This window comes from Actinosynnema sp. NPDC049800, assembly GCF_040656635.1.
GTDB lineage: Bacteria > Actinomycetota > Actinomycetes > Mycobacteriales > Pseudonocardiaceae > Actinosynnema.
In genome coordinates this window covers 131,952-513,988 of sequence record NZ_JBFAMT010000002.1, presented here as the reverse complement: position 1 = coordinate 513,988, position 382,037 = coordinate 131,952, and the positions used below count along the sequence as shown (strand labels likewise).

Genomic DNA, 382,037 nt, shown 5'->3' with positions numbered 1-382,037 from the left:
CCACCCTCTTCCCCCCCCCCCCCCACTCCCCACCTCCTATCCGCGCCCCCGGTGGTGTGTTCGGTTAAAATCCCGGTCAAGCAACCGGGGGGGTCCGGCCGTCCGGCCGAACCCCTCCTGGTCTGCGGATATGCAGGTCAACCCGTTGGTCGAACACCGCCGCCGATCGGATCGGGTCCGTTCTCCGGCGTCGTCGTGGAGGTGGTGGGCGGGCAGGCCAGGCCCACGCACGGACGGGTCGAGGTCGTCGGCTTGGTGGTCGTCGGCTTGGTCGAGGTCGGGTCGGTCGTCGTCGACCGGTTGTCCTCGTCCCGCTTCTGCGTGGTCGTCGTGGTGGTCGTCGTGGTGGTCGGCTTCGGGTCGTCGAACTGGTTCAACTTCCTCGGCTTCGGGAACGGCTCCGCCGGCGTCCCCTCCAAGGCCCGGTCCATGAACCTCTTCCAGATCTGACCGGGCAGGCCACTACCGAAGATCGGCCGGTTCTGCGCGTCCTTCAACGCCACGCTGCCCGCGGGGTTGCCGATCCACACCGACGCCGACAGCGTCGGCGTGTAGCCGACCATCCACGCCTTCGAGTTCTGCGTGGCGTCGTTGGGGAGCTCGTGCGTGCCGGTCTTGCCGGCGCACTCACGGCCCGCGCACGCGAGACCGGTCGACGGCTTCACGACGGGCTTGAGCGCCTCGGTGACGTTGTCGGCGATGTCCTGGTTCTTCTGCGGGTCCGGGTCGAACGCCAGCCGGGACTCGTCGACGTGCTGGTAGACGGCCTTGCCCTCGGTGTTGGCGATCTTCGAGATGAAGAACGGCTCGTGGTACGTGCCGCGCGCGGCGAACGTGGCGTACGCCGACGCCATGTCGAACGGCCGGACCTGCGCCTCGCCGCCACCGAGCGCGATACCCGCGTTCGGCGCGCCGCCGGTCTCCTTGTTGACCAGCAGCTTCTCCTCGCCGTTGCCGACGTCCACGACCCTGGGAATGCCTGCGGCGTACGCCGCGTCGGCGACCGGCTGGGTGCCGATCTCCAGCACCATCTCGTAGAACACCGTGTTGAGCGACAGCTCCATCGCCTTGCGGATGGGACACTTCTCGCCGCAGCTGTTGTTCCGGTCCGACGCGTTGCGGATCACGATGGGGTCGCCGCCGAGGTTGAAGGTCTTCGGCGAGCGGCCGTCATAGGTCGAGCCGAGGCCCTTGCCCGCCTTCAGCGCCGCCACCAGGTCGAACGGCTTGAACGAGGAGCCCGCCTCCTGGATCGTGCCGCGTGCGAAGTCCTGGCCGACGCCGTCCTCGCCCGCGTAGTACGCCCTCACCGCGCCCGTCTGCGGGTCGATCGCGGTGAGGGAGGACCTCAGCTCCTTCGGCTGCGGGCCCATGATGTCGCGCACCGCCTCCTCGGCCGCCAACTGCTTCGGCGGGTCGATGGTGGTGTGCACGGTGACGCCGACCGACTGGGACTTCTTGACGTCCCACCCGACCTTGTCCATCTCCTCGATGACCTGGTTGCGGATGTGCAGGCGCGGGCCCGCCAGGCCGGAGTCGTCGGTCTGCGGCACCGGCTCCGGGAACGGCTCGGACTGGCGGTAGGACGGCTCGATCCACTTGTACTCGAGCAGCTGGTCCATCACGTAGTTCCAGCGCTCCAGCGCGTACGCGGGCTGCTCGGACCGGCTCGGGTTCTGGACCATGCCGGCCAGCAGGGCGGCCTGCGAGTAGGTGAGGTTCTTCAGGTCGTCGTGACCGAAGTACGCCTTCGCCGCCGTCTTGATGCCGTAGGCGCCCTTGCCGAAGTAGATCGTGTTCAAGTACGCGGTCAGGATGTCTTTCTTGTCCTGCTGCTGCGACATCTTGTACGCGGTGACCGCCTCGGTGAACTTGCGGCTCAGCGTCATGTCGCTCTGGTCGGTGGCTTCTTTGACGTACTGCTGCGTGAGGCCGGAGCCACCGCTCTGCTCGCCCTTGAGCTGGTAGTAGGCCGCGCGGGCGATGGCCTTCAGGTCGAAGCCGACGTTCGTCTCGAACGTCGGGTCCTCCGCCGCGAACAGGGCGTGCTTGATCGAATCCGGCAGGTCCTCGTACTTGACCATGGTGCGGTTCGCCTCGCCGGGGGCGTACTTCGTCATCACGGAGCCGTCGGCGTAGAGGATCGTGATCGCCTTGCCCTGTTCGGCCGCGAGGGCCTCCGGGTTCGGGACCTCGACCACCTGGTAGGCGATGGCGAACGCCACGACGGGCGCCAGCAGCATGAGCCCGAAGGCCACGTAGGCGGTGCGGCGCACGCGGCGCCAGACCTTCTTGCGACGCACGGCGCGGGCCTCCTCCTCGGTCAGCTCCTCGTCGTACTCGTCGTCGTAGAACGGCTCGAGCTCGACCTCGTCCTCGCGGTGCGTGAGGAGCTCAGGTTCGCGCGGCGTGGTCTGGTACACCGGCGGCAGCAGGTCCGTCGGCTCCTCGCCGGGACGCCGCGGCGGACCGCCCGGACCGGCGGGACCGCCGGGTCTGCGCGGACCGCCCGGACCGCCGACCGGTGGCCGGCCGCCGGGCGGCACGGGTCCGCGCAGGCCGCCGGGAGGCGTGTTCGGGCGCTGGCCGGGGCCGCCGGGGCCGCTGCCCGCCACGCCGGGACCGGTCGGGGGGCCGCCGGGCCTGCCGCCGGGGCCGGGTGCGCCGGGACCGGCCGGTCGCCGTGGCGGCGGGCCGCCGCGGGGAATCCCGCCGGGCGGCGTCCCTCCCGCCGGCGGGACGCCCGCGCCGGGCGGCGGGCCGGGGCGGGAGAACCCGCCCGGCGGGGTGCCGTGCCGAGGGCCGGGGCCGTCCATCGGAGCGCGCGCGAAACCACCTGGCGGGGTGTTCGGACGCTCCGGCTGATCCCCGGCGCCGTGGCGCGGTGCGTGCCCGCCGCCGTCCGGGTCCTCCCCGGTCGGCCACTGCGGCTCCGCGCCACGATGCCTGTCGTCATGCTGGTCGTTCACGAAATGGCCTCCCAGACCGGCGTGCCGTTGCACGCGGTTCGGTGGTCGTACGCCGCTGCTCCTCGCCGGAGCGGCGCCCGCGGTCGGAGCAGGTTCACTCCGCCGCGGTCCTCCTGCGCGGCTTGCCTGAGTTCAAGCCACGCGTTCCCAGGACGTATGACTGCACCAGGTGGTTCCAACTACATGTGCGGCAAACTTCGACCACGTACACGGTGAACTCCTCGAAGAGGGTCGCCATGCGGGCCAGCTCGTCGGTGGTGCGCGCGGATCCGGCCGCGTGCTTGAGCTCGTCGCCGTAGACCCAGGACACGTGGGTGAGCGGTTCCTTGCGGCACACCGGGCAGGTCACATCGCTCGGTCGGCCGTGGAACTTCGCAGCTCGCAGCAGGTACGGGCTGGCGTCGCAGACCTCCATCGTGCCCACTCGGCCCGCGTAGACCTCCGCCAGCAGCGCGCGGCGCTGCAAGGCGTAGTCCACGACCTGGCGTTGGGTCGACACGACGACCAGAGTACGTGCCGCCCCAACCGCGTCGATGGGCCGTTCAGGGCAGTGGGCCGAAGGTAGGGGTCGCTGTGTGCCACGTGACACCGCGTCGGCGTGCGCGGATGTATCGCACCGATATACTGAGCACACCCATCGGCGCTCACCCGAGCGAGGAGGTGCGCGTGCTGGAGTTCGCGGTGCTCGGCCTGCTGCACGAGGCGCCCATGCACGGCTACGAGCTGCGCAAACGGCTCCACGAGCTGCTGGGTGCGTTCCGCGCGTTCTCCTACGGGACGCTGTACCCCACGTTGCGAAAGCTGCAACGTGGCGGCCTCATCGTCGAGGAAGTGCCCGAGGAGGACTCGGCCCGCTGGGGCCGTCGGGCGCGCAAGGTCTACAAGCTCACCGCGGAGGGCAAGGAGAGGTTCGCCGAACTGCTGGTCAACGCCGGACCCCAGACGTGGGACGACGACTCGTTCGGCGTGCACCTGGCCTTCTTCTCCCGGACCCCGGCCGAGATCAGGATGCGCATCCTCGAAGGCCGCCGGCGTCGCGTCGAGGAACGCCGCGAGGGGCTGCGCACCTCGTTATCGGCTACCAGCGAGCGCATCGACCGGTACACCCGGGAGCTGCACCGGCTCGGGCTGGAGAGCACCGAGCGCGAAGTGCGGTGGTTGAACGAGCTGATCGCCCATGAACAGGCCGAACAGCGCGAGCGGGACCAATAACCCCCCGAATACGAGCACGGAAGAACTAAGGAGGACTCGGCATGGGCGACAACCGCCGCACCGTTCGAGTGGCCATTGTCGGGGTCGGCAACTGCGCGGCGTCGCTGGTGCAGGGCGTCCACTACTACCGCGATGCCGACCCGAGCACCCGCGTGCCCGGTCTGATGCACGTCCGGTTCGGCGACTACCACGTGCGCGACATCGAGTTCGTCGCCGCGTTCGACGTGGACGCCAAGAAGGTCGGCTCGGACCTGTCCGAGGCCATCGGGGCGAGCGAGAACAACACGATCAAGATCGCCGACGTGCCGCCGCTGGGCGTCACCGTGCAGCGCGGTCACACCCTCGACGGGCTCGGCCGGTTCTACCGGGAGACCATCGAGGAGTCCGACGAGCAGCCGGTCGACGTGGCGCAGGCGCTGCGCGACGCATCGGTGGACGTGCTCGTGTCCTACCTGCCGGTGGGCTCGGAGGAGGCGGACCGCTTCTACGCGCAGGCCGCCATCGACGCCGGCGTGGCGTTCGTCAACGCGCTGCCGGTGTTCATCGCCTCCGACCCGGAGTGGGCGGAGAAGTTCCGCGCGGCCGGCGTGCCGATCGTCGGCGACGACATCAAGTCGCAGGTCGGCGCCACCATCACGCACCGCGTGCTGGCCAAGCTGTTCGAGGACCGCGGCGTCCAGCTCGACCGGACGATGCAGCTCAACGTGGGCGGGAACATGGACTTCCTGAACATGAAGGAGCTGGAGCGGCTGGAGTCAAAGAAGGTCTCCAAGACGCAGGCGGTGACCTCGCAGGTCGACCGCGACCTGGGCAAGCGCAACGTCCACATCGGCCCGTCGGACTACGTGGCGTGGCTGGACGACCGCAAGTGGGCCTACGTGCGGCTGGAGGGCCGGGCGTTCGGCGACGTGCCGCTGAACCTGGAGTACAAGCTCGAGGTGTGGGACTCGCCGAACTCGGCGGGCATCATCATCGACGCGGTGCGCGCCGCCAAGATCGCGTTGGACCGGGGGATCGGCGGCCCGATCCTGTCGGCGTCGTCCTACTTCATGAAGTCCCCGCCCGTGCAGTACTCGGACTCCGAGGCGCACGAGGCGGTCGAGGCGTTCATCCGCGGCGACGTCGAGCGCTGAGTCCTCTCGCGACGGACCCCCTGCACCGGGTGCAGGGGGTCTTCTCACACGTCAGCGCTTGGACAACCGCAACGACTGCCACGACCCGTCGGCCGTCCAACCGCCGTCCACGGGCAGCGCGACGCCGTTGATGAAACCGCTCCGGCCCGGGTCGGCCAGGAAGGCGACGGCCTGCGCGATGTCGTCGGGCGCCGCGAACCGGCCCATCGGCACGTGGTCGGTGATGTCGGCGTCGTCGTAGTGCCCGCCGGCCTGCGACTCGACGTCCATCTCGGTCTTCACCCAGCCCGGGCACACCGCGTTGACCCGGACACCGCGCCCGCCCCACTCCACGGCGAGCGTGCGCGTCATGCCGATCAGCCCGTGCTTGGTGGTGTTGTAGGCGGCCCGGTCGGCGACGCCGCGCAACCCGGCCACGGACGCGATGTTCACCACCGCGCCCCGCCCGCGCGCCAGCATCACCCGGCCCAACGCCTGCGTCAGCAGGAACGGCCCGGTCAGGTTGACCGCCACCATCCGCTCCCACAGCTCCAGGGACGTGTCCTCGAACGGCACGATCCCCGCGATCCCGGCGTTGTTGACCAGCACGTCGACCCGGTCGCCGACCCGCTCGACCACCCTGGCCACGTCGGCCGGCGACGACACGTCGCCCACCACGCCGCCGTCGGTCTCGGTGAGGTCGAACCCGACCACCTCGTACCCGTCCTCGCGCAGCACCTCGGCCACCCGCAGCCCGATCCCCTGCGCCGCCCCGGTGACCACCGCAACTCGTCGCTCCATGGTGGGCACGCTAGGGCGTCGACAGGGCGCCGGGCAGGTCCGACAGCCGCCGCAGCACGGTGACCTGCGCCAACACCGCCGGATCGGGCGGGAAGTGCTCGTTCGGGACGGCGTAGACGGTCATGCCGGCGGACAGGGCCGCGCGCAGGCCGTTGGTCGAGTCCTCCACCGCCGCGCTGCGGGTCGGGTCGACGCCCAGCTTCGACGTGGCCAGGAGGTAGACGTCCGGCGCCGGCTTGCCCGCGCCCGCCTGCTCGCTGGAGAGGGCCACCGGGACGACGTCGGTCAGGTCGGTCGCGGCGAGGAACGACTTGATCAGCACCGGCGGCGACGAGCTGGCGATGGCGACCGGGTAGCGCGACGCCACCTCGCGCACGACGTCCACCGCGCCCGGCAGCACGGGCGGGCCCTCGGCGTAGCGCTCGGCCATCTCGCCGATCACGCCCGCCGCCGCCTCCGCCGGTGTCAGCCGCACGCCGACCTCGGTCACCAGGTAGGTCGCCCACTCGGGCGTGCTCATGCCCTGCATCGCCCTGGTCGCCGCCGGTTGCCACGTGCCACCGTGCCGGGCGGCGAAGGCCTGGCGCACCTCGTCCCACATCCGCTCGGAGTCCACCAGCACGCCGTCGAGGTCGAACACCACCGCATCCACACCCATGACCGTAGTGTGAGCGCACTTACTTATCTAGCCTAACCATAATTGGTTAGGCTAGCTAAGTGAAATTCCTCGACCAACCCCGTCAGGTGTGGGTCACGGCGTTCGCCGCGGTGATCGCGTTCATGGGCATCGGGCTCGTCGACCCGATCCTGCTGTCGATCGCCGAGGGCCTGCGCGCCACACCGTCGCAGGTCACCCTGCTCTTCTCCTCCTACCTGGGCGTCCAGGTCGTCGCCATGCTCTTCACCGGCGTCGCGTCGGCCCGCTTCGGCGCGAAGCGCACGCTCGTCGGCGGCCTCGCCCTGATCGTGGCGGCCACGACGCTGTGCGCACTCGCGGGCGACATCGGCCAGCTCGTCGGCCTGCGCGCCGTCTGGGGCCTGGGCAACGCGTTCTTCATCGCCACCGCGCTGTCGGTGATCGTCGGCGCGGCCACCGGCGGCCGGAAGGGCGCGATCCTGCTCTACGAAGCCGCGCTCGGCCTCGGCCTGTCCGTCGGGCCGCTGCTCGGCGCCCTGCTCGGCAGCTTCTCGTGGCGCGGCCCGTTAATCGGCACCGCCGTGCTGATGGCCGTCGCCCTCGTGCTGTGCGCGGTCTTCCTCGCCGACGACGAGTCGCGGCAACCGATCCGGCTCCTCGACCCGCTGCGCGCCCTGCGCCACCCCGACCTGCTGCGCACGGCGCTCGGCTCCGCCCTCTACACGGCCGCGTTCTTCGCCGTGCTGGCCTGGTCGCCGTTCGTCCTCGGCTGGGGCGCGGTGCGGATCGGGCTGGTCTTCTTCGGCTGGGGCGCGTGCGTCGCGGTGGCGGGGGTCTGGCTCGCGCCACGCCTGGCCGACCGCTTCGGCGACCGCCGCACGACCGTCGCCGCGGTGCTCGCGTTCGCGGTGCTGATGCTGGTCATGGCCGTGCCGAGCAAGCCGCTCCTGGTGGTCGCGGTGATCGTCAGCGGCGTGGTCTCGGGCGTGCTCAACACCCTGTTCACGAGCACGGCGATGAGCGTCAGCCCGGCGCCGCGCCAGGTGGCGAGCGCGGGCTACAACTTCCTGCGCTGGTTCGGCGGCGCGCTGGCCGCGACGTTCGTCGGCCACCTCGCCCACCCGTTCGTGGTCGCCGCCGCGTGCTGCGCCCTCGCGGCCGGCCTGCTCGCCCTCGGTCGCACGTCCGAGCGCGCCGTGCCGACCGAAGCGATTCTCGTCGGCGAGGACTTGGTGGGTTAACAACAGGTGAACGCCGGCCTACTGTCAGTTGGTCCCGTACTGACCGTAGGAGGCGCGTCGTGGTGCGACACCTTCCCCTGCTGGCCAACCACTCCGCCGGCCGCGCGGCCGTCACCTGCGAGTACCGCTGCGGCGACGCGTGCTTCCACGACGTGCCGAACACCTCGGGCAACCCGTCCTTCGACGACCTGGTCGACCGCCGCACGGCCATCAAAGCGGCGCTGGTCGTCGCCGCGGTCGGCGGTGGCGCGGCGGCCGGGACGGGCACAGCGGCGGCCGGCACGGACAGCGCGGCGGCCGGATCGCGTCCGCTCGGCCTGGACTTCGAACCCGTCGCGCCGAACGCGCTGGACGCCGTCGTCGTCCCCGAGGGCTACCGCCAGGAAGTCGTGATCCGCTGGGGCGACCCGCTCTTCCCCGACGCGCCGGAGTTCGACTTCGACCGCCAGACCGCCGCCGCGCAGGCCCGCCAGTTCGGGTTCAACTGCGACTTCGCCGCGCTGCTGCCGCTGGACCCGACGGGACGGGCGAACCTGCTCGTCACCAACCACGAGTACACCGGCGAGCCGTTCATGTTCCGCGGCTACGACGCCGAGAACCCCACCCGCGAGCAGGTCGAGATCGCGTGGGCGGCGCACGGCCTGTCCGTCGTGCAGGTCCACCAGTCCCGCGACGGCCGGCTGAGCACGCGGTTCTCCCGCTACAACCGCCGCATCACGGCCACGACGCCGTTCCGGCTCACCGGTCCGGCGGCGGGCTCGGAGTACCTCAAGACCTCCGCCGACCCGACCGGCACGCTGGTGCTCGGCACGCTGAACAACTGCGCCGGCGGCGTCACGCCGTGGGGCACGATCCTGTCCGGTGAGGAGAACTTCAACCAGTACTTCGGCAACGCCGACGCGCTGGCCGACCCGCGCCTGACCCGCTACGGCATCACCGGCACGGCCACCACCCGCAAGTGGGAGCGGTTCGACCGGCGCTTCGACCTGGCGCGGGAGCCCAACGAGGCCAACCGGTTCGGCTACGTCGTCGAGATCGACCCGCTCGACCCCGACTCCACGCCGGTCAAGCACACCGCGCTCGGCCGCTTCAAGCACGAGTGCGCGAACGTCCGCATCGCGGGCGACGGCCGGGTGGTCGCCTACTCCGGCGACGACGAGCGGTTCGAGTACGTCTACAAGTTCGTCTCCACCGGCAAGGTGCGCCGCGGCGACGGCAAAGCCGCCCGCCGGCACAACATGACCCTCCTCGACGACGGCACGCTCTACGTCGCCCGCTTCACCGGCGACAGCCCGCCCGCCGAGATCGACGGCTCCGGCAGGCTGCCCTCCGACGGCCGGTTCGACGGCCGCGGCGAGTGGATCCCGCTGGTCAGCGGCACGCGGTCGTTCGTGCCGGGCATGACCGCCGAAGAGGTCTACGTCTTCACCCGGCTCGCCGCGGACAAGGTCGGCGCGACCAGGATGGACCGTCCCGAGGACATCCAGACCCACCCGCGCACCGGTGTCGTCTACCTCGCCCTGAGCAACAACGTCGACCGCGGCAAGGAGGGCAAGGAGGGCGCGACCGAGCCGAACCCGCGCGTGGCCAACAAGCACGGCCAGGTGCTGGAACTCGCCGAGCGCGGCGGCGACGCCCTCGCGCTCACCTTCACGTGGAACCTGATGCTGGTCTGCGGCGACCCGGCCTCGCCCGACACCTACTTCGCGGGCTACGACAAGACCCGGGTCTCCCCGGTCTCCAGCCCCGACAACGTGGCGTTCGACCGGCACGGCAACCTGTGGATCTCCAGCGACTCGGGCGGCGCGCTCAACGGCTACAACGACGGCCTGTACGCCGTGCCGGTGTCCGGGCCGCACCGCGGGCGGCTCCAGGCGTTCCTCACCGTGCCGCGCGGCGCGGAGACGTGCGGGCCGGTGATCGGCGAACGCGTGGTCACGGTGTGCGTGCAGCACCCCGGCGAGGTGGACGGCGCCAGTGCGGACAACCCGGTCTCGCACTGGCCGGACGGCGGCGACTCGCAACCGCGCTCCGCGGTCGTCGCGGTCTGGCGGGACCACCACCGCATCGGTGAGTGACCGCCCGGCGACACCCCGTGTGAGCTGGCGGTTCCGGCTCGTCGACGCCCGAGGTGTTCGCCTCGCGTTCACTTCGAAGTCCGCTGCAGGTGGACTTGCCCTCTTACGGTCGCCCGGTTCCCACTGAGCGATCTCGGAGGTCCGCGTGTCCTCATCCACCGATCGGGGGCGGCGTCTGCTGCCCCTGCTGCCCAACCACCCCCTCGGGCGTTCGGCGATCACCTGCAAGTACCGCTGCGGCGACGCGTGCGCGCACGAGGCGCCCAACACGTCCGACAACGCCTACTTCGGTGACGTCGTCGGCGAGGTCGTGCGTCGGCGCGGCCTGCTCAAGGCGGGCGCGGTGCTCGCCGTCGCGGGCGCGGGTGTCGGGCTGGTCGGTGCCGGCAGCGCCGCCGCGAAGCCCGAGGTCGCCCCCGACGCCGACCTCGGCGGCGGTCGTCGACGTGACGGCCTGAACTTCACCGCCGTCGCGCCCAACACCGAGGACCGCGTCGTCGCGCCCGAGGGCTACGAGCAGGGCGTCGTGCTGCGCTGGGGCGACCCGGTGGTGCCCGGCGCGCCCGCGTTCGACTTCGACCGCCAGACCCCGGCCGCGCAGGCGAAGCAGTTCGGCTACAACTGCGACTTCCTCGGCCTGGTGCCGGTCGGCGGGCACGACCGGTGGGTGCTCGTGGCCAACCACGAGTACACCTCCGAGGAGTTCCTGTTCAAGGACTGGGACGCGGCCAACCCGACCCGTGAGCAGACCGAGATCGCCTGGGCCGCGCACGGCGCGTCGGTGGTGCTGGTCGAGCGCGACCGGCGCAGCGGGAAGCTCGTGCCCAAGCTGGACCGGCGCTACAACCGGCGGCTGACCGCGACCTCGGAGTTCGCGGTCACCGGGCCGGCGGCGGGCTCGAAGTACCTCAAGACCTCCGCCGACCCGACCGGCACGAAGGTGTTGGGCACGCTCAACAACTGCGCCGGCGGCGTGACGCCGTGGGGCACGATCCTGTCCGGCGAGGAGAACTTCAACCAGTACTTCGCCAACGCGGGCTCGGTCACCGACCCGGTCGCCAAGGCGCGGCTGGCCCGCTACGGCCTGTCCGGCGCGGCGTCCACCCGCAAGTGGGAGCGGTTCGACAAGCGCTTCGACGTGGCGCAGGAGCCCAACGAGGTCAACCGGTTCGGCTGGGTCGTCGAGATCGACCCGCTCGACCCGGACTCGACCCCGGTCAAGCACACCGCGCTGGGCCGCTTCAAGCACGAGGGCGCGAACGTGATCGTCGCCCGCGACGGCCGCGTGGTCGCGTACATGGGCGACGACGAGCGCTTCGACTACATGTACAAGTTCGTGTCCGACGAGAAGGTCAAGCCGGGCAACAGCAAGCACGCGCGCGAGCACAACAAGAAGCTGCTGGACAAGGGCACGCTGTACGTCGCCAAGCTCACCGGCGACAGCCCGGTCGCCGAGATCGACGGTTCCGGCAAGCTGCCCGCCGACGGTGAGTTCGACGGCTCCGGCGAGTGGATCCCGCTGGCCGCGGGCGACCGCTCGTTCGTGCCCGGCTTCACCGCCGAGGAGGTCTACGTCTTCACGCGGCTCGCGGCGGACGCCGTCGGCCCGACCAAGATGGACCGCCCCGAGGACGTCGAGCCCAACCCGCGCAACCGCCGGGTGTACGCGGCGCTGACCAACAACAGCGACCGCGGCAAGGCGGGCAAGGAAGGCGCGACCGAGCCGAACCCGCGCCCGAACAACCGCCACGGTCACGTGCTGGAGCTGGAGGAGCGCCACGGCGACAACACCGCCACGTCGTTCTCGTGGAAGCTGCTGCTGGTGTGCGGCGACCCGACGTCGGCCGACACGTACTTCGGCGGCTACGACAAGACCCAGGTCTCGCCGATCTCGTGCCCGGACAACCTGGCGTTCGACGCGCGGGGCAACCTGTGGATCTCCACCGACGGCAACGCCCTGAAGTCCAACGACGGCCTGTTCGCGGTGCCGGTCGAGGGCCCGTACCGCGGCCGGGTGAAGCAGTTCCTGACCGTGCCGAGGGGCGCCGAGACGTGCGGCCCGGTGGTCGAGGACGACTTCGTGCTCGTCGCCGTGCAGCACCCCGGTGAGATCGACGGCGCCTCGGCCGCCAACCCGCTGTCGCACTGGCCGGACGGCGGCAACTCCCAGCCGCGCCCGTCCGTGGTCGCGGTGTGGAAGAAGGACAAGGGCCGCATCTGCGGCTGACCCGGGGTGGAGGGCTCGCGCCACCACGCCCGAGCCCTCCACCGACTTGTCCACAGGCGAGCGAGTTGTCCACAGGTGACGCCCGACGCCGCCGATTCGTCGGTCCTGCGTGGCAGGGTGAAAGCAGGGGTCCCCTTGCCGGGGACGCCTGCGAAGCGTCGCCGTCGCCGGGGGTGTCCCTATGTGGTTGTCAGGCAGCGATCGGGGTGGGGACGACTTCGGGGTGTCGGTAGTGGGTCTTGGTGCGGAGCATGGCGAACAGGACGTCGCAGCGGCGGCGGGCCAGGCAGATCAGTGCGGCGTTGTGTTTTTGCCTTGGTGGCGTTTTCGCTGGTAGTAGGCCCTGCTGGCGGGGTCGGACAGGGCGGCGAACGCGGCGAGGAAGAACGCTCGTTTGAGTTTGCGGTTGCCGGTTCGGGCCGGGTGCTCGCCCTTGATGCTGCTGCCGGAGCTGCGGGTGACCGGGGCGATGCCGGCGTAGGCGGCCAGGTGCCCGGAGGACTTGAACGCGGTGGCGTCGCCGATCTCCAGCAGGATGCGGGCTGCGGTCCTGACCCCGATGCCGGGCATGGAGGTCAGGACCCCGGCGAGAGGGTGTGCACCGAGTATCCCCTCGACCTCGACGGCGACCTGTTTGCGTTGCAGGAGAACGGTTTTCAGGCTGTCGGCCAGGCGGGGCAGCACCGTGTCGGCGGCCGTGGTACCCGGGACGGTGACGGTCTGCTCGTCCAGCGCCGTCATGATCGCCTCGACGAGCTTGTCACCCATCCGCGGGGCGTGGGCGGACGCGATCGCGGTGAGTTTGCGTCGGCCCGCCTTGGCGATGCCGGTCGGGCCTCCGCAGCGGGAAAGGATCTCCAGCACGCCGGGTGGCTGATCCTGGGGCCGATGGCGCGTTCCAGGGCGGGGTGGACGCCGGCGAGCAGGCCGCGGATGCGGTTGCCGATCCGGGTGGCCTCGCCGGCCAGGTCGTCGTCGAACCCGACCAGCACGTCCAGCTCGGCCAGGGCCTCGTCGCCGACGTCGACCGGACGCAGCGTGTGCGGCAGACTGCGGGCCTCGTCGGCGAGGACGAAGGCGTCCCGGGCGTCGGTCTTCGCGCGGCCGGGGTAGAGGTCGGCGACGCGGCGCATGGCCAGGCCGGGCAGGTAGGCGACCTTCAGGCCGGCGGCGCGGGCGACGGCGACCGGCAGCGCGCCGATCGTCACAGGCTGGTCGACCACCACCAGCAGCGGACCGTGGGCCGCGAGTCTGTCGAACAACGCCCGCAGCCTGGGCTCGCTGTTGGGCAGCGGTCCGTCGTGCAGCCGCTTCCTTCGGGGTCCAAGCCGACGGCGTGGTGCTCGCCCTTGCCCACATCCAGACCGAGGAACACCTGGTAATCGCTGGTCATCGGTCGTGCCGTTCGTTCGTCGCGGGTGGTCGCGGGACGGGCATCGTCGGCCGGCACCCACGTTACGACGAGACCTGTCCATCGGTCGGTCGTGCCCCTATCAGCGGTCCGGCCGGCGGCGTGCTGGTGCGCCCGGATGACCGTGGGATCCACCGACACGTCCCACACGATCGACCCGGCGACACCGATCCGCACCCGCCACCGAAAGCCGTCGATCAACTGCCTCTTGCTCCACTTCGGCGGACGGCCCGACTTGGCACCGACGGGCGGCAAAGAGTGGCAAGACCGCTCACCGCGCGTCGGTCAGGTCGGCCTGCCCCGCTGCCGCCACGCCGGCCACGAGGTCTCCGGTACTGCGGTTTCGCTTGGTCGCTGAACCACTCACCGGAGACCTCGCCGCGTTCCGGCCACCGACACGTCGCCGGCAGCCCACCTTTGACACGCGCTCGCCGGGGACGCCTGCGAAGCGTCGCCGGTGGGCACGCCGCGGGCGGTGGTTGGTTAGGGTCCTGGCATGAGTCGACCCGTTGCGCTGGTGACCGGTGCGTCGCGTGGGATCGGTGCGGCGGTGGCGCGCGCCCTCGCCCCCACGCACGACCTGCTGCTCGGCGGACGCGACGAGAACGCGTTGGCGGACCTGGCCGCGACGCTGGAGTCCGCCCGCCCCTGGCCGGTCGAGCTCACCGACACCGACGCCCTGGCCGCGGCCACCGCCCGCCTCACGCGCCTGGACGTCCTGGTGCACAGCGCGGGCGTCGCCGAACTCGGCCCCCTCGCCGACGCGACCGCCGACGTCTGGCGCCGCACCCTCGACGTCAACGTGGTCGCGGTCGCCGAGCTCACCCGGCTGGCGCTGCCGCTCCTGCGCGCCGCCCGCGGCCACGTCGTGCTGATCAACTCCGGCGCGGGGCTGCGCGCCAACCCCGACTGGGGCGTCTACGCCGCCAGCAAGTTCGCCCTGCGCGCCTTCGGCGACGCACTGCGCGCCGAAGAAGAAGACCTCCGCGTCACGTCCGTCCACCCCGGACGCGTCGACACCGACATGCAGCGCGGTGTCCGCGAGCAGGAGAACGGCGACTACCAGCCGCACCTCTACCTGCACGCGGACTCCGTGGCCCGGGCCGTCGCCACCGCCGTGAACGCGGGCGAGGACGCCCACTTCACCGAGATCGTCCTCCGCCCCCGCCCCCGCCCCCGCTGAACTACCGCAGCCGGGCCGCCACCTCGCGCACGCCCGCCTGCGCCTCACGCCGGTCCACGTTCGTGGTCTCGCCGTCGGCCACGACCTGCTTGCCCGCCACCCACACGTCCTTGACCCGCCGCGTGCCCGAAGCCCACACCAGGTTCGCCAGCACCTGCTCGTCCGGCGCGTCCAACCCCGTGGCGAACGCCGGGTCGTCCACGTCCACGTGCACCACGTCGCCCCACCGACCGGGCTCGAGCGCGCCCAGGTCGTCACGCCCCAACGCCGCCGCACCACCGCGCGTGGCGAGCAGCAACGCGTCCGCCGCCCGCATCGCGGTCGCGTCCCCCGACGTCACGCGCGCCAGCAGCGCCGCCAACCTGGCCTCCTCGAACAGGTCCAGGTCGTCGTTGGACGCCGGCCCGTCGGTGCCCAACCCGACCGCGACGCCCGCGTCCAGGTACGACCGCAACGGCGCGATGCCCGACGCCAGCTTGGTGTTCGAGCCGGGGCAGTGCGCGATGCCGACCCCGTGCCGGGCGTAGATCGCCACGTCCTCCGGCGACAGGTGCACGGAGTGCGCCGACAGCACCCGCCCGCCCAGCACGCCCGCCTGCTCCAACAACCGCGGCACGGACCCGTGCGACGCCCGCTGCTCCAGGTCCTCCTCCGGCGACTCGGCCACGTGCACCTGCACCAGCGCGCCGCGGTCACGCGCCTCGCCCGCGATCTCGCCGAGCGCCTCCGGCGACAGGATGTACGCCGAGTGCGGCCCGTAGCTCAGCTCGACCCGCTCGTCCGGCCCGAACCGCAGCCCGTCGGCGTCGATCCACCGGGTGATCTCGTCGGTCATCGGCCGCCACGGCATCCCCGGCAGGTCCATGATCGCCGCACCGAACAGCACGCGCGACCCGGCCGCGAGCACCGCGTCCGCGAGCTGCTCGCCGTGGAAGTACATCTCGGCGCTCGTGGTCACGCCGTTGCGCAGCATCTCCACCGCGCCGAGCAGCATGCCGACCCGGATGTCCGACGGCTTCATCTTCGCCTCGGCCGGCCACATCGCCTCGCGCAGCCAGCGCAGCAGCGGCAGGTCGCCGCCCATGCCGCGCAGCAGCACCATCGGGCTGTGCGCGTGCGCGTTCACCAGGCCGGGCAACAGGATCCCGCTCAGCCGGCGGACCTCGCCCGCGAACTCCGGGGCGTCGGCCGCCGGGCCGACGTGCGTGACCCGGCCGTCGACGACGTCGACGACGGCGTCGCGCAGGACGGTGCAGGCGGGATCGCAGGGCAGGACCACGGGGGCGTGCAGGCGCAGCGACATACCCCGATCCTGCCGCACTCGAACGAGCGACACACAACGTGGCGGCCCACGCCTCACCCCGTAACCCGAACAGTGGGTTTGACCTTCTCGGGCGGTGTTCACCCGCCGGATGGACGTAATCTCCGAAACGTTGGGAGAGGTGGTGGTCCCGCTGATCCGGCGAAGGAGTGACAGTGGCTCGTAACGGTGGAAGTGCTCAACCCGGCGAGCGTCGCGGCAGGGGGGAACCCGCGGCGGCGGTCCTGCGATCGGAGGCCGATTTCTCCGAACCGGACCTGTCCCGGGAACGTCGATGGCTCGCGCTGTTCCTGTTGGTGCACCTCGTGGACGACAACGGTCGGATGAGCACCGCGTACCGGCGGGTGCTCCGGCGGGCGGCGCGAACACCCGGGCACTGGGCCCACGGCCGGTCGCTCGGCGCGGTCCGGGCCGAGGTGACGCGCTGGATCGGCGCGCAGGCGCGGCCCGACTGCGTGCCGCCGTGGGACCGGGTCGCGAGCCTGGTCCACGCCGCCGTGCACCCGACGCTCGCGCCGGAGGTGCTGGCCACGGCCCGCTACCTGCACGGCCTCGTCACCGGCCGGGAGACCGACGACCCGCGTCCGAGCTGGCTGGACCCTGAGGTCGACGACATCACCACGACGATGATCGGCGGCCTGGAATGGGCGCGCAACCACGGCCTCGCCGCACCTGACGACACCCCGTCCGACGACGCGGCGTCCGACGACACCCAGGCCGACGGGGAGACCTCCCCGAAGCCGGAGTCGAGCGCGTACGAGATGTTGTGGACGGTGGTCCGGGTGCACCGCGACGCGGAGGCGCGGATCGCCGAGCTGGAGCACCAGGTGCGAGAGCTGCACGAGGAGAACGCCCGGCTCTCCGGCGACGTCACCACGTGGCTGGGCGACTACCGGCCGACGATCCCCGACCAGGACCGCGGAGCCCGCCGCCGTCCCGTCGTCGACCGGCACCTCGCGCCGGAGGAACCGGCGCGGTCCTTCACCTACCCGCTGCCCGCCGAACTGCCCGCGTCGCACCCGACCGCCGGCTGACCGGTCACGGTCGTGCGCCCAGGACGCGCGGGCCGCGCGGGACTGCCGGTGGTGCGGTCGGGGAACCGGTCACCGCACCACGGGCAGGGCGGCGCGCACCTCCCAGCCGCCGCCGGCCCGCGTGCCCGCGCTGAACCGCCCGCCGAGCAGCTCGACGCGCTCCCGCATGCCCACCAACCCGTAGCCGCCCGACCCGCCGACCGGCGGCGTCTTCCGCGCCCGCCCGTCGTCGGCCACCAGCACGTGCACCACACCGTCCGAAACGGACACCGAGACGTCCACAGAGGACGCTTCCTCGGCGTGCTTGCGCGCGTTGGTCAAGGACTCCTGCACCAGCCGCAGCACCGAGCGCCCCAACGACGGCGGCACGGGCACCGGCAGGTCGACGTGCAGCCGCACGTGCTGACCGGACCGCTCCACCACACCGCGCACGTCGTCGGCCAGGTCGCTGGACGCGGTCGGCGCGTCGGCCTCGGTGTCGCGCAACGTGCCGACCAGGCGGCGCATCTCGGCCAACGCCTCGTTGCCGCTGCGCACGATGATCGGCAACGCCTCCTGCGCCGCCGCCGGCACGGCCTGCGCCGCCTGCGCGTGCACCACCATCCCGGTCACGTAGTGCGCGATCACGTCGTGCAGCTCGCGGGCCAGCGCCATCCGCTCGGTGTGCTGCGCCGCCGCGACCTCGGCCCGCACGGCGGTCGCGCGTTCCCGGTCGCGGGCGCGGAAGTACAGCCCGGTGCCCACCGACAGGGCCAGCAGCACCCCGCCGAACACCGCCTGGGCCCAGAACCCGGGACCGCTGTAGTCGTCGGACCAATACGGCGACCGGTACTCCGGTCGCACGACGGCGGCCGACGCCGACACCGCGACGAGCAGCACCACCCCGGCCACCGCGCGCGCCGGCGGCACGTGCCGCACCGCCACCGCGAGGATCGCCATCAGCGCCGCGACCTCGGCCACCACCAGGCCGCCGATCATCGGCGTCACGGGCGCGACGCCCGCCACGCGCAGCAGGACCGAACTCGCCACCACCGCCGTCGCGGCGCTCAGCGCGGCGTCGAACGGGCGCCGTGGCGCGAGCACGGCCAGCGCGCAGACCACGACCGCACCGGGCAGGTGCCACCAGCCGACCTCGCCGAGGAACTCGCCGCCGACGAGGAAGAGCAGGGCGCACGCCAGCGGCCACTGGCGGCGGAGCAGGGCCCGCCACCCGAGCTGAGTGCTCTCCACGGGACCTCACGGTAGGTGGTCGCGGCGCGTGACGCGTCCGACCCCGGTCGGGTGGGCCGTCAACCGCGAGGCTGACCCGAACGCCCGGTTAAACACACCAGTGGCCGATGTCGGATGACGAATCCCGGGGTGACTCTTGAGCGGTGAGTCGGGGAACGGGAGGTACACCATGTTCGGAGTGGTCGCAACTTGGGCGGGCGCGGTGCTCGGCCTGCTGGTGCTGGTCCTGATGGCGCTGGCCGGCGTGTTGATCGATTCCCAGCGCTGAGCCGGGGGTGGCCGGCCGCTCAGTCGCCGAAACCCTCGACGCGCCGGCGGAGCAGTTCGGCGAGGCGTCCGGGTGAGTGCGGCTGGGTCGTTTCCGCGGGGGCGGGGGAGAAGCGGGCGGGTCCGCCGGCACGGGCCCGGCCGGCCGCCGCGGGATCGAGTCGGAACGCGGGCCGGTTGCCGGAGTGGCGTTGTCGCGAGCGCAGCCACGACAGCCGGTGCCGCGACTCGGCGTGGTGGTCGGTGATGGTCACGGCGGCGCGGTCGAAGGAGTGCAGCACGGCCCGGTTCAGCTCGACCACGGCGCGGTCGCGCCACAGCGAGCGCTCGGTGGACGTGTCCAGGCCGAGCGCCTCGGCGACGGACCGCGCGGCGCCGCAGGCGTTCTCGTCGGCCAGGCTCCTGGCACCGATCTCGGAGCCGACGAACCACGAGTTGAACGGCGCGGCGGGGTAGGTGACGCCGCCGATGGCCAGCCGCATGTTGCTGATCACGGGCACCGCGTGCCAGCGCAGGCCGAGCTGCCCGAACCAGGGCAGGTCGGGGTGTTCGAGGGCCACCTCGTGCACCACGTCCGGCGGCACGGTGAACAGCCGCGCCCCCTCGTGCGCGGTCTCGACCACCAGCGGCAGCAGGTCGAAGCGGCCGGGCGGCGCGGGCGGCTGCCAGCCCATCGCGCGCACGGCGTCGGTGAACCCGCGGTAGCGGAGGTCTCCCGAGCCGTCGCCGTGGCCCGCGTACCGGACCAGCTGCTCGTTCCAGATGCACGGCCCCGGCGCGGTCGGCGTGTCCGGCGCGAACACCGTGACCAGCGGTCGGATCTCGCCGCCGTTGGTCGCCTGGCGCAGGTGCTCGACGCACTCGGCCGCCACGGCGGCGGCGTTGCGGAGACCGCGCAGGTCGCGGACCTTGAGCCGGCGCCACGGCACGCCGCTGGTGCACCAGCCCGAGTCGCGCAGGGCGATCCGCGCGCCGTAGGCGAGCTCGTGGGCGGTGTGCCGGTACGTGCCGGTCTCGGCGATCTCGTCGCGGACCCGGGCCAGGCGCGGTCCGACGGGCCCGGCCTCGGGGTGGGCGATGTGGAACATGCGGAGGAAGCCCTCCGCCGCGTCCACGTCGAACGTTATCGGTTCGTTGTCTACTACGGTCACGGGCGGCAACCGTAGTTGCGGACCGGTGTCACACGTCACTGCCAGACGGGGCACATCGGGTGATCGATAAAACCCACCCGATCCGGTGACGAATCCACGCGCAGTCGCCGCATCGGTCGCCGGCGACCGCGACTTCATGCCACGGTCAGGTGAGTTCGATCCGCTCGAACATCAGGTCGTGGCTGATCCGGTCCTCCTCGACCGCGCGCTGCTCGAACTTCGTCACGGGCCGCCACTGCGGCCTGGGCGCCCACCCGTCGAACCGGTTGCGCAGCAGCGGCTCGGCGGAGCACACCCGCAGCATCTGCTCGGCGTACTCCTCCCAGTCCGTCGCCAGGTGCAGCGTGCCGCCGGGCCGCAGGCGCGAGGCCACGAGCCCCACGAACTCCGGCTGCACGAGCCTGCGCTTGTGGTGCTTCTTCTTCGGCCACGGGTCGGGGAAGTAGATCCGCACCTCGGCCAGGGTCCCGGGCTCCACGTGCTCGGTGAGCAGGTCGACCGCGTCACCGCGCAGGACCCGCAGGTTGGTCACGTCGAGCGCCTCGGCGCGCAGCAGCAGCTGCGCCAGGCCGGGCTTGTAGACCTCGACGGCCACGTAGTTCACCTCGGGCGCGGCGGCGACCAGCTGCGACGTGGTCTCGCCCATCCCGGAACCGATCTCCAGCACGACGGGCGCCTCGCGCCCGAACCACTCGTCGAAGTGCACGGGACCGGCCGGGAGCGCCTTGACCTCGTGGCCCAAGCGCTCCCAGTGGCGGTCCCATGCGCGCTGCTGCCCCACGGTCATCCGTTCGCCGCGTTGGACGTAGCTGACGACGGATCGGTGGTGCGGCGGTCGCTGGCGGCTGGACGTCACGGGCGTACAGCCTAGGTGGTGCGCTAAGCGATGTTCTCCAGGTCCTCGATCTGCTCGCGCAGCTCGGCGGGGGTGAACTCGATGGGTTGGCGCTGACCGGGGCCCCGGTGCGCGGGGAGCAGGTCCACGAAACCGGGGTGCCGGTCGGTGAACTGCACGGTGGTCGGCTCCGCGGGGCCGTAGACGCCGCTCTCGGACGGCACGAACTCCCAGTAGCCGACCTCGCCCTCGGTCGCCCACGGGACGAACACCCAACCCGGTCGGCTGCCCAGCAACCGGGTCACCTCGTCCTCCAGGGCGAACGCCGCCGCGCGCGAGGCGATGCGGCCCCGGTCCAGGGCCCTGAGCCACCAAGGTGCGGGTGCGTCGGGGCCCACTGCGCGGAACATGGCGAGCACTTGCTGTTCGTCGGCCTTGTGGATCCAGGCTCGACGCGTCTGTGCGGGTGAGTCGGCGACGCCGACCCCTCCCGCGGCTTCGATCGCGTGCGACCATTCCAACGCCAACATCGGTTCGACGCGAAGGGCGTGGTCGCGTTGACGGGGCAGCACCTTCCTGGGCGGCTCCTTGGACCCGGTCGCCGAGTTCTCGGCGTTCAGGTTCGGATCGAGCACCGTCACGGGTTCACCTCCGGGGGGTTCCTTGACGGGGGGTATCCGAATTCGTGTGCGGGCAGGCGCCTGCCTCACGATTCGCGCTTTCCATCTGACCGGGTTCAGATGCGCTTGTCATGGGGCTGTGCCGGAGTTCACGACGTCTTAACGAACGGCTTACTCCGCTTGCCCGAATCGAGAACTGTGAAACATGATTGACTTGGAATATCTGTGATCCAGAACACAGGGGGAATTGGTGACGGGGAGAGCGGTGGCGGCCGCGGTCCTGATCGCGATGGTGGTCCCGGGCGTGGCCCGGGCGCAGACGATCGAGGAGCAGCAGTGGCACCTGACCGCCTTGGGGGTGTCCGCCGCGCACGCCACCACGCGGGGTGACGGCGTGGTCGTCGCGGTGGTCGACTCGGGCGTGGACGACACCCGCCCGGACCTCGCGGGCGCGCTGCTGCCCGGCACCGGGTTCGGCTCGGCCGCCGGCACGGACGGCACCGAGGACAACGACGGCCACGGCACCGCGATGGCGACGTTGATCGCCGGCCGGGCGGTGGACGGCGGCGCGCTCGGCGTCGCGCCCGGCGCGATGATCATGCCGATCTCGGTCGGCGCGGACGGCGACAAGTTCACCACCGCGTCCGTCGCCGAGGGCGTGACCTGGGCCGTCGACCAGGGCGCCGACGTCATCAACCTGTCCCTGACCTCGCTCGCCACGCTCACCCCGGACCTGCTGCGCGCGGTCAACTACGCGTTCGACAACGACGCCGTGGTGGTCGCCGGCACCGGGAACGACGGCGACGAGCACGTGGGCGCGCCCGCCAACATCAAGGGCGTCATCGCGGTCTCCGGCACGATCGAGGGCAACGGGCCGTGGCCGGAGTCCAACACCGGCCCGGAGACCGTGCTGGCCGCGCCCGCGCAGCGCATCGTGACCGCCGTGCCGGTGTCGGTGGTGGACACCGGCTACGCCGAGGTGGACGGCACGAGCGCGGCCACGGCGCTGGTCTCGGGCGCGGCGGCGCTGGTGCGGGCCCGCTACCCGGACCTGGACGCGGGCAACGTGGTGAACCGGCTCATCGCCACCGCCACCGACCTGCTCGCGCCCGGCCGGGACAACGTGACCGGGTTCGGCCAGGTCAACCCGGTCGCCGCGCTGACCGCCGACGTGCCGCGGGTGGAGCGCAACCCCTTGGCGCCGCCGCCGCGCACGACCTCCGCCGACGCTCCGCCCACGTCGGACGGGAACGTGGCCGCGCCGTCGTCCGAGGTGGACGGGAGCGGGCGGCTGCTGGTGGCGTTCGGCGGGCTGACCGCGGTCGGGATCGTGGTGGCGGCGGTGAGCCTGCTGCTGGCCCGGCGCAGTCGGATCCGGCGCGCGCCGGCGCCGGTCGTCACCGAAATCCCGCCGCCGTCCGACGACTTCTGGCGCAACGACCGGTTCTGACCCGCGGGCGCGGTCGGCGAATCGCTTTCCGGCACCCGGTGGAGCGCCGGTCACTCGTTCGCGTGGTATTCCACGGATTCCTTCGTGAGTTGCATGAAGGCCTCTTCGAGCGAACCGAGTTGCGGGCTCAGCTCGTGCAGCGTGATGCCGTTCGAGGCGGCCAGCTCGCCGATGAACGCGGGCTCCACCCCGTGCACGACGAGCGCGCCGTCGGAGGCCGCGGCCTCGGCGACGCGGGCCCGACCGTCGAGCAGCTCGCGCAGCCGGTCGAGCTGCGGCGAGCGGACGCGGACGGTGTCCTCGGTGGCGTCTTTGATGAACTGCTCGGTGCTGGTCTGCGAGATCAGCTTGCCGCGCCCGATCACGATCAGGTCCTGCGCGGTCTGGGCCATCTCCGACAGCAGGTGGCTCGACACGAACACGGTGCGGCCGTCGTCGGCGAGCCGGTGCATGAACTGGCGGATCCAGAGGATGCCCTCCGGGTCCAGGCCGTTGACCGGCTCGTCGAACATCAGCACCTCGGGGTCGCCGAGCAGCGCGCCCGCGATGCCCAGCCGCTGGGACATGCCCAGCGAGAAGCCGCCCGCCCGGCGCTTGGCGACCTGGGTGAGGCCGACGATGTCCAGCACCTCGTCCACACGCCGGTCCGGGATCCGGTTCGACCGGGCCAGCCACTGCAGGTGGGCCCGCGCCGAGCGGTTGGGGTGCACCCACTTCGCGTCCAGCAGCGCGCCGACCACGCGCAGCGGCTCGTGCAGCGAGCGGTAGTCGCGGCCCTTCACGGTGACCTTGCCGCGGGTGGGGCTGTCGAGGCCCAGGATCATCCGCATGGTGGTGGACTTGCCCGCGCCGTTCGGGCCGAGGAAACCGGTGACCCGGCCCGGCTGCACGGTGAACGACAAGTCGTCCACGGCCACGGTCCTGCCGTAGTGCTTGGTGAGGCCGGTCGCTTCGATCATGACATCTCCCGTCCGATCAACCGCTGGTGGCGGAACCTGAAGCAGAAGAGCCCGGGCCACCCCCCGAAGGTGACCCGAGCTCCCCCTTTCCCCCGGCTGCCCGCGCGCCGGCCCCCGAATGCCGGCGGCGCGGGCCTGCCCGTTACGCGTCCCGCCGCTTCACCACGACGAGCGAGATGACGTAGATCGCCAGCGCGATGGCGGCGAAGTACCCGAACGAACCCCACGGGCTCAGGTCGCCGACCACGGGCGGACCCTCGCCGGCCGGGATGCCGCCCGTGGTCGGGTCGCCCAGGATGAACTTCTGGGCCATCAGGAACGGCAGCCACTTCTGGATGTCGTCACCGATGTTCGGGATGAGCCCGACGAGGCTCTCCACCACCAGCGCGTACACCAGGATGATCGACACCGCGCCCGCGGTGTGCCGGACCATCGCGCCCACGCCCAGCGCGAGCAGCGCGCCCATCGCGAACACCAGGCCCACGCCCACGAGGTGCCGCCAGTCGGCGGCGGAGTCCAGCGCCAGGCCGGAGGAGTCGTCGGCGATGACCCGGCTCAGGCCCCACGAGCCGAACGCGGCGACCAGGCCGACCACGCCCGAGAGCAGCATCACGACGACCGCCTTGGCGATCATCGGCGAGATGCGGTCGGGCACCGCCTGGAACGTGGCCTTGATCGTGCCGAAGCGGTACTCGGTGGTCACCGCCAGCGCGGCCATCACCATGACCACGTACAGCCCGAAGTTGTAGACGACCACCGTGCCCATCACGGGCATCGGACCGCCCCAGTTGAGCGCGAAGATCGCGCCGAGGCCGACGGTCAGGCCGACTGCCAGCAGCATGCACCACCAGGGCGAGCGGGTGGAGAAGAGCTTGATCCGTTCAACGGCGAGCAGAGTCATCGGTGGTCACTTCCCCGTCTCGGCGAGTTCGGCGTGGTACTCGACAGAATCGCCCGTGAGCTGCATGAACGCTTGTTCGAGCGAACCTCGTTGCGGGCTCAGCTCGTGCAGCACCACGCCGCTGCCCGCCGCGATGTCACCGATCTCGTCGCTGAGGGCGCCCGACACGGTGAGCGAGCCGTCGGAGTCCTCACGCACGGTGAAGCCCTTGTCGACGAGCATCGCACCCAGCTTGTCCGCGTGCGGGCTGCGCACCCGGACGGTGTTCTCGGTCGACCGCTCGACGAACTCGGTGGTGCTGGACTGCGAGATGAGCTTGCCGCGCCCGATGACCACGAGGTCCTGGGCGGTCAGCGCCATCTCCGACAGCAGGTGGCTCGACACCAGCACGGTGCGGCCCTCGGCGGCCAGGCCCTGCATGAACTGGCGGATCCAGAGGATGCCCTCCGGGTCCAGGCCGTTGACCGGCTCGTCGAACAGCAGCACCTTCGGGTCGCCGAGCAGGGCGCCCGCGATGCCGAGGCGCTGGGACATGCCGAGGGAGAACCCGCCCGCGCGGCGCTTGGCGACCTTGGTCAGGCCGACCATGTCCAGCACCTCGTCGACGCGGCGGTCGGGCAGGCCGTTGGACTTCGCCAGCCACTGCAGGTGGGCCCGCGCGGAGCGGTTGGGGTGCACCCACTTGGCGTCCAGCAGCGCGCCGACGGTCCGCAGCGGGCGGTCGAGCCGCGCGTACGGCTTGCCGTCGATCAGCACCTGACCGGCGGTCGGCCGGTCGAGGCCGAGGATCATGCGCATGGTGGTGGACTTGCCCGCGCCGTTCGGGCCGAGGAACCCGGTGACCCGGCCGGGCGCGACGGTGAACGACAGGTTGTCCACCGCCACCGTCTTCCCGTAGCGCTTGGTGAGGCCGACAGCCTCGATCATGATTTCTCCCCTGGACGACACATCCCCCGGACTAGGCTGAACCTTGCCCGGTCCACCGGGTCGCGCACATCGGTCTGTAGTTGACTCGTCCGTGCGACTTCAGTCTTATCGTGGTAGCTACCTCGGTCGTAGTAATCCGTGTTCACCCTGAGTTGTCCCCTAGGCGTTCACCGGGTCGTTCTCAGGGATGGGATGCCTCTACGGTGTGCGGTCATGGCTCACACCGACGCACCCGAGGGCTGGTGGCGCGAGTTCGTGTCGGCCGCGCCCGCCCGGACCGGCAAGCTCGCGATCGTCCGCGCGGACGGGTCGCCGCACGTCACACCCGTCTGGGTGGACCTCGACGCCGGCACGCTCGTGTTCACCACGAACCTGGGGTCGATCAAGGGCAGGGCGATCCGGCGCGACGGCCGGGTGTCGGTCTGCCTGGACGACGAACGGCCGCCGTTCGCCTTCGTCACCGTGTCCGGCCGAGCCGAGGTCGAGGACGACCCCGAGCAGGTGCGCTACTGGGCGGGCCGCATCGGCGCCCGGTACATGGGCGCGGACCGGGCGAACGAGTTCGCCGAGCTCAACGGCGGGCCGGGCGAGGTGGTCGTCCGCGTCCGCGACGCCGACGTCATCGCCAAATCGGGCATAACCGACTGATCGCGCGTGTCCCACGTCCAGGACGGCTGCGCCGGGGCCGTGCCGGTACGTCGGCGCGACCAACCGGGCCCGGTCGCGGCGTCGGACACCACTAGGCGGCGAAGTACCGGTCCAGCACGGCCGCCGCGCCGTCGTCGAGGATCGTGCCGGTGACCGCGTCCGCGACCTCCCGGACGGCGACCGGCGCCTGTCCCATCGCGACGCCGTGCGCGGCCCACCGCAGCATCTCCACGTCGTTGGAGCCGTCGCCGATGGCCAGCGTGTCCTCCTCGGACACGCCGAGCTTGGCCCGCAGGTCCTCCAGCGCCGCGCCCTTGGTCACGCCGGGAGGCGACAGCGTCAGCCACGGCTCGTTGTGGTCGCACGACGCCGTCACGCCGGGCAGCTCGACGTCGAGCATCCGCAGCGCCAGCTCCTCCGGCGTGCGGCCGACCCAGCGCATGACCAGCCGGGACGTCGCCGTGGCCGCCAGCTCCCCGTAGGACACCTCGCGCACCTCGCCCCACAGGTCGCCGTCCGGGAACCGGCCGAACGCGAGGTTCCCCACCCCGGTCAGCTCGACCGCGAACACCGAGTCGGGCAGCAGGGCCCGCAGGCGCTCGACCGACGGCCCGGGGTCGAACTCGACCTTCCGGATCACCTCGCGGGTGCTCGTGTCCCACCAGACGGCGCCGTTGGAGCAGATCGCGGTGGTGTCGCGCAGGCCTAGGTCGTCGATGATCGGCCGGGTGCCGACGAGGCTGCGGCCGGTGGAGAGGACGACGTGCGCGCCGTGGTCCACGGCCCGGCCGATGGCCGCGCGCACGGCCGGTGCGACGTCCTCGCGGCCCACGGGGGTGATCGTGCCGTCGATGTCCAGGGCGATGAGGCGTGGTCTCCAGGTCACTGGTGTCACCCTACTGGGCGACCATTAATGAACCGTGGTTCAATAATACCGTGGCACGACCGAAGACGATCACGGACGAACGGCTGCTGGCCGCCGCGGCGGAGGTGATCGGCCGCAAGGGGCCGGGGTTCACCATCGCCGACGTGGCCGAGCGGGCGGGCGTCTCGGTGGGCACGGTGGCCGGCCGGTTCGGCTCGAAGAGCGGCCTGCTCCAGGCCCTGACCAGGCAGACCATGGACGAGAACGTGCGGCGGATGCACGCGGCGGCGGCCGCGGCGCAGGACCCGGCGGACGGGCTGCGGGCGGCGCTGCTGACCTGGTTCGAGGACGTGGTGGACCCGGCCGAGGCGCAGCACCACCTGGCCCAGCTCGGTGTCGACCTGATCGACCCGCAGCTGCGGGCGCTGCTCGCCGAGCTGTACGCGGCGACCGAGCGGACCGTGGTGGAACTCACCCGACCGGTGGATCTTCCGCACGGCCCGTCGCCGGAACGCGCGGCGCGGGTGCTCACCGGGTTGCTCTACGGCGTGTCGATGGACTGGTCCGTCCGACCGCGCGGCGAGCTGGCCGACCGGCTGGCGCAGGACGTGGACGCGGTGCTGGACGCGTGGAAGGGGAGATGATGTCGGCGTTGGAGGGCAAGGTCGCGGCGGTCACCGGGGCGACGCGGGGCGCCGGACGTGCCATCGCGGTGGAGCTGGGTGCGGCCGGTGCGACGGTGTTCGTCGGCGGGCGGTCGACGCGCGGGCACAAGTCGCCGATCGGCCGGGACGAGACGATCGAGGAGACGGCGGAGCTCGTCACGGCGGCGGGCGGGCGCGGCGTCCCGGTGCGGTGCGACTTCACCGCGCCCGCGGACGTGGACGCGTTCCGGGCCCGCATCGAGTCCGAAGTGGACGGGCAGCTGGACGTCCTGGTCGACGACGTGTGGGGCGGCGAGGCGGACACCGAGTTCAAGGTGTTCTGGGAGCAGGACCTCGACCGCCAGCTGCGGATGTGGCGCAACAGCATGGAGGCGCACTTCGTCACGCTGCACCGCCTGCTGCCGCTGCTGGTCCGCCGGCCGGGCGGGTTGCTGGTCGAGGTGACCGACGGCGACAGCGACGACTTCTACAGCGGGTCGCTCGCGTACGACTCGGTGAAGGTCGCGATCCGGCGGATCGGCACGGTGATGGCGAAGGAGCTGGCGGCGTTCGGCGGCACGTCGGTCGCCGTCACGCCCGGTTTCCTGCGGTCGGAGCAGATGCTGGAGCACTTCGGCGTGACCGAGGCGAACTGGCGTGACGCGATCGCGAAGGAGCCGCACTACGCGATGTCGGAGACGCCGCACTACGTGGGCCGAGGCGTGGCGGCGCTGGCCGCCGACCCGGACCGCCACCGCTTCACCGGCAAGGCGCTCGCCTCGTGGACGCTCATGCGGGAGTACGGCTTCACCGACCTGGACGGCTCGCAGCCGGACTGGGGCCGCTGGTACGAGGAGGTCTTCAAGGCGGGCGTCGACCCGACGACGGCGGACGCGTCGAAGTACCGGTGAGCCTCGCGGGACGCGTCCGGCCCGGTCAGACGTCGCCGGGTCGGACGAGTCCCGTCTCGTAGGCCAGCACCACGGCCTGCACGCGGTCGCGCAGTTCGAGCTTCGCCAGGATGCGCCCCACGTGCGTCTTCACCGTGGCCTCGGACAGGAACAGCTTCCGCGCGATCTCGGTGTTCGACAGCCCCTTGGCGATCAGCACGAGCACCTCGCGCTCCCGCTCGGTCAGCGCCTCCAGCACCGCCGCGTCGCGCAGCTCGCCGCCGCCCTCGCCGAGGAACCGGCTCAGCAGCCGCTTGGTCACCGAGGGCGACACCACCGCGTCGCCGCTGGCCACCGCGCGCAGCGCCGACACCAGGTCACCCGGCGGCGTGTCCTTGAGCAGGAACCCGGACGCGCCGTTGCGCAGCGCCGACAACGCGTACTCGTCCAGGTCGAACGTGGTCATCACGAGCACCTTCGCGGTGCCCGCCTCGGCGATCCGCTTGGTCGCCTCGACCCCGTCGAGCACGGGCATGCGCACGTCCATCAGCACCACGTCCGGCCGCAGCCGTTCGGCCAGCTGCACGGCGTCGAGCCCGTTGGCCGCCTCGCCGACCACGTCGACGTCCTCTTGCGCGCCGAGCACCATCCGGAAGCCCATGCGCATGAGCTCCTGGTCGTCCACGAGCAGTACCCGGATCACGAAGTCACCTTTCCCAGCCGGCACGGCACCCTACGACGGGACCAGCGGCAGCACGGCGCGGACCCGCCACCCGCCGCCCGGGTTGGGACCCGCCTCCAGCGTGCCGCCGAGCACGCCGGCGCGCTCGCGCATCCCGATCAGCCCGTTGCCCCCGGACACCGCGACCAGGTCGTGCGGCGTGCCGAACCCGTCGTCGGCCACCTCCACCTCCACCCGATCTCCCGCCTGGGTGACGCGGACGACCGCCGAGGCGCCCGCGCCCGCGTGCTTCAACGTGTTCGTCAACGCCTCCTGCACGATCCGGTAGACGCCGAGCCCCAGGCCCGCGGGCAGCGCGGAGAGGTCGCCGAGCGTCTCCAGCCGGACGGGCAGCCCGGCGGCCCGGCAGTTCTCGGCCAGCTCGTGCAGGTCGCCCGCGTCGGGCTGCGGCACCCACTGCGTGCCGGACTGGTCCTCCGACCGCAGCACGCCCAGCAGCCGCCGCAGCTCGGTCAACGCCTGCCGCCCGGTGTCGGCGATGGTCCGCACGGCGGCCTCGGCCAGGTCCGGGTTCGACCTGATCGCGTAGCTCGCGCCGTCGGCCTGCACCACCATCACGCTCACCGCGTGCGCGACCACGTCGTGCAGCTCGCGCGCGATCCGGGACCGCTCCTCGCCGACCGCGATCCGCGCCTGCTGGTCGCGCTCGGTCTCCAGCAGCTTGAGCCGCTGCTCCAGCTCCCGGTTGTAGGCCCGGCGGGCGCCGACGAACTCCCCCATCGCCCAGCTGAAGCCGAACACCACCGCGATCACGAACACCATGAACGCGGCCTCGACGCCCGCACCCATGGGCCACAACGCCCACACGAACGTGCCGACGGCCAGCCAGATCGCGTACAGCAGGCCCTGCCGCCTGCCGACGTACGCGACGATCGTGTACAGCGCGATCGCCAGCGAGAAGTCGGCGAACCGGACCGGCAGCCCCGTGTCGAGGTCGCCGTGGGTGAGCAGCTGGATCGCCCCGCCGAACAGGATCACGTAGGACGAGCCGAGCGGGTACTGCCGGCGGAACACGACCGGCACGATCATCATCGCGCCGACGAACAGCAGCGTGGAGCCCGCCACGGCCGCTTGGTTCGCGGCCAGCACGCCGAGCTCGAACACGAGCAGCAACCCGGCCATCAGGGAGTCCCCGAAGACCGGGTGCGCTCGCATCCACAGGCTCAGCCGCCGCACGTGACCAGGTTAGGTAGGGGTCGCGACGCCGCGCGTCGCGCCACGGGTTGACCGCGCCTAGTCCTCCAGGCGGATGAAACCCCGGGGTCCTACCTGGTGGTCTTGATCTGCGTGGGGTCGATCTGCGTGGGATCGAGCCGGGCCTCGACCCGCGGCGCGGGCGCGCCGTGCACGGGCTCGACGCGCGTCTGCGGCGGCACGGACCGCTGCTGCTCGTACTGGCGGTGCTCCTCGGACATCTCGTCGGCCAGCTGCTGCTGGAGCTGCCGGTCGCGGATGCGGCCGAGGATCATCATCGTCACCGCGTGCACCAGCGCCAGGACCAGGAGCATGACGCCGAGCTTCACCACGACGTCCTTGACCGGGTCGCCGGTGTCGACCGAGATGATCGACACGATGGCGAGCAGCCCGAGCACCACGAGGTGGAACAGCACGGTCGCCAGCCGGGTCATCGACCTGGCCGCTTCCGGGTCGCCGTACGCCCGGCTCATGTAGCCCTTGCCGCTGCGGTAGATGAGTTGGCCGTCGATCATCACCAGCACCACCCCGAGCAGCAGGAACACCGCATATCCCTGTTCCATGGGTGACCTCCCTCGTCGGTCGCGGAAATACCCCGGTCGCCCCGTTCGCAAACCGCGCGCCACCCGCACGTGGCACGATCTCCGGCGTGACGACGCAGGCCAAGCAGCTCGCCGGTCCGCTCTCGGCGGCGGTCGCGAACCTCTGCGTCGGCCTGCGCCCCCAGGTCTCGCCCGCGACCGCGGCGGGGTTGGGCGAGGTGCTGCGGCGGTTGTCCGCGCCGTTGCAGGTGGCCGTCGCGGGCCGGATCAAGTCCGGCAAGTCGACCTTGGTCAACGCGCTGATCGGGCGCCGGGTCGCGCCGACGGACGTCGGCGAGTGCACCCGGCTGGTGACCCGCTTCCAGTACGGCACGGTGGACCGGATCGAGGTGGTCTTCGCCGACGGCCGCAAGCAGGTGCTGCCGTTCGAGGCGAACGGCTCGATCCCGCCCGACCTGGGCGTCGACGTCGAGCGGGTGTCGCACATCGAGGCCTACCTCACCAACGCGGTGCTGCGGGACCTGACCGTGATCGACACACCCGGCCTCGGCTCGCTCGACGCGGCGTCCGTGGCGCGCACCGAGGCGTTGCTCGGCGGCGAGCTCGACCCGGTGTCGCGCAACGCGGTGGCCGGCGCGGAGGCGGTGTTGTACGTGGTCACGCAGGGCGTGCGGGCGGACGACCAGCAGGCGCTCGCCGCGTTCACCGCCGCGACCGCGAGCCGCGAGGCGGGACCGGTCAACGCGATCGCGGTGCTGAACAAGGCCGACACGATCGCCGCCGAGACCGTGGAGGGCGCGAACGGCGACACGTGGCAGGCGGCCGTGCTGCTCGCCGAGCGGCAGGCGCTCACCCTCAAGCCGCGCGTCGCCGACGTGCTGCCGGTGATCGGCCTGGTCGCCGAGTCCACCGAGACCGGCGGCTTCACCTCGGCCGACGCGGACGCGCTGCGCCGGCTGGCCGAGCTGGACGACGCGACCCGCGAGACCATGCTGATCTCGGCCGACCTGTTCGTGAGCTGGGAGTGCGACGTGCCGGTCGGCACCCGCACCCGGCTGCTGGAGAAGCTCGACCTCTACGGCGTCGGCAAGGCGCTCGAGGCCATCGACGCGGAGCCGGGCATCACCGCGGGCGCGCTGCGCCGCAAGCTCCTCGACGCCTCCGGGCTGGACGGCGTGCGGGCCAAGCTCAACGCGGTGTTCCGGTCCCGCGCCGACGGCATCAAGGCCGCCGCCGCGCTGGCGTCGGTGACCTCGCTGGCCGCCGCCTCCGGCGACCCGAACGAGCGGCAGCGCGTGCACGACGCGATCGAGGTGCTGCTGGCCAAGCCCGAGGCGCACCAGCTGCGGCTGCTGGAGGCGTTGACGCTGGTCGCGTCCGGCGCCGTGGCGATGCCGAACGACCTGGTGGAAGAGGTGCTGCGGTTCGGCAGCTCGCCGGACCTCGCCGAGCAGCTCGGCCTGCGCGGCCGACCGCCGCAGGAGCTCATCGCCTACGCCCTGGAACGGGCGGGCTGGTGGCGCTCCTTCGCGTCGTTCGGGGCCACGCCGGCGCAGAGCCGGGTGGCGCACGTGGTGCACCGGGCGTATTTCCTGATCTGGCAACAACTGCGGGGACGGCGATGAGCGGAACGGAACAGGGCGGCACGGCGTCCGACCACGCTGTGGAGACGCACCCGGGAGCGGCGACGCTGGAGACGACCATCGCCGACGAGCTGCTGGACCAGGCGTTGGCCGAACGGCGCGCCCTCGTGCAGCTGTGCCTGTACGCGCTGGACCGCGCCCGCAGCGCCGGGGTGGTGGAACGGCTCGAAGAGGGCCTGGCGGCGATCGGCGTGACCCCGTTGCGGCCCGACGGCGAGCGGTTCGACCCGTCGCGGCACGAGGCGGGCGGCACCGTGCCGACGAACGACGCCTCGCTGGACGGCGTGGTGGCCGAGACCGAGGTGGTCGGCTTCGCCGATCGGGGCCGGACGCTGCGCGCGCCCGTCGTCACCGTCTACACCGCGCGATGAGCAGCCTGCCGCAGGCGGTCCGGCAGACCAGGGAGAAGCTGACCAACCTGGTCCGCGCGCTCGACCCGTCGGCCGCGTCGTTCGTGGAGGCGCGGCGGGCGGGCCCGGCGTCGGTCGTGGTCGTCGGCGAGACGAACCGGGGCAAGAGCTCGCTGGTGAACGCCCTGCTGGCGACGCCGAACCTGTCACCGGTGGACGCCGAGGTGGCCACCGCGACCTACCTGGTGTTCCGGCACGGCGAGGAGTGGTCGGCCCGCGCCTGCTACGCCGGGTCGATGTCGCCGGTGCCGTTCGAGCGGTCGGAGATCGTGAACTGGGTGTCGGCGGCGCACGAGCTGCCGGAGGGCATGCTGCCGCCGCGGTACGTCGAGGTCGAGGCGCCCATCCCGCTGCTGGAACGCCTCTCCGTGGTGGACACGCCGGGTGTCGGCGGGCTCGACTCCGTGCACGGCGAGCTGGCCGCCGAAGCCGCCGCGACCGCGACCGCGCTGCTGTTCGTGGTCGACGCCTCGGCCCCGTTCACGCGCGGTGAGCTGGACTTCCTGCGCACGGTCGGCGAACGCGTCGAGACCGTGGTGTTCGCGTTGACCAAGGTCGACCAGTACCGGGGCTGGCGGCAGGTGCTGGAGGCCGACCAGGCGCTGCTGGCCGAGCACGCGCCGAGGTTCCGCGGCGCGGTGTTCCACCCGGTGTCGTCGCGGATGTTCGAGCTGGCGGCCAAGGCCCCGAACCCGGACGCGGGTGCGATGCTGCGCGAGCGGTCCGGGATCGGCGCGTTGCAGGAGGCGTTGCAGGAGCTGGTGGTCGGCCGGGCGGCGATGCTCGGCGAGGCCAACGGGCTGCGCGCGCTGGCCACCGTGCTGGACGAGCTGATCGCGCGCAACGAGGCGGACAAGCGCGCGCTGTCGTCCGGCGAGGAGGAAGCGGAGACGCTGCGCGGGCGGCGCGACGAGCTGAACTCGCAACGCCGTTCGTCGACGCGCAGCTGGCAGGTGCGGCTGCGCGGCGAGGTGCAGCGGGCGCGGGTCGAGGGTGCGCACGAGGTCAGCCGCCAGATGCGGGACGTGCAGACGTGGTTCCGCACGGCCATCGACTCGGCCGACCGCGAGCGGCTGGCGGCGTTGCCGCAGGAGGTCGACACGGCGTTGCAGGTGGTGTCGGGTCGGATCAGCGCCGGGTTGGGCGTGCGGCTGTCCCGGGTCGCCGACGCGGCGTTGGCCGACCTGTTCTCGGCCGAGGAGCTGGCCGTGATCCGGGGTCAGTTCGCGCGCGGCGCGACGCCGCCGGTCGTGCTGCGGCCACCGGAGAAGCGCGCGCCGACCGCCGAGGACAAGCTGCTGGTGTTCATGGGCGTGTCCGGCGGGTTGGGCGCGGGCCGGCTGGCCGCGTTGCCGCTGGCCGGGCTCGGGGTGGCGGCGCTGAACCCGATCGTGCTGCCGGTGACCATCGCGCTGGGGCTCGGCGCGGGCTGGTGGATGGCCCGGACCAGGAAGCACTCGGCCGACAAGCAGCACCTCAAGCAGTGGCTGTCGGACGCCATCGCGGACGCCCGGTCCACTGTGGACCAGCTGGTGGCCGAGCAGCTGATCGAGGCCGAGCAGCAGCTGTCGCTGGCGTTGGACGACGCGCTGGGCAAGCGGGTCGACGCGATCGAGGCGGAGCTGCGCGAGGTCGACAAGGCGCTGCGCATGGAGGCCGGCGAGCGCGCCAAGGCCTTGCAGACCGTGACGCGCCGGCTGGCCGAGCTGACCGCCGGCCGGACCAAGGTCGACGAGCTGCTGGCCCGCATCCGAGCCGTCCGCGACCGGGTGTGACCTCTGTCGGACCTTCCCCAGCGGAACCGAACAGGCATAGCGTGAGTCCAACCCGTACAGGAACGCAGGAGGGTGGGACACGGTGTACATCGACGAGACAGGCGCGGCTGACGGCGAGCTGAAGGTCACCGTCGGTGACGAGGAGTACACCGCCGAGGCGACCTACGACCTCGACCAGGACGGTGTCGAGGAGAGCGCGGTCGTGGAGACCGACGACGGTGGGCACCTCGCGTTCAGCGACACCGACGGCGACGGCGACGCCGACCTGATGAGCTCCTTCGACGCGGACGGCGAGCTCACCGCCCAGGCCGAGTTCGACGAGGACTCCGGCGAGTGGGTCGCCGTCGACCCGTCGGACGACCGGACCGAGCAGACCAACACGAACGCCGGCAAGGCCATCGTGGTCGACATGGAGGGCGGCGCCGACCAGAACGTCGGGCCGGCCACCGAGGACACCGACGGCGACGGCCGCGCCGACACCGCGGTGGTGAAGGACGAGGACGGCGACACCTGGCTCTTCACCGACGCCGACGGCGACGGCAGCGCCGACCTGGCCACCGAGATCACCCAGGACGGCGAGGTCACCGTGTCCCGGCACACCGGCGACGAGGAGTGGACCGAGGTCGAGCACGGCCGCATCGGCGAGGACGGCAAGTACACGCCGGACAGCGACGAGGCCTGGTCGGACGGCTCGGAGGACAAGGTCACCGTGTCGGGCGTGGTCCGCATCGACTCCGTCACCGGCCAGTGGATCAGCCCGAACTGACCGCTCCCGGATCGGGGCGGGCCCGACCGGCGAATTCGAGTGCGGGGGTCGTGGGCCTGTCGCGATGATGGCCGCATGGTCATCCGCCCGCTGACGACCGACGACATCGGCGCCGTCGTGGAGTTCTCGCTGCGCTCGTGGGCCCCGGTGTTCGCGTCGTTCCGCGCCGCGCTGGGCGGTCCGATCTACGCCGCGCTGTTCCCGGACTGGGAGTCGACGCAGGCCCGGGCCGTCGAGGACGTCTGCCGGGACGACGCGACGACCGTGTGGGTGGCCGACCGGCAGGACCGCGCCGTCGGGTTCGTCGCGATCCGGGTGGCGGACGGCGAGATCCACATGCTGGCCGTCGACCCGGACCACCAGCGGCAGGGCATCGGGTCCGCCTTGACCGACTTCGCCGTCGAACGCCTCCGCGAAGCGGGCGTCACGCCGGCCGTCGTCGGCACGGGCGGCGACCCCGGCCACGCCCCGGCGCGCCGCACCTACGAACGCGCGGGCTTCACCGCGTTCCCCCAGGTCCAGTACTACAAGCGGCTCGACGGATGACCGAGCACCTCCGGGCTCCGGACGGCACCCCGCTCGCCTACCGCGACTTCGGCGCCAGCCGTCCGCTGGTCCTGTTCGCCGGCGGCTCGGACGACACCGCCGACCTGTGGCTGCCGCACGTCGACCCCCTCGTCGCCCGAGGCCACCGGGTGGTCCTGGTCGACGTGCCGGACGGGGCGCCGACCGCCGCCGGGCTCGCCCTGCTCGACCACCTGGCCACCGACGACCCCGCCGGCTACGACCTCGGCGGTCACGGCGTCGGCGCGCTGCTGGTGGTGCGGATGGTCCTCGCCGGCGCGACGCCGGACCGCGTGATCGTGGCCGGCCTGGGCGCCGACGCCGCGTCCCGGGAAGAGCTCGGCCGGGTCCGCGCGTCGACGCTCGTCCTCACGACGCCCGGCCCGGACGGCCCGGTGGCGGGCGGCCTGAACCTCACCGTGCCGGACTTCGCCTCACCCCAGGTCGTCGCCGCGATCAGCGGTTTCCTCGACGCCACCCCGGTCCGCCCACGCCCGCCGCGGCGCACGACCCGACCCGCCGACGACGCGTGGCCGCGCCGACCGTGGAGCACGCCGATCGGCGCGGTGGTCGAGCAGGACGGTCCGGTCACCCGCGTCCACTACGGCACGCACGGCACGGTCGAGCACCCCGACCTGCCCGGGGTCGATCTCGCCGCCCTCGTCGATCGGCAACTGCGCCACTTCGCCGAGCGCGGCGAGCCGGTCGAGTGGAAGACCTACGCGCACGAGGCGCCCGACCTCCCCTCGCACCTGCTCGCGGCCGGCTTCACGCCGGGCTGGGAGCGTGCCGTCCTGGTCGCGCACGAGATCACCGCCTCGCCGAGCCGTGACGTGCGCGAACCGCGGGCCGAAGACCTGCCGCAGGTGCGACGGCTGGCCCGGGGCCGCCACCGCACGCCGTTCGCCGACCTCGAGGTCGACGGCCCGGCCCGGCACTTCGACGCGAACGTCCAGGTCGTGCTCGAACGCGGCCGGGTCGTGGGCGCGGGGTGGGCGGAGCCCGCGGGCGGTGGCGCCGTGGTGATCGGTGGGCTCACCCGCCCGTGGCCGCAGGTGGTGGCCGAGTGGTCGCGGTGGGCCGGGCCGGGGTCGACGTTCTTCGCCGAAGCGGACGGCGAGCTGCGCGCCGTGCTGCTGGAGGCGGGCTTCCGCGAGGTCGCCACCGCCCGCTCCTACCACTGGACCCCGCCGCGCCCGCCCGCCGCGACACGTCCGGTCGCCGTGCTGTTCGACCAGGCGGAGCACGACGAGGTCTGGCGCCTGGTCGACCGCCTGCTCGACTTCCGGCCGAGCACGAGGGCCTTTCCCGGCATCACGGAACCACCCGGTTCGGTGACGTGGCACCTGAACGTCGACGAGGACGGCCTGGACGAACTGCAGAGCGTGATCGTCGCCGGGCTGCGGGAGGCCGGGGACGAGGAGCTGTACTGGCTCGACTGGCAGCACGTCGGCTACCGGTTCGAGCCGGACCGCGTCGGCCGACCGGGGCAACCGCCGTGGCCCGGCCACGCGTACCCGGACGGCGACTACTTCCTGTACGTCACCCGCGATCTCCGCCTCGGCACGTTCGGGCACCCCTGGGAACACACGCTGTGCGTGTTCGGTGAATCCCTTGTGGCGCAAGTGGAAGAGCCGTTGATCGCGTTGCTCGGGCCGCCCGTCCGCCGTTCCTGAAACGGTCGAGAAATCCGGGCATTTCGGAGCAGCAATTTTTGCGCCCAACTGTGAGAGCGCTCTCATAGCGTTACTGTTCAGACACCTGAACGTGTGGCGATCGACGCACCGGGCCGGTCTTGCATTCCGCCGACTAAAGCCCAGGTCACAGCCGGATTTGTGGTGATCGGGTGCTGAATCGATTCCAGAATCGGTTTTGTGAGCCAGCCGACAGGTCAGATGTGCGTTACCCGCGATTAACCCGGCTAACCTCCGTCTATCCCCTTAAACGGCACGCCCTCCACCGGGCGGGCGGAGCCATTCGCGAGGACGTCCCACCCGGACAACGGCGTCCACCGTGGGCTGGCGCTCAGCTAGGAGACGAGACGAGATGACGGCAGTGACCATTCCCGGTCTCGACCACGCACCGACCAACCACGCGCGCCTGGTGTCCTGGGTGCGCGAGGTCGCAGAGCTGACCTGCCCCGATGAAGTGGTGTGGGCCGACGGCTCCCAGGACGAGTGGAACCGGCTCACCGCCAAGCTCGTGGCCGCGGGCACCTTCGTTCCGCTGAAGAAGAAACCCAACTCGTTCTGGGCGGCGTCGGATCCCACCGATGTGGCGCGGGTCGAGGAGCGCACCTTCATCTGTTCGGTGGACCCGCAGGACGCGGGCCCCACGAACAACTGGATGGACCCCGCCGAGATGAAGGCGACGATGACCGAGCTGTACCGCGGCAGCATGCGCGGTCGGACGATGTACGTGATCCCGTTCTGCATGGGCCCGCTCGACGCCGAGAAGCCGATGCTGGGCGTGGAGATCACCGACTCGGAGTACGTCGTCGTCTCGATGCACATCATGACCCGCATGGGTGCGAAGGCGCTCGCGCGATTCGGCGAGGACGCCGACTTCGTCCAGGCGCTGCACTCGATCGGCGCTCCGTTGGAGCCGGGCCAGGCCGACGTCCCGTGGCCGTGCAACGACACGAAGTACATCACGCAGTTCCCCGAAGAGCGGATGATCTGGTCGTTCGGCTCGGGTTACGGCGGCAACGCGCTGCTGGGCAAGAAGTGCTACTCGCTGCGCATCGCCTCGGTGATGGCGCGCGACGAGGGCTGGCTGGCCGAGCACATGCTGATCCTCAAGCTCACGTCGCCGGAGCGGAAGTCCTACTACATCGCGGCGGCCTTCCCCAGCGCCTGCGGCAAGACCAACCTCGCCATGCTGGAGCCGACCATCCCGGGCTGGAAGGTCGAGACCCTCGGCGACGACATCGCGTGGATGCGCTTCGGCGAGGACGGCCGGCTGTACGCGGTGAACCCGGAGAACGGCTTCTTCGGCGTCGCGCCCGGCACCGACTACCACACCAACCCCAACGCGATGCGCACCATCGAGAAGGGGAACTCGCTGTTCACCAACGTCGCGCTGACCGACGACGGCGACGTGTGGTGGGAGGGCATGGGCGAGCCGCCCGCGCACCTGACCTCGTGGAAGAAGCAGGACTGGACGCCCGGCGGCGAGGAGCTGTCGTCGCACCCGAACTCCCGCTACTGCACGCCGATCGCCCAGTGCGACATCAAGGCGCCCGAGTGGGAGGACCCGAAGGGCGTGCCGATCTCGGCGATCTTCTTCGGCGGTCGCCGCGCCACCACGGTCCCGCTGATCACCGAGTCGCGCGACTGGCAGCACGGCGTGTTCATGGGCGCCACCCTGTCCAGCGAGACGACCGCGGCGGCCGTCGGCAAGACCGGCGTCGTGCGGCGCGACCCGATGGCGATGCTGCCGTTCATCGGCTACCACGCGGGTGACTACTTCCAGCACTGGATCGACACCGGCAAGTCGGCCGACGCGGACAAGCTGCCGAAGATCTTCTACGTGAACTGGTTCCGCCGCGGCGAGGACAAGCGGTTCCTGTGGCCCGGGTTCGGCGAGAACTCGCGGGTGCTGAAGTGGGCCGTCGAGCGCATCGAGGGCAGGGCCGCCGCGGTCGAGACGCCGATCGGGCACGTGCCGACCGCCGACGCGCTGGACCTGGACGGGCTGGGCGCGCCGCGCGAGGACGTCGAGGCCGCGCTGGACTTCGACGCCGACGAGTGGCGCGCCGAGATCCCGATGATCGAGGAGTGGTTCGCCAAGATCGGCGAGAAGGTGCCGACCTCGCTGCGCGACGAGCTGGAGGCGCTGAAGCTCCGGCTCGGCTGAGCCTCTCCCACCCGAGACCCCTCGGCGTGAGACCCGGTGGCCAACGGCGTCCACCGGGTCTCTTTTTGGTTGCTCCGGGTGATTTTCGGCTCGTCCGGAGGTACCAAGGAGGAGTGACCCAGCAGGACGATTTCCTGGGCGGACTGCACTACGACCGCCTGCCGGAGGCGGAGGTCGGGCCGGCTCCGGGCGTCGTGCGGTATCACCCGGCCGGGGTGGCCGCGAAGCGCGAGCGCACGCGGGTGTCGGCGTGGTGGCACGTGGCCGGCTTCGTGCTCGGCGCCCTCGCCGCCGCGGTCGGCGCCTTCGCGTGGGGCTACGCGCTGGACCAGTTCGACGAGGTGCGGCTGCGCGGGCTGGTGGCGTTGGGACTCGCGGGACTGCTGGTGGGTCTGGTGTCGTTGGGGAAGCTGTCCCCAGCCGCGCCGCTGGCCGCCGGGCTGGCCGCGTTGACCGCCTCGGTGCTGTTCGAACTGGGCGCGTACCCCTTCTTGCCCGTGCTCAGGCCGGTGTTCGAGAGCGGCGCGCCGGTTCTGGTGGGCGTGCTGCTGGTGGTGCTGTCCTGGCGCCGGCGCTAGTTGTCCACAGGTTGTGGATGGAACTGTGCACAGCCTGTGGGTCAGTGGGGACAGGTGGGGACGACCGGGGTCAGCCGGGGAGGGCGTTCTTCCCCAGGCCCCACAGCCGGCCGGTGAACGGGCGCGTCGCCTCGGCGTAGCAGACCGCCGACGTGTAGCCCTCGGACCACGCCTGGCTGCCGAACGACCGCCAGGACGCGAAGACGTCCTCCCGCGGCGCGCCGACGTAGTTCGTCACGGCCCTCGCGCAGTGCTCGGCCGCCTTGGCGTTCACCTGGTCGAGGGACGGCGTCGGGTCCTGGGGATTACCCAGCGCGAGCACGCCCGGCACGGCTTCCGCCTTGTGCGGCTGGTCGCAGGCGGTGATCCCGGCGTCCTTCGCCTCGCCCGGTGACGCGGTCGCGCACAGCTGCACCGTGCCGAACCCGGCCGCCTTGAGGAGGTCCTTGGCGCTGGTCTTGCGCCGCACGCGCGTGCCGTCGGGCTTGAGCTCGACCACCGTGCACACGCGCCAGCGGTCGCCCTTCGCCCAGCCGTCGCGGCTCGGCCACAGGGCATGGGCCTGCAGGCGGGTGGCATCGTGGTCGGGGCTGCCGAGGTACGCGGTGAGCGCGGCGCGGCACGCGGGCAGGGCGGCCCGGCGCAGGTCGCGGTCGTTCGGGTACTCGGACCCGAGGCCGTCCAGGAGGCCGACCTCGGTCACCTCGGCCTCGTGCTCGGCCTTGCAGTCGAGCACTTCGAGGCCGGTGTCCGTGCACTGACCGGCTTTCGGCAGCTGGTCGGCGGTCGGCGTGAGGGAGGGGCGGACGACCTCGCCGTCCGGTAGGCCCTCCACCGGCGCCGTGCAGGCGGCGAGCGACAGCGCGGCCAGTGCCGCGACCGCCGCCCGCCAGCCCTTCACACGGGTCAGATTACTGACACCAGCGCCACCACCTGGTCGGCGATCGCCCGGCGGTCGCGCTCGAACGCCGCGTCCGTCAGCGCGGCCGGGTCGGCGGGCTGGCCGAGCACGGGAGTGTGCAGGTGGCCGCCCGCGACCGCGGTGGCGTTCAAGCCGAGCCGCAGTCGGTTGGCCCGGTACATCGACTCGTTGGACAGGTAGTCGCCGCCGCTGCCCTCGGCCGCCGCCGCGCCGGGCGTCGGCTCGTCGGAGCGGCAGTCCGCCGTGCCCGTGCCGGGTGCGGGGACCGTCCCCAGCGGCCACTCGCAGAAGGACCGGTTGTAGTACACGGGGAACGGCGTGGTCCCGGCGTCGATCATGCGCTGGTGCGGCAGCGTGGTCTCGATGAACTCGTGCGCCGGCTGCGGCCACCCCGCCGCGTCCGGCACCACACCGGGTGCCGACACGTTGTCGTTGTCCGGGTAGATGCCCCGGAACCGCCCGGCCCACCGCTCGACGTCGAACTGCCCGTCGCGGCCCTGGCTGATCGTGACCAGGGCGTCGGCCCGGGAACCGAGCGCGGCGCCGTAGAACCGCTCCACGACCCCCTGGTCGAACGCGCCCCACAGCACCGGCAGCACGGCGGCCTCGACCACCACCGGCCCGGACGGCGTGCTGATCACCTTCCCGTCCAGCTGCAACGCCGACGCGCCCGACGGGTTGCTGCGGCGCACGGACGTCCCGAAGAGCTGGAACGGGTCGAACCCGGTCACCGCGATCCGCCGGACGCCGGCGCCGAACCGCACGTGCTCCACGCCCCGGGAGGTGCGGTCGAACGCCTCGACCAGCCTCGCCCGCCCGGCCGCGTCGAGCCGCCAGTCCCGCGGCTGCCACTGCCGCAGCGCCTTGGTCGCGAGCAGCCGCGCCCAGTACAGCGGCCGGTCGTCGTAGGAGTCCCAGGCCTGGGCCGACTGCGCCCGCCCCACCGCGGCCTGCCACAGCTGCGTCCCGCCGGCGAGCGCGTGGTACATGACCTGCGAGTAGGAGATCGGCTCGCACAGCCGGGCGGTGAAGCGGCTGACGTCGTCCTCGAAGCCGGCGAGACGCACCAGCTCGGGGCCGACCTCGGGCCCCGTCGGCGTGAGGCGGTCGTCCAACCGCTGCTCTTCGACGGTGATGGGCGCGTTCGGGTCGAAGCACGGCGCGGGCTGGGCGTGCGCGACGCCGGGGACGGAGAGGAGGGACAGACCGAGTGTGAGTGTCATCACTGCCTGGAGTCGTCTGATCACCCGCGCGATGCTGCCCAACCACGACCGGGTCAAGGAACCCGCCGAACGGCCCGCTGGGTTGAACGGAGAGTCTTTTCACCCGTTCGGGCACAAAGCGGGTCATCCGCTTGCCACTATGAGTCCCGCTCACCGGCGCCGTGCGTGCCGCCGCAGTCGAAAGCTCCCCGGAGGTCCTGTCGTGTCGGCCGAGTTCGACCAGCTCGTCGCCCAGTTCGAACAGTTCCAGTCCAAGCTGCACCGGGTCGACCAGCAGGTCGCCGGCATCGACCAGATGCAGCAGGAACTCGCCGCGATGGAGGTGGTGGCCACCTCGCCCGACCGCGCGGTGACCGTCGTGGCCGGCCCGTCCGGCGCGATCAAGGACATCCGGCTGTCGGACACCGCCATGCGCCGACCGCCGCACGCGCTGGCCGGCGCGATCATGGCGACGCTGCGCCAAGCCGTCGCCGAGGCCGCACGTCGCCAGGCGGGCATCGTGGAGAACGCGCTCGGCGACGACCTGCACCTCACCGACCAGGTGCTGGAGACGCAGGCCCAGCTGTTCGGCGTCACGCCGCAGGAGCTGCGCACCATGACCGAACAGGCCCCGCCGCCGCAGGCGCCGCTGCCCGCCGCACCGCCCTACGCCGCACCGCCGCCGCCCATGGCGGGCCCGGGACCGAACCGGATGCCGCCGCCGCCCGGGCCGGCCGCCCGCCCGGCCCCGCCGCGCCGGCCGACGCCACCCGAGGAACCGGACGACTTCTCGCAGCGTCGGTTCCTGCGCGACGACGACCAGCCGCCGCCCCCGCCCCGCTCGGGGCCCGCGCAGAACCAGGACGGCCGTTTCTTGAACCTCTTCGACGACGAGGACCGGTGAGCACGCGATGAGTGGCTTCGACGTCAACCCCCAGGAGCTGCGGGCGTTCGCCGGCAAGCTCGACGGCCACCGCGGCACGGCCTCCGAGATCGCGGGCCTCGTCGCCAAGGCGGACGTGGGCGACAAGTCGTGGGGCGTGGTCGGCCTGTTCGTCAAGGACGACTACACCCGGATGCTCGGCGACCTCAACGACCTGTTCCAGGCCCTGCAGGACGGCTTGCAGTCCGGCGCGGACAAGTTCAACGGCGCGGCTCAGGACTACGACGCGCAGGAAGAAGCCGTCAAGCAGCTGCTGAACGGCCTGCAAGTCGAGCTCGACAACCAGTAGGGGCGGGGGAATCCGGGATGGCTGAAGTAAAGACCGAGGCCGGCGGCGTCGAGATCACCGTCGGCGAGAAGGACACCAGCCAGAAGATGGCGGAGGCCGCCCCCTTCTACGGCAACTACCTCAAGATCAAGGAAGCGGCGGGCAAGGCGGAGGAGAAGGGCGGCGCCGAGGTCACCGGCCTCATGTCCGAGGGCTCCGCGCTGATCGGCTCGCTCGGCACCTCCGCCCTGGGCATCGCGACCGACCCGATCGGCTGGTTGGTCGGGCAGGGGCTGAACTTCCTGATCAGCGTGGTGCAGCCGCTGGAGGACGCGATCCACTTCGTCAGCGGCGACGGTCCCGCGCTGGCGCAGGCGGCGGAGAACTTCAGCGCCATCGGCGAGGGCGTGGCCAAGCTGCGCGAGCAGTTCGACCAGGACCTGCAGAGCTCGGTGACGAGCTGGGGCGGCCCCGCGTCGGAGGTGGCCAGCACCAAGCTGGGCGAGTTCGCCAACGGCATCGACGGCGTCGCGGGCCAGGCCGGTGAGCTGGCGCAGATGCTCCAGACCTCCAGCATGATCATGACGATTGTCGAGGACTTCATCAAGGCGATCCTCACCGAGCTGATCACCTGGCTGGTCATGATCTGGATCCCCGCGCTGGCGGCGGCGGTGCCGAGCTTCGGCGCGTCGACCGCGGCGGCGGGCGCCGCGACGGGCGTGCGGGTGGCGACGACCGGCAGCAAGGTGGCCCGGATCGTGGCCAAGCTGAAGCAGTTCCTGACCAAGATCCTCGACTTCCTGCGCAACCTGGCCAAGCGGGTCGGCAACGTGAAGACCGCCTTCCAGCGCTCCATGGCCAACAAGCACGCCGGCAGCCTGGCCGCGGACGCCCTCAAGGCGGGCGGCGACAAGTCGGCGCTGGTCAAGCTGTGGAGCAAGGACGGCATGCTCGGCGAGCGGTTGCAGGAGGGCTTCGGCAAGTCGATGGTGGGCGCGGTGACCGACGCGGCGGCTTCCCAGCTGGGCATCGGCACGGGCGCGAACGCCGGCATCGACAAGCCCCTGCGCAACCAGTCCGCCCAGGAGAAGGCGGACCAGTACGCGGGCATCGGCGAGGACCAGTCCAAGCAGCAGACCACGGGATACCTGGACATCTGATCATGGAACTGCTCTACGTCGTCGCCGCCCTGGTGGTGCTCTTCGCCCTGCTGCGCTGGTTCCAGTCGCGCGGCGCCCGGAAGGAGGACCAGGCCCAGGCCGACGCCCTGGCCGTGCTCGCGAACGGCCTCGGCGGTCGGGTCGCCGACCCCGCGGACGTCCGCGCGTGGTCGGCCGACCTCCTGCCACCGATGAAGAGCTCCACCGACGGCGTCGCCGGCCGGCTGGGCACGGTCCGCGCACCCCGCTTCGAGACCGCGCTGGACTTCCGGCGCGGCAACTGGGCCGTGCGCGTCGGCGAGGCGTCGATGGAGAAGGCCAACTCGACCAGCTCCGCCACGGCTCACGAGCACCGGATCGAGGTGGCCACCGCGATCGTGCCGCCGATGAAGATCGGCCGCCGGGTCCTCGTGGACTTCCTGGGCCGGCCGCTGGCCCCGGACCGCGCCCAGGCCGCCGGACCGGCCGCCGAGGCGCCGGTGACCGTGGTGCGGGAGCAGCGCCAGTGGCTGCCCGCCGGCCTGCCGGAACCGCTGGGCCGGGAGTTCACCGTGTTCACCTCGGACCCGTCCGCCGCCACCCGCGCGTTCACCCCGCAGGTCGTCGAGTGGATGCTCGGCCAGGCGGGCGCCAACCCGTTCGTGAGCGCGATGCCCCTCCTGCTGACCTTCGAAGCGGGTCTCGTCTTCACCACCTCGCCCCAGCGGATCGACCCGGACCAGGTCCTGGCCAAGGTCGACGCGATCCTGGGCCTGCTCGACCGGATGGGCATCGCCCCGGCCCACCCGCCCGTCACGGCCTGAGGATCACGCGCTCAACCGGTCCAACCCGCCGGAGAACGGGCCCAGCACCACACCCGCGTCGGTCAACGCCGACCGCACCGCCCGCGCGACCGCCACCGCGCCGGGGCTGTCGCCGTGCACGCAGATCGAGTCCACCGGCATCCGCAGCACCTGCCCGTCCACCGCACGCACCCGCCCCTCGGTCGCCAGCACGACGCACCGCGCCGCGATCGCGCCCACGTCGTGCAGCACGGCGCCGGGCCGCCGCCGGTCCACCAGTGTGCCGAGCGCCGTGTAGGCCCGGTCCGCGAACGCCTCGTAGCGGACCGGCAGCCCGGCCACCTCCGCCCGCTTCAACCACACCGCGCCCGGCAGCCCGAGCACCGGCAGCGCCGGGTCGAACGCGCGCACCGCGTCCACCACCGCGTCGGCCTGCGCCTCGTGCGCGACCAGCGCGTTGTAGAGCGCGCCGTGCGGCTTGACGTACCCCACCCGCGTCCCCGCCGAACGGGCACACGCGTCCAGCCCGCCCAACTGGTAGAGCACCTCGGCGGTCAGGGTCTCCGGCGCCACGTCGACGAACCGCCTGCCGAAGCCGTTCAGGTCCCGGTACCCGACGTGCGCGCCCACCGCCACGCCCCGCGCCGCCGCCAGCTCGCACGTCCGCCGCATCGTCTCCGGATCACCGGCGTGGAAGCCGCAGGCGACGTTCGCGCTGGTCACGACGTCGAGCAGCGCCCGGTCGTCACCCAGGGCCCAGCGGCCGAAGCCCTCGCCCAGGTCCGCGTTGAGGTCCATGAACCCTCCCCTCACCTGTCGTTCAATGTAGGGATTGTTCAACGATCCTTCAATACTCCATTTGACTTGTGGGGCACTAGACTCGGTCACCATGACCACAGCTCAGGCGGACGGGTGGCTGACCGCCCTCGCGAAGGACCGCGGCGACCTCGACCGCTCCAGCACCGCCGAGCGCGTGGCGGACAAGCTGCGCACCAGGGTGCTCGACGGCGACATCAAGCCCGGGCAGCAGCTCAACGAGAAGGCCCTCGGCGAAGCCCTCCGCGTCTCCCGCAACACGCTGCGCGAGGCGTTCCGCCTGCTCACCCACGAACGCCTGCTCGTGCACGAGTACAGCAAGGGCGTGTTCGTCCGCCGCCCCGACGTGCCCGACATCGTGGACCTCTACGCCGCGCGCCGGGTCATCGAGTGCGGCGCGGTCCGCCGCTGGCCGCACGTGGCGGAGGACGCGAGGCGGGCCGTCCGCGACGCCGTCGCCCTCGGCTCGACCTTCCGCGACCAGGACGACTGGACCGGCGTCGGCACCGCGAACGTCAAGTTCCACCAGGCCATCACCGCGCTGGCCGGCAGCGCCCGGCTGGACGAGGAGATGGAGCGGCTGCTGGCCGAGGTGCGGCTCGCGTTCCACGTGATGGGCGACCCCGAGGAGTTCCACCGCGACTACCTGCCGTTGAACCAGTCCATCGTGGACCGCCTCGACGCGGGCGAGGTTCGGCAGGCCGAAGAAGCGCTGCTCACCTACTTCGACCGCGCCGAGAAGCACTTGGTCACCGGGCTGCGCGCGGAGCGGTAGTTGGTCACGATCCAGCTACTTCATGAGTCGGTAATGCACCCGACATGGTGACTACTGTCCCTCCTCCGACCTACCATGCGCGACACCGCGTCACCGGGCCGCCGTACGGAGGGGCACATGCCGTCTGCTCGAAAATCCAGCCTCCGCTGGAGCAACTGGAACCTGTTGTTGGTGGTCCCGCTGCTCATGCTCGTCACGCCCTGGTTCAACTTCGATGAGCCGAGGGTGCTCGGGCTGCCGTTCTTCTACTGGTACCAGTTCGCCTGGGTCCCGGTCGGCGTGCTCTGCGTGGGCCTGGTCTACGTCAAGACCAAGGACGAACCCGTCGTCAAGGGCAAGCCGGACCGGCTGGGCGTGGACGACCTGGACGAGGGGGCCAAGTAATGCAGTGGACCGAGTTGGTGGTGTTCAGCGCGCTGTTCCTGCTGGTCACCGTCCTGGGCTTCGTCGCGGCCAGGTGGAAGGCGGGCGACACCCTCGATCACCTGGACGAGTGGGGCCTGGGCGGTCGCAAGTTCGGCTCGTGGATCACCTGGTTCCTGGTCGGCGGTGACCTGTACACGGCTTACACGTTCGTGGCCGTGCCCGCGCTGGTCTTCGGCGCCGGCGCCATGGGCTTCTTCGCGCTGCCGTACACGGTGATCCTGTACCCGATCGTGTTCCTGCCGCTGGTCCGCATGTGGTCGGTGTCCCGCGTGCACGGCTACGTGACGCCGGCCGACTTCGTCCGCGGCCGGTACGGCTCGCACTGGCTCGCGCTGCTGGTCGCCATCACCGGCATCGTGGCCACCATGCCGTACATCGCGCTGCAGCTCGTCGGCCTGGAGGCCGTGCTGCGCACGATGGGCCTCAACGGCTCCGGCATCCTCGGCCACCTGCCGCTGTTCATCGCGTTCGTGATCCTCGCGCTCTACACCTACCAGTCGGGCCTGCGCGCGCCCGCGCTGATCGCGTTCGTCAAGGACACGCTGATCTACATCGTGATCCTGGTCGCGGTGATCTACCTGCCGTCCAAGTTCGGCGGTTGGGGCGCGATCTTCGACACCGCGCAGGCGAAGTACGCCGCGACCGAGAGCAAGGCCGACGGGATCGTCCTGACCGGCACCAACCAGCTCCAGTACGCCACGCTGGCGCTGGGGTCGGCGCTGGCGCTGTTCCTGTACCCGCACTCGCTGACCGGCATCCTGGCCTCGCGCGGCCGCAACGTGATCAAGCGCAACATGGTCGCGCTGCCCGCGTACTCGCTGCTGCTGGGCCTGCTGGCGATGCTCGGCTTCGTCGCCATCTCCGCGGGCGCCAAGCCGATCACCAACCAGGCCACCGGCCGCCCGGACACCAACACGATCATCCCGGTGCTGTTCGGCCAGGAGTTCCCGAGCTGGTTCGCGGGCGTGGCGTTCGCGGCCATCGCGATCGGCGCACTGGTGCCTGCGGCGATCATGTCCATCGCGGCGGCGAACCTGTGGACGCGCAACATCTACAAGGAGTACCTGAAGAAGGACGCCTCGCCGGCGCAGGAGGCCAAGCAGGCCAAGCTGGCGTCGCTGGTGGTGAAGTTCGGCGCGGTCGCGTTCATCGTGTTCATCGACCCGCAGTTCTCCATCGACCTGCAGCTCATCGGCGGTGTGATGATCCTGCAGACGCTGCCGGCCGTGGCGATCGCGCTCTACACGCGGTGGTTCCACGTGTGGGGCCTCATCGCGGGCTGGGTCGTCGGCATGGGCTGGGGCATGTGGCTGCTGTACAACATCGGCAACCCGGCCGTCGGCAAGTCGCACTTCGCCGGTTCCGCGCTGCCGCTGGGCCAGCTGTCGCTGTTCGGCTGGCACCCGTTCGCCGGGTCGGTCGTGCAGATCTACGTCGGCGCGCTCGCCGTCGTGGCGAACCTGCTGGTCGCCGTCATCGTCACGCTGATCGCCAAGAAGGCCCGGTGGTTCAACGGGACCGACGAGACGCAGGGCGACGACTACCACGTGGACGAGGACAGCGACCGGGTCAAGCCCATCGCCGTCCACTAGCCGGCTCGGTGACCGGCGAAGGACGCCGGTCACCGCACTAGCCGAGCACCAACCTCGCCGCGCCGACGAGTCCCGCCTGGCCACCGAGCCGGGCGGGCTCGACGCGCAGGGAGTCCAGGTAGGACAGTCCACAGTGGTCGGCGACGGCCCGGCGGATCGGGTCGAACAGCAGGTCACCGGCCTGCGCCACGCCGCCGCCGACCACGGCGAGGTCCAGGTCGACCACCGCGGCCGTGGCCGCGATCGCCAGCCCGACCGCCCGCCCGGCCCGCTCGAACGCGGCCTTCGGGATCTCCTCGCCCGCGCCGGCGGCCGCCGCCAGGTGCGCCGCGTCCGCCTCGTCCGGCGCCGCCCAGCCCTGCCGGCGCGCCCAGGCCACCATCCGCGGCCCACCGGCCACCGTCTCCGCGCACCCGCGCCCACCGCACGTGCACGGCTCGCCGTCCGGCTCGACCACCACGTGCCCGATGTGCCCGGCGTTCCCCGTGCGCCCGCCGAACGCCCGGCCACCGAGCACCAGCCCACCGCCGACACCCGTGCTCACCACGAGCCCGAGCATGAACCGGCTGTCCCGGCCCGCGCCGAGCCAGTGCTCGCCGAGCGCCATGCACGGCCCGTCGCCCGCCAGCTCCACCGGCACACCGGGCAGCAACGCGGACACGCGGTCGCGCAACGGGAAACCACGCCACCCGCGCACGTTGATGGGGCTGACCGTCCCCGCGTCGGCGTCCACGGGCCCGGCCGACGCGATGCCGACCCCCGCCACGCCCTCGCCCCGCAGGACCTCCTCGACCACGGACGCCACCGCGCCCCAGGTCTCCTCCGCCGCGCCGAGGGGCGTCGCCACCCGGACCGCCCGCCGCACCGCGCCATCCCGGTCCACCAGCGCACCGGCGATCTTCGTGCCGCCGACGTCCAGTGCCAGCACCAGATCCGTCACGGCCGCCACCCTAGGTCACGCCGTCGACCGGCCAGGCCACGTACGCGAATGAGCGGGGTCAGCGCTTCAGCAGCCGGGTCACGCCCGCCGCCACCGTCGTGGCCAGCACCCACCCCGTCACGATCAGCCCGGACGCGATCCACTGCGACAGGCCCGGCGGGTTCCACCGGTTCTTGTTGCCGAAGTCGACGATCGGCACCACCAGGTCGATGGTGTACAGCCACGCGTTCCACGACAGCTCGTCGTCCGCGTTGATCTCCTCCAGCTCCGGCCCGGTGGCGAACCAGATGCTGCCCAGCAGCCACGCCACCACCAGCCAGGCCAGCGCGCGGGCCGGCCGGTAGCCGTAGCCGACCATCGCGCGTTGCAGCCAGCTCCACAGCAGCACGAGCGGTCGGAGCCGGCGGCGGCCCTCGGCGACCGCCCGGTACCGCAGGCGCTGCTTCTCCACCAGCACGGTGGCCGCGTGCTCGTCGTTGCCGCCCGCGCGCAGCATCTCGGCGAACTGGTCGTACGGACCCGGCCGGTACGTGCGCCGCATCGCCTGCCGCAGCCAGCGCAGCCGCCGGTCGACCTCGTCGTCGTCACGCAGGTCGATCGGGTGCCGCAGCGAGTCGTAGCGGAACTCCTCCAGGTCGATCCGCCCGGTCGCGCCCCAGAAGACCTCGTTGTCGTCCAACACCGTGCAGCGCACCTGCCGCAGCGTCACGTCGCCGCGCGGCGGGCTGATCGGCGTCAGCTCCAGCTCCTGCACCGCCATCCCGAGCAGGTTCAACGCGTGCGCGTCGAGCTTGTCGCCCAGCACGGCGCCCGCGAACGTGGCCATCCGGCCCACCTGCGCCCGCCTGGCCCGCACGCCGCCGTGCGCGACGAACTCCTTCGCACCACGCGCGCAGATGAGGTCGCGCCCGATGATCGCGCCGCCGACGTCGAGCGACGGCTTGCCCGCCGGCTGGTGCCGGTACCGGCCCGGCTGGGTGATCCGGCTGCCGCGCAGGTCGAGGTTCGCGCCGACGTGCACCGCGCGCAGCTCCAACCCGCCGGCCACCTCGACCTCGCGCGCGGCGAAGTTGCTGCCGATGCGCGACCGGTTGCCCAGCACGGCGTCCGCCCTCGGGTTGTCCAAGGTGGACCCGTCGAGGATGAGGCTGCCCTTGGCCTGGAGGTCGACCATGCGCAGCTGGCCGCGCACGGTCGCCTGGCGGCCGATGATGTCACCGCCGACCGTCGTGCCGTCCAGGTGCAGCGCGCGCCCGAACCCCGTGGGCTCCGCGGTGTCCGTGGCCAACGCGCGGCCGTAGCCGGTCGGCTCGCTGTCCGCCTCGCCCATCGCGTCGAACTCGCCGCCGGACAGCGACAGCGTGCCGCCGAGCGAGGCGTTGACCATGCGCACGGTGCCGGCGCTGCGGAAGCCCCGGTCCAGCTGCACGTCGCCGTCCACCGCGATGCGGTCGAACACGAGCGTGGCGTTCGGGTCGGAGTGCGGGTCCAGCGCGTCGTCGTCGGCCCGGCCCTCGGCGGCGGTCGAGCCGCGCAGCGTCAGCGCCGAGTCGACCCGCGCGCCCGCGAGCAGCACGGTGCCGCGCAACGTGCAGCCGTTCATCAGCAGGTTGCCGCCCACGTGCAGCCCGGTGCCGTTGACCGAGTGGCCGAGCGGGTTGGTCAGCCGCCCGCCGCTGAAGTTGCAGTACCCGCCGACGTGCGCGCCCGCCATCCGCAGCTCGCCGGTCACCCGCACCCGCTGCGCCAGCAGGCCTCCGGCGACCTTCAACCGGTCGGCGTGCAGGGCGATCCCGTCGGGCAGGACCAGGGCGCTGTCCCGCAACGACAGCGAACCGGCCACGTCCGCGTCGACCAGGTCGACCAGGCCCTCGACCGTGCTGCCGGCCAGCGAGACCTCGTTGGCGCTGCTCAGGTTCCGCGCCGAGAGGCCGGGCAGCCAGCAGTCGGCGAACTCGATGCCGGCCAGCTTGCCCTGCCGCAGGTCCGGCGGTTCCTCGAACCGGCACCGCACGAACTCCAGCAGGTACGGGAACTCCACCGCGCGCAGGTCCAGCACGCCGGTCAGGAACTTGTCCGCCACCCGCACCACCGGCGGCATCCCGGCCCGCCGCCGGGGTAACCGCCACGTGCCGTCCGGCTCGCCGACGCCGCGCAGCACCTCGGCGGCGGCCAGCCGGGCGGAGCAGGGCGGGCTGGGGTCGAACACGTCCAGCCCGCGCGCCCCCGACTCAGCCATGGGAAAGCACAATAGGGGCACCGACCGACACCCGTGGCGGGATCGGCGCACCCAGGGGTCAGGCGCCGGTCGGCCCCTGGTGCGTCGGGTCGAGCACGCGGGCCAGGAACGACTGCGTGCGCTCGTGCTGCGGCGCGCCGATGACCTGCTCGGCCGGGCCTTCCTCGACGACGTACCCGCCGTCCATGAACAGCACCCGGTCGGCCACCTCGCGGGCGAACTGCATCTCGTGCGTCACCACGAGCATCGTCATGCCCTCGTCGGCGAGCTGCCGCATCACCCCGAGCACGTCGCCGACGAGCTCCGGGTCCAGCGCCGAGGTCGGCTCGTCGAACAGCATCACGTCGGGGTCCATCGACAGCGCCCGCGCGATCGCCACGCGCTGCTGCTGGCCGCCGGAGAGCTGGTTGGGCATGGCGTTGACCTTGTCCGACAGCCCGACCCGCTCCAGGTTGCGCAACGCGACTTCCTGCGCCTGCTTCGCGTCCCGCTTGAGCACCTTGCGCTGCGCCACCATGAGGTTGTTCAGCACGCTCAGGTGCGAGAACAGGTTGAACGACTGGAACACCATGCCGATGCGGGTGCGCGCCGCGTCGATGTCCACGTCCGGGTCGGTCAGCTCGGTGCCGTTGACCACGATCTTGCCGCCGGTCGGCTCCTCCAGCAGGTTCACGCAGCGCAGCAGCGTGGACTTGCCCGAGCCGGACGGCCCGATGATGCACACGACGTCACCGCGCTCGACCCGGACGTCGATGCCCTTGAGCACGTCCAGCGAGCCGAACGACTTCTTCAGCCCGGTGATCTCGACCGCCACCTCGCTCACGCGGACACCCCCAACCCCGTCGATTCCGGCGTGCTGATCTTCTTGCCGCCCGTGCGCCGCTCCAGGTACCGCGACAGGTGGCCCAGCGGCAGCGTGATCAGCAGGTAGCACAGGCCGACCACCAGGATCGGGGTCAGCGACGGCGACCGGCTCAGCGTCTCGCGGCCGAACTTGGTCAGCTCGTACTGGTCGCGGGCCAGGCCGATGATGTAGATCAGCGACGAGTCCTTGGTGAGCAGGATCAGCTCGTTGGTCAGCGGCGGCAGGATGATCCGGAACGCCTGCGGGATCACCACGGTCAGCAGCGTGCGGCCCTGCGACATGCCGAGCGAGCGGGCGGCCTCGATCTGGCCCTTCGGCACCGCCTGGATGCCCGCGCGGATCGTCTCGGCCATGTACGCGGCGCCGACGATGCCCAGCGCCAGCATCACGGTCGAGTAGATGTCGAACTGGAGCCCGAACGCCAGCGGCACGCCGAAGCTCAGCGCGATGAACACCAGCAGCGCCGGCACACCGCGGAAGAACTCGATGTAGATCGTGGCCAGCCACCGGTACGGCGCGACCGGCGAGAGCTTCATCAGCGCCAGCACCAGGCCGAGCGCCAGGCCGAACGCGAAGCCGAGGGCCGTGTAGACGAGCGTGTTCTTCAACGCCACGGTGATGGCGTTCGGGAACATCTCCGCGGCGATCTCGAGGTTGAAGAAGCTGCGCTGGATCTCGCCCCAGTCGGCGACGACCGCCAGGACGGCGGCCACCACGACCAGCAACGCGTACTGGCCGGCGCGGAACGCCTTCGCGCGTTGGCGCTTGGAGAGTGCCATGTGGGTTTACCTCGTGGGCTGGGGTGGACAAGGCGCGGGGCCGGTGCGGTCGCACCGGCCCCGTCGTCAGCCGGTTACTTCGACTCCGGCTTCTTGCCGAACCACTTCTCGTAGATCTCGTCGTACTTGCCGCTGTCCTTGGCCTTCTTCAGGACCTCGTCGAACTTCGCCTTCAGGGCGGTGTTGCCCTTCTTGAAGCCGACGCCGTACTTCTCCTGCGTGTCGAACTCCGCGACCACGGCGGTGTCCGGGAACTCCTTGACGTAGTCCAGCAGCACGCCGTTGTCGTTGATGGCCGCGTCCACCGCGCCGGTGCGCACGGCGGTCTCCATCAGCGGCAGGTCCTCGAACTGCACGACCGTGTAGCCGTGCTTCGCCGCGTTCTCGTTGGCGTAGATCTCGCCGGTGGTCTCCAGCTGGACGCCGATCTTCTTGCCCTTGAGGTCGTCGAGGGTCTTGACCGGCGAGTCCTTCTTGACCAGCAGCGCCTGCGAGGCGTCGAAGTACGGCTCGGAGAAGTCGATGACCTCGGCGCGGTCCGGCTTGATGGTCATGCCGGCCGCGGCCAGGTCGCACTTGCCGGTGTTGAAGACCTCGCCGGAGGTGATGGTCTCGAACGGGGTGTCGAAGATTTCCTGGGTGACGCCCAGTTCCTTGGCCACCAGATCGACCAGGTCGACGTCGAAGCCGACGGTCTTGTCGCCCTCGGAGAACTGGAAGGGCTTGTAGGAAAGGTGGGTGCAGGTGACCAGCTTGCCGCTCTGGACCAGGGAGATGCCCGACCCGCTGTCCTGCGAGCCGGTGTTGACCTTGGTCGCGCACGCCGTCATCGTGGCCGCCAAGGCGAGCACGGGGAACAGGGCGAGCGCAGCGTGCCTGGTACGACGGGCCACGGCGTCACTCCTCGTAACTGTGTCGGTCGAGTGTTCGGCATACTGCCACTTGGGTGACTGGGTGCACAGCACGTGCGTGTTACAGAACTTCGGTGTGCATGAATCTTGCGTCACAGGGCGCAGATGGCCGCAAATCATTCAGCCGGTTGGCATTAATCACACAATTGATTCACCCAGAGCGCCGGTTTGGCGACGATCCGTCAACAGGCTCGCGACCAGTGCGGTCCACCCCGTCTGGTGGGTGGCGCCCAGCCCTTCGCCCGTGTCGCCGTCGAAGTACTCGCTGAAGGTGACGTGCTCCCGCCACAAGGGTGAGTCGGTCGACTCGATCCGCTTGCCGTCCGCGGGCCGCCGGCCGTCGTGGTCGGGCAGGAACAGCGACACCAGGCGTCTGACCAGCTCGTCCGCCGCCTGCCCGGCCGTCACGTGCCGCGTGCTGCGAGTGGGAAGTTCCACGTGGAACCTTCCGCCGTGGAACTCCTCGATCGTGCGCAGGGCCTCCACGAGCAGGGCGTTGGTCGGGAACCAGACCGGGCCGCGCCAGTTGGAGTTGCCGCCGAACATCGGCGTGCGCGACTCGCCGGGCTCGTAGCCCATCCGGTGCTCCTGGTCGGCGACCTGCACCTCCAGGCCCTCGCGGTGCGCCGCGGACAGGCTGCGGATGCCGTGCGGCGAGAGGAACTCGCCCTCGTCCAGCATCCGGCTCAGCACGCGCCGCAGCTTGCGCTCGTCCAGCAGGCTGAGCAGCGCGCCGCCGCCGCTGCGGCTGAGGAACTGCTGCAGCTCGGGCCGCTTCGCCAGCAGGTGCTCCAGCCGCCGCGCGAAGTCGGGCAGCTCCTCGAACACCCACGGCTCCAGCACCGCGCACGCCAGCACGGGGATCAGGCCGACCATCGACCGCACCCGCACCGGCTGCGACTCGACGTGCCCGTCCGGCAGCCGCCGCGACACCACGTCGTAGCAGAAGCCGTCGGTCTCGTCCCAGATGCCGCGCCCGCCGGAACCGAACTGCGTGGACGCCTCGGCGATGCTCAGGAAGTGCTCCACGAACTTCGTGGCCACGTCCTCGTACGACTCGTCGTGCCGCGCCAGCTCCAGCGCGATCTGCATCAGGTGCAGGCTGTAGGCCGCCATCCACGACGTGGCGTCCGACTGCTCCAGCCGCCACTGGCCCAGCATCGGCTCCGACCGGTTCACCGGTCCGATGTTGTCCATGCCGAGGAAGCCGCCCTCGAACAGGTAGCTGCCGTCGGCGTCCTTGCGGTTGACCCACCAGGAGAAGTTCAGCAGCAGCTTGTGGAAGACCTTGGCCAGGAACTTGCGGTCCTTGACCTCCTCGGACCGGTAGACCTGCAACGCCGCCCACGCGTGCACGGGCGGGTTGACGTCGCCGAACTCCCACTCGTAGGCGGGCAGCTGGCCGTTGGGGTGCATCAGCCACTCGCGGCACAGCAGGAGCAGCTGCTCCTTGGCGAACGCCGGGTCGACCTTCGCGAACGGCACGGTGTGGAACGCGAGGTCCCACGCGGCGAACCAGGGGTACTCCCACTCGTCCGGCATGGAGATCACGTCGGCCACGTCGAAGTGCCGCCAGTGCGCGTTGCGGGCGTGCATGTTCTTGCGCGAGGTCGGCGCGGCGGGCTGCGCCGGGTCGCCGTCGAGCCACTCGCGGGTGCGGAAGCGGTAGTGCTGCTTGGTCCACATCAGGCCCGCCAGCGCCCGCCTGACCACGGCGGCGCGCTTGGGGTCCAGGTCGAGGTCGGTGTGGTGGAACTCGTCGGCCTCGGCCCGGCGCTGGTCCAGCGTGTCCTGGAAGCTCGGCCCGAACGCGTCGAGGTGCCCGTCGCCGTCCACCAGGCGCAGCCGCACGGTGACCGACTCGCCCGGCTCGACCGGGTCGAACGAGTACCAGGCGGCGACCTTCGTGCCGGGGTCGCCGGTGTCGTCCGGCCCGACGACCTGGCACGCCCCGGCGTCCCGGCCGACGACGTACCGGTCGATGCCGTCCTTGGTGCGGCCGGTCGCGTTGTGCCCGGTGCCGAACAGCTCGACCTCGTTGGTCTCGTTGTCGGTGACCAGCAGCGTCGGCGTGCCCTCGACGTGCAGCGTGTACCGGCCGAGCGCGGCGTGCTCGGCGGTGATCCGGCGCCAGCCGTCCCGCGTGCAGGCGCGCAGGCTCGGCTTGCGGTCGTCGCGGCCCCACGCCCACGTGTTGCGGAACCAGAGTTGCGGCAGCAGGTGCACCGGCGCCGGGTCCGGGCCGTGGTTGGTGGCGGTCAGCTCGACGCAGATGTCCTTCGGGCCCGCCTTGGCGTAGGTCACCCGGACGTCGAAGAACCGGTTCTCGTCCAGCACGCCGGTGTCGGACAGCTCCGGCTCGCGCTCGTTGCGGCCGGCGCGCTTGGCCATCTCGCGCAGCTCGGCGTAGGGGAACTCACGCTGCGGGTACCGGTAGACGACCTGCATCCAGGAGTGCGTCGGCGTGCCGTCGGTCACCCACCAGTGCTCCTTGACGTCCTCGCCGTGGTTGCCCTCGTTGTTGGTGAGCCCGAAGTAGCGCTCCTTGAGGATCGGGTCGCGGCCGTTCCAGAGCGCGACGGCCAGGTTGAGGAAGCCGTGCACGTCGCAGATGCCGGCGATGCCGTCCTCGCCCCAGCGGTAGGCGCGTGAGCGGGCGTGGTCGAACGGGAAGGACGTCCACGCGTCGCCGCTCGCCGAGTAGTCCTCGCGGACCGTCCCCCACTGCCGTCCGGCCAGGTAGGGGCCCCAGAGACGCCAGGGTGCGGTCGGGGAGTCGGACTCCGCCAACCGCGTCCGCTCGGCTTGCCGGCTGTGCTCGTTCACTCGGCCAGTGTGCGGCATCGGTTCAGTAAACCGGTTACCGACGGGTTAGGTCACAGTCCTGAGCGGTGTTTGCCAACCCCGTCAGGCGGTGTCATCGTCACGCTCCGTGGACTACGACTTACCTCCCTGGCACAGCGGCGCGGACGTGCCGGAGCGGGTGCTGGAACGCGCGGTGGCCGCGGCGCTGGATCGGCCGGAGGTGAGGCGGGCGGTCGACGCGGGGCACGTGACGCGGGCAGACCTGCTCACCGCGTTGGACGGCACGGGAACCGCCGTCCTGGCGGCGGCCGGCCAGGCCGAGCAGCGGTACCGGACCGAGCGCCCGGGCTGGTGGGCGTGGTTCGAGGTGAACGCCCCGATCGGGCGGTGGGTGCTGCTCGTCACGCCGGTGCTCGGCTTCGCGGCCCTCGGCGCGTTCGTCACCTCCCTGCTCCACCTGCACTGGCTCTGGGTGCTCACGGCCGCCGCGGGCGGTGCGGCGTTCGCGGTCCTGGCCGACCTGGTCATGATGCTGAAGTGGTCCGTCGCGGACGACGGCTTCAGTCGCCGGTTCGTGATCGCCTGGCTGTGGTGCGGGGCGTTGCTGCCCGTGCTCGGTTGGGAGCCGCTGTTCGGATCGCTGCCCGGTGGTTGGCGGTTGGCGGGGCTGCTCGGCCTGTTCGCGGTCCTGCTGTCGGCTGTCTGGACCGTCCGCACGCTGTTCGACGGCTTCACGCACGCGGGCCGGAGCGAGGTGGCGCGTGCCGCGCTCAAGGCCTGGGAGGACAGCGTCGTGGTCGACGGCGTGCTGCCGGTGCTCTACAGCCGGCTGAACGAGGCGTCGCCGCCCGTGCACTCCACCACCCTCACGGCGCGCGAGGCGTTCGCGGTCGTCCGGGCCGACCCGCTGCGGATGCACGTCCCGACACCGGCGGGCGCGGTGCTGGCCGGGCTGGTCGACCGGCTCGACGGCGGCAGCTTCGCCGTCGCCGGACCGCGCGGCGCGGGCAAGACGAACCTGCTCCGGGCGTTCTGCGGCGGCCGGTACGCGGCGGCGGGCCGTGCGCCCGACCTGGCCGTCCTGGTGTCCGCGCCGGTGGACTACGTGCCGCAGGAGTTCGTCGTGCACCTGTTCGCCGAGGTCTGCGAGGCGGTGCTCGCCCGGTTCGGGCCGCGCGACCCGCTGGCGTCGGCCGCGCGGGAGCACCTGACCTCGCTGAACTACGTGCGGATGAACGCCGACGAGATCAGCGGCAAGGGCGGGTTCAAGGGCTTCGAGCTGGCCGGCAAGCGCACGGTGACGCTGACCGGCCGCGCGCCGACGTACCCCGAGGTGGTCAAGCGCTTCCGGGTGTTCCTCGGCCGGATCGCCGCCGAGCAGGCCACCGAGCGTGAGCGCGAACCCGGCCGGGTGATCATCGGCGTCGACGAGCTCGACCGCATCGGCACGGGGGAGCCCGCGCGGCGGCTGCTCAACGAGATCAAGGCGATCTTCGACGTCCAGGGCTGCTACTACCTGGTGTCGGTCTCCACCGAGGCGCAGCACGACTTCGAGCTGTCCGGCATCGGGCTGCGCAGCGTCTTCGACAGCTCGTTCGACGAGGTGGTGCGGGTCGACTACCTGGACTTCGCGTACGCGCGCAAGCTGCTCCGCCGCTACGTGCTCGACCTGTCGGAGCAGTTCCACGCCCTGGCGTACGTGTTCTCCGGCGGCCTGGCCCGCCACCTCGTGCGCACCGCGCGGTCGATCGTGGACCTCGGCCGCGAGCGGCCGGGACGCGACATCGTCGACGTCGTGCGCGCCCTCGTCGAGGCCGAGCTCACCCGTGCCTGCCAGGCCACCGCCGACGCCCTGACCGCCGTGGACGACCGCGAGGGCGTCACCGGGCTGCTGCGCCTGCTCGACGAACGCCCGCCCACCGACCTCAAGACCTACGGCGACGCCGTCCGCGCCGCCTACACGGGCCGGTCCGAACGGGTCCGCCAACTCAAGGACGCGGTGGCCGCCCGCGTCCAGTTCCTCGCCACGGTCACCCGGACCTTCACCGCGGACCTCACCGAGGCCCGCATGGCCGCCCTGGGTTTCGACGAACTGGCCCGCGCCCGCCGGTACGCGGGCACCAACCCCGACGCGGGCCTCGCGCTGCTCCGCGACCTCAACCGCAAGTGGGCCGCCTGACCGGGCTCACGAGCCGGCCCGCGCCGGGGCTGGACGGCGGACCGGGCAGCGAGCCACCCGGTCCACCCGCGCGTCAGCGCTTCGCGTGCGCGTCCAGCACCACGGCCACGGCCTCGGTGATCCGGGCCGCGTGCCCGAGGTGCAGCCACTCGTCCGGCACGTGGCAGTTGGAGTCCGGCCCGACCGCGCCCGTGACCAGGAACTGCGCTTGCGGGTACGCCTCGTGCAGCAGCCCCATGAACGGGATCGAGCCGCCGAGCGCCACCGTCCGCCAGGGCGCGTCGAACACCTCCTTGCCGATGCGGTCCAACGTCTCCCGCAGCCACGGCGCGAGCTCGGGCGCGTTCCACCCGTCCGCGGACTCCACCCGGGTCAGCTCCACCACCGCCCCGTACGGCACGTCGGTCGTCAACGCCCGCCGCACCGCCTCGACCGACGCACCGGCGTCGGCCGTCGGCGGCAGCCGGAAGCTCAGCACCAAGGTGGTGAACGGCCGCAGCACGTTGCCCGCGTCGTCCGGCTCGGGCAGCCCGGACGCGCCGGTGACCGACAGCGTCGGCCGCCACCCGGAGTTGAGCGCCAGCTCGACCTCGTCGGCGCCCATCGGCTGCGTCCCCGCCGCCCACGGCACGCTCCCGACCAGCACGCCCGGCGTGCTGGCCACCGCGTCGCGCACCTCGTCCACCCGGTTCTCCGGGATGTCGACGTGCATCTCGCGCACCAGCACCTCGCCGGTCGCGGAGTCCTCCAGCCGGTCGAGGAGCTGCCGGGCGATCCGGAACGACGACGGCACGATCCCGCTCGCCATGCCCGAGTGCAGCCCGCTCTCCAGCACCCGCACCGTCATCGTGACCTGCGCCAACCCGCGCAACGACGTGGTCAGCCACATCCGGTCGTAGTCGTTGCCGCCCGAGTCGAGGCACACCACCAGCGACACGTCGCCGAGCCGCGGCTTGAGGTGCTCGAGGTACGCGGGCAGGTCCGGGCTGCCGGACTCCTCGCCGGTCTCCAGCAGCACGACGCACCGCGAGTGCGTGCCGCCGGAGCGCCGGACGCCCTCGATCGCGGCGATCGCGGCGTAACCGGAGTAGCCGTCGTCCGCCGCGCCGCGGCCGTAGAGCCGCCCGTCGCGCACGACCGGCGTCCACGGGCCGAGGCCCTCGCCCCAGCCGCCGACCGGTGGCTGCTTGTCGAGGTGGCCGTACAGCAGCACGGTGTCGGACGTCGGCGCGGTGCCGGGCACGTCCACCAGCAGCACGGGCGTGCGGTCGGGCAGCTCGACGACCTCGACGGTCGCGCCGGGCAGGTCGCGGTCGGCGAGCCAGGCGCGCACGTGCTCCACCGCGGCGGCCAGGTGGCCGTGCGAGGCCCACTCGGGGTCGAAGGCTGGGGAGATCGCGGGTACCGCGACCAAGGCGGACAGGCTCGGGAGGATGTCGTCGTCCCAGAGCCCGCGAACGGTACGGGTCAGCGCTGAACGGTCCACGCCCCGATCCTGTCACGGCCCGGTCGGCCGGCGACCCCCGGAAACGGGACCCGAGCGGGTTTCGCGTGGTGGAAATGGTCTGTCCGGCCGATGGTCGGTAGTCCATCCAACGCGACCGTGCCGACGTGGGCCGTTGCCGTCGACCCGGCGTGTCCGAAACCCTACGGAAGGTGGTTAACGATCGGTAACCGGGACGCGGCTGTTCGGTAGTCGGACGCTCTACTCGGACTGCCGAAGATTGGCCGTCCAACCGTTACCGCACGTCAGACCGCTGCGCCGGAGGTCACGAACTGGGACGGGGCTCACCATGTCGTGTGACGCCATGTCAGGATGTGGATGAGAACACCGTCAGCGCCGACGGTTGCCCGACCCCCACACCCCGGGGACGACGGCGACTGGCGGTGCAGCCGCGCAGGCTCGCCACAAGCGACCGGGCGGCCTCGTAGACGAGGAGACAAGGCGCATGTCGTCCCCCGAGAAATGGACGCACCCAGGGCCGGATGCCGCGCCGGCCACTGCTGCCAAACCGACAGCGGAACAGGTGATCGCAGGCTTGCGAGCGACAGACGAGGGCGGCGCCGACCTGGTGCAGCTGCTCACCCCCGAGGGCGAGCGCGTCCAGCACCCGGATTTCGACATCGACATCACGGCCGAGGAGCTGCGCGGGCTCTACCGCGACATGGTCCTGGTCCGCCGGGTCGACCGCGAGGCCAACGCGCTGCAGCGCAAGGGCGAGCTGGGCATCTGGGTGCCGCTGCTCGGCCAGGAGGCCGCGCAGATCGGCGCCGGCCGGGCCATGCGCCCGGAGGACATGGCGTTCCCCAGCTACCGCGAGCACGGCATCGCGTGGACGCGCGGCGTCAAGCCGACCGACCTGCTCGGCATCTTCCGGGGCACCGACAACGGCACGTGGGACCCGGTGGCGACCCGGTTCCACCCGTACACGATCGTCATCGGCAACCAGGTGCTCAACGCCACCGGCTACGCCATGGGCCAGAAGTTCGACGGCAAGGTGGGCGACGCCGACGGCGAGGCCACCATCTGCTTCTTCGGCGACGGCGCGACCAGCCAGGGCGACGTGCACGAGGGCTTCGTGTGGGCCGCGGTCTACGACGCGCCGCTGGTGTTCTTCTGCCAGAACAACCAGTGGGCCATCTCCGAGCCGACCGAGCGCCAGTCCCGCCTCCCGCTCTACCAGCGGGCGCGCGGCTACGGCTTCCCCGGCATCCGGGTCGACGGCAACGACGTGCTGGCCACCCTCGCGGTCACCCGCTGGGCGCTGGAGGAGTGCCGCCAGGGCAACGGCCCGATCCTGATCGAGGCGTTCACCTACCGGATGGACGCGCACACCACCTCCGACGACCCCTCGCGCTACCGGCTGTCCGACGAGCTGGAGCTGTGGAAGCTGAAGGACCCGATCGAGCGCGTCAAGGTGCACCTGGTCAAGCAGCAGTGGGCCGACCAGGCGTACTTCGAGTCGGTCGAGGCCGAGGCCGAGCGGATCGCGATCGAGCTGCGCGACTACTGCGTCAACCTGCCCGACCCGCCCGCCGGGCGGATCTTCAGCGAGGTCTACGCCGAGGGCAACCACGTCCTGGAGGCGCAACGCGACGAGTTCCTGGCCTACCACGCCGGGTTCGCGGGAGGTGAGCACTGATGGCCGCTCCGACCATGGACCGCCCCACCGCTGACGCCACGGGCGCGCCCGCGGTGCAGACGCTGACCATCGCGAAGGCGTTGAACAACGGCCTGCGCGCGTCGATGGAGGCCGACCCCAAGGTCATCGTGATGGGCGAGGACGTCGGCAAGCTCGGCGGCGTCTTCCGGATCACCGACGGCCTGCAGAAGGACTTCGGCGAGCAGCGCGTGCTGGACACCCCGCTGGCCGAGTCGGGCATCATCGGCACCGCCGTCGGCCTCGCGATCCGCGGCTACCGGCCGGTGTGCGAGATCCAGTTCGACGGCTTCATCTTCCCCGGCTTCGACCAGATCGTGTCGCAGGTCGCCAAGCTGCACTTCCGCACCCAGGGCCGGCTCAAGGTGCCCATGGTGATCCGGGTGCCGTTCGGCGGCGGCATCGGCGCGGTCGAGCACCACTCCGAGTCGCCCGAGTCGTACTTCGCGCACACCGCCGGCCTCAAGGTCGTCGCGTGCTCGAACCCGGCCGACGCCTACTGGATGATCCAGCAGGCGATCGACTGCGACGACCCGGTGCTGTTCTTCGAGCCCAAGCGGCGCTACTACGAGAAGGGCGAGGTCGACACGACCGCCGCGCCCGGACCGCTGTTCGCCTCGCGCACGCTGCGCACCGGGTCGGACGTCACGCTGGTGACGTACGGGCCGATGGTGCGCACGTCGCTGGAAGCCGCCGCGGCGGCCGAGGAGGAGGGGCGCTCGCTGGAGGTCGTCGACCTGCGCTCGCTCTCGCCGCTGGACCTCGCGCCCGTGTACGAGTCGGTGCGGCGCACCGGCCGGCTGGTCGTGGTGACCGAGGCGCCCAGCGAGTCCTCCATCTCCAGCGAGATCGCGGCCAAGGTGCAGCAGGAGTGCTTCTACTCCCTGCAGGCCCCCGTGCTGCGGGTGACCGGGTTCGACACCCCGTACCCGCCGTCGAAGTTGGAGGAGGAGTTCCTCCCCGACCTCGACCGGGTGCTGCACGCCGTCGACCGCTCGCTGGCCTGGTAGGGGGATAGCTGTGCCGCAGTTCAAGCAGTTCCCCCTGCCCGACACGGCGGAGGGGCTGACCGAGGCCGAGATCCTCACCTGGCACGTCAAGCCGGGTGACGCGGTGAAGGTCAACCAGGTCATCGTCGAGATCGAGACCGCCAAGGCGGCCGTCGAGCTGCCGTGCCCGTGGGACGGCGTGGTGACCGAGTTGCTGGTCGAGGTCGGCCAGACGGTCGAGGTCGGCGTCCCGATCATCACGATCGACGTGGACCCGTCCGGCTCGGCGCCGACCGCCGCGCCGACGCCCGCGTCGGCGTCCACGCCCGCGTCGAACGGCAAGATCGGCGAGGAGATGCCGGGAGGCCGGATCGCCACGCTGGTCGGCTACGGCCCGCGGGCCGGTGCGGCGAAGCGTCGTCCGCGCAAGGACGCGCCGGCTCCCGTCGCCGCGGCTCCCGCAGCTGCTCCTGCTCCCGCGCCTGCTCCGGCTCCGGTTTCCGCTCCCGCGCCCGCCCCGGTGGTCGCGGAACCGGCGACCCCGGGCGGTTACGTGCCGCTGGCCAAGCCGCCGGTGCGCAAGCTGGCCAAGGACCTGGGCGTCGACCTGCGCGCGCTGGCGGGCTCCGGCCCGGGTGGCGTGATCACGCGGGAAGACGTCGAGCAGGCCGTCGCGGGCTCGACCCCGGCCGCCGCCGCGGCGCCGGTCGAGACCGGGTCGCGCGAGCGGCGCGTGCCGATCAAGGGCGTCCGCAAGGCGACCGCGCAGGCGATGGTGGACAGCGCGTTCACCGCGCCGCACGTCACCGAGTTCCTGACCGTCGACGTGACGCCGATGATGGAGCTGCGGGCGCGGCTGAAGAACGCCCCGCAGTTCCGCGACGTCAAGCTCACGCCGCTGGCGTTCGCCGCCAAGGCGGTCGTGCTGGCCGTCCGCCGCACGCCCGACGTCAACGCGACGTGGGACGAGGCGGCGCAGGAGATCGTCTACAAGGACTACGTGCACCTGGGCATCGCCGCCGCGACGCCGCGCGGTCTCGTGGTGCCGAAGGTCCGCGACGCCGACCGCATGTCGCTGCGCGAGCTGGCCGTGTCCCTGGACGCCCTGGCCACGACCGCCCGTGACGGCAAGACGACGCCCGCGGACATGATGGGCGGCACGATCACCATCACCAACGTCGGCGTCTTCGGCGTCGACACGGGCACCCCGATCATCAACCCGGGCGAGTCGGCGATCCTCGCCTTCGGCGCGATCCGGGACATGCCGTGGGTGGTGGACGGCCAGGTCGTCCCGCGCAAGGTGTGCCAGCTGGCGCTCAGCTTCGACCACCGCGTGGTCGACGGCCAGCAGGGCTCGCAGTTCCTGGCCGACGTGGGCGCGCTGCTCGCCGACCCCGGCGTGGCGATGACCTACTGAAGTACCGACCTACCGATCGGCTGAACCGGAAGGGCCGGCGTCCACCGCGGGCGTCGGCCCTTCCGCGTCACCGATCCCTCTCAGCACCTCCGCCACGTGCTCCGGTTCGGTGCCCTCCGCGGTGACCGCGCAGCGGGTGAACCCGGCGTCGAGCAGCTTGACCCGGGTCTGCCGGAAGTGGCTGCCGTCGAACCGGAACGCGCACTCCCGCGCCTCCACTCCACGCAGCCCGATCACCGAGTCGGCCCTGCCCGAGAGCAGGTTCACCATCGACAGGTCCACGGTCGAGCGGCTGAGCTCCGCGCCGTCGAGGGCGATGGTCGCGCTCGTGCCGACGAGCCCGGCGAACGTGAGGGTCGTGCCGCGCAGGGCCGCGCCGGTCAGGTCGACGGTGCCGGCGGTGAGGTCCGTCGCGGAGAAGTCGGCGACCTCGCCGGTGAACTCGGCCTCGCCGAAGTCGAGGGTGGCGGACCGGGCGGAGAGGTCCTCGAACGACGTGACCGCGGCGGTGAACCGCGCCCGGCGGAAGCTGAGCGTGCCCGTGACCCGGCAACGGGCGAAGTCGGTGCGCGCGCCGCGGAAGACGGCGTTGTCGAACTTGAAGGTGCCGACGAACCGGCGTTCCGACAGGTCCAGGTCCTCGAACTCGACGCCGTGGAAGTCCATTTCGACGCCGCCGACGGTCCACGAGTCCTTCCAGGTGTGGTCGAGCAGGGTGTTGATGATCTCCTGGCGCACCTCGCGCTCCGTGCGGTCCTCCTCGGGGTAGGGCGTGCGCAGGTAGCCGCACAGCACGTCCACGCAGGTCTGGCGCTGCTCCGGCCAGTCGTCGGCCAGGCCGACCATCGCGTACACGCCCGCGAGGCGCACCGCGAAGCTCTCGTGGCCGAGCTGCTCGGCGGCCTTGCCGTAGCGCTCGTTGAAGAACTTCGTGCGCTCCCGCTGCTCCTGCCGGGTGGCGATGACGTGCGCGGCTTCCGACACCTGCTGCTTGCGGTACCCGACGGCCAGCGCGACGACCGCGCCCAGCCCGCCGACCACGGCGAGGCCGATCTTGAGCAGGTCGAGCAGCTCGGCGGTGGTGAAGCTGGTGGACGACGGCAGCGCCGGTCGGCCGAGCAGCCGGTAGAGCCCGTACCCGGTGGCCGCGGCCAGCAGCAGGGCCAGCACCAGCCACTTGACCAGCGACCGACCCATCGACCCCTTGACGTCGGCGACCACCTGTTTCTCGCGGAGCACCACCGGTGGCGTCGACGTCGGCGTCGTCCCGCGCGAGGGCCGGGCGAGCCGCAGCACCAGCCACAGGACGATGAGCACGGCGAACGCGACACCGGCGGGCAAGTAGGGGGCGAAGTGGTCGAGCACGAGGTGCAATCGTGCCGGACGAGCGCGTTAATCGGTTGAAGTTCCAGTGACTGGAGAATTCAAGGTGGTCCCCGTGACGCACTACTCGATCGGCGAACTGGCGCGGTTGACCGGGTTGTCCACGCGGACGATCCGGTTCTACTCCGACTCCGGTGTGATCCCCGTCGCGGGGCGCACGGTGGGCGGGTTCCGCACCTACGACGTCGACGGGCTGGCGCGGCTGAAGCTCGTGCGGACCCTGCGTGAACTGGGCGTCGACCTGCCCACCGCGCAACGGGTCCTGGCACGGGAGGTGTCCGTGGCCGAGGTGGCCCGGACGCACGCGGAAGCCATCGACGCGCAGATGCGCACGCTCCGGCTGCGCCGGGCCGTGCTGCGGGTCGTGGCTCGGAACGGGGAGGTGGAGATGGTGCACGAGTTCGCGCGGCTGTCGGCGGAGGAGCGGCAGGCGATCCTGGACGACTTCTTCGACGAGGTGTTCGGCGGGTTCGACATGGACCAGGCGTTCCTGGAGCGCATGCGGTCGGTCCGGGTCGACCTGCCGGACGACCCGTCGCCGGAGCAGTTGGAGGCGTGGATCGAGCTGGTGAACCTGGTGCGCGACCCGGACTTCCGGGCGTCGATCCGGCGGATGTCGCAGCGGCACCAGGAGATGCGGGCGGAGGGCGCCGACCTGGCGCCGTACTCGCCGGCGCAGATGGAGGCGTTCCAGCACGCGTTCGCCCGGGCGCGCGAGGCGGTGGACGCGGGCATCGACCCGCGTTCGCCGGAGGCGGCGGCGATCGTCGCCGAGATCAACGAGAGGTGGGCGTCCGCCCTGGACCTCCCGGTCGGCCCGGAACTGTCCCGCCGGTTGGAGGAGTTCGGCGACCCCAGGGCCGAGCGCTACTGGCAGCTGATCGCCACGGTCAACGGCTGGGAGACCCAGGTCCCCGACACCACGGCCGAACGGGCGTGGCTGGCGGAAGCCGGTCGCTGACGTTCATCTGCGAAGGACCTCGGCCTTGGCCACGCCGAGGTCCTTCACCCCGCGTCCACCGGCGGCCGAAGACGCCCTGGTAGAACTCGGCCGGCACCTCGGCCTCAGGACGATCGAGCCCGACGCACCCGACGAGGCGCCCAAGCCGACCCGGCCGTCGAGGATCACGGAGTGGACCGATGAACGAGCGCCCGTGGGCCGACGCCGCGTGCCAGTGGGTGCAGGAGCACCAGGACCGGTGGCTGAGGCAGGCGATCGTGCCCGCCCTGCACTCCGCCACGACCGGGACGGCGCTGGTCGTCGAGCTGACGGGCCCCGCTTGGCGTGCCAGGACCGAGCTGCGCCCCGACCTCGCCGCGGAGGAAGTGCGCGGGCACCTGGACGACTGGCTGCGGGAATCCGTGCCACCGGTGTCCGACCTGTCGCGCCGGTGGGACCGGCAGTGGGATCGGTGCGGCCCGGAGGCGCACCGGCTCAAGCACGCGTACCCCGAGCGCTGGGTGCGTTTCCACAGCCTGCCGGAGTCGAAGCGGTACCCCGGGACCGAGGACGAGTACGCCATCGCCCCGCACCGCTACAACGCGGTGCTGGACGAGCTGTTCGCCGGCGGAGAGGTCTACGTGATCACCATGCGGTGGCGCGAGGATCCGGAGCCGGGGACCGGTCACTGGACGACGATCTGCGTGGACCCGGACCTGGACTACCCGTCGTACTGGCACTTGTACGCCAAGCGGATCCCGTGGACGAACGGCGCCATCGACACCCTGCTGCGCGAGGTGGCGGACGACGCCGAGGCCAACGTGATGATCACCGACCTGGACCTGCGCCGCATCCACCACCCCTACGACGGCGGCGCGGACGTGCTGCTGCCGACCACCGACGAACGTGACGCGCTGAGGGCCCGTCACCCCGACTGGCTTGGCAGCCAGGAAGGCGGGTACTCGTCGGGCTTCGGCGGTCGGACGTGCTTGAGGTCCGTCGGGTCGGCGGCGCCGACCCGGCCGTAGTTCTCGCGGGCCCGGGTCAGGCTGAGACCTCGGTTCGGGCCTCCTCGTACCTGGTCGGCATCGTGCTCGTCCTGGCCGTCGTCCTCCCAGAAGCAGACGTCGCAGATCTCGTAGCCGCCCCGTTCGCCGAGGGTGAGGAAGCCGCAGCAAGGGCAGGCGTGCGGGCCGGACTCGCCGTCACGGACGACGTTGAAGAACGGCTCTGGGGACATGCCGCACATGGTCACATCTCCGACTGGGTGAAGGCGGCCGAATGAGTGCCACGACTCGCGCGGAGCACGAGCGCGCCCGGAAAGCAGTGGACGGGGTCTTCCGCGTCCCGAAGACCCCGCCTGGACCCAGGCGAACCTGGGACGTCACGTCACTTGATGTACATCCCGGAAATGGCCCTGGCCACCACCAACCGCTGGATCTCCGACGTCCCCTCGAAGATGGTGAAGATTTTGCGCCGGGGTAGCCCTGACCTGCCCACATCACCTGGAATGGTCGCCTGACCTGCGCATACCTGGTCAACGTTCATCGTCGTTGACCAACCCTTCTCGACCTCTCACGGCCTGGAGACGGCCTGCTAGTCAATCACTCACAATGGGCACCACCCCGGCACATCGTCGCCAACTGCGACGCTTCACGTGCCGAGGTGGTGCCCTCCGCTATGCCCGGACACTCCCGTTGGCCGCTGGCGCGGAGCGTCGGCGGGCGTCGATCGCCGTGCCCAGCTCGACCAAGCCGCGTGACCGCGCGATCGTCCCGACCTGTGCCGCTGGAAGCTCGTCGTCCTGGCGTCCGTCGTGGCGCGCCGCCACCCGACCACGTGCACCGACTCCGCGCACGGCCGACGGGCGGAGCGAAGCGGGAGCCCGGCGTGCCGTGATGCGGGGAGTCGGTGCCAACGTGCGTCGCCCCGCACCGTGCGCCGCCGCAGGCGGCGCACGCCTTGATCCCCTAGAGCCAAGTTCGGCAGGACTACTAATGGGTGGTATCGATACGAAGCACCTGCTACGGCCTTGTGACTAAGAGCATGTCGAGGTACCTTCGTACAGATGTTCGAGTCTTGTCGATCAAGCTTGGTACGGGACGGAGGATGGATCGAGGCTGATCTTTATGTAGCTATGTGTAACGATCTTGGGTACGGGCCGATTCTATGTGCAGCAGCCGCCGCATCCGCTCGATAGGACCCGCCATGAGTGTGATGACTATGCAGGAAGTGATAGCGAACCTCGCAGTCCTCGGCCGGTTGGAACGGATGGACGCGCGCGATCATCGACACCTGCATGCCGTTCTAGTTGAACTGGGTAAGGCTGTACCTGCGCACAGCGGCCTACCAGACCTGAAAGGTTGCCCAGATCCCGATGTAGGATTGAGAGTGAATGGCGTTACGCGCGCATTGTGGACGCTATGTGATGATGGTTTTTTCGAAGTAGAAGACCACCTGGATCGAGCGTGTTTTGTGGTCTCGTACCCCACGAACCATGACGGCGACTACCCATCAATAGGTAGGCCTGTCCGTGGCATTTTTCAACGCCTGGCCGCACGGTGGGCAGCAGCCGAGTCGACTTCCTTGAAGAAATTCTTCCATGCAGAAGAATCTGTTGCCTCAATGAGGCGTCGCAACCCTGAGATAACTCGCCAGGTCCCAGATTCACCTGTTCGCCAGCGGGCGACTAGTTCCACCTTGCCGGTGTGAGCGCCCGATACTATTGAGCGGGCAGTCACTTTGTATTGCCGGGTCGCGGTGCCGTATCTATTGCTGCGGGATCCGGTCCAAGTCAAATCTGTAGCTGATGGATCGAATCTCCAGTCCGTGTGTTGAATCCTCTCTAGTTCGCGCTGCACTTCCTGAGCGGAGTTAGGCCGTCGAGTCTCATTCGGGTCAAGCAACCGATCGGCCAACCTGCGGAGTGGCCCGGGCACATGCGGACCGAGTTCTAGAAGTTCTTGCTTAAGCGGTCGCTTTCCCGACTTCAAGCGATCTTCAACGTCGTCTACGTCAATACTGGCGTATGGGAAGCTTCCTTTAAGCATTTCGATCAGTATCAGGCCGACACTGTATAGGTCGCTTTTGATGGTATAGCGTCCGTTGTAGTACTCCGGAGCGCGGTAGAGAAGCGTTCCGCCACGAGCTCCTGCGGTGCCGGATTCGTCCATATACACAGCGCAACCCATATCGGCGAGGTACGCAGACTTCGTATCGTTCGACAAAAGAACGTTTCCAGGCTTTATGTCCCGATGTAGGATCCGTCGATCAACATGCAAATAGTGCAGTGCATCAAGCACTTGACAAGCTATATCGATCGCTTGTCCCAGGCTGAATGGACCGTCCTGTTGTAGCTTCGAATTGAGACTGCCACCCTCGTAGTACGGCATCACAAAAGTGATTGCCTTAAGGTTCTTGCTCTCAGGATCCCATTGTGCGTCGTGAATTCGTGTAATGTGCTTGTGGTGCATTGTATTCAAAAGGCTCGGTTCGTTGGCTGCGGCATCCTCTACTCCGAGCAAACTGACCGTCTTCTGGACTACCTCGCACTCAAACACTTCATGCCAGCATTTGTAGCATACTGATTGGCTGGCCTCTTCTGGCATTGTCTGAATTAGCCTGTAAGTCGGCTTGTCGAGGCGGTCGCCCTTAAGAATCACGATGCCTCCCGACTTCCTGCGAGTGCTGCCAGTGCAGCAAGATCACGCTTATTTGCCCAATGAGGCCCTACCTTAGGATTAATTGCTTCACCGGCTTTTGTTAGTGGACCCCTTTTCTCTAGTTCGAGGATCGACCGGACGCGGCTTCTTGTCAGTCTTTGGAAGTCGACGCCTTTTTCTGTGCAGGCGAGCAAGAACAGGGTCTCCATCGACACCCTGTCGACGAACGATATATATGAAGCCGAGTATGATGGTTCGGCTTGTAGCAAGCGAACCTGGGTAATCTTATGGGTTTCGACGAACTTTTCGGCGTAACCTTTGAATGCGGGAAGTTGACGACCGGGGTCGAGTCCTGCGGGCAGTTGTAGAACGTAAGGCTCAACGTCGATGACCGTGCCATGATCCGCAACCGCCAAGTAGAGGCCGTCTTTGGTTCCGTTGATACCCAGTACGCGCATTGTCTCATCTCGCCCGAGTTGCATCACTGTTACCGCATTCTTCGGTTCACTCGGTGGAAACGTTACACCCTCCCGCGAAGTCTTGACCCTGCGCTACTTAGCTAGCGTGGCTAGCTGAGCCATGTCGTAGATGACCGCGTGAGCGCCAGCTGCGGCAAGCTGTTCGGCTTTGTGACTCTTGTTCGCATAACCGATCGACCTGACCCCTGCGGCCCGGGCTGCTTTGATGTCGGCAACTGAGTCACCTACAAGCACGGCCTGACTGGAGGGTGCATTGAGGGCGGTCAACGCCGTTTCTACGAGATAAGGACTCGGCTTAAGGTTGTCGAAGTTGGCTCCTGTGCGAGCGAAGATACCTTGCACAAAAGTCATCAAAGAATGTGTTTCCATGTAGGCCGAAACGGCTGCCGTTGAATTGTTGCTCACAATAGCGACACAAAGGCCGGTGTCATGCCACTCTTTGATCAATTGCTCGGTTCCTGGGGTAGGTCTCGCGGTAGCAACCGCTTCTAGCTCGAGTGAGCACAACTTCTCTTCGACGATGGCGGAGTGCTTAATGCCAAATGAGCGTGCATGATTAAGGACTTCGAAGGGGTCATCGGTTTCAAGGTGGGCTAGTTCAAAAGGTGACTGGTGATCGGCTATGAGAAACGCTCGCAGCTGATGCGCGACATCTCTAGCGGAAATCCCGTCGAACACGGAGCAAACCGGTCCGTCGAAATCCAGCAATACAATTCCAGAGTGAGCCAAAATCTCGCGCGCAGCAGTCGGGTCGTCAGTTGGCCGATTGCCGGTCATCGCTTGAAGTCCGTGGCGACGGTGGTCCAGAGGCTGTCGAACCAGGTGCGCGCCTGGTCGACGTATTGGCTGCCGGTGCTGGTGTCGTCGTCCGTAACGGAGTGGTGGAAGAGGACGGCGTCCTTGCCCATCAGGTCGTAGATGGCCTGAGGTTGTCCGCCCAGCGACAGGACGTGCTCGCGGACGGGGTAGAAGCCGAAGAAGGCTTCGTTGTTGTTGATCAGGTAGAGCTTGAAGAGTGGTGCGGCTGGGTGGACGCGGACTTCTGCGGTGGCGTCCTTGACCAGGCCCAGTTCGCCCAGCTCGGTCACGTTGTCCACAATGGCGAGGGTATGGCGGCGCATAATCTCGGCGGCGCGTTCGCGGAAGGCCGGGCTGTCGGAGCGGTCCTCGACGGTGCACGGCACCGACCACGGGACGGTGGGGTCCGGGACCAGGATGCGGACGTGGATTGTCTCTGGGGTGAGGCGGCCGATGCGGATCTTGTCCAGTGGCTCCTGGAGGATGCCGTGAAGGGTCTCGCCGGAGAACCCGGCGAAGTCGATCGTCACGCGGTCGGATGTGAACGCCTGCTCTACGTGCGGGCGCAGGCCGACCGGGCGCTCGGTGCGCTCGCGGACGAACACGCCGCTGCCCTGTCGGGAGACGATCAAGCCCTCGTCGCGCAGCTCGCGTAGCGCGCTCTGCACGGTCATCGGTGCGACGTCGTACTTCTTCGCCAGCTCCGCGCGCGACGGCAGCTTGTCGCCCGCCTTGAAGACCTTGGTCAGGATGGCGGCGCGCAGAGCGTTCGCGACCTGCACGTATGGCGGTCGCGGGTCATCCGGGTCGAGTGCCATGACTCCTCGTCTGGTGTCGTCCAGTGCAAAGCGGCGCAAAGCGTCAGTTCGCACATGTTCGCAGCGTCGGTTCACACTTGGCTAGACCGCCTAGAGAGCTAGCTCGATCGGCTGATGTTCACCACTTGCTTGACTTGGCTAGCCAAGCTGTCTTACTCTCGTGACATGGCTAGCCCGCATAGGCAGGCTGGCAAGGTGACGGAGGTGGCTGGTGGCGGTTCCGTATGGCACTCGGTTCGAGGCGACATTCGACCAGGTCTTCCCCCAAGGGGCACTGATGGTCGGTGAGGTCGCGCCGGACATGGAGTACATGAGCACGGAGGACAAGGGGCGCGGTCGGCAGGCCAAGCAGCGCGTGGACGAGCGCACGGGCAAGCGGCAGTGGAAGGTCGTGGTGACCGATCCGTCCGCCGAGAAGGAGCGGGACGCGTCGGTGACGGTGACGATCCTGGCGGACGCACAGCCGGTGCCGCCGCAGGCTGTGCAGGTCATGCCCGGTGTCGAGGTGCGGCCGGTGGCGTTCGAGGGGCTGACGGTTGAGCCGCGGGTGATGGGGGATCGGTACAAGTACCAGGGGTTCACGATCCGGGCCACGGGCATCGTGTCGCCGCAGGTGGGCGCTGCTCCGAAGCGTGCGGAGAAGCCCCAGGGCGAGCAGAAGGCGGCTTGAGGTGGCGCGGCCGTCTCGTGAGGCGGTCGCCCGGTGGAACCTCGCGTACGCGGAGCAGACCGAAGCCCTGTTCGCGGCGTCCGGTTCGGACGGTCGGTTACCGGTGCTTCGGCTGGCTGACAGCTACGCGGCGGTGGCGTGGGCGTGGCGGATCCTGGCCGCTGATCTGGGCGTGCCGTTGTGGGCTCGTCATGCCTGTGCCGTCGCTGCCGAGGAGTTCGATCGTCGGGCGCGGATCGAGCGTGCCCGTGTCAACCCGGACGAGGACGGGACATGAGCAAGGACCAGCGCGTTTCGGAAGACGAGCTGTGGCGCAGGGCGCGAGCTGTCACGACGTTGCAGGGTGCGCATGAGGCACTGGTGAAGGTGATGCCCGCGCCGGCGGCGGATCGGGAGCGGTGGCGTGACTTCTACCTGGGCTCGGCCGATGTGTACGGGCGGGTCGCGGAGATCGACCGTGGGCATCACCACGAGGCGTTGTACTGGGCAAAGCGGGAGCGGGAGAAGGGTGAGGAGATCGCGAAGGCGCTGGCTCCTGGTGCCCTTGGTCATGACGGGAGCGGCGAATGACGGCGGGTCCCAAGCCCAAGGTGATGGGTGCTCCTGGGCCGTCCGGTCGGGGCAGTCAGTACACGGTGCGGCTGCGGGTGGCGGAGTTCCAGCGGGCGGCGCGGCGGTCGGCGTTGACCTCTGACTACGCGTTGGCACCTGCGATGGGTGTCAATCGCTCGACCATCTCGCGGGTGCTGACGGGTGAGCTGCGGCCTGGTGCCGCGTTCATCGCCGGTGCGCTGGCGGCGTTCGCGCCGATCGAGGTGCGGTTCGAGGACTTGTTCGAGGTCGAGTCGAACTGGCCGACGTCATGAGTGGGGAGCGGCCTGACCGGGTGGTGATGGGAGCGCACCTCCGGGAGGGCGTCGCGCGTACGGCCGGGAACGTTGGCTACTCGGCGGGTGCTCTGGCCGAGGTGATGGCCGCATGGGTCGGGCAGCGGCTACGGATCTGGTCGGTCAGGGATCTGTCGGTCGCGTCGGGGCTGAACGTGCGCACTGTCCGCATGGTTGTGCGGGATGTGGTCGCGGCCGGCCACGCGGCTCGGATGTCGGGCGCTGTCTCATCGTCCCCTGGGCCGTACCTGTACCGGCTGACACCGGTGGGCGCGCAGGCATGGAGCGACTTCCGCTCGGACGCTCGTCTGAGGCGGCGACCGGATAGGGCCGAGTCGCTCACGCCTCGTCGGTAGGACGCTGTAGCGCTGCTCGGGAACGCGTGACCGATGCGGTCGCGTGGTGATGGCGCACGCCTTGATGACAACTGAACAGTCTGCGGCTGGTGGGTGCGGTCGCGGGGAGACGGTCCAGGTCTTGGCGGGCTCGGCTGTCTCCCTGCGACTCACCTGACTGGCTTTGCCATGCGTTTTTGTTGACACACAAGGGATTCCAGTCATGTCGAGGGTATCGGTACGCGGGGGACGTACGTCAAGTCGACGCCCCGCCGGTCTATGGAAGTTGCCCAACGGTCGGCGCTGCCAGTCGTGCAAGCGGTTCGGCGTCTACGCCCCGAACCAGCTCGACTGCTGCGCCTGCCTGGGGTGGCTGCCGCTGATCTTCAGCGTCGCTGTGGGCGGTGTGCTGTGAACGGCGGCAAGTGGGTGGACCCGGCTCCGTTCGAGGGTGTGCGGCCTCGGGTGCCGTGGTGGATGTTGGTGCCGGGCAAGGCCAAGTGGATCGCGGCCTTGGTGGCGCTGGTGTGGCTGGTGTTGGTCGGCATCGTGCGCCTGGTGCTCGTTGTCGTGCGCTATCCCGTTGTCACGCTGGTGCCCGCGTCTGGGGCTTGGTGCTGGTGGAGGTTCGGACTCTCACCGCTGGTGCTGGCGCTGTTGTCGCTGGTCGCGGCTCTGGTGCTGTGGGCCGGTCTGGATCGTGGGTCGTTCCTGCGGCACGGCTGGTACCGGCTGGTGACCGAGTGGCGGCGGGCGACGGTCTACGTCCCGAAGTGGCGGTCGGTGATGCGGCTGTCGGACCTGGCCAAGCGTGACCGTGGGCGCGAGTACCGGCCCAAGCTGCGGCGCGTCCGGTCCGAGGGATGGCGGGACCGCGTTCGGGTGCGGATGATCCCGGCCCAGTCACCTGAGGCGTGGGAGCTGCGGCGGGACAACCTGGCGCACTCGTTCGGCGCTCGCTCGTGCCGGGTCCGGGTGCTGCGGCCTCGGCTGCTCGAACTGGACTTCGTTCACGCTGACCCGCTCGTGCGGTCGGTGCCGGTGCCTGCGTTGGAAGGCTCGGCCGATGTCGACTTCAAGCGGGTAGTCGTCGGGCGGACGGAGACGGGCAAGCCGTGGCGGTTGCGACTGCTCGGGTCTCAGCTCCTCGTGGTCGGCGTGCCCGGTGCCGGTAAGGGCTCGGTGTTGTGGTCGATCGTGTGGCAGCTCGCGCCGGCGGTTCGGGCGGGCCTCGTGCGCCTGGTCGGGATCGACCCGAAGGGCGGCATGGAGCTGGGCCAGGTGCCCGATGCCTTCGACCGCTTGGTGTTCGGCAACGGCGTCGAAGCGGTCGAGCTGCTGGAGGAGATCGCCGCTGAGGTGAAGGAGCGGGCGGCGCGGTACCGGGGCATTCGGCGGCTGTGGGCTCGGGACACCGGTGAGCCGTTGACCGTGCTCATCGTGGACGAGCTGGCGGACGTGATCGCCTATCAGACGGACAAGCAGCTCCGGGAGCGTGCGGCGCGAGCTGTGCAGACCATCGCCTCCCAGGGGCGTGCTCCGGGGTACGTGATCGTCGGCCTGGTCCAGGACCCGCGCAAGGAGGTCGTCTCCTTCCGGCACCTGTTCAGCACCCGCGTTGCCCTGCGGCTCGATGAGCCACAGCAGGTGGACATGGTCCTTGGTGATGGTGTCCGCCAGCGAGGGGCGGCGGCTCACGAGATCAGCGAGAACACGCCCGGTGTCGCCTGGGTCAAGCAGGACGGGCAGCGGGAGCCGGACCGGGCTCGGGCCTTCCACGTCACTGACGCTGACCTGGCGACGCTGCGCGACTACTTCCGGCCTGCCGAGGTACGGCCGTTCCCGACCAAGCCGGAGGGTGCCGAGGGGGTGGCGGCGTGACGACTGGTACGCGGGCTGAACGGATGCGCCAGCCGATGGCGCTGGACGTGGCCAAGGCTGCAGCGGAGCAGCACGGCGTGTGCGTGCGGCCGTTCACGATGGAAGTCGAGGACCGGGCAACGTACGAAGTGCGCTACGTCGCGGTGCCGTGCGGCTCCACTGTGGAGAGCGTCTGTGCGCCGTGTGCGAAGAAGGCCAAGGCGTTGCGGATGGCCCAGTGCCGTGAGGGCTGGCACATGGGCGAGGAACCCGACTTCACCCCGACCGCGCCGACTGAGGACCAGAAGGCGCTGTTGACGTTCCGGGCCGACTTGGTCAAGGCGTACCGGGAGGCGGTTGAGGTTGGGGCGGCCGGTGACGCTGACGAGCTGCGGGAAGAGATCCACAGCGTCGACACGGAACTTCGGCAACTCGGCGTGCGGGGTCGCTTCCCCTCCCCTGACGCACCTGGCAAGCGGCCGGTGAAGCGGTCGACCAAGCGGCGGCAGGACGCTCCGAACCTGCCTCGGCGGCGGGTGGAGAAGCGCACGGTGGGTAGGGAGTACGCGGGAGGGTTCCGGCCGTCGATGTTCGTCACGCTCACCCTGGACACCTACGGGCGGGTGCGTGACGACGGCACACCGGTCGACCCGGACACCTACAACTACCGGCGGGCGGCTCGGGACGCGGTGCACTTCGCCTCGCTGGTGGACCGGTGGTGGCAGAACCTGCGGCGGGTCGTCGGGTGGGATGTGCAGTACTTCGCCACGGTCGAGCCGCAGAAGCGAGCGGCGCCGCACCTGCATGCGGCAGTCCGCGGCTCCATCCCGCACGAGACCGTCCGACTCGTCACGGCGGCCACCTACCACCAGGTGTGGTGGCCCAACCATGACGAGCGGATCTATGGCGGTGACCACCTGCCGGTCTGGGACGCGCGGGAGGAAGCGTTCGTCGACCCGGACACACGCAAGCCGCTGACGGCCTGGGCGGACGCGGTCGAGGCCGTGGACGAACCGGCGCACGTGGTGACCTTCGGGCGTCAGGTGCACTCCAAGGGCATCCTCGGCGGCTCGGAAGAGGCCGGACGGCACATCGGCTACCTGACCAAGTACCTCACCAAGTCCATCGGTGAAGTGGTCCAGCAGTCCACCGACCGGCAGCGTCGGCACGCTGACCGACTAGCGGACGAGCTCGCTGTGACGCCCTGCTCCGATCGCTGCCCGGTCTGGCTCCTCTACGGCGTCCAACCGCGCGGCGTCGGCTCCCGGACCACTCCGGGCCACTGCAAGGGGCGGGCACATCGGCGGACCACGCTCGGCCTGCCTGGTCGACGGGTGCTCGTCTCGCGCAAGTGGTCGGGAAAGACGCTGGCTGATCACCGGGCGGACCGGAAGCGGTTCGTCATCGAAGCGCTGAAGGCCGTGGGCATCGAGAAGCCGGAACCCGACACGTCCCAGCTCGTCTGGCACAAGGTCCGGCCCGGCGACCCCAACGTGCCACCTCGGGCGCACCTGCTCATGCACGCCATAGCCCAACGGGTCACGTGGAAGGCCGAGTACGACCGGGCCTTGCTGGCGGCCAGCGGTGCACCGCCCGATCGTTCGGCAGTTCCACAAGCGGCCTGAGACGTGGGGAGGGGGACGGCAATGAGCGGGAACGAGTTCGACCGGCTGTGGGGCGTTGACGATCTCTCAGCCTTCCTCGGCGTGCCGGTGCACACCATTCGTGGCTGGCGCAGCAAGAACTACGGGCCTCCGGCTCGGAAGGTCGGCAAACACCTGCGGTGGGACCCGGCCAAGGTCCGCGAGTGGTTCGAGGGCCTGGACCTCGACGCGGCCTAGAAGTTTCGGCAATTCGACACACGGGAGAGGTGTGCCATGGGGCATGTCCAAGATCGCTGGTGGAAGGAGGTCAAGGACCCGGTGACTGAGCAGGTCACCAGGGTCAAGACCTCGCTGTACGGCGTCGGCCTGCGGTACAAGGTCCGGTACGTCGACCCGGACGGCGTCGAGCGGTCCAAGAGCTTTCCGGACCGCCAGAAGAAGAAGGCCGAAGATTTCCTGATCGAAATGGAGTCGGACAAGCGCGAGGGGAAGTACATCGACCCCAACGCGGGGAAGGTGCTGTTCAAGGCGCAAGCGGAGAGCTGGCTGAAGGGTTACTCGGCGGACGCGGCCACCAGGCAGACGATCGAGAGTCGGCTCCGCAGCCAGGTGTACCCGTTCTTCGGGCACCGCCAGGTCGGCGCGATCACTCCTCAGCTCGTCCGGGACTGGTTGGGCGACATGCAGGAGAAGGGCCTGGGGCCGACCTATCAGGCCGTGCTGTTCGAGACGCTGTCTTCAATCCTGAACTCTGCGGTGGACGACAGGCGCATCCACCGCAACCCGTGCAAGGTCAACAGCATCAAGCGGCCTCAGCGGTCGTCACGCAAGGTCGTGCCGTGGGCGGGATCGCGGGTCCACAAGCTTCAGATGGTCCTGGACCCGCGCTTCAAGATCACGGCGCCGCTCGGCGCTGGCTGTGGTCTGCGGCAGGGCGAGATCCTGGCGTTCTCGCCGGACGACATCGACCGGGACGCCATGGTGATCAACGTCCAACGGCAGGTCAGGATGATCAACCGCACGTTGGTGTTCTCGCTGCCCAAGCGGAACAAGACGCGCCAGGTACCTTTGTCGAGAGGCGTCCTGGCGGCCGTTGACGCCTACCTGGAGATGTTTCCGCCAACGTCGGTGACGCTGCCCTGGGACCGGCCGAACGGCGACCCGGTCACGGTCGATCTACTCATGGTCCGTGAGGACGGCAAGCCGTGGAACGGCGACCTGTTCAACAAGGTCGTGTGGGTGCCCGCGTTCAAGCAGGCCGGGTTGACCTACGCCAAGCGGCAGGACGGGATGCACGCCATGCGGCACCTGTACGCGTCCGTCCTCTTGGCGCAAGGCGTCTCCATCAAGGAGTTGGCCGAGTACCTGGGTCACGCTGATCCCGGCTTCACGCTCCGCACCTACACGCACCTGATGCCGTCCAGCCACGAACGCGCCCGGAAAGCAGTGGACGGGGTCTTCCGCGTCCCGAAGACCCCGTCCACCTCCCAGACGGCCTGATGACGGCCTGGGGAGATCAACTCACTTGATGTACATGCCGGAAATGGCCCTGGCCACGACCAACCGCTGGATCTCCGACGTCCCCTCGAAGATGGTGAAGATCTTGGCGTCACGGTGCATCCGCTCGACCGGGTGCTCGCGCGTGTAACCGGCCCCGCCCAGGATGTGGATCGCACGTTCCGTCGCCCACACGGACACCTCGCCCGCCTTGAGCTTCGACATCGACCCCTCGCCCGCCGTGAACGGGACGTTGTTGCGACCCATCCAGGCCGCCCGCCACACCAGCAGCCGCGCGGCGTCGATCTCCATCTTCATGTTCGCGAGGTCGAACGCGATGGACTGGTTCTCGATGATCTTCCGGCCGAACGCCGACCGGTCCTTCGCGTACTCCAGCGAGTACTCGTAAGCCGCACGCGCGACGCCCACGGCCATCGCGCCCACGGTCGGCCGGGTCGTCTCGAACGTCGCCATCGCCGCCTGACCACCGGCCTTCTGCCCCTCACGGGCACGCGCCAGCCGAGCGTCCAGCTTCTCCTTGCCGCCCAGCAGGCACCGGCCGGGCACGCGGACGTCGTCCAGGAACACGTCCGCCGTGTGCGACGCCCGCATCCCGTGCTTGCGGATCTTCCCCGGCGACGACAGCCCGCGCGTGCCCGGCGGCACGACGAAGCCCGCCTGGCCACGCGCTCCCAGCGCCGGGTCCACGACCGCAGTCACGACGTGCACGTTGGCGATCCCGCCGTTGGTCGCCCACGCCTTCTGCCCGTTGAGCACCCACTCGTCGGTGGCCTCGTCGTACACGGCGCGCGTCCGGTACCCGGCCACGTCGGAGCCCGCCTGCGGCTCGGACGCGCAGAACGCCGCCAGCTTCGGGTCGTCCTCCGTGCCGAAGCACTCGGGCACCCACTCGGCCAGCTGCTCGGGCTCGCCGGACGCGAAGATCCCCGCCGCCGCCAACCCGGTGCCCATCAACGCCAACGCGATGCCGGCGTCACCCCAGAACAGCTCCTCGGTCGCGATCGGCAGCGACAGGCCGATGGGGTCGGCGAACCAGGTGGCCAGCGACTCGAACCCGTACAGGCCGATCTTCGCCGCCTCCTGGATCACCGGCCACGGCGTCTCCTCGCGCTCGTCCCACTCCGACGCCGCGGGCCGGATCACGTCCTTCGCGAAGCCGTGGACCCACTCGCGCAGGTCAACCTGGTCTTCGTTGAGCTCCAGCGAAAAACCGCCCATGGTCCCCTCACGCCTTCGGAATGTTGAACAAGCTCATGAACCCGGCCGCGAAGCCCAGGTCGCCCTTGACCTTCAGCTTGCCGGTCATGAACAGCACCGGGGCCGACGCGTTGCCGGTCGCGAGCTTCAGGAACTCCACCGGTCCCAACGTGACAACGGCCCTGGGGTCACGGGTCTGCTCCTTGTTGATCGTGCACTCGGCGTTCTCGATGATCGCCTCGTACACGTCGTCGCCGTCGGACCCGCCGGTCAGCCGGAAGTGCACGACGGCGCGCGTGGCGCCCGCGCGTTCGCTGCGGAAGTGCGCCTCCATGCGGCGGAACACCTCGTCCAGCACGCGTTCGCGCAGGCCCGGCCGCGACGTCACGGCCTCGATCTGGTCCTTGGACGCGCGCGAGATGATCCGCGCGAAGTTCTGCGGGTCCATCTTGGCCAGGTCGAGGTCGGCCCCGCCGTCGGCCAGCGCGCCCAGCGCGTCGAGCAGGTCCGCGAACTCGTCCCGGCCGAGCTTCTTCGGGTCGATGCCGCGCGCGATGACGTCGATGTCGACGTCCTTGAGCGCCGGGTCGCCCGGGTCGACCTGCTTGAGCGTTGAGATCAGCTCCTGCGGGCTGAGCTTCGCGATCGCCTCGGTGGTGAGGTCGATGGTCATGTGTGACACCTCCGCTACCTACTGGCAGGTAAGCCTACTGGCGAGTAGGTAAGGCGGCAAGGGGCGCGGAGTAATCTTGTCCCAGCCATCCAGGGGGTGCGATGCACGCAGAGCAACCGGTTCGCCCGGGCCGGGCCAAGAGACTGCCACGCGCGGTGCGCGAGCGGCAGATCATGGACGCGGCGGTGGACGTCTTCTCGCGCTTGGGGTTCCACGCCGCGTCCATGGACGAGATCTCCGAGGTCGCGGGCATCTCCAAACCGATGCTGTACGCCTACTTGGGGTCCAAGGAGGAGCTGTTCGCCACGTGCATCCGCCGTGAGGCGACCCGGATGATGGAGGCGATCGCGAACGGCGTCGAGGCCGAGGAGCCGCCGGACGTCCAGCTGTGGAGCGGGTTGCGGGCGTTCTTCGGGTTCGTCGGCGAGAACCGCGCGAGCTGGCAGGTCCTGCACCGGCAGGCGTCCTCGCAGGGCGGTCCGTTCGCCGAGGAGCTGGCCGACATGCGCGGCCGGGCGATCAGCCTGGTGGCGGCGCTGCTGGTGCACTCGTCGGACTTCACCAACGTGCCGCGGGCGGGCGACAAGGAGGCCGAGTCGCTGGCCGCGGCACTGGTCGGCGCGGGCGAGTCGCTGGCCGACTGGTGGCTCGACAACCCCGAGGAGCCGGCCGGCGTCGTCGCCGCCCGGCTCATGAACCTGGTGTGGATGGGTTTCGGGGACCTGGTGGCGGGCGACGTGTGGCACCCGCCGTCACGGCGGTCCGGCCCGGGACCGGAGGGCGACGCCTAGGCCAGCGCGCCCTTGAGCACGGCCACCGCCTGGCTGATCGCGGCCTCGGCGGCGTGGGTCTCGCGCAGCGCGTTGAGCATCACGAAGTCGTGGATCACGCCCTGGTAGCGCACCGCGGTCACCGGCACGCCCGCTTCGCGCAGCTTGTTCGCGTACGCCTCGCCCTCGTCGCGCAGCACGTCGGCCTCGGCGGTGATCACCAGCGCCGGCGGCAGGCCGGTGAGCTGCTCGACCGTGGCCCGCAGCGGTGACGCGGTGATCTCCGCGCGCTGCGCCTCGGACGTCGTGTACTGGTCCCAGAACCACTGCATCGCGTCCCGGCGCAGGAAGTAGCCCTCGGCGAACTCGCGGTACGACGGCGTGTCGAACGACGCGTCCGTCACCGGGTAGAACAGCACCTGCTGCTTGAACGCCACGTCACCGCGCTCCTTGGCCAGCAGCGTCAGCGCCGCCGACATGTTCCCGCCGACCGAGTCGCCGGCCACGGCCAGGCGCGACGCGTCGAGCCCGCGCGCGGCGCCCTCGGCCACGATCCACCGCGCGACCGCGTAGCTCTCCTCCAGCGCCACGGGGTAGTGCGCCTCGGGCGAGAGGCTGTAGTCGGGGAACACCACGGCCGCGCCCGCGCCGACGGCCAGCTCGCGCACCAGCCGGTCGTGCGTCTTCGCGTTGCCGAACACCCAGCCGGCGCCGTGGACGTAGAGGACGACGGGCAGCGTGCCGGTGGCGCCCGCCGGCCGGACGATCCGGACGGGCACCTCGCCGACGGTCACCCACTCCTCGTCCACCTCGGGCTTGAACACCTCGCCGGCCTGCACGCCGTCCACGGCCTGCCGGCCCTCCACCGGGCCGAGGTCGAACAGGTACGGCGGGTTGGCGGTCGCGGCGGCGAACTCGGCGGCGGCCGGCTCCAGGACGGTCATCTCGGGCTCCTCGATGTCGTGCGGTCGAACCTGACAACCCGAAACATAGCTCGCGATTACATCGTGCACAATCTAAATGGGTGCAGGTGTATCGTGGTCTCGATCACAAGTGGAGGGACGACGGACATGCGGGACTTCAGCCTGGAGCTGGACGACCAGCTCTGCTTCGCGCTCTACGCGGCTTCGCGGGCCGTCACCGCGCGGTACCGGCCGCTGCTGGACGACCTCGGCCTGACCTACCCGCAGTACCTGGTGCTGCTGGTGCTGTGGGAACGCGGTCCGGTGCCGGTCAAGGACGTCGCCGCCGCGCTCCAGCTCGACTACGGCACGCTGTCCCCGCTGCTCAAGCGCCTGGAGGCGGCGGGCCTGATCCGCCGCGAACGCCGCCCGGACGACGAGCGCTCGGTCCGGCTCGTGCTCACCGAGGAGGGCGACGAGCTGCGTGAACGCGCCAAGGACGTGCCGCCCGCGATGGGCGAGGCGATGAACCTGGGCGAGGAGGACACCGCCCGGCTGCGCGTCCTCCTGCGCACGCTGGCCGACAACGTCAGCCGCTGATCCCGCCTTCCAGGTGCGGCCGACTCGACCACAGCGCGAACCGCCACCCGTCACCGGTGGGCGCGGAGGAGAAGTCGACCTCGCCCGGCAGCAGGACCGGCGCCTTGAACCGCACGTCGACCTCGTACGCGTCGGGCAGCCGTCCTTCGAACGCGGCCACGCACCGCGCCTTCGACCACATCCCGTGCGCGATGGCCCGGGGGAAGCCGAACGCCTTGGCGGTCACCGGGTGCAGGTGGATCGGGTTGCGGTCGCCGGACGCGTCCGCGTACCGCCGGCCGAGGTCGCCCGGCAGCCGCCACCGGGCCGTCGGCGCGGGCGGTTCGGCGCGCGACGCCTGCTCCTTCGCCGCGCCGCCCTCCCGCCGCAGGTAGGTCGACACGTCGACCCACACCTCTTCGCCGTCCACCGACACCGTGGTCACCACGTCGAACTGCCGCCCGCGCTCGTGCGGCCGCAGGTCCGCCAACGCCACGTGCAGCGACAGCGGCTCGGACACCCGCAACGGCCGGTGCTGCCGGATCCGGTTGGCCACGTGCACCAGGCCGGGCAGCGGGAACGGGAAGCCGGGCCCGGTCATCAGCCTGATCTGAGACTCGAAGCCGAGCACGTGCGGGTAGGTGATCGGCAGCTCGTCGCGCACGCCGAACCCGCACACCTTGGCGTACCGGGCCAGGTGCTCGGGGTCGACGGTCACCTCGACGTCCAGGGACGACCGCGGCAGCTCGTCGCCCCGCCGGGTGAACCCGGTCAGCGCGGCCTTGGCGTAGAGCAGGGTCAGGTTCGCCATCACGCCCCCAGCAGGCTCTGCCCGCACACGCGCACGACGTTGCCGTTCACCCCGGCCGACGCCGGGTGCGCGAACCACGCGATGGCCTCGGCGACGTCCACCGGCAGGCCGCCCTGCGACAGGCTGTTCATCCGCCGGCCCGCCTCGCGGATGACCAGCGGCACCGCGGCCGTCATCCTGGTCTCGATGAAGCCGGGCGCGACCGCGTTCACCGTGGCCCGGCCCGCGACCTGCCGCGACAGGGAGTCGACCATGCCGATCACCCCCGCCTTGGTGGTGGCGTAGTTGGTCTGGCCGACGTTGCCGGCGATGCCCGCGATGGACGACACGCCGACGATCCGCCCGTTGGGTCGCACCGCGTCGGCGGCGAGCAGCGCCTCGTTGACCCGCACCTGCGACGCCAGGTTCACCGCGACCACCGAGTCCCACCGGCCCGCGTCCATCCGCCCGAGCGTGCGGTCACGCGTGATGCCCGCGTTGTGCACGACGACGTCCACGCCGCCGTGCCGCCGCACGAGGTGCTCGACGATCCGCGCGGGCGCGTCCGGCGCGGTGATGTCGAGCTGGAGCGTGGTGCCGCCGACCCGGTTGGCCACCGCGGACAGCTCGTCGCCCTGCGCGGGCACGTCCAGGCACACCACGGTCGCGCCGTCCCGGCCCAGCACCTCGGCGATCGCCGCGCCGATACCGCGTGCCGCGCCCGTGACCAGCGCGACCTTCCCGGCCAGCGGCCGGTCCCAGTCGGCGGGGACCTCGACGTCGGCCGGCCCGATCCGCACCACCTGCCCGGACACGTACGCCGACCGGCCCGACAGCAGGAACCGCACGGTCGACTCGATCGCGCCCTCGCCGCCGGGCTCGACGTACACCAGCTGGGCCGTGCCGCCGCGCTTGAGCTCCTTGCCGACGCTGCGCGTGAAGCCTTCCAGCGCGCGCTGCGCGATCGGGGACTCGGCCCGCTCCGGCGGCGTGCCGAAGACGACCACCCGGCCGCACGGGCCGAGGGACCGGATCACCGGGTGGAAGAACTCGTGCAGCTCGCGCAGCCGCTCGACCGAGTCGATGCCGGACGCGTCGAACACCAGCGCGCCGTACCGCCCGCCGTGCCCCGGGTCGTCGAGGTCGAGGCCCGCGGACTTCACCGCCGCGCGCACGGCGTCGGCCAGCCGACCGCCACCGCCGATCAGCACGGGCCCGGCCAGCGGTGGCTCGTCGGGCGAGTGGCGGCGCAGCGGGTGGGGATCGGGCAGGCCGAGCTTGCCCACGACGAACCGCCCGAGGCCGGACCTGGCGAACGACTGGTAACGATCCATGGGGACATCACACTCCCTACTCGCTAGTAAGTCTACTGATGAGTAGGTAACATTGCCCACGAAGTGCCCACGCCCACCACTCTGGAGGACGCCATGGCCCGCGTAGCCATCCTCGGCGGCAACCGCATCCCGTTCGCCCGGTCCAACGGCCCCTACGCCACGGCGTCGAACCAGGACATGCTCACCGCCACCCTGGACGGCCTGGTCAGCAGGTTCGGGCTGCAGGGCGAACGGCTCGGCGAGGTGGTCGCGGGCGCGGTGCTCAAGCACAGCCGCGACTTCAACCTGGTCCGCGAGGCCGTGCTGGGCAGCAGGCTGTCCGCCGAGACGCCCGCCTACGACGTGCAGCAGGCGTGCGGCACCGGGTTGCAGGCCGTGATCGCGGTGGCGAACAAGATCGCGCTCGGGCAGATCGAGGTCGGCGTGGCCGGCGGCGTGGACACCACCAGCGACGCGCCGATCGGCGTGAACGAGGACCTGCGTGGCGTGCTGCTGGAGTTCAACCGGGCGCGGAGCGCCGGCGCGAAGCTCAAGGCGGCGCTGAAGCTGCGGCCCAGGCACGTGGTGCCGGACGTGCCGCGCAACGGCGAGCCGCGCACCGGTCTGTCCATGGGCGAGCACGCGGCGATCACCGCCCGCGAGTGGGGCATCGCGCGCGAGGAGCAGGACGAACTGGCCGCCGCCAGCCACCGCAACCTCGCCGCCGCCTACGACCGCGGGTTCTTCGACGACCTGGTCACGCCGCACCTCGGCCTGACCAGGGACCAGAACCTGCGGCCGGACTCGTCGGTGGAGAAGCTGGCGAAGCTCAAGCCGGTGTTCGGCCGCGGCGAGGGCGCGACCATGACGGCGGGCAACTCCACGCCGCTCAGCGACGGCGCGTCGGCCGTGCTGCTGGCGTCGGAGGAGTGGGCGGCGGCGCGGAACCTGCCGGTGCTCGCCTACCTGACGTTCACCGAGACGGCGGCGGTCGACTACGTGCACGGCGGGGAGGGCCTGCTGATGGCGCCCGCGTACGCGGTGCCGCGGATGCTGGCGCGGGCCGGGCTGTCGTTGCAGGACTTCGACTTCTACGAGATCCACGAGGCGTTCGCGTCGCAGGTGCTGGCGACGTTGAAGGCGTGGGAGGACGCGGACTTCGCCAAGGGCAGGCTCGGGCTGGACGCGCCGCTCGGCCCGATCGACCGGTCGAAGCTGAACGTCAACGGCTCGTCGCTGGCCGCCGGGCACCCGTTCGCCGCCACCGGCGCGCGGATCGTGGCCACGCTGGCGAAGCTCTTGGCGGAGCGAGGCTCGGGTCGCGGGCTGATCTCGATCTGCGCGGCGGGTGGTCAGGGCGTTACGGCGATCGTGGAGCGGTAGGCCCGATATTAGGCCGAACGGGTGTTATTGGTAACACAACGCGTTCTCGTTCCGTTTCCAATGCATGAACCACTCACGGCTCTTCGCCGCAGTCGTGCTGGTGGCGGCGTCTTGTGCTGCCTGCGGGGAGAGCTCCCGCGAAGCCACCACCTTGCGCATCGGGGTGACCGCGTCGGCCAACGAGCCCCGCGTCCAGCTCACCAGGACGGTCGTCGACCGGCTGTCGGAGGCCGTCGACCAGGGCGCGACCAGGGTCGTCGTGTACCGGCAGGGCGACAGTTCGGGCAGCGCGTACTCGGACGAGGACTTCACCATCCGAGACGGCAACGACATCGAGAGCGACGCGTCGCTGCGCGAGCTCGGCTTCGAGCAGAACATGACCCGGCTGGCCGGTCAGCTCAGCGGCCTCGGCGGCACCAGCACCGACCTCGACCCGCTGTCCGTGCTGGCGGACATGGCGTCGGCGGACGGGCCGGCGGTGCTCGTGCTGCACAGCAGCGGGTTGCAGACCACCGACCCGCTCGACCTGACGCGGCTCGGGCTGGACCTCGACGTCGCGGCCGTGGTGGCGTCGGTGCCGGACGACGCCCTGCCCGAGCTGACCGGCAAGGACGTGATCTTCTCCGGGCTCGGCCAGGTGGTCGGCGACCAGCCGCAGCTGCCGCCGGGCGCGAAGGAGGCGCTGGTCCAGCTGTGGCTCGGGGTCTGCGCGAAGTTCGGCGCGAACAGCTGCACGCACGACACCGAGCCGGTGCCCGGTGGCGCGTCGATCGGCCGGGCCGAGGTGCCGGTCGTGGACCTCGGCCAGGTCGTGCACCAGGACGCGTTGGTGCACCTGCCGAGCTCCGTGCTGTTCAAGGCCGGGAGCGACGAGCTCGCGCCGGGCGCGCGCGAGGCGTTGGCCGAGGTGGCGAAGAAGTTCGACGGCCGCACCACCGCGCGGGTCATCGCCCGCACGGCCAGCTCGGCGTCGGCCGAGGCGGCGGCCGACCTGACCCGGCGACGTGCCCAGCGGGTGGTGTCGGCGCTGGTGGAGCTCGGCGTGAGCCGGGCGGCGTTCACGGAGGTGCTCGGCGCGGGCTTCACCTCGCCGCTGGCCGTCGACCTCGACAACGCGGGCGACCTGATCCCCGACGCCGCCGCCCGCAACCGCTCGGTCGTGGTCGAGCTGTCCCAACCGAAATCGAGCAGCTGACCCGCGTGTCCCACGTTCGGGCCCCCGGGTCGAACGCTCGGGGCACGTCGGGCGTCAGTCGAGGAGCGTCCACGCGGCCGTGCAGCGGACCGTGACCACGATCTGCTGCGCCTCGAGGTTGAGCTGGTCCATCTGCGGCGGCACGCCCGGCGCGCCGCCGTAACCGGCCGCCATCATCCGGTGCGACTCGGCGGCCCACGTCTCGGCGTCGCCGTCGGTCAGCCGGTGCAGCGGCCCCAGCCGCGCGCCGAGGGCCTCGGCATAGCCCTCGGCACGCCGGCGCGCGTCGCGCACGGCCTCGCGCTGCGCCTCGCGGACGGCGTCCACGTCGTCCTTGAGCTGCCACGTCGGCCCGTGCAACCACGTCGGCTCGGCGGTCACGAGCGCGCCGAGCAGACCGTCGAGCCCGGCCACGTCGTCGATCCGCACCACGTAGTTCTGCGTGGCACGGCTGCCCGAACGGCGCTTGCCGTCCCAGTTGTCGTGCACGTTGAGCTGCCGCGACCGCACCTCGACGCCCGGCCGTCCGAGCGCGGGCTCCACCCCGGCGATCCGCGCGGTCAGCAGCTCCACCGCCTCGTTGCGCGTCGACCCCTGCGTCTCGAAGCTCGCGTGCACCTCGGCGCGGTCGGCGGTCCGCTCGACCTTGCCGACGCCCTTCGTCACCACCTCAGCCATGGCACGACGCTACCGTCCATCCCGTTCGATAGCGCTATATAGCTCAAACACTAGATCCACGAATACCAGACGACACGGCTTGAGTATTGGATCGGCTCTAGACACCTCGATACCTTCCGAGGATGGACCCGGTGCGCAACCCGTTCGCCCCCGGCGCGGGCCAGCGGCCGCCCGAGCTGGCGGGGCGCGACAAGGAGCTGGGCGCGTTCGAGGTCGTGCTCGAACGGGTCGCGCGCGGCCGGCCGGAACGCAGCCTCGTGCTCACCGGTCTGCGCGGCGTCGGCAAGACCGTGCTGCTGGGCGAGCTGCGGTCGATGGCGCTCAAGCGCGGCTGGGGCGCCGGGAAGATCGAGGCACGGCCCGAGGCCGGGCTGCGCCGCCCCCTGTCGGCCGCGTTGCACCGGGCGATCCGCGACCTGGCCGTGCGGCACCGCGCGCCGGACCGGGTGGAGTCGGTGCTCGGGGTGCTCAAGGCGTTCGCGCTGCGGTCCAACCCCGAGGACGCGAAGCTGCGCGACCGGTGGCAGCCGGGCATCGACGTGCCCGCGGCGGTCGGCCGGGCGGACTCCGGTGACATCGAGATCGACCTGGTCGAGCTGTTCACCGAGGTCGCGGAGCTGGCGCAGGACGTGGGCACGGGCGTCGCCCTGCTGATCGACGAGATGCAGGACGTGCCGGCGGACGACATCTCGGCGCTGTGCGCGGCGTGCCACGAGCTGTCGCAGTCGGGCGCGCCGCTGGTCGTGGTCGGCGCCGGGCTGCCGCACCTGCCCGCCGTGCTGTCGGCGTCGAAGTCGTACTCGGAGCGCCTGTTCCGGTACGTGCGGATCGACCGGCTCAGCCGCGAGGACGCCGACCGCGCCGTGCTCGCGCCGGTGGACCGCGAGGAGGCGGGCATCGAGCCGGAGGCGCTGGACGCGCTGTTCGACGCCTCGGGCGGCTACCCGTACTTCATCCAGGCCTACGGCAAGGCGGCGTGGGACGCGGCGCCGGCCGACCCGATCACCGCGGTGGACGTCTCGGTGGCCGCGCCGGAGGCGGACGCCGAGCTGGCGGTCGGGTTCTTCGGGTCGCGCTACGAGCGGGCGACGCCGGCCGAGCGGGAGTACCTGCGGGCGATGGCGGAGCTGACCGACGGCAAGGACGCGGGCGTGAACACCGCGCAGGTGGCCGACCACCTGGGCCGCAAGCCGTCGTCGCTGTCGCCCGCCCGGGACAGCCTGATCAAGAAGGGGCTCGTGTACTCGGCCGAACGTGGGCAGATCGCGTTCACCGTGCCCCACTTCGGCCGGTTCCTGCTCGGCCGCGAGGACTGACTCGCCCCTGACCTGGGGTTATTCGTTGGCTTCGGTCGCATTGGGTGATCTGGCGCGCACGCTAGAGAGTGGGTCGACCCATATCCGGTACAGCAGGTGTACTCCAGGCGAATCGTCGGGGGTCACCGCGTTACGGCCGATGATTCGTCGGTATGTGCGGCACCTCACCGGATAATCGGGTGCTTTCGCGCGCCCGAGGGTGCATACTTGAGGCACACACCGAGAGAGAACCTTTGAGAGGGATGAACCCCCGATGAACTTCACTGCGAAGCTCCGCGCTCGTCGTGTCGAGGCTCGCAACCGCAAGGCCGTCGCCCGTGCGATCGACATGGCGCCCACCCCGGCCATGCGTCACGAGCTGATGGCGATCGCCCAGGCTCAGGTGACGACCCTCCGCTAGGAGGGACCTTCCTCCGGCGCGCGTGACGACCACCCGATCGACACCGGGTGTGCCGCCCCGTCGTCCGCGTGCTGGTGAAGGGGGAATGACGAAGCCCTGCCGCACCTCCCGCGCGGCAGGGCTTCGTCCTGTAACAATGTGATCCCTGTCACACCCGATAGGGGATGTAACGGACCACGATCGTGTATCGATGTTCCAGATGACCCCGCGGTGCTGTCGGACCCCCGACCTGGCAGCACCGCGGGGTTTCCCATGCCCGGCTACTTGGCCGTGGCCGAGCCGTTCCAGGTGTCGTCCGTCGTCCTGCGGGCGCGCCTGATCATCACAATGTCCCCCTGCGTGTTCATGTCTGTCCCCCAATGGACCACTCCATGGTGCCATCGGGGTACGACAGTTTCATGAGGGTTTGCTGAGAGCATGGGTCGATGACGCACCCGCTCCTGGTCGTGGACGCGGCCAACGTCGTCGGCTCTGTCCCGGACGGCTGGTGGCGCGACCGCGCCGGCGCCGCCGCCCGCCTGCGCGACGACCTCGTCGACGTGGCCGAGCAGGGCCTGCCGGAGCTGCCCGGTCCGCTGGACGTCGTCCTCGTGGTCGAGGGCAAGGCGCGGCACGTCGAGCCGGTGCCCGGGGTCCGCGTCGTCTCCGCCCCCGGCTCCGGTGACGACGCGATCGTGGACCTGGTCCGCGCCAACCCACCCGACCGCCCGTGCACGGTGATCACCGCCGACCGCGCCCTCCGCCACCGCGTGACGGCCCTGGGCGCCACCGTCCTCGGCCCCCGCACGGTCCGCCGACCCGGCTAGCGCAGCCCTGATCCCACCAGGGCCGTCCCACTGGTGGTACGGCTCGACTTCCGGTCGTTTCTGCTGCCAGTGAGGTCAACTTTCCAAGCCGCGGTCAGGGCTTGCGTTAGACCTCGCGGCGATGTGCCACCCGCACGACCGTCACCAGTACCTTCACGTCTTCGACCTGGTAGACGACCCGGTAGGCGCCGATCCTGATCCGCATGACACCGGCGGGTTGGCCGACCAGCGCGCGAGACCCGGGCGGGCGTGGGTCATCGGCCAGCGCGGTCACCGACAGAACCACCTTGCGGCCCGTCTGCCGGTCGAGCTTGCGGAGTTCCCTGAGGGCAGCGGTGGTCCACTCGATTTCGTACGCCACGGTTCAGGCGAGATCGAACTCGGCGAGCACCTCGTGGTGCGGGACGCGTGGTCCGGCGGAGGCCAGCGCCGCTCGTGCGGCGGCGAGGTCGGCCTCGTCCTCGGCGGCTTCGAGCCGGTGGAGGTCATCCATCGAGATCACTGCGGCCACGGGCTTGCCGTGCCGCGTCAGCACGGCTCGTTCGGCGGCGTGCTCAACCCGGGAGACGAGGTCACCCAGGTGATCCCGCGCTTCACTGATCGGCATCTCGCGCATACCCGAATTGTACAGACGGTAAGGTTTGTACAAAACGGGGGATCTGCTGGGCGATGTGCGGGCCGGGTCTGTCGCGGGCTTGCCCCCTCACGTGCGGGCTCTCACATCGTGGGCGGCGAAATACAGGCGCGTGGTACTCGTGTTCACTTCGGGCGTGACGACCGCACAACGACGCCGCGCCCGTGTCCGCGCCCCCGAACTGGTGGGCCGCGGTTGGCTCAACACGGGTGGGCGGGACATCCGGCTGGCCGACCTGCGCGGCAAGGTGGTGCTGCTCGACTTCTGGTCGTTCTGCTGCATCAACTGCCTGCACGTCCTCGACGAGCTGCGCCCGCTCGAAGCGGAGTTCGCCGACGTCCTGGTCACCGTCGGCGTGCACTCGCCCAAGTTCGTCCACGAGGCGGAGCCGGCCGCGCTCGAGGCGGCCGTCGAGCGGTACGGGGTGGAGCACCCCGTGCTGGACGACCCCGAGCTCACGACCTGGCAGAACTACGCGGTGAAGGCGTGGCCCACGCTCGTGCTGGTGGACCCCGAGGGCTACGTCGTGCACGTCGCCTCCGGCGAGGGCCACCTCGACGCGCTGCGCCAGATCGTGTCCGAGCTCGTCGCCGAGCACGACGCCAAGGGCACCCTGCACCGCGGCGACGGCCCGTACGTCGCGCCGCCGCCCCGCGAGACCGAGCTCCGCTTCCCCGCGAAAGCCGTCCTGACCCCGAACGACACCCTCCTGGTCAGCGACTCCGCGCACCACGGCCTGGTCGAGCTCGAACTCGACGGCGAGACCGTGATCAGGCGCATCGGCACCGGTGAGCGCGGTCGCCGCGACGGCCTCGAACCCACCTTCTCCGAACCGGCGGGCATCGCGCTGCTGCCCGACGACGTCGCCGCCGAGGTCGGCTACCACGCGGTCGTCGCCGACACGGTCAACCACCTGCTGCGCGGCGTCGACCTCGTCACCGGCGAGGTCACCACCGTCGCCGGCACCGGCGAGCAGTGGCGCGACGGCGACACCGACGGCCCGGCCGACGCGATCGACCTCACCAGCCCGTGGGACGTCGCCTGGTGGGAGCCCGCGGGCGGGGTGGTCGTAGCCATGGCGGGCAACCACACGCTCGGCCTGTTCGAGCCGCGGGAGCGCCGCGTCGAACGCCTCGCCGGCACCACCGTGGAAGGCCTGCACGACGGCCCGGCGGCGGAGGCGTTCTTCGCCCAGACCTCGGGCCTGGCCGCCGACGGCGACCGGCTCTGGCTGGTCGACTCGGAGACCTCCGCGCTGCGCCGGCTGGACGCCGACCGCACCGTGCACACCGTCATCGGCAAGGGCCTGTTCGACTTCGGCCACCGCGACGGCCCGGCCGACCAGGCGCTGCTCCAGCACCCGCTCGGCGTCACCCTGCTGCCCGGCGGCCAGGTCGCCATCGCCGACACCTACAACGGCGCCATCCGCCGCTACGACCCGTCGACCGGCGAGGTGTCCACCCTGGCCACGGACGTCGCCGAGCCGTCCGACGCGGTCCTGGTCGACGGCGAGCTGGTCGTCGTCGCCTCCGCCGCCCACCGCCTGGAGCGCCCGGTCGCGCCCGGCGCGAAGCTGGTCAGCGGCGAGGCGCACCAGGTGCGCAGGCCGCCGTCGGTGATCGCGTCGGGCGAGGTCGAGGTCGCCGTCGTGTTCACCCCGCCGACCGGCCAGAAGCTGGACGACCGGTTCGGCCCGTCCACCCGCCTGGAGATCACCAGCTCGCCCCCTGGGCTGCTGGTGGAGGGCGCGGGCGTCGGCACGGACCTGGTCCGCTCGCTGCGCGTGGCGGAGGGGTTCGCCGAAGGCGTCCTGCACGTCGTCGCCCAGGCCGCGAGCTGCACGGACGACCCGGCCGTCGAGCACCCCGTGTGCAAGCTGGCCCGCCAGGACTGGGGCGTCCCGATCCGCGTGGTAAAGGACGGGCCCCGGCGGCTACCCCTGATGATGGGTGGCCTCGACGAAGGCATCTAGACTCTGCCGGTGCCCGATGTCAAGCTCGAGATCCAGATGCTGCACGACCGCGTGATGGTGCGGATCTCGCCGGAGGACGGCGAACGCCGCAGCAGCGGCGGCATCGTGATCCCGGCGACCGCCCAGATGGCCAAGCGCCTGGCCTGGGGAGACGTGCTCGGGGTCGGCACGAACGTGCGGCACGTCAAGGTCGGCGACCGGGTGCTGTTCAACCCGGAGGACCAGTTCGAGGTCGAGGTGCAGGGCAGCACCTACCTCGTCATGAGGGAACGGGACGTGCACGCGACCGCGACCGAGCGGACGGACCACGGGACCGGGCTTTACCTGTGACCAGTGCGGTGAAACCTGTGAGCCACCCGAAACGTGATCGACGCGTGACGGCGTTCGGGTAAGCAGTCCCAGGACCTTGCGAGAGGCAAGAGGGGGAGCGGTGCCGGAGAACCAGCGACCGGAGTACGACGCTGAGCGGACCAGGGCCATGGAGCCGGTCCGCCCGTCGGGCACCGCCTCGGAGCGGACCGCCAAGATCACCGGGGGCGCGCCCCCGGAGGCGGTGTGGCCGCAGGAGGAGCCGGACACGGAACCGGACGCCTCGGCCACCGTCCGCAACGTGACGCCTCCGTCGAACGGCCACGACAACGCGACGGGCCCGTCGAGCGTCTCTCACAACGTGACGCAGCAGCACCCGACGCGCAACGCGCAGCCCACCCCGCCCCGGGGCGCGGACGCCACCCAGGCCATCACGCCGTCCGGTGACCCGACGCGCGCCCTGAACCCGCCGGCCTCCGCCGAGCGGACCCAGATGATCAACACCCCGCCCGGTGGCTTCGGCCGGCCGTCGCAACCGTCGCCCTCGGAGGCCACCACGGTGTTCTCCGCGCCCGTGCCGCCGCCCGACCCGGAGCCGGAGGCCACCGTCTACGGCCCCGTGATGGTCGACGGCGACCCCGCGGCGGACGAGGCCGAGGCCCGCCGCAAGCGCCTGCGCAAGGGCGGCCTGATCGCCGCCGCCGTGCTCGGCGTGCTGGTCGTGCTCTACGGCCTGGACCTGGTCGTCTCGGGCGGCAACGTGCCGCGCGGCGTGACCGTGGCGGGCGTGGACGTCGGCGGCATGAGCCACCCCGAGGCCGAGCAGAAGCTGCGCGACGAGATCGGCCCCCGCCTGGCCGCGCCGGTGAAGGCGCGCGCGGGCGACGTCGAGACCACGGTCGACCCCAAGGCCGCCGGCCTGGAGCTCGACTGGACCGCCACGCTGGAGCGCGCGGGCAGCCAGCCGCTGTCCCCGATCACCCGCGTCACCTCGTTCTTCACCTCCCGCGAGGTCGGCTTCGACACGCGCAGCGACGCGGGCAAGCTGTCCGCCGCGCTGGAGGCGCTGCGCGCCGAGACCGACCACGAGCCGGCCGAGGGCGGCATCCGCTTCGAGGGCGCCACCCCGATCGCGGTCGACCCGAAGCAGGGCCAGAAGCTGGACGTGGCCGGCGCGTCGGAGCGGCTGCTCGCCGGCTGGGCCGACGGCGGCACGGTCGAGCTGCCGGTGGCCACCACCCCGGTCAAGACCACCAAGGAAGGCGTGGCGAAGGCGTTGGCCGAGGTCGCCAAGCCCGCCACCGCCCTGCCGCTGATCATCCAGGGCGAGGGCAAGGACGCGACGCTCACGCCCGAGCAGCTGGCCACCGTGCTGGTGTTCGAGCCCGCCGACGACGGCGGCCTGACCGCGAAGGTCGACAACGGCAAGGTCGTCGAGCACGCCGGTCCGCAGCTGAAGGACACGGAGAAGGAGGGCAAGGACGCCCAGATCGTGTTCGAGGGCGGCCGGCCCGTGGTGAAGGAGTCGGTCGACGGCCGCGGCATCGACTGGGACAAGTCCCTGGCCACGGCGCTCGACGTGCTCAAGCGCGACAACGAGCGCGCGATCAAGGCCGAGTACAAGCACACGCCCGCGAAGGTGACCACCGAGCAGGCGAACAAGATGGGCATCAAGGAGGTCATCGGCGAGTTCCAGACCGGTGGCTTCGTGGCCGCGTCCGGCACCAACATCCGCGTCGTGGCCGAGAAGGTCAACGGCGCGATCGTGAAGCCGGGCGAGACGTTCAGCCTCAACGGCTACACCGGTCCGCGCGGCACCGCCCAGGGCTACGTCGAGGCGGGCATCATCGAGAACGGCGTGCCCGGCAAGGCGGTCGGCGGCGGCATCTCGCAGTTCGCCACCACGCTCTACAACGCGGCCTACCACGCGGGCATGAAGGACGCGGGCCACAAGGAGCACAGCTACTGGATCTCGCGGTACCCGAAGGGGCGCGAGGCCACGGTGTTCATGGACGGCGCGGGCAACAGCCTGATCGACATCAAGTTCACCAACCCGGACGAGACCGGGGTGGCGATCCAGACGATCTGGACCCCGTCGTCGATCAAGATCGTGCTCTGGGGCACCAAGAACTACGACGTCACGGGCTCGACCAGCGCCGAGTTCAACCACACCCAGCCGCAGGAGCGCAAGGTCGACAAGCCGGACTGCCAGGCGAGCCCCGGCTCGCCGGGCTTCTCGGTGACCGACACGCGCACCATCACCGACCGCCGCACCGGCCAGTCGCGCCAGGAGAGCCGGACGGTCCGGTACGACCCGCAGTTCAAGATCGTCTGCGAACCGCCGAAGCCCGGCGGCTGACCGCGCCCGGGGTTCGTGGTGGCCACGGCGGGGTAATCACCCGATCGTGGCTACCACCGGGCAAGAAGTGCGAAGACATCCGGCCGTGCAGGCGTTCGGGCGTGCCGGGATGGTCTGTTACGGGCTCGTCCACGTGCTCCTGGCGGCGTTGACGGCGCAAGTGGTCCTCGGTGACACCGGGGAGAAGACCGACCAGAAGGGCGCGGTCGCCACCCTGGCGCAGACGTCCTTCGGCCCGGTCCTGTTGTGGGTCCTGGCGCTCGGCCTGTTCGCGTTCGCGGTGTGGCAGCTCGCCATGGCCGTGTCCGGCTACGGCTGGGTGTCGAAGAAGCGCAAGCGCGTGTACCGCAAGTGCGGCTCGGTCGGCCGCGCCATCACCGGCACGGTCATCGGCATCGCCGCGATCAACTACGCGACCGGCACGTCGCAGAAGAGCGGCACCGAGCAGTCCCAGACGTGGACGGCGCGCGTGCTGGCCCTGCCGTTCGGGCAGGTCCTGGTGGGCGCGGTGGCGTTGTTCGTGCTGGGGCTGGGCGTGATGGTGGCGCGCAAGGGCGTGAAGAAGTCGTTCGAGGACGACCTGAACATGTCCGACCTGCCCGCGGGCACGCGGGTGTGGGTGGAGCGGCTGGGCCGGATCGGCTGGATCGGCAAGGGCGCGGCGTACTTCCTGATCGGCGTGCTGGTCGCGTTCGCCGCGGTCAACGCCGACCCGTCCGAGTCGGGCGGGATGGACAAGGCGCTGCACACCCTGGCCGCGCAGCCTTACGGGGTGTTCGCCCTGGCCGTGATCGCGGTCGGCTTCCTGGGCTTCGGCGCGTACTGCTTCGCCGCCGCCAAGGCGCACAAGGGCTGACCCGGACGGCTGCGAACGCCGGAGGGCGGCACCCGCGCGGGTGCCGCCCTCCGTTGGCTCGCTCAGCTCAGAACGACGCCTCGTCCACGTCCATCAGGGCGTTGTCGGTGGCCTCGGCGATCTTGCGGCGGGCGGTGAGCTCCGGCAGCACGGACTTGGCGAAGAACGACGCCACGGCGACCTTGCCCTCGTAGAACGCCTTGTCCTTGGCCGACACCTGACCGTCCAGCTTGGCCAGCGCCACGTCGGCCTGGCGCAGCAGCAGCCAGCCGACGAGCACGTCACCCGCGGTCATGAGCAGCCGCACGGTGTTCTGGCCGACCTTGTACAGGTTGCGGACGTCCTCCTGCGAGCTGGTCAGGAAGCCGACCATCGCGCCGAGCATGCCCTGGAGGTCTTCGAGCGCCCGCTTGAGCAGCGCCCGCTCCTCCTTCAGCCGCCCGTTGCCGCCCTCGTTGTCCAGGAACTGCTGGATCTCGCCGTTGAGGAAGCCCAGCGCCTGGCCCTTGTCGCGGATGATCTTGCGGAAGAAGAAGTCCAGCGACTGGATGGCGGTGGTGCCCTCGTACAGCGAGTCGATCTTCGAGTCGCGGATGTACTGCTCGATCGGGTACTCCTGCAGGAAGCCGGACCCGCCGAGCGTCTGCAGCGACTGCGCCAGCTGCTCGTACGCGCGCTCCGAGCCGACGCCCTTGACGATCGGCAGCAGCAGGTCGTTGACCTTCTCCGCCAGCTCCTTGTCCGGGCCGCCCAGGGCGATCTTGTCCTGCTGGGTCGCGGTGTACAGGTAGACCGCGCGCAGGCCCTCCGCGTACGCCTTCTGCAGCATCAGGCTGCGCCGCACGTCCGGGTGGTTGGTGATGGTGACGCGCGGCGCGGTCTTGTCCGTCATCCGGGTCAGGTCGGCGCTCTGCACCCGCTCCTTGGCGTAGGCCAGGGCGTTGAGGTAGCCGGTCGACAGGGTGCCGATGGCCTTCGTGCCGACCATCATCCGGGCGTACTCGATGACCTGGAACATCTGCGCGATGCCGTCGTGCACCTCGCCGAGCAGCCAGCCCTTGGCGGGCACGCCGTGCTGGCCGAACGTCAGCTCGCACGTGGTCGAGACCTTGAGGCCCATCTTGTGCTCGACGTTGGTGACGAAGGCGCCGTTGCGCTCGCCGGTCGACTCACCGGTCTCCGGGTCGAAGTGCCACTTCGGCACGAGGAACAGCGACAGGCCCTTGGTGCCGGGCTTCGCCTCGATGCCGGGGCCCTCGGGACGGGCCAGCACCAGGTGCATGATGTTCTCGGTCATGTCCTGGTCGGCGGAGGTGATGAACCGCTTCACGCCGTCGATGTGCCAGGTGCCGTCGTCCTGGAGCGTGGCCTTCGTGCGGCCCGCGCCGACGTCGGAGCCGGCGTCCGGCTCGGTCAGCACCATCGTGGCGCCCCAGCCGCGCTCGATCATGATCTCGGCCCAGCGCTTCTGCTGCTCGGTGCCGTTCTTGTGGACGACCGAGGCGAAGTTCGGGCCGGCCAGGTACATGTAGACGGCCGGGTTGGCGCCGAGGATCAGCTCGGAGGCCGCCCACTGGACCGACGGCGGGATGCCGAAGCCGCCCAGCTCGTTCGGCAGCGACAGGCGGTACCACTCGCCGTCCCACACGGCCTGGTAGGACTTCTTGAACGATTCCGGCAGCGTGGCCGAGTGGGTCTTCGGGTCGAAGACCGGGGGGTTGCGGTCGGCGTCGGCGAAGGACTCCGCCAGCGGGCCGACCGCCAGGTTGTTGAGCTCGGCAAGCACGCCGCGCGCGGTGTCCTCGTCGGACTGCTCGAACGGCCCCGTGCCGAGGTGGTCCTGCACGTTGAAGACCTCGAACAGGTTGAACTCGAGGTCCCGGACGTTGCTCTTGTAGTGACCCATCTCGTCGCTCACTCCATGCGTGGTCGGGGCGGTCCCCTACTGACCGGTAACAACAGGGTATTACCTGTCAGTAACCCCGGCAAGGCCGACCATCGGGTTGTGGCGAATCAGACGCGCCTGAGCTGCGGTGTTCCGCGGCGGTCCGGTCAAACCAGTCGGACGGCGCTGCTGGAGAGCAGGCCGGCCTGGTAGGCGAGGGACACGGCGTGTGTTCGGTCGCGGGCGCGGAGCTTGCGCAGGATGTTCTTCACGTGCGTGCGCACGGTCTCCACCGAGACGTACAGCTCGTTCGCGACCGCCTGGTTCTCCATGCCGTCCGCGATGAGCTGGAGCACCTCGTACTCGCGGCGGGACAGGGACCGGCGCGTGCCGGCCTCGGCGGTCGGCGTGAAACCGGCCGCCAGTGGCGCCAGCGTCGGGTCGAGGTACGTGCGCTCGGCGTGCGTGCGGCCGATGGCCTGCAACACGTCGTTGATGCCGCCCTCGCGCGGCACCATCCCGCGCACGCCCGCGGTCAACGCGGAGCGCACGAACTTCGCCGTCCGGTGCGGCTCGCGCACCAGGGAGACCACCACCAGCGACGAGTCGTTGCCGGTCAGCAGCGTGGCCAGGTGGCCCTGCGGGTCGAGGGCGGAGTCCACCACGAGCACGTCGGGGCGCAGCCGCTCGTGCAGCCGCACGGCCGTGTGCAGGTGGCCCGTGGCGCCCAACCAGTGCATGGAGGGCGTGCGCCGGACCACGGCCGCGAGCCCTTCGCGGAAGAGGGGCACGGGGTCCACGAGGGCGACCCCCGGCCCGGGGGCTGGTGCGGGGGCGCGCCGGTCCCCGCCTGGTACGAGCGGACGCACGTTGACACCGGTTCGCATACGGGTGCGACCACGTCGGCGACCAGCCATGACGCGGTTTTCGGCAACTACTTTCCGTACCTCCGCGGTCCTTCGCCGGTCAGATATGTGAACAACAGTCACGAATGTGACTCAATGACCCACCGTGGCCTTCCGCCGCGCGCAACGGGCTCGTAAGACGTACGTCACACACCCATGTGGGACGCCGCGCACCGCCGCCGCTCGACCACGCGCTGCCACCCATGGGCCGAACACTCGTGGAGGCCTCATGGACACCCTCGACTGGGTCGTCGTCGGTGGGTACTTCTTCGTGATGGTGGCGATCGGCTACTGGTCACGCGGGCGCATCAAGAACATCGCCGACTTCTTCACCGCGGGCGGCAAGATGCCCTGGTGGCTGTCCGGCATCTCGCACCACATGTCCGGTTACAGCGCGGTCATGTTCGTGGCCTTCGCGGCCGAGGCCTACCGCCTCGGCCTGACCGTCTACATCTGGTGGGCGCTGACGATCGGCGTCGGTGTCGGCATCGGCGCGTTCCTGTGGGCGGGCACCTGGAACCGGCTGCGCTCCAAGCACGGCGTCAAGTCGCCGCTGGAGTACCTGGCCCGCCGCTACAACGTGCCGACCCAGCAGATCATGGCGTGGGCGGGCGCGGCGCTGAAGGTCGTGGACATCGCGGCCAAGTGGGTCGCGGTCTCGCTGCTGCTCCAGGGCTTCGCGGGCGTGCCGATCTGGCTCGGCATCACGATCGTCGGCCTCGTCACGATGGTCTACTCGGTGCTGGGCGGCCTGTGGGCCGACGCGCTGACCGACTTCGGCCAGTTCATCATCCAGGGCGCGGCGGGCATCGCGATGTTCGTCGCGGTGGCCGCGCACTTCGGCGGCATCGACTTCATGTGGACGATCTGGGACGAGCTGCCCGAGTCGCACTCCGAGCCGCTGTCGGGCAACTACACGCTGATCTTCTTCATGGCGCTGTTCCTGATCAAGACGCTGGAGTACAACGGCGGCATGTGGAACCTGGCGCAGCGCTACATGGCCGCGCCGTCCGGCGCCGCGGCCAAGCGGTCCGCGCTGCTGTCCAGCGTGCTGTGGCTGGTGTGGCCGCTGGTGCTGTTCTTCCCGATGTGGGCCGCGCCGCTGATCGTGCCGGGCATGGAGGCCAACGCCGAGCAGGCGTACGTCGAGATGGGCAAGCTCATGCTGCCCGCGGGCATGGTCGGCCTGGTGCTGGCCGGCTTCTTCTCGCACACCATGGCGATGGTGTCCTCGGACGCCAACGTGATCTCGGCGGTCATCACCCGGGACATGCTGCCCAGGCTGTGGAAGGGCGCGAAGCGGCTCAGCGAGCCGGCGCAGCTGCAGCTGGCGCGGATCACCACGTTCGCGTTCATCGGGCTGAGCATGACGATCGCGCTCACCGCGGACACCAAGGGGTTCGTGCTCAAGGTCGTGATCGCCTTGGTGGCGGCCACGATGGGCCCGATCGCGATCCCGTTGATGCTGGGCATGCTGCCGTGGTTCAAGAAGGTCGGACCGACCGCGGCGACCTCGTCGGTGATCGGCGGTCTCGGCACGTGGGCCGTGCTGTACGTGATGCAGCAGAACAAGGTCGAGTTCGTCACCCAGGCGGTGATCGTGTCCTGGCCGCTGCTGGTGTCGCTCGTGCTGTACCTGGTGGTCGGCCTGCTCATCAAGCCGGAGCCGTCGGAGGAGCGGTCGGCGCTGGTCGACTCGCTGCAGTCCGACGCCGACGACGAGAAGGTGCCCACGCGCGCCTGAGTGCGCCGCGTCGCCGTGTGTGATGGGTCATCTCCGCTGTGCGGGCGCTCCGGTGCGCCCGCACAGTGGGGTGATGGAGGGTTGGCGACCGCGGGACGAGGCCGAGTCGGCCGCCGGGTGGCGGCTGTGGCTCGCGCTGAGCGGACGGCTGTGGCCGTCGGGCGAGTGGGACGGCACACCGGCCTCGGCGGTGGCCGGGCTGCGCGCGGTGCTGGCGGAGTGCGACGGGATCCGCGCCGCGTACGCCGGTGATCCGTCGGCGGCGGTGCTGCGGCTGGTCGACTCCGTGGTGTTCGTGGTGAGCCTGCCGCTGGAGCTGTGGCGCGAGGACGTGCTGCCGGTGGACGTGGACCGGGCCGCGTTGCTGCACGGCGACCTCGCGGGCGTGGTCGAGCACGTCGGGGAGGTGCGCGCGGTGCTGGCGCGCGGCGGCGGTTGGGCGGAGCTGGAAGCCCGGTGAACCGGGCGCCCGTGCCGGGCGCGTCGTCGCACCTGATCACCGAGGCACGGCGCCGACTGTGGTCCTCGTCGCGGTGCGGGGACCGGCCGCGCGGACATAGTGTGGGCGCTAATGATTAGTGCACAAAGCGTCGAGGACCCGCTGGACCTGGAACGGCAGGTCTGCTTCGCGCTGTCCATCGCGTCCAGGAACGTGGTCGCCGTCTACCGGCCGCTGCTGGAGCCCATGGGGCTGACCCACCCGCAGTACCTCGTGATGCTGGCGCTGTGGGGTCGCGCGCCGTTGTCGGTGAAGGAGCTGAGCCGGTTGCTGGCGCTGGAGCCCGCGACGCTGTCGCCGCTGCTCAAGCGGCTGGAGACGATCGGGTACGTGACGCGGTCGCGGGCGGCGGCGGACGAGCGGCAGCTCGCCGTGGCGCTGACCGAGGAGGGCGCGGCGCTGCGCGAGCGCGCGTTGGCGATCCCGCCCGCGGTGGTGGAGCGGCTCGGCATGTCGCCGGACGAGCTGCGCGACCTGCACGCCGTGCTGACCAGGGTGATCGCCGCGACGGAGCGGACGTGAAGCCGGCGTGGCCGCTGCGGGTCTGGTACCTGCTCGGCGGCCGGCTGCCCCTGCGGCACCGGGAGTGGGTGTTCCGGCAGGCGACCAAGCCGACGTGGCTGGTGTGGTTCACCGCCCGGATGTTCCTGCAGGTCCTGCCGTTGACGGTGGTGATCGCGCTGGCGTTGGTGCTGGGCCTGGGCTCGCCGTTGCCGCTCGCGATCGCGTGCGGGTCGCTGGGGCTGGTGGTCGGCGTGTACTTCGGCGTGTCGTACGCGATCGAGAGCACGGACCACCGGATGACGAAGTACGGCTACCCGGCGGGCGCGGCGGCGGCGGTGCGCAAGGAGCGGACGGCGCGGGACCAGGAGCGTTACGAGCGGGTGTGGCGTTCGTCGGAAAACGGGTCCTGACCCCGCCGCCCGGTGCCCTGACGTCCGGTGGCGTGGAACGACTGGTGGCGGCGGCGTTCGGGCTGGGTGACGTGCTCGAACCGTGGACGCCGGTGAAGGGTGGGCGGTCGCACCTGGTGTGGCGGCTGCGCACGACGCGGGGCACGTGGGCGGTCAAGCGCCTGAACCGGTCGCGTGAGGACTGGTGGATGCGCGACTACCTCGTGGCCGCCGAGGTCCAGCTCGACGCCTACTCCCGCGGTTTCCCCATGCCGCGCCCGGTGCACCCGCTGGAACCGGTCGCGCCGCTGTTGGCGGACGTGCGGGTGGGCGAGGAGGTCTTCAGCTACCTGGTGCACGAGTGGCACGACGGCGGGCCGTTGACCGAGGACGTGTCGGCGTGGGTCGGCGCCACCTTGGCGTCGCTGCACCGTCGAGCCGCCTCCGACCCGCCCCCGGACCGGTCGCCGCACCCGGTCGAGGAGTGGCGGGAGTGGCTGGACGAGGCGCCGAACGACTTCACCGCCGCCGTCCGCGCCTACCTGCCCGACATCGCCGAGGCCCGGTCGATCGCCACGGCCCCGGCCGACTTCACGCCGGTCGGCACGCACCGCGACGTGAAGCCGGACAACGTCCTGGAGACCGCCGCCGGCCCGTTGCTGCTGGACTGGGACGGCGCGGGCCCGGAGCACGCGGAGTGGGAGCTGACCCGTGCGGCGGTCTACTTCAGCCGACTGGGTGAGGACCGGGCCGCGTTCGACCGGGTGATCACGTCGTACGAGGAGGCGGGCGGGCGGCGTCCCCCGGCGTCGCCGACGTCGTTCGCGGGCCTGCTGCGCGTCTACCTGGGCGGCGCGGCGTGGATGGTGTGGCGGGCGCTGGGCCACCGCCCGGTGACACCGGCCGAACGTGCGGCGGCGCACACCCACGCCCTGGAACTGCTCACCGACCTGCGCACCTCCCTGACCCGCCTGGACGACTGGACCACCCGCCTGCGCTAGGCGTGCGGCACCACGACCACCTGGTGCTCGTCCTCGTAGACGATCCGACCGGGGTCCCCCGACTCGACCCGCTCGCACACCACCCCGTGCGCGGCGAGGATCTCCAGGTACCCGTCGACCCGTTCGATCAGGTGCCGGGCCGAAGCCTTGAACCACGCCACCGCGGCGGGGTTGACCTCCCGGTCGTACACGGTCGGGTCGACGTCGGACGGCGTCACGTAGGCCGCGTCGAACCAGTCGTTGTTCTCCCGCCGGAACCGTTCCTGCGCGGCCGTCAGCACCCCGTCCCGGGCGAGCCGGTTGATCAGCCAGAACACCCCGGGGAAGAACCCGCGCTCGTGCCGGACCGTCCCCTGGAACCGCACGTACACCATGTCGCTCATCAGGTCGGGTGACTAGTCGAGGCGCAGGACGGTTTCCTCGATGTCGGCGTTCCGGGCCGGTGCGTAGCCGGTCTCGGTGCCGGTGATCGTGAAGCCCGCCTTCTGCAGGACCCGGAGCGAGCCGTGGTTGTCACTGGCGGCGCGGGCGTGCAAGGGCCGGACCGGGACCAGGTCGAGCAACAGGGCCAGGGCGCGGCTCGCGACTCCCCGACCCCAGGCCGAGCGGTCGATCCAGTAGGTGATCTCGGTGTCGCCGTCCATGACGAAGCTGGAGATGGTGCCGACGAAGCGCCCGTCGAGCGTCACCGCGCGCAGCGTGATGTCGTGGGCGGCCCTCAGCTTCGCCATGTGGGCGTCGAACGCCGCGCGGTCGTCGGGGTCCTTCGCGGTGAAGGCGGCCATCCGGACGGACTCGGGGTCGCGCATCTGGTCGAACAGCGCGTCGAGGTCGGCGTCCTCGATCGGCCGCAGTGCCACCTCTGCCACGGTGTGCTCCCCCTTCGTCCGCCCCGCCCGGGCTCGCGGGGAACGTAGCAGCGGGGTCCGACAATTCCCGCGTCAACTCTTCGCGGTCATCAACGTGCACCGCCCCGACGCGACGAGCCGGCATGGAGGCAGCGCCCACCGCGCTCCGGCCCGAGTACGACGAAGGCCCAGGTCATCCGGCTGAACCGGCGCTGACCTGGGCCTTCGTGCGCTGAGCGGGTGACGGGAATCGAACCCGCCTCTACAGCTTGGGAAGCTGTCGTTCTACCAATGAACTACACCCGCGTGCTGCGGCACCGATCATACACATAGGCTGTGCCCGTGCTGCTCAGTGACCGCGATCTGCGCAAAGAGGTCGAGTCCGGCCGGTTGGTGCTGGACCCGTTCGACGACGTCATGGTGCAGCCGTCCAGCATCGACGTCCGACTGGACCGGTTCTTCCGCGTCTTCAACAACACCCGCTACACGCACATCGACCCCTCGATGCAGCAGGACGACCTGACCTCGCTGGTGGAGCCGGCCGACGGCGAGCCGTTCGTGCTGCACCCGGGCGAGTTCGTGCTCGGCTCGACCTTCGAGCTCGTCACCCTCCCCGACGACCTGGCGGGCCGACTGGAGGGCAAGTCCTCGCTGGGCCGCCTCGGCCTGCTCACCCACTCGACGGCGGGCTTCATCGACCCCGGCTTCTCCGGCCACATCACGCTGGAGCTGTCGAACGTCGCCAACCTGCCCATCACGCTCTGGCCGGGCATGAAGATCGGCCAGCTGTGCCTGTTCCGGCTCAGCAGCTCGGCCGAGTTCCCGTACGGCTCGGCCCAGGCCGGCTCCCGCTACCAGGGCCAACGCGGGCCGACGCCGTCACGCGCCTACCTGAACTTCCACCGCACCGACACCAGGCGCTAGAGCTTCAGGTCCCCGTACCGGGCCAGCACCCGCGACCTCAGCTCCGGGTCGGTCCGCGGCACGGGCTCCAGGAACACCTCGTCCAGCTCGCGGTGCGCGGCACGCAGCTCGGCGTCGATCCGCACGCACGCCCGCTCCAGGTCGGCCGCGCCCAGCGCGTCGTCGAAGTCGAGCCGCGCGCACACCAGCACGCGGTCCGTGCCGACCGCCATCGTCAGCAGGTCCACCACCTGCTCGACCTCCGGCGCGGCACGCAGCCGCGACCACACCGCCCGCACCAGCACCGGGTCGGCCTGCCTGCCGATGAGCAGCCCCCGGTTGGTCGACGCCAACGTGTACGCGGCGAACGCGAGCAGCACGCCGATCGCCAACGACGCCACGCCGTCCCACACCGACGACCCGGTCAGGTGGTGCAGCCCCAGCCCGCCGAACGCGAGCAGCAGCCCGACCAACGCGGCCGAGTCCTCCAGGAACACCGTCTTCACCGTCGGGTCGTCCGACACCCGCAGGAACGCGAGCACCGACCGGTCCTCCGCCCGCGCCTCCCGCCGCACCTGCCGCACGGCCTGCGTCCACGACACCGACTCCAACGCGAACGCGATGGCCAGCACCACGTACCCGACGACCGGGCTGTTCTGCTCCTGCGGCGCGCCGAACACCGTCCGCAAGCCCTCGTAGAACGCGAACACCGCGCCGGACACGAAGATCGACACGGCGGCGAGCAGCGACCAGAAGTACCGGTCCTTGCCGTACCCGAACGGGTGCCTGCGGTCCGCGGGCCGGGCCGACCGGCGCAACGCCGTCAGCAGCAGGGCCTCGGTGAACGTGTCGGCGACCGAGTGCGCCGCCTCCGCCATCATCGCCGCCGACCCGGTGATCACCCCGGCGATCGCCTTCATCACCGCGATGGCGAGGTTCACGGTCAGGGCGACCAGGACGGTGAACGTGCTCCCGCCGCCCTCCGACTGCTCAGCTGCCATGCGCCGACGTTAGGCCGCACCGGCACGCCCCGCCGGGTGTGACCGCTCTCACGAAACGATCATGATCAACGGCACGACGACGAGGTGACGGACATTCGTCTTCTCAGGGGGAATCCAGGTGCGGAGCACGACCGGCCGTCTCGCGGCCTTGTCCTTGGCCGTGGGCGTGGCGACGCTCGCGAGCCCGCTCGCGGTGGCAGCGCAGGACACCGTCACGCTGGAGGGCCTGGTGTGGTTCGACCGCGACGCCGACGGCGTGGTCGACCCGGGCGAGCCGCCGCTGGTCAACCGCCTCCCCGTGGACGTGCACGACGCCTCGACCAAGGCGTTCATCGGCAGCTACTACACCGACGCCGACGGCCGCTACAAGGCCGAGGGCCTGCCGAACGTGCCGCTCGCCGTCTACAACCGCAACGCCGGGGTCTACGAGCCGACGACCGCGTCGACGGTCAACCCCGTCAGCGGCGGCGGCCGGATCGACTTCGGCGTGCGCGGCGGCACGGTGGCCGGCTTCTCGTTCTCCGACCTCAACCGCGACGGCGTGCGGCAGACGCACGAGCCGGACGTGCCGGGCGCGCCGACCGTCCGGCTGATCTACGGCATCGTCGACGTGGCGCCCGCGACCCGCGGCGTGAAGGGCGAGTACCGGTTCACCGACGTGCCGATCGGCTCGACCGTGTCGATCGTGGCCGACAACGCGCCGGAGCTGAAGCTGGCGCAGCCGCTGACCGAGCACGACGTCGACCCGGCCACGCGGCAGAAGAAGATCGTGGTCCGCGCGGGCGAGACGACGCGCGTGGACGTCCGCTACACGTACCTGGACGCCGACTTCGTGGCGGGCACGCCGCGGCTGGAGCCCGCCCAGGACGCCTACCGCGTGGGCGACGTCGTCACGCTGGTCGTGCCGGTGACCAACCGGGGCGAGGCGCCGGACAACCCGGAGATGGTGGTGTTCGGGTCGACGCCGGAGTTCCTCGGGGCGGGCGACCGGGTCGCCGTGATCACGCCCGGCCAGGAGTTCCGGCTGACCGGGCCGATGGCGGTCGGCGAGACCGTCGACGTGCGGCTGCGGTACCGGTTGGACGACCCGGCGTTCGGGCAGTTCCACCTGCTGATCCGGCCGTTCTCGGCGCTGGGGCACCGGGAGACGAACTTCCAGGACAACCACGCGATCGTGCCGCTGAAGTACGCGTCCGACGAGCAGCCGACGACGACCACCTCCCCGACGACGACCACGAGCACCACGACCACGACGACCACTTCCGCTCCGGCAGTGGTGCAGGTGGCCGGTGGCAGCAGCGGTCTGGCGAACACGGGCGCGGCGCCGTTCCCGATGCTGGCGATCGGCGGCCTGCTGCTCGGCGCAGGCGCGTTGACCTTCTTGGCGGCACGCGGGCGTCGTCGCGCCTGACCCGTTCGGAGCACCGCTGCCGTTAGCCTGCGGCATGGGCATTTTGGTGCACGTACTGCTGACGGCGGTGGCGGTCTGGGTCGCCACGCTCATCCCGGGCATCGACCTGGAGGCGGGCGCGTCGACCCCCGCGAAGATCGGCACGCTGATCGGCGTCGCGCTGCTGTTCGGCCTGGTCAACGCGGTGGTCAAGCCCCTGGTGAAGTTCTTCGGCTGCTTGTTCTACGTGGTCACGCTGGGGCTGATCGGCCTCGTGGTGAACGCGCTGCTGTTCTGGCTCACCGGCTGGCTGGCCGGCGAGCTGGGCCTGCCGTTCGACGTCACCGGCTTCTGGCCCGCGTTCTGGGGCGCGATCATCGTGGCCCTGACGAGCTGGGCCCTGAACCTCGTCTACGACCGCGTCACCGACCGCGACTGACCTGAAGACGACGAACGCCCCTCGGTCCGAAGTGCGACCGGGGGGCGTTCGTCCGCGAACGACTAGTTGGACGAAGCCTTGTCCTCGTCCGGCAACGGGGTGCCGGTCGGGGTCTCGTCCGTCGGGATGTCGCCGCGCTCCAGGGCCTGGCCCCGGCGCACGGACGTCAGCAGCAGCTGCGCCACGTCGACGACCTCGACGTGCGAGCCCGCCGCGCCCTCGTTCTGCCTGGCCGTCACGCCGTCGGTCAGCATCACGCGGCAGAACGGGCAGCCCGTCGCGATCTTCGACGGCGCGGTGCCCAGCGCCTCGTCCACGCGGTCGAGGTTGATCCGCTTGCCGATCCGCTCCTCCATCCACATGCGAGCGCCACCGGCGCCGCAGCACATGGAGCGCTCCTCGTGGCGGGGCATCTCGCGCAGCGTCGCGCCCGACGCGCCGACCAGCTCGCGCGGCGCCTCGTAGACCTTGTTGTGCCGACCGAGGTAGCACGGGTCGTGGTAGGTGACGTCCTCCGCGACCTCCGCCACCGGCACCAGCCTGCGCTCGCGCACCAGCCGGTTGAGCAGCTGCGTGTGGTGCACGACCTCGTACTGGCCGCCGACCTGCGGGTACTCGTTGGCCAGCGTGTTGAAGCAGTGCGCGCACGTCACGACGATCTTGCGCCGGCCCGGCTCGCGACCGTCGAACACGGTGTTGAGCACCTCGACGTTCTGCTGCGCCAGCATCTGGAACAGGAACTCGTTGCCCGCGCGCCGCGCCGGGTCGCCGGTGCAGGTCTCCTCCGGCCCGAGCACGGTGTACTTGACGCCCGCGGTGTGCAGCAGCTCGGCCACCGCCCGCGTGGTCTTCTTGGCCCGGTCCTCGAACGCGCCCGCGCAGCCCACCCAGAACAGGTACTCGGCGTCACCCAGCTCGCCGTCGAACACCGGCACCTCGAAGTCCAGGCCCTCGGTCCACGCGAGGCGGTCCTTGGCGTTCTGGCCCCACGGGTTGCCCTTGTTCTCCAGGTTCTTGAACATGCCGCCGAGCTCCGACGGGAAGTTCGACTCGATCAGCACCTGGTAGCGGCGCATGTCGACGATGTGGTCGACGTGCTCGATGTCCACCGGGCACTGCTCGACGCACGCGCCGCACGTGGTGCACGACCACAGCACCTCGGGGTCGATCACGCCCAGCTCTTCGGCCCCGGCGACCAGCGGGCGCTCCGACTCGGCCAGCGCCAGCACGTCGATGGACTCCAGGCGCTTCTTGTAGTCCTCGTACTTGTCCTCGGTCAGGCCGACCTCGTCGCCCGCCATGTCCTTGCTGCCGCCCGCGAGCAGGTACGGCGCCTTGGCGAACGCGTGGTCGCGCAGCTGGGTGATGACCAGCTTCGGCGACAGCGGCTTGCCGGTGTTCCACGCGGGGCACTGGGACTGGCAGCGACCGCACTCGGTGCAGGTGCTGAAGTCCAGCCAGCCCTTCCAGGAGAAGTCCTCGACCTTGCCGACGCCGAACACGTCCTTGTCGGGGTCGGCCTCCTCCAGGTCGAGGACCTTGCCGCCGCTCATCATCGGCTTCAGCGCGCCGAGCGCGACGCCGCCGTCGTCCTCGCGCTTGAAGTAGATGTTGAAGAACGCGCTGAACCGGTGCCACGCCACACCCATGGTGAGGTTCTTCGACACCACGATCAGCCAGATCATGCCGGACAGCAGCTTGGTGAACGCCATGATCGAGACCCAGTCGGGGCTCGCGGGCAGGACCTGGGCCAGCGGCGCGGTCACGAACGAGGACCACAGCGGCGGGTCCTCCAGGCCGGAGGCCTGCTTGAACGCCTTCACGCCGAGGATGCCGAGACCCTCGATGATCACGACCGCTTCGACGAAGTACGCGGACTTGAAGTCCGAGCCCGCGAACCGGGACACGCGGTCGGCGCGGCGCGGGTGGTTGAGCTGGCGGATGATCGCCAGCGCCACGCCGCCGACCACGGTGCCGATGCCGAGCAGCTCGACCAGCAGCAGCCACAGCGACCACGTGCCGATGACCGGCCAGTGGAAGCTCGGGCGGAAGATCTCGCCGTAGGCCTCGAACAGCACCGCGGAGCCGATCAGGAAGCCCCACATCACCATCCAGTGCCACGGCGCGACCTTGCGGAACTTGGCCATCCTGGTGTGGGCGACGAACTCGACGATCAACGTCCGCAGGCGGGGCGCGAACGGCCCGTTGCGGGTCGAGTCCGGCTGGCCGAGGCGGATGATCTTGATCATCCGCATGACACCGGCGACGAACAGACCCCAGGCGAACACGCTGACGGCGACGCCGATGGCGCCGAGGGTGAGCTGGAGGGCTCCCATTGTGGTGGCGGCCTTTCTCGTCCGTTCTCCTGGCTGGGCAGCCTACGCCCGATTACTGGCCGGTAACCACTTGGACGTGGCCGATCACATAGGGTCGGTAGACTAGTGGAACAGGTGTTCAACTTGTTGGGGGCGGGACGTGCTCGTGTACCTGGTGCTGGCCGTGGCGATCATCGGCGAGGTCACCGCCACCGTGTTCCTCAAGCTCTCCGAGGGCTTCTCCAAGCCGATCCCGTCGGTCGTGGTCATCGTGGGGTACGTCGTCGCGTTCGGCGCGTTGAGCAAGGTGCTGCAGCTGGGCATGCCGATCGGCGTGGCGTACGCGATCTGGTGCGCCTTCGGGATCGCCGCGGTCGCGAGCATCGGCGTGCTGGTGTTCAAGGAGCCGCTGAACACCACGATGGTGGTCGGGCTGCTGCTCGTGATCGCGGGCGTGGTGGCCATCGAGGTGGGCAGCGGTGCCGCCGCCTGACGGCCGGCGGGCGCGGGGCGACCGGCGTCGGCGGGAGATCCTCGCGGCCACGCTGCGGGTCGTCGAACGCGACGGCGTGGCCGGGGTGGGCCACCGGTCCGTGGCGCGCGAGGCAGGCGTGCCGACGACGTCGACGACCTACTACTACGCGACGTTGGACGACCTCCTGATCGCCACGCTCACGTGGTCGGCCGACGAGATGGCCGCGAGCTTCCGCCGGGTGGCCCTGACGCCCGCGGCGGTGGCGCGGTTCATCGCCGACGCCGCCGGCCCGCACCGGGGCCGCACGCTCGCCGAGTACGAGCTGTACCTGCTCGCGGCCCGCCGGCCGGAGCTGCGCGCGGCGGCCCGCCGGTGGACCTCGCTCATGGCCGAGGTGGCGGGCCCGCGCGACCCGGTGGCGCTGCGGGCGGTCCTCGCGGGCCTCGACGGGCTCCTGATCCAGGCGTTGATCGCGGATTTCCCCCCAATGGCGGAGGATTTGGAGCCCGTCGTGTCCCTTCTGATGCTCGGCGGATGACCTTCACGCGGGACACTGGTGTCATGAGGTTCGCCGGTCGTGAGTCGTGGCAGGTGTCGCACGGGACGAGTCAGACGGTCAACACCGCGCTGTTCGTCCGGGACACGCTCGCGCTCTCGGTCGAGACCGTGCCCGAGCTGCCCGGGCTGGACCCGTCGGTGCCCGTGGTGGTGCCCGCGGGGGTCGACCGGGCGGCCGCGGCGGAGGAGTGGCTCGGCTGGTGGGCCGACGTGCTCGACCACGCCCGCGCCGAACCGGCCGGCGGCTCGCCCGCCGACCCGGCCGGCGCGTCGTTGCAGATCAGGCCCGCGCTGCGGGCGGCGGTGCTGGCGCTGGCCCCGGCCGCGGCCGAGTACGACCAGCGGTACGTGACGTCGCGGGGCGCGTTGCCGATCGGCGAGGTGGTGCGCGGCGTGGAGGGCAGGCTGGGGCGGTACGTGCGGCCGTTCCGGCTGGTGATCACCGAGGTGCCGGTGCAGGGCATGGTGTGGGAGCGGATGACGGAGACGCACGTCATCGCCTCGCAGCGGTTCCTGGTCGACCCGGCCCGCTCCGCGCCGGCCCTGCGGGCCGTCGTCGAATCCCTGGCCTGACCCGCGCGCGTCCCCCGTTCGGGGTTCCGCGTTCAGGACGCGCCGGGCCGCTGACGGGCCGCTGACCGGAGGGGTAGGGACAGCCCCCCTATCGGTCGGGGGCCTTCCTGGTGGGCGCACCGGTCGAGTACCCATAACTTGGATCTCGACATCTTGACGCCTGACGAGGGGGCAGTGGTGGTTAAGCGGATCGCGTTGACGGTCGGTGTGGCGGTGACCGCGGCGCTGGCGCTCACGTCCTGCGTGCGGCTCGTCCACAACACGTTCGACGACACGCACTCGGTGTCCGACCAGGTGACCGAGGTGCGGTTGCAGAACGGCTCGGGCGACGTGACCGTCCGCGGCCAGGACGGCCTGGCCGAGACCCAGGTCCGCCGCCGCGTCGAGTACCCGAAGGGCTCGGACAAGCCCGGCGGCGTCTCCCACCGCGTGGAGGGCTCCACCCTCGTCCTCGACGGCTGCGGCAGCCAGTGCTCGGTGGACTACGAGGTGACCGTCCCCACCAAGAACGTCAAGATCACCGGCCGCAACAGCTCCGGCGACGTCCACCTCGAAGGCGTGGCCAGCGTCGACGTCGAAGTCGGCTCCGGCAGCACCACGGTGCGCGAGGTGGCGGGCCCGGTGCGCGTCGACAACGACTCGGGCGACCTGGCCGCGACCGCCGTCGGCGGTGACTTCACCGGACGGGTCGGCTCCGGCAGCACCAGGCTGGTCGACATGGGCGGCTCGGTGACGATCGACTCCGACTCCGGCGACGTGGACGTGGCCATCGTCGCCGTCAAGTCCGTGCGCGCCGACATGGGCAGCGGCAGCCTGAACGTCACCGTCCCGCAGGGCGCCTACAAGATCGACGTGGACGCCGGCAGCGGCGAGCAGAAGGTCGACGTCAAGGACGACCCGAACGGCTCCGCCGAGCTGCACCTGCGCACCGACAGCGGCGACGTGACGGTGCGGTCCGCCGCCTAGGCGTTCTGCTCGTACGCCGCCACCAGCAGCGCCTCCACCTCGCCGTCCAGCTCGTCGGCCCCGGTCAGCGACACCTTGTGCGTCGCCTGGCCGGGGCCACCGGGCGTCAACCGGTCGCTCTCGGGCGCCGTGGTGAACCGCAGGCCCAGGTCGACCCGCGACGCCAACGCCTGCACGGCCGCGAACTGCCGCCCCCGCACGAACGGCACGTAGGTGGCCCGCCCCTCGGCCCGCACGTCCTCGCCCAGCCCGAGCGCCAGCGTCGCGATCCGGTCGAACAGCGGTCGCAACGCCGCCTTGCGCCCGGCGTACTGCGACTCGACGTGCTCGGTGAACGTGGGCTCGGTCCACCCCGCCCGCCGCGCCGCCGCGTCCGCGATCGTCCACTGCGAGTTCTGCTTCACCCCGTGCACGTCGCGCAGCCACGCCCGGACGGCCTTCCGGTCCACCGGATCGAGCGAGCTCGCCTCGACCAGCTCGACCCATTCGTCCAGCGTGCGGCCGGTGCGCGCGAGCATCGACGCGGTGACGGCGGCCATCATGTCCGCGGGTGACTCCATGCGGACGAGTGTCCCGGATCACCTCGCGCCGGGAACACCGCGACACCGCCGTCCGTTGGACAGGCAGAAAGATTGAGCCGGGTGGACTCAAGTCCGCCGGCGCCGGCTAAACTTGAGTCGGCACCGCTCAACGCGGGGCTCTCACACACGCACTACCAGGAGGAATCCAATGGCGCGAGCGGTCGGCATCGACCTGGGGACGACCAACTCCGTCGTCGCGGTTCTCGAGGGCGGCGAGCCGACGGTGATCGCCAACTCCGAGGGGTCGCGCACCACACCGTCCATCGTGGCCTTCGCCAAGAACGGCGAGGTGCTCACCGGTCAGCCCGCCAAGAACCAGGCGGTGACCAACGTCGACCGGACGATCCGGTCGGTGAAGCGCCACATCGGCACCGACTGGCGGACCGACGACGTCGACGGCAAGAAGTACACGCCGCAGGAGATCAGCGCGCGCGTGCTGATGAAGCTCAAGCGCGACGCCGAGGCCTACCTGGGCGAGGAGATCACCGACGCGGTGATCACCGTCCCCGCCTACTTCGAGGACGCGCAGCGCCAGGCCACCAAGGAGGCCGGCCAGATCGCGGGCCTCAACGTGCTGCGCATCGTCAACGAGCCCACCTCCGCCGCCCTGGCCTACGGCCTCGACAAGGGCGACAAGGAGCAGACCATCCTGGTCTTCGACCTCGGTGGCGGCACGTTCGACGTCTCGCTGCTCGAGCTCGCCGAGGGCGTGGTCGAGGTCAAGGCGACCTCCGGTGACAACCACCTCGGTGGTGACGACTGGGACCAGCGCATCGTGGACTGGCTGGTCGAGCGGTTCAAGCAGACCAACGGCATCGACCTGACCAAGGACAAGATGGCGTTGCAGCGGATCCGCGAGGCCGCCGAGAAGGCGAAGATCGAGCTGTCCAGCTCGAACAACGCCTCCATCAACCTGCCCTACATCACCGTGGACGCGGACAAGAACCCGCTGTTCATGGACGAGACGCTGTCGCGCGCCGAGTTCCAGCGCATCACCAACGACCTGCTGGAGCGCACCCGCGCGCCGTTCAACAACGTGATCAAGGACGCCGGCATCAGCGTCGGCGACATCGACCACGTGGTGCTGGTCGGCGGCTCCACCCGCATGCCCGCGGTGGCCGAGCTGGTCAAGGAGCTGACCGGCGGCCGTGAGCCGAACAAGGGCGTCAACCCGGACGAGGTCGTCGCGGTCGGCGCGGCCCTGCAGGCCGGTGTGCTGAAGGGCGAGGTCAAGGACGTCCTGCTGCTCGACGTCACCCCGCTGTCCCTGGGCATCGAGACCAAGGGCGGCGTGATGACCAAGCTCATCGAGCGCAACACGACGATCCCGACCAAGCGCTCGGAGATCTTCACCACGGCCGACGACAACCAGCCGTCCGTGCAGATCCAGGTGTTCCAGGGCGAGCGCGAGTTCGCCCGCGACAACAAGAAGCTCGGCATGTTCGAGCTGACCGGCCTGCCGCCCGCGCCCCGCGGCGTCCCGCAGATCGAGGTCACCTTCGACATCGACGCGAACGGCATCGTGCACGTGTCCGCGAAGGACATGGGCACGGGCAAGGAGCAGCGGATGACGATCACCGGCGGCTCCGCGCTGCCGAAGGACGACATCGAGCAGATGATCAAGGACGCCGAGGCGCACGCGGAGGAGGACAAGCGCCGCCGCGACGAGGCCGAGGTCCGCAACCAGGCCGAGACACTCGTCTACCAGACGGAGAAGGTCCTCAAGGAGAACGAGGACAAGCTCCCGGCCGAGGTCAAGGAGAAGGTCACCGCGGCCCTCGCCGAGACCACCGAGGCGCTCAAGGGCGAGGACATCGCCAAGGTCCGCGCCGCCGTGGAGAAGCTCGCCACGGAGTCCCAGGCCATCGGCCAGTCCCTGTACGCCAACTCCGCACCCACGGCCGACGCCGCGGGCGCCACCGGAGGCGCCGCCGCCGGTGACGCGCCGAAGGCCGACGACGTGGTGGACGCGGAGATCGTCGACGAGGACGAGAAGAAGTGACCCAGCCCGAGGAACAGCCCCACGTGGTGGTGCGCGACCGCAGGCGCATCGACCCGGAGACGGGTCAGGTGCGGGAGAACCCGGCGGACGAGAACGCGCGCGCCGACGCCCCGGCCGAGCCGGAGGCCGGTACGACCGGCGCGCCCGAGACCGGTTCGGAGGGCGGCGGCAAGCACGCCGCGCCCGAGCCGGAGGCCGAAGCGGCCGTGGCCGACGACCCGTCCGTCGAGCTGAAGGCCCAGCTCGACGAGCGGACCGCCGACCTGCAGCGGTTGACCGCGGAGTACGCCAACTACCGCAAGCGCGTCGAGCGCGACCGGGAACTGGTGATCACCACGGCCAAGGCGCAGGTGGCCGGCGAGCTGCTCGGCGTGCTCGACGACATCGAGCGGGCCGGCACGCACGGCGACCTCACCGGCGCGTTCAAGGCCGTGGCCGACAAGCTGGTCGGCGCGCTGCACGGCACCGGCCTGGAGCCGTTCGGGCACGAGGGCGAGGAGTTCGACCCGTCCGTCCACGAGGCCGTCCAGCACGGCACCTCGCCGGACGTCAGCGGGCCGACCGTCACCGCCGTGCTGCGCCGCGGCTACCGGTTCGGCGAGCGCGTGCTGCGGCCCGCGCTGGTCGCCGTGACCGACCACGAGCCGGCCGCCGAGCAGCCGGTCGTCGAAGAGGCCGTCGAGAAGCCGGTCGAAGAGCAGCAGGACTGAGAAGGGGGGCGGCGTCCGTTGAGCGCTCGCGACTGGATCGAGAAGGACTTCTACCGCGAGCTGGGCGTCACCTCCGACGCCTCGGCCGACGAGATCAAGAAGGCGTACCGGAAGTTGGCGCGGGAGCTGCACCCCGACGCCAACCCCGGTGACGCCAAGGCCGAGACGCGGTTCAAGGCGGTGTCCGAGGCGTACGGCGTGCTGTCGGACACCGCGAAGCGCAAGCAGTACGACGAGGCCCGCCGCCTCTTCTCCGGAGGCGGCGGGTTCCCCGGCGGGTTCGGCACCGGCGGCGGGTTCGACGTCGGCGACCTGTTCGGCCGCCAGGGCGCGCAGCAGGCCGGCGGCATGGGCGGGCTCGGCGACCTGCTCGGCGGCCTGTTCAACCGCCGGGGCGGCACGTCCGCGTCGGCCACCAGGCCGAGGCGCGGCGAGGACGTCGAGACCGACGTCCGGATCGACTTCACCGAGGCCGTCAAGGGCGCGACCGTGCCCATGCGGCTGTCCAGCCCGGCGACCTGCGGCACGTGCGCGGGTTCCGGCGCGCGTCCCGGCACGTCCCCGCGGACGTGCACGAACTGCGGCGGCGCCGGGTTGGTCACCCGCAGCCAGGGCGCGTTCGCGTTCTCCGAGCCGTGCGCCGACTGCCGGGGCACTGGGCGGATCGTGGACGACCCGTGCCCGGAGTGCGCGGGCGACGGCGTGAGCACCAAGACCCGCACGTTGACCATCCGCATCCCGGCGGGCGTCGACGACGGCCAGCGGATCAGGCTGGCCGGGCAGGGTGAGCCGGGGCGCAACAACGGGCCCGCCGGCGACCTGTTCGTGCTCGTGCACGTCAACCCGCACCCCATCTTCGGCCGGTCGGGCAACGACCTGACCGTGACCGTTCCGGTGACCTTCCCCGAGCTGGCGCTCGGCACCACGTTGACCGTGCCGACGCTCGAGGGCAAGGTGACGTTGAAGGTTCCCGCCGGCACGGCCAGCGGTCGGGTGCTGCGGGCCAAGGGCAAGGGCATCGCCAAGCGCGACGGCCAGGTCGGCGACCTGCTCATCACGTTGAACGTCGCGGTGCCGAACAACATGGACGCCGCAGCCCGGGAGGCGTTGGAGAACTACGCGTCGGCGACGGCGAAGCACGACCCGCGCGCGGAGCTCAACGCCCTGTTGGAGAAGAGGTCGGTGTGAGCTTCCCGTTCCCGCCCGGCACCGACGAGGACACCCCGTTCTTCGTCATCTCCGTGGCGGCCCAGCTGTCGGGTCTGCACGCGCAGACCCTGCGTGCGTACGACCGGCTCGGCCTGGTGTCGCCGGGCCGCACGTCCGGCGGCGGGCGCCGGTACTCGATGCGCGACATCGTGCTGCTGCGCGAGGTGCAACGCCTCTCGCAGGAGGAGGGCGTCAACCTCGCGGGCGTCAAGCGGATCATCGAGCTGGAGAACGAGGTCGGCGCGCTGCGCGCGAGGGTGCAGGAGCTGACCGAACAACTGGCCTCCGCCATGGCCGCGGCCGAGCACGCCGCCGCGTCGGTGCACGCGTCGTACCGCCGTGACCTGGTGCCGGTGCGGCACGAGACGGCACTGGTCGTCTGGAAGCCGAACTCGAAGCGCTGAGCCGCCTGATGTGTCGCCCAATAGGGTGATCATCTCGGGAAAGTGTACGGAAACACTGTTCCCGTACCTCGGTTAAGCATGAGGAACCCCGCGACGCCGACCCCCACCGCCCTGAACCCCCACGCCCCCGACGCCGGAATCCCCCGATGACGGCGGCCCGCGACGACCGGCCCGGCCCTGCTGCCCAACCAACCGGCCACCGCCCTACCGCCCTACCGACCTGCCGCCGCCCAACCAACCTGGCAGCCGACCGAACCGGGCGACCCGCGCCAGACTGGACCCCGTGGACTACGTCTTCGTGCACGGCACCACCCAGTCGCCCGCGGCCTGGCGCCCGGTGGAGGACCTGCTCCGCCAACGCGGCCACCGCACCGTGGCCGTGGACCTGCCGACCGACCAGCCGCAACTGCGCGCCGTCGACTACGCCGCGATCGCCCGCGCCCAGGCGGGCGACGCGCTGGCCCCGGTCCTGGTGGGGCACTCCGGCGCCGGCCTGCTGATGCCCGCCATCGCACGAGCCCTCGGCGCGTCCCACCTGGCCTGGATCGCCGCGATGATCCCCGGCCCCGTGTCGCTGGCGGACGAACTGGCCGTCGACACGGGCGAGATGTTCAACCCGGAGTGGCGCTCCCTCACCGAACCGCCCACCGCGGACCCCGTGGTGGCCTCGTACTTCCTGTTCCACGACTGCGACCTGGCCGGTGTGCGCGCCGGGCTGCGCACCTTGCGCCTGTTCTACCCCGCCGCGACGTACCGCGAGGTGCACGAGGTGCCTGACCTGCCGTCGACCTACGTCCTGCCGCGTGACGACCGCACGCTGCGGGCGTCGTGGATGCGCCGCGCCGCGCGCGAACGGCTCGGGGTCGAGGCGATCGAGGTCGACGGCGGACACTGCCCGCAGACCAGTCGGCCGGGCACGCTGGCGGCCGTGCTGGGCGCGGCGTGGCCGGCGCGGCCGTGACCAGCACGGCGTGACCAGGGCACCGTGGCCGTGACCAGCACGGCGTGGCCCGAGCGGCTGTGACCGGCCGGATCGCGTTGGGCAGCCGAAAGTCCCGCACGGCCCGGTGGTAAACGTGAAAAAGTTTCAGGTAGCGGTTCAGTCCAGTGTGAACGGGTCGTACTTGATCCGGTCGAGTGGAGTGCCGGCGACCAGCATCCGCGACACGGTGGCCCGGATCATGGACGGCGAGCCGCACACCAGCACGTCCCGCTCCTCCCACGCCCCGTAACGGGTGACTACGTCGGCGAGCGTGCCCTGCTCCACGCCACGCGCGCCCGGGTCGGACTCCAGCACCGGCACGACGGTCAACCAAGGGTTGGTCATCGCGAACCGCTGGAGGTTGTCAAGGTCGTACAAGTCCTCGCGGGTCCGCCCGCCCATGAACAGGTGCACGCGCGGGTTCTCGCCCCACTGCGCCATCTCGTCGATGATCGCGTGCATCGGCGCGACCCCGGTCCCGCCGGCGACCATCAGCACGTCCCGCCCGGACTTCCGGTCCACGCCGAGCCGGCCCATCGGCGGTCCGAGACGCCAGACGTCACCCGGTTGGGTGTGTCCGACGATCGACCGGCTGACCCACCCGCCCTCGACCGAACGGATGTGGAACTCGATGATGCCGTCGTCACGCGGCGCGTTCGCGGGCGAGTAGTACCGCCACAGCCGAGCGCGTTGCGGCGTCTCGACGCTCACGTACTGCCCGGCGCGGTACCCGACCGGGTGATCCGGCTGCAGCCGCACGACCGCCAGGTCCCAGCTCACCCGCTGGTGGTCGAGCACGGTCGCGTGCCAGTAGGCCGGGCCGTCGTCGGCCGCCGCCGCCTCCTGCATCGCCCGCGCCATGATCGTGTACGCCTCGGCCCAGGCCATCTCGACCTTCGGCGTCCACGCGGGCCCGGCGAACTTCTTCACCGCCGCCAGCAACGCCGTGCCGACGGACTCGTAGTGCACGTTGACCACGCCGAACTTGCGGTGGTCGCGCCCGAGTTGGCGCAGGAACGGGATCAGGTCGTCCGGTCTGTCCACCATCTGCACGACGTGGACGAGGGCGCGCAGCAGTCGGCTGCGCTGGACCTCCATGTTCGCGGGGAACATCTCACGGGTCGCTGGCGCGAGGCTGAAGAGCATGCCGTAGAAGAACTTGGCTACCTCTTCGGCGCGCGGCTCCACCACCGCGAAGCTCTCCCGGATCATCCGCACCATAGCGGTGACACCAGGAGGAGGTTCGCGGTGTGGCGGGCTCGGGATGGGGCTCAACACGGCGTTCGCAGTCATGGTCCGGGCGCAGTCTCCACGTTTCTGGCGGCGCCAGCAAGGGCGCTACGTCCTCGTCAAGCTTCCATCCCGACGAGGGGACACTAACCCGCCAACTGGCCGGTCGACTCCTTGATGCCACCTTCGAGTGCAGTGCGATTACGGACGGTCGCACAACGTTCCCGCGAACGGGTGGTCATTCCCTTCCACATATACCGAATCCAGCGCTTGCGGCCCACCGCCAGACGCACGACTCCTCAGGGGACGTGGGCCGGGTAACACGCCGGCCACGTCGGCGGGACGTCCGATCGGGGTTTACCGGCCGATGTTCACCCCAGTGGCGGCCGGCAGGCCGGCCTGGTGTGGTGGGCCGCAGTCGCCTGTGGATGCCCACCTGCGGATTGTGGACAACTCGCGGGCCGCTGTGGACAACCGGCTGCTACATGTGGGTGACCGGCCTCAGGCCTGCTCGGACCGCTCGGCTGCGCTGCGTTCAACGCAGAACTCGTTGCCCTCCGGGTCGGCCAGCACGACCCACCCCGTGCCGTCCGGCCGGCGCATGTCGGACACCAGCGCCGCCCCGATCCCGAGCAGTCGCTCCACTTCGGCGTCACGCGTGGTGTCGGGCTGGAGGTCGAGGTGGACCCGGTTCTTCACGGTCTTGGGCTCGGGCACCTGGATGAACAGCAACCCAGGCCCGCCGGGCACCGCGACCAGGGCTTCGGGGTCACCCGGGAAGTCGTGTTCGGAGACCGGCAGGCCGGTCACCTTGCTCCAGAAGCCGGCCAGCTCGTAGGCGTTCGCGCAGTCGAAGGTGATGTGGTGCACCAGTGAGGTCATGCGCAGATCGTCGCGGTGGGAGTCGACCGGACGCACCCGAGTTTCGGCAGGGCACGCCGCCGTGGCCCACACCACACGATTCCACTAGGTTGAGCGGAACTGGCTCAACTTTTCTGACGTTGACCTGAGTGATGGCCGGTGGCGCACGCCGGCCCCTTGCGCACGAACACCGACCGAGGTGAGGAATGGACGCTTTCAACCCGACCACGAAGACGCAACAGGCCGTGTCCGCCGCCGTGCAGGCGGCGACCATCGCGGGCAACCCCGACGTCGGCCCGGTCCACCTCCTCGGCGCGCTCCTGGCCCAGGGCGACGGCCTGACCGCGCCCCTGCTCTCCGCCGTCGGCGCGGACCCGAAGCAGGTGCACAAGGAGCTGGAGCAGCTGACCAGGGCGCTGCCCGCGGCCAGCGGGTCGTCCGTGTCGGCGCCCCAGTTCTCCCGCGACGCCGTCCGCGTGCTGAGCAAGGCGCAGGAACTCGCCACCGAGATGGGTGACGAGTACGTGTCGACCGAGCACCTGCTGGTCGGCCTCGCCCACCACGGCGGCCAGGTCGCCGACCTGCTGCGCCGCCACGGCGCGCACCCCGAGGCGCTGAAGGAGGCGTTCGGCAAGGTCCGCGGCTCGGCGCGGGTCACCAGCCCGGACCCGGAGGGCACCTACAAGGCGTTGGAGAAGTACGGCGTCGACCTGACCGAACGCGCGCGCAAGGGCGAGCTGGACCCGGTCATCGGCCGCAACACCGAGATCCGCCGCGTGGTGCAGGTGCTGTCGCGCCGCACGAAGAACAACCCGGTGCTGATCGGCGAGCCGGGCGTCGGCAAGACCGCCATCGTGGAGGGCCTGGCCCAGCGGATCATCGCGGGCGACGTGCCCGAGAGCCTGCGCGGGAAGAAGGTCGTCGCGCTCGACCTCGGCTCGATGGTGGCCGGCGCGAAGTACCGCGGCGAGTTCGAGGAGCGGCTGAAGGCCGTGCTCAAGGAGATCACCGACTCCGCGGGCCAGGTCGTCACGTTCATCGACGAGCTGCACACGATCGTGGGCGCGGGCGCGACCGGCGAGTCCGCCATGGACGCCGGCAACATGATCAAGCCCATGCTGGCCCGCGGCGAGCTGCGGATGGTCGGCGCGACCACGTTGGACGAGTACCGCGAGCACATCGAGAAGGACGCCGCCCTGGAACGCCGCTTCCAGCAGGTCCTCGTCGGCGAGCCGTCGGTCGAGGACACGATCGGCATCCTGCGCGGCCTCAAGGACCGCTACGAGGTGCACCACGGCGTGCGCATCACCGACGCCGCCCTGGTCGCCGCCGCGACCCTGTCCGACCGGTACATCACCGCCCGCTTCCTGCCCGACAAGGCCATCGACCTGGTGGACGAGTCCGCGTCCCGGCTGCGCATGGAGATCGACTCCCGCCCGGTCGAGATCGACGAGGTCGAACGCGCCGTGCGCCGGCTGGAGATCGAGGAGATGGCGCTGGCCAAGGAGTCGGACCCGGCCTCGGTGGAACGCCTGGCCACGCTGCGCGCCGAGCTGGCCGAGCAGCGCGAGGACCTGTCCGGGCTGACTGCTCGCTGGCAGAACGAGAAGGGCTCGATCGAGAAGGTCCGCGACCTGAAGGAGCAGCTGGAGCAGCTGCGCGGCGAGTCGGAGCGGGCCGAGCGCGACGGCGACCTCGGCCGGGCCGCCGAGCTGCGGTACGGGCGCATCCCGGCGTTGGAGAAGGAGCTGGAGGCGGCCACCCGCACCACCCAGGACGCCGCCGTGATGCTGAAGGAGGAGGTCGGGCCGGACGACGTGGCCGACGTGGTCTCCGCGTGGACGGGCATCCCGGCGGGCCGGCTGCTCGAAGGCGAGACGGCGAAGCTGCTGCGCATGGAGGACGAGCTGGCCAAGCGCGTGGTCGGCCAGGCCGAGGCGGTGCGGGTCGTGTCGGACGCGGTGCGGCGCACCCGTGCGGGCGTGGCGGACCCGGACCGGCCGACCGGCTCGTTCCTGTTCCTCGGCCCGACCGGCGTCGGCAAGACGGAGCTGGCGAAGGCGCTGGCGGAGTTCCTGTTCGACGACGAGCGGGCGATGATCCGGATCGACATGAGCGAGTACTCCGAGAAGCACTCGGTGGCCCGCCTGGTCGGCGCGCCTCCCGGGTACGTCGGCTACGACCAGGGTGGGCAGCTGACCGAGTCGGTCCGCCGCCGCCCGTACTCGGTCGTGCTGCTGGACGAGGTCGAAAAAGCTCACCCGGACGTGTTCGACGTGCTGCTGCAGGTGCTCGACGACGGCAGGCTCACCGACGGCCAGGGCCGCACGGTCGACTTCCGCAACACCATCCTGGTGCTGACCTCGAACCTCGGCTCGCACGTCATCGCGGACGCCACCCTGGACGAGCGGCAGCGCAACGACGCCGTCATGTCGATCGTGCGGACGCACTTCAAGCCGGAGTTCCTCAACCGGCTGGACGACGTCGTGGTGTTCCACTCGCTGGCCACCGAGGAGCTGACGTCCATCGTGGACATCCAGGTGGATCGGCTGGGGCAGCGCCTGTCGCAGCGGCGGCTGACCCTGGACGTCACCCCGGCCGCGCGCGAGTGGCTGGCGCTGAACGGCTTCGACCCGGTGTACGGGGCCCGGCCGTTGCGGCGGCTGGTGCAGTCGTCCATCGGCGACCAGTTGGCGAAGGAGCTGCTGGCGGGCGAGGTGCGTGACGGTGACACGGTGAAGGTCGAGGTGCTGGACGACCACTCGGGCCTGATCGTCGGCAAGGCCTGATCCCGGCGCGCTCGACGTTCGCCCCAGGTCTGCGGGACGCGCTCGGTCCAGCCGGGACAACCGGCTCCCGAGCGCTCCCGCCGCCTCACGACCTGACCGCGCTCGCCGCTCGCCGCGCCGTAGCGTTCCGTCCGGGAGTCCGGGAGTCCGGGAGTCCGGGAGTCCGGGAGTCCGGGAGTCCGGGAGTCCGGGAGTCCGGGAGTCCGGGAGTCCGGAGGTCGGGTGGTTCCGCTGTCCGGCGTTCCGCCGTTCCGCGTTCGCCCGCGTTCCGCGTTCCCTCGTTCGGAGCTCGCTCCGCAGGGGTCCCCGACCGGGGGATCCCCGATTTTTACTCTGCCGGCCGGGACCGACACCGGGTGGGTGGTCGGGGCGTGCCTGTGGACAACGCTGTGGCCTGTGGATAAGTCGTGGCCGGCCGTCGTCGGACGTGCCTGAGCCGCCGCCGCGCCCTACCGGCGAGACGGGTAACAGCTTGATCCGTTTGCGCGACCCACGCCCCAAGTGATCTTCGTTTGTTCATCGCCGCCCGCTACTCTCGCACCGTGGGCATACCGGCGTGGGTCTGGTTCACCGTCGCCGCGGTAGCGGGCGTCGCGGGGTTCGCCCTGCTCGCGACCGACCGGGCACAGCGAACCGCGCGAAACCGCGAACGCCGCCGCTGGGCGGCGCTGCGCGGCTGGCAGTTCGAGGAGACCGACCACGTGCTGCCCACCCGCTGGGAGAGCGGCGCGATCGCCTACTACGGCGTCGGCGTGGCCAAGGACGTCGTCGCCGGCTCCACCTTCACCGCCGACGGCCGCCGCCAGGTCTACGTGCTCGACCACGAGACCGGCGGCAAGGTCAACTCCGTGCTCGTCGGCGTGCGCTGCCGCCGGGCGTTGCCCGTGGTCATCGAGCTGTGGCTGCCCAGCGTGCCGTTCCAACGCGACCAGATGCCCGACCTGCTCGGACCGGTCGGCTCGCGGTACGCGTTCGTCAGCGAGCTGCCCGCCGCGCGCAAGCTCATCAACCCGGACCTGGTCGACGCCGCCGAGGAGATCGGCGGTGACGTCACCGTAGTCTGGCTGGAGAACGACTGGGTGCTCGCCGCCGCACCGCCCAACTCCACCCCCGCCCGCCTGGAACGGCTGCTGCGCGACCTCGGCGAACTGGCCGACGTGATCGACCCGTTCGAGGCCGACCCCGAGTCCGACACCGGTGGCGAGGTCCACCGCCCGCAGTTCGGGCGCAAGCCGTGACGCCGCCGACCGCCCTGGTGACGGGCGCGTCGTCGGGCATCGGCGCCGCGTTCGCCCGCAGGCTCGCCGCCGAGGGCCACGACCTGGTGCTCGTCGCCCGCGACGAACGGCGGCTGGAGGAGACGGCGGCCAAGCTGCGCGCCGCGCACGGCATCACCGCCGAGGTGCTGCCCGCCGACCTGGCCACCGACGCCGGCCGGACCAAGGTCGCCGACTTCCTCGCCGAACGCGAGGTCGACCTGCTGGTCAACAACGCGGGCTTCGCGATCTCGAACGAGTTCTTCACCGCCGACCCGCTCGAACTGCAGTCCCAGCTGGACGTGAACGTGACGAGCGTGCTGCGGCTGACCCGCGCGGCGCTGCCGGGGATGGTGGCGCGCGGGCGCGGCGCGGTGGTCAACGTGTCCAGCGTGGCGGGCTTCCTGCCCGGCCGCGGCACGACCTACAGCGCCGACAAGGCGTGGGTGACCGCGTTCTCCGAGGGCATGGCGATGGCCACGGCGGGCACGGGCGTGCGCGTGATGGCGTTGTGCCCGGGTTTCGTGCGCACCGAGTTCCACCAGCGGGCGAAGATCGACATGTCCGCCACGCCCGACGTGCTCTACCTCGACGCCGACCGGGTGGTGCACGACGGCCTCGCCGACCTGCGCGCGGGCAAGCCGGTGTCCGTGCCGGGCGCCCAGTACAAAGCCATCACGGTGTTGGTGCGGCTGGTTCCGCGCGCGCTGGTCAGGCGGATAGCCTCCCGCGCGGCGGGCGGACGAGGACGCACTTAGAAGAGCCGGGAACCCGAACCCGGTCCGGTCCGTCCCACTCCACTAGTTGGAACAGGGAGGAACCGTCCATGGGCGAACAGTTCAGCGTGGAGCCGCCCGAGCTCCGCGGCTACGGCGAGTTGCTGAGCCGCAACGCGCAGCACTTCATGACGATCAAGGACCACGCGATCTCCAAGGGCGGCGACACCTCGGGGTTCACCGGTCTGCTCTCGCTGCTGCAGCCCATCGTGACGGGCGTGGCCTCCCTGTACGGGGAGACCCTCGACTTCGCGAACCAGATGATGGTCAAGGAGGCGGAGAGCCTCAACAAGGCCGCCGACATGTACGAGAAGAACGAAGAGATGGTGATGAGCGTCCTCGACCGGGTGCTGTCCCAGCTCCACGCCGTGGCCGAGGCGCCGTCGCTCGGAGGTGGCCGGTGACCGCGTACGCGGACGTCGAAGACCCGTCGGCCGCGCTCAGCGCCGCCGCGGAGGACCGGCCCGGCCGGCAGTCGACCAAGGAGCTCATCGAGAAGGCCGGCTGGAAGATCCAGGGCGTCAACTGGATCTACGAGAAGGTCACCGGCGAGAACCTGCTCGACGCGCTGATCAAGCCGCTGCTCGGCGACTTCGAGAAGATCGACGAGAACGCCAACGCGTGGGACCGGGTCGCCAAGGCGCTCGACTCCGTGCGGCACAACGTGGACGCGGGCGCCGAGCAGCTGTCGTCGCACTGGGACGGTGACGCGGCGAAGGCGTTCGAGACGCGCATGGGCACCATGTGGGTGATCGCCATCGAGGCGGACTCGCAGATCGCGCGGATCATCGGCAACCAGTTCCGGTCCACGGCCAGCACCTGCCGCACCGCGTGCGGCCTCGCGTTGACGTTGCTGGACATGCTGGTCGGCAAGCTGATGGAAGCCGCGATGACGGCGTGGATCCCGGTCGTCGGCTGGGGCCGCGCGGTGTGGATGGTCTACGACGCGATCCAGATCGTGGACGCCATCCGCAAGATCATCATCTCCATCCAGACGCTGATCGAGGGCGTCCAGGGCATGATCGACGGCATCGTCGCCATGGGCACCGCGCTGTCCAAGCTGAAGGACGTGCGCGACGTCAGCGACCTGCTCGACGTGGTCGACGGGTACCAGGACGGCAAGGAGAAGTACGACAACGGCGTGGCCGCGGCGAAGTCCGGGGCGATCGGTGTCGGGTTGGGCGCGTACGGCCTGGGCAAGGCGGGCAACGCGGCGAACGGCCGCTACAACCAGCCGCCACCCACATCACCGGCGCCCGCTCCGGCCGGCGCGAGTTCGGGCTCCGGGTCGGGTTCCGGTGGAGGTGATGGGCAGTGACGTTCCCGTACGACAAGGCGAAGCTGGACGCGCTGGTCGCCGACGTCGAGAAGCGGATGGCGAACGTCGAGGAGACCGCGCGGGCGGCGAGCCAGGTGCAGCTGCGGTCGCGCGGGCTGACGCAGGCGGACTTCGCCGAGATCTCGCGGTTCGCCAACAGCCCCGGTGCGCCTCGTGAGCTGAAGGAGCTGGCGCGGCGGGTCGACGCGGGTGAGATGTCCTGGGAGGACATCGCGTCCGGGCGGGCCGTGGACGACGAGGGGGTGCAGCGCGCTCTGCAGACCGGTGTGCCGGACCTGCAGCGCGCGTACACGGCGATCCAGGAGGGCAACGACCCGGAGGACGTCGTCTCGGCGGGTTCGTCCCGGCCGGGTGGTCGCCGCGACGATGACGACGACGAGCCGAACAAGTTCACCGAGGACGCCTGGTAGACGAGGTGTGGTCAGGCCTGGGGCCGAGGGCTCCGCGGAGTTGTCCACAGGCGCCGGCCTGACCACCTCGAATTGTCTGACCTCAGGGGCAGAATAAAAGCAGGGGTCCCCTTGGCGGGGACGCCTGCGTAGCTCCGGCGGTGCACGAGCCGGGGTTCGTCCGACCGCGGACGAGCCCAGGTGAGTCCGATGGTGACGAACCGGGTACGGCGGGATGGTGCACCAGCCGGTGGGTCCGCGGTGGACGAGTCTGGGTGAGTCGGGCGGTGGACGAGTCCGGCTGAGTCCGGAAGCGGCACGGAGTGCGGTGCGTTGGTCGGCGCCGGGGCTGGACGCGCGCCGGTCAGCTCGAGCTCAGGTCAACGTGGGGAAGTCGAACCCGCCGGCACTGGTGTGGTTCGTCCCCACCCCACGCACCACGTCGTACGCCACGGCCGCCGCGATCGCCAGCGAGCGGACCGGGTCCGGCGTGCCCGGCCGGATGCTCAGCACGTCCCGCCGCACGCGCCGCCCGTCCCGCTTCGCGATCGCGCCCGGGCTGAACGACGCCACCTCGTGCAGCAGGCACAGCCGCTGCCCGGCCGCGTCGAGCAGGCCGTAAGCGCCGTGCCCCTCGTGCCGCACGGAGCCGACCACGGACCCGTCCGGCCACGTCACGCGCGTCGGCGGCTTGCCGGACCCCTTGCGGATCAGCAGCAGCTGCCGCCCGCGGTCGGCCAGGGCGAGGTCGAAGGTCGTCCGGCCGGAGAACGCGGTGGCGCGCAACAACTTCCGCAGCGGTCCGAGGAACCGGCGCTCCGAGACCGACGCGACCAACGCGCCGCCGCCGTCGTAGACGTCGTTTCGGTACCTGGTGCCCAGCAGGTGGCGCAGCACGCCCCAGGGCTGCTCGATGATCAAGGTGTCGGTGCCGGGAAGGGTCACGGTGTGCCAGCGTACGGCGCGGTATGACACTCTTGGCAGCCGTGCGAACTGAAGTGGTCCTGGACGCCGCGGCGAAGGCCGAGCTGGCGCGGTTGGTGAGCGAGTTGGCCGTGGTGCACGGCAAGGTGACGCTGTCCTCGGGAGCCGAGGCCGACTACTACATCGACCTGCGCCGGGCGACGCTGCACCACGCCGCGTCACCCCTGATCGGCAAGCTGCTCCGGCAGCTCACCGCCGACTGGGACTACGTGGCCGCGGGCGGGTTGACGTTGGGCGCGGACCCGGTGGCGTGCGCGATGATGCACGCCGCCGCGAACGCGGGCGAGGTGCTGGACGCGTTCGTCGTGCGCAAAGCGGCCAAGCAGCACGGCATGCAGCGGCGGATCGAGGGCATCGAGGTCGCCGGGCAGCGGGTGCTGGCGGTCGAGGACACCTCCACCACCGGTGGCAGCGTGCTGACCGCCGTCGAGGCACTGCGCGAGCAGGGCGCCACGGTGGTCGGCGTCGCGACGGTCGTCGACCGCGGCACGGGCGCGCGCGAGGTGATCGAGGAGGCCGGGCTGCCGTACCGGTACCTGCTGGACCTGGCCGACCTGGGCCTGGCCTGACATGGCCGGCGCCCTGGTCCTGCTGCTGGTGATCGTGGCGATCCTGGGCGTCGGGGTCGCCGTGGGGTTGTCGCGCCGCAAGCGGAACCCGTTCACGAACCAGCAGTTCGTGAACCAGTGGGAGCAGCAGATGCGGGCGCTGGAGGCGTCCCTGGGGTGGCGGTTCGTCGCCGAGGACCAGGGCTTCCAGGAACGCGTGCCGCAGGTCGGGCGGATGCTGGAGGCCGACCGGAGCCGGGTGAAGTTCCAGCTCGTCGGCCACTGGCGCGGTGTGCCCGTGCTGGCCGTGGAGGTGGTGTTCCGCGCGGACAACGTGGTCACGTCGGAGTACCGCACCTACGCGGTGGTGGTCGTGCCGCGCCCGATGCCGGGGCCGTGGGTGCTGATCAGCCCGCGCGAGGACAGCGTGTGGGGGTTGTTCGAGCAGTTCGTGGAGACCGGCGACCCGGCGTTCGACGCGCGCTACGAGGTGCGCCGCCGCAACCCCGCGTTCGCCTCGGCGCTGCTCGCCTCCGGCCTCACGCAGGCCCTGTTGCAGGACCCGCGGGCGAACGGCGTGGCGATCGCGTTCGACGAGCACAACCTCGCCGCCGCCGTGCCGGGCCCGCTGCTGCAGGCCCCGCTCGCCCACCTGGCCGACCTGCTGCTGGACGTGGCCGGCCGGGTGCCGTGGCAGGCGCTGCCCCGGGGCTGAACCCGGGGTGCCCGTAATTGGCGGGCACGTGATCCCTTGGCGGCCTACTGTGGGAAGCAGGGAGGTCGCTATGGTCGCGCACGCTTTAGCCGAGCTGGTCATGGTGGTGCACTTCGCCGTCCTGCTCTTCCTGATGGTCGGCGGGTTCCTGGCCTGGCGGTGGCCGAGGGTGCTGTACTTCCACCTGGCGATGGCGACCTGGGGCCTGCTGATCGTCCTGTTCCCGCTCGCCTGCCCCCTCACGTGGCTGGAGAACGAGCTCCGCGCCGCCGCCGGCCGACCCCAGCTCGCGAACGGCTTCATCGACACCTACATCGACGGCGTCCTCTACCCGGACTCCGCGGCACGCCTGGTGCAGGTGCTCGTGGCGGTCGTCGTGCTGGTCTCGTGGACCGGTTACTACCTCAAACGACGCGATGAACAGGCCTGTAATTCAGTGCAGTTCACCAATCAGCGATAAAGCGGCCATTCGCCCCTCACCGGGGTGGCCTAATCGCCCGACCCGTCCGTACCAATCTCATTTCCAGGGCTGTCCGGTGCCTTACCCTTCAGCTATGGGTCGGGGAAGGGCGGTCGGCGATGGGGGTGGCTCGGGCAAGTCTTGACGTTCGCGAACCGGTGCACCGGGCAAGGCGCAGGACGCCGGCCTCGGCGGTCGGTCAGCGGTTGCGCGATTACGTGGTCTACACGCCGATCCTGGGACCGGTGGAGGGCGGGGCGGCTCTCGCGCTGGTCGGCGGCTTCACGGCCGCCGCCGCGGGGCACGGGTACGTGCGAACCGCGGGGCTGGCACTGGTGGCGGGTGCCATTGCGGTCGTGTTCGCGATGCTCGTGGTCAACCGCGTGGTGTGGCGCGGTCGGGACGTCCTGGAACGCAGGCTGTTGTTGGAGTACTGCGACCGGCTGGAAAAGGTCCACGGCCAGAAATGGTCGGTGAAGAGCTGGGTGCAGGAAGTCGACATCCAGCCGAACGGCGACGTGCGGCAGCGCATTTCGTTCACCGTCGTCGCGCTGTGCGAGGTGCTGTACTTCTGCACGTTCCACGACCGCGTCAACTGGAACTGGCCCAAGCGCCACCGGCGCCGGGTGCAGGCTCACGTGCGCAGCGTGGAGGTCCGCGGCGAGGGCGGGACCAGGTACGACTTCACCACGTCGTGGCTGGACAACGGCGTGCTGAAGATGGTCGTCCACCTCCACGAGAGGGTCCCGCGCGGCGGGGAGGTGAGCCTTTCCGTGGACATGTTCTGGCCCGCGAAGTGCCTGCCGTTGATGCGCGGCGACCGGGCGGACGAGTTCCTGACCTCGTTCGCGGAGCCGGTGCCGTTCGCGCAGTACGTGATTCGGCTCCCCGTCGGCGAACGGGCGTCATTCGACAAGATCGGGATGCTCACCGAGCAGGACGACTACGCGCTCACCAGGGAGCTGAACCAGGCCGGGCAGCCGGAAACGACGCTGACGGTGCGGAACCTGCCCGCCTACCGGAAGTTCGGCGTGCGGTTGGACTTGGCATGACGGGCCCGATATCGCGGAGTGGGCCCGTCACCGGCGGTCCGACGTCACTTGTCGGTGTTGCCGCCGCTGCCGCTTTCCCCACCTGCGACCACGAGGGTTTTTCCTGTTCTGCTCATCGACCGCGCTAAGCTGCCGTACCGGTATTCCTGTCGAGCTGGAATTTGGCCATCATGCCGCAAGACGGGAGATCGGCAAAATGCGAGCACCGCTCGTACTTGAATCCCGGTCGGTCGGACGCATCAGGGTACCCGCCCGGCTCTCGGCTTGGTCGTGCCAGTAGGGGTGAGTCATCATCCCGGCATGTCGGTAGTGGTCCTCGAAGGGTTTCACGCGGTCAAGCACGCGGTTCGGTTCGGTGGATCGGTGGGGACCGTGGTGGTGCTCGACCGGGACAAGGCGGTGGCGCTCGCGAGGTCCCACGCGCCCGACCTCGTGGACGTCTTCGAGCGGGCGCGGGTGGTGGGGGTGGCCGAGTTCGAGAAGGTGATCGGGCGGTTGCACCCGACCGGGGTCGGAGGGCTCGCCGAACGGCCCGTGGTCGAGTGGGGGCGGGCTGCGCGCGGTGCGCCGCTGGTGCTGCTGGACAACCCGCGCAACCTCGGCAACTTCGGCGCGGTGATCCGGGTGGCGGCCGGGCTCGGTGCGGGTGGGGTGGTGTCGCTCGGCGACGTCGACCCGTGGCACCCGACCGTGCTGCGCGGCAGCGCCGGGTTGCACTTCGCGCTGCCCGTCGGCCGGCTCGACGGGATCGACGACGTCCGCGGCACGGTGATCGCGTTCGACGCCGACGGCCGCGAGCTGCGCGACGTGCGGATCCCCGACGACGCCGTGCTGGCCTTCGGCTCGGAGCGGCACGGGCTCTCGCCCGAGGTGCGGGCACGGGCGGACCTGGTGGTCTCGCTGCCCATGCGGCCGAAGGTGTCGAGCTACAACCTGACCACGAGCGTCGCCATGGGGCTCTACCACTGGGAACTGTTCCGGCGAGCTTCTTGAACGGTTCAGTCGGCAGGCTGGTGAGGTGACGTCACCACCGAAGCTCCTCGCCGCGCGCGCCGGTGTCGCCGAGCGCGCGGTCGAGTCCCGGCACCTGCGTCGGGTCTGGGGAGTTCCGGGCACGGCCCTCGGCGCGGTCGCCTGGCCGCCCGGTTGGCCCGCCCGGCTGCACGTCCGGTTCGGCTACTGGTGGCAGGCGCACCTGCTGGACTGCGTCCTGGACGCCCAGCTCCGCTCGCCGAAGGCCGCGCGGGTGGCGTTGGTGCAGCGGCTCGTGCGCGGCATCCGGGTGCGCAACCTGGTCGGCTGGACCAACGACTACTACGACGACGTGGCGTGGCTCGGCCTCGCGCTGCTGCGCGCGGAACGGGAAGTCGGGATCGCCAGGCCGAAGGCCATCGCCACGATCGCCGACCGCCTGCGCGAGGGCTGGACCGACCACGGCGGCGGCGGCATCTGGTGGCGGCGCGACGACGACTTCAAGAACGTGCCCGCCAACGGTCCGGCGGCGATCCTGTTCGCCCGGCTCGGCGCGCGGGCCGACCTCGGCCGCGCCCGGTCCGTCGTCGACTGGATCGAGGACAACCTGGCGGACCCGGAGACCGGCCTGGTGTGGGACGGGCTGCACGTGCACCCCGACGGCACGGTCCGCGAGGTCGAGAAGAACCTCTACACCTACTGCCAGGGCGTGGTGCTCGGCGCGTGCGTGGAGCTGGGAGGCCGCTACCAGGACAAGGCGGCGCGGATCATCGACGCCGTCGACAAGCACCTGGCCACCGACGGCGTCCTGCGCGGGCACGGCGGCGGCGACGGCGGCCTGTTCAGCGGCATCCTCACCCGCTACCTGGCGCAGGCCGCGCTGCGGCTCGACCGGCCCGAGGCGGCCCGCGCGGCGGACCTCGTGTTCGCCTCGGCGAACGCCGTGTGGGCGAACCGGACCGCGGTGGTGAGCGGACCGCTGTTCGGCCCGGAGTGGTCCGAGCCCGCGGTCAGGGGCGGCGGTCCGGAGCGCGACCTGTCCGTCCAGCTCGGCGGGTGGATGGCGCTGGAGGCCGCCGCCCTGCTGGAGCGCGACGGGATCTCGCCGTCACGGAGCTGAGCCTCACGGAGCCGAGCCGTCAGTGGCAGCCGCACGACCGCCGGTGCCGCAGCACGGGCGGCAGCCGGATCGTCTCCGGCGCCCGCTCCGGGTCCTCGATGCGGGACAGCAGCAGCCGCACCGCCGTGCGCCCGATCTCCTCCACCGGCTGCGCCATCGACGTCAGCGGCGGATCGACCAGCTCGGCCCACTCCACCTCGTCGTAGGTCACCAGCGCCAGCTCCGACCCGATCCGCACACCCCGGGCCCGCGCCGTGCGCAGCACGTCCACCAGCACCTGGTGGTCGCTCACCACCACGCCCGAGACCTGCCCGAGCAGCGGCTCCAACGACGGCCGCACGAGGTCCTCGTCCCACGCGAGCCCCGCCCGGCCGAGCCCGAGCCGGTAGCCGAGCACGCGCTCGTCCGTGGTCGCGAGCCCCGGCTGGCCGGACACCAGCCCGATCCGCCGGTGGCCCAGCTCCGCCAGGTGCCGGACCAGCGTGGACGTGGCCTGCACGTTCTCCGGGCCGACCTGGTCGACGTCCTTCGCCACGGTCAGCCGGTCCACCAGCACCGTCGGCACGCCCAACCGGCGCAGCTCGGGCAGCGCGGCCGAGCCGGACGTCGGCGTGAGCAGCACCCCGTCCACCCGCCGTGAGCGGAGCATCCGCACCGCGGCCTGCTCGGACTCGGCGGTGTCGCGGGTGTCGATGAGCACGAGCGTGTAGCCCGACCTGGTGGCCTCGCCCTCGATCGCGGCGATCAGCTCGGCGAAGTACGGGTGCGAGACCAACGACACCGCGAGGCCGAGGGACTTCGTGCCGCCGGTGACGAGGGAGCGCGCGATGGCGTCGCCGGTGTAGCCGGTCTCCTCGATCGCCTTGAGCACCCGTTCCCTGGTCGCCGAAGCGACCGACCTGGTCTCGTTGATCACGTGTGAGACCGTGGTGATGGAGACGCCGGCGAGACTGGCGACCTCCCGCATGGTGACCATGGACTCGTCCCCGTTCGGGCTGGCGCAAGCGATTGCGTGGGGACTTTACCTGGTAGGAGGGACGTGCCGTGGCTTCTGTGCTGTGTGTCGGGCTGACGACCGTCGACGTGAGCCAGCGGGTGGCCGAGTTCCCCGTCCCCGGCCAGAAGGTGCAGTCGCTCGGCGTGCACCTGGCGCCCGGCGGTCCGGCGGCGAACGCGGCGCGCGCGGTGGCCGCGCTGGGGCACCGGGCCGTGCTGCTGACCGCGCTGGGCGGCGAGCTCGGCGACTTCGCGCTGGCCCGGCTGCACCCGGTGGAGGTGCGCTCGGTCGGCGCCGGCGGTCCGGCGCTGAGCATGGTCGCGGTGCGCGAGCGCGACGGCGAGCGGACCGTGATCTCGCGCAACGCCGTCGGGTTCGCCGCCGACGTCGCCGTGGACCCGGCGCTGGTGGAGGCGGCGGACGTGGTGCTGGTGGACGGCCACCTCGGTCCGCTCGCCCTCGGGGCCGCACGGCACGCGAGACGCCTCGGCGTGCCCGTGGTGCTGGACGCGGGCAGCTGGAAACCCGTGCTGGACGACCTGCTGCCGCTGGTGGACGTGGCCGCGTGCTCGGCCGCGTTCGAGCTGTCGGAGGCCGAGCTGCACGCCAGGGGCGTGCCGCTCGTGATCCGCACGCACGGCCCGCGTCCCGTCACCTGGTCGCGTGGTGGTGCCACCGGCTCGCACCCGGTACCTGTTGTCGAGGCACGCGACACCAACGGCGCGGGCGACGTGTGGCACGGTGCGCTGGCGGTCGCGGTCGCCGAGGGCCTGGCGGTGGACGACGCCGTCCGGTCCGCGAACGAGGTCGCCGCGGTGCGGGTGCGCCACACCGCGTGGGACTGGGTGGAGGAGCTGGGACGGTGGCGGGACAGCGGGTGAAGTTCGACGAGCTGGTCGACCGGGCGCGGCTGCTGGTGGACACCGGTGAGCGCAAGCTCCTCGGCATCGGCGGCGCGCCGGGCTCGGGCAAGTCGACGTTGGCGCGCCGGCTGGTGGACGCGCTGGGCGAGGACGCCGCCCTGGTCGGCATGGACGGCTTCCACCTGGCCCAGCGCGAGCTGGACCGGCTGGGCATCGCCGACCGCAAGGGCGCGCCGGACACGTTCGACGTCCCCGGCTACGTCGACCTGCTCGGGCGGCTGAAGGCGTGCGGGCCCGACGTGGTGTACGCGCCGGAGTTCCGCCGCGAGCTCGAGGAGCCGATCGCGTGCGCGGTGCCGGTCGACCCGGCCGTGCCGCTGGTCGTCACCGAGGGCAACTACCTGCTGATGCAGTACGACAAGTGGAAGCGCGTGCGGGTCGTGCTGGACGAGGCGTGGTTCCTGATGGTCGACGAGGGCCTGCGGGTGGCGCGGCTGATCGACCGGCACGTCCGGTACGGGCGGTCGGTGGAGGACGCGAGCGAACGCGTGCTGCACGGCACCGACCACGTGAACGCGCTGATGGTGAACGCGTCCAAGTCCGCCGCCGACCTCGTGATCACGGAGGTGCTGTGAGGCGTTACGACGCCGCGGTGACCTCTTCGTCCACCGGCTTCTTCATCTCCTGCCGGTACCGGTAGAAGCCGTAGGCGGTGCCGAAGACGAAGAACGCGATGCTCACGACGACCGCGACCGTCTCCAGCCACGGCACGGCGGTCAGCAGGCCCGCGCCGTAGTAGCCGGCCAGCACCAGCGTCGGCACCCACGCGATCGCGCCGATGGTCGTGGCCAGCATGAACCGCTTCGAGTCCATCCGCGCCGCGCCCGCGATCATCGGCGCCAGCGTGCGGACCCAGGGGATCCACCGGGCCAGCACGACCGCCCAGAAGCCTCGTCGGTCGAGGAAGTCGCGGGCCTTGGCGAGGTTCTCCTTGTTGAGGACCTTGCCGCCGCGGCGGGCCAGCAGGCGGGTGCCGGTGTGCCGGCCGATGTAGTAGCCGATCTGGTTGCCGACGACGGCCACCGCGAGCGCGGCCCCCGACAGCAGCCAGGCGGACAGCTCGGCCTCGTGGGACGCGAGCACCACACCGGCGGCGAACAGCAGCGAATCGCCGGGCAGGAACAGGCCGAAGATGAAGGCGCACTCGAAGAAGATGAAGCTCAGCGTGATCAGCCACACGGCCATCGGGCCTGCGGAGTCGAGCTGAACGAATGCGACAGTCTCGGACGTTGCGGACAACACCACGCCATGCAGCCTACGTGGGACCCCGGCGTCGCCTGGGCGACATGGGGATAACGCGTTGCCGAAGCCTCGGGGACGTGGCGGTTCGCACCGGCGTGAACACGGACTGGAGTGATCACCGTCACCGGGGATAGCGTGGACGGATGGAGGCCTTGCTCGCCGAACTCCGCTCCGCCGTCGGCGCCGACGCGGTCCTGACCGACGTCGACGTGACCGCGAGCTACCAGCGCGACATGATGCCGCTGGCGCCCTACGGGCAGCCGCTGGCGGTGGTGCTGCCCACGTCCGCGGCACAGGTGCAGGCGGTCGTGCGGGCCTGTGCGGCCGCGCGCACGCCGATCGTGCCGCGCGGCGCGGGCAGCGGGCTGTCCGGCGCGGCCAACGCCGTCGAGGGCTGCGTGGTGCTCGCCACCACGAAGATGAACGCGATCGTGGAGGTCGACCCGGACAACCGGCTGGCCGTGGTCGAGCCGGGCGTGGTGAACCTCGACCTGCGCGGCGCGGTGGAGAAGCACGGGCTGTTCTACCCGCCCGACCCGTCCAGCTACGACTGGTGCACGATCGGCGGGAACCTGTCCACCAACGCGGGCGGGCTGTGCTGCGTGAAGTACGGCGTGACCACGGACTCCGTGCTCGGGCTCGACGTGGTGCTGGCCGACGGCGAGCTGCTGCGGACCGGTCGGCGCACGGTCAAGGGCGTCGCCGGGTACGACCTGACCAAGCTGTTCGTCGGCAGCGAGGGCACGCTCGGCGTGATCACCCGCGCGACCCTGGCGCTGCGGCCGCTGCCGCAGGCGCCCGCCACGCTCGTGGCCACGTTCGGCAGCACGGCGGAGGCGGGCGTCGCGGTGAGCCGCGTGGTGACCGAGGGCATCGTGCCGTCGTTGATGGAGATCATGGACCGCACGTCCATCCGGGCCGTCGAGCAGTACCTGAAGACCGACCTGAACGCGGGCGCGGCGCTGCTGCTGTGCCAGTCCGACTCGGGCGGCGAGGCGGGGCGGCACGAGCTGGCGGCGATCGAGCAGGCGTGCGTCGCGGCGGGCGCCGAGCTCGTCTACGCCACCGACGACCTCTCCGAGGGGCGCGACCTGCTGACCGCGCGGCGCGCCGTGCTGAACGCGCTGGAGATCTACGGCGCGTGGCTGACCGACGACGTGTGCGTGCCGCGGACGAAGATCGCCGAGCTGATCGCCGGGTGCGAGCGGATCAGCGAGTCGGTGGGCCTGCGGATCGCCGTGGTCGGGCACGCCGGCGACGGCAACATGCACCCCACGATCGTCTACGACCCGGCGTCGGAGGACGAGTTCGCGCGGGCGCGGCGGGCGTTCGACGAGATCCTGGCCCTGGGGCTGGCGCTCGGCGGCACGATCACCGGCGAGCACGGCGTCGGCAAGATCAAGCGCGAGTGGCTGGCGCGCGAGATCGGCCCGGTCGGCCTGCGGGTCCACCGCGAGATCAAGCGCGCGCTGGACCCGGAGAACCTCTTCAACCCGGGCTCGATGTTCGACCTGGGGTAGCGGTCAGTCGAGGGGCTTGATGCGCTGGGTCTCGTCGACCCGGTCGATGACCTGGGTGATGTCGGCCGCCTCCTGCGCGAGCAGGCTCTTCTTCTCGCGGCGCGCCTTGACGACCTCGATGATGATCGGGACGACCGAGATCAGCACGATCAGGATCAGGATCATCTCGAGGTTGTCGCGGACGAACTGGATCTGCCCGAGGAAGTAGCCGAGCACCGTCAGGCCCGCGGCCCACGCGACGCCGCCGATCAGCGAGTACGTGAAGTACTTGCGCGCGTCCATCCGCCCGACGCCGGCCATGGCGGTGATGAACGTCCGCACGATCGGCACGAACCGGGCCATCACGATCGCGCGCGCGCCGTACTTGTCGAAGAACTCGTGCGTCTTGTCGACGTACTCCTTCTTGAAGATCTTCGACTCGGGCTTGTTGAACAGCGCCGGTCCGGCCCGGTGGCCGATCCAGTAGCCGACCACGTTGCCCGCGAGCGCGCACACCGTGAGCAGCAGGCACACCAGCCACAACGGGTACTCCAGCACCCCCGAGGCGACGAACAGGCCCGCGGTGAACAGCAGCGAGTCACCGGGCAGGAAGAAGCCCACCAACAGGCCGCATTCCGCGAAGACGATGAAGCACAGGCCGACCAGCATGTACGGCCCGAGCCCCTTGAGCAGGATCGCCGGGTCGAGCCAGTCCGGACCGAGGGCAACCGTGGAGGTGAGCGCGACAGTCACGGCGACCACGGTACAGGCACTACCTGAGCGTCATGACCGCCACGACCGTGCCCGCGGCCAGCCCGAGCAGCACCGCCAGCAGCAGGACCCACCCCGCGCCCAGCGCCGGGCGGACCCGCCGCACGGGCACGTGGGGGTGCGCGCCGGAGCTGGTGGCCTGTGCGCGCAACGCGTCGGCCACCAGCTTCTCGTGGTCTTCGGGCACGAGCTCAGTCTTTCACCCACGCGCCCCGGCTCATCACCTCGCGCGGCCTCAGCTCGGCGTCCAGCACCACGACGTCGGCCGCGAGACCGGCGCGCAGCTCACCCGTGCGGCCCTGCAAGCCGAGCAGCCGGGCGGGCCTGGTCGACGTGGCGTGCACCGCCTCCTCGACGGTCAGGCCGCACGACTGCACCGCGTTGCGGAACGCCGCGTCCATGGTCAGCGTGCTGCCCGCGAGGGACGCGCCACCGGCCAGCGTCGGCACGCCGTCCACCACCCGCACCTCCAGGCCGCCCACGTCGTAGACGCCGTCGCCCACGCCCGCCGCCGCGATCGCGTCGGTCACCAGGACGGTCCGGTGCACGCCCGCGTGCCGCGCGGCGAGGCGGACGGCGGTCGGGTGCAGGTGCACCAGGTCGCAGATCAGCTCGACGGTGACGCGCTCGTCGTCCAGCAGCGCGCCGATCGGGCCGGGCTCGCGGTGGTGCAGCGGGCGCATCCCGTTGAACAGGTGGGTGGCCACCGTCGCGCCCGCCTCGACGGCCGGCCGGATCTGCGCCTCGGTGGCGTCGGTGTGGCCGATCGCGGCCAGGACGTCGTTGGCGACGAGGTGGCGCACCGCGTCCACGCCGTGCTCCAGCTCCGGCGCGACGGTGATCATGCGGACCGCGCCGCCGCCCGCGTCGAGCAGCCGGTCGATCGAGGCGCGGTCCGGCGGGCGGAGGATCGCCGGGTCGTGCGCGCCGCAACGCGCGGCGGACAGGAACGGGCCCTCCAGGTGGATGCCCGCGACCACGTTGTCGCGCACCAGCTCGGTCAGCGCCTCGACCTGGTCGGCCAGCTCCGGGATCGGCCTGGACACCAGGCTGGCCAGCAGCGTGGTGGTGCCGTGCCTGCGGTGCGCGTTCGCCGCCTTGATCACCCGGGCCGGGTCGGCGCTGGTGAACGCCTCACCACCGCCGCCGTGGCAGTGGATGTCGACGAAGCCCGGCACCAGCCAGCCGCCGTCCACGTCCGTCGTCGGGCCGTCCGGTGGCGCCCCCTCGCCGACGGCCGCGATCAGGCCGTCCCGCACCGCCACCCACCCCTGTTCGAGCACCCCGTCGGGCGTGACGACCCGACCACCGGTCAGGGTCACGTCCACGGGTCCACCCCACGTGCTCATCTCTCCTCCAGCATGTCGATGGCCAGCAGCGCGGCCCCGAGGCACCCGGCCTCGTCGCCCAACGCGGCCAGCCGCAGTTCCGGGCGTCGCTGGAACGTGATCAGCTCGTCCAGTCGTCCGCCCAGCGGATCCGTCAGCTTCGGACCCGCCAGCGCCAGTCCGCCGCCGAGCACCACGGCTCGCGGCCCCAGCAGAGCGGCTACCAGCAGGATGCCCTTCGCGAGCGCGTCGACGGCCTCGCGCCACACCACCGCCGCGTCCTCGTCACCCTCCGTGAGCAGTTTCGCCACCTCGGCCGCGCCGCCGACCTGGCGGTCCGTGCGTTCGGTGTAGCGGCGGGCGATCGAGGCGCTGCTCGCCCGCGCCTCGACACAACCCGTCTGGCCGCAGCCGCACGGGTCGCCGTGACCGACGTCCACGTGCCCGATCTCGCCCGGCGCGGGCGAGACCCGGCCGTCCAGGACGAGGGCGGCGGCGATGCCCGTGCCGATCGGCATGATCACCGCGTCGGTCAGGTCGCGGGCGTTGCCCTGGCGCAGTTCGGCCAGGCCACCGGCCCGCACGTCGTGGCCGAACGCGGTGGGCAGGCCGGTCGCCGCCGCGATCCGGTCGCGGAACGGGTAGTCCGCCCAGCCCAGGTTGGCCGAGTAGACGCCGGTGCCGGTCACCTCGTCCACGATGCCCGGCACGACCACGCCGACCGCCTCGACCGGGTGGTCGGAGGCGGCGCGCAGCCCGGCGACCTGGGCGGCCACGTCCTCGACCACGGCGTCACCGCCGGGCCTGGTCGCGCGCCGCTGCTGCCTCACCGCCACCACCCCGCCGGGACCACCGGTGACCAGGGCCGCTTTCGTCCCGGTACCGCCGACGTCGACGGCTATCACGTGTCTTGTGCGCGCCACGAGGACCGATACTGCGGCATCCGACCGCCATTGGTCTATACCAAGTGTCCGATTGGGCGAGTCCGGTGTGGCCGGGCACGTGCTGTCGTGCCTGTCGGGAGTTGTCCACAGGCCGCGGTCGGCGGGGCGGTTCTGTCGGTCCGCGGTGGCAGGATCAAGAACAGGGATCCCCTGGGCGGGGACCCCTGCGAAGCGGGGTCGTGGTGGGCCGGGCGCCACGGAGGTGCCCCGAAAGACCGGTGACGCTCGGTGCGACCGGTGAACAGCGGTGCCGGTCAGAGGCGCGTCGCGGTGTGGACGAGGTCGGCGACCGCTTTGGACCTGCTGTGCGGTGGCCAGGCGATGACGGTCGTGACGGTTGGTGCGTCCGGCACGGGCACGACGGCGTGATCGTCGCGCAGCTGGGTCCGCAGCGACTCGGGCACGACCGCGCACGCCAGGCCGAGCGCGATCAGCTGGAACAGCTGGGTGTGGTCGCGGACCTGAGGGCCGGGGCCGTCCGGGTAGCTGCCATCCCGTCCCGGCCAGCGCGGCAGGGGCAGGTTCGCCAGGTCGGCGACCTCGGCCAACGGCACGTGCGCCCGGTCGGCGAGGGGATGGCCTGCGGGCAGGACCACGACCTGCCGTTCGGTGTGCAGGTCCTCGGTGTCGAATCCGGCTGTCGTGTCGTAGGGCCGGTGGAGCAGGGCGACGTCGGCACGCCCGTCGCGCAGCAGGTTCTCCGGCTGGCCGGGCCCGCACAGCACCACCTCGACCGCCGCGGCGCCCGGTTCGGCGGCGTAGGCGTGCAGCAGCTTCGACAGCAGTCCGCTGGACGCCCCGGCTTTGGTGGCGAGCACCACACCGGGCTGGTCGGCCGCGGCACGGCGGGTTCGCCGCTCGGCGGCTTCGACCGCGTCGAGCGCGGTCCGGGCCTCCCGCAGCAGCACCGCCCCGGCCTCGGTCAGGGTGACGGCGCGAGCGCCGCGGTGCAGCAGGACGACCCCGAGCCGCCGTTCGAGCTTCTGGACGGCTCGCGACAGCGGTGGTTGGGCGATCGCGAGTCGTTGTGCCGCCCGCCCGAAGTGCAATTCCTCGGCGACGGCGACGAAGTACCGCATCTCCCGCGTCTCCACCGGGGCATGGTATCGGCGATGACCACGACCAATACCCGTGCGGTATCGCCGCCGACCCACTCGGTCTTGGACGCTGCACCCGGAGCCGCAGCAGGATCCGCGGTGTGAGTGGACGGACGATTGCGCTGGTCACCGGCGCGAACAAGGGAATCGGCTACGAGGTCGCCGCCGGCCTGGGCGCGCTCGGCTGGAGGGTCGGTGTGGGCGCGCGTGACCGGCATCGTCGCGACACCGCGGTGGAGAAGCTGCGCGCGGCCGGGATCGACGCGTTCGGCGTGCCGCTGGACGTGACCGACGACGCGAGTGCCGCGGCGGCGGCCGAGTTGATCGCCGATCACGCCGGAGGGCTCGACGTGCTGGTGAACAACGCCGCGATCAACGGCGTCACCGGCGATGGGCCGCAGACGCCGACCGCGGTCGATCCCGCGACCGTGCGCGCGGTCGTGGAAACCAACGTGATCGGGGTCATCCGCGTCACCAACGCGATGCTGCCGATGCTGCGCGCCTCGCCCTCACCGCGAATCGTCAACATGTCCAGCAGCGTCGGTTCGCTCTCCCTGCAAACCGCACCCGGCATCGACATGGGCCCGGTTCCCGCTGCCTATCTGGCGTCGAAGACCTTCCTCAACGCCGTCACCGTCCAATACGCCAAGGAACTGGGCGGTACCAACGTCCTGATCAACGCCGGCTGTCCCGGGTTGACCGCCACCGACTTCACCGGTTTCAGCGGCCACCGCACACCGCGACAGGGCGCGGCCATCGCGATTCGCCTCGCGACCCTGCCCGACGGCGGACCGACCGGCGAGTTCCGCAACGACGACGGAGCGGTGCCCTGGTGACGGGCACACCGGCGAAGGGCGGCTAGTTGCCGGCCATGATCTTCTGCAGGGCGTCGAGCGCGCGGCTCGCGGTGCTCTTCACGGTGCCCTTGCTGATGCCGGTGGCCTCGGCGATCTCGGCTTCCGACAGGTCGCCGTAGTAGCGCAGCACGAGCACCTCGCGCTGCCTCGGCGGCAGCTGGGACAGCGCGCGCACGACCGCCTGGTGCTCGGCCGTCAGCATGGCGAGGCTCTCCGCCGAACGCGCGTTCGCCACGTGCGGCGGGGTGTAGTCGCGGGCCGTCTTGCGCCGCCGCAGCACGCTGCGCGAGCCGTTGACGACCGCGGTCCGCAGGTAGCCCACGGCCGCCTGCGCGTCACGCAGGTTCTTCCAGTTCCGGTACAGGCCGGTGAACGCCTCCTGGACGACGTCCTCCGCCGTGGCGGGCTCGTCGACCAGCAGCAGCGCCAGCCGGACCAGCCGCATCCGGTGCTGGCGGTACAGGTCCTCCAGCGTCAGCGGGCCGGTCGGGGCCGGTGCCGCGCCGTCCTGGATCCGCAGGTTCGTCAGCGTGTCCTGCACACGCGCGATGCCGCCGCTGTTCCGATCGGGACCGACCACGGAAAAGACGTTACCCCGTCAGGGGGTAGCTTCGGTGCGGCGCTGCACAACGGAGGTGGGCTTTCGATGGCTCGGTTCGCGGTCGAGTTGGTCTTCGGCGACAACCAGGACGAGCGGATGGCGGTCCGACCCGCGCACCGCGAGTACCTGGGCACGCTGGTCGAGCGGGGTGTGCTGCTCGTGTCCGGTCCCTACACCGACCAGTCCGGCGCCCTGCTGGTCTACGAGGTCGCCGACGAGGACGAGCTGCGCGAGGTCCTCGCCGCCGACCCGTACACGCCCGCCGGCGTCGTCAAGGAGACGCGCGTGCACGAGTGGCAGGCGCTGACCGGCGTCTGGCTCTGACGAGCTACCCCTTCTTCGCCGCGGCGGCGGCCGTGCCACCCGGTCCGACCAGGCCGGACAGGTCGTTCGCCGCCATCTCGCGGTCGGCGGCGGGCACCGACTTGGCCGCCTGCCGGTCGACCACCTTCGGCGTGAACGCGCGGAAGATCTTCAAGCCGCCGACCCAGCCCGGCACGTGCACGGCCTTCGACCGGCGGGTGATCGCCCGGACCACCGCCCTGCCGACGTCGGAGACCGGGTACTTCTTGCCCGCGAGCCCCGGCATCCCGCTGCGCAGCGGGCCGAAGACGGGGTGCTGGTCGGCGCTGTTGACCATGTCGGTGGAGATCCACGAGAAGTACGCCACGCCGACGTCCACGCCGAGGTGCCGCACCTCTGCGCGCAGGCTGTCCGCGAACGCCTCGCAGCCCGCCTTCGCGGCGGAGTAGGCGCCGTTGCCCGGGATGTGCACGATCGCCGCCAGCGACGACACGACGAGGCAGTAGCCGCGGCTCGCGATGAGGTGCGGCAGGCACGTCCGGACCGTGCGCCACACCCCGAGCAGGTTGACCTCGATGACCCGTTCGAACGCCGCGGGGTCCATCGAACGGATGAAACCGGTGGCGGCGATGCCCGCGTTGGCGACGACCACGTCGATGCCGCCGTAGTGGTCGACCACGCCGTTCACCGCGGTCTCCAGCGCCTCCCAGTCGGTGACGTCCGCCTCCCACGCCCGGCCGCCGCACTGCTCGGCCACCTGCCGCAGCTGGTCGCCCTCCAGCCCGACCAGGGCGAGCTTCGCGCCCTTCGCGGCCAACCGCCGCGCCACCTCCGCGCCGATGCCCCTCGCCGCGCCAGTGATCAGGACAACCTTGCCCGCAACGTCCACGGTGACCTCCTCAGCCCGCTCCAGCCAGGGAGGTCACCGTAACGCAACTTACCGCCAGTAAGCTACTGGAGAGTTAAACGGCGCTGGCCGCGGTCAGCGCCGCCGCCTCGTCCGCCGTCAGCCGCAGCTCCAGGGCCGGGAGCAGGGCGGCGAGCTGGTCGGTGGTGCGCGCCGACGCGATGGGCGCGGCCACCGTCGGCTGCTCCGCCAGCCACGCCAGGGCGACCGCCGCCTGGGTGGTGTCGTGACCGGCCGCCACTTCGTCCAGCGCCGCGAGGATGCGCAGGCCGCGTTCGTCCAGGTACTTCGAGGCGGCGGCGGCCCGCGGGCTGTCCACCGTGACGCCCGGCCGGTACTTGCCGGTCAGGAAGCCCTTCGCCAGGCCCCAGTACGGCGCGGACGCGAGCCCGTGGTCGGCCACCGCGCGGGACAGCTCTCCCTCGTAGGAGCGGTCCACGAGGTTGTACGGCTGCTGGAGCGCGACGAACGGGGCGAAGCCCTCGCGCTCGGACACGGCGAGCGCGGACGTGAGCCGCTCGGCGCTGTAGTTGGACGCGGCGACGTGCCGGACCTTCCCGGCGCGGACCAGCCGGTCGAACGCCGCCAGCGTCTCCTCCTGCGGCGTGTCGAGGTCGTCCTTGTGCGCGTAGTACAGGTCGATGTGGTCCACGCCGAGGCGGCGGAGGGAGTCCTCGGCGGCCCGCTCGATCGTGGCGGCCTTGAGGTCGTCCAACCCCCGGAGCATGCCGACCTTGGTCGCGACCACGATCGAGTCCCGGTTGCCCCGCTCGCGCAGCCACCGGCCGACGATCGTCTCCGACTCGCCGCCGACGTGGCCCTCGGCCCACGCCGAGTACGAGTCGGCGGTGTCCACGAAAGTGCCGCCGGCCTGCGCGAACGCGTCCAGCACGGCGAACGAGGCCTCCTCGTCGGCGGTCCAGCCGAACACGTTGCCACCCAGGCACAGGCGCGACACGTCGAGGTCGCTGGTTCCGAGTTTCGTCATGTCGCGAAGCTAGGCGGACCGGTCCATTCGCGCCGAATGGAGAAGTCAGGACTAAATGGTGCCGCGGCGCGGTTGGCAGTCGTCAGCACCTAGTTCGCGGGGAGACGAAATGACGGTCGAGTTGGGCAGGTACGGCGTGTGGGACCGGGCCGCGCGGTGGGTGGGCCGCGGCGAGGACGCCGCCGAGCTGGAGGAGCTCGGTTTCGGCGCCCTGTGGCTGGGCGGGTCGCCCGACGGCAGCGTCATGACCACGGTCTCCGAGCTCCTGGACGCGACCGAGAAGATCACCGTGGCGACGGCCGTGATGGACGTGTGGACGACGCCGGCCGGCGAGGTCAACGACGGCTACCGGGCGCTCGCGTGGACCGACCGGTTCCTGGTCGGCATCGGCACCGGGAACGGTGAACTCGTGGGTGAGGTGCATCACAGCCCGTACCAGAAGCTGATCCACTACCTCGACGAGCTGGACGTGCCGCGCGACCGCCTGGCGCTGGCCGCGCTCGGTCCGCGCCTGCTCCGGCTCGCCGCCGCCCGGACGAGCGTCGCCCACCCCTACCTGGTGACGCCCGACTACACCGCGAGGGCGCGCGAGACCGTCGGCTCGGGCGCGGTGCTCGCCCCCGAGCAGCACGTCGTGCTGGAGGAGGACCCGGCACGGGCCCGTGACCTGGGGCGGGAGGCGCTGGCCGGCTACCTGGGCAGGCCGCACCACACCCGCAACTGGCTGCGCAACGGCTTCACCGAGGACGACCTGGCCGGCGGCGGCAGCGACCGGCTGGTGGACGCCCTGGTCGCGTGGGGCCCGGTCGAACGGGTGGCGCGGCGCCTGCGCGAGCACCACGACGCGGGAGCCGACCACGTGGCCGTCCAGGTGGTCGGCTCCCCCGACGCCCAGCAGGCGTTGCGCGACGTCGCGGCCGCGCTGGAGGACTAGTTCTCGGAGATCTCCACGCCGTTCCAGAACGCGACGTGGTCCTTGATGTTCGCCGCGGCCTCGCTGGGCTGCGGGTAGTACCACGCGGCGTCGGTGTTGTCCTGGCCGTTGACGTGCAGCGTGTAGTAGCTCGCCTTGCCCTTCCAGTGGCAGACCGACGTGGTGTCCGACGGCCTGAGGTACTCGGTGCGCACCGACTCCAGGGGGAAGTAGTGGTTCCCCTCCACCATCTCGGTCTGGTCACTCTCGGCGATGATCTCGCCGTTCCACCGTGCGATCGCCATGACACCACTATGCCGTTGATCATCTTCGCTCGCCGGCCGGTGCCCGTAGGATGCTGCCGACACCGCGTTCCGGGCACCCGAGGAGGACCCACCGATGCCCATCGCAACCCCCGAGGTCTACGCCGAGATGCTCGACCGCGCGAAGGCGAACGAGTTCGCCTACCCCGCGATCAACGTCACCTCGTCCGAGACCCTCAACGCGGCCCTGCGTGGTTTCGCAGAAGCCGAGAGCGACGGGATCATCCAGGTCTCGACCGGTGGTGCCGAGTTCGCCTCGGGCACCAAGGTCAAGGACATGGTGACCGGCGCGGTTGCGCTGGCGGAGTTCGCGCACGTGGTCGCCGAGAAGTACCCGGTGAACATCGCGCTGCACACCGACCACTGCCCGAAGGACAAGCTCGACGGCTACGTCCGGCCGCTCGTCGCGATCAGCCAGGAGCGGGTGGACCGCGGGCTCAACCCGCTGTTCCAGTCGCACATGTGGGACGGCTCGGCCGTGCCGCTGGACGAGAACCTGAAGATCGCGTCGGAGCTGCTCGACCTCACCGCCAAGGCGAAGATCATCCTCGAGATCGAGGTGGGCGTCGTCGGCGGCGAGGAGGACGGCGTCGCGCACGAGATCAACGAGAAGCTGTACACCTCGCCCGAGGACTACCTGAAGACGGTGGACGCCCTCGGCGCCGGTGAGAAGGGCCGCTACCTGGTCGCGGCGACGTTCGGCAACGTGCACGGCGTGTACAAGCCGGGCAACGTGAAGCTGCGCCCGGAGATCCTCAAGCAGGGTCAGGACGTGGTGGCCGAGAAGCTGGGCCTGCCGGCCGGCTCCAAGCCGTTCGACCTGGTCTTCCACGGCGGCTCCGGCTCGCTGCTGGAGGAGATCCACGAGGCTCTCACGTACGGCGTGATCAAGATGAACATCGACACGGACACGCAGTACGCGTTCACCCGGCCGATCGTGGGCCACATGTTCGGCAACTACGACGGCGTGCTCAAGGTGGACGGGGAGGTCGGCAACAAGAAGGCCTACGACCCGCGGTCCTACCTCAAGGCCGCCGAGCAGGGCATGGCCGCCCGCATCGCCCAGGCGTGCGAGCACCTGAAGTCGTCCGGCCGCATGATCGCCGGCTGAGACGCCCCCGCACGGCGAACGGCCCCCTCCGGTTCCGGAGGGGGCCGTTCCGCGTCCGCGCTACCGGCGGTTCATGCGGCAGACGGCGGCGTCCACCAGTTCCGCCTGGGCGGCGGCCGCGGCCGGTGCGGCCAGGGCGAAGGTGGTCGTCATCAGCACGGTGACCGTGCGGGCGCCGGTGACGTCGGTGTAGTTGTGGCTGCGGTAGCCCGGGAAGCCGCCGGAGTGGCCCCAGACCGTCCCGCAGGACGTCCTGACCTCCATGACGCCGAGGCCGTAGCCGTTGGCGCTCGCACCGCCCTGGGGCACCGCGTCGCGCATCTCGGCGAGCAGGTGCCGCGGGACGAGCCGGCCGGACATGAGCGCCGTGAGGAACCGGTGCCAGTCCGCGGCGGTGGACAGCAGGCCGCCGGCGGCCCACGCCGGGCCGAGGTCGATCCCGGTCACGTCGACGTGCTCGTGGCGCCGGGGGCCGGCGAAGCCGTCGCCGACGGGCTGCCCGGGCGGGAGCAGCGGGCCGAGGTGCTCGGCGTCGGGCTCGTACCCGTGGGCGTGCCGGCCGCGGAACCCGGTCCCGTCGGCGAAGTAGGTGTCCCTCATGCCGAGGGGTTCGAGGATCCGCCGCTGCACCAGTTCGGTGTACGGCCGGCCGGTCACGGCCTCCAGCACGAGGCCGATCAGCGTGTAGTTGGTGTTGCTGTAGTCCCACCGCTCGCCGGGCGCGAACAGCGGCGGGTGCGAGAGGGCCACGGCGAGCAGTTCGTCAGGCGTCCACGCGTGCGGCCGCTGCCCGGTGAGCAGGCCGTGCAGGCGCGGGTCGTCGAGGTAGTCGAACAGGCCGCTGGTCTGGTTGAGCAGCATCCTCAGCGTGATCGCCGAGCCGTTCGGCACCACGCCCGGCAGCCGGCGCTCGACGGGGTCGTCCAGGCTCAGCCGCTGCTCGGCGACGAGTTGCAGGACCAGGGTCGCGGACACCGTCTTGGTGTTGGACGCCATCTTGAACTCGTCGCCGGGGCGCAGCCGGTGGTCCGACAGCGTCCAGCGGGCCTGCCGGACGACCTCCACCGGCCGGCCGCGCCCGTCGTCCACCCGGACGACGACACCGGGGACGCCCGCCGCCAGGGCCTGGTCGACCGCGCTCGCCAGCCGGTTCGGCGCGTCCGCGGTCGCGAGGCCCGCGGTGGTCGCGGTCAGGGACAGGACCAGCGTGCCGGCGATCGTCGCGCGGAGAAGTCGGCGCATAAAAGTTCCCCCCAAGGGTTCGGGTGCCACCCGACTGATCCTCGAGGGGAACGGGGTCGATCGGAATCAGGCGGCCACCAGGGGCCGTCGGGGGGTTTCCCCCACCTTGACCCGGTCGGCGACCAGCCAGAGCGCGGCCAGCACGACGAACGTCACCGCCGCGGACGGGTAGAGGATCGGCGGCGCGGCGTCCAGCGCCTGCAGCACCCAGATCCCGCCGTAGCCCAGGCCCGTGACGGCCGCCGAGCCGAGCACCGCGGCCAGCGGGGCGGGCAGCCTGCCCAGGTGCGCGGCGTCCACGGCCAGGCCGATGAGCAGCAGGAACACCGGCACGGTCGACAGCGGGAAGTCGGCGACGCCGAGCAGCGGCCAGATCAGCAGGCGGTAGGCGACGTAGCCGCCCGCCACCGCGGTCGCCGCCCACGGCACGCCGATCGTGCGCCGGGCGATCACCAGCACGAGCGCCGCCGCGACCAGGCCCCACACCGGGTAGACCCAGTCGGGGATGGGCAGCGAGAACTGGACGATCGACTCGCGGTCGACGGGCCGGCCGATCTGGTCGGCGGCGAACTGGAGCAGGCTCGGCTCGGCGTACGGGTCGCCGCGGTCCCAGGAGGCGATCTCCAGCACGCCGTACTCCTGGTGCTGGTTGGGGAACCACATGTTCTCCAAGAACAGCAGCCACAGCCCGGTCAGGCCGAGCACCCGCCACCGGCCGCCCTCCGGGTAGAGCTTGATCCACCCGCGGATCGCGCCCGCCATCATGATCGCGGTGCCCAGGTACAGCAGGGCGTGCGAGCCGCTCCACGACGTGATGTCGAGGCCGTTGATCCGGTGGTTGATCAGGTCGATGGGCAGCGCGACCAGGAAGACGCCGGTGCCCCACTGCATCAGCCGCAGCGCGGTCTTGTCCGCGCCGTAGCCGGTGTAGGTGTGGAACAGCGTCAGCCCGACCACGATCACCGTGCCCAGGGTGTTGATCAGGTGCGGTGGCGCCAGTTCGTCGCGCAGCCACTTGAAGTGCCAGGCCACGTCCCACGAGGAGCCGATCAGCTTGAGCAGCAGACCGACGAGCCAGAGCTTGTAGAGCGAGGCGACGAGCGCCGGTGGCGTCGCGCGCCCCGGCTCGCCGCGCTCCCAGTACTGGTCGCGGAAACGCGCGACGCGATTGGTTACCCCCATGTTCACCCGCCCATGATGCGTCCCGACCGGAGAGGCTGGAAGGGTGCCCCGCCCTGGAATTTCCCGGAACATCCCCTAGGGGACGTCGATGACCAGCGCATTCCGGGCAGGACTCATGCTAACAGGTGACCTTCGTTGCTCCGAATGGCCTCAACGGGGAAAGGTGCCGCCCTGAGAGTTCACTGAGAACCGAGGAGCGCTTTCATGGGCAAGAAGGTCGTCGCCGGCGTCATCGTCACCGCGTTGGTGCTGGCACTGGTCGCTGCGGTGGCCCGGGTATTCCTAAGCTGACGGCATGGAGAACCTGCTCGGTCCCGAACCCACGTTGCTGCCGGACCGCCCGGAGGCGCAGGCCGCCGCCGAGGCGGGCACCGACCCGGCCAAGATCGTCCGCGCCTACCCCGACTTCAGCGAGGCGTGGGCGCTGCTCGCCGAGCGGGCGCTGCAGACCGGCGACCCGGTCGCCGGCTACGCGTTCGCGCGCACCGGCTACCACCGCGGCCTGGACCAGCTGCGCCGCTCGGGATGGAAGGGCCACGGCCCGGTGCCGTGGTCGCACCGCGGCAACCAGGGCTTCCTGCGCGCGCTGGCGGCGCTGGCGCGGGCCGCCGACGAGATCGGGGAGACCGAGGAGTACGAGCGCTGCCGGAAGTTCCTCGGCGACAGCGACCCGGCGGCGCCCGCCGCGCTCGGCCTGAGCTGAGCACGTGGGGGCCGTGCGCGACGAGGTGGCGCGCAGGCTGAAGCGGTGGCGGAGCACGGCCTTGCCGATCGGCCAGGCCGCGCTCGCCGCCGGCCTGTCCTGGCTGGTGGCCACCGAGGTGGTCGGCCACGCGCACCCGTTCTTCGCGCCGATCGCCGCGGTCGTCTGCCTCGGCGTGTCGCTGGGGCAGCGGCTCCGGCGCGTCGTGGAGCTGGTCGTCGGCGTGTCCGTCGGCGTGGGTGTCGGCGACGTGCTGATCTCGCTGATCGGGTCCGGGCCGTGGCAGATCGCGCTGGTCGTGGCGCTGGCGATGTCCACGGCGGTGCTGCTGGACGGTGGCGCGGTGATCGCGCTGCAGTCCGGCTCGTCGGCGGTGCTGGTCGCGACCCTGCTGCCGCCCAGCGCGGGCGGCGGCCTGGACCGGATGGTGGACGCGCTGGTCGGCGGCCTGGTGGGGCTGGCCGTGACGGCGCTGCTGCCGGCGAACCCGCTGACCGTGGCGCACCGGCAGGCGAAGGTGGTCTTCGGCGAGCTGACCGAGGCGTTGCGCGGCGTGGCGACGGCGGTGGCCGAGTCCGACGCCGTGCAGGCGGCGGGGGTGCTGGCGCGGTTGCGCGGCAGCCAGGAGGCGGTGGACGAGTTCGCGTCGGCGTTGAAGACCGGCGGCGAGATCGCGACCATCGCGCCGATCCGCTGGCGCAGGCGGCACGAGCTCGGCCGCTACGGCACGGCCGCCACGCCGGTGGACTACGCGCTGCGCAACACCAGGGTGCTGGCCCGGCGGGCGTTGGCCGCGCTGCGGGACGGCGAGCGGATGCCGGACGTGCTGCCCGACGTGCTGCGGCGGTACGCGGACGCGGTGGACGTGCTGCGCGCCGAGCTGGAGCGCGGCGAGGAGCCGAAGAAGGCGCGTGCGGCGATCTGCGAGGCGGCCGCGTGCGCCACGACCCGGCACCTGGGCGGCGAGGGGTTCTCCACGAAGGTGGTGCTGGCCCAGGTCCGGTCGGTGGCCGTGGACCTCTTGCAGGCCACCGGGTTGTCCAGGGCGGACGCCGCCGGTTCGCTGCCGCCGCTGCGGTGACCTGGCCGCTGCTCCGCGGACGGCGGCGAAGTCGCCTGGAAGTCGGTCGTTCGCGCCCTGATGTCCCGACGGCCGAAAGCGTGATCGCCGGGAAATCAGGACACGAACGACCGACGCGACTTCACGGGCGGGTCAGCCCTCGGGGCGGTTCAGCACGCCGAGCAGGACGGCGTGCACCGCCTCGTGGTCCTTCTCGTCGGCCAGGCGGCACGAGGCGCCGGTGACGGCGTACCACTCCTCCGCGCCCTCGTAGCGCACCAGCGCGCGCAGCTCGCCGTTGTCCAGCGTGGTCCGCAGCTCCAAGTCCCCGGTCACCACGCCGACTTCGTCGGTCATGACGCCGCCGGGGCCGGCCACGAACGCGGAAGACAGGTCAGCCATCTCCTCGTCAGCACCTCCCGAGCATGCTTTGCAGTGCAGACTTCTCCGCCGAGTTCACGCTCAAACCCCACTTGTACTTCGAGCGCGTCCACATCTTCGCGTAGGTGCACCAGTACGAGGTCAGCGGCGGCTTCCAGAGCGCCGGGTCCTGGTCGCCCTTGGCCTGGTTGACGTTGTCGGTGACGGCGATGAGCTGCGGGTTGGTCAGGTCGTTGGCGAACGACTGCCGCCGCGACGTGGTCCACGACGACGCGCCGGAGCGCCACGCCTCGGCCAGCGGCACGACGTGGTCGATGTCCACGTCGGACGCCGCGGTCCACGTCGCGCCGTCGTACGGGCTGTACCAGCGGCCGGACGTGGCCGCGCAGCTGGAGTCGGTGACCACGTTCGTGCCGTCGCGCTTGAGCACCGTCTCGCGGGTGTTGCAGGCGCCCGACACGGTGCTCCAGTGCGGGAACAGGTCCCGCGAGTAGCCGCTGGTCGAGCCTTCGGTGGCCACCCTGAGCGCGGCCAGCTCCGACAGGGCGGTGCTGGTGCTCGGGATGTTCGGCGGCGTCGCCTGGGCGGGACTGACCAGGCCGACTGCCAGCGCACCAGCCAGGAGCAGGGAATAGATCGAGAATCGCGCGGTTTTGTTGACCGTTGACATAATTCCGACCTTCCTAGTTGGAAGCTGTCGGAATTACCTTGGGTCAATTCTCCTTCCGTTACAACGCTTTCGAGTGACGCCTGAATGGCGGGCTAGAAAATTCCTCCGTCACTACAACCCGCGGACCAGTCGCAGCTCTTCCGTGTGGCGGTACCAGGTCCACTTGCTCATCGGCCGCGGGTGCGCGACGCCGTCCGAGTTCACCTGCACCGGCAGGCAGCCGAGCTGGAACGCGCGCGCCGACGTGCTGGTCACCTTCCGCCCGAACAGCCGCTTGTGGATGACGCGGACCACCAGCCCGAGGCCGCCCTCCGGGTCCGGGGTCACCTCCAGCCGGGAAGCCTGGCCGCGGAGCACCACGGTGTCGTCCCCGTAGCCGACCCCGCGCACCGGGCCGAGCGAGCCGAGGCCGACGAGCACGCCGCCGACGTCGTCGCGGACCAGCGGTACCGGGTCGGGGTCGCCGGACAGGGCGAGGTCGAGCGCGCGGCCCGGGTCGGTCGGCAGGCCCCAGAGCTTGGCCACCTCGGAACCCGGGTCCGCGGGCACGTACCCGATCGGCACGTCGGCGAGCCGTTCGGTGCGCAGCAGTCGCAGCACGACGGCGTTGAGGTCGCCGTCCGTGCCGTGCACGACGAGACGTTTGTCACCCGAATCGGCGAGAACCGCGTCCACCTCGGCCTTTCCGGGCCGTTCCGCCACGTGGCGGACCTCGAAACGGTCACCGTCCGTGATCATTGGCAACTGCGAGTTTCCGCAGGCCAGCACGATTCCGCGCACCTTCATCTCCTGGTCTACCCTCAACAGCCGTCCACTGACGGCTCGGCCGTCGCAGGCATTCGGCTCTTACCCGTCCAACCGCTTGGAGTTTCACATGCCGGCCGTCGTGCTGATCGGTGCCCAGTGGGGCGATGAGGGCAAGGGCAAGGCAACCGACCTGCTCGGTGACCGGGTGCAGTGGGTGGTCCGGTACCAGGGCGGCAACAACGCCGGGCACACCGTGGTGCTGCCCGACGGTCAGAAGTTCGCCCTGCACCTGATCCCCTCCGGCATCCTCACCCCTGGCGTGACCAGCGTCATCGGCAACGGCGTCGTGGTCGACCCCGGCGTGCTCCTCGAGGAGCTGGCCGGCCTGGACGAGCAGGGCGTCGACACCAGCAAGCTGCTCATCTCCGCGGACGCGCACTTGATCATGCCCTACCACGTGGCGATCGATAAGGTCACCGAGCGGTACCTGGGCAAGGCCAAGATCGGCACCACCGGCCGCGGCATCGGCCCGTGCTACCAGGACAAGATCGCCCGCGTCGGCGTGCGCGCGCAGGACCTGCTGGACGAGAAGATCCTCCGGCAGAAGGTCGAGGCCGCGCTGGACTTCAAGAACCAGGTGCTGGTCAAGGTCTACAACCGCAAGGCGCTCGACCCCGAGCAGGTGGTGGACAGCGTGCTGGAGCACGGCACCAAGTTCACCTCCCGGATCGCCGACACCCGCCTGCTGCTCAACCAGGCGCTGGAGCGCGGCGAGACGGTGCTGCTGGAGGGCTCGCAGGGCACCCTGCTCGACGTCGACCACGGCACCTACCCGTTCGTGACGTCGTCGAACCCGACCTCGGGCGGCGCGAGCGCCGGTTCGGGCATCGGGCCGACGCGGATCACCACGGTGATCGGCATCCTCAAGGCGTACACGACGCGGGTGGGCTCGGGTCCGTTCCCGACCGAGCTGAACGACGAGATGGGCGAGCACCTGCGCAAGACCGGCGGCGAGTTCGGCGTGACGACCGGGCGGTCGCGGCGCACGGGCTGGTTCGACGCGGTGATCGCGCGGTACGCGGCGCGGGTCAACGGCATCACCGACTACTTCCTGACCAAGCTGGACGTGCTGTCCGGCCTGGAGAAGGTGCCGGTCTGCGTCGGCTACACGATCGACGGCGAGCGGATCGACGAGATGCCGATGACGCAGACCGACGTGCACCACGCCGTGCCGGTGTACGAGGAGCTGCCGGGCTGGTTCGAGGACATCAGCCACTGCCGCACGTTCGAGGAGCTGCCCGCGAACGCCCGCGCGTACGTCGAGCACCTGGAGGAGATCTCCGGCGCCCGCATGTCCGCGATCGGCGTCGGCCCGGGTCGCGACCAGACCATCGTGCGCCACGACATGCTGGGCGGCTGACGCCCCGTTCGGACAACAGTGCCTCCGGGACCGACGCAATCGGTCCCGGAGGCATTTTCACAATTCGGGAGACGTTGACTCTCCTCGGTCGGATATCGAAACTCTGACTCGCTGATCAGCGCGTCCGATGTTCCCGTTGTCCGCTGGGAGAAATCCGTGTCGGTTTCCACCGCGGGTGTCGTCGTGCGTCCGGAATCCACTGCCCCGGCCCGCGCACCCGCTCCACAACGACGCAAGTGGCCCGATTTGACCCGGTGGCTGAGCCCGCTCGGGCTGGTCCTGCTGTGGCAGGCCGCGAGCAGCTCGGGCGTGTTGCCGCCGGACAAGCTAGCGTCACCGCTGACCGTGTTCCGGTCCGCCTACGAGCTCGTCCTGGACGGGCAGCTGGTGGACGCGTTCCTGGTGTCGTCGAGCCGGGTCGCGGTGGGGTTCGCCCTGGGCGCGGTCGTCGGCGGCGCCCTCGGCCTGGCCTCCGGCCTGTCCCGCTGGGGCGAACGGCTGCTCGACCCGCCGGTGCAGATGCTGCGCACGCTGCCGCACCTCGGCCTGGTCCCGTTGTTCATCCTGTGGTTCGGCATCGGCGAGGAGCCGAAGCTGGCGCTGGTCGCGGCCGGTGTGGCGTTCCCGCTGTACCTGAACCTGCACGCGGGCATCCGGCAGACCGACCCGGCGCTGCTGGACGCCGCGCGCGTGCTCGGCTACTCGCGGTTCGAACGGGTCGCGCACGTCGTGCTGCCGTCGGCGGTGCCGCAGACGTTGGTGGGCCTGCGGATCGCGCTCGGCACGGCGTGGCTGTCGCTGATCGTCGGCGAGCAGGTCAACGCGGACGCGGGCATCGGCTACCTGATCAACAACGCGCGCGAGTTCCTGCGCACCGACGTCGTCGTGGTGGGCCTGCTGGTCTACGCGCTGCTCGGGCTGACCACGGACGCCCTGGTGCGCGCGTTGGAGCGGAGGGTGCTGCGGTGGCGGGCGCGGTGAGGGTCCGGGGGCTGGTCAAGGACTTCGGGCCGCGCCGGGTGTTGGCCGGGCTCGACCTGGACGTCGCGGACGGCGAGTTCGTGGCGCTGCTGGGGCGCAGCGGGTGCGGCAAGTCGACGTTGCTGCGGGTCCTGGCGGGGCTCGACCGTGACGTCGAGGGGACGTTCGCGGTTCCTGAGCGCGTCTCGGTCGCCTTCCAGCAGCCCCGGCTGCTGCCGTGGCGGCGGGTGTGGCGCAACGTCTCGCTGGGGCTGCGCGGTGTGGATGGCCGGGTCGTGGCGGAGCGTGCGTTGGCCGAGGTGCGGCTGGCCGATCACGCCGACGCGTGGCCGTCGACGTTGTCCGGCGGCGAGGCGCAGCGCGTGTCGTTGGCGCGGGCGTTGGTGCGCGAGCCGGAGCTGCTGTTGCTGGACGAGCCGTTCGGCGCGCTGGACGCGTTGACCCGGCTCGCCATGCACCACCTGGTGGCGCGGCTGTGGCGGGAGCACCGGCCCGCCGTGCTGTTCGTGACCCACGACGTGGACGAGGCCCTGTTGCTGGCCGACCGCGTCGTGGTGCTGGCCGACGGTCGGATCGTGGCCGAGCACCACGTCGACCTGCCGCGACCGCGGCGCCGCGCGTCCTTCGCCGACCTGCGGTCGCAAGTGCTGTCGAACCTGGGAGTGGACGATGTCGAAGCTGCTTAGCGCGCTGGTGGTCGCGGTGCTGGCGCTGTCGGGCTGCGGCACGGCGTCGTCGGCGGACGGGCCGGTGGTGCTCAAGGTCGGCGACCAGAAGGGCGGTTCGAAGGCGCTGCTGACGGCCGCCGGCCTGCTGGAGGACTTCCCTTACCCGATCGAGTGGTCCACGTTCACGTCCGGTCCGCCGTTGCTGGAGGCGGCGTCGGCGGGCGCGATCGACGTCGGCGGCGTCGGGAACACGCCGCCGATCTTCGCGGCGGCGGCGAACGCGCGGATCGCCGCGGTGTACTCGGCGAAGGGCAGCGTGGAGGGCGACGCGCTCTTGGTGCCGTCCGACTCGGCGGTGCGGACGGTGCAGGACCTCAAGGGGCGCGGCATCGCGGTCGCCAAGGGCAGTTCGGCGCACGGGCAGGTGTTGCTGACGCTCGCCGCGGCCGGGTTGTCGACCAAGCACGTCACGCTCAACTTCCTGCAGCCGTCGGACGCGTACTCGGCGTTCACGCAGAAGCGGGTGGACGCGTGGGCGGTGTGGGACCCCTACACGGCGCAGGCCGAGCTGGAGGCGGGCGCGCGGGTGCTGACCGACGGGCGCGGCAAGTCGAACGGCTACACGTTCCAGGTGGCCGGGCGGGCGGCGTTGGGGTCGCCGGGCAAGGGCGAGGCGATCAAGGAGTTCGTGAAGCGGATCAGCCGGGCGCAGCGGTGGGCCGACGCGCACCGCGAGGAGTGGGCGCGGGTGTGGGCCGCGGAGACCGGGCTGAAGCCCGAGGTGGCGCGGGCGGCCGTGGAGCGCGGCGGCGACCTGCCGGTGCCGCTGGACGACGCGGTGATCGCGTCCGAGCAGGAGCTGGCCGACGCGTTCACGGCGGACGGCGCGTTGCCGGGCGCGGTGCGGTTCCGGGACTTCGTGGACACCCGTTTCCAGGGGGAGCTGTCGTGAGCGTCGTGCTGCACTGGTTCCTGCCCACGTCCGGTGACGGCCGGACCGTCGTGGAGCGCTTCCACGCCAACCGGTCGCTGGGCGCGGCGGCGTTGCGCGAGCCGGACGTCGACTACCTGGCGCAGGTCGCGGCGGCGGCCGAGCACAACGGGTTCAGCGGCGTGCTGACGCCGACCGGCACGTGGTGCGAGGACGCGTGGCTGACCACGGCGGCGCTGCTCGCGCGGACGTCGACGCTGAAGTTCCTGGTGGCGTTCCGGCCCGGGGTGATCTCGCCGACGCTGGCCGCGCAGATGGCGTCGACGTACCAGCGGATCTCGCGCGGGCGGCTGCTGCTGAACGTGGTGACCGGCGGGGACGAGGTGGAGCAGCGCCGGTTCGGCGACTGGCTCGACCACGACCAGCGGTACGCGCGGACCGACGAGTTCCTGCACGTGCTGCGGGCGGTGTGGTCGGGGCGGCCGGTCGACTTCGCGGGCTCGCACTACCGGGTGTCGGGCGCGACGGTGATGGCCGCGCCGGACCCCGTGCCGCCGATCTACTTCGGCGGGTCGTCGGACGCGGCGCTGCCGGTCGCGGCGCGGCGGGCCGACGTGTACCTGACGTGGGGCGAGCCGCCGGCGCAGGTGGCGGAGAAGATCGGCCGGGTGCGCGCGCTGGCGGGTGACCGGCCGATCCGGTTCGGCGTGCGGCTGCACACGATCAGCCGCGACACGTCCGCCGAGGCGTGGCGCGAGGCGGAGAAGCTGTTGGCGGCGCTGGACCCCGGGCAGGTGGCCAGGGCGCAGGAGCAGCTGCGCGCGTCGCAGTCGGTGGGGCAGCAGCGGATGGTGGCGCTGCACGGTGGGGACCTGGGCCGGGGTGTGCGCGGCCTGGAGGTCCACCCCGGGCTGTGGGCGGGCGTCGGGCTGGTGCGCGGCGGCGCGGGCACGGCGCTGGTGGGCAGCCACGAGGAGGTCGCGGACCTGATCGAGGAGTACCACGGCCTCGGCGTGGAGGAGTTCGTGCTCTCCGGCTACCCGCACCTGGAGGAGGCCTACTGGTTCGGCGAAGGCGTCCGTCCGATTCTCGCCCGGCGCGGCCTGCTCGCCGAGCCCCCGGTCGACGACGGCCGGGAATTGTCGGACCCCGTCGGTAGAATCGCAGCAAGGGTTCCCCTTGGCGGGGACCCTCGCGAAGCCGTTCACGGCGGGGCCTGATCGTCGGGGGACGCCCGTGCTCGCGCGAGTGCGGGCGTCCCCCGGTGTCGTGAGGGTTATCGGCTGTTGCGGGCTTCCACGGCGGTGTCGGGGTTGTCGGCGAACACGCCGTCCAGGCCCGTCGCGTAGAACTTCGCGTACTCGCCGAACGCGTCGCCGTACGCGGCCGGGTCTGTGGACCTGCGGAAGTCCGCCGGCAGGAACGTGTTCTCGTTGCGGAACGTCCAGGCGTGCACGATCAGGCCACGCGTGTGCGCGTCACGCACCAAGGTGGTCGGCTCGCGCAGGAAACCCGCCGCGTCACGCGGGATGATCCGGTCCTTCGCCGCGCCGATGCCGTTGGCGTAGGTGCGGATCTCGCGCAGCCCCTCCGGCGTCACGAGGTCGCTGTAGGTGCGCTTGTCACCGGCCTTGACGAAGTCGTACGGCGCACCCGACCCGTTGATCAGCTGCACCAGCGGCACCCGCAGCTTCCCCTTGAGCTGCTTGAGGTTGGCCACCTCGAACGACTGCACGTACACCTTCGCGCCGTGCCGGTTCAGGCCCGCCTTCGTCAGCACGTCGACCAGGCGCGGCTCCAGCGGCAGGCCGATGTCCTGGAAGTACGTCGGGTGCTTGGTCTCCGGGTAGATCCCGATGTCGCGCCCGAGCTCGCGGGTCAGCCGGCGGGACAGGTCGATGACCTCCTCCAGCGTCGGCACCTCGAACCGGCCGTCGTAGAGGGTGTTGCGCGGCCGGACCTCCGGGATGCGCTCCTTGGCCCGCAACGTCTTCAGCTCGGCGAGCGTGAAGTCCTCGGTGAACCAGCCGGTGATCGACGTGCCGTCGATGACCTTGGTCGCCTTGCGCCCGGCGAACTCCGGGCGCGCCGAGACGTCCGTGGTGCCGCCGATCTCGTTCTCGTGCCGGGCGACCAGCTTGCCGTCCTTGGTCACCACCAGGTCGGGCTCGATGTAGTCGGCGCCCATCCGCGCGGCCAGCTCGTACGCGGCCAGCGTGTGCTCGGGCCGGTAGCCCGACGCGCCGCGGTGGCCGATCACCAGCGGGCCCTTGCGGGACGACGCCACCTCCGCGTCACCGCTCGCCGACGCCGAGGGCAGCACCACCGCCCCCGTCACCGCGAGCGCCGCGAGCGCCACCCCGACGATCCTCGTCCGCACCATCGCCGACCTCCTCGACTTCACTCCTGACGCGCGGCAGCCTCGTCGCGCACCGCGACGTCCCGGACACGCTAAGGCGAAGCACAGGCCACGTCACGGTGAACGCGTAGTGGGTGGTTCGGGGTTCGTCACTCCCTGGATATGGCCGCTTCCTCCAGGTCGAGTTCGCGGAGCACCCGGAACAGCACCTCGTCGTCGATCTGCCCGTCGTCGCGCGCCTGGATGAACACCTGCCGCTCGGCCTCCAGCATCGTGCGCCGCAGCCGCCGGTACGACGCGGCCGGGCTCTCGTCCTCCTGCCTGCCCAGCCGCTCCCACGCCGCGTTGCCGCGGTGCTCGGCCATGAGCCGCAGCCGGTCGACGACCTCCTCCGACGTGCCGTCGTCGCCGCCGATCACCTCGTCCAGCTTGCGCACGGCGGCCTGCGCGGCGGCGTGCTGCACCTGCGCCTCGGCCAACGCGTCGGTCCGCTCCTCGTCGCCGCGGAACCCGAGCTTGCGGATCACGAGCGGCAGCGTCAGGCCTTGGACGAGCAGCGTGCCCACGGTGACCACGAACGCGCAGAACACGATCACCTCGCGTCCGGGCAGGTCGAGCGGCAACGCGCTCGCCGCGGCCAGCGACACCACGCCGCGCATCCCGGCCCACGACAGCACCGTCACGCCGCGCCACCCCGGCGCGGGCTCGCGCTCCCGGACCCGCTTCGACAGCAGCCGCGGCAGGTACGCGGCCGGGTACATCCACACGAACCGCACCAGGATCGTCGCCGCCAGCACGGCCGCCGCCGCCCACACCAGGCCGGCGGTGATGTCCACCTCCCGCACCACGCTGTTGAGCTGCAAGCCGATCAACGCGAACACGAACGACTCCAGCAGCACGTCCACCGACCGCCACACCGCCGTGTCCTGCAAGCGCGTGTAGTACGAGCTGCGCGGCGCGTTGTGCCCGATGTAGAGCCCGGCGATGACGACCGCGAGCACACCGGAGGCGTGCAGCTCCTCGGCGAAGATGTACGCGCCGAACGGCACCAGCATGCCGAGCGCGCTCTCCAGCACGCCGTCGTCGAGGCGGTCGCGGATCCACCGCACGCACCAGCCGATCGCCAACCCGACGAGCACGCCGCCACCCGCGCTGATCACGAACGTGCGGGTGCCGTCCACCCAGGTCGCGGCGGCGCCGGCGGCCGCCGCGACGGCCACCTTGTACGCCGTCAGCGCGGTCGCGTCGTTGATCAGGCTCTCGCCGGTGAGCAGCGTCATCGTCCGGCGCGGCAGGTTGAGCCGCCGGCCGACCGCGACCGCGGCGACCGCGTCCGGCGGCGCCACCACCGCGCCCAGCACCAGCGCCGCGGGCAGCGACAGCCCGGGCAGGACCAGGTGCGCGACCCAGCCGACGGCCATCGTGGTGGCCAGCACCAGGCCCACCGCGAGCAGGCCGATAGGCCTCAGGTTCGCCCGGATGTTGTGGTAGGAGCTGTCCAGCGCGGCCGAGTACAGCAGCGGCGGCAGCACCAGGACCAGGATCAGCTCCGGCTCCAGGGCGAACTCCGGCAGGCCCGGGATGAACGACACCGCCAGCCCGACGCCCACCAGCACCAGCGGGGCCGACCAGTTGAGGCGTTTCGCCGCCGCCGTGACGAGCAGCGCGCCGACGAGCAACAGGAGCAGTTCCGGACCGTGCATGGCGCAATCTTGCGTGATGATGACCGGTATGACCTGTCCTCACGTCCCGGATCTCCCGGACTCCGTCACCCCGGACAACCCCGAGGGCTGCGCCGACTGCCTGGCCGCCGGTGAGCACAACTGGGCCCACCTGCGGATCTGCCTGTCCTGCGGGCACGTCGCGTGCTGCGACTCCAGCCCGCGCCGGCACGCGACCGCGCACTTCCACGCCTCGGAACACCCCGTGATGCGGTCGTTCGAGCCGGACGAGGACTGGCGGTGGTGCTACGTCGACGCCCGGATCGTGTGATCGGGCCGTCCCCGGCGCAGCGGTCTTTACAGTCCCTTTAGACGGTCGCTCTATGGCTGTGACCGGCGACACAAGTAGCTTCGTGAGCGCTTCATCCAGCGCGACACGAAGGGGTGCGCGTGCCGACCAAGCCGCAGGTCGAAGTAGACGAACTGCTCGCCGAGTACGACGAGGAGCGCCCGTCGCGCGCCTTGTCCCGGCGTTGGGAGCTGGGCGTGTGGGTGGCGGGTCTCGCCATCGCGCTGCTCGTGCTCAAGCAGGTGTTCTGGCCGTTCAGCAAGGGCGGCCAGTACTACCTGGTGATCTTCCTGGCGGTCACGCTGCCGCTGGTCTTCCTCTGCTACCGGCCGCGCGGCAGGCGCGGCGAGGCCGACGACCCCGGTGTCGTGGACTGGGTGGCGGCGGTGTGCGCGTTCGTGGTGGGCGCGTACCCCCTGTTCGGCGGGTTCGACGCGTTCCTCGACCGCCAGGGGCAGCTGACCGCGCTCGACGTCGTCGCCGGGTCCCTGCTGCTGGTGCTGATCCTGGAGGCGTGCCGGCGGACCACCGGCTGGGTGCTGCCGATCGTCTGCGTCGGGTTCATCGCGTTCGCCTACTACGGCGGGTTCCTGCCACCGTCCTGGGCGATCTCGCACGCCGGCGTGGACTTCTCGCAGATCATCAACGGCTTCTACAACGACGCGACGGGGTTCTACGGGACGCCGCTGGACGTCGCCGCCACGTACATCGTGCTGTTCACGATCTACGGGTCGGTGCTGAACGCGTCCGGCGCCGGCACGTTCTTCGTCGACATCAGCTTCTCCGCGTTCCGCAAGTCGCGCACCGCGCCGGGCCGCACCGCCGCCACCGCCGGGTTCCTGCTCGGCACCGTGTCCGGGTCGGGCACCGCGACGACCGTGTCGCTGGGCGCGGTGACCTGGCCGATGCTGAAGAAGGCCGGCTACCCGAAGGAGAACGCGGGCGGGCTGCTGGCCGCGTCCGGCATCGGGGCGATCCTGTCCCCGCCGACGCTCGGCGCGGCGGCGTTCATCATCGCCGAGTACCTGGAGACGTCCTACCTGCAGGTGCTGATCTGGGCGATCCTGCCGACCCTGCTGTACTACCTGGGCATCGCGCTGGCCGTGGAGATCGACGCGCGCAAGTTCGGCGCGAAGCCGGTGGAGATCGACTCGCCGAGCCCGTGGGCGCTGCTCAAGCAGGGCGGGTACCACTTCCTGTCGCTCGCGGTGATCGTGGTGTTCCTCGCCCTGGACATCCCGGTGTTCTCCGCCGTCGTCTACGCGACCGGTGTCGCGGCGCTGTTCGCGCTGGTGGCCAAGCGCGGTGACGTGCGGGCGTGGCTGCGGGCGATGGCGGACTCGCTGTCGCTCGGCGTGCGGTCGGCGTTGCCGGTGATCGCGGTGTGCGCGGCGGCGGGCGTGATCACGTCGACGATCACCAAGACCGGGCTCGGCCAGGAGCTGGCGGCGGCGCTGGTCGACGTGGCCGGCGCGATCTCGTCGAACCCGACCGCGGTGCTGTTCGTCACGGTGGTGCTGGCGGCGGTCGCGGTGAGCCTGCTCGGCCTGGCCGTGCCGGTGACGGCGTCGTTCATCATCTCGTGGGTCGTCATCGGGCCCGCGCTGATCGAGCTGGGCGTGGCGCGCGAGGAAGCGGCCATGTTCATCTTCTACTACGCGGTGCTGTCCGAGGTGACGCCGCCGACGGCCCTCGCCGCCGTGGCCGCCGCCGCGATCACCGGCGGCGACGTGATGAAGACGATGTGGCGGACGTGGAAGTACACGCTGCCCGCGTTCCTGGTGCCGCTGGCGTTCGTGCTGACCGACAACGGCGCCGGGCTGCTGCTGCGCACGTCGTTCCTCGACGGCGTGTGGGTGTTCGCCGTCTCCGCGCTGGGCGTGGCCGCGCTGGCCGTGCTCACCGGCGGCTGGATGTTCGGTCGCGCGCGGTGGCCCGAACGCGTGCTGTGCGCGCCCGCCGCCGTCGCCCTGCTCTACCTGCAACCCCTCACCATCGCCGTCGGCCTGGGATTCCTGCTGGTCGCGGTCGCGGTGCACGTCGTCCTACGGAGGAAGGAACAGCATGCGCAGCTGGACGCTTAAGGTCGCGGTGGCCGTGCTCTCGGTCGGCGTGGTCGCCGCCGGGTGCGGCGGCAAGCAGACCCCGGCCGCATCGAGCGGCGACCCGGGCGGAGCCGCCTGCGAGGCGGCGGACGGGCGGATCACCATCGCGACCGGCAACTCCGGCGGCGTGTACTACGTCGTCGGCGGCGGGCTGGCGAAGCTGATCAGCGACAACACCAAGCTCAAGGCCACCGCCGCGGAGACCGGCGCGTCGGTGCAGAACATCCAGCAGCTCGTCGCGGGCGACTACGACGTGGCGTTCTCGCTGGCCGACACGGCGGCGGACGCGGTCGCGGGCAAGGGCGCGTTCGACGGCAAGCCGCAGCAGGTGCAGGCGCTGACCAGGCTGTACCCGAACTACACGCAGGTGCTGGTCAGGACCGACTCCGGGATCGACTCCGTGGCCGACATGCGCGGCAAGCGGATCTCGACCGGGTCGCCCAAGTCGGGCACCGAGGTGATCGCGCAGCGGCTGCTGACGGCGGCCGGGCTGAACCCGGAGACCGACGTGCAGGCGCAGCGGCTCGACCTGGCCAAGACCGCGGACGGGATGAAGGACGGCAGCATCGACGGCCTCGTCTGGTCCGGCGGCCTGCCGACCGCGCAGATCACCGACATCACCACGTCGCTGAAGGACAAGGTCAAGTTCCTCGACATCACGCCGCAGCTCGACGCGTTGAAGAAGATCAACGAGGTGTACGACCGGGGCGTCATCCCGGCCGCGACCTACGGGCAGCCGGCGGACGTGCCGACGGTGGCCGTGCCCAACGTGCTGCTCGTGCGCACGGACTTCCCCGAGGGCGACGCGTGCGCCGTGACCAAGCTCATCTACGAGAAGAAGTCGGACCTGGAGGCCGTGCACCCGGCGGCGAAGGACATCCGCAAGGAGAAGGCCGGCATGACCGATCCGGTGCCGCTGCACCCCGGCTCGCTGGACGCACTGGGCGAATGACCGGGAGGGTCATCTAGGCTTCCGCACCGTGCGTGTCCTGGTCATCGGGTCTGGCGCCCGTGAACATGCCCTTGTCCTCGCTTTGTCGCGGGATCCTTCGGTGATCGCTTTGGCCTGTGCGCCCGGCAACGCCGGCATCGCCGGTGTCGCCGAGACCTACGGGGTCGACGTCACCGACGGGGGCGCGGTCGCGGCCCTGGCCAAGGAGTGGAACGCCGACCTGGTCGTGGTCGGGCCGGAGCAGCCCCTGGTGGCGGGTGCGGCGGACGCCGTGCGCGCCATCGGGATCCCCTGCTTCGGCCCGTCGGCCGCGGCGGCCCGGATCGAGGGCTCCAAGGCGTTCGCGAAGGACGTCATGGCCGCCGCGGGCGTGCCGACCGCCACCTCGGAGATCGTCGACAACCCGGCCCGGCTCGACTCGGCGCTGACCCGCTTCGGCCCGACGTGGGTCGTGAAGGACGACGGCCTGGCCGCGGGCAAGGGCGTGGTCGTCACCGCGGACCGAGCCGTGGCCCGCGCGCACGCCATGACGCTGCTCGACCACGGCCACCCGGTGCTGCTGGAGTCGTTCCTCGACGGGCCGGAGGTCTCGCTGTTCTGCCTGGTGGACGGCGCCACCGTGGTGCCGCTGCTGCCCGCGCAGGACTTCAAGCGCGTCGGCGACGGCGACTCGGGCCCCAACACCGGCGGCATGGGCGCGTACTCGCCCCTGCCCTGGGCCGCGCCCGACCTCGTGGACACGATCGTGTCAACCTGCGTCCAGCCGGTCGTGGACGAGCTGGCGCGCCGCGACACCCCGTTCACCGGCCTGCTGTACGCGGGCCTGGCCCTGACCTCCACCGGCCCGCAGGTGATCGAGTTCAACTGCCGGTTCGGCGACCCGGAGACGCAGGCCGTCCTGGCGCTGCTGCGCACCCCGCCGGCGGCCCTGTTCCACGCCGCCGCCACCGGCACCCTCGCGTCCGTGCCGCCGTTGGAGTGGGCCGAGGGCCACGCCGTGACCGTCGTGATCGCCGCCGAGGGCTACCCCGGCCGGCCGCGCACGGGTGACGTGATCAGCGGGTCCGAGGCGGAGGGCGTCCTGCACGCGGGCACCCGCCGCCGCGAGGACGGCGCCGTCGTCTCGATCGGCGGCCGAGTCCTGTCGGTGGTCGGCACGGGCAAGACCCTGGCCGACGCCCGCGCCGACGCCTACCGCCGGCTGGAGGGCGTCCACCTGACCGGCTCCCACCACCGCACGGACATCGCGCTGCGTGCGGCGAACGACGAGATCACCACCCCCTAGGCCCGCTCGCACCACGTCCGCGCCCTCCTGGTCCCGCGGCCGTGACCACCGGCACGCCGACCACGACTTGGTCGGCGTGCCGTCTGTGTCTTCGGCGACAGTTCACCCGCCCGCCGACCCGGCGGAACCGGCGCGGGCGTTTCTTCGTCCAACCTCAGACCTGGCTCACGTGGTCGTTGGTAGCCTCGAACCGGGTTCAATCCGTTACCGACCGTACGGGGGTAGGACGTCGTGGAACAGGAGACCGGCCTACTAGGAGCCGTCGCCGCCGCGGGGGGAGCCGTCGGCAAGGCGGTCGGCGACATGTTCATGGCGCAGAAGCTGCTCAACGACACGATGGCCGCCAGTCCGGTGTCGGGTCAGAAGTTCGAAGTCAGCCGGGACACCGTGCTGCAGGCCGGCAAGATCATCGACGACCAGGCGGACCGGTTGAACAAGGCCTGGCAGAGGGCCGCCAAGGACCTCAGGGTCGAACTCGGGGACGGTGCCGACCCGGTGAACGCCGGGGTGGCCGAGGCGTGGAACAGCAGGCTGGTCGAAGCCGACGACTCCTACGGCGAGCGCATCCGGCAGTACATCGACAGTCTCGACAACCTGGTCAAGCAGCTGCGCTCGGTGGCCGAGCAGTACGGGTTCACCGAGGAAGAAGTCACCACGGCGTTCGGGGCGAAGAGTGTCCACTAGCGTTCTTCGCGTCGTGATCGTGGCCGCGACCCTGGGACTGGTGGCCGTGGGCTGCACGAATCGCGAGCCCGGCGATGCCACTCCCGTCGGCGAGACGACGGCCACGTCCACCGCGACGTCGGCGACCCCCGACAAGCCGCGCCCGCGCGAGGTGAAGCTCGACGGGATCGACCCGTGCAAGGTCCTCACCACCGCGCAGATGAAAGAGCTCACGGTGGTCGAAGCCGAGCGGAACGACGGCGACATCGTGAAGGCAGGCGATGAGCCGGTCTGCGCGTACGACAACAACGACTCGCCTCGCGTCACCTATGAGGTCGGCTTGGTGACGAGCAAGGGCATCGAGTACTGGCGCGGCAGCGGCAACGTCGCGGTGAAGCAGGTGGAGGTGGGCGGTTACTCCGCCGTGCAGCTCACCTTCAAGGGCACGTCGACCGTGGATTGCGCCGTCTCCGTCGATGTCGCCGACGGTCAGCAGCTGTACGTGGACTTCTCGTCCATCGGGCAGACGCCTTCCCAGGAGCAGATGTGCGACAACGCGAAGAAGGCGGCCGAGCTGGCGCTCGTCACCTTGCCGACATTGGCGTGAGGGGAGAGTCATGAGCGGGCATCGAGACATTCCGGATTTCCGGTTCCAGGGCTATGACAACCAGGCGCTGGCCACCCTCGTCCAGCAGTTCCAGTCGGGTGACGCCGCGCAGAAGTTCAGCGACGCGTCGCACGCGCTGCGCGAGTTGTCCGCCAGCCTGACCGACGTGGACCAGACCCTGCGCACGGAGCTGAAGAAGCTCGGCATCGACTGGCAGGGCGCCGCCGGCGAGCAGGCGAACCAGAAGACGACCGTCATGGCCGACTACGCGGCCGAGGCGGACGACGCGGCGCAGCAGAACTCGCAGGCCACCGCGGTGCAGGGCGCCACGTACAGCCACACCCGCAACGGGATGCCCGAGCCGCAGAAGTTGCGCGGTGACACGGAGACGAACGTCGGGGACGAGTTCCTCGGGTTCTTCGGGCACGAGACGGATCACGCGAAAGAGGTCAAGGAGACCCAGGCGGCGCGCGAGCAGGCGATCCGCGGGCTCGACCAGTACACCGACGCCAGTCGGGACGCGTTGAACCAGTACCAGGGCATGAACAAGCCGCCGCAGTTCGACGTGACGGCGGCGTCCAGCGTCGGCACGCCGGTCGCGTCGGTCGGGCAGCTCGGTGGGACTGCGCCCGCGATTCCCGGTGGCGTGCCGGGCGGTGTCCCCGGTGGTGTGCCGGGCGGCTTGCCCGGCGGCACGGTCGGTGTGCCGCCGCAGGTGCCCGGGATGCCCGGCGGCTCGACGGGGTTGTTGCCGAGCCAGCCCGGTGGCCAGACGGTGCTGCCGCCGGCCGCCTTCGGCGGGAAGCCGGGTGGTGGGTCCAACTTCGGGTTGGGGCTCGGGCTCGGGTTGGCCGGTGGGATCGGGCTCGGGCTGGCGGCGACGCAGGCTCGCGGTTCGCGGCTCGTGCGCAACACCGCGCCGGCGATGCCCGGCGGCGCGAAGGCGCCGGAAGGTCCCGCCGGCGGCAAGGGCACCGGTGGTGGTTCGGGCGGCAAGGGCGGTGTGCCCGGGATGCCCGCCACGTTGACCGGGAAGTCCGGCATCTCCGCGACGATCGGCGCCATCGACCCCGACGAGCGCGTGCCCGGTCGTGGCGCGGCCGGCGGTGTCGCGGGCAAGGCCGGTGCGGGTTCCTCGATGTTGCAGCCGGCGGCCAGCGCCAAGGGCGGTCCGGGCGAGGAGGACGGGGAGCACGTCCGCAAGTACGGCGTCGACTCCGACGACGTGTTCGGCGACGAGCGGATGGTCGTGCAGTCGGTCATCGGCGACGAGACCGAGAAGAAGTGAAGTGAGCGGCACGGTTGTCCTGTCCACGTTGGAGTTCGACGTCGCGTGGGAGGGTGAGCGACTTGCCCGGCGCAACGTCGCGCTGGACGTGCCGAGCCCGGGCATCACGCACAGCGAGCGCGCCGTGTTCGTCGAGCAGGCCTGGGGCTCGCTCGGCGAGCGCGGGCTGGCGGCCAACCGGCGGCTGACGCCCGAGCTGGCCGACGCGTTCGCGCTGCTGGCCAACCCGCAGGTGTCGATCGACCTGTGGATCTGGGTCGACCGCCGCAAGATCAAGGGTCTTGCGGCGGCGGCCGGTGACGAGGGCATCCTCGCCGTGGTCGACGGCGACGAGGTGTGGCTGATCGAGGCACGGGGCAGCGCGCTGGCCGAGGCGGCGGTGTCCGTCGCGGGCGACATGCCCGCCGGGCACGGGCGGTCGATCAGCCTGCCGAACGACGTGCTGCGCGCGGCGGCCGACGAGGCCGGGCTGGACGCGGAGAAGCTGATGCTGGCGTTGGAGCGGCACGGGTTGCCGCTGCACGAGGCTCAGGAGCTGGCCGCCATGTGCGACGGGATGAGCACCCGCGGCCAGTTCGGCGTCGAGCGCGCCCGGCCCGGCGGCCCGCCCGTGCGCGCGGGTCGCGTGGTCGCCTGGCACGACACGCCGTCCGGCCGCTACCTGCACCAGGTGCGGCCCAGTTCGGACGGTCGCAACTGGAGCACGATCACCCCGATCGACAACGCCCGGCTCGCCGGGTGCGTGTGGGAGCTGGTGCAGGAGGTCTGAGTTCCCGGCGCCAAAACGGAACCCGCGCGTCCTCCAGGACGTCAGTTCCGGAGCGGGCCTGGGGGGCCGGAGCAATGCCCGCCGTCATTCGGGAGTGACGTCTGGTGACCAATGCGACCCTCAGCGCCACCGCGTTCCGCACTGCCTGGGAACACCTCGACCTCGGCGCCATGCCGATCGTCCTGCACGTGCAGGACGATCCCGCGCCGTGGAGCCACCTGACCGCCCAAGGACTGGCACGCGGCGGCGAGCTCGACCCGTGGCTCGGCGCGGCGTTCAAGCTCATCGCCAACCCGCCGCGGTCGGCGGACCTGCGGCTGGGCATGGGCAGAGCGGCGGTGCGCGCGCTGGCCGCGTCCACCGGCTCGGGCTCGGTGCTGGCCGTGCTGACCCGGGACCTGCTCACCGTGCGGGAGGTCGACGACGACCTCGCCACCGCGCTGGTCGGGCTGCTGCCGGAGCTGCCCGACGGCCTGGTCGGCGGACCGGAGCTGCGCGGCCAGTTCGGCGCCGCGGCGATCGACCGGAGCGGGCGGCGCAGGCGAGCGGCGGACGTGGTCGACTTCCACGGCCCGGTCGACCCCGACGTGCTGCGGAAGAGGATCACCGGTCTGGTGGAGGAATTCCTCTGACCGTGGCCGGGTGGCCGGGTGGCGGGTGGCCGGGCGGTTGGGCGGTTGGCGGGTGCTGATGGGCCTTGGGCTACGGCCAGGTGTTGGACTCGGAGTCGAACAGGGCGGTCGGGCTGTGCACGGGCAGGACGCACAGCAGGTGGCCGCCGGGTGCGCGCAGCACTCGGCACTCCAGCCAGCGGGACACCTCGGTCGCGCCGAGCGCCAGCAGCCTCGCCGTCTCGGCCTCGACGTCGTCGGTCTCGATGTCGAGGTGGAAGCGGGGCTCGTCGTCCACCGCCTGCACGGCCGTGACGAGGTGCGGCAGGGCCTGGTGCAGTGAGGTGAACTGCTCCTCGCCCGGCACCGGGCGGGCTGGTGCGCCGAGGGCGGCCGACCAGAAGGCGGCGGCCTCGGTGGCCTCGGCACGCGGTGTGTCGATCAGCAGGGCGTAGACGCGACTGCGGTGCATGGCCACGACAGTAGTGGTGACCTGCGGATCTTCCCGGGGGTTCGATTAGCCTGGCCGCCATGGTTGGTGTTGCCGGACGTGCCGATGTGCCTCCCTTCCACGTCATGGAGGTGCTGTCCGCCGCGGCGCGGCGGCAGCGGGTCGTGGGGGACGTCGTGTCGTTGGCGGCGGGGCAGCCGTCCAGTCCGGCGCCGACACCGGTGCTGGAAGCCGCTCACCGCGCCCTGCGCGAGCAGACGTTGGGCTACACCGAGCAGTTGGGGATCGTCGAGCTGCGGGAAGCCCTGGCCGGTCACTACTACCGCCAGTACGGGCTGGAGATCTCGGCGGACGACGTCGTGGTGACCACCGGCTCGTCCGGCGGGTTCCTGCTGACGTTCCTCGCCGCCTTCGAGGCGGGCGACCGGGTCGCGTTGGCCCGGCCCGGCTACCCCGCCTACCGCAACATCCTCACGGCGCTCGGGTGCGAGGTGGTCGAACTGCCCTGCGGCCCGCGCACGCGGTTCCAGCCGACGGTGGCGATGCTGGACGACGCCGGCCCGCTCGACGGGCTCGTGGTGGCCAGCCCGGCGAACCCCACCGGCACCGTGCTGTCCCCGGACGAGCTGGCCGGCCTGTCGGCCTGGTGCGCCGAGCACGACGTGCGGCTCGTCAGCGACGAGATCTACCACGGCATCAGCTACGGCACGCCCCTGGCCTGCGCGTGGCAGACCTCCCGCGAGTCCATCGTGGTCAACTCCTTCTCCAAGGCCTTCGCCATGACCGGCTGGCGGTTGGGGTGGATGCTGCTGCCGCCCGACCTGCGCCGGGCGGTGGACCGGTTGACGGGCAACTTCACGCTCTGCCCGCCCGCGCTGGCCCAGCACGCGGCCGTCGCCGCGTTCGAGCCCGAGTCGTACGCGCAGACCGAGCGCCTGGTCGAGGGGTACCGCCTCAACCGCGACGTGCTGCTCAAGGGCCTGGCCGACCTCGGCATCGACAAGGTGGCCCCGGCCGACGGCGCCTTCTACGCCTACGCCGACGTCTCGCACCTCACCGACGACTCGATGGACTTCTGCCGCCGCCTCCTGGACGACACGGGGGTCGCGATCGTGCCGGGCGTCGACTTCGACCCCGTCCACGGGCACGAGTTCATCCGGATGTCCTTCGCCGGGGCTGCCCCCGACATCGAGGAGGCGTTGCGGCGGATGGGTGCTTGGTTGTCGTCATCATGACGACAGTTGTACTCCGGATCGGGTCCGGGGTGGGGAACTGATCCAGTGGTTCAGTCGTTCGGATGACATGGTCCGGATAATCCTGTGGCTGCTCGCGGCCTGGCTCGTGATCACCGTGCTCGGCGCCGTGATCGAGGGCGTCTTCTGGCTCGCGGTGATCGGTGGCGTGCTCTTCCTGGGCACCGCCGCGTACGGCGCCATCAAGAGCAACAAGCGCCCGAAGGGCATCAAGGGGCCCTGACCCTGCCCGTTCGACCCCCCGAGCTGGAAATACGCGGAGCCGACCCGCACCATGGGTCGGTGTTCGAGACCGATGAACGACGCCTCGCCCGCTGGGAGCGCGGCGCCGAATGGCCGCTGACGGGCCTGGCGCTCCTCTTCGTGGTGGTCTACGCCTGGCAGGTCCTCGACGGCCGCTCGACCCCCGGCCTGCACCCGGTGCTCGAGGTCGCCCTCTGGCTGATCTGGCTGGTCTTCGCGGTGGACTACGCCGTGCGCCTCACGCTCGCCGTCGACAAGCGCAGGTTCTTCGTCACCCACCTGTTCGACCTGCTCGCGGTCCTGCTGCCGATGGTCCGCCAGCTGCGGGTGCTTCGGCTGATCAGCGTCCTCAAGGTGCTCAACAAGCGGTTCGCGGGCAGGTTCCGACAACGCGTCGGCGTCTACGCCGCGGGCGTCACCTTCCTGGTCGGCCTGTGCGCCTCGCTGGCCGTGCTGGACGCGGAACGCGACCACCCGGACGCCTCCATCACCACGTTCGGCGACGCCGCGTGGTGGACGCTCACCACGATCTCCACCGTCGGTTACGGCGACCGCTACCCCGTCACCTGGGAGGGTCGCCTGGTCGCGGCACTGCTGATGATCGGCGGCATCGCCCTGCTGGGTGTCATCACCGGCACGATCGCGTCCTGGCTGGTCGAACGGCTCAGCGGGGTCGAGGACTCGGTGACCGAGGCCGAGCAGGCGACCGCGGCCGAACTCCGCCTGGTCCGGGCAGAGCTGGCCGAACTGCGCGAGGAGCTGCGCGCGGCGAGGGCCGACAGCGGCCGTTGAGCCGATCGGGCGCCGGGCTAGGACCCGAGCACCTGCCGCGCGTGCGCCGGTCCCCGCCACAGCACGCCCTGGAGCCCGGCCGCGACCGCGCCGTCCACGTTCACCTGCCGGTCGTCGAAGAACACGCAGTCCGCCGGCCGCGCCCCGATCCGCTCCGCCAACGCGGCGAAGATCCGCGGGTCCGGCTTGGCCACGCCGAGGTCGCCGGAGAACACCAGGTGCCGGAAGTGCGTGGTCCACGGCTCCCGCTCGGCGGTCCGCGCGAACGACACGGGCGCGTTCGACAGCAGTGCCAGCGGCACGCCCGCCGACGCCAGCTCGGCCACCAGCTCCACCGCGCCGGGCGCGGGCCGCAACCACCCGCGCACGTCCACCTCGGTGAGCCGCCCGGCCAGCTCCTCGTCCACCGGCACGTCCACCGCGGCCCCGACCGCGCGCCAGTACTCCAGGTCTGGCTGACCGGCGTCGTAGGCGTCCCGCGCGGTCCAGTACCCGCGCGAGAAGTCCGCGACCGGCACCCCGAGCAGCGCGGCCAGCGCGGGCAGCTCCCGGGTCGGCTCGCTGATCACCTCGCCGTAGTCGAACACCACCCAGCGCACGTCAGCTCGCCGACCCGATCCGGCGCAACGCCTCGGCCACGTCGTCCGCGTTCACGTCGCGGTGCAGCACGAACCGCACCTTGCCCGCCATCGGCCCGGCGAACACGCCCAGGTGCCGCAACCCGGTCAACGTCACCTCCAGGTCCGGCACGCCCGCCAGGACGATGTTGGTCTCCGGCTCGTCCACCTGCCACCCGAGCTCGGTCAGGCCCCGGGCCAACGCGCGGGCGTTCGCGTGGTCGTGCGCGAGGTCGTCGATGCGCCCCAGCCCCACCAGCCCCGCGGCGGCCAGCACGCCACCCTGCCGCACGCCGCCGCCGAGCATCTTGCGCACCCGCCGCGCCTCCACGACGAACGACGACGACCCGGCCACGACCGACCCGACCGGCGCGCCGAGCCCCTTCGACAGGCACACCTGCACCGTGTCCACCCCGACCGTCAACGCGGCGGGCGGCAGCCCCAGCGCCACGGCCGCGTTCCACAGCCGCGCGCCGTCGAGGTGCACGCGCAGCCCGGTCTCCCGCGCCGCGGACACCAGCAACGCGTGCTCGTCGGGCTGCGTCACGGCCCCGCCGGCGGCGTTGTGCGTGTTCTCCAGGCACAACAGCGTCGTGCGCAGCGTGTAGTACGGCCCGGACGTCCCCGCCGCCGCACGCACCGCCTCGGGTGACGCCTGACCGGGTCCCGCGTCGCACTCCAACGGGTGCGGCATCCCGCCCGCGATCCACGCGGCCGTGCCGAGCTCGCTGTCGAGCACGTGCGCGCCGCGCGGCGCGAGGAACCGGTCGCCGGGCCGCAGGTGGATGGTCAGCGCGATCAGGTTGCCCATCGACCCCGACGGCACCCACAGCGCCGCCTCGACGCCCAGCAGCTCCGCGACCCGTTCCTCGAGCTGGCGCATGGTCGGGTCGTGGTCGAGCACGTCGTCGGCCACGTCGGCGGCGGACATCGCCAGTCTCATGGCCTCGTCCGGCTGGGTCACGGTGTCGGAGCGGAAGTCGAGCGGCGAGAGCTGGGTCACGAATGGATCACATCACACCGGGCAAGCCCTGACCCGATCGTGTCGGCCATACCACGATGGGGGTGACGCAAGTCTCGGTGAACCGGCGTGCAACCGTTGGCGCCGTCGGTTCCGTCCGGTAAGTGCAAGCACGACGAGCGGAGAGAGTCCGCGTGGATCAGCGCGACGAGCAGGAGTTCGCGGAGTACTTCGTGGCTCGCCGGGAGGCCGTGCGCCGAACGGCGTTCCTGCTCTGTGGTGACTGGCACCGGGCGGACGACTTCGCGCAGACCGCGTTCGTCGCGTTGCACCGCAGGTGGCGCAAGGTCCGGGACAAGCAGGCCCTGGACGCCTACGTCCGCCGGAGCCTGGTGCGCGCGGTGATCGACGAGTCGCGCCGGCCGTGGCGGCGGGAGCGCTTCGTGGACGAGGTCCCGGAGCGGCCCTCGGGCGACGGCGAGGTGGCCGACTCGGTGGCGACGCGCGAGGCGCTGGTCGCGGGCTTGCGGCGGGTGCCGCCGAGGCAGCGGGCGGTGCTCGTGCTGAGGTTCCTGGAGGGCCTGGACGTCGCGGCGACGGCCGAGGCGCTCGGGTGTTCCGAAGGCACGGTGAAGAGCCAGACCTCGAGGGGACTGGAAGCCCTCCGCGACGCGTTGGGCGACACGATCGACGACTTGCGGCCGGCGTCGTGAGCGGGAGGAGGAGGTAGGTGGACGAGCAGAAGCTCGGCGAGCTGTTCCGCGACGCGGCCCGGGACGTGCCGCCCGCGTCCTTCGACGTGGGTGCCGTCCGGTCCGCCTCGGCGCGGGCGACGGCGCGGCGCAGGTCGGCCCTCGCGGTCGGTTCCGCCATGGCGCTGGTGCTCGTGCTCGGCGGACTGGCCGTCTCCGCGAACCTTCTGGGCACCACGAGCGGCGATACGTCCGCCGCGGGTTCCGCTGACCGGGCTTCGTCCCCTAACGTCACTCCTTTCAGCGCGGGCGAGCCGGAGGTGCTGTCGAAGGACACGCCACCGGGGCGCAGCGGTGGAAACCCGCCCGAGAGCATCCCCGATGACCCGTCTACGCAGGGGGACGAGCCATGGGGGAGCGCCGGTCGCACCGCGACCGGCAGCGCCCAACGCGGGTGCGTTGAGGTGGACCGGGAGCTCGCCGTCGCCCTCGCCGACGAGCTCTCGGTCGCCAACGCCGACCAGGCCGCGCCCGCCGTGGCGGACTGCCCGACCGACGCCCGGGGCGCGAGCTTCCTCGTGCGCGACGGCGACGTCCACGGCACGGTGTCCGTGGTGCTCGCGCCGTCGGGCACTTACGAACAGGTGGCGGCCGACTCGCGGGCGTACGCGAGCGCCGAGACGTCCGACGGCCGGCGGCTGTTCGTGCTGAGCCGGCCGGAGCAGGGTTCGTCGGAAGGTCCGCTGACGGACGACCTGGCGAAGCTCGCCGAACGGCTCGCCGCCCGGTTCTGAGGTCGCGGAGATCAGGATCACCGACCATTGTAGTACTGGCGTACCACAAATCTGGTACGTTAGTGCCAGATTTGGGAGGTGGTCGTCATGGCGTGGGCCGTGCTCATCGTGTCCGGCTTCTTCGAGGCCGGCTGGGCGGTCGCGCTGAAGCTGTCCGACGGCTTCAGCAGGCTGTGGTGGACGGTGGTGTTCGCGGTGTTCGCGCTGGTCAGCTTCGCCGGCCTGGCGTGGGCCATGAAGCAGCTGCCCGCCGGACCGGCGTACGCGGTGTGGACCGGGATCGGCGCGGCGCTCACCGCCGTGATCGGCATGATCTGGCTCGGCGACGGCGTCAGCACGGTCAAGCTCGTCTCCATCGGCCTCATCGTCAGCGGCGTCATCGGTCTCAACCTGGCCGGCGGCGGGCACTAGTACCTTTCCTGCAATGACAGCCGCAACGCCGAAGGGCGAACGCCGGCGCCAGGCGCTGGTCGAAGCCGCCGCCGGCCTCCTGGTCGACGGCGGCTTCGACGCGATCCGGCACCGCGCCGTCGCCGAGCGCGCGGGCCTGCCGCTGGCGTCCACCACGTACTACTTCGACTCGCTCGACGACCTGGTGACCGCGGCCCTGGAGTTCCAGGGCAACGCCGAGCTGGCCTACGGCAAGGCCAGGCTGGACGAGCTGGACCCGCGCGAGTGCGGCGGCGACGCGTTCGTCGAGCTCGTGCTCGACCTGCTGCTCGGGCCGTCCGGCGACCGCGACGCCGAAGCCGTCCTGCTGCGCTACGAACGCCTCGTCGCCACGGGCAGGCGGCCCTACCTGCGGCCGTTGATGCGCAGGATGTCCGGCGAGCTGCACTCCCTGCTGTTCGACATCTTCGCCCGCGCCGGTCAGCCGGTCAGCCGGGAACGCGTCGAAGAGCTGATCGCGCTGGTCGACGGCGCCGTGGTGAACGCGCTCATCGAGATCAGCCCGGACCCCAGGGCGGCCGCCCGGCGGATGCTCGGCAAGGCGATGCAACCCCGCTGACGCCCCACGCGTGCAAGGGGGCGGGGGCGGAAGGGGACCGGATCGCATGCGCAAGGCCGAAGAGCAGGGCTTCCGTGAGTTCGCGGTGAGCCACGCCGCTTCGTTGCGGCGCACGGCGTACCTGTTCTGCGGCGACTGGCACACGGCCGAGGACCTGATGCAGGCCAGCCTGCTCAAGCTGTACCAGGCGTGGCACCGGATCGAGTGGCGCGACAACGCGTCGGGGTACGCCCGCAAGGTGCTGCTGCGCACCTGGCTGGACGAGAAGCGCAGACCGTGGCGGCGGGCCGAGCAGCGCGACGGCGAGGTGCCCGAGGTCGCCGACGCGGCGGCGGACCCGGACCGGACGGGCGAGCGGCTGTGGGCGCGCGACCTGGTGCACGCGGCGTTGCTGCGGGTGCCGCCGCGCCAGCGGGCCGTGCTGGTGCTGCGGTACTTCGAGGACCTGTCGGTGAACGAGGTCGCGGTGGCCATGGGGTGCACCGAGGGCACGGTCAAGAGCCAGACGGCACGCGGGCTCGTGGCGCTGCGCGTGGCGGTGGAGGAACTGGAGCGAGGGGCGGTGGTGGCGTCATGAGCGAGGCAGACCTGCGGGAGGGGTTGCGGGCCGCGGTCGGTGACGAGCCGCCGCTGGAGTTCGACGCCGACGAGCTGATCCGACGCGCCCAGCACGTGCGCAGGCGGCGTCGCGCGCTGGTGGCCGTGGCGGTGGCCACGCTCGCCCTCACCGGCACCGTGCTGGCCCTGCCCGGCGTCCTCGACCAGCGGCGGGGCGTCGACGCGGCGAGCGGTGCGGTGCTGACCACCACCGCGTCCGGGTCGGCGAGCGAGGTCCCGGCCACCACACCACCGCCGGTCACGACCGTGGAGCCGACCGGGGTCGAGCCGCCGACCACGGCCGCGACCAAGCCCCTCACGGGCGGCGACAGCGAGCTCTTCGAGTACCTGCGCAAGAGGTTCACCGAGGTCGCGCCGGAGGTCAAGGTGGTGGCCGCCGACGCCGCCGCGACCACCGACTCCCCGTCGAGGCACGTCTACGCGTGGTTGACCTTCGTCGACAATGTGGGGACCAGCAGGGTGGTGGTGAGGGTCGCCCCGCCCGGGTCGGGGATGACCCAGGACGAGTTCTGCGCCGAGGCCGGGTGCGAGGGGCCGATCCGCCAGCGCGACGGCAGCTCCGTGATGTCGTCCTGGCGCACGACCGCCCTGCCGGACCCGGAGGGCGTCATGCACGCCGTGGCGCACTTCCGCCTCGACGGCTCGGTGGTGGAGGTCAGGGGTTTCGGCTACCAGCCGCCGGTGGACGTCGCCGGGCGGGAGAAGGTCTTGCTGACCTACGACCAGCTGGCGTCGCTGGCCACCGACCCGAAGCTGGGCGTGTCCTGACGCTCCCCGGCGTCCGGTCGCCCGTCCGGGCGAAATAAGCTGGTCACGTGACGGTCAAGCCCCGCATCGCCAATGTCCTCGCCGGTCGCTACGCCTCCACCGAGCTGGCCACGCTGTGGTCCGCCGAGCACAAGGTCGTGCTGGAGCGGCGGCTGTGGCTCGCCGTGCTGAAGGCGCAGGCAGAGCTCGGCATCGAGGTGCCGGCCGAGGCCGTCGCCGACTACGAGCGGGTGGTCGAGCAGGTCGACCTGGCGTCCATCGCCGAGCGCGAGCGCGTCACCCGGCACGACGTGAAGGCGCGCATCGAGGAGTTCAACGCGCTGGCCGGGCACGAGCACGTGCACAAGGGCATGACCTCGCGCGACCTCACCGAGAACGTCGAGCAGCTGCAGGTGCTGCGGTCGCTGGAGCACGTGCGCGGCAAGACGGCGGCCGTCCTGGCGCGCCTCGCCCGCCGTGCCGCCGAGCACACCGACCTGGTGATGGCCGGCCGCTCGCACAACGTCGCCGCGCAGGCCACCACGCTCGGCAAGCGCTTCGCCACCGCGGCGGACGAGCTGCTGGCCGCGTTCCGCCGGCTGGACGAGCTGATCGCCCGCTACCCGCTGCGCGGCGTCAAGGGCCCGGTCGGCACCGCCCAGGACATGCTCGACCTGCTCGACGGCGACCGGGACAAGCTGGTCGAGCTGGAGCGGGGCGTCGCGGGCCACCTCGGCTTCACCACCGTGCTGACCAGCGTCGGCCAGGTCTACCCGCGGTCGCTGGACTTCGACGTCGTCTCGACCCTCGTGCAGCTGGCCGCGGGACCGTCGTCGCTGGCCAAGACGATCCGGCTGATGGCGGGCCACGAGCTGGTCACCGAGGGCTTCAAGGCCGGCCAGGTCGGCTCCAGCGCGATGCCGCACAAGATGAACACCCGGTCGTGCGAGCGGGTCAACGGCTTCGCGGTCATCCTGCGCGGCTACCTGTCGATGGTCGGCGAGCTGTCGGGCGACCAGTGGAACGAGGGCGACGTGTCGTGCTCGGTGGTGCGCCGGGTCGCGCTGCCGGACGCGTTCTTCGCCTTCGACGGGCTGCTGGAGACGTTCATCACGGTGCTGGACGAGTTCGGCGCGTACCCGGCGGTCGTGGCGCGCGAACTGGACCGCTACCTGCCGTTCCTGGCGACCACCAAGGTGCTGATGGCGGCGGTGCGGGCGGGCGTGGGCCGGGAGACGGCGCACGAGGCCATCAAGGAGCACGCCGTCGCGGTGGCGCTGGCCATGCGCGAGCAGGGCCTGGCCGAGAACGACCTGCTGGACCGGCTCGCCGCCGACGAGCGCCTGCCGCTGGACCGCGCCGCCCTGGACGGCCTGCTGGCCGACCGCCTGTCGTTCACCGGCGTGGCGGAGCACCAGGTCGCGGACGTGGTCCGGCAGGTCGAGGACGTGCTGGCGGAGTACCCGGCCGCAGCCGGCTACGTCCCCGAGCCCATCCTCTAGCCCTAACCACCCCCACCGGCCCTCACCGGCCCTGACCCAACCCGACCCGCTCCCGCGAGGTCGACTTCCCGGCGACCTCGCCCGCCGTCTGCGGAGCAGCGGCAATCAGACCCTGTCCCAGACGAGGCGCCCCCGGCGGTTCGGTTCGCAGACCAGCGCACGGCCCGCCGGGTCGACCGCCGTCGCGCCCTCCTCGTCGCACGGGAAGCCCTCCAGGGCCACCTGGTCGAACCGGGGCGGGGTCGTCGTCGGCTCGGCCGTCGGCCTGGCCGGCGGCTGGACCTGCACCGGTGGCGGCGGTGCGGTCGTCGCGGCGACCGTCGGAGGTGGTGGCGGTGGCGGCGGCGTTGTGGTGGTGGCCGCCGGGCGCACGGAGATGTTCGCGACCGCCGGGATCGAGGTCACCGGAGCCGAGCTGGACGCCGTCGGGAGCAGCACCGGCTCCGGGCTCGCCGACGGCTTCGCGCAGGCGCCCGTGAGAAGCAGCAGGAGCAGACCGCCGCTCGCCGCGACGGGCGCCACAAATGCCTTCGGATGGACCACGCCAAGCAGAGTAGGGGTCACTCGTCCGATACCCCAAGTGGAGTCTCCCGAGCGGCCTAGAGCCGGCCCGCCTCGATGATCCGCCGGAGGAACTGCCGGGTGCGCGGGTGCACCGGCTCGCCGAGCACCTGGCCGGGCGGTCCGGACTCGACCAGCCTGCCGCCGTCGAGGAACACCACGCGGTCGGCGACCTGCCGGGCGAAACCCATCTCGTGGGTGGCCATCAGGATCGTCCGCCCACCCGCCGCCAGTTCTCTGACCAGCGACAACACCTCGCCGACGAGTTCGGGGTCCAACGCGCTGGTGATCTCGTCCAGCAGCAGCAACCGCGGCGAGTAGGCCAACGAACGCGCGATCGCCACCCGCTGCTGCTGCCCGCCGGACAGCCGCTCCGGGTAGCTGCGCGCGCGGTCCGCGAGGCCGACCCGGTCGAGCAGGTCGAGGGCGTTGCGCTCCGCCTCCTCGCGCGGCACGCCGTGCACCACGCGCGGCGCGAGCGTGACGTTGTCCAGCACGCTCATGTGCGGGAACAGGTTGAACGCCTGGAACACGATGCCCATGCCCCGCCGGGCCACGTCGGCGTCCACCCTGGGGTCGGACACGTCCACGCCGTCGAGCAGCACCTGGCCGTCGTCCAGCTCCTCCAGCAGGTTCACGCACCGCAGCAGGGTCGACTTGCCCGACCCCGACGACCCGATCACGGTCACGACCTCGTGCTCGTGCACGTCGAGGCTGATCCCGTCCAGCACGGTGCGGTCGCCGTAGCGCTTGACGACACCGCGCACGCTGAGCACCGGATCGGTCATCGTCCCCCCTGACGGCGTTCCAGCCGGCGGCCCATGGCGTCGGCGAACCGCGCCGTAGGCGCCGCGAGCAGCACGAACAGCAACCCCGCCACCACGTACGGGGTGAAGTTGAACGCCCGGGCGTGCTCGATCTGCGCCGCGCGCACCGCGTCCACCGCGCCGAGCACGGAGATCAGCCCGCAGTCCTTCTGCAGCGCCACGAAGTCGTTGAGCAGCGCGGGCATGACCCGCCGCACGGCCTGCGGCAGCACGACCAGCCGCAACGTCTGGCGCGGACCGAGGCCGAGCGACCGGGCCGCCGCGACCTGCGACGGGTGCACCGACTCGATGCCGGCGCGGAACACCTCGGCCACGTACGCGGTGTACGCGAGCACGAGCGCCGCGCCGCCGAGCACGACGAAGTCGTTCGGCACGCCGGTCAGCCGCAACGCGGGCAGGCCGAACCCGACCAGGTACAGCAGGATGATCAGCGGCAGCCCGCGGAACAGGTCCACGTACACCGTGGCCAGCGCGCGCAGCGGGAACCACACCGGGCCGGGCAGCGTGCGCAGCGTCGCCACGACCAGCGCCAGCACCAGGATCAGCACGCCGCAGACCGCCAGCACGCGCAGGTTCAGCCAGAGCCCTTCGAGGATCGCGGGCAGCGACCGCCACGCGATCTCGACGTTGAAGAACGACTGCCGCACGCGCGGCCAACCCGGCGCGCCCGCGACGGTGACCCCGACCGCGACGGCGAACACGGTGGTCGACAGCAGGGCGACCAGGGTCGACCGCCGCGCACGGGAGCGCTTGTAGGCCAAGCGCTCCCGTTGCCGCTCGCTCGTCACTTCAGCTCGGGTGCCGTGCCCGCGGACGACAGCCACTCCTGCTCGATCCTGGTCAGCGTGCCGTCGGCGCGCAGGTTCTGCACCGCGGTCGAGACGCACGCGGTGAGCGGGCTGCCCTTGTCCAGCACGATGCCGAACTGCTCGGGCTTGCCGTCGCCGGCCGGGATCTGACCGACGATCAGGCCGTCGTCCAGCTCGGCCGAGGTGATGTAGAACGCGGTCGGCAGGTCCACCACCAGCGCGTCGATCTGCCCGGCCCGCAACGCGGCCTTCGCGTCGTCGTTGGTGTTGTAGACCGCGACGTCCTCCTCGGGCTGCAGCCGCTGGGCGGCGTCGAAGCTGGTCGTGCCGACCTGCGCGCCGATCTTGACCCGCTTGAGCTCCGCCAGCGTCTTCACCGACGCGGCCTTGGAGGAGTTCAGCGTGATCACGGCCTGGTCCACGTCGTAGTACGGCGCGGAGAAGTCGACGGCCTGCTTGCGCTCCTCGGTGATGGAGAACTCGTTCAGGTCCATGTCGTAGGTCTTGCGGCCCGGCTGGATGGCCGCGTTGAACGGCACCCGCGTCCACACCACGTCGGTCTTCGCGTAACCCAGCTCCTCGGCCAGCGCGTAGGCGATCGCGGACTCGAAGCCCTTGCCGTTGGTCGGGTCGTCGTCCACGAACCACGGCTCGTACGCGGGCTGGTCCGTGCCGAAGGTGATCTTGCCCGGGGTGAGGGTCGGCAGCTTGTCCTTCGTGCAGGCCACGCCGTCCACCTGGTTGGTCGGCGTCGTGGTCTCGTCCGCGGGGGCGCAGGCGACCGCGAGGGCGGCGGTCACGGCGAGTATCAGTCCGGGTGCACGCATGGGATGAATCTTGCCGCAGGTGGGAAGGGCGTCCCAGGAGCCGGCACAAGTACGCTTCGGCGGTGCCCAAGCTCGCTGACTACCGGCAGGTCGCCGCAGGCAAGGTCCGCCAGGTCCACGAGGTGGACGAGGACCTGCTGCTGTTCGTGGCCTCCGACCGGATCTCCGCCTACGACCACGTGCTGACCACTCCGATCCCGGACAAGGGACGGGTGCTCACCGCGATGAGCGTGTTCTGGTTCGAGAAGTTCGCGGACTTGGCGCCCAACCACCTGGTGGCGTGGGACGACCCGCGCATCCCCGCCGAGGTGCGCGGCCGGGCGCTGCTGGTGCGGCGGCTGGAGATGGTGCAGGTGGAGTGCGTGGCGCGCGGCTACCTGACCGGGTCGGGCATGGCCGAGTACCGGCAGACCGGGTCGGTGTGCGGCGTCGAGCTGCCGTCCGGGCTGGTGGAGGCCTCGGAGCTGACGCCGCCGATCTTCACGCCGGCGACCAAGGCCGAGCTGGGCGCGCACGACGAGAACGTGTCGTTCGAGCACGTCGAGGCGGAGGTGGGCGCCTCGACGGCGGCCCGGCTGCGTGACGTGACGCTGGAGGTCTACGGCGCGGCCCGCGAGTACGCCCGGTCGCGCGGCGTGATCCTGGCGGACACCAAGTTCGAGTTCGGGCTGGACCGGTCCGGCGCGCTGGTGCTCGGCGACGAGGTGCTGACGCCGGACTCGTCGCGGTACTGGCCGCTGGAGGGGTACGAGCCGGGGCGCGTGCAGCCGTCGTTCGACAAGCAGTACGTGCGCGACTGGCTGACCTCGCCCGCCTCCGGCTGGGACCGGGCGTCCGACACCCCGCCGCCACCGCTGCCCGACGACGTCGTGGCCGCCACCCGCTCGCGGTACGTGGAGGCGTACGAGCGGATCACCGGCCGTTCGTTCGCGGACTGGCCCAGCCCCGAGGAGACCGGCGCGCAATAGTTCGCCGGCTCCGCACCCGGCCGTCACCTGGTCTTAGAGCGGGCGACACGCAGGTGCGGCGCACTGGGTGGCATGGTCGCCGAACTCGTGGTCTCGCTGTCCGGCATCGGGCCGAGCACGCTCGCCCGGTGCGCCGACCTCGCCGCCGAGCTCGACCGGCGTCGGGTGCCGTTGTCGCTGCTCTTCGCGCCGCGCAAGGCCGTGCCCGGCGCGGCGTTGGACTGGGTGCTGGGCCGGGTCGCCGCCGGTGACGCCCTGGTGCTGCACGGTTTCGACCACCAGCCGGACCCGGCGCGCCGGGCCGTGTCGCTGCGCCGCCGTGCCGAGTTCTCCGCGCTGCCCGCGCACGAAGCGGGCCTCCGGCTGGTCGCCGCGCGTGCCGCGGTGGCCCGGTTGGGGCTGGCCACGGACCTGTTCGCGCCGCCGGGATGGCTGGCGTCACCGGGCACGGTGGTCGCGCTGCGCCGGCACCGGTTCGCGGTGTGCGCCGACATGGCGGGCGTGCGCGACCTGCGCACCGGCGACGTGCGGCCGGGCCGGGTGCGGATGGTCGGCGAGCACTGGAGCTACCTGCTCGGCGTCGGCCGGGCGGCTCGGCGCGGCGGGCTCGTGCGGATCGGCGTGGACGCGGCGGACCTGGACCGGCTCGGGCCGCGCGAGGTGCTGCTGGAGGCCGTCGACCTGGCGCTGCACCACGGCGCGTCGCCCACGACCTACAGCTCGACCGCCTCGCCCCGGGGCAGCACGACGACCTCGACGCCCTCGGGCGCGGTGCCGACCAGGACGCGGTAGAAGATCTCGGTCTGCGACAGGATCGCCTCGTGGATCGGCACCGCCTTGCGCGGGCCGACCTCGGCCAGGAAGTGCGCCGCGTCGGAGACCTTCATCCAGGGCGCGGCGGTGGGCAGGCCGAGGACGTCGACGCGCTGCTCCGGCACGGTCAGCGAGTCGCCGGGGTGGTAGAACGCGCCGTGGTCGACCAGGTAGCCGACGTTCACCGGCAGTTCGATCCGGTCGTGGATGACCTCGTGCGGCGCGTCGAGGACGTCGACGACGGTGCCGTTGAACTCCAGGGCGGCACCCGGCTCGACGATCTCGGCGCCGTCGAGGTCGAACGGTGCGATCAGGCGCGCGCCGGGGTTGGCCGCGCGGACGGCCGCCAGCTTGCCGGGGTCGACGTGGTCGCGGTGCTCGTGCGTGATCAGGATCGCGTCGAGGCCGTCGACCTCCTCGAAGCCCGACGAGAACGCGCCGGGGTCGAACAGCAGCCGGGCGGCGCCGGTGTCGACCAGCAGGCACGAGTGCCCGAAGTGGGCGATCAGCATGAGCGCTCCTTCTCCGTTCCCCGAGGGGAGTCCTACTCCGGTCACCCGGCCCGCGTCTCGCTCAGCCGACGTCGTGCAGCAGCGCGTCCTCCACCTCCGGCGGCAGGCCGGCGCGTCGGGCGCGGTCGGGGCCGAGGGCCCGTTCGTACGCCAACGCGTCCACCGCCGTCTCGGCCGTGGGTCGGACGCGCAGCCCGGCGGCCAGCGCGGGGCCCGCGTCGCGGAACATCATCGCCCGGTGCGTCGGCGGCAACCACAGCGGCAGGGACCGCGGCCCCACCCACGGCTCGACCTCGTGCCGCTGGAGGACGGGCTGGGGTATGCGGACCAGCACGGTGCCCGGCGGCGCCACGGCGCCCGCGATCTCGCCCAGGACCAGCGACAACGGGTTGGCCGGCCCGATCGCGTCGTAGGTGCCGGTGGTGCGCTGCTCGGCGGCGTCCACGATCCAGGCGGCGAGGTCGCGCACGTCGACGTGCTGCGCCGGCTGGTCGGGCGCGTCGGGAACGGCGACCCGGCCGCCCCGGGACAGCCGGCGCGGCCAGTACCCGAACCGGTCGCTCGGGTCGCCGGGGCCGGTGATGAGGCCGGCGCGGACGATGAAGGCGCGGTCGCCGACGGCGTCGCGGACGGCGTGCTCACCGGCCACCTTGATCGCGCCGTAGCGGTCGGACGACATCGGCGCGTCGGGGTCGTCCTCCAGCGGGTCCAGGGTGGCCGTGGTGCCGGGGACGGAGTGGTCGGCGTAGACGGAGCAGCTGGAGACGAACGTCCAGTGCTCGGCGGTCACCGATCTCAACGCCCGGCGGACCCAGGTGACCGACATCTTGGCCACGTCCACCACGGCGTCGAAGTGCGCGCCCTCCAGCGGCCCCAGGTCGACGTCCCGGTCCACCGGCACGAGCACCGCGCCGTCGGGCACCCGGCCGGACTCCCCGCGTGCCGCGCAGACCACCTCGTGCCCCCGCCGCACCGCTTCGGCGGCCGTCGCCTTGCTGAGGAACACCGTCCCACCGAGCACCAGGATGCGCATGATCCCCACCCTGCGGTGCCACCCGCCCGCCCGCCACCACGTCCGCCCACAGCGAACGCCCGACTTGGCCGGTGGTACCAGGGCTCCCGCCGAACGCACGTTCGGGCGGACTCGCTCCAGCCGTGTCGATCCGGTGTCGATCCACCACCGTGAGTGTGCACGCATTCGTGGACGAGTCCCGGCGAAACGACACGTACTACCTGGCAGCGGCCATAGTGCGGCCCGGAGATCTCAGGCGCTTGAGGTCAGGGCTTCGCAGCCTGCTGTTCCCGGGCCAGAGGGAACTGCACTTCTGCAAGGAGAAACAGGCGCGGCGCAAACTGCTGCTGTCGAGGATCGCCGAGTCGGGCGTCCGGGTCGACATCTACCGGGCAAGCTGCCGCCGAGGCGAGGAACGCGCTCGGCAAGAGTGCCTGGCGAGACTGACGAACGACCTGCTCGACCTCGAGGGCAGGCGATTGGTGTTGGACAGTCGTGAAGAGCGGAATGCCCACGACGAGCTGACCATCCGCATCGCGCTGGGCAAGCGGGCTCGCGAAACGGGACTCGTGTACGAGCACCTCACCAGCGTGGAGGAACCGCTGCTCTGGCTGGCGGACATCGCCGCTTGGTGCCAGGGTGCCGGTGGTGATTGGGCTCGGCGTGTCGCACCGGTGATCGGTTCGGTGATCCGGCTCGACTGGCCCTAGATAGCGCGAAGCGCGGCCGCCCACCGTCCGGAGGGGGACCGCGCTCACTTCCTCGGCTTACGGGCCGAAGCTGCGATCAGGTTAGCAGGAACCGGCCCTGAAACGCCGCATCACGATCGGGTGATTCGAGGTGAACGTGTGCTGCCCACCACGTGCGAAGTTGATGAACACACAGGTCAGGTAGGCTCCGCGAGTACCGCCAGCCCTCCTAGCTTGGAGCAGCCTGTCGTGGCCCGAGTCGTCGTCGACGTCATGCCGAAGCCCGAAATCCTCGACCCGCAAGGACAGGCGGTGGCCAACGCGCTGCCCCGCCTCGGGTTCGACGGAATCACCAGTGTCCGCCAGGGCAAGCACTTCGAGCTGGAGGTCGCCGACGACGTCGACGACGCCACGCTCGCCAAGATCGCCGAGACCTTCCTCGCCAACCCCGTGATCGAGGACTGGGTCGTGAGGCGGGTCGAGGCATGAGGGTCGGGGTCATCACGTTCCCCGGCACGCTGGACGACGTCGACGCCGAGCGCGCGGTCCGGTACGCGGGCGGGGAGGCGGTCAAGCTCTGGCACGCCGACCACGACCTGAAGGACGTGGACGCGGTCATCGTGCCCGGTGGGTTCTCCTACGGCGACTACCTGCGCTGCGGCGCGATCGCCCGGTTCGCCCCGGTCATGCAGGAAGTCGTGGACGCGGCGAAGAAGGGCATGCCGGTCCTGGGCATCTGCAACGGCTTCCAGATCCTCTGCGAGGCGCACCTGCTGCCCGGCGCGCTCATCCGCAACCACAAGCTGCACTTCGTGTGCCGCGACCAGTGGCTGAAGGTGGAGAACAACTCCACCGCCTGGACGGGCCGGTACGACCAGGGCGCGGAGATCCTCGTCCCGCTCAAGTCCGGCGAGGGCGGCTACCAGGCCGACCGGTCCACGCTGGACGAGCTGGAGGGCGAGGGCCGGGTGGTGTTCCGCTACGTCGGCGAGAACCCGAACGGCTCGCGCAACGACATCGCGGGCATCACCAGCGCCAACGGCCGGGTCGTCGGCCTGATGCCGCACCCGGAGCACGCGATCGACGCGCTCACCGGGCCGACCGACGACGGCCTCGGCATGTTCCTGTCCCTCGTCGACTCGGTGGTGAAGGCCTGATGACCGTCGACACCGTCAAGCACGCGGAGAGCACGCCCGACCAGGAGCAGCCCTACAAGGAGCTGGGCCTGAAGGACGACGAGTACGCCCGCATCAAGGACATCCTGGGCCGCCGCCCCACGGACGCCGAGCTGGCCATGTACTCGGTGATGTGGAGCGAGCACTGCTCCTACAAGTCGTCCAAGGTGCACCTGAAGTACTTCTCCGAGACGACCACCGACGAGATGCGCTCGAAGATGCTCGCGGGCATCGGCGAGAACGCGGGCGTGGTCGACATCGGCGACGGCTGGGCGATCACGTTCAAGGCCGAGAGCCACAACCACCCGTCCTACGTCGAGCCGTACCAGGGCGCGGCGACGGGCGTGGGCGGCATCGTGCGCGACATCCTCGCGATGGGCGCGCGTCCGCTGGCCGTGATGGACCCGCTGCGGTTCGGCCCGGCCGACGCGCCGGACACCCGCCGCGTGCTGCCGGGCATCGTGGCCGGCGTAGGCGGCTACGGCAACTGCCTCGGCCTGCCCAACATCGGCGGCGAGGTCGTGTTCGACGCGACCTACGCGGGCAACCCGCTGGTCAACGCCCTGTGCGTGGGCGCGATGCGGGTCGAGGACCTGCACCTGGCGCACGCCTCGGGCACCGGGAACAAGGTCATCCTGTTCGGCGCCCGCACGGGCCTGGACGGCATCGGCGGCGTGTCCGTGCTGGCGAGCGAGACGTTCGACGACACGGCGGGCAAGCGCAAGAAGCTGCCCAGCGTGCAGGTCGGCGACCCGTTCACCGAGAAGGTGCTGATCGAGTGCTGCCTGGAGCTGTTCGCCGAGCGCATCGTCGTCGGCATCCAGGACCTCGGCGGCGCGGGCCTGGCGTGCGCGACGTCGGAGCTGGCCAGCGCCGGTGACGGCGGCATGCGCGTGCACCTGGACCGGGTGCCGCTGCGCGCCGCGGGCATGACGCCGGCGGAGATCCTGTCCAGCGAGTCGCAGGAGCGCATGTGCGCGGTCGTGCGGCCCGAGGACCTGGACGCGTTCATGGCGGTCTGCGCGAAGTGGGACGTCATCGCGACCGAGATCGGCGAGGTCACCGAGGGCGACCGGCTGGTGATCACCTGGCACGACGAGGTCGTGCTGGACGTGCCGCCGCGCACGGTAGCGCACGAGGGCCCGGTGTACGACCGGCCGATCGAGCGCCCGGCCGACCAGGACGCGCTGCAGGCCGACGTGCCGGACCGGCTGGCCCGTCCCACCGAGGACGAGCTGCTGCCGCTGATCAAGTCCATGGCCGCGTCGCCGAACCTGGCGTCGAAGCGGTGGGTGACCCAGCAGTACGACCGGTACGTGCGCGGCGGCACGGTGCTCGCCCAGCCCGCCGACTCGGGCATGATCCGGATCGACGAGTCGACCAACCGGGGCGTGGCGCTGTCCACGGACTGCAACGGCCGCTACACCAAGCTGGACCCGTACGCGGGCGCGCAGCTGGCGCTGGCCGAGGCGTACCGGAACGTGGCCACCACGGGCGCCACGCCGGTCGCGGTCACGAACTGCCTGAACTTCGGCTCGCCGGAGGACCCGGCGGTGATGTGGCAGTTCGAGCAGGCCGTGAAGGGCCTCGCGGACGGGTGCGTCGAGCTGGGCATCCCGGTGACCGGCGGCAACGTCAGCTTCTACAACCAGACCGGTTCGACGGCGATCCTGCCGACGCCGGTGGTGGGCGTGCTCGGCGTGATCGACGACGTCCGCCGCCGCATCCCGACGGGGATCGGCGCGGAGGCGGGCGAGACGCTGCTGCTGCTCGGCGAGACGCGCGCGGAGTTCGGCGGCTCGGAGTGGGCGCACGTCGTGCACGGGCACCTGGGCGGCCTGCCGCCGAAGGTGGACCTGGCGCGGGAGAAGCTGCTCGGCGAGGTGCTGGTGGCCGGCTCGCGCGACGGCATGCTGTCCGCCGCGCACGACCTGTCCGACGGCGGCCTGGCGCAGGCGCTGGTGGAGACCTGCCTGATCGGCGAGGTCGGCGCGCGGGTGTTCCTCGAGGGCGACAAGTTCACCGCGCTGTTCAGCGAGTCGACGGCCCGCGTGCTGGTGGCCGTGCCGCGCACGGAGGAGCTGCGGTTCACCGACATGTGCACCGCGCGCGGCCTGCCGTGGCGCAAGGTCGGTGTGGTGGACCCGGAGTCCGACGCGCTGGAGATCCAGGAGCTGGGCTCGCTGCCGCTGGCCGAGCTGCGCGAGGCCTGGGAGGGCACCCTCCCGGCGCTGTTCGACTGAGCGGGGAGTGGCCGGCCGGGGCGTACCCGGCCGGCCACCTCGTGCTCAGCCGTTGGCCAGTGCCTGGAGCCGGTCGTAGGCGCCGTTGAACTGGTTCTGGTCGATCGGCGAGGACGAGTACTGCCAGAACGTGTAGAACGGCCACGCGTACGGCAGGGTGCCGACGGTGGACGAGTAGCGCGCGACCCACAGCGGGTTGGTGGAGCTGAAGTCGCCGCTCACGCACTGGCTCCACCAGCTCGTGGACGTGTAGATGACCGGCCAGCGGCCGGTGCGGGCCTGGTAGCGGTCGCTGAACGACTTGATCCAGGCCGTCATGCTCGCCTTGGACAGGCCGTAGCACGTGGAGCCGTAGGGGTTGTACTCCATGTCCAGCGCGCCGGGCAGGGTCTTGCCGTCCCGCGACCAACCGCCGCCGTTGTTGACGAAGTAGTCGGCCTGGGTGGCGCCGGCGGACCGGTCCGGCAGCGCGAAGTGGTACGCGCCGCGGATCATGCCGACGTTGTAGGACCCGTTGTACTGCTGGGCGAAGTACGGGTTGCGGTAGGTGGTGCTCTCGGTCGCCTTGACGTAGGCGAACCGCTTGCCCTGGCCCCACCAGTAGTTCCAGTCGACGTTGCCCTGGTGCCCGCTGACGTCGATGCCGTACACGACGGCCTGGGCGCTCGGGTCGGTCGGGATGGCGATGCGCCGGCCGCCGCCGCCTTCGTGCTTGGCGATCTGCGAGCCCATGGCGTGGTCTTCGACGACGGGTGCGGCCTGCGCGGTGCCGGTCAAGCCGAGCACGGCCAGTCCGACGCAGGTCACCAGAGCAGTGGCGGTACGTGCGAGGTTGTTCATGGTGACTCCTCGAGTCAGTGCAGGGAGTTGACTCGTTGGGCAGTGTGCTGCACCTCTAACCAGTTCACCAGGGTTCTTGTGAATTAGTCACGAAAACGGAGCAACGGCGCTACCCGAGTGCCACCCTGAGCAACTGTTCGTCGTTGCCGTTGAAGAGGTTCTGGTCGCCGGGGAACAGCCCGGCGGCCTGCCACTGCCAGATCGTCTGGTAGTCCCACCCGTGCGGCAGCGGCCCGAGCTCGTCGGCGTAGTGCGCCACCCACAGCGGGCTCGTGTCGCCGAACCGGTCCGACTCGCCGACGCACCGGTTCCACCAGCTCGTGGACGTGTAGATGGTCGGGTGCCTGCCGGTCCGCTGCACGAAGCGGTCGCTGAACGCGCGCACCCACGCGCCCATCCCGGCCTGGTCCAGGCCGTAGCACGTGTCGCCGTACGGGTTGTACTCCAGGTCGACCGCGCCGGGCAGCGTCTTGCCGTCCCGCGACCAGCCGCCGCCGTTGGCCGCGAAGAACTCGGCCTGCGTCGCGCCGTCCGACCGGTCCGGCAGCGCGAAGTGGTACGCGCCGCGGATCATGCCGACGGCGTGGGAACCGTCGTACTGCTGGGCGAAGTGCGGGTTGCGGTACCCGGTGCCCTCGGTGGCCTTGACGTAGGCGAACCGCGCGCCGTCCGCCCACGCCTTCTCCCAGTCGACGTCACCCTGGTGGCTGCTGACGTCCATGCCGGGCACGGAGTCCCCGGTCCGCGGCCGGTGCTGCGCGGTGCGGTTCCCGCCCTCGTGCTTGGCGATCTGCGAGCCCGCGAAGTGGTCCGCGGAACCTTCGGGCAGCGCGTCGGCGACGGGCGCGGGCACGACCGCCAACGTGATCGTGAGGACACCCAGTCGGGTGATCAAGCTGTGCAGTCGGGTGTGCGCCGCCATCAACGCCCCCATTCGGTCGGCAGTGCTGGTACGTCCGGCCTAGATCGTCAGGCCGGACGTCCGCCGCCGCATCCGCAGGAGTCACCCGTCCAGGCGCTTCAGCTCCTCCTCCGACAGCCGCAGGTGCACGGCGTCGGCCGAGTCGGCGATGCTCGCCGGCCGCGACGAGCCCGGGATCGGCACGACCTGGGGCGCCTTGGCGAGCATCCACGCCAGGCACACCTGCTGCGGGCTCACCCCGTGCGCCCGGCCGACCTCGGCGAACGCGCCGAACCGCTCACCCAGCCGCCCGGCCGCGCTCATGCCGCCCAACGGGCTCCACGGCAGGAACGCGATGTCCAGCTCGGCGCACAGCTCCAGTTCCGGCTCGCTTCCGCGGAACGCGGGCGAGAACTGGTTCTGCACGCTCGCCAGCCGGCCGCCCAGGACCTCGTCGGCTTCCCGGATCTGCGCGGGGTTGAAGTTGGACACGCCCGCGAGCTTGATCTTGCCCGCGTCCAGCAGCTCGGCCAGCGCGCCGACGGACTCGGCGGTCGGCACCGCCGGGTCGGGCCGGTGGAACTGGTAGAGGTCGATCGCGTCCACGCCGAGGCGGCGCAACGACGCCTCGCACGCCGCCTTCAGGTACTCCGGCCGCCCGTCGACCTCCCAGCCGCCGCCGGGCACGCGGGTGTGGCCGCCCTTGGTGGCGACCATGACGCCGTTCACGCCCTTCAGCGCCTCGGCGATCAGCTCTTCGTTGTGCCCGAAGTCGCGGTCGTCGGCCGAGTACGCGTCCGCCGTGTCGATCAGCGTGACGCCCTTGTCCAGCGCCGCGCGGATCGTCCCGATCGCCTGGGCGCGATCGGGTCGGCCCTCCAGCGACATCGGCATCGCGCCCAGGCCGATGGCACTGACCTCGACTCCTCCGATTCGGCGAGTCAGCATGGTGGGCATCCCTCCTGTGTCGGATCGCCGCCGCTCCGCGACCTCGTGTCGTCCTTGTGCACGCCCAGCTTGAGCGGTAGGCATTAAGCTGTCCAACAGAAGAAGCTGATGCCATTCAGCAGTACGGGTGATGAATCGTGGAACTCCGGCAGCTCGAGTACTTCGTGGCCGTGGCCGAGGAGTGCCACTTCACCCGTGCCGCCCGGCGCATGCACGTGGCCCAGTCCGGGCTCTCCGCGTCGATCCGGGCGCTGGAGGTGGAGCTGGGCGCGCCGCTGTTCGTGCGCAGCACCCGGCAGGTCGAGCTGACCCAGGCCGGCCGCGCGCTGCTGGTCGAGGCGCGGCGCGTGCTCGGCACGATCGACGCCGCGCGGGACGCGGTGGCCGCGGTGCAGGGGCTGCTGCGGGGCACGCTGGCCGTCGGCAGCATCCAGTGCCTGCACGCCGTGCACCTGCCCGCCGTGCTGGCCCGGTTCCACGAGCTGCACCCCGGCGTCGAGCTGCGGTTGCGCCAGGCGGGCTCGGGCGAGCTGGTGGACCTGGTCCGCGCCGGCCGGCTGGACCTCGCGTTCGTCACGTCCGGGCGGGTGGGCGACGACCTGTCGGTGTCCACCCTGTCGAGTGAACCGCTGGTGCTGGCGTGCGCGCCGGAGCTGCCGTTCGCCGAACGGGAGTCCGTGCGGCTGGCCGAGCTGGCCGGTCAGCCGTTCGTCGACTTCAACCCCGACTGGGGCACGCGCGACGACGTGGACCGCGCGCTGGCCACCGCCGGCGTGGACCGGAGGGTGGCGGTCGAGGTCAACGACGTGCACTCGCTGCTGGACTTCGTAGGCTTCGGCCTCGGCGTGGCGCTGGTGCCGGCGTCGTTCGCGGCCAAGCAGACCCGGGCGCGGTTCGTGGAGCTGGTCGACGCGCCGACCGCCGAGACCGCCGTGGTCACCGCGCCGACGGTGAGCGCGGCGGCGTCAGTCCTGCTGGACATGGTCCTGGAGGCGGGCCGGGGGCTGCCCGTCGCCGGTTAGCGGCCAGCCCGCCGGGTCGTTGCGGAACGCGGTGCCCGCCAGCACCTCCAGCGTGCCGACCAGCCGCGCCGGCGGTTGCGGCGACACGTGCAGGAAGGTGCCGACCTGCGCGCCCGTGACGTTGACCTCCCCCTTGAACGTGGTGTCCTGGAACGAGATGCCGCCCTCGAACCTCCCGTCCCGGAAGTTCACCCGACCGTGGAACGTGGCGCCGGAGAACAGCGCGGGCTTGCCCAGCTCGGCCTCCCCGAACTGCGTGATCCCGTAGAACTGCGCCCGTCGGGCGACCAGCCGGCCGAACCGGCGGCCCTCCAGCCGGAAGTGCACGAGCTTCGCCCCGGTCAGGTCCAGGTGGTACCGCAGGTCGTCGGTGTCCTCGCCCCACGGCAGCATGTCCGTGATGAGCCGTTGCGCGGTCATCCGGACGGTCATCTCGTGGTCGTGGGCCGGGTAGACCTCGCGCGTCTTGCCGAAGAAGGCCTGCTCCGGGTCTTCGGGTTTCTCGTCGATCGCCTCGTGCTCGAACGGCCGCCGCAGGTACGCGCACAGCACGCTCAGCACGGTCTGCTTGTAGCGCGGCGTGGTGTGGGCCAGGCTCGCGAGCACGTGCATGGCGCCCACCCTGACCTGGTCGGCTTCGTTGCCGAGCAGCTCGACGGCCCGCGCGAACCGCTCGTCGGCGACCTTCTCGCTCTCCAGGTCGTGCCGCGCCTCCTCGGTGCGCCGCCGGCGGTCGTTGAGCCACAGCGCGTACAGCGCCACGACCGCGCCGCCGGCCAACCCGCCGGTCTTGATCGCCTCCGCCTTCGGCTGCCTGGGGTCGACCAGGACGAGCAGGGCGGTCGTCGCGACCGTCACCACGACCGCGGCGAGCACGCTCGCCACCAACAACCAGCGTCCCCGCACGTCAGCTCCTGACCAGTCCGAGGCCGCTGTCGTCGCGGCGCTCCACCGCCCAGCCGTCGGGCAGGGCGTTCTCGTGCTCCAGGGACACGTACATGGCGTGCGTGCGCGCTCGCTGGGGTTTCGCCAACCCCAGGTGCACACCGCCGCGGAAGTTGGCGTCCGCGAAGTCGATCGGCTCCGCGAACTCGCAGTCCGCGAACTTCGCCGGCGCGGTGAACCTGACCCCGGCGAACTTGTTCGGGCCGAGGAACCTCGTGGCGGTGAAGTCGGCGGTGTCGTGGCACCTGAACCGGCTGAACCACGCCTTGCCGTGGAAGACCATGTCGTGCAGGTGCAGCCGCCCGTCGCTGACCGCGTCGGTGAACCAGGCGCCGCCGTGCACGACCGCGTGGTGCGCCGAGTTCGACTCCCGCAGGTGCGCCGCCCGCAGCACGAGGTCGCCGACCTGGCGGTGGGACAGGTCGAAGTACTCCAGGTGCGCCCTGGTCAGGTCCAGGTTGTAGAGGGGCGCGTCGGCGGTGCCGGCGCGGGGCAGCAGGTCGGCGATCAGGCGCTGGGCGGTGAGCCGGACCTCCAGCTCCCGCTCGTCCCGGGCCACCACGTCGTCGTCCGCGAGCGTCTCCTCGAACGGCCGCCGGAGGTACGCGCACAGCACGTCGAGCACGGTCTGGGTGTACTCGGCGCGCGACCGCGCCAGCCCCGCCAACCCGTGCATCGCGCCCACCCGGACCTGCTCCGCGTCGTGACCGAGCAGTTCAACCGATCGGGCGAACCGCTCGTCGGCGACCCGCGACCGATCGTGTTCGGCCCGCGCGTTCTCCAACGCCTGCCGCGCGGACTCGATCCGCTGCCGGTCCTCGTCCGTGCGCCGCCGGCGGTCGTTGAGCCACAGCGCGTACAGGGCGACGAGCGCGCCGCCCGCGAGCCCGCCGGTCTTGATCGCCTCGTGCTTCGGCGCGGTCGGGTCCACGGCGAACAACCAGCCCGTGACCAGCAGGAACGCGCCGATCGCACCGAGCAGGACGGGCTTGACCACACCGCGCTCGCGGCGGCGGCCGACCACGAGCCAGACCAGCGCCGCCACCGAGACGACCGCGCCCGCGATCCACAGGTGCTCCACAAGGCCGTCATTCTTCCCGGTGATCAGATCCGAGGTGGGTGATTGAAGAACTCGCGCGATCCGACGGTGTGCTAACTCACCGGATTGGCCCATGATGTGGGTGTCACCGCAACGGTGGGACACGAGCACGTCGGAGGAGATTTCGAGTGGACAGCGTGGAGCGGCCCACCTGGGCGCCGGGCGACATCGATCTGGCCCGCCCGAGCATCGCGCGGGTCTACGACTACTGGCTCGGCGGCGCGCACAACTTCGCCGTCGACCGGGCGGTCGCCGACAAGGTCCTCGCGGACGTGCCGGTGATCAAGAGCATCGTGCTCAACCACCGGGCGTTCCTGCGCCGGGCGGTGCGGTTCATGCTGTCGCGGGGCATCCGCCAGTTCCTCGACCTGGGCTCCGGCATCCCGACGGTCGGCAACGTGCACGAGATCGCCCAGGCCGCGGACCCGTCCGCCCGCGTCGTGTACGTGGACATGGACGCCGTCGCGGTCGCGCACAGCCGGGCCATCCTCACCGGGAACGAGCTGGTGAACGTGCTGCAGACCGACGTGCGCGACGCCAAGCAGGTGCTGGCCTCGCCCGAGGTGCAGGGCCTGCTGGACTTCGACGAGCCGATCGGCGTGCTGATGATCGCGCTGCTGCACTTCGTGCCCGACGCCGAGGACCCCCGCGGGATCGTGGGCGACTACCGCGACGCCCTCCCGGACGGCAGCTACCTGGCGATCTCGCACGCCGGGTTCGAGGAAGGCGAGTGGGACCCCACGTGGGACGACGCGAAGAGCGTCTACGACCGGGGCGTCAGCGAGATGTGCTTCCGGCCGAAACGCGAGGTCGAGGCCATGTTCGACGGTTTCGAGCTGGTCGAGCCCGGGGTGGCGCGGCTGCCGCTGTGGTGGCCGGAGTCGCCCGACGACGTGGACGCCGACGCCGCCCACTTCATCAGCTTCGGCGGCGTCGGGCGGAAGGCCTGATGAGCGGCGACGACGCCGATCGCGGACCGGGCCGGGTTGTCGACCGCGCCCCGCGACCGGCCGTATCCTCTGGGTTGTGGCGGTAGGCCGGCGGACATGACGGAACAGGTTGACCATCGGGTGGCAGCACCGGGCCGATCGAACCTCGACCCCGCCGTACTGGCCGGGGCGGAGTCCTTCGCCCGCACTTGGGCCACCGCCGTCATCGGCAGCAGCTACGTCCCGATGACGCGGGCCGAGGTCGCCGAGCACCTCCAGGCGTTGACCGAGGTGCTGGTGCACGCCCTGCACGCCAGCCCGTTCCGCACCGCGCCCGGCTACGAGATCGGCGCACGCCTGGTCGAGGCGCACTTCACCGGCACCGACACGCTCGGCCGCACCGTGCAGCTGCTCGGCGACGACCTGCTCGGCGAGCTGAACATCCAGCCGGACGAGCTGATGCGGTCGCGGCTGGCCGCGTTGCAGGGCGCGTTGGCCGCCGGGTACGCCCGTGCGCTGCGCGAACGCACGCTGGCCGAGCAGGAGGCGATCCGCGCGGCCGTGCTGGACGCCCGTGACCAGGCCGAAGCCGCGTTGCGCGCGTCCGAGGCGCGGTTCCGGGCGATGTTCACCGAGGCCGCGATCGGCATCGGCATCGCCGACATCGAGGGCCGGATCCTGGACGTGAACCAGGCGTTGCAGGACATGCTCGGGTTCAGCGTCGAGGAGATGCGGCAGTACAACATCCGCGACCTGATGCACCCGGAGGACGGCGGCAGCGTCTGGCGGCTGTACGACCAGCTCACCGCGGGCGAGTGCGACCACTACCGGGCGGAGAAGCGGTTCCGCCGGGCCGACGGCGAGCAGGTGTGGACGCACCTGACGCTGTCGCTGGTGCGCGACGACCACGGCGATCCGCAGTACCAGGTGGCGATGATCGAGGACGTCACCGACCGCCACCTGCTGCAGAACCGGCTGCGCTACCAGGCGTTGCACGACCCGTTGACCGGCCTGCCGAACCGCGCGCTGTTCCTGGAGCGCCTCGGCCGGGTGTTCAACAACCGGGCGCGCCACCGCGCCGGCCTGTGCTACCTGGACCTGGACGGGTTCAAGGTGATCAACGACAGCCTCGGCCACGACATCGGCGACCAGTTGCTGGTCGAGGTCGGGCGGCGGCTTGACCACTCCGTGTCCGGCGAGGGCAAGCTCGTCGCCCGGATGGGTGGCGACGAGTTCGTCATCCTGGTGGAGGGCTCGCAGGACACGCAGGACATCGTCAACGTCGCCGACCGCGTGCTGCGCGAGCTGGAGTCGCCGATCCGGATCGGCGGGCACGAGCTGACCGTGTCGGCGTCGATCGGCATCGTGGAGCGCGCGCTGTCGGGCACCACGGCGGCCGACCTGATGCGTGACGCGGACATCACGCTGTACTGGGCGAAGGCGGACGGCAAGTCGCGGTGGGCGCTGTACAACCCGGAGCGCAACGCCAAGGAGGTCGCCCGGTTCACCCTGTCGGCGACGATGCCGGCGGCGTTGGAGCGCGACGAGTTCTACGTGGACTACCAGCCGCTGGTGCGGCTGGAGGACAGCACCGTGGTCGGCGTGGAGGCGCTCGTGCGCTGGCAGCACCCGGAGTTCGGGCGGCTGGCGCCGGACCGGTTCATCGAGCTGGCCGAGGAGACCGGGCTGATCGTCCCGCTGGGCCGGTGGGTGCTGCGGCGGGCGTGCGAGCAGGCGCGGCGGTGGCTGCAGGAGTTCGGCGACTCCGCGCCGTTCGTGTCGGTGAACCTGGCCGTGCGGCAGTCCCGCGACCCGGAGCTGGTGCGGGACGTGAAGCGGATCCTGGACGAGTGCGCGCTGCCGCCCCACCACCTGCAGCTCGAGCTGACCGAGAGCGCGATCATGGGCACCGCCGACGAGCCGCTGGAGGCGCTGCGGGCGTTGTCGGAGATGGGCGTGCGGATCGCGATCGACGACTTCGGCACCGGCTACTCGAACCTCGCCTACCTCAAGCACCTGCCCGTGCACGAGCTGAAGATCGCGGGCTCGTTCATGGAGGGCCTGCGCGCGGCGGATGAGGAAGACGCGGTGGACGCCCAGATCGTGTCGACGCTCGTGCAACTGGCGCACGCGCTGCAACTGGGCGTCACCGCCGAGGGGGTCGAGACGCCGGCGCAGGCCAAGCGCCTGCACCGGATCGGCTGCGACACCGGCCAGGGCTGGTTCTTCGCCAAGCCGATGAAGCCGGAGGAGATCGACGAGCTGCTGCGCCGCTAGGCGGGCTCGCGGAGGGCGTGGCGGCCGGAGGTCGGCTCGGCGGCCGCGTGCCGTCCGGTGACGGGGTTCGCGTAAGCGGGCTCGTCGAGGTGGCCGGTGAAGTAGGTGCCGGCGTGCGCGGCCCGCGGCTCGACCCACGGTTGCGCCCACGCCTCCGTCCACGGCTCGGCCCACGACTCCGGCAACGGCTCCGTCCAGGAGTCCGCCCACGGCTGCGGCGACGGCCGGGACCACGCCTCCGTCCAGAGTTCCGGCGACGGCTCGGACCACGCCTCCGCCCACGGCTCCGGCGACGGCTCGGACCACGCCTCCGCCCACGGCTCCGGCGACGGCTCGGACCACGCCTCCGCCCACGGCTCCGGCGACGGCTCGGACCACGGCTCCGCCCACGATTCCGGCGACGCTTCGGGCCACGCCACGGGCCAGGTTCCGGGCTCCTCCGCCGACAGGTCGGGCGGCGCGCCGTTCGGCAAGGCGTAGTCGGTGGTGGGCGTCCGGTCGTCGTCCCACCGGTCGTCCTCGAACAGCTCAGGCTCTTCGGACTGGGCCATTCGGGGAGGTGGGTCCAGCGCGTCCCAGGCCGGCGGGCGGGACGTCTCGGGGTCGGGTCGCACCGGGATGGGCGGGTAGGGCACGGCGTCCACCGCGACCTCGGCGAAGCGGGCCACGAGGTAGTCCGCGAGCGCGGACTTCCAGCGCTGCCAACGGATCTGGCGAGGACTGAGCAGGCGGTGGCGTGCGCGGGGCCGTGTTCGGGTCAGGTAGGCGACGGCGAATCGGCGGAGGCGTTCCGCCGATTCGTGCAGGGCGATGACGACCATGAGCCCGGACGCCTGGAGCAACAATGTCATGTGTCAATGGTCGAACTGCTGTTCGACGCTGGCAAGATCACCTTTGAGTGATCACCGACGGGCGGATTTCTCCCCCTCCTGGACCAGTGGGGCGAGGGAACCGGGACGGGTGAACGTGCGTCGCATTGCCGGCGGCAGGCGGCGCGAAGGGTGGGCGATCGTGTTCGGGGTGCGACCAGAGACGTTGCGCGAGGCGTCCAAGCAGTTCCACGAAGGCGCGGACGCGGCAGGCGACGGCGCGGAGATGATCTCCATGCTCAGGCTCGACGCCGACGCGCTCGGCCAGGTGCCCGCGGCGGCGGAGTTCGTCGACGCGCTGGCCAAGTGGTCCGGCGAGCAGTCCGACGACCTGCGCCGGGGCAGCGCCTGGTACCGAGACGCCGGTGACGGCCTCAACGAGAACGCCGACGCCTACCAGCGCGCGGACGACGACTCGAACACCTCGTTCCGCGGCATCGAAGGGGGCATGGCGTGAGCTTCACCGACCCTGAGGTCCTGTACGGGCAGCTGGCCGCGGGCGACGCGGGCCGGGTCGCGGCGGCCTCCGACCCCATCACCGGCGCGATGAGCGCCGTCGGCCGCGCGGGGCAGGCGGTCTCGTCGGGCGGCAGCACGGCCACCTCCAGCTGGCAGGGCGACGCCGCGGCGGGTTTCGGCGCACGCGCCGAGCTGTCCGCGAAGTCCGCGACCGTGGCCGGCGAGCGGCTGGGCGCGGGCGCCGACATCGTCCAGGCCGCGTCCCGCGCCTACGCCCAGATGCGCGGCAGCGCCGACCAGCTGATCGACTTCTGGCGCGGCCGCTCGCCCGCGTTGGACGAGGCGCAGACCCGTGAGCTGGCCAGCCGCGTCAACGAGCAGCTGAACAACGTCAAGACCGGCTACGAGCGCGTGCTCCGCTCCTACGCCGACGCGCTCACCAAGGTCCGGCCCGGCTTCGAGGAGACCGCGAGCAAGGACCCCGGCTGGAACACCGCCGTCGCGGCCATGCGCACGTCCGCCACCGTGCCCGGTCCCGGCACCGACCCCAAGCAGGTCGCCGCCTGGTGGAAGTCGCTGACCAAGGAGCAGCAGGACGAGCTGCTGCGCACCAAGTTCCAGGAGCTCGGCCAGCTGCGCGGCCTGCCGTCCGGCGTGCTGGACCAGGCCAACCGGATGCGCATCGCGGACGACCTCCAGCGCTTCGGCGACCAGCGCGACCAGCTCGACGCGCAGCTGGCCGAGCGGGCGCGGGAGCTGGGCCTCGACCCGAACAACTCCGACGACATGACCAAGCTCATGAACGACGAGCAGTACGCGTCGCTCAGCGAGCAGCGCCAAGAGGCCGCCACCAAGGCCGAGAACGCGCAGAAGGCCGCGGACAGCCTCGAGAACGCCGAGCAGATCGCCGTCAAGAAGGGCTGGGACGAGAGCGATGTCCGCCTCCTCGCCTACGACCCGTACGGCCCGCGTGGCGACGGCGGCATGGCGGTCGCGTACGGCGACCCGGACACCGCGAACAACCTCGCGGTCTGCGTGCCGGGCACCGGTTCGGACCTGGGCAGCTTCGGCCTCAGCCAGGCCGCGAACCTGCGCGAGCAGATGGGCGCGGACGGCAACGCCACCATCCAGTGGCTCGGCTACGACGCGCCCGGCTGGGCGATCGGCGAGGTCGACAACCCCGCGCAGGCCCGCGAGGGTGGCGCGAACCTCGTCGCCGACGTCAACGGCTACCGCGCCGCCGCCGAGGCCGCGGGCCACGACCCGCACGTGACCGTGATCGGCCACTCCTACGGCTCCACCACCGTCGGCTACGCGGGCATGAACGGCCTTGCCGCGGACGACATCGCGTTCATCGGCTCGCCCGGCGTCGGCGCGTCGAACGTCGACCAGCTCTCCGCGGGCCCCGGTCACGTCTACGTCGGCGCGACCGAGCACGACCCGGTCGTGCAGGGCACCAGTTCCAGCTGGTTCACCGAGGACGGCTCCTCGATCGGCCCGTACGACGACCGGTTCGGCGCGCGGACCTTCGGCACCACCGACGGCACGTCCCTGGTCGGCGCGCACTCCGAGTACTACACCGAGGGTTCGGAGTCGGTGCAGAACCTGGCCCGGATCGCGACCGGCGACGGCGGCTCGGTGACCTCGCAGGACTGGGACGAGAACCCGCTCGGCCCGTCGCTGCCCGGCTCGCACCTCCCCGGCGTCGGGCCGGTGGTGGACTTCGTCGGCGGCACGGCCGTCGGCGCGGCCGACCTGGCGAAGGACGCGGGCACCGGGCTCTGGAACGCCGGTCGCGACGCGGTCAACGGCAACTGGTCCGAGGCGGGCACCGGTCTGCTCAACACGGGCAAGGAAATCCTCAACGACGCCGGGGACGTGGTCGTGGGCGGTGTCGGCGACGTGGTCGAGCTGGGCCGCGACGCGGTCGAGGGCGTCGGCAAGGCCTGGGACAAGACCGTCGGGTCCTGGTTCTAGGCCAAGCGGCAAGGACCGACTTCGGACTCCGGTTCGAGGCCGTCGAGGTTGTTCTTCTCGACCTGGCGCACCTGGCAGATCACCGAGTCGCCGACCTTGATGCCGTCGGGGAAGCGGTCGATGTCGGCCCCGGCGGTCTTGAGGGACACCTTCGCGCCGGGGTCGTCCTGGTCCAGCGCGAGGACCACGTAGGGCGGGGACGTCTTCCCCGGGACGGTCTCGTGCTCGGGCGTGATCCGGGTGACCTTGAACCGGACCTCTTCCTCCCAGTCCGAGCTGCAACCGACGAGGAGGGTTCCGACCGCGAGGATGGCGAGACACGCCTTGAGCGCCTTCACGCGGTCGAGCTTAGCTAGAAGCGGAGCACCGGGAGCAGGGTTGAGAGATCGGCCCGGCTCCCGGACGCGGTGACCTTGGCGTCCGCCACCGCCTGGGCCCACCCGAGCCTGCCGACGGCCAGTTCCAGCCACGTGCGCGGGTCGGTCTCGACCACGTTCGGCGGCGTGCCGCGGGTGTGCCGGGGGCCCGCCACGCACTGCACGGCGGCGAACGGCGGCACCCGCACCTCCACGCTGCGGCCCGGCGCGACCTGCTCCAGCGTGCGCAGGCTCAGCCGCACGGCCGCGGCCAGCACCGGGCGGTCCGGCCGCTCGGCCTCGCCGGCGAGCCAGGGCAGCACGGCCTCGACCGCGGCGCGAACCTCGTGGGGGTCAACGGACTTCGACGGCACCCGCCCAGGCTATCGCCGCGCGCCGGGCCGTCGTCGGGCCCGGTGCCACGCGGATGACCACCCGTGGCGGCGGCGTCAGGACTTCGCGGCGCGCACCGCTTCGGCGAGCAGTTCCTCGACCTGGTGCGCGAGCCGGCGCGAGTCGGTCGGGCTGAACGTGCTCCACGGCGCGGTGCCGTTCGACGCCCGTCGCTGTTGCAGGTAGCGGCCGTCCTCGGTGTCGAAGAACGCGACCACGCGGTCCGGCCGGCACCGCTTGCCGTACTTGTCGCGGGCCGCCGCGCCGAAGTTGCCGGTGTGCACGAGCCCGGTGAACATCTTCACCAGCGTGACGGCGTCCTCCTGGCGCACGCCGTGCTGGCGCAACGAGTTCTCCAGGCTCTTGGGCGAGCCGTCGGACTTCTTGACCGCGGCCTCCAGGTCGGCGCTCGGCATGGTGACCGAGTGCCCGGTGCCTGCCGGGTGCGCGGGCAGCGCGCCCAGCACCGCCGACGGCAGGCCGCTGCCCGCCGCGCGCCGGAACGTGAGCCGGTCCCCGGTCAAGGTGGCCACCGCGCCCTCGTCACCGTTGGCCACGGCCAGCACCCGCACGCTCTTGCCGATCCACACCCGGCCGTCGACCTCGCGTTCGGGCCTGCTGAACAGCCGCAGCAGGTAGTCCAGCTCCGGGTGCAGCCCGGTCGGGCCGCCGAGGCCGCGCGCGCCGATGCCCTGCCAGACGCGGCGTTCCAGGTCGGCGCGCTCGGCGTGGGTCTTGCCCGGCGACGGCACCTTGATCACCAACGGCATCTGGCCCAGGTCGAGGCGCTCCCAGAGCACGTCGAACTCCTCGGCCGAGAGCTCGATCGGCTCCCGCTCCGCGGACCCCCCGAAATACGTCACCGAAATCCCCGTCCCCTGAACGCCGGACACGGGCCCGCATCAGGTCGACGCGAGCCCGTGCACCGGAGGATCGAACCCTACTGAGGCGTTTCCCCGATCACCGGCGGCGCGACGAGCCGGTCGTCGCCGAACACGTCGTTCGTCTCGACCAGGTAGTCGGCTGCCTTGTGCTCGATGTCGTCCTCGCCGTTGCCGCCGTGCGCGCCGGCCGCCCCACCGGCCATGCCGGGACCGCCCGCACCCGGACGACCCGCCGCGCCTGGACCACCGGCGCCGGGACCGAAGCCGCCGACGCCCGCGACGCCACCGCGACCGGGCACGCCGGCCGGGTTGCTACCGCCGGGCATGCCCGCTCCGGGCACGCCGGAACCGGGCATGCCGCCCATGCCGGGCATACCGGGACGCATGCCGCCGGGACCCTGCTGACCGGGGCCGGGCACACCGGGCATGCCCGGCATGCCGGGGCCGCGACCGGTCGGCAGACCGGGACGCGGCGGACCGCCGGGACCGGTCGGCACCCTCGGCGGGACCTGAGGGCCGTTGTTCGGCGGCTTCGGCGGGACCCACTGGGGAGGGGGCATCGGGCCGACGGGCGGCTTCGGCGGCAGGTTCACCGGGGGGTTGACCGTCGGCGGAGGCGTCGGCGTCGGCCCGCCGGTCGGCGGGGGCGCCCACGAGGTGTTCGTGTTGCCGCCGGTGCCGGGCACCAGGCCGGGCTGCGGCACGGGCGTGCCGGTCGACGGCGGGGCCCACGACGTGTTCGTGGTGCCACCGCTGTCGGCCGGCGGCGTCCACGTCGGGGTGGCGTTGTAGTTCGCCCGCGTGTTGTTGAACTCGCCCGCGCCGGCGGGCGGCGGGGTGTCGATCACGACCTGCGGCGGCGGGACGAACTTGCCCAGCGTGTCGGCGTTCCACTCGCTGCTGGACTGGTAGTTGTTCATCACCTCGACAGCCTTGGCCTCGGCGTTGTCCTGCGCCGCTTCCTGCTGCTCGTGGTCCTGCTGCTGCTGGATGACGTGCATCATCCCGACCGGACCGGTCAGCCCGCCGAGGATCTTGTCGCCGAGCGACGGCGCCTCGGTGGTCACCGGGACCGGCTCGGGCATCTCCTTGCGGGCGTTCGCGATGTAGTCCGCCTGCAGCTGGGCGGAGGTCTCCATCGTGCTCGAACCCTGCTGGGCGTCCTCCGCCCACGCGGCGAGCGGCGACAGCGTGGCCGTCGTGGTGTCGGCGGTGTCGCCCTCCCAGCTCGCGCCGAGCTTGGCGAGCCCTTCCTTGATCGAGACGTCGATCTCGCCCAGGGTCTCGGACAGCGACTTCCAGGAGTCCTCGAGCGGCCGGGACGCGGCAACGCCCGGACCCTCGTTGATCATCCGGTAGAGATCGGGGTGGGCATACCCGCGCCAGCGGTGGTCACCCATCGTGCTCGCCCCCCTCGGGTGCGTAGGTCAGCAAGGTTCAGCCGTTGTGGATGCGTCCCCAGGACGCGGAGTTGTCGCCTTCGACCCGGCGGTAGTCGGCCTCGATCGCGGTGAGCTGGTCGACCACGCCCTTGAGCTGCTCGCGGTACGCCTTGAGCGCCACCACGCCGGCCGAGTCCCCGGACTTGAAGGTGTCCTGGTTGAACCGCTGCGCGGTCTCGTCGCTCACCGGGTCGCCCGCCCAGGGCTTCGCTTCGAGCTGCGTCATCGCGTTGGCGAGCTTCGTCTCGAGCTGGTCCAGCGCGTCCGAGAACACCTTGCGCGCGGCCGGGATCGCCGAGGGCTCGATGCTCAACTTGCGCTGCGCCCCGCTGTAGTCGGGCAGCGTCGTCGGCGTCGTTCCTCCGCCACCACCATCCGCGATGTACACGGCACACCCCTCCTCAGTGCTGCACATACCCCAGCGTGTGCATCTGGGACGACTTTAGCTCTGATGCATGACGCAGGTGACCGGTTCCACCTGCAAAGGGAATAGTTCTACTTGTTCACGTTGGCGACCACCGCGGCCGCGACCGGCTGGACGACCTGGCACAGGGTCGGGATGTCGGTCTCGTCGACGCTGGAGGCCTGCACGTCGACCACCTGGCCGTCCGAGACGTCCACCGTGACGGAGCAGGAGACGCCGAGCTGGGTCGTCGCCTCGATCATCAGCGCGGGGAAGCCGCCGACCTCCAGCTTGGTCACCTTGCCGACCGACTTGGCGTAGTCGTCGATGCCCGCCGTGGTGTCGGCGGTCAGGCCGACGAAGTACTTGCGGTCCTCGCGGCTGATCGTGCAGCTCTTCTTGTCCGGCTGCCCGCCCGGCTGCGGCGGCCGGTCCAGGCCGAACTCGGCGCGCTGGGCCTCGGTCAGCAGCGTGCACGGGTCCACGTCGTCGATGTTGATCGTCTTCGGGCGCTTGGCCGGCTCCTTCGTCGTCGAGGAGGGCTTGCCCGACCCGGACGCCTGGCCCGACGCGGTGGTCGTCGGCGTCGAACCACCGGGGTTGGCGGACCCGTCCGTGGCTTGCGAGCAGCCCCCGAGCAGGGCCAAGGCGGCGATGAGCGGCACGACACGGCGCATGAGGACCAACGTATCGGATCAACGTCACCCGCAAGGCGGGTTGGGGCAACCCGCGCGACAGCGCGCACGGCCGAACACGGGTACGTAGGGTCGGCGGCGTGGGAGACACGGGACCTGGACGGATCGAGGACTACGCGCTGCTGTCCGACCTGAGGACGGCGGCCCTGGTGGGACGGGACGGGTCGATCGACTGGCTGTGCATGCCGCGGTTCGACTCGCCGTCCTGCTTCTCCCGACTGCTCGGCACCGAGGACGACGGGCACTGGCGGATCGCGCCGACGGGCGAGGTGGTGTCGGTGCGACGGTCCTACCGGGACGGCGGCCTGGTGCTGGAGACCGAGTTCGAGACCGTGGACGGCGTGGTGCGGCTGATCGACACCATGCCGCCCGAGCAGGACGACTGGGACGCCGACACGCGGGTGGTGCGCGTGCTGGAAGGCGTGGCCGGGCAGGTCGAGATGTCGTTGCGGTGGGTGCTGCGCTTCGCCTACGGCGACTCGGTGCCGTGGGTGCGGCGCGGCGAGCGGGACGGGCAGGAGTGCATCGTCGCGCTCGCCGGACCGTCCGCGGTCGCGCTGTACGGCGACCGGCTGCCCTACCGGGTGCACGGCCAACGCGCGCACGAGGCGGAGTTCACCATCTCGGCGGGCGAGCGGCTGTCGTGGGTGATGGAGTTCGCCTACTCGCCCGACGAGCCGCCCGCGCCGGTGGACGCGATGGCGGAGGTGGCGCGGTCGGAGGCGTTCTGGCTGGGCTGGTCGTCCCGGATCGGCTACGACGGTCCGCACGCGGAGGCCGTGCGGCGGTCGCTGATCACGTTGAAGGGCCTGTCGTACGCGCCGACCGGCGGGATCGTGGCCGCGCCGACCACGTCGCTGCCGGAGACGTTCGGCGGCGAGCGCAACTGGGACTACCGGTACTGCTGGCTGCGCGACGCCACGTTCACGTTGCTGGCGCTGGACAACTTCGGCTGCACGGACGAGGCGGCGGCGTGGCGGCGGTGGCTGCTGCGCGCCGTGGCGGGCGACCCGGCCGACCTGCAGATCATGTACGGCCTCGGCGGCGAGCGGCACCTGGTCGAGTGGGAGGTCGACTGGCTGCCCGGCTACCGGGGCGCGCGGCCGGTGCGGGTCGGGAACGCGGCCTACCGGCAGTTGCAGCTGGACGTGTACGGCGAGGTGATGGACGCGTTGCACCTGGCCCGGGAACGCGGCCTCGGCGAGACGCCGGACTCGTGGGCCATGCAGCGCGGCATGATGCGGCACCTGGAGAAGGTGTGGGAGCAGCCGGACAAGGGATTGTGGGAGGTGCGCGGCCCGGACCGGCACTTCACGCACTCGCGGGTGATGCTGTGGGTGGCGTTCGACCGGGCGGTGCGCGCGGTGGAGGAGCACGACCTGCCCGGTCCGGTGCAGCGGTGGCGCGAGCTGCGCGAGGCCGTGCACGCCGAGGTGCTGGCGAAGGGCTGGAACGCGTCGCTGGGCGCGTTCACCCAGTACTACGGCGGGACGGAGCTGGACGCGGCCACGCTGCTGATCCCGGCGGTCGGCTTCCTGCCCGGCGACGACCCGCGCGTCACCGGCACCCTCGACGCGATCTCGCGGGTGCTCAAGCGCGGCGACCTGGTCGACCGGTACGAGACGGGGCACGGCGAGTCCGAAGTGGACGGGCTGGTCGGCGTTGAGGGAAGCTTCCTGGCGTGCTCGTTCTGGTACGTCGACGCGCTGGCGCTGGCCGGGCGGCGCGAGGAGGCGCTGGCGATGTTCGACCGGCTCGTGGACCTGTGCAACGACGTGGGGCTGCTGGCGGAGGAGTACGACGCGGGCACCGGGCGGATGCTCGGCAACTTCCCGCAGGCGTTCAGCCACCTGGCGCTGGTGAACAGCGCGGCGGTGCTGTTCGGCGGCCACACCCGCGACGAACGCCACCGCGGCGGTGCGGCGTGAGGGCGGCGGAGGTCGTCCCCGGCGAGCCCTCGGCGTCACGGGTGGTGGACCGCGAGGTCGTCCCGGTCGACGGCGAGCTGCTGGTCGAGGGGCTGCTGGCGGGCGTGTGCGGCACCGACGTGGAGATCGTCCGCGACGGTTTCGGCTGGTTGCCGCCCGGTCGGGGGCACATCGTGCCGTTCCACGAGTCGCTCGGCCGGGTGATCGGCAGCCCGACGCCCGAGTTCGCGCCGGGCGACCTGGTGGCCGGGGTGGTGCGCCGGCCCGACCCCGAGCCGTGCCCGGCGTGCGCGGTGGACGCGTGGGACTTCTGCCGCAACGGCAAGTACACCGAGCGCGGCATCAAGGAGCTCGACGGGTACGGCATGCAGCGCTGGACCGTGCCGCCGAAGTTCGCCGTGCGGCTGGACCCGACCCTGGGTGACGCGGGCGTGCTGACCGAGCCCGCCTCGGTGGTGGCCAAGGCGTGGGCGCAGGTGTCGGCGGTGGCCGCGCGGTCGCACCTGCCGGTCCGGTCGGCGCTGATCACCGGCGCGGGGCCGATCGGCCTGCTGGCCGCGCTGCTCGGCGTGCAGCGGGGCTTGGAGGTGCACGTGGTCGACCGCGTCACCGACGGCCGCAAACCCGACCTGGTGACCACGCTGGGCGCGACCTACCACCCCGACCTGGCCAAGGTCACCGCCGAGGTGGACGTGGCGATCGAGTGCACCGGCGTGCCGGCCCTGATCTGGGAGTGCGCCCGCCGCGCGTCGGTCACCGTCGTGGCGGGCATCTCGGGCGAGCACGACCCCGTGCCGCTGGACCCGGGCGTGTTCGACGGCATGGTGCTGGGCAACAAGACGGTCTTCGGCACGGTCAACGCGGGCCTGCCGGACTACCTCGCGGCCGCCGACGCCCTCGCCGAGGCCAGCCGACCGTGGCTGAACGGCCTGATCACCCGCCGCGTGCCCCTCGACCGCTTCACCGAGGCGCTGGAGCGGGAGCCCGACGACGTGAAGGTGGTCGTCGACCTGGCTTGACGCCGGTCCCGCCCGGCGGTGCCGTCGTCCCGCCGGGCGACCCGGGCCCGTCCGCCCGTCGCCGGATCCCCACCCTGAGGTGATCCCACCCGGAGGTATTCGCGATCGGACGGCACCGGCGGCCCGGTCCCCGCGTCGATCAGGGGGAAGGTCGGCCTTCCGCCGCCGGGACGGCGCCCCGTGCGGCACGATGGCCGCGCACCGATCGACTCAAGCGGGAGGCTGGACGTGCCTGGAGGTTGGACCACCCAGCGGTGGACCGAGGTCTTCACCGCGCAGGCGGGGATGTTCCGGGCGGCGGTCGGGAAGGCCGACCCCGCCGCCAAGGTGCCCAGCTGCCCCGGCTGGACGTTCACCGACCTGACGCTGCACGTCGGCAGGTTCCTGGAGACGTCGCTGGAGTACCTCCGCACCGGCAGCCCCGTCCAGCTCCGCCTGCCGAGCCCGCCCGCCGAGGTGGAGCCGCTGACCTACCTGGACACCCAGCTGGCCAAGGCCGCCGAGCTGCTGCCCGCCGTCCCGGGCAACCGGGCGGCCTGGACGTTCTCGCCCGCCGCGCCGGACCTGGCGTGGGTCTGGCACCGGCGGATCGCGCACGAGCTCGACCTCCGCCGCTGGGACGCCCAGGCGGCCCTGCGCGAGCTGGTGGTGGGCGACGCGGACTTCGCGGTCGACGGCATCGACGAGGCGCTCACCACCCTGCTCGCCGCCAAGTACGCCACCGACGTGCCGCCGACCACCAAGGGCACCGCCCTCGTCCAGCTCACCGACGTGCCCGAGGCGTGGGTGGTGACGTTCGCGCCGGGCGTCGTGCCGGAGGTGCGGGCGGCCTGGCCGGGCGAGGAGACGGACGTCCAGATCACCGGCGAGGCGCAGCTCGTGCACTACGGGCTGTGGGGCCGGCTGCCGCTCAAGCACACGGGCGACGAGCGGGTCTGGTTCGCGCTGAAGCTCGACTGACGGCCGGGTGAGGGTGCGTTTCGTCACGTCGCAGGGGGGCTGAGGGGGGTGGGACGCCCCCTCTCAGCCTTACACTCGATAGTGCAGCCCACCCTCGTCGTTAGGGAGCAACCCGGTGGTCACCGACCATTCAGCAACCGGCCGCATTGACCCCGACACCCAGGAAGAGCGCGAACCCCGCGAGGAATGCGGTGTGTTCGGCGTGTGGGCGCCCGGCGAGGAGGTCGCCAAGCTCACTTACTACGGCCTCTACGCCCTCCAGCACCGCGGCCAGGAAGCCGCCGGCATCTCGGTCGGCGACGGCAGCCAGGTGGTGGTCTTCAAGGACCTCGGCCTGGTCAGCCAGGTGTTCGACGAGCAGGTGCTCCAGGCGCTGCGCGGCCACGTCGCCGTCGGCCACTGCCGCTACTCCACCACCGGTTCCACCACGTGGGAGAACGCGCAGCCGACGTTCCGCACCACGGCCACCGGCTCGGGCCTGTCGCTCGGCCACAACGGCAACCTGGTCAACACCGCCGAGCTGATGGTGAAGGCGCGCGAGGTCGGCGTGGACACCAGCCACGGCGCGACCACGGACTCCGACCTGATCTGCGGCCTGCTCGCCGCGCAGGCCGCCGACATCGGCATCGAGCAGGCGGCCCTGGAGCTGCTGCCGACCCTGCGCGGGGCGTTCTGCCTCACGTTCTCCGACGAGTCCACCCTCTACGCGGCCCGCGACCCGCAGGGCGTGCGCCCGCTGGTGCTCGGCAGGCTGGAGCGCGGCTGGGTGGTCGCCAGCGAGACGGCGGCGCTGGACATCGTGGGCGCGTCGTTCGTCCGCGAGGTCGAGCCGGGCGAGCTGATCGCGATCGACGAGAACGGCCTGCGGTCCAGCCGGTTCGCCACGCCCGAGCCCAAGGGCTGCATCTTCGAGTACGTCTACCTGGCCCGTCCGGACACCACGATCGCCGGCCGCTCGGTGCACGCCACCCGCGTCGAGATCGGCCGCCGGCTGGCCGCGGAGCACCCGGTGGAGGCCGACCTGGTCATCCCGGTGCCCGAGTCCGGCACGCCGGCCGCGATCGGGTACGCGCAGGCCAGCGGCATCCCGTACGGCTCGGGCCTGGTCAAGAACGCCTACGTCGGCCGCACGTTCATCCAGCCGTCGCAGACCATCCGCCAGCTGGGCATCCGGCTGAAGCTGAACCCGCTGCGGGACGTGATCCGCGGCAAGCGCCTGGTCGTGGTGGACGACTCGATCGTGCGCGGCAACACCCAGCGCGCCCTGGTCCGGATGCTGCGCGAGGCGGGTGCGCTGGAGGTGCACGTGCGGATCGCGTCGCCGCCGGTCAAGTGGCCGTGCTTCTACGGCATCGACTTCGCCTCCCGGGCCGAGCTGATCGCCAACGGCCTGGACACCGACGGCATCCGCCGCTCGGTCGGCGCGGACTCGCTCGGCTACGTGTCGCTGGAGGAGCTGATCGCGGCCAGCGAGCAGCCCAAGACCCGGCTGTGCACGGCCTGCTTCGACGGGGACTACCCGATCCCGCTGCCCGACGACGCGCTGATCGGCAAGCACCTGCTCGAGGGGATCCGGGGCGTCGCGGGCTCGGCGACCCCCGTCCTGACGAACGGGTACGGTGCCGAAGACGCCCTGCAACGCCCCTGATCGCCGGCGGAGCCGGGCGCGCGCCCGGCCCGGGAACAGATGTACCGAATGTGGATGCCCTGAATGTGGAGCACAGAGACGTGACGGACAGCGCCAAGGCGACCTACGCCGCAGCTGGAGTAAGCATCGAAGCCGGCGACGAGGCGGTGGAGAAGCTCAAGCCGTGGGCGGCCAAGGCGCAGCGTCCCGAGGTGCTCGGCGGGATCGGCGGCTTCGCGGGGTTGTTCCAGCTCAAGCTCGACCGCTGGAAGGAACCGGTGCTCGCGGCCTCGACCGACGGCGTCGGCACCAAGATCGCGGTCGCGCAGGCGTTGGACAAGCACGACACGGTCGGCATCGACCTGGTCGCGATGGTCGTGGACGACCTCGTGGTGTGCGGCGCGGAGCCGCTGTTCATGCAGGACTACATCGCGATCGGCCGGGTCGACCCGGACAAGGTCGCGGCGCTGGTCAAGGGTATCTCCGAGGGCTGCGTGCTGGCGGGGTGCGCGCTGCTGGGCGGCGAGACCGCCGAGCACCCCGGCCTGATGGGCGCGAACGACTACGACATCTCCGGCACGGGCGTCGGCGTGGTCGAGGCGTCCGGCATGCTCGGCCCGGACCGGGTGCGCGCGGGTGACGTGGTGATCGCCATGGGCTCGTCCGGCCTGCACTCGAACGGGTACTCCTTGGCGCGGCACGTGCTGCTGGACATCGCCCGGATGCCGCTGGAGGGCCACGTCGAGGAGTTCGGCCGCACCCTCGGCGAGGAGATGCTCGAGCCGACCCGCATCTACGCCAAGGACTGCCTCGCGCTGGCCGCCGAGGCAGAGGTGCGCACGTTCGCCCACGTCACGGGTGGTGGCCTGGCCGCGAACCTGGCCCGCGTGCTGCCCGAGGGCCTGCGCGCCGAGCTCAACCGCCGCACCTGGACGCCCGCGCCCGTGTTCGCCCTGATCGCCCAGCGCGGTCGGGTGGAGCGCGAGGAGATGGAGAAGACGTTCAACATGGGTGTCGGCATGGTGGCCGTGGTCGCGCCCGAGGACGTGGACCGCTCCCTGGCCGTGCTCACGGCCCGCCACGTGCCCGCGTGGGTGCTGGGCGACGTGGTCCGCTCGGACGAGCCGGGCGCCGCCCTGGTGGGCGACCACCCGCGTTTCTAGGCGCCGGCAGCAACCTCCGGCGGTCGCCGATCCGTATCAAGCGGCGACCGAGGAGGGGCCGAGTGGATCGCGATCGTGAGTTCGACGAGTACGTCGACGCCCGGGCACTGGTGATGCGGCGGACCGCGTACCTGCTGTGCGGGGACTGGCACCGCGCCGAGGACCTGGTGCAGACGGCGCTGACCAAGCTGTACGTCGCCTGGCCCAGGGTGCGGCGGGACGCGTCGCCGGACGCCTACGCGCGGAAGGTGCTGGTCCGCGCGGCCATCGACGACTCGCGCCGGGCGTTCCGGCGGCGGGAGACGGTGGTCGACGCGGTGCCGGACACACCGGTCGCGGGCGCCCCGTCCGACATCGACGTGCGGCGCGCGCTGGCGTCGTTGCCGGTCGGGCAGCGGACGGTGGTGGTGCTCCGCTACTGGGAGGACCTGAGCGTCACGGAGACCGCGCGCCTCCTCGGGCGAACCGAAGGCACCGTGAAGAGCCAGGCGGCCAAGGGCTTGGCCGCGTTGCGCGACCTTCTCGGGCACGACGTCCTGGAGGAGCAGCGATGACAGACATCAAGCAGACCCTGGCCACGGCGTTCGCCGACGAGCCGCCGCTGGCCGTCGACAAGTCCGCCATCCGCCGCGCGGGCCGGCGCAAGGTCGTGACCCGGCACGCGTCCGTCGGCTCGGCGGTGGCGGTCGCGGTGGCCGTGGCGATCGTGCCGTTCGGCCTGGACGCCGATGGTGGCGGCGGTCCGGACGTGGGGCAGGCGAGCACCGCCGAATCCCAGGTGGCGGTACCGCGATCAGCGCCTGGTCCGTACACCAAGCCACTGGATTCGGGCCTGTCGGACGAGCGGGCGGCGGAGCTGACCGGGATCCTGCGCGACTCGGGCGCGATCCCGGCGATGCAGACGCACAGCCCCGCCGGGGCGGAGTTCGGCCCCTGGGAGTTCGAGGCGTGGGGAGCCTTCTACAAGGCCCACGCGGAGGTGTTCGACGCCCGCGGCAGTGCCATCGTGACGGTGGAACTGGTCGCGCGCCCGTACGAGGGCTGTGAGGCGGTCACCTTCCAGTCGGCCGCCCGGACGTGCGAGGTGCGGACGACGCCCGACGGTCGTGAGTACAAGGTCGAGCGCGGACCGGACGTCCCGGGCGATCTGATCAGGGTCACCGCGAAGCTCCCGGACGGTCGGAAGCTCGAGGTGTCGGCCCAGGGCATCGAGGACCGAAGCGGAGGCCCTTACAACACGACGCCGGCGGTGGGCGGTGGGCCGAACCCGATGACGGTGGACGAGCTCGTAAACCTGGCGACCGTGCCGGGGCTGGTCTTCTAACCTGTACCGGTGGCCGAGGACCTGACCGTGACGCGGACGCTGGTGATACCGGCGGCCGAGTTGAGCGAGCGGTTCTCCCGGTCCTCGGGCCCCGGTGGCCAGGGCGTGAACACGGCGGACAGCCGGGTCGAGCTGAGCTTCGACCTGGCTGCCTCGCCGTCGGTGCCGGAGTGGTTGCGCGCGAGGATGCTCGGCCGCCTGGAGAAGCGCCTGGTGGACGGCGTGCTCACGGTGACCGCGAGCGAGCACCGGGCGCAGTTGCAGAACCGCCAGGCGGCCCGCGAGCGGCTGGCGCGCCTCCTGCGCGACGCCGCCGCCGCGCCCCCGCCGGTGCGCCGCGCGACCAAGCCGACCAAGGGCTCGAAGGAACGCCGCATCGCGGAGAAGAAGCGCCGCGCCCAGACGAAGCAGGGCCGCCGCGGCGGTGGCTGGGACTAAGGTCCCAGGGCGTGACCGAGCCCGATTTCCTCACCATGGCGCGCACCGCCTACGACACCGTCGCCCACAGCTACGCCGACCTCGCGCGCGACCTGCTCGCGGAGATCCCCGCGGACCGGGCGGTGCTCGGGATGTTCGCCGAGCTGGTGAGCGGGCGGGTGGCGGACGTCGGGTGCGGTCCCGGCCGGATCTCCGGGCACCTCAAGCGGCTCGGCGTGGACGTGTTCGGCGTCGACCTGTCGCCGGAGATGGTCGAGGTGGCCCGCCGCGAGCACCCGGACGTGCCGTTCGAGGTGGGTTCGATGCTCGACCTCGACCTGCCGGACGGCTCGCTGGGCGGCGCGCTGGCCTGGTACTCGCTGATCCACGTGCCGTGGGAGGAGCACCCGGCCGTCCTCGCGGAGTTCCACCGCGTGCTCGCGCCCGGCGGCCTGCTGGTGCTGGCGTTCCAGGTCGGCGACGAGGTCCGGCGGTACGAGCAGGGCTACGGGCACGACATCCTGCTCGACGTGTACCGGATCAACCCCGACCGGGTGCTCGGCCAGCTCGCCGAGGCGGGGTTCGAGCCGCACACCCGGCTGGAGCGGGAGCCGGCGGACCCGAAGTGGGAGAAGACCCGGCAGGCTTACCTGATCGTGCGCAAGAGCGGTCAGCCCAGCCAGACGTAGAGGCGTTCGGGCCGCCCGGTGCCGCCGTACTTCAGCCGCACCTCGGCCTTGCCGGTGCTCACGAAGTGCTCCAGGTACCGCCGCGCGGACACCCTGGCCAGCTCGGTGGCGTCGGCGCACTCGCTGGCCGTCACCGGGCGTTCCCGCAGCACGCGCTCCACCAGCGCGGCGGTCTGCGCGGTCAGCCCCTTCGGCAGCACGGGCGCGCTGCTCGGCCGTGCGCCGAACACCTGGTCCACGTCCGCCTGCCCGGCCGAGCCGAGCTGGTCGAGCCGCCGGTCGAGCGCGGCGAAGTGGGCGAGCTGGTCGCGCAGCGCCGCGTACTCGAACGGCTTGATCAGGTAGTGCAGCACGCCGCCGCGCATGGCGCTGCGCACCGTCTCCACGTCGGTCGCGGCCGTGATCACGATGACGTCCACGTCCTCGGCCACCCCGCGCAGCTCCCGCAGCACGGCCAACCCGTCGACGTCGGGCAGGTACACGTCCAGCAGCACGAGGTCCGGCCGCAGCTCCCGCACCAGCCGCACGGCGTCCGCGCCGTTGTGGGCCACGCCGACGACCTCGAAGCCGGGCGTGCGCGCCACGTATCCACTGTGGACCTTCGCGACCATGAAGTCGTCGTCCACCACCAGAACCCTGATCACACCGGCACCTCCACGGGCAGCCGGGCGGTGAACACCGCGCCGTCCTCGTTGTGCACCCGGACGGACCCGCCGCGCCGCAGGCAGGTCTGCCGGGTCAACGCCAACCCGAGCCCGCGCCCGCCCTGCTCGGCGGCCTTGGTGGTGAAGCCGTGCCGGAAGACCTCCTCGGCCAGCCCCGCCGCCACACCGGGCCCGGAGTCCCGCACCACCACGACGACCTCGGCGGCCGTCGACCGCACCGACACCTCGATCCACCCGCGCTCCGACAGCGCGTCCAGCGCGTTGTCCACCAGGTTCCCGATCACCGTCACGAGGTCCGTGGACAACGCCTCGTCCACCTCCCCGAGCGAGCTGTCCGGCGCCATCCGCAGCCCGATGCCGCGTTCGGCGGCGAGGCTGGACTTGGCGATCAGCAGCGCCGCCACGGCCGGGTCGGCGACCTTCGAGCCGACCTCCGCCCGCCACGCGCCCTGGGCGGTGGTGAGGCGGCTGATGAACCCGCGCACCTCGTCGTACTCGCCGAGCTCGACCAGGCCCGCGATGGTGTGCAGGCGGTTGCGGAACTCGTGCGCCTGCGCGCGCAGGGTGTCGGTGGCGTGCCGGTTCGCGTCCAGCTCGTCGCGCAACGCGGTCAGCTCGGTCCGGTCCCGCAGGGTGACCACGGCGCCGTGCACGTCCAGCGGCATGTAGTTCAGCGTGAGCACCCGGCCGCCGGTGAGCGCGAGCTGGTCCACGCCCCTGGCCCGCCCGGTGAGCACGTCGCGCAGCCGTTCGTCCAGGTCGAGCTCGGTCACCGACCGGCCGACCGCGTCCGCCGGCAGCGCCAGCAGGTCGCGCGCGTGGTCGTTGACCAGCGTGATCCGGTGCTGCGGGTCGAGCGCGACGACGCCCTCCTTGATGCCGTGCAGCAGTGCCTCCCGGTACTCGACCAGCGCGGTGATCTCGTGCGGCTCCAGGCCGAGGGTCTGGTTCTTCACCCGCCGCGCGAGCAGCAGCGACCCCGTGACGCCGATGACCAGCGCCACCCCGAGCAGCCGCAGCGCGTTGTCGGGCGAGTCCAGCACACCCTCCCAGAACCCCGGCGCCTGCCGCCCGGCCGCGACCAGCCCGATCACCGCGCCGTCGTCGCCGATCACCGGCACGTGCGCCACGGTCGCGCCGCCCAGCTCGCCCACCCACGACCGGCCGCGCGCCGCCGTGCTGTCGCCGACGTCGAGCGGCTCGCCGACCTGGCTCGGGTCCGGCGAGGTCAGGACCTCGCGGTCGGGGCCGGTGATGATCACGTAGCTGGCGCCGGACAGGCTGCGGGCGCTCTCCGCGAACGGCGCCAGCGCGTAGTGCCGCAGCGGGTCGGCCAGCGACGCCCGCACCCCCGCCGTCGCGGCCACGTCCTCGGCCACGGACAGCATCCGGCGTCCCTCGGTCGTGCGGAAGTTGTTCCCCGCTTGGACGACGGACAGCACTCCCACCGCGCACAGCAGCGCCACGACCACTACCAGTTGCCACACGAGCAGCTGACGTGCCAGCGATCCGCGTCCGCGGCGGACTTTCTCGGCCAATCAGCACCTCCCGGATGACCACAAAGAACAAAAGAACCCTTAGGCGCGCAAGCGGGACATCCCTGTTTACACGAGTGCAACATGTCCAACCACGCGGAAGAGAGGTGGGGATCACAGTGCGGATCAGGAACTGGGTCGCGGTCGCCGGCGCGTTGGCGGTCGTCGTCCTCGTGCCGCCGCTGCTGACGTCCGGCGCGGACACCACGGCGTCGTTGCGCAGCCTGCGCGTGCTGGTGCCGAACGCGCCGGGCGGCGGTTACGACATCACGGCGCGCACCGCCGCGAAGTCGATGGAGGACGCGGAGCTGATCCGCAACACCGAGGTGTTCAACCTGCCCGGCGCGGGCGGCACGGTCGGGCTCGGCCGCACGGTCAGCGAGCGCGGCAACGGCAAGCTCGTGATGTCCATGGGCCTGGGCGTGGTCGGCAGCGTCTACACGAACAAGGCGCCGTCGTCGCTGCTGGACACCACGCCGATCGCGAAGCTCATCGAGGAGCCGGACATCGTCGTGGTCGGCGCGGACTCGCCGTACCGGACGCTGGACGAGCTGGTCGCGGCGTGGCGGGCGAACCCGGGCGAGGTCACCGTCGGCGGCGGCTCGTCGCCCGGCGGGCCGGACCACCTGGCGCCGATGCTGATCGCCAAGGCCGTCGGCCTCGACCCGCGGCGGGTCAACTACATCCCGTACGACGGCGGCGGCGAGCTGCTGGCCTCGGTGCTGGGCGGGAAGGTCGCGTTCGGCGTGTCCGGCGTCGGCGAGTACCGCGACCAGATCGAGGCCGGGCAGATCCGGGTGCTGGCGGTGACCAGCGGGTCGCGGCTGCCGGGCGTGGACGCGCCGACGCTGCGCGAGTCCGGTGTGGACGTCGAGTTCAACAACTGGCGCGGCGTGGTCGCGCCGCCGGGGATCTCCGACGCCGACCGGGCCCGGCTGGTGGACCTGTTCACCGACCTGCACGGCACGCCGCAGTGGCGGGAGGCGTTGGCGCGCAACGGCTGGACGGACGCGTTCGCGCCGGGTGACGAGTTCGGCGCGTTCCTGCGCGAGGAGAACGACCGGGTGGCGACCGTGCTCAAGGACCTGGGGTTGGCATGAGTGGAGGGTTGGGCGTGCACAAGGCGGTGAACAAGCCCTTGAGCCGGGCGTGGCTGCGGGAGCGGTCGGAGCTGGGCGTGTCCGCGGTGCTGGTCGGGTTGGGCGTGCTGGTCCTGGTCGACGCGATCCGGATCCACACCGACTTCGCGCAGCGCGGACCGGTGGGGCCGAAGGCGGTGCCCGTGGTGGTCGGCGTGGGGCTGGTCGTGGTCGCCGCGCTGCTCGCGCGGGACGTGCTGCGCGGTGGGCGCGGCGAGGCGGAGGGCGGCGAGGACGTCGACCTCTCCGCGCCGGCCGACTGGCGGACCGTGCTGCTGCTGTGCGGGGCGTTCCTGGCCAACGCGGCGTTGATCGGGGTGGTCGGCTTCCCGATCTCCGGGGCGGTGCTGTTCTGGGGCGCGGCCTACGCGCTGGGCAGCCGCGCCTTCGTGCGCGACCCGCTGCTCGCCGCCGGGCTGTCGGTGGCGACGTTCGTGCTGTTCAACAACCTTCTGGGCGTGCCGCTGCCCGGCGGGCCGCTGATTGGGATGTTCTGACGTGGACTCGTTCACCAACCTCCTCGAGGGCTTCGCGACCGCGCTGACGCCGACGCACCTGGCGCTGGCGGCGCTGGGCGTGCTGCTGGGCACGGCGATCGGCGTGCTGCCGGGCATCGGTCCGGCGATGGCGGTGGCGTTGCTGCTGCCCGTCACCTACGGCCTGGAGCCGACCGGCGCGTTCATCATGTTCGCCGGCATCTACTACGGCGGCATGTTCGGCGGTTCGACCACGTCCATCCTGCTGAACACGCCGGGTGAGAGCGCCGCGGTGGTCGCGGCGATCGACGGCAACCCGATGGCGCGCAGGGGACGCGGTTCGCAAGCGCTTGCGGCGGCCGCGATCGGGCACTTCGTCGGCGGTCTCATCGGCACGGTCCTGCTGGTCCTGCTCGCGCCGACGGTGGCGAAGTTCGCCGTCGACATCGGCGCGCCGGACTTCTTCGCGATCATGGTGCTGGCGTTCATCGCGGTCACGTCCGTGCTCGGCGCGTCCCGCGTGCGCGGGTTCGCGTCCCTGCTCATCGGGCTCACCATCGGCCTGGTGGGGCTGGACGAGATGACGGGCCAGCAGCGGCTGACGTTCGGCTCGCTGCACCTGGCCGACGGCATCGACGTGGTGGTGGTCGCGGTGGCCCTGTTCGCGGTCGGCGAGTCGTTGTGGGTGGCCGCCCACCTGCGGCGCAAGCCCGCCCGGCCGGTGCCGGTCGGCCGCGCGTTCCTGGGCCGGGAGGACTGGCGGCGGTCGTGGAAGCCGTGGCTGCGCGGTCCGGTGATCGGGTTCCCGTTCGGCGCGATCCCGGCCGGCGGCGCGGAGATCCCGACGTTCCTGTCGTACGTGGCGGAGAAGCGGCTGTCCAAGCACCGCGACGAGTTCGGCAAGGGCGCGATCGAGGGCGTCGCCGGTCCGGAGGCGACGGCCAGCGCGTCGGCCGCGGGCACGTTGGTGTCGATGCTGACGCTGGGCCTGCCGACCACGGCGGTGGCGGCGGTGATGCTGGCGGCGTTCCAGCAGTACGGCATCCAGCCGGGGCCGCTGCTGTTCGAGCGGGAGTCCGCGCTGGTCTGGGGCCTGATCGCGTCGCTGTTCATCGGCCTGTGCCTGCTGCTGGTGCTGAACCTGCCGCTGGCGCCGGTGTGGGCGAAGCTGCTGAACATCCCCCGGCCGTACCTGTACGCGGGGATCCTGTTCTTCGCGGGCGTCGGCGCGTACGCGGTGAACGCCGACGTGTTCGACCTGCTGGTGATGTTCGTGATCGGCGTGCTGGGTTTCGTGATGCGGCGCTACGGCCTGCCCGTGCTGCCGGCGATCATCGGCGTGATCCTCGGCCCGGCCGCCGAGCAGCAGATGCGCCGTGCCCTGCAGCTGTCGGACGGTTCCCTGACGGGCCTGGTCAACACCCCGTTCGCCCTGGTCGTCTACGGGATCGTGGTGGTCCTGCTGCTCTGGCCCCTGATCCGCCGCCTGCTGCGCAAGCCGACCCCGCCGACCGAGGCCTCCCCGGAGCCGGAACGGCCGAAGGTGGACGCCTAGCCGGTGAGCAGGCCGTCCAGCAGGGTGTCGAGGCCGCGCTTGATCCTGGCGGCCTCGACACCCCGGTGGGCGACCAGGTTCGCGGCCAGGGGGGCGAGGAGGGCGTCGGCGGTGAACGCGGCGTCCACGTCCGGGCGGGCTCGGGCGATCAGCACGGCCAGGTGGCGGTGGTGGGCGTCGTAGGCGCCGCCGAAGCGGGCGAACGGGCCGGTGGTCTCGGCCATCAGCAGCAGGTCCAGCTGGGCGAGCGTGCGGTCGACCAGCGCGTGCAGGAAGGCCCGGACGCGCTCGGCGGGCGGTGCGCCGGGGCCGACCGGCGGCGGGCCGGTGAGGAACGCGGCCTGGAACTCCCGCTCCGAGGCGTCGATCAGCGCGTGGGCCAGTCCGGAACGGTCGCCGAAGCGGCGGTAGAGCGTGCCGACGCCCACGCCGGACGCGGCGGCGACCTCGGCCATGGCCAGGCCCTCGATGCCCCGTTCGGCCACGATGTCGGCGGCGGCGGCCAGGATCTTCGCCCGGTTCTTGGCGGCGTCGGCCCGCTCCCGCGTCACGTCGGCAGCTTAACGACCTCGACAACCGGAACTGATTCCGCTTAAGCTGAAGCGGAATCAGTTCCGGTTAGTGGGGGTTCAGGTCATGCGGCAACTCGAAGGCAGGTCCGCGCTCGTTACCGGGGGCAGTCGCGGTATCGGGGCGGCGATCGCCAAGCGGCTGGCGCGCGAGGGCGCGAACGTGGCGATCACCTACGCGCGCTCCGGCGACCGCGCCCGCGAGGTGGTCGAGGAGATGACGGCCCTGGGCGTGCGGGCGCTCGCGGTGCGGGCCGAGGCGACCGACGTCGACGCCCTGCGTGACGCCGTCGCCCGTGCGGCGACCGCGTTCGGCGGGCTGGACGTCCTGGTGAACAACGCGGGCATCGCCGAGCACGGCCCGTTCGAGGACGTCACGGTGGACGCCGTCGATCGGATCCTGGCGATCCACGCGCGGGCGGCGTTCGTGCTGGCCCAGGCCGCCGTGCCGCACATGACGGCGGGCGGTCGGATCGTCGCCATCGGCAGCACCCTGGCCGAACGGGTGCCGTACCCGGGCTGGGCGCTGTACGCGATGAGCAAGTCGGCGCTGGTCGGGCTGACCAAGGGCCTGGCCCGCGACCTCGGCCCGCGCGGCATCACGGTCAACCTCGTCCACCCCGGCTCGACCGACACGGAGATGAACCCGGCCGACGGCCCGGACGCCGACGAGGAGCGCCGCTACACCGCGCTGGGCCGGTACTGCGACCCGGAGGACGTGGCCGCGACCGTCGCGCACCTCGTCGGCGACGGCGGGCGCAACATCACCGGTGCGGCGTTCGTCGTGGACGCGGGCGCGGTGGCGTAGCGGTGGCCTGGTTGCTGCTGCTCGGCGCGGCGTTGCTGGAGGTCGTGTGGGCCACGGCGGTGGGCCGGTCGGACGGTTTCACCCGTCCGTGGCCCACCGCGGTCGGGATCGCGGCGGCGGTGACGAGCTTCGTGATGCTCGCGATCGCCATGCGCGACCTGCCCGTCGGCACCGCCTACGCGGTGTGGGTCGGGCTCGGCGCCGTCGGCGTGGTCCTGGTGGGCGTCGCCGCCGGCGAGAGCGCGTCGCCGCTGCGGCTGGCGTGCCTGGCGTTGATCGTCGTCGGCGTGGTGGGCCTCAAGCTGGCCTGACCGGCGGTGCGGTCGTCGAGCGGACGACCAGCGACGGGTGCAGCAGGTGGCGCACGGGCTCGACCCGTTCGCCCCGCACCCGTTGCAGCAGCGCCTCGGCGGCGAGCCGGCCGAACTCGTTGCGCGGCTGGTCGACCGTGGTCAGCGAGACGTGCCGCAGGGCGGCCAGCGAGGTGTTGTCGTACCCGACCACCGAGACGTCGCGCGGCACGCGGAACCCGGCCTCCTCCAACGCCGAGATCGCGCCGACCGCGTTGAAGTCGTTGCACGAGACGATCGCGGTGGGCAGGTCGTCCGTCAACCCCCGCACGGCACGCGCGCCGCCCACGTCGGTGTACTCGCTGCCCACCACCCGGGGCGCCAGCCCGTGCGCCGCCATCGCGGCAAGGTAGCCACGCCTGCGGGGCGCGGCCTGCGAGCCCTCGCCGCCGTCGAGGTGCGCGATCCGCTTGTGCCCCAACGACACCAGGTGGTCCACGGCCAGCGCGATGCCGCGCTCGCCGTCGTCGTTCACGGTGTCCACAGTGGCCAGTCGGGACGACCGCGCCACCAGCACCACCGGCGTCTGCTCCGCCGCCCGGCCGATGTCCGCCGTCGGCACCACGGGCGACAGCAGGGCCAGCCCCGCCGGCCGGAACGACAGCAGGCTCCGCAACGCCCGCCGCTCCCGCGCCGGGCTGCGCCCGCCGGTGTTGAGGATCAGGTCGAAGCCGTGCTCGGCCGCCACCGCGTCCAACCCGTCCACGACCTCCGCGAAGAACGCGTTGTGCAGGTCGGACACCATCACGCCGAGCACGTGCGACGTGCGGCTGGCCAGCGAGCGCGCCATCGCGTGCGGCGAGTACCCCAGCTCCTCGGCCGCCTTGAGCACCGCCGCCCGCCGCCGGTCGCTCACTTTCGGTGACCCCCGCATCACCAGCGACACCAGGGCGCGGGACACCCCGGCGCGGGCCGCGACGTCGTCCATCGTGGGTCTGGCCAACGGTGTCTCCCTCCCGGACGCGGCGGCGGACGTCACGAGCGGGCAACGCGCCCTTGACACCCGTGTGACGGACGCTACAGCCTTAGAGCGCTCCAACAAATAGAGCGCTCTAACCGGAGATCGCCTCTACCAGGACGGAGACCAGCGGGATGCGCATCGGAGTTGCCGGAGCGGGTCGGATCGGCACCATGCACGCCACCAACCTGGCCACCCTCGACGAGGTCGACGAAGTGCTCCTGTTCGACCCGGCGCCCGGCCGCGCGGCGCAGGCGTCGGCCCTCCTGCCCGGCAGCCGGAGCGTGGACGACCTCGACGCCCTGCTCACCGACAGTGACGGCGTCCTGCTGGCCACGCCCACCACCACGCACCCCTCGCTGCTGCGCGCGACCATCGCGGCGGGCGTGCCGACGCTGTGCGAGAAGCCGATCGCGAGCCACCTGGACGAGATGCGCGCGTTGGTGGACGACGTGGAGGCCTCCGGGGTGGAGGTGCTGGTCGGCTTCCAGCGCCGGTTCGACCCGGCGGTGTCCGAACTGCACCGGCGCGTCCGCGAGGGCGACGTCGGCGACGTCTACCTGGTCCGCGCGCTCGGCAACGACGCCCGGCCGCCCGACTTCTCCTACCTGCCGCAGTCCGGCGGCATCTTCCGCGACCTGCTGATCCACGACCTGGACGCGGTGCCGTGGCTGGTCGGCGAGCCGGTGGTGGAGGTGTACGCGTCGGGGTCCGTCCTGGTGGACCCGGCGTTCGCGGAAGCCGACGACGTGGACAACGCCGTGGTGCTGCTGAAGTTCGCGGGCGGCGCGCACGCCGTGCTGGCCGGCGGGCGGCACGACCCGCTCGGCTACGACCACCGCATCGAGGTGCTGGGCAGCCGCGACTCGCTGGCCGTCGGCCTCGACCCGCGCACGCCGCTGACGTCGCTGGAGCCCGACGGCCCGAAGGCGGCGGGCGACGCCTACCCCGGCTTCGCCGAGCGCTTCCACCGCGCCTACCTGGCCGAGGTGGCCGCGTTCACGCGGGTCGTGGCGGGCGCGGCGGCGAACCCGTCGCCGGTGCGGGAGAGCCTGGTCAGCCTCCTGCTCGCCGAGGCGTGCGAGCGGTCGCGGCGGTCGGGCGCCCCGGTCCGCGTGGACGCGGGGGCGCGCTGGTCATCCGGCGCCGATCCCTCGTCGGCCGGCGCTTCACCGATCGGCGTGGGACCGGTGCCGGACGGCCGACTTCCGGGCGCCTCCGTCGCCACGCCCGAGGCGGGGCACTCGAACACGGGGGTGGTCGCGTGAAGATCGCCGGTGCGCCCATCTCGTGGGGCGTCTGCGAGGTGCCCGGCTGGGGCAAGGTCCTCGAACCCGCGTCCGTGCTGGGTGGGATGGCGTCCCTGGGACTGCGGGCCACCGAACTCGGTCCGCCCGACTACCTGCCCGCCGACCCCGCGTCGTTGAAGTCCCTGCTGGACGAGCACGGGCTCACGCTGGTCGGCGGTTTCCTGGCCGTGCCGCTGCACACCGGCGAGCAGTCCACAGTGGACGAAGCAGGCCGGGTTGCCGCGCTGCTCGCCGCCGGCGGCGCGGAAGTCCTCGTGCTGGCCGCCGCCACCGGCCTCGACGGCTACGACGAACGCCCCGCGCTCACCGACGACGAGTGGCGCACCCTGGTCGACACCGCCGCGCTCATCCGCGACCGCGCCGCCGACCACGGCCTGCGCACCGTCCTGCACCCGCACGTCGGCACCCACGTCGAACGCGCCGCCGAGGTCGAGCGCTTCCTCGCCGACTCCGACCTGGACCTCTGCCTGGACACCGGCCACCTCCTCATCGGCGGCACGGACCCGGTCGACCTCGCCCGCCGCCACCCCCGGCGGATCGGGCACGTGCACCTCAAGGACGTGCGGGCCGACATCGCGGCCACCGTCCGCGAGGGGAACCTCGGCTACATGGCCGCCGTCCAGCAGCGGATGTACCTGCCGCTGGGCGACGGCGACGTGGACGTGGCCGCCCTGGTGGCGCTCCTCCGGGACGCCGGCTACACCGGCTGGTACGTCCTGGAGCAGGACACCGCGCTCGGCGACGACAGCCCGCTCGACACCCCGGTGCGGGACACCGCGCGCAGCCTCGCGCACCTCACCCGGATCACCGCCTGATTTCCACCAGCGAGGAGAGACGATGACGTCCACTCGAAAGGGCCTGCGTGCGGGCCTCGCCCTGACCGGGCTCGCGCTGCTCGCCGCGTGCAGCGGCCCCGGCGCGGACAACACCGCCGCGACCACCGACACCGCGGCCGCCCCAGCGCCGACCGGTGACCTGCGCGTCGCCGTCGTCACCCACGGCACGGCAGGCGACGCGTTCTGGAACGTGGTGAAGAACGGCGCCACCGCCGCGGGCGAGCAGCTCGGCGTCACCGTCGACTACCACTCCGACGGCGACCCCGGCCGGCAGTCCACCCTGATCGACAACGCGGTGTCGCAGAAGGTCGGCGGCATCGTGGTCTCGATGGCCAACCCGGACGCGTTGCAGACCTCGATCCAGAACGCGGTCAAGGCGGGCATCCCGGTCATCACCATCAACTCCGGCTCGGACAAGAGCACGTCGTTCGGCGCGCTCGCGCACGTCGGCCAGGAGGAGAGCGTCGCCGGCGAGCAGGCCGGGCAGAAGCTGAAGGAAGCCGGCAAGGCGAAGCTGCTGTGCGTCATCCACGAGGCGGGCAACGTCGGCCTCAACCAGCGCTGCGACGGCGCGCGCGCCGGGTTCGGCGGCACCGTCACCAACCTCCAGGTCGACATCAACAACCCCACCGACGTCGAGTCCCGGATCAAGGGCGCGCTGCAGACCGACCCGTCGGTCGACGCCGTGCTCGCGCTGAACCCGCAGGTCGCCGTCTCGTCGGTGAGCGCGGTCAAGGGCGCCTCCTCGAAGGCGGCGGTGGCCACGTTCGACCTCAACGCCGACGTCACCGCCGCGATCAAGGCGGGCGACGTGCTGTTCGCCGTCGACCAGCAGCAGTACGAGCAGGGCTACCTGCCGATCGTGATGCTCAAGCTCTACCGCGACAACGCCAACACCGTCGGCGGCGGCAAGCCCGTCCTCACCGGACCCGGCTTCGTCGACCGGTCCAACGTGGACAAGGTGGCCGAGTACGCCGAGCGCGGCACCCGCTGAGGAGGACGCCGGTGACATCGCGGTCGGAACTGCCGGACGCGCCGTCGGCGCCGCCGGACGACCGGGTCGGCTCGGCGCGGCCGCTCGACCGGCTCGTGCTGCGGCCCGAGATCGGCGCGCTGCTCGGCGCCGTGCTGGTCTTCGCGTTCTTCTCGGTGGTGACCGAGCGGTTCCTCAGCACGGGCGGCGTGGCGACCTGGCTGGACGACGCGTCCACGCTCGGCATCATGGCCGTCGCGGTCGCGCTGCTCATGATCGGCGGCGAGTTCGACCTGTCCGCCGGCGTGCTGACCGCGTCGACCGCGCTGGTCACGGCCGTCCTGGCGACCAGGCTCGGCTGGAACGTGTGGCTCGCGCTGCTCGCGTCGCTGGTGTTCGCGCTGGCGGTCGGCGCGCTGAACGGCTGGCTGGTGGTGCGCACCGGGCTGCCGAGCTTCATCGTGACGCTCGGGACGTTCCTGGCGTTGCAAGGCCTGAACCTCGGCGTCACCCGCCTGGTCACGGGGTCCGTGCAGGTGTCCGGCATGCGTTCGGCCGAGGGCTACTCGTCGGCCGGGTACCTGTTCGCCTCCACGTTCACCCTCGGCGGCACGGCGTTCTACGTGTCGATCCTGTGGTGGGTCCTGGTCACGGTGGTCGCGGCGACCGTGCTGCTGCGCACCCGGTTCGGGAACTGGATCTTCGCGGTCGGCGGGTCGCCGCTGTCCTCACGCGCGGTCGGCGTGCCCGTCGTGCGCACCAAAGTGCTGCTGTTCATGACCACGGCGGGCGCGGCGTGGCTCGTCGGGTCGATCAACATCCTGCGGTTCACCAGCGTGCAGGCCAACCAGGGCATCGGGCTGGAGTTCCAGTACATCATCGCCGCGGTGATCGGTGGGTGCCTGCTCACCGGTGGGTTCGGCTCGGCCGTCGGCGCGGCGATCGGCGCGCTGATCTTCGGCATGGCCCGGCAGGGCATCGTCTACGCGAACTGGAACTCGGACTGGTTCCAGTTGTTCCTCGGCGTGATGCTGCTGGCCGCCGTGCTCGTCAACAACGCCCTGCGGCGGCGGGCGGAGAGGGTGCGGCGATGACTGCTCCACTGCTGGAGGCCCGCGACCTGGGCAAGACCTACGGCAGCGTGATCGCGCTGCGGGACGTCTCGACGGTGGTGAACGCCGGCGAGGTGACGTGCGTGCTGGGCGACAACGGCGCGGGCAAGTCGACGCTGATCAAGGTGCTGGCGGGCGTGCACCGGCACGACTCCGGCGAACTGCTGGTCGGCGGCACGCCGGTCCGGTTCTCGTCGCCGCGCGAAGCCCTCGACCAGGGCATTGCCACGGTGTACCAGGACCTCGCGGTCGTGCCGCTGATGAGCGTGTGGCGCAACTTCTTCCTCGGGTCCGAGCCGACCGTCGGCTTCGGGCCGTTCCGGTTCCTGGACCGCAAGCAGGGGCGGCGGGTGACGCGGGCGGCGTTGGCCGAGATGGGGATCGACCTGCGGGACGTGGAGCAGCCCGTGGGCACGCTGTCCGGCGGCGAGCGGCAGTGCGTGGCGATCGCGCGGGCGGTGCACTTCGGGGCGAAGGTGCTGATCCTGGACGAGCCGACGGCCGCGCTCGGGGTGAAGCAGGCCGGCGTGGTGCTGAAGTACGTGGCACGGGCGCGGGACCGCGGGCTCGGGGTCGTGCTGATCACCCACAACCCGCACCACGCCTACCCCGTCGGCGACCGGTTCCTGCTGCTCAAGCGGGGGCGCGCGCTGGGGGCGTACGAGAAGTCGGAGATCGGGCTGGAGGAGCTGACCAGGCAGATGGCCGGCGGGGCGGAGCTGGAGGCGCTGGCCCACGAGCTGCGCGGGGTCGGCGAATGACGATCGAGGTGCTGACCGTCGGCCGCGTCGGGGTGGACCTCTACCCGGAGCAGAGCGGCGTGCCGCTGGCGGAGGTGCGGACGTTCGCCAAGTCGCTCGGCGGCACGGCCACGAACGTGGCGGTGGCGGCGGCGCGCCTGGGCCGGGCGTCGGCGGTGCTGACGAAGGTGGGACCGGACGGCTTCGGGCCTTACGTGCGCACGGCGTTGGAGTCGTTCGGCGTGTCGTCGTCCTACGTGGGCACGGCGCCGGACCTCCAAACACCGGTCGTGTTCTGCGCCCTGGACCCACCCGAGGACCCACCACTGCTCTTCTACCGGGCGCCTCTCGCCCCCGATCTCGCCCTCACGCCGGAGGACGTGCCGTGGGACCTGGTGGCCGACGTCCCGCTGTTGTGGGTCACCGGAACGGGTGTCTCCGCCTCACCCGCCCGTGAGACGCAACGACGGATCCTGCACCACCGGTCGGGCCGCACCCACACCGTCCTCGACCTCGACCACCGCCCGATGTTCTGGCCCGACGTGCCGACCGCGCGCCGTGAGATCGGCTGGATGCTCGACCACGTGACGGTCGCCGTCGGCAACCGGGCCGAGGTCGAGGTGGCGGTGGGGACGTCGGACCCGGAGGAAGCTGCCGCCCGCCTGCTGGCGCGGGGCGTCCGACTGGCCGTCGTGAAGCTGGGCGGCTCGGGCGTCCTCCTCGCCACCGAGTCCGACTCGTGGACCGTCCCCCCGCACCCGGTGGACGTCGTCTGCGGCTTGGGCGCGGGTGACGCGTTCGGCGGCGCCCTCGCCCACGGCCTGCTGTCGAACTGGCCACCGGACCGGATCGGCCGCTACGCCAACGTCGCCGGCGCCCTGGTCGCCTCCCGCCTGGCCTGCGCCGACGCCATGCCGACCGAGGCAGAGATCGAGGCCCACCTGTGAAAACCCTTCGACAGGCGCCCACCGCACCCCCGTGCCAAGATCAATCGACCCCCGCCCACCCGGCGACACGATCGGATGAACATGGCCCGAAAATGTACGGAAACACCGTTACCAATCCTCGGTTAAACGAGGACCGAGCGCCCGACAACCACCCCCCATCCGCCCAACCCACAACCCACCCCTCCACCCCAGCCCTCGATCCGACCACCCCGACCACCCAAGCCAACCCACCCGACCCAGCCGACCTGACCACCCCGCCCGACCTGGCTGACGCGGCCCACCCAGGCGGCCCGACCAACGACCCGACCGGCACGGCCGACCCAGCCAACGCGGCCAACCGGCCCGACCTGGCTGATGCTGCCGGCACGGCGGACCCAGCCGACCCGGCAGGCTTGGCCGACCCGGCGACCCTGGCGACCGCAGCGCTTCGGCCGACTCCGGCGTGGCTGCGCACCCCGGTGTGGCTGCCGGACCCGACTTGGCGATCGGACCCGACTTGGCGATCGGACCCGACTTGGCGATCGGACCCGACTTGGCGATCGGACCCGACTTGGCGATCGGACCCGACTTGGTTGCGAGCCGCGGCGGGGTTGCCGGCCCTGATCGGGGCGACGATCACGGCGGATTTTGCGCGGTCGGTGCCCGCTCCGGCCTTGGCGGGAGGCGTCAGGTGATCAGCGACGAGCGGTGGGCGGCGCTGTTGGAGGCCAGGGCGACCGACCCGGCCGCGATCCGCCGCGCCTACCAGACCCGCCGCCGGCGGAGCCAGTTGCTGTCTGACCAGGGCACCCTGTTCCTGGTGGCGGCCGACCACCCGGCTCGCGGTGCGCTGGGTGTCGGCGGCGACCCGCTGGCCATGGCCGACCGCCGTTCCCTGCTGGACCGCCTGCTCACGGCGCTGGCGAACCCGGCCGTGGACGGGGTGCTCGGCACGCCGGACGTGATCGAAGAACTGCTGCTGCTCGACGGCCTGCACGACAAGGTGGTCATCGGCTCCATGAACCGCGGCGGGCTGGCCGGTGCGGATTGGGAGATCGACGACCGGTTCACGGCCTACGACCCCACGTCGATCGCGGGCAACGGGTTGGACGGCGGGAAGATGCTGCTGCGCCTGGTCGACTCCGACCCCGGCACCGTGCCCACGCTGGAGAGCTGCGCGGCGGCGGTGTCGGCGTTGGCGGAGCGCAGCCTGATGGCGTTGGTCGAGCCGCTGCCGTACGCGCGCGACGCGGCGGGGGAGTTGGTATTGCAGCGGGACGCCGCGGCGTTGGCGCGGGCCGGGAGCGTCGCGGCCGGGTTGGGGGCGACGTCGGCGTTCACCTGGTTGAAGCTGCCGCCGTCGCCCGACGAGGTGCTGGACGCGACGACGTTGCCCGCGCTCGTGCTCGGTGGCGTGCCGTCCACCCGGTTGAGTGACGACCTGGCCTCGTGGGGCCGGTCGCTGCGTCACCCGACCGTGCGCGGGCTGGTCATCGGGCGCGCCCTGCTCTACCCGCCGGACGGTGACGTGGCCGGGGCGGTCGACGCGGCGGCGCGGGTGTTGCGCACGGCGCGGGAAGTCACTCGATCAGGTGACGGCGAGACCATCGGCGAGACCGTCGGTCAAGCCGGGAGAGGTGGGGCGGGATGAGCCTGCACCGACCGTTGGGCACGCTGGCGGACGGGGAGAACGCGGTCGAGCTCACCCCCGAGGCCGCCGGGTGGGATCACGCCGGGTTGCGCGTGGTGTTGTTGCACCCCGGTGGGATGACCACGTTCGAGACCGGTGATCACGAAGCGTTCGTGCTACCGCTCTCCGGCGGGTGCGTGGTCGAGGTCGACGACGAGCGGTTCGAGCTGCGCGGGCGGGACTCCGTGTTCACCCGCGTCTCGGACTTCGCCTACGTGCCGAGGGACGCCACCGTCCGCCTGTCCACAAAGGACGGTGTCGAGGTCGCGCTGCCGACGGCCCGCTGCGACCGCAGGCTGGCGCCGAAGTACGGCCCGGCCGAGGACGTCCCCGTCGAGGTCAGGGGCGCGGGCAACGCCACCCGCCAGGTCACCAACTTCGGCGTCCCCGGCGTCTGGGACCACGCCGACAAGCTCATCGCCTGCGAGCTGATCACCCCCGACGGCAACTGGTCGTCCTACCCGCCGCACAAGCACGACCACACCTGCGACGTCGTCAACGAGGAGATCTACTACTTCCGCATCGCCGGCCGCGACAAGGTCACCCCATCGCGTGAAGGGTTCGGCTTCCACCGCACCTACACCGACGACGGCGACATCGACGAGGACGTGCTCGTCCGCGACGGCGACGTCTTCCTCATCCCCCGCGGCTACCACGGCCCCTGCGTCGCCGCGCCCGGCTACCCCATGTACTACCTGAACGTGCTGGCGGGCCCGAACCCCGAGCGCTCCATGGCGTTCTGCGACGACCCCGCGCACACCTGGGTCCGGGACACCTGGGCGAGCCAGGACCTCGACCCCCGCTGCCCGGTGACGACCGCCGAAGGACGGGTCGAATGAAGCTCACCACCAGGCTCACCACCGCACAGGCACTCGTCCGCTGGCTCACCGCCCAGCACACCGAGCTGCCCGACGGCCGCCGGGCGCCGCTGTTCCCCGGCGTGTTCGCGATCTTCGGCCACGGCAACGTCCTCGCCCTCGGCAACGCCCTGGAGGACGCCAAGGAACAACTCCCCGTCTGGCGCGGCCACAACGAGCAGGGCATGGCGCTGGCCGCGGTCGGCCTCGCCAAGGCCACCCACCGCCGCCAGGTCGGCGTCGCCACGTCCTCCATCGGCCCGGGCGCGCTGAACATGGTCACCGCCGCCGGCGTCGCCCACGCCAACCGGCTGCCCCTGCTCCTGCTGCCCGGCGACACGTTCACCAGCCGCGCGCCCGACCCCGTGCTCCAGCAGGTCGAGCACTTCGGCGACCCGACCACCACGGTCAACGACGCCTTCCGCGCGGTCAGCCGCTACTTCGACCGCATCACCCGGCCGGAGCAGCTGCTCAACACCCTCCCGCAGGTCGCACGCGTGCTCACCGACCCCGCCGACTGCGGCCCGGTCGTGCTCGCCCTCCCGCAGGACGTGCAGGCCGAGTCGTTCGACTTCCCGGACGCCCTCTTCGCCCCGGTCCTGCACCGCCCGCAACGCCCGCGCCCCGACACCCAGGCCCTCGCCGAGGCCGCCGCCACCCTCCGCGCCGCCCGCAAACCGCTGCTCGTCCTGGGCGGCGGCGTCCGCTACTCCCGCGCCGCCGGCCGCGCGATCCGCTTCGCCGAACAACACGCCATCCCCATCGCCGAGACGACCGCCGGCCGCACCGAAGTCCCCCACGAGCACCCCCTGCACGCCGGGCCGCTCGGCGTCACCGGCTCCGCCTCGGCCAACGCCCTGGCGGCCGAAGCCGACGTGGTCCTCGCCGTGGGCACCCGCCTGCAGGACTTCACCACCGCGTCGTGGACGGTCTTCGCCCCGGACGTCCGGATCGTCTCCCTCAACACCGCTCGGTTCGACGCCGTGAAGCACGGCGCGCTGTCCCTGGTCGCCGACGCGGACGAGGGCCTGCGCGAGCTCACCGACGACCTCGGCGACTGGCGGGCCGACCCGACCTGGGCCGCCCGCGCGACCGAGGAGCGGGGCAAGTGGGACGCGCACGTCGACGGCCTGCGCGCCCCCGGCGGCACGCCGACGTACGCGCAGGTCGTGGGAGTGGTGAACGAGGAGTCCACCCCGGAGGACTACGTGCTGACGGCGTCCGGCGGCCTGCCCGGCGAGCTGATCGGCGGCTGGCGCGCGGTCGGCGAGGCGACCATGGACGTCGAGTACGGCTTCTCCTGCATGGGCTACGAGCTGGCCGGCGCGTGGGGCGCGGCGGTCGCCCGGCCGGACGGCGTGGTGACCGCGCTCGTGGGTGACGGCTCCTACCTCATGCTGAACTCGGAGCTGTTCTCGGCGGCGTTCGCCGGGCACGGTTTCGTGGCCGTGGTGTGCGACAACGACGGCTACGCGGTGATCCACCGCCTCCAGACCGGCCAGGGCGGCACGGGCTTCAACAACCTCTACGACGACGTGACGACCCGGCACGCGAACCCCCCACGCACCGATTTCGCCGCGCACGCCGCCTCGATGGGTTGTGCGACTTTCCCGGTGGACGACCTCGACGGCCTCCGCGACGCCTACCGAAAAGCCCGGGAAGTCGCCAAGACCGAACACCGCCCGGCCGTGGTGGTGATTCGCACCGACCCGTCCTCGTGGACCGAAGCGGGCGCGTGGTGGGAAGTCGGCGTGCCGGAAGTGGCGCACCGCCCGGGGATCACCGCGGCGCACGACGAAGTGGCCGCCGGTAAAGCGAAACAAATTCGCTACCTCTGACCCGGCCGGTCGATTTCACCGCCCCGCGGTGGCGCCCGCCGCGAAGTCCTCGGCCACCCGCGGCAGGGCCGGCCCCACGTCGTGCAGCACCGCGCGCAACGGCCCGGCGGCCTCCGGGCGTTCCCACAGCATGGTGTGGATCGAGCCGCGCCACTCGGTGGTGAACTCGGCCCGCGCCAGCTCCAGCCGCGCCCTCGGCACGGCGACGAGCCGGCTGCGCGCCTCGTCCAACCGGGCGCTGACCAGGTCGACCAGGTCGGGGGCGAGGGCCGCGGCCACCCGGGTCCGCAGGTCGGGCCACTGCTCGGTGTCCGCCACCGTCGCCAGCGCGCCCGCGGCCGCGCCGGCGAGGAGTCTCAGCGGTTGCTCGCGCACCTCACGCCCTCTCGTCGTTGTCCCTGCGGTAGGTCGGGCCGAAGTGCGAGCCCCGCTGGTCGTTGCGGTCGAAGTGCTGGATCACGTCGGCCTTCTGGTGCGTCACGTGCGCGTCGCGGCCCGCCTGGATCACCGTCGACCCGCCGGAGGCCACCGCGCTCTGGTTCACCGACGGCGAGCCCACGACGGGCGAGACAGGCTCGGGCGTGACCGGGTCGGGCGTGACCGGCTCGGCCGCGGCGCCCGGCTCGTCGACCGGCCCGCCGCCCAGGACCAGCGCGTGCACGTCACCGCTCGGCAGCCACATCCACCCGTGCCCGTGGAACGTCTTCACCCGCACGTCCACCCGCCGGAAGTCCTCGGGCCGCAGCGTGGTGTGCCGGGCGGCGACCAGCGACGTGAACAGGGAGTCCGACAGCACCACGACGAGGTCCGAGTGCGGCGACTGCTCCAGCGCCGCGTGCGCCGGCTCGCTGTTGAGCAGCCTGCTGACCAGCACGGCGTCCTGCCCGGGGTAGCCGTTGGCGCCCTCGACCGTGGTGCCGAAGTGGATGGCCATCCGCATCCGCAGCTTGGCCTCCGGTACCCGGTAGCGGTTGGTCGAGGCCAGCTCGGCGTCCAGCGCGCGCACGTACCGGTCGACGACGTCGCCCTCCGGCGTCGTGGCGGGCAGCACGGCCCACTCCTCGTCGCCCTTGGCCTGCCGCCGCCACGTCGAGCGGTCCAGGCCGGCGGCCGCGCCCGCCCGGTCCAGGCTGCGCACCAGCAGCTCCTGGAGCTCGCGCTGGAGCAGGTCGTCGGCCGACCCGTAGCTCCTCAGGTCACAACACACCAGCAGACTGCGCTGGAAGCTCATCGGCCAGGCCTTTCGACGGGTGCTGACGCACTGCGGACACACGACTGCGCAGAGTCACTGTGGACTACTGCATCGGCGGGAATACCGCAGAAATGCGGTCTCGCGTCAGAAGCCCGCGAATTTCCTCAGCCCCGCCAGATCCGGCACCAGCACGTCACGCCTCAGGTGACTCACCACCACCCCCGCTTTTCGCAGATCGGAGAACGCCTTCTCGGCCGTCCTGGGCTTCATCCCGGCGATGGAGGCGAGTTCCACCTTCGTCAGCGGAATTCCCAACGTCCACCCGTGCGACTCTTCGCGCCCGTAGGTCTGCACCAATTCGGCCAGCACCCGGGCCACCCGTTCGGCGGCCGGGTGGGACAGGAAGTCCCGCCGGCGCTGGTTCGCCCAGCGCAGCCGGTCGTTGATCATCCCGATCAATTCGACGAAGACGTCGTTGCGCCGGTGCAGGAACGCCATCAGCTCGCCGCTGGTGATCAGCTTCGCGACCACGTCGCCACAGGTCACGACGGTGGCCGAGCGCGGCTTCTGGTCCAGCGCCGCCATCTCGCCGACCAGGTCGCCCGCGACCCTGATCGCGAGCAGCGCCGTGTCACCCGTCTCGTCCGTGGTCTGCACCTTGACCACGCCGTCGAGCAGCAACAGGACGTGAGTGTCCTTCGCGTCCTGCTCGATGACCTCGCGGTCGGCCGTGTACCGCACGACCGTGCCGATGTTCAGCAGCTCTTGTCGGGTGTTGTCTCGGAGGCGACCCAGGAGGCTGTTGCTGGGCCACCCTGGATCCTGCGTCATCGTGGTCGGCATGGGCAGCATGTGGATCCTGTTACTGTCGTGACCGGCGGGAACTTCCAATGGGCCGACCTGCGTCGGGCGGCAAGTGATGGTCTCCCCGAACGTGCTGCGGACAGTACACCCGAATGGGCGTAACTGGTGTCCTCTTGTTCGGCGTTTTGCCGGCCGACCTCCCATTGAAGATCACGTGCGAATGCACGCGCAATACCGAATCGAATGGAATTGCGCAGCTCCCGTGAGGTGGGACGGGGGCCACACCGGGGAACAAGGGGCCGATCCGGTGGACTTGGACGTGGTGACGCGCCGCGAGGCCGTCGTCGTACCGGAACGCCTCCAGGAGTCGCACGTGAGCCAGCTGTTCAGCCCGCTGACCCTCCGCACGGTCACGCTGCCCAACCGCATCGCGGTCAGTCCCATGTGCCAGTACTCGGCGCGCGACGGTCACCCGGACGAGTGGCACCTCGTGCACCTCGGGTCGCGCGCGGTCGGCGGCGCGGGCCTGGTGTTCACCGAGGCGACCGCGGTGCAGGCCATCGGGCGCATCTCGCCCGAGGACACCGGGCTCTGGGACGACGCGCACGTCGAGTCGTGGCGGAAGGTCGTGGACTTCATCCACGCGCAGGGCGCCGTCGCCGGCGTGCAGCTCGCCCACGCCGGCCGCAAGGCCTCGACCTACGCGCCGTTCGCGGAGCAGCGGGGTGGGGTCGCGGACGCCGACGGCGGCTGGACGCCCGTCGCACCGAGCGCCGTGCCGTTCCACGAGACCTACCGGACGCCGGTCGAGCTGGACGACGAGGGCATCGCCGGGGTGGTCGCCGACTTCGCCGCGGCGGCGAAACGCGCGCTGGCGGCCGGCTTCCGGGTGGTCGAGGTGCACGCCGCGCACGGCTACCTCCTGCACGAGTTCCTGTCGCCGCTCAGCAACCACCGCACCGACGCCTACGGCGGTTCCCCGGAGAACCGGACCCGGCTGGTGCGCGAGGTCACGGCCGCCGTCCGGGAAGCCGTCGGCGAGGACGTGCCGGTGTTCGTGCGCATCTCCGCCACCGACTGGGTCGAGGGCGGCTGGACCGCGGAGGACAGCGTCGTGCTGGCACGCGACCTCGCGGCCCTGGGCGCCGACGTGATCGACGTGTCCACCGGTGGCAACACGCCCACGGCGGACATCCCGATCGGCCCCGGCTACCAGGTGCCGTTCGCCGAGGCCGTGCGGCGGAAGGCCGACGTGCCCACCGGGGCGGTCGGCATGATCACCGACGCCCGGCAGGCCGAGCAGGTCCTCGCCGATGGCTCGGCCGACCTGGTGCTGCTCGGCCGGGAGCTCCTGCGCGACCCGTACTGGCCGTTGCACGCGGCTCGGCAGTTGGGGGTGCAGGTCAGCCCGCCGAGGCAGTACGCCAGGGCGTAGTTGGGCCCGCTGCAAAGGTCGGGCTGCCGGTCTGGATAACCGGCAGCCCAACCTCAGCAGCGGGTGTTGTGTGTGTCAGCGACGGTAGTCGTCGTATTCGTCGTCCGACGGGTCGTCGAAGCGTTCTTCGCTTCGGCGAACACCTGCGGACTCGCCGCCGGACAGCTCGCGTTGCAAGGCGTCGACGTCGATGTTGTGAGAGCTGTATTTGAGCTCCCGCGCCACCTTGGTCTGCTTGGCCTTCGCTCGGCCGCGCCCCATGGCTCGACCCCCTCGCACAGGGACGGGGGCGGCCGGGGGAACGGCGGCCCCACTCGTCTCGACAACTAGTTCCTGGTAACTACCGTACCGTGTCGAAGGGGTTCCCCGCGACGCGGTAGGCGTGACACGTACCGCCAAATCTCACCGTGGGAGGATGCGCGGGTGCCTCAACCGTTCGTCGCCTACCTCAGGGTGTACGAACCGCTGTCGGCTCTTGACGCACCGTTGGCGGATCAGGTGCGAAAAGCCCTGGAAGACGGGGTCTTGAGCCGTGCGGACGTCGGCGCGCGCGAACGGGAGCTGTGGTTGCGATCACAACTCGCCCGGCCGCGCCGCCTCCTGCCCGGTGAGCGGTCGGACGGCAGCGTCTCGCCCGACGCGCCGTTCGACGTGATGACCATCAGTCCCGCCGAGGTGCCCGGCGAGGTCGGCCCGGGTCCCCTGGTCTGCCCCTTGGACCTGCGCGCCCGGTCGGCCGCCGCGCTCGTCGGCTTCCTGGCCACGGCCACCGGCCCGTTGCGCGAGGAAGCCGTGGCGGTGGAGCCGGAGGAGATCCGGTCGCGGGCCTCGGCGGTGATGGCCGAGCTGACCGCGGGCGCCGTGCACGTCATCTCGACCACCTGGACGGTGCCGCTGCCCTGGTTCGCGCTGGTCGAACCGGAGGCGCGGCGGGTCGTGCTCGCGCCGAAGGGCGACCCGGAGCGGCAGGTCTCCTGGCGGGTGTCCATGCCGGACGCCCGCGCGCGGGTGGCCCGCGCGCACCGGGTGGTGTCGGGTTCGCTGGGCGAGGCGGGTCCGGCCAAGGTGCTCGCCGACACCGGGCGCTGGCTCGACCACTTCGCGCCCGACTCGGCCGTCGAGCTCGACTACGGCGGGTTGGTGCAGCTCATCGACGACGAGGACCTGCTCGAGGACAGCTCCGCGACCGACGTGAACGCGATCGTGGACGCCCTGGAGACCGGTGACGCCGAGGAGGTCGCCCTCCGGTACGAGCGGCTACGGGAGTTCTGGGGCGAGCTCGCGCGCCGCGAGCGGCACGGCTAGCAGCACGCGGGCGCCCACGGCCGCCGCCGCGGCCACGAGCAGGGCGGCGGGCCAGCCGACGCCCACCGCCACCAACCCGGCCAGCGGCGGCGTGACGGTGGCGCTCAGGTAGTTGGCGGTGTTCTGCATGCCGAGCGCGATCCCGGTCCGGCCGGGCGGCGCCAGCTCGCCCGCCGCGGTGATCGCGACGCCGTTCCAGCACAGCGCGAGCGCCGCCGTGGGCACGAGCACGGCGGCCAGCAGCCACACCGGGGCCCGGTCGAGGGCCGCGCACAGCGCGAACCCGATCGCGATCAGCACGCTGAGCACCTTCAGCGGCCCGACCCTGGTGGCCGACCGGTCCGACCACACGCCGACGAGCAGCCGGCCGACACCGCCGCTGACCTGGGCGGCGGCGAACAACCCGGCGGCCAGGCCCACGGCCACGCCCCGGTGGTCGTGCAGGAGCTCGACCATGAGGGCGGCGGCGGTGAACTGGGGCACGACGAGCAGGCCGCTCGCCGCGCTGAGCCGGATGAGGCCCGGGTCCTTGAGCACGAGACCGTGCTGCCCCTGCCCGGACCGCACGGCCCACGGCGGCTCCCGGATCCACAGCGCCACCGCGATCGCGACGAAGCCGGTGAAGCCCGCCAGCGCCAGGAACGCCGCCGGCACGCCGGCCCGCAGCGCGACCACCGGCAGCACGGCGGCGGCGAGGGCCGCGCCGAGCGGGGTGGCGGTCTGCCGGATGCCCATCGCGAACCCACGCCGTTGCGCGGGGAACCAGGTCAGGACCGCCCGGCCGCTGGCGGCGTTGACGCTCGCGCCGAACAGCCCGACGCCGACCAGCGCCACCCCGGCCACCACGGGCCCGTCGAACGCGGCCAGGGCCAGGCACCCGGCCGCGCCGAAGCCGCCGATGGCCATGACCAGCCGCTCACCGCGCCGGTCGGCCGCCGCGCCCCACAGCACGAGGGTGAGCATCGTGCCCAGGTTGACCGCCCCGAGCAGCATCCCGACCTGCGGCAACGACAGCCCGAAGTGCGCGCGCAGCTGCGGGGTGATCGCCGGCAGGCCGAGGAACACCGCGGCGTTGGCGCCCTGGGCGACCGCGCCGACCGCGAGCACCACCCAGCGGTACCGGGGCGAGGCCGAGCGTTGTTGTGCCATCGACCGGCCACGTTAGGCGGCCGGCCCACATGTCGGGAGAGCGTTCCTATTCCTTGGAACGGCCGGGGTTGGCCGGCCAGCCCCGCTCCGCGGCCAGCAGCTCGTCGACCGAGGCGCTGCCGCTCTGGTAGCGGCCGGCGATCTCGGCGTTGAGCTGGTCGACCACGGCCTGCACCTCGCGCCGCCGTGACGAGACCGAGGCCTCTTCGCCGACGAACACCCGCAGCGCCAGGATCAGCTTGTCGTCCGTGAGCGCGCTCACGTCCGACAGGTCGACGTCCGAGACGAGGGCCTCGACGTGCCGCCGGTGCGCCTCCGCCCGGGAGGGCTCCTGCGTCTGGTACCGCCCGTGGCCGGTCGCGGGACCGACGGCGTTCGAGGCGAGGATGGTCGCCAGCTGGTCGACCACCGCCGAACCGCCGGACGTCCGCCGCTCCTGCTCGGCCCGCACGATGTCGATCCGCGCGTGCAGCAGCCTCCGCAGGTACGACAGGTCGGTCTCCTCCTGCGCCGCTTCGTCGCGCAGCGCGCGCACCTCGGCGAGCGGGAGCCGCTCGACCCCCTCGGTGTAGTCGGGGGCGAGCACCCGGTCGATACGGCGGCGCCCGCCGGGGCGCACCTCGATCACGTACTCATCCTGAGGTAGTTCGTGTCCACCCGCCAACACAAACCTGCTTCCAAAGTTGTCTCAAACCTGTACCGGACTGCGCACGCCCAGAAGTGCACGTGCGTCCGCGGGCGACAGCGGCGGGCGCTGGGCGATCTTCGCCAGTCCCGCCGCGCGAGCGACCAGTTGCGCGTTGTCCCGGACCGGCTGGCCCTTGGCGTAGGACACGGTGTCCTCCATGCCCACCCGGACGTGACCGCCGGCGGCCAACGCCGTCAGCATCACCGGCAGGGTGGTCCGCCCGATGCCCGTCGCCGAGAACGACGCGCCCTCCGGCAGCAGCCGCAACGCCGCCACCAGCGTCTCCGCGTCGCCCGGCATGCCGCCCGGCACGCCCATCACCAGGTCGACGTGCACCTTGCCGCCCGCGGGCAGCCCGTGCTGGTCCAGCAGCCGTCGCAGCGACGCCAGCTGGCCGATGTCGAAGATTTCGTACTCGGGGACGATGCCCCGCTCCTGCATTCCCTTGTGCAACGCGACCACGAACTCCCAGCGGTTCAGGAACACGTCGTCGCCGAAGTTCACCGTGCCCATGGTGCAGGACGCCGAGTCGGGCAGGGCGTCGAGCACCTTGAGCCGGTCGGCCTCCGGGTCGGTCACCGCGCCGCCCGTGGACAGCTGCACGACCAGGTCCGTCTGCTCGCGCAGGGCGGCGACCGTGGCCTTGAGCAGCCCGAGGTCCAGCGTCGGCCTCGTGTCCGCGCCCCGGATGTGCACGTGCACCATCGCGGCGCCGACCTGCTCGCACGCCCGTGCGGCGGCGACCAGTTCCTCCAGCGTGACCGGCAGCTGGGGCACGTCGGCCTTCGCGTGCTCGGCCCCGGTGGGCGCGACGGTGATCAGCGTGCCGTGGGATCCGGGTCGGGACATGTCGTGATCCTGGCACAGAACCCGTTCGGGCTAGCGCCTCAGCGGTACCCCGCGGGCCGGGAACCGCAGGCAGGGGAAGTCGCCGGTTTTCCGGTCCGGACGATCACCGGCCCAGGTTGCGCGCCGCCTCGCGGCCGAGACCGGGGGTGTCCGGCGGCACCGAGTCGGGGTCGACGTTCGCCTGCACGCGCCGGTCCTCCGCGCCGACCAGCAGCTCGGTCTCCGGCGAGACCGACCGCTTGACCAGCGCGAGCACGATCGTGCCCAGCTCGTGGTGCAGGGCGACGCTGCCGACGCGGCCGACCACGCGGTCCTCGACCAGCACCGGGTCGCCGGTCTCCGGCTGCACCTCGCGCGACCCGTCCAGGTGAAGCAGCAGCATCCGGCGGGGCGGGCGGCCGACGTTGTGCACCTTCGAGACGGTCTCCTGGCCCCGGTAGCAGCCCTTGTCGAGGTGCACGGCCTCGCCGATCCAGTTCACCTCGTGCGGGATGGTCTTCTCGTCGGTGTCCACGCCGAGCCGGGGGTGCAGCGACTCCACCCGCAGCGCCTCGAACGCCCAGCTGCCCGCCGGGCGCGCGCCCGCGTCGGTGAGCCTGGCCCACCAGTCGGCGATCCCGCCGCGCGGGACGACCAGGTCGACCGCGTCCTGGCCCGGCCACGTCATCCGGCGGGCGAAGCCGCCCTCCAGGGCGACCACGCCGTGCGGGCCCGCGGGCACCGGCAGGTCCAGCTTGGCGAACAGGCCCTCGACCTCCGGGCCGACGACGGTCAGCACGGCCAGCTCGGCCGTCGCGTCCCGCGGCTCGACCTTCGACCAGAAGACCATCTTGGTCAGGTACGCCAGCAGCTCGGCCGCCCGCGACGCCTCCGTGTCGAGGTAGACGACACCGCCGACGTTCGCCACCACGGCGTGGTGCTCGACCCGGCCCTGCACGTCCAGGATCAGCGCCTCGGTGCCCTCGTCCTCGCCGAGCGCGGTGAAGTGCTGGCTGGTCAGCGAGTGCAGCCAGGTCAGCCGGTCCTCACCCGGCACCGCGAGCACGGCCCGGTTCGACCGGTCGAACACCGCGACCGACCGCGTCGCCGAGCGCTGCTCGGCGAACGGGTCGCCGAAGTGCCACGGCACGCCCTGGTCGGGAGCTCCCTCGAACGGGGCGACGGCACCGGGGGCGGTCAACAGCGGTGAATTCACTCGGACTCCTTCGGTGCGCTCAGGCACTCGCGGCACGTGCCGGACAGCGCGAGGTGGCTCGCATCAAGTTCGAACCCGTACTCGTCCCGCAGTGTTCCCCCGAGCGGGGAGAGCAACTCGCACGGCACCTCGTCCACCCGGCCGCACCGGTGGCACACCAGGTGCACGTGCTCGTGCGCGTGGACCGAGTAGTTCGGCGCGCCGTGCCCGAGGTGGGTGTGCCGGACCAGGCCGAGCCGGTCGAGCAGGTCGAGCGTGCGGTAGACCGTGGTGATGTTGACCGTCGGCGCGGTGACCTGGACGCGCTGGCAGATCTGCTCGGGTGTGGCGTGCCCCAGCTCGCGCACGGCGTCGAGCACGAGCTGGCGCTGGGGTGTCATCCGCATGCCGCGTTCGTGCAGCGTCTTGCGCAGGGCTTTCGGGGCGCTGGCGGTGTCCACGAATCCGATGGTAGGCCGTGAGTAGTCTCACGGTATGCGCGTGCTCGCACTACTGGACGGAACGCTGGCCGACCCCGACGCCCCGCTGATCCGGGTCGACGACTTCGGCCTGATGCGCGGCGACGGTGTCTTCGAGACCATCCTCGTGGTCGACGGCAAGCCACGGGAGCTCGCCCCGCACCTGGACCGGCTGGCCCGCTCGGCGGCCATGCTCGACCTGCCCGAACCCGACCGGGCGGCGTTCGAACGCGCCGTCGACCTCGTGCTGGACAACTGGGCGGGCGGCGCGGAGATCGCGCTCAAGCTCGTCTACACGCGGGGGGTCGAGGGCGGCGACGGCACGCCGACCGGCTTCGCGCTCGGCATGGACATCTCGCCGAAGGTGATGGCGCAGCGGGCCGAGGGCATCGCCGCGGTCACCCTCGACCGGGGCATCGAGCCGGGCCTGATGGAGCGCGCGCCGTGGCTGCTGCTGGGCGCCAAGTCGCTGTCGTACGCGGTGAACATGGCGGCGATCCGCGAGGCGGAACGGCGCGGCGCGGCCGAGGTCGTGTTCACCACGTCGTCCGGCTCGGTGCTGGAAGGCCCCACGTCCACCCTGATCATGGCCCGCGGTCGGACCCTGACCACGCCGCCCGCCGAGCTGGGCATCCTGCCGGGCACCACGCAGGCCGCGCTGTTCCGCGCCGCCGGGCGCGAGGGCTGGGCGGTCGAGGTGCGGCCGATCGAGGTGGAGGAGCTGTACTCGGCGGACGGCGTGTTCCTGGTGTCGAGCGTCCGCAAGATCACCCGCGTGCACACGCTGGACGGCAAGACGCTGCCGGACGCCGCGGAGCTGCACGGGCGGCTGGCCGCGCTGTACGAGGCTGAGTACTAGGCCGCTGTGTTGGATTGCCGCTGCTCCGCAGACGGCGCGGGTGGTGGTGAGGCGTGGTGGTGAGGCGCGAGTGGTGGCCCCGGGATGGTCGAGCCCGGGGCCACCCGCTCACCGCAGGCCGGCGTCCACGGCGTTGATCAGGGTGCCGTTGGCGGTGTCGCCGGACATCTCCCAGATCATCGCGCCGAGCAGGCCGCGCTGCTTGAGCCACGCGGTCTTCTTCTGGATCGCCCACACGTCGTCGAACGTCCACCACTGCCCGCCGTTGCCGGTGAAGCAGGACGTCGCCACGGCGGCCTCGTCGTGGTGCACCGCGCAGCCGGGCACGCTCGCCAGCAGGTTCGAGTAGCCGCGCGTGCCCGCCTCCTCGGCGAACTGACCCGGCGCGGCGCCGGTGGCCGACTGCCACTCGCCGTTCTTCGCGCCGGCCTGGACGCCCTGCCAGCCGCGGCCGTAGAACGCCAGCCCGATGGTGATCTTGCGCGGGTTCACGCCGACCGAGGTGTAGGCGTTCACTGCGTTCTCCACGCTGAAGTGGAACGAGTAGGGGTCGTCCACGTCGGCGTAGAGGTTGCCCTGGTGGCCGGTGCGGTTGGGCTCCCACGAGTTGTCGCTGCCCGCGCCGTGGAAGTCGTAGCCCTGCACGTTGAAGACGTCCAGGGACTTCGCCACCTGTGGCAGGTCCCACCCGGCGTCGATCTTCGCCGGGTCGGCCGGGGTGAACGCGGTCAGGTCGTACCGCCTGCCGGTCTCCCGGCTCAGCTCGTCGAGCTGCCGGCGGAACTCGTCGATCAGCAGCGTGTTGTTCTGCTTGTCGTTCGGCCCGATGTGGTTGCCCGCGTGCCCCTCCGCGCCCGGCCACTCCCAGTCGAGGTCGATGCCGTCGAAGATGCCCGCCGCCGTGCCGGGGCCGCCCGCCGCGTTGTAGACGGGCAGGTTGCCCCTGATGTAGACGTCCAGGCAGGACTTGACGAACTTCTTGCGCGCCGCGTCCGTGGCCGCGACGTCGGAGAAGTACTTCGAGTAGGTCCACCCGCCCAGCGAGATCAGCACCTTCAGGTGCGGGTGCTTGGCCTTGAGCTTGCGCAGCTGGTTGTAGTTGCCGCGCAACGGCTCCCAGCCGGTGTCGCCGACGCCGTCCACCGACTGCGCCGCGCTGAACGGCCTGCTGTAGTCGGCTTCCGCGTCACCCGCGCCGTCGCCCTGGTTCGGGTCCTGCGGGTCGGGTGAGGTGCCCTTGGTGACGCCGTGCAGGCAGGTCAGGTTGACCGGGTCGATGTTGCCGAACGCGTAGTTCAGGTGCGTCAGCTTCGCCGCCGTGCCGCTGGTGTCGAGGTTCTTCACGAAGTACTGCCGGCCGTAGATGCCCCACTGCACGAAGTACCCGACCCGCGCGTACCCGTCGACGATGTCCGAGGTCGACACCGTGACGGCGTTGCCCGGCCCCGACACGTTGTCGTACAGGTCCCGGGCGCGGACGGTGAAGGTGTAGGCGGTGGACGGCGACAGGCCGTCGACGCGCGCCGTCGTGCCGGTGACGGTCGCCTTCAGCGCGGCGCCCTGGTAGACGTCGTAGTTGGCCACGCCCCGGTTGTCGGTGGCCGCGTCCCAGCTCAGCGTGATGCTGCCGGCGTCCTTCGCGGTGCTGCGCAGGTTGGTCGGCGCGGTCGGCGGCTGGGTGTCGTCGGCCGGGTTGTTCGTGGTCACGGCCAGCACGTTCGACGCGGTGGACAGCGTGCCCTTGGTGTCCTTGGCCTTGACCGTGAAGGCGTAGGCGGTGTTCGGGGTGAGGCCGGTGACGGTGGCGCTCGTGGACGTGACCGCGGTGGCCAGGGTGGCGCCGTTGTACACCTCGTACCCGGCGACGGGGAGTGAGCCGGGTGCCGAGGCGGTCCACGCCAGGGAGACGGTCTTGGTGGTCCGCACCGGCGAGTGCAGGTCGGCGGGCGGGGTGGGCGGTGTGTCGGGCGTGCCGTCGCAGTTGGCGTTGTTCACCCGGCAGGTGACCGGCTCGGCGGCCCGGCTGAGGGCGAACGTCGGGCTGTACGGCTCGGTGGAGCGGCGGGCGCCCACGCTGCGGTTGTAGTGCACCGGGTTGAGCGTGACGGCGTTGCCGGTCTGGCTGATCGTGGCGTGCTGCGCGCCGCTCGCCGTCACGCCGGCGGGCAGGGTGAAGGTGATCGACCAGTCGGCGAGCACCGCGTCGGTGTTGTTGTTGACCACGAACTTGCCGGTGGAACCGGTGAGGCTGAAGTCGGCCGTGGTCGGCGCGGGCGGCGGTGGCGGGGGTCCGCTGCCGTCGCAGTTCGCGCCGTTGACCGCGCAGGACGTCGGGTCGACGGCCTGGCTGAGGGTGAACGTCGGGCTGTACGGGTCGGTGGTGCGGCCCGGCTGGATGGTGCCGATGTAGAACGCGGGCGTCAGGGTCACCCGCGTGCCGGTCTGGGTGGTGGTGGCGTGCTGCGCGCCGCTGACGGTGACGCCCGCGGGCAGGTCGAACTTGATCGACCAGCCGGAGACGGCGGCGGTCGTCGGGTTGGCGACCACGAACGTGCCGGTGGCGCCGGTCCTGCTGAACGTGGCGGTCAAGCCGGTCGCGGCGGCGGCCGGTGCGGACAGCGCTGCGGTGGCCAGGAGGAAGGCCAGGAGTGCGGTGAACGGTCGGCGCATCAGGGTGTGCCTCTCGAGTACGGGGACAGTCGAGAACCACGGCGGCCTGGTCGTGCCGGTCTTTTCCGGGACGCTGCCGAAGGTAGGTCGTGCGGCGGTCGTTGACAATGGGTCTAGACCAATTGCGTCCGTTCAGCCGTGTGGCGCGAAGCGCAGGCGGGTGCCGGGCCCGGCCTGCCCGAGCAGCGGGAGGACGTGCCCGGCGACCACGCCGATCACCGGGTAACCGCCGGTCGTGGGGTGGTCGGCGAGGAACACCACGGGCCGACCGTCGGCCGGCACCTGCACCGCGCCGGTCACCAGGCCTTCGCTCGGCAGCTCCTGCCCGACCCGGCACGCGGTCCGGTCCAGCGCGGTGCCGGTGAGGCGGATGCCGACGCGGTTGCTGCGGTCGGACACCGTCCAGCGGCCGTCCCGCAGTCGGCGCGCCGGGTCGTCGAACCAGTCGTCGCGTGGGCCGAGCAGGACGGGCACGACCAGCTCGTCCGGGGTGCGCGTCGGCACCAGCACGTCCACGCCCACCGGCACGCCGGTCGGGTCGCCGAGGGGCAGTTCGTCGCCGGGGCGCAGCGGGGCCGGGCCGAGGCCGGAGAGCAGGTCGGTGGACCGGCTGCCCAGCTCGGCCGGGACCGCGATGCCGCCGGACACCGCGACGTAGGACCGGAGGCCGCCGCTGGGCGTGCCGAGGGTGAGGGTGTCGCCGGGCGCCAGGTGCAGCGGCGAGTCGCGCGGGACGCCGTCGACCAGGGCCGGGGTCGACGGGCCGGTCACGGCGACGGTGCAGGAGGCGTTGGCGCGCAGGGCGAGGCCGCCGAGGAGCACTTCGAGGCCGGCGGCGCCCTCGGGGTTGCCGACCAGGCGGTTGGCGAGCGTGAGCGAGGGGAGGTCGAGGGCCCCGGAAGGCGGGACGCCCAGGTGCGCGTGGCCGGGCCGGCCCAGGTCCTGGACCAGGGTCTGCGGGCCCGTGCGAAGGACGGTGAGGGTGCGTTGGCTTCGGGGGTCCTGGACGTGGGGCACCCGTGCGCTGGACGTAGGACTCACGGGGTGGGTGGTCATCGGACGGCCTCGAAGCGGACGCGGTCGCCGGGGGTGAGCAGGGCGGGGGTGGGGCGGCGCGGGTCGAACAGGGGCGCGTCCGTGCGGCCGATCAGCCGCCAGCCGCCGGGGGTGGCGCGGGGGTAGGCGGCGGTGAACTCGCCCGCCACGCCCACCGAGCCCGCCGGGACCTTCGTGCGCGGCGAGTCCAGGCGCGGTTGGCGCAGCGGCTCGGGCAGGCCGGTCAGGTAGGCGAAGCCGGGCGCGAAACCGCAGAAGGCGACCCGGTACTCCGCGCCGGTGTGCAGCTCGACCACCTCGGCCGCGGTCAGGCCCGCCGTCTCGGCGACCAGGTCCAGGTCCGGGCCGTCGTAGCGGACCTCGATGACGACCTCGTCGCCGTCGACCTCGGAGTGGTGGACGAGGTCCGCCGCGGTCAGGAGCTTCCGCACCGCCGCCGCGCCACCCGGCCTGGTGACGATCAGGACGGTGCGGGCGGCCGGGACGAGTTCGACCAGGTCGGGCAGGTCGGCCGCGGCGACGGCGGCGCGCACGGCCTCCACCTCGCCGAGCGAGTCCACCTCGACGAGCACGCCGTCCGTGCCGCAACGCCGCAGCTGCATGGGTACAGGTTAGATGAGGATTGTTGAACAATCAGCATTGAACTGCCGCTGCCCGCAGACGGCGGCTCGGTCGCCCGGAAGTCGATCGCTCGCGTGGTGGCCGGCTTCGGCGGCAATCGAACTCAGCCGACGACGCGCTGCAGGTGTGCCGAGGTGTGCGGCTGGAGCGGCTGGCCGACCATGGCCCGCTCCTCGACGTACGCCAGGTCGCCGTTGTTGACGATGCCGTACAGCCGCTGCGCGCCGACGACCTCCTTGGCGGTCGCCGTGCGCACCACCGCGTCCGTGGTCATCTCCCACGACGTCTGGTTGCGCGGCTTGCCGTAGTACAGCTCCACGATCCCGGTGTTGTGCGTGATCAGCACCTCGATCGTGTCGTCCGGCTGCGGGCGCCAGAAGCCCGTCTCCCGCGCCGCCTGGCGGATCACGCCGCCGTCCTCGTCCAGCAGCCAGGCCCGCGCCTCGTAGTACAGGAACGGCCGACCGTCGTGCGCGAACGTGATCTGCTGCCCGTACCGGAACGGGCCGTCGATCGTCGGGTACACGACCTCGCCCTCGCCGCGCCACACGCCGACCAGCGGCAGCAGCGCGAGGCAGGCGTCGTGCAGCGAGGGTCCGGAGCGCAGGTTCGCCGTGTCCGCCGGGATCGGCAGGTCGTCGAACTGCGGCAGGTTGCGCGCCCCGGTCACCGAGGCGCGCGAAGCGGCGGCCTGCACGGCCGCGTCACCACTGCCCGGAACGGGCCCGTTGTCGCTCACCGCTGGTCGGAGAACAGGCGGTACACCACGTACCCGGCGAACCACACGACCAGCAGGGACACGAGGACCAGCAGTCCTGTGAAGAAGTGTTCCACCCGCCCAGTTTAGGCACCCGGGCCCGGAAGCCGCCGACCCCGGTGGCGAACGCCACCGGGGTCGGCGAGGGGTAGCGCCGGGGGCAGCCCGTGCGCTCCCCGGGTCTCGGGGGTGTGGTGTCAGGCCACCGCGACCTCGACCGGGTGCACGCCCGGCCCCTCCGCGCTGACCGACGCCTGCCCGTTGCCCGACCGGTGCAGGGCGCGGATCGTCCACGTGCCCGGCGCGGCGAAGAACCGGAAGTCGCCGTCGGCCGAGGACACGACCTCGGCGGTGAACTCGCCCGAGGCGTCCAGCAGGCGCACGAACGCGCCGCCGACCGGTGCGCCCTCGGACCGGACCTTGCCGGACAGCACGACCTCGTTCGCGCCGACCTGGATGTCGACGCCCTGCTCGGGCGCGCCGCAACCGTCCAGACTCATGATCAGGCCTCCTTGCCGCTGCCGAGCTCGACCGGCACGCCGACGAGCGAGCCGTACTCGGTCCAGGAACCGTCGTAGTTCTTCACGTCCTCGTGGCCGAGCAGCTCGTGCAGCGCGAACCACGTGTGCGACGAGCGCTCGCCGATGCGGCAGTAGGCGATCGTCTTGCGGGAGCCGTCGAAACCGGCCTCGCCGTAGATCTCGGCCAGCTCCTCGTTCGACCGGAACGTGCCGTCCTCGTTGGCCGCCTTGCTCCACGGCACGTTGATCGCGCTCGGGATGTGGCCGGCGCGCTGCGCCTGCTCCTGCGGCAGGTGGGCGGGCGCGAGCAGCTTGCCGGAGAACTCGTCGGGCGAGCGCACGTCGACCAGGTTCTTGTTGCCGATCGCGTCGACGACCTCGTCGCGGAACGCGCGGATCGCCAGGTTCTGCTCCTGGGCGGTGTAGCTCGTCGCCGGGCGCTCGACCTGCTCCTTGTCCAGCGGGCGGCCGTCGAGCTCCCACTTCTTGCGGCCGCCGTCGAGCAGCTTCACGGCGTCGTGGCCGTAGAGCTTGAAGTACCAGTAGGCGTAGGCGGCGAACCAGTTGTTGTTGCCGCCGTACAGGATGACCGTGTCGTCGTTGGAGATGCCCTTGGCGGACAGCAGCTTCTCGAAGCCCGCGCGGTCGACGAAGTCGCGCCGCACCGGGTCCTGGAGCTCGTTCCTCCAGTCGATCTTCACCGCGCCCGGGATGTGGCCGCCGTCGTAGGCGGTGGTGTCCTCGTCCACCTCCACGAACACCACGCCGGGCGCGCTGAGGTTCTCCTCGGACCAAGCGGCCGAGACCAGGACGTCTTCACGGCTCATCGAGCTGCTCCAATTTCTTCGTTCTGACTGCGACTTGGTGTCACTGGGGTCGGGCGAGCGCGGGTGCGTAGCGGCGCAGGAGCAGGAACAGCTCACAACCCAGGCACAGGCCGACCGCGGCGTTGAGCAGCGCGGCGACCAGTGCGGCGGAGGTGGCGACGACTCCGAGCGCGGTGAAACCGGTGGTGTAGCCGATCGTGCCGATGAGCGCGAAGACGAACCCGACGCCCTGCGCGAACCGCAGCGGGGCGGCCTCCTCGCGCTCGGCCGTCGGCTTGATCCTCGGCTGCACGGCGAACCGGTAGACGTGGCCCCACGGGTTGAGCTTCAGCGAGATGAACGCGCACATCGCGAAGAGCACGGTCTGGGCGGCGAGCAGCCGCCACGAGCCGGTCAGCAGGACGACCGCCAGGATGGCGGTGGTGATCCAGGCGCTGAACCGCGGGCCGCGCGGGTCGACCGGCGCGTCCTTGGTGGCGGTGGCATCTAAAGGCATGGCGACCTCCTGACGGTGGACAAGACTGGTAGTCCGTCTCAGGCGGTGTTAGGGGCAGGCGCGCACCACCGTCAAGGGTGTGCGGGCCGCCGGGAACCGCCCGGTCAGCGCGCCGCGCGACACAGGCTGCTGCGCACGCGGCACAGGTCCACCGCGAGTCGCTTGGTCAGCAGCGTGGTCATGGGTTCGAGACTAGCCGCTCGTCCCTGCTGTCGGGAGTGGCGTCCAAGGCGTGGGAATACCGAGGTTCACCCGATCGGGCCAGGAAGGTGTGGGCGCAAAGCCGCAATGAGGCGGTCCGCCTTCGGGACGCCACCGACCCGGAGCAGTTCCGCGCCCGAGGCGTCCAGCGCCACCGTGGTCGGCGCGCGCAGCACCCCGAGGTCGGCGGCGACCTCCGGCAGGTCGGTCACGTCGAGCTCGACGTGCCGCAGCCCCGCGGTGCGGCCGGCGAGGTCCTCGAGCACGGTGCGGGCCTGCCGGCAGTTCGCGCAGAACGTCGTGGAGAGCTGCACCAACGTCACCGGGACGCCCGGGTCGATCAGGTCGCGCACGGGCGCGGGCAGGCCCTGGTGCGGTTTCGCCACGCGCACGCGGCCGTCCCGGGCGCGCAGCGCCACGGCGACCGCGGCGACGACCGCGACCGCGCCGAACAACGCCCACACACCGGTCATCAGCCGCCGCCCTGGTCCAGGAGGATGTCGTTGATCGCGCCTTCCACGGTGAAGGCCCCACTCTCCACCTTGACCGCGGTCGGTGTCACCGTGAAGGGCAGCGCGCCGGGGTCGATGGTCACGCTCAACGCCTCGCGCACCACGCCGAGCACCGCGTCCAGCCCGTCCAGCGCCATGTCGTCCAGCTCGACGTCGTTCACCGCGATCATCACCTGGCCGTTGACCAGCGACACCGTCCCGTACGCGGTGATGCGGAGGTCGCGGCCGGCGACGTTGGTCTTGCCCGACAGCCGCACCGCCGCGACCGTCGGGTCCGGCGCCTGCCCGTCCGTGACCTTGGTGCGCTTGTCCGGGTCGATCGCCAGGTCGGTGAACGGCGTGATCTGGTTGACCAGCCGGCTCAGGTCGTTGACCTTGATCTTGACGCTGCCCTTGACCTGGTCGATCCGCGCGTCGCGGGTGTTGCCGGCCAGCAGGTCCGACAGGCCGATCCGGGTGTGCTTGAGGTTCGCCCGGATCTCCAGGTCGCGCAGCTGGTCGCGCACCGGCACGCCGGTGGCGCTGATCTCGATGTCGCGGTAGTCGCCGCCGATCGCCTGCGTGATGAACGGGAAGCCGTTGATCCGGACCGACGGGTCCTCGCTGAGCCCGAACTTCTCCCGCATCTTCTGCGCCACCTGGTACTCGCCGACCGCGGCCAGCGCGAAGTCGGCGGCGACCAGCAGCGCGCCCACGACGAGCGCGGCGATGATCAGCTTGCGCCCGCGCGTGGAACGGCGGCGGTTCGTGTCGGTCGCGGTCATCGCCTGCCCTTTGTCCGGTCCGGGTGGTGCTGCGAGGTGCGTTCGGCCAACCAGGTCGCGATCCGGTCTACCAGAGCGGGCGTCATCGACGACTCGGCGTGCCGCACGCCCGGCTCCAGCCACAGCTCGGCGTCGCCGCCCGCGGCCCGGTGCAGCGCGACGGCATGAGCCGGGCCGAAGTAGTGGTCCTGCTCACCGTGCACGATCAGCAGTGGGGTCGGGGTGATGCGGTGCACCACCTCCAGCGGGCTCTCCGGCGCGGTCCGCCACGGCGGGCCGAGGCGCACGCCCAGCGCGCGGGCGGCGAGCCTGCCGTGCGGCTGTTCGAGCAGCCAGTGCACGCGGCGCATCGCCACCGTGTCGCGCACCCACCAGCGCGAGGGCGCGCTGACCGCCGCCACGGCGTCCGGCCGCTCGTCGTGCAGGCCCGCGTGGCGCAGGGCGACGGACGCGCCCATGGAGAAGCCGACGGTCGCCACCCGCCGGTAGCCGAGCTCGCGGGCGAGCGACACCCCGGCCGCGAGGTCGTGGATTTCGTCACCGCCGACGGTGGACCGCCCGGCGGAGCGGCCGTGGCCCCGGAAGTCCAGCGCGACGACCCCGCCGTGTCTCGCGAACCGGTGCAACACGCGTGACACGAACGGCTTGCGGACGTGGTTCGTGAAGCCGTGACCCACCACGAATGCGAGATCCGTCACGGTCGGTGTCGATCTCACATGCACACCGCGCAGGAGGACGGCGTCATGTGACATGGATGTAACAGGCGTGACGCTTGTGGAAACAACTGTGACTCTGTCCTGCTGACCTGGGTCTTTCGTGGTGTGCACCGGTATCGTCTCCGTCATCCGCAGGCAACGGGGCCCGGTCACCGTACTTCGCCTGTGCCTGGTCGGTGACCAAGCACCGGCCGAACGAGAGGGCGCCGCGATGAGTATCGATGTGCTGCTGCTGACCACCGACTCCGACCCCGAGGCGGTTCTCCCCGCGCTGTCGCTCCTCCCGCACGAGGTGCGGCCGCTGCGCCCGGAGGTCTCGGCGCTGCTGGAAGCCGGTCCGCACGACATCGTGCTGGTCGACGCCCGGACCGACCTGGTCGCGGCGCGCAGCCTGTGCCGGCTGCTCGACTCCAGCGGCGTGGACGTGCCCGTGGTGGCGGTCGTCACCGAGGGCGGCCTGGTCGCGGTCAACTCCGACTGGAGCGTGGACGAGATCCTGCTCCCGACCTCCGGCCCGGCCGAGGTGGACGCCCGCCTGCGCCTGGTGCGCTCCCGGCGCGGCACCACGCAGCCCGGCGGCGACGGCTCGATCCAGCTCGGCGAGCTCGTCATCGACGAGGCGACCTACACGGCCCGCCTGCGCGGCCGCCCGCTCGACCTGACCTACAAGGAGTTCGAGCTCCTCAAGTACCTGGCGCAGCACGCGGGCCGCGTGTTCACCCGCGCGCAGCTGCTGCAGGAGGTCTGGGGCTACGACTTCTTCGGCGGCACGCGGACGGTGGACGTGCACGTCCGGCGCCTGCGCGCCAAGCTGGGCCCCGAGCACGAGTCGCTCATCGGCACCGTGCGCAACGTGGGCTACAAGTTCGTGCGGCCCCCGCGCCCGGGCAGCGCCCGCCGCGTGGACCACGCGATCGACGCGCCCGAGACGACGATCGACGACGCCGAGCTGATCTACGGTGTTTGATTGCCGCTGCTCCGCAGACGGCGGCGAGGTCGCCTGGAAGTCGGCCGCTCGCGCCTGATTTCCCGACGATCGAAAAGCGTGATCGCCGGAAAACGAGTCGCGAACGACCGACGCGACCTCGCGGGGCGAGCTCCGGGTAGGTTTTCGGTGTGGAATTGACCTGGTTCGAGGTGTTGTCCCCCGAGCAGGCCGACGAGGTCAGCGGTCTGCTCGGGGCGGCCGAAGCCGCCGACGGCGTGGCCCCGGTCGGCGAGGCGGTCGTCCTGCGCCTGCGCCCCGACGCGCGCGGCAGCCGTCACCTGCTCGCCCGTGACGGCGCGACCCTCGTCGGCTACCTGCACCTGGACGTCTTCGGCGACTCCGACGGCAACGAGGTCGCGGAACTCGCCGTGCACCCCGACCACCGCCGTCGCGGGCACGGCGCCGCGCTGGTCGAAGCCGTGGCCGACCGCGCCAAGCCCCTGCGGATCTGGTCGCACGGCGGGCACCCCGGCGCCGCGGCGCTCGCCGCGAAGCTCGGCTACCGCAAGGTCCGCGAGCTGCTGCGCCTGCGCCGCCCGCTGGACGCCGACCTGCCCGAACCCGTGCTGCCTCCCGGCGTGGCGCTGCGCTCGTTCGTGCCGGGCCGGGACGAGGCCGCGGTGGTCTACGTCAACCACCGCGCGTTCGCGTGGCACCCCGAGCAGGGCGCGATGAGCATCGAGGACGTGCGGGAGAAGGAAGAGCAGCCGTGGTTCGACCCGGCCGGCTTCCTGCTCGCGGTCGACGACGACGGGCGGCTGCTCGGCTTCCACTGGACCAAGGCGCACACCGCCGAGCTCGGCGAGGTGTACGTGGTCGGGGTCGACCCGGACGCGCAGGGCGGCGGCCTCGGCAAGGCGATCACCCTCGCGGGCCTGGCGCACCTGCGCGCGGCCGGGCTCACCGACGTGATGCTGTACGTCGAGTCCGACAACGCTGCGGCGTTGGCCGTGTACGACCGGTTGGGCTTCACGCGCTGGGACTCGGACGTCCAATACGCCCGGTAGTGACAAACCCATCACGCCATGCAAACGTGCAGGTCACGGGACACCCAAAAGGCGGTGTACTCGGTCACTTCCCGTGTGGTGTTCACCCGTCGTTCACCTTCTCCTGGGTGCCTGTCCACCCTCGCTACCTACCGTCCGTGTCGAGCGGCGGGGCTTCGCCGCGAAACCCGCTTCCGTAGCTGGAGGACTCCCAGGTGAAGACCAAGCGACACGGCGCCGTACTCGGCCTGATCGCGGCCGGTGCGCTTCTGCTCACCGCGTGTGGCAGCGACAACAACGCCCCCGGCACGGGTTCGACGTCGGCGGCCGGCGATTCGTCGGTCCCCGTCGAGTGCGGTGGCAAGTCGAAGCTGAGCGCCGAGGGCTCTTCCGCGCAGCAGAACGCGATCGCCACGTTCATCCAGGCCTACCAGGCGAAGTGCCCGGGCTCCGACCTCGCCTACAACGCCTCCGGCTCCGGTGCGGGCGTCAAGCAGTTCAACGCGGGCCAGGTCGACTTCGGCGGCTCCGACTCGCCGCTGTCGGAGAGCAAGGGCGAGGTCGCCGCGGCGGCCGAGCGCTGCGAGGGCAACCCGGCGTGGAACCTGCCGCTGGTCTTCGGCCCGGTCGCGCTGGGCTACAAGCTCGAGGGCGTCAACGACCTGGTCCTCAACGGCGAGGTGACCGCCAAGATCTTCAACGGCGGCATCAAGAAGTGGAACGACCCGGCCATCGCGGCGCTGAACAGCGGCGCGTCGCTGCCCGACAAGGACATCAAGGTCGTCTACCGCTCGGACGAGTCCGGCACGACGGACAACTTCCAGAAGTACCTGACCGCCGCCTCCAAGGGCGCGTGGACCCAGGGTGACGGCAAGCAGTTCAAGGGCGGTGTCGGCGAGGCCAAGGAGAAGTCCGCCGGCGTCGCGCAGGCCGCGGGCTCCGTCGACGGCGCCATCACCTACGTCGAGCTGTCGTTCGCGCAGGACAACAAGCTGTCCCTGGCCAAGATCGACACCGGCTCCGGCCCGGTCGAGCTGACCAACGAGACGGTCGGCAAGGCCATCGACGGCGCCACCATCAAGGGCGCCGGCAACGACCTGGTCCTCGACCTGGACTCGATCTACGGCTCCACCGCCGCGGGCGCCTACCCGCTGCTGCTGGCCACCTACGAGATCGTCTGCTCCAAGGGTTACGACGCCGACACCGCGAAGGCGGTCAAGGCGTTCCTCACGGTCGCGGCCACGACTGGCCAGGACGGTCTGGCGGACGCGGGCTACGCTCCGCTGCCGAAGGCCTTCCAGGACAAGCTGCTGACCGCCATCAAGGCCATCGCCTGACCAGGCCGGCACACTTCCCGGGAACGCCATTGCGATGAACGACCGCACAGTGGCCCCACGCCCCGCGGGCACCGGTTCGACCGGTGCCCGTGCGGGCGTTCCGGCTGCCCGACCCGACTCGGAGGCTCCGATTCCCCCGACCACGGAAGCCGACCAGAAGACCCACGTCCGGCCGGGTGACCGGATCTTCGCAGGCCTGGCCACGGGGTCGGGCATCTTCATCGTGGTCCTGATCGCGGCGATCGGCGTCTTCCTGCTGCTCCAGGCCATCCCCTCGCTCGCCCTGGACAAGGTCAACTTCCTGACCAGCCGCGAGTGGTCCACCGGCGACGTCGACGACATGCGCTACGGCATCCTCGACCTGCTCCTGGTCACCGTGGTGTCGTCCGCGTTCGCGCTGGTCATCGCGATGCCGATCGCGCTGGGCATCGCCCTGTTCCTCACCCAGTACGCGCCGCGCCGGCTCGCCCGGCCGTTCGCCTACGTCATCGACCTGCTGGCCGCCGTGCCGTCGATCATCTTCGGCCTGTGGGGCCTGCTCGTGCTCGGCCCGGTGCTCACCCCGATCGGCGAGTGGCTGACCGCCAACCTCGGCTGGATCCCGCTGTTCGCCGAGGGCAACGTCAGCATCGAGCTCGGCGGCACCATCTTCACCGCCGGCATCGTGCTGGCCGTGATGATCCTGCCGATCATCACCGCGGTCAGCCGCGAGGTGTTCGACCGCACGCCGGTCACCCACGTGGAGGGCGCCATCGCGCTCGGCGCCACCAAGTGGGAGGTCGTGCGCACCACCGTGCTGCCGTTCGGCAAGGCGGGTTACGTCAGCGCCTCGATGCTCGGCCTCGGCCGCGCCCTCGGCGAGACGATCGCGCTGACGATCATCCTCAGCGGCACGGGCGCCGCGTTCGCGTGGAGCCTGTTCGACGGCGGCGCGACGTTCGCGTCCAAGATCGCGCTGGCCGCGCCCGAGTTCAACGACCCGCGCACGGCCGGCGCCTACATCGCCGCCGGCCTGGTGCTGTTCGTCCTCACCTTCGGCGTCAACGCCCTCGCCCGGTCCATCGTCGCCGGTCACAAGGAGTACGAATGACGACCGACACGGCGGACCTGAACCGCCTCGCCACGCCGCCGACGTTCCAGAGCGTCAGCGGCGCGCGCAAGCTCAAGAACGGCGTCGCCACCGTCCTGGTGTACGGGGCGTTCCTCGTCGCGATCGTGCCGCTGATCTGGGTGCTGTGGGTGGTGATCCAGCGCGGTTTCCCGGTCGTGCTCGACGGCGACTGGTGGCAGAAGTCGCTGTCCGGCCTGCTGGGCCGCCAGCAGGGCGGCGGTGTCTACCACGCGATCTACGGCACGTTGGTGCAGGGCCTGGTGTGCGGTGCGCTGTCCGTGCCGATCGGCCTGTTCGTCGGCGTGTACCTGGTGGAGTACGGCGGCCGGTCCAAGCTGTCCCGGGCCACCACGTTCATGGTCGACATCCTCACCGGTGTGCCGTCCATCGTGGCCGCGCTGTTCGTCTACACGCTGTGGATCACCTACTTCGGCTTCGGCCGCAGCGGGTTCGCGGTGTCCCTCGCCCTGGTGCTGCTGATGGTGCCGGTGATCGTGCGGACCACCGAGGAGATGCTGAAGATCGTGCCGGACGAGCTGCGCGAGGCGTCCTACGCGCTCGGCATCCCCAAGTGGAAGACGATCGTGAAGGTCGTCATCCCGACGGCGCTGTCCGGCATCATCACCGGCATCATGCTGGCGCTGGCCCGCGTCATGGGCGAGACCGCGCCGGTGCTCGTGCTGGCCGCGTACGCGCCGTACATCAACTACAACCTGTTCGAAGGGCCGATGGCGTCGCTGCCGCTGCTCATGACGTCGGAGCGGAACAACCCGACGCAGGCCGGTTTCGAGCGGATCTGGGGTGCGGCGATCACCCTGGTCATCATCATCACGCTGTTCAACCTGCTGGCGACCGTGATCTCGCGGTGGCTGGCTCCGAAGACGAAGTGAGCGGGCGGTCATGGCCAAGCGCATCGACGTGAAAGACCTCAACCTGTACTACGGCAAGTTCCACGCCGTGGACGGTGTCTCGCTCGCCGTGCCGCCGAAGAACGTGACGGCGTTCATCGGCCCGTCCGGTTGCGGGAAGTCCACCGTGCTGCGGTCGTTGAACCGCATGCACGAGGTGGCGCCCGGGGCGCGGGTGGAGGGCACCGTGCTGCTGGACGGCGAGGACATCTACGCGTCCTCCGTCGACCCGGTGCAGGTGCGCCGGACCATCGGCATGGTGTTCCAGCGCCCCAACCCGTTCCCGACGATGTCCATCCGGGACAACGTGGTGGCGGGCCTGAAGCTCGCGGGCGAGCGGAACAAGAAGAAGCTCGACGAGGTGGCCGAGCGGTCGTTGCGCGGGGCGAACCTGTGGAACGAGGTCAAGGACCGCCTCGACCGCCCCGGCGGCGGCCTGTCCGGCGGTCAGCAGCAGCGGCTGTGCATCGCGCGGGCGATCGCCGTGCAGCCGGACGTGCTGCTGATGGACGAGCCGTGCTCGGCGCTGGACCCCATCTCCACTCTCGCGATCGAGGACCTGATCACGGAGCTGAAGAAGGAGTACACGATCGTCATCGTGACCCACAACATGCAGCAGGCGGCGCGGGTCAGCGACCAGACCGCGTTCTTCAACCTGCTGGGTGTCGGTCAGCCGGGTCGGCTGATCGAGGTGGACGACACGGAGAAGATCTTCTCCAACCCGGGCCAGAAGGCCACGGAGGACTACATCTCCGGCCGTTTCGGCTGATCACCGCCTTGGCTCCCGGAAGCCCTCCCACCAGCGGTGGGAGGGCTTCCGCGCGTTCAAATGACAGGGGAACCACGGGCCCGCCCCAGCCGTCAAAATCGAGACACGGTCGCCCGTTCGGGGGTACCGTGACCGTTGGGATCGGCAGACTCGCAGGGGGTAACCGTGGCGGCGGAAGGTGCGTTGAGCGCACAGTCCATGCAGGCTATGACGGCCAACATGGTGGGGCTGAAGCAGGCCGCCGAGTCGGGCTCGTTCGCCATCAGCCAGGAAGGCGCCGAGGCCTACTTGAAGGCCATCGACAACGCCCAACAGGACCTGCGGAAGATGGACACCTACCTTGTGCGACTCCGCCAGGAGACCAAACTCGGGACCAGTCCTGACGGCACGGCCATGGCGCGCTATAACCAGGAGAGCGTCGAAGGTGGAGCTGGTACTACCGGCATCCTGCCGGCGGTCGAGCAGTTGAAGTCCGCGTTGGAAGAGGCGCGGGCAGCATTGCAGAAAGCGATCGAGAACTACCGCGAGGTGGACGACTCGAACGCGAGCACCTACAAGCGCTACTGAGGGTGGAGACAGTTGATCAAGGGATTGTCGGCTCGCGTCGTATTGTCGTTGGCGGTATTGGGCGCGGTCGCCACGGGCTGCACGACCGGTGGGACCGCCACTCCGGGAACCACAACCAGCGTGGCCACGACGACCGAACGCACATCGAAGACCACGACCAGCACAAAGGCGTCCACCGGAGGCGACGCCCTGGCCGAATTCGACCCCTGTGCTGCACTGAATTCGGTGGCTGCTGGGCTCAACCTCACGGAGATCGAGCCTCGAGACGATCGCGAGTGCATCGCCGAGTACTCCTCGACCGTGTCCATCGGGCTGACGAAGCACCCCGAGCTTGCCATCGCGGACGCGGTCGGCGGCGAGAAGACCGACATCCCGATCGGTTCCCGTAAGGCCAAGCTTGTCAAGACCCCGACTACCAGTTCCTCGTGCCTGGTCGCCATCGAAGTGACCGCCACGTCAAGGGTTGACGTCGCTTCATCCGCCAATGCCTCGCTGGACGAGGCTTGCGAGGCTGCCACCAAGGTCGCCACCGCCATCGAACCGAAGCTGCCGAAGTAACCCAGATGGGGGAGAACGTCGTGACGCCGCCGAACTCGCAGCCGCCGTCCAACTCGCTGCCGCCGCAGAGCGGCAACCAGGCAACCCAGGTCACCTACGCCGGGCAGACCGAGGCTGAACTGCGCGCCGAGTACGAGCGCGAACGCGCCGCCAACCCGGGGATCTTCGGCGCCATCACGACGCTCGACGACTACCTGCGCTACAAGCAGCAGTCGGCGCAGTACCAGTCCACGCAGGAGCAGCAGCTCGAGCAGGTGGTGGAGAACTACCGGCCGCCGCTGTCGCCGCCCGGCTCCCACTACTTGGGCTACGACCACAAGGCGCTCAAGGACATGGTCACCACGAACATGTCCCCGAGCACGGCCAACGAGCAGGGCGAGGCCTGGACCAAGCTCGGCAACACCCTCGCCGAGCTGCAGACCAACCTGAGCAGCGCCACGGCCGCCAGCAAGGGCGCCTGGCAGGGCGCGGCGGCGGAGTCGGCGCAGGGCTACTTCACCAACGTCGCCACCTGGTCCGGCAACGCCGCCCAGGGCGCGCAGCTCACCGGCAACAAGCTGTACTCCCAGAGCCAGGCGGCCGAGACGGCGAAGAACGCGATGCCCGAGCCGGTCGAGTTCAGCACCGCCGACGCCTACAAGATGTTCTTCTCCGAGCCCAACCCGTTCAAGTGGGCCGAGACGATCGACCAGATCGAGCAGAAGTTCGAGGAGAAGCAGCAGGCCCACGAACGTGCGGCCGAGGTCATGACGACCATGTCCACGAGCTTCCAGGAGTCGGGCTCGACCATGCCCGCCTTCTCGGCGCCACCGCCGATGTCGGGCTCCGGCGGCGGCGACCCGAGCCAACCCGGCACGGGCCAGATCGGCGGCCGGCCGACCATGCCCAGCGGGACGGGGACGGGCACGGGCACCGGAACGGGTGACTTCAGCCTGCCCGGCGGCGGCGGAACCGGCGGCGGCAACACCAACCAGTCCGGCTGGAACGGCCCCGGCGGCATCTCGACGCTGCCCGGGCCCGGCGGCGGTGGCGGTGGTGGCGGTGGTGGTGGTGGAAACACCAACATCCCCGGCCCCGGTCCGTACCCGCCCGGCATCTACCCGCCCGGCACAGGGCCCAACCGGCCCCCGATGCCGCCCGGCGGACGTCCCAACCCGAACGGTCCCGGCGGTGGCGGCGGCAACCGCGGCCCCGGCGGTCCTCCCGGAGGCGGCGGCGGCCGCGGGCTCGGCGGTGGCCCCGGCGGCATGGCCGCGGCCGGTCGCGGCGGCCTGGGCGGCTTCGGCCCCGGCGGCAGCGCGGGCACGCTCGGCGAGGCGGGCCGGGCCGGCGCCGGCGGCTTCGGTCCCGGCGGCAGCGGCGGTCTCGGCGGCGCGGGCGCGGCGGGCCGCGGTGGCGCCGGCGGCATGGGCGCCGGCATGGGCGCGGGCGCCGGTGGCGCGCGCGGCCAGGGCGACGAGGACAAGGAGCACAAGGCCGCGTCCTACCTGGTGGAGACCGAGGACGTCTTCGGCGACGGCACGATGGTCGCTCCGCCGGTCATCGGCGGGTGAGCGTGTTCTCGTTCGCCCTGTCCCACGCGGCGGCCGACATGCTCTGGGAGGACCTGAGGCTCGGCAGCCGTCCCTACCCGTTCGAATTCCCCTACCTCGGGCAGACGGTCGACGAGCGGCGCGGCATCCGCAACGCCGTCTACCGCGACCTGGAGTCGCGCGGCCTGGCCCGGCGCGGCCGGGTCGCGCCCGAGGTGGAGGAAGCGCTCACCCTGCTGGTCCGCTTCGACTACAGCCTCAACGCGGTCGCGTCGCTCGACGCGCGCAACGTCGAGCGCCAGCTGCTGGCGCGCGGCGGCGCGGCCGGTGAGAACGCGGCGCTCGCGGTCATGGACGACCGGCAGCTCAAGGTCGACCTGATGCGGGCGCCCGCGTTGCTGCGCACGATCGTGGACCTCGTCCCGCCGTCCCGACCGGGCCCCGGCCAGTCGATCACCGTGCCCATGCCGACGTCCGCGCCGCCACCGCCGCGCCGCGACGACGACTTCGGCAACGCCACCTTCACCCAGACCATGGCGCCGCGCTCGACCGCGGGCACGCAGGTCCGGGCGCTGGAAGCGGTGTTCGAACGCCCCCGGCTGCGCGCCGGCCAGTTCGGCGTCACGGTGCGCGGCAGGCACGGCCGGGAGCAGCGCGCGCCGCAGATCGCGTGGTTCGACAACGACCAGGGCCGCTACATGTCGCAGACGCGGCAGGGGCAGGACGGCCAGAAGTGGCTCACCCACGCCCCCGCCGACAACGCGCGCATCGCGGGCCAGCTCGGGCAGGAGCTGAACGCCCTGCTCGCCTGAGGCTCAGGAACCGTCGCCGGTGTCGCCGTGGTAGCCGGGCATCCGGCCGGTGACCACGAAGACGGTCCGCTTGGCCACCGACACCGCGTGGTCGGCGAAGCGCTCGTAGAACCGGCCGAGCAGCGTCGTGTCGACCGCGGACGGCACGCCGTGCGCCCAGTCCTTGTCCATGATCACCGTGAACAGGTGGCGGTGCAGGTCGTCCATCGCGTCGTCGGCGTCCTCCAGCGACCGCGCCCGCTGCACGTCCTGCGTGCGGATGATGTCGGTCGCCTCACGCGCCAGCTCGACCGCGATGCGGCCCATCTCGGCGAAGTACGGCCGCACCGTGTCCGGCAGCACCGGGTTCGGGTGCCTGCGCCGCGCGGCCTTGGCCACGTGCAGCGCGAGGTCGCCCATCCGCTCCACGCTCTCGGCCGCGTGGATCACCGCGAGCACGATGCGCAGGTCGGTCGCGACCGGCGCCTGCAGCGCCAGCAGCGCGTACGCCTGCTCCTCGATGTCGGCGCGCACGTCGTCGATCTTGGCGTCGTCACCGATCACCTGCTCGGCGAGGGCTAGGTCCGCCCCGAGCAGGGAAGCGGTCGCGCGCTCCATCGCGTCGCCTGCCATGCCGCACATGTCGGCGAGCTGGTCGGCGAGTTGTCCGAGCTGGTCGTGGTAGGCCTCACGCATGGGCGTCAGCCTACGACGAGGTCATCGCGGTAGCGACCCGCCCCGGTGAACCCGGGGTGAACCCGAGACGTCCAGTCCTGTCAGGCGCAGGGGTCCTTCCCCGCGTTGACCACGTCCAGGTCCTCGGGCGGCGCCGTCTTGCCCGGATCGGTGCCCGCCGCCTGCGGCGCCCGGACCTCCTCGTCCCAGCCGGGCCCGATCAGCAGCTGCACCGAGCCGCCCATGTTCGCCTGGAACTGCAACGTCGCGCCGGGCACCGAGGACAGCAGCGTCGTCGCCGCGTCCTCCGCGCCGATCCCGTACAGGATCACGGTCTTCTCGGCGCGCGGCGCGTCACCGGCGATGACGACGTCGTAGCCGAGTTCCCGCAGCGCGAGGGTGGTCCGGCGGGACGCGCCGTCGTTGTCCGGGTCGCCGTTGCGCACCTGGACCTTCAGTCCCTTGTGGTCGATGACCTTGCCCTGCTTGGGGCCGGCCGGCGGGGTGGAGGTCTGCGTCGCGCCCTGGGCCGCCTGGTTCGGGTCGGCCGGCGTGTCGTCCGGGGTCTCCTCCGGCAGCGGCGTGCCGTCGATGATGGCCTGGAACAGCGCCTTGGTCTCCTCTTCCCGCAACAGCTCCAGGTTGTCGTCGTTGGACTTCGTGGCGCCCTCGGACGTCCGGTGCGGCACGGTGACGAACGTGACCCGGCCGGCTTCCAGGCTCTGCAACGACTGCGCCAGCGTCAGCATGTCGTTCACGCCGATGTTCTGGCCCACGGTGGACGCGGCGAACGCGTTGAGGAAGGCGTTGAGCTTGCCCGGGTTCAGCAGGATCTCCGACGACAACGCCTTGCGCAGCAACGACGACAGGAACTTCTGCTGCCGCGTGACGCGGTCGTAGTCGCCGAGCAGCTCGCCCTCGACCTTGCGGGCGCGCACGTAGTCCAGCGCCTTGTCGCCGTTGACCTCGAACTTGCCCGCCTTGTCGAAGATCAGGCCGAGCTCGTCGTCGTTCATCGGCTTCGGCACGCACACCGGGACGGTGCCGATGGCGTCGACCATGCCCTTGAAGCCGTTGAAGTCGACGCTGATGAAGTGGTTGATCTCCAGGCCGGTCAGCTCGGTCATGAACGCGCTGACGCACTTGGGCCCGCCGATGGCGTACGGCTCGTTGGCCTTCACGTCCTCCTCGGCCTCGAGCATCTCGCCGGTGTACTGGCCGGTGTTCGGATCCCACTTCTCGCACTTGGGCCGCTTGACGAGGAGGTCACGCGGCACGGAGACGACGACCATGCGCTTACGGTCGGCCGGGATGTGCGCGAGCATCAGCACGTCCGAGCGCGCGCCCGCGGTGTCCTCGGAGTTCGGGTCGCCGACGCCGTCCTGGGGCTTCGCGCCCGCACGGGTGTCCGAGCCGACGATGAGGAAGTTCTCGTCGCCGAGCTGCTTCTCCGCCTCGTGCACCGCGGCCGAGTTCGTGTTCAGCGCGTCGATCTCGGTGAACTTGCTGTCGATGTAGAACATCGCGCCCCAGCCGAGGCCGGTGGACACGAACACCAGCACGGCGGCGGCCAGCGCGACGACCTTGACCGCGCGCACGATCTTGCTGTGCTTGGCCGTGCGGCCGCGGCGGCGCGGGCCGTCGTCGTCGGGGTCGTCGACCGGCGAGGCGTACTCGGTGGCGTCCTCGTCGTGCTCGGCCTTCCACGGCATGAGCTTCTGGCGGCGTTCCTTGCGCAGGCGCTCCTGCTCGGCCAGCTCGTCGTGGACGGCGGAGAAGCGGGCCAGCGTGTGGTCGACCTCGCGACGCTTCTTGACGTCGTCGCTGATGGCCTCCATCTCCGTGGTGAGGCTGGCCGGGTCGATGGCCTCGCGCGGCTCCGGGCCCGCGTTGAGGCGGGCGGCGATGACGGGCGGCGCCGGGTCGGGAGCGGCGGGGCCCTCGTCGGCGAACCTCCGGCCGGGCACGTCGCCGACCGGCCGCGGTCCGCTGCCGTCCTCCGCGAGCCGGCGCGGTCCGCTGCCGTCGACCGGCACGACCGGTGGGCCTTCGGCGAGGCGGCGGGGTCCGCTGCCCTCGGGACGGCGGCTCGGGTCTTCACCGGGCGGGACGGGCGCGGGGCGGCGCGGGTCGACGGCCGGGTCGGGTCGGCGGCCGGGGCGCGGCGCGCCGGTCAGGTCGTGCGGGCCGCTGCCCTCGGCGGGGCGACGGGGTCCGTCGGCCGGGAGGCCGGGACGGGGGCGTTGGCCGGTGTGCTCGCCGGGCCGGGGCCCGTCCGCGAGCCGCCTCGCGATGCCGTCGGCGGGCGCGCCCTCGGCGACGCGGCGTCCGGGCGGTCCTGCTTCCTCGGGCCGCGGCCGGGGACCGCTGCCGTCCGGCAGGCGACGGGGCGCGTCGGGAGCCGGTGGCGGGTTGCCGTCCGCCGGACGTCGTGGCGCGAGGTCTTCGGGTCGCGGTCGAGGTCCGCTGCCGTCGGCGAGGCGGCGGGGCGCGTCGGGGGCCAGGTCTTCGGGGCGGGGGCCGCCGCCGTCCGCCAGGCGCCTGGGTGGTGCGTCGGGGGCGAGCCCTTCGGGCCGTGGCCGCGGTCCGCTGCCGTCGGGGAGCCGTCGACCCGGCGCGGCGCCGGGGAGGTCGGGGCGCGGGCGCCGGCCGGTGCTCTCGGCGGCACGTCGTGGCCCGGCCGGGTCCTGCGGGTGGCCGTTGGCCGGAAAGCGTTTGCCCGGCTCGCCGGGGGGCGCGGGGCGCGGGGCGGCGGGACGTCCCGGGCCGAGGTCGTCCGGTCGGCCGGCGTAACCGTTCGCGGGTCCGGCGGCCTGCGGGGGCGCGGGACGCCCGGGACGTGCCGGGCCGGGCTCGTCGGGACGGCGGCGGGCGCCGGTGTCCTCCGGCACGGGACGCGGCGTCCGGGTGCCGGTGCCGTCGTTCGCGGCGAAGAAGTCGTTCGGGGGCGGCGGTGCGCTCGGGCGTCGGCCGGCGACCGGCGGTGCGCCGTTGGTCGGCCTGGGCCGGGCGCCGGTGTCCTCCGGTGGCGGTGGCGCGTAGTCCGGCGGAGCCTGCCTGCGGGGCGGCTCCGGCGCGGCACGGCGGCCGGTTCCCTCGGGGGCGTGCCTGCCGTTCTGGGGCGGCGTGGGTCTGCGTGGCGGCTCTGGCTCGGGCGCGGCGCGCCTGCCGGTGTCCGACGGACCGGGCGGGACCGGGCGGGGGATGTTCGTGCGGCTGTGCTGTTCCAGCAGGTCGGACACGCTCAGCCCGCCATCGTCCAGCGACCTGCGGCGACGGCCGGTCGGCTGGTCCTCCTGAGGGGCCTGGTCACCTCCGGGTCCGGGGCCGCCACGGCGGGGCTCGTCGGGCACCCGGTCTCCCTTCAGCTTCGGTCATTAGTCGGTCGTCATCACGAGTTGACGACAGCAAGGACACATTGGTTGCACCAACGGCGTGTCACTTGCCTTGGCGATACTACGGATGACGGCCAGTCCTGACGACCACTCCCGGTGATACAGGGGTCGGCAGTACTCGGTTGCGCGCAGCAGACTACGTCCGAAAGGGTGAGTGGACGTGAGGTGTCAGTAACCGGCGACCCGCGATTCGGCTATACCTCGTCGCCCGGAAGCGGCACCCGCCAGGAGGACGCGGCCGTTCTCGCGGTAGGCGACGGCGTTCCGTCCTGACTGCTTGGCGGTGTAGAGCAAGCTGTCCGCGCGCAGGAGTTGCTGCTCCGGGGCGACCGGCGGACGGGTCGGCGCGCCGGCCGGCGGCGGCTCGTAGGCCAAGCCGATGCTGACGGTCACTCGCAAACCGGGCGCGAGGGAAGCCCAGGCGTGACGCTCGACACGCAGCCGGGCCGACTCGGCGATCTCCACGGCCGGCTCGGGCTCGACGTCGGGCAGCACGAGGACGAACTCCTCGCCGCCGTAGCGGGCGCAGAAACCGCCCTCCGGCAGCTCCTCCTGCAACAGCTCGACCACGCGCTGCAACACCCGGTCGCCCAAGAGGTGCCCGAACGTGTCATTCACCTGCTTGAACCAGTCCAGGTCGATCAACGCGATGGCGAGGCCCGCCGCGGTGGAGCCGCGCTCGGCGACCATGTCGAGCAGTCGCTCGTCCAGGTATCTGCGGTTGTAGCTGTCGGTGAGGCTGTCGCGCAGGCTCTGCTCGCGCGCCTCGGCGTGCTCGCGGCGCAGGCGGTCGACCTCCCGGCGCAGCTGCTCGGGCACCTGCGGCGGGTCGTCCTGGTCGGCGTAGACCAGGTCGAACGCCGAGCGCAGGTGCTGGTAGGCCTGCCGCCACTGGCCCCGGGAGGCGAGCAGCGCGGCGATCGACTCGTGCAGTTGCACCAGGCCGGTGCCCTCGCTCTCGGACGCGGGCATGCCTCCTCCGGGCCGGCCGTCGCGGTCGGACTCCGCGACTTCGGGTCGCAGTGCGGTCATCGCGCTCACCTCCCTCCTTGCCAAGGTGTCGTCTGATACGAGGCGACGCTTGAGCCGGCGGGACGCGTCATAGAGGGATTTCCCTCGACTGGTTGACCGTGCACTGCTCCGAACTAGTGGCATTCGGTGATCGAAAAGCCGACAAGTTCACGGAGCGTGGTCAACCGGGTCGGCGTCACCTCAATTGACGCACGGGGCGAAGCCGTAGGCCTTGCCGTTGAGCAGGACGACGTGCTGCGAGCCGATCTGGCTGCCGATCTCGGAGCCCTCCTGCACGACGGTCAGCGTGACCGCGACGACCAGCACCACGCCGCGCGGGTGCTCGTCCTCGCCGGGCGGCGCCCACGCCGGGTCCAGGCGCAGCGTCGACATGGTCGGCTGCACCTTGATCGTGCCCGCGGGCAGCTCGCAGTCCTCGTCGCGGAAGTCCGGGTGCTGGGTGTCCTTGAGCAGGTCGCGCTGCTCGCTCGTGCCCTGCCCGCCCGCCTCGTTGAGGTCGGCGAAGTAGCCGGACACCAGCTCCCGCTCCACGTCGGTGACCTGGAGCGGACGGGCCACGCCGGTGATCACCGAACCGCAGCCGGCCAGCAGGAGGGCGCACGCCAGCGCCATCGCGGCGCGCACCGCCTCAGCCACCCGAGTGCAGTTCGTCGGCGCCGACGGGCACGGTGACGTCCTCGGGGTCGTCCAGCCAGCCCTCGGGCAGCACGACCTTGCCGGGCGAGCCCTGCCGGCCGCGCGGCTCGTCGGCGTTGTCCGGGAACTCCAGCGTCGGGTCGAGCCTGCCGACCAGGTCGTCCAGCTCGGCGAGGGTGGACACCATGGCGAGGTTGCGCCGCAGCTCCGCGCCGACCGGGAAGCCCTTCAGGTACCAGGCCATGTGCTTGCGCAGGTCACGCAGGCCCTTGTCCTCGCCGAGGAAGTCCGCGAGCAGCGCGCCGTGCCGGCGCAGGATGTCCGCGACCTGGCCCAGGCGCGGCCCCGGTGGGATGGGCTCGCCCCGGAACGCCGCCTGCAGCTCGCCGAACAGCCACGGCCGGCCGAGGCAGCCGCGCCCGACGACGACGCCGTCGCAGCCGGTCCGGGCGACCATGTCCAGGGCGTCCCGGGCGCTGAAGATGTCGCCGTTGCCGAGCACGGGGATGCTGGTCACGGCCTCCTTCAGGCGGGCGATGGCGGACCAGTCGGCCTTGCCGGAGTAGCGCTGGGACGCGGTGCGGGCGTGCAGGGCGACCGCCTGCGCGCCCTCGTCCTCGGCGATGCGGCCCGCGTCGAGGTAGGTGAGGTGCTCGTCGTCGATGCCGATGCGGAACTTCACGGTCACGGGCACACCGGCAGGCTCGGCGGCGCGCACCGCGGCACGCACGATCTGCCGGAACAGCTGCCGCTTGTACGGCAGGGCCGCGCCGCCGCCCTTGCGCGTCACCTTGGGCACCGGGCAGCCGAAGTTCATGTCGATGTGGTCGGCCCGGTCCTCGGCCACGATGATCTTCGCGGCTTCGGACATCGACTTCGGGTCGACGCCGTAGAGCTGCATCGAGCGGGGGCTCTCGTCCGTGCCGAACGTGATCATCTGCATCGTCTTGGCGTCGCGTTCGACGATCGCCCGGGCGGTGATCATCTCGCAGACGTAGAGCGACGTGGGGCTGCCGAACTCGCGGCAGAGCTGCCGGAAGGCCACGTTGGTGATGCCCGCCATGGGTGCGAGCACGACGGCGGGATCGACCGGGTGGCGGCCGATCTTCAGGGGCTTGGTGGCGTGCAGGGCGGTGGACATCGCCGTCCATTGTCGCCCAGCGCTGGTAGTGGTGGGTGCCACATCACCGAATCGCCCTCACCCGCCACCCCTCCTCCAGCTCCAGGACGTGCCCGGTCGTGGACGTGATGTCGGCGTCCGCGCGGGCGCGGGCGCGCAGCCCGGGCACCTCGGCGGTGTACCGGTGGTGGGTGCGTGCGTCGGGCCAGAACGTGGCGACGAGGTGGCGGTCCGCGGACAGGCGCGCGACCACGCCGCCGAGCACGCCCGCCGCCACCATCGCCGGCGCCCACACCTCGCGCTGGACCTCGGTGAAGTGCTGCTGGGCGCCCTCGGCGAGCCGGCAGTCCGCGACGCGCAGCACGGGGCCCTCCAGCGCCTCGGCCACGGTCGCCGCCGTGCCGGGCAGGGTGAGGACCGTCTGACCGACCGCCACCGCGATGTTCCGGTAGCCGCTCGCGTCGGCTACCGCGTCGTGCCGGTCGCGCAGGAACACCTCGTGGCTCGCCGCGTCCGCCCACAGCGCGAGCACGTGCGCGCGGCCCGTTCGCGGGTCCCAACCGCCGACCTGCCCGACCAGCCCGGGCTGGTCGGCGATGACCGTCCACCTCGCCTGGGCCGCGCCGAACACGTCGCGCGATGCCTCCGGCACGTCACAGGTGATCCACTTCGCGAGCACCAACACCTCCGTCCGCCGAGGCCGTCGATCGTGCGACCTCGAGGGTGCTGGAGGTCAAGGGCCGGCGGCCGCGGCGGGATGGGGAGTGCGGCGAGTTCAGAACGGCACGGTGAGGCAGCCGAGCCGGGCGCCCGCCGTGCCGGCGTGACCGGGCTCGGTGTGGGTGTGCTCCTCGTGCAGCACGATCGACCCGGCCCGCCGTTCGCCGAACTGCCACGCCACCCGCGTCATCGCCTCACCACGGCCGTGCCCGTCGGTGGTGAAGTCGAGCCAGATCTCGTTGCGCGGGTTGGCGAACGCGGGATCCGTCGCACCGCCTTGGACGTGCTGGTAGTGCGGTCCGGCATCGGTCGGCTCCGTCCCGCAGGGGTTCACGTGCGCGTGCGCACCGTAGTCGCGGTCCGGCAGCAGACCACTGGCGCGCAGCAGCACGACCGTGCCGCCGTCCCTGGGCGCCACCACGACCTCCGCCCGCGCTCCGGCGGGCACACGGGGGTCATAGCTGATCAGTTCCCCGGCCACGGTCGTGACCGAAGCCGCAAGGGCGAGTGCCGCTACGAGGTGCATGGCACCTACTTATCGCCCACCCAGGGGCCACGCCAGCGCGATCACCCGTTCCGGTGGCGTCCCACACACATTCGCATTCCGGGCGCAGCACAATGGAAAAGAGTGGGCCGCCAGGGACTCGAACCCTGAACCCGAAGGTTGTGGATCTTACCTACTCGTCGTCTGTCGACGGCTTGCACTACCCACCACCACCTGCAATGTTCGCAGGTGTAAACGTCCATTGCAGACGATCAGATGCCGTCGCTTGTTGTCGTTTGTCGGGGGTAGCCGAGGGCTTCTATTTGGTCGTCACGCATGTCGACGGGCTGCGAGCGCGCTTCCCTCTGGAAGAGTCCACGTTGGACATATGGTGGTCGCCCGCCAGGTCAACACCGCGCTCACCCGGTCACGCCTATAGGCTCGCGCCGACCCAAGTCGAGAGCGGCACAGGAGGTTCAAAGTGAGCAAGGCTTCACTTGACCCCTCCAGCCCGAAGGTTGTTCACCAACTTGCGAACGCTGTCGGCGGCAGTCTGGCACTTCAGGCCGGACGCGACATGCACGTCTATTGCCTTGTGTATGTGACGTCACCCCTCTTCAAAAAACCCACACAGATCGGTATTGGTACACGGTGTGATTATCGCCTGACCAGCCGTTGACTAGCGGTGCCACCTGCGCACCACCACAGTTTTGCGTGGGGTGATCTTGCAAATGGTCCGACATTGGTTCAGTTGGGCCAGCTGCCGGTCGGGCGCGCCGCGACGGCTACAGGCCGTCGATCTACCGCACGAGCCACTCCCAGTAGCCCTGAGCGTTGGACACCTTCGTAGCGTCGTCAGGTAGGTAGACCTCGACGGCTCCGGCGTACTTTTTGCCAGGAAGCCAGTCCTCGTCGCCGAACCCCATGCGGCTGCCCTCTGGCGCACACTTCCAATAGGTGGACGGGTTGATCCTTCCGCTGGTGACGCCATTCGCACTGATGGCCGTGAACTGCGTGAAGAGGCTGGATGGCAGGTCCGAGGCATCGTAGGTACTACCCGTCTGCACCTCGATCCACAACAACTTGCGCGTCGTGCCACTGGGCGGGGGATCGCCCTCGTAGCCGCCAGTACAGTCCGACATCTTGCCGATGGTGAACTTCAGAGCACAGTCGGCCGCAGCGCATCCACCGCTCGCTTGCTCGCCGAGTCGGAACAGACTTGTCTTCGGAGTAGTCGAAGTAGGTGGTGACGTCGTCACTCGCGTCGTAGTGATAGTACTGGTCGTGGTCGACGTTCCTGTGGACGTATCACTTGAGGTTTGTTCACCTTCGGAACAGCTGGCAAGGACAGCCAGCATCAGACCTGCAAGGGTAAGACGATTGCGCATAGTGGCGAACCTCCGAGTCAGATCGGAAGTCGTGAACAATCACCGATCCGTTAGCCGGTCACCACTTGCGTTCGTTTGGTGACACTGCGTTGCCCCAGGCGCTCAAGGGCCATCACACTGCCAGCGACCAGCAACCCGCGACCTTCCGCGTAGGTCGAGGTCGACCCTGATCACGTGTGGTGCTGACAGGTGTCGCCGGTAGCGGTCGTTGCGGTCAAGGTTGCGTCCAGTCGAGCATAAATCCTCCCGATTCCCATACACTCTGGCCGGGCTAACTGCCATCGCGGACCGGTGTAAGGTAACCCCACTCTCCGTTCCGGCCCTCTATTACTGCTTCCTGCGGCGAACCCGGATCTGTGACATAGAACGCCACCGGCCAGTTCCTATTGGTGGCGTCAACTACATCGATTCGAACTCGTGCGTTGTCGAACACGGTGGCCCCCTTGAAAATCACCCTGTCGAACCTGACGTCCCCCTCGAACGTCGCCCTGCCGAACATAGCGATGCCCTCGAACGTCGTCCCGTCGAACCCGACGTCCCCCATGAACATCACCTCGACAAAACCGGCGACCCTCTCGAACGTTACCCCAACGAATCCGGCGAACGCCTCGAATGCTGCCCTGCTGAACCCGCCGAATCCGCCAAACGTAGCCCCGTCGAACACAGCGTCCCCAATGAATTTCGCCCCGCCGAACCCTGCAGCCCCCATGAATTTTGCTCCGCCGAACCCGCCGAACCCTCCGAATGTCGCCCCGTCGAACCCGGCGTTTCCCTGAAACGTCGCCCCGTCGAACCCGCCGAATCCGCCGAACGTGGCCCCGCCGAACACAGCATTCTCCTCAAACGTCGCCCCGTCGAACCCAGCGCTTCCCTGAAACGTCGCCCCGTCGAACCCGCCGAATCCGCCGAACGTGGCCCCGCCGAACACAGCATTCTCCTCAAACGTCGCTCCATTGAACCCGGTCAGCCCACCGAACGTAACCTGGTCGAACCTGGCGACTTTCTTGAACGTCGTCCCGTCGAACCCGGCGTCCCCCATAAACGTCACCTCATCGAACACGGCGATCCCCGCGAACATCACTCCGACGAACGCAGCATCGCCCTCAAACTTCGCCCCGGCGAACATGGCACCTCCCTCAAACGTCATGCCGATGAACCCCGCACCCCTCTCGAACTTCGCCCCGTCAAATTGAGCCGTCCCGACACGGCATCCATGAAGATCAAGCGCGATAAGTCTTGCCCCGGTGAGGTCAAGGTTGATGTGTTCCCAGAAGGTTTCCGTCGGGCGACCAGCGTCACACTGTGGGTGAAGATGCTCCGTGATGATGCGTTGCGCAGTAAGTCGTACCTCACGCTCCTGTATACGCCGTTCATTCTCGTCGCGATCTACGGTCGGCTCCGCACTCTCGCCAACCGCTGGCGTTTTCCACTGCTGCGGGATTATCAGCGCCTTGGCCCCTGTGGACTCGGTAGACACGGCATCAGGGCCAACCGGCGACTGGAAAGGCATCCGAAGGTAGGAGCACAACACGTTGACAATGGTCTGGCGCTGGTCTGGCGCATTCTGCGCCAGGCGTTCAAGCGCGTACATCCCACCGAGACGCACCGGGGCCTTCTCCGAGCCAAGCTGCTCCACCGCCTTGGTGTACAGCTCCGTAACCCGCCGCTCGGCGGCGTCCTGCTCCTGGTGCGCTTGGTCTGCGTCCTTCTGCCGCAGCGCTATCTCCGTGGCCTGCTGCCTCCGGGCCGCCAACCACAGAGCCGCGACTCCTCCGGTGCCCACCACGATGGTTCCGGCGGTTCTGATCGCGTCCAAGCGCGCCTTGTCGGCCTCGGTGCCAGCACCGTAGGACCACAGTAGAGCCGCCGCCAGACCCGCGCCGACCACCACCAAAAGCACGCCGAACCAGACGATGGTCTTGGTGGACAGGACCTTGTAAGCAGGTCGGTCCCGCTGGTCTCCCATGAGAAGAGGATCGTCGGTCGACTACAGGCAGTTACAACGGGTTCTTTGATCCGACGGAAGGGCTTCGCGCCATCCCGTCGACCTGGCGAAGCCCTATCACGGTTGCCGAGGGCCTGCGACATACCGGTCAGCTGGCGGCCGACGTGCCAGGCTCGCAGGCCCTCGGCAACCGTGATAGCCCTCCGGGAGGTCGACGGGATGGCACGAACCCTGGCCCACGCTGGCACGCATGCGTGCGCTGCCGCCTGGCCATCCTGGAGACCTGCCGCGCGGCGAGCGCATCTTTGATCTTTTGCGGACGCCTTCGGGGGCTGCTGGCCGTTCGTCGGTGACGACGGGACCGGCGCCCTTCCTCGCGCGGCACGCCCGCGGGCCGCCAGGCCCGCTTGGGCGGGCCGCACTACAGGGGCGTCGGTCCTTCGGCGTCGCCTTGGCACCAACGGCCAGCGGCCCCGGAGGGGGCCGCCTTGATGAAGAAAAGAAACTCTGAACACCGTGGTCAGGCCGCCTCAGTGCACGCTGGGGTCGATGTCAGTGTCGCGTGGCGGGCGGTGATGGCGTAGGAGTAGGGCATGGTCGCGGCGGTGGTGTTCGACGTGGGTGAGACGTTGTTGGACGACTCGCGGGAGTGGGGTGCTTGGGCGGACTGGGTTGGGGTGTCTCGGCATACGTTCTCGACGGTGCTGGGGGCGGTGACTGCGGCGGGGCGGGATAACGCGGAGACGTTCCAGTACTTCCGGCCTGGGTTTGATGTCGCCCGTGAGCGGCGGTTGCGGGAGGAGGCTGGGGTTGGGGAGCGGATCGAGGAGGGCGATCTGTACCCGGATGTGAGGGCTGGGTTGGAGCGGTTGAGAGAGCTGGGGGTCTGGGTTGGGGTGGCGGGGAACCAGACTGCTCGGGCGGCTGAGTTGCTGCGGCAGTTGAGGTTGCCGGTGGATGGGTTGGCGACGTCTGGTGAGTGGGGTGTGGCCAAGCCTGCGGCGGAGTTCTTTGAGCGGGTGGTGGGGATGACGCCTGCGGCGGTGGCTGGTGAGGTGCTCTACGTCGGTGATCACCGAGACAACGATGTTGTGGCGGCGAAGGCGGCTGGGCTACGCACCGCGTTGATCCGGCGCGGGCCGTGGGGATACCTGTGGGCGGATGACCCGTTGGTGCGTCGCGATGCCGATTGGGTCATCGACTCCCTGCACGACCTACCGGAGCTGCTGGCGAACGGCTGAGACGTAGCCGCTCAGCGAGCGCCCGCCCAGGCGGCGAGGTCGAGTAGGCCCGAGCTGAGTGACGGGTGAGTACGCAGCAACACCGACAGGGCTTGGCGGACCTGTGGATGGGCGCGCACGTGTTCGGGCGCTGCTTGGCGGGCGGCTTGCAGGCACAGGTAGGCGTCTTCGTGGTGGCCGAGGTCGAGTTGGGCTCGGGCCAGGTCGATGTAGTAGTGCGAGCGGCGTTCGGCGGGTAGTTCGGCGGGTGGGTGCCAGGTGGAGGCTCGTTGGATGCCTGCGGCGTCGCGTAGCTCGGCGGCGACGGCCAGCTCGTGGATACGCAGGGACGCGGGGCCGAAGGCGGTGCCGTGGTAGATGCCTTCGGGTGCGGCATGGGCGGCGTAGCGGGCGGTGAGTAGGTGGTCGGCGGCGATGTCGGCTTTGCCTGCTCGGGCGGCGACGACTGCGGCTCGCATGTGGAGTGCGCCGAAGGCGGCTGCGGTGGGTGCGTGTTTCAGGTCGCGGGTGGGGAGTTGGTCCGCGGCGTGGTCCAGGGCGCGGGCGGCGGTGTGGAGGTCGCCGCTGGCGAAGAACGTTTCGGTGCGCACGTAGGCCACTGCTGCGGGCAAGAGCGGGTTGTCGGCCTCGTTTGCGGTCGTGCGCATGAGGTCGATGAGGCGGGCCGAGAGGTCGAAGTAGCGGTATTTGTAGGCCACGCCGTCTGCCGCGCGTAGGGCCAGGGTCAGCAGGGATGCGACGTGGCGGCGGTCGGCTGGGTCGAAGAGTTGGCGGGCTCGGGCCAGTTCGCCGATCAGGGCGGGTAGGTGGCGGACGAGTTCGCCGTAGCGGGCTTCGAGGCGGTGCTCGTTCATGCGGGCGACGTCGGCGGCCAGCTCGGGGAGGCTTCGGGTGGGGCCGTCGTCGGGTAGGTCGAGGATGTCGAGCGCGCGGCGTAGGCGTGGGATGCCTACGTGCACGATGTCCGGTTCTTGGGCGGGCTGGGGTGGTGGTTGGTCGACCGGCGCCCATGACTGATGGGGCGAGTAGACCGGGCTCGGGTCCACGGTGCGGTTGGCGTAGAGGTTGCGGACGTCGTGGACTTCGCGCGCGGTGCCGTCGAACCAGCGGAGGTGGCGTGGGACGTGGAGGGCGTCGCACCAGCGTTCGAGGCGTTCGAGGTCGGTGACCGGGCGGCGGGAGCGTTCGACTTCGCTGACGCGGCCTTGGGTGAGTTCGAGCCAGGCGGCGAGGGTGGCTTGTGGGACGGTCGGGTTCTGGGCCTGGCGGTAGGCGCGGAAGACCTGGCCGATGTTGCGTGACTCGAACGCCTCGCGGATGGTGGGCTTGGCCCAGAACTCCGGCGGCAGTGTCGGGGCGCGGAGTGTAGAAGCCGCGGTGCAGCGGCCACAGTGTTCGCCCCGGTTGTCACTGGCCAGCAAGGTGTCACACGTGCGGCAGCGTCGCTTGGACGTGGTCACGTGGCCGTTCACCCCCTGGTCGAGCTGTGCCTACTTCGGAGTGTAACTCGGTGATTACCGTGCTGACCTGCGGTTAGTGGTGACGCCGATATCTGATCAGCCATTGGTATGGGATCGGTCTTCCTTCCGCGTGAATCTGGTCGAGTAAGTCCCAGGTGTACACGGAGGTCGAACCGATGGGGATGTACTTGCTCCTCCAGCCGGAGGAGGACGCCGAATCGGCGTTGGTGGAACGGGCACAGGGACATCCGTCCCTGGTGATCTCGTCCGGTGACGCGCGGCTGACCGTGCAGATCGCCGGACGTGAGGGTGGGGCGCAGCTCGCGATCAGCTTCGCGCGTGAGCTGGCCCAGTCGGCCACGCGGTTCGCCGACCGCTGCGAAGCGCTAACCAAGCTCGCACCGCTCGACTTCGAGCACTTGAGCGCCCTGGTGGGCACGACTCCTGACGAGGTGAACGCCCTGACGGCTTCGAAGCGTGAGGACGGGGAGGTCGACCAGTGAACGAGGTCGAAAACCTGAAGCCGTTGTGCGGTGAAGTGGAGTTCGAGGGGCTGCTGGACACGATGGTGACGACGGCTCCGCCGCGAGTGTTCGCCGTGGTGCAGGAGTTCGGCGAACGCGTGGACGCGTGGGTCGCCGCGTGGGGCTTTGCGTTCGAAGACCGTGCGGAGGTCTTCGCAGTGGATGACCACTCCCGCATGAGTCTCGGCAAGCCCGAGAACGCGTTGCACCTGTTCAGCAGCAAGCGCCACCAGCTGAGGGCACGGCTGGTCTGGCTGCCCGACGTCGGCGAGCGTCCGAAGTCGGAGACGGCGGAGGTGGCTACCTGCTCGGTGTAGCGGTCGAGGTTCGGGGTTCGGCGGGAACGGCAAGGGGGCGTGGTGTCTGAAGAGGACGAGTGGACGGCGGAGGACTGGCGGGATCTCCACGCCCAAGCCTCCGAACTCCTGGTGCGCCTGGAAGAACTCAGTGATCGGCTGAGTCGGGTTGAGGCTCGTCTGGCGTGGTCCCGAAAACCTCAGTCTCGACAGCGGCGACGCGCCGGCTGAGGTCGTCCAGGACCGAGTTGATGCGGTCGAACATCTGCCGAAGCTCATGCGGTGAGGGCACGTCGTCCCCCGCATGGGCTTCGGGCTTCTTCACCACGATGGTGCCCTCGCCCTGGCGGGAGATGACCAGTCCTTCGTTGCGAAGCTGGTCCAGCGCCTTCTGCAACGTCATCACGGCGCGGCCGTACTTGGTCTGAAGCTCGGTTAGGGACGGGAGCTTGTCGCCGACCTCGACTTCGTCGGACGCGATGTAGTGGCGCAGGTCGTCTGCGATCTGCTGGTACGCAGGTCTGCGGTCGGTTGCGTCGGGGCGCATGAACAGACTGTAGCGATAGAGCTAGCACTGCTGGAAGTCACTCGATCGGCCTAGTGTCTCTTATAGCTCTACTAGCTATGTTGGTTGTAGCGACAGGGCGACACCGGGTCGTCCTGCGAAGTGGAGGTATCCGAGATGGCGCTTCAGGACTTGCCGGTGATGCTCGGCGGTTACCGACTGATGATCACGGAGGCTCCAGCGGCGAAGATGCGTGAGGCCGACGACGGCACGGTGACGCCCGTGGTCGACCGCACCTCGGGTGAGGTGCAGTACGTGGTGACGCTGTTCGCCAAGCCGCTGCCGGTTGAAGGGCGGAAGGCGGGCAAGGGCGAGGAGATCCGCGTCAACCTGCCCGGTGACCCCGGCGAGGGGTTCGAAGAGGGCATGTATGTGGAGCTGGTCAACGCGGTGGTGAACACGTACGAAATCCCGGACCGTGTGGACCCGCGCAAGATCGCCTCGGCTGGCCTGTGGTTCAAGGCGGCGGGGTTGAAGCCGGTGGCGCGTCCGGTGCGCAGCGCGGCCTGATCATCGCACGCGTGCTCTGAGAATTTCCAAGCTCCTGTTTGGGGCTGTCTGATCTTTGTCAATTCCACAGTGGGTAGAGCCATGCCTGAATCCGGCGCTTGCTCGATAAGCGCCGGGGTTTTCGGTGAGCCCGGAGTCGGCTTCGTCGGTTCCGGGTTTGCCGTGGTCCCCGATATCGGAGGTGGGTCGTGCTCGAAGTCAACGATTACCCGGTCAAGGTCAATGTCGAACCTCCGGAAGAAGCGGAGTTGAAGGAAGCGATGACCGCGCTCGGTCGGATCTGTTCGCAAGGTGACGGCTACGTGCTGACCGTGCGCTCTCGACGGGTGTTCCGTGCTGTCGGGTCGCGCGGGATGCGGCGGTCGGCGGCGTGGGAGACGGCGGCGGTTCACCGGCTGGGCAATCTCGCCTTGATTTTCCCGGTGCCGGAGCCGGTGGTCCTGCGGACGGGAGCCGTGCACGCCCCCGTCAACCTGCTGCTCCCTACGGAGTTGGGGTTCGAGGTGGCGGAAGCGTGGCGCGAGCTGACGGGGCCAGGTGCGCGCGAGGAGGCAGGTGTGGATGGCAGGACAAAACAAGCGAGCTGAGCAGCGGTACGCGAACCTCGTCAACGCGATCGACTTCGTGACCGAACAGTTTGACCCGTTGGACAAACTGATCGCGAAGATGCGGGAGAACCCTTCTCCGCCGGGTTCGTGGCGGGTCACGCCGCCCGATGAGTTGAAGAAGTTGCTCGCCACGGTTCGACAGAGCCTGACGAACTTGAAAGACCAAGCGGCCCGTTATGAGACCGAGCTGAAGACTCGGGAGTGGAAGGTCTGATGTCACAGGAATTGACCACGGCTTTGGAGTGCATGGACAAGTCCATGCGGCAACTGCGTCTGGCGATGCTGGACGTCCCGTATCGGCGGGAGGGGTTCAAGAGCCAGCACAACGTGTTCGTGCGGTCGGTCGCGGTTCTGCGGACTTCGTTGTCCTACTCGCGTTCGCAGCTCGAACCGCTGTCCGCTCGTCGGCGTCGGCGAGGCAGTCCGCGCAAGTAGCGCATCTCCACGTCACGGCAACGGCCGATCACTACTCCTCGGTGGTCGGCCGTTGCCGTGCCTGACAGAAGGAACGATGCATGTCGCAGATGAGTACGGGCGCGTCCCGTCGTTCAGTTGGGTGGGAGTTCCGCACGGCGCGGTGGTTCGTCCGTCACCCCGGTGCGGTGGTTGGTCCGGGTGCGCTGGGAGCCTCGGTGGTCGAGGTCGGGCCAGAAGTGACCGGTGGCGTTCTCGGCGGCCTGGCGGCGGGCACCGCGGCTTGGTACCGGGCGCATCCGGACACGTTCGACACATGGGCCGCGCCGGTGCTGCGGGCGTGGCGGCGTCGGTGGGCCGGTGCCTATACCGGGCGACGCTGGGTGAACCTGATGGGCTCGTGCGGGTTGACCACGGTGCACTACCGGACCGGGGAAGTGCTGGTGCCGCGTGTGCTGCGGGTCCGGTCCTGGTCGCCGTCCATTGACGTGGTGCGGGTTCGGTTGGTGCCTGGTCAGGCGTTGCGGGCGTTCGCGGCGGTGCTGCCGGAGCTGGCGGCGACGCTCAAGGCTGAACGGGTCGCTGTCGAGCAGGGCAAACCCGGTGAGGTTGTGCTGATCATCCAGCGCGATGAGCCGTTCGACCGGGTCATCCCTGCACCTGCCATGCCGGAATCCTCTGACGCGGTCGACCTGCGGTCGCTGTGCCTGGGGGAAACCGAGCTGGGTGGGGAGTGGCGTGAGCCGCTGACCGGGACGCACCACCTGACGGCCGGTGCCACCGGTGCGGGCAAGAACTCGGTGGTCATGGCGAAACTGCGGGCCGTTGCGCCGATGATCCGTGACGGGCTGGTGCGGCCGTGGGTGTGTGACCCGAAGCTGTTCGAGTTCGTCGCGCTCAAGCCGATCCTCGACGGTCGGTATGCCGACACCCCGGAGGACTGCGCCGAGTTGATCGAGCGGTTCGTGGACAACATGGGGCGCAAGCAGAAGCGGTTGCAGCGCAAGGGGAAGCGCTCAGTTCCGGTGTCGCGTGAGCATCCGGTGGACTGGCTGATCCTCGATGAGGTCGGCTTCCTGATGTCCTACAACTCCGAGTACGCGCACGAGATCACCAACGCCTGCGCCGTCATCTCCTCCATGGGCCGCGCCACCAACGACGTGCTCGACGTGTACGTCCAGGAGCCGTCCAAGGACGTGCTGCCGATCCGCGATCTGCTCCCGCACCGGGTCTGCCTGCGGGTGACCTCCGAACGGCATCCGGACATGGTCCTGGGCGACGGGGCTCGTGAGCGTGGCGCGATCGCCGACGAGATCCCGGCTGACCCCTCCAGCGCCGGTATCGGTTACCGCGTCGACTCGCGCTCCCGCACTCCCCGCCGCGTGCGTGCGGCCTACACCAGCGACCACGAAATTGACGAGCTGGTCGCGTTCGTCAAGGCGGGGCCGGCCGACTCCGGTTCGGGTCTGCGCGTCGTCGCCTGACCTCATCACCTACTGACTTCTGGAGCTTTGCCATGCCCTCGAACAGCTCTCGTTCTCTCGACCGGATCATCCGCACTCTGCGGTCGCTCATGCGATCCACCGGGTTGCCCCGGCCGGATCGGTTGTTCATCTCGACTGTGACCCGCTCGGTTCAGGTCGAGTTCGCCTCCGGCACGGCATCCGACCGGTTGGGTTCGCTGCTGCTGTGGGTGACCCGGCTGGACGGTGTGGCGCTCACCTGGTCCCTGCACGCGGATTACACCCTGATTGTGGAGGCCACAGCCCGGAACGCGGCGGGCTTGAGGTTCGACCTGACCGCCTTGGCGGCCGTCTCGGACTTCGAGGGAACCCCTGGGCGTGACGGTTCGGTGGTTCTCGCTGGGACGTTCCACCTGGTGCCCTCAGTGGCCGAGTCGGTGACTTTCGAGGAGGTCGCCCGCCTGGTCCACCTCGGCCGCGCGGTGGCTGCTCGTCGCCGCGTGGCCGATGCAACGGCTGCGTGAGCGGGCGACCATGCCGCACACGATCAAGCTCCGACGCGACGTGTTCACCAAGGCCGCTCGACTTGCCGGTTTCCGGTCGGACTACGCCCTCGCCAAGGCGATGGACGTCAACCGCTCCACGGTCGCTCGCGTGCTGGCCGGCGAGCTACAGCCCGGATCCGCGTTCATCGCCGGGGCGCTGCTCGCGCTCACGCCGATGCAGTTCCACGACCTGTTCCACATCGTCCCGGACCAGCGGCGGATGTCTCGGGAGGTGATCGGTGTTCCGGAAGCACAGGACCGATGACCAGGGCGAAACGCGCACGGTACAGAGGCTGCGCGCCCGTCTCGCAGAGTCACACCAACTGCACGACCTGACCTCCGATCCGCTGTTGCACGCCGTCCGCCTGGAGCGCTTCCGCGTCTCGATCACCCGCTCTATGTGGTTCTTTCTCGCCCTCGGACTGGGCTTCACCACCACCGGAGTACACGAGTTCCTAGCCGGACACCTGACGCCGGCTGCGGCGCTGTGGTGGGGCGCGTGGCTGGTCGAGCCGGCCTTGGCGGGCATCCTTGTCACGCTGCTGCGGTGGGAAGCGGAGATGCTGTCCCACGGCCTGGCCGTCGACGCCGCTCCGGTCGTCTGGCTCAAGCGGCTCCTGCTCGGTGCAACCCTGATCACCAACGTGTGGTCATCGCTGCGCCCGCCGTCCGGCCAGGTCGAGTACGGCGTGGTCTTCCTCCACGTCGTCGTGCCGCTGGTCGTGTTCCTCATCGCCGAAGTCATGCCGGTTATCCAGCACCGCTGCAACGCCGCCCGTGACCGCGTGATGGCCACTGCGGCACCAACGCCGACCACCGCCACGGCCCTCAGTGCGCCTCGTACGGCGCTCAAGCTCCCGTCCCACCTGCAAGCCGTCCTCGGCACCAAAGCCGCTGAAGTCCGCGAACAGGGCCGCGCCATCACTCCGGCCGACGTGCAAGCCGCGGTGAACGTCCCCGACGCCTTCGCGGCCCAGCTCGCCGATCAGCTCAACGCCGCCTGACCACGGAAAGGAGGAGCCTTTGGTCCTCGCACTCGAAGATCGCATCGCCGACCGGGTCCAACGGGCCGACTACCGGGACTGGCGCGACAAGGTCACCGCCACCGGCGGATGCCTCGCACCGATCCGCCTGTTCGGAGCCTGGCAACTCCACAACCTCGACAGTACGAAAGTCCTCGCCCACCTCGGAGGCGACGTCATGGTGCCGTGCGGCAACCGCCGCGCCTCCGTCTGCCCGTCCTGCTCCGACCGGTACGCGGCCGACGCCTTCCACCTCATGCGAGCGGGCCTGTCCGGCGGCAGTAAGGGTGTCTCTGAGACCGTCGCAGAGAAGCCGCGAGTGTTCGCCACCTTGACCGCCCCGTCCTTCGGCGCGGTCCACAACCGGCGCGAGACCGGCGGCGGCAAGGTACGGCCGTGCACGGGGTGCGGCGAGTTCCACCATCCCGCTGACCCTCGCATCGGTGGCGCGGTCGACCCGGACACGTACGACTATGTCGGAGCGGTGTTGTGGCAGGCGCACGCCGGGAAGCTGTGGCACCGGTTCACGATCGCGCTGCGGCGGGCGCTGGCTCGTGCAGCCGGGCTGACGGTGAGGGACTTCAAGGACCACGCGCGGCTCTCGTACGCCAAGGTCGCCGAGTACCAGCGGCGCGGCCTGGTCCACTTCCACGCCGTCATCCGGATCGACGGCCCTGACGGCTCCCATGACCCGGCGCCCGCGTGGGCGACCGTGGACCTGGTCGACCACGCGGTTCGGGCTGCGGCCCGCTCCGTCCGGGTTGAGTCCTTCCGGCCGGATGGCACGGTGATCGACCTGGTCTGGGGTGAACAGGTCGATGTGCGTCCCATCCGGGCCGCCTCGGCGCACCAGGTCGAGGACGACGCGGGGGCGGTCAGTGACGGCAAGCTCGCGGCCTACGTCGCCAAGTACGCCACCAAGGGCACAGGGGCGCGCGACACCCCGGACCGGCCGATCCGGTCGCAGCTCGACATCGACCACCTGCGGGTCTCCGACCACCACCGACGCATGATCCAAACCGCCTGGGACCTCGGTGACCTGCACTTCTACGACGACCTGAACCTGCGGAAGTGGGCACACATGCTCGCCTTCCGGGGCCACTTCCTGACCAAGTCCAAGCACTACTCGACCACCTTCAAACGCATCCGTGAGGACCGGCGGGCCTTCCGAGCGGCCGAAACGCTCGAACGGCTCGGCCTGGCGGCCGAAGAGGTGATCGTCGTCAACGACTGGGCCTACGTGGGCTCCGGCTACGCCAACGACGCAGAGCGCGAACTGGCCTCCGGCATCGCCGAACGCCTCCGTGCCCAACGCCAACGCCGATACACAAAGGAGGACGCAGCGTGAACGAAATCTGGGACATCGAGCAGGTGGCGGCCTACCTCCGCATCCCGGTCAACACCATCTACCAGTGGCGGACCAGGAAGTACGGGCCTCCCGGCCGCCGGGTCGGCAAGCACCTGCGCTTCAACGCCGCCGACGTCAAGGCGTGGTTCGAGTCGTTGCCGACCGAGGCGGCCTGATGGGCAGAAGACCGATGCCGGTCGGCACCTACGGGAAGATCAGGGTCGAGACCCTCGGCCCGAAGCGGTACCGGGCTCGTTGTCGGTACCGCGACTTCAACGGCAAGGTCTACGACGTCGAGCGCATGGGCACCAGCCGCACGAACGCCGAGAACAACCTCAAGGCCGCTATCCGTGACTGGGTGACACCGGTCGCGGGGGCGACCGTCACAGCAAGTACCAGGTTCCGCGACGTCGCCGCTCGGTGGCTGGCCGAGCTGGTGCGCGACGCCGAACGGGAGTTCCGTTCCTGGGGCACGGTGGACACGTACCGCAACCGGCTGGAAGGGCTCGTGCTCCCGGCCGTGGGTGACCTGCGGATGAACGAGCTGTCCACGCCGATCCTGGACGCTCTCTGCAAGAAGGTCCGGGACAACTCCAGCGCAAGCTCGGCGAAGACGGTCAGGGCCGTTCTGAGTGGCGTCTGTGCCTACGCGGTGCGGCACGGGGCGCTGGAGGGCAACCCGGCGCGGGAGATCACCCGTCTGGAGAGCAAGCGGGCGAAGAACCGGCCGCAGAAGTCGCGGGCGCTGACCGCCACCGAAGTGCTCGACCTGCTCAAGAAGCTGGACCGGGACGAGCGGGCCGTGAAGGACGATCTGCCGGACCTCATCAGGTTCTTCCTGGCGACCGGTGAGCGGACAGGGGAGGCGCTGGGGGCGCACTGGCCGGACTTCAACGCAGAGGCACGACAGCTGGCGATGTCCGGGAACGTCATCCGGGCGCGTGGGCGGGGCAGGATCGTGAATCGGGGCAAGACCGAGAACGCCGAACGACCTATTCCGCTTCCGGACTGGTGCGTCACCATGCTTGTCGAAAGACGGGAGAAGGCGGCCGACCAGGAAGGTCCGATCTTCCCCAGTTCGACCGGCACGATCCGTGAAGCAACCAACGTCCGCAATCGCGCGTGGAAGCCGTTCATCGCGCGAGCGGGCTACGAATGGGTGACTTTCCGAACCTTTCGGCGGACGGTCGCGACGCTGCTCGATGAGGCCGGCTTGACGGCCCGGCAGATCGCCGACCTGCTCGGTCACTCCCGGCCGTCGATGATGCAGGACGTGTACATGGGCCGCCGGTCACCCGGTCGGGCGGCGGCGGACGCGCTCGGGGCGGTCATCCGGGTAAGTGAGGGGTAAATGAGGGCTGGAAGGTTGCTCGGTCTCCGACAGATCGTCGTGACCAGCAAGTCTGGTGGGCCGCCAGGGACTCGAACCCTGAACCCGAAGATTAAAAGTCTCCTGCTCTGCCAATTGAGCTAGCAGCCCGTGGCCGACAGCTTACCGAGACCGGGGCTCCCGGTGAGCGAGGTGGTCGACCGGGTGGTGTGGGTGGCGTCACGTTCGGTCGCACGGCGTACGGAGCAGTGCAGGTCAGGGGGTTGACGCTGCGTCCCGGAGGCGTATGCGGACTACGGTGGGGTTCGTGCGGGTGGCTACTTGGAACGTGAACTCGGTCAAGCAGCGGGTGCCGCGGTTGTTGCCGTGGCTCGACCAGAGGCAGCCCGATGTCGTCTGCCTGCAGGAGACGAAACTCGCGGACGACGCGTTCGCGGCCCTGCTCGGTGACGAGTTGTCCGCCCGCGGCTACGAGGTGGCGGCGCACGGCGAGAGCCGGTGGAACGGTGTGGCGATCCTGTCGAGGATCGGGCTGGACGACGTGGTCGACGGGCTCGCGGACGGGCCCGGGTTTCCGCACCCCGAGGCGCGGGCGGTGGCGGCCACCTGCGGTGGGGTGCGGGTGCACTCCGTCTACGTGCCCAACGGGCGGACGCCGGACTCCGACCACTACCACTACAAGCTGGCCTGGCTGGCGGCGTTGCGGGACGTGGTGGCGGCCGGGCCGGCGGACGCCCTGGTCTGCGGCGACGTCAACATCGCGCCCACCGACGCGGACGTGTTCGACCCGGCGGCCTACGTCGGCCACACGCACGTGACCGGGCCCGAGCGGGAGGCGCTGGCGGCGCTGCGGGCGGTCGGGCTGCACGACGTGGTCCGCGACCGGTGGCCGGACGAACGCGTCTTCACCTACTGGGACTACCGCGCCGGCATGTTCCACCAGGACCTCGGCATGCGCATCGACCTCGTCCTGGCGTCCGGCCCGGTCGCCGCACGGGTCGAGGCCGCCTGGGTCGACCGGCACGCCCGCAAGGGCACCGGGCCGAGCGACCACGCCCCCGTGATCGTCGACCTGGACGAGGCGCCCGACGGCGACATCGGCCCGGTCGTGCCGCCGCCGTCCGCGCCGCGCACCCGCAAGTCGGTGAAGCTCCCGCAGTCCTAGCCCGCCAACTCGTCGGGCTCCAGGTCCGCGCTCCACGACGGCTGCGGCGCCAAGGCCAGCGCCACCCGCAGACCCGCGTCGCGCACCCCGGTGAACCGGCGCATCCGGGCCAGCCGGTTGAGCTGGAGCGACCGCGCGGCCAGCCGTTGCGTCACCCGGCGGCGCTCCGAGTCGTACCGACGCAACCCCGCGTCGACGTCGTCACCCGCCAGGCACTCCGCCAGCACGACGCCGTCGACGATCGCCTGGCACGCGCCCTGCCCGAGGTCCGGTGTCATGGCGTGCGCGGCGTCACCGAGCAGCGCCACCCGCCCGGAGACGTAGCTCGGCAACGGCGACAGGAACAGCAGCTCGTGCCGCAGCACGTCGGTGGCCGAGGCGAGCACGCGCGGGATCGGGTCGTGCCAGTCCGCGAACAACGAGAGGTCGGGCCCCATCGCGTACCAGTTGGTGCGCCCGTCGGCCTGCGGCGTGAGGCCGAACTTGCCGCCACGGCCCCACGTCTCACCGCCCGCGTCGACCGGGACGTCCACCGTGCCGCGCCACCCGACCGCCCCCGACCGGCGGACCGACGCGTCGAACAGCTCGCCGCGCACCGCGCTGTGGATGCCGTCCGCCCCGATGACGACGTCGTACCCGGCGCAGTCCGCCAAGCCCGCCGCCGTGCCGAACCGGACCACCCCGTCCGGCAACGCCCCCGCGAGCACGCCCAGCAACGCCGGCCGGGTGAGCAGGTGCACCGAGCTCGCCGCGATGGTCCCGATCACCGTCCCGTCCGGCTTGCGCACCACCCCGTCCGCCTGCCGCCGCCCGACCCGCCGGGCCGCGTCGCCCACGCCCAGCCGGTCCAACGCCGCGAACGCGTCGGGCCAGATCCCGAGCCCCGTGCCGACGTCGGGCAACGCCGCCGAGCGCTCGAAGACGTCCACCGCCCACCCGTGCCGTCGCATCCCGATGGCCGCGGCCAGGCCGCCGACCCCTCCACCGATCACCGCTGCGCGCCGAAGTCCCATGCGGCACACCGTACTACAGCTGTAGTGATCAACACTACGGGTGTAGTGTCCGTGCCGATGACCAGGCAACAGCAGGTACTCGACGCCGCGATCCGCGTCCTCGGCACGGGCGGCATGCGCCAGCTCACCCACCGCGCCGTCGACACCGAAGCCGGCCTGCCGCAGGGCTCGACGTCCAACCACTTCCGCACCCGCGACGCGTTGATCGGCGCCGTCCTGGGCCGCCTGCTCGAACACGAGACCGCGCTGTGGGCGAGCGTGGCCGGCGACGTCACCACCCCCGAGGCCCTCGCCGACGCCGTCGGCGCGCTGGTCGAGCGACTGGCCGAGGACCGCGTCCTCACGCTCGCCCGCCACGCGCTGTTCGTCGAAGTCGCCCAACGCACCGAACTGCGCGGCCACGTGGACCGGGCCCACCGCGAGATCGGGTCCTGGGCGCTACCCCTGATCGCCGGCCTCGGCTCGACGAACCCTCCCGCCGACCTGGCGCTGCTCCTCGCCGTGATCGACGGTCTGCTGGCCAACGAGCTGGCGAACCCGAGCCCTCGCTTCGATCCCACCGCGGCGCTGCGCACGGTCCTCCGGGGGATGCTCGTGCACTGACCGGGGTGATCCGACCGCGTTGCGTCATTCCCCTCAGTTCTCCGCCGAAAACGGGTTAGGGTCCCGCGAAAGGGGGGTACATGGGGGAGTTCTTCGCGGCATCGCTGGGATTCCCGGTGGCCGTGCTCAGCGTCCTGCTGGTGATCGTGGTGGCCTACTGGCTGCTCGTCGCCTTCGGCGCGGCGGACGCGGACTGGGTCGAGCTGGACATCGGCGGCGTGCCCGCGACCCTCGGCATCTCCTTGCTGATCGCGGTGTCCTGGTTCGCCTGCCTGTCCGGCGTCGTCCTCCTCGAACCGGCCTCGGTGCTCGCGGGCACCGGCGTGCTCGGCGGGTCGCTCGCCGTCGGCCTGGTGCTGACCCGGCTGGCGATGACGCCGTTGAAGCGGCTGTTCCCGGCCGACCCGCCCGCGTCGCGCCTGGACTTCATCGGTCGCACCTGCGTCATCCGCACGGGCCGCGTGACCCAGACGTTCGGCCAGGCGGAGGTCACCGCCGCGGACGGCTCCTCGGCCGTCGTGCAGGTGCGCCAACCGGGCGCGGACGCGCTCACCGCGGGCACCACCGCACTCATCTTCGACTACGACGTGGACGGCGAGTTCTTCTGGGTCGCGTCCCTCGAAATCGGACACGACCCGACTCTCACACGGGGGGACCACTGATGGACGTCATCACCACCGGCTTCGGCATTCTCGTCGCCGTCGTCCTGGTCGTCGTCATCGGCCTGCTGATCCTGATCAGCCGCCTGTTCCGCAAGATCGACCAGGGCAAGGCGCTGATCATCTCCAAGGTGCGCAAGGTGGACGTCACGTTCACCGGCGCCGTGGTGCTGCCGGTGCTGCACCGCGCGGAGATCATGGACATCTCGGTGAAGACCATCGAGATCCGCCGCGCCGGGCAGGAAGGCCTGATCTGCCAGGACAACATCCGCGCCGACATCCGGATCACGTTCTTCGTGCGGGTCAACAAGACCGTCGAGGACGTCATCAAGGTCGCCCAGGCCATCGGCACCGCGCGGGCGAGCGACGAGCAGACGCTCCAGGAGCTGTTCAACGCCAAGTTCTCCGAGGCGTTGAAGACGGTCGGCAAGCAGCTCGACTTCATCGACCTCTACACCAAGCGCGACGAGTTCCGCGACCGGATCATCCAGGTCATCGGCACCGACCTCAACGGCTACAGCCTCGAGGACGCGGCGATCGACTACCTCGAGCAGACGCCGATGGCGCAGCTCAACCCGTCGAACATCCTCGACGCGCAGGGCATCCGCAAGATCACCGAGCTGACCGCGATCGAGCACGTGCGGACCAACGAGTTCACCCGGCACGAGGAGAAGGAGATCACGCGCCAGAACGTCGAGGCGCGCGAGGCGATCCTGGAGCTGGAGCGCCGCCAGGCGGACGCGGAGATCAAGCAGAAGCGCGAAGTGGAGACGATGCGGGCCCGCGAGGAGGCGGAGATCGCCAAGGTGCAGGCCGAGGAGCGCCTCAAGTCGAACACCGCGCACATCCGCACGGACGAGCAGCTGGGCATCCAGAGCGAGAACAAGGCGCGCGAGATCGCGGTGGCGGAGAAGAACCGCGAGCGCGTGATCGCGATCGAGACCGAGCGCATCGAGAAGGACCGGATGCTGGAGGTCATCGGCCGGGAGCGGGAGACCGAGCTGTCCCGCATCGCCGCGGACAAGGAGCTGGAGGCCGAGAAGCGGTCCATCGCCGAGGTGGTGCGCGAGCGCATCGCGGTGGAGAAGACCGTGGCCGAGCAGGAGGAGATCATCAAGCGGCTGCGCGCGGTCGAGGAGGCCGAGCGGCACCGCCAGACCGTGGTGATCCGGGCCGAGGCCGAGGCGCAGGAGGGCCTGGTCAAGGACATCAAGGCGGCCGAGGCCGCGGAGCAGGCCGCGAAGTTCAAGGCCCGCGAGGAACTGCTGCTCGCCGAGACGCGGCAGCAGGCCGCCGAGCTCGACACCCGCGCCATGATCCGGCTCGCCGAGGGCAAGCAGGCGGAGGCGGCCGCGGTCGGCCTCGCCGACGTGCAGGTGCGCGAGCGCGACGCGGAGGCGATCGAGAAGGTCGGCCGCGCCGAGGCCGCGGTGGGCAAGGAGAAGGCGCTGGTCGAGGCGCTCGCGATCCGCGAGAAGCTGAAGGGCGAGGCCGAGGGCCTGGCCGACAAGGCGGGCGCGATGGCCGCGCTGGACGACGCCACCCGCGAGCACGAGGAGTACCGGCTGCGGCTGGAGACGGAGAAGGAAGTCCGGCTCGCCGGGATCGACGTGCAGCGGCAGGTGGCCGAGTCGCAGGCGCTGGTGCTGGCGGCGGGCCTGGAGAAGGCCGACATCGACATCGTCGGCGGCGACAGCATGTTCTTCGACCGGATCGTCGGCGCCATCACGATGGGCAAGCAGGTCGACGGGTTCGTGGAGCACTCCGACGTCGCGCAGACCCTCGCCGGGCCGTGGCTGAACGGGACGGCGAGCTTCACCGACGACATCGGCAGGCTGCTCGGCTCGATCAGCACCGGTGACGTGAAGAACCTGACGGTGTCCGCGCTGCTGCTCAAGCTCATCAACTCCGGTGGGCCCGACGAGGGCAAGCTGCGCGAGCTGCTGGCCGCCGCGCAGCGCCTGGGCGTGGCCGAGCGGCCGGTCGCCTCGCTGTCGTGACCGCGCCAGTGGAGGCGTCGCCGGCGCCGGTGACGTTGGAGGCGGGCACCTACGAGGTGCTGCGGGCCCGGCTGGCCGAGCAGGCGGCCGGGCTCGCCCGCCGGGCGCAAGCGCTCAACGCGCGCCGGCTGGAGGCGTTCGGCAGCGCCGAGCTGACGTTGCTGGGCACCGAGCGCATCCGCACCGAGCACAACTGCGTGCCGCGCGACGTGGTGCAGGTGGCCGGGCTGATGCTGTTCGGCTACAACGTCTTCATCGGCCTCAAGCCGGAGACGACGGTCGACGACGTGTTCTCGCTGCACCGCTTCACCCGCGACGGCGACGCGTTCCGGTTCGAGGACGCGGGTGACGACGAGCTGCCGGGCCTGCTGCGCGACCCGCGGTTCGAGCGCGACTTCGCCGAGCTGTACCGGTACTACCGCGACACCAGGCTGATCCAGCTGCGCCGGGTCGAGGGCCGGTTGCTCGCGGTGTTCCAGACCGGCGCCCGCATCGGGGACATCCGGGTGCTGCGCTGGCAGGTCGGCGTCGACGGCACGGTCGAGTACCTGGACAACCGGGGCGAGCGCGACCACGTGTTCCCGCCCTCGCACGACTTCGAGTGGGTCGTGACCGGCCGCGAGCACCACGTGCTCGGCAGGCACCCGCACATCTCGATCGAGGACGAGGTGTTCGTCGAGACCATCGGCGGCGACCTCACGATCAAGGTGGAGAACAACACCGAGACCGGCGAGGGCGTCTACACCGAGCCGGTGGACGAGCCGCTGCAGTCGCTGGCCGACGGCGAGGTGCAGTACGCGCGGGTCGGCTCGCTGATCCTGCTGCGCATCCGCCCGTACAACGAGACCGCGTGGCGTCACCTGGTGTTCAACACGCGCACCCGGTCCGTGGTGCGGCTCGACGGCATCGGCCAGGCGTGCCAGCGGCTGCCCGAGGACCAGGGCCTGATCTTCCCGGGCGGCTACTACCTGGCCACGGGCGTGAACAAGACCTTCGACACCCCGGTGGACGAGCTGGAGTTCGAGCGGGTCATCCGCTCCACCAACGGCGAGGACGTGCTCTACGTCTTCCACGCCCGCCGCGACGGCCGGTCGCTGCTGCTGCCGTACAACGTGATCCGCAAGGAAGTGGCGAACCCGCTGTCGTGCCACGGGTACTCGCTGTTCGACGACGGCACGCTGGTCGTCTTCCGCGCGATGAGCGACGAGCCGACCCGCGTGCACCCCATGCAGGTGTGGCAGACCCCGTACGTGTCCGACGCCTACGCCGCCGCGCAGCCGGTCGGCACGGGACCGCTGGAGCGGGTCGGGAACGCCGACCTGGTGCGCGGCATCTCCGACTGCCTGTCGGTGAGCCGGATGGTCGGCGAGATGGCGCCGTCCGTGCCGGTGTTCGAGGACCTGATCTCCTCGTGCACCAGGGTGTTCGACGCCTACCACTGGCTGGGCGACGCGGAGCTGGAGGACCTGCGCACGCCGTTGACGCAGGTCCGGGCGACGGCCGAGCAGGTGCTGGACGAGTTCGAGGCCGTGCAGGAGCTGACCGACCAGGCGGCGACGGCGGTGGCCGAGGCGGACGCGGGGATCGCGTCGATCCTGCGCCGGGTGCGCGGCGAGGTGCCGACGACCGCCGACGCCTGGGTGCGGCAGCTGGCCGACCTGCGGCAGGCGCAGGGGCACCTGGTGACGTTGAAGGAGATGCGGTACGCCGACGTGGCGCGCATCGACGCCCTGGTGTCGTCGCTGGACGACGAGCTGGGCGGCACGGCGCGGCGCGCGGTCGAGCACCTGCGGCGCGACGACGCGTTCACCGGCTACCACGAGCAGGTCGAAGCGCTGGTCGGCGCGGCGGACGCGATCGGCACGGTCGCCGAGGCCGAGCCGGTGGTCGAGGAGCTGGCGCAGCGGCAGCGCGGCCTGGAGGTGCTGACCGAGGTCGTCGGCTCGCTCGACATCGCCGACGCCACCGTGCGCACGTCGATCCTGGAGCGCATCGGCGAGGTGCTCGGCGGGCTGAACCGGGCGCGGGCCACTGTGGACGGTCGCAGGCGCGCCCTGCTGGCCACCGAGGGCCGGGCCGAGTTCGCCGCCGAGTTCGCGCTGCTCGGCCAGGCGATCACCGGCGCGCTGGCGGTGGCGGACACGCCGCAGCGGTGCGACGAGCAGCTGGGCCGGCTGCTGCTGCAGCTGGAGAACCTGGAGTCGCGGTTCGGCGAGTTCGACGACTTCCTGACCCGGCTCGGCGACAAGCGGACCGACGTCTACGAGGCGTTCTCGTCGCGCAAGCAGGCCTTGCTGGACGACCGGGCCCGGCGCGCCGACCGGCTCGCCTCCTCCGCCGACCGGATCCTCGTCAGCGTGACCAGGCGGGTGGCGTCGCTGGGGTCGTTGGACGAGGTCAACACGTACTTCGCGTCCGACCCGATGGTGGCGAAGGTCCGCTCGGTGGCCGAGGAGCTGCGCTCGCTCGGCGACCAGGTGCGGGCCGAGGAGCTGGACGGCCGGGTGCTGGCCGCGCGGCAGGAGGCGGGCCGCTCGCTGCGCGACCGGCTGGACCTGTTCGACGGCGAGACGATCCGGCTCGGCAGGCACCGGTTCGCGGTGAACACCCAGCCGGTGGACCTGACCCTGGTGCCGAAGGACGGCGAGCTCGCGTTCGCCATCACCGGCACCGACTTCCGCTCGCCCGTGCGCGATCCCGCGTTCGCGGACACCAGGCCGTTCTGGGACCAGCTGCTGGTGTCGGAGACGGCCGAGGTGTACCGGGCCGAGCACCTGGCCACCTCGATCCTGGCCACGCACCCGTTGGACGGGCTGCACGCCGCCGTCACCGAGGACCGGTTGCCCGACCTCGTGCGGCAGGTGGCGGAGTCGCGGTTGGACGAGGGCTACGAGCGCGGCGTGCACGACCACGACGCGGCGCGGATCCTCGACGTGGTGCTGCGGCTGCACGCGGGCGCGGGCGTGCTCCGGTACCCGCCGTCCGCGCGTGCGGCGGCGCAGCTGTTCTGGGCTTCGGCGGACGAGGCCGACCGGGCCCTGTTCGAGCGGCGTGCGGCGTCGCTGGGCCGGGCGCGGGCGGCGTTCGGGCACACGGCGGCGATCGACGAGCTGTGCGCCGAGCTGTCCGAGGCGGCCGGTGACCCGTTGGCGGGCGAGTACCTCTTCGAGGAGCTGTGCAGCGCGCCGTTCGGGTTCGCGACGAGCGCCGGAGCGCGCGCTCTGGTGGACGCGTTCCACCGGGCGTTGGGCGGGCGCAAGGAGTTCGACGAGGACCTGCGCGCGGTCGGCGACCTGGACGTGCGGCGGCGGTTGGTGCAGGGCTGGTACGAGGCGTTCCTCGGCGGCCGCGTCGAACCCGACCTGCCGGAGGCGGTGGCGCTGGAGCTGTGCCGGGACCTGCCGCGGCACGAGTCGTCTGCGCAGCTGACGGCCACCGCGGACGGCCTGCTCGGCACGCACCCGCGGATCGCCGACCGCGCGCTGGAGATCCGGCTGGACGAGCTGCTGACCCGCACGCGCCGGTTCCGCGAGGAGCGCGTGCCCGCCTACCGGGCCTACCAGCGCCGGCGCAACGAGGTCGTGGCCGCCGAGCGCGCGCGCCTGCGCCTGGACGAGTTCCAGCCGAAGGTGATGAGCGCGTTCGTGCGCAACCGGTTGCTGGACGAGGTGTACCTGCCCCTGATCGGCGACAACCTGGCCAAGCAGCTCGGCGCGGCGGGCGACGGCAAGCGCACCGACCAGATGGGCCTGCTGCTGCTCATCTCACCGCCCGGCTACGGCAAGACGACGTTGATGGAGTACGTGGCCAACCGGCTCGGGCTGGTGTTCGTCAAGGTCAACGGCCCGTCGCTGGGCCACGACGTGACGTCGGTCGACCCGGCGGACGCGCCGAACGCCACCGCGCGGCAGGAGGTCGAGAAGATCTCGTTCGCGCTGGAGGCGGGCAACAACGTGCTGCTGTACCTGGACGACATCCAGCACACGTCGCCGGAGCTGCTGCAGAAGTTCATCTCGCTGTGCGACGCGCAGCGGCGGATGGAAGGCGTGTGGGACGGTGGCACGCGCACCTACGACCTGCGCGGCAAGCGGTTCGCGGTGTGCATGGCCGGCAACCCCTACACCGAGTCGGGGCAGCGGTTCCGGATCCCCGACATGCTCGCCAACCGCGCCGACGTGTGGAACCTGGGCGACGTGCTGTCCGGGCGCGAGGACCTGTTCGCGTTGAGCTACATCGAGAACGCGCTGACGTCGAACCCGGTGCTCGCGCCGCTGTCCACCCGCGACCGCGGTGACGTGGAGCTGCTCGTGCGGATGGCGCGCGGCGAGGACGTGCGGGCCGACCGGCTCGCGCACCCGTACTCGTCGGTCGAGCTGGAGCAGGTGCTTTCGGTGCTGCGCAAGCTGGTGCGCGTGCAGGAGGTCGTGCTGGCGAACAACCAGGCCTACATCGCCTCGGCCGCCCAGTCCGACGCCTCGCGCGTCGAGCCGCCGTTCCAGCTCCAGGGCTCCTACCGGAACATGAACAAGCTGGCGGAGAAGGTCGTGCCGGTGATGAACGACGCCGAGCTGGCCGCCGTGATCGACGACCACTACGCGGGCGAGGCCCAGACGCTGACCTCGGGCGCCGAGGCGAACCTGCTGAAGCTGGCCGAACTGCGCGGCACCCTGACGCCGGCCCAGGCCACCCGCTGGTCGGAGGTCAAGCAGTCCTACGTCCGCGCCCAAGCCCTGGGAGGCTCCACCGACGACCCGACCACCCGCACGGTCGGCGCCCTCTCGCTCCTGACGGACCGCGTCGGCACCGCCCTCGACCGCCTGGCCGACCGCTGAACGCGCGTGTCCCACGTCCAGGTCCCTTGAGTTCAACGCCCAGGTCGGCGCGGACCGTCAGTCGGCACGTTCGCAGGCGATGCCGTCCCGGTCCCGGTCGAGGTAGTGGCGGTCCCAGCCGATGACCTCGATCCGCGTGATGCCCTGCTCGTACAGCCACTCGCACGGCCGCGACACACCGCGCGGGAACCGCCACGGCACGCACGGGCCGTCGGTCACGTACGAGTGGTCGCAGTTGTCGCCCCACGACGGACGCGTGGACGTCGTGCTCGACGTCGTGCTGGACGACGGAGGCGGCTCGGACGTCGTCGTCACGGGGACGGTGCTGACCGTGGTGATCGGCGGCGCGGGCCGCTGCGCGGGCGGCGGGACCACCACGGGGACCGTCGTCGGCCGCGCGATCTCCAGCGTGGTCGTGTAAGTGGCGCTGAGCACACCGGGCTCCACCGGGCTCAGGTGCACCTGGCGCGCGTCGACCGGTCGGGGCTCGTTCACCGTGAGCGCCAGCGTCACGAGAGCGCCCGTCGCCAGTAACAGCGCCGCGCCGGCGAAGGCGACACTCCTGCCACTGCTCATCCAACACCCGTTCCAGGCTCCGCGGTGTCACGTGGAATCGTCCACACCGCTGAAGGCGTTACGCCCCAGCCCGTTCCGGCAGGTCGCAAGGGGTGACGGGAACGGCACATCATGACACGATCGGGTGGTGGACGTCGGGATGCTCGGACCGGGAACCGTCACCTGGCAGCTGCACGCCGACCCCGCGATGTGGGTCGCCGGCATCACCAGCCTCTACCTCCAGGCGCTGCACCCGCGCGCCGTCGCGGCCGTCGTGCAGAACTCCACCTTCCAGCAGGACCCGCTCGGCCGCCTCCTGCGGACCGCGGACTTCGTCGGCACGGTCAGCTACGGCTCCACCGAAGAGGTCGAACGGGCCGCGGCACGCGTCCGGGGCGTGCACCGCACCCTGCGCGCGAAGGACGCCACCGGCAAGAGCTTCCGCATCGACGACCCCGAACTGCTGCTCTGGGTGCACTGCGCCGAGGTGCACAGCTTCCTCACCGTCCTGCGGCGCGCCGGCTACCGCCTCACCGACGCCCAGGCCGACCGCTACTACACCGAGCAACGCCGCACCGCCGCCCTCGTCGGCCTGCACGAGGACGAGGTGCCCGGCAGCGCCGCCGAGATGGCCGACTACTTCGCCGCCACGCTGCCCGAGCTGAAGCGCACGTCGGACTCCGAAGTCGTGTACCGGTTCCTGCACCGCCCGCCCCTGGACGGCGTGCTGCGGCTCAGCCTGGACGCCTACGAGCCGCTGCTCGGCCACCTCGCGTACTCCGTGCTGCCGCCGTGGGCCATCGCCCTGCACGGCCACCGCCCGTACGCCGAACCCGCCGCCACGGCCTTGCTGCGGGCCGTCCGGGCCGCCGCGCTCATGGTGCCCGCGCCGATCCGCTGGGGCGTGCCCGAAGGCCACGTGAACAAAGCGATACGGCGGCTCGGCCTGCGGGTTGCGCCCCGGCGCGCGCTCCTCCCGTCCTAGCCGGGAGTAGGCGGACTCACAGCGCCGATTGCTCCGTACGGCGTAGTGGCATGGACCACTGCGACTTTTATCGCATCTAGAGGACCGCTCGGTTTGCTTAGCATGGCCAACGTCCGGCGCGTCGATCCGCGCCGCTTCCCGAGCACCCCGAGAGGTTCGCACCTCATGCTGTTCCGACGACTGCTGCCCGCGACCGCCCTGGTCACGGCCCTCTCCCTGATCGCCGCGTGTGGCGGCGCGAGCGACGACACCCTGGCCGGCAAGGCCGACGACGGCGAGCTGACCATCGGCATCCGGTTCGACCAGCCGGGCCTCGGTCAGCGCAGGCTCGACGGCAAGTTCGTCGGCTTCGACGTGGACGTCGCCAAGTACGTCGCCGCCCAGCTCGGCGTCGACGAATCCGGCATCACCTGGCGCGAAGCGCGCTCCGCCGACCGCGAGAAGCTGATCGAGAACGGCGAGGTGGACTTCGTCGTCGCCACCTACTCGATCACCGACAAGCGCAAGGAGCACGTGTCCTTCGCCGGCCCGTACTTCGAGACCGGACAGGGCGTGCTCGTCCGCTTCAGCGACGACGAGATCAGCGGCCCCGAGACGCTCAACGGCAAGAAGCTGTGCTCGGTCACCGGCTCGACGTCCGCGCAGAAGGTGAAGGAGCAGTTCGCCCAGGACGTGCAGCTGGTGGAGTACGGCCAGTACTCCGACTGCGTCGTCGCCCTGCTCGCGGCCAACGTCGACGCGGTCACCACCGACGAGGTGATCCTCGCCGGGTACGTGGCGGAGAACCCCGAGCTGCTCAAGCTGGTCGGCACCCCGTTCACCACCGAGCGCTACGGCATCGGCCTGGCCAAGGACGACGCCAAGGGCCGGTCGGACGTCAGCGCGGCCATCGAGAAGATGGTCGGCTCCGGCGAGTGGCGGTCCGCGTTGGAGCGCAACATCGGGCAGGCCGACGTGCAGCTGCCGGAACCACCCAAGGTGACGGAGAAGTAGCTGTCCGGTGGACCAATGACTTCGGGGGTGTAGTGCTGGGCGTCACCAACCGATACGCTCAGCCACGCAGGCCGTGGTTTCTGTGTTCGTGTCTCACGCTCGCGGAACGACACGCGGGCGTGCCGTCCCCACCCTGAGCGGTGGGGGAAACGCCCCGGGACGGCCGGGGCTGCACGGTGCAGCCCCAAGCTTTCCTGCGATGGAGGCAGGTACATGGCACTGGGCACTGTCAAGTGGTTCAACTCCGAGAAGGGCTTCGGCTTCATCGCCCAGGAGAACGGCGGGCCGGACGTCTTCGTGCACTACTCGGAAATCCAGGGCCAGGGGTTCCGCACCCTGGAGGAGAACCAGCGGGTCGAGTTCGAGATCGGCCAGGGCACCAAGGGTCCGCAGGCCCAGAACGTGCGCAAGGTCTGATCGCGGCAGATCGTTTCCGATCCACGTCTTTTCGCACCAACGGCGCAGGCCCCCGACCGGGACGGTCGGGGGCCTGTTCGCGTTCGGGCCCGGCTTCGGGTGCCGGGGCGTTCGGTGTCGGCGGGCGGTGCTAGTAGCCGCGCTGGCGGGCTTCCCACTCCAACCGCTGCATGACCCACTCGGTGGCCAGCGCCTGGGGGGACGTCTGCCGCTCGGCGGCCAGTTCCTTCAGCTGCTCGTTCGCCATCAGCTGGAGGCGGAGCTGGTAGACCTGCGCGGTCCCGAAGCTCGTGCCGGCCGTCGTCTCCGCGTCCGTCGTCTCCGGGGCGAGGGCGGCCAGGTACGACTCCAGCTCCTCGTCGGCGGGCACGGCTTCTTCCTGTTCACGCGCGGGCGGGCGATGCCGGCCCGACTTCGACCGTCCAAGGGATCCAAGAGGCACGGCGACACGATAACGGTTGGATTGCGGAACCGGCGACACTGTGGCCTGGGTCACAGATGTGTGCATGGAGAGGCCCCCGCGCCAGGGGGAGGAACGCGGGGGCCGGAGGGGATCTCCACAGGCGCTGACCGGGGGTGTGTCAGCAATTCGGATTGTTGCACGCGCACGTGGGCCTGGGGAGTGGGTTGGACCGAAATCTTCAGGTAGTCGATGCGTCGAACCCTGTGCTCAGCCCGTTTTCGTCCGTTGGTCGCGCCCGGGGTGCTACCCCTTGGGGGTATCGGACTCGTCCGGTGGCGGCTCGAGGTTGGTGATCTCGCCCTCCAGCCGGTGCACCAGGTCCTCCAGGCCCGCGAGCATCCCGTCGAGCTGCTTCATCTTGTCGCTCATCAGCCGGTCGATGTCCGCCTCGATCGCGGACAGCGACAGGCTGCCGAACAGTTCCTGCGGGTTCGCCGCCGGTGGCGGCCCGGCGGCTGCGGCGGTGTCGGCGTTCTGGGCGGTTTCGGGCTCGGCCGCCGCGGTGGGCTCCGGCGCCGTGGCCTCGGGCCCGGCCGTCTGGGGCTCTGCGGTTTCGGGCTCGCCTGCGGGCGGCGGCGTGGCGGTCGCGTCGTCCGCCACCGCTGGTTCCGGCGTCTGCCCCGGTACCGGTTCGGTCATGGGTTGCACCCTCCTCGTTCGCGACAAGCACATCACGCGCCGCTTGACACCAAGTGGCCTACACGGAAAGTGACGCTGCGTCGCCCCTGAATCACTCTCCGGGGGGCTGCGGTGGTTCGATGGGCTCGCTTAGCCTCGCGCCAACCTCAAGTCGGGGAGGCGTCATGAGCGGGTCTCTAGAAGTGCGTCAGTTCCTGTGGAACCAGGACGAGACGATGTCCAGGCCGGGCGGCGGTGGGGTGCCTGCCCAGCGAACCGGTGAGCCGTCGAGGATCTCGGACGAGCAGGTGCACCGGGCTCGGCTGTCGGTGGCGCGCGGCGCCACCAGCGCCGAGGACTGCCGGTTGCTGCTCGACATGCTCGGGCTGTCGCCGGGCGAGGACGGGGGCGTGCCGCCCGTGCAGCGGTAGGACGCCGAAGTCGCGGCCCCTTCGGGACTCGTCCACGAAGGGGCCGCCGTCACCTGGACACCCTCGAAACCCGGCCTCATCGCGGCGCCGACCCGAAGCCGCGCACTTCGCGCTGCCCGCGCATTGCCGGCCGCCGGAGTTTTGTGACAGTGTTACGAAATGCTCTCCACCGCTCGGCTGACCAGGGAACCGCTGGTCGAGATCGCCGGCTCGTTCATGACCTCGCCCGAACTCGCCGCCCGCGAGGAAGCCGCCGGCCTGCCGCCGCGCACCCTCTACTTCCGCGGCCGCACGGCGGTGCTCGGCAACCCGTCGCCCGGCGTGGTGGCCTCCGTGCTCGGCATCTTCCCCGAGTGGCTGGTCGAGAAGGCGCTCGTGCGCGCGTTCCCCGCCGACCGCGCGATCGAGGCCTACCTCGGCGGGTGCTGGGACTGGTCCCGCAACCACCTCGCCGGGACGCCCGAGCCCGCCCGCTTCGCCGAGCTCGCGTTCGCGGTGGTCGACGGCGCGGAGGCGTCCGCCTTGCCGCTGTTCCGCGGCTGGCGCGAGGCAGCACGTCCCGACGACGGCCCGGCCGCGCTCGGTCACGCCCTGATGGTGCTGCGCGAGCTGCGCGGCGGGCTGCACTTCGCCGCGCTGCGCGCCGTCGGGCTCGACGTGACCCAGGCCGTCGCGCTGGACCCCGGTGGCGGTCGCGGGCGGCTCCTGCGCACGGGGTGGCGCCCGGAGGACGCGGAGGCGCTGCTGGCGTCCGTGGCGGACCGGCCGGACCTGGCGGCGCGGTGGCGGCGGGCCGAGCAGCTGACCGACGACCGGTTCGACGACGCGCTGGCCGTGCTGTCCGACGCGGAACGGGCGGAGTTCGCCGACCGACTGCTCGCCCCGGTGACCCCGACGCGCGGGTGAACCGCCGCGAACGGGGGTGGAATCGCAGGTCAACACCGTGTGCCACCCCCGTTTTGGAGGTGTGGACCCTCGTGCCCTATGCTTACGATGCTTCCACCGGACAGCGTGGAGGGCCTGGGAAAGAAGGTGGCCCAAGGGCTGCCGGAGGAACTAGGTCCCCATCGTCTAGCGGCCTAGGACCCCGCCCTTTCAAGGCGGTAGCGCGGGTTCGAATCCCGTTGGGGGCACGCAGTACCGCAAGTGCAGTACAGTGACGATCGACAAGATGAAGTAGTGCGCAAGGCCCAGTGGCGCAGTTGGTTAGCGCGTCGCCCTGTCACGGCGAAGGTCGCGGGTTCGAGTCCCGTCTGGGTCGCAAGGCAGTTCGGCCGGTTGGTCGATCCGCTACCTGGCCAGGTAGCTCAGTTGGTACGAGCGACCGCCTGAAAAGCGGTAGGTCGGCGGTTCGACCCCGCCCCTGGCCACCAGAACGTCAGAGAAAAGCCCCTCCGCTCACCGCGAGGGGCTTTTCTCATTTCCCGGTGTCGAATCGGATGACCGCCAGCGCCTGATCGTCGTGCACTTTCGGCCGGGGCCACTTCGTGCGATCCGCGTCACCCTCTTCGGCCGCGCGGATCTCGTCCAGCACGGCTTCCGGCCCCAATTCCGACGTGATGTGCAACACGGTTTGCCAGTCCGCGAACAAGCCGTAGTCGTCCACGCCGCAGGACACGCCGTCGGTCGCCATCAGCACCGCGCGGACCCGGTCACGCGGCCACCTCGCCCGCACGGCCCGGTGCGCGGCGGCCGGGTCCGCCTCCGCCACCCACCAGCCGTGCTCGCGGTTGCGCCAGTCGGTGATCCGGTCGACCCGGCCGCGCAGGTCGCGCAGCCGGTGGTCGGCGACGACCTCGACGCCGGCGTCGGTGAACACCACGACCGGGCTGTCCGCGAGCACCAGGACGTCGACGGCGGTGGCGGTCCAGCGCGTGATCGCGACCGTGCTGGACGGTGAGTCCCCCGGCGTGAGGCCGTGCGTGGCCGCCAGTCGTGCGATGGCGCGGGCGAGCTGGTCGGCCAGGTCTTGGTCATCGGTGACGTGGGTCAGCTCGGCGGCCAGGTGGCGGGAGTGCCAGCCGCCGTCGCGCTCACGAGGGGTCGGCGAGGTCGCGCCGTCCAGCAGCACCACGGCGTTCGGCAGTCGGACGATCCGGTCCTCGGTCGGGCGCGGCAGGCCGTCGCGGCCCACTCCGGCCCGTTCGGCGGTGGTGATCTCCGGCATCGTCACCGAGCCTAGTGTGTCAACCTGGGTTGACAACCCCGCCCGTGTCAACCAAAGTTGACGGCATGACGGAAGCGACCGAGCTCGCCTCGGCGGCGGGCGACCAAGATCCCAGGGTCGGGCTGCGAGCGGTCAGCGCGCTGCGCCGCCTACTGGAAACACTCGAAGCCGTGCAGGTGCGCAACGCCCGCGCCCGCGGCTGGTCCTGGCAGGAGATCGCGGCCGAACTCGGGGTCACCCGACAGGCCGTCCACAAGAAGCACGGGGGAGACCGATGATCGGGGAACGGTTCACCAGGGCCGCCCGCCAAGCCGTCCACGACGCCGTCGTGCAGGCCGAACGGCTCGACGCGCCCGAGATCGGGCCCGAGCACCTGGCGCTGGCGCTGCTCGACGCGCCGGTCCTGGCCGAGTTCGAGCTCGCACGTGACGAGGTGGTCGACGCGTTCGCCGCCGCGCGCCGCAAGGGCGGGCTCAGCGACGCCGACACCGAGGCGTTGCGGCGGCTCGGCATCGACGTCGACCAGATCGTGGCGTCGGTCGAGCGCAGCCACGGCGAAGGCGCGCTGGCCGGGGCGCCGACCCGTCGGCGGCGGCGGTTCTTCGGCAACCACCTGCCGTTCACCGCGGCGGCCAAGAAGACGTTGGAGCGCAGCCTGGTCGAAGCGCGCGACCTCGGCCACGGCACGCTCGGCCAGGAGCACCTGCTGCTGGCGCTGCTGGCGCAGGGAGGGCTGGTGGCCGAGGTGCTGGAGGCGCGTGGCGTGAACTACGTGGAGGTCAGGAAGCGGGTCGCTCGCTCACCCAGGTGACCAGCGGGAGGAACAGCTGCGTCAGCGGGCCGATGGTGAAGGCGTACAGGACGGTGCCGACGCCGATCGTGCCGCCGAGCAGCCAGCCGATGCCGAGCACGGCCACCTCGACCACCGTGCGCACCAGGCGCAACGAGATCCCGGTCCGCGCGCAGAAACCGGTCGTCAGGCCGTCGCGCGGGCCGGGGCCGAGGCGGGCGCCGATGTAGGTGGCGGCGGCCAGGCCGTTCAGCACGATGCCGGCGGTGAGGAACAGGATGCGGGGCAGGAGCCCGGTCGGGGTCGGCAGGAGGAACAGCGTGACGTCCACCGCCAGGCCGATGACGACCACGTTGGCGACCGTGCCGACGCCCGGCTTCTGCCTGAGCGGGATCCAGCAGAGCAGGACCACGGCGCCGACGATGGCGGTGATCAGGCCGAAGGACAGCCCGGTGATCTTGGTCAGGCCCTCGTGCAGCACGTCCCACGGGTCGAGGCCGAGGGTGGCGCGGATCTGCAGCGCCATGCTCGCGCCGTAGAGCCACAGCCCCACCAGCAGTTGCGGGACGCGGCGGACGGGCGAGACGGAGACCGGGACCTGGGTGAGCGCGGCGAGCATGTGGCCATCCTTCGTCCAGATTGGCCTTGTATTCCAGAGCCAATCCGCAATAATTGGCCTCATGAACTCCGACGTCCCACCAGGTGGACGTATATCCGGCTTCCGCCTGGCCCGACTGCTCGGCGAGTGGCGCCGCCGTGGCGCACGTCACGGCTCGGCGGACCTGGCGGCGGCGATCCGGATGCTGGTGCTGGACGGCCGGCTGCCCGCCGGCACCCGGCTGCCCGCGGAACGCGAGCTGGCCGAGGTGCTGCCGGTGAGCCGGACGATGATCACGGCGGCGTTGGACCAGCTGCGGTCGGAAGGGCTGGTCGCGAGCCGGCGCGGGGCGGGGTCGTGGATCAGCCTGCCGACGGGGACGTTGGGCGTCACGCCGGACACCCCGTTGGTGGGGCACAGCATGGTCGACTTCGCGCGGGCCGCTCCGCCGGCGCTGCCGGGCGTGCTGGCGGCGTTCGACCAGGTCCGGCGGTACCTGCCCGAGCACCTCGCGGATCACGGGTACTACGAGCACGGGGTGCCCGAGCTGCGGGAGCGCATCGCGGCCCGGTACGCGGCGCGGGGTCTGCCGACGTCGCCGGAGCAGATCGTGGTGACCAGCGGCGCGCAGCACGCGTTGGCGTTGACCCTGCGCCTGTTCACCGGTCCGGGTGACCGGGTGCTGGTGGAGCAGCCGAGCTACCCGAACGCGCTGGACGCGATCAAGGCCGTCTCCGCGATCCCGGTGCCGGTCGCGATGACGGAGACCGGCTGGGACCTGCCCGGGATCGCCGCCGCCCTCCGCCAAGCCGCACCGCGCATGGCCTACGTCGTGGTGGACTTCCACAACCCCACCGCGCACCGCCTGGACGCCGAGGGTCGCGCCGAACTGGCCGACACCGCCCGCCGGGCGCGCACGCCGTTGGTGGTGGACGAGACCGTCGTCGAACTGGACCTGGACGGCGACCCACTGGCCGGCCCGCCGCCGCTGGCGAAGTTCGCGGACGACCTGGTCGTGACCCTGGGCTCGGCCAGCAAGTCCCACTGGGGCGGCCTGCGGATCGGCTGGATCCGCGCGTCGACCGAAGTGGTCCACCGCCTGATCTCGACGCGGACCGCCCTCGACCTGGGCTCCGCGGTGGTCGACCAGCTGGTGCTGGCCGAGCTGCTGGCCGATCCCGAACCCGCGCTGCGCGACCGGCGGGCCCAGCTGGCGGCCCAGCGCGACGTGCTCATGGAGGGCCTGCGCGAACACTGCCCGACCTGGCGTTTCCGCAGGCCGGAGGGCGGTCTCAGCGTGTGGTGCGAACTGGACGCGCCGGTGAGCACGCGCATCGCCGTCGTGGCCCAGAACCACGGCATCCGCCTCGCACCGGGCTCGCGCTTCGGCGCCCACGGCGGCTTCGAACGCTGGCTGCGCCTGCCGTTCGTGCAATCACCGGACGTCCTGCGTGACGCCGCCCGCCGCCTGGGCCTGGTCGCCGCCTCCGTCACGGGCTCCACGATGCCGACCGACGCCGACCTCGCCGTGCCGGTCGCCTAGCGGGCCAGGGGTTGCCGGGCAACGGATCTGCGGTTCGGCAGGGGCGGCGGGCCAGAGGGGCGGCGGGCCAGCAGGTCGGCGGGTCGGCGGGCCACTCGTTCCGCGACCTCCGATCCCGGATCCGCGGATCCGGGGGTTCGGGGTGGGGCGGTGGTGGTCGGTGGCGGGGCGGGGGGTGGGGATGGTTGGGCGGTGGTTGGGGTGGCTGCGGGGACGTGGTGGGTGGTTGGCGGGGGTCCTCATGGTTTAACCGAGGGGCGGTAACGGTGTTTCCGTACATTTTCTGGTGATGATCACTCGATCGTGTTAGGCGGCCGTCGGCCGTCGGGCTCCGGCGCAGCCCCTCGTTGAGCCGGAGCCCGACGGCGGTTCGTGGACCTGCGGCGGGGACGCTCCAGGGATTGGCGTCCCCTGCCGCAGGTTCCCGTTCGGTCCCAGCGCTCGCGGGGGCAGCGCGGCGACGGGACCTGGCCCGTCCTGCCAGGGCGCGGTTGGCAGGACGGGAACCCTTGGGTGTGGTGCGACAGCCGTCGACAAACGTGATGTGCGCGAAATGACCAGGTCAGGCAGTGTGTGGTCGCGCGTGCTCAGGGCACACGGATCCCGTCTGACCTCAGTCGGGTGATGTGCTGGGCAGCCCCGGGACGCTGCCCGGCGACCTGCCGTCGTCCCACCGCTCGGCCGACCACGCGACCAACGGCTTCAGGTCCGCCTGCCCGGTCAACGACGCGTTCACGCCGCCCCGGTGGCCACCGCCGCCGCTGTCCGCGCCGCCCGAGGACGCCGTCGGCGCGCTCGGCGCGGGCGCCTGCTTCGGCGTCGGCGCGGGAGCACTCGGCTCCGGCACCTCCCAGATCACCTCGGCGTTCGGGGTGACCGGGGAGACGTCCGGTGACGGTTCGGCGGTCGGTGCGAGCAGGACGTTCACGCGGACCGGTGCGGCCAGCGCGACGGGCTGCGGCGCCGGCGACACCGGGGCCTCGACGACCGCCGCACGCGCGGCGGCCTTCTGGGCGATCTTCGCCTCGTACAGCGGCGCGGGCATCGTGTTCGACGCCGTGCCCGAGTGGCTGTAGCCACTCGCGTAACCGCTCGAGTAGCTGTAACCGCCGGTGCTGGACGGCTCCTGGTCGGCTTCCGGTTCCGGCGCGGGCCCGTCGGTCATCACGGCCAGGGGTCGGGACTCGACCGCGGCCAGTTCCACCCCACCGAGGGACGGTGACGCGAGCGACGATGACCCGGACGACGGTGACCCGAAAGGCTGAGCCGCGACCCCGACGGCCGCGAACGGCGCGACGCCGGCGGGCACGACCGACGTGACCAGGTCGGCGGCTGCGGTCTGCTGCTCGTCGATCGCCACGTTCACCGCGTCGAGCGTCTTCGCCGCCTCGTCCGGGTGGTCTTCGCCCGCTGCCGCGACCCCGCCGCACACGAGCCACGCCGCGGCCGCCAACCCGCTCACGGCGAGCGTCCGGAGCAGCAGGGATCCACCCCGGCGCACCGCGTTGGGAGCTGCCACTGTGGATCACCACCGTTCCGGGTACGGCGAACGGGACGGACCGTTCGAGGTCGACGTTCTGCTATGTCTAGCACTGGGAACCGCATTTTCGAACGTTCTCCGGCGGAACCCACTCGGAAGGGCGGTGCCGTGCGGCTGTCCGTGTCGCCCCACCCATCCGTGAACACAGTCCGTCGTGTCCACCTGATGGTGTGATGGCGTGAATTGTCCGTTGTGGACGCCCGCGCGGTGTCCCTTGTGGACCGGTCATGAAGGGCCTGACCGGCGACTTCAGTACCACGGGTCCAAATCACCTATTCGGGCGTCACTCAAATAGGTGACACAAGGCCATGCGGTCACCCCGCGCCAACGCAGACGAAGCCGAGGTCACCGTGCCGGACCTGCGCATCGGCAAGCGCTTGCGCCGGGTGGGCCAGGTTCGCGTGCAGGTCGACCATCAGGTCCACCACCCGCTCGTCCGCGACCGGCCGCACGCTCTCCACGACGACCCGCGCACCCCGCCTCAACAACACCCGCGCCAATCCCGACCCGCACGCCGAGAGCACCACCACCGAAGGCGCACGCGCCAAGCCGTCGAGATCGTGCCCGTGCAACGGCCCGTCACCCAATTGCAGATACGAAAACAATTCGTCTTGACGCACGCCGTCCGCCGCGAAGTGCACGACGTCCGCCTCCGCCATTTCCCGCAACGCCTCGTCCACAGTGGACCGGACCGGCCCGCCGTGCGCCCGCCGCAACGCCTCGACCTCCCGACGCGCGTGCGGACGCGACGGCCCGACCACCCACAGCCGGTTCGCCAGTGCCAACGGCCGCGAGTGGGCCCTGAACCAGCAACTCACCGACGGCGCGACCGACAGCGCCCGCCCCCGGGCCGACGGCAGCGCCGCCCACGGCACCCGCGCCAGCTCCGGACTGGGCACCACGACCAGCGGACGGTCGCCCGCCGGCCGCAGGAGGCGGTCCAGCCCCGCCACCGCGTCCGCCGACGGCAGCGAGCGGACGTGCCGCGCGACGGTCCGGGCCTCGCCGAAGTCGTGCAGCCCGACCCGCCGACCGGTGACGGACACGCCGACCAACCGCTCCCGGTGGCTGATGAAGACCAGCAGCGCCCGGTCGCCCAACGCGTCGACCACGTCGTTGAGCGGCACGGCCGGCCGACCCACCGCCGCCGAACGCGACAGCACGCGGATCTCCCGTTCCAGCCGCGTGATCCGGTCCCGGTCCATCATGCGACGAACCACGGCGTGGCGTGATCACGGCCCGAGGCGTCCACGCCGCGCAGCACGAACCTGACCGGCCCGAACGGCACCCGTTCGAGGTGGAACCGGCCCGCCTGGTCGACCACCGCCGTCACCCGACCTCCCGGCCACCGCGCGACCACGACGGCCCCCGCCCGCGCCGACCCGGTGACCCGCAGACCACCGGCCACCCGGTCCAGGCGCAGGTCGAGCCCGGCGAACACCACCCGGCGGGGCAGCCCGGGATCGACGTGCACCGAGTCGGACAACAGCCGCGAGGTGACCGCGTCGGCGCGTTCGACCAGCGCGGACCGCGCCCGGGCGAGCAGGGGTCCCGGCATCGGGTCGAGGTCGTCCACCGCCAGGGCGAGGGCGTCCAGCAGCTCCCGGTCGGTCATCGTGAGCGTCGGTCCGGTCACCGCGGCACCTCCGCCCCGAGTCGGCGCCGCAGCACGGCCAGGCACCGGCCGCGGGTGGCGCCCAGGCTGTTGACCGGGATCCCGACCGCCTCGGCGACCTGCGTGAACGACAGCTCCGGCGCGAACGCCGCCAACCGCAGGATCTCCCGGCAACGGTCGGTCAACGTCGCGTACGCGCGCCACAGCCCGGCGTCACGGGCCAGCGCGCGCTCCTCCGGCGTCGGCCCGGCGTCGGCCGCTTCCCACCGGTCGAGCGGCACCTCCCGGCCGCGCAGCCGCAGCACGGTCAGCGTCTCGCGCCGGGTGGTCGTGACCAGCCACGCGCCCAGCCGCTCGGGGTGTCGGATGCCCGACAGGTTCTCGGCCAGCGCGAGCCAGGTGGCCTGGCAGACGTCGGCCGCGTCCTCGGGGCTCAGCCGGTGCGACCGCGGCACGGCCCACACCAGGCGCGCGTACCGGCGGACGATCTCGTGCCACGCGTCGGCGTCGCCGAAGCGGGCGCGCAGGAGCAGCTCACTGTTGTTCCGATCATGCATGCTCCTTGAGAGCACCCGGTCTGACCTGGGGATACCGCCGCCGCTCGATGGTGTGGCAAGCGGAACCGAGGATCGCTCGCGTGCGTCGCTACTCGGTTCGCAGGCCGGCCGGGCGGATCGCCGAGCGCAGCGCGGGCAACGTGCACAGCGACACCACGAGCACGACGACCGCCGCGGCGGCGACCGTGGTGGCGATCTCGGTCCAGTCGACCCGGAACCGCCCGCCCGGCGCGACGAGCCACGCCGTGCCCAGGCCGATCGGGATGGCCAGCGCGATGCCGAGCGCCGCGGGTATCGCCGACTGCCACAGCGCGGACACCGCCAGGACCTTCGGCGGCACGCCGTTCGCGGCCAGCACCGCGGTGGGACGGCGGCGTTCGAAGACCTGGTCGACGGCCGCCGCCGCGAGGCCGATCACGGCCAGCAGCGTGAGCAGCACCGACCCGCCGATGACGCCGCTGCGCAGGGACGCGAACAGCTCGACCTGCCCGGCCTCGAACTGGCGGCGCAGCGTGACGCCCCGGTCGGCGCGGCCGGTGGCGGCCATCAGGCGGTCGCCGAACGACTCGTCCGGGTCGCCGCGCACGACGAGCTCGGTCGGTGGCACGGAGGCCAGCACGGGATCGGCGCCGCCCGCCACGACCAGCCCCCACAGGTCGCCGTCGACCTTCTCGTACCGCGGCACGACCCACTCCTGCCCGTTGATCCTGAGCCTGGCGCCGGGTTCCGGGCCGTCACCGACCAGGTACGCGGCGCCGTTCACGCAGTCCGCGACGTCGAGGCGCTCGGCGATCTCGACGCAGTCGGTGCTGGTGACGGTGCCGCCGCCGGCGGTCGGGTGCGCGCGCACCTCGCTGACCTGCCGCACGCCGCCGACCAGCGCGATCGCCTCTTCCAGCGACCGGACCGAGGCGTGCGGGGGCAGGTCGAGCACCCAGCGGTCCGGGGTGTCCGTCGGCGGTCCGGCGGTGAACTGGGCCGCCACGCCGAGCAGGACCTGCAACGTCAGCGAGCCGGTCAGCACCACCACGACGCCGGACAGCACGCGTGGCGTGCCCGCGTCGAAGCGGAGGGTCCGCAGGGCGAGCAGCGGGGCGACGCCCTCCGGTTCGAGGCGGTGGGCGACCTGGCCGACCAGCCACGGCAGCACCGCGCCCGTGCCCGCGAGGACCAGCGCGATGCCGACGCCGAGCCCGACGGCCAGGCGCGCGTCGGCCACCACCTGCCAGTAGCTGCCGATCGCCGAGATCACCACGATCAGCGCGGCGCCCGCGCCGATCAGCCCGAACCGCCACCACGCGCGGTGCCGCGGCAGTTCGACGGCGCGGGACAGGCCGAGCGGCCCGACGTCCTCCGTGCGCAGGGCGAGCAGCGCCGACACGACGGCCACCACCGGCACGCCCAGCGCGATCAGGGCGCCGAGCAGCGGGTCGGGCAGCAGGTCGGTCGGGAAGAAGCCCACCCCTTCCACCTCGATGAACCGGGCGAGCGGCCGTGCGGCGAAGAACAGCGCCACGCCGACGAACAGCCCGAGCACCGCGCCGGTCAACGTCTCGCCGCTCGCGATCCAGCGGATCTGCGTGCGCGACGCGCCGACCAGCCGGATCGCGGCCAGGCGCTGCGCGCGGCCGGTCGTGCCGAGGCGGGTGGCGACCAGGACGAAGATGCCGAGCGGGACGAGCAGCGCGCTGATCGCGGCGACCATCAGCAGCCGGTAGATCGGCAGCAGGGTGGCGGGCGGCTGGTCGCTGCCGAAGCCCGCGGCCGGGTGGGCGCTGTCGTGGTGGGCTTCGGGCAGGCCCGCGTAGAAGATCAGGGACTTCGGCCTCGGCAGGCCCGCGTCGGCGATCACGCCGATCACGCTCTCCGGGAACCGGGCGCGGACCGAGTCGTCGGTGCGCATGAGGTCGAGCAGCTCGGGTGAGACGACCAGCTCGCCCGGGCCCGGGATGCGGCCGACACCGGGCGGCACGGGCGCGTCGGGCGCGGTGGCGGCCAGTTCCACGCCGGTGATGAGCCGCCCTTGCCAGGAAACGCTGACGTGGCGCGCTTTCAGCTTCGCGTCACCCGTCGTGGAGTCGACCGACGCGGCCTGCACGCGGTGCGACTTGGCCTCCCGCGCGGGGCCGATCGAGGCGGCCAGCAGCAGGACGGTGACGCCGAGGCCGACGCCGGCGGCGGTGAGCGCCAACCTCGCCCAGGACGTCCGGCTGCCCCCGACGGCCAGTCGGATGCCGAGGACGAGGTCGGCGGCCCACCTCATCGGAGCACGCTCCGACCGCCCGCGTCGGAGAGCTGGTGGGGGTGCTGGGGAATGGGGGTCACATCTCCTCAGACGTCCCGGAGCGCCGGAACGTGGCTTCGGTGTGCCGACCGAGTTGGCGTCGCCGCCCCGGGCTTGGGGGCGTCAGGGGCGGCGACGCCCGCCTCGGACCTACTCGGAGCGCAGGCCGAGGGCGCCGGTGGCCCGCCGCAGCGACGGCAGCGACAGCAGCGTCACGACGACGACCAGCAGTGCGGCGGCGGCGCTGAGCACCCCGATCCCGGACCAGTCGAGCAGGATCGGCTGGGAGATGATCCGCAGCAGCAGGACCGCCAGACCGCTGCCCACGCTCACGGCCACGACCAGCGCCAACAGCAGCGGCACGGCGTTCTGCCAGAGCAGGGACCGGCTCAGCGCGCCGCGCGGCACACCGCTCGCGGCCAGCACGGCCAGCGGCCGCCTGCGCTCGCGGACCTGCTCCAGCGCCAGCACGAGCAGGCTCGCGCCCGCCAGCAGCAACGTGACCAGCGAACCGGCCAGCAGGGCTTGGCGGATGCTCTGGAACTCCTTCACGCGTTCGGCCACGTCCACCTGGCCGAAGTACGACGTGTAGGCGCGCCACGTCAGCGGGGCCAGGGCGTTGCGGACGTGCTCGGCGATGTCCGGCCGGTCCGGGTCCACCTGCACCAGCACGCTGGAGTCGTCGGGGTCGGCGGGGAGCTCCCGCGCCGCCGACGGCGTGACCAGCAGGCCCGCCCGGTACATGCCGGTGTCGTCCGGTGGCTGGACCACGGTGAACGGGGGAACCGTCCACTCCTGTCCCGGCACCGGGTTGCCCTCGGAGTCCACGCGCGTCGAAACCCGTTGGCCCGCCACGAGCTTCTCGTAGCCGGAACGGTGCGAGGAGCCGGGGTCGACGTAGAAGGTGTCGCCGTCCTGGCAGTCGGGCAGCACCGCCTGCGTCCGCAACGCCTCGCAGCTGCCGATCGTCGCCATGTGGTACTGGTCCGCGCCCGACCTGAGCGACGCGCTCCGCATCGGGTGCGCCTGCCGCACGCCGGCCGACCGGGCCAGCTCCACGGCGATCTTCTCGGTCGCCTCGGGCGGCGAGTCCTGCAGGCTGACCACCATCTTGCCCTTGTCCGCCTCGGGGGTCGGCTGCTCCACGATCCTGGTCTCCGCGCTGGCCATCACGGACTGCAAAGCGATCCCGCCCGCCAGGACCACGGCCACGCCGCCGACCACGCGCGCCGCCGTGCCGCTCTCCAGCTGGAGCCTGCGGATCGCCAGCTGCCACGACGGCGCGCCGCCGCGCATCCGGCCCACCGCGCGTTCGACCACCCACGGCAGCAGCACCGGGATGCCGAGCAGCAGCAGGATGATCCCGCCGATCACGATCACGTCGGAACCCTGGACCGCCTCGCCGCCGAACGCGCCCGCCTGGCTGAGCAGCGCGGCCACGCCGAGGGCGATCGGCACCACGCGCCACCACAGCACCCGTCGCACGGGCTTCGTTCGGCGCACCACGCCCAGCGGCTCGACCACCGTGCGGCGCATGGCGACCACCGACGTCACCACCGCCATCACGGGCACCAGCACCGCGATCAGCGCCGCCAGCGGCGGCCACGGCGTCAGGTCGCCGACGAACACGCTGATCCCGAGCAGCCGGACGTCCTCGACGAACTGGCGTGCGGTGAAGAACAGCGCCGCGCCGACGGCCAGCCCGACGACCGCGCCGAGCAACGCCTCGCCGGCCGCGATCCGGCGGACCCGGTGCGCGCCCGCGCCGACCAGCCGCAAGGCCGCCAGCCTGCGGTCCCGTTCGGCGCCCGCCAGGCGGGTGGTGATGCCGACGAACACCAGCACCGGGAACAGCAGCGCGACCGAGCCGACCATGACCAGCAGGATCAGCACCGGCTCGAGCTCGCGCTCGGTCACCTCGCCGCCGAAGCCGGTGATCGCGTTCTCCCCGTCCGCCCCGACGGACGCGTCACCCGCGTAGAACTTCAGGTCGTGCGGCGCGACGAGACCGGCCTGGCCGATCGTGCCGACGACCTCCTGCGGGAACCGCGCCCGCAGCAGCTCGCCGTCCGGCGCGGCCAGCAGGTCCGCCAACGCGGGCGACACGAGGATCTCGCCGTCGCCGGGCACCCTCGACGTGCCCGGCGGCACCGGCGCGCCGGGCCCGGTGCCGCGGACGAAGTGCCCGGTGATCGCCACGCCGCGGTAGTCGGTGTTCCAGAACGTCATGTAGAGCACGTCGCCCGACACCGCCTCGGCGTACACGGGCCCGGCCGCGGACTGCCGCTCGGCGCGTTCGGTCAGCACGCTCGTCACCGACGACGCGGCCAGCAGCACGGCCACGCCGAGGCCGATGCCCGCGCCGGTCAGCGCCAGCCGGACCCACGACGTGCGCCCGCCGCCGAGGGCCAGCCGGACGCCGAGCGCGAGGTCGGCGAACCACTGCTTCACGTGACGGGCTCCATCTCGCGGGACTTGCCGTCGCGCACCACGACCTCGCGGTCGGAGTAGGCGGCCACCCGCGCCTCGTGCGTCACCAGCACCACCGCCGCGTTGGTCTCCTTCGCCGCGGTGACCAGCAGCTGCATCACGCGCTCGCCGTTGAGCGAGTCCAGCGCGCCGGTCGGCTCGTCGGCGAACACCACGCGCGGTCCGGTGACCAGGGCGCGTGCCACGGCGACCCGCTGGCCCTGGCCGCCGGAGGTCTCGCCGGGGCGCTTGTCCGCGACGTCTGCGACCTCCAGCCGCTCCAGCCACTCGCGGGCGCGGGACTCGGCCTCCTTGCGCTTCACCGAACCCAGCCGCAGGGGCAGCGCCACGTTCTCCAGGCAGGTCAGCTCCGGCACCAGCTGGCCGAACTGGAACACGAACCCGAAGTCGGTGCGCCGCAACTCGCTGCGCGGGCCGTCGCCCATCGCGCTGAGCTCCACGTCGCGGTAGCGCACGGTGCCCTTGTCGGGCGTGAGGATGCCGGCCAGGCAGTGCAGCAGGGTGGACTTGCCGGAGCCGGACGGGCCCATCACGGCCACCACCTCGCCCGCGCGCACGCTCAGGCCGGCGCCGTCCAACGCGGGCGTGGGGCCGAACGACTTGTGCAGGTCCACGGCCTCCAGCAGGGTCCGCGCGCCCGCACCGTCGATCAGGTCGCCGCCCGTCGGGCCGCCGTTGGTCGGGTCGACGCTCATGTGGTCACCGCCGTCTTGAGCTTGCCGAGGCGCGCGGCGGTGAGCTCCAGCCAGCGCAGGTCGGCTTCGAGGTGGAACAGGGCGTGGTCGCAGATCAGCTGGTCGGCGAGGTCGCCCTCGGCCTTGCGCTTGGTCAGCTCGCGCATCGTGGTCAGGTGGGCGGCGCGCTGGACGTCGAGCACGTCGTCCGCGCTGCGACCGGACAGCAGGGCCAGCACGACCTTCGCGTAGAGCGTGTTCTGCAGGTAGGGCTCCGGGCTCTCGGGCGTGCCCAGCCAGTGCTCCACGTCCGTCACGCCGGCGTCCGTGATCGCGTACCGCTTGCGGTCGGGGCCGTCGCCCGACTCGACGCCCGCCTCCTCGACCAGGCCGTTGCGGAGCAGGCGCGAGAGCGTGGTGTAGACCTGCCCGTAGTGCAGCGGCCGGCCTTGCCCGAAGCGCTCGTCGTAGGCCTTCTTGAGGTCGTAGCCGTGCCGTGGACCCTTTTCGAGCAGCCCCAGCAGGGTGTGTCCGATCGACATGGCAGGCACTATACACACGATGTATACACACGGTTCATAGCCCGATCGGCGCAGGGTGGCCGCTGGTCCGACCGGGCTGTGGGAGTAACCGATCGTGATGGTTTGACGGTTACTTCGCCACATCGCGTGGCTCCGACGCCTACAGTGGAGGGGTGACTGGTCTGGCGGCCGGCTGGGACCACGCGGCTTTCACGCAGGGTCGAGCCGGCGATGCGGAACACGATGTGGAGCTGCTGCTCGCTTTCCTGAACACCCGAGACCTCGAACTCGGCACGGACGTGCTGGACAGCGCCGCCGCCTGGCGCGCGTGGGTCACCGAACGCGGCCTCGGCCGGGCGGGTGATCCGCACGAGGTCCGCGCCGTCCGCGCCTCGTTGCGGGCCTCGTTGGGTGAACGGCACGACGGACCCGATCCGACCCCCGTCGCGGGCTTGATCCGCGTCGACCTCAGCCACGGCGTGCCGACCATGTCCAGCACCGACGCGCTCGGCGCGGTGCTCGGGGCGGCGGCGCGGCTGGCCGTGCTCGGGTCGTGGGAGCGGTTCAAGATCTGCCAGGCGGACGACTGCCGGTGGGCGTTCTTCGACCGCTCGCGCAACCGCTCGCGCACCTGGTGCTCGATGCAGACGTGCGGCAACCGGGAGAAGGCCCGCAACTGGCGGGAACGGCGCGCCCTGAGCGTGACCTGAAACGGGGAACCCGGGGTGCCGGAACGCGCGTGTCCCGCGTCCAGGTACCCCGGGTCGAACGCTCAGGTCACGTCACCAGTTGGCTGACGGTGTAGATCGCCAGGCCCGCGAGCGCGCCGACGACCGTGCCGTTGATCCGGATGAACTGCAGGTCGCGGCCGACCTGCAGCTCGATCTTGCGCGAGGTCTCCTCGGCGTCCCAGCGCTCGACGGTGTCGGTGATCAGCGTGGTGATCTCGTCGCGGTAGTTGGTCACCACGTACCCCGCCGCGCCCTCGAGCCACCCGTCGACCTTCTCGCGCAGCGACTCGTCCTCCACCATCCGGCGGCCGAAGGTCATCAGGCCCTCGCGCACGCGCTTGCGCAGCTCCGACGACGGGTCCTCGGCCGCGTCGAGCAGCATCTTCTTCGCCGTGCCCCAGGCCGACCCGATGAGCCGCTGCACGTCCGGGTGCGTCACGAGCTGCTGCTTGACCTGCTCGGCCCGCTGCATGGTCGCCGGGTCGGTCCGCAGGTCGCCCGCGAACTCGATCAGGAACTGGTCCACCGCCAGCCGCATCGGGTGGTTGACGTCGGTCTTCACCGCCCACGCGAAGTTCAGCAGCTCGTTGTAGACCTTGTCGCCGAGCAGCGAGTCGACGAACTTCGGCGACCACGTCGGCGCCCGGTCCGACACCACGCCCATGACCTTGTCGTAGTTGTCGCGCACCCAGTCGTACGCCCGGTCGCACACCAGGTCCACGAGCTTGTGGTGCGCGCCGTCGGTGAGCACCTGGCCGAGCAGCCTGCCCAGCGGCGGACCCCACGGCTGGTCGACCAACCGCCGCACCAGCGCCTGCTCGACCACGGCCTGCACGTCGTCGTCGCGCAGCACGGTCACGGCGCCCTTCACGACGTTGGCCAGCTCGGACGTGACCCGCTCGGCGTGCTCGGGCCGCGCGACCCACTCGCCGAGCCGCCGGCCGATGCCCGCCCGCCGCAGCTTGTCCCGCACCACCGCCTCGGACAGGAAGTTCGTCCCGACGAACGACCCCAGCGCGTCGCCGAAGCTGTCCTTGCGGGTCGGGATGATCGCGGTGTGCGGGATCGGCAGTCCGAGCGGCCTGCGGAACAGCGCGGTCACGGCGAACCAGTCGGCCAGCGCGCCGACCATGCCCGCCTCGGCCGCCGCGCGGACGTAGCCGAGCCACGCCGGGCCGCCGTCCTCGAACAGCAGTGCCACGACGAAGATCAGGGTCGCGGCCAGGAAGAAGCCGGTCGCGACGAGCTTCATCCGGCGCAGGCCCTGGCGCTTGAGCTGGTCAGCGGGGGTCAGTTGCTCCACGGCGCCATTGTCCGTGAAGATTCGGCCTTGTGCGGGCACCAGCGCTAGTCACCAGGATGAGGCCGTTCACCTCGACGATCTTCGCCGAGATGACGGCGTTGGCCACGCGGACCGGGGCGGTGAACCTCGGGCAGGGCTTCCCGGACACCGACGGCCCGGCCGGGATGCTCGCGGCCGCCAAGGCCGCCATCGACGGCGGTCTCAACCAGTACCCGCCCGGTCCGGGCATGCCGGAGCTGCGCCAGGCGATCGCCGAGCACCGCGCGCGCTACGGCACGCACTACGACCCCGACACCGAGATCCTGGTGACGGTCGGCGCCACGGAGGCCATCGCGGCGACGTTGCTGGCGCTGGTGGAGCCCGGTGACGAGGTCGTGCTCATCGAGCCCTACTACGACTCCTACGCGGCGTCCGTGGCGCTGGCCGGCGCGACCCGCCGCACGGTGGGGCTGGTCGAGGAGCCGGGCACGGGCCGGCTCGGGCTCGACGTCGACGCGCTGCGCGCCGCCATCGGCCCGAAGACCAGGGCGTTGCTGCTCAACTCGCCGCACAACCCGACCGGGACCGTGCTCAACTACGTGGAGCTGGCCGCCGTCGCCGCGCTGTGCGTCGAGCACGACCTCGTGGCGATCACCGACGAGGTGTACGAGCACCTGGTGTTCGACGGCCTCGCGCACGTGCCGCTGGCCACGTTCCCCGGCATGGCCGAGCGGACCGTGACGATCTCCGGCGCGGGCAAGTCGTTCAACTGCACGGGCTGGAAGATCGGCTGGGCGTGCGGCCCCGCCGAGCTGGTCGGCGCGGCGCGCGCGGCCAAGCAGTTCCTGACCTTCGTCGGCGGCGCGCCGTTCCAGCCGGCCGTGGCGCACGCGCTGCGGCACGAGCTGGAGTGGGTCGAGGGCCTGCGCACGTCGCTGCAGGACAAGCGGTCGCGGCTGTCCGCCGGCCTGGCCGACGCCGGGTTCGCGGTGCGGCCCAGCGAGGGCACCTACTTCATCACCGCGGACGTCCGGCCGCTCGGCTTCACCGACGGCGCGCAGCTGTGCCGCGAGCTGCCGGGCCGGATCGGCGTGGCCGCCGTGCCGGTGCAGGTGTTCACCGACCACCCGGACGACTGGCGGCACCTGGTGCGGTTCGCGTTCTGCAAGCGTGACGAGGTGCTGGACGAGGCGATCGGCCGGCTGCGGAAGCTAAGCGTCTGACGTGACCTGGGAGGGGCGCGCGCCCGCCAGCCGGTCCTGCACGAGCGCGTGCCGGAACTGGTAGACGGCGCCCGCCTGGCGCAGCACGCCGAGCTTGCGCGCGTCCTCCAGGAACACCATCAGCTCCCACGGCAGCTTGCCGCGCGCCGCCAGCCAGATCCGCGCCACGGTGAACCACCACCAGCGCAGGTGCAGCACGGACAGCGTGAAGCCGAGCATCAGCCCGCACGCCAGGCCCAGCCCGACCATGCCCGACTGGGCCGGCCCGAACACCAGCCCGGCGGCCGCGCCGAACACCACGGCCAGCACCAGCGACCCGGTCCACACCGCGACCCGGTCCCGCGCCATCGTCCACTTCGGACTGGACGGGTGGCTCAGCTCGGCCGTGCTGCCCAACCCGAACCGCAGCGCCACCGCCACCGCGATGCCGAGGCCGACGACCAGGCCCGCGGACAGCCCGTACAGCGCGCCGAACACCAGGCCCGCCGCCGTGCCCAGCACACCGCTGACCACGACCAGGCTGCGCCACACGCCGAGCCGGGGTTTCGGCGCGCGGTGCCCGGACGCGTACAGCGCGGCCACCGCGACCGCGAGCCCGGCGGCCAGCCCGGTGATCGGCGCCAGCTTCGGCGTGCTCGCGTAGGCCATCAGCCAGGCGACGCCGAAGCCGCCGATCAGGCCGAGCGCGACCGCGCCGAGCAGCGCCAGCCACGTGCCGGCGACCGAGCGGCGCAGGTCCCACCAGCCGAGCTCGCGCACGCCGCGCCGCCGCATCTCGCCGGCCAGGAACGCCAGCCAGCGGGCCGCCTTGTCCTTGGGCCAGACCTGGCTGGCCCTGACCTGGTGCGCCACCCCGCGGTCGCCGAACGCGCCGTCGACCAGCAGGTCCGCCAGGTGGTTCTCGATGGCGGCGCGGTCGGGGAACCGGACCCGGTCCAGCAGCTCGCTCGGCTCGCCGTACCCGTAGACGACGCCCGCCAGCCACACCGCCAGCGGCGTGGAGAGCGCGTCGGCCAGCCGGCCGTCCGGCTCGTCGCGCAGGTGCAGGAAGACCGGCTCCCAGCGGGCGGCGGACACCGGGTCCGCCACCGACCGCAGGTAGCCCGCGACCTCCTCCAGGTCCAACGGCTGCAACTGCACGACCTGCGCGCCGGCCACGGTGCCGTTCACCTCGGCGAACTCGTCCGTGCGGCTGGTCAGGACCAGCGGGTGCGAGCCGGGGAACGCGCGGTTGATGCGGTCCAGCGCGTCGGCGCGGCGCGCGGGCGGGAGCTGGTCGAGGCCGTCGAGGACCGGGAACACGCGGCGTTGCTCGACCAGCAGGTCGCCCGCGTAGCTGCCGTACAGCTCGGTGTTGCGCAGCGCCGGGTGGTCCTCGTACAGCCGCCGGGTCATCCAGGTGCGGACGTCCTCCGCCTCCGGGTTCCACGTGGACAGCGGCAGCAGGACCGGCACCGGACCGTCCACGTGGCGGTCGAGCAGGCCGATCGCGAGCAGCATCGCGGTCGTGCTCTTGCCCGCGCCGGGCTCGCCGAGGAACACCATGCGCCGGTTGCGCTGGAACGCGCGGACGACGGCGTCGCTGTGCCCGGGTTCGCCCTGCGTGGCGCTCCAGTGCAGGTCGAGGGCGTGGTCCTCCAGGCCGCGGGCGCGGCACTCCTCGTTCCACTGGGCGTGCAGGGCGCGGGCCAGGGCGCTCGTGGCGGCGTCGAGGTTGTCGTCGGTGGACAGGCCGGCGGCCCGCCTGCGGTGCAGCCACGGGTCCAGCGCCGCGAGCAGCGCGAGGAAGCCGAGGGCGAGGCCGGACAGCCACAGCTCGGGGTCGATGCCGTAGTCGGTGACGAACAGGCCGGCCGCGGCGAGCACGGCGGCCAGCACGCACCCCGTGAGCACGGCCCGTTGGCGGAATCTGGACACCAACGCATCATGACTGAACGATCACGGATGGTGGTGACGCGGTGACCCTTGTGTCGTGCGTACCCTCGAAGGCGTGATCTGTCCGAAATGCCAGGACCTCATGCGGACCATCAGCCGTGGCTCCGTGCACATCGAGCAGTGCGAGAACTGCAAGGGCGTTTTCCTGGACGGCGGCGAGCTGGAGCAGATCATCGCCGCCGAGCGGGCGCACTACGCGCAGCCGTACCGGCCGGAGGGCGTGCCCGTGTCGGTACCCGTGCCCGTCCCGGTGGCGGCGCCGGCCGCCGAGCCGACGGCGGTCGTGCCGATCGAGGGGACGTTGCCGGCCGACGGCGACGTCCCGGTCGAGGGCGGGCAGCAGCCGGCCGCCGTGCCGCCCGCGCCCGCCGCCGGTCCGCCTCCGCCCTACCAGCCGCCTCCCGGCACGCCGACCGGCCCACCGCCGCCGTACCAGCCGCCGCCCGGCACCGCGCCCGCCGTGCCGCCGCCCGCCGCCTACCCGGGCGGGTACTACGCGCCGCAGCCGCACTACCCGCGCCGCAAGCGCAGCTTCCTGGAGGAACTGCTCGACTGAACGGCCCGCCGGCCCGGTCCGGGCGTCGACTCCGGGTGTTCCGAACGCGGGACGCGCGGGTGGGCTTACGGGAGTGGCCAGGTCAGGTCGGTGCCGTCCAGGGCGAAGTACTGGGAGGTCGGCGTCGCGGTGAAGGTGAACTGGTGGCGGCGCGGCCTGCCCAGCGCGCGCCACTGCCGGTAGGCGGCTTCGGCGACGTCCCACAGCGCCCGCGGACCGCCCTGGTCCACGACGGCGCCGCGGTGCCGGACCCACGAGCCGTCGGGGTGCACGAGGCGGATCGGGTCGGCCGCCACCGCCACCTCGGCCAGCGCCAGCCCGGCGAAGAACTCGAAGCCGCCGGCCGGGTCCAGCACGCTGCGCGAGGACAGCAGGGTCGTGCGGGACGTCGTCGGCTCCTCGGTCAGGGCCTCCAGCAGCGCCTCGTCCGCCCACTCCTGCCGGTGCGCGCGCAACGGCATGAACCGGCCGTCCTCCGGCAGCACGCGACCGGTGGCTTGCCCGTCGCGCACGGTCAGCCGCACCAGACCGGCGCCGATGGCCCGGTTGAACGTGGTCACGATCGCCCCGCCGGGCGCGGTCTGCTCCAGCCACGCCGTCGGGATGCGGGACACGGCGCACGTGCCGAGGATCCGGTCGTAGGGAGCGCGCGGCGCGTGCCCCTGCTCGCCGTCGCCCAGCACGCACGTCGGGTGGTAGCCGGCGGCGGCCAGCCGGGCCTCGGCGCGCACCAGCACGCCGGGGTCGACGTCGATCGAGGTCACGCGGTCCCCGCCGAGCACGTGGCAGAGCAGGGCGGCGTTGTAGCCGGTGCCGGTGCCGATCTCCAGCACCCGGTCGCCCGGCGCGACGGCCAGGGCCTCCAGCATGATCGCCATGATCGTCGGCATGCTCGACGAACTGGTGGGTACCCCCGTCACGGCTCCGGTGACGAGTGCTTGCTCCCACGCCCGGTCGTCGTTGTCGAGCTGGGTCACGCAGACGTCGTTGCGGTAGGCGAGCGCGAGGTGGTCGGGGTGCTCCGCGGTCACCGGCTCCCACGCGCCGTCGGGGCGCTGGACGAAGAACCCCGGCAGGAACGCGTGCCTCGGGACCTGGCGAAACGCCTCCGCCCACCGCCGGTCGCGCAACACGCCCGCGGCCAGCAGCGAGTCGGTCAGCCGGGCTCGCAGGTTCGCCGCAACGTCCACGCGCTCCACCGTAGCGCTGTGGGCGAGCACACGTCCCGATCGCTAGCAGAGCGCTTGCAGCAGCTAGCACCTCCGCGTACCGTCGACGGTGGATCGAGGAGGTGCCGCGAAGTTGGACAAGTCCATCGACGAGGCGGTGGCCGATCTCGGCCGCGACATCGGCGAGTACATCCGCCAGCAGCGCAACACGGCCAAGATCTCGTTGCGGCAGCTGGCCAAGCTCGCCGGGGTCTCCAACCCGTACCTGAGCCAGATCGAACGGGGCCTGCGCAAGCCGAGCGCGGAGATCCTGCAGCAGATCGCCAAGGGGCTGAGGATCTCGGCGGAGGCGCTGTACGTCGAGGCCGGGATCCTGGAGCAGCGCGAGGGCGGGGCCCTCGCGGACGCCATCGTCACCGCCCCCGACCTGACCGAGCGGCAGAAACAGGTGTTGCTCGACGTCTACGAGTCGTTCCGGCGGGAGAACGCCGCCGGCCGAGCCGGCAATCAGATGACTGCCGGTCGAGCCGGCGATCAGACCACCGGCGGTCGCGCCGGCGACCAGGCGACCGCCGAGGCGGAGAACACCGCAGGCGGAGCCGGCGCACCGGCCACCGCCACCCAGACCAACGAGGAGTGATCTCCATGCCGAACCTGCCCACCACCGAAGAGCTCCGCAAGGCCGGCGAGCAGGCCGTCGCCGCCGCCCGCACGCCGCTGCTGGCCGCCCTCGGCGCCGGCGACCTGGCCGCGAAGGCGGTCATCGACGCGTTGAACAAGGCCCGCGAGCGCGCCGAGTCGGCGAAGACCGCGGCCGAGTCCGCCGACCTGAAGAAGGACCTGCGCGACCGGCTGGACCCGGCCGAGCTGCGCAAGGTCGTGGACGCCTACACGCAGTCCGCGCTGAACCTCTACCAGTTCTTCGCCCAGCACGGCGAGGAGGCGCTGGAGAAGCTGAAGACCCAGCCGGGCCTGCAGAAGGCGCTGCACCAGGTCGAGGAGGCCGTCGGCACCGCGCAGAAGCGCACCGAGGCCGCCGCCGCGGACGCCCGCGTGCTGGCCGACGACGTGCTCGGCAAGGTGTCCCGCCGCACCCGCGCGGTCGGCGAGAAGGTCGCCGACGACCTGGACGACGCGAGCGAGAAGCTGGCCGAGACCGTGGTCGAGGTCGGCGGTGACGTCGCCGCCGAGGTGCGCGAGACGAGCCGCAAGGCCGCGCCGCGCAAGCCGGCCGCGACGAAGCCGGTCACCACGACCAAGCCCGCGGGCGTCGCGAAGCCCGCGAGCCCGACCAAGACCGCGGCCACCCGCTCGACCGCGGCGAAGAAGCCGACCGACAGCGGCAAGTGACCCGACCGTGACGGGGCGTCCCACCAAGGGCGCCCCGTTTCGGCTGTACCACGACAGCGCCACGCACGTAGGCTGGAGACGTGTTGCCACCATTCCCGCCGTTCAGTCCTCTCTTCCTGGACTTCTGGGTCATGTTCGCGGCGTACTACGCCGCGTTGGTCATGGGCGTGTTCGCCTTCGCGCACGCGCTCTCGCAGCGGGCCGACGCCTTCACGGCGGCCGAGCGCATGACCAAGCCCGCGTGGCTCGGCATCACCGGCGGTGGCGCGTTCGCGCTGCTGCTGTTCCACCCGTTCTCCGCCGGCGGCATGTTCTGGCTCGCCGGGCTGGTCGCGGTCACGGTGTACGTGGTCGACGTCCGGCCCCGGCTGATCGAGGTCCAGCGCGGCCCGCGGTGGTGACGCACCGGAGCTTCGGCTCCGGCGCGCCCGTCACGCTCGTCGGCCACGGCCTGGGCGCGACACCCGGCGAAGCCCGCCTGCCCACCTCCGGGCTGCCGGGTACGAAAGTGGTGGTCACCCTCCCCTCGCACGGCGACGCGCCGGACGCGCCCGAGGGCTACTGGACCTACCGGCGCATCGCCGCCGACCTGCGTGGAGCGGCACGGGAGACCGGCGCGACCCGGGCGGTCGGCGTGTCGTTGACCGCGGGCGCGCTGCTGGCCCTGCTCGCCGACGAACCCGACGCGTTCGACCGCGTCGCCCTCCTGCTGCCCGCCGTGCTGGACGAGCCGAGGCGCCTGCTCGACCGCGAGGAGGCGATCACCGCCGTCGGCGGACCACCCGGCTACCAGGCCGAACGGCGACAGGCGTTCGCGCGGCTCGACGGCGCGCTGGCCGAGCTGCCCGGCCAGGTCGCGGTCACCGACCGCGCGGCGCTGGCCCGCGTCACGGCCCCCGTGCTGGTGGTCGGCGCGACGGACGACCCGCTGCACCCCGAGGACGTGGCGAAGCAGGTGGCCGCCGCGTTCCCGAACGGCCGGGTGGAGCTCGTGCCGTCGTGGTCGACCCACCGCGCCGACGTCCGCGGGTGGTTGGTCGACTTCCTGCGGGGGTAGCCGAACCGCATGGCCGAACAGAAGAGGATCGCATTCCTGGTCGACACGGAGGGCATCGAGCAGGTCGAGCTGACCGAGCCCTGGCAGCACGTGGAGAAGGCCGGTGCCGTGCCGAGGCTGCTCGCGCCCAAGCTCGGCACGGTGCAGGCGTACGACCACCTCACGCCCGCCGACACGTTCGACGTGGACGTGCCGTTCGCGCACGCGGACCCGATGGACTACGACGCCGTGGTGATCCCGGGTGGCGTGGCCAACGCCGACAACCTCAGGCTCGACCGCGACGCGGTGAAGTTCGTCAAGCAGCACGTCGCCGCGGGCAAGCCGGTCGCGGCGATCTGCCACGGGCCGTGGCTGCTGGTGGAGGCGGACGTGGTGCGCGGCAAGCAGCTGACCTCGTTCCCGAGCCTGGCCACCGACCTCCGCAACGCGGGCGCCGACTGGGCGGACGTGGAGGTGCGGGTCTGCGACGTGGCCGGGTGGACCCTGGTCACCAGCCGCAAGCCCGACGACCTGCCGGCGTTCAACCGCGAGGCGCTCAAGGCCTTCGGGCTCCAGGACCTCTGACGCGCCCCGGACCGGGTCCACGGGGATGTGCACCTCCCCGTGGCCGCGCTAGAGCCTGGCCGTCGCGTACACCGCGATCGCGTCGCGGACGTACTCGGCGAAGCCCTCGGCGTGCGCGTCGAACTGCGCCTTGAACTCCGGCGAGTCCACGTACAGCTCACCGAGCCCGGTGTAGGACTCCCGGTTCGGCGTCCAGCTCAGGCAGATCCACCGGTAGTGCCGGTCGGTCACGTCCAGCGCGCGCGGCGCGTCGGCCGGGACGCCGGCGTCGAACAGCTCGGCGTAGGCCTTCCCGATGGCCTGCCACTCCGCCTTGAACCCCTCGGCGTCGGCCTTGGTCCAGCCCTTCATCCGGCGCTTGCTCTCGTCGACGTGCTCCTGGACGCCCTCGCCGTAGCGCTCCACCAGTTCCGCCTCGTAGCGGGCCTGGCGGTCGGCGTCGAAGCCGTCGAACAGCTCTTCCAGTGCCACTTCGTCACCCCCTTCCAGTTCCTCGATCGTGCGGGAGACGGTCCGGGCCAGCTTCGCCAGCCGCTCCTGCTCGGTGGCCAGCCACCGCGCGTGGTTGCGCAGCACGTCGACCGCCCGGTGCCGCCCGTCCAGGACCTCGGCCACGGTGTCGAGGCCGAGTCCCAGGTCGCGCAGCAGCAGGATGCGCTGGAGCCGGTGCAACTGCTCGCGCTCGTAGTAGCGGTAGCCGTTGTCGCCGACCCACGCCGGTTCGAGCAGGCCGATCGCGTCGTAGTGCCGCAACGTCCGCGAAGTCACCTTCGACATCCGCGCGACCTGTGCGATCGACCAGGCCATGACCGTGCTCCCTCCCTGTGCCGACCACGGTAGGGGTTGACGTAGCGTCAACGTCAAGCGCGGCCGGCAGGATGGCCGGTGTGTGGACCATCGCGGGAACCCTGACCCCCTTGCCCGTGCTCGACCGGCTCGACCTGGTCGCGGACCCGGTCGCCGCGGCGTTGAGGTCGATGGCGGACGGCCCGCGGCTCGCGGTCGCGGAGATCGACCCCGGGCTGGCGGACACGGCCGAGTTCTGCGCGCACTACGGCTCGCCGTTGGCGGCGTCGGCGAACTGCGTCGTCGTCGCGGGCAAGCGCGGCGAGACCGTCCGGTACGCGGCGTGCGTCGTGCTCGCGACCACCCGCGCGGACGTGAACGGCGTCGTCCGGCGGCGGCTGGACGCGCGCAAGGCGTCGTTCGCGCCGATGGACGACGCGGTGTCGCTCAGCGGCATGGAGTACGGCGGCATCACGCCGATCGGCCTGCCCGAGGACTGGCCCGTGCTGCTGTCGCCCGAGGTGGCGGCGGCGCCGGAACTGGTCATCGGCAGCGGTATCCGGGGCAGCAAGGTCCTGGTGCCGGGCGAGGTGCTGGCCAAGCTGCCGAACGCCGAGGTCGTCGAGGGCCTGGCCCGCTAGCCCGCCAGGTGCCGGTCGAGCACTTCGCGCGCCTGGTCGTGCGTGAGGTGCCCGATGAGCACGTGCGTGGTGAGGCCGTCGGCCAGCGCCAGCACCGTGCGCGCCCGCCAGCGGTCGCCGAGGAGCCTGGTGAACATGTCCTCGAGGTCGGCGTAGCTCGCGCGCAGGACGGGCGCGAGCGCCGGGCTGACGGCCGCCTGCGCGACGAACGCGAGCCACACCCTGGCCTCGGCGCGCTCGGGCAGCGCGACGGCACGTGCCGCCTCGGCCGCGGTGCCGCCGGCCCGGCCCAGGACGCGCTTGCCGACCTCTTCCAGCGCGAACCGCAGCATCTCGTCCTTGGTGCGGAAACAGCGCTGCACCGCCCCCATCGAGACGTCAGCGCGCGCTGCGACGTCCCTCAGGGTCACGCCTTCGAGGCCGCGTTCGTCGGCGAGCAGGAACACCGCGTCGGTGATCTGCCGGCGCCGGGATTCGTATTCGACCTGCTTGGGCACCCGTGGATACTATTCGATGCACTTGCATCGGAACAGGGGGCGTCATGTGGGACTGGACGGCGGCGGAGCAGGCCGCCGCGGTGCGCTCGGGCCGCGTCACGGCGGTCGCGCTGGTGGAGAGCCACCTGGAGCGGATCGCGGCGGTGAACCCGGTGGTCAACGCGATCACGCGGCTGGTGGCCGAGCAGGCGCTGGCCGAGGCGGCGGAGCTCGACCGGGACGGTGCGCGCGGGCCGCTGGCCGGTGTGCCGTTCACGGTGAAGGAGAGCATCGCGATCGGCGGCGTGCCGACGACCCACGGCGCGGTGCGGTTCAAGGACTTCGTGACGCCGCTGGACGCGCCGCCGGTGGCGCGGCTGCGCGCGGCGGGCGCGATCCCGATCGGGCACTCGAACATGCCGACGCTCACGTTGGCCGGCGTGCACACGCGCAGCGAGCTGTTCGGCGACACGGTCAACCCGTGGGACCCGGCCGTCACGCCCGGCGGGTCCAGCGGCGGCGACGGGGTGGCGGTGGCGACCGGGATGGCGGGGTTGGGGCTGGGCAACGACGCCGGCGGCTCGGTGCGCGTCCCGGCGGCGTTCTGCGGCGTGGCCGGGTTGAAGCCGACCTACGGGCGGTTCCCGGCCGACCACCGGCTCGGTCCGGACGACCCGCCGCTGGGCGCGCAGCTGTTCGTGGTGGACGGGCCGCTCGCCCGCACCGTCGGTGACCTGCGGCTCGCGTTCGAGGCGTTGGCCGGCACGTCGCCGCGCGACCCGAGGGCGGTGCCCGTGCCGCTGACCGGGCCGCCGGTGCCGCGTCGGGTGGCGGTGGTCGCCGATCCCGGCGGCACGGGGGTCGACCCGGTGGTGCGGGCCGCGGTCGAGGACGCCGCAAACGTGCTGTCGGACGCCGGGTACGAGGTGGTCGAGGCGGACGTGCCGGTGCTGGACGAGGCGCTGGCGGCGTACGGGGGCATGCTGATGACGGAGTTCGCGCCGAGCTGGCCGGTGGTGCGGACGTTGCTCGGCGCGGAAGGCCACCGGTACATCGAGATGTCGATGGCGAAGACCGCGCCGGTGGACGTCGCGGAGTACGTGCGGCTCACGGGCGTGCTGCTGGGCGTGAAGCGGGCGTGGGCGCAGTTCCTGGACCGGTTCCCGCTGGTGCTCGGGCCGGTGTTCACCGCCCGTCCGCCCGCGCCCGGGGTGGAGTCGCGCTCGATCGAGGGGCACGACCTGGTGACCGGCGCGATGCGGCTGTGCACCGCGACGACCTTCGTCGGCCTGCCGGCGGTGGCCGTGCCGACCGGGGTGGTCGACGGGCTGCCCGTCGGCGTGCAGCTGGTCGGTCGGGCCTACCGCGAGGACGTGTGCCTGGACGCGGCCGAGGTGGTGCAGCGGGTGATCACCCCGCGTACTCCCGCAGGAAGCTGACGGCCTCGTCCGCGTCGTCGGTGACGAGGATCCAGCGCTCGGCCTCCCGGCCGCGGGCCAGGCGTCGCACCAGCGGCGCGGCCGGCACCTCGTCGACCCAGAAGTCCTCGCCCAGGAACACCATCGGCGCGGCCGGGCCGACCGAGCCGTAGTGGTTCTGGCAGTAGTCCTGGAAGACCTCCTGCACCGTGCCCGCGCTGCCCGGCGTGTAGATGATGCCGCCGGTGGCGACGGTGAGCAGGCCCTCCTCGCGGACGGAGTTGGCGAAGTACTTGGCGTGCAGCTCGCACGCCGGGTTCGGCGGCTCGTGGCCGTAGAACCAGGTCGGGATGCCGATCGTGCGCGGTCGGTCGGAGGTGGGCAGGTCGGTGGGGCACGCGGCGATCCAGCGGCCGATGGACTCCGCGTCCCCGCCGAACGCGGGCGCCTTCGACAGGTCCTTCAACGTCGGCTCGTCCACGCCGACCCGCACGCCCAGCGGCACGGCCTCCATCACGCCCGGACCGCCGCCGGTCAGCACGGTGAACCCGGCTTCGCCGAGCGCCGCGCCCAGCCCGACGGCCCGCCGGTAGCCGTCGGTGTCGCGGCCGAGCGCGTGCCCGCCCATCACGGCGACCGGGCGTTCGGCGAGCGCGTCGTCCAGCGCCTCGGTGATCGCGTGGTCGTGCAGGCGTTCGGCGAGGGCGTGCAGCGGGTCCGGGTTGTGGCCCCTGGCGCGGGTGTGCCGGTAGATCACGGCGTCCGGGGTGTCGGCGTAGGACAGCGGGTCGCCCGGGTCGAAACCGGCGAACAGCTCGGCCGGCGTGTAGAGCCGCGACCGGTACACGTCGTAGGGCAGGTCGGGGATGGTCGGGAACACCAGCGCCCCGGCCGCCGCCGCGCGCCGCTGGGCGAGCGGCGAGAGCGTGCAGCCGAGGAACAGCGCGCCGTCCATCGGCACGCGCAGCTCTTCCCCGCTCAGGTCGAGCCCGACGAGGACGGCGTTCCGCAGCTCGGACGCCGCGCGGACCTGGTCGAGGTCGGTGTACTCGGTGCGCACCGGCGCAGCCTACGTGCGGGCCGCCACCCCGGATCGGGGTTTCCTCAGAAGATGACGGTCTGGTTGCCGTGCACCAGGACGCGGTCCTCCAGGTGCCACCGCAGACCGCGCGACAGCACGACCTTCTCGATGTCGCGCCCCTTGCGCACCATGTCGTTGACGGAGTCGGTGTGGTCCACCCGGATCACGTCCTGCTCCACGATCGGGCCCTGGTCGAGGTCCGCGGTCACGTAGTGGCACGTGGCGCCGACCAGCTTCACGCCCCGGCTGTGCGCCTGGTGGTACGGCCGCGCCCCGATGAACGACGGCAGGAAGCTGTGGTGGATGTTCAACGCCCGCCCGGCCCAGTCCGCGCACAGCTCGGCGGGCAGGATCTGCATGAACCGCGCCAGCACCACCGCGTGCGGCCGGTGGGCGTCGACGAGCTGCCGCAGCTGCGCGAACGCTGCCGCCTTGCCCTCCGGGTCGTTCGCCGGGAACGGCACGTGGTGGAACGGGATGCCGTGCGCCCTGGTGATCCCGGCCAGGTCGGCGTGGTTGCCGATGACCGCGGACACGTCGACGTCCAGCTCGTGCGACGCCACCCGGCCCAGCAGGTCGTACAGGCAGTGGCCCTCCTTGGACACCAGGATCACCACCCGCCTGCGCTCGCCGGAGTCGGCGACCCGCCACGAGCCGGGGTGCGCACCCAGCTCGCGGGCCACTTCCGCGAACCGGACCCGCAGCTCCTCCACGTCGAACGGCAGCGAGTCGGCCCGGACCTCCTGGCGGGTGAAGAACCAGTTGGTGGTCGGGTCGGTGTGGTAGGCCGCCTCGACGATCCAGCCACCGTGCTCGGCCAGGAACGAGGAGATCCGGGCCACGATGCCGGTGCGGTCGGGGCAGCCGAAGGTGATCACGTAGCGTCGTTCAGGCAGAGGCACGACCGGAAGTATCTACGGTCGCGGCAGCCCGTCCAGCAGTGACCTGTCACCCGATGTGATGGCGCCGCTCGGCCTGCCCCACGCCGCCCGGTAGACCGCGTCGGCGGTGCCGGCCACGGTGGCGTCCTCGTCGGTGCCGGAGTCGGTGATCGGACCCACCTCGGGCGGCTGACCGGGCGTGAGCCGCACCTCCCAGGCACGGCTCGCGTCGGCGGCGTGGAACAGCACCCGCCCCGTCCGCGCGATCGGCCTGCGCCGGGCGCCGGTCAGCAGCATCCGGGTCAGGAACTCGTCCACCCCGTCGGCCGCGAACTCGACGTCGAACAGCAGGGACGGCACGTCCGCGCCGTGCCGGGCGTGCTCGGCGTCGAGCCGGTGGATCGCGGTCTCGTGCGCCTGCCGGCGTGACCAGAAGCCGAAGGTCTTGGGCCCGACGAACGTCCACGCGGGCGTGTTCGACGTGGAGCCGAGCAGGGTGTCGGTCAGCTCGACGACCTTCTTGTCCCACCAGGCGAACAGCTCGTCCCAGTCGGCGGGGCGCTCTTCGGGCTTGACCCAGTCCGCGTCCACCGGCGTGTGCAGCGCCCGCAGCGCCCAGGAGTGGACCATCGCCACGTGGTCGACGAGCCCGCGCACCGTCCAGCCGGGGCAGGTGGACACCTGCGCCTCCGGCCCGGCGGCCAGGGCGGCGGCACGCAGTGCGGCGTACTGGGTCCTGATGTGCTGGACGAAATCGGCGTGGTCCACTCCGCACAGCCTAGGGACTCACCACGTCCCAGGACAGGGTGATCTCGCCGAGCCGCCAGCGCTTCCGGTCGTCCAGCACCGGCCAGCCGCGGTCGGCCAGCAGCCGCACGGACTCCACCCACCGCGCCCGCGGGCCGTAGGGCGCGAACGGCGCGCACGTCGCCCAGCACGCGTCCAGTTCGCAGAGCAGGGCGTGCACCTTCTCGCCGGGCACGTTGTGGTGGATCAACGCCTTCGGCAGCCGCTCGGCGAGGTCACCAGGGGTCTCCAGGTCGGCGGGCAGGCAGGACAGCGTGAACGTTTGCGGCCCGTCCGCGGTCAACGCGACCCAGCAGCAACGGCGGCCGATCTCGTCGCACGTGCCCTCGACCAGCACGCCGCCGGGCGCGAGGCGGCCGACCATGGTGTCCCACGCCTCGGCCGCCTGCTCCTCGGTGTACTGCCGGAGCACGTTGAACGCGCGCAGCAGCAGCGGGCGCGCGCCGGCCAGCTCGAACCCGCCGCGCCGGAAGTCGAGGCCGGGCGGGTCGGCGACCTCCTTGCCCGCGGCGACCCGGTCGGCGTCGAGCTCCAGGCCGAGCACGCGGACGGCCGGGTTCACGGCGCGCAGCCGTGCCGCCATCTCGACGGTGGTGATCGGCGAGGAGCCGTAGCCGAGGTCGACCACCAGCGGTTCGGGCGCGGAGAGCAGGTCGCGGTAGGTGTGCGCGACCCACCGGTCGACCCGGCGCAGGCGGTTCGGGTTGGTGGTGCCCCTCGTGGGCAGGCCGAGCGCGCGCGCCCGGCCCGCGGCTAGGCGCGGCGTGCGAGCCATTCGGCGGTGAACTCGGATTCCTTGTCGAGCAGCAGCGAGACCTGTTCGGCGATCATCGCCTCCAACTTGCCGCCCATGATCGGGATGCCCACCTTGACCTGACCCGTGAGGGTGAGTTCGCTCCCACTCGCGGTGTCGGCGAGCGTGATCGTGCCGTCCAGCCGGCCCGGGACGCCGTTCAGCGTCACCTCGACCGTGCCCGCGTAACCGGCCTCGGTCCACGACTCGGCGCGGTCGATGACGAGGTCGCCGCCGAGCAGGCCGCGGGCCACCGACGGCAGCTTGTCGGCGGGCACACCCTGCTTGAGCTGGTAGGACGTGCTCTGGTCGGTGGTGGTGAAGGCGACCAGCTCCGGATTCGTGCCACCCAGTTCGGCGAGCCGGTCGCGCAGGTACGTCTGGTCGACCAACGCTGCGTACACGTCCCGTGCCGGCCAGCGGGACGTGGTTCGGTGCTCGATGCGGCGTGCCATGTCGCGGAGGCTACCGTTCACGGTCGTGACCACCCCGCCCTCCAGTGCCCGTGTGCCGCTGGCCGAGTGCACCACGCTGCGGCTCGGTGGCCCTGCGACGAGGTTCACGCGCGCCGCCACAGCCGCCGAGCTGGTCGAGACCGTCCGCGCGCTGGACGCGGCCGGCGAGCCGTTGTTGCTGCTCGGCGGCGGTTCGAACCTGGTGGTGTCCGATGCCGGGTTCGCCGGCACGGTGGTGGCCGTCGGCACGTCCGGCCGTCGGCTCGACCCGTTGGGCGACGGCCTCGTGCAGCTGACCGTGGAGGCGGGCGAGGACTGGGACTCGGTCGTCGCGGAGGCCGTGGCGCAGGGGTTGGGCGGGCTGGAGTGCCTGTCCGGCATCCCGGGCCTGGTCGGCGCGACGCCGGTGCAGAACGTCGGCGCGTACGGCGTCGAGGTGGCGCAGGTGCTGACCTCGGTGGACCTGCTGGACCGGCGCACGGGTCGCGTGCACCAGGTGCCGGCGGACGGCCTGGGCCTGGCCTACCGGACCAGCGTGCTGAAGGGCACCGACCACGCGGTGGTGCTGCGGGCGCGGTTCGCGCTGACCGCGGGCGGGCAGTCCGCGCCCATCCGGTACGGCGAGCTGGCCAGGGTGCTCGGCGTCGCGCCGGGCGACCGCGTGCCCGCCGACGCGGCCCGCAAGGCGGTGCTGGAGCTGCGGCGCGGCAAGGGCATGGTCCTGGACGCGACGGATCACGACACGTGGAGCGCGGGCTCGTTCTTCACCAACCCGCTGCTGGACGACTCGACGTTGGCCGGGGTGCTGATCCGGATCGCCGAGCGGCTCGGGCCGCAGGTGGAGGTGCCGACGTACCCGGCGGGGGCCGGGTACTCGAAGCTGTCGGCGGCGTGGCTGATCGAGCGGGCCGGGTTCGGGCGCGGGCACCGCGGGCCGGGTGGCCGGGTGGCGTTGTCGGGCAAGCACACGCTGGCGCTGACCAACCGGGGCGGCGCGTCGACGGAGGACCTGCTGGACCTGGCGCGCGAGGTGCGGGACGGGGTGCGGGCGGCGTTCGGGGTGGAGCTGCTCCCGGAGCCGGTGTTGGTGGGCTGCGAGCTCGGGTGAGGCGGGCCGGCCGTCGGCTCCGGCACGCCCTCGGCGGCGTGGGCGGGTCGTCGGGCGGTGGACGGGTGTGGCTCTGCGTCGCCGGACGCCGCCGACCGTTGAACCGCCGAACGGGTGACTGGGTGTGACGAATCCTCACTCCACGCGTTTCATGGAGGTAGGGGCACCTGTTGGAGGTCGTCATGGCCTACCCCGACGATCGCGCGAACGTCAGGCCGATCAAGAAGCTGGTTGAGGACGATTTCCTGAGCCGGCCCGGCGTGGTGGGTGTCGACCTCGGCGAGAAGACCGTCGGCGGCCGGGCGACCGGCCGGCTGGCGATCGTCGTGTTCGTCCGCCGCAAGGGCGACGCCGCGCAGTTCGCCATCCCGCCGGACGTGCTGGGCGTGCCGACGGACGTGGTCGAGGACACGTTCTGGCCGCACCACACCATCGCGTCGCCCGAGGGCGTGAGCGGTGCGGAGCGGCACGAGTCGCTGGCCGGTGGCATCGGGATCGGGCCGAGCCGGGCGATCCGGTTCGTGCCGCCGGACGTGCCGGAGGTGGACGACTACGTGGTGGCCGGGACGCTGGGCGCGCTGGTCACGCCGAGGTGCCGGAACACCGTGATGGCGTTGACGTCGTTCCACGTGGCCTGCGTGGACGACGCCTGGGCGGTCGGCGACCCGATGGTGCACCCGTCCCGGGTCGACGGCGGGCACCCGGTGCACGACCGGGTCGGCGTGCTGGCGCGGGCGGCGTTGTCGGCGCGGGTGGACGCCGCCGCGATCACGTTGACGACACCCCGCGTGCGGCCCGAGGTGGTGGGGTTGGGCGCGGTGACGGGTGGTGCGCGGGCACGCGTCGGCGACCGGGTGCGCAAGCGCGGCCGGACGACGGCGGTCACGGAGGGGGTGGTGGCGTCGACGGACGCGGCGATCACGCTCGACTTCGGGGTGCAGCTGGGCGTGCGGACGCTGTACGACCAGATCCGGATCGAGACGCCCCGGTTCGCCGATCACGGCGACTCGGGCGCGGTGCTGCTCGACGACGCGAACCGCGTGGTCGGGTTGTACTGCGGCGGGAGCCCGGACCGGGGGTTCGCGAACCCCATCGGTCCGGTGCTCGACCAGCTGGACGTGGAGCTGCTGACGTCGGGGTGATGCCGTTCGATGCCGTTCGGTGGTCCTGTGCGGTTTGGTCGGGTCTGATCCGGTCAGGCCCGGTGCACCCGCGAAGCGGAGGCCTGTGCGCGGGGCTTGAGGACGATCTGGTCCAGGTTGACGTGCGGCGGCCTGGTCACCGCGAACGCGATCACGTCCGCCACGTCGTCCGCGGTCAGCGGTGTCACGCCCTGGTAGACGGCCGCGGCCCGGTCGGCGTCGCCGTCGAACCGGTTGACGGAGAAGTCGGTCTCGACCATGCCGGGGAGGATCTCGGTCACGCGCACGGGTTGGCCGAGGAGCTCGCCGCGCAGCGTGCGGTGAAGCGCGGATTGGGCGTGCTTGGCGGAGGTGTAGCCGGAGCCGTTGTCGTAGGCCTCGTAGGCGGCGACCGAGGTGACGGTGACCACGTGCCCGTCACCGGACGCGATCAGCTTCGGCAGCAGGCCCTTGGTGACGCGCAGCGTGCCGAGCACGTTGGTCTCCCACATCCACCGCCAGTGCTCCTCGTCGGCCTCGGCGACGCTTGCCAGGCCGCGCGCGCCGCCGGCGTTGTTGACCAGCACGTTCGCGGCCGGGACGGCGTCGAGGAAGGACTCGACCGACGGGGCGGAGGTGACGTCGAGCTCGACCGCGGTGCCCTCGATCTCATCCGCGATAGCCTTGAGGAGGTCGACCCGCCGAGCGCCGAGCACCACGTGGAAGCCCTCGGCGGCGAGCCTGCGGGCGGTGGCCTCGCCGATGCCCGCACTGGCTCCGGTCACGACTGCGATAGGACGGTTCACACCGGGGATCCTAGGCGTGGGACGCGGATGTGACGCGAATCACTCGCACCGGGAGTCGGGTGGGACGTCCTTCGATCAGGAGGTCGTAACGTGCACAGGACAGTGGCGGCTCTGCTGCTCGGCTTGGCCCTGGTGGCGGGCTGCTCGGCGAAGGTGGAAACGGGCACCGCCAAACCGATCGGCGGCGACAACCCGCCGGTGGCCAAGTTCACCACCGCGCCCGCGGACGGAGCGGTGGACGCGCCCGTGAACGCGCCGGTGCAGGTCACCGTGGCCGAGGGCACGATCGACCAGGTCGCGGTCACCAACCCCGAGGGCAAGGCCGTCGAGGGCAAGCTCGCCGAGGACAAGAAGTCGTGGTCCAGCACGGAGCCGCTCGGGTTCGGCAAGGCGTACACCTACGCGGGCAAGGCGACCGGGACGGATGGCAGGCCGGTCGAGCTGAAGGGCGGGTTCACGACGGTGAACCCCGCGTCGCAGGTGCGCGCGACGCTGTTCCCCGGCGACAACCAGACCATGGGCGTGGCGGTGCCGATCAAGATCGACTTCGACGCCGACGTCGCGGATCGCGCGACGGTGGAGAAGGCGCTGACGGTGACGAACTCCGCCGGGGTCAAGGGCAGTTGGGCGTGGCTCAGCTCGCGCGAGGTCCACTACCGGCCGGAGCAGTACTGGCCCGCGAACACCCAGATCCACGTCGAGGCGAAGCTGTACGGGGTGCCCTACGGTGGCGGTGCGTACGGTCGCGCGGACGTGACCAGCGACTTCACCATCGGCCGCAACCAGGTCGTGAAGATCGACACGCCGTCGCACCAGCTGGTCGTGCAGCGTGACGGGCAGACCGTGGCGACCTACCCGGCGTCGTTCGGCAAGGACGACGACCCGAACCTGGCCACGCCGAACGGCACGTTCGTGGTGATGCAGAAGTTCGACACGTGGAGCTTCGACAACCCCCAGTACGGCTACACCAACGTCGTGAAGAAGTGGTCGGTGCGGTTCTCCAACCACGGTGAGTTCATCCACGAGAACAACGACAACGCGGCGAACATCGGCAAGCTCAACTCGTCGCACGGGTGCGCGAACCTGTTGGAGGCCGATGCCAAGGCGTACTACGACAGCGCGATGGTCGGTGATCCGGTGGAGGTGACCGGGTCGGTCACGACGTTGCCGGCGCAGTTCGACTGGTACGACTGGCAGATCCCTTGGGCGCAGTGGCAGACGATGTCCGCGCTGTGAAGACCTGACTGCTCGCGCAGGTTCGGGTCGGTGGTCACACTCAGGTCCGGCTCGAGTGGCGGAGCGGTGCGGGTCAGGTCCGGCTCGATTTGACATGGGGCCCTTACGGGCACTCCAGGCAGGCCAAAGCCGGCAGGCCCGGCGGGGAAGAGCGTCCCGCCAGGCCTGCCGGCTTCGACCAGCCTAAAGCACCCGAACCCATGTCAAATCGGGCCTCGGTGGGTGCGCTGCGGGTCCGTTGTGCGGCGGTTGAGGGTCCTTGGTGTGGGGTGCGCTGTGGGTCCGTTGTGTGGTGGTTGAGGGTCCTTGGTGGGGGTGTGGCGGGTTCGTTGTGGGCGGTTTGGGTTCCTGTCCGTTGTGGGCGGTGGGGTCTGGCCGGTGTGGTTGATGGCGCAAAATCGCTTGCGCGGGAAGTGGTGGGATGATTCGCGCGTTGTCGTAGGTCGTGCGGAACACTCTCCTCGACGCCGAGGGCGTCCGGCTGTCGGTTCGCGAGTCGGGCCCGGCCGATGCCCCTGCGGTCGTGCTGGTGCACGGATGGGCGCAGTCCGGGGAGGTGTGGTCGCCTCAGCCGTCGTGGCGCGGTTACGCGGTGGATCTGCGCGGTCACGGGGCGTCGGACGTCGCCGAGGGCGGTTATCGGGAGTCGGAGGTTTGGGCGGCTGATCTGAAGGCCGTCCTCGATCACGTCGGGCGGCCCGCGGTGGTGGTCGGGTGGTCGTACGGCGGGGTGGTGATAGCCGACTACCTGCGTTTCCACGGCACGGCCGGGATCAGTGGGTTGGTGCTGGTCGGGGCGGTCACCGAGTTGGGGCGGGATCGGCCCGGCGGGGTTGTCGGGCCGGTGATGAAGGCGGCGTTGCCGGCGGCGTTCTCCGACGACCCGGCGGTGGCGGTGCCGGCGTTGGCGCAGTTCTGCCGTGATCAGGCGCCCGGGTTGGCCGGTGACGTGGTGCAGCGGATGTTGGGCACGGCGTTGCGGGTGCCGCCTCGGGTCCGGCGGGAGCTGTTCCGGCGGGACGTGGACAGCGCCGTCGTGCTGAAGGCGGTCGACAAGCCGACACTGGTCGTGCACGGCACCGCCGACGAGGTGGTCGACCCGGCCGCCGGTGAGTACGCGGCGGCCCTGATCCCCGGAGCCGACTTGCGCCGCTACGACGGAACCGGACACTCGCCGTTCCTGGAACGACCGGAGCGCTTCGCGGCCGACCTCGGTCGGTTCGTGGCGGAGGTCTCCCGGTGAAGCGGGTCGCGGTGCTGTCGGTGCACACGTCGCCGTTGGAGCAGCCCGGCACGGGCGACGCGGGCGGGATGAACGTCTACATCGTGGAGACCGCCACGCGGATGGCGCAGCGGGGTATCGCGGTGGAGATCTTCACCCGGGCGACGTCCTCGGAGTTGCCGCCGGTGGCGGAGCTGGCGCCCGGGGTGAAGGTGCGGCACGTCGTCGCGGGGCCGTTCGAAGGGCTGGGCAAGGAGGAGCTGCCCGGCCAGCTCTGCGCCTTCACGGCGGGTGTGCTGCGGGCCGAGGCGCGGCACGAACCAGGTCACTACGACGTCGTGCACTCGCACTACTGGTTGTCGGGGCAGGTCGGGTGGTTGGCGCGGGAGCGGTGGGCGGTGCCGTTGGTGCACACGGCGCACACGTTGGCGAAGGTGAAGAACCTGGCGCTGGCGGCCGACGACACGCCTGAGCCGCGGATGCGGGTGATCGGCGAGGAGCAGGTGGTCGCCGAGGCGGACCGGCTGGTGGCCAACACCGACGTCGAGGCGGCCGAGCTGGTCAAGCTGTACGACGCGGACCCGTCGAAGGTGCTGGTCGTGCCGCCTGGCGTGGACCTGGAGCGGTTCACGCCCGGTGATCGGGACGGTGCCCGGACGGCGCTGGGGTTGCGGCCGGAGTCGGTGGTGCTGGCGTTCGTGGGGCGCATCCAGCCGTTGAAGGCGCCGGACGTCCTGTTGCGCGCGGCGGCGGAGATGGTGGCGCGCGATCCCGGGTTGCGGTCGCGGTTGGTCGTCCTGGTGGTCGGTGGGCCGTCGGGGTCGGGGATGAAGACGCCCGACGAGCTGGTGCGGTTGGCGGCCGAGCTGCGGATCTCGGACGTGGTGCGGTTCCTGCCGCCGCAGGGCGGTGAGGCGTTGGCGAGGGTCTACCGCGCGGCCGACGTGGTCGCGGTGCCCAGTTACAACGAGTCGTTCGGGCTGGTGGCGCTGGAGGCGCAGGCGTGCGGGACGCCGGTGGTCGCGGCGGCGGTGGGCGGGTTGCCGGTGGCGGTGCGCGACTGGGTGTCCGGGGCGTTGGTGGACGGTCACGACCCGGGCGTGTGGGCGCGGGTGCTGTCGAGCATCGCGCTGAACCCCGCGTGCCGGGAGGAGCTGGCCAGCAACGCCGTCGGCCACGCCCGCCGGTTCTCCTGGGACCGCACGACTGATTCACTCCTCGCCGGGTACGCCGAAGCCCGGGACGTGTTCCGCGAGGAGGTCATCGCTTGAGCCTGGACGACGTCATCAAGTCGACGCTGGACGACCGCGAGCTGCGCTACGACCGCAAGGAGCCGGGGCGGTTCTTCGTGACGCTGCCCGGCACGAAGAAGCTCCAGACGAACTGCTGGCTGGTGGTCGGCAGGCACGCCCTGGTGGTGGAGGCGTTCGTCTGCCGCAAACCGGACGAGGCGCACGAGGACGTCTACCGGTTCCTGTTGCGGCGCAACGCCAAGCTGTACGGCGTGCACTACACGATCGACACGACCGGCGACATCTACCTGGTCGGCCGGATCGCGCCGCACGCCGTGACGCCCGACGAGCTGGACCGCGTGCTCGGGCAGGTGGTGGAGGCCGCCGACGGCGACTTCAACACGTTGCTGGAGATCGGGTTCGCCGGCGCCATCCAGCGGGAGTGGGACTGGCGGGTCTCGCGCGGCGAGTCGCTGGCCAACCTCGAGGCGTTCCGGCACCTGGTGTCCGAATCGTGATCGCGCGGGAGCAACGGGGGTGAGCCCGGGCCCCGTCCCACCGGTGACCGGAAACCAGGGAGGGGCACATGGGCAGACGGGTGGGATTGGCGGTCGCCGCGTTCGCGGTGCTGGCGCTGGCGGGATGTGCGGCGAACAACTCGGGGTCGGCGGCGGATGTGGCCGCGCCGGTGCCGGCGCAGGACAACGCCCAGCGGGGCGGCGGCACGCCGAAGCAGGAGTCGGCCGGCACGGGTGAGGCGCAGCAGGCGGGCACGTCGGCGCAGCAGAACCGGCAGCTCATACGCACGGCGACGGTGGAGTTGCGCGCGCCGGACTCGAACGCGGTGCTGTCCGGGGTCAAGGACCTGGTGATCGCGGAGGGCGGGTACTCGGCGCAGGAGAAGTCGCAGTCCAACCGGGCGTCGGTGACGTTCAAGGTGCCCGGCGACCGGCTCGACCAGGTGATGGAGTCGATCGCCAAGTTGGAGGGCGTCGAGGTCAGCAGGCGTGAGCTGCAGACCGAGGACGTCACCGAGCAGATCGTGGACGTCGAGGCGAGGATCGCCAACCAGCGGGCCAGCGTGGAGCGGGTGCGGGGGCTGCTGGAACGGGCCACGACCACGTCCGAGATCACCGACATCGAGGCCGAGCTGACCAAGCGGCAGTCCGAGCTGGAGTCGTTGCAACGCCGGTACGAGACGTTGAAGGGCCAGGTCGCCATGTCGACGTTGAACGTCGTCATCTCGGCGACGGGCGAGCCGGTGGTGGTGACGGACGAGAACGACTTCCTGGAGGCGTTCGCCGGTGGCTGGAAGGCGCTGGTGACGGCGTTCGGCTGGCTGCTGGTGGTGCTGGGCGGCGTGCTGCCGTTCGCGGTGGTGCTGGGGGTGCCGGCGTTCGGCTACCTGTGGTGGCGGCGTCGCCGGAGGGCCGTGACCGTCGAGCCGGTCGCGTCGTCGAGCACGCCGTAGCGGGCCGGCCGGCGCGGGAGCGCGGGGCGGCTTGGGAGAGAGGGGGAGTCGCGAGCTCAAGCCGCCCCGCGTCAGTCCCCGCTGAGGTGGATCCGGGCGGGGGGAGCCCGGGCTTCCAAGCGGGCCGCGGTTCGACGGGGGGATTGCGAACCGCGGTAGCCGCGCGGGTCGATCGGAGTGCGTGGGAGTCGACCCGCGAAGGCCATGCCAACTTGGCAGATGGCCGGTGATCACCACAAGGGCCGGCGCTAGTCCATTCGTGTGTTCTTAGCCGAGTTAAGTAACGCTGTAGCGCGACCGGCGACCGCCTTGACCAGCGATGTGGCTTGACTCACGATGACGGGATCCCGCCCCCAGGATGAATGAGGCAGCCGCATGGTCTTCCGCAGTCCGTTCCCCGATGTCGCGGTCCCGGACGTCTCGCTGCACGAGTTGCTGTTCGCCGACCTCGGCGAGCGCGTCGACCGGGTGGCCCTGGTCGACGGCACCTCAGGTGCGTCGCTGACCTACGGCCAACTGGCCGGGGCGGTCGACCGCCTGGCCGCCGCGCTGGCCGCCAGGGGGATCGGCAAGGGCGACGTCGTGGGCATCCTCAGCCCGAACACCCCGTACTACGCGGTCGTGTTCCACGGCATCCTGCGCGCGGGCGCCACCGCGACCACCATCAACGCCCTCTACACGGCGGACGAGGTCGCGCACCAGTTGACGGATGCCGGCGCGAAGATGCTGTTCACGGTGTCCGTGCTGCTGCCGAACGCCGCGCCGGGCGCCGAGAAGGCGGGCATCTCCGACGTGGTCGTGCTGGACGCCGCCGAGGGCTACCCCAGCCTGTCGTCGTTGCTGGCGAACGCCGAGCCGGTGCCGGAGGTGTCGATCGACCCGGCGCGGGACGTGGCCGTGCTGCCGTACTCGTCGGGGACGACCGGCCGGGCCAAGGGCGTGATGCTGACGCACCGCAACCTGGTCGCGAACATCATCCAGTGCGGGCCGCTGCTCCAGGTCGGCGGGGACACGAAGATCCTCGCCGTGCTGCCGTTCTTCCACATCTACGGCATGCAGGTGTTGATGAACAACGGCCTGCACGTCGGCGCGACGGTGGTGACGCTGCCGAAGTTCGACCTGGCCGAGTTCCTGCGCGTGATCCAGGACCACCGGACCGACCGCGTGTACATCGCGCCGCCGGTCGCCGTGGCGCTGGCCAAGCACCCGTTGGTCGACCAGTACGACCTCTCCGGCATCGACACGATCTTCTCCGGCGCCGCGCCGCTGGACGTCGACCTCGCGGCGGCCGTGGCCAAGCGGCTGGGCTGCCGCGTCTCGCAGGGCTACGGGATGACCGAGATGAGCCCGGTCAGCCACGCGATCCCGGACGGCCGCGACGACATCCCCGTCGGCACGGTCGGCGTCATCGCGCCGAACATGGAGTGCCGCTTCGTCGACCCGGCCACCGGCGAGGACGTGGGCGTGGGCGAGCGCGGCGAGCTGTGGTGCCGCGGCCCGAACGTCATGAAGGGCTACCTGAACAACCCCGACGCCACCGCCGCCACGCTCGACGAGGACGGCTGGCTGCACACCGGCGACGTCGGGATCATCGACGAAAACGGCCTGGTCAGCATCGTCGACCGGGTCAAGGAGCTGATCAAGTACAAGGGCTACCAGGTGCCGCCGGCGGAGCTGGAGGCAGTGCTGCTGACGCACCCGGAGATCGCCGACGCGGCCGTGGTCGGCGTGCGTGACGCGGAGGGCGAGGAGGTGCCGAAGGCCTTCGTCGTCCGCCAGCCGGGCACGGCGCTGGACGAGTCCGGCGTGATGGAGTTCGTGGCGTCCCAGGTCGCCCCGCACAAGAAGGTGAGGGTCGTGGAGTTCATCGAAGCGATCCCGAAGTCGGCCTCGGGCAAGATCCTGCGCAAGGACCTCCGTGCTCGTGAGGCCAGTTGATCGGGTGACCGGTTGGCGCAGGTGAGCCTTGTGGGCCATGGCTGACCTGCGTCGACTGCGCCGCCAGTGAAGTCGAGCATCGTCACGTCGATGCTGTGGTGATCACTCGATGGTGTTGACACCCGCTACTCGGCGAGCAGGGCTCGTCACGCTCCACAACCATGTCGGGTGCAAATCGGAACCACACATCGGAGAACACCGCATGCGCATCCTCGGAAGGCTGGCCGTCGCGGCCGGCGCCACCGCCGTCATCCTGCTGGCTGCCCCGGCCGCCAACGCCTCCGACGCACCGGCGGAGCGGACGGCGAAGGGCGCGATGGACGCCGTTCCCAGTGGCGACCTCCTGGGCGCCCTCTCCGGCGTGCTGGGCCCGCTGGGTGGCGGCCTCGGTGCCGTGACCGGTGGAGCCGGCGGCATCGGGGGCATGACCGGTGGGCTCGTGGACGTCCAGGGCCTCGGCGGCTGATCGGCTTCGGGCCGGGTCGGGGAGACCCGGCCCGGCCCGCCCGCTGCACCGATCAAGATCACACCTGCCGCCGACGTGAGCCGGGCCGGTCCATCTGGCAGGCTGACGCCCATGGCTGTCGGAACCCTGGTGCTGCTCCGCCACGGCGAGAGCGTCTGGAACGCGGAGAACCTGTTCACCGGTTGGGTGGACGTCCCCCTCTCGGAGAAGGGTGTGAACGAGGCGAAGCGCGGCGGCGTGCTGCTGCGCGAAGCGGGCGTGCTGCCGGAGGTCGTGCACACGTCGCTGCTGCGGCGGGCCATCGGCACCGCCAACCTCGCCCTCGACGCGGCCGACCGGCACTGGATCCCGGTCCGCCGGGACTGGCGGCTCAACGAGCGCCACTACGGCGCGCTCCAGGGCAAGAACAAGAAGCAGACGCTGGACGAGTTCGGCGAGGAGCAGTTCATGCTCTGGCGCCGCTCGTACGACACCCCGCCGCCGCCGATCGAGCCCGGCACCGAGTTCAGCCAGGACAGCGACCCCCGCTACGCCGACCTCGGCCCCGACCTGCCGCTCACCGAGTGCCTGCTGGACGTGGTCAAGCGGATGATCCCGTACTGGGAGTCCTCGATCGTGCCGGACCTGCGCGCCGGCCGGACGGTGCTCGTGGCCGCGCACGGCAACTCGCTGCGCGCCCTGGTCAAGCACCTCGACGGCATCTCGGACGATGCCATCGCGGGCCTGAACATCCCCACCGGCATCCCGCTGCGCTACGACCTGGACGACGAGCTGAAGCCGCTCAAGCCGGGCGGCGAGTACCTCGACCCGGACGCGGCGGCGGACGCGATCAAGGCCGTGGCCAACCAGGGCCGCTAGTCGAACCCCACCGGACGGCGGCACGCGCGCAGGGCACACCCGGCGCACGTGCCGCCGTCTCGCGTTCCACCCCTCGGCCGGCGCCCCCGGTACGTCCTCCGCTCGTCACCTGGAGGAGAACCCGGCTTCCGCGGTTCTGCACCTGTCCGAACACGCCTGACTCAATTGGACACGATTGGGTGAACGGCGGTCGTCCGCCGGGAGAACATCGGCCCCGGACGGTGTCGCAGGAGTCACGAACCAGGCGTCAGCTCTAGGCCGCACCCGGCCTGACCTGCTTACGATGCGCTTGTGACCGCAACGGGTTACCTCGTCCTGTCGATCGGCGCTCTGCTGATCGGCGGCGTCGCGTTTCTCGCCGGACGGACCACCGCACGCGCCCGTGAGACGCGTCCGCGCGGACTCACCGTCGCCGACCTCATGGCCAGGGTCGTCCACTCCTCACCCGACGGCATCGTCGTGCTCAACGGCTTCGGTGACGTCGTGCTGCACAACGCCCGCGCCGAGGAGCTGGGCGTGGTGCGCAACAACCGCGTGGACGACCGGGCCAGACGCGCCGCCGAGATGGCCCGCCGCAACGGTGGCGTGATCTCGGTGGACCTGTCGTCGCTGGAGGTCATCAAGGGCCGCCAGCCGCAGGCCGTGCACGCCACCGTGAAGGTGCTCACCGAGGGCTTCGTGGTGGTCGACGCCACCGACGAGTCCGAGTCGGTGCGGCTGGAGGCCACCAGGCGCGACTTCGTGGCCAACGTCAGCCACGAGCTCAAGACCCCGGTCGGCGCGCTCGCGCTGCTGGCCGAGGCCGTGCTGGACGCCGCGGACGACCAGGAGGAGGTCCGCCGGTTCAGCGCCAAGATCATGCAGGAGGCCACCCGGCTGGGCACCCTGGTCACCGAGCTGATCGCGCTGTCGCGCCTGCAGGGCGCGGAGAAGCTGCCGGAGCTCAGCCGGGTCGAGGTCGACGTGGTCATCGACGAGGCGATGGGCCGCTCCAGGCTGGCCGCCGAGTCCGCGGGCATCGAGATCGCCACCGACTCCCCGAGCGGGCTGGAAGTCGAGGGCGACCGGACGCTGCTGGTCACGGCCCTGAGCAACCTCCTGGACAACGCGGTCGCGTACTCGCCGCCGGGCAGCCCGGTGTCGGTCAGCCGCAAGCTCGTCGACGGTTTCGTCGAGATCGCCGTCACCGACCGCGGCATCGGCATCGCCGAGGACCAGCAGACCCGCGTGTTCGAGCGCTTCTACCGCGTCGACAAGGCCCGGTCGCGCGCCACCGGCGGCACCGGGCTCGGGCTCGCCATCGTCAAGCACGTCGCCAACAACCACGGCGGCGAGGTGAGGCTGTGGAGCCTGCCGGGCACCGGCTCCACCTTCACGCTGCGCATCCCGGCTCATCCCGACCAGGAGGAGCCCACCCAGGACCTGCCCACGCAGGAGCTGGCGAGCCCCGTGCCGAGCGGCGCGGGCAGCAACCACGGAGGAGAGCTGTGACCAGGGTGCTCATCGTGGAGGACGAGGAGTCCTTCGCCGATCCGCTCGCCTTCCTGCTGCGCAAGGAGGGCTTCACCGCGGCGCTCGCGGCCACCGGCCAGGAGGCGCTGGAGGAGTTCGACCGCAACGGCGCCGACATCGTGCTGCTCGACCTCATGCTCCCCGGCATGAGCGGCACGGACGTGTGCAAGCAGCTGCGCGCCCGCTCCGCCGTGCCGGTGATCATGGTCACGGCGCGGGACAGCGAGATCGACAAGGTCGTCGGCCTGGAACTGGGCGCGGACGACTACGTCACCAAGCCGTACTCGGCCCGCGAGCTGATCGCCCGGATCCGGGCCGTGCTGCGACGCGGCGGCGAGTCCGAGGAGCTGCTGCCGCAGGTCCTGGAGGCCGGCCCGGTGCGGATGGACGTCGAGCGGCACGTGGTGACCGTGGACGGGGCCGAGGTGAGCCTCCCGCTCAAGGAGTTCGACCTCCTGGAGTACCTGCTGCGCAACGTCGGCCGGGTGCTGACCCGCGGCCAGCTGATCGACCGGGTGTGGGGCGCGGACTACGTCGGCGACACCAAGACCCTGGACGTGCACGTCAAGCGGCTGCGGTCGAAGATCGAGCCCGACCCGTCGGCGCCGCGCCACCTGGTCACCGTTCGCGGACTGGGATACAAGTTCGAATCCTGATCACCCCGACCGGGTACGGTGCACCGCGTGCGCCTAGGGGTGCTTGATGTCGGGTCCAACACCGTCCACCTCTTGGTGGTGGACGCCCATCGTGGTGCCCACCCGACGCCGATGAGTTCGGAGAAGTCCGTGCTGCGCCTCGCGGAGCAGCTGGACGGCTCCGGGCTGCTCGGGCGGGCGGGCGCCGACCAGCTGGTGCGCACCGTCGCCGCGTCCAAGGCGGCGGCGGAGCGGCTCGGCTGCGAGGACCTGATGGCGTTCGCCACGTCCGCGGTGCGCGAGGCGGGCAACTCCGCCGAGGTGCTGGACCGGGTGCGCGCCGAGACCGGCGTCGACCTGCAGGTGCTGACCGGCGAGGACGAGGCGCGGTACACGTTCCTCGCGGTGCGCCGCTGGTACGGCTGGTCGGCGGGCAGGCTGCTGTGCCTCGACATCGGCGGCGGGTCGCTGGAGCTGGCGGTCGGCGTCGACGAGGAGCCGGAGGAGGCGTTCTCGGTGCCGCTGGGCGCGGGCAGGCTGACGCGGACCCGGTTCCGCAACGACCCGCCCACCAGGGCCGAGGTGCGCGAGACCACCGCGTGGCTGGCCGAGCAGCTGGCGCCGGTGGCGAAGAAGCTCCTCCGCGTGGGTGCTCCCGATCGGGTGGTCGCGACGTCGAAGACGTTCCGCACGCTGGCCCGGTTGACCGGCGCGGCGCCGTCCTCGGCCGGTCCGCGCGCGCGACGCGTGCTCACCGACGCGGGCCTGCGCCAGCTCATCGCGTTCATCTCCCGGATGTCCGCGGCCGACCTGGCCGAGCTCGAAGGGGTGAGCGCGAGCCGTGCCCACCAGCTGGTGGCGGGCGCGTTGGTGGCGGAGGCCACCATGCGAGCACTGTCACTCGGCGAGCTGGAGATTTGCCCCTGGGCGCTGCGGGAAGGTGTCATCCTGCGTCGGCTGGACCACACTAATGGTTCGGACCTGGACACCGCGCCGGACCACACCCGCCGGACGGGTGACACTGGACGGACTGGCCGCCACGGGGCACGGTGGAGTTGATGAGTCGAGAGAGCGAGTCGGAGCAGACCCAGCGCACCGTCGCGGAGTTGCTCGCCCAGTACGGCGGCGGGGGCTCCGGCGAGGTGACGCCGCGTCGGCGACGGCGCCGTGCCGAAGAGGCCTCGGACACCGCTCCGCAGGCCATCATCGACCGGGTCAACTCCGACAGCGGCAGGCTGCGCGCCCTCCGCGACGAACCCGCGCCGTCCGCGCCGCCGCCGTCCGCACCCCCGCCGCCGGCCGCACCGCCGCCCGCGCCGTTGCCGCAGCGGCAGCGAGCCGTCGAGGCCGAGCGCACGGCCTACCAGCCGCCGGTGTCCCGCCCCGAGCCGCCGGTCTCCCGGCTGGAACCGCCGGTCTCGCGGCTGGAACCACCCGTGTCCCGGCTCGAGCCGCCGAAGCAGGCCGAATCCGGGCGCAGACGCGCGCCCGAGGTCGACCCCGCCGAGGAGACCCGGGTCGTGCCGCCGATCGTGGCGGACTACCAGGGCGAGCCGTCCCGGCCCAACCTGCCGAAACCGCCGGTCAAGCCCGAGTCGTCGCGCTCGAACGTGGTGCGGCCCGTGCCGCCCGGCGCGCCGCCCGCGGTGAAGCCGCCCGTTCGCGAGCCGGTGACCGAGGTGATGCCGCGCATCACCGACAAGCTGGCGCCGAACGTGCCGCTGGAGTCGTTGCCGACCGAGTCGGTGCTGATCGTGCCGCCCGCGCCGCCGCGCCTGCCCGACCCGCTGCCCGACCAGTCCGCCGAGGACTGGTTCGGCGACGACGAGCCGGAAGAGGCCGTCGAGGGCGAGAGCACCGCGTTCCACCCGTACGTCGACCTCGACGAGGAAGACGAGGACGACGACTACCCGCGCCGCGACTTCAAGCGCCGCGACCTCGACGACGACGGACCGGCCGGGCTGGCCGACATCGACGACGACGAGGACGAGGAGCGCCCCGCCGACCGCTCGGCGGGCAAGGAGTGGCTGCTCATGATCGGGCAGCTGGCCGCGGGCGTGATCGGTGGCGCGGCGCTGTGGCTCGGCTTCAACTTCCTGTGGCGCACGGCCGCGCCCGCCGCGCTGGTGGTGGCCCTGGCGGTGACCGTCGGCCTGGTGATGATGGTCCGCAAGATCCGCCGGGCCGACGACCTCCAGACGACGGTCCTGGCGGTGCTCGTCGGGTTGATCGTGACGGTGTCGCCGGCGGCGATGCTGCTGGTGAACTCTTGATCCCGGTCGGGCTGTCCACCGCGGCCGTGTGGCCGCAGCCCGCGGGCGCCGCGTTCGAGGCGGCGGCGGAGCTCGGGTACGACGGCGTCGAGGTCATGGTGTGGGCCGATCCCGTGAGCCAGGACGTGAAGGCGGTCGACCGGCTCTCGAAGCGCTACCGGGTGCCGGTGCTGGCCGTGCACGCGCCGTGCCTGCTCATCAGCCAGCGCGTGTGGTCGCCGGACCCGGTCGAGCGGCTGCGGCGCAGCGTGCGGGCGGCCGGTGACCTGGGTGCGCGGACGGTCGTGCTGCACCCGCCGTTCGTGTGGCAGCGGCGGTACGCGGACGGTTTCGCTGACCTGGTCGCGTCGCTGGAGGACGAGAGCGGCGTCGCCATCGCGGTGGAGAACATGTTCCCGGTGCGGCGTCCCCTCGGGCGTGGGCGATCGGTGCAGGTCACGGCGTTCCGACCGTCGATCGACCCGACCGACGTCGGCCACCGGAACTACACGCTGGACCTGTCGCACGCCTCGGCCGCGCACGTGGACACGATGGAGCTGGCCAAGCGGATGGGCGACGGGCTGACCCACGTGCACCTGGCGGACGGCGCCGGCCTGCCCAAGGACGAGCACCTGGTGCCCGGCCGCGGCACGCAGCCGTGCGGCGAGCTGCTGTCCCACCTGACCCGGACGGGCTTCACCGGGCAGGTCGTGCTGGAGGTCAACACCCGCCGCGCCCGCACCGCCGCCGAGCGCACCGAACTGCTGACCGAATCACTCCTGTTCGCGCGCCTGCACCTCTGACCACGCAAAACGCGCGTGTCCCACGTTCGCGTCGTGCGTGTCCCACGTTCAGCACCCCCGAATCCGGGGCTCAGGTCGACCGACGGCGAACTCACATCCGCTCCGGCGCCGGTCAGCGGCTAGGGTCTTGATCGTGAACCCGTTGCGCACGTTGATCCTCGCCGCCGCGGGCAACGACGCGGTGCGCCGGGTCGTCGCGACCGCGCCCGTCAGCCGCGACGTGGTGCGCCGGTTCGTGGCGGGCGAGAGCACCGCCGACGCGATCGACGCCGCCGGCCGGCTGATCGGCGACGGCCTGCGCGTCACCCTCGACCACCTCGGCGAGGACACCACCGACCGAGCCACCGCCGAACGGACCGTGCGCGCCTACCTGGAGCTGCTCGACCAGCTGCACGACGTCGGCCTCGCCGCGGACGCCGAGGTGAGCGTGAAGCTGTCCGCCGTGGGCCTCGGCCTGGGCGAGACGGTCGCCCTGGACAACGCCTCCCGCATCTGCGCGGCGGCCGAGCAGGCGGGCACCACGGTCACGCTCGACATGGAGGACCACACCACCACCGACGCCACCCTGCGCGTGCTCGCCGAACTGCGCCGCCACTGGCCGTCGGTGGGCGCGGTGCTCCAGGCGTACCTGCGCCGCACCCTGGACGACGTGCGCGAACTCGCGGACACGCGCGTGCGGCTGTGCAAGGGCGCGTACGCCGAACCGCCGTCGGCGGCCTACCTCGACCCGCACGAGGTCGACCTCAACTACGTGCGCTGCGCCAACGTCCTGCTGGCCGGCTCCGGCTACCCCATGTTCGCCACCCACGACCCGCGCCTGATCGAGATCGTCTCCGAACGCGCCCGCTGGTACGGCAAGGCGGTCGAGGACTTCGAGTTCCAGATGCTCTACGGCGTCCGGCCGGGCGAGCAGCGGCACCTGGCGGCGGAGGGGCACGTCGTGCGCGTCTACGTGCCGTACGGGGGTCAGTGGTACGGGTACCTGATGCGCCGGCTGGCCGAGCGGCCGGCCAACGTCGCGTTCTTCCTGCGTTCGCTGGTCACCCGCTCGTGAGGAGCCCTGTGTCCTTCTCGGTAGCCAGTGCGGTCCGCCCCCTCGGCGACGGCACGTACACCGCGTCCCTGCCCGCCGAGTGGACTGTCGGCCCCAAGCCGCACGGCGGGTTCCTGCTGGCCTTGGTGGCGCGGGCGGCGGTGGACGGCGCGCGGGCGGCCGTGCCGGGTGCGGACGACCTCGCGCCGCTCGCGGTGAGCGCGCAGTTCCTGCGCGCGCCCGAGGTGGGGCCGGTGCTGGTGCGGACCGAGGTGCGCAAGGCGGGGCGGACGGCGACCGTGGTGACGTCGACGCTGGAGCAGCGCGGGCGCAGCTGCGTGGAGGCGGTGGTGACGGTCGGGCGGATGCCGACGGCCGAGCCGGACTACGCCGACCTGCCCGACATGCCCGCCGCGCCGCCCGCGGACGCGGTCGACCTGGCGTCGATGGGCTCCGGCGGTGTGTACAAGCTCGGCGCGGTGTGCGACGTGCGGCTGGACCAGGCGGGCGCCGGGTTCCTGACCGGACGGGTCGGCGACCCCCTGGTGCTGCGGCTGTGGGTGCGTCCGCTGGGTGAGCGGCCGGACCCGTACTTCGCGCTGGTCGCCGGTGACGTCTCGATGCCCGTGACGTTCAACCTCGGCCGGTTCGGGTGGTCGCCGACCGTGCAGCTGACGGGGTTGCTGCGGGCGAACCCGGCGCCGGGGTGGCTGCGGGTGCGGGTGTCGTGCAGCGCGGTGCACGGGCAGTGGTTCGACGAGGACGCGGTGGTGATCGACTCGGCGGGGCGGCTGGTGTGCCAGGCGCGGCAGTTGGCGCTGACGCCGGCGAACTGAGCGGTGAACCCGGGTTCCTGAAAGTGGGACGCGCGTGGGTCCGGCGTGGTGGCGTGGCACGCTTGGCGCATGACGAGGATCGCCGTGTTGGGGGCTGGCAAGATCGGTGAAGCGCTGCTGTCGGGGCTGCTTCAAGGCGGGCGCAAGGCCGACGACCTGCTGTTCACCGAGAAGCACCCGGAGCGGGCCGCCGCGCTGACCGAGCGGTACGGGGTGGAGGGCCTCGACGTGCCCGGCGCGGCGCAGCGGGCCGACGTCCTCGTGGTCGCGGTCAAGCCGCAGGACATCGAACCGCTGCTGGACGAGCTCGCGCCCGTGCTCAAGCCCGGCACGCTCGTGGTGTCCCTGTGCGCGGGCCTGCCGACGTCCCTGTACGAGCGCAGGCTGCCCGACAGCACCCCGGTGGTCCGGGTCATGCCGAACACCCCGATGCTCGTCGGCGAGGCGATGAGCGCCATCTCGGCGGGCAAGTACGCCACCGACGAGCACCTGAACCTGGTCGAGGAGCTGCTGACGACGGTCGGCAAGGTGGCCCGGGTCCCGGAGAACCAGCAGGACGCCGTCACCGCGCTGTCCGGCTCCGGCCCCGCCTACTTCTTCTACCTGGTCGAGGCCATGATCGACGCGGGCATCCTGCTCGGCATCCCGCGCGACCTGGCCGGTCGGCTGATCATCCAGTCGGCGGTCGGCGCGGCCACCATGCTGAACGAGGGCGACCAGCACCCGGTCATCCTGCGGGAGGCCGTCACGTCGCCCGCCGGCACCACCATCATGGCCATCCGCGAGCTGGAGAAGCACGGCGTGCGCGCGGCCATGCTGGCGGCCATCGAGGCGGCCCGCGACCGTTCGGTGGAACTGGGACGCGACCACGAGGCGGACTGATACCGCCATTGGCCGTCGCACCAGTCCCACCCGTCCCGTTACCCTCAGGGGAGCACGTGCGTGTCGAACCGTCGGTGGGGAAGCCGACGGCACGACGCGTGTCGAAGGACGCGGTGATCCATGCCTGCGGAGGAGAAGTCACTCGGTCAAGTCAGATTCATGACGGTCGCCGAGGTCGCGCTGATGATGCGCGTGTCCAAGATGACGGTGTACCGCCTGGTCCACTCCGGTGAGCTGACGGCGGTGCGCGTCGGCAAGTCGTTCAGGGTGCCGGAGAAGGCGGTCAACGAGTACCTGCGGAACGCCTACTTCGACGCCGGGTGAGGCCGCGCTCGGGCAGGCGGGTAAACTCATAGGCCGTTCGTGCCTGGTGTCGGCGCGCCCACTTGACGGGTGTCTCCACCGGCGCGTGGAGACCACCAACGTCTAGTAGTGAAGGAACCCGCATGGGCTCGGTCATCAAGAAGCGCCGCAAGCGCATGTCGAAGAAGAAGCACCGCAAGTTGCTGCGCAAGACGCGGGTCCAGCGCAGGAAGCGCGGCAAGTAGCCCCTGCGGGTTCTAGCACCGCCAGTCCCCGGCCACACCGGTCGCGGGACTGGCGGTGTCTTCGTTCCGCGCCGCCCGGGCGCGATCCGGGTGTCATCCCGCCATCCGGGTGATTCACCGGTAAAGCCTCGGTGACCTGCGTCAAGACGACGTTCCGCGACCGATCGCGGGCGCCGGTTCCCGGTTAGCATCGTCGAGTCGCACCACCCGCACAGGGAGTCGCATGGCGCCCAAGGTCGTTCTCGTCACCGGTTGCAGCCGGTACCTCGGCGGTCACCTCGCCGCGCGCTTCGCGGCGAACCCCGATGTCGAACGCGTGCTCGGCGTGGACACCGAACCGCCGTCGCGCGACCTGCTGCGCCGCATGGGCCGCGCCGAGTTCGTGCGCGCCGACATCCGCAACCCCCTCATCGCGAAGGTCATCGCCACCGCGCAGGTCGACACGGTCGTGCACGCGTCGGTGACGGCGAACCCGGCCGGCCCCAGCGGGCGGACCGTGATGAAGGAGATGAACGTCATCGGCACGATGCAGCTGCTGGCCGCGTGCCAGAAGTCGCCGCACGTGCGCAAGCTGGTGGTCAAGTCGACCAGCGCGGTGTACGGGTCCAGCTCGCGCGACCCGGCGGTGTTCACCGAGGACATGGGCCCCAAGGACCTGCCGTCCAGCGGGTACGCCAAGGACGCGGTCGAGGTCGAGGGCTACGTGCGCGGGTTCGCGCGCCGCCGGCCGGACGTGGACGTCACCTCGCTGAGGTTCAGCAACTTCATCGGCCCCCGCATCGACACGGTCCTGACCAGGTACTTCGCCCTGCCCGTCGTGCCGACGGTGATGGGTTACGACGCCAGGGTGCAGTTGCTGCACTCCGAGGACGCGCTGGCCGTGCTGGAACGGGCCACGCTGCACGACCTGCCCGGCGTCTACAACGTGGGCGGTGACGGCGTGCTGATGCTGTCGCAGGCCATCCGCCGGGCGGGGCGGGTGAGCCTGCCCGTGCCGAGCGCGGCGGTGCCGACGATGGGCCGGTTGTTCCGCAGCGCCAGGCTGGTGGACTTCTCACCGGACCAGATGAGGTTCCTGAACTGGGGCCGGGTGATGGACACGACGCTGCTGAAGCGTGAGTTCGGGTTCACGCCGAGGTGGACTACGCAGCAGGCGTTCGACGACTACGTGAGCGGGCGCGCGTTGCGTCCGCTCATCGACCCGGAACTGGTGGCATCGGTCGAGCGGGGTGTGCTCGACCTGGCCGCCCGGTTCCGCTGACCGGCGAGGAGGTGGACGCGTGGCAGAGGCACGGGTGATCCCGCTGCACGGTGCGGACCGGGAGGGTCCCCGACGACGGCGTGCCGCCGAGCACGCGCCGGCGCCCACACCGGTCGTGGTGCCGGAGCCGGCGGTGTCGGAGCAGTCCGTGTCGGAGCCGGTCGCCTCCGGGTCGTCGGTGTCGGAGTCGTCGGAGCCGTCGGTGTCGGAGTCGGAGCCGGTCGTGTCGGAGTCTGGCGGGGAGAGGGCGAGGGAGGGTTGGGAGCAGCGCCTGGCGGAGGTGCTGGCGTTCGCCCGCAGGCGCATCCAGGGTGATTACGAGGTCGACGAGTTCGGCTTCGACCCCGACTTGACCGACAACGTCCTGATGCCGCCGCTCAAGCCGCTGTACGAGAAGTGGTTCCGGGTGGAGACGATCGGGATGCACAACGTCCCGGGCGAGGGCGGCGCGCTGATCGTCGCCAACCACTCCGGCACCCTGCCGCTGGACGCCACGATGACGGCGTACGCGGTGCGCGCGGACCACCCGAAGCGCCGCCACCTGCGGATGCTCGGCGCCGACCTGGTGTTCAAGACCCCGGTGCTCGGCGCGCTGGCGCGCAAGTCGGGTCAGACGCTGGCGTGCAACCCGGACGCGGAACGCCTGCTCAGGTCCGGCGAGCTGGTCGGCGTGTGGCCGGAGGGGTTCAAGGGCATCGGCAAGCCGTTCAAGGACCGGTACAAGCTCCAGCGGTTCGGCCGGGGCGGGTTCGTGTCGGCGGCGTTGAACACCGGTGTGCCGATCATCCCCTGCTCGATCGTCGGTGCGGAGGAGATCTACCCGAAGATCGGCGACATCAAGGCGCTGGCCAGGCTGTTCGGCTTCCCCTACTTCCCGGTGACGCCGTTCTTCCCGCTCCTGGGCCCGCTCGGCGCGATCCCGTTGCCGTCGAAGTGGTACATCGAGTTCGGCGAGCCGATCCGGACGGACGTCTACGGCGAGCACGCGGCGGACGACCCGATGCTGGTGTTCAACCTGACCGATCAGGTGCGCGAGACGATCCAGCAGACGCTGTACAGGTTGCTCACGCAGCGGCGGAACGTCTTTTTGGGGTGAGGAGAGTCCTGAGAGGGAGCCCTGAGAGGGCCCGAAGGGCTTCGGAGAGAGCGAGCCCTGAGAGGGCTCGAAGGGCGTCAAAGAGCAAGAGAGTCCTCGCCGGACGGGCAGATCAGCAGGATGACGGCCGGTGGGTGGTTCTGTGCCGGGTCCGTTGTTGGTCCGGGTTTCGTGTCATCCCGCCGACCTCCACAAGGGCTACCACACGTATCAAGGGGGGCGCCCGCAGTGGAAGTTGGGGGTATCGCTGGACGGCGCCCCCCTTGACACGTGCGGTAGGGCTGCGCCAGGTCGGCGGGATGACACGAAGCCCTCGTTTTTGAGGAAGATCGGCACTGTCCCCATAGGGTGGCGGGCCGTGGTCCCTCCAGGTCAGGCGATGCAGGGGGACGGTGATCGCGGCGGGCGGGGGCGTCTGTGAGACGGCGGGGTCAGCGGTCGCGGCGGCGGTAGGCCAGGGTGGCGGCGATGGCGCCGGCCAGGGCGCCCGCGCCGAGGACGGAGGGGACGCCGATCTTCGCGGCCTTGCGGCCGGTGCGGAAGTCGCGGATTTCCCAGCCGCGCTTGCGGGCCGTTTCGCGCAGGCCGGAGTCCGGGTTCACGGCGACCGCCGTGCCGACCACCGAGAGCATCGGCACGTCGTTGACCGAGTCCGAGTACGCCGTGCACCGGCGCAGGTCGAGGCCTTCCTTGGCGGCCAGCGCCCGCACCGCGTGCGCCTTCGCCCGGCCGTGCAGCAGGTCGCCGACCAACCGGCCGGTGTAGATGCCGTCCGTGTTCTCCGACACTGTGCCCAGCGCGCCGGTCAGGCCGAGTCGCCGGGCGATGATCTGCGCCAGCTCCACCGGCGTCGCCGTCACCAGCCACACCCGCTGGCCGGCGTCCAGGTGCATCTGCGCCAACGCCTGCGTGCCCGCCCAGATCCGGTCTGCCATGAGCTCGTCGTAGATCTCCTCGCCGAGCGAGATCAGCTCCGCCACCGACCGGCCGGCCACGAACGACAGCGCCTGCTCGCGGGACGCCGCCACGCTCTGCGGGTCCTCCCGGCCGCCGACGCGGAACTTGAGCTGCTGCCACGCGAACCCGGCCAGGTCGGAGTTCTTGAAGTACTTGCGGGCGGCGAGGCCGCGGGCGAAGTGGAAGATCGACGCGCCCATCATCATGGTGTTGTCGACGTCGAAGAAGGCGGCGGCGGTGAGGTCGGTGGGCGCGCTCCCGGACGGCCCGACCGTCGACGCGGCCTCGGCTGAGGCCTCGCCGGCCAGCGCGGCACGCCGCTCCCGTTCCGCCGAGCCCTCCACCACACGCCTTTTCACCACGTCAGCGCCTCCCGCGGTCCGATGGGGACAGGGTAGCGATCAGCCGCTGAGGCCGGGCAGCGGCAGCGACGGGAGGGTCAACGTGGGCAGCGGGAGCAGCGGTCCGGTGGTCGTGGTGCTCGGCGCGGACGGCGTCGAGCCCGCCGTGGTGCCCGGCACGGTGCCCGGTGCGCTGGTGCCGCCCGGCGCGTTGCCGGACGTGGTGGGCGCGACCGCGGTGGTGGACGGCGGCGCGGACGGCTGGTCGGTCGGCGTGGTGCCGGGGTCGGCGGGCCGGGCCGCGCACGCGTCCTCGGCGGGCACCGGTCCGACCTGGTCGACCTGCCCCGACGTCACGGACACGCAGTCGACCCGGGCGTGCAGCGCGGACGCGCGTTCGGCGATCCGGTCGAGCAGGTCGAGCGACGTGCCGGCGCGGTCGGCGGCCTCGGTGGGCAGCGACGCCCGCAGCTCGGCCAGTCGGGTGGCCTGGGAGCCCGCCCAGTCGCGCAGCTCCTCGAGGGCGCGCTGGTCGGAGTTCGAGCCGAGCGCGGCCAGCACGCGGGAACCGGCCGCGGCGTCGGCGTCGAAGTCGGTCAGCGCGGTCAGGTAGCCGCCGAGCGGCCCGCCGCCGGACTCGCGGTACCGGTCGACCATGGTCTCGATCTCGGCGACGCGCGCGGCGGCGAACTCCAGGCGCTTGTAGCCCTTCGACTCCTCGCCGAAGGTGAGGCCGAGCGAGGCCGACTCGGCGGTGCGCTTGACGCCGTACAGCGCTTCGCCCGGCAACGCGTCCCGGCTGAGCAGCAGGCTCATCCCGGCCAGCGAGAACAGCAGGCACAGCGCGGCGGCGAGGGCCACCGCTAATCGACCGCGCGCTCCGGTGCGGCGCTCCCGGACGGGCCGGTCGAGCTTGGTGGGCGGCGGCTCGGCCGCGCCGAGCACGCGTGCCCGCATCCGCGCTCTGGCGGCCTCGTCCGGGCCCGAGGTGACTGCGGCTTTCCGCAGGAGCGCCACCACGGCCAGCTCGTCGGCGAACTCGTCGCCCTCGGGCGGCGCGGACCCGGGATGCGCGTCGACCGCGCGGGCGAACTGCTCGCGCTGCCTGTGCCGCCGCAGCGGCGTGATCCCTTTGCCTGCCATCCCGCTTGGCCAACCATCCCGCACGTCTCGAGCGATCCTGCCCCGAACAACGAACCGGGAGGTCCCGGGGTTACGCGAACGCCGAGTGGTGCGACGGTGATCTCACCGCAGCCACGTGGGCAGCAGTTGGGCCAACCGGCGCACCGCCCGGTGTTGCAGGGCCTTGATGGCGCCCTCGTTGCGACCCATCCTCGCGGCCGTCTCCGCCACGGACAAGCCCTGGATGAAGCGGAGGGTGATGCACTCACGTTGATCGTCACCCAGTTGGGCTACACAGCGGAGCAGTTCGGCGTTGGTCGCGTCGGTCAGGACTTCCTGCTCGGGACCGTCCGTGACCTCGCGGTTGTCCGCCAGTTCGGCCGTCGTGATCTCCAGCCGGTAGCGGCTGGACTTCACGTGGTCGAAGACGATGTTCCGCGCGATCGTGACGAACCAGGCGCCGACGTCGCGGCCCTGGTAGCTGATGGACCCGATGCTGCGCAGCGCGCGGAGGAACGTCTCGCTGGTCACGTCCTCGGCGAGGGTGCGGTCGCCGACGCGGAAGAGCACGTACCGGTAGACCACGTCGACGTACCGGTCGTACAGCGCGCCGAACGCGTCCGTGTCGCCGCCCTGAGCGGCGCGGACCAGGTTCCACGGCTCGTCGGCCGCGTTGCTCTCCACGCTCTCGATCGTGCTGGACTGCCCTCCCGCGCTCCACCTCGACCGGAGCGTCCGGATGGTTCGGACGGAGTTCTCGCGTGCCCGTGCGGTCATCGGCTCGCGGCACCTCCACAGGGTCGCCGTGCCGGCAGCATACGTGTTGTTACTCCGTAGTAGGTAGCGGCAAGTGGTCTCGAATCTGCGACGCGGATGGAGGCAATGCGTGACGCCGCCCGCGCGTGACAGACTGCGCTGAGGTCCGCCGTGGTTCACCAGGAGGTCACGTTGACCGCATCCGCAAGCAACATCGCCGACCTGGTTCGCGCCTCCGCGCACCGTGGACCCAAGCATGCCGCGCTGGTGGATGTCACGACTGCGAACAGCTACACCTGGGCCGAGTTCGACGCCGCCGTGGACGGCGAGGCGCACCGGCTCGTCCGAGCGGGTGTCGAACCGGGCGACCGGGTGGTGGTGCGGCTGCCGACCGGTCCGGAGTTCTGCGTGGCCGTGTTCGGCGTGCTCCGCGCGGGCGGCGTGCTGGTGCCCGCCGGGCCGGGCCAGCCGACGCGCGAGCTGCAGCGCCTGGTCGCCGACAGCGGCGCGAAGCTGCTCATCGGCGACGGCGGCGGCGCGGACGTCGAGGTGCTGCCGGCGCCGACGATGGAGCCGGGCGAGGAGTTCGCCGCGATCGGCTCGGGCGAGGACCTGGCCGTGCTCGGCTACACCTCCGGCACGTCCGGCTCGCCGCGCGGCGCGATGCTGTCGCACCGGGCGCTGCTGGCCAACGTCGAGCAGTGCGCCTCCCTGCGCCCCGCGCCGGTGACGGCGGGCGACCGGGTGCTGCTCGCGCTACCGCTGTTCCACGTCTACGGCCTGGGCCCCGGCCTGCTCCAGGTGGCGGGCGCGGGCGCGACCGCCGTGCTGCTGGAGCGGTTCGACCCGGACCAGGCGTTGACCGCGATCCGCGAGCACCGGGTGACCACGCTGGTCGGCGTGCCGCCGATGTACGCGGCGATCCTGGCCAACCCCGTCGAACGGCTCCGCGAGGACCTGGCCACCGTCCGCCTGTTCACCTCCGGCGCCGCGCCCCTGGCGGCCGGCCTGCTCGACGCCATGCGCGACGCCGTCGGCCTGCCCGTCTACGAGGGCTACGGCCTGACCGAGACCGGCCCCGTGCTGACCACGACCCTGGCCGGCGGCGTGCCCAAGGCGGGTTCGGTCGGCCGCGCGCTGCCCGGCGTGCTGATCCGGCTGGTCGACACCGACGGCCGACCGCTCGACCAGGACGAGGACGAGCCCGGCACCGGCCTGGTCGCGGCCAAGGGCGACAACCTGTTCAGCGGCTACTGGCCGGACGGCGCGCACGGGCCGGACGCCGAGGGCTGGTTCCGCACCGGCGACGTCGGCTACCTCGACGCCGACGGCGACCTGCACCTGGTCGACCGGGCAGGCGACCTGATCATCGTCAACGGCTTCAACGTCTACCCGCACGAGGTCGAGCAGGTGCTGTCCGAGCTGGCCGGCGTGGCCGAGGCGGCGGCGGTCGGCGTGCCGGACGAGCGGACCGGCGAGTCGGTGAAGGTCGTCGTGGTGCCCGCCGACGGCGCGGAGCTCACCGAGGACGCGGTGAAGGACCACTGCGCCGGCCGGCTGGCGAAGTTCAAGGTGCCGACCGTGGTCGAGTTCGCCGCCACCCTCCCGCACTCGCCGACCGGCAAGCTCGCGCGGGCCCGGCTGCGCCTACCCCTAGCCTGAACGTCGTGAGCCACCACGTCACCTTGATGAGCCGGGTCGACTGCCACGCCTGCGACCAGGCCAAAGCCGACCTGGAGCGGATCTGCGGCGAGCTGGGCGTGCCGTGGGACGTGCGGGACGTCGACGCCGACCGCGAGCTGCGCGCCGAGTACGGCGACCGGGTGCCGGTGATCCTCGTCGACGGCGAGGAGCACGGGTACTGGTCGGTCGAGGAGGACCGCCTGCGCGCGGCCCTGCGCTGAGGATTACCGGCCGCTTACGGAATCGGCCGGCCGGCGTCGCGAGGGTGTCGAATTGAGCACATGAACCGCTCGACCGCCGCCCTCGTCGGACTCCTCGGCGTGGCCGCCGCGCTCGCCGCCGGGCACCTCGTCGCGGGCGTGGTCGGGCCGTCGGCCTCGCCGTTCCTCGCGGTCGGCAACACCGCGATCGACTTCACGCCGAGCGCGCTGAAGGACTTCGCGGTCCGGGCGTTCGGGACCCACGACAAGCTCGTGCTGCTGCTGGGCATGGCGGTCGTGCTGGCGGCCGCCGCCGTCGCCGCCGGCCTGCTGTCGCGCCGCTCGCCACTGCCGGGCACGGTCCTCGCCGTCGTCCTCGGCCTCCTGGGCGTCGCCGCCGCGCTCTACCGCCCCGACCTGGGCCAACTCGGCGTCCTCGCGCCCGTCGCGGCCCTGGCCGCCGGCGTCGTGGTCTTCCGGTGGCTGCACGCCAAGGCGCTCGACCCCGCCGAACCCGCGGTCGGCAGGCGCGCGTTCCTCGTCGCCTCGGGCGCGACGGCGGCGGGCGCCGGCCTGGCCGCCCTGGTCGGGCAGTTCGCCGGCGGCCGGGTGGACGTCGAGGCGTCACGACGGGCCGTCGGCGCGCTCGAACCCGCCTCGCCCGCGCCGCCCCTCCCGCCGGGCGCGGACTTCGCCGCCGAGGGCACCCCCGCCTTCATCACGCCGAACGCCGACTTCTACCGGATCGACACCGCGCTGAGCGTGCCGCGGGTGCGCGCCGAGGACTGGGTGCTGCGCGTGCACGGCCTGGTCGACCGCGAGCTCAACCTCCGCTACGACGACCTGCGCCGCCGTGACCTGGTCGAACGCACGATCACCATGGTCTGCGTGTCCAACGAGGTCGGCGGGCCCTACATCTCCACCGCGAACTTCGTCGGCGTGCCGCTGCGCGACGTGCTGCTGGAGGCGGGCGTCGGCCGGGGCGCCGACCAGCTGTTCTCCACCAGCGCCGACGGCTGGACGGCGGGTTCGCCGGTCGACGTGGTCATGGAGCCCGATCGGGGCGCGCTGATCGCGCTGGGCATGAACGGCGAGCCGCTGCCGCTGGAGCACGGCTTCCCGGCCCGCCTGGTCGTGCCCGGCCTCTACGGCTACGTCTCGGCCACGAAGTGGGTCGTCGACCTGGAGCTGACCACGTTCGAGGCGAAGCGCGGCTACTGGCTGGACCGCGGTTGGGCGCGGGACGCGCCGGTCAAGGTGATGTCCCGGATCGACCGCCCGGAGGTCCGGTCGAAGGTCTCCGGCCGGGTCGTGGCCACGGGCGTGGCGTGGGCCCAGCCGACCGGCGTGGGGCGGGTCGAGGTCCGGGTCGACAACGGCCCGTGGCGGACCGCGACCCTGTCCGACGAGGTGAACGGCTCGACGTGGCGCATGTGGCGCGTCGAGCTCGACCTGGCGCCCGGCGGTCACACGATCGAGTCGCGTGCCACGGACCAGGCCGGTTTCACCCAGCCGCAGGCCCGCCTCGCCCCGATCCCCGACGGCGCGACCGGCTGGCACTCCGTCTTCTTCACCGTCGCCTAGATCACCCGAACGGGTGGGGAGCCGTGAGGCCGCTCGGCGGCGTGACACGCCGCTCCCGTGAAGTTCACCCCAAGGTGAGCCACGTCTCCTCGTATCCACCGGAAGGCGCGACGCCCCCTTTTCACCGAGGGGCGCTCGCGGTGGTCGGGCGGCCGGCCGTCGACTTTGTGCAAGCGTTCACAAGCGGTACGGTGGGTGTATCACTCCGCTGGTGGCGATACCCGGCGGGTCAGTGCGACGGATGTCGAGGAGTTCCAGCGTGGCGGCTCAGCGGGGCGAGGGTGACGGTGTCGTGACCCGCCCAGGGGAGACCGGTGCCGAAGCGCCCGCCGACGTCCGGGAGCGGGCACGCGCGATCCCCGAGGCGGCCGTGGCGCGCCTCGCGGTCTACCTCCGCGTCCTCTCGGGCATGGTCGAGCAGGGCGTGACGACCATCTCCAGCGAGGAGCTCGCGGGCGCGGCCGGGGTCAACTCGGCCAAGCTCCGCAAGGACCTGTCCTACATCGGCTCGTACGGCACCCGCGGCGTCGGCTACGACGTCGAGGTGCTCGTCAGCCACATCGAGCGGATCCTCGGCCTCACCCGCAAGCACTCGGTCGCGGTCGTCGGCATCGGTAATCTTGGTCACGCGCTGGCCAACTACGGCGGTTTCCCCAGCCGGGGCTTCCCGGTCGCCGCGCTGTTCGACATCGACCCGGACCTGACGGGAGTGCCGGTAGGCGGCATCCCGGTCGACCACATCGACGACATCACGTCCGTCTGCGCGGAGCGCGAGGTCTCGATCGGGGTCATCGCGACACCCCCACAGGCAGCTCAGGCCGTCTGCGACCGTTTGGTATCCGCCGGAGTCCAGTGCATCCTGAACTTCGCACCCGTCGTGCTCCAAGTGCCGGACTACGTCGAAGTGCGCAAGGTCGACCTGGCGGTCGAGATGCAGATCCTGTCGTTCCACGTCGCGCGACGGGCTGACGAGGCCGCCGGTGACGTGGTCAACGGCATCGGTGTGGACGGGGTGGTGATTCGCCCGTGATCGTGCGGGTAGTGAGCCGGTCGGTGGTGACGGCGGTATGACGAGCGAGCTTGCGAGCGAGTCGTTCGACACAGCGTGCCACGGTCTTGTCACACCGAGCCCTGGCGAGGGGTGCGCATGAGCGTGCTCGTCGTCGGTCTGTCCCACCGGACCACCCCGGTCCCCGTGCTGGAGCGCGTCGCGGTCGCCGACGCCGACCGCGGCAAGGTCCTCGACCAGCTGCTGAAGGCGCCGAGCGTGTCCGAGGCCGTGCTGCTGTCGACCTGCAACCGGGTCGAGGTGTACGCGGTCGTCGAAACGTTCCACGGCGGCATGAACGAGGTCGTGGAGGTGCTCGCCCGGCAAGCCGGGGCCGAGCCCGCCGACCTGTTCGAACACCTGTACGTGCACTACTCCGCCGCCGCGGTCGAGCACCTGTTCTCGGTGGCGGGCGGCCTGGACTCGATGGTGGTCGGCGAGGCCCAGATCCTGGGCCAGCTGCGCAACTCCTACAACGCCGCCGACGAGCACGGCGTGGTCGGCCGCACGCTGCACGAGCTGATCCAGCACGCGCTGCGGGTCGGCAAGCGCGTGCACACCGAGACCGACATCGACCACGCGGGCGCGTCCGTCGTCTCCGAAGCGCTCGCCGACGCGGCGACCGCCCTCGGTGGCCTCGAAGGCCGCACCGCCCTCATCGTCGGCGCGGGCTCCATGGGCGGCCTGGCCGCCGCCCACCTGCGCCGCGCGGGCATCGGCGAGGTCGTGATCGCCAACCGGACGCCCGCCAACGGCGAACGCCTGGCCACGGCCCTGCGCGCGGACGGCGTCAACGCCACCTCGACCGGCCTGGCCGGCCTCGCCGACGAAATCGCCAAGGCCGACGTGCTGTTCGCGTGCACCGGCTCCGTCGGCACGGTCGTCGGCGCGGAGCACATCGGCGACCGCGCCCCGGACCGGCCGCTGGTCGTCTGCGACCTCGGCCTGCCCAAGGACGTGGACCCCGCCGCGACGCTGCTCGACGGCGTCCGCGTGGTCGACCTGGAGACCCTGCAGCGCAGGCTGTCCGACGCCCCGACCGGGCAGGGCACGCTGCGCGCGGCGGAGATCGTGGCCGAGGAGGTCCGCGCCTACCTGGCCGGGCAGCGCTCGGCCGGGGTCACGCCCACCGTGACGGCGCTGCGCAAGCGTGCCGCCGAGGTGGTGGACGCCGAACTGCTGCGCCTGGACTCGCGGCTGCCCGAGCTGCCCGCCCCGGTCCGCGACGAGCTGGCCAAGACCGTGCGCCGGGTGGTGGACAAGCTCCTGCACACCCCCACCGTGCGGGTGAAGGAGCTGGCCGCGTCGCCCGGTGGGGCCGGTTACGCCGAGGCGCTGCGCGAGCTGTTCGGGCTCGACCCGCAGGCGCCGTCCGCCGTCAGCACCCCCCATTCGACGCAACCCAAAGGTGAGAAGCGGTGAACCGCACCCTGAGGATCGGCACCCGCGGCAGCGCCCTCGCGCTCGCGCAGACCGGCCACGTGGCCGACGCGCTGCGCGACGCGGGCGCGAACGTGGAGATCGTCACGATCTCCACGCCCGGTGACCGCTCGTCCGCACCCATCGCCGAGATCGGCATCGGGGTGTTCACCTCGGCGCTGCGCGACGCGCTCGCGAACGGCGAGATCGACGTGGCCGTGCACTCCTACAAGGACCTGCCCACGGCGCCCGACCCGCGTCTGTCGCTGGCCGCGGTCCCGCCGCGGGAGGACCCGCGCGACGCGCTGGTCGCCCGTGACGGCCTGACCCTGGGCGAGCTGCCGACCGGCGCGAAGGTGGGCACCGGCTCACCCCGCCGCGCCGCGCAGCTCAACGCCCTCGGACTGGGCATCGAGGTGGTCGCGCTCCGCGGCAACGTCGACACCCGCATCCGCAAGGTGGCGAACGGCGAGCTGGACGCCGTCGTGCTCGCCCGCGCCGGCATCGCCCGCCTCGGCCGCACCGCCGAGATCACCGAGACCTTGGAGCCCATCCAGATGCTCCCCGCGCCCGCGCAGGGCGCCCTCGCAGTGGAGTGCCGGGTCGACGACGTCGACGCCGAACACCTCCTCCAGTCCACTTTGGACGATTCGGCCAGTAGGGCCGCTGTCGCCGCCGAGCGTGCCCTCCTGGCCGCGCTCGAGGCAGGCTGCAGCGCGCCGGTCGGCGCACTGGCCGATGTGGTGGAAGACCTCAGCGACGACGGGACCGTGGTTCTCCGCCTGTCCCTGCGCGGGGTCATGGCGACGGAGGACGGCGACCTCCTCCGTGCGTCCGCCACCGGTGACTTGACCGCAGCAGAGGAACTCGGCCGCGCGCTGGCCGCCGAGTTGCTCGACCTCTCCGGCCACGCCACCGCGTCGCCGGCGGGGCGTAGTTGATGGGGAGTGCCCTGATGACCCGCGCACGCAAGACCCCCGGCCGAGTCGCGTTCGTCGGCTCAGGTCCGGGCGACACCGGGCTGCTCACGGTCCGGGCCCGCGACCTGCTCCACAAGGCGGAGCTCGTGGTCACGGACCCGGACGTCCCGGCCGAGGTGGTGGCGCTGGTACCCGACGGCGTCGAGGTGCGACCCGCCGTGGGCGATCCCGCCGACGTCGCGAAGGACCTGGTCGCCGAGGCGAAGAACGGCCACGCCGTGGTCCGCCTCGTAGCCGGCGACCCGCTGACCCTGGACTCCGTGGTGAAGGAGGCCCAGGCCGTCTCCAAGACCACGATCGCGTTCGACGTGGTGCCCGGCGTCCCCGCCGGCACCGCGGTGCCCGCCTACGCGGGCGTCGCACTGGGCGCCGTCCACACCGAAGCCGACGTCCGGGGCGTGGCCGACTGGTCCGGTCTGGCCGCCGCGCCGGGGACGCTCGTCCTGCACGCCACCGGCGGCCACCTGGCCGAGGCCGCGTCCTCGCTCGTCGAGAACGGCCTGGCCCCGCAGACCCCGGTCGCGGTGACCTGCGACGGCACCGGCTTCGGCCAGCGCACCGTGGACACCACGCTCGCCTCCCTGGCCGCCGACGCGGGCGACCTGGGCGGCCCGCTGGTCGTCACCGTCGGCGCCGCCGTGGCCGGCCGGCCGAAGCTCTCCTGGTGGGAGTCCCGCGCGCTGTACGGCTGGCGCGTCCTCGTCCCGCGCACCAAGGAGCAGGCGGGCGCGATGAGCGACCGGCTGCACTCCCACGGCGCGATCCCGGTCGAGGTCCCGACCATCTCCGTCGAGCCACCGCGCAGCCCCGCGCAGATGGAGCGCTCGGTGAAGGGCCTGGTCGACGGCCGCTACCAGTGGGTCGTCTTCACCTCGACCAACGCCGTCCGCGCGGTCTGGGAGAAGTTCCGCGAGTTCGGCCTGGACGCCCGCGCGTTCTCCGGCGTGAAGATCGCCTGCGTCGGCGAGAGCACGGCCGCCAAGGTCCGCAGCTTCGGCATCATCCCGGAACTGGTCCCGTCCGGCGAGCAGTCCTCGGAAGGCCTCCTGGCCGACTTCCCGCCGTACGACGACATACTGGACCCGGTGGACCGAGTCCTGCTCCCGCGAGCGGACATCGCCACCGAAACCCTGGCGGCCGGCCTGCGCGAACGGGGCTGGGAGATCGACGACGTCACGGCCTACCGCACGGTCCGCGCCGCCCCGCCGCCCGCGGACACCCGCGAGATGATCAAGTCGGGCGGTTTCGACGCGGTCTGCTTCACCTCGTCCTCCACGGTCCGCAACCTGGTCGGCATCGCGGGCAAGCCCCACGCCCGCACCCTGGTCGCGTGCATCGGCCCGCAGACCGCCGAGACGGCCCGCGAGTTCGGCCTCCGCGTCGACGTCCAACCGGAGGACGCCAACGTCCCCGCCCTCGTCGACGCCCTGGCCCAGCACGCGGCCCGCCTCCGGGCGGAAGGCGCGCTACCCCCACCCCGCAAGACCAAGCGCCTGCGCAGGTCCTGACCCAGGACGCAACGGCCTGAACCAACCGGGCCCCAACGGACCCGGAACCGACCTACCGAGGCCCGATTTGACATGGGTTCGGGTGCCTTAGGCTGGTCGGAGCCGGCAGGCCTGGCGGGACGCTTTTCCCCGCCGGGCCTGCCGGCTACGGCCTGCCTGGGGTGCCCGTAAGGGCCCCATGTCAAATCGAGCCGGCCAGAGCCGAACCGGGCCCGGACTTGACCAGACTTGGGCTTGACCGGACCCGGACCCGGACTTGACCGGACCCGGACCCGGACTTGACCGGACCCGGACCTGGGCTCGACCGGACCGGACCTGGGCTTGATCGCACCGCACTAGCCCCAACCGGCCCAGCCCCGACCCTTACAACAAAACAGGCGTACCCCCACCCGCAGCACCCCTTGCGCATACCGAACCACAGGGCACCGACAAAGCAGACCGACCACCAGGGAAGTGCCGCAGTGTTCCCATCCCACCGCCCCCGCCGCCTGCGCACCACGCCGGCCATGCGCCGCCTGGTCAGCGAGACCACCGTGCGCCCGCGTCAGCTGGTGCTGCCCATGTTCGTCAAGGAAGGCGCGTCCGCGCCGACCGAGATCCAGAGCATGCCGGGCGTCTTCCAGCACACCCGCGAGTCGCTGCGCAAGGCCGCTGCGGAAGCGGTACAGGCCGGGGTCGGCGGGATCATGCTGTTCGGCGTGCCCGCCGAGCGCGACGCCGTCGGCTCCGGCGCGACCGACCCGGACGGCATCCTCAACGCCGCCCTGCGCGACCTCCGCCAGGAACTCGGCGACTCGACCGTCCTCATGTCGGACTGCTGCCTGGACGAGTTCACCGACCACGGCCACTGCGGCGTCCTCACCCCCGACGGCGCCGTGGACAACGACGCCACCCTCGAGGTCTACGGCGAGATGGCCGTCGCCCAGGCCGACGCGGGCGCGCACGTCGTCGGCCCGAGCGGCATGATGGACGGCCAGATCGGGTTCATCCGCGCCGCGCTGGACGAAGCCGGCCACACCGACACCGGCGTCCTCGCCTACAGCGCCAAGTACGCGTCCGCCCTCTACGGCCCGTTCCGCGACGCGGTCGAGTCCCAGCTCAAGGGCGACCGCAAGACCTACCAGCAGGACCCGGCCAACGCCCGGGAAGCGCTGCGCGAGGTCGCGCTCGACCTCGCCGAGGGCGCCGACATGGTCATGGTCAAGCCCGCGCTGCCCTACCTCGACGTCCTCAAGGCCGTCGCCGAGGTCTCCGACGTCCCGGTCGCGGCCTACCAGATCTCCGGCGAGTACGCGATGGTCGAGGCCGCCTCCCGCAACGGCTGGATCGACCGCGAGCGGACCGTGCTGGAGATGCTCACGTCGATCCGCCGGGCCGGCGCGGACATCGTGCTCACCTACTGGGCGGTCGAAGCCGCGGGTTGGCTGGACCGGGAATGACGAACGCGCTGAACAGGCCGACCCCGCCCAAGCCGCCCAAGCCGACCCCGCCCAAGCTGGTCGACATCGCGCGCTGGCTGTTCATCCTCAGCGCCGCGGTCGGCGTGGTCCGGTTCATGGTGCAGCTCGCCGACCGCGAGATGCTGATCCGCGAGCTGCGCGTGCAGCAGCCGAACCTGAGCCAGGACGACCTGGACGCCGCCGCGACCGGCGGCATCGTGTTCGGGCTGGTGATCGCGGTCGGCCTGATCCTGGTCTACACGCTGCTAGCGAACCGGATGGCCGGCGGCCGCAACTGGGCGCGGATCGTGCTCACCGTCATCGCCGGCGTCGGGATCTTCCTCGGCGTGGTCCGGCTGGTCGCGGCCGCGTCCGGCTTCGCGGCGGCGTTCGGGCTGGCCGTCAGCGGCGTCGACCTGGCGTTCGGCGTGGTCACGATGCTGATCGACGCGGCCGCCGTGGTGCTGATGTACCAGAGCTCCGTCTCGCGCTACTTCACCACCCGCCCCGCGCCCGGGAGCTCCTGACCCGCCGGCTCTCGCATCCGCTGACCCGCCGGCCGTCGCATCCCCTGACCCGCAGGCTCGCGCATCCCCTGACCTGGCGGTCCTCGCACCCCCGAGGTCGCAGGTCACAGGTCTGCACCCACCGCCTGTCGCGGTGGACAACGACCTTGACCGGGCCCTAGCGTCTCGAGGCGTGACCACCCCACAGGACCCTGAGAACCGGCCTCCCCAGCAGCCGTACACGCCGCCGCAGCAGCCCTACACCCCGGCGCCGCCGCCGCTGAGCGAGTCGGAGCTGGCCCGATCCGGCGGGCAGCCCGCCGTGCCGGAGCCGAAGGAAGTCCGCCTGTCCTTCTTCCTCTGGCTCGCGAGCGCGATCCTGCTCGTCGTGTCGTCCGCGCTCGTGCTCACCCAGCGCGAGACCGCCCTCGAAGAGGCGCGCAAGGCCCCGCCGACGCCGGGCATCACGGTGGAGCAGCTGGAGTCCACCGTCACCGCGATCCTGGTGTTCCTCGTGATCATGGGCGTGGTGCTGGCCGGGCTGATGGTGTTCTTCGCGCTGAAGGCCCGCGCGGGCCGCAACTGGGCGCGCATCGCGCTGACCGTGCTCGGCGCGGCGGTGTTCCTCTACCACCTGGTCGGGTTCTCGCTGGTGGGCCTGGTCATCGTGCTCGTCGTGGCCGCCGCCGTGGTGACCCTGTACCTGCCCGCCTCGAAGGCCTACTTCGACTCGGTGAAACGAGCCGGATGAGCGCGCAGCCGCCCGCGGTGGTGCGCGGCGCGGTCGCCGTGTGGCTCGCCCTCGGCGCGTTCCTGCTGTTGGAGAACGTGGTGCTGTGGCTGCGCCGGGACGAGTTCGAGCAGGCCGCCGCCCGCGCGGGCGACGACCCGGCGGCGGTGCCGGGGCTGCTGGCCCAGCTGACCGTCGTGGCGGTGGCCTTCACGATCGGCTACGGCCTGTTCGGGTGGCTGCTGCGACGCGGCAGGCGGTGGTCACGCGGTGTGCTCACCGGCGTGGCCGTGCTGCACGTGCTGTGGATCGTGCTGCCGGGCGCCAGCGCCGTGAACGTCGTGACGCTGCTGCTGATCGGTGTCGGTTTGGCGTTCACCTGGCTGCCCGGTACGGCACAGTGGGTGAAGCAGCACTGACCCCTGCGGAGAACCCCATGCCGGAACCGGATCCGTTCGCCTCGCCCTTCCACCACGTGGAGCTGCCGGGGCAGGAGCAGTCGAACACGCCCCTGCCGCCCGGCTTCCAGCTGCCCGCGCCCATGCCGCCGGTCGGCCCGGCCGAGTACGCGCCGCGTCGCCCGGTCACCGCGACCGTCGCCTCGTGGAGCTGGATCGCGGGCGCGGTGCTGGTGGTGCTCGCGCTGCCCGGCCTGTTCTACACCGGGTTGGACGCGTTCGCCGACGACCTCGTGCACGACTCCGCCGCCGAGCCCGACGCGCTGACCAGGGGCGAGGCGGAGGTGGCCGCCAGGGTGACGCCGGTGCTGTTCGCGCTCGGGTTCGCGGTGCTGTCCGTGCCGTTCGTGCTCGCCGCGGCCAAGCTGCGCTCGGGCCGGAACTGGGCGCGCATCCTGCTCACCGTCCTCAGCCTGCCCGTCGGCGCGTTCGGGATCGTCGCGATGCTGATGTTCGCCTCCGGCGTGACGTACGTGGACTGGCTGGTCGGCGTGGGGTGGTCGTGGGCGTTCCTCGGCGTCTGCGCGCTCGGCTTCGTGGCGATGTACCTGCCCGCTTCGAACGCGTACACCAGGTCGGTGACGAGATGACGCAGCCGCCGTTCGACCCGTACGGCGGGCAGCCGATGCGGCCCGTCGAGTACCCGCAGTCGGGCCCGCAGCCGCCGTACCAGTCCCCGTACCCCGGGCAGATGCGCGACGTGGACCAGCACACCGCCGCGCTGGCCCGACCCACCGCCGTGGTCGTCTCCTTCGTCCTCTGGGTCCTGACCGCCCTGTCCTGGCCGGTCGGCTCGGTCGCGCGGACGCTCGCCGAGGACGGCGCGATCGCCGGGTTCGGCCCGATCATGGCGCTGTTCACCAGCGCGTGCCTGGCCGTCGCGTGCGTCTGGGGCGCGGTCCTGCTCCTCGGCGGCAGCTACCACGCGCGGCTCGGCCTGTGCGGCGGCGCGCTGGTCATCGGCGTCCTCGCCCTGGCCGCCGCGATCGTCGCGGCCCGCGACGGTGACACCGGTCCGCTGTCCTGGGTGGTGATCGTGCTGCGGCTCGCGCTGCCCGCCGCCGCGTCGGTGTTCAGCTTCCTGCCCGGCACGCGGCAGTACTTCTCCGGGAACCCGGGCTAGGGCGGACGAGGAGCAGCCGACCGTGGACCAGCCGACCCTGTACACCGAACCGGGCACGTCCTGGTGGCCGCTGCTGTGGGGCCCGGTGTTCGCCGTGCTCGGGTTCGCCGTCGAGGCGCTGACCGGCTCCACCCGCCCGCTCCTGTGGTTCGTCGTCGCACTGCTCCTGCTGCTGCCCACGGCGCTCTGGGTGCAGGGCCGCCGTCGCCTGTTCGCCGTGCGCCTCACGCCCGTCGCCCTGCACCAGGGCCGCGAGGAGCTGCCGCTGCGCGAGATCGACGAGGTCGAGGGCGTCGAGCCCCGGTCGGGTGCGAAGGTGCTCGGCGGCGGCTGGTCCCTGCCCCGCGGCACGGAGGCGGTGCCGATCCGGCTCACCGACGGCTCGGTGGTGATGGGCTGGGCGCGGGACGCCGACGCGCTCCGGGCCGAGATCGCGAAGCTGCTGACCGCACATGGGTGACGAGCCGCGCGGGCATGAGAGGCTGACCGACGTGACTGCGGCCACCGTCGAGACCGAGACCGCGCCGGAACCCGAGCCCGAACCCGGCGGGCCGGCGCTGCACCAGCCGAAACGCGCGCTCATCGCGGTCGGTGAGGTGGTGCTCATCGCCCTGCTCGTGCCGTTCGCCGTGTGGTGCTGGAACCGGGGCGTCGTGCACTACAGCTACCCCGTGCCCGACCACCCGCCGCTCGAGTCCACCCGCTTCCGGGGCAACTGGATCGGCGCGTCCGTGGGCCTCGTCACGGTCGCGGGCGTGCTGCTGCTCGACGCCGTGCGCCAGACCGTGCTCGCCGTGCGCACCCGTGGTCGGAAGCAGGTCGCCGAACCGGACGTGTGAGACTGGACGGCGTGACAGCGACGCGATCCCAGGCACTGTTCGAGCGCGCGGCGGCGGTGATCCCCGGTGGCGTGAACTCCCCGGTGCGGGCTTTCCACTCGGTCGGCGGCACGCCGAGGTTCATGGTCCGCGGCGAGGGCCCGCACCTGTGGGACGCCGACGGCAACCGCTACGTCGACCTGGTGTCGTCGTGGGGCCCGATGATCCTCGGGCACGCCCACCCGGACGTGGTGCGCGCCGTCCGCGAGGCGGCCGTGCACGGCCTGTCGTTCGGCACGCCCACCGAGGGCGAGGTCGAACTGGCCGAGGAGATCATCGACCGGGTCGCGCCGGTGCACCAGGTCCGCCTGGTCAACTCCGGCACCGAGGCCACCATGAGCGCGATCCGGCTGGCCCGCGGCTTCACCGGCCGCCGCAAGGTCGTCAAGTTCGCCGGCTGCTACCACGGCCACGTGGACGCGCTGCTCGCCCAGGCCGGCTCCGGCGTCGCCACGCTCGGCCTGCCCACCTCACCCGGCGTCACGGGCGCGCAGGCCGCCGACACCCTCGTGCTGCCCTACAACGACGTCGAGGCCGTCAAGCTGGCCTTCGCCGAGAACCCGGGCGAGATCGCCTGCGTGATCACCGAGGCCGCGGCGGGCAACATGGGCGCGATCGCGCCCCGGCATAACGCCGAGCTCAGGCAGCTCTGCCAGGACAACGGCGCGCTGCTGATCATGGACGAGGTCATGACCGGCTTCCGGGTGTCCCGCGCCGGCTGGTACGGCCTGGAGAACGTCGAGGGCGACCTCTACACGTTCGGCAAGGTCATGTCCGGCGGCCTGCCCGCGGCGGCGTTCGGCGGCCGGACCGACGTGATGTCGAAGCTCGCGCCCGCCGGCCCGGTCTACCAGGCGGGCACGCTGTCCGGCAACCCGGTCGCGGTGGCGGCGGGCCTGGCCACGCTGCGCGCCGCCACGGACGACGTCTACCGCACCCTCGACGCCAACGCCACGCGCCTGGGCGCGCTGTTCACCACCGCGCTCACCGAAGCGGGCGTCGCGCACCGGGTCCAGTTCGCCGGCAACCTGGTCAGCGTGTTCTTCACCGACACCGAGGTCACCGACTACGCGGGCGCCCAGCGCGCCGAGACGTGGCGCTTCCCGGCGTTCTTCCACGCCCTGCTCGACCGCGGCGTGTACGCGCCGCCGAGCGCCTTCGAGGCGTGGTTCGTCAACGCGGCCATGACCGACGACGACTTCCAGGTCATCGCCGACGCCCTGCCGCACGCCGCCCGCGCCGCCGCGGAGGCGACCCAGTGAGCCGCACGGTCGTCCACCTGCTCAGGCACGGCGAGGTGCACAACCCGACCGGCATCCTCTACGGCCGCCTGCCGGGCTTCAAGCTGTCCGAACGGGGCCAGAAGCAGGCGCTGACCGTGGCCGAGCACCTGGCCGACCACGACATCGCGCACGTCGTGGCCTCGCCGCTGGACCGGGCGCAGCAGACCGCGTCCCCGATCGCCGACTCGCACCGGCTCGAGCTGGACACCGACGAGCGGCTGATCGAGGCGGACAACAAGTTCGAAGGCCTGAAGGTGGCCGTCGGCGACGGCGCGCTGCGCTCGCCCAAGCACTGGCCGAAGCTGGTCAACCCGTTCCGGCCGTCGTGGGGCGAGCCGTACCTGGCGATCGCGCACCGGATGCTCGGCGCGGTGCAGCGGGCCCGGTCCGAGGCCGAGGGCCACGAGGCCGTGTGCGTGTCGCACCAGCTGCCGATCTGGACGCTGCGGCGGTTCCTGGAGGGCAAGCGGATGTGGCACGACCCCCGTCGCCGCGAGTGCTCGCTGGCGTCGTTGACCAGCCTCGTGTTCGAGGGCGAGCAGCTGGTGCGCGTGGTCTACACCGAGCCGGTCGGCGCGACGAACCCGAGGGTGACCGGGGCATGAGGCCCCGTTCCGCCCTCTCGGGCCTCGCGGTCGCGCTCCTGCTCGTCACCGGCTGCTCGACCGGTGACGACGCGGTGGTGGCCGGTTCGGAGTTCCAGCTCGTCGCGCCCAACGGCGAGACGAAGCTGCGCTACGACGGCGACGAGCGCAAGAAGGTCACGGGGCTGTCCGGGCCGAGCCTGATGGAGGACGGCAAGACCGTCTCCCTGGACGACTACGCGGGCAAGGTCGTGATCGTCAACGTCTGGGGAGCGTGGTGCGGGCCGTGCCGGACCGAGGCCCCGGAGCTGCAGAAGGTGCAGGACGAGACCGGGCCGCTCGGCGTGCAGGTCATCGGCGTGGACGTCAAGGAGAGCTCGACCGAGGCGCCGCGGGACTTCATGGCCAACCGGCAGCTGACCTACCCGTCGATCTACGACGAGTCGGGGCGGGCGATGCTGGCCTTCCGCGGGGTGCCGCCCAACGCCGTGCCGTCCACGTTCGTGCTGGACAAGCAGCACCGGGTGGCGGCGGCGTTCCTCGGCGCCGTGATCGCCTCGGACCTGGTCGGGCTGGTCAAGGACCTGGCCGCGGAGTCCTGACGGTGACCGCGGCTCGGGATCACGGCCGGGATCAGCGCAGCTCCGGCACCTTGGCCTTGAACGCGTCGATCATCGCGTCCCGCCCGACGAGGTTGAACTCGCGGCCGAGCGTGCGCATGATCGAGTTCTCGGTCGGCCGGTACAGGCCGAGCTTGTAGTACCGGGCGCCCTCGAACGCGCCGACCACGCCGCCGTCCGGCGACGTCTGGCCCAGGTAGGCCGACCACTTCGCACCGGTCGGGTCCGCGGTCACGTTGACCTCGGTCGGCTCCTCGCCGCTGTACTGGTCGTACGGGTAGTCGTACTCGTCGGCGAGCTTGCCGATCGAGTGGCCGAGCTCGTGCACGGCGATCTGCCCGGCCTGGTCGTTCGCGCCCGCCGCGGTCGCCACGCCGCCGCCCGCGCCGCCGTACTTGGCTGTGTTGCCGAGCGCGATGACCTGGTCGGCCTGCGGCGCGAGGGCGCCGAACTGGCCCGCCTTGGTCTGGTTCACGCACAGCAGGCGTTCGGTCTGGGTGTCGCGGCCCTGGCACCAGAAGCCCATGTCGAGAGCCGTGTCGCGGGCCGTGCCCAGGGTCGGGTCGTGGTCGACGCCCGACTCGTTCGACACGACGTTGACCTGCCAGACGTTGAAGTACTGGCGGTAGGACTTGAACGGCTCGACCGCGGACAGCTCCGTCCACTTGCTCACCACGTGGTCGTGGAAGACGCCGAGCTCGCCCGCCGTGTAGCCGTCGCCGACGAAGACCAGGTCGAACCGCTGGTCCGGCGCGCCGGTCTCCTGGATGGCCACCACGTCGGCGGCCACCGCCTCGGGCGCGGCCCTGGTCTCGACGGTGACCGCCACGGGCGTCCGCGAGATCGTGCCGTCCGGTGAGAAGACCTCCACCCACTCCACGCCGGGACCGCCGGCCTCCGCGGCGCCGCCGGGCAGGGGAGCGGCGACGACGGCGAAGGCGACGGCCAGCACGGGCAAGGTGAGCCGGTGTGCGCGCATGGCAGTCACGCTATGGAGTTGCCCGCTAACCCACAAGGGTTGATGGTCGGGTTTAAACATTCACTGAGACGGGTACAGCCGCCGCGAGGTCGCGTCGATCGTTCGCGACTCATTTCCCGGCGATCACGCTTTTCGATCGTCGGGAAATCAGGCGCGAGCGGTCGACTTCCAGGCGACCGAGCCCGCCATCTGCGGAGCAGTGGCCTCGAACACAGATGCCGGTGGGAGCCGTCAAGTAGTCGATACCTACCCTGGACGGCGTGAATCCGACCGATCTGGCCACCTCCGGCCCGATCCTGCTCGCGACCGGCGTGGCGGTCCTGGCCGGTGCGATCTCGTTCGCCTCGCCGTGCGTGGTCCCGCTCGTGCCCGGCTACCTCGCCTACCTCGCGGGCCTGGTCGGCGCGGAAGCGCCGGCGGTCCAGGACGACGAGGCGAGGAAGACCGGCCGCTGGCGGGTCGCGGGCGCCGCGCTGCTGTTCGTGCTCGGCTTCACGATCGTGTTCGCGCTGATGTCGTTCGTGGTGCTCGGGCTGACCGACCTGTTCTGGGTCCAGGGCGATGTGCTCCAGCGCGTCGGCGGCGTCATCACGATCGCCATGGGACTGGTGTTCATCGGGCTCGTCCCCGGCCTCCAGCGCGACATCCGCCTGCACCGCACGCCGCGCGCGGGCCTGCTCGGCGCGCCGCTGCTCGGCGGGGTGTTCGCGCTCGGCTGGACGCCGTGCCTGGGCCCGACGCTCACGGGCGTGCTGGCGCTGACCCGCAGCACCGAGGTCGGCTCGGTCACCGCCCGCGGCGGGGTCCTCGTGCTCGCCTACTGCCTCGGCCTCGGCCTGCCGTTCGTCCTGATCGCGCTCGGCGCGCGCTGGGCGGTCCGCACGACCGGCTGGCTGCGCTCGCACGTCCGCCAGGTGCAGGTGTTCGGCGGCGTGCTGCTGATGGCCGTCGGCGTCGCCCTGGTCACCGGCCTGTGGGGCGACTTCGTCGCCTGGCTGCGCGACGCCGTCGTCAACGACCTGAAACTGCCGTTGTAGTGCGCGCCCTCCTCGCCTTCCTGCGCAACACGTGGCGCGGCCTGACGGCCATGCGCACCGCGTTGACCCTGCTCTTCCTGCTCGCCCTCGGCGCGATGCCGGGTGCGCTGCTGCCGCAGCGCTCGCTGAACTCCTTCAAGGTCGACGAGTACATCGCCGACAACGGCTGGTGGGGCCGGCTGCTGGACCGGCTGCAGTTCTTCGACGTCTACGCGAGCTTCTGGTTCTCCGCGATCTACGTGCTGCTGTTCGTGTCGCTGGTGGGCTGCCTGCTGCCGCGCACGTGGGAGTACTTCAAGCAGATGCGGGCCAAGCCGGTGCTCACGCCGCGCAACCTGGCCCGGATGCCGCACCACGCCGCCGCCGACACGACCTCGTCCCCGCGAGCCGTCATCGAGCACGCCGAACGCCGGCTCAAGGGCTGGCGGACCGTCACCCGCGACGAGGCGGACGGCGCCCGCACGATCAGCGCCGAACGCGGGTTCCTCCGCGAGACCGGCAACCTGGTGTTCCACTTCTCCCTGCTGGGCCTGCTGGTCGCGTTCGCGCTGGGCAAGATGTTCGGCTACGAGGGCCAGGTCATCGTGCAGGCGAACGGCGGCCAGTTCTGCAACTCGGGCGTCTACAACTACGACACGTTCCGCCCCGGCCTGCGCGTGGACGGCACGCGGCTCAACCAGTTCTGCGTGCGGGTCGACGACTTCGACGCCACCTACCTGCACAACGGCCAGGCGGAGAGCTTCCACGCGGCCATCCAGTACCAGTCGGGCGCGGACCTGCGGACCGGCGCGTGGCGGCCGTACCCGCTGGAGGTCAACAGCCCGCTGCGCACGGCGGGCGACCGGGTCTACCTCCTCGGCCACGGCTACACGCCGCTGTTCACGGTCACCTTCCCCAACGGCGAGACCCGCTCCGGCGCGACCCAGTGGCGCCCGGTCGACCAGGTCACGCTCGCCTCGGAGGGCGCGACGAAGTTCGACCCGCCGAACGTGCCGGACGCCGAGCAGCGCCGCAAGAGCCAGCTCGCGATCACCGGCCTGCTCGCGCCGACCGCCGTCTTCCAGGGCGAGCTGCTCGACTCCGCGTTCCCCGCCGCGAACGACCCGGCGGTCGCGATCGACGTCTACCGCGGCGACCTGGGCACCGACTCCGGTCGCGGCCAGTCCATCTTCTCGATCGACCAGAAGATGGTCCGCGACGGCAAGCTGACCAAGGTCGCCCGGCAGAACCTCATGCAGGGCGAGCAGCTGACGCTCGACGACGGCACCGTGATCCGCTTCGACGGCGTCCGCGACTGGGTGTCGTTGCAGGTGTCCCACGACCCCACGCAGGTGTGGGTGCTCGTGTTCTCGGTGCTGGTCATCCTGGGGCTGGCCGTCTCGCTGAGCATCAAGCGCCGCCGCGTCTGGGTGCGGGCCGCACCGGGGCCGGACGGGCGTACCGTTGTCGAGGTCGGCGGCCTCGCGCGCACTGATCAGGCCGGGTACGGCGAGGAGTTCACCGAGCTCTCCCGCGACCTGCTCGCCCACAAGGAGGAGAGCTGATGCCGGTCAACACGGCGCTGGCGACCTACAGCGACTGGACCTACGGCGCGGCCGTGGCGATCTACTTCTTCGCCGCCGTGCTGTACCTGTGCGAGGCGGCGTTCGCCCGACCCGCCAAGACCCGCGAACCGGCCGCGGCGGCCGTCGTGTCGGGCGGCACGCGGGCCGACGGCACGTGGACGCCCGGCCGGGTCACCGAGCCGGAGCGGTCCCGCGCCGAACGCCTGGGCCGCATGGGCGTGGCGCTGACCGTGCTCGGCGCGGTGCTGCAGACCGCGTCCCTGGTGCTGCGCGGGTTCGCGACCGAGCGCGCGCCGTGGGGCAACATGTACGAGTACGGCTCGCTGCTCACGCTGGCCGCCGTCGTGACGTGGCTCGTGCTGTCGCGCACGTTCGACGTCCGCAAGCTCGGCGGCTTCGTGCTCGTGCCGATCGTGATCCTGATGTTCCTCGGCGGCACGGTGCTCTACGCCGACGCCGCGCCCGTGCAGCCCGCGTTGCAGTCGTACTGGCTCGTGGTGCACGTGTCGGTGATCTCGGTGTCCAGCGGCGTGCTGCTGGTGCCCGGCGTGGCCAGCGTGCTGTACCTGCTGAAGACCTCCGGCCGCGCGCGGTTCACCCGGCTGCCCGACGCCGACGTGCTCGACCGGCTCGCCTACCGCAGCACGGTGTTCGCGTTCCCGCTGTTCACCATCGGCATCATCTGCGGCGCGATCTGGGCCGAGGCGGCGTGGGGCCGGTTCTGGGGCTGGGACCCGAAGGAGACCGTGGCGTTCGTCTCGTGGGTCGTCTTCGCGGCGTACCTGCACGCGCGGGCCACGGCGGGGTGGCGCGGCAGGCCCGCCGCGTGGATCAACTCGCTCGGCTTCGCGCTGACCGTGTTCAACCTGTTCTTCATCAACCTCGTAACGACTGGGATGCACTCGTACGCGGGCGTCGGCTGATGCCGTAGACCACGTGTAACGCGGTGTTCGCGGCCCCGTCCGCGATGCTCGGGGGAGCGAGCACCCAGTGTCGTGGAACCACTGGTGGCCGACTACCGTCGGACGCGTGGGGTCGGGGAGGTCTCGATCCGCTTCGCTCAGGGAGGACCCCAGCGGTGACCGGTCGCTACGAGAATCCTGAGCCGTCGTGGCAGCAGTCGACCGGAGCGGACGGGCAGCAGCCCAACCCGAACCAGTCGGGCGGCTACCAGGTCGAGCCGGGATCGGGTGCCCACTACGTCGACCCCCAGACCGTCTACCTCGACCCGGCGCAGTCCGGCCCGGTGACCGGCCCCCCGTCGGGCGGGTTCCCGGCGCAGGGCCAGCAGTCCGGGCCGTACCCGGTGCAGGGCCAGCAGTCGGGCCCCTACCCCGTGTCGGGTCAGCAGTCCGGGCCGTACCAGGTCTCGGGCCAGCAGTCCGGCGCGTACCAGGTCTCCGGGCAGCAGTCGGGCGCCTACCAGGTGGCGGGCGGCCAGTCGGGCGCCTACCAGGTCTCCGGCGGCCAGTCCGGCCCGTACCCCGGCCAGCCGGGACCGAACCAGTCGGGACCGCACCAGTACCAGGGCGGGTTCCCCAACAACTTCCCGCAGAGCGTCCAGCCGCAGCAGCAGCAACCGCAGCGGGCGGCCAACGCCAACGACGTGTCCTCGCAGCAGCTGATCAAGCGCGCGAAGCGCAAGCCGCAGTCCGGCTGGCGCAAGACCGTGCACTCGGTCACCGGGG

Annotated in this window: 395 protein-coding genes, 5 tRNA genes and 1 pseudogene (1 of these 401 only partly in view); 245 read left to right on the top strand and 156 right to left on the bottom strand. The window is 71.5% G+C overall.

Translation table 11 applies throughout. The features are described 5' to 3' along the window. Positions 1 to 137 precede the first annotated feature (137 nt). Positions 138 to 2,615 (bottom strand): transglycosylase domain-containing protein, encoded by a 2,478-nt coding sequence (locus tag AB0I91_RS05250; RefSeq protein ID WP_499635326.1) that lies wholly within the window; start codon positions 2,613 to 2,615, stop codon positions 138 to 140. 448 nt (positions 2,616 to 3,063) lie between these two features. Beyond that, the gene (locus AB0I91_RS05245) at positions 3,064 to 3,468 is read right to left on the bottom strand and encodes a DUF5318 domain-containing protein (RefSeq protein ID WP_498771492.1); all 405 of its coding nucleotides are present in this window, start codon (positions 3,466 to 3,468) and stop codon (positions 3,064 to 3,066) included. A gap of 167 nt (positions 3,469 to 3,635) precedes the next feature. Between AB0I91_RS05245 and AB0I91_RS05240 the strand changes: the two genes are divergently transcribed. Further along, positions 3,636 to 4,181: a PadR family transcriptional regulator gene (locus AB0I91_RS05240; protein ID WP_498771494.1), complete on the top strand. Its 546-nt coding sequence runs from the start codon at positions 3,636 to 3,638 to the stop codon at positions 4,179 to 4,181. A gap of 41 nt (positions 4,182 to 4,222) precedes the next feature. Then, entirely contained in the window at positions 4,223 to 5,314 is a 1,092-nt protein-coding gene (locus AB0I91_RS05235) for an inositol-3-phosphate synthase (RefSeq protein ID WP_498771496.1), read from the top strand. A 51-nt stretch (positions 5,315 to 5,365) separates the two neighbouring features. Here AB0I91_RS05235 and AB0I91_RS05230 read toward each other — a convergent pair whose 3' ends face one another. Both AB0I91_RS05230 and AB0I91_RS05225 read right to left on the bottom strand, forming a co-directional pair. Then, positions 5,366 to 6,094, bottom strand: a complete 729-nt coding sequence (locus AB0I91_RS05230; RefSeq protein ID WP_498771498.1) for an SDR family NAD(P)-dependent oxidoreductase — start codon at positions 6,092 to 6,094, stop codon at positions 5,366 to 5,368. 10 nt (positions 6,095 to 6,104) lie between these two features. Next, positions 6,105 to 6,746: an HAD family hydrolase gene (locus tag AB0I91_RS05225; protein ID WP_498771962.1), complete on the bottom strand. Its 642-nt coding sequence runs from the start codon at positions 6,744 to 6,746 to the stop codon at positions 6,105 to 6,107. 65 nt (positions 6,747 to 6,811) lie between these two features. Between AB0I91_RS05225 and AB0I91_RS05220 the strand changes: the two genes are divergently transcribed. From AB0I91_RS05220 to AB0I91_RS05210, 3 genes are all read left to right on the top strand, one after another. Then, a complete protein-coding gene (locus tag AB0I91_RS05220) occupies positions 6,812 to 7,972 on the top strand; it encodes an MFS transporter (RefSeq protein ID WP_499635324.1) in 1,161 nt (386 codons plus the stop codon). A 62-nt stretch (positions 7,973 to 8,034) separates the two neighbouring features. After that, a complete protein-coding gene (locus AB0I91_RS05215) occupies positions 8,035 to 10,050 on the top strand; it encodes a PhoX family protein (protein WP_498771502.1) in 2,016 nt (671 codons plus the stop codon). A 145-nt stretch (positions 10,051 to 10,195) separates the two neighbouring features. Then, complete coding sequence (locus AB0I91_RS05210; RefSeq protein WP_499607732.1) at positions 10,196 to 12,277, top strand: PhoX family protein; 2,082 nt, start codon at positions 10,196 to 10,198, stop codon at positions 12,275 to 12,277. A gap of 190 nt (positions 12,278 to 12,467) precedes the next feature. Here the strand turns inward: AB0I91_RS05210 and AB0I91_RS05205 are convergent. After that, positions 12,468 to 13,670, bottom strand: a pseudogene (locus AB0I91_RS05205) (IS110 family RNA-guided transposase). A gap of 514 nt (positions 13,671 to 14,184) precedes the next feature. Between AB0I91_RS05205 and AB0I91_RS05200 the strand changes: the two are divergent. Continuing rightward, positions 14,185 to 14,871, top strand: coding sequence for an SDR family oxidoreductase (locus tag AB0I91_RS05200; RefSeq protein ID WP_499635322.1), 687 nt, complete (start codon positions 14,185 to 14,187; stop codon positions 14,869 to 14,871). Between the two features lies 1 nt (position 14,872). On the opposite strand, the gene AB0I91_RS05195 is transcribed toward AB0I91_RS05200, so the two are convergent. Further along, a complete protein-coding gene (locus AB0I91_RS05195; RefSeq protein ID WP_499635319.1) occupies positions 14,873 to 16,174 on the bottom strand; it encodes an amidohydrolase family protein in 1,302 nt (433 codons plus the stop codon). A 323-nt stretch (positions 16,175 to 16,497) separates the two neighbouring features. On the opposite strand from AB0I91_RS05195, the gene AB0I91_RS05190 reads away from it, so the two are divergent. Continuing rightward, positions 16,498 to 17,226: a hypothetical protein gene (locus AB0I91_RS05190; RefSeq protein WP_499635316.1), complete on the top strand. Its 729-nt coding sequence runs from the start codon at positions 16,498 to 16,500 to the stop codon at positions 17,224 to 17,226. 69 nt (positions 17,227 to 17,295) lie between these two features. Here the strand turns inward: AB0I91_RS05190 and AB0I91_RS05185 are convergent, their stop codons facing one another. The 4 genes from AB0I91_RS05185 to AB0I91_RS05170 form a co-directional block, all read right to left on the bottom strand. Continuing rightward, positions 17,296 to 18,456: a sensor histidine kinase gene (locus tag AB0I91_RS05185; RefSeq protein ID WP_499607741.1), complete on the bottom strand. Its 1,161-nt coding sequence runs from the start codon at positions 18,454 to 18,456 to the stop codon at positions 17,296 to 17,298. Between the two features lie 287 nt (positions 18,457 to 18,743). Continuing rightward, a complete protein-coding gene (locus AB0I91_RS05180; RefSeq protein ID WP_499635313.1) occupies positions 18,744 to 19,874 on the bottom strand; it encodes a nitric oxide synthase oxygenase in 1,131 nt (376 codons plus the stop codon). A 145-nt stretch (positions 19,875 to 20,019) separates the two neighbouring features. Next, positions 20,020 to 20,661: a tRNA (guanosine(46)-N7)-methyltransferase TrmB gene (trmB, locus tag AB0I91_RS05175; RefSeq protein WP_498771964.1), complete on the bottom strand. Its 642-nt coding sequence runs from the start codon at positions 20,659 to 20,661 to the stop codon at positions 20,020 to 20,022. A gap of 92 nt (positions 20,662 to 20,753) precedes the next feature. Then, positions 20,754 to 21,350, bottom strand: a complete 597-nt coding sequence (locus tag AB0I91_RS05170) for a hypothetical protein (protein WP_498771516.1) — start codon at positions 21,348 to 21,350, stop codon at positions 20,754 to 20,756. Positions 21,351 to 21,579: 229 nt separating this feature from the next. Here AB0I91_RS05170 and AB0I91_RS05165 point away from each other — a divergent pair, with 229 nt between their 5' ends. Next, positions 21,580 to 22,779, top strand: coding sequence for a S8 family serine peptidase (locus AB0I91_RS05165; RefSeq protein ID WP_499635310.1), 1,200 nt, complete (start codon positions 21,580 to 21,582; stop codon positions 22,777 to 22,779). A 50-nt stretch (positions 22,780 to 22,829) separates the two neighbouring features. Here AB0I91_RS05165 and AB0I91_RS05160 read toward each other — a convergent pair whose 3' ends face one another. From AB0I91_RS05160 to AB0I91_RS05150, 3 genes are all read right to left on the bottom strand, one after another. Continuing rightward, positions 22,830 to 23,738, bottom strand: coding sequence for an ABC transporter ATP-binding protein (locus tag AB0I91_RS05160; RefSeq protein ID WP_498771521.1), 909 nt, complete (start codon positions 23,736 to 23,738; stop codon positions 22,830 to 22,832). A gap of 142 nt (positions 23,739 to 23,880) precedes the next feature. Next, positions 23,881 to 24,639 carry a hypothetical protein gene (locus AB0I91_RS05155; RefSeq protein ID WP_499635307.1) on the bottom strand — a complete coding sequence of 253 codons (759 nt, stop codon included), beginning with the start codon at positions 24,637 to 24,639 and terminating at the stop codon, positions 23,881 to 23,883. Between the two features lie 6 nt (positions 24,640 to 24,645). Further along, positions 24,646 to 25,566 carry an ABC transporter ATP-binding protein gene (locus tag AB0I91_RS05150; protein WP_498771524.1) on the bottom strand — a complete coding sequence of 307 codons (921 nt, stop codon included), beginning with the start codon at positions 25,564 to 25,566 and terminating at the stop codon, positions 24,646 to 24,648. A gap of 213 nt (positions 25,567 to 25,779) precedes the next feature. Between AB0I91_RS05150 and AB0I91_RS05145 the strand changes: the two genes are divergently transcribed. Next, positions 25,780 to 26,214: a PPOX class F420-dependent oxidoreductase gene (locus AB0I91_RS05145; protein ID WP_499607752.1), complete on the top strand. Its 435-nt coding sequence runs from the start codon at positions 25,780 to 25,782 to the stop codon at positions 26,212 to 26,214. A 91-nt stretch (positions 26,215 to 26,305) separates the two neighbouring features. On the opposite strand, the gene AB0I91_RS05140 is transcribed toward AB0I91_RS05145, so the two are convergent. Continuing rightward, entirely contained in the window at positions 26,306 to 27,100 is a 795-nt protein-coding gene (locus AB0I91_RS05140; RefSeq protein ID WP_499607755.1) for an HAD family hydrolase, read from the bottom strand. 50 nt (positions 27,101 to 27,150) lie between these two features. Between AB0I91_RS05140 and AB0I91_RS05135 the strand changes: the two genes are divergently transcribed. Together AB0I91_RS05135 and AB0I91_RS05130 are read left to right on the top strand one after the other, a co-directional pair. After that, a complete protein-coding gene (locus AB0I91_RS05135) occupies positions 27,151 to 27,723 on the top strand; it encodes a TetR/AcrR family transcriptional regulator (protein ID WP_498771530.1) in 573 nt (190 codons plus the stop codon). Further along, positions 27,723 to 28,634, top strand: a complete 912-nt coding sequence (locus AB0I91_RS05130) for an SDR family oxidoreductase (RefSeq protein ID WP_499635343.1) — start codon at positions 27,723 to 27,725, stop codon at positions 28,632 to 28,634. The genes AB0I91_RS05135 and AB0I91_RS05130 overlap by 1 nt, the downstream gene beginning before the upstream one ends. Before the next feature lie 25 nt (positions 28,635 to 28,659). Here the strand turns inward: AB0I91_RS05130 and AB0I91_RS05125 are convergent, their stop codons facing one another. The 3 genes from AB0I91_RS05125 to AB0I91_RS05115 all read right to left on the bottom strand — a co-directional run bounded on the left by AB0I91_RS05125 (position 28,660) and on the right by AB0I91_RS05115 (position 31,112). Further along, a complete protein-coding gene (locus AB0I91_RS05125; RefSeq protein WP_053714464.1) occupies positions 28,660 to 29,316 on the bottom strand; it encodes a response regulator in 657 nt (218 codons plus the stop codon). A gap of 30 nt (positions 29,317 to 29,346) precedes the next feature. After that, the gene (locus AB0I91_RS05120) at positions 29,347 to 30,531 is read right to left on the bottom strand and encodes a sensor histidine kinase (RefSeq protein WP_498771532.1); all 1,185 of its coding nucleotides are present in this window, start codon (positions 30,529 to 30,531) and stop codon (positions 29,347 to 29,349) included. 89 nt (positions 30,532 to 30,620) lie between these two features. Next, positions 30,621 to 31,112, bottom strand: coding sequence for a hypothetical protein (locus AB0I91_RS05115; RefSeq protein WP_498771534.1), 492 nt, complete (start codon positions 31,110 to 31,112; stop codon positions 30,621 to 30,623). Between the two features lie 86 nt (positions 31,113 to 31,198). On the opposite strand from AB0I91_RS05115, the gene AB0I91_RS05110 reads away from it, so the two are divergent. The 8 genes from AB0I91_RS05110 (at position 31,199) to AB0I91_RS05075 (ending at position 40,685) form a co-directional block, all read left to right on the top strand. Further along, positions 31,199 to 32,716, top strand: a complete 1,518-nt coding sequence (locus AB0I91_RS05110) for a dynamin family protein (protein WP_498771536.1) — start codon at positions 31,199 to 31,201, stop codon at positions 32,714 to 32,716. Beyond that, positions 32,713 to 33,105, top strand: coding sequence for a nucleotide exchange factor GrpE (locus tag AB0I91_RS05105; RefSeq protein ID WP_498771538.1), 393 nt, complete (start codon positions 32,713 to 32,715; stop codon positions 33,103 to 33,105). The genes AB0I91_RS05110 and AB0I91_RS05105 overlap by 4 nt, the downstream gene beginning before the upstream one ends. After that, positions 33,102 to 34,919, top strand: coding sequence for a dynamin family protein (locus AB0I91_RS05100; protein WP_499635305.1), 1,818 nt, complete (start codon positions 33,102 to 33,104; stop codon positions 34,917 to 34,919). The genes AB0I91_RS05105 and AB0I91_RS05100 overlap by 4 nt, the downstream gene beginning before the upstream one ends. 82 nt (positions 34,920 to 35,001) lie before the next feature. Beyond that, the gene (locus AB0I91_RS05095) at positions 35,002 to 35,685 is read left to right on the top strand and encodes a hypothetical protein (RefSeq protein ID WP_498771542.1); all 684 of its coding nucleotides are present in this window, start codon (positions 35,002 to 35,004) and stop codon (positions 35,683 to 35,685) included. A 75-nt stretch (positions 35,686 to 35,760) separates the two neighbouring features. After that, the gene (locus AB0I91_RS05090) at positions 35,761 to 36,231 is read left to right on the top strand and encodes a GNAT family N-acetyltransferase (protein WP_499635303.1); all 471 of its coding nucleotides are present in this window, start codon (positions 35,761 to 35,763) and stop codon (positions 36,229 to 36,231) included. After that, positions 36,228 to 37,925, top strand: a complete 1,698-nt coding sequence (locus AB0I91_RS05085; RefSeq protein WP_499635301.1) for a DUF2716 domain-containing protein — start codon at positions 36,228 to 36,230, stop codon at positions 37,923 to 37,925. Before AB0I91_RS05090 ends, AB0I91_RS05085 begins: the two co-directional genes overlap by 4 nt. A 370-nt stretch (positions 37,926 to 38,295) precedes the next feature. Next, positions 38,296 to 40,107 (top strand): phosphoenolpyruvate carboxykinase (GTP), encoded by a 1,812-nt coding sequence (locus AB0I91_RS05080; protein ID WP_498771548.1) that lies wholly within the window; start codon positions 38,296 to 38,298, stop codon positions 40,105 to 40,107. Positions 40,108 to 40,220: 113 nt separating this feature from the next. Beyond that, positions 40,221 to 40,685 (top strand): hypothetical protein, encoded by a 465-nt coding sequence (locus tag AB0I91_RS05075; protein ID WP_499635298.1) that lies wholly within the window; start codon positions 40,221 to 40,223, stop codon positions 40,683 to 40,685. A gap of 70 nt (positions 40,686 to 40,755) precedes the next feature. Here the strand turns inward: AB0I91_RS05075 and AB0I91_RS05070 are convergent, their stop codons facing one another. Next, positions 40,756 to 41,586 (bottom strand): septum formation family protein, encoded by an 831-nt coding sequence (locus AB0I91_RS05070; protein ID WP_499635295.1) that lies wholly within the window; start codon positions 41,584 to 41,586, stop codon positions 40,756 to 40,758. A 5-nt stretch (positions 41,587 to 41,591) separates the two neighbouring features. Beyond that, a complete protein-coding gene (locus AB0I91_RS05065; RefSeq protein ID WP_499607776.1) occupies positions 41,592 to 42,830 on the bottom strand; it encodes a PA0049 family protein in 1,239 nt (412 codons plus the stop codon). A gap of 202 nt (positions 42,831 to 43,032) precedes the next feature. Between AB0I91_RS05065 and AB0I91_RS05060 the strand changes: the two genes are divergently transcribed. The 4 genes from AB0I91_RS05060 to AB0I91_RS05045 are packed head-to-tail and all read left to right on the top strand — an operon-like array spanning position 43,033 to position 45,983. Continuing rightward, positions 43,033 to 43,713: a YbaB/EbfC family nucleoid-associated protein gene (locus AB0I91_RS05060; protein ID WP_499607779.1), complete on the top strand. Its 681-nt coding sequence runs from the start codon at positions 43,033 to 43,035 to the stop codon at positions 43,711 to 43,713. Positions 43,714 to 43,720: 7 nt separating this feature from the next. Further along, entirely contained in the window at positions 43,721 to 44,041 is a 321-nt protein-coding gene (locus AB0I91_RS05055) for an ESX-1 secretion-associated protein (RefSeq protein WP_498771559.1), read from the top strand. Between the two features lie 17 nt (positions 44,042 to 44,058). Next, positions 44,059 to 45,180, top strand: a complete 1,122-nt coding sequence (locus AB0I91_RS05050; RefSeq protein WP_498771561.1) for a hypothetical protein — start codon at positions 44,059 to 44,061, stop codon at positions 45,178 to 45,180. 2 nt (positions 45,181 to 45,182) lie between these two features. Beyond that, positions 45,183 to 45,983, top strand: coding sequence for a hypothetical protein (locus AB0I91_RS05045; protein ID WP_498771563.1), 801 nt, complete (start codon positions 45,183 to 45,185; stop codon positions 45,981 to 45,983). A 3-nt stretch (positions 45,984 to 45,986) separates the two neighbouring features. Here AB0I91_RS05045 and AB0I91_RS05040 read toward each other — a convergent pair whose 3' ends face one another. Then, positions 45,987 to 46,760 carry a LamB/YcsF family protein gene (locus AB0I91_RS05040; protein WP_498771565.1) on the bottom strand — a complete coding sequence of 258 codons (774 nt, stop codon included), beginning with the start codon at positions 46,758 to 46,760 and terminating at the stop codon, positions 45,987 to 45,989. A 91-nt stretch (positions 46,761 to 46,851) separates the two neighbouring features. On the opposite strand from AB0I91_RS05040, the gene AB0I91_RS05035 reads away from it, so the two are divergent. The 3 genes from AB0I91_RS05035 (at position 46,852) to mctP (ending at position 49,571) form a co-directional block, all read left to right on the top strand. Then, positions 46,852 to 47,553: a GntR family transcriptional regulator gene (locus tag AB0I91_RS05035; RefSeq protein WP_499607785.1), complete on the top strand. Its 702-nt coding sequence runs from the start codon at positions 46,852 to 46,854 to the stop codon at positions 47,551 to 47,553. 117 nt (positions 47,554 to 47,670) lie between these two features. Continuing rightward, positions 47,671 to 47,937: a DUF3311 domain-containing protein gene (locus AB0I91_RS05030; protein WP_498771569.1), complete on the top strand. Its 267-nt coding sequence runs from the start codon at positions 47,671 to 47,673 to the stop codon at positions 47,935 to 47,937. After that, positions 47,937 to 49,571 carry a monocarboxylate uptake permease MctP gene (mctP, locus tag AB0I91_RS05025; RefSeq protein ID WP_498771571.1) on the top strand — a complete coding sequence of 545 codons (1,635 nt, stop codon included), beginning with the start codon at positions 47,937 to 47,939 and terminating at the stop codon, positions 49,569 to 49,571. Before AB0I91_RS05030 ends, mctP begins: the two co-directional genes overlap by 1 nt. 37 nt (positions 49,572 to 49,608) lie before the next feature. Here mctP and AB0I91_RS05020 read toward each other — a convergent pair whose 3' ends face one another. The 6 genes from AB0I91_RS05020 to AB0I91_RS04995 form a co-directional block, all read right to left on the bottom strand. Then, positions 49,609 to 50,511 (bottom strand): ROK family protein, encoded by a 903-nt coding sequence (locus AB0I91_RS05020; RefSeq protein ID WP_499607788.1) that lies wholly within the window; start codon positions 50,509 to 50,511, stop codon positions 49,609 to 49,611. A 58-nt stretch (positions 50,512 to 50,569) separates the two neighbouring features. Continuing rightward, positions 50,570 to 52,750 carry a hypothetical protein gene (locus AB0I91_RS05015; RefSeq protein WP_499635291.1) on the bottom strand — a complete coding sequence of 727 codons (2,181 nt, stop codon included), beginning with the start codon at positions 52,748 to 52,750 and terminating at the stop codon, positions 50,570 to 50,572. Between the two features lie 58 nt (positions 52,751 to 52,808). After that, positions 52,809 to 53,573 (bottom strand): amino acid ABC transporter ATP-binding protein, encoded by a 765-nt coding sequence (locus AB0I91_RS05010; protein ID WP_499635288.1) that lies wholly within the window; start codon positions 53,571 to 53,573, stop codon positions 52,809 to 52,811. Beyond that, a complete protein-coding gene (locus AB0I91_RS05005) occupies positions 53,570 to 54,394 on the bottom strand; it encodes an amino acid ABC transporter permease (RefSeq protein WP_498771579.1) in 825 nt (274 codons plus the stop codon). The genes AB0I91_RS05010 and AB0I91_RS05005 overlap by 4 nt, the downstream gene beginning before the upstream one ends. Positions 54,395 to 54,468: 74 nt before the next feature. Then, a complete protein-coding gene (locus tag AB0I91_RS05000) occupies positions 54,469 to 55,287 on the bottom strand; it encodes a transporter substrate-binding domain-containing protein (RefSeq protein ID WP_498771581.1) in 819 nt (272 codons plus the stop codon). 156 nt (positions 55,288 to 55,443) lie between these two features. Next, a complete protein-coding gene (locus AB0I91_RS04995) occupies positions 55,444 to 58,131 on the bottom strand; it encodes an MGH1-like glycoside hydrolase domain-containing protein (RefSeq protein ID WP_498771583.1) in 2,688 nt (895 codons plus the stop codon). Between the two features lie 106 nt (positions 58,132 to 58,237). On the opposite strand from AB0I91_RS04995, the gene AB0I91_RS04990 reads away from it, so the two are divergent. Beyond that, positions 58,238 to 60,289 carry a hypothetical protein gene (locus tag AB0I91_RS04990; RefSeq protein WP_499635285.1) on the top strand — a complete coding sequence of 684 codons (2,052 nt, stop codon included), beginning with the start codon at positions 58,238 to 58,240 and terminating at the stop codon, positions 60,287 to 60,289. A gap of 73 nt (positions 60,290 to 60,362) precedes the next feature. Here AB0I91_RS04990 and AB0I91_RS04985 read toward each other — a convergent pair whose 3' ends face one another. Continuing rightward, entirely contained in the window at positions 60,363 to 61,775 is a 1,413-nt protein-coding gene (locus AB0I91_RS04985) for a M20/M25/M40 family metallo-hydrolase (RefSeq protein ID WP_498771588.1), read from the bottom strand. A 463-nt stretch (positions 61,776 to 62,238) separates the two neighbouring features. On the opposite strand from AB0I91_RS04985, the gene pdhA reads away from it, so the two are divergent. The 3 genes from pdhA to AB0I91_RS04970 are packed head-to-tail and all read left to right on the top strand — an operon-like array spanning position 62,239 to position 65,856. Then, positions 62,239 to 63,432: a pyruvate dehydrogenase (acetyl-transferring) E1 component subunit alpha gene (pdhA, locus tag AB0I91_RS04980; protein WP_498771590.1), complete on the top strand. Its 1,194-nt coding sequence runs from the start codon at positions 62,239 to 62,241 to the stop codon at positions 63,430 to 63,432. Beyond that, on the top strand, positions 63,432 to 64,460 hold the full coding sequence (locus AB0I91_RS04975) for an alpha-ketoacid dehydrogenase subunit beta (protein WP_498771592.1): 1,029 nt from the start codon (positions 63,432 to 63,434) through the stop codon (positions 64,458 to 64,460). Before pdhA ends, AB0I91_RS04975 begins: the two co-directional genes overlap by 1 nt. 10 nt (positions 64,461 to 64,470) lie before the next feature. Beyond that, positions 64,471 to 65,856 (top strand): dihydrolipoamide acetyltransferase family protein, encoded by a 1,386-nt coding sequence (locus tag AB0I91_RS04970; RefSeq protein WP_499635282.1) that lies wholly within the window; start codon positions 64,471 to 64,473, stop codon positions 65,854 to 65,856. 9 nt (positions 65,857 to 65,865) lie between these two features. On the opposite strand, the gene AB0I91_RS04965 is transcribed toward AB0I91_RS04970, so the two are convergent. Continuing rightward, a complete protein-coding gene (locus AB0I91_RS04965; protein ID WP_499607802.1) occupies positions 65,866 to 67,221 on the bottom strand; it encodes a pentapeptide repeat-containing protein in 1,356 nt (451 codons plus the stop codon). Between the two features lie 73 nt (positions 67,222 to 67,294). Here AB0I91_RS04965 and AB0I91_RS04960 point away from each other — a divergent pair, with 73 nt between their 5' ends. After that, positions 67,295 to 68,200, top strand: coding sequence for a helix-turn-helix domain-containing protein (locus tag AB0I91_RS04960; protein WP_498771598.1), 906 nt, complete (start codon positions 67,295 to 67,297; stop codon positions 68,198 to 68,200). A 179-nt stretch (positions 68,201 to 68,379) separates the two neighbouring features. Next, positions 68,380 to 69,207 carry a DUF3885 domain-containing protein gene (locus AB0I91_RS04955; protein ID WP_499635279.1) on the top strand — a complete coding sequence of 276 codons (828 nt, stop codon included), beginning with the start codon at positions 68,380 to 68,382 and terminating at the stop codon, positions 69,205 to 69,207. On the opposite strand, the gene AB0I91_RS04950 is transcribed toward AB0I91_RS04955, so the two are convergent. The 5 genes from AB0I91_RS04950 to AB0I91_RS04930 all read right to left on the bottom strand — a co-directional run bounded on the left by AB0I91_RS04950 (position 69,105) and on the right by AB0I91_RS04930 (position 73,936). Continuing rightward, positions 69,105 to 69,419 carry a CPCC family cysteine-rich protein gene (locus tag AB0I91_RS04950; RefSeq protein ID WP_499635277.1) on the bottom strand — a complete coding sequence of 105 codons (315 nt, stop codon included), beginning with the start codon at positions 69,417 to 69,419 and terminating at the stop codon, positions 69,105 to 69,107. The two genes, AB0I91_RS04955 and AB0I91_RS04950, sit on opposite strands and share 103 nt — an antisense overlap. A gap of 1,303 nt (positions 69,420 to 70,722) precedes the next feature. Beyond that, positions 70,723 to 71,841, bottom strand: a complete 1,119-nt coding sequence (locus tag AB0I91_RS04945; protein WP_499635274.1) for a serine/threonine-protein kinase — start codon at positions 71,839 to 71,841, stop codon at positions 70,723 to 70,725. Next, complete coding sequence (locus tag AB0I91_RS04940) at positions 71,838 to 72,299, bottom strand: hypothetical protein (RefSeq protein ID WP_499635271.1); 462 nt, start codon at positions 72,297 to 72,299, stop codon at positions 71,838 to 71,840. The genes AB0I91_RS04945 and AB0I91_RS04940 overlap by 4 nt, the downstream gene beginning before the upstream one ends. A gap of 93 nt (positions 72,300 to 72,392) precedes the next feature. Beyond that, entirely contained in the window at positions 72,393 to 73,097 is a 705-nt protein-coding gene (locus tag AB0I91_RS04935; protein WP_499635269.1) for an HAD family hydrolase, read from the bottom strand. Further along, positions 73,094 to 73,936 (bottom strand): GntR family transcriptional regulator, encoded by an 843-nt coding sequence (locus tag AB0I91_RS04930; protein ID WP_499635266.1) that lies wholly within the window; start codon positions 73,934 to 73,936, stop codon positions 73,094 to 73,096. Before AB0I91_RS04930 ends, AB0I91_RS04935 begins: the two co-directional genes overlap by 4 nt. 211 nt (positions 73,937 to 74,147) lie before the next feature. Here AB0I91_RS04930 and AB0I91_RS04925 point away from each other — a divergent pair, with 211 nt between their 5' ends. The 9 genes from AB0I91_RS04925 (at position 74,148) to AB0I91_RS04885 (ending at position 80,792) form a co-directional block, all read left to right on the top strand. After that, positions 74,148 to 74,606 carry a hypothetical protein gene (locus tag AB0I91_RS04925; protein WP_499635263.1) on the top strand — a complete coding sequence of 153 codons (459 nt, stop codon included), beginning with the start codon at positions 74,148 to 74,150 and terminating at the stop codon, positions 74,604 to 74,606. Between the two features lies 1 nt (position 74,607). After that, positions 74,608 to 74,883, top strand: coding sequence for a hypothetical protein (locus tag AB0I91_RS04920; RefSeq protein WP_499635260.1), 276 nt, complete (start codon positions 74,608 to 74,610; stop codon positions 74,881 to 74,883). Further along, positions 74,880 to 75,176 carry an AMED_5909 family protein gene (locus AB0I91_RS04915; protein ID WP_499635257.1) on the top strand — a complete coding sequence of 99 codons (297 nt, stop codon included), beginning with the start codon at positions 74,880 to 74,882 and terminating at the stop codon, positions 75,174 to 75,176. Before AB0I91_RS04920 ends, AB0I91_RS04915 begins: the two co-directional genes overlap by 4 nt. Next, positions 75,173 to 75,472 carry a transcriptional regulator gene (locus AB0I91_RS04910; RefSeq protein WP_498771611.1) on the top strand — a complete coding sequence of 100 codons (300 nt, stop codon included), beginning with the start codon at positions 75,173 to 75,175 and terminating at the stop codon, positions 75,470 to 75,472. The genes AB0I91_RS04915 and AB0I91_RS04910 overlap by 4 nt, the downstream gene beginning before the upstream one ends. A 642-nt stretch (positions 75,473 to 76,114) precedes the next feature. Then, positions 76,115 to 76,243, top strand: coding sequence for a hypothetical protein (locus AB0I91_RS04905; RefSeq protein WP_499635254.1), 129 nt, complete (start codon positions 76,115 to 76,117; stop codon positions 76,241 to 76,243). Between the two features lie 50 nt (positions 76,244 to 76,293). Further along, entirely contained in the window at positions 76,294 to 77,709 is a 1,416-nt protein-coding gene (locus tag AB0I91_RS04900; protein ID WP_499635251.1) for an FtsK/SpoIIIE domain-containing protein, read from the top strand. A gap of 23 nt (positions 77,710 to 77,732) precedes the next feature. Next, the gene (locus AB0I91_RS04895) at positions 77,733 to 79,313 is read left to right on the top strand and encodes a replication initiator (protein ID WP_499635340.1); all 1,581 of its coding nucleotides are present in this window, start codon (positions 77,733 to 77,735) and stop codon (positions 79,311 to 79,313) included. Between the two features lie 21 nt (positions 79,314 to 79,334). Then, on the top strand, positions 79,335 to 79,529 hold the full coding sequence (locus tag AB0I91_RS04890) for a helix-turn-helix transcriptional regulator (RefSeq protein ID WP_184926377.1): 195 nt from the start codon (positions 79,335 to 79,337) through the stop codon (positions 79,527 to 79,529). Positions 79,530 to 79,610: 81 nt separating this feature from the next. Next, positions 79,611 to 80,792 carry a tyrosine-type recombinase/integrase gene (locus tag AB0I91_RS04885; protein ID WP_499635248.1) on the top strand — a complete coding sequence of 394 codons (1,182 nt, stop codon included), beginning with the start codon at positions 79,611 to 79,613 and terminating at the stop codon, positions 80,790 to 80,792. Positions 80,793 to 80,813: 21 nt separating this feature from the next. Here AB0I91_RS04885 and AB0I91_RS04880 read toward each other — a convergent pair whose 3' ends face one another. Together AB0I91_RS04880 and AB0I91_RS04875 are read right to left on the bottom strand one after the other, a co-directional pair. After that, positions 80,814 to 82,028 carry an acyl-CoA dehydrogenase family protein gene (locus AB0I91_RS04880; protein ID WP_499607811.1) on the bottom strand — a complete coding sequence of 405 codons (1,215 nt, stop codon included), beginning with the start codon at positions 82,026 to 82,028 and terminating at the stop codon, positions 80,814 to 80,816. A 7-nt stretch (positions 82,029 to 82,035) separates the two neighbouring features. Continuing rightward, positions 82,036 to 82,680 (bottom strand): SCP2 sterol-binding domain-containing protein, encoded by a 645-nt coding sequence (locus AB0I91_RS04875; protein ID WP_499607813.1) that lies wholly within the window; start codon positions 82,678 to 82,680, stop codon positions 82,036 to 82,038. Positions 82,681 to 82,781: 101 nt separating this feature from the next. Between AB0I91_RS04875 and AB0I91_RS04870 the strand changes: the two genes are divergently transcribed. Next, complete coding sequence (locus AB0I91_RS04870) at positions 82,782 to 83,471, top strand: TetR/AcrR family transcriptional regulator (RefSeq protein WP_498771621.1); 690 nt, start codon at positions 82,782 to 82,784, stop codon at positions 83,469 to 83,471. Here AB0I91_RS04870 and AB0I91_RS04865 read toward each other — a convergent pair. Beyond that, positions 83,468 to 84,394 (bottom strand): alpha/beta hydrolase, encoded by a 927-nt coding sequence (locus tag AB0I91_RS04865; RefSeq protein ID WP_498771623.1) that lies wholly within the window; start codon positions 84,392 to 84,394, stop codon positions 83,468 to 83,470. The genes AB0I91_RS04870 and AB0I91_RS04865 overlap by 4 nt on opposite strands. Positions 84,395 to 84,520: 126 nt before the next feature. Between AB0I91_RS04865 and AB0I91_RS04860 the strand changes: the two genes are divergently transcribed. Continuing rightward, positions 84,521 to 84,952, top strand: a complete 432-nt coding sequence (locus tag AB0I91_RS04860; RefSeq protein WP_498771625.1) for a MarR family winged helix-turn-helix transcriptional regulator — start codon at positions 84,521 to 84,523, stop codon at positions 84,950 to 84,952. Here the strand turns inward: AB0I91_RS04860 and AB0I91_RS04855 are convergent. Together AB0I91_RS04855 and AB0I91_RS04850 are read right to left on the bottom strand one after the other, a co-directional pair. Next, positions 84,942 to 85,742: a MaoC/PaaZ C-terminal domain-containing protein gene (locus tag AB0I91_RS04855; RefSeq protein ID WP_499635244.1), complete on the bottom strand. Its 801-nt coding sequence runs from the start codon at positions 85,740 to 85,742 to the stop codon at positions 84,942 to 84,944. The genes AB0I91_RS04860 and AB0I91_RS04855 overlap by 11 nt on opposite strands. Beyond that, the gene (locus AB0I91_RS04850; protein ID WP_499607821.1) at positions 85,742 to 87,055 is read right to left on the bottom strand and encodes a 3-oxoacyl-ACP reductase; all 1,314 of its coding nucleotides are present in this window, start codon (positions 87,053 to 87,055) and stop codon (positions 85,742 to 85,744) included. The genes AB0I91_RS04855 and AB0I91_RS04850 overlap by 1 nt, the downstream gene beginning before the upstream one ends. 93 nt (positions 87,056 to 87,148) lie before the next feature. Here AB0I91_RS04850 and AB0I91_RS04845 point away from each other — a divergent pair, with 93 nt between their 5' ends. Together AB0I91_RS04845 and AB0I91_RS04840 are read left to right on the top strand one after the other, a co-directional pair. Next, positions 87,149 to 88,417 carry an acetyl-CoA C-acetyltransferase gene (locus tag AB0I91_RS04845; protein WP_498771631.1) on the top strand — a complete coding sequence of 423 codons (1,269 nt, stop codon included), beginning with the start codon at positions 87,149 to 87,151 and terminating at the stop codon, positions 88,415 to 88,417. 64 nt (positions 88,418 to 88,481) lie between these two features. Then, entirely contained in the window at positions 88,482 to 89,612 is a 1,131-nt protein-coding gene (locus tag AB0I91_RS04840; RefSeq protein WP_499607824.1) for an OmpA family protein, read from the top strand. 54 nt (positions 89,613 to 89,666) lie between these two features. Here AB0I91_RS04840 and AB0I91_RS04835 read toward each other — a convergent pair whose 3' ends face one another. Beyond that, the gene (locus tag AB0I91_RS04835; RefSeq protein ID WP_498771635.1) at positions 89,667 to 90,290 is read right to left on the bottom strand and encodes an SIMPL domain-containing protein; all 624 of its coding nucleotides are present in this window, start codon (positions 90,288 to 90,290) and stop codon (positions 89,667 to 89,669) included. Between the two features lie 122 nt (positions 90,291 to 90,412). Between AB0I91_RS04835 and AB0I91_RS04830 the strand changes: the two genes are divergently transcribed. The 3 genes from AB0I91_RS04830 to AB0I91_RS04820 all read left to right on the top strand — a co-directional run bounded on the left by AB0I91_RS04830 (position 90,413) and on the right by AB0I91_RS04820 (position 92,812). Next, the gene (locus tag AB0I91_RS04830; RefSeq protein WP_498771637.1) at positions 90,413 to 91,606 is read left to right on the top strand and encodes a DUF8462 domain-containing protein; all 1,194 of its coding nucleotides are present in this window, start codon (positions 90,413 to 90,415) and stop codon (positions 91,604 to 91,606) included. 253 nt (positions 91,607 to 91,859) lie between these two features. Further along, the gene (locus tag AB0I91_RS04825; protein ID WP_170211556.1) at positions 91,860 to 92,006 is read left to right on the top strand and encodes a hypothetical protein; all 147 of its coding nucleotides are present in this window, start codon (positions 91,860 to 91,862) and stop codon (positions 92,004 to 92,006) included. Positions 92,007 to 92,431: 425 nt separating this feature from the next. Next, positions 92,432 to 92,812, top strand: coding sequence for a PIN domain-containing protein (locus AB0I91_RS04820; RefSeq protein ID WP_499635241.1), 381 nt, complete (start codon positions 92,432 to 92,434; stop codon positions 92,810 to 92,812). Positions 92,813 to 92,918: 106 nt separating this feature from the next. Here the strand turns inward: AB0I91_RS04820 and AB0I91_RS04815 are convergent, their stop codons facing one another. Beyond that, positions 92,919 to 93,173 carry a type II toxin-antitoxin system RelE family toxin gene (locus AB0I91_RS04815; RefSeq protein ID WP_499635238.1) on the bottom strand — a complete coding sequence of 85 codons (255 nt, stop codon included), beginning with the start codon at positions 93,171 to 93,173 and terminating at the stop codon, positions 92,919 to 92,921. A 3-nt stretch (positions 93,174 to 93,176) separates the two neighbouring features. Next, complete coding sequence (locus AB0I91_RS04810; protein WP_499635235.1) at positions 93,177 to 93,428, bottom strand: type II toxin-antitoxin system Phd/YefM family antitoxin; 252 nt, start codon at positions 93,426 to 93,428, stop codon at positions 93,177 to 93,179. A 154-nt stretch (positions 93,429 to 93,582) separates the two neighbouring features. On the opposite strand from AB0I91_RS04810, the gene AB0I91_RS04805 reads away from it, so the two are divergent. From AB0I91_RS04805 to AB0I91_RS04790, 4 genes are all read left to right on the top strand, one after another. After that, positions 93,583 to 95,418, top strand: coding sequence for an NHL domain-containing thioredoxin family protein (locus tag AB0I91_RS04805; RefSeq protein WP_499607831.1), 1,836 nt, complete (start codon positions 93,583 to 93,585; stop codon positions 95,416 to 95,418). A 36-nt stretch (positions 95,419 to 95,454) separates the two neighbouring features. Next, positions 95,455 to 95,748, top strand: a complete 294-nt coding sequence (locus AB0I91_RS04800; RefSeq protein WP_230570863.1) for a GroES family chaperonin — start codon at positions 95,455 to 95,457, stop codon at positions 95,746 to 95,748. Between the two features lie 100 nt (positions 95,749 to 95,848). Further along, the gene (locus AB0I91_RS04795) at positions 95,849 to 98,086 is read left to right on the top strand and encodes a VanW family protein (RefSeq protein WP_498771647.1); all 2,238 of its coding nucleotides are present in this window, start codon (positions 95,849 to 95,851) and stop codon (positions 98,084 to 98,086) included. Positions 98,087 to 98,153: 67 nt separating this feature from the next. Next, positions 98,154 to 98,942, top strand: coding sequence for a DUF1206 domain-containing protein (locus AB0I91_RS04790; RefSeq protein ID WP_498771649.1), 789 nt, complete (start codon positions 98,154 to 98,156; stop codon positions 98,940 to 98,942). Between the two features lie 67 nt (positions 98,943 to 99,009). Here the strand turns inward: AB0I91_RS04790 and AB0I91_RS04785 are convergent, their stop codons facing one another. Together AB0I91_RS04785 and AB0I91_RS04780 are read right to left on the bottom strand one after the other, a co-directional pair. Further along, positions 99,010 to 100,848: an acyl-CoA dehydrogenase gene (locus AB0I91_RS04785; protein ID WP_498771972.1), complete on the bottom strand. Its 1,839-nt coding sequence runs from the start codon at positions 100,846 to 100,848 to the stop codon at positions 99,010 to 99,012. A 146-nt stretch (positions 100,849 to 100,994) separates the two neighbouring features. Further along, positions 100,995 to 101,627 (bottom strand): response regulator transcription factor, encoded by a 633-nt coding sequence (locus AB0I91_RS04780; RefSeq protein ID WP_499607835.1) that lies wholly within the window; start codon positions 101,625 to 101,627, stop codon positions 100,995 to 100,997. 334 nt (positions 101,628 to 101,961) lie between these two features. On the opposite strand from AB0I91_RS04780, the gene AB0I91_RS04775 reads away from it, so the two are divergent. The 5 genes from AB0I91_RS04775 to AB0I91_RS04755 all read left to right on the top strand — a co-directional run bounded on the left by AB0I91_RS04775 (position 101,962) and on the right by AB0I91_RS04755 (position 105,869). Next, the gene (locus tag AB0I91_RS04775; RefSeq protein ID WP_498771653.1) at positions 101,962 to 103,476 is read left to right on the top strand and encodes a sodium:solute symporter family protein; all 1,515 of its coding nucleotides are present in this window, start codon (positions 101,962 to 101,964) and stop codon (positions 103,474 to 103,476) included. Between the two features lie 73 nt (positions 103,477 to 103,549). Then, a complete protein-coding gene (locus AB0I91_RS04770) occupies positions 103,550 to 103,936 on the top strand; it encodes a hypothetical protein (protein WP_499635232.1) in 387 nt (128 codons plus the stop codon). A gap of 111 nt (positions 103,937 to 104,047) precedes the next feature. Continuing rightward, a complete protein-coding gene (locus AB0I91_RS04765; protein WP_499635229.1) occupies positions 104,048 to 104,497 on the top strand; it encodes a MarR family winged helix-turn-helix transcriptional regulator in 450 nt (149 codons plus the stop codon). Further along, complete coding sequence (locus AB0I91_RS04760; RefSeq protein ID WP_498771659.1) at positions 104,494 to 104,889, top strand: DUF5313 family protein; 396 nt, start codon at positions 104,494 to 104,496, stop codon at positions 104,887 to 104,889. The genes AB0I91_RS04765 and AB0I91_RS04760 overlap by 4 nt, the downstream gene beginning before the upstream one ends. A 32-nt stretch (positions 104,890 to 104,921) precedes the next feature. Further along, entirely contained in the window at positions 104,922 to 105,869 is a 948-nt protein-coding gene (locus AB0I91_RS04755; protein WP_498771661.1) for a phosphotransferase family protein, read from the top strand. Here AB0I91_RS04755 and AB0I91_RS04750 read toward each other — a convergent pair. The 3 genes from AB0I91_RS04750 to AB0I91_RS04740 form a co-directional block, all read right to left on the bottom strand. Continuing rightward, on the bottom strand, positions 105,866 to 106,252 hold the full coding sequence (locus AB0I91_RS04750; protein ID WP_498771663.1) for a hypothetical protein: 387 nt from the start codon (positions 106,250 to 106,252) through the stop codon (positions 105,866 to 105,868). The genes AB0I91_RS04755 and AB0I91_RS04750 overlap by 4 nt on opposite strands. Before the next feature lie 12 nt (positions 106,253 to 106,264). Further along, the gene (locus AB0I91_RS04745) at positions 106,265 to 106,789 is read right to left on the bottom strand and encodes a GNAT family N-acetyltransferase (RefSeq protein WP_498771974.1); all 525 of its coding nucleotides are present in this window, start codon (positions 106,787 to 106,789) and stop codon (positions 106,265 to 106,267) included. Positions 106,790 to 106,952: 163 nt separating this feature from the next. Beyond that, positions 106,953 to 107,023: transfer RNA gene (locus AB0I91_RS04740), tRNA-Gly, on the bottom strand. 36 nt (positions 107,024 to 107,059) lie between these two features. Here AB0I91_RS04740 and dcd point away from each other — a divergent pair. Beyond that, the gene (dcd, locus tag AB0I91_RS04735) at positions 107,060 to 107,641 is read left to right on the top strand and encodes a dCTP deaminase (RefSeq protein ID WP_498771665.1); all 582 of its coding nucleotides are present in this window, start codon (positions 107,060 to 107,062) and stop codon (positions 107,639 to 107,641) included. On the opposite strand, the gene AB0I91_RS04730 is transcribed toward dcd, so the two are convergent. Continuing rightward, positions 107,638 to 108,621 (bottom strand): cation diffusion facilitator family transporter, encoded by a 984-nt coding sequence (locus AB0I91_RS04730; protein WP_498771667.1) that lies wholly within the window; start codon positions 108,619 to 108,621, stop codon positions 107,638 to 107,640. The genes dcd and AB0I91_RS04730 overlap by 4 nt on opposite strands. A 118-nt stretch (positions 108,622 to 108,739) precedes the next feature. On the opposite strand from AB0I91_RS04730, the gene AB0I91_RS04725 reads away from it, so the two are divergent. Together AB0I91_RS04725 and AB0I91_RS04720 are read left to right on the top strand one after the other, a co-directional pair. Then, on the top strand, positions 108,740 to 110,032 hold the full coding sequence (locus AB0I91_RS04725) for a hypothetical protein (RefSeq protein WP_499635224.1): 1,293 nt from the start codon (positions 108,740 to 108,742) through the stop codon (positions 110,030 to 110,032). A gap of 34 nt (positions 110,033 to 110,066) precedes the next feature. Then, complete coding sequence (locus AB0I91_RS04720; RefSeq protein WP_499635221.1) at positions 110,067 to 110,450, top strand: phage holin family protein; 384 nt, start codon at positions 110,067 to 110,069, stop codon at positions 110,448 to 110,450. Positions 110,451 to 110,512: 62 nt separating this feature from the next. On the opposite strand, the gene AB0I91_RS04715 is transcribed toward AB0I91_RS04720, so the two are convergent. Next, positions 110,513 to 112,786: a (Fe-S)-binding protein gene (locus AB0I91_RS04715; protein WP_499635218.1), complete on the bottom strand. Its 2,274-nt coding sequence runs from the start codon at positions 112,784 to 112,786 to the stop codon at positions 110,513 to 110,515. 139 nt (positions 112,787 to 112,925) lie between these two features. Between AB0I91_RS04715 and AB0I91_RS04710 the strand changes: the two genes are divergently transcribed. The 4 genes from AB0I91_RS04710 (at position 112,926) to AB0I91_RS04695 (ending at position 115,337) form a co-directional block, all read left to right on the top strand. Next, positions 112,926 to 113,258: a DMT family transporter gene (locus AB0I91_RS04710; RefSeq protein ID WP_498771675.1), complete on the top strand. Its 333-nt coding sequence runs from the start codon at positions 112,926 to 112,928 to the stop codon at positions 113,256 to 113,258. After that, entirely contained in the window at positions 113,245 to 113,778 is a 534-nt protein-coding gene (locus AB0I91_RS04705; RefSeq protein ID WP_498771677.1) for a TetR/AcrR family transcriptional regulator, read from the top strand. Before AB0I91_RS04710 ends, AB0I91_RS04705 begins: the two co-directional genes overlap by 14 nt. 23 nt (positions 113,779 to 113,801) lie before the next feature. Beyond that, positions 113,802 to 114,371 (top strand): hypothetical protein, encoded by a 570-nt coding sequence (locus AB0I91_RS04700; protein WP_498771679.1) that lies wholly within the window; start codon positions 113,802 to 113,804, stop codon positions 114,369 to 114,371. Positions 114,372 to 114,548: 177 nt separating this feature from the next. Further along, positions 114,549 to 115,337, top strand: coding sequence for a DUF4097 family beta strand repeat-containing protein (locus AB0I91_RS04695; protein WP_498771681.1), 789 nt, complete (start codon positions 114,549 to 114,551; stop codon positions 115,335 to 115,337). Here AB0I91_RS04695 and AB0I91_RS04690 read toward each other — a convergent pair. Next, positions 115,334 to 115,897: a DUF5655 domain-containing protein gene (locus AB0I91_RS04690; protein ID WP_498771683.1), complete on the bottom strand. Its 564-nt coding sequence runs from the start codon at positions 115,895 to 115,897 to the stop codon at positions 115,334 to 115,336. The genes AB0I91_RS04695 and AB0I91_RS04690 overlap by 4 nt on opposite strands. A 169-nt stretch (positions 115,898 to 116,066) precedes the next feature. On the opposite strand from AB0I91_RS04690, the gene dnaK reads away from it, so the two are divergent. The 5 genes from dnaK to AB0I91_RS04665 all read left to right on the top strand — a co-directional run bounded on the left by dnaK (position 116,067) and on the right by AB0I91_RS04665 (position 121,204). Beyond that, on the top strand, positions 116,067 to 117,920 hold the full coding sequence (gene dnaK / locus AB0I91_RS04685; RefSeq protein WP_499607866.1) for a molecular chaperone DnaK: 1,854 nt from the start codon (positions 116,067 to 116,069) through the stop codon (positions 117,918 to 117,920). After that, positions 117,917 to 118,630 carry a nucleotide exchange factor GrpE gene (grpE, locus tag AB0I91_RS04680; protein WP_498771687.1) on the top strand — a complete coding sequence of 238 codons (714 nt, stop codon included), beginning with the start codon at positions 117,917 to 117,919 and terminating at the stop codon, positions 118,628 to 118,630. Before dnaK ends, grpE begins: the two co-directional genes overlap by 4 nt. Positions 118,631 to 118,648: 18 nt before the next feature. Beyond that, entirely contained in the window at positions 118,649 to 119,818 is a 1,170-nt protein-coding gene (gene dnaJ, locus AB0I91_RS04675; RefSeq protein ID WP_498771690.1) for a molecular chaperone DnaJ, read from the top strand. Then, positions 119,815 to 120,243 (top strand): heat shock protein transcriptional repressor HspR, encoded by a 429-nt coding sequence (locus AB0I91_RS04670; protein WP_230570812.1) that lies wholly within the window; start codon positions 119,815 to 119,817, stop codon positions 120,241 to 120,243. The genes dnaJ and AB0I91_RS04670 overlap by 4 nt, the downstream gene beginning before the upstream one ends. Positions 120,244 to 120,526: 283 nt before the next feature. Then, positions 120,527 to 121,204: an alpha/beta fold hydrolase gene (locus AB0I91_RS04665; RefSeq protein ID WP_499635212.1), complete on the top strand. Its 678-nt coding sequence runs from the start codon at positions 120,527 to 120,529 to the stop codon at positions 121,202 to 121,204. A gap of 138 nt (positions 121,205 to 121,342) precedes the next feature. On the opposite strand, the gene AB0I91_RS04660 is transcribed toward AB0I91_RS04665, so the two are convergent. Together AB0I91_RS04660 and AB0I91_RS04655 are read right to left on the bottom strand one after the other, a co-directional pair. Beyond that, positions 121,343 to 122,446: an FAD-binding oxidoreductase gene (locus tag AB0I91_RS04660; RefSeq protein ID WP_498771694.1), complete on the bottom strand. Its 1,104-nt coding sequence runs from the start codon at positions 122,444 to 122,446 to the stop codon at positions 121,343 to 121,345. Between the two features lie 510 nt (positions 122,447 to 122,956). After that, the gene (locus tag AB0I91_RS04655) at positions 122,957 to 123,337 is read right to left on the bottom strand and encodes a VOC family protein (protein WP_498771696.1); all 381 of its coding nucleotides are present in this window, start codon (positions 123,335 to 123,337) and stop codon (positions 122,957 to 122,959) included. A gap of 185 nt (positions 123,338 to 123,522) precedes the next feature. Between AB0I91_RS04655 and clpB the strand changes: the two genes are divergently transcribed. From clpB to AB0I91_RS04625, 6 genes are all read left to right on the top strand, one after another. Beyond that, positions 123,523 to 126,105 carry an ATP-dependent chaperone ClpB gene (gene clpB / locus AB0I91_RS04650; RefSeq protein WP_499635209.1) on the top strand — a complete coding sequence of 861 codons (2,583 nt, stop codon included), beginning with the start codon at positions 123,523 to 123,525 and terminating at the stop codon, positions 126,103 to 126,105. A gap of 542 nt (positions 126,106 to 126,647) precedes the next feature. Beyond that, the gene (locus AB0I91_RS04645) at positions 126,648 to 127,343 is read left to right on the top strand and encodes a TtfA family protein (protein ID WP_498771700.1); all 696 of its coding nucleotides are present in this window, start codon (positions 126,648 to 126,650) and stop codon (positions 127,341 to 127,343) included. Continuing rightward, entirely contained in the window at positions 127,340 to 128,119 is a 780-nt protein-coding gene (locus AB0I91_RS04640) for an SDR family NAD(P)-dependent oxidoreductase (RefSeq protein WP_499607874.1), read from the top strand. Before AB0I91_RS04645 ends, AB0I91_RS04640 begins: the two co-directional genes overlap by 4 nt. 68 nt (positions 128,120 to 128,187) lie before the next feature. Then, a complete protein-coding gene (locus AB0I91_RS04635; protein ID WP_498771704.1) occupies positions 128,188 to 128,541 on the top strand; it encodes a hypothetical protein in 354 nt (117 codons plus the stop codon). Further along, a complete protein-coding gene (locus AB0I91_RS04630) occupies positions 128,538 to 129,455 on the top strand; it encodes a WXG100 family type VII secretion target (RefSeq protein WP_499607877.1) in 918 nt (305 codons plus the stop codon). The genes AB0I91_RS04635 and AB0I91_RS04630 overlap by 4 nt, the downstream gene beginning before the upstream one ends. Next, the gene (locus tag AB0I91_RS04625; RefSeq protein ID WP_498771708.1) at positions 129,452 to 129,886 is read left to right on the top strand and encodes a hypothetical protein; all 435 of its coding nucleotides are present in this window, start codon (positions 129,452 to 129,454) and stop codon (positions 129,884 to 129,886) included. Before AB0I91_RS04630 ends, AB0I91_RS04625 begins: the two co-directional genes overlap by 4 nt. A gap of 354 nt (positions 129,887 to 130,240) precedes the next feature. Here AB0I91_RS04625 and AB0I91_RS04620 read toward each other — a convergent pair whose 3' ends face one another. Next, the gene (locus tag AB0I91_RS04620; RefSeq protein ID WP_498771710.1) at positions 130,241 to 130,810 is read right to left on the bottom strand and encodes a hypothetical protein; all 570 of its coding nucleotides are present in this window, start codon (positions 130,808 to 130,810) and stop codon (positions 130,241 to 130,243) included. Between the two features lie 53 nt (positions 130,811 to 130,863). On the opposite strand from AB0I91_RS04620, the gene pyrE reads away from it, so the two are divergent. The 6 genes from pyrE to AB0I91_RS04590 all read left to right on the top strand — a co-directional run bounded on the left by pyrE (position 130,864) and on the right by AB0I91_RS04590 (position 135,716). Then, entirely contained in the window at positions 130,864 to 131,418 is a 555-nt protein-coding gene (gene pyrE, locus AB0I91_RS04615) for an orotate phosphoribosyltransferase (RefSeq protein ID WP_498771976.1), read from the top strand. A gap of 1 nt (position 131,419) precedes the next feature. After that, positions 131,420 to 132,112 carry a hypothetical protein gene (locus AB0I91_RS04610; protein ID WP_498771712.1) on the top strand — a complete coding sequence of 231 codons (693 nt, stop codon included), beginning with the start codon at positions 131,420 to 131,422 and terminating at the stop codon, positions 132,110 to 132,112. 70 nt (positions 132,113 to 132,182) lie between these two features. Then, on the top strand, positions 132,183 to 132,572 hold the full coding sequence (locus AB0I91_RS04605; protein ID WP_499635206.1) for a DUF2784 domain-containing protein: 390 nt from the start codon (positions 132,183 to 132,185) through the stop codon (positions 132,570 to 132,572). Positions 132,573 to 132,778: 206 nt separating this feature from the next. After that, entirely contained in the window at positions 132,779 to 133,624 is an 846-nt protein-coding gene (locus tag AB0I91_RS04600; protein ID WP_498771716.1) for a hypothetical protein, read from the top strand. A gap of 363 nt (positions 133,625 to 133,987) precedes the next feature. Beyond that, on the top strand, positions 133,988 to 134,617 hold the full coding sequence (locus AB0I91_RS04595; protein ID WP_499635203.1) for a TrmH family RNA methyltransferase: 630 nt from the start codon (positions 133,988 to 133,990) through the stop codon (positions 134,615 to 134,617). A 25-nt stretch (positions 134,618 to 134,642) separates the two neighbouring features. After that, positions 134,643 to 135,716, top strand: a complete 1,074-nt coding sequence (locus AB0I91_RS04590) for a glycoside hydrolase family 76 protein (RefSeq protein ID WP_498771720.1) — start codon at positions 134,643 to 134,645, stop codon at positions 135,714 to 135,716. Between the two features lie 19 nt (positions 135,717 to 135,735). Here AB0I91_RS04590 and AB0I91_RS04585 read toward each other — a convergent pair whose 3' ends face one another. Further along, positions 135,736 to 136,692 (bottom strand): LacI family DNA-binding transcriptional regulator, encoded by a 957-nt coding sequence (locus tag AB0I91_RS04585; protein WP_498771723.1) that lies wholly within the window; start codon positions 136,690 to 136,692, stop codon positions 135,736 to 135,738. Between the two features lie 77 nt (positions 136,693 to 136,769). Between AB0I91_RS04585 and AB0I91_RS04580 the strand changes: the two genes are divergently transcribed. Then, positions 136,770 to 137,594 carry a PfkB family carbohydrate kinase gene (locus AB0I91_RS04580; protein ID WP_499635337.1) on the top strand — a complete coding sequence of 275 codons (825 nt, stop codon included), beginning with the start codon at positions 136,770 to 136,772 and terminating at the stop codon, positions 137,592 to 137,594. After that, positions 137,576 to 138,211: a nucleoside/nucleotide kinase family protein gene (locus AB0I91_RS04575; protein ID WP_498771725.1), complete on the top strand. Its 636-nt coding sequence runs from the start codon at positions 137,576 to 137,578 to the stop codon at positions 138,209 to 138,211. The genes AB0I91_RS04580 and AB0I91_RS04575 overlap by 19 nt, the downstream gene beginning before the upstream one ends. Before the next feature lie 4 nt (positions 138,212 to 138,215). Here the strand turns inward: AB0I91_RS04575 and AB0I91_RS04570 are convergent, their stop codons facing one another. Next, positions 138,216 to 138,821, bottom strand: coding sequence for a DedA family protein (locus AB0I91_RS04570; RefSeq protein WP_498771729.1), 606 nt, complete (start codon positions 138,819 to 138,821; stop codon positions 138,216 to 138,218). A gap of 200 nt (positions 138,822 to 139,021) precedes the next feature. Between AB0I91_RS04570 and AB0I91_RS04565 the strand changes: the two genes are divergently transcribed. Next, positions 139,022 to 140,398: an FAD-binding oxidoreductase gene (locus AB0I91_RS04565; protein ID WP_498771731.1), complete on the top strand. Its 1,377-nt coding sequence runs from the start codon at positions 139,022 to 139,024 to the stop codon at positions 140,396 to 140,398. A 3-nt stretch (positions 140,399 to 140,401) separates the two neighbouring features. Here the strand turns inward: AB0I91_RS04565 and AB0I91_RS04560 are convergent, their stop codons facing one another. From AB0I91_RS04560 to AB0I91_RS04540, 5 genes are all read right to left on the bottom strand, one after another. Next, on the bottom strand, positions 140,402 to 141,139 hold the full coding sequence (locus tag AB0I91_RS04560) for a DedA family protein (protein ID WP_498771733.1): 738 nt from the start codon (positions 141,137 to 141,139) through the stop codon (positions 140,402 to 140,404). A 10-nt stretch (positions 141,140 to 141,149) separates the two neighbouring features. Beyond that, positions 141,150 to 141,335 (bottom strand): hypothetical protein, encoded by a 186-nt coding sequence (locus tag AB0I91_RS04555; protein ID WP_498771735.1) that lies wholly within the window; start codon positions 141,333 to 141,335, stop codon positions 141,150 to 141,152. 4 nt (positions 141,336 to 141,339) lie between these two features. After that, complete coding sequence (nagA, locus tag AB0I91_RS04550; RefSeq protein ID WP_498771737.1) at positions 141,340 to 142,497, bottom strand: N-acetylglucosamine-6-phosphate deacetylase; 1,158 nt, start codon at positions 142,495 to 142,497, stop codon at positions 141,340 to 141,342. Then, positions 142,494 to 143,399, bottom strand: coding sequence for an ROK family protein (locus AB0I91_RS04545; protein ID WP_498771739.1), 906 nt, complete (start codon positions 143,397 to 143,399; stop codon positions 142,494 to 142,496). The genes nagA and AB0I91_RS04545 overlap by 4 nt, the downstream gene beginning before the upstream one ends. Positions 143,400 to 143,674: 275 nt before the next feature. After that, positions 143,675 to 144,514 carry a LysR family transcriptional regulator gene (locus AB0I91_RS04540; RefSeq protein ID WP_499635200.1) on the bottom strand — a complete coding sequence of 280 codons (840 nt, stop codon included), beginning with the start codon at positions 144,512 to 144,514 and terminating at the stop codon, positions 143,675 to 143,677. A gap of 104 nt (positions 144,515 to 144,618) precedes the next feature. On the opposite strand from AB0I91_RS04540, the gene AB0I91_RS04535 reads away from it, so the two are divergent. After that, entirely contained in the window at positions 144,619 to 145,353 is a 735-nt protein-coding gene (locus AB0I91_RS04535; RefSeq protein ID WP_499635197.1) for an SDR family NAD(P)-dependent oxidoreductase, read from the top strand. A gap of 22 nt (positions 145,354 to 145,375) precedes the next feature. On the opposite strand, the gene AB0I91_RS04530 is transcribed toward AB0I91_RS04535, so the two are convergent. Next, positions 145,376 to 145,954 (bottom strand): SigE family RNA polymerase sigma factor, encoded by a 579-nt coding sequence (locus AB0I91_RS04530; RefSeq protein WP_053714368.1) that lies wholly within the window; start codon positions 145,952 to 145,954, stop codon positions 145,376 to 145,378. 66 nt (positions 145,955 to 146,020) lie between these two features. On the opposite strand from AB0I91_RS04530, the gene AB0I91_RS04525 reads away from it, so the two are divergent. Beyond that, positions 146,021 to 146,299 carry a YciI family protein gene (locus tag AB0I91_RS04525; protein WP_498771746.1) on the top strand — a complete coding sequence of 93 codons (279 nt, stop codon included), beginning with the start codon at positions 146,021 to 146,023 and terminating at the stop codon, positions 146,297 to 146,299. A 4-nt stretch (positions 146,300 to 146,303) separates the two neighbouring features. On the opposite strand, the gene AB0I91_RS04520 is transcribed toward AB0I91_RS04525, so the two are convergent. Next, positions 146,304 to 147,167: an SDR family oxidoreductase gene (locus AB0I91_RS04520; protein ID WP_499607897.1), complete on the bottom strand. Its 864-nt coding sequence runs from the start codon at positions 147,165 to 147,167 to the stop codon at positions 146,304 to 146,306. Positions 147,168 to 147,240: 73 nt separating this feature from the next. Beyond that, entirely contained in the window at positions 147,241 to 148,173 is a 933-nt protein-coding gene (locus tag AB0I91_RS04515) for an aldo/keto reductase (RefSeq protein WP_499635195.1), read from the bottom strand. A 109-nt stretch (positions 148,174 to 148,282) separates the two neighbouring features. On the opposite strand from AB0I91_RS04515, the gene AB0I91_RS04510 reads away from it, so the two are divergent. Then, on the top strand, positions 148,283 to 149,107 hold the full coding sequence (locus AB0I91_RS04510; RefSeq protein ID WP_498771752.1) for a TIGR03620 family F420-dependent LLM class oxidoreductase: 825 nt from the start codon (positions 148,283 to 148,285) through the stop codon (positions 149,105 to 149,107). Here the strand turns inward: AB0I91_RS04510 and AB0I91_RS04505 are convergent. Further along, positions 149,104 to 149,391: a DUF427 domain-containing protein gene (locus tag AB0I91_RS04505; protein WP_498771754.1), complete on the bottom strand. Its 288-nt coding sequence runs from the start codon at positions 149,389 to 149,391 to the stop codon at positions 149,104 to 149,106. The two genes, AB0I91_RS04510 and AB0I91_RS04505, sit on opposite strands and share 4 nt — an antisense overlap. Positions 149,392 to 149,485: 94 nt before the next feature. On the opposite strand from AB0I91_RS04505, the gene fbaA reads away from it, so the two are divergent. Beyond that, the gene (fbaA, locus tag AB0I91_RS04500) at positions 149,486 to 150,520 is read left to right on the top strand and encodes a class II fructose-bisphosphate aldolase (protein ID WP_498771756.1); all 1,035 of its coding nucleotides are present in this window, start codon (positions 149,486 to 149,488) and stop codon (positions 150,518 to 150,520) included. Positions 150,521 to 150,580: 60 nt separating this feature from the next. On the opposite strand, the gene AB0I91_RS04495 is transcribed toward fbaA, so the two are convergent. Both AB0I91_RS04495 and AB0I91_RS04490 read right to left on the bottom strand, forming a co-directional pair. Next, positions 150,581 to 151,762 carry a serine hydrolase domain-containing protein gene (locus AB0I91_RS04495; RefSeq protein WP_499635192.1) on the bottom strand — a complete coding sequence of 394 codons (1,182 nt, stop codon included), beginning with the start codon at positions 151,760 to 151,762 and terminating at the stop codon, positions 150,581 to 150,583. Between the two features lie 66 nt (positions 151,763 to 151,828). Beyond that, positions 151,829 to 152,944, bottom strand: coding sequence for a hypothetical protein (locus tag AB0I91_RS04490; protein WP_498771980.1), 1,116 nt, complete (start codon positions 152,942 to 152,944; stop codon positions 151,829 to 151,831). A 295-nt stretch (positions 152,945 to 153,239) separates the two neighbouring features. Here AB0I91_RS04490 and AB0I91_RS04485 point away from each other — a divergent pair, with 295 nt between their 5' ends. Next, a complete protein-coding gene (locus AB0I91_RS04485) occupies positions 153,240 to 153,647 on the top strand; it encodes a DUF3151 domain-containing protein (protein WP_230570781.1) in 408 nt (135 codons plus the stop codon). A 4-nt stretch (positions 153,648 to 153,651) separates the two neighbouring features. Continuing rightward, positions 153,652 to 154,728, top strand: coding sequence for an FUSC family protein (locus AB0I91_RS04480; protein ID WP_498771761.1), 1,077 nt, complete (start codon positions 153,652 to 153,654; stop codon positions 154,726 to 154,728). 132 nt (positions 154,729 to 154,860) lie between these two features. Here AB0I91_RS04480 and AB0I91_RS04475 read toward each other — a convergent pair whose 3' ends face one another. The 3 genes from AB0I91_RS04475 to AB0I91_RS04465 form a co-directional block, all read right to left on the bottom strand. Then, the gene (locus AB0I91_RS04475; protein WP_141980007.1) at positions 154,861 to 155,109 is read right to left on the bottom strand and encodes a hypothetical protein; all 249 of its coding nucleotides are present in this window, start codon (positions 155,107 to 155,109) and stop codon (positions 154,861 to 154,863) included. 7 nt (positions 155,110 to 155,116) lie between these two features. Further along, complete coding sequence (locus AB0I91_RS04470) at positions 155,117 to 155,758, bottom strand: HNH endonuclease family protein (RefSeq protein ID WP_498771764.1); 642 nt, start codon at positions 155,756 to 155,758, stop codon at positions 155,117 to 155,119. A gap of 111 nt (positions 155,759 to 155,869) precedes the next feature. Next, the gene (locus AB0I91_RS04465; RefSeq protein WP_498771982.1) at positions 155,870 to 156,544 is read right to left on the bottom strand and encodes a diacylglycerol kinase family protein; all 675 of its coding nucleotides are present in this window, start codon (positions 156,542 to 156,544) and stop codon (positions 155,870 to 155,872) included. 88 nt (positions 156,545 to 156,632) lie between these two features. Between AB0I91_RS04465 and AB0I91_RS04460 the strand changes: the two genes are divergently transcribed. The 5 genes from AB0I91_RS04460 to AB0I91_RS04440 all read left to right on the top strand — a co-directional run bounded on the left by AB0I91_RS04460 (position 156,633) and on the right by AB0I91_RS04440 (position 161,725). Beyond that, on the top strand, positions 156,633 to 157,925 hold the full coding sequence (locus AB0I91_RS04460; RefSeq protein ID WP_498771766.1) for an adenylosuccinate synthase: 1,293 nt from the start codon (positions 156,633 to 156,635) through the stop codon (positions 157,923 to 157,925). Positions 157,926 to 158,081: 156 nt separating this feature from the next. Next, entirely contained in the window at positions 158,082 to 158,906 is an 825-nt protein-coding gene (locus AB0I91_RS04455) for an ABC transporter permease (RefSeq protein ID WP_499635188.1), read from the top strand. Continuing rightward, entirely contained in the window at positions 158,891 to 159,592 is a 702-nt protein-coding gene (locus tag AB0I91_RS04450; protein ID WP_499635185.1) for an ABC transporter ATP-binding protein, read from the top strand. Before AB0I91_RS04455 ends, AB0I91_RS04450 begins: the two co-directional genes overlap by 16 nt. Then, positions 159,576 to 160,526 carry an ABC transporter substrate-binding protein gene (locus AB0I91_RS04445; protein ID WP_499635181.1) on the top strand — a complete coding sequence of 317 codons (951 nt, stop codon included), beginning with the start codon at positions 159,576 to 159,578 and terminating at the stop codon, positions 160,524 to 160,526. The genes AB0I91_RS04450 and AB0I91_RS04445 overlap by 17 nt, the downstream gene beginning before the upstream one ends. Beyond that, positions 160,523 to 161,725 carry an LLM class flavin-dependent oxidoreductase gene (locus AB0I91_RS04440; RefSeq protein WP_499635179.1) on the top strand — a complete coding sequence of 401 codons (1,203 nt, stop codon included), beginning with the start codon at positions 160,523 to 160,525 and terminating at the stop codon, positions 161,723 to 161,725. The genes AB0I91_RS04445 and AB0I91_RS04440 overlap by 4 nt, the downstream gene beginning before the upstream one ends. Positions 161,726 to 161,781: 56 nt before the next feature. Here the strand turns inward: AB0I91_RS04440 and AB0I91_RS04435 are convergent, their stop codons facing one another. Then, the gene (locus AB0I91_RS04435; RefSeq protein WP_498771776.1) at positions 161,782 to 162,888 is read right to left on the bottom strand and encodes a glycerophosphodiester phosphodiesterase; all 1,107 of its coding nucleotides are present in this window, start codon (positions 162,886 to 162,888) and stop codon (positions 161,782 to 161,784) included. 125 nt (positions 162,889 to 163,013) lie between these two features. Then, on the bottom strand, positions 163,014 to 164,567 hold the full coding sequence (locus AB0I91_RS04430) for a Na+/H+ antiporter (protein WP_499635176.1): 1,554 nt from the start codon (positions 164,565 to 164,567) through the stop codon (positions 163,014 to 163,016). A gap of 28 nt (positions 164,568 to 164,595) precedes the next feature. Between AB0I91_RS04430 and AB0I91_RS04425 the strand changes: the two genes are divergently transcribed. The 9 genes from AB0I91_RS04425 (at position 164,596) to AB0I91_RS04385 (ending at position 173,175) form a co-directional block, all read left to right on the top strand. Beyond that, positions 164,596 to 164,856, top strand: coding sequence for a UBP-type zinc finger domain-containing protein (locus tag AB0I91_RS04425; protein ID WP_498771780.1), 261 nt, complete (start codon positions 164,596 to 164,598; stop codon positions 164,854 to 164,856). Positions 164,857 to 164,975: 119 nt separating this feature from the next. Further along, complete coding sequence (locus AB0I91_RS04420) at positions 164,976 to 166,958, top strand: TRAP transporter permease (RefSeq protein WP_498771782.1); 1,983 nt, start codon at positions 164,976 to 164,978, stop codon at positions 166,956 to 166,958. Continuing rightward, positions 166,939 to 167,931 (top strand): TAXI family TRAP transporter solute-binding subunit, encoded by a 993-nt coding sequence (locus tag AB0I91_RS04415; RefSeq protein WP_498771784.1) that lies wholly within the window; start codon positions 166,939 to 166,941, stop codon positions 167,929 to 167,931. Before AB0I91_RS04420 ends, AB0I91_RS04415 begins: the two co-directional genes overlap by 20 nt. Positions 167,932 to 167,959: 28 nt before the next feature. Then, positions 167,960 to 169,216 (top strand): phosphoribosylamine--glycine ligase, encoded by a 1,257-nt coding sequence (purD, locus tag AB0I91_RS04410; protein ID WP_498771786.1) that lies wholly within the window; start codon positions 167,960 to 167,962, stop codon positions 169,214 to 169,216. A 231-nt stretch (positions 169,217 to 169,447) separates the two neighbouring features. Continuing rightward, positions 169,448 to 169,900 carry a hypothetical protein gene (locus tag AB0I91_RS04405; protein WP_498771788.1) on the top strand — a complete coding sequence of 151 codons (453 nt, stop codon included), beginning with the start codon at positions 169,448 to 169,450 and terminating at the stop codon, positions 169,898 to 169,900. Between the two features lie 13 nt (positions 169,901 to 169,913). Further along, the gene (locus tag AB0I91_RS04400) at positions 169,914 to 170,486 is read left to right on the top strand and encodes a DUF3558 domain-containing protein (protein ID WP_499635173.1); all 573 of its coding nucleotides are present in this window, start codon (positions 169,914 to 169,916) and stop codon (positions 170,484 to 170,486) included. 10 nt (positions 170,487 to 170,496) lie between these two features. Continuing rightward, the gene (locus tag AB0I91_RS04395) at positions 170,497 to 171,774 is read left to right on the top strand and encodes a PPE domain-containing protein (RefSeq protein WP_499607922.1); all 1,278 of its coding nucleotides are present in this window, start codon (positions 170,497 to 170,499) and stop codon (positions 171,772 to 171,774) included. Position 171,775: 1 nt separating this feature from the next. Beyond that, positions 171,776 to 172,543 carry an ESX secretion-associated protein EspG gene (locus tag AB0I91_RS04390; protein WP_499635170.1) on the top strand — a complete coding sequence of 256 codons (768 nt, stop codon included), beginning with the start codon at positions 171,776 to 171,778 and terminating at the stop codon, positions 172,541 to 172,543. 104 nt (positions 172,544 to 172,647) lie between these two features. Next, positions 172,648 to 173,175: an ESX secretion-associated protein EspG gene (locus AB0I91_RS04385; protein WP_499635167.1), complete on the top strand. Its 528-nt coding sequence runs from the start codon at positions 172,648 to 172,650 to the stop codon at positions 173,173 to 173,175. 70 nt (positions 173,176 to 173,245) lie between these two features. On the opposite strand, the gene AB0I91_RS04380 is transcribed toward AB0I91_RS04385, so the two are convergent. After that, on the bottom strand, positions 173,246 to 173,626 hold the full coding sequence (locus tag AB0I91_RS04380; protein ID WP_498771798.1) for a VOC family protein: 381 nt from the start codon (positions 173,624 to 173,626) through the stop codon (positions 173,246 to 173,248). A 59-nt stretch (positions 173,627 to 173,685) separates the two neighbouring features. Between AB0I91_RS04380 and AB0I91_RS04375 the strand changes: the two genes are divergently transcribed. From AB0I91_RS04375 to AB0I91_RS04365, 3 genes are all read left to right on the top strand, one after another. Further along, positions 173,686 to 174,840, top strand: coding sequence for a pyridoxal phosphate-dependent aminotransferase (locus AB0I91_RS04375; RefSeq protein ID WP_499607928.1), 1,155 nt, complete (start codon positions 173,686 to 173,688; stop codon positions 174,838 to 174,840). A gap of 67 nt (positions 174,841 to 174,907) precedes the next feature. Continuing rightward, positions 174,908 to 175,081, top strand: coding sequence for a hypothetical protein (locus AB0I91_RS04370; RefSeq protein WP_181320179.1), 174 nt, complete (start codon positions 174,908 to 174,910; stop codon positions 175,079 to 175,081). Between the two features lie 59 nt (positions 175,082 to 175,140). Beyond that, positions 175,141 to 175,893 carry a potassium channel family protein gene (locus AB0I91_RS04365; RefSeq protein WP_499635164.1) on the top strand — a complete coding sequence of 251 codons (753 nt, stop codon included), beginning with the start codon at positions 175,141 to 175,143 and terminating at the stop codon, positions 175,891 to 175,893. A 17-nt stretch (positions 175,894 to 175,910) separates the two neighbouring features. Here the strand turns inward: AB0I91_RS04365 and AB0I91_RS04360 are convergent, their stop codons facing one another. Together AB0I91_RS04360 and AB0I91_RS04355 are read right to left on the bottom strand one after the other, a co-directional pair. After that, positions 175,911 to 176,492, bottom strand: coding sequence for an HAD family hydrolase (locus AB0I91_RS04360; protein ID WP_499635161.1), 582 nt, complete (start codon positions 176,490 to 176,492; stop codon positions 175,911 to 175,913). Between the two features lies 1 nt (position 176,493). After that, a complete protein-coding gene (locus tag AB0I91_RS04355) occupies positions 176,494 to 177,513 on the bottom strand; it encodes a threonine aldolase family protein (protein ID WP_499607935.1) in 1,020 nt (339 codons plus the stop codon). Positions 177,514 to 177,665: 152 nt separating this feature from the next. Here AB0I91_RS04355 and AB0I91_RS04350 point away from each other — a divergent pair, with 152 nt between their 5' ends. The 7 genes from AB0I91_RS04350 to purB all read left to right on the top strand — a co-directional run bounded on the left by AB0I91_RS04350 (position 177,666) and on the right by purB (position 182,833). Continuing rightward, on the top strand, positions 177,666 to 178,184 hold the full coding sequence (locus tag AB0I91_RS04350; protein WP_498771808.1) for a SigE family RNA polymerase sigma factor: 519 nt from the start codon (positions 177,666 to 177,668) through the stop codon (positions 178,182 to 178,184). Positions 178,185 to 178,201: 17 nt separating this feature from the next. After that, positions 178,202 to 178,957 carry a hypothetical protein gene (locus AB0I91_RS04345; protein WP_498771810.1) on the top strand — a complete coding sequence of 252 codons (756 nt, stop codon included), beginning with the start codon at positions 178,202 to 178,204 and terminating at the stop codon, positions 178,955 to 178,957. 87 nt (positions 178,958 to 179,044) lie between these two features. Continuing rightward, positions 179,045 to 179,368, top strand: coding sequence for a DMT family transporter (locus AB0I91_RS04340; protein ID WP_498771812.1), 324 nt, complete (start codon positions 179,045 to 179,047; stop codon positions 179,366 to 179,368). Between the two features lie 13 nt (positions 179,369 to 179,381). Next, positions 179,382 to 179,966: a TetR/AcrR family transcriptional regulator gene (locus AB0I91_RS04335; RefSeq protein WP_498771814.1), complete on the top strand. Its 585-nt coding sequence runs from the start codon at positions 179,382 to 179,384 to the stop codon at positions 179,964 to 179,966. Between the two features lie 46 nt (positions 179,967 to 180,012). Then, a complete protein-coding gene (locus AB0I91_RS04330) occupies positions 180,013 to 180,543 on the top strand; it encodes an RNA polymerase sigma factor (RefSeq protein ID WP_498771817.1) in 531 nt (176 codons plus the stop codon). Beyond that, positions 180,540 to 181,352 carry a hypothetical protein gene (locus tag AB0I91_RS04325; RefSeq protein WP_498771819.1) on the top strand — a complete coding sequence of 271 codons (813 nt, stop codon included), beginning with the start codon at positions 180,540 to 180,542 and terminating at the stop codon, positions 181,350 to 181,352. Before AB0I91_RS04330 ends, AB0I91_RS04325 begins: the two co-directional genes overlap by 4 nt. Positions 181,353 to 181,399: 47 nt before the next feature. Next, positions 181,400 to 182,833, top strand: coding sequence for an adenylosuccinate lyase (gene purB, locus AB0I91_RS04320; RefSeq protein WP_499607943.1), 1,434 nt, complete (start codon positions 181,400 to 181,402; stop codon positions 182,831 to 182,833). Positions 182,834 to 182,938: 105 nt separating this feature from the next. Here purB and AB0I91_RS04315 read toward each other — a convergent pair whose 3' ends face one another. The 4 genes from AB0I91_RS04315 to AB0I91_RS04300 are packed head-to-tail and all read right to left on the bottom strand — an operon-like array spanning position 182,939 to position 185,857. Further along, positions 182,939 to 183,376, bottom strand: coding sequence for a hypothetical protein (locus AB0I91_RS04315; protein WP_498771823.1), 438 nt, complete (start codon positions 183,374 to 183,376; stop codon positions 182,939 to 182,941). Positions 183,377 to 183,432: 56 nt separating this feature from the next. After that, a complete protein-coding gene (locus AB0I91_RS04310) occupies positions 183,433 to 184,182 on the bottom strand; it encodes an amino acid ABC transporter ATP-binding protein (protein ID WP_498771825.1) in 750 nt (249 codons plus the stop codon). Continuing rightward, a complete protein-coding gene (locus AB0I91_RS04305; protein WP_499635157.1) occupies positions 184,179 to 185,009 on the bottom strand; it encodes an amino acid ABC transporter permease in 831 nt (276 codons plus the stop codon). Before AB0I91_RS04305 ends, AB0I91_RS04310 begins: the two co-directional genes overlap by 4 nt. Further along, a complete protein-coding gene (locus AB0I91_RS04300; protein ID WP_498771830.1) occupies positions 185,006 to 185,857 on the bottom strand; it encodes an ABC transporter substrate-binding protein in 852 nt (283 codons plus the stop codon). The genes AB0I91_RS04305 and AB0I91_RS04300 overlap by 4 nt, the downstream gene beginning before the upstream one ends. A gap of 62 nt (positions 185,858 to 185,919) precedes the next feature. On the opposite strand from AB0I91_RS04300, the gene AB0I91_RS04295 reads away from it, so the two are divergent. Both AB0I91_RS04295 and AB0I91_RS04290 read left to right on the top strand, forming a co-directional pair. Beyond that, positions 185,920 to 186,825 carry a phosphoribosylaminoimidazolesuccinocarboxamide synthase gene (locus AB0I91_RS04295; RefSeq protein WP_499607948.1) on the top strand — a complete coding sequence of 302 codons (906 nt, stop codon included), beginning with the start codon at positions 185,920 to 185,922 and terminating at the stop codon, positions 186,823 to 186,825. A 72-nt stretch (positions 186,826 to 186,897) separates the two neighbouring features. Further along, on the top strand, positions 186,898 to 187,617 hold the full coding sequence (locus AB0I91_RS04290; RefSeq protein WP_498771834.1) for a DUF2334 domain-containing protein: 720 nt from the start codon (positions 186,898 to 186,900) through the stop codon (positions 187,615 to 187,617). Here the strand turns inward: AB0I91_RS04290 and AB0I91_RS04285 are convergent. Both AB0I91_RS04285 and AB0I91_RS04280 read right to left on the bottom strand, forming a co-directional pair. Then, positions 187,539 to 188,150, bottom strand: a complete 612-nt coding sequence (locus AB0I91_RS04285) for an MBL fold metallo-hydrolase (protein ID WP_499607954.1) — start codon at positions 188,148 to 188,150, stop codon at positions 187,539 to 187,541. The genes AB0I91_RS04290 and AB0I91_RS04285 overlap by 79 nt on opposite strands. Before the next feature lie 61 nt (positions 188,151 to 188,211). Beyond that, positions 188,212 to 189,183 carry an NAD-dependent epimerase/dehydratase family protein gene (locus AB0I91_RS04280; RefSeq protein WP_499635153.1) on the bottom strand — a complete coding sequence of 324 codons (972 nt, stop codon included), beginning with the start codon at positions 189,181 to 189,183 and terminating at the stop codon, positions 188,212 to 188,214. 155 nt (positions 189,184 to 189,338) lie between these two features. On the opposite strand from AB0I91_RS04280, the gene AB0I91_RS04275 reads away from it, so the two are divergent. The 4 genes from AB0I91_RS04275 to purL all read left to right on the top strand — a co-directional run bounded on the left by AB0I91_RS04275 (position 189,339) and on the right by purL (position 193,269). Further along, positions 189,339 to 189,872: a DUF3800 domain-containing protein gene (locus AB0I91_RS04275; protein WP_498771840.1), complete on the top strand. Its 534-nt coding sequence runs from the start codon at positions 189,339 to 189,341 to the stop codon at positions 189,870 to 189,872. A gap of 228 nt (positions 189,873 to 190,100) precedes the next feature. Continuing rightward, entirely contained in the window at positions 190,101 to 190,340 is a 240-nt protein-coding gene (gene purS / locus AB0I91_RS04270; RefSeq protein ID WP_033428368.1) for a phosphoribosylformylglycinamidine synthase subunit PurS, read from the top strand. Further along, the gene (purQ, locus tag AB0I91_RS04265; protein WP_499607960.1) at positions 190,337 to 191,008 is read left to right on the top strand and encodes a phosphoribosylformylglycinamidine synthase subunit PurQ; all 672 of its coding nucleotides are present in this window, start codon (positions 190,337 to 190,339) and stop codon (positions 191,006 to 191,008) included. The genes purS and purQ overlap by 4 nt, the downstream gene beginning before the upstream one ends. Further along, positions 191,008 to 193,269 carry a phosphoribosylformylglycinamidine synthase subunit PurL gene (purL, locus tag AB0I91_RS04260; protein ID WP_498771844.1) on the top strand — a complete coding sequence of 754 codons (2,262 nt, stop codon included), beginning with the start codon at positions 191,008 to 191,010 and terminating at the stop codon, positions 193,267 to 193,269. Before purQ ends, purL begins: the two co-directional genes overlap by 1 nt. Positions 193,270 to 193,314: 45 nt before the next feature. Here purL and AB0I91_RS04255 read toward each other — a convergent pair whose 3' ends face one another. The 3 genes from AB0I91_RS04255 to AB0I91_RS04245 form a co-directional block, all read right to left on the bottom strand. Continuing rightward, the gene (locus AB0I91_RS04255) at positions 193,315 to 194,109 is read right to left on the bottom strand and encodes a lysozyme (protein WP_498771846.1); all 795 of its coding nucleotides are present in this window, start codon (positions 194,107 to 194,109) and stop codon (positions 193,315 to 193,317) included. A gap of 109 nt (positions 194,110 to 194,218) precedes the next feature. Then, positions 194,219 to 195,031, bottom strand: coding sequence for a lysozyme (locus AB0I91_RS04250; RefSeq protein ID WP_499616383.1), 813 nt, complete (start codon positions 195,029 to 195,031; stop codon positions 194,219 to 194,221). An 81-nt stretch (positions 195,032 to 195,112) separates the two neighbouring features. Beyond that, complete coding sequence (locus AB0I91_RS04245) at positions 195,113 to 195,958, bottom strand: aldo/keto reductase (protein ID WP_499616386.1); 846 nt, start codon at positions 195,956 to 195,958, stop codon at positions 195,113 to 195,115. Positions 195,959 to 196,095: 137 nt separating this feature from the next. On the opposite strand from AB0I91_RS04245, the gene AB0I91_RS04240 reads away from it, so the two are divergent. Beyond that, positions 196,096 to 196,980: a LysR family transcriptional regulator gene (locus AB0I91_RS04240; protein WP_498771852.1), complete on the top strand. Its 885-nt coding sequence runs from the start codon at positions 196,096 to 196,098 to the stop codon at positions 196,978 to 196,980. Here AB0I91_RS04240 and AB0I91_RS04235 read toward each other — a convergent pair. Together AB0I91_RS04235 and AB0I91_RS04230 are read right to left on the bottom strand one after the other, a co-directional pair. Continuing rightward, positions 196,924 to 197,886: a pentapeptide repeat-containing protein gene (locus AB0I91_RS04235; RefSeq protein ID WP_499635149.1), complete on the bottom strand. Its 963-nt coding sequence runs from the start codon at positions 197,884 to 197,886 to the stop codon at positions 196,924 to 196,926. The genes AB0I91_RS04240 and AB0I91_RS04235 overlap by 57 nt on opposite strands. Before the next feature lies 1 nt (position 197,887). Next, positions 197,888 to 199,006, bottom strand: a complete 1,119-nt coding sequence (locus AB0I91_RS04230) for a pentapeptide repeat-containing protein (protein ID WP_499616391.1) — start codon at positions 199,004 to 199,006, stop codon at positions 197,888 to 197,890. Positions 199,007 to 199,152: 146 nt separating this feature from the next. Between AB0I91_RS04230 and AB0I91_RS04225 the strand changes: the two genes are divergently transcribed. Both AB0I91_RS04225 and AB0I91_RS04220 read left to right on the top strand, forming a co-directional pair. After that, entirely contained in the window at positions 199,153 to 199,974 is an 822-nt protein-coding gene (locus tag AB0I91_RS04225; protein WP_499635146.1) for an SAM-dependent methyltransferase, read from the top strand. A gap of 96 nt (positions 199,975 to 200,070) precedes the next feature. After that, a complete protein-coding gene (locus AB0I91_RS04220; protein WP_498771860.1) occupies positions 200,071 to 202,230 on the top strand; it encodes a putative bifunctional diguanylate cyclase/phosphodiesterase in 2,160 nt (719 codons plus the stop codon). Here the strand turns inward: AB0I91_RS04220 and AB0I91_RS04215 are convergent. Continuing rightward, positions 202,227 to 203,081: a hypothetical protein gene (locus AB0I91_RS04215; protein ID WP_499635144.1), complete on the bottom strand. Its 855-nt coding sequence runs from the start codon at positions 203,079 to 203,081 to the stop codon at positions 202,227 to 202,229. The genes AB0I91_RS04220 and AB0I91_RS04215 overlap by 4 nt on opposite strands. Positions 203,082 to 203,250: 169 nt before the next feature. On the opposite strand from AB0I91_RS04215, the gene AB0I91_RS04210 reads away from it, so the two are divergent. After that, positions 203,251 to 203,556 (top strand): DUF2563 family protein, encoded by a 306-nt coding sequence (locus AB0I91_RS04210; RefSeq protein WP_499616400.1) that lies wholly within the window; start codon positions 203,251 to 203,253, stop codon positions 203,554 to 203,556. Continuing rightward, positions 203,553 to 205,535 (top strand): alpha/beta hydrolase, encoded by a 1,983-nt coding sequence (locus AB0I91_RS04205; RefSeq protein ID WP_499635141.1) that lies wholly within the window; start codon positions 203,553 to 203,555, stop codon positions 205,533 to 205,535. The genes AB0I91_RS04210 and AB0I91_RS04205 overlap by 4 nt, the downstream gene beginning before the upstream one ends. Here AB0I91_RS04205 and AB0I91_RS04200 read toward each other — a convergent pair. The 6 genes from AB0I91_RS04200 to AB0I91_RS04175 form a co-directional block, all read right to left on the bottom strand. Then, positions 205,532 to 205,873, bottom strand: coding sequence for a hypothetical protein (locus AB0I91_RS04200; protein WP_499635138.1), 342 nt, complete (start codon positions 205,871 to 205,873; stop codon positions 205,532 to 205,534). The two genes, AB0I91_RS04205 and AB0I91_RS04200, sit on opposite strands and share 4 nt — an antisense overlap. Positions 205,874 to 205,887: 14 nt before the next feature. Next, positions 205,888 to 206,265, bottom strand: coding sequence for a sterol carrier family protein (locus tag AB0I91_RS04195; RefSeq protein ID WP_498771870.1), 378 nt, complete (start codon positions 206,263 to 206,265; stop codon positions 205,888 to 205,890). A 75-nt stretch (positions 206,266 to 206,340) separates the two neighbouring features. Further along, on the bottom strand, positions 206,341 to 207,147 hold the full coding sequence (locus AB0I91_RS04190; RefSeq protein WP_498771872.1) for an ESX secretion-associated protein EspG: 807 nt from the start codon (positions 207,145 to 207,147) through the stop codon (positions 206,341 to 206,343). A 77-nt stretch (positions 207,148 to 207,224) separates the two neighbouring features. Next, on the bottom strand, positions 207,225 to 208,568 hold the full coding sequence (locus AB0I91_RS04185; RefSeq protein WP_499635135.1) for a PPE domain-containing protein: 1,344 nt from the start codon (positions 208,566 to 208,568) through the stop codon (positions 207,225 to 207,227). A gap of 37 nt (positions 208,569 to 208,605) precedes the next feature. Further along, entirely contained in the window at positions 208,606 to 208,998 is a 393-nt protein-coding gene (locus AB0I91_RS04180) for a transcriptional regulator (protein WP_498771876.1), read from the bottom strand. Between the two features lie 107 nt (positions 208,999 to 209,105). Next, positions 209,106 to 209,690, bottom strand: coding sequence for a DUF3558 domain-containing protein (locus AB0I91_RS04175; RefSeq protein WP_498771878.1), 585 nt, complete (start codon positions 209,688 to 209,690; stop codon positions 209,106 to 209,108). Between the two features lie 98 nt (positions 209,691 to 209,788). On the opposite strand from AB0I91_RS04175, the gene AB0I91_RS04170 reads away from it, so the two are divergent. The 9 genes from AB0I91_RS04170 to AB0I91_RS04130 all read left to right on the top strand — a co-directional run bounded on the left by AB0I91_RS04170 (position 209,789) and on the right by AB0I91_RS04130 (position 218,835). Continuing rightward, positions 209,789 to 211,636 carry a glycoside hydrolase family 15 protein gene (locus AB0I91_RS04170; protein ID WP_499616413.1) on the top strand — a complete coding sequence of 616 codons (1,848 nt, stop codon included), beginning with the start codon at positions 209,789 to 209,791 and terminating at the stop codon, positions 211,634 to 211,636. Then, positions 211,633 to 212,655, top strand: coding sequence for an alcohol dehydrogenase catalytic domain-containing protein (locus AB0I91_RS04165; protein WP_499616416.1), 1,023 nt, complete (start codon positions 211,633 to 211,635; stop codon positions 212,653 to 212,655). Before AB0I91_RS04170 ends, AB0I91_RS04165 begins: the two co-directional genes overlap by 4 nt. Before the next feature lie 228 nt (positions 212,656 to 212,883). Next, on the top strand, positions 212,884 to 213,615 hold the full coding sequence (locus tag AB0I91_RS04160) for a maleylpyruvate isomerase N-terminal domain-containing protein (RefSeq protein ID WP_499635132.1): 732 nt from the start codon (positions 212,884 to 212,886) through the stop codon (positions 213,613 to 213,615). A 115-nt stretch (positions 213,616 to 213,730) separates the two neighbouring features. Beyond that, the gene (gene purF / locus AB0I91_RS04155) at positions 213,731 to 215,263 is read left to right on the top strand and encodes an amidophosphoribosyltransferase (RefSeq protein ID WP_498771886.1); all 1,533 of its coding nucleotides are present in this window, start codon (positions 213,731 to 213,733) and stop codon (positions 215,261 to 215,263) included. Between the two features lie 80 nt (positions 215,264 to 215,343). Further along, positions 215,344 to 216,405 (top strand): phosphoribosylformylglycinamidine cyclo-ligase, encoded by a 1,062-nt coding sequence (purM, locus tag AB0I91_RS04150; RefSeq protein ID WP_498771888.1) that lies wholly within the window; start codon positions 215,344 to 215,346, stop codon positions 216,403 to 216,405. A 62-nt stretch (positions 216,406 to 216,467) separates the two neighbouring features. Further along, positions 216,468 to 216,959 carry a SigE family RNA polymerase sigma factor gene (locus AB0I91_RS04145; protein ID WP_498771890.1) on the top strand — a complete coding sequence of 164 codons (492 nt, stop codon included), beginning with the start codon at positions 216,468 to 216,470 and terminating at the stop codon, positions 216,957 to 216,959. After that, positions 216,956 to 217,729 (top strand): hypothetical protein, encoded by a 774-nt coding sequence (locus tag AB0I91_RS04140; RefSeq protein ID WP_499635129.1) that lies wholly within the window; start codon positions 216,956 to 216,958, stop codon positions 217,727 to 217,729. The genes AB0I91_RS04145 and AB0I91_RS04140 overlap by 4 nt, the downstream gene beginning before the upstream one ends. A gap of 9 nt (positions 217,730 to 217,738) precedes the next feature. Further along, positions 217,739 to 218,167: an alternative ribosome rescue aminoacyl-tRNA hydrolase ArfB gene (arfB, locus tag AB0I91_RS04135; RefSeq protein ID WP_498771894.1), complete on the top strand. Its 429-nt coding sequence runs from the start codon at positions 217,739 to 217,741 to the stop codon at positions 218,165 to 218,167. Positions 218,168 to 218,178: 11 nt separating this feature from the next. Further along, a complete protein-coding gene (locus tag AB0I91_RS04130; protein WP_498771896.1) occupies positions 218,179 to 218,835 on the top strand; it encodes a class I SAM-dependent DNA methyltransferase in 657 nt (218 codons plus the stop codon). On the opposite strand, the gene AB0I91_RS04125 is transcribed toward AB0I91_RS04130, so the two are convergent. Beyond that, entirely contained in the window at positions 218,817 to 219,479 is a 663-nt protein-coding gene (locus AB0I91_RS04125; protein ID WP_498771898.1) for a response regulator, read from the bottom strand. The genes AB0I91_RS04130 and AB0I91_RS04125 overlap by 19 nt on opposite strands. Beyond that, complete coding sequence (locus tag AB0I91_RS04120; RefSeq protein ID WP_499635126.1) at positions 219,476 to 221,038, bottom strand: sensor histidine kinase; 1,563 nt, start codon at positions 221,036 to 221,038, stop codon at positions 219,476 to 219,478. Before AB0I91_RS04120 ends, AB0I91_RS04125 begins: the two co-directional genes overlap by 4 nt. Positions 221,039 to 221,142: 104 nt before the next feature. On the opposite strand from AB0I91_RS04120, the gene AB0I91_RS04115 reads away from it, so the two are divergent. From AB0I91_RS04115 to AB0I91_RS04105, 3 genes are read left to right on the top strand one after another with little or no spacing between them, the layout of a single operon-like run. After that, positions 221,143 to 222,135, top strand: coding sequence for a Bug family tripartite tricarboxylate transporter substrate binding protein (locus tag AB0I91_RS04115; protein WP_499635123.1), 993 nt, complete (start codon positions 221,143 to 221,145; stop codon positions 222,133 to 222,135). Beyond that, positions 222,132 to 222,671, top strand: coding sequence for a tripartite tricarboxylate transporter TctB family protein (locus tag AB0I91_RS04110; RefSeq protein ID WP_499635120.1), 540 nt, complete (start codon positions 222,132 to 222,134; stop codon positions 222,669 to 222,671). The genes AB0I91_RS04115 and AB0I91_RS04110 overlap by 4 nt, the downstream gene beginning before the upstream one ends. 1 nt (position 222,672) lies before the next feature. Then, entirely contained in the window at positions 222,673 to 224,205 is a 1,533-nt protein-coding gene (locus tag AB0I91_RS04105; RefSeq protein ID WP_498771904.1) for a tripartite tricarboxylate transporter permease, read from the top strand. Here AB0I91_RS04105 and AB0I91_RS04100 read toward each other — a convergent pair. After that, positions 224,202 to 224,756, bottom strand: coding sequence for a TetR/AcrR family transcriptional regulator (locus tag AB0I91_RS04100; protein ID WP_499616427.1), 555 nt, complete (start codon positions 224,754 to 224,756; stop codon positions 224,202 to 224,204). The genes AB0I91_RS04105 and AB0I91_RS04100 overlap by 4 nt on opposite strands. A gap of 85 nt (positions 224,757 to 224,841) precedes the next feature. Here AB0I91_RS04100 and AB0I91_RS04095 point away from each other — a divergent pair, with 85 nt between their 5' ends. Both AB0I91_RS04095 and AB0I91_RS04090 read left to right on the top strand, forming a co-directional pair. Next, positions 224,842 to 225,582 carry an SDR family NAD(P)-dependent oxidoreductase gene (locus tag AB0I91_RS04095; protein ID WP_498771908.1) on the top strand — a complete coding sequence of 247 codons (741 nt, stop codon included), beginning with the start codon at positions 224,842 to 224,844 and terminating at the stop codon, positions 225,580 to 225,582. A gap of 2 nt (positions 225,583 to 225,584) precedes the next feature. Further along, complete coding sequence (locus AB0I91_RS04090) at positions 225,585 to 225,893, top strand: DMT family transporter (RefSeq protein WP_498771910.1); 309 nt, start codon at positions 225,585 to 225,587, stop codon at positions 225,891 to 225,893. Here the strand turns inward: AB0I91_RS04090 and AB0I91_RS04085 are convergent. Beyond that, on the bottom strand, positions 225,880 to 226,875 hold the full coding sequence (locus AB0I91_RS04085; protein WP_498771912.1) for a LacI family DNA-binding transcriptional regulator: 996 nt from the start codon (positions 226,873 to 226,875) through the stop codon (positions 225,880 to 225,882). The genes AB0I91_RS04090 and AB0I91_RS04085 overlap by 14 nt on opposite strands. A gap of 119 nt (positions 226,876 to 226,994) precedes the next feature. Here AB0I91_RS04085 and AB0I91_RS04080 point away from each other — a divergent pair, with 119 nt between their 5' ends. The 9 genes from AB0I91_RS04080 to iolD all read left to right on the top strand — a co-directional run bounded on the left by AB0I91_RS04080 (position 226,995) and on the right by iolD (position 237,172). Further along, a complete protein-coding gene (locus AB0I91_RS04080) occupies positions 226,995 to 228,158 on the top strand; it encodes a Gfo/Idh/MocA family protein (RefSeq protein WP_499616452.1) in 1,164 nt (387 codons plus the stop codon). Next, on the top strand, positions 228,155 to 229,015 hold the full coding sequence (locus AB0I91_RS04075) for a TIM barrel protein (protein ID WP_499635117.1): 861 nt from the start codon (positions 228,155 to 228,157) through the stop codon (positions 229,013 to 229,015). The genes AB0I91_RS04080 and AB0I91_RS04075 overlap by 4 nt, the downstream gene beginning before the upstream one ends. Before the next feature lie 22 nt (positions 229,016 to 229,037). After that, on the top strand, positions 229,038 to 230,030 hold the full coding sequence (locus AB0I91_RS04070; protein ID WP_498771916.1) for a sugar ABC transporter substrate-binding protein: 993 nt from the start codon (positions 229,038 to 229,040) through the stop codon (positions 230,028 to 230,030). 29 nt (positions 230,031 to 230,059) lie between these two features. Further along, positions 230,060 to 231,103 (top strand): ABC transporter permease, encoded by a 1,044-nt coding sequence (locus tag AB0I91_RS04065; RefSeq protein WP_498771986.1) that lies wholly within the window; start codon positions 230,060 to 230,062, stop codon positions 231,101 to 231,103. Next, a complete protein-coding gene (locus tag AB0I91_RS04060; protein WP_498771918.1) occupies positions 231,100 to 231,882 on the top strand; it encodes an ATP-binding cassette domain-containing protein in 783 nt (260 codons plus the stop codon). The genes AB0I91_RS04065 and AB0I91_RS04060 overlap by 4 nt, the downstream gene beginning before the upstream one ends. Next, positions 231,879 to 232,808, top strand: coding sequence for a 5-dehydro-2-deoxygluconokinase (iolC, locus tag AB0I91_RS04055; protein ID WP_498771920.1), 930 nt, complete (start codon positions 231,879 to 231,881; stop codon positions 232,806 to 232,808). Before AB0I91_RS04060 ends, iolC begins: the two co-directional genes overlap by 4 nt. Positions 232,809 to 233,478: 670 nt before the next feature. After that, positions 233,479 to 234,438 carry a Cgl0159 family (beta/alpha)8-fold protein gene (locus tag AB0I91_RS04050; RefSeq protein ID WP_498771922.1) on the top strand — a complete coding sequence of 320 codons (960 nt, stop codon included), beginning with the start codon at positions 233,479 to 233,481 and terminating at the stop codon, positions 234,436 to 234,438. After that, entirely contained in the window at positions 234,435 to 235,316 is an 882-nt protein-coding gene (gene iolB, locus AB0I91_RS04045; RefSeq protein WP_498771924.1) for a 5-deoxy-glucuronate isomerase, read from the top strand. Before AB0I91_RS04050 ends, iolB begins: the two co-directional genes overlap by 4 nt. Then, entirely contained in the window at positions 235,313 to 237,172 is a 1,860-nt protein-coding gene (gene iolD, locus AB0I91_RS04040) for a 3D-(3,5/4)-trihydroxycyclohexane-1,2-dione acylhydrolase (decyclizing) (RefSeq protein WP_499635114.1), read from the top strand. The genes iolB and iolD overlap by 4 nt, the downstream gene beginning before the upstream one ends. A gap of 15 nt (positions 237,173 to 237,187) precedes the next feature. On the opposite strand, the gene AB0I91_RS04035 is transcribed toward iolD, so the two are convergent. From AB0I91_RS04035 to AB0I91_RS04025, 3 genes are all read right to left on the bottom strand, one after another. Beyond that, complete coding sequence (locus AB0I91_RS04035) at positions 237,188 to 237,547, bottom strand: hypothetical protein (protein WP_498771928.1); 360 nt, start codon at positions 237,545 to 237,547, stop codon at positions 237,188 to 237,190. A gap of 1 nt (position 237,548) precedes the next feature. Then, positions 237,549 to 238,403: a hypothetical protein gene (locus tag AB0I91_RS04030; RefSeq protein WP_499635111.1), complete on the bottom strand. Its 855-nt coding sequence runs from the start codon at positions 238,401 to 238,403 to the stop codon at positions 237,549 to 237,551. Between the two features lie 105 nt (positions 238,404 to 238,508). After that, a complete protein-coding gene (locus AB0I91_RS04025) occupies positions 238,509 to 239,216 on the bottom strand; it encodes a Crp/Fnr family transcriptional regulator (RefSeq protein ID WP_499635108.1) in 708 nt (235 codons plus the stop codon). Positions 239,217 to 239,475: 259 nt separating this feature from the next. On the opposite strand from AB0I91_RS04025, the gene AB0I91_RS04020 reads away from it, so the two are divergent. Continuing rightward, a complete protein-coding gene (locus AB0I91_RS04020; protein WP_498771934.1) occupies positions 239,476 to 240,603 on the top strand; it encodes an NADH:flavin oxidoreductase/NADH oxidase in 1,128 nt (375 codons plus the stop codon). A 75-nt stretch (positions 240,604 to 240,678) separates the two neighbouring features. Here the strand turns inward: AB0I91_RS04020 and AB0I91_RS04015 are convergent, their stop codons facing one another. Continuing rightward, a complete protein-coding gene (locus tag AB0I91_RS04015) occupies positions 240,679 to 240,864 on the bottom strand; it encodes a DUF3073 domain-containing protein (protein ID WP_123745067.1) in 186 nt (61 codons plus the stop codon). A gap of 162 nt (positions 240,865 to 241,026) precedes the next feature. Between AB0I91_RS04015 and AB0I91_RS04010 the strand changes: the two genes are divergently transcribed. After that, complete coding sequence (locus tag AB0I91_RS04010) at positions 241,027 to 241,908, top strand: DUF8083 family protein (protein ID WP_498771936.1); 882 nt, start codon at positions 241,027 to 241,029, stop codon at positions 241,906 to 241,908. Here AB0I91_RS04010 and AB0I91_RS04005 read toward each other — a convergent pair. The 5 genes from AB0I91_RS04005 to AB0I91_RS03985 all read right to left on the bottom strand — a co-directional run bounded on the left by AB0I91_RS04005 (position 241,861) and on the right by AB0I91_RS03985 (position 246,229). Beyond that, positions 241,861 to 243,057 (bottom strand): MFS transporter, encoded by a 1,197-nt coding sequence (locus tag AB0I91_RS04005; protein WP_498771938.1) that lies wholly within the window; start codon positions 243,055 to 243,057, stop codon positions 241,861 to 241,863. The two genes, AB0I91_RS04010 and AB0I91_RS04005, sit on opposite strands and share 48 nt — an antisense overlap. Before the next feature lie 46 nt (positions 243,058 to 243,103). Beyond that, positions 243,104 to 243,685 (bottom strand): RsiG family protein, encoded by a 582-nt coding sequence (locus AB0I91_RS04000; RefSeq protein WP_498771940.1) that lies wholly within the window; start codon positions 243,683 to 243,685, stop codon positions 243,104 to 243,106. Between the two features lie 60 nt (positions 243,686 to 243,745). Then, positions 243,746 to 244,594 (bottom strand): beta-keto acid cleavage family enzyme, encoded by an 849-nt coding sequence (locus AB0I91_RS03995; RefSeq protein ID WP_498771942.1) that lies wholly within the window; start codon positions 244,592 to 244,594, stop codon positions 243,746 to 243,748. A gap of 103 nt (positions 244,595 to 244,697) precedes the next feature. Next, positions 244,698 to 245,789 (bottom strand): CAF17-like 4Fe-4S cluster assembly/insertion protein YgfZ, encoded by a 1,092-nt coding sequence (ygfZ, locus tag AB0I91_RS03990; protein WP_499616443.1) that lies wholly within the window; start codon positions 245,787 to 245,789, stop codon positions 244,698 to 244,700. Further along, on the bottom strand, positions 245,786 to 246,229 hold the full coding sequence (locus AB0I91_RS03985; protein WP_498771946.1) for a Fur family transcriptional regulator: 444 nt from the start codon (positions 246,227 to 246,229) through the stop codon (positions 245,786 to 245,788). The genes ygfZ and AB0I91_RS03985 overlap by 4 nt, the downstream gene beginning before the upstream one ends. Positions 246,230 to 246,263: 34 nt before the next feature. On the opposite strand from AB0I91_RS03985, the gene AB0I91_RS03980 reads away from it, so the two are divergent. Beyond that, entirely contained in the window at positions 246,264 to 247,106 is an 843-nt protein-coding gene (locus AB0I91_RS03980; protein WP_499616449.1) for an aminodeoxychorismate lyase, read from the top strand. Positions 247,107 to 247,214: 108 nt separating this feature from the next. On the opposite strand, the gene AB0I91_RS03975 is transcribed toward AB0I91_RS03980, so the two are convergent. From AB0I91_RS03975 to AB0I91_RS03925, 11 genes are all read right to left on the bottom strand, one after another. Then, positions 247,215 to 249,776 (bottom strand): glycosyl hydrolase family 18 protein, encoded by a 2,562-nt coding sequence (locus AB0I91_RS03975; protein ID WP_499635106.1) that lies wholly within the window; start codon positions 249,774 to 249,776, stop codon positions 247,215 to 247,217. A gap of 132 nt (positions 249,777 to 249,908) precedes the next feature. Then, positions 249,909 to 250,817, bottom strand: a complete 909-nt coding sequence (locus AB0I91_RS03970) for a 5-oxoprolinase subunit C family protein (protein ID WP_499635103.1) — start codon at positions 250,815 to 250,817, stop codon at positions 249,909 to 249,911. 11 nt (positions 250,818 to 250,828) lie between these two features. Next, positions 250,829 to 251,434 (bottom strand): 5-oxoprolinase subunit PxpB, encoded by a 606-nt coding sequence (pxpB, locus tag AB0I91_RS03965; protein WP_499635101.1) that lies wholly within the window; start codon positions 251,432 to 251,434, stop codon positions 250,829 to 250,831. 122 nt (positions 251,435 to 251,556) lie between these two features. Further along, positions 251,557 to 252,192: a heme-binding beta-barrel domain-containing protein gene (locus AB0I91_RS03960; protein WP_498785605.1), complete on the bottom strand. Its 636-nt coding sequence runs from the start codon at positions 252,190 to 252,192 to the stop codon at positions 251,557 to 251,559. 215 nt (positions 252,193 to 252,407) lie between these two features. After that, on the bottom strand, positions 252,408 to 252,710 hold the full coding sequence (locus tag AB0I91_RS03955) for a DUF1416 domain-containing protein (protein WP_230566272.1): 303 nt from the start codon (positions 252,708 to 252,710) through the stop codon (positions 252,408 to 252,410). Positions 252,711 to 252,712: 2 nt separating this feature from the next. Continuing rightward, on the bottom strand, positions 252,713 to 253,558 hold the full coding sequence (locus AB0I91_RS03950; RefSeq protein ID WP_230566273.1) for a sulfurtransferase: 846 nt from the start codon (positions 253,556 to 253,558) through the stop codon (positions 252,713 to 252,715). Between the two features lie 40 nt (positions 253,559 to 253,598). Further along, positions 253,599 to 254,054, bottom strand: a complete 456-nt coding sequence (locus AB0I91_RS03945) for a DUF4395 domain-containing protein (RefSeq protein WP_498785610.1) — start codon at positions 254,052 to 254,054, stop codon at positions 253,599 to 253,601. 104 nt (positions 254,055 to 254,158) lie between these two features. Beyond that, a complete protein-coding gene (locus AB0I91_RS03940) occupies positions 254,159 to 254,236 on the bottom strand; it encodes a putative leader peptide (protein WP_360462167.1) in 78 nt (25 codons plus the stop codon). 66 nt (positions 254,237 to 254,302) lie between these two features. Next, positions 254,303 to 254,728: a TlpA family protein disulfide reductase gene (locus tag AB0I91_RS03935; protein ID WP_498785612.1), complete on the bottom strand. Its 426-nt coding sequence runs from the start codon at positions 254,726 to 254,728 to the stop codon at positions 254,303 to 254,305. Further along, the gene (locus AB0I91_RS03930; protein WP_498785614.1) at positions 254,728 to 255,531 is read right to left on the bottom strand and encodes an LmeA family phospholipid-binding protein; all 804 of its coding nucleotides are present in this window, start codon (positions 255,529 to 255,531) and stop codon (positions 254,728 to 254,730) included. Before AB0I91_RS03930 ends, AB0I91_RS03935 begins: the two co-directional genes overlap by 1 nt. Then, a complete protein-coding gene (locus AB0I91_RS03925; protein WP_498785616.1) occupies positions 255,528 to 256,229 on the bottom strand; it encodes an alpha/beta hydrolase family protein in 702 nt (233 codons plus the stop codon). The genes AB0I91_RS03930 and AB0I91_RS03925 overlap by 4 nt, the downstream gene beginning before the upstream one ends. 229 nt (positions 256,230 to 256,458) lie before the next feature. Here AB0I91_RS03925 and AB0I91_RS03920 point away from each other — a divergent pair, with 229 nt between their 5' ends. The 10 genes from AB0I91_RS03920 (at position 256,459) to AB0I91_RS03875 (ending at position 265,815) form a co-directional block, all read left to right on the top strand. Continuing rightward, a complete protein-coding gene (locus tag AB0I91_RS03920) occupies positions 256,459 to 257,214 on the top strand; it encodes a winged helix-turn-helix domain-containing protein (protein ID WP_498785618.1) in 756 nt (251 codons plus the stop codon). A 149-nt stretch (positions 257,215 to 257,363) separates the two neighbouring features. After that, on the top strand, positions 257,364 to 258,242 hold the full coding sequence (gene mshD / locus AB0I91_RS03915; RefSeq protein WP_499612955.1) for a mycothiol synthase: 879 nt from the start codon (positions 257,364 to 257,366) through the stop codon (positions 258,240 to 258,242). A 194-nt stretch (positions 258,243 to 258,436) separates the two neighbouring features. Further along, entirely contained in the window at positions 258,437 to 259,558 is a 1,122-nt protein-coding gene (gene pstS / locus AB0I91_RS03910; RefSeq protein ID WP_498785622.1) for a phosphate ABC transporter substrate-binding protein PstS, read from the top strand. 34 nt (positions 259,559 to 259,592) lie between these two features. Then, entirely contained in the window at positions 259,593 to 260,648 is a 1,056-nt protein-coding gene (pstC, locus tag AB0I91_RS03905) for a phosphate ABC transporter permease subunit PstC (protein ID WP_498785624.1), read from the top strand. Beyond that, a complete protein-coding gene (gene pstA, locus AB0I91_RS03900; RefSeq protein WP_498785626.1) occupies positions 260,645 to 261,559 on the top strand; it encodes a phosphate ABC transporter permease PstA in 915 nt (304 codons plus the stop codon). The genes pstC and pstA overlap by 4 nt, the downstream gene beginning before the upstream one ends. A 10-nt stretch (positions 261,560 to 261,569) precedes the next feature. Continuing rightward, on the top strand, positions 261,570 to 262,346 hold the full coding sequence (pstB, locus tag AB0I91_RS03895) for a phosphate ABC transporter ATP-binding protein PstB (RefSeq protein ID WP_498785628.1): 777 nt from the start codon (positions 261,570 to 261,572) through the stop codon (positions 262,344 to 262,346). A 165-nt stretch (positions 262,347 to 262,511) separates the two neighbouring features. Further along, positions 262,512 to 262,913 carry a hypothetical protein gene (locus tag AB0I91_RS03890; RefSeq protein WP_499635096.1) on the top strand — a complete coding sequence of 134 codons (402 nt, stop codon included), beginning with the start codon at positions 262,512 to 262,514 and terminating at the stop codon, positions 262,911 to 262,913. A 12-nt stretch (positions 262,914 to 262,925) separates the two neighbouring features. Next, the gene (locus AB0I91_RS03885) at positions 262,926 to 263,471 is read left to right on the top strand and encodes a DUF3558 domain-containing protein (protein WP_499635093.1); all 546 of its coding nucleotides are present in this window, start codon (positions 262,926 to 262,928) and stop codon (positions 263,469 to 263,471) included. A 5-nt stretch (positions 263,472 to 263,476) separates the two neighbouring features. Continuing rightward, positions 263,477 to 265,024 carry a PPE domain-containing protein gene (locus tag AB0I91_RS03880; protein ID WP_499635090.1) on the top strand — a complete coding sequence of 516 codons (1,548 nt, stop codon included), beginning with the start codon at positions 263,477 to 263,479 and terminating at the stop codon, positions 265,022 to 265,024. After that, positions 265,021 to 265,815: an ESX secretion-associated protein EspG gene (locus AB0I91_RS03875; RefSeq protein WP_498785636.1), complete on the top strand. Its 795-nt coding sequence runs from the start codon at positions 265,021 to 265,023 to the stop codon at positions 265,813 to 265,815. Before AB0I91_RS03880 ends, AB0I91_RS03875 begins: the two co-directional genes overlap by 4 nt. A 3-nt stretch (positions 265,816 to 265,818) precedes the next feature. Here AB0I91_RS03875 and phoU read toward each other — a convergent pair whose 3' ends face one another. The 9 genes from phoU to AB0I91_RS03830 all read right to left on the bottom strand — a co-directional run bounded on the left by phoU (position 265,819) and on the right by AB0I91_RS03830 (position 277,210). Beyond that, on the bottom strand, positions 265,819 to 266,490 hold the full coding sequence (gene phoU, locus AB0I91_RS03870) for a phosphate signaling complex protein PhoU (protein WP_230566287.1): 672 nt from the start codon (positions 266,488 to 266,490) through the stop codon (positions 265,819 to 265,821). Positions 266,491 to 266,570: 80 nt separating this feature from the next. Then, entirely contained in the window at positions 266,571 to 269,822 is a 3,252-nt protein-coding gene (locus AB0I91_RS03865; RefSeq protein WP_499635088.1) for an LCP family protein, read from the bottom strand. Between the two features lie 210 nt (positions 269,823 to 270,032). After that, on the bottom strand, positions 270,033 to 270,896 hold the full coding sequence (locus tag AB0I91_RS03860; RefSeq protein ID WP_498785640.1) for a GGDEF domain-containing protein: 864 nt from the start codon (positions 270,894 to 270,896) through the stop codon (positions 270,033 to 270,035). 180 nt (positions 270,897 to 271,076) lie between these two features. Next, on the bottom strand, positions 271,077 to 271,532 hold the full coding sequence (locus tag AB0I91_RS03855) for a hypothetical protein (protein WP_499612944.1): 456 nt from the start codon (positions 271,530 to 271,532) through the stop codon (positions 271,077 to 271,079). Next, positions 271,525 to 272,673, bottom strand: a complete 1,149-nt coding sequence (gene dusB, locus AB0I91_RS03850) for a tRNA dihydrouridine synthase DusB (protein ID WP_499635085.1) — start codon at positions 272,671 to 272,673, stop codon at positions 271,525 to 271,527. Before dusB ends, AB0I91_RS03855 begins: the two co-directional genes overlap by 8 nt. Before the next feature lie 43 nt (positions 272,674 to 272,716). Beyond that, positions 272,717 to 273,331, bottom strand: a complete 615-nt coding sequence (locus AB0I91_RS03845) for a DUF4937 domain-containing protein (RefSeq protein ID WP_499635082.1) — start codon at positions 273,329 to 273,331, stop codon at positions 272,717 to 272,719. A gap of 96 nt (positions 273,332 to 273,427) precedes the next feature. Continuing rightward, the gene (locus tag AB0I91_RS03840; RefSeq protein WP_499612940.1) at positions 273,428 to 273,853 is read right to left on the bottom strand and encodes a superoxide dismutase; all 426 of its coding nucleotides are present in this window, start codon (positions 273,851 to 273,853) and stop codon (positions 273,428 to 273,430) included. An 803-nt stretch (positions 273,854 to 274,656) separates the two neighbouring features. Further along, positions 274,657 to 274,998, bottom strand: coding sequence for a hypothetical protein (locus tag AB0I91_RS03835; protein ID WP_499635079.1), 342 nt, complete (start codon positions 274,996 to 274,998; stop codon positions 274,657 to 274,659). Positions 274,999 to 275,515: 517 nt separating this feature from the next. Continuing rightward, entirely contained in the window at positions 275,516 to 277,210 is a 1,695-nt protein-coding gene (locus AB0I91_RS03830) for a pentapeptide repeat-containing protein (RefSeq protein WP_499635076.1), read from the bottom strand. Between the two features lie 572 nt (positions 277,211 to 277,782). Here AB0I91_RS03830 and AB0I91_RS03825 point away from each other — a divergent pair. Then, positions 277,783 to 278,430, top strand: a complete 648-nt coding sequence (locus AB0I91_RS03825) for an HAD family hydrolase (protein ID WP_499635075.1) — start codon at positions 277,783 to 277,785, stop codon at positions 278,428 to 278,430. Positions 278,431 to 278,441: 11 nt separating this feature from the next. Here the strand turns inward: AB0I91_RS03825 and AB0I91_RS03820 are convergent, their stop codons facing one another. Then, positions 278,442 to 279,890, bottom strand: a complete 1,449-nt coding sequence (locus AB0I91_RS03820) for a helix-turn-helix domain-containing protein (protein WP_499635072.1) — start codon at positions 279,888 to 279,890, stop codon at positions 278,442 to 278,444. A 176-nt stretch (positions 279,891 to 280,066) separates the two neighbouring features. On the opposite strand from AB0I91_RS03820, the gene AB0I91_RS03815 reads away from it, so the two are divergent. Beyond that, positions 280,067 to 280,393 carry a hypothetical protein gene (locus AB0I91_RS03815; protein ID WP_498785660.1) on the top strand — a complete coding sequence of 109 codons (327 nt, stop codon included), beginning with the start codon at positions 280,067 to 280,069 and terminating at the stop codon, positions 280,391 to 280,393. Then, positions 280,390 to 280,731: a hypothetical protein gene (locus tag AB0I91_RS03810; protein ID WP_499635070.1), complete on the top strand. Its 342-nt coding sequence runs from the start codon at positions 280,390 to 280,392 to the stop codon at positions 280,729 to 280,731. The genes AB0I91_RS03815 and AB0I91_RS03810 overlap by 4 nt, the downstream gene beginning before the upstream one ends. A gap of 127 nt (positions 280,732 to 280,858) precedes the next feature. Here AB0I91_RS03810 and AB0I91_RS03805 read toward each other — a convergent pair whose 3' ends face one another. Continuing rightward, on the bottom strand, positions 280,859 to 281,257 hold the full coding sequence (locus tag AB0I91_RS03805; RefSeq protein WP_499635067.1) for a GntR family transcriptional regulator: 399 nt from the start codon (positions 281,255 to 281,257) through the stop codon (positions 280,859 to 280,861). Between the two features lie 135 nt (positions 281,258 to 281,392). Between AB0I91_RS03805 and AB0I91_RS03800 the strand changes: the two genes are divergently transcribed. The 11 genes from AB0I91_RS03800 to AB0I91_RS03750 all read left to right on the top strand — a co-directional run bounded on the left by AB0I91_RS03800 (position 281,393) and on the right by AB0I91_RS03750 (position 288,536). Then, the gene (locus tag AB0I91_RS03800) at positions 281,393 to 281,785 is read left to right on the top strand and encodes a hypothetical protein (protein ID WP_499635065.1); all 393 of its coding nucleotides are present in this window, start codon (positions 281,393 to 281,395) and stop codon (positions 281,783 to 281,785) included. 188 nt (positions 281,786 to 281,973) lie between these two features. Further along, a complete protein-coding gene (locus AB0I91_RS03795; RefSeq protein ID WP_499635063.1) occupies positions 281,974 to 282,372 on the top strand; it encodes a hypothetical protein in 399 nt (132 codons plus the stop codon). Further along, positions 282,347 to 282,607, top strand: a complete 261-nt coding sequence (locus tag AB0I91_RS03790; RefSeq protein ID WP_230566301.1) for a hypothetical protein — start codon at positions 282,347 to 282,349, stop codon at positions 282,605 to 282,607. Before AB0I91_RS03795 ends, AB0I91_RS03790 begins: the two co-directional genes overlap by 26 nt. After that, on the top strand, positions 282,607 to 282,828 hold the full coding sequence (locus AB0I91_RS03785; protein ID WP_499635060.1) for a hypothetical protein: 222 nt from the start codon (positions 282,607 to 282,609) through the stop codon (positions 282,826 to 282,828). The genes AB0I91_RS03790 and AB0I91_RS03785 overlap by 1 nt, the downstream gene beginning before the upstream one ends. Before the next feature lie 89 nt (positions 282,829 to 282,917). Next, positions 282,918 to 284,291 (top strand): FtsK/SpoIIIE domain-containing protein, encoded by a 1,374-nt coding sequence (locus tag AB0I91_RS03780; protein WP_499635333.1) that lies wholly within the window; start codon positions 282,918 to 282,920, stop codon positions 284,289 to 284,291. Between the two features lie 32 nt (positions 284,292 to 284,323). After that, positions 284,324 to 284,794: a hypothetical protein gene (locus tag AB0I91_RS03775; protein WP_499635058.1), complete on the top strand. Its 471-nt coding sequence runs from the start codon at positions 284,324 to 284,326 to the stop codon at positions 284,792 to 284,794. A 40-nt stretch (positions 284,795 to 284,834) separates the two neighbouring features. After that, on the top strand, positions 284,835 to 285,080 hold the full coding sequence (locus tag AB0I91_RS03770; RefSeq protein WP_499635056.1) for a transcriptional regulator: 246 nt from the start codon (positions 284,835 to 284,837) through the stop codon (positions 285,078 to 285,080). Next, positions 285,055 to 285,819, top strand: a complete 765-nt coding sequence (locus AB0I91_RS03765; protein WP_499635052.1) for a hypothetical protein — start codon at positions 285,055 to 285,057, stop codon at positions 285,817 to 285,819. The genes AB0I91_RS03770 and AB0I91_RS03765 overlap by 26 nt, the downstream gene beginning before the upstream one ends. Positions 285,820 to 285,838: 19 nt before the next feature. Beyond that, complete coding sequence (locus tag AB0I91_RS03760; RefSeq protein WP_499635049.1) at positions 285,839 to 287,185, top strand: replication initiator; 1,347 nt, start codon at positions 285,839 to 285,841, stop codon at positions 287,183 to 287,185. Further along, the gene (locus AB0I91_RS03755; protein ID WP_360791443.1) at positions 287,182 to 287,361 is read left to right on the top strand and encodes a helix-turn-helix domain-containing protein; all 180 of its coding nucleotides are present in this window, start codon (positions 287,182 to 287,184) and stop codon (positions 287,359 to 287,361) included. The genes AB0I91_RS03760 and AB0I91_RS03755 overlap by 4 nt, the downstream gene beginning before the upstream one ends. Before the next feature lie 125 nt (positions 287,362 to 287,486). Beyond that, positions 287,487 to 288,536, top strand: a complete 1,050-nt coding sequence (locus AB0I91_RS03750; protein WP_499635047.1) for a tyrosine-type recombinase/integrase — start codon at positions 287,487 to 287,489, stop codon at positions 288,534 to 288,536. 53 nt (positions 288,537 to 288,589) lie between these two features. On the opposite strand, the gene AB0I91_RS03745 is transcribed toward AB0I91_RS03750, so the two are convergent. Further along, a tRNA-Lys gene (locus AB0I91_RS03745) sits at positions 288,590 to 288,665 on the bottom strand. A 148-nt stretch (positions 288,666 to 288,813) separates the two neighbouring features. Between AB0I91_RS03745 and AB0I91_RS03740 the strand changes: the two genes are divergently transcribed. Further along, on the top strand, positions 288,814 to 289,680 hold the full coding sequence (locus tag AB0I91_RS03740) for an exodeoxyribonuclease III (protein ID WP_499635330.1): 867 nt from the start codon (positions 288,814 to 288,816) through the stop codon (positions 289,678 to 289,680). On the opposite strand, the gene AB0I91_RS03735 is transcribed toward AB0I91_RS03740, so the two are convergent. Beyond that, positions 289,677 to 290,693, bottom strand: coding sequence for an FAD-dependent monooxygenase (locus tag AB0I91_RS03735; RefSeq protein ID WP_498776157.1), 1,017 nt, complete (start codon positions 290,691 to 290,693; stop codon positions 289,677 to 289,679). The two genes, AB0I91_RS03740 and AB0I91_RS03735, sit on opposite strands and share 4 nt — an antisense overlap. Positions 290,694 to 290,750: 57 nt before the next feature. Here AB0I91_RS03735 and AB0I91_RS03730 point away from each other — a divergent pair, with 57 nt between their 5' ends. The 4 genes from AB0I91_RS03730 to AB0I91_RS03715 all read left to right on the top strand — a co-directional run bounded on the left by AB0I91_RS03730 (position 290,751) and on the right by AB0I91_RS03715 (position 298,787). Then, positions 290,751 to 291,296 (top strand): TetR/AcrR family transcriptional regulator, encoded by a 546-nt coding sequence (locus AB0I91_RS03730; protein WP_498776161.1) that lies wholly within the window; start codon positions 290,751 to 290,753, stop codon positions 291,294 to 291,296. A gap of 80 nt (positions 291,297 to 291,376) precedes the next feature. Beyond that, positions 291,377 to 291,958 (top strand): hypothetical protein, encoded by a 582-nt coding sequence (locus tag AB0I91_RS03725; RefSeq protein ID WP_498776163.1) that lies wholly within the window; start codon positions 291,377 to 291,379, stop codon positions 291,956 to 291,958. Beyond that, positions 291,958 to 293,955: a flotillin family protein gene (locus AB0I91_RS03720; protein ID WP_499635044.1), complete on the top strand. Its 1,998-nt coding sequence runs from the start codon at positions 291,958 to 291,960 to the stop codon at positions 293,953 to 293,955. The genes AB0I91_RS03725 and AB0I91_RS03720 overlap by 1 nt, the downstream gene beginning before the upstream one ends. Then, on the top strand, positions 293,952 to 298,787 hold the full coding sequence (locus tag AB0I91_RS03715; RefSeq protein ID WP_498776168.1) for a DNA repair ATPase: 4,836 nt from the start codon (positions 293,952 to 293,954) through the stop codon (positions 298,785 to 298,787). Before AB0I91_RS03720 ends, AB0I91_RS03715 begins: the two co-directional genes overlap by 4 nt. A 57-nt stretch (positions 298,788 to 298,844) precedes the next feature. Here AB0I91_RS03715 and AB0I91_RS03710 read toward each other — a convergent pair whose 3' ends face one another. Then, positions 298,845 to 299,363: an excalibur calcium-binding domain-containing protein gene (locus tag AB0I91_RS03710; RefSeq protein WP_499635041.1), complete on the bottom strand. Its 519-nt coding sequence runs from the start codon at positions 299,361 to 299,363 to the stop codon at positions 298,845 to 298,847. Positions 299,364 to 299,490: 127 nt separating this feature from the next. Between AB0I91_RS03710 and AB0I91_RS03705 the strand changes: the two genes are divergently transcribed. The 3 genes from AB0I91_RS03705 to AB0I91_RS03695 all read left to right on the top strand — a co-directional run bounded on the left by AB0I91_RS03705 (position 299,491) and on the right by AB0I91_RS03695 (position 301,737). After that, on the top strand, positions 299,491 to 300,327 hold the full coding sequence (locus tag AB0I91_RS03705; protein ID WP_499612897.1) for an oxygenase MpaB family protein: 837 nt from the start codon (positions 299,491 to 299,493) through the stop codon (positions 300,325 to 300,327). Positions 300,328 to 300,492: 165 nt separating this feature from the next. After that, complete coding sequence (locus AB0I91_RS03700; protein WP_498776177.1) at positions 300,493 to 301,320, top strand: glutamate ABC transporter substrate-binding protein; 828 nt, start codon at positions 300,493 to 300,495, stop codon at positions 301,318 to 301,320. Between the two features lie 213 nt (positions 301,321 to 301,533). Next, positions 301,534 to 301,737 (top strand): cold-shock protein, encoded by a 204-nt coding sequence (locus AB0I91_RS03695; protein WP_015105489.1) that lies wholly within the window; start codon positions 301,534 to 301,536, stop codon positions 301,735 to 301,737. Between the two features lie 130 nt (positions 301,738 to 301,867). Here the strand turns inward: AB0I91_RS03695 and AB0I91_RS03690 are convergent, their stop codons facing one another. Together AB0I91_RS03690 and AB0I91_RS03685 are read right to left on the bottom strand one after the other, a co-directional pair. Beyond that, positions 301,868 to 302,107: a hypothetical protein gene (locus tag AB0I91_RS03690; RefSeq protein ID WP_498776179.1), complete on the bottom strand. Its 240-nt coding sequence runs from the start codon at positions 302,105 to 302,107 to the stop codon at positions 301,868 to 301,870. A 336-nt stretch (positions 302,108 to 302,443) separates the two neighbouring features. Then, on the bottom strand, positions 302,444 to 302,839 hold the full coding sequence (locus tag AB0I91_RS03685; RefSeq protein WP_499612892.1) for a hypothetical protein: 396 nt from the start codon (positions 302,837 to 302,839) through the stop codon (positions 302,444 to 302,446). Positions 302,840 to 303,003: 164 nt separating this feature from the next. Here AB0I91_RS03685 and AB0I91_RS03680 point away from each other — a divergent pair, with 164 nt between their 5' ends. From AB0I91_RS03680 to AB0I91_RS03660, 5 genes are all read left to right on the top strand, one after another. Further along, positions 303,004 to 303,249 carry a hypothetical protein gene (locus AB0I91_RS03680; RefSeq protein WP_123745109.1) on the top strand — a complete coding sequence of 82 codons (246 nt, stop codon included), beginning with the start codon at positions 303,004 to 303,006 and terminating at the stop codon, positions 303,247 to 303,249. A gap of 159 nt (positions 303,250 to 303,408) precedes the next feature. After that, a complete protein-coding gene (locus AB0I91_RS03675) occupies positions 303,409 to 304,155 on the top strand; it encodes an SCO6745 family protein (RefSeq protein ID WP_499635039.1) in 747 nt (248 codons plus the stop codon). Between the two features lie 154 nt (positions 304,156 to 304,309). Next, positions 304,310 to 304,382 (top strand) — tRNA-Glu (locus AB0I91_RS03670). Positions 304,383 to 304,436: 54 nt separating this feature from the next. After that, a tRNA-Asp gene (locus AB0I91_RS03665) sits at positions 304,437 to 304,510 on the top strand. A gap of 35 nt (positions 304,511 to 304,545) precedes the next feature. Next, positions 304,546 to 304,622 (top strand) — tRNA-Phe (locus AB0I91_RS03660). A gap of 44 nt (positions 304,623 to 304,666) precedes the next feature. Here the strand turns inward: AB0I91_RS03660 and AB0I91_RS03655 are convergent. Then, positions 304,667 to 305,416: a protein phosphatase 2C domain-containing protein gene (locus AB0I91_RS03655; RefSeq protein WP_498776589.1), complete on the bottom strand. Its 750-nt coding sequence runs from the start codon at positions 305,414 to 305,416 to the stop codon at positions 304,667 to 304,669. Between the two features lie 65 nt (positions 305,417 to 305,481). Here AB0I91_RS03655 and AB0I91_RS03650 point away from each other — a divergent pair, with 65 nt between their 5' ends. Both AB0I91_RS03650 and AB0I91_RS03645 read left to right on the top strand, forming a co-directional pair. Next, the gene (locus AB0I91_RS03650; RefSeq protein ID WP_077010893.1) at positions 305,482 to 305,694 is read left to right on the top strand and encodes a helix-turn-helix domain-containing protein; all 213 of its coding nucleotides are present in this window, start codon (positions 305,482 to 305,484) and stop codon (positions 305,692 to 305,694) included. Next, entirely contained in the window at positions 305,691 to 306,227 is a 537-nt protein-coding gene (locus tag AB0I91_RS03645) for a Clp protease N-terminal domain-containing protein (protein WP_498776185.1), read from the top strand. The genes AB0I91_RS03650 and AB0I91_RS03645 overlap by 4 nt, the downstream gene beginning before the upstream one ends. Here the strand turns inward: AB0I91_RS03645 and yczE are convergent. After that, entirely contained in the window at positions 306,196 to 306,825 is a 630-nt protein-coding gene (yczE, locus tag AB0I91_RS03640) for a membrane protein YczE (RefSeq protein WP_498776187.1), read from the bottom strand. The two genes, AB0I91_RS03645 and yczE, sit on opposite strands and share 32 nt — an antisense overlap. A gap of 61 nt (positions 306,826 to 306,886) precedes the next feature. Here yczE and yczR point away from each other — a divergent pair, with 61 nt between their 5' ends. After that, positions 306,887 to 308,347 carry a MocR-like transcription factor YczR gene (gene yczR, locus AB0I91_RS03635; RefSeq protein WP_499612886.1) on the top strand — a complete coding sequence of 487 codons (1,461 nt, stop codon included), beginning with the start codon at positions 306,887 to 306,889 and terminating at the stop codon, positions 308,345 to 308,347. A gap of 613 nt (positions 308,348 to 308,960) precedes the next feature. Here yczR and AB0I91_RS03630 read toward each other — a convergent pair. From AB0I91_RS03630 to AB0I91_RS03595, 8 genes are all read right to left on the bottom strand, one after another. Beyond that, positions 308,961 to 309,866 (bottom strand): hypothetical protein, encoded by a 906-nt coding sequence (locus tag AB0I91_RS03630; RefSeq protein ID WP_499635037.1) that lies wholly within the window; start codon positions 309,864 to 309,866, stop codon positions 308,961 to 308,963. A gap of 335 nt (positions 309,867 to 310,201) precedes the next feature. After that, complete coding sequence (locus AB0I91_RS03625) at positions 310,202 to 311,095, bottom strand: CHAT domain-containing protein (RefSeq protein ID WP_499635035.1); 894 nt, start codon at positions 311,093 to 311,095, stop codon at positions 310,202 to 310,204. Continuing rightward, positions 311,092 to 311,523: an Ig-like domain-containing protein gene (locus tag AB0I91_RS03620; protein WP_499612882.1), complete on the bottom strand. Its 432-nt coding sequence runs from the start codon at positions 311,521 to 311,523 to the stop codon at positions 311,092 to 311,094. Before AB0I91_RS03620 ends, AB0I91_RS03625 begins: the two co-directional genes overlap by 4 nt. Beyond that, positions 311,520 to 312,059 carry an RNA polymerase sigma factor gene (locus tag AB0I91_RS03615; RefSeq protein WP_498776200.1) on the bottom strand — a complete coding sequence of 180 codons (540 nt, stop codon included), beginning with the start codon at positions 312,057 to 312,059 and terminating at the stop codon, positions 311,520 to 311,522. The genes AB0I91_RS03620 and AB0I91_RS03615 overlap by 4 nt, the downstream gene beginning before the upstream one ends. A gap of 88 nt (positions 312,060 to 312,147) precedes the next feature. After that, positions 312,148 to 314,322, bottom strand: coding sequence for an FtsX-like permease family protein (locus AB0I91_RS03610; RefSeq protein WP_499635032.1), 2,175 nt, complete (start codon positions 314,320 to 314,322; stop codon positions 312,148 to 312,150). A 171-nt stretch (positions 314,323 to 314,493) separates the two neighbouring features. After that, positions 314,494 to 316,794, bottom strand: coding sequence for an FtsX-like permease family protein (locus tag AB0I91_RS03605; protein ID WP_499635029.1), 2,301 nt, complete (start codon positions 316,792 to 316,794; stop codon positions 314,494 to 314,496). Next, positions 316,791 to 317,528 carry an ABC transporter ATP-binding protein gene (locus tag AB0I91_RS03600; RefSeq protein ID WP_498776208.1) on the bottom strand — a complete coding sequence of 246 codons (738 nt, stop codon included), beginning with the start codon at positions 317,526 to 317,528 and terminating at the stop codon, positions 316,791 to 316,793. Before AB0I91_RS03600 ends, AB0I91_RS03605 begins: the two co-directional genes overlap by 4 nt. After that, complete coding sequence (locus tag AB0I91_RS03595; RefSeq protein ID WP_498776212.1) at positions 317,525 to 318,049, bottom strand: PadR family transcriptional regulator; 525 nt, start codon at positions 318,047 to 318,049, stop codon at positions 317,525 to 317,527. The genes AB0I91_RS03600 and AB0I91_RS03595 overlap by 4 nt, the downstream gene beginning before the upstream one ends. Positions 318,050 to 318,201: 152 nt before the next feature. On the opposite strand from AB0I91_RS03595, the gene AB0I91_RS03590 reads away from it, so the two are divergent. After that, positions 318,202 to 318,738: a CGNR zinc finger domain-containing protein gene (locus AB0I91_RS03590; RefSeq protein WP_498776214.1), complete on the top strand. Its 537-nt coding sequence runs from the start codon at positions 318,202 to 318,204 to the stop codon at positions 318,736 to 318,738. Between the two features lie 67 nt (positions 318,739 to 318,805). On the opposite strand, the gene AB0I91_RS03585 is transcribed toward AB0I91_RS03590, so the two are convergent. Continuing rightward, positions 318,806 to 320,062 (bottom strand): DUF445 domain-containing protein, encoded by a 1,257-nt coding sequence (locus tag AB0I91_RS03585; protein WP_498776216.1) that lies wholly within the window; start codon positions 320,060 to 320,062, stop codon positions 318,806 to 318,808. 29 nt (positions 320,063 to 320,091) lie between these two features. Between AB0I91_RS03585 and AB0I91_RS03580 the strand changes: the two genes are divergently transcribed. Beyond that, positions 320,092 to 321,264 carry a pyridoxal phosphate-dependent aminotransferase gene (locus tag AB0I91_RS03580; protein ID WP_498776218.1) on the top strand — a complete coding sequence of 391 codons (1,173 nt, stop codon included), beginning with the start codon at positions 320,092 to 320,094 and terminating at the stop codon, positions 321,262 to 321,264. Here AB0I91_RS03580 and AB0I91_RS03575 read toward each other — a convergent pair. Then, positions 321,253 to 323,181 carry an NACHT domain-containing protein gene (locus tag AB0I91_RS03575; RefSeq protein ID WP_499635025.1) on the bottom strand — a complete coding sequence of 643 codons (1,929 nt, stop codon included), beginning with the start codon at positions 323,179 to 323,181 and terminating at the stop codon, positions 321,253 to 321,255. The genes AB0I91_RS03580 and AB0I91_RS03575 overlap by 12 nt on opposite strands. A gap of 73 nt (positions 323,182 to 323,254) precedes the next feature. Here AB0I91_RS03575 and AB0I91_RS03570 point away from each other — a divergent pair, with 73 nt between their 5' ends. Beyond that, positions 323,255 to 323,755, top strand: coding sequence for a TFIIB-type zinc ribbon-containing protein (locus AB0I91_RS03570; RefSeq protein WP_498776222.1), 501 nt, complete (start codon positions 323,255 to 323,257; stop codon positions 323,753 to 323,755). Between the two features lie 65 nt (positions 323,756 to 323,820). Here the strand turns inward: AB0I91_RS03570 and tgmC are convergent, their stop codons facing one another. Further along, a complete protein-coding gene (gene tgmC / locus AB0I91_RS03565; protein WP_499612872.1) occupies positions 323,821 to 324,945 on the bottom strand; it encodes an ATP-grasp peptide maturase system methyltransferase in 1,125 nt (374 codons plus the stop codon). A 112-nt stretch (positions 324,946 to 325,057) separates the two neighbouring features. On the opposite strand from tgmC, the gene AB0I91_RS03560 reads away from it, so the two are divergent. The 5 genes from AB0I91_RS03560 to AB0I91_RS03540 all read left to right on the top strand — a co-directional run bounded on the left by AB0I91_RS03560 (position 325,058) and on the right by AB0I91_RS03540 (position 327,895). Then, a complete protein-coding gene (locus AB0I91_RS03560; RefSeq protein WP_499612870.1) occupies positions 325,058 to 325,564 on the top strand; it encodes a helix-turn-helix domain-containing protein in 507 nt (168 codons plus the stop codon). 5 nt (positions 325,565 to 325,569) lie between these two features. Continuing rightward, positions 325,570 to 326,274, top strand: a complete 705-nt coding sequence (locus AB0I91_RS03555) for a hypothetical protein (protein ID WP_499612868.1) — start codon at positions 325,570 to 325,572, stop codon at positions 326,272 to 326,274. Positions 326,275 to 326,390: 116 nt separating this feature from the next. After that, complete coding sequence (locus AB0I91_RS03550) at positions 326,391 to 326,675, top strand: DUF2516 family protein (protein WP_498776591.1); 285 nt, start codon at positions 326,391 to 326,393, stop codon at positions 326,673 to 326,675. Beyond that, on the top strand, positions 326,672 to 327,331 hold the full coding sequence (locus AB0I91_RS03545) for an alpha/beta fold hydrolase (protein ID WP_499635022.1): 660 nt from the start codon (positions 326,672 to 326,674) through the stop codon (positions 327,329 to 327,331). The genes AB0I91_RS03550 and AB0I91_RS03545 overlap by 4 nt, the downstream gene beginning before the upstream one ends. A 9-nt stretch (positions 327,332 to 327,340) precedes the next feature. Next, on the top strand, positions 327,341 to 327,895 hold the full coding sequence (locus tag AB0I91_RS03540) for a type 1 glutamine amidotransferase domain-containing protein (RefSeq protein WP_498776236.1): 555 nt from the start codon (positions 327,341 to 327,343) through the stop codon (positions 327,893 to 327,895). 48 nt (positions 327,896 to 327,943) lie between these two features. Here the strand turns inward: AB0I91_RS03540 and AB0I91_RS03535 are convergent, their stop codons facing one another. Next, the gene (locus AB0I91_RS03535) at positions 327,944 to 328,702 is read right to left on the bottom strand and encodes a MerR family transcriptional regulator (RefSeq protein ID WP_498776238.1); all 759 of its coding nucleotides are present in this window, start codon (positions 328,700 to 328,702) and stop codon (positions 327,944 to 327,946) included. Positions 328,703 to 328,773: 71 nt separating this feature from the next. Between AB0I91_RS03535 and AB0I91_RS03530 the strand changes: the two genes are divergently transcribed. Continuing rightward, positions 328,774 to 329,322, top strand: a complete 549-nt coding sequence (locus AB0I91_RS03530) for a YbaK/EbsC family protein (protein WP_499635019.1) — start codon at positions 328,774 to 328,776, stop codon at positions 329,320 to 329,322. Here AB0I91_RS03530 and AB0I91_RS03525 read toward each other — a convergent pair. Next, entirely contained in the window at positions 329,319 to 329,819 is a 501-nt protein-coding gene (locus AB0I91_RS03525) for a TetR/AcrR family transcriptional regulator (protein ID WP_498776242.1), read from the bottom strand. The genes AB0I91_RS03530 and AB0I91_RS03525 overlap by 4 nt on opposite strands. 44 nt (positions 329,820 to 329,863) lie before the next feature. Between AB0I91_RS03525 and AB0I91_RS03520 the strand changes: the two genes are divergently transcribed. Further along, complete coding sequence (locus tag AB0I91_RS03520) at positions 329,864 to 331,237, top strand: amidase (protein WP_499635016.1); 1,374 nt, start codon at positions 329,864 to 329,866, stop codon at positions 331,235 to 331,237. Here AB0I91_RS03520 and AB0I91_RS03515 read toward each other — a convergent pair. From AB0I91_RS03515 to AB0I91_RS03495, 5 genes are read right to left on the bottom strand one after another with little or no spacing between them, the layout of a single operon-like run. Next, a complete protein-coding gene (locus AB0I91_RS03515; RefSeq protein WP_499612861.1) occupies positions 331,209 to 332,276 on the bottom strand; it encodes an LOG family protein in 1,068 nt (355 codons plus the stop codon). The genes AB0I91_RS03520 and AB0I91_RS03515 overlap by 29 nt on opposite strands. Before the next feature lie 44 nt (positions 332,277 to 332,320). Then, the gene (purU, locus tag AB0I91_RS03510; protein ID WP_498776250.1) at positions 332,321 to 333,199 is read right to left on the bottom strand and encodes a formyltetrahydrofolate deformylase; all 879 of its coding nucleotides are present in this window, start codon (positions 333,197 to 333,199) and stop codon (positions 332,321 to 332,323) included. A gap of 12 nt (positions 333,200 to 333,211) precedes the next feature. Continuing rightward, the gene (locus AB0I91_RS03505; protein ID WP_499612859.1) at positions 333,212 to 333,946 is read right to left on the bottom strand and encodes a maleylpyruvate isomerase family mycothiol-dependent enzyme; all 735 of its coding nucleotides are present in this window, start codon (positions 333,944 to 333,946) and stop codon (positions 333,212 to 333,214) included. A 10-nt stretch (positions 333,947 to 333,956) separates the two neighbouring features. Beyond that, positions 333,957 to 334,760 (bottom strand): class I SAM-dependent methyltransferase, encoded by an 804-nt coding sequence (locus AB0I91_RS03500; RefSeq protein WP_498776259.1) that lies wholly within the window; start codon positions 334,758 to 334,760, stop codon positions 333,957 to 333,959. Continuing rightward, a complete protein-coding gene (locus tag AB0I91_RS03495; RefSeq protein ID WP_498776264.1) occupies positions 334,739 to 335,233 on the bottom strand; it encodes a DUF2505 domain-containing protein in 495 nt (164 codons plus the stop codon). Before AB0I91_RS03495 ends, AB0I91_RS03500 begins: the two co-directional genes overlap by 22 nt. Here AB0I91_RS03495 and AB0I91_RS03490 point away from each other — a divergent pair. Together AB0I91_RS03490 and AB0I91_RS03485 are read left to right on the top strand one after the other, a co-directional pair. Next, on the top strand, positions 335,232 to 336,341 hold the full coding sequence (locus AB0I91_RS03490; RefSeq protein WP_498776267.1) for a UDP-N-acetylmuramate dehydrogenase: 1,110 nt from the start codon (positions 335,232 to 335,234) through the stop codon (positions 336,339 to 336,341). The two genes, AB0I91_RS03495 and AB0I91_RS03490, sit on opposite strands and share 2 nt — an antisense overlap. Positions 336,342 to 336,523: 182 nt before the next feature. Beyond that, a complete protein-coding gene (locus tag AB0I91_RS03485) occupies positions 336,524 to 337,483 on the top strand; it encodes a chymotrypsin family serine protease (protein WP_498776269.1) in 960 nt (319 codons plus the stop codon). Positions 337,484 to 337,536: 53 nt separating this feature from the next. Here the strand turns inward: AB0I91_RS03485 and AB0I91_RS03480 are convergent, their stop codons facing one another. Beyond that, on the bottom strand, positions 337,537 to 338,268 hold the full coding sequence (locus AB0I91_RS03480; RefSeq protein WP_499612857.1) for an SDR family NAD(P)-dependent oxidoreductase: 732 nt from the start codon (positions 338,266 to 338,268) through the stop codon (positions 337,537 to 337,539). Between the two features lie 90 nt (positions 338,269 to 338,358). On the opposite strand from AB0I91_RS03480, the gene AB0I91_RS03475 reads away from it, so the two are divergent. From AB0I91_RS03475 to AB0I91_RS03380, 20 genes are all read left to right on the top strand, one after another. Continuing rightward, positions 338,359 to 339,504: a L,D-transpeptidase gene (locus AB0I91_RS03475; RefSeq protein WP_499612855.1), complete on the top strand. Its 1,146-nt coding sequence runs from the start codon at positions 338,359 to 338,361 to the stop codon at positions 339,502 to 339,504. A 445-nt stretch (positions 339,505 to 339,949) separates the two neighbouring features. Beyond that, on the top strand, positions 339,950 to 340,747 hold the full coding sequence (locus AB0I91_RS03470; RefSeq protein ID WP_498776275.1) for an alpha/beta fold hydrolase: 798 nt from the start codon (positions 339,950 to 339,952) through the stop codon (positions 340,745 to 340,747). Next, on the top strand, positions 340,744 to 341,997 hold the full coding sequence (gene mshA, locus AB0I91_RS03465) for a D-inositol-3-phosphate glycosyltransferase (protein WP_499635013.1): 1,254 nt from the start codon (positions 340,744 to 340,746) through the stop codon (positions 341,995 to 341,997). Before AB0I91_RS03470 ends, mshA begins: the two co-directional genes overlap by 4 nt. Continuing rightward, positions 341,994 to 342,476 (top strand): type III secretion system chaperone family protein, encoded by a 483-nt coding sequence (locus AB0I91_RS03460; RefSeq protein ID WP_123745140.1) that lies wholly within the window; start codon positions 341,994 to 341,996, stop codon positions 342,474 to 342,476. The genes mshA and AB0I91_RS03460 overlap by 4 nt, the downstream gene beginning before the upstream one ends. Before the next feature lie 68 nt (positions 342,477 to 342,544). Further along, positions 342,545 to 343,429 (top strand): DUF4349 domain-containing protein, encoded by an 885-nt coding sequence (locus tag AB0I91_RS03455; RefSeq protein ID WP_499635010.1) that lies wholly within the window; start codon positions 342,545 to 342,547, stop codon positions 343,427 to 343,429. Positions 343,430 to 343,804: 375 nt separating this feature from the next. Beyond that, a complete protein-coding gene (locus AB0I91_RS03450; protein ID WP_498776282.1) occupies positions 343,805 to 345,367 on the top strand; it encodes a 4-coumarate--CoA ligase family protein in 1,563 nt (520 codons plus the stop codon). Positions 345,368 to 345,569: 202 nt separating this feature from the next. Further along, positions 345,570 to 345,833: a hypothetical protein gene (locus AB0I91_RS03445; RefSeq protein WP_498776284.1), complete on the top strand. Its 264-nt coding sequence runs from the start codon at positions 345,570 to 345,572 to the stop codon at positions 345,831 to 345,833. A 111-nt stretch (positions 345,834 to 345,944) separates the two neighbouring features. Then, the gene (locus AB0I91_RS03440; RefSeq protein ID WP_498776286.1) at positions 345,945 to 346,691 is read left to right on the top strand and encodes a phosphoglyceromutase; all 747 of its coding nucleotides are present in this window, start codon (positions 345,945 to 345,947) and stop codon (positions 346,689 to 346,691) included. A 291-nt stretch (positions 346,692 to 346,982) separates the two neighbouring features. Beyond that, the gene (locus AB0I91_RS03435; protein ID WP_498776288.1) at positions 346,983 to 348,182 is read left to right on the top strand and encodes a sensor histidine kinase; all 1,200 of its coding nucleotides are present in this window, start codon (positions 346,983 to 346,985) and stop codon (positions 348,180 to 348,182) included. Beyond that, positions 348,179 to 348,859: a response regulator gene (locus AB0I91_RS03430; RefSeq protein WP_498776290.1), complete on the top strand. Its 681-nt coding sequence runs from the start codon at positions 348,179 to 348,181 to the stop codon at positions 348,857 to 348,859. Before AB0I91_RS03435 ends, AB0I91_RS03430 begins: the two co-directional genes overlap by 4 nt. Before the next feature lie 27 nt (positions 348,860 to 348,886). Beyond that, a complete protein-coding gene (locus AB0I91_RS03425; RefSeq protein ID WP_498776292.1) occupies positions 348,887 to 349,897 on the top strand; it encodes a Ppx/GppA phosphatase family protein in 1,011 nt (336 codons plus the stop codon). Further along, entirely contained in the window at positions 349,897 to 351,111 is a 1,215-nt protein-coding gene (locus tag AB0I91_RS03420) for an Rv0497 family membrane protein (protein WP_499635007.1), read from the top strand. Before AB0I91_RS03425 ends, AB0I91_RS03420 begins: the two co-directional genes overlap by 1 nt. Then, positions 351,108 to 351,893 (top strand): sugar phosphate isomerase/epimerase family protein, encoded by a 786-nt coding sequence (locus AB0I91_RS03415; RefSeq protein ID WP_498776296.1) that lies wholly within the window; start codon positions 351,108 to 351,110, stop codon positions 351,891 to 351,893. The genes AB0I91_RS03420 and AB0I91_RS03415 overlap by 4 nt, the downstream gene beginning before the upstream one ends. Before the next feature lie 133 nt (positions 351,894 to 352,026). Then, complete coding sequence (locus AB0I91_RS03410; protein ID WP_498776298.1) at positions 352,027 to 352,947, top strand: proline dehydrogenase family protein; 921 nt, start codon at positions 352,027 to 352,029, stop codon at positions 352,945 to 352,947. 8 nt (positions 352,948 to 352,955) lie between these two features. Beyond that, positions 352,956 to 353,762, top strand: coding sequence for a thioesterase family protein (locus AB0I91_RS03405; protein ID WP_498776300.1), 807 nt, complete (start codon positions 352,956 to 352,958; stop codon positions 353,760 to 353,762). A 69-nt stretch (positions 353,763 to 353,831) separates the two neighbouring features. Next, entirely contained in the window at positions 353,832 to 354,644 is an 813-nt protein-coding gene (gene proC / locus AB0I91_RS03400) for a pyrroline-5-carboxylate reductase (protein ID WP_498776302.1), read from the top strand. A gap of 120 nt (positions 354,645 to 354,764) precedes the next feature. Continuing rightward, positions 354,765 to 354,968: a helix-turn-helix domain-containing protein gene (locus AB0I91_RS03395; RefSeq protein WP_123745150.1), complete on the top strand. Its 204-nt coding sequence runs from the start codon at positions 354,765 to 354,767 to the stop codon at positions 354,966 to 354,968. Positions 354,969 to 355,090: 122 nt separating this feature from the next. Continuing rightward, on the top strand, positions 355,091 to 355,192 hold the full coding sequence (locus AB0I91_RS03390) for a 30S ribosomal protein bS22 (protein ID WP_015105422.1): 102 nt from the start codon (positions 355,091 to 355,093) through the stop codon (positions 355,190 to 355,192). 223 nt (positions 355,193 to 355,415) lie between these two features. Further along, positions 355,416 to 356,453 carry an NAD-dependent epimerase/dehydratase family protein gene (locus tag AB0I91_RS03385; protein WP_498776306.1) on the top strand — a complete coding sequence of 346 codons (1,038 nt, stop codon included), beginning with the start codon at positions 355,416 to 355,418 and terminating at the stop codon, positions 356,451 to 356,453. A gap of 19 nt (positions 356,454 to 356,472) precedes the next feature. Further along, positions 356,473 to 357,549, top strand: coding sequence for a lysophospholipid acyltransferase family protein (locus AB0I91_RS03380; protein WP_499635004.1), 1,077 nt, complete (start codon positions 356,473 to 356,475; stop codon positions 357,547 to 357,549). Between the two features lie 431 nt (positions 357,550 to 357,980). Here the strand turns inward: AB0I91_RS03380 and AB0I91_RS03375 are convergent, their stop codons facing one another. From AB0I91_RS03375 to AB0I91_RS03365, 3 genes are all read right to left on the bottom strand, one after another. Next, entirely contained in the window at positions 357,981 to 358,868 is an 888-nt protein-coding gene (locus tag AB0I91_RS03375) for an HAD family hydrolase (protein ID WP_499635002.1), read from the bottom strand. Positions 358,869 to 358,907: 39 nt separating this feature from the next. After that, positions 358,908 to 359,990 carry a DUF5667 domain-containing protein gene (locus AB0I91_RS03370; RefSeq protein WP_499618078.1) on the bottom strand — a complete coding sequence of 361 codons (1,083 nt, stop codon included), beginning with the start codon at positions 359,988 to 359,990 and terminating at the stop codon, positions 358,908 to 358,910. Between the two features lie 102 nt (positions 359,991 to 360,092). Then, positions 360,093 to 360,746 (bottom strand): sigma-70 family RNA polymerase sigma factor, encoded by a 654-nt coding sequence (locus AB0I91_RS03365; protein WP_498776314.1) that lies wholly within the window; start codon positions 360,744 to 360,746, stop codon positions 360,093 to 360,095. 171 nt (positions 360,747 to 360,917) lie between these two features. On the opposite strand from AB0I91_RS03365, the gene AB0I91_RS03360 reads away from it, so the two are divergent. From AB0I91_RS03360 to AB0I91_RS03275, 18 genes are all read left to right on the top strand, one after another. Continuing rightward, positions 360,918 to 362,387: an AMP-binding protein gene (locus tag AB0I91_RS03360; protein WP_498776315.1), complete on the top strand. Its 1,470-nt coding sequence runs from the start codon at positions 360,918 to 360,920 to the stop codon at positions 362,385 to 362,387. Between the two features lie 5 nt (positions 362,388 to 362,392). Then, entirely contained in the window at positions 362,393 to 362,629 is a 237-nt protein-coding gene (locus AB0I91_RS03355; protein WP_498776317.1) for a glutaredoxin family protein, read from the top strand. 60 nt (positions 362,630 to 362,689) lie between these two features. Further along, complete coding sequence (locus AB0I91_RS03350; RefSeq protein ID WP_499634999.1) at positions 362,690 to 364,192, top strand: molybdopterin-dependent oxidoreductase; 1,503 nt, start codon at positions 362,690 to 362,692, stop codon at positions 364,190 to 364,192. Between the two features lie 259 nt (positions 364,193 to 364,451). Continuing rightward, the gene (locus AB0I91_RS03345; protein ID WP_230566381.1) at positions 364,452 to 365,222 is read left to right on the top strand and encodes a redox-sensing transcriptional repressor Rex; all 771 of its coding nucleotides are present in this window, start codon (positions 364,452 to 364,454) and stop codon (positions 365,220 to 365,222) included. A 117-nt stretch (positions 365,223 to 365,339) separates the two neighbouring features. Beyond that, positions 365,340 to 366,662 (top strand): glutamyl-tRNA reductase, encoded by a 1,323-nt coding sequence (locus tag AB0I91_RS03340; protein WP_499634996.1) that lies wholly within the window; start codon positions 365,340 to 365,342, stop codon positions 366,660 to 366,662. Further along, positions 366,659 to 367,600: a hydroxymethylbilane synthase gene (hemC, locus tag AB0I91_RS03335; protein WP_498776324.1), complete on the top strand. Its 942-nt coding sequence runs from the start codon at positions 366,659 to 366,661 to the stop codon at positions 367,598 to 367,600. Before AB0I91_RS03340 ends, hemC begins: the two co-directional genes overlap by 4 nt. A 14-nt stretch (positions 367,601 to 367,614) precedes the next feature. Next, a complete protein-coding gene (locus AB0I91_RS03330) occupies positions 367,615 to 369,147 on the top strand; it encodes a bifunctional uroporphyrinogen-III C-methyltransferase/uroporphyrinogen-III synthase (RefSeq protein ID WP_230566384.1) in 1,533 nt (510 codons plus the stop codon). Between the two features lie 461 nt (positions 369,148 to 369,608). Continuing rightward, positions 369,609 to 370,586: a porphobilinogen synthase gene (gene hemB, locus AB0I91_RS03325; RefSeq protein WP_498776326.1), complete on the top strand. Its 978-nt coding sequence runs from the start codon at positions 369,609 to 369,611 to the stop codon at positions 370,584 to 370,586. Next, positions 370,583 to 371,113, top strand: a complete 531-nt coding sequence (locus AB0I91_RS03320; RefSeq protein ID WP_498776328.1) for a hypothetical protein — start codon at positions 370,583 to 370,585, stop codon at positions 371,111 to 371,113. The genes hemB and AB0I91_RS03320 overlap by 4 nt, the downstream gene beginning before the upstream one ends. A 172-nt stretch (positions 371,114 to 371,285) precedes the next feature. Continuing rightward, on the top strand, positions 371,286 to 371,843 hold the full coding sequence (locus AB0I91_RS03315; RefSeq protein ID WP_498776330.1) for a hypothetical protein: 558 nt from the start codon (positions 371,286 to 371,288) through the stop codon (positions 371,841 to 371,843). Further along, entirely contained in the window at positions 371,840 to 372,241 is a 402-nt protein-coding gene (locus tag AB0I91_RS03310) for a hypothetical protein (protein WP_498776332.1), read from the top strand. Before AB0I91_RS03315 ends, AB0I91_RS03310 begins: the two co-directional genes overlap by 4 nt. Before the next feature lie 17 nt (positions 372,242 to 372,258). Further along, positions 372,259 to 372,870 (top strand): hypothetical protein, encoded by a 612-nt coding sequence (locus AB0I91_RS03305; RefSeq protein ID WP_498776334.1) that lies wholly within the window; start codon positions 372,259 to 372,261, stop codon positions 372,868 to 372,870. Then, positions 372,867 to 373,403, top strand: a complete 537-nt coding sequence (locus tag AB0I91_RS03300) for a hypothetical protein (protein WP_499634993.1) — start codon at positions 372,867 to 372,869, stop codon at positions 373,401 to 373,403. Before AB0I91_RS03305 ends, AB0I91_RS03300 begins: the two co-directional genes overlap by 4 nt. Before the next feature lie 22 nt (positions 373,404 to 373,425). Next, a complete protein-coding gene (gene mce1N, locus AB0I91_RS03295; protein ID WP_498776338.1) occupies positions 373,426 to 373,863 on the top strand; it encodes a transport-regulating membrane protein Mce1N in 438 nt (145 codons plus the stop codon). A gap of 31 nt (positions 373,864 to 373,894) precedes the next feature. Further along, positions 373,895 to 374,242, top strand: a complete 348-nt coding sequence (locus AB0I91_RS03290; protein ID WP_498776340.1) for a hypothetical protein — start codon at positions 373,895 to 373,897, stop codon at positions 374,240 to 374,242. Between the two features lie 11 nt (positions 374,243 to 374,253). Continuing rightward, positions 374,254 to 375,543, top strand: a complete 1,290-nt coding sequence (hemL, locus tag AB0I91_RS03285; protein ID WP_498776342.1) for a glutamate-1-semialdehyde 2,1-aminomutase — start codon at positions 374,254 to 374,256, stop codon at positions 375,541 to 375,543. After that, entirely contained in the window at positions 375,540 to 376,169 is a 630-nt protein-coding gene (locus AB0I91_RS03280; protein WP_498776344.1) for a histidine phosphatase family protein, read from the top strand. Before hemL ends, AB0I91_RS03280 begins: the two co-directional genes overlap by 4 nt. Next, positions 376,166 to 376,750 (top strand): TlpA disulfide reductase family protein, encoded by a 585-nt coding sequence (locus tag AB0I91_RS03275; protein WP_499615201.1) that lies wholly within the window; start codon positions 376,166 to 376,168, stop codon positions 376,748 to 376,750. The genes AB0I91_RS03280 and AB0I91_RS03275 overlap by 4 nt, the downstream gene beginning before the upstream one ends. Positions 376,751 to 376,781: 31 nt before the next feature. Here AB0I91_RS03275 and AB0I91_RS03270 read toward each other — a convergent pair whose 3' ends face one another. Then, complete coding sequence (locus AB0I91_RS03270; protein WP_499634990.1) at positions 376,782 to 377,747, bottom strand: M64 family metallopeptidase; 966 nt, start codon at positions 377,745 to 377,747, stop codon at positions 376,782 to 376,784. Between the two features lie 260 nt (positions 377,748 to 378,007). Here AB0I91_RS03270 and AB0I91_RS03265 point away from each other — a divergent pair, with 260 nt between their 5' ends. The 4 genes from AB0I91_RS03265 to AB0I91_RS03250 form a co-directional block, all read left to right on the top strand. Then, the gene (locus tag AB0I91_RS03265; RefSeq protein WP_498776350.1) at positions 378,008 to 378,784 is read left to right on the top strand and encodes a cytochrome c biogenesis CcdA family protein; all 777 of its coding nucleotides are present in this window, start codon (positions 378,008 to 378,010) and stop codon (positions 378,782 to 378,784) included. Positions 378,785 to 378,834: 50 nt separating this feature from the next. Next, the gene (gene resB, locus AB0I91_RS03260; protein ID WP_499615272.1) at positions 378,835 to 380,328 is read left to right on the top strand and encodes a cytochrome c biogenesis protein ResB; all 1,494 of its coding nucleotides are present in this window, start codon (positions 378,835 to 378,837) and stop codon (positions 380,326 to 380,328) included. After that, entirely contained in the window at positions 380,328 to 381,272 is a 945-nt protein-coding gene (gene ccsB / locus AB0I91_RS03255) for a c-type cytochrome biogenesis protein CcsB (RefSeq protein WP_498776352.1), read from the top strand. The genes resB and ccsB overlap by 1 nt, the downstream gene beginning before the upstream one ends. A gap of 155 nt (positions 381,273 to 381,427) precedes the next feature. Further along, positions 381,428 to 382,037, top strand: partial view of a MinD/ParA family ATP-binding protein gene (locus tag AB0I91_RS03250; protein ID WP_499634987.1) — the start only. The gene runs 824 nt beyond the window's last position; only the first 610 of its 1,434 coding nucleotides appear in the window; its start codon is at positions 381,428 to 381,430; the stop codon falls past the right edge of the window.

Coding starts and splice junctions, on each gene's coding strand:
- AB0I91_RS03980 (WP_499616449.1), top strand. CDS start 246,264: ATGCGCGTGCTCGCACTACTGGACGGAACGCTGGCCGACCCCGACGCC.
- AB0I91_RS04375 (WP_499607928.1), top strand. CDS start 173,686: ATGGTTGGTGTTGCCGGACGTGCCGATGTGCCTCCCTTCCACGTCATG.
- AB0I91_RS04395 (WP_499607922.1), top strand. CDS start 170,497: ATGAGCGGGCATCGAGACATTCCGGATTTCCGGTTCCAGGGCTATGAC.
- AB0I91_RS03535 (WP_498776238.1), bottom strand. CDS start 328,702: ATGGCCTGGTCGATCGCACAGGTCGCGCGGATGTCGAAGGTGACTTCG.
- AB0I91_RS04245 (WP_499616386.1), bottom strand. CDS start 195,958: ATGCTGACTCGCCGAATCGGAGGAGTCGAGGTCAGTGCCATCGGCCTG.
- AB0I91_RS04015 (WP_123745067.1), bottom strand. CDS start 240,864: ATGGGGCGCGGCCGAGCGAAGGCCAAGCAGACCAAGGTGGCGCGGGAG.
- AB0I91_RS03950 (WP_230566273.1), bottom strand. CDS start 253,558: ATGAGCCGTGAAGACGTCCTGGTCTCGGCCGCTTGGTCCGAGGAGAAC.
- AB0I91_RS04655 (WP_498771696.1), bottom strand. CDS start 123,337: ATGACCTCACTGGTGCACCACATCACCTTCGACTGCGCGAACGCCTAC.
- AB0I91_RS04110 (WP_499635120.1), top strand. CDS start 222,132: ATGAGTGGAGGGTTGGGCGTGCACAAGGCGGTGAACAAGCCCTTGAGC.
- AB0I91_RS04475 (WP_141980007.1), bottom strand. CDS start 155,109: ATGGCTGACCTGTCTTCCGCGTTCGTGGCCGGCCCCGGCGGCGTCATG.
- AB0I91_RS05085 (WP_499635301.1), top strand. CDS start 36,228: ATGACCGAGCACCTCCGGGCTCCGGACGGCACCCCGCTCGCCTACCGC.
- AB0I91_RS03710 (WP_499635041.1), bottom strand. CDS start 299,363: ATGAGCAGTGGCAGGAGTGTCGCCTTCGCCGGCGCGGCGCTGTTACTG.
- pdhA (WP_498771590.1), top strand. CDS start 62,239: ATGTCGTCCCCCGAGAAATGGACGCACCCAGGGCCGGATGCCGCGCCG.
- AB0I91_RS04485 (WP_230570781.1), top strand. CDS start 153,240: ATGGAGAACCTGCTCGGTCCCGAACCCACGTTGCTGCCGGACCGCCCG.
- AB0I91_RS05015 (WP_499635291.1), bottom strand. CDS start 52,750: ATGGCTGAGTCGGGGGCGCGCGGGCTGGACGTGTTCGACCCCAGCCCG.
- AB0I91_RS03700 (WP_498776177.1), top strand. CDS start 300,493: ATGCTGTTCCGACGACTGCTGCCCGCGACCGCCCTGGTCACGGCCCTC.
- AB0I91_RS04495 (WP_499635192.1), bottom strand. CDS start 151,762: ATGCGCCGACTTCTCCGCGCGACGATCGCCGGCACGCTGGTCCTGTCC.
- AB0I91_RS03595 (WP_498776212.1), bottom strand. CDS start 318,049: ATGTCGATCGGACACACCCTGCTGGGGCTGCTCGAAAAGGGTCCACGG.
- dusB (WP_499635085.1), bottom strand. CDS start 272,673: ATGTCCACCGCCCTGCACGCCACCAAGCCCCTGAAGATCGGCCGCCAC.
- AB0I91_RS05100 (WP_499635305.1), top strand. CDS start 33,102: ATGAGCAGCCTGCCGCAGGCGGTCCGGCAGACCAGGGAGAAGCTGACC.
- AB0I91_RS05200 (WP_499635322.1), top strand. CDS start 14,185: ATGAGTCGACCCGTTGCGCTGGTGACCGGTGCGTCGCGTGGGATCGGT.
- AB0I91_RS04830 (WP_498771637.1), top strand. CDS start 90,413: ATGGACCCGGTGCGCAACCCGTTCGCCCCCGGCGCGGGCCAGCGGCCG.
- AB0I91_RS03750 (WP_499635047.1), top strand. CDS start 287,487: ATGGGCACCAGCCGCACGAACGCCGAGAACAACCTCAAGGCCGCTATC.
- AB0I91_RS05045 (WP_498771563.1), top strand. CDS start 45,183: ATGGAACTGCTCTACGTCGTCGCCGCCCTGGTGGTGCTCTTCGCCCTG.
- AB0I91_RS03555 (WP_499612868.1), top strand. CDS start 325,570: ATGCCGAACCTGCCCACCACCGAAGAGCTCCGCAAGGCCGGCGAGCAG.
- AB0I91_RS05155 (WP_499635307.1), bottom strand. CDS start 24,639: ATGACTCTGCTCGCCGTTGAACGGATCAAGCTCTTCTCCACCCGCTCG.
- AB0I91_RS04860 (WP_498771625.1), top strand. CDS start 84,521: ATGCGGGACTTCAGCCTGGAGCTGGACGACCAGCTCTGCTTCGCGCTC.
- AB0I91_RS03320 (WP_498776328.1), top strand. CDS start 370,583: ATGACGAACGCGCTGAACAGGCCGACCCCGCCCAAGCCGCCCAAGCCG.
- AB0I91_RS03395 (WP_123745150.1), top strand. CDS start 354,765: ATGCCTGCGGAGGAGAAGTCACTCGGTCAAGTCAGATTCATGACGGTC.
- AB0I91_RS03775 (WP_499635058.1), top strand. CDS start 284,324: ATGCCCTCGAACAGCTCTCGTTCTCTCGACCGGATCATCCGCACTCTG.
- AB0I91_RS03275 (WP_499615201.1), top strand. CDS start 376,166: ATGAGGCCCCGTTCCGCCCTCTCGGGCCTCGCGGTCGCGCTCCTGCTC.
- iolC (WP_498771920.1), top strand. CDS start 231,879: ATGACGATCGAGGTGCTGACCGTCGGCCGCGTCGGGGTGGACCTCTAC.
- resB (WP_499615272.1), top strand. CDS start 378,835: ATGCGCACCGCGTTGACCCTGCTCTTCCTGCTCGCCCTCGGCGCGATG.
- AB0I91_RS03805 (WP_499635067.1), bottom strand. CDS start 281,257: ATGCGCCCCGACGCAACCGACCGCAGACCTGCGTACCAGCAGATCGCA.
- AB0I91_RS05055 (WP_498771559.1), top strand. CDS start 43,721: ATGAGTGGCTTCGACGTCAACCCCCAGGAGCTGCGGGCGTTCGCCGGC.
- iolD (WP_499635114.1), top strand. CDS start 235,313: ATGAAGCTCACCACCAGGCTCACCACCGCACAGGCACTCGTCCGCTGG.
- AB0I91_RS04330 (WP_498771817.1), top strand. CDS start 180,013: ATGCGCAAGGCCGAAGAGCAGGGCTTCCGTGAGTTCGCGGTGAGCCAC.
- AB0I91_RS04635 (WP_498771704.1), top strand. CDS start 128,188: ATGGGCGAACAGTTCAGCGTGGAGCCGCCCGAGCTCCGCGGCTACGGC.
- AB0I91_RS03615 (WP_498776200.1), bottom strand. CDS start 312,059: ATGCATGATCGGAACAACAGTGAGCTGCTCCTGCGCGCCCGCTTCGGC.
- AB0I91_RS04765 (WP_499635229.1), top strand. CDS start 104,048: ATGATTAGTGCACAAAGCGTCGAGGACCCGCTGGACCTGGAACGGCAG.
- AB0I91_RS03725 (WP_498776163.1), top strand. CDS start 291,377: ATGGGGGAGTTCTTCGCGGCATCGCTGGGATTCCCGGTGGCCGTGCTC.
- AB0I91_RS03655 (WP_498776589.1), bottom strand. CDS start 305,416: ATGCCGGAGATCACCACCGCCGAACGGGCCGGAGTGGGCCGCGACGGC.
- AB0I91_RS04880 (WP_499607811.1), bottom strand. CDS start 82,028: ATGGGCGGTTTTTCGCTGGAGCTCAACGAAGACCAGGTTGACCTGCGC.
- AB0I91_RS04325 (WP_498771819.1), top strand. CDS start 180,540: ATGAGCGAGGCAGACCTGCGGGAGGGGTTGCGGGCCGCGGTCGGTGAC.
- AB0I91_RS04865 (WP_498771623.1), bottom strand. CDS start 84,394: ATGACCGTCCTGGAGCCGGCCGCCGCCGAGTTCGCCGCCGCGACCGCC.
- iolB (WP_498771924.1), top strand. CDS start 234,435: ATGAGCCTGCACCGACCGTTGGGCACGCTGGCGGACGGGGAGAACGCG.
- AB0I91_RS03310 (WP_498776332.1), top strand. CDS start 371,840: ATGAGCGCGCAGCCGCCCGCGGTGGTGCGCGGCGCGGTCGCCGTGTGG.
- ccsB (WP_498776352.1), top strand. CDS start 380,328: ATGCCGGTCAACACGGCGCTGGCGACCTACAGCGACTGGACCTACGGC.
- AB0I91_RS03270 (WP_499634990.1), bottom strand. CDS start 377,747: ATGCGCGCACACCGGCTCACCTTGCCCGTGCTGGCCGTCGCCTTCGCC.
- AB0I91_RS03975 (WP_499635106.1), bottom strand. CDS start 249,776: ATGCGCCGACCGTTCACCGCACTCCTGGCCTTCCTCCTGGCCACCGCA.
- AB0I91_RS05040 (WP_498771565.1), bottom strand. CDS start 46,760: ATGGACCTCAACGCGGACCTGGGCGAGGGCTTCGGCCGCTGGGCCCTG.
- AB0I91_RS04935 (WP_499635269.1), bottom strand. CDS start 73,097: ATGACCGGCAATCGGCCAACTGACGACCCGACTGCTGCGCGCGAGATT.
- AB0I91_RS05130 (WP_499635343.1), top strand. CDS start 27,723: ATGTCGGCGTTGGAGGGCAAGGTCGCGGCGGTCACCGGGGCGACGCGG.
- AB0I91_RS04095 (WP_498771908.1), top strand. CDS start 224,842: ATGCGGCAACTCGAAGGCAGGTCCGCGCTCGTTACCGGGGGCAGTCGC.
- AB0I91_RS04175 (WP_498771878.1), bottom strand. CDS start 209,690: ATGCGCCGTGTCGTGCCGCTCATCGCCGCCTTGGCCCTGCTCGGGGGC.
- pxpB (WP_499635101.1), bottom strand. CDS start 251,434: ATGCAGCTGCGGCGTTGCGGCACGGACGGCGTGCTCGTCGAGGTGGAC.
- AB0I91_RS04290 (WP_498771834.1), top strand. CDS start 186,898: ATGGTCGCCGAACTCGTGGTCTCGCTGTCCGGCATCGGGCCGAGCACG.
- AB0I91_RS04250 (WP_499616383.1), bottom strand. CDS start 195,031: ATGGCGGCGCACACCCGACTGCACAGCTTGATCACCCGACTGGGTGTC.
- AB0I91_RS04460 (WP_498771766.1), top strand. CDS start 156,633: ATGCCGGCCGTCGTGCTGATCGGTGCCCAGTGGGGCGATGAGGGCAAG.
- AB0I91_RS03520 (WP_499635016.1), top strand. CDS start 329,864: ATGTGGGACTGGACGGCGGCGGAGCAGGCCGCCGCGGTGCGCTCGGGC.
- AB0I91_RS03490 (WP_498776267.1), top strand. CDS start 335,232: ATGTCGCGGAGGCTACCGTTCACGGTCGTGACCACCCCGCCCTCCAGT.
- pstB (WP_498785628.1), top strand. CDS start 261,570: ATGGCCAAGCGCATCGACGTGAAAGACCTCAACCTGTACTACGGCAAG.
- AB0I91_RS04785 (WP_498771972.1), bottom strand. CDS start 100,848: ATGGGTCACTACAAGAGCAACGTCCGGGACCTCGAGTTCAACCTGTTC.
- AB0I91_RS03455 (WP_499635010.1), top strand. CDS start 342,545: ATGGGCAGACGGGTGGGATTGGCGGTCGCCGCGTTCGCGGTGCTGGCG.
- AB0I91_RS03445 (WP_498776284.1), top strand. CDS start 345,570: ATGCGCATCCTCGGAAGGCTGGCCGTCGCGGCCGGCGCCACCGCCGTC.
- AB0I91_RS03835 (WP_499635079.1), bottom strand. CDS start 274,998: ATGTCGGACTGTACTGGCGGCTACGAGGGCGATCCCCCGCCCAGTGGC.
- AB0I91_RS03800 (WP_499635065.1), top strand. CDS start 281,393: ATGGCGCTTCAGGACTTGCCGGTGATGCTCGGCGGTTACCGACTGATG.
- AB0I91_RS03450 (WP_498776282.1), top strand. CDS start 343,805: ATGGTCTTCCGCAGTCCGTTCCCCGATGTCGCGGTCCCGGACGTCTCG.
- AB0I91_RS04800 (WP_230570863.1), top strand. CDS start 95,455: ATGCTGCACGACCGCGTGATGGTGCGGATCTCGCCGGAGGACGGCGAA.
- AB0I91_RS03935 (WP_498785612.1), bottom strand. CDS start 254,728: ATGACCGGTGTGTGGGCGTTGTTCGGCGCGGTCGCGGTCGTCGCCGCG.
- AB0I91_RS04370 (WP_181320179.1), top strand. CDS start 174,908: ATGGTCCGGATAATCCTGTGGCTGCTCGCGGCCTGGCTCGTGATCACC.
- AB0I91_RS03485 (WP_498776269.1), top strand. CDS start 336,524: ATGGCCTACCCCGACGATCGCGCGAACGTCAGGCCGATCAAGAAGCTG.
- AB0I91_RS03645 (WP_498776185.1), top strand. CDS start 305,691: ATGATCGGGGAACGGTTCACCAGGGCCGCCCGCCAAGCCGTCCACGAC.
- AB0I91_RS04570 (WP_498771729.1), bottom strand. CDS start 138,821: ATGGCCGTGTGGCTGATCACGCTGAGCTTCATCTTCTTCGAGTGCGCC.
- AB0I91_RS04660 (WP_498771694.1), bottom strand. CDS start 122,446: ATGGTGCGGATGATCCGGGAGAGCTTCGCGGTGGTGGAGCCGCGCGCC.
- AB0I91_RS04840 (WP_499607824.1), top strand. CDS start 88,482: ATGAACCACTCACGGCTCTTCGCCGCAGTCGTGCTGGTGGCGGCGTCT.
- AB0I91_RS03305 (WP_498776334.1), top strand. CDS start 372,259: ATGCCGGAACCGGATCCGTTCGCCTCGCCCTTCCACCACGTGGAGCTG.
- AB0I91_RS04215 (WP_499635144.1), bottom strand. CDS start 203,081: ATGACATTGTTGCTCCAGGCGTCCGGGCTCATGGTCGTCATCGCCCTG.
- AB0I91_RS04470 (WP_498771764.1), bottom strand. CDS start 155,758: ATGTCAACGGTCAACAAAACCGCGCGATTCTCGATCTATTCCCTGCTC.
- AB0I91_RS03790 (WP_230566301.1), top strand. CDS start 282,347: ATGGCAGGACAAAACAAGCGAGCTGAGCAGCGGTACGCGAACCTCGTC.
- mctP (WP_498771571.1), top strand. CDS start 47,937: ATGCAGTGGACCGAGTTGGTGGTGTTCAGCGCGCTGTTCCTGCTGGTC.
- AB0I91_RS04425 (WP_498771780.1), top strand. CDS start 164,596: ATGACCTGTCCTCACGTCCCGGATCTCCCGGACTCCGTCACCCCGGAC.
- AB0I91_RS05150 (WP_498771524.1), bottom strand. CDS start 25,566: ATGATCGAGGCTGTCGGCCTCACCAAGCGCTACGGGAAGACGGTGGCG.
- AB0I91_RS04380 (WP_498771798.1), bottom strand. CDS start 173,626: ATGCACCGCAGTCGCGTCTACGCCCTGCTGATCGACACACCGCGTGCC.
- AB0I91_RS04700 (WP_498771679.1), top strand. CDS start 113,802: ATGAGGTTCGCCGGTCGTGAGTCGTGGCAGGTGTCGCACGGGACGAGT.
- AB0I91_RS04955 (WP_499635279.1), top strand. CDS start 68,380: ATGAACGAGCGCCCGTGGGCCGACGCCGCGTGCCAGTGGGTGCAGGAG.
- pstC (WP_498785624.1), top strand. CDS start 259,593: ATGAACGACCGCACAGTGGCCCCACGCCCCGCGGGCACCGGTTCGACC.
- AB0I91_RS04030 (WP_499635111.1), bottom strand. CDS start 238,403: ATGAGCTTCCAGCGCAGTCTGCTGGTGTGTTGTGACCTGAGGAGCTAC.
- AB0I91_RS03495 (WP_498776264.1), bottom strand. CDS start 335,233: ATGGCACGCCGCATCGAGCACCGAACCACGTCCCGCTGGCCGGCACGG.
- AB0I91_RS04140 (WP_499635129.1), top strand. CDS start 216,956: ATGACAGACATCAAGCAGACCCTGGCCACGGCGTTCGCCGACGAGCCG.
- AB0I91_RS04855 (WP_499635244.1), bottom strand. CDS start 85,742: ATGGCGAACCTGACCCTGCTCTACGCCAAGGCCGCGCTGACCGGGTTC.
- AB0I91_RS04875 (WP_499607813.1), bottom strand. CDS start 82,680: ATGACCATCGACCTCACCACCGAGGCGATCGCGAAGCTCAGCCCGCAG.
- AB0I91_RS04255 (WP_498771846.1), bottom strand. CDS start 194,109: ATGAACAACCTCGCACGTACCGCCACTGCTCTGGTGACCTGCGTCGGA.
- AB0I91_RS03675 (WP_499635039.1), top strand. CDS start 303,409: ATGCTCTCCACCGCTCGGCTGACCAGGGAACCGCTGGTCGAGATCGCC.
- AB0I91_RS03730 (WP_498776161.1), top strand. CDS start 290,751: ATGACCAGGCAACAGCAGGTACTCGACGCCGCGATCCGCGTCCTCGGC.
- AB0I91_RS05230 (WP_498771498.1), bottom strand. CDS start 6,094: ATGGAGCGACGAGTTGCGGTGGTCACCGGGGCGGCGCAGGGGATCGGG.
- AB0I91_RS04940 (WP_499635271.1), bottom strand. CDS start 72,299: ATGCGCGTACTGGGTATCAACGGAACCAAAGACGGCCTCTACTTGGCG.
- AB0I91_RS03735 (WP_498776157.1), bottom strand. CDS start 290,693: ATGGGACTTCGGCGCGCAGCGGTGATCGGTGGAGGGGTCGGCGGCCTG.
- AB0I91_RS04070 (WP_498771916.1), top strand. CDS start 229,038: ATGACGTCCACTCGAAAGGGCCTGCGTGCGGGCCTCGCCCTGACCGGG.
- AB0I91_RS04585 (WP_498771723.1), bottom strand. CDS start 136,692: ATGGTCACCATGCGGGAGGTCGCCAGTCTCGCCGGCGTCTCCATCACC.
- AB0I91_RS03370 (WP_499618078.1), bottom strand. CDS start 359,990: ATGGCAGGCAAAGGGATCACGCCGCTGCGGCGGCACAGGCAGCGCGAG.
- AB0I91_RS04910 (WP_498771611.1), top strand. CDS start 75,173: ATGACGGCGGGTCCCAAGCCCAAGGTGATGGGTGCTCCTGGGCCGTCC.
- AB0I91_RS04445 (WP_499635181.1), top strand. CDS start 159,576: ATGTCGAAGCTGCTTAGCGCGCTGGTGGTCGCGGTGCTGGCGCTGTCG.
- AB0I91_RS04515 (WP_499635195.1), bottom strand. CDS start 148,173: ATGACGAAACTCGGAACCAGCGACCTCGACGTGTCGCGCCTGTGCCTG.
- AB0I91_RS04690 (WP_498771683.1), bottom strand. CDS start 115,897: ATGGAGTCACCCGCGGACATGATGGCCGCCGTCACCGCGTCGATGCTC.
- AB0I91_RS03930 (WP_498785614.1), bottom strand. CDS start 255,531: ATGACCGCGACCGACACGAACCGCCGCCGTTCCACGCGCGGGCGCAAG.
- yczE (WP_498776187.1), bottom strand. CDS start 306,825: ATGCTCGCCGCGCTCACCCAGGTCCCGGTCTCCGTCTCGCCCGTCCGC.
- AB0I91_RS03365 (WP_498776314.1), bottom strand. CDS start 360,746: ATGACCGCACGGGCACGCGAGAACTCCGTCCGAACCATCCGGACGCTC.
- AB0I91_RS03650 (WP_077010893.1), top strand. CDS start 305,482: ATGACGGAAGCGACCGAGCTCGCCTCGGCGGCGGGCGACCAAGATCCC.
- AB0I91_RS03920 (WP_498785618.1), top strand. CDS start 256,459: ATGAGTATCGATGTGCTGCTGCTGACCACCGACTCCGACCCCGAGGCG.
- AB0I91_RS05050 (WP_498771561.1), top strand. CDS start 44,059: ATGGCTGAAGTAAAGACCGAGGCCGGCGGCGTCGAGATCACCGTCGGC.
- AB0I91_RS04720 (WP_499635221.1), top strand. CDS start 110,067: ATGGGCATTTTGGTGCACGTACTGCTGACGGCGGTGGCGGTCTGGGTC.
- AB0I91_RS04730 (WP_498771667.1), bottom strand. CDS start 108,621: ATGGCAGCTGAGCAGTCGGAGGGCGGCGGGAGCACGTTCACCGTCCTG.
- AB0I91_RS04525 (WP_498771746.1), top strand. CDS start 146,021: ATGGCTCGGTTCGCGGTCGAGTTGGTCTTCGGCGACAACCAGGACGAG.
- AB0I91_RS03330 (WP_230566384.1), top strand. CDS start 367,615: ATGACCCGCGCACGCAAGACCCCCGGCCGAGTCGCGTTCGTCGGCTCA.
- AB0I91_RS04185 (WP_499635135.1), bottom strand. CDS start 208,568: ATGGGTGACCACCGCTGGCGCGGGTATGCCCACCCCGATCTCTACCGG.
- AB0I91_RS04895 (WP_499635340.1), top strand. CDS start 77,733: ATGCGCCAGCCGATGGCGCTGGACGTGGCCAAGGCTGCAGCGGAGCAG.
- AB0I91_RS04025 (WP_499635108.1), bottom strand. CDS start 239,216: ATGCTGCCCATGCCGACCACGATGACGCAGGATCCAGGGTGGCCCAGC.
- AB0I91_RS03390 (WP_015105422.1), top strand. CDS start 355,091: ATGGGCTCGGTCATCAAGAAGCGCCGCAAGCGCATGTCGAAGAAGAAG.
- AB0I91_RS05030 (WP_498771569.1), top strand. CDS start 47,671: ATGCCGTCTGCTCGAAAATCCAGCCTCCGCTGGAGCAACTGGAACCTG.
- AB0I91_RS03860 (WP_498785640.1), bottom strand. CDS start 270,896: ATGACCGCACTGCGACCCGAAGTCGCGGAGTCCGACCGCGACGGCCGG.
- AB0I91_RS04750 (WP_498771663.1), bottom strand. CDS start 106,252: ATGAGCGACATGGTGTACGTGCGGTTCCAGGGGACGGTCCGGCACGAG.
- AB0I91_RS04490 (WP_498771980.1), bottom strand. CDS start 152,944: ATGGGGGTAACCAATCGCGTCGCGCGTTTCCGCGACCAGTACTGGGAG.
- AB0I91_RS05115 (WP_498771534.1), bottom strand. CDS start 31,112: ATGGAACAGGGATATGCGGTGTTCCTGCTGCTCGGGGTGGTGCTGGTG.
- AB0I91_RS04220 (WP_498771860.1), top strand. CDS start 200,071: ATGACGGAACAGGTTGACCATCGGGTGGCAGCACCGGGCCGATCGAAC.
- AB0I91_RS04285 (WP_499607954.1), bottom strand. CDS start 188,150: ATGCTGATCGCCCACTTCGGGCACTCGTGCCTGCTGGTCGACACCGGC.
- AB0I91_RS05145 (WP_499607752.1), top strand. CDS start 25,780: ATGGCTCACACCGACGCACCCGAGGGCTGGTGGCGCGAGTTCGTGTCG.
- AB0I91_RS03530 (WP_499635019.1), top strand. CDS start 328,774: ATGGCCGGTGTGTGGACCATCGCGGGAACCCTGACCCCCTTGCCCGTG.
- AB0I91_RS05035 (WP_499607785.1), top strand. CDS start 46,852: ATGACCACAGCTCAGGCGGACGGGTGGCTGACCGCCCTCGCGAAGGAC.
- AB0I91_RS04430 (WP_499635176.1), bottom strand. CDS start 164,567: ATGCACGGTCCGGAACTGCTCCTGTTGCTCGTCGGCGCGCTGCTCGTC.
- AB0I91_RS04340 (WP_498771812.1), top strand. CDS start 179,045: ATGGCGTGGGCCGTGCTCATCGTGTCCGGCTTCTTCGAGGCCGGCTGG.
- AB0I91_RS03440 (WP_498776286.1), top strand. CDS start 345,945: ATGGCTGTCGGAACCCTGGTGCTGCTCCGCCACGGCGAGAGCGTCTGG.
- AB0I91_RS04005 (WP_498771938.1), bottom strand. CDS start 243,057: ATGGCACAACAACGCTCGGCCTCGCCCCGGTACCGCTGGGTGGTGCTC.
- AB0I91_RS03610 (WP_499635032.1), bottom strand. CDS start 314,322: ATGAGGTGGGCCGCCGACCTCGTCCTCGGCATCCGACTGGCCGTCGGG.
- AB0I91_RS05065 (WP_499607776.1), bottom strand. CDS start 42,830: ATGACACTCACACTCGGTCTGTCCCTCCTCTCCGTCCCCGGCGTCGCG.
- AB0I91_RS05160 (WP_498771521.1), bottom strand. CDS start 23,738: ATGATCGAAGCGACCGGCCTCACCAAGCACTACGGCAGGACCGTGGCC.
- AB0I91_RS05080 (WP_498771548.1), top strand. CDS start 38,296: ATGACGGCAGTGACCATTCCCGGTCTCGACCACGCACCGACCAACCAC.
- AB0I91_RS04845 (WP_498771631.1), top strand. CDS start 87,149: ATGGCCCGCGTAGCCATCCTCGGCGGCAACCGCATCCCGTTCGCCCGG.
- AB0I91_RS03300 (WP_499634993.1), top strand. CDS start 372,867: ATGACGCAGCCGCCGTTCGACCCGTACGGCGGGCAGCCGATGCGGCCC.
- AB0I91_RS03830 (WP_499635076.1), bottom strand. CDS start 277,210: ATGGGAGACCAGCGGGACCGACCTGCTTACAAGGTCCTGTCCACCAAG.
- AB0I91_RS03625 (WP_499635035.1), bottom strand. CDS start 311,095: ATGATGGACCGGGACCGGATCACGCGGCTGGAACGGGAGATCCGCGTG.
- AB0I91_RS03720 (WP_499635044.1), top strand. CDS start 291,958: ATGGACGTCATCACCACCGGCTTCGGCATTCTCGTCGCCGTCGTCCTG.
- AB0I91_RS05105 (WP_498771538.1), top strand. CDS start 32,713: ATGAGCGGAACGGAACAGGGCGGCACGGCGTCCGACCACGCTGTGGAG.
- fbaA (WP_498771756.1), top strand. CDS start 149,486: ATGCCCATCGCAACCCCCGAGGTCTACGCCGAGATGCTCGACCGCGCG.
- nagA (WP_498771737.1), bottom strand. CDS start 142,497: ATGAGCACGTGGGGTGGACCCGTGGACGTGACCCTGACCGGTGGTCGG.
- AB0I91_RS04915 (WP_499635257.1), top strand. CDS start 74,880: ATGAGCAAGGACCAGCGCGTTTCGGAAGACGAGCTGTGGCGCAGGGCG.
- AB0I91_RS04605 (WP_499635206.1), top strand. CDS start 132,183: ATGGTCGCGCACGCTTTAGCCGAGCTGGTCATGGTGGTGCACTTCGCC.
- AB0I91_RS03350 (WP_499634999.1), top strand. CDS start 362,690: ATGAACCGCTCGACCGCCGCCCTCGTCGGACTCCTCGGCGTGGCCGCC.
- AB0I91_RS05005 (WP_498771579.1), bottom strand. CDS start 54,394: ATGGCACTCTCCAAGCGCCAACGCGCGAAGGCGTTCCGCGCCGGCCAG.
- AB0I91_RS04300 (WP_498771830.1), bottom strand. CDS start 185,857: ATGCGTGCACCCGGACTGATACTCGCCGTGACCGCCGCCCTCGCGGTC.
- AB0I91_RS04415 (WP_498771784.1), top strand. CDS start 166,939: ATGCGCAGCTGGACGCTTAAGGTCGCGGTGGCCGTGCTCTCGGTCGGC.
- purQ (WP_499607960.1), top strand. CDS start 190,337: ATGAGGGTCGGGGTCATCACGTTCCCCGGCACGCTGGACGACGTCGAC.
- AB0I91_RS04890 (WP_184926377.1), top strand. CDS start 79,335: ATGAGCGGGAACGAGTTCGACCGGCTGTGGGGCGTTGACGATCTCTCA.
- AB0I91_RS04825 (WP_170211556.1), top strand. CDS start 91,860: ATGAACTTCACTGCGAAGCTCCGCGCTCGTCGTGTCGAGGCTCGCAAC.
- AB0I91_RS04505 (WP_498771754.1), bottom strand. CDS start 149,391: ATGGCGATCGCACGGTGGAACGGCGAGATCATCGCCGAGAGTGACCAG.
- AB0I91_RS04310 (WP_498771825.1), bottom strand. CDS start 184,182: ATGACCGATCCGGTGCTCAGCGTGCGCGGTGTCGTCAAGCGCTACGGC.
- phoU (WP_230566287.1), bottom strand. CDS start 266,490: ATGCGTGAGGCCTACCACGACCAGCTCGGACAACTCGCCGACCAGCTC.
- AB0I91_RS03600 (WP_498776208.1), bottom strand. CDS start 317,528: ATGAGCGTCGACCCGACCAACGGCGGCCCGACGGGCGGCGACCTGATC.
- AB0I91_RS03385 (WP_498776306.1), top strand. CDS start 355,416: ATGGCGCCCAAGGTCGTTCTCGTCACCGGTTGCAGCCGGTACCTCGGC.
- AB0I91_RS03955 (WP_230566272.1), bottom strand. CDS start 252,710: ATGAGTCTGGACGGTTGCGGCGCGCCCGAGCAGGGCGTCGACATCCAG.
- AB0I91_RS04610 (WP_498771712.1), top strand. CDS start 131,420: ATGGCCGGCGCCCTGGTCCTGCTGCTGGTGATCGTGGCGATCCTGGGC.
- AB0I91_RS03880 (WP_499635090.1), top strand. CDS start 263,477: ATGGGGGAGAACGTCGTGACGCCGCCGAACTCGCAGCCGCCGTCCAAC.
- pstA (WP_498785626.1), top strand. CDS start 260,645: ATGACGACCGACACGGCGGACCTGAACCGCCTCGCCACGCCGCCGACG.
- AB0I91_RS04850 (WP_499607821.1), bottom strand. CDS start 87,055: ATGGATCGTTACCAGTCGTTCGCCAGGTCCGGCCTCGGGCGGTTCGTC.
- AB0I91_RS04280 (WP_499635153.1), bottom strand. CDS start 189,183: ATGCGCATCCTGGTGCTCGGTGGGACGGTGTTCCTCAGCAAGGCGACG.
- AB0I91_RS03500 (WP_498776259.1), bottom strand. CDS start 334,760: ATGGCTCGCACGCCGCGCCTAGCCGCGGGCCGGGCGCGCGCGCTCGGC.
- AB0I91_RS03420 (WP_499635007.1), top strand. CDS start 349,897: ATGAGTCGAGAGAGCGAGTCGGAGCAGACCCAGCGCACCGTCGCGGAG.
- AB0I91_RS04060 (WP_498771918.1), top strand. CDS start 231,100: ATGACTGCTCCACTGCTGGAGGCCCGCGACCTGGGCAAGACCTACGGC.
- AB0I91_RS04950 (WP_499635277.1), bottom strand. CDS start 69,419: ATGTCCCCAGAGCCGTTCTTCAACGTCGTCCGTGACGGCGAGTCCGGC.
- AB0I91_RS03780 (WP_499635333.1), top strand. CDS start 282,918: ATGAGTACGGGCGCGTCCCGTCGTTCAGTTGGGTGGGAGTTCCGCACG.
- AB0I91_RS04335 (WP_498771814.1), top strand. CDS start 179,382: ATGACAGCCGCAACGCCGAAGGGCGAACGCCGGCGCCAGGCGCTGGTC.
- yczR (WP_499612886.1), top strand. CDS start 306,887: ATGAACTCCGACGTCCCACCAGGTGGACGTATATCCGGCTTCCGCCTG.
- AB0I91_RS04775 (WP_498771653.1), top strand. CDS start 101,962: ATGGACACCCTCGACTGGGTCGTCGTCGGTGGGTACTTCTTCGTGATG.
- AB0I91_RS04810 (WP_499635235.1), bottom strand. CDS start 93,428: ATGCGCGAGATGCCGATCAGTGAAGCGCGGGATCACCTGGGTGACCTC.
- AB0I91_RS05235 (WP_498771496.1), top strand. CDS start 4,223: ATGGGCGACAACCGCCGCACCGTTCGAGTGGCCATTGTCGGGGTCGGC.
- AB0I91_RS03695 (WP_015105489.1), top strand. CDS start 301,534: ATGGCACTGGGCACTGTCAAGTGGTTCAACTCCGAGAAGGGCTTCGGC.
- AB0I91_RS04465 (WP_498771982.1), bottom strand. CDS start 156,544: ATGAAGGTGCGCGGAATCGTGCTGGCCTGCGGAAACTCGCAGTTGCCA.
- AB0I91_RS05195 (WP_499635319.1), bottom strand. CDS start 16,174: ATGTCGCTGCGCCTGCACGCCCCCGTGGTCCTGCCCTGCGATCCCGCC.
- AB0I91_RS03540 (WP_498776236.1), top strand. CDS start 327,341: ATGGCCGAACAGAAGAGGATCGCATTCCTGGTCGACACGGAGGGCATC.
- AB0I91_RS04565 (WP_498771731.1), top strand. CDS start 139,022: ATGGAGGCCTTGCTCGCCGAACTCCGCTCCGCCGTCGGCGCCGACGCG.
- AB0I91_RS04435 (WP_498771776.1), bottom strand. CDS start 162,888: ATGGTGCGGACGAGGATCGTCGGGGTGGCGCTCGCGGCGCTCGCGGTG.
- AB0I91_RS04510 (WP_498771752.1), top strand. CDS start 148,283: ATGACGGTCGAGTTGGGCAGGTACGGCGTGTGGGACCGGGCCGCGCGG.
- AB0I91_RS03940 (WP_360462167.1), bottom strand. CDS start 254,236: ATGACCACGCTGCTGACCAAGCGACTCGCGGTGGACCTGTGCCGCGTG.
- AB0I91_RS04930 (WP_499635266.1), bottom strand. CDS start 73,936: ATGGCACTCGACCCGGATGACCCGCGACCGCCATACGTGCAGGTCGCG.
- AB0I91_RS04975 (WP_498771592.1), top strand. CDS start 63,432: ATGGCCGCTCCGACCATGGACCGCCCCACCGCTGACGCCACGGGCGCG.
- trmB (WP_498771964.1), bottom strand. CDS start 20,661: ATGACCGTGGGGCAGCAGCGCGCATGGGACCGCCACTGGGAGCGCTTG.
- AB0I91_RS04770 (WP_499635232.1), top strand. CDS start 103,550: ATGGAGGGTTGGCGACCGCGGGACGAGGCCGAGTCGGCCGCCGGGTGG.
- proC (WP_498776302.1), top strand. CDS start 353,832: ATGACGAGGATCGCCGTGTTGGGGGCTGGCAAGATCGGTGAAGCGCTG.
- AB0I91_RS03815 (WP_498785660.1), top strand. CDS start 280,067: ATGGGGATGTACTTGCTCCTCCAGCCGGAGGAGGACGCCGAATCGGCG.
- AB0I91_RS03685 (WP_499612892.1), bottom strand. CDS start 302,839: ATGACCGAACCGGTACCGGGGCAGACGCCGGAACCAGCGGTGGCGGAC.
- AB0I91_RS03785 (WP_499635060.1), top strand. CDS start 282,607: ATGTCACAGGAATTGACCACGGCTTTGGAGTGCATGGACAAGTCCATG.
- AB0I91_RS03680 (WP_123745109.1), top strand. CDS start 303,004: ATGAGCGGGTCTCTAGAAGTGCGTCAGTTCCTGTGGAACCAGGACGAG.
- purL (WP_498771844.1), top strand. CDS start 191,008: ATGACCGTCGACACCGTCAAGCACGCGGAGAGCACGCCCGACCAGGAG.
- AB0I91_RS05090 (WP_499635303.1), top strand. CDS start 35,761: ATGGTCATCCGCCCGCTGACGACCGACGACATCGGCGCCGTCGTGGAG.
- clpB (WP_499635209.1), top strand. CDS start 123,523: ATGGACGCTTTCAACCCGACCACGAAGACGCAACAGGCCGTGTCCGCC.
- dnaK (WP_499607866.1), top strand. CDS start 116,067: ATGGCGCGAGCGGTCGGCATCGACCTGGGGACGACCAACTCCGTCGTC.
- AB0I91_RS03945 (WP_498785610.1), bottom strand. CDS start 254,054: ATGCCTTTAGATGCCACCGCCACCAAGGACGCGCCGGTCGACCCGCGC.
- AB0I91_RS04715 (WP_499635218.1), bottom strand. CDS start 112,786: ATGGGAGCCCTCCAGCTCACCCTCGGCGCCATCGGCGTCGCCGTCAGC.
- AB0I91_RS03825 (WP_499635075.1), top strand. CDS start 277,783: ATGGTCGCGGCGGTGGTGTTCGACGTGGGTGAGACGTTGTTGGACGAC.
- AB0I91_RS04870 (WP_498771621.1), top strand. CDS start 82,782: ATGCACGCAGAGCAACCGGTTCGCCCGGGCCGGGCCAAGAGACTGCCA.
- AB0I91_RS04835 (WP_498771635.1), bottom strand. CDS start 90,290: ATGGCTGAGGTGGTGACGAAGGGCGTCGGCAAGGTCGAGCGGACCGCC.
- AB0I91_RS03340 (WP_499634996.1), top strand. CDS start 365,340: ATGAGCGTGCTCGTCGTCGGTCTGTCCCACCGGACCACCCCGGTCCCC.
- AB0I91_RS04820 (WP_499635241.1), top strand. CDS start 92,432: ATGACGCACCCGCTCCTGGTCGTGGACGCGGCCAACGTCGTCGGCTCT.
- AB0I91_RS03995 (WP_498771942.1), bottom strand. CDS start 244,594: ATGTCCCGACCCGGATCCCACGGCACGCTGATCACCGTCGCGCCCACC.